This is a genomic window from Gracilibacillus sp. JCM 18966 (assembly GCF_055392695.1).
On sequence record NZ_AP043883.1, the window covers coordinates 2710561 to 3171933 of the forward strand.

The 461373-nt window shown below is 36.4% G+C and carries 472 protein-coding genes, 8 tRNA genes, 1 other RNA gene, 2 pseudogenes, 1 riboswitch and 9 other annotated features (2 of these 493 cut by a window edge); of the genes and pseudogenes, 388 read left to right on the forward strand and 95 right to left on the reverse strand.

The features are described from left to right. Positions 1-71, reverse strand: the beginning of a protein-coding gene (locus ACZ5N5_RS12945; protein WP_464372612.1) for a cell division protein FtsA. It extends 2059 nt beyond the left edge of the window; 71 of the gene's 2130 nt are visible here — the first part of the coding sequence; it begins with the start codon at positions 69-71; the stop codon falls past the left edge of the window. 153 nt (positions 72-224) lie between these two features. Here ACZ5N5_RS12945 and ACZ5N5_RS12950 point away from each other — a divergent pair, with 153 nt between their 5' ends. The 4 genes from ACZ5N5_RS12950 to motS all read left to right on the forward strand — a co-directional run bounded on the left by ACZ5N5_RS12950 (position 225) and on the right by motS (position 4513). After that, positions 225-1292 (forward strand): bifunctional 3-deoxy-7-phosphoheptulonate synthase/chorismate mutase, encoded by a 1068-nt coding sequence (locus ACZ5N5_RS12950; protein ID WP_054789096.1) that lies wholly within the window; start codon positions 225-227, stop codon positions 1290-1292. 544 nt (positions 1293-1836) lie between these two features. After that, positions 1837-2838 (forward strand): catabolite control protein A, encoded by a 1002-nt coding sequence (gene ccpA / locus ACZ5N5_RS12955; protein WP_464368178.1) that lies wholly within the window; start codon positions 1837-1839, stop codon positions 2836-2838. 81 nt (positions 2839-2919) lie between these two features. Further along, the gene (motP, locus tag ACZ5N5_RS12960) at positions 2920-3738 is read left to right on the forward strand and encodes a flagellar motor protein MotP (protein WP_109983012.1); all 819 of its coding nucleotides are present in this window, start codon (positions 2920-2922) and stop codon (positions 3736-3738) included. Further along, positions 3728-4513 carry a flagellar motor protein MotS gene (gene motS / locus ACZ5N5_RS12965; protein WP_054789095.1) on the forward strand — a complete coding sequence of 262 codons (786 nt, stop codon included), beginning with the start codon at positions 3728-3730 and terminating at the stop codon, positions 4511-4513. Before motP ends, motS begins: the two co-directional genes overlap by 11 nt. 21 nt (positions 4514-4534) lie before the next feature. Here the strand turns inward: motS and ACZ5N5_RS12970 are convergent, their stop codons facing one another. The 4 genes from ACZ5N5_RS12970 to ACZ5N5_RS12985 form a co-directional block, all read right to left on the reverse strand. After that, positions 4535-5695: an acetoin utilization protein AcuC gene (locus ACZ5N5_RS12970; RefSeq protein WP_464372613.1), complete on the reverse strand. Its 1161-nt coding sequence runs from the start codon at positions 5693-5695 to the stop codon at positions 4535-4537. Then, the gene (locus tag ACZ5N5_RS12975) at positions 5692-6339 is read right to left on the reverse strand and encodes a CBS and ACT domain-containing protein (protein WP_464372614.1); all 648 of its coding nucleotides are present in this window, start codon (positions 6337-6339) and stop codon (positions 5692-5694) included. Before ACZ5N5_RS12975 ends, ACZ5N5_RS12970 begins: the two co-directional genes overlap by 4 nt. Positions 6340-6353: 14 nt before the next feature. Further along, the gene (locus tag ACZ5N5_RS12980; RefSeq protein WP_464372615.1) at positions 6354-6977 is read right to left on the reverse strand and encodes a GNAT family N-acetyltransferase; all 624 of its coding nucleotides are present in this window, start codon (positions 6975-6977) and stop codon (positions 6354-6356) included. An 86-nt stretch (positions 6978-7063) separates the two neighbouring features. Then, positions 7064-10006 (reverse strand): transglycosylase domain-containing protein, encoded by a 2943-nt coding sequence (locus ACZ5N5_RS12985; RefSeq protein WP_464372616.1) that lies wholly within the window; start codon positions 10004-10006, stop codon positions 7064-7066. A gap of 185 nt (positions 10007-10191) precedes the next feature. Then, positions 10192-10398: a binding site (T-box leader), on the forward strand. 50 nt (positions 10399-10448) lie between these two features. Between ACZ5N5_RS12985 and tyrS the strand changes: the two genes are divergently transcribed. Continuing rightward, a complete protein-coding gene (gene tyrS, locus ACZ5N5_RS12990) occupies positions 10449-11723 on the forward strand; it encodes a tyrosine--tRNA ligase (RefSeq protein WP_464372617.1) in 1275 nt (424 codons plus the stop codon). 251 nt (positions 11724-11974) lie between these two features. Here tyrS and cydS read toward each other — a convergent pair whose 3' ends face one another. From cydS to ACZ5N5_RS13005, 3 genes are read right to left on the reverse strand one after another with little or no spacing between them, the layout of a single operon-like run. After that, a complete protein-coding gene (cydS, locus tag ACZ5N5_RS12995) occupies positions 11975-12061 on the reverse strand; it encodes a cytochrome bd oxidase small subunit CydS family protein (RefSeq protein WP_425454557.1) in 87 nt (28 codons plus the stop codon). Between the two features lie 18 nt (positions 12062-12079). Further along, positions 12080-13096: a cytochrome d ubiquinol oxidase subunit II gene (locus ACZ5N5_RS13000; protein ID WP_464372618.1), complete on the reverse strand. Its 1017-nt coding sequence runs from the start codon at positions 13094-13096 to the stop codon at positions 12080-12082. A 2-nt stretch (positions 13097-13098) separates the two neighbouring features. Then, a complete protein-coding gene (locus tag ACZ5N5_RS13005) occupies positions 13099-14424 on the reverse strand; it encodes a cytochrome ubiquinol oxidase subunit I (RefSeq protein ID WP_464372619.1) in 1326 nt (441 codons plus the stop codon). Positions 14425-14808: 384 nt separating this feature from the next. On the opposite strand from ACZ5N5_RS13005, the gene ACZ5N5_RS13010 reads away from it, so the two are divergent. Together ACZ5N5_RS13010 and ACZ5N5_RS13015 are read left to right on the forward strand one after the other, a co-directional pair. Further along, a complete protein-coding gene (locus ACZ5N5_RS13010; RefSeq protein ID WP_464372620.1) occupies positions 14809-16242 on the forward strand; it encodes an alanine/glycine:cation symporter family protein in 1434 nt (477 codons plus the stop codon). A 75-nt stretch (positions 16243-16317) separates the two neighbouring features. Then, a complete protein-coding gene (locus tag ACZ5N5_RS13015; RefSeq protein ID WP_054788272.1) occupies positions 16318-16773 on the forward strand; it encodes an ASCH domain-containing protein in 456 nt (151 codons plus the stop codon). 104 nt (positions 16774-16877) lie between these two features. On the opposite strand, the gene ACZ5N5_RS13020 is transcribed toward ACZ5N5_RS13015, so the two are convergent. From ACZ5N5_RS13020 to ACZ5N5_RS13030, 3 genes are all read right to left on the reverse strand, one after another. Further along, positions 16878-18908 carry a BMQ_0737 family morphogenetic spore coat protein gene (locus ACZ5N5_RS13020; protein WP_464372621.1) on the reverse strand — a complete coding sequence of 677 codons (2031 nt, stop codon included), beginning with the start codon at positions 18906-18908 and terminating at the stop codon, positions 16878-16880. Between the two features lie 175 nt (positions 18909-19083). Next, a complete protein-coding gene (gene rpsD / locus ACZ5N5_RS13025; RefSeq protein ID WP_054788238.1) occupies positions 19084-19686 on the reverse strand; it encodes a 30S ribosomal protein S4 in 603 nt (200 codons plus the stop codon). A 379-nt stretch (positions 19687-20065) separates the two neighbouring features. Next, on the reverse strand, positions 20066-20545 hold the full coding sequence (locus ACZ5N5_RS13030) for a GAF domain-containing protein (RefSeq protein WP_054861398.1): 480 nt from the start codon (positions 20543-20545) through the stop codon (positions 20066-20068). Positions 20546-20848: 303 nt separating this feature from the next. Between ACZ5N5_RS13030 and ACZ5N5_RS13035 the strand changes: the two genes are divergently transcribed. The 5 genes from ACZ5N5_RS13035 (at position 20849) to ACZ5N5_RS13055 (ending at position 27138) form a co-directional block, all read left to right on the forward strand. Continuing rightward, the gene (locus tag ACZ5N5_RS13035) at positions 20849-22552 is read left to right on the forward strand and encodes a septation ring formation regulator EzrA (RefSeq protein ID WP_054861399.1); all 1704 of its coding nucleotides are present in this window, start codon (positions 20849-20851) and stop codon (positions 22550-22552) included. A 214-nt stretch (positions 22553-22766) separates the two neighbouring features. Next, positions 22767-23909 carry a cysteine desulfurase family protein gene (locus tag ACZ5N5_RS13040; RefSeq protein ID WP_464372622.1) on the forward strand — a complete coding sequence of 381 codons (1143 nt, stop codon included), beginning with the start codon at positions 22767-22769 and terminating at the stop codon, positions 23907-23909. Positions 23910-23914: 5 nt separating this feature from the next. Further along, positions 23915-25114, forward strand: a complete 1200-nt coding sequence (gene thiI / locus ACZ5N5_RS13045; protein ID WP_464372623.1) for a tRNA uracil 4-sulfurtransferase ThiI — start codon at positions 23915-23917, stop codon at positions 25112-25114. Between the two features lie 106 nt (positions 25115-25220). Then, positions 25221-25427 carry an alpha/beta-type small acid-soluble spore protein gene (locus ACZ5N5_RS13050; RefSeq protein ID WP_054788239.1) on the forward strand — a complete coding sequence of 69 codons (207 nt, stop codon included), beginning with the start codon at positions 25221-25223 and terminating at the stop codon, positions 25425-25427. Between the two features lie 121 nt (positions 25428-25548). Beyond that, positions 25549-27138, forward strand: coding sequence for an amidohydrolase (locus tag ACZ5N5_RS13055; protein ID WP_464372624.1), 1590 nt, complete (start codon positions 25549-25551; stop codon positions 27136-27138). A 383-nt stretch (positions 27139-27521) separates the two neighbouring features. Here the strand turns inward: ACZ5N5_RS13055 and ACZ5N5_RS13060 are convergent, their stop codons facing one another. After that, positions 27522-28322, reverse strand: a complete 801-nt coding sequence (locus ACZ5N5_RS13060) for an NAD kinase (RefSeq protein ID WP_054861400.1) — start codon at positions 28320-28322, stop codon at positions 27522-27524. Between the two features lie 141 nt (positions 28323-28463). Here ACZ5N5_RS13060 and ACZ5N5_RS13065 point away from each other — a divergent pair, with 141 nt between their 5' ends. The 4 genes from ACZ5N5_RS13065 (at position 28464) to ACZ5N5_RS13080 (ending at position 31928) form a co-directional block, all read left to right on the forward strand. Further along, the gene (locus tag ACZ5N5_RS13065; RefSeq protein ID WP_109982996.1) at positions 28464-28994 is read left to right on the forward strand and encodes a DUF2953 domain-containing protein; all 531 of its coding nucleotides are present in this window, start codon (positions 28464-28466) and stop codon (positions 28992-28994) included. A gap of 18 nt (positions 28995-29012) precedes the next feature. Continuing rightward, entirely contained in the window at positions 29013-29474 is a 462-nt protein-coding gene (ytfJ, locus tag ACZ5N5_RS13070; protein ID WP_109982995.1) for a GerW family sporulation protein, read from the forward strand. Positions 29475-29632: 158 nt separating this feature from the next. Beyond that, on the forward strand, positions 29633-30598 hold the full coding sequence (locus ACZ5N5_RS13075; protein ID WP_464372625.1) for a class I SAM-dependent methyltransferase: 966 nt from the start codon (positions 29633-29635) through the stop codon (positions 30596-30598). Between the two features lie 130 nt (positions 30599-30728). Next, complete coding sequence (locus ACZ5N5_RS13080; protein ID WP_464372626.1) at positions 30729-31928, forward strand: acetate kinase; 1200 nt, start codon at positions 30729-30731, stop codon at positions 31926-31928. Positions 31929-31954: 26 nt separating this feature from the next. Here the strand turns inward: ACZ5N5_RS13080 and ACZ5N5_RS13085 are convergent, their stop codons facing one another. Then, positions 31955-32398 carry a universal stress protein gene (locus tag ACZ5N5_RS13085; protein WP_109983874.1) on the reverse strand — a complete coding sequence of 148 codons (444 nt, stop codon included), beginning with the start codon at positions 32396-32398 and terminating at the stop codon, positions 31955-31957. 225 nt (positions 32399-32623) lie between these two features. Here ACZ5N5_RS13085 and ACZ5N5_RS13090 point away from each other — a divergent pair, with 225 nt between their 5' ends. From ACZ5N5_RS13090 to ACZ5N5_RS13125, 8 genes are all read left to right on the forward strand, one after another. Further along, positions 32624-33376 carry an SDR family oxidoreductase gene (locus ACZ5N5_RS13090; RefSeq protein ID WP_054788242.1) on the forward strand — a complete coding sequence of 251 codons (753 nt, stop codon included), beginning with the start codon at positions 32624-32626 and terminating at the stop codon, positions 33374-33376. 94 nt (positions 33377-33470) lie between these two features. Then, the gene (locus ACZ5N5_RS13095) at positions 33471-33992 is read left to right on the forward strand and encodes a DUF4178 domain-containing protein (protein ID WP_109983875.1); all 522 of its coding nucleotides are present in this window, start codon (positions 33471-33473) and stop codon (positions 33990-33992) included. Between the two features lies 1 nt (position 33993). After that, the gene (locus ACZ5N5_RS13100; protein WP_464372627.1) at positions 33994-34665 is read left to right on the forward strand and encodes a PspA/IM30 family protein; all 672 of its coding nucleotides are present in this window, start codon (positions 33994-33996) and stop codon (positions 34663-34665) included. 202 nt (positions 34666-34867) lie between these two features. After that, positions 34868-35506: a DUF4247 domain-containing protein gene (locus ACZ5N5_RS13105; RefSeq protein WP_464372628.1), complete on the forward strand. Its 639-nt coding sequence runs from the start codon at positions 34868-34870 to the stop codon at positions 35504-35506. Positions 35507-35526: 20 nt separating this feature from the next. After that, positions 35527-35922 carry a DUF350 domain-containing protein gene (locus tag ACZ5N5_RS13110; RefSeq protein WP_464372629.1) on the forward strand — a complete coding sequence of 132 codons (396 nt, stop codon included), beginning with the start codon at positions 35527-35529 and terminating at the stop codon, positions 35920-35922. Positions 35923-36013: 91 nt separating this feature from the next. Beyond that, positions 36014-37543, forward strand: a complete 1530-nt coding sequence (locus ACZ5N5_RS13115; protein WP_109983878.1) for a polyamine aminopropyltransferase — start codon at positions 36014-36016, stop codon at positions 37541-37543. Positions 37544-37621: 78 nt separating this feature from the next. Next, on the forward strand, positions 37622-38302 hold the full coding sequence (locus ACZ5N5_RS13120) for a metal-dependent hydrolase (RefSeq protein ID WP_464372630.1): 681 nt from the start codon (positions 37622-37624) through the stop codon (positions 38300-38302). 262 nt (positions 38303-38564) lie between these two features. Further along, positions 38565-39878, forward strand: coding sequence for a DRTGG domain-containing protein (locus tag ACZ5N5_RS13125; protein WP_464372631.1), 1314 nt, complete (start codon positions 38565-38567; stop codon positions 39876-39878). A gap of 240 nt (positions 39879-40118) precedes the next feature. On the opposite strand, the gene ACZ5N5_RS13130 is transcribed toward ACZ5N5_RS13125, so the two are convergent. Next, positions 40119-40415 carry a YtpI family protein gene (locus ACZ5N5_RS13130; protein ID WP_054861414.1) on the reverse strand — a complete coding sequence of 99 codons (297 nt, stop codon included), beginning with the start codon at positions 40413-40415 and terminating at the stop codon, positions 40119-40121. 164 nt (positions 40416-40579) lie between these two features. Here ACZ5N5_RS13130 and ACZ5N5_RS13135 point away from each other — a divergent pair, with 164 nt between their 5' ends. Next, complete coding sequence (locus ACZ5N5_RS13135; protein WP_054788244.1) at positions 40580-41521, forward strand: DHH family phosphoesterase; 942 nt, start codon at positions 40580-40582, stop codon at positions 41519-41521. Between the two features lie 22 nt (positions 41522-41543). Here ACZ5N5_RS13135 and ytrI read toward each other — a convergent pair whose 3' ends face one another. Together ytrI and ytrH are read right to left on the reverse strand one after the other, a co-directional pair. Beyond that, on the reverse strand, positions 41544-42053 hold the full coding sequence (ytrI, locus tag ACZ5N5_RS13140; RefSeq protein WP_277678604.1) for a sporulation membrane protein YtrI: 510 nt from the start codon (positions 42051-42053) through the stop codon (positions 41544-41546). Further along, the gene (ytrH, locus tag ACZ5N5_RS13145; protein ID WP_054788245.1) at positions 42053-42385 is read right to left on the reverse strand and encodes a sporulation membrane protein YtrH; all 333 of its coding nucleotides are present in this window, start codon (positions 42383-42385) and stop codon (positions 42053-42055) included. Before ytrH ends, ytrI begins: the two co-directional genes overlap by 1 nt. Positions 42386-42535: 150 nt before the next feature. Here ytrH and dnaE point away from each other — a divergent pair, with 150 nt between their 5' ends. The 6 genes from dnaE (at position 42536) to ACZ5N5_RS13175 (ending at position 51681) form a co-directional block, all read left to right on the forward strand. Continuing rightward, positions 42536-45835 (forward strand): DNA polymerase III subunit alpha, encoded by a 3300-nt coding sequence (gene dnaE, locus ACZ5N5_RS13150; RefSeq protein ID WP_464372632.1) that lies wholly within the window; start codon positions 42536-42538, stop codon positions 45833-45835. A 280-nt stretch (positions 45836-46115) separates the two neighbouring features. Further along, positions 46116-46997, forward strand: a complete 882-nt coding sequence (gene accD / locus ACZ5N5_RS13155) for an acetyl-CoA carboxylase, carboxyltransferase subunit beta (protein ID WP_109983883.1) — start codon at positions 46116-46118, stop codon at positions 46995-46997. Further along, a complete protein-coding gene (gene accA, locus ACZ5N5_RS13160; protein WP_109983884.1) occupies positions 46975-47940 on the forward strand; it encodes an acetyl-CoA carboxylase carboxyl transferase subunit alpha in 966 nt (321 codons plus the stop codon). Before accD ends, accA begins: the two co-directional genes overlap by 23 nt. Positions 47941-48345: 405 nt before the next feature. Then, complete coding sequence (gene pfkA / locus ACZ5N5_RS13165) at positions 48346-49305, forward strand: 6-phosphofructokinase (RefSeq protein ID WP_054861422.1); 960 nt, start codon at positions 48346-48348, stop codon at positions 49303-49305. Between the two features lie 82 nt (positions 49306-49387). After that, positions 49388-51151 carry a pyruvate kinase gene (pyk, locus tag ACZ5N5_RS13170; protein WP_464372633.1) on the forward strand — a complete coding sequence of 588 codons (1764 nt, stop codon included), beginning with the start codon at positions 49388-49390 and terminating at the stop codon, positions 51149-51151. A gap of 137 nt (positions 51152-51288) precedes the next feature. Beyond that, positions 51289-51681, forward strand: coding sequence for an FxsA family protein (locus ACZ5N5_RS13175; protein WP_054788251.1), 393 nt, complete (start codon positions 51289-51291; stop codon positions 51679-51681). Here ACZ5N5_RS13175 and ytvI read toward each other — a convergent pair. Next, positions 51678-52796 carry a sporulation integral membrane protein YtvI gene (gene ytvI, locus ACZ5N5_RS13180; protein ID WP_109983886.1) on the reverse strand — a complete coding sequence of 373 codons (1119 nt, stop codon included), beginning with the start codon at positions 52794-52796 and terminating at the stop codon, positions 51678-51680. The genes ACZ5N5_RS13175 and ytvI overlap by 4 nt on opposite strands. A gap of 313 nt (positions 52797-53109) precedes the next feature. On the opposite strand from ytvI, the gene citZ reads away from it, so the two are divergent. The 19 genes from citZ (at position 53110) to thrS (ending at position 73167) form a co-directional block, all read left to right on the forward strand. After that, positions 53110-54225 (forward strand): citrate synthase, encoded by a 1116-nt coding sequence (gene citZ / locus ACZ5N5_RS13185; RefSeq protein WP_054788255.1) that lies wholly within the window; start codon positions 53110-53112, stop codon positions 54223-54225. A 60-nt stretch (positions 54226-54285) separates the two neighbouring features. Beyond that, complete coding sequence (icd, locus tag ACZ5N5_RS13190; RefSeq protein ID WP_054788256.1) at positions 54286-55551, forward strand: NADP-dependent isocitrate dehydrogenase; 1266 nt, start codon at positions 54286-54288, stop codon at positions 55549-55551. A 144-nt stretch (positions 55552-55695) separates the two neighbouring features. After that, complete coding sequence (locus tag ACZ5N5_RS13195; RefSeq protein WP_464372634.1) at positions 55696-56175, forward strand: hypothetical protein; 480 nt, start codon at positions 55696-55698, stop codon at positions 56173-56175. 246 nt (positions 56176-56421) lie between these two features. After that, positions 56422-57117: a response regulator transcription factor gene (locus tag ACZ5N5_RS13200; RefSeq protein WP_109983917.1), complete on the forward strand. Its 696-nt coding sequence runs from the start codon at positions 56422-56424 to the stop codon at positions 57115-57117. Beyond that, the gene (gene pnpS / locus ACZ5N5_RS13205) at positions 57117-58496 is read left to right on the forward strand and encodes a two-component system histidine kinase PnpS (RefSeq protein ID WP_109983918.1); all 1380 of its coding nucleotides are present in this window, start codon (positions 57117-57119) and stop codon (positions 58494-58496) included. Before ACZ5N5_RS13200 ends, pnpS begins: the two co-directional genes overlap by 1 nt. A gap of 113 nt (positions 58497-58609) precedes the next feature. Beyond that, positions 58610-59605, forward strand: a complete 996-nt coding sequence (hflK, locus tag ACZ5N5_RS13210) for an FtsH protease activity modulator HflK (protein ID WP_054788258.1) — start codon at positions 58610-58612, stop codon at positions 59603-59605. After that, positions 59592-60521, forward strand: coding sequence for a protease modulator HflC (gene hflC, locus ACZ5N5_RS13215; protein ID WP_109983919.1), 930 nt, complete (start codon positions 59592-59594; stop codon positions 60519-60521). Before hflK ends, hflC begins: the two co-directional genes overlap by 14 nt. Positions 60522-60613: 92 nt before the next feature. Then, positions 60614-61189 (forward strand): histidine phosphatase family protein, encoded by a 576-nt coding sequence (locus tag ACZ5N5_RS13220; RefSeq protein ID WP_054788259.1) that lies wholly within the window; start codon positions 60614-60616, stop codon positions 61187-61189. After that, positions 61186-61344 (forward strand): hypothetical protein, encoded by a 159-nt coding sequence (locus ACZ5N5_RS13225; protein WP_464372635.1) that lies wholly within the window; start codon positions 61186-61188, stop codon positions 61342-61344. Before ACZ5N5_RS13220 ends, ACZ5N5_RS13225 begins: the two co-directional genes overlap by 4 nt. 102 nt (positions 61345-61446) lie before the next feature. Next, positions 61447-64086, forward strand: a complete 2640-nt coding sequence (gene polA / locus ACZ5N5_RS13230) for a DNA polymerase I (protein WP_464372636.1) — start codon at positions 61447-61449, stop codon at positions 64084-64086. 18 nt (positions 64087-64104) lie between these two features. After that, positions 64105-64932, forward strand: coding sequence for a DNA-formamidopyrimidine glycosylase (mutM, locus tag ACZ5N5_RS13235; RefSeq protein ID WP_464372637.1), 828 nt, complete (start codon positions 64105-64107; stop codon positions 64930-64932). A gap of 16 nt (positions 64933-64948) precedes the next feature. After that, complete coding sequence (gene coaE / locus ACZ5N5_RS13240; RefSeq protein WP_109983922.1) at positions 64949-65548, forward strand: dephospho-CoA kinase; 600 nt, start codon at positions 64949-64951, stop codon at positions 65546-65548. 281 nt (positions 65549-65829) lie between these two features. Continuing rightward, complete coding sequence (gene speD, locus ACZ5N5_RS13245) at positions 65830-66204, forward strand: adenosylmethionine decarboxylase (RefSeq protein WP_109983923.1); 375 nt, start codon at positions 65830-65832, stop codon at positions 66202-66204. Between the two features lie 152 nt (positions 66205-66356). Further along, positions 66357-66746 carry a hypothetical protein gene (locus ACZ5N5_RS13250; protein WP_054861431.1) on the forward strand — a complete coding sequence of 130 codons (390 nt, stop codon included), beginning with the start codon at positions 66357-66359 and terminating at the stop codon, positions 66744-66746. A 42-nt stretch (positions 66747-66788) separates the two neighbouring features. Beyond that, complete coding sequence (gene nrdR / locus ACZ5N5_RS13255) at positions 66789-67253, forward strand: transcriptional regulator NrdR (protein ID WP_054788263.1); 465 nt, start codon at positions 66789-66791, stop codon at positions 67251-67253. 63 nt (positions 67254-67316) lie between these two features. Continuing rightward, on the forward strand, positions 67317-68705 hold the full coding sequence (locus ACZ5N5_RS13260; protein WP_464372638.1) for a replication initiation and membrane attachment family protein: 1389 nt from the start codon (positions 67317-67319) through the stop codon (positions 68703-68705). 10 nt (positions 68706-68715) lie between these two features. Beyond that, positions 68716-69651, forward strand: a complete 936-nt coding sequence (gene dnaI / locus ACZ5N5_RS13265) for a primosomal protein DnaI (RefSeq protein ID WP_464372639.1) — start codon at positions 68716-68718, stop codon at positions 69649-69651. Positions 69652-69845: 194 nt separating this feature from the next. Next, positions 69846-70700 (forward strand): sporulation protein YtxC, encoded by an 855-nt coding sequence (gene ytxC, locus ACZ5N5_RS13270; RefSeq protein WP_109983924.1) that lies wholly within the window; start codon positions 69846-69848, stop codon positions 70698-70700. A 45-nt stretch (positions 70701-70745) separates the two neighbouring features. After that, positions 70746-70982 (forward strand) — a binding site (T-box leader). Positions 70983-71223: 241 nt separating this feature from the next. Further along, positions 71224-73167 (forward strand): threonine--tRNA ligase, encoded by a 1944-nt coding sequence (thrS, locus tag ACZ5N5_RS13275; protein WP_464372640.1) that lies wholly within the window; start codon positions 71224-71226, stop codon positions 73165-73167. Positions 73168-73216: 49 nt separating this feature from the next. Here the strand turns inward: thrS and ACZ5N5_RS13280 are convergent, their stop codons facing one another. Together ACZ5N5_RS13280 and ACZ5N5_RS13285 are read right to left on the reverse strand one after the other, a co-directional pair. Then, complete coding sequence (locus tag ACZ5N5_RS13280) at positions 73217-73381, reverse strand: DUF2197 domain-containing protein (RefSeq protein WP_109983926.1); 165 nt, start codon at positions 73379-73381, stop codon at positions 73217-73219. A 118-nt stretch (positions 73382-73499) separates the two neighbouring features. Next, the gene (locus ACZ5N5_RS13285; protein WP_109983927.1) at positions 73500-74879 is read right to left on the reverse strand and encodes an alanine/glycine:cation symporter family protein; all 1380 of its coding nucleotides are present in this window, start codon (positions 74877-74879) and stop codon (positions 73500-73502) included. Positions 74880-75102: 223 nt separating this feature from the next. Next, positions 75103-75235: a sequence feature (ribosomal protein L20 leader region), on the forward strand. A gap of 124 nt (positions 75236-75359) precedes the next feature. Between ACZ5N5_RS13285 and infC the strand changes: the two genes are divergently transcribed. The 5 genes from infC (at position 75360) to ACZ5N5_RS13310 (ending at position 77499) form a co-directional block, all read left to right on the forward strand. After that, a complete protein-coding gene (gene infC / locus ACZ5N5_RS13290; RefSeq protein WP_464372641.1) occupies positions 75360-75866 on the forward strand; it encodes a translation initiation factor IF-3 in 507 nt (168 codons plus the stop codon). Between the two features lie 48 nt (positions 75867-75914). Next, positions 75915-76109, forward strand: a complete 195-nt coding sequence (gene rpmI, locus ACZ5N5_RS13295) for a 50S ribosomal protein L35 (protein WP_109983929.1) — start codon at positions 75915-75917, stop codon at positions 76107-76109. Positions 76110-76144: 35 nt separating this feature from the next. Continuing rightward, on the forward strand, positions 76145-76501 hold the full coding sequence (gene rplT / locus ACZ5N5_RS13300; RefSeq protein ID WP_054861435.1) for a 50S ribosomal protein L20: 357 nt from the start codon (positions 76145-76147) through the stop codon (positions 76499-76501). 83 nt (positions 76502-76584) lie between these two features. Next, positions 76585-76860 (forward strand): DUF1294 domain-containing protein, encoded by a 276-nt coding sequence (locus ACZ5N5_RS13305; RefSeq protein ID WP_054788267.1) that lies wholly within the window; start codon positions 76585-76587, stop codon positions 76858-76860. A gap of 63 nt (positions 76861-76923) precedes the next feature. Continuing rightward, complete coding sequence (locus tag ACZ5N5_RS13310; protein ID WP_109983930.1) at positions 76924-77499, forward strand: TVP38/TMEM64 family protein; 576 nt, start codon at positions 76924-76926, stop codon at positions 77497-77499. Here ACZ5N5_RS13310 and ACZ5N5_RS13315 read toward each other — a convergent pair. After that, positions 77490-77876 carry a sigma-w pathway protein ysdB gene (locus ACZ5N5_RS13315; protein WP_109983931.1) on the reverse strand — a complete coding sequence of 129 codons (387 nt, stop codon included), beginning with the start codon at positions 77874-77876 and terminating at the stop codon, positions 77490-77492. The two genes, ACZ5N5_RS13310 and ACZ5N5_RS13315, sit on opposite strands and share 10 nt — an antisense overlap. Before the next feature lie 134 nt (positions 77877-78010). Here ACZ5N5_RS13315 and ACZ5N5_RS13320 point away from each other — a divergent pair, with 134 nt between their 5' ends. Then, complete coding sequence (locus ACZ5N5_RS13320) at positions 78011-78496, forward strand: dUTP diphosphatase (protein WP_054861437.1); 486 nt, start codon at positions 78011-78013, stop codon at positions 78494-78496. A gap of 78 nt (positions 78497-78574) precedes the next feature. Next, the gene (locus tag ACZ5N5_RS13325; RefSeq protein WP_109983933.1) at positions 78575-79660 is read left to right on the forward strand and encodes a M42 family metallopeptidase; all 1086 of its coding nucleotides are present in this window, start codon (positions 78575-78577) and stop codon (positions 79658-79660) included. Positions 79661-79832: 172 nt separating this feature from the next. On the opposite strand, the gene ACZ5N5_RS13330 is transcribed toward ACZ5N5_RS13325, so the two are convergent. Beyond that, a complete protein-coding gene (locus ACZ5N5_RS13330; protein ID WP_464372642.1) occupies positions 79833-80252 on the reverse strand; it encodes a YybH family protein in 420 nt (139 codons plus the stop codon). Positions 80253-80564: 312 nt separating this feature from the next. Between ACZ5N5_RS13330 and ACZ5N5_RS13335 the strand changes: the two genes are divergently transcribed. Continuing rightward, positions 80565-83285, forward strand: a complete 2721-nt coding sequence (locus tag ACZ5N5_RS13335; protein ID WP_464372643.1) for a family 43 glycosylhydrolase — start codon at positions 80565-80567, stop codon at positions 83283-83285. A gap of 130 nt (positions 83286-83415) precedes the next feature. Here ACZ5N5_RS13335 and ACZ5N5_RS13340 read toward each other — a convergent pair whose 3' ends face one another. Continuing rightward, the gene (locus tag ACZ5N5_RS13340) at positions 83416-84651 is read right to left on the reverse strand and encodes an IS110 family RNA-guided transposase (RefSeq protein WP_054789366.1); all 1236 of its coding nucleotides are present in this window, start codon (positions 84649-84651) and stop codon (positions 83416-83418) included. A gap of 301 nt (positions 84652-84952) precedes the next feature. On the opposite strand from ACZ5N5_RS13340, the gene ACZ5N5_RS13345 reads away from it, so the two are divergent. Then, positions 84953-85612 (forward strand): hypothetical protein, encoded by a 660-nt coding sequence (locus ACZ5N5_RS13345; protein WP_464372644.1) that lies wholly within the window; start codon positions 84953-84955, stop codon positions 85610-85612. Positions 85613-85693: 81 nt separating this feature from the next. On the opposite strand, the gene ACZ5N5_RS13350 is transcribed toward ACZ5N5_RS13345, so the two are convergent. Then, positions 85694-86311: a lytic transglycosylase domain-containing protein gene (locus ACZ5N5_RS13350; RefSeq protein ID WP_054789344.1), complete on the reverse strand. Its 618-nt coding sequence runs from the start codon at positions 86309-86311 to the stop codon at positions 85694-85696. 192 nt (positions 86312-86503) lie between these two features. Continuing rightward, positions 86504-86710 carry a small acid-soluble spore protein SspI gene (gene sspI / locus ACZ5N5_RS13355; RefSeq protein ID WP_054859045.1) on the reverse strand — a complete coding sequence of 69 codons (207 nt, stop codon included), beginning with the start codon at positions 86708-86710 and terminating at the stop codon, positions 86504-86506. Positions 86711-86824: 114 nt separating this feature from the next. Between sspI and ACZ5N5_RS13360 the strand changes: the two genes are divergently transcribed. The 3 genes from ACZ5N5_RS13360 to pheT all read left to right on the forward strand — a co-directional run bounded on the left by ACZ5N5_RS13360 (position 86825) and on the right by pheT (position 91394). Continuing rightward, positions 86825-87562: a TrmH family RNA methyltransferase gene (locus tag ACZ5N5_RS13360; protein ID WP_109983936.1), complete on the forward strand. Its 738-nt coding sequence runs from the start codon at positions 86825-86827 to the stop codon at positions 87560-87562. 63 nt (positions 87563-87625) lie between these two features. Next, positions 87626-87862, forward strand: a binding site (T-box leader). Positions 87863-87914: 52 nt separating this feature from the next. Then, the gene (gene pheS, locus ACZ5N5_RS13365; protein ID WP_109983937.1) at positions 87915-88949 is read left to right on the forward strand and encodes a phenylalanine--tRNA ligase subunit alpha; all 1035 of its coding nucleotides are present in this window, start codon (positions 87915-87917) and stop codon (positions 88947-88949) included. Between the two features lie 15 nt (positions 88950-88964). Continuing rightward, positions 88965-91394: a phenylalanine--tRNA ligase subunit beta gene (gene pheT, locus ACZ5N5_RS13370; protein WP_464372645.1), complete on the forward strand. Its 2430-nt coding sequence runs from the start codon at positions 88965-88967 to the stop codon at positions 91392-91394. 332 nt (positions 91395-91726) lie between these two features. Here pheT and rnhC read toward each other — a convergent pair whose 3' ends face one another. Beyond that, positions 91727-92662 carry a ribonuclease HIII gene (gene rnhC, locus ACZ5N5_RS13375; RefSeq protein ID WP_109983939.1) on the reverse strand — a complete coding sequence of 312 codons (936 nt, stop codon included), beginning with the start codon at positions 92660-92662 and terminating at the stop codon, positions 91727-91729. Between the two features lie 174 nt (positions 92663-92836). Between rnhC and zapA the strand changes: the two genes are divergently transcribed. The 7 genes from zapA (at position 92837) to uvrC (ending at position 100614) form a co-directional block, all read left to right on the forward strand. After that, positions 92837-93097, forward strand: a complete 261-nt coding sequence (zapA, locus tag ACZ5N5_RS13380; protein ID WP_054859046.1) for a cell division protein ZapA — start codon at positions 92837-92839, stop codon at positions 93095-93097. Positions 93098-93104: 7 nt separating this feature from the next. Beyond that, positions 93105-93650 (forward strand): CvpA family protein, encoded by a 546-nt coding sequence (locus ACZ5N5_RS13385; protein WP_054789352.1) that lies wholly within the window; start codon positions 93105-93107, stop codon positions 93648-93650. A gap of 70 nt (positions 93651-93720) precedes the next feature. Then, the gene (polX, locus tag ACZ5N5_RS13390; protein WP_109983940.1) at positions 93721-95436 is read left to right on the forward strand and encodes a DNA polymerase/3'-5' exonuclease PolX; all 1716 of its coding nucleotides are present in this window, start codon (positions 93721-93723) and stop codon (positions 95434-95436) included. 17 nt (positions 95437-95453) lie between these two features. Further along, on the forward strand, positions 95454-97805 hold the full coding sequence (locus ACZ5N5_RS13395) for an endonuclease MutS2 (protein WP_109983941.1): 2352 nt from the start codon (positions 95454-95456) through the stop codon (positions 97803-97805). A 35-nt stretch (positions 97806-97840) separates the two neighbouring features. Further along, entirely contained in the window at positions 97841-98248 is a 408-nt protein-coding gene (locus ACZ5N5_RS13400; RefSeq protein WP_054789316.1) for a DUF350 domain-containing protein, read from the forward strand. 178 nt (positions 98249-98426) lie between these two features. Continuing rightward, on the forward strand, positions 98427-98741 hold the full coding sequence (gene trxA, locus ACZ5N5_RS13405; RefSeq protein WP_054789315.1) for a thioredoxin: 315 nt from the start codon (positions 98427-98429) through the stop codon (positions 98739-98741). A gap of 88 nt (positions 98742-98829) precedes the next feature. Further along, entirely contained in the window at positions 98830-100614 is a 1785-nt protein-coding gene (gene uvrC, locus ACZ5N5_RS13410) for an excinuclease ABC subunit UvrC (protein ID WP_464372646.1), read from the forward strand. An 82-nt stretch (positions 100615-100696) separates the two neighbouring features. On the opposite strand, the gene ACZ5N5_RS13415 is transcribed toward uvrC, so the two are convergent. Beyond that, positions 100697-101131: a DUF2507 domain-containing protein gene (locus ACZ5N5_RS13415; RefSeq protein WP_464372647.1), complete on the reverse strand. Its 435-nt coding sequence runs from the start codon at positions 101129-101131 to the stop codon at positions 100697-100699. A 484-nt stretch (positions 101132-101615) separates the two neighbouring features. On the opposite strand from ACZ5N5_RS13415, the gene ACZ5N5_RS13420 reads away from it, so the two are divergent. The 7 genes from ACZ5N5_RS13420 (at position 101616) to ACZ5N5_RS13450 (ending at position 108041) form a co-directional block, all read left to right on the forward strand. Next, positions 101616-102224 (forward strand): succinate dehydrogenase cytochrome b558 subunit, encoded by a 609-nt coding sequence (locus ACZ5N5_RS13420; RefSeq protein ID WP_109983944.1) that lies wholly within the window; start codon positions 101616-101618, stop codon positions 102222-102224. Between the two features lie 41 nt (positions 102225-102265). Continuing rightward, positions 102266-104017 carry a succinate dehydrogenase flavoprotein subunit gene (gene sdhA, locus ACZ5N5_RS13425; protein WP_109984578.1) on the forward strand — a complete coding sequence of 584 codons (1752 nt, stop codon included), beginning with the start codon at positions 102266-102268 and terminating at the stop codon, positions 104015-104017. Positions 104018-104034: 17 nt separating this feature from the next. Continuing rightward, positions 104035-104796, forward strand: coding sequence for a succinate dehydrogenase iron-sulfur subunit (sdhB, locus tag ACZ5N5_RS13430; RefSeq protein ID WP_464368155.1), 762 nt, complete (start codon positions 104035-104037; stop codon positions 104794-104796). A 434-nt stretch (positions 104797-105230) separates the two neighbouring features. Beyond that, the gene (locus tag ACZ5N5_RS13435) at positions 105231-105947 is read left to right on the forward strand and encodes an ABC transporter ATP-binding protein (RefSeq protein WP_109983946.1); all 717 of its coding nucleotides are present in this window, start codon (positions 105231-105233) and stop codon (positions 105945-105947) included. Next, a complete protein-coding gene (locus ACZ5N5_RS13440; protein ID WP_277679826.1) occupies positions 105947-106972 on the forward strand; it encodes an ABC transporter permease in 1026 nt (341 codons plus the stop codon). Before ACZ5N5_RS13435 ends, ACZ5N5_RS13440 begins: the two co-directional genes overlap by 1 nt. Positions 106973-106982: 10 nt before the next feature. Then, positions 106983-107639 (forward strand): TetR/AcrR family transcriptional regulator, encoded by a 657-nt coding sequence (locus ACZ5N5_RS13445; protein WP_109983948.1) that lies wholly within the window; start codon positions 106983-106985, stop codon positions 107637-107639. Positions 107640-107816: 177 nt separating this feature from the next. Next, positions 107817-108041 carry a helix-turn-helix domain-containing protein gene (locus ACZ5N5_RS13450; RefSeq protein ID WP_054859055.1) on the forward strand — a complete coding sequence of 75 codons (225 nt, stop codon included), beginning with the start codon at positions 107817-107819 and terminating at the stop codon, positions 108039-108041. A gap of 186 nt (positions 108042-108227) precedes the next feature. On the opposite strand, the gene ACZ5N5_RS13455 is transcribed toward ACZ5N5_RS13450, so the two are convergent. Continuing rightward, positions 108228-108869, reverse strand: a complete 642-nt coding sequence (locus ACZ5N5_RS13455) for a cysteine hydrolase family protein (RefSeq protein WP_464368152.1) — start codon at positions 108867-108869, stop codon at positions 108228-108230. Positions 108870-108888: 19 nt separating this feature from the next. After that, positions 108889-110196 carry a DPP IV N-terminal domain-containing protein gene (locus tag ACZ5N5_RS13460; RefSeq protein ID WP_181397456.1) on the reverse strand — a complete coding sequence of 436 codons (1308 nt, stop codon included), beginning with the start codon at positions 110194-110196 and terminating at the stop codon, positions 108889-108891. A gap of 169 nt (positions 110197-110365) precedes the next feature. On the opposite strand from ACZ5N5_RS13460, the gene ACZ5N5_RS13465 reads away from it, so the two are divergent. From ACZ5N5_RS13465 to ACZ5N5_RS13475, 3 genes are read left to right on the forward strand one after another with little or no spacing between them, the layout of a single operon-like run. Further along, entirely contained in the window at positions 110366-110920 is a 555-nt protein-coding gene (locus ACZ5N5_RS13465) for a tyrosine-type recombinase/integrase (protein ID WP_277679822.1), read from the forward strand. A 17-nt stretch (positions 110921-110937) separates the two neighbouring features. Further along, on the forward strand, positions 110938-112404 hold the full coding sequence (locus tag ACZ5N5_RS13470; protein WP_109983952.1) for a potassium/proton antiporter: 1467 nt from the start codon (positions 110938-110940) through the stop codon (positions 112402-112404). A gap of 17 nt (positions 112405-112421) precedes the next feature. Continuing rightward, entirely contained in the window at positions 112422-113153 is a 732-nt protein-coding gene (locus tag ACZ5N5_RS13475) for a class I SAM-dependent methyltransferase (RefSeq protein ID WP_109983953.1), read from the forward strand. A gap of 217 nt (positions 113154-113370) precedes the next feature. Here ACZ5N5_RS13475 and ACZ5N5_RS13480 read toward each other — a convergent pair whose 3' ends face one another. Beyond that, positions 113371-114453, reverse strand: coding sequence for a hypothetical protein (locus ACZ5N5_RS13480; protein ID WP_464372648.1), 1083 nt, complete (start codon positions 114451-114453; stop codon positions 113371-113373). A 404-nt stretch (positions 114454-114857) separates the two neighbouring features. Between ACZ5N5_RS13480 and ACZ5N5_RS13485 the strand changes: the two genes are divergently transcribed. From ACZ5N5_RS13485 to ACZ5N5_RS13500, 4 genes are all read left to right on the forward strand, one after another. Then, positions 114858-115535: a BMQ_0737 family morphogenetic spore coat protein gene (locus ACZ5N5_RS13485; RefSeq protein ID WP_054787874.1), complete on the forward strand. Its 678-nt coding sequence runs from the start codon at positions 114858-114860 to the stop codon at positions 115533-115535. 109 nt (positions 115536-115644) lie between these two features. After that, positions 115645-116220, forward strand: a complete 576-nt coding sequence (locus ACZ5N5_RS13490) for a hypothetical protein (RefSeq protein WP_054859061.1) — start codon at positions 115645-115647, stop codon at positions 116218-116220. Next, the gene (locus tag ACZ5N5_RS13495; RefSeq protein WP_054859062.1) at positions 116213-116509 is read left to right on the forward strand and encodes a hypothetical protein; all 297 of its coding nucleotides are present in this window, start codon (positions 116213-116215) and stop codon (positions 116507-116509) included. The genes ACZ5N5_RS13490 and ACZ5N5_RS13495 overlap by 8 nt, the downstream gene beginning before the upstream one ends. 99 nt (positions 116510-116608) lie before the next feature. Further along, positions 116609-117850 (forward strand): surface carbohydrate biosynthesis protein, encoded by a 1242-nt coding sequence (locus ACZ5N5_RS13500; protein WP_109983956.1) that lies wholly within the window; start codon positions 116609-116611, stop codon positions 117848-117850. A 39-nt stretch (positions 117851-117889) separates the two neighbouring features. Here the strand turns inward: ACZ5N5_RS13500 and ACZ5N5_RS13505 are convergent, their stop codons facing one another. Together ACZ5N5_RS13505 and ACZ5N5_RS13510 are read right to left on the reverse strand one after the other, a co-directional pair. Beyond that, positions 117890-118027, reverse strand: a complete 138-nt coding sequence (locus ACZ5N5_RS13505) for a hypothetical protein (RefSeq protein WP_181397458.1) — start codon at positions 118025-118027, stop codon at positions 117890-117892. Positions 118028-118168: 141 nt separating this feature from the next. Further along, the gene (locus ACZ5N5_RS13510) at positions 118169-118588 is read right to left on the reverse strand and encodes a hypothetical protein (RefSeq protein WP_464372649.1); all 420 of its coding nucleotides are present in this window, start codon (positions 118586-118588) and stop codon (positions 118169-118171) included. A gap of 214 nt (positions 118589-118802) precedes the next feature. Between ACZ5N5_RS13510 and ACZ5N5_RS13515 the strand changes: the two genes are divergently transcribed. From ACZ5N5_RS13515 to ACZ5N5_RS13655, 29 genes are all read left to right on the forward strand, one after another. Continuing rightward, positions 118803-119603, forward strand: a complete 801-nt coding sequence (locus tag ACZ5N5_RS13515) for a BMQ_0737 family morphogenetic spore coat protein (RefSeq protein WP_277680208.1) — start codon at positions 118803-118805, stop codon at positions 119601-119603. A gap of 494 nt (positions 119604-120097) precedes the next feature. Further along, a complete protein-coding gene (locus tag ACZ5N5_RS13520) occupies positions 120098-121099 on the forward strand; it encodes an SDR family NAD(P)-dependent oxidoreductase (protein ID WP_464368470.1) in 1002 nt (333 codons plus the stop codon). A 25-nt stretch (positions 121100-121124) separates the two neighbouring features. Further along, a complete protein-coding gene (locus ACZ5N5_RS13525) occupies positions 121125-122654 on the forward strand; it encodes a capsular polysaccharide export protein, LipB/KpsS family (RefSeq protein WP_109983958.1) in 1530 nt (509 codons plus the stop codon). Positions 122655-122682: 28 nt separating this feature from the next. Next, the gene (locus tag ACZ5N5_RS13530; protein WP_109983959.1) at positions 122683-123306 is read left to right on the forward strand and encodes a class I SAM-dependent methyltransferase; all 624 of its coding nucleotides are present in this window, start codon (positions 122683-122685) and stop codon (positions 123304-123306) included. Between the two features lie 20 nt (positions 123307-123326). Further along, on the forward strand, positions 123327-124757 hold the full coding sequence (locus ACZ5N5_RS13535) for a hypothetical protein (protein WP_109983960.1): 1431 nt from the start codon (positions 123327-123329) through the stop codon (positions 124755-124757). A 98-nt stretch (positions 124758-124855) separates the two neighbouring features. Further along, on the forward strand, positions 124856-125743 hold the full coding sequence (locus ACZ5N5_RS13540) for an aldo/keto reductase (protein ID WP_054859071.1): 888 nt from the start codon (positions 124856-124858) through the stop codon (positions 125741-125743). A gap of 2 nt (positions 125744-125745) precedes the next feature. After that, entirely contained in the window at positions 125746-126633 is an 888-nt protein-coding gene (locus tag ACZ5N5_RS13545; protein WP_054787863.1) for a Gfo/Idh/MocA family oxidoreductase, read from the forward strand. Between the two features lie 3 nt (positions 126634-126636). Beyond that, the gene (locus ACZ5N5_RS13550; RefSeq protein ID WP_054787862.1) at positions 126637-127389 is read left to right on the forward strand and encodes an SDR family oxidoreductase; all 753 of its coding nucleotides are present in this window, start codon (positions 126637-126639) and stop codon (positions 127387-127389) included. After that, positions 127374-128096 (forward strand): acylneuraminate cytidylyltransferase family protein, encoded by a 723-nt coding sequence (locus ACZ5N5_RS13555; RefSeq protein WP_464372650.1) that lies wholly within the window; start codon positions 127374-127376, stop codon positions 128094-128096. Before ACZ5N5_RS13550 ends, ACZ5N5_RS13555 begins: the two co-directional genes overlap by 16 nt. Then, positions 128097-129041 (forward strand): dTDP-glucose 4,6-dehydratase, encoded by a 945-nt coding sequence (locus ACZ5N5_RS13560; protein ID WP_277678296.1) that lies wholly within the window; start codon positions 128097-128099, stop codon positions 129039-129041. A 13-nt stretch (positions 129042-129054) separates the two neighbouring features. Continuing rightward, positions 129055-130257, forward strand: a complete 1203-nt coding sequence (gene pseC / locus ACZ5N5_RS13565; protein ID WP_109983966.1) for a UDP-4-amino-4,6-dideoxy-N-acetyl-beta-L-altrosamine transaminase — start codon at positions 129055-129057, stop codon at positions 130255-130257. Between the two features lie 9 nt (positions 130258-130266). Beyond that, a complete protein-coding gene (locus ACZ5N5_RS13570; protein ID WP_109983967.1) occupies positions 130267-130998 on the forward strand; it encodes a cytidylyltransferase domain-containing protein in 732 nt (243 codons plus the stop codon). 12 nt (positions 130999-131010) lie between these two features. After that, on the forward strand, positions 131011-132072 hold the full coding sequence (gene pseG, locus ACZ5N5_RS13575) for a UDP-2,4-diacetamido-2,4,6-trideoxy-beta-L-altropyranose hydrolase (protein ID WP_464372651.1): 1062 nt from the start codon (positions 131011-131013) through the stop codon (positions 132070-132072). Positions 132073-132076: 4 nt separating this feature from the next. Beyond that, a complete protein-coding gene (pseH, locus tag ACZ5N5_RS13580) occupies positions 132077-132622 on the forward strand; it encodes a UDP-4-amino-4,6-dideoxy-N-acetyl-beta-L-altrosamine N-acetyltransferase (protein ID WP_464372652.1) in 546 nt (181 codons plus the stop codon). Next, positions 132619-133671: a pseudaminic acid synthase gene (gene pseI, locus ACZ5N5_RS13585; protein ID WP_277678293.1), complete on the forward strand. Its 1053-nt coding sequence runs from the start codon at positions 132619-132621 to the stop codon at positions 133669-133671. Before pseH ends, pseI begins: the two co-directional genes overlap by 4 nt. Positions 133672-133837: 166 nt before the next feature. Continuing rightward, the gene (locus ACZ5N5_RS13590; RefSeq protein WP_277678292.1) at positions 133838-134395 is read left to right on the forward strand and encodes an AAA family ATPase; all 558 of its coding nucleotides are present in this window, start codon (positions 133838-133840) and stop codon (positions 134393-134395) included. 11 nt (positions 134396-134406) lie between these two features. Continuing rightward, on the forward strand, positions 134407-134943 hold the full coding sequence (locus tag ACZ5N5_RS13595; protein WP_054787858.1) for a GNAT family N-acetyltransferase: 537 nt from the start codon (positions 134407-134409) through the stop codon (positions 134941-134943). Between the two features lie 85 nt (positions 134944-135028). After that, positions 135029-135355, forward strand: coding sequence for a hypothetical protein (locus ACZ5N5_RS13600; protein WP_464372653.1), 327 nt, complete (start codon positions 135029-135031; stop codon positions 135353-135355). 48 nt (positions 135356-135403) lie between these two features. Further along, on the forward strand, positions 135404-136039 hold the full coding sequence (locus tag ACZ5N5_RS13605; protein ID WP_464368144.1) for a hypothetical protein: 636 nt from the start codon (positions 135404-135406) through the stop codon (positions 136037-136039). After that, positions 136036-136383: a DUF4260 family protein gene (locus ACZ5N5_RS13610; protein WP_054787855.1), complete on the forward strand. Its 348-nt coding sequence runs from the start codon at positions 136036-136038 to the stop codon at positions 136381-136383. Before ACZ5N5_RS13605 ends, ACZ5N5_RS13610 begins: the two co-directional genes overlap by 4 nt. A gap of 722 nt (positions 136384-137105) precedes the next feature. Beyond that, entirely contained in the window at positions 137106-137558 is a 453-nt protein-coding gene (locus ACZ5N5_RS13615) for a MarR family winged helix-turn-helix transcriptional regulator (RefSeq protein ID WP_464372654.1), read from the forward strand. A 20-nt stretch (positions 137559-137578) separates the two neighbouring features. After that, positions 137579-138400, forward strand: coding sequence for a glutamate racemase (racE, locus tag ACZ5N5_RS13620; RefSeq protein WP_109983975.1), 822 nt, complete (start codon positions 137579-137581; stop codon positions 138398-138400). An 80-nt stretch (positions 138401-138480) separates the two neighbouring features. Continuing rightward, positions 138481-139623 carry a GerMN domain-containing protein gene (locus ACZ5N5_RS13625; protein WP_109983976.1) on the forward strand — a complete coding sequence of 381 codons (1143 nt, stop codon included), beginning with the start codon at positions 138481-138483 and terminating at the stop codon, positions 139621-139623. A 133-nt stretch (positions 139624-139756) separates the two neighbouring features. Then, on the forward strand, positions 139757-140500 hold the full coding sequence (gene rph, locus ACZ5N5_RS13630; protein WP_054787854.1) for a ribonuclease PH: 744 nt from the start codon (positions 139757-139759) through the stop codon (positions 140498-140500). A gap of 11 nt (positions 140501-140511) precedes the next feature. Continuing rightward, positions 140512-141102 carry an XTP/dITP diphosphatase gene (locus ACZ5N5_RS13635; RefSeq protein ID WP_109983977.1) on the forward strand — a complete coding sequence of 197 codons (591 nt, stop codon included), beginning with the start codon at positions 140512-140514 and terminating at the stop codon, positions 141100-141102. Between the two features lie 31 nt (positions 141103-141133). Then, complete coding sequence (locus ACZ5N5_RS13640; RefSeq protein ID WP_054787852.1) at positions 141134-141655, forward strand: metallophosphoesterase family protein; 522 nt, start codon at positions 141134-141136, stop codon at positions 141653-141655. A 325-nt stretch (positions 141656-141980) separates the two neighbouring features. Further along, positions 141981-142054: transfer RNA gene (locus ACZ5N5_RS13645), tRNA-Gly, on the forward strand. Between the two features lies 1 nt (position 142055). Next, positions 142056-142129: transfer RNA gene (locus ACZ5N5_RS13650), tRNA-Arg, on the forward strand. 202 nt (positions 142130-142331) lie between these two features. Beyond that, positions 142332-142769: a GNAT family N-acetyltransferase gene (locus ACZ5N5_RS13655; protein WP_054787851.1), complete on the forward strand. Its 438-nt coding sequence runs from the start codon at positions 142332-142334 to the stop codon at positions 142767-142769. A gap of 313 nt (positions 142770-143082) precedes the next feature. Here the strand turns inward: ACZ5N5_RS13655 and ACZ5N5_RS13660 are convergent, their stop codons facing one another. Both ACZ5N5_RS13660 and ACZ5N5_RS13665 read right to left on the reverse strand, forming a co-directional pair. Further along, a complete protein-coding gene (locus tag ACZ5N5_RS13660; RefSeq protein WP_342767730.1) occupies positions 143083-143241 on the reverse strand; it encodes an SRPBCC family protein in 159 nt (52 codons plus the stop codon). A gap of 80 nt (positions 143242-143321) precedes the next feature. Then, positions 143322-143474 carry a hypothetical protein gene (locus tag ACZ5N5_RS13665; RefSeq protein WP_464372655.1) on the reverse strand — a complete coding sequence of 51 codons (153 nt, stop codon included), beginning with the start codon at positions 143472-143474 and terminating at the stop codon, positions 143322-143324. A gap of 378 nt (positions 143475-143852) precedes the next feature. Here ACZ5N5_RS13665 and ACZ5N5_RS13670 point away from each other — a divergent pair, with 378 nt between their 5' ends. Further along, positions 143853-144581, forward strand: a complete 729-nt coding sequence (locus ACZ5N5_RS13670; RefSeq protein WP_464372656.1) for a sulfite exporter TauE/SafE family protein — start codon at positions 143853-143855, stop codon at positions 144579-144581. A 196-nt stretch (positions 144582-144777) separates the two neighbouring features. Next, the gene (locus tag ACZ5N5_RS13675; protein ID WP_464372657.1) at positions 144778-145758 is read left to right on the forward strand and encodes a hypothetical protein; all 981 of its coding nucleotides are present in this window, start codon (positions 144778-144780) and stop codon (positions 145756-145758) included. Positions 145759-145801: 43 nt separating this feature from the next. Here the strand turns inward: ACZ5N5_RS13675 and ACZ5N5_RS13680 are convergent, their stop codons facing one another. Next, on the reverse strand, positions 145802-146248 hold the full coding sequence (locus tag ACZ5N5_RS13680; RefSeq protein WP_464372658.1) for a hypothetical protein: 447 nt from the start codon (positions 146246-146248) through the stop codon (positions 145802-145804). 81 nt (positions 146249-146329) lie between these two features. Here ACZ5N5_RS13680 and ACZ5N5_RS13685 point away from each other — a divergent pair, with 81 nt between their 5' ends. The 7 genes from ACZ5N5_RS13685 (at position 146330) to yihA (ending at position 154905) form a co-directional block, all read left to right on the forward strand. After that, entirely contained in the window at positions 146330-146968 is a 639-nt protein-coding gene (locus tag ACZ5N5_RS13685; RefSeq protein ID WP_464368142.1) for a chloramphenicol phosphotransferase CPT family protein, read from the forward strand. Beyond that, positions 146955-147668, forward strand: coding sequence for a class I SAM-dependent methyltransferase (locus tag ACZ5N5_RS13690; protein WP_054787846.1), 714 nt, complete (start codon positions 146955-146957; stop codon positions 147666-147668). The genes ACZ5N5_RS13685 and ACZ5N5_RS13690 overlap by 14 nt, the downstream gene beginning before the upstream one ends. A 1-nt stretch (position 147669) precedes the next feature. After that, entirely contained in the window at positions 147670-148251 is a 582-nt protein-coding gene (locus ACZ5N5_RS13695) for a histidine phosphatase family protein (RefSeq protein WP_109983981.1), read from the forward strand. 324 nt (positions 148252-148575) lie between these two features. Continuing rightward, entirely contained in the window at positions 148576-149862 is a 1287-nt protein-coding gene (gene tig, locus ACZ5N5_RS13700) for a trigger factor (RefSeq protein WP_464372659.1), read from the forward strand. A 451-nt stretch (positions 149863-150313) separates the two neighbouring features. Further along, entirely contained in the window at positions 150314-151588 is a 1275-nt protein-coding gene (gene clpX, locus ACZ5N5_RS13705; protein WP_109983983.1) for an ATP-dependent protease ATP-binding subunit ClpX, read from the forward strand. 415 nt (positions 151589-152003) lie between these two features. After that, positions 152004-154337, forward strand: a complete 2334-nt coding sequence (gene lon, locus ACZ5N5_RS13710) for an endopeptidase La (protein ID WP_109983984.1) — start codon at positions 152004-152006, stop codon at positions 154335-154337. Beyond that, the gene (yihA, locus tag ACZ5N5_RS13715) at positions 154324-154905 is read left to right on the forward strand and encodes a ribosome biogenesis GTP-binding protein YihA/YsxC (RefSeq protein ID WP_109983985.1); all 582 of its coding nucleotides are present in this window, start codon (positions 154324-154326) and stop codon (positions 154903-154905) included. The genes lon and yihA overlap by 14 nt, the downstream gene beginning before the upstream one ends. A gap of 123 nt (positions 154906-155028) precedes the next feature. Here the strand turns inward: yihA and ACZ5N5_RS13720 are convergent, their stop codons facing one another. Beyond that, a complete protein-coding gene (locus tag ACZ5N5_RS13720) occupies positions 155029-155508 on the reverse strand; it encodes a LiaI-LiaF-like domain-containing protein (protein ID WP_464372660.1) in 480 nt (159 codons plus the stop codon). A 234-nt stretch (positions 155509-155742) separates the two neighbouring features. On the opposite strand from ACZ5N5_RS13720, the gene hemA reads away from it, so the two are divergent. The 8 genes from hemA to ACZ5N5_RS13760 all read left to right on the forward strand — a co-directional run bounded on the left by hemA (position 155743) and on the right by ACZ5N5_RS13760 (position 164345). Continuing rightward, positions 155743-157104 carry a glutamyl-tRNA reductase gene (gene hemA, locus ACZ5N5_RS13725; RefSeq protein WP_109983987.1) on the forward strand — a complete coding sequence of 454 codons (1362 nt, stop codon included), beginning with the start codon at positions 155743-155745 and terminating at the stop codon, positions 157102-157104. 17 nt (positions 157105-157121) lie between these two features. Beyond that, positions 157122-157940 carry a cytochrome C assembly family protein gene (locus ACZ5N5_RS13730; RefSeq protein WP_109983988.1) on the forward strand — a complete coding sequence of 273 codons (819 nt, stop codon included), beginning with the start codon at positions 157122-157124 and terminating at the stop codon, positions 157938-157940. Positions 157941-157964: 24 nt separating this feature from the next. Then, positions 157965-158900 carry a hydroxymethylbilane synthase gene (hemC, locus tag ACZ5N5_RS13735; RefSeq protein ID WP_054787844.1) on the forward strand — a complete coding sequence of 312 codons (936 nt, stop codon included), beginning with the start codon at positions 157965-157967 and terminating at the stop codon, positions 158898-158900. Then, on the forward strand, positions 158897-159679 hold the full coding sequence (locus tag ACZ5N5_RS13740; RefSeq protein ID WP_464372661.1) for a uroporphyrinogen-III synthase: 783 nt from the start codon (positions 158897-158899) through the stop codon (positions 159677-159679). The genes hemC and ACZ5N5_RS13740 overlap by 4 nt, the downstream gene beginning before the upstream one ends. Beyond that, positions 159676-160659: a porphobilinogen synthase gene (hemB, locus tag ACZ5N5_RS13745; protein WP_464372662.1), complete on the forward strand. Its 984-nt coding sequence runs from the start codon at positions 159676-159678 to the stop codon at positions 160657-160659. The genes ACZ5N5_RS13740 and hemB overlap by 4 nt, the downstream gene beginning before the upstream one ends. A gap of 24 nt (positions 160660-160683) precedes the next feature. Continuing rightward, positions 160684-161967 carry a glutamate-1-semialdehyde 2,1-aminomutase gene (gene hemL, locus ACZ5N5_RS13750; RefSeq protein ID WP_054859093.1) on the forward strand — a complete coding sequence of 428 codons (1284 nt, stop codon included), beginning with the start codon at positions 160684-160686 and terminating at the stop codon, positions 161965-161967. Between the two features lie 216 nt (positions 161968-162183). Further along, the gene (locus ACZ5N5_RS13755; protein ID WP_054859094.1) at positions 162184-163182 is read left to right on the forward strand and encodes a LysM peptidoglycan-binding domain-containing protein; all 999 of its coding nucleotides are present in this window, start codon (positions 162184-162186) and stop codon (positions 163180-163182) included. A 155-nt stretch (positions 163183-163337) separates the two neighbouring features. Further along, a complete protein-coding gene (locus ACZ5N5_RS13760) occupies positions 163338-164345 on the forward strand; it encodes a phosphotransferase (RefSeq protein WP_054859095.1) in 1008 nt (335 codons plus the stop codon). Here ACZ5N5_RS13760 and ACZ5N5_RS13765 read toward each other — a convergent pair. Then, on the reverse strand, positions 164342-164530 hold the full coding sequence (locus ACZ5N5_RS13765; protein WP_109983993.1) for a hypothetical protein: 189 nt from the start codon (positions 164528-164530) through the stop codon (positions 164342-164344). The two genes, ACZ5N5_RS13760 and ACZ5N5_RS13765, sit on opposite strands and share 4 nt — an antisense overlap. 628 nt (positions 164531-165158) lie before the next feature. Next, positions 165159-165246, forward strand: a riboswitch (cyclic di-GMP riboswitch). Between the two features lie 32 nt (positions 165247-165278). Here ACZ5N5_RS13765 and ACZ5N5_RS13770 point away from each other — a divergent pair. The 5 genes from ACZ5N5_RS13770 to ACZ5N5_RS13790 all read left to right on the forward strand — a co-directional run bounded on the left by ACZ5N5_RS13770 (position 165279) and on the right by ACZ5N5_RS13790 (position 171667). After that, on the forward strand, positions 165279-165413 hold the full coding sequence (locus tag ACZ5N5_RS13770) for a hypothetical protein (RefSeq protein WP_277678278.1): 135 nt from the start codon (positions 165279-165281) through the stop codon (positions 165411-165413). Positions 165414-165774: 361 nt separating this feature from the next. After that, on the forward strand, positions 165775-166989 hold the full coding sequence (locus tag ACZ5N5_RS13775) for an NAD(P)/FAD-dependent oxidoreductase (RefSeq protein WP_109983994.1): 1215 nt from the start codon (positions 165775-165777) through the stop codon (positions 166987-166989). Between the two features lie 213 nt (positions 166990-167202). After that, positions 167203-167841 carry an ABC transporter ATP-binding protein gene (locus ACZ5N5_RS13780; protein WP_109983995.1) on the forward strand — a complete coding sequence of 213 codons (639 nt, stop codon included), beginning with the start codon at positions 167203-167205 and terminating at the stop codon, positions 167839-167841. Next, positions 167838-168617 carry an ABC transporter permease gene (locus ACZ5N5_RS13785; RefSeq protein WP_109983996.1) on the forward strand — a complete coding sequence of 260 codons (780 nt, stop codon included), beginning with the start codon at positions 167838-167840 and terminating at the stop codon, positions 168615-168617. Before ACZ5N5_RS13780 ends, ACZ5N5_RS13785 begins: the two co-directional genes overlap by 4 nt. A gap of 105 nt (positions 168618-168722) precedes the next feature. Next, positions 168723-168952 (forward strand) — a binding site (T-box leader). Between the two features lie 66 nt (positions 168953-169018). Continuing rightward, positions 169019-171667 (forward strand): valine--tRNA ligase, encoded by a 2649-nt coding sequence (locus ACZ5N5_RS13790; RefSeq protein ID WP_109983997.1) that lies wholly within the window; start codon positions 169019-169021, stop codon positions 171665-171667. Positions 171668-171773: 106 nt separating this feature from the next. Here the strand turns inward: ACZ5N5_RS13790 and ACZ5N5_RS13795 are convergent, their stop codons facing one another. Then, positions 171774-172661, reverse strand: coding sequence for an ATP-grasp domain-containing protein (locus ACZ5N5_RS13795; RefSeq protein WP_109983998.1), 888 nt, complete (start codon positions 172659-172661; stop codon positions 171774-171776). Positions 172662-172743: 82 nt separating this feature from the next. Here ACZ5N5_RS13795 and ACZ5N5_RS13800 point away from each other — a divergent pair, with 82 nt between their 5' ends. From ACZ5N5_RS13800 to ACZ5N5_RS13910, 23 genes and pseudogenes are all read left to right on the forward strand, one after another. After that, the gene (locus tag ACZ5N5_RS13800) at positions 172744-174006 is read left to right on the forward strand and encodes a bifunctional folylpolyglutamate synthase/dihydrofolate synthase (protein WP_277678273.1); all 1263 of its coding nucleotides are present in this window, start codon (positions 172744-172746) and stop codon (positions 174004-174006) included. 143 nt (positions 174007-174149) lie between these two features. Then, positions 174150-174548 carry a hypothetical protein gene (locus ACZ5N5_RS13805; protein WP_054787832.1) on the forward strand — a complete coding sequence of 133 codons (399 nt, stop codon included), beginning with the start codon at positions 174150-174152 and terminating at the stop codon, positions 174546-174548. Next, positions 174549-175301, forward strand: coding sequence for a prepilin peptidase (locus tag ACZ5N5_RS13810; RefSeq protein ID WP_277678272.1), 753 nt, complete (start codon positions 174549-174551; stop codon positions 175299-175301). A 217-nt stretch (positions 175302-175518) separates the two neighbouring features. Continuing rightward, positions 175519-176367, forward strand: coding sequence for an SPOR domain-containing protein (locus ACZ5N5_RS13815; protein ID WP_109984002.1), 849 nt, complete (start codon positions 175519-175521; stop codon positions 176365-176367). 142 nt (positions 176368-176509) lie between these two features. Continuing rightward, a complete protein-coding gene (radC, locus tag ACZ5N5_RS13820) occupies positions 176510-177085 on the forward strand; it encodes a RadC family protein (protein WP_054787830.1) in 576 nt (191 codons plus the stop codon). A gap of 523 nt (positions 177086-177608) precedes the next feature. Beyond that, positions 177609-178925, forward strand: a complete 1317-nt coding sequence (locus ACZ5N5_RS13825) for a group II intron reverse transcriptase/maturase (RefSeq protein WP_464372663.1) — start codon at positions 177609-177611, stop codon at positions 178923-178925. Positions 178926-179093: 168 nt separating this feature from the next. Then, a pseudogene (locus ACZ5N5_RS13830) lies at positions 179094-179234 on the forward strand (JAB domain-containing protein); the annotation flags it as partial. Between the two features lie 200 nt (positions 179235-179434). Then, positions 179435-180475 (forward strand): rod shape-determining protein, encoded by a 1041-nt coding sequence (locus ACZ5N5_RS13835; protein WP_109984051.1) that lies wholly within the window; start codon positions 179435-179437, stop codon positions 180473-180475. A 12-nt stretch (positions 180476-180487) separates the two neighbouring features. Next, a complete protein-coding gene (gene mreC, locus ACZ5N5_RS13840) occupies positions 180488-181360 on the forward strand; it encodes a rod shape-determining protein MreC (RefSeq protein ID WP_109984052.1) in 873 nt (290 codons plus the stop codon). Next, the gene (gene mreD, locus ACZ5N5_RS13845) at positions 181357-181902 is read left to right on the forward strand and encodes a rod shape-determining protein MreD (RefSeq protein WP_109984053.1); all 546 of its coding nucleotides are present in this window, start codon (positions 181357-181359) and stop codon (positions 181900-181902) included. The genes mreC and mreD overlap by 4 nt, the downstream gene beginning before the upstream one ends. Before the next feature lie 38 nt (positions 181903-181940). Beyond that, complete coding sequence (gene minC, locus ACZ5N5_RS13850) at positions 181941-182624, forward strand: septum site-determining protein MinC (protein WP_109984054.1); 684 nt, start codon at positions 181941-181943, stop codon at positions 182622-182624. Further along, positions 182617-183411, forward strand: a complete 795-nt coding sequence (gene minD, locus ACZ5N5_RS13855) for a septum site-determining protein MinD (protein WP_109984055.1) — start codon at positions 182617-182619, stop codon at positions 183409-183411. The genes minC and minD overlap by 8 nt, the downstream gene beginning before the upstream one ends. A 148-nt stretch (positions 183412-183559) precedes the next feature. After that, positions 183560-184333 carry a M23 family metallopeptidase gene (locus tag ACZ5N5_RS13860; RefSeq protein WP_054859164.1) on the forward strand — a complete coding sequence of 258 codons (774 nt, stop codon included), beginning with the start codon at positions 183560-183562 and terminating at the stop codon, positions 184331-184333. Next, entirely contained in the window at positions 184323-185174 is an 852-nt protein-coding gene (locus ACZ5N5_RS13865; RefSeq protein ID WP_464372664.1) for a site-2 protease family protein, read from the forward strand. Before ACZ5N5_RS13860 ends, ACZ5N5_RS13865 begins: the two co-directional genes overlap by 11 nt. Before the next feature lie 14 nt (positions 185175-185188). Next, complete coding sequence (locus ACZ5N5_RS13870) at positions 185189-186622, forward strand: ribonuclease E/G (protein ID WP_109984057.1); 1434 nt, start codon at positions 185189-185191, stop codon at positions 186620-186622. 35 nt (positions 186623-186657) lie between these two features. Then, positions 186658-186732 (forward strand) — a sequence feature (ribosomal protein L21 leader region). A 14-nt stretch (positions 186733-186746) separates the two neighbouring features. Further along, positions 186747-187055: a 50S ribosomal protein L21 gene (gene rplU / locus ACZ5N5_RS13875; RefSeq protein ID WP_054787817.1), complete on the forward strand. Its 309-nt coding sequence runs from the start codon at positions 186747-186749 to the stop codon at positions 187053-187055. Positions 187056-187067: 12 nt separating this feature from the next. Continuing rightward, positions 187068-187391, forward strand: coding sequence for a ribosomal-processing cysteine protease Prp (locus ACZ5N5_RS13880; RefSeq protein WP_054787816.1), 324 nt, complete (start codon positions 187068-187070; stop codon positions 187389-187391). 15 nt (positions 187392-187406) lie between these two features. Continuing rightward, positions 187407-187685, forward strand: coding sequence for a 50S ribosomal protein L27 (rpmA, locus tag ACZ5N5_RS13885; RefSeq protein ID WP_054859168.1), 279 nt, complete (start codon positions 187407-187409; stop codon positions 187683-187685). Between the two features lie 276 nt (positions 187686-187961). Continuing rightward, the gene (locus ACZ5N5_RS13890; protein ID WP_109984058.1) at positions 187962-188477 is read left to right on the forward strand and encodes a Spo0B domain-containing protein; all 516 of its coding nucleotides are present in this window, start codon (positions 187962-187964) and stop codon (positions 188475-188477) included. Between the two features lie 20 nt (positions 188478-188497). Beyond that, complete coding sequence (gene obgE / locus ACZ5N5_RS13895; RefSeq protein ID WP_109984059.1) at positions 188498-189778, forward strand: GTPase ObgE; 1281 nt, start codon at positions 188498-188500, stop codon at positions 189776-189778. Between the two features lie 47 nt (positions 189779-189825). Next, the gene (locus tag ACZ5N5_RS13900) at positions 189826-190278 is read left to right on the forward strand and encodes an ACT domain-containing protein (protein ID WP_054859171.1); all 453 of its coding nucleotides are present in this window, start codon (positions 189826-189828) and stop codon (positions 190276-190278) included. A 19-nt stretch (positions 190279-190297) separates the two neighbouring features. After that, positions 190298-191179, forward strand: coding sequence for a prephenate dehydratase (gene pheA / locus ACZ5N5_RS13905; protein ID WP_054787813.1), 882 nt, complete (start codon positions 190298-190300; stop codon positions 191177-191179). Between the two features lie 81 nt (positions 191180-191260). Further along, complete coding sequence (locus ACZ5N5_RS13910; protein WP_277678943.1) at positions 191261-191833, forward strand: DUF6241 domain-containing protein; 573 nt, start codon at positions 191261-191263, stop codon at positions 191831-191833. 67 nt (positions 191834-191900) lie between these two features. Here ACZ5N5_RS13910 and ACZ5N5_RS13915 read toward each other — a convergent pair whose 3' ends face one another. Together ACZ5N5_RS13915 and ACZ5N5_RS13920 are read right to left on the reverse strand one after the other, a co-directional pair. Continuing rightward, on the reverse strand, positions 191901-192431 hold the full coding sequence (locus ACZ5N5_RS13915; protein ID WP_109984061.1) for a transcription repressor NadR: 531 nt from the start codon (positions 192429-192431) through the stop codon (positions 191901-191903). Between the two features lie 5 nt (positions 192432-192436). Next, positions 192437-193582, reverse strand: coding sequence for an IscS subfamily cysteine desulfurase (locus tag ACZ5N5_RS13920; RefSeq protein ID WP_109984062.1), 1146 nt, complete (start codon positions 193580-193582; stop codon positions 192437-192439). Between the two features lie 104 nt (positions 193583-193686). Here ACZ5N5_RS13920 and nadB point away from each other — a divergent pair, with 104 nt between their 5' ends. From nadB to yajC, 12 genes are all read left to right on the forward strand, one after another. Further along, positions 193687-195264 carry an L-aspartate oxidase gene (gene nadB / locus ACZ5N5_RS13925; protein ID WP_464372665.1) on the forward strand — a complete coding sequence of 526 codons (1578 nt, stop codon included), beginning with the start codon at positions 193687-193689 and terminating at the stop codon, positions 195262-195264. An 8-nt stretch (positions 195265-195272) separates the two neighbouring features. Beyond that, on the forward strand, positions 195273-196109 hold the full coding sequence (gene nadC, locus ACZ5N5_RS13930; RefSeq protein WP_054787808.1) for a carboxylating nicotinate-nucleotide diphosphorylase: 837 nt from the start codon (positions 195273-195275) through the stop codon (positions 196107-196109). A gap of 23 nt (positions 196110-196132) precedes the next feature. Continuing rightward, positions 196133-197209 carry a quinolinate synthase NadA gene (gene nadA, locus ACZ5N5_RS13935; protein ID WP_464373784.1) on the forward strand — a complete coding sequence of 359 codons (1077 nt, stop codon included), beginning with the start codon at positions 196133-196135 and terminating at the stop codon, positions 197207-197209. A 155-nt stretch (positions 197210-197364) separates the two neighbouring features. Beyond that, positions 197365-198360 carry a SafA/ExsA family spore coat assembly protein gene (safA, locus tag ACZ5N5_RS13940; RefSeq protein WP_109984066.1) on the forward strand — a complete coding sequence of 332 codons (996 nt, stop codon included), beginning with the start codon at positions 197365-197367 and terminating at the stop codon, positions 198358-198360. Between the two features lie 246 nt (positions 198361-198606). After that, complete coding sequence (locus tag ACZ5N5_RS13945) at positions 198607-199356, forward strand: YebC/PmpR family DNA-binding transcriptional regulator (protein WP_054859180.1); 750 nt, start codon at positions 198607-198609, stop codon at positions 199354-199356. A 147-nt stretch (positions 199357-199503) separates the two neighbouring features. After that, positions 199504-200037, forward strand: a complete 534-nt coding sequence (locus ACZ5N5_RS13950; protein ID WP_054787805.1) for a BofC C-terminal domain-containing protein — start codon at positions 199504-199506, stop codon at positions 200035-200037. Positions 200038-200208: 171 nt separating this feature from the next. Continuing rightward, on the forward strand, positions 200209-200808 hold the full coding sequence (gene ruvA / locus ACZ5N5_RS13955) for a Holliday junction branch migration protein RuvA (protein WP_464372666.1): 600 nt from the start codon (positions 200209-200211) through the stop codon (positions 200806-200808). 15 nt (positions 200809-200823) lie between these two features. Next, positions 200824-201825 (forward strand): Holliday junction branch migration DNA helicase RuvB, encoded by a 1002-nt coding sequence (gene ruvB / locus ACZ5N5_RS13960; protein ID WP_054787804.1) that lies wholly within the window; start codon positions 200824-200826, stop codon positions 201823-201825. Next, a complete protein-coding gene (locus ACZ5N5_RS13965) occupies positions 201822-202022 on the forward strand; it encodes a DUF2905 domain-containing protein (RefSeq protein ID WP_054787803.1) in 201 nt (66 codons plus the stop codon). Before ruvB ends, ACZ5N5_RS13965 begins: the two co-directional genes overlap by 4 nt. 30 nt (positions 202023-202052) lie before the next feature. Continuing rightward, entirely contained in the window at positions 202053-203081 is a 1029-nt protein-coding gene (queA, locus tag ACZ5N5_RS13970; RefSeq protein ID WP_109984070.1) for a tRNA preQ1(34) S-adenosylmethionine ribosyltransferase-isomerase QueA, read from the forward strand. A gap of 17 nt (positions 203082-203098) precedes the next feature. Next, positions 203099-204238, forward strand: a complete 1140-nt coding sequence (tgt, locus tag ACZ5N5_RS13975) for a tRNA guanosine(34) transglycosylase Tgt (protein WP_109984071.1) — start codon at positions 203099-203101, stop codon at positions 204236-204238. A gap of 23 nt (positions 204239-204261) precedes the next feature. Then, complete coding sequence (yajC, locus tag ACZ5N5_RS13980; protein WP_054787802.1) at positions 204262-204522, forward strand: preprotein translocase subunit YajC; 261 nt, start codon at positions 204262-204264, stop codon at positions 204520-204522. An 85-nt stretch (positions 204523-204607) separates the two neighbouring features. On the opposite strand, the gene ACZ5N5_RS13985 is transcribed toward yajC, so the two are convergent. Further along, positions 204608-204991, reverse strand: a complete 384-nt coding sequence (locus ACZ5N5_RS13985; protein WP_109984072.1) for a TIGR04086 family membrane protein — start codon at positions 204989-204991, stop codon at positions 204608-204610. A 130-nt stretch (positions 204992-205121) separates the two neighbouring features. Between ACZ5N5_RS13985 and ACZ5N5_RS13990 the strand changes: the two genes are divergently transcribed. Beyond that, a complete protein-coding gene (locus ACZ5N5_RS13990) occupies positions 205122-206423 on the forward strand; it encodes an ArsB/NhaD family transporter (RefSeq protein WP_109984073.1) in 1302 nt (433 codons plus the stop codon). A 59-nt stretch (positions 206424-206482) separates the two neighbouring features. Further along, positions 206483-207157, forward strand: a complete 675-nt coding sequence (locus tag ACZ5N5_RS13995; protein ID WP_425454572.1) for a DUF421 domain-containing protein — start codon at positions 206483-206485, stop codon at positions 207155-207157. Between the two features lie 16 nt (positions 207158-207173). On the opposite strand, the gene spoVB is transcribed toward ACZ5N5_RS13995, so the two are convergent. Then, positions 207174-208712, reverse strand: a complete 1539-nt coding sequence (spoVB, locus tag ACZ5N5_RS14000) for a stage V sporulation protein B (protein WP_464372667.1) — start codon at positions 208710-208712, stop codon at positions 207174-207176. Positions 208713-208856: 144 nt separating this feature from the next. Between spoVB and ACZ5N5_RS14005 the strand changes: the two genes are divergently transcribed. From ACZ5N5_RS14005 to dtd, 7 genes are all read left to right on the forward strand, one after another. Next, positions 208857-209141, forward strand: a complete 285-nt coding sequence (locus tag ACZ5N5_RS14005; protein WP_054787801.1) for a post-transcriptional regulator — start codon at positions 208857-208859, stop codon at positions 209139-209141. A gap of 33 nt (positions 209142-209174) precedes the next feature. Continuing rightward, on the forward strand, positions 209175-211433 hold the full coding sequence (gene secDF / locus ACZ5N5_RS14010) for a protein translocase subunit SecDF (protein ID WP_109984075.1): 2259 nt from the start codon (positions 209175-209177) through the stop codon (positions 211431-211433). A 154-nt stretch (positions 211434-211587) separates the two neighbouring features. Beyond that, positions 211588-211899: a lipopolysaccharide assembly protein LapA domain-containing protein gene (locus ACZ5N5_RS14015; protein WP_054787800.1), complete on the forward strand. Its 312-nt coding sequence runs from the start codon at positions 211588-211590 to the stop codon at positions 211897-211899. A 118-nt stretch (positions 211900-212017) separates the two neighbouring features. Further along, the gene (gene recJ, locus ACZ5N5_RS14020) at positions 212018-214351 is read left to right on the forward strand and encodes a single-stranded-DNA-specific exonuclease RecJ (protein WP_464372668.1); all 2334 of its coding nucleotides are present in this window, start codon (positions 212018-212020) and stop codon (positions 214349-214351) included. Further along, positions 214341-214853, forward strand: a complete 513-nt coding sequence (locus ACZ5N5_RS14025; RefSeq protein ID WP_054787799.1) for an adenine phosphoribosyltransferase — start codon at positions 214341-214343, stop codon at positions 214851-214853. Before recJ ends, ACZ5N5_RS14025 begins: the two co-directional genes overlap by 11 nt. A gap of 233 nt (positions 214854-215086) precedes the next feature. Further along, positions 215087-217288, forward strand: a complete 2202-nt coding sequence (locus ACZ5N5_RS14030; RefSeq protein ID WP_464372669.1) for a RelA/SpoT family protein — start codon at positions 215087-215089, stop codon at positions 217286-217288. 14 nt (positions 217289-217302) lie between these two features. After that, positions 217303-217752, forward strand: coding sequence for a D-aminoacyl-tRNA deacylase (gene dtd / locus ACZ5N5_RS14035; RefSeq protein ID WP_277679751.1), 450 nt, complete (start codon positions 217303-217305; stop codon positions 217750-217752). Positions 217753-217822: 70 nt separating this feature from the next. Here the strand turns inward: dtd and ACZ5N5_RS14040 are convergent, their stop codons facing one another. Continuing rightward, positions 217823-218725, reverse strand: a complete 903-nt coding sequence (locus tag ACZ5N5_RS14040; protein WP_109984080.1) for an N-acetylmuramoyl-L-alanine amidase — start codon at positions 218723-218725, stop codon at positions 217823-217825. Positions 218726-218808: 83 nt separating this feature from the next. Here ACZ5N5_RS14040 and ACZ5N5_RS14045 point away from each other — a divergent pair, with 83 nt between their 5' ends. The 4 genes from ACZ5N5_RS14045 (at position 218809) to ssrS (ending at position 222642) form a co-directional block, all read left to right on the forward strand. Then, positions 218809-218982, forward strand: a complete 174-nt coding sequence (locus ACZ5N5_RS14045; RefSeq protein ID WP_181397471.1) for a hypothetical protein — start codon at positions 218809-218811, stop codon at positions 218980-218982. Positions 218983-219033: 51 nt separating this feature from the next. Then, positions 219034-219257: a binding site (T-box leader), on the forward strand. 77 nt (positions 219258-219334) lie between these two features. Next, on the forward strand, positions 219335-220597 hold the full coding sequence (hisS, locus tag ACZ5N5_RS14050; RefSeq protein ID WP_464372670.1) for a histidine--tRNA ligase: 1263 nt from the start codon (positions 219335-219337) through the stop codon (positions 220595-220597). Positions 220598-220609: 12 nt separating this feature from the next. Continuing rightward, positions 220610-222367, forward strand: a complete 1758-nt coding sequence (aspS, locus tag ACZ5N5_RS14055) for an aspartate--tRNA ligase (protein WP_464372671.1) — start codon at positions 220610-220612, stop codon at positions 222365-222367. A 79-nt stretch (positions 222368-222446) separates the two neighbouring features. Continuing rightward, a non-coding RNA gene (gene ssrS / locus ACZ5N5_RS14060) (6S RNA) lies at positions 222447-222642 on the forward strand. 126 nt (positions 222643-222768) lie between these two features. Here the strand turns inward: ssrS and ACZ5N5_RS14065 are convergent. Beyond that, positions 222769-223473, reverse strand: coding sequence for an RsfA family transcriptional regulator (locus ACZ5N5_RS14065; RefSeq protein WP_464372672.1), 705 nt, complete (start codon positions 223471-223473; stop codon positions 222769-222771). Between the two features lie 125 nt (positions 223474-223598). Continuing rightward, complete coding sequence (locus ACZ5N5_RS14070) at positions 223599-224864, reverse strand: replication-associated recombination protein A (protein ID WP_464372673.1); 1266 nt, start codon at positions 224862-224864, stop codon at positions 223599-223601. 266 nt (positions 224865-225130) lie between these two features. Here ACZ5N5_RS14070 and cymR point away from each other — a divergent pair, with 266 nt between their 5' ends. The 15 genes from cymR (at position 225131) to greA (ending at position 240640) form a co-directional block, all read left to right on the forward strand. After that, positions 225131-225550, forward strand: coding sequence for a cysteine metabolism transcriptional regulator CymR (gene cymR / locus ACZ5N5_RS14075; RefSeq protein WP_109984085.1), 420 nt, complete (start codon positions 225131-225133; stop codon positions 225548-225550). A gap of 20 nt (positions 225551-225570) precedes the next feature. After that, entirely contained in the window at positions 225571-226713 is a 1143-nt protein-coding gene (locus tag ACZ5N5_RS14080) for a cysteine desulfurase family protein (protein ID WP_054787792.1), read from the forward strand. A 16-nt stretch (positions 226714-226729) separates the two neighbouring features. Continuing rightward, the gene (gene mnmA, locus ACZ5N5_RS14085; protein WP_054787791.1) at positions 226730-227839 is read left to right on the forward strand and encodes a tRNA 2-thiouridine(34) synthase MnmA; all 1110 of its coding nucleotides are present in this window, start codon (positions 226730-226732) and stop codon (positions 227837-227839) included. A gap of 185 nt (positions 227840-228024) precedes the next feature. Beyond that, positions 228025-228693 carry a tetratricopeptide repeat protein gene (locus ACZ5N5_RS14090; RefSeq protein ID WP_464372674.1) on the forward strand — a complete coding sequence of 223 codons (669 nt, stop codon included), beginning with the start codon at positions 228025-228027 and terminating at the stop codon, positions 228691-228693. 17 nt (positions 228694-228710) lie between these two features. Continuing rightward, complete coding sequence (recD2, locus tag ACZ5N5_RS14095; protein WP_464372675.1) at positions 228711-231101, forward strand: SF1B family DNA helicase RecD2; 2391 nt, start codon at positions 228711-228713, stop codon at positions 231099-231101. Between the two features lie 649 nt (positions 231102-231750). Further along, complete coding sequence (locus ACZ5N5_RS14100; RefSeq protein ID WP_245902316.1) at positions 231751-231975, forward strand: hypothetical protein; 225 nt, start codon at positions 231751-231753, stop codon at positions 231973-231975. Positions 231976-231980: 5 nt separating this feature from the next. Next, entirely contained in the window at positions 231981-233054 is a 1074-nt protein-coding gene (locus ACZ5N5_RS14105; RefSeq protein ID WP_277679317.1) for an AI-2E family transporter, read from the forward strand. Between the two features lie 39 nt (positions 233055-233093). After that, positions 233094-233301 (forward strand) — a binding site (T-box leader). Positions 233302-233352: 51 nt separating this feature from the next. Further along, the gene (alaS, locus tag ACZ5N5_RS14110) at positions 233353-235986 is read left to right on the forward strand and encodes an alanine--tRNA ligase (protein ID WP_464372676.1); all 2634 of its coding nucleotides are present in this window, start codon (positions 233353-233355) and stop codon (positions 235984-235986) included. Positions 235987-236061: 75 nt separating this feature from the next. Continuing rightward, positions 236062-236331, forward strand: coding sequence for an IreB family regulatory phosphoprotein (locus ACZ5N5_RS14115; protein WP_054787786.1), 270 nt, complete (start codon positions 236062-236064; stop codon positions 236329-236331). Beyond that, positions 236324-236740, forward strand: coding sequence for a Holliday junction resolvase RuvX (ruvX, locus tag ACZ5N5_RS14120; RefSeq protein ID WP_054787785.1), 417 nt, complete (start codon positions 236324-236326; stop codon positions 236738-236740). Before ACZ5N5_RS14115 ends, ruvX begins: the two co-directional genes overlap by 8 nt. A gap of 17 nt (positions 236741-236757) precedes the next feature. Next, positions 236758-237045, forward strand: coding sequence for a DUF1292 domain-containing protein (locus ACZ5N5_RS14125; RefSeq protein ID WP_054859195.1), 288 nt, complete (start codon positions 236758-236760; stop codon positions 237043-237045). Between the two features lie 271 nt (positions 237046-237316). Next, positions 237317-238471, forward strand: coding sequence for an endolytic transglycosylase MltG (gene mltG, locus ACZ5N5_RS14130; protein WP_464372677.1), 1155 nt, complete (start codon positions 237317-237319; stop codon positions 238469-238471). An 86-nt stretch (positions 238472-238557) separates the two neighbouring features. Next, positions 238558-239211, forward strand: a complete 654-nt coding sequence (locus ACZ5N5_RS14135) for an O-methyltransferase (RefSeq protein WP_054859196.1) — start codon at positions 238558-238560, stop codon at positions 239209-239211. A gap of 5 nt (positions 239212-239216) precedes the next feature. Next, entirely contained in the window at positions 239217-239846 is a 630-nt protein-coding gene (udk, locus tag ACZ5N5_RS14140; protein WP_054859197.1) for a uridine kinase, read from the forward strand. A 317-nt stretch (positions 239847-240163) separates the two neighbouring features. After that, positions 240164-240640 (forward strand): transcription elongation factor GreA, encoded by a 477-nt coding sequence (gene greA, locus ACZ5N5_RS14145; protein WP_054859198.1) that lies wholly within the window; start codon positions 240164-240166, stop codon positions 240638-240640. 54 nt (positions 240641-240694) lie between these two features. Here the strand turns inward: greA and ACZ5N5_RS14150 are convergent, their stop codons facing one another. Then, positions 240695-240949, reverse strand: coding sequence for a hypothetical protein (locus ACZ5N5_RS14150; protein WP_245902300.1), 255 nt, complete (start codon positions 240947-240949; stop codon positions 240695-240697). A 177-nt stretch (positions 240950-241126) separates the two neighbouring features. Here ACZ5N5_RS14150 and ACZ5N5_RS14155 point away from each other — a divergent pair, with 177 nt between their 5' ends. Together ACZ5N5_RS14155 and mtnN are read left to right on the forward strand one after the other, a co-directional pair. Then, positions 241127-241783 (forward strand): YrrS family protein, encoded by a 657-nt coding sequence (locus tag ACZ5N5_RS14155; RefSeq protein ID WP_464368090.1) that lies wholly within the window; start codon positions 241127-241129, stop codon positions 241781-241783. A 29-nt stretch (positions 241784-241812) separates the two neighbouring features. Further along, a complete protein-coding gene (mtnN, locus tag ACZ5N5_RS14160; RefSeq protein WP_109984589.1) occupies positions 241813-242505 on the forward strand; it encodes a 5'-methylthioadenosine/S-adenosylhomocysteine nucleosidase in 693 nt (230 codons plus the stop codon). A gap of 49 nt (positions 242506-242554) precedes the next feature. Here the strand turns inward: mtnN and sigK are convergent, their stop codons facing one another. Beyond that, complete coding sequence (gene sigK / locus ACZ5N5_RS14165; protein ID WP_054859204.1) at positions 242555-243256, reverse strand: RNA polymerase sporulation sigma factor SigK; 702 nt, start codon at positions 243254-243256, stop codon at positions 242555-242557. Positions 243257-243487: 231 nt separating this feature from the next. Between sigK and ACZ5N5_RS14170 the strand changes: the two genes are divergently transcribed. From ACZ5N5_RS14170 to nagZ, 9 genes are all read left to right on the forward strand, one after another. Further along, positions 243488-244183 carry a response regulator transcription factor gene (locus ACZ5N5_RS14170; RefSeq protein ID WP_109984590.1) on the forward strand — a complete coding sequence of 232 codons (696 nt, stop codon included), beginning with the start codon at positions 243488-243490 and terminating at the stop codon, positions 244181-244183. A 3-nt stretch (positions 244184-244186) separates the two neighbouring features. Continuing rightward, entirely contained in the window at positions 244187-245122 is a 936-nt protein-coding gene (locus ACZ5N5_RS14175; RefSeq protein ID WP_464372678.1) for a sensor histidine kinase, read from the forward strand. A gap of 149 nt (positions 245123-245271) precedes the next feature. Then, complete coding sequence (locus ACZ5N5_RS14180; RefSeq protein WP_054859205.1) at positions 245272-246195, forward strand: ATP-binding cassette domain-containing protein; 924 nt, start codon at positions 245272-245274, stop codon at positions 246193-246195. After that, positions 246179-246862, forward strand: a complete 684-nt coding sequence (locus tag ACZ5N5_RS14185; protein ID WP_464373785.1) for an ABC transporter permease — start codon at positions 246179-246181, stop codon at positions 246860-246862. The genes ACZ5N5_RS14180 and ACZ5N5_RS14185 overlap by 17 nt, the downstream gene beginning before the upstream one ends. 21 nt (positions 246863-246883) lie before the next feature. Further along, entirely contained in the window at positions 246884-247234 is a 351-nt protein-coding gene (locus ACZ5N5_RS14190) for a DoxX family protein (protein WP_054787779.1), read from the forward strand. Positions 247235-247291: 57 nt separating this feature from the next. After that, the gene (locus ACZ5N5_RS14195; RefSeq protein WP_054787778.1) at positions 247292-247588 is read left to right on the forward strand and encodes an antibiotic biosynthesis monooxygenase; all 297 of its coding nucleotides are present in this window, start codon (positions 247292-247294) and stop codon (positions 247586-247588) included. A 66-nt stretch (positions 247589-247654) separates the two neighbouring features. Further along, positions 247655-248158: a DinB family protein gene (locus ACZ5N5_RS14200; protein ID WP_054859206.1), complete on the forward strand. Its 504-nt coding sequence runs from the start codon at positions 247655-247657 to the stop codon at positions 248156-248158. Between the two features lie 151 nt (positions 248159-248309). Next, the gene (locus ACZ5N5_RS14205; protein ID WP_054787777.1) at positions 248310-248519 is read left to right on the forward strand and encodes a hypothetical protein; all 210 of its coding nucleotides are present in this window, start codon (positions 248310-248312) and stop codon (positions 248517-248519) included. Between the two features lie 72 nt (positions 248520-248591). After that, the gene (nagZ, locus tag ACZ5N5_RS14210) at positions 248592-249824 is read left to right on the forward strand and encodes a beta-N-acetylhexosaminidase (RefSeq protein ID WP_464372679.1); all 1233 of its coding nucleotides are present in this window, start codon (positions 248592-248594) and stop codon (positions 249822-249824) included. Positions 249825-249859: 35 nt separating this feature from the next. Here the strand turns inward: nagZ and mnhG are convergent, their stop codons facing one another. The 7 genes from mnhG to sda all read right to left on the reverse strand — a co-directional run bounded on the left by mnhG (position 249860) and on the right by sda (position 255626). Further along, positions 249860-250234 (reverse strand): monovalent cation/H(+) antiporter subunit G, encoded by a 375-nt coding sequence (gene mnhG / locus ACZ5N5_RS14215; RefSeq protein WP_464372680.1) that lies wholly within the window; start codon positions 250232-250234, stop codon positions 249860-249862. Further along, the gene (locus ACZ5N5_RS14220; protein ID WP_054787773.1) at positions 250215-250529 is read right to left on the reverse strand and encodes a Na(+)/H(+) antiporter subunit F1; all 315 of its coding nucleotides are present in this window, start codon (positions 250527-250529) and stop codon (positions 250215-250217) included. Before ACZ5N5_RS14220 ends, mnhG begins: the two co-directional genes overlap by 20 nt. After that, positions 250526-251002 carry a Na+/H+ antiporter subunit E gene (locus ACZ5N5_RS14225; RefSeq protein WP_109984101.1) on the reverse strand — a complete coding sequence of 159 codons (477 nt, stop codon included), beginning with the start codon at positions 251000-251002 and terminating at the stop codon, positions 250526-250528. The genes ACZ5N5_RS14220 and ACZ5N5_RS14225 overlap by 4 nt, the downstream gene beginning before the upstream one ends. Before the next feature lie 6 nt (positions 251003-251008). Further along, positions 251009-252490: a Na+/H+ antiporter subunit D gene (locus ACZ5N5_RS14230; RefSeq protein WP_109984591.1), complete on the reverse strand. Its 1482-nt coding sequence runs from the start codon at positions 252488-252490 to the stop codon at positions 251009-251011. Further along, positions 252483-252824: a Na(+)/H(+) antiporter subunit C gene (locus ACZ5N5_RS14235; RefSeq protein WP_054787772.1), complete on the reverse strand. Its 342-nt coding sequence runs from the start codon at positions 252822-252824 to the stop codon at positions 252483-252485. The genes ACZ5N5_RS14230 and ACZ5N5_RS14235 overlap by 8 nt, the downstream gene beginning before the upstream one ends. Beyond that, positions 252825-255158 carry a Na+/H+ antiporter subunit A gene (locus ACZ5N5_RS14240; protein ID WP_277678437.1) on the reverse strand — a complete coding sequence of 778 codons (2334 nt, stop codon included), beginning with the start codon at positions 255156-255158 and terminating at the stop codon, positions 252825-252827. 330 nt (positions 255159-255488) lie between these two features. Further along, positions 255489-255626 (reverse strand): sporulation histidine kinase inhibitor Sda, encoded by a 138-nt coding sequence (sda, locus tag ACZ5N5_RS14245; protein WP_109984103.1) that lies wholly within the window; start codon positions 255624-255626, stop codon positions 255489-255491. A gap of 526 nt (positions 255627-256152) precedes the next feature. On the opposite strand from sda, the gene ACZ5N5_RS14250 reads away from it, so the two are divergent. The 10 genes from ACZ5N5_RS14250 (at position 256153) to ACZ5N5_RS14295 (ending at position 263475) form a co-directional block, all read left to right on the forward strand. After that, positions 256153-256668, forward strand: coding sequence for a YqeG family HAD IIIA-type phosphatase (locus ACZ5N5_RS14250; RefSeq protein WP_109984104.1), 516 nt, complete (start codon positions 256153-256155; stop codon positions 256666-256668). 2 nt (positions 256669-256670) lie between these two features. Further along, a complete protein-coding gene (yqeH, locus tag ACZ5N5_RS14255) occupies positions 256671-257771 on the forward strand; it encodes a ribosome biogenesis GTPase YqeH (protein ID WP_464372681.1) in 1101 nt (366 codons plus the stop codon). A 21-nt stretch (positions 257772-257792) separates the two neighbouring features. After that, positions 257793-258632, forward strand: coding sequence for a shikimate dehydrogenase (gene aroE, locus ACZ5N5_RS14260; protein WP_464372682.1), 840 nt, complete (start codon positions 257793-257795; stop codon positions 258630-258632). A 1-nt stretch (position 258633) separates the two neighbouring features. Next, positions 258634-258927, forward strand: coding sequence for a ribosome assembly RNA-binding protein YhbY (gene yhbY, locus ACZ5N5_RS14265; protein ID WP_054787771.1), 294 nt, complete (start codon positions 258634-258636; stop codon positions 258925-258927). Positions 258928-258942: 15 nt separating this feature from the next. After that, on the forward strand, positions 258943-259509 hold the full coding sequence (locus ACZ5N5_RS14270) for a nicotinate-nucleotide adenylyltransferase (RefSeq protein ID WP_054787770.1): 567 nt from the start codon (positions 258943-258945) through the stop codon (positions 259507-259509). A gap of 51 nt (positions 259510-259560) precedes the next feature. Continuing rightward, entirely contained in the window at positions 259561-260133 is a 573-nt protein-coding gene (yqeK, locus tag ACZ5N5_RS14275; RefSeq protein WP_054787769.1) for a bis(5'-nucleosyl)-tetraphosphatase (symmetrical) YqeK, read from the forward strand. Continuing rightward, positions 260133-260477 carry a ribosome silencing factor gene (gene rsfS, locus ACZ5N5_RS14280; RefSeq protein WP_054787768.1) on the forward strand — a complete coding sequence of 115 codons (345 nt, stop codon included), beginning with the start codon at positions 260133-260135 and terminating at the stop codon, positions 260475-260477. The genes yqeK and rsfS overlap by 1 nt, the downstream gene beginning before the upstream one ends. Before the next feature lies 1 nt (position 260478). Beyond that, on the forward strand, positions 260479-261228 hold the full coding sequence (locus ACZ5N5_RS14285) for a class I SAM-dependent DNA methyltransferase (protein ID WP_464372683.1): 750 nt from the start codon (positions 260479-260481) through the stop codon (positions 261226-261228). A 235-nt stretch (positions 261229-261463) separates the two neighbouring features. Continuing rightward, positions 261464-262408, forward strand: a complete 945-nt coding sequence (locus ACZ5N5_RS14290; RefSeq protein WP_464372684.1) for a helix-turn-helix transcriptional regulator — start codon at positions 261464-261466, stop codon at positions 262406-262408. Positions 262409-262479: 71 nt separating this feature from the next. Next, positions 262480-263475, forward strand: a complete 996-nt coding sequence (locus ACZ5N5_RS14295; protein WP_109984110.1) for an LLM class flavin-dependent oxidoreductase — start codon at positions 262480-262482, stop codon at positions 263473-263475. 13 nt (positions 263476-263488) lie between these two features. On the opposite strand, the gene ACZ5N5_RS14300 is transcribed toward ACZ5N5_RS14295, so the two are convergent. Then, a complete protein-coding gene (locus tag ACZ5N5_RS14300) occupies positions 263489-264028 on the reverse strand; it encodes a TetR/AcrR family transcriptional regulator (RefSeq protein WP_109984111.1) in 540 nt (179 codons plus the stop codon). A 236-nt stretch (positions 264029-264264) separates the two neighbouring features. On the opposite strand from ACZ5N5_RS14300, the gene ACZ5N5_RS14305 reads away from it, so the two are divergent. From ACZ5N5_RS14305 to ACZ5N5_RS14320, 4 genes are all read left to right on the forward strand, one after another. Then, positions 264265-266271 (forward strand): efflux RND transporter permease subunit, encoded by a 2007-nt coding sequence (locus ACZ5N5_RS14305; protein WP_464373786.1) that lies wholly within the window; start codon positions 264265-264267, stop codon positions 266269-266271. Then, complete coding sequence (locus tag ACZ5N5_RS14310) at positions 266271-268052, forward strand: YhgE/Pip domain-containing protein (protein ID WP_277678432.1); 1782 nt, start codon at positions 266271-266273, stop codon at positions 268050-268052. The genes ACZ5N5_RS14305 and ACZ5N5_RS14310 overlap by 1 nt, the downstream gene beginning before the upstream one ends. Before the next feature lie 184 nt (positions 268053-268236). After that, the gene (locus ACZ5N5_RS14315; RefSeq protein ID WP_109984114.1) at positions 268237-268656 is read left to right on the forward strand and encodes a hypothetical protein; all 420 of its coding nucleotides are present in this window, start codon (positions 268237-268239) and stop codon (positions 268654-268656) included. Positions 268657-268743: 87 nt separating this feature from the next. Then, entirely contained in the window at positions 268744-269541 is a 798-nt protein-coding gene (locus ACZ5N5_RS14320) for an SDR family NAD(P)-dependent oxidoreductase (protein ID WP_464372685.1), read from the forward strand. A gap of 17 nt (positions 269542-269558) precedes the next feature. Here ACZ5N5_RS14320 and ACZ5N5_RS14325 read toward each other — a convergent pair whose 3' ends face one another. Next, positions 269559-270206 (reverse strand): PD-(D/E)XK nuclease family transposase, encoded by a 648-nt coding sequence (locus ACZ5N5_RS14325; protein ID WP_054859221.1) that lies wholly within the window; start codon positions 270204-270206, stop codon positions 269559-269561. 237 nt (positions 270207-270443) lie between these two features. Between ACZ5N5_RS14325 and ACZ5N5_RS14330 the strand changes: the two genes are divergently transcribed. Beyond that, on the forward strand, positions 270444-270896 hold the full coding sequence (locus ACZ5N5_RS14330; RefSeq protein WP_464372686.1) for a nucleoside deaminase: 453 nt from the start codon (positions 270444-270446) through the stop codon (positions 270894-270896). Between the two features lie 98 nt (positions 270897-270994). Next, positions 270995-271861: a patatin-like phospholipase family protein gene (locus tag ACZ5N5_RS14335; protein WP_464372687.1), complete on the forward strand. Its 867-nt coding sequence runs from the start codon at positions 270995-270997 to the stop codon at positions 271859-271861. A gap of 119 nt (positions 271862-271980) precedes the next feature. On the opposite strand, the gene ACZ5N5_RS14340 is transcribed toward ACZ5N5_RS14335, so the two are convergent. After that, entirely contained in the window at positions 271981-273135 is a 1155-nt protein-coding gene (locus tag ACZ5N5_RS14340) for an MFS transporter (RefSeq protein WP_277678430.1), read from the reverse strand. A gap of 179 nt (positions 273136-273314) precedes the next feature. On the opposite strand from ACZ5N5_RS14340, the gene ACZ5N5_RS14345 reads away from it, so the two are divergent. Genes ACZ5N5_RS14345 through ACZ5N5_RS14355 form a run of 3 tightly spaced genes read left to right on the forward strand, consistent with a single transcriptional unit; the run spans position 273315 to position 275352 of the window. Next, a complete protein-coding gene (locus ACZ5N5_RS14345) occupies positions 273315-274166 on the forward strand; it encodes a patatin-like phospholipase family protein (protein ID WP_109984118.1) in 852 nt (283 codons plus the stop codon). Between the two features lie 10 nt (positions 274167-274176). After that, entirely contained in the window at positions 274177-274896 is a 720-nt protein-coding gene (locus ACZ5N5_RS14350; protein ID WP_109984119.1) for an HAD family hydrolase, read from the forward strand. A gap of 39 nt (positions 274897-274935) precedes the next feature. Next, a complete protein-coding gene (locus ACZ5N5_RS14355; RefSeq protein WP_054787759.1) occupies positions 274936-275352 on the forward strand; it encodes a hypothetical protein in 417 nt (138 codons plus the stop codon). Positions 275353-275366: 14 nt separating this feature from the next. On the opposite strand, the gene ACZ5N5_RS14360 is transcribed toward ACZ5N5_RS14355, so the two are convergent. Continuing rightward, a complete protein-coding gene (locus tag ACZ5N5_RS14360) occupies positions 275367-276422 on the reverse strand; it encodes a DUF2515 family protein (RefSeq protein ID WP_464372688.1) in 1056 nt (351 codons plus the stop codon). Between the two features lie 150 nt (positions 276423-276572). On the opposite strand from ACZ5N5_RS14360, the gene ACZ5N5_RS14365 reads away from it, so the two are divergent. Further along, positions 276573-279239 carry a DEAD/DEAH box helicase family protein gene (locus ACZ5N5_RS14365; RefSeq protein WP_464372689.1) on the forward strand — a complete coding sequence of 889 codons (2667 nt, stop codon included), beginning with the start codon at positions 276573-276575 and terminating at the stop codon, positions 279237-279239. Positions 279240-279300: 61 nt separating this feature from the next. Here the strand turns inward: ACZ5N5_RS14365 and ACZ5N5_RS14370 are convergent, their stop codons facing one another. Together ACZ5N5_RS14370 and ACZ5N5_RS14375 are read right to left on the reverse strand one after the other, a co-directional pair. Then, positions 279301-280947 carry a methyl-accepting chemotaxis protein gene (locus ACZ5N5_RS14370; protein WP_109984122.1) on the reverse strand — a complete coding sequence of 549 codons (1647 nt, stop codon included), beginning with the start codon at positions 280945-280947 and terminating at the stop codon, positions 279301-279303. Positions 280948-280964: 17 nt separating this feature from the next. Continuing rightward, entirely contained in the window at positions 280965-281942 is a 978-nt protein-coding gene (locus ACZ5N5_RS14375) for a BMP family lipoprotein (RefSeq protein ID WP_109984123.1), read from the reverse strand. A 414-nt stretch (positions 281943-282356) separates the two neighbouring features. Between ACZ5N5_RS14375 and ACZ5N5_RS14380 the strand changes: the two genes are divergently transcribed. The 4 genes from ACZ5N5_RS14380 (at position 282357) to ACZ5N5_RS14395 (ending at position 286303) form a co-directional block, all read left to right on the forward strand. Next, positions 282357-283040 (forward strand): RluA family pseudouridine synthase, encoded by a 684-nt coding sequence (locus ACZ5N5_RS14380; protein WP_109984124.1) that lies wholly within the window; start codon positions 282357-282359, stop codon positions 283038-283040. 196 nt (positions 283041-283236) lie between these two features. After that, the gene (locus ACZ5N5_RS14385; protein ID WP_219987224.1) at positions 283237-283332 is read left to right on the forward strand and encodes a putative holin-like toxin; all 96 of its coding nucleotides are present in this window, start codon (positions 283237-283239) and stop codon (positions 283330-283332) included. Between the two features lie 481 nt (positions 283333-283813). Next, a complete protein-coding gene (locus tag ACZ5N5_RS14390; protein ID WP_109984126.1) occupies positions 283814-284977 on the forward strand; it encodes an HD-GYP domain-containing protein in 1164 nt (387 codons plus the stop codon). A 150-nt stretch (positions 284978-285127) separates the two neighbouring features. Beyond that, positions 285128-286303, forward strand: coding sequence for a peptidase (locus ACZ5N5_RS14395; RefSeq protein WP_277678426.1), 1176 nt, complete (start codon positions 285128-285130; stop codon positions 286301-286303). 45 nt (positions 286304-286348) lie between these two features. On the opposite strand, the gene ACZ5N5_RS14400 is transcribed toward ACZ5N5_RS14395, so the two are convergent. The 5 genes from ACZ5N5_RS14400 to ACZ5N5_RS14420 form a co-directional block, all read right to left on the reverse strand. Then, on the reverse strand, positions 286349-286681 hold the full coding sequence (locus ACZ5N5_RS14400) for a thioredoxin domain-containing protein (RefSeq protein WP_054859236.1): 333 nt from the start codon (positions 286679-286681) through the stop codon (positions 286349-286351). 93 nt (positions 286682-286774) lie between these two features. Further along, a complete protein-coding gene (locus ACZ5N5_RS14405) occupies positions 286775-287632 on the reverse strand; it encodes a LiaF transmembrane domain-containing protein (RefSeq protein WP_277678425.1) in 858 nt (285 codons plus the stop codon). After that, positions 287632-288717 (reverse strand): hypothetical protein, encoded by a 1086-nt coding sequence (locus ACZ5N5_RS14410; RefSeq protein ID WP_109984130.1) that lies wholly within the window; start codon positions 288715-288717, stop codon positions 287632-287634. The genes ACZ5N5_RS14405 and ACZ5N5_RS14410 overlap by 1 nt, the downstream gene beginning before the upstream one ends. Next, on the reverse strand, positions 288717-289145 hold the full coding sequence (locus ACZ5N5_RS14415; protein WP_464372690.1) for a hypothetical protein: 429 nt from the start codon (positions 289143-289145) through the stop codon (positions 288717-288719). Before ACZ5N5_RS14415 ends, ACZ5N5_RS14410 begins: the two co-directional genes overlap by 1 nt. Next, positions 289145-289684: an RNA polymerase sigma factor gene (locus ACZ5N5_RS14420; RefSeq protein WP_109984132.1), complete on the reverse strand. Its 540-nt coding sequence runs from the start codon at positions 289682-289684 to the stop codon at positions 289145-289147. Before ACZ5N5_RS14420 ends, ACZ5N5_RS14415 begins: the two co-directional genes overlap by 1 nt. 152 nt (positions 289685-289836) lie before the next feature. Between ACZ5N5_RS14420 and ACZ5N5_RS14425 the strand changes: the two genes are divergently transcribed. The 3 genes from ACZ5N5_RS14425 to ACZ5N5_RS14435 all read left to right on the forward strand — a co-directional run bounded on the left by ACZ5N5_RS14425 (position 289837) and on the right by ACZ5N5_RS14435 (position 297089). Further along, positions 289837-290640 carry a metallophosphoesterase gene (locus ACZ5N5_RS14425; RefSeq protein WP_109984133.1) on the forward strand — a complete coding sequence of 268 codons (804 nt, stop codon included), beginning with the start codon at positions 289837-289839 and terminating at the stop codon, positions 290638-290640. A gap of 142 nt (positions 290641-290782) precedes the next feature. Then, positions 290783-296680 carry a lamin tail domain-containing metallophosphoesterase family protein gene (locus ACZ5N5_RS14430; protein WP_464372691.1) on the forward strand — a complete coding sequence of 1966 codons (5898 nt, stop codon included), beginning with the start codon at positions 290783-290785 and terminating at the stop codon, positions 296678-296680. A gap of 88 nt (positions 296681-296768) precedes the next feature. Continuing rightward, on the forward strand, positions 296769-297089 hold the full coding sequence (locus ACZ5N5_RS14435) for a hypothetical protein (RefSeq protein WP_464372692.1): 321 nt from the start codon (positions 296769-296771) through the stop codon (positions 297087-297089). A gap of 186 nt (positions 297090-297275) precedes the next feature. On the opposite strand, the gene ligD is transcribed toward ACZ5N5_RS14435, so the two are convergent. Then, entirely contained in the window at positions 297276-299033 is a 1758-nt protein-coding gene (gene ligD, locus ACZ5N5_RS14440; RefSeq protein WP_464373787.1) for a DNA ligase D, read from the reverse strand. Positions 299034-299125: 92 nt separating this feature from the next. Between ligD and ku the strand changes: the two genes are divergently transcribed. Beyond that, the gene (gene ku / locus ACZ5N5_RS14445; RefSeq protein ID WP_464372693.1) at positions 299126-299968 is read left to right on the forward strand and encodes a non-homologous end joining protein Ku; all 843 of its coding nucleotides are present in this window, start codon (positions 299126-299128) and stop codon (positions 299966-299968) included. Between the two features lie 18 nt (positions 299969-299986). Continuing rightward, positions 299987-300166, forward strand: a complete 180-nt coding sequence (locus ACZ5N5_RS14450; protein ID WP_054859251.1) for an H-type small acid-soluble spore protein — start codon at positions 299987-299989, stop codon at positions 300164-300166. Positions 300167-300259: 93 nt separating this feature from the next. On the opposite strand, the gene comER is transcribed toward ACZ5N5_RS14450, so the two are convergent. After that, complete coding sequence (gene comER, locus ACZ5N5_RS14455; protein WP_109984138.1) at positions 300260-301084, reverse strand: late competence protein ComER; 825 nt, start codon at positions 301082-301084, stop codon at positions 300260-300262. Between the two features lie 105 nt (positions 301085-301189). Here comER and ACZ5N5_RS14460 point away from each other — a divergent pair, with 105 nt between their 5' ends. The 3 genes and pseudogenes from ACZ5N5_RS14460 to ACZ5N5_RS14470 all read left to right on the forward strand — a co-directional run bounded on the left by ACZ5N5_RS14460 (position 301190) and on the right by ACZ5N5_RS14470 (position 304628). Then, positions 301190-301780 carry a helix-hairpin-helix domain-containing protein gene (locus ACZ5N5_RS14460; protein ID WP_464372694.1) on the forward strand — a complete coding sequence of 197 codons (591 nt, stop codon included), beginning with the start codon at positions 301190-301192 and terminating at the stop codon, positions 301778-301780. Positions 301781-301853: 73 nt separating this feature from the next. Next, a pseudogene (locus tag ACZ5N5_RS14465) lies at positions 301854-302297 on the forward strand (ComE operon protein 2); the annotation flags it as partial. 39 nt (positions 302298-302336) lie between these two features. Beyond that, on the forward strand, positions 302337-304628 hold the full coding sequence (locus tag ACZ5N5_RS14470) for a DNA internalization-related competence protein ComEC/Rec2 (protein WP_464372695.1): 2292 nt from the start codon (positions 302337-302339) through the stop codon (positions 304626-304628). Positions 304629-304781: 153 nt separating this feature from the next. Here ACZ5N5_RS14470 and ACZ5N5_RS14475 read toward each other — a convergent pair whose 3' ends face one another. Then, entirely contained in the window at positions 304782-304916 is a 135-nt protein-coding gene (locus ACZ5N5_RS14475; RefSeq protein ID WP_109984142.1) for a YqzM family protein, read from the reverse strand. 429 nt (positions 304917-305345) lie between these two features. Between ACZ5N5_RS14475 and holA the strand changes: the two genes are divergently transcribed. Beyond that, a complete protein-coding gene (gene holA, locus ACZ5N5_RS14480) occupies positions 305346-306386 on the forward strand; it encodes a DNA polymerase III subunit delta (protein WP_109984143.1) in 1041 nt (346 codons plus the stop codon). 58 nt (positions 306387-306444) lie between these two features. Here holA and rpsT read toward each other — a convergent pair whose 3' ends face one another. Further along, positions 306445-306711 (reverse strand): 30S ribosomal protein S20, encoded by a 267-nt coding sequence (gene rpsT / locus ACZ5N5_RS14485; protein WP_109984144.1) that lies wholly within the window; start codon positions 306709-306711, stop codon positions 306445-306447. A gap of 172 nt (positions 306712-306883) precedes the next feature. Here rpsT and gpr point away from each other — a divergent pair, with 172 nt between their 5' ends. The 35 genes from gpr to ACZ5N5_RS14660 all read left to right on the forward strand — a co-directional run bounded on the left by gpr (position 306884) and on the right by ACZ5N5_RS14660 (position 343317). Continuing rightward, positions 306884-307975 carry a GPR endopeptidase gene (gpr, locus tag ACZ5N5_RS14490; protein ID WP_109984145.1) on the forward strand — a complete coding sequence of 364 codons (1092 nt, stop codon included), beginning with the start codon at positions 306884-306886 and terminating at the stop codon, positions 307973-307975. Positions 307976-308097: 122 nt separating this feature from the next. After that, positions 308098-309279 (forward strand): stage II sporulation protein P, encoded by a 1182-nt coding sequence (spoIIP, locus tag ACZ5N5_RS14495; protein WP_109984146.1) that lies wholly within the window; start codon positions 308098-308100, stop codon positions 309277-309279. 74 nt (positions 309280-309353) lie between these two features. Then, positions 309354-309599 carry a hypothetical protein gene (locus ACZ5N5_RS14500; RefSeq protein WP_277678972.1) on the forward strand — a complete coding sequence of 82 codons (246 nt, stop codon included), beginning with the start codon at positions 309354-309356 and terminating at the stop codon, positions 309597-309599. An 86-nt stretch (positions 309600-309685) separates the two neighbouring features. After that, positions 309686-311506, forward strand: a complete 1821-nt coding sequence (gene lepA, locus ACZ5N5_RS14505) for a translation elongation factor 4 (RefSeq protein WP_277678973.1) — start codon at positions 309686-309688, stop codon at positions 311504-311506. A gap of 60 nt (positions 311507-311566) precedes the next feature. Next, positions 311567-312724, forward strand: coding sequence for a radical SAM family heme chaperone HemW (gene hemW, locus ACZ5N5_RS14510; protein WP_109984148.1), 1158 nt, complete (start codon positions 311567-311569; stop codon positions 312722-312724). A gap of 77 nt (positions 312725-312801) precedes the next feature. After that, positions 312802-313824, forward strand: a complete 1023-nt coding sequence (hrcA, locus tag ACZ5N5_RS14515) for a heat-inducible transcriptional repressor HrcA (RefSeq protein ID WP_109984149.1) — start codon at positions 312802-312804, stop codon at positions 313822-313824. Positions 313825-313953: 129 nt separating this feature from the next. Next, positions 313954-314535, forward strand: coding sequence for a nucleotide exchange factor GrpE (grpE, locus tag ACZ5N5_RS14520; RefSeq protein WP_054859258.1), 582 nt, complete (start codon positions 313954-313956; stop codon positions 314533-314535). 29 nt (positions 314536-314564) lie between these two features. Continuing rightward, complete coding sequence (gene dnaK / locus ACZ5N5_RS14525) at positions 314565-316397, forward strand: molecular chaperone DnaK (protein WP_109984150.1); 1833 nt, start codon at positions 314565-314567, stop codon at positions 316395-316397. A gap of 230 nt (positions 316398-316627) precedes the next feature. Next, positions 316628-317749 (forward strand): molecular chaperone DnaJ, encoded by a 1122-nt coding sequence (gene dnaJ, locus ACZ5N5_RS14530; protein ID WP_054787731.1) that lies wholly within the window; start codon positions 316628-316630, stop codon positions 317747-317749. A 47-nt stretch (positions 317750-317796) separates the two neighbouring features. After that, positions 317797-318747, forward strand: a complete 951-nt coding sequence (prmA, locus tag ACZ5N5_RS14535) for a 50S ribosomal protein L11 methyltransferase (RefSeq protein ID WP_277678974.1) — start codon at positions 317797-317799, stop codon at positions 318745-318747. Positions 318748-318750: 3 nt separating this feature from the next. Further along, a complete protein-coding gene (locus tag ACZ5N5_RS14540) occupies positions 318751-319503 on the forward strand; it encodes a 16S rRNA (uracil(1498)-N(3))-methyltransferase (protein WP_277678975.1) in 753 nt (250 codons plus the stop codon). 4 nt (positions 319504-319507) lie between these two features. Beyond that, entirely contained in the window at positions 319508-320845 is a 1338-nt protein-coding gene (gene mtaB / locus ACZ5N5_RS14545) for a tRNA (N(6)-L-threonylcarbamoyladenosine(37)-C(2))-methylthiotransferase MtaB (RefSeq protein WP_277678976.1), read from the forward strand. Between the two features lie 129 nt (positions 320846-320974). After that, positions 320975-321151, forward strand: a complete 177-nt coding sequence (gene rpsU, locus ACZ5N5_RS14550; RefSeq protein WP_018931586.1) for a 30S ribosomal protein S21 — start codon at positions 320975-320977, stop codon at positions 321149-321151. A 17-nt stretch (positions 321152-321168) separates the two neighbouring features. Beyond that, positions 321169-321615 carry a GatB/YqeY domain-containing protein gene (locus ACZ5N5_RS14555; protein WP_054859261.1) on the forward strand — a complete coding sequence of 149 codons (447 nt, stop codon included), beginning with the start codon at positions 321169-321171 and terminating at the stop codon, positions 321613-321615. Between the two features lie 393 nt (positions 321616-322008). Continuing rightward, positions 322009-323307, forward strand: coding sequence for an NfeD family protein (locus ACZ5N5_RS14560; protein ID WP_109984592.1), 1299 nt, complete (start codon positions 322009-322011; stop codon positions 323305-323307). A gap of 12 nt (positions 323308-323319) precedes the next feature. Next, positions 323320-324321 carry a flotillin-like protein FloA gene (gene floA, locus ACZ5N5_RS14565; RefSeq protein WP_054787729.1) on the forward strand — a complete coding sequence of 334 codons (1002 nt, stop codon included), beginning with the start codon at positions 323320-323322 and terminating at the stop codon, positions 324319-324321. A 45-nt stretch (positions 324322-324366) separates the two neighbouring features. Beyond that, positions 324367-324861 carry a hypothetical protein gene (locus tag ACZ5N5_RS14570; protein WP_054787728.1) on the forward strand — a complete coding sequence of 165 codons (495 nt, stop codon included), beginning with the start codon at positions 324367-324369 and terminating at the stop codon, positions 324859-324861. A 132-nt stretch (positions 324862-324993) separates the two neighbouring features. Further along, positions 324994-325293: a sporulation protein YqfC gene (gene yqfC, locus ACZ5N5_RS14575; RefSeq protein ID WP_054787727.1), complete on the forward strand. Its 300-nt coding sequence runs from the start codon at positions 324994-324996 to the stop codon at positions 325291-325293. Further along, entirely contained in the window at positions 325294-326508 is a 1215-nt protein-coding gene (yqfD, locus tag ACZ5N5_RS14580) for a sporulation protein YqfD (protein ID WP_109984155.1), read from the forward strand. Positions 326509-326510: 2 nt separating this feature from the next. Next, positions 326511-327467: a PhoH family protein gene (locus ACZ5N5_RS14585; protein WP_109984156.1), complete on the forward strand. Its 957-nt coding sequence runs from the start codon at positions 326511-326513 to the stop codon at positions 327465-327467. 79 nt (positions 327468-327546) lie between these two features. Continuing rightward, positions 327547-329682 carry an HD family phosphohydrolase gene (locus ACZ5N5_RS14590; RefSeq protein WP_464372696.1) on the forward strand — a complete coding sequence of 712 codons (2136 nt, stop codon included), beginning with the start codon at positions 327547-327549 and terminating at the stop codon, positions 329680-329682. A gap of 1 nt (position 329683) precedes the next feature. After that, complete coding sequence (gene ybeY / locus ACZ5N5_RS14595) at positions 329684-330148, forward strand: rRNA maturation RNase YbeY (protein ID WP_054787724.1); 465 nt, start codon at positions 329684-329686, stop codon at positions 330146-330148. Then, positions 330126-330506: a diacylglycerol kinase family protein gene (locus ACZ5N5_RS14600; protein ID WP_464372697.1), complete on the forward strand. Its 381-nt coding sequence runs from the start codon at positions 330126-330128 to the stop codon at positions 330504-330506. The genes ybeY and ACZ5N5_RS14600 overlap by 23 nt, the downstream gene beginning before the upstream one ends. Before the next feature lie 325 nt (positions 330507-330831). Next, the gene (gene era, locus ACZ5N5_RS14605) at positions 330832-331737 is read left to right on the forward strand and encodes a GTPase Era (protein ID WP_054859266.1); all 906 of its coding nucleotides are present in this window, start codon (positions 330832-330834) and stop codon (positions 331735-331737) included. Between the two features lie 155 nt (positions 331738-331892). After that, entirely contained in the window at positions 331893-332042 is a 150-nt protein-coding gene (locus ACZ5N5_RS14610; RefSeq protein ID WP_109984159.1) for a YqzL family protein, read from the forward strand. Positions 332043-332067: 25 nt separating this feature from the next. After that, positions 332068-332817 (forward strand): DNA repair protein RecO, encoded by a 750-nt coding sequence (gene recO / locus ACZ5N5_RS14615; RefSeq protein ID WP_464373788.1) that lies wholly within the window; start codon positions 332068-332070, stop codon positions 332815-332817. A 50-nt stretch (positions 332818-332867) separates the two neighbouring features. Then, positions 332868-333044: a binding site (T-box leader), on the forward strand. A gap of 72 nt (positions 333045-333116) precedes the next feature. Beyond that, a complete protein-coding gene (glyQ, locus tag ACZ5N5_RS14620) occupies positions 333117-334010 on the forward strand; it encodes a glycine--tRNA ligase subunit alpha (RefSeq protein WP_054859267.1) in 894 nt (297 codons plus the stop codon). Then, a complete protein-coding gene (gene glyS, locus ACZ5N5_RS14625) occupies positions 333997-336075 on the forward strand; it encodes a glycine--tRNA ligase subunit beta (RefSeq protein ID WP_464372698.1) in 2079 nt (692 codons plus the stop codon). Before glyQ ends, glyS begins: the two co-directional genes overlap by 14 nt. A gap of 25 nt (positions 336076-336100) precedes the next feature. Then, a complete protein-coding gene (locus ACZ5N5_RS14630; RefSeq protein WP_109984161.1) occupies positions 336101-336952 on the forward strand; it encodes a pyruvate, water dikinase regulatory protein in 852 nt (283 codons plus the stop codon). A 362-nt stretch (positions 336953-337314) separates the two neighbouring features. Next, positions 337315-339138, forward strand: a complete 1824-nt coding sequence (gene dnaG / locus ACZ5N5_RS14635; protein WP_109984162.1) for a DNA primase — start codon at positions 337315-337317, stop codon at positions 339136-339138. A gap of 14 nt (positions 339139-339152) precedes the next feature. Then, positions 339153-340268, forward strand: a complete 1116-nt coding sequence (gene rpoD, locus ACZ5N5_RS14640; protein ID WP_054787787.1) for an RNA polymerase sigma factor RpoD — start codon at positions 339153-339155, stop codon at positions 340266-340268. A 166-nt stretch (positions 340269-340434) separates the two neighbouring features. Continuing rightward, on the forward strand, positions 340435-340965 hold the full coding sequence (locus ACZ5N5_RS14645) for a hypothetical protein (protein WP_464372699.1): 531 nt from the start codon (positions 340435-340437) through the stop codon (positions 340963-340965). A 129-nt stretch (positions 340966-341094) separates the two neighbouring features. After that, positions 341095-341448, forward strand: a complete 354-nt coding sequence (gene cccA, locus ACZ5N5_RS14650) for a cytochrome c550 (RefSeq protein ID WP_464372700.1) — start codon at positions 341095-341097, stop codon at positions 341446-341448. Between the two features lie 74 nt (positions 341449-341522). Then, positions 341523-342218: a tRNA (adenine(22)-N(1))-methyltransferase gene (locus ACZ5N5_RS14655; protein WP_464372701.1), complete on the forward strand. Its 696-nt coding sequence runs from the start codon at positions 341523-341525 to the stop codon at positions 342216-342218. Next, entirely contained in the window at positions 342202-343317 is a 1116-nt protein-coding gene (locus tag ACZ5N5_RS14660; protein ID WP_464372702.1) for a Nif3-like dinuclear metal center hexameric protein, read from the forward strand. The genes ACZ5N5_RS14655 and ACZ5N5_RS14660 overlap by 17 nt, the downstream gene beginning before the upstream one ends. A 39-nt stretch (positions 343318-343356) precedes the next feature. Here the strand turns inward: ACZ5N5_RS14660 and ACZ5N5_RS14665 are convergent, their stop codons facing one another. After that, positions 343357-344307 carry a 4-hydroxy-3-methylbut-2-enyl diphosphate reductase gene (locus tag ACZ5N5_RS14665; protein WP_109984165.1) on the reverse strand — a complete coding sequence of 317 codons (951 nt, stop codon included), beginning with the start codon at positions 344305-344307 and terminating at the stop codon, positions 343357-343359. 135 nt (positions 344308-344442) lie between these two features. Between ACZ5N5_RS14665 and ACZ5N5_RS14670 the strand changes: the two genes are divergently transcribed. Both ACZ5N5_RS14670 and ACZ5N5_RS14675 read left to right on the forward strand, forming a co-directional pair. Then, a complete protein-coding gene (locus ACZ5N5_RS14670; protein WP_109984166.1) occupies positions 344443-345750 on the forward strand; it encodes a DEAD/DEAH box helicase in 1308 nt (435 codons plus the stop codon). Between the two features lie 16 nt (positions 345751-345766). Next, positions 345767-346660 carry a deoxyribonuclease IV gene (locus ACZ5N5_RS14675; RefSeq protein WP_109984167.1) on the forward strand — a complete coding sequence of 298 codons (894 nt, stop codon included), beginning with the start codon at positions 345767-345769 and terminating at the stop codon, positions 346658-346660. 33 nt (positions 346661-346693) lie between these two features. Here ACZ5N5_RS14675 and ACZ5N5_RS14680 read toward each other — a convergent pair whose 3' ends face one another. Then, positions 346694-346975, reverse strand: a complete 282-nt coding sequence (locus tag ACZ5N5_RS14680; RefSeq protein ID WP_054859275.1) for a DUF2624 family protein — start codon at positions 346973-346975, stop codon at positions 346694-346696. 212 nt (positions 346976-347187) lie between these two features. Between ACZ5N5_RS14680 and ACZ5N5_RS14685 the strand changes: the two genes are divergently transcribed. Then, a complete protein-coding gene (locus ACZ5N5_RS14685; RefSeq protein ID WP_054787721.1) occupies positions 347188-347574 on the forward strand; it encodes a hypothetical protein in 387 nt (128 codons plus the stop codon). 37 nt (positions 347575-347611) lie between these two features. Here the strand turns inward: ACZ5N5_RS14685 and ispG are convergent, their stop codons facing one another. Continuing rightward, positions 347612-348715, reverse strand: coding sequence for a flavodoxin-dependent (E)-4-hydroxy-3-methylbut-2-enyl-diphosphate synthase (ispG, locus tag ACZ5N5_RS14690; RefSeq protein WP_109984594.1), 1104 nt, complete (start codon positions 348713-348715; stop codon positions 347612-347614). A 223-nt stretch (positions 348716-348938) separates the two neighbouring features. Between ispG and ACZ5N5_RS14695 the strand changes: the two genes are divergently transcribed. The 17 genes from ACZ5N5_RS14695 to phoU all read left to right on the forward strand — a co-directional run bounded on the left by ACZ5N5_RS14695 (position 348939) and on the right by phoU (position 362130). After that, positions 348939-349568: an NfeD family protein gene (locus tag ACZ5N5_RS14695; RefSeq protein ID WP_054859277.1), complete on the forward strand. Its 630-nt coding sequence runs from the start codon at positions 348939-348941 to the stop codon at positions 349566-349568. 281 nt (positions 349569-349849) lie between these two features. Further along, positions 349850-351484: a Na/Pi cotransporter family protein gene (locus ACZ5N5_RS14700; RefSeq protein ID WP_054859278.1), complete on the forward strand. Its 1635-nt coding sequence runs from the start codon at positions 349850-349852 to the stop codon at positions 351482-351484. 144 nt (positions 351485-351628) lie between these two features. Next, positions 351629-351703 (forward strand) — tRNA-Asn (locus ACZ5N5_RS14705). A 1-nt stretch (position 351704) separates the two neighbouring features. Continuing rightward, positions 351705-351781 (forward strand) — tRNA-Met (locus ACZ5N5_RS14710). A 15-nt stretch (positions 351782-351796) separates the two neighbouring features. After that, positions 351797-351872: transfer RNA gene (locus tag ACZ5N5_RS14715), tRNA-His, on the forward strand. A 22-nt stretch (positions 351873-351894) separates the two neighbouring features. Then, a tRNA-Ile gene (locus ACZ5N5_RS14720) sits at positions 351895-351971 on the forward strand. 11 nt (positions 351972-351982) lie between these two features. Beyond that, a tRNA-Ser gene (locus ACZ5N5_RS14725) sits at positions 351983-352075 on the forward strand. A gap of 45 nt (positions 352076-352120) precedes the next feature. Then, positions 352121-352196 (forward strand) — tRNA-Phe (locus ACZ5N5_RS14730). A 182-nt stretch (positions 352197-352378) separates the two neighbouring features. Continuing rightward, positions 352379-352990 carry a superoxide dismutase SodA gene (gene sodA, locus ACZ5N5_RS14735; protein ID WP_054787720.1) on the forward strand — a complete coding sequence of 204 codons (612 nt, stop codon included), beginning with the start codon at positions 352379-352381 and terminating at the stop codon, positions 352988-352990. A 253-nt stretch (positions 352991-353243) separates the two neighbouring features. Further along, a complete protein-coding gene (locus ACZ5N5_RS14740) occupies positions 353244-354452 on the forward strand; it encodes an MFS transporter (protein WP_277677888.1) in 1209 nt (402 codons plus the stop codon). A gap of 75 nt (positions 354453-354527) precedes the next feature. After that, on the forward strand, positions 354528-356636 hold the full coding sequence (locus ACZ5N5_RS14745; protein WP_277677889.1) for a peptidoglycan D,D-transpeptidase FtsI family protein: 2109 nt from the start codon (positions 354528-354530) through the stop codon (positions 356634-356636). Between the two features lie 179 nt (positions 356637-356815). After that, positions 356816-357838: a phosphate ABC transporter substrate-binding protein PstS family protein gene (locus ACZ5N5_RS14750; protein WP_054787719.1), complete on the forward strand. Its 1023-nt coding sequence runs from the start codon at positions 356816-356818 to the stop codon at positions 357836-357838. A 141-nt stretch (positions 357839-357979) separates the two neighbouring features. Then, positions 357980-358879, forward strand: coding sequence for a phosphate ABC transporter permease subunit PstC (gene pstC, locus ACZ5N5_RS14755; RefSeq protein WP_245902321.1), 900 nt, complete (start codon positions 357980-357982; stop codon positions 358877-358879). Then, a complete protein-coding gene (gene pstA, locus ACZ5N5_RS14760) occupies positions 358879-359748 on the forward strand; it encodes a phosphate ABC transporter permease PstA (protein ID WP_464368069.1) in 870 nt (289 codons plus the stop codon). Before pstC ends, pstA begins: the two co-directional genes overlap by 1 nt. Positions 359749-359765: 17 nt before the next feature. Beyond that, positions 359766-360539, forward strand: coding sequence for a phosphate ABC transporter ATP-binding protein PstB (pstB, locus tag ACZ5N5_RS14765; RefSeq protein WP_054859280.1), 774 nt, complete (start codon positions 359766-359768; stop codon positions 360537-360539). Between the two features lie 182 nt (positions 360540-360721). Beyond that, entirely contained in the window at positions 360722-361192 is a 471-nt protein-coding gene (gene tnpA / locus ACZ5N5_RS14770; RefSeq protein WP_464372703.1) for an IS200/IS605 family transposase, read from the forward strand. Positions 361193-361470: 278 nt separating this feature from the next. Continuing rightward, complete coding sequence (gene phoU, locus ACZ5N5_RS14775; protein WP_054788867.1) at positions 361471-362130, forward strand: phosphate signaling complex protein PhoU; 660 nt, start codon at positions 361471-361473, stop codon at positions 362128-362130. A gap of 28 nt (positions 362131-362158) precedes the next feature. On the opposite strand, the gene ACZ5N5_RS14780 is transcribed toward phoU, so the two are convergent. After that, positions 362159-362650: an endolytic transglycosylase MltG gene (locus ACZ5N5_RS14780; RefSeq protein WP_054788868.1), complete on the reverse strand. Its 492-nt coding sequence runs from the start codon at positions 362648-362650 to the stop codon at positions 362159-362161. A 21-nt stretch (positions 362651-362671) separates the two neighbouring features. After that, positions 362672-363007: a hypothetical protein gene (locus tag ACZ5N5_RS14785; RefSeq protein WP_464372704.1), complete on the reverse strand. Its 336-nt coding sequence runs from the start codon at positions 363005-363007 to the stop codon at positions 362672-362674. A 157-nt stretch (positions 363008-363164) separates the two neighbouring features. Here ACZ5N5_RS14785 and rpmG point away from each other — a divergent pair, with 157 nt between their 5' ends. The 4 genes from rpmG (at position 363165) to ACZ5N5_RS14805 (ending at position 365799) form a co-directional block, all read left to right on the forward strand. Further along, the gene (gene rpmG / locus ACZ5N5_RS14790) at positions 363165-363314 is read left to right on the forward strand and encodes a 50S ribosomal protein L33 (RefSeq protein ID WP_018933855.1); all 150 of its coding nucleotides are present in this window, start codon (positions 363165-363167) and stop codon (positions 363312-363314) included. A 65-nt stretch (positions 363315-363379) separates the two neighbouring features. Further along, on the forward strand, positions 363380-363940 hold the full coding sequence (locus ACZ5N5_RS14795) for a 5-formyltetrahydrofolate cyclo-ligase (RefSeq protein ID WP_054788869.1): 561 nt from the start codon (positions 363380-363382) through the stop codon (positions 363938-363940). A gap of 56 nt (positions 363941-363996) precedes the next feature. After that, a complete protein-coding gene (locus ACZ5N5_RS14800) occupies positions 363997-364176 on the forward strand; it encodes a hypothetical protein (protein ID WP_146202431.1) in 180 nt (59 codons plus the stop codon). 78 nt (positions 364177-364254) lie between these two features. Next, complete coding sequence (locus ACZ5N5_RS14805) at positions 364255-365799, forward strand: tetratricopeptide repeat protein (RefSeq protein WP_464372705.1); 1545 nt, start codon at positions 364255-364257, stop codon at positions 365797-365799. Between the two features lie 12 nt (positions 365800-365811). Here the strand turns inward: ACZ5N5_RS14805 and ACZ5N5_RS14810 are convergent, their stop codons facing one another. After that, on the reverse strand, positions 365812-366669 hold the full coding sequence (locus ACZ5N5_RS14810) for a hypothetical protein (protein WP_109984177.1): 858 nt from the start codon (positions 366667-366669) through the stop codon (positions 365812-365814). Between the two features lie 125 nt (positions 366670-366794). Here ACZ5N5_RS14810 and ACZ5N5_RS14815 point away from each other — a divergent pair, with 125 nt between their 5' ends. From ACZ5N5_RS14815 to ACZ5N5_RS14830, 4 genes are all read left to right on the forward strand, one after another. Continuing rightward, on the forward strand, positions 366795-368252 hold the full coding sequence (locus tag ACZ5N5_RS14815) for a spore germination protein (protein ID WP_109984178.1): 1458 nt from the start codon (positions 366795-366797) through the stop codon (positions 368250-368252). Positions 368253-368314: 62 nt separating this feature from the next. Beyond that, on the forward strand, positions 368315-368515 hold the full coding sequence (locus ACZ5N5_RS14820; RefSeq protein ID WP_054788872.1) for a YqgQ family protein: 201 nt from the start codon (positions 368315-368317) through the stop codon (positions 368513-368515). 5 nt (positions 368516-368520) lie between these two features. Further along, a complete protein-coding gene (locus ACZ5N5_RS14825; protein WP_054788873.1) occupies positions 368521-369489 on the forward strand; it encodes an ROK family glucokinase in 969 nt (322 codons plus the stop codon). A gap of 143 nt (positions 369490-369632) precedes the next feature. Then, entirely contained in the window at positions 369633-371516 is a 1884-nt protein-coding gene (locus tag ACZ5N5_RS14830) for an LTA synthase family protein (protein ID WP_054859290.1), read from the forward strand. Between the two features lie 141 nt (positions 371517-371657). On the opposite strand, the gene ACZ5N5_RS14835 is transcribed toward ACZ5N5_RS14830, so the two are convergent. After that, positions 371658-371837: a DUF2759 family protein gene (locus ACZ5N5_RS14835; RefSeq protein ID WP_054788874.1), complete on the reverse strand. Its 180-nt coding sequence runs from the start codon at positions 371835-371837 to the stop codon at positions 371658-371660. A gap of 202 nt (positions 371838-372039) precedes the next feature. Here ACZ5N5_RS14835 and ACZ5N5_RS14840 point away from each other — a divergent pair, with 202 nt between their 5' ends. Beyond that, positions 372040-372660 (forward strand): MBL fold metallo-hydrolase, encoded by a 621-nt coding sequence (locus ACZ5N5_RS14840; RefSeq protein WP_054788875.1) that lies wholly within the window; start codon positions 372040-372042, stop codon positions 372658-372660. A gap of 41 nt (positions 372661-372701) precedes the next feature. Here ACZ5N5_RS14840 and ACZ5N5_RS14845 read toward each other — a convergent pair whose 3' ends face one another. The 8 genes from ACZ5N5_RS14845 to comGA form a co-directional block, all read right to left on the reverse strand. Further along, positions 372702-372944 carry a DUF2626 domain-containing protein gene (locus tag ACZ5N5_RS14845; protein WP_054788876.1) on the reverse strand — a complete coding sequence of 81 codons (243 nt, stop codon included), beginning with the start codon at positions 372942-372944 and terminating at the stop codon, positions 372702-372704. A 222-nt stretch (positions 372945-373166) separates the two neighbouring features. Next, positions 373167-373529 carry a hypothetical protein gene (locus ACZ5N5_RS14850; RefSeq protein WP_464372706.1) on the reverse strand — a complete coding sequence of 121 codons (363 nt, stop codon included), beginning with the start codon at positions 373527-373529 and terminating at the stop codon, positions 373167-373169. Next, positions 373501-373947, reverse strand: a complete 447-nt coding sequence (locus ACZ5N5_RS14855) for a ComGF family competence protein (protein WP_277677893.1) — start codon at positions 373945-373947, stop codon at positions 373501-373503. The genes ACZ5N5_RS14850 and ACZ5N5_RS14855 overlap by 29 nt, the downstream gene beginning before the upstream one ends. Continuing rightward, positions 373898-374254: a hypothetical protein gene (locus ACZ5N5_RS14860; protein WP_277677894.1), complete on the reverse strand. Its 357-nt coding sequence runs from the start codon at positions 374252-374254 to the stop codon at positions 373898-373900. Before ACZ5N5_RS14860 ends, ACZ5N5_RS14855 begins: the two co-directional genes overlap by 50 nt. Beyond that, on the reverse strand, positions 374220-374666 hold the full coding sequence (comGD, locus tag ACZ5N5_RS14865; RefSeq protein WP_054788880.1) for a competence type IV pilus minor pilin ComGD: 447 nt from the start codon (positions 374664-374666) through the stop codon (positions 374220-374222). The genes ACZ5N5_RS14860 and comGD overlap by 35 nt, the downstream gene beginning before the upstream one ends. Further along, positions 374653-374976 carry a competence type IV pilus major pilin ComGC gene (comGC, locus tag ACZ5N5_RS14870; RefSeq protein ID WP_054788881.1) on the reverse strand — a complete coding sequence of 108 codons (324 nt, stop codon included), beginning with the start codon at positions 374974-374976 and terminating at the stop codon, positions 374653-374655. The genes comGD and comGC overlap by 14 nt, the downstream gene beginning before the upstream one ends. 15 nt (positions 374977-374991) lie before the next feature. Next, the gene (locus ACZ5N5_RS14875; protein ID WP_464372707.1) at positions 374992-376038 is read right to left on the reverse strand and encodes a type II secretion system F family protein; all 1047 of its coding nucleotides are present in this window, start codon (positions 376036-376038) and stop codon (positions 374992-374994) included. Then, the gene (comGA, locus tag ACZ5N5_RS14880; protein WP_109984184.1) at positions 376007-377005 is read right to left on the reverse strand and encodes a competence type IV pilus ATPase ComGA; all 999 of its coding nucleotides are present in this window, start codon (positions 377003-377005) and stop codon (positions 376007-376009) included. The genes ACZ5N5_RS14875 and comGA overlap by 32 nt, the downstream gene beginning before the upstream one ends. A 113-nt stretch (positions 377006-377118) precedes the next feature. Between comGA and ACZ5N5_RS14885 the strand changes: the two genes are divergently transcribed. Next, entirely contained in the window at positions 377119-377631 is a 513-nt protein-coding gene (locus ACZ5N5_RS14885; protein ID WP_054788883.1) for a shikimate kinase, read from the forward strand. A gap of 49 nt (positions 377632-377680) precedes the next feature. Further along, positions 377681-377860 carry a YqzE family protein gene (locus ACZ5N5_RS14890; RefSeq protein WP_054788884.1) on the forward strand — a complete coding sequence of 60 codons (180 nt, stop codon included), beginning with the start codon at positions 377681-377683 and terminating at the stop codon, positions 377858-377860. 51 nt (positions 377861-377911) lie between these two features. Here ACZ5N5_RS14890 and ACZ5N5_RS14895 read toward each other — a convergent pair whose 3' ends face one another. From ACZ5N5_RS14895 to ACZ5N5_RS14905, 3 genes are all read right to left on the reverse strand, one after another. Next, positions 377912-378712 carry a YqhG family protein gene (locus ACZ5N5_RS14895; RefSeq protein ID WP_054788885.1) on the reverse strand — a complete coding sequence of 267 codons (801 nt, stop codon included), beginning with the start codon at positions 378710-378712 and terminating at the stop codon, positions 377912-377914. Further along, entirely contained in the window at positions 378709-380358 is a 1650-nt protein-coding gene (locus ACZ5N5_RS14900) for a DEAD/DEAH box helicase (RefSeq protein WP_109984187.1), read from the reverse strand. Before ACZ5N5_RS14900 ends, ACZ5N5_RS14895 begins: the two co-directional genes overlap by 4 nt. Before the next feature lie 117 nt (positions 380359-380475). Then, positions 380476-380871 (reverse strand): rhodanese-like domain-containing protein, encoded by a 396-nt coding sequence (locus ACZ5N5_RS14905; protein ID WP_109984188.1) that lies wholly within the window; start codon positions 380869-380871, stop codon positions 380476-380478. A gap of 329 nt (positions 380872-381200) precedes the next feature. On the opposite strand from ACZ5N5_RS14905, the gene mntR reads away from it, so the two are divergent. Together mntR and ACZ5N5_RS14915 are read left to right on the forward strand one after the other, a co-directional pair. Beyond that, a complete protein-coding gene (mntR, locus tag ACZ5N5_RS14910) occupies positions 381201-381617 on the forward strand; it encodes a transcriptional regulator MntR (protein ID WP_054788886.1) in 417 nt (138 codons plus the stop codon). Positions 381618-381682: 65 nt separating this feature from the next. Continuing rightward, complete coding sequence (locus ACZ5N5_RS14915; RefSeq protein ID WP_109984189.1) at positions 381683-382576, forward strand: patatin-like phospholipase family protein; 894 nt, start codon at positions 381683-381685, stop codon at positions 382574-382576. Positions 382577-382597: 21 nt separating this feature from the next. Here ACZ5N5_RS14915 and ACZ5N5_RS14920 read toward each other — a convergent pair whose 3' ends face one another. After that, positions 382598-382987, reverse strand: a complete 390-nt coding sequence (locus ACZ5N5_RS14920; RefSeq protein WP_054859299.1) for an SA1362 family protein — start codon at positions 382985-382987, stop codon at positions 382598-382600. Positions 382988-383287: 300 nt separating this feature from the next. Here ACZ5N5_RS14920 and ACZ5N5_RS14925 point away from each other — a divergent pair, with 300 nt between their 5' ends. The 29 genes from ACZ5N5_RS14925 (at position 383288) to ACZ5N5_RS15065 (ending at position 409327) form a co-directional block, all read left to right on the forward strand. After that, positions 383288-383770 (forward strand): YqhR family membrane protein, encoded by a 483-nt coding sequence (locus tag ACZ5N5_RS14925; protein WP_109984190.1) that lies wholly within the window; start codon positions 383288-383290, stop codon positions 383768-383770. A 60-nt stretch (positions 383771-383830) separates the two neighbouring features. Further along, positions 383831-384280, forward strand: coding sequence for a type II 3-dehydroquinate dehydratase (gene aroQ / locus ACZ5N5_RS14930; protein WP_277677897.1), 450 nt, complete (start codon positions 383831-383833; stop codon positions 384278-384280). Then, positions 384273-385343, forward strand: a complete 1071-nt coding sequence (locus ACZ5N5_RS14935) for a M24 family metallopeptidase (protein ID WP_109984192.1) — start codon at positions 384273-384275, stop codon at positions 385341-385343. Before aroQ ends, ACZ5N5_RS14935 begins: the two co-directional genes overlap by 8 nt. A 52-nt stretch (positions 385344-385395) precedes the next feature. Further along, on the forward strand, positions 385396-385953 hold the full coding sequence (gene efp / locus ACZ5N5_RS14940) for an elongation factor P (RefSeq protein ID WP_109984193.1): 558 nt from the start codon (positions 385396-385398) through the stop codon (positions 385951-385953). A 214-nt stretch (positions 385954-386167) separates the two neighbouring features. Next, positions 386168-387088 (forward strand): stage III sporulation protein AA, encoded by a 921-nt coding sequence (gene spoIIIAA, locus ACZ5N5_RS14945; RefSeq protein WP_109984194.1) that lies wholly within the window; start codon positions 386168-386170, stop codon positions 387086-387088. Beyond that, entirely contained in the window at positions 387085-387597 is a 513-nt protein-coding gene (gene spoIIIAB / locus ACZ5N5_RS14950) for a stage III sporulation protein SpoIIIAB (RefSeq protein WP_109984195.1), read from the forward strand. Before spoIIIAA ends, spoIIIAB begins: the two co-directional genes overlap by 4 nt. Positions 387598-387611: 14 nt before the next feature. Next, positions 387612-387818: a stage III sporulation protein AC gene (spoIIIAC, locus tag ACZ5N5_RS14955; RefSeq protein WP_054788890.1), complete on the forward strand. Its 207-nt coding sequence runs from the start codon at positions 387612-387614 to the stop codon at positions 387816-387818. 6 nt (positions 387819-387824) lie between these two features. Continuing rightward, a complete protein-coding gene (spoIIIAD, locus tag ACZ5N5_RS14960) occupies positions 387825-388217 on the forward strand; it encodes a stage III sporulation protein AD (protein ID WP_054788891.1) in 393 nt (130 codons plus the stop codon). Positions 388218-388236: 19 nt separating this feature from the next. Next, positions 388237-389406 (forward strand): stage III sporulation protein AE, encoded by a 1170-nt coding sequence (gene spoIIIAE / locus ACZ5N5_RS14965; protein ID WP_277677899.1) that lies wholly within the window; start codon positions 388237-388239, stop codon positions 389404-389406. A 15-nt stretch (positions 389407-389421) separates the two neighbouring features. Continuing rightward, positions 389422-390036: a stage III sporulation protein AF gene (gene spoIIIAF / locus ACZ5N5_RS14970; RefSeq protein WP_054859304.1), complete on the forward strand. Its 615-nt coding sequence runs from the start codon at positions 389422-389424 to the stop codon at positions 390034-390036. Position 390037: 1 nt separating this feature from the next. After that, positions 390038-390679, forward strand: coding sequence for a stage III sporulation protein AG (gene spoIIIAG, locus ACZ5N5_RS14975; RefSeq protein ID WP_054859305.1), 642 nt, complete (start codon positions 390038-390040; stop codon positions 390677-390679). Positions 390680-390699: 20 nt separating this feature from the next. Continuing rightward, the gene (locus ACZ5N5_RS14980) at positions 390700-391293 is read left to right on the forward strand and encodes a SpoIIIAH-like family protein (RefSeq protein ID WP_277677900.1); all 594 of its coding nucleotides are present in this window, start codon (positions 390700-390702) and stop codon (positions 391291-391293) included. A 283-nt stretch (positions 391294-391576) separates the two neighbouring features. Beyond that, positions 391577-392077 (forward strand): acetyl-CoA carboxylase biotin carboxyl carrier protein, encoded by a 501-nt coding sequence (accB, locus tag ACZ5N5_RS14985; RefSeq protein WP_109984199.1) that lies wholly within the window; start codon positions 391577-391579, stop codon positions 392075-392077. A 12-nt stretch (positions 392078-392089) separates the two neighbouring features. Beyond that, positions 392090-393445: an acetyl-CoA carboxylase biotin carboxylase subunit gene (gene accC, locus ACZ5N5_RS14990; RefSeq protein ID WP_054788893.1), complete on the forward strand. Its 1356-nt coding sequence runs from the start codon at positions 392090-392092 to the stop codon at positions 393443-393445. A gap of 35 nt (positions 393446-393480) precedes the next feature. Continuing rightward, on the forward strand, positions 393481-393873 hold the full coding sequence (locus tag ACZ5N5_RS14995) for an Asp23/Gls24 family envelope stress response protein (protein ID WP_054859308.1): 393 nt from the start codon (positions 393481-393483) through the stop codon (positions 393871-393873). Positions 393874-394173: 300 nt separating this feature from the next. Continuing rightward, positions 394174-394557 carry a transcription antitermination factor NusB gene (gene nusB / locus ACZ5N5_RS15000; protein WP_054788894.1) on the forward strand — a complete coding sequence of 128 codons (384 nt, stop codon included), beginning with the start codon at positions 394174-394176 and terminating at the stop codon, positions 394555-394557. 1 nt (position 394558) lies between these two features. Beyond that, the gene (folD, locus tag ACZ5N5_RS15005; RefSeq protein ID WP_464372708.1) at positions 394559-395422 is read left to right on the forward strand and encodes a bifunctional methylenetetrahydrofolate dehydrogenase/methenyltetrahydrofolate cyclohydrolase FolD; all 864 of its coding nucleotides are present in this window, start codon (positions 394559-394561) and stop codon (positions 395420-395422) included. Positions 395423-395575: 153 nt separating this feature from the next. Further along, entirely contained in the window at positions 395576-396916 is a 1341-nt protein-coding gene (xseA, locus tag ACZ5N5_RS15010) for an exodeoxyribonuclease VII large subunit (RefSeq protein WP_109984201.1), read from the forward strand. Between the two features lie 4 nt (positions 396917-396920). Then, positions 396921-397157 carry an exodeoxyribonuclease VII small subunit gene (gene xseB, locus ACZ5N5_RS15015; protein ID WP_054859311.1) on the forward strand — a complete coding sequence of 79 codons (237 nt, stop codon included), beginning with the start codon at positions 396921-396923 and terminating at the stop codon, positions 397155-397157. Beyond that, positions 397158-398042: a polyprenyl synthetase family protein gene (locus ACZ5N5_RS15020; RefSeq protein WP_464372709.1), complete on the forward strand. Its 885-nt coding sequence runs from the start codon at positions 397158-397160 to the stop codon at positions 398040-398042. A gap of 695 nt (positions 398043-398737) precedes the next feature. Continuing rightward, complete coding sequence (locus tag ACZ5N5_RS15025; protein ID WP_054859313.1) at positions 398738-399316, forward strand: hypothetical protein; 579 nt, start codon at positions 398738-398740, stop codon at positions 399314-399316. A 32-nt stretch (positions 399317-399348) separates the two neighbouring features. Further along, a complete protein-coding gene (gene dxs, locus ACZ5N5_RS15030) occupies positions 399349-401247 on the forward strand; it encodes a 1-deoxy-D-xylulose-5-phosphate synthase (protein WP_464372710.1) in 1899 nt (632 codons plus the stop codon). 6 nt (positions 401248-401253) lie between these two features. After that, complete coding sequence (locus ACZ5N5_RS15035; protein ID WP_464372711.1) at positions 401254-402081, forward strand: TlyA family RNA methyltransferase; 828 nt, start codon at positions 401254-401256, stop codon at positions 402079-402081. Between the two features lie 61 nt (positions 402082-402142). Beyond that, positions 402143-402592, forward strand: a complete 450-nt coding sequence (gene ahrC, locus ACZ5N5_RS15040; RefSeq protein ID WP_054788897.1) for a transcriptional regulator AhrC/ArgR — start codon at positions 402143-402145, stop codon at positions 402590-402592. Between the two features lie 49 nt (positions 402593-402641). Further along, positions 402642-404360, forward strand: a complete 1719-nt coding sequence (gene recN, locus ACZ5N5_RS15045; RefSeq protein WP_464372712.1) for a DNA repair protein RecN — start codon at positions 402642-402644, stop codon at positions 404358-404360. A 159-nt stretch (positions 404361-404519) separates the two neighbouring features. Further along, positions 404520-405803, forward strand: a complete 1284-nt coding sequence (gene spoIVB, locus ACZ5N5_RS15050; RefSeq protein ID WP_277677907.1) for a SpoIVB peptidase — start codon at positions 404520-404522, stop codon at positions 405801-405803. Positions 405804-405984: 181 nt separating this feature from the next. Beyond that, on the forward strand, positions 405985-406455 hold the full coding sequence (gene tnpA / locus ACZ5N5_RS15055; protein ID WP_464372713.1) for an IS200/IS605 family transposase: 471 nt from the start codon (positions 405985-405987) through the stop codon (positions 406453-406455). 498 nt (positions 406456-406953) lie between these two features. Next, positions 406954-407682 (forward strand): sporulation transcription factor Spo0A, encoded by a 729-nt coding sequence (gene spo0A, locus ACZ5N5_RS15060; RefSeq protein WP_245902322.1) that lies wholly within the window; start codon positions 406954-406956, stop codon positions 407680-407682. A gap of 298 nt (positions 407683-407980) precedes the next feature. Continuing rightward, entirely contained in the window at positions 407981-409327 is a 1347-nt protein-coding gene (locus tag ACZ5N5_RS15065) for an aspartate kinase (protein ID WP_109984207.1), read from the forward strand. Positions 409328-409365: 38 nt separating this feature from the next. On the opposite strand, the gene ACZ5N5_RS15070 is transcribed toward ACZ5N5_RS15065, so the two are convergent. Further along, on the reverse strand, positions 409366-409608 hold the full coding sequence (locus ACZ5N5_RS15070) for a DUF2627 domain-containing protein (protein WP_109984208.1): 243 nt from the start codon (positions 409606-409608) through the stop codon (positions 409366-409368). A 147-nt stretch (positions 409609-409755) separates the two neighbouring features. Here ACZ5N5_RS15070 and ACZ5N5_RS15075 point away from each other — a divergent pair, with 147 nt between their 5' ends. The 8 genes from ACZ5N5_RS15075 to ACZ5N5_RS15110 all read left to right on the forward strand — a co-directional run bounded on the left by ACZ5N5_RS15075 (position 409756) and on the right by ACZ5N5_RS15110 (position 418632). Next, complete coding sequence (locus ACZ5N5_RS15075) at positions 409756-411375, forward strand: sigma 54-interacting transcriptional regulator (RefSeq protein WP_464372714.1); 1620 nt, start codon at positions 409756-409758, stop codon at positions 411373-411375. A 3-nt stretch (positions 411376-411378) separates the two neighbouring features. Further along, complete coding sequence (gene buk, locus ACZ5N5_RS15080) at positions 411379-412497, forward strand: butyrate kinase (RefSeq protein WP_464368061.1); 1119 nt, start codon at positions 411379-411381, stop codon at positions 412495-412497. Then, positions 412467-413882: a dihydrolipoyl dehydrogenase gene (lpdA, locus tag ACZ5N5_RS15085; RefSeq protein WP_464372715.1), complete on the forward strand. Its 1416-nt coding sequence runs from the start codon at positions 412467-412469 to the stop codon at positions 413880-413882. The genes buk and lpdA overlap by 31 nt, the downstream gene beginning before the upstream one ends. Then, positions 413875-414873, forward strand: a complete 999-nt coding sequence (locus ACZ5N5_RS15090; protein ID WP_277677911.1) for a thiamine pyrophosphate-dependent dehydrogenase E1 component subunit alpha — start codon at positions 413875-413877, stop codon at positions 414871-414873. Before lpdA ends, ACZ5N5_RS15090 begins: the two co-directional genes overlap by 8 nt. Continuing rightward, positions 414873-415856, forward strand: coding sequence for an alpha-ketoacid dehydrogenase subunit beta (locus ACZ5N5_RS15095; RefSeq protein ID WP_109984213.1), 984 nt, complete (start codon positions 414873-414875; stop codon positions 415854-415856). Before ACZ5N5_RS15090 ends, ACZ5N5_RS15095 begins: the two co-directional genes overlap by 1 nt. 19 nt (positions 415857-415875) lie before the next feature. After that, positions 415876-417138, forward strand: a complete 1263-nt coding sequence (locus ACZ5N5_RS15100; protein WP_464373789.1) for a dihydrolipoamide acetyltransferase family protein — start codon at positions 415876-415878, stop codon at positions 417136-417138. Between the two features lie 236 nt (positions 417139-417374). Continuing rightward, on the forward strand, positions 417375-417977 hold the full coding sequence (locus ACZ5N5_RS15105) for a transporter (RefSeq protein WP_277677914.1): 603 nt from the start codon (positions 417375-417377) through the stop codon (positions 417975-417977). A 19-nt stretch (positions 417978-417996) separates the two neighbouring features. Then, positions 417997-418632 (forward strand): trimeric intracellular cation channel family protein, encoded by a 636-nt coding sequence (locus tag ACZ5N5_RS15110; RefSeq protein ID WP_109984214.1) that lies wholly within the window; start codon positions 417997-417999, stop codon positions 418630-418632. Here the strand turns inward: ACZ5N5_RS15110 and ACZ5N5_RS15115 are convergent. Beyond that, positions 418629-419306, reverse strand: a complete 678-nt coding sequence (locus tag ACZ5N5_RS15115; RefSeq protein ID WP_245902302.1) for a TerC family protein — start codon at positions 419304-419306, stop codon at positions 418629-418631. The genes ACZ5N5_RS15110 and ACZ5N5_RS15115 overlap by 4 nt on opposite strands. A 197-nt stretch (positions 419307-419503) precedes the next feature. Here ACZ5N5_RS15115 and ACZ5N5_RS15120 point away from each other — a divergent pair, with 197 nt between their 5' ends. The 3 genes from ACZ5N5_RS15120 (at position 419504) to ACZ5N5_RS15130 (ending at position 422929) form a co-directional block, all read left to right on the forward strand. After that, complete coding sequence (locus ACZ5N5_RS15120) at positions 419504-420499, forward strand: BMP family ABC transporter substrate-binding protein (RefSeq protein ID WP_054859325.1); 996 nt, start codon at positions 419504-419506, stop codon at positions 420497-420499. 30 nt (positions 420500-420529) lie between these two features. Continuing rightward, positions 420530-422377, forward strand: a complete 1848-nt coding sequence (locus ACZ5N5_RS15125; protein WP_109984216.1) for a sensor histidine kinase — start codon at positions 420530-420532, stop codon at positions 422375-422377. A 120-nt stretch (positions 422378-422497) separates the two neighbouring features. Next, on the forward strand, positions 422498-422929 hold the full coding sequence (locus ACZ5N5_RS15130; protein WP_054787950.1) for a BrxA/BrxB family bacilliredoxin: 432 nt from the start codon (positions 422498-422500) through the stop codon (positions 422927-422929). A 103-nt stretch (positions 422930-423032) separates the two neighbouring features. On the opposite strand, the gene prli42 is transcribed toward ACZ5N5_RS15130, so the two are convergent. Continuing rightward, the gene (prli42, locus tag ACZ5N5_RS15135) at positions 423033-423146 is read right to left on the reverse strand and encodes a stressosome-associated protein Prli42 (RefSeq protein WP_181397486.1); all 114 of its coding nucleotides are present in this window, start codon (positions 423144-423146) and stop codon (positions 423033-423035) included. A 128-nt stretch (positions 423147-423274) separates the two neighbouring features. Between prli42 and ACZ5N5_RS15140 the strand changes: the two genes are divergently transcribed. Together ACZ5N5_RS15140 and ACZ5N5_RS15145 are read left to right on the forward strand one after the other, a co-directional pair. Further along, positions 423275-424393 (forward strand): M20/M25/M40 family metallo-hydrolase, encoded by a 1119-nt coding sequence (locus ACZ5N5_RS15140; protein ID WP_464372716.1) that lies wholly within the window; start codon positions 423275-423277, stop codon positions 424391-424393. Positions 424394-424402: 9 nt separating this feature from the next. Continuing rightward, on the forward strand, positions 424403-425512 hold the full coding sequence (locus tag ACZ5N5_RS15145; protein WP_464372717.1) for a DNA polymerase IV: 1110 nt from the start codon (positions 424403-424405) through the stop codon (positions 425510-425512). On the opposite strand, the gene rnz is transcribed toward ACZ5N5_RS15145, so the two are convergent. Further along, positions 425478-426428 carry a ribonuclease Z gene (gene rnz, locus ACZ5N5_RS15150; RefSeq protein WP_464372718.1) on the reverse strand — a complete coding sequence of 317 codons (951 nt, stop codon included), beginning with the start codon at positions 426426-426428 and terminating at the stop codon, positions 425478-425480. The genes ACZ5N5_RS15145 and rnz overlap by 35 nt on opposite strands. A 12-nt stretch (positions 426429-426440) precedes the next feature. Continuing rightward, positions 426441-427178, reverse strand: coding sequence for a glycerophosphodiester phosphodiesterase (locus ACZ5N5_RS15155; protein ID WP_109984221.1), 738 nt, complete (start codon positions 427176-427178; stop codon positions 426441-426443). Positions 427179-427435: 257 nt separating this feature from the next. Between ACZ5N5_RS15155 and ACZ5N5_RS15160 the strand changes: the two genes are divergently transcribed. From ACZ5N5_RS15160 to ACZ5N5_RS15170, 3 genes are all read left to right on the forward strand, one after another. Further along, complete coding sequence (locus ACZ5N5_RS15160) at positions 427436-428542, forward strand: glycerol dehydrogenase (protein ID WP_109984222.1); 1107 nt, start codon at positions 427436-427438, stop codon at positions 428540-428542. Positions 428543-428931: 389 nt separating this feature from the next. After that, a complete protein-coding gene (locus ACZ5N5_RS15165) occupies positions 428932-429723 on the forward strand; it encodes an SDR family NAD(P)-dependent oxidoreductase (RefSeq protein WP_464368058.1) in 792 nt (263 codons plus the stop codon). 14 nt (positions 429724-429737) lie between these two features. Then, a complete protein-coding gene (locus ACZ5N5_RS15170) occupies positions 429738-430058 on the forward strand; it encodes an iron-sulfur cluster biosynthesis family protein (RefSeq protein ID WP_109984224.1) in 321 nt (106 codons plus the stop codon). 137 nt (positions 430059-430195) lie between these two features. Here ACZ5N5_RS15170 and ACZ5N5_RS15175 read toward each other — a convergent pair whose 3' ends face one another. Further along, positions 430196-431110 carry an aldo/keto reductase gene (locus ACZ5N5_RS15175; RefSeq protein ID WP_464368057.1) on the reverse strand — a complete coding sequence of 305 codons (915 nt, stop codon included), beginning with the start codon at positions 431108-431110 and terminating at the stop codon, positions 430196-430198. A gap of 155 nt (positions 431111-431265) precedes the next feature. Here ACZ5N5_RS15175 and ACZ5N5_RS15180 point away from each other — a divergent pair, with 155 nt between their 5' ends. The 18 genes from ACZ5N5_RS15180 to ACZ5N5_RS15265 all read left to right on the forward strand — a co-directional run bounded on the left by ACZ5N5_RS15180 (position 431266) and on the right by ACZ5N5_RS15265 (position 446707). After that, positions 431266-431808, forward strand: a complete 543-nt coding sequence (locus tag ACZ5N5_RS15180) for an NUDIX domain-containing protein (RefSeq protein ID WP_245902303.1) — start codon at positions 431266-431268, stop codon at positions 431806-431808. A 3-nt stretch (positions 431809-431811) separates the two neighbouring features. Beyond that, positions 431812-432963 (forward strand): endonuclease Q family protein, encoded by a 1152-nt coding sequence (locus tag ACZ5N5_RS15185; RefSeq protein WP_464372719.1) that lies wholly within the window; start codon positions 431812-431814, stop codon positions 432961-432963. 69 nt (positions 432964-433032) lie between these two features. Next, positions 433033-433671: a stage II sporulation protein M gene (spoIIM, locus tag ACZ5N5_RS15190; RefSeq protein ID WP_054859332.1), complete on the forward strand. Its 639-nt coding sequence runs from the start codon at positions 433033-433035 to the stop codon at positions 433669-433671. A 105-nt stretch (positions 433672-433776) separates the two neighbouring features. After that, positions 433777-434238, forward strand: coding sequence for a ferric iron uptake transcriptional regulator (fur, locus tag ACZ5N5_RS15195; RefSeq protein ID WP_109984228.1), 462 nt, complete (start codon positions 433777-433779; stop codon positions 434236-434238). A gap of 65 nt (positions 434239-434303) precedes the next feature. After that, positions 434304-434522, forward strand: coding sequence for a DUF4227 family protein (locus ACZ5N5_RS15200; RefSeq protein ID WP_054787953.1), 219 nt, complete (start codon positions 434304-434306; stop codon positions 434520-434522). 12 nt (positions 434523-434534) lie between these two features. Continuing rightward, positions 434535-435422, forward strand: coding sequence for a site-specific tyrosine recombinase XerD (gene xerD, locus ACZ5N5_RS15205; RefSeq protein WP_109984599.1), 888 nt, complete (start codon positions 434535-434537; stop codon positions 435420-435422). Positions 435423-435569: 147 nt separating this feature from the next. Then, on the forward strand, positions 435570-436754 hold the full coding sequence (deoB, locus tag ACZ5N5_RS15210) for a phosphopentomutase (RefSeq protein ID WP_109984229.1): 1185 nt from the start codon (positions 435570-435572) through the stop codon (positions 436752-436754). A 70-nt stretch (positions 436755-436824) separates the two neighbouring features. Then, complete coding sequence (locus ACZ5N5_RS15215) at positions 436825-438129, forward strand: pyrimidine-nucleoside phosphorylase (protein WP_109984230.1); 1305 nt, start codon at positions 436825-436827, stop codon at positions 438127-438129. Between the two features lie 231 nt (positions 438130-438360). Beyond that, positions 438361-439554, forward strand: a complete 1194-nt coding sequence (locus ACZ5N5_RS15220; RefSeq protein ID WP_425454573.1) for a D-alanyl-D-alanine carboxypeptidase family protein — start codon at positions 438361-438363, stop codon at positions 439552-439554. Between the two features lie 145 nt (positions 439555-439699). Beyond that, a complete protein-coding gene (gene spoIIAA, locus ACZ5N5_RS15225) occupies positions 439700-440053 on the forward strand; it encodes an anti-sigma F factor antagonist (RefSeq protein WP_109984231.1) in 354 nt (117 codons plus the stop codon). Then, entirely contained in the window at positions 440050-440490 is a 441-nt protein-coding gene (gene spoIIAB, locus ACZ5N5_RS15230; protein WP_054787954.1) for an anti-sigma F factor, read from the forward strand. Before spoIIAA ends, spoIIAB begins: the two co-directional genes overlap by 4 nt. Before the next feature lie 3 nt (positions 440491-440493). Next, on the forward strand, positions 440494-441243 hold the full coding sequence (sigF, locus tag ACZ5N5_RS15235; protein ID WP_109984601.1) for an RNA polymerase sporulation sigma factor SigF: 750 nt from the start codon (positions 440494-440496) through the stop codon (positions 441241-441243). A gap of 283 nt (positions 441244-441526) precedes the next feature. Continuing rightward, positions 441527-442141 carry a stage V sporulation protein AA gene (locus tag ACZ5N5_RS15240; protein WP_109984232.1) on the forward strand — a complete coding sequence of 205 codons (615 nt, stop codon included), beginning with the start codon at positions 441527-441529 and terminating at the stop codon, positions 442139-442141. Position 442142: 1 nt separating this feature from the next. Further along, a complete protein-coding gene (locus tag ACZ5N5_RS15245) occupies positions 442143-442571 on the forward strand; it encodes a stage V sporulation protein AB (protein WP_054859335.1) in 429 nt (142 codons plus the stop codon). Positions 442572-442599: 28 nt separating this feature from the next. Next, positions 442600-444069, forward strand: coding sequence for a spore germination protein (locus ACZ5N5_RS15250; RefSeq protein ID WP_464368055.1), 1470 nt, complete (start codon positions 442600-442602; stop codon positions 444067-444069). A gap of 259 nt (positions 444070-444328) precedes the next feature. Beyond that, positions 444329-445633: a diaminopimelate decarboxylase gene (gene lysA, locus ACZ5N5_RS15255; protein WP_109984234.1), complete on the forward strand. Its 1305-nt coding sequence runs from the start codon at positions 444329-444331 to the stop codon at positions 445631-445633. Between the two features lie 2 nt (positions 445634-445635). After that, positions 445636-446067 (forward strand): peptidylprolyl isomerase, encoded by a 432-nt coding sequence (locus tag ACZ5N5_RS15260; protein WP_054787955.1) that lies wholly within the window; start codon positions 445636-445638, stop codon positions 446065-446067. A gap of 283 nt (positions 446068-446350) precedes the next feature. Next, the gene (locus ACZ5N5_RS15265; protein WP_054787956.1) at positions 446351-446707 is read left to right on the forward strand and encodes a GNAT family N-acetyltransferase; all 357 of its coding nucleotides are present in this window, start codon (positions 446351-446353) and stop codon (positions 446705-446707) included. A 200-nt stretch (positions 446708-446907) separates the two neighbouring features. Here ACZ5N5_RS15265 and ACZ5N5_RS15270 read toward each other — a convergent pair whose 3' ends face one another. Further along, positions 446908-446991 carry a YjcZ family sporulation protein gene (locus ACZ5N5_RS15270; protein WP_054787957.1) on the reverse strand — a complete coding sequence of 28 codons (84 nt, stop codon included), beginning with the start codon at positions 446989-446991 and terminating at the stop codon, positions 446908-446910. 187 nt (positions 446992-447178) lie between these two features. Here ACZ5N5_RS15270 and ACZ5N5_RS15275 point away from each other — a divergent pair, with 187 nt between their 5' ends. From ACZ5N5_RS15275 to ACZ5N5_RS15340, 14 genes are all read left to right on the forward strand, one after another. Then, entirely contained in the window at positions 447179-447901 is a 723-nt protein-coding gene (locus ACZ5N5_RS15275) for a segregation/condensation protein A (protein WP_054787958.1), read from the forward strand. A 60-nt stretch (positions 447902-447961) separates the two neighbouring features. Beyond that, complete coding sequence (scpB, locus tag ACZ5N5_RS15280) at positions 447962-448546, forward strand: SMC-Scp complex subunit ScpB (RefSeq protein WP_054787994.1); 585 nt, start codon at positions 447962-447964, stop codon at positions 448544-448546. An 80-nt stretch (positions 448547-448626) separates the two neighbouring features. Then, positions 448627-449730, forward strand: coding sequence for a D-alanyl-D-alanine carboxypeptidase family protein (locus tag ACZ5N5_RS15285; protein ID WP_277677926.1), 1104 nt, complete (start codon positions 448627-448629; stop codon positions 449728-449730). Continuing rightward, complete coding sequence (locus ACZ5N5_RS15290) at positions 449727-450314, forward strand: nucleoside recognition domain-containing protein (RefSeq protein ID WP_109984236.1); 588 nt, start codon at positions 449727-449729, stop codon at positions 450312-450314. The genes ACZ5N5_RS15285 and ACZ5N5_RS15290 overlap by 4 nt, the downstream gene beginning before the upstream one ends. Then, positions 450314-450844: a spore maturation protein gene (locus ACZ5N5_RS15295; protein WP_109984602.1), complete on the forward strand. Its 531-nt coding sequence runs from the start codon at positions 450314-450316 to the stop codon at positions 450842-450844. Before ACZ5N5_RS15290 ends, ACZ5N5_RS15295 begins: the two co-directional genes overlap by 1 nt. Before the next feature lie 91 nt (positions 450845-450935). Beyond that, positions 450936-451667 (forward strand): pseudouridine synthase, encoded by a 732-nt coding sequence (locus ACZ5N5_RS15300; RefSeq protein ID WP_109984237.1) that lies wholly within the window; start codon positions 450936-450938, stop codon positions 451665-451667. Between the two features lie 55 nt (positions 451668-451722). Next, on the forward strand, positions 451723-452295 hold the full coding sequence (gene resA, locus ACZ5N5_RS15305; protein WP_054787995.1) for a thiol-disulfide oxidoreductase ResA: 573 nt from the start codon (positions 451723-451725) through the stop codon (positions 452293-452295). Between the two features lie 21 nt (positions 452296-452316). After that, positions 452317-453933: a cytochrome c biogenesis protein ResB gene (resB, locus tag ACZ5N5_RS15310; protein ID WP_464368053.1), complete on the forward strand. Its 1617-nt coding sequence runs from the start codon at positions 452317-452319 to the stop codon at positions 453931-453933. Positions 453934-453957: 24 nt separating this feature from the next. Next, positions 453958-455151, forward strand: a complete 1194-nt coding sequence (gene ccsB / locus ACZ5N5_RS15315; protein ID WP_109984239.1) for a c-type cytochrome biogenesis protein CcsB — start codon at positions 453958-453960, stop codon at positions 455149-455151. 105 nt (positions 455152-455256) lie between these two features. Continuing rightward, positions 455257-455970, forward strand: coding sequence for a response regulator transcription factor (locus ACZ5N5_RS15320; protein WP_054859342.1), 714 nt, complete (start codon positions 455257-455259; stop codon positions 455968-455970). Positions 455971-456229: 259 nt separating this feature from the next. Next, positions 456230-456613 carry a DUF4430 domain-containing protein gene (locus tag ACZ5N5_RS15325; RefSeq protein WP_054787959.1) on the forward strand — a complete coding sequence of 128 codons (384 nt, stop codon included), beginning with the start codon at positions 456230-456232 and terminating at the stop codon, positions 456611-456613. Then, positions 456610-457107 carry an ECF transporter S component gene (locus tag ACZ5N5_RS15330; RefSeq protein ID WP_464372720.1) on the forward strand — a complete coding sequence of 166 codons (498 nt, stop codon included), beginning with the start codon at positions 456610-456612 and terminating at the stop codon, positions 457105-457107. Before ACZ5N5_RS15325 ends, ACZ5N5_RS15330 begins: the two co-directional genes overlap by 4 nt. Positions 457108-457228: 121 nt before the next feature. Further along, positions 457229-457780 carry an RNA polymerase sigma factor SigX gene (locus ACZ5N5_RS15335; RefSeq protein WP_277677929.1) on the forward strand — a complete coding sequence of 184 codons (552 nt, stop codon included), beginning with the start codon at positions 457229-457231 and terminating at the stop codon, positions 457778-457780. Further along, positions 457761-458972: a hypothetical protein gene (locus tag ACZ5N5_RS15340; protein ID WP_464372721.1), complete on the forward strand. Its 1212-nt coding sequence runs from the start codon at positions 457761-457763 to the stop codon at positions 458970-458972. Before ACZ5N5_RS15335 ends, ACZ5N5_RS15340 begins: the two co-directional genes overlap by 20 nt. 68 nt (positions 458973-459040) lie before the next feature. Here ACZ5N5_RS15340 and ACZ5N5_RS15345 read toward each other — a convergent pair whose 3' ends face one another. Then, a complete protein-coding gene (locus ACZ5N5_RS15345) occupies positions 459041-459280 on the reverse strand; it encodes a ferredoxin (protein WP_054787963.1) in 240 nt (79 codons plus the stop codon). Positions 459281-459398: 118 nt separating this feature from the next. On the opposite strand from ACZ5N5_RS15345, the gene ACZ5N5_RS15350 reads away from it, so the two are divergent. After that, positions 459399-460454, forward strand: coding sequence for a YpbB family protein (locus ACZ5N5_RS15350; protein ID WP_464372722.1), 1056 nt, complete (start codon positions 459399-459401; stop codon positions 460452-460454). Beyond that, positions 460451-461373, forward strand: partial view of a RecQ family ATP-dependent DNA helicase gene (locus ACZ5N5_RS15355; RefSeq protein WP_464372723.1) — the 5' portion only. The gene runs 607 nt beyond the window's last position; the window shows 923 of its 1530 coding nt (coding positions 1-923); its start codon is at positions 460451-460453; the stop codon falls past the right edge of the window. The genes ACZ5N5_RS15350 and ACZ5N5_RS15355 overlap by 4 nt, the downstream gene beginning before the upstream one ends.

Below are 461373 nucleotides of genomic sequence, written 5' to 3' on the forward strand. Positions count from 1 at the left end.
TCCACTTTCTCCATCAATAATCCAACTACAGATCTTGTTCCAATATCAAGTGCAAACATTTGATCAGACATAGACGTTTTTCCTCTCTGTTATGTAAAAAATTTTAAATTATCTAAAAATATTATAACTAACTGGTGACAAGACGAAAAATTTTAGCTATAATTATCCCTAATTATATAAAAATTATAACATAGTAATTTATAATAGAAGTAGGGGGATTTATAATGAGTAATGAACAATTGGATCAGCTGCGAACAAAGCTTGATGAAATAAACTTAGAAATACTAGAGTTAATTAATAAACGTGCTGAACTAGTGAAAGAAACTGGTCAAGTAAAGGAAAAACAAGGGGCAAATCGTAGCTATGACCCAGTCCGTGAGCGAGATATGCTAAATCTAATTACTAAAAATAATAATGGACCATTTGAAAATTCAACAATTGTTCATTTGTTCAAAGAGATCTTTAAAGCTGGTTTAGAATTACAAGAGGATGACCATTCAAAGGCATTGCTTGTTTCCCGTAAAAAGAAAGCAGAAGATACTGTTATTGATATAAATGGCGACAAATTTGGTGATGGTAATCAACATTTCATCTTCGGACCATGTGCGGTAGAAAGCTACGAACAAGTTGCGGAAGTAGCTAGCGCCATTAAAGAAGAGGGTTTGAAGTTGATCCGAGGTGGAGCATTTAAACCTAGAACCTCCCCATATGATTTCCAAGGGTTAGGATTTGAGGGCTTAGAAATATTAAAACGCGTATCAGACGAATATGGTTTAGCGGTCGTAAGTGAAATTGTCAATCCTGCTCATATCGAAGAAGCCATTAATTATATTGACGTAATTCAAATTGGTGCTCGTAACATGCAAAACTTTGAATTATTGAAAGCGGCAGGAGAGACCAATAAGCCCGTATTATTAAAACGCGGAATGTCCGCTACGATTTCTGATTTTATTAATGCTGCGGAATATATTAATTCTAAAGGGAATGGACAAATTATTCTTTGTGAGCGTGGTATAAGAACATATGAAAAAGCAACAAGAAATACTTTAGATATAACAGCAGTACCTATTCTAAAACAAGAGACACATTTACCAGTAATGGTGGATGTTACACACTCTACAGGTAGAAGAGACTTATTGCTGCCAGCAGCAAAAGCAGCGCTTGCGATTGGTGCTGATGGTGTGATGGCAGAGGTGCATCCTGATCCTGCTGTTGCTCTATCTGATTCCGCACAGCAAATGGATATTCCAACATTCCATAACTTTATGAATGAGTTATTGCAAAGAAAATAAACGATTTGCATCTGCATGAAAAAGTTCATCTTCTATTTACGTGATACTTGAATTTAAGACAGAGCAAAACCTCTTGCATGAATAAGACTGCAAGAGGTTTTTCAATGCATGTAAAGTATAAAAGCTTTAAGCATTGTAGTTAAAGATACGAATGTTGGTAGGAAGCTAAGTATATAACAATAATGACATATATTTGCGTATTTTGATACTTATTGTCGTATAGTTTGGATAGGATCGTGTATACTGGAATTTAACAGTATATCCTTTAAAATTTTTGCATTCATAGGTTTTGATAACGAGCTTTAGGGAAATAATTTATTTATAGGATACTTGTTTTTTTGAGAAATTCATCATACTTTAAGCTAGAATAATATGAAAAAAAATCGAATTTTATGCGAAATATTGTAAATTAATCTATGAGTTTTGTTATAATAGTAATGATATACTATCCTTTTTGGACTGGTTTTAATTCGTGGAATAAATACTAGTAATGGATGATGAAAAAATATACTAATGAAACTAATAATTTTTGGAGGTTTAGAAAATGAATGTAACCATTTATGATGTAGCAAGAGAAGCAAATGTGTCTATGGCTACAGTATCAAGAGTAGTGAATGGTAATCCGAATGTGAAACCGGCTACTCGTAAAAAAGTATTGAATACGATTGAACGGCTAGGATATCGTCCAAATGCCGTAGCAAGAGGTTTAGCAAGTAAAAAGACAACAACGGTTGGAGTTATTATCCCTGACATCTCAAGTATCTTTTTCTCTGAGTTAGCACGAGGAATTGATGATATTGCTACAATGTACAAATATAATATTATTTTAAGTAACTCTGACCAAAATAAAGATAAAGAGCTTCGATTAATCAATACAATGTTTGAAAAACAAGTAGATGGTCTCATATATATGGGAGCAACCATTTCAGAAGAGCATGTGCAACAACTAAAAACATCACCTGTTCCAGTTGCTCTTGCGGCTACAATTGATGCGACAGAGACTATTCCATCGGTTAATATTGATTATGAACAAGCGGCATTTGAAGCGACATCCCACTTAATCAATAATGGGACAAAGCATCCTTTCTACGTAACTGGGGAGGAAGAATCGGTCGTTAATGAGCTTAAATATAAAGGTTATGAACGAGCGATTACCGAAGCAAAACAAGCGGTTAATGAAGATTATGTAATAAAAGGTGAATTTTCTTATGAATTTGGAGTACAAGCAGCAAACCAAATTATTCAATTAAAGGATTATCCAAAGGCTGTTTTTGCGGCAACTGATGAGATTGCTTTAGGAATTATACACGGGTTACAAGACAATGGGGTAAAAGTCCCAGAGGATGTAGAAGTATTTGGTTTTGATAATACGAGACTTGCGACAATGGTTCGACCAACATTAACAACAGTTGTTCAGCCAATGTATGATATCGGTGCTGTTGCTATGCGTTTACTTACTAAATTTATGAACAAAGAAAATGTAGATGAACAAAATGTCGTTTTACCACATCAAATTGTCAAAAGAAACTCAACAAAACAAAATTAATGCCGATACTATTGGTGTAATGTAATTTTCCTTTTTTAGTGAGATATTTTAATGCTTTTCATAGTTTAGGGAGAGAAAAAAATGAAAAAGAGAGACATTTTTACACCAATTGGTATTACGGTAGGATTTATGATGATCATGTTCGGAATTGTATCAAGTGGAGGAATGGGAGGCTTTGTTGGTTTTATTCACGGGTCTTCCGTTCTTATCGTTCTTGGAGGATTAGTTGCTGCACTTTTGGTTAATTTTAATATTAAACAAATCAAAACAACGAAAGATGTTCTTCAAGAAACCTTCAGACGAAATGACCATGATCTTGCAGAATTAATTACACTATTTGAAAGATTGTCAGAAAGAGCTAGAAGAGAAGGGCTTCTAGCATTAGAAAATGAATTAGAAGAAGTAGAAGATCCATTTATTAAAAAAGGGGTTCTACTAGCGATTGATGGAATTGAGCCAGAAGTGATCAATGACATTATGAATGCAGAAATTGATGCAATGGAAGATAGACATTATCGTGGAAGATTAATCATTGAAAAGGCGGGCGAATACGCGCCAGCATGGGGAATGATTGGTACATTAATTGGCTTAATTTTAATGCTACAAAATTTACAAGACCCAGAAACCCTTGGCCCGAGCATGGCAGTTTCCCTTATTACGACTTTCTATGGATCTGTATTAGCTAATCTTGTATTTTTGCCAATGGCAGGTAAATTAGAAGAAAAGACAAATGAAGAAGTTTTTATCAAACAGGTGATCATCGAAGGTGTTATCGGTGTCCAATCTGGACAGAATCCTAGAATTTTAAATGAGAAATTGAGTGCATTTCTATCTGATAAAGTAAAAAATAAAAAAGAAGATGTGGAAGAGTTAGTAGAGGAGTCTTTCAATGAGGCGTAATAGAGAAAGACGTAAATCTGTTGACAAAGGTGCCCCAAAATGGATGGTTACGTATTCTGATATGGTCACTTTAATTCTAGTCTTCTTTATCTTATTATTTACTATGTCCCAAATTGATGCTGAAAAATTCAAAAAGGTTGCCGAAGCATTAAGAGCTGAAAATATTTTTGATTCCATGCCATCCATTGTTGAAAAAGAAAATGCGATGAATGAGGTTAAAGGTCTAAATGATGAAATGGAAGAAAAGAATGATGTGACCGATCAACCGAAGGAAACACCAGAGGTACATAATGCAGAGATAACGGAAAATAAAGATACATTAGATGAATTGTTAGCTGAGGTCGAGAGATTCTTAAATGAAAACAATTTGAATGATGTTATTTCCGCTTCTAGAACAGATCAAGGTGTTGTTCTTGTTCTACAGGAGAATGTGTTGTTCGAAACAGGGGAAGCAGATGTTCTTGAGCCTGCCAAACCTTTTCTCGATAAAGTTTCTACCTTAATTTCCAATATTCCTAACGAAGTAAGAGTGGAGGGTCATACGGATGATCGACCTATCTCTAACTATCGTTACCCTTCTAACTGGGAATTATCGGTTGCAAGGGCAAGTAGTGTAATACGCTATATCTTAGCGAATAATAACTTTGACTCCTCTCGATTTATCGCAGCCGGTTTTGGTGACACTCGCCCTGTTGTTCCAAATAATTCTCCAGAGAATTGGAGTAAAAATAGAAGGGTAGAAATGGTGATCTTAGAATTAGATGCGAAAGAGTAAGGATGCTTAGAGCATCCTTTTTTAGTTTTTGGCGTTTTCCACAAATTTCAAGACTTGCTCTAACACTTGTCGATTAAATTCGCTAATTTCCTTTCTTCGTGGTATTGCTTTATAATTCTCCAATGAGTCATGCCAAGTAGTAGGTAAAGTGACTGGACTTTCTTTTTGCCATTCTTCAATCCAATCAGATGAGATGGCACCAGAAAATGAAGTGTTTGTCTGCATAATATTCCATAGCTGTGCCCAAGCTCGTGGAACAACTCGCCAAATATCATACCCTCCACCACCAAGCGCTACCCACTTCCCACCACAATATTGTTGAGCAAGCTGATGAATTTTTTTCGGTATTGTTTCATAGATTTTCATAGTAGTATGCATATGTGTTAAAGGATCTAGATAATGAGTATCTGTTCCGTGCTGACTCACGATAATATCAGGCTGAAAATAACTAGCAATTTTGTCGATCGATTCGTTAAACGTATGTAAATAGGAATCATCTTCTGTGAATGCATCTAATGGAAAATTGAAGCTATATCCAAAGCCTTTTTTTATCCCACGTTCACTAATCTTCCCTGTCCCTGGATATAAATATCTGCCTGTTTCGTGAAAGGAAACGGTACAGACGTTAGGATCATCATAGAAACAGTGCTGTACCCCGTCTCCGTGATGGGCGTCTATATCAATATATAAAACTTTAAGGTGGTAATGTTGACGAATATATTGAATGGTGATAGCAATATCATTTAATATACAAAATCCAGATGCATGTGTCGGAAAGCCATGGTGAAGTCCTCCCGCTAAATTCAAGGCATGATCTACTTGGTTTGTTAGAACAAGGTTAGCAGCTTCTATACTACCCCCAACTATTCGTCTAGCGGCATCATACATATTCTGAAACATAGGGGTATCTGTTGTCCCTATTCCATAAATCTCTTGATTAGCTACAGGCTCGAGTTTACTAGCATGTTTCACTGCATGGATATATTCTGGAGAATGAATGGATAAAATGTCTTCTTCCTCTGCCACAGGAGGAGGAATCACTTGATCTATAGTAAGGGCATGGTGATTTTCTAATAATTTTTTGGTCAAGAGAATTCTCTTTTGATTAAAGGGATGATTTTCATGGAAAGAATAGGCTAGAAAATCATCTGTATAAACAAATGCTGCCTTACAAGCGTTCATTCGTTATCCTCCCTCATTGGTGTCACAACTTCAAATTCCTTACTCTGTTTGATATCATGGATCACATTCATTGGGTTCATTGTTTGAATCCGAAACACCAGTATTTTAAAGCCCGATTGCTGTGGAGTAGGATAGGTGTACACAGAAACAATTTTAATATTGTGTTTGGAGAAGAAAGTGCTTACATCTGAAAGTATACCCACTCGATCCGGTACCCTTATTTCTAAACGTGTACTTGGTCCCTGTGTTCCGGTTAATTGTATAAAGGCATAGAGCAAGTCTTTTTCTGTGACCATTCCAATTAATTTCTTTTGATAGACAACTGGGACACACGCAAATTCCTTTTCGTAAAAAATATTTGCCACCTCTTCAAACAGTTCATCAGGGTGTGTGGTAACAACAGGTGATGACATAATTTGATCAATGGTGTGGTCTAATAATGCTTGATTAATCTCTGAGTCAAGTATAGAGGGACTAGCATCACGGATATCACGATCTGATACGATTCCTATCAGATGTTGATCGTCATCTACGATTGGAATATGACGAATGTGATGCTTGTGTAATAAAGACAATGCATCTGCAATGGTATTATGCTTCTTGAGACTGATTACCTTTTTCTTCATAATTTCTTTGACAAACATGGCTACCATCCTTTCTATGCATTTAAAAATCTTAATTGATCGAATAGCTTCCTATCTTTTTCTGATACGTTTTTTCCAATACGAACCATTAAACAGTTGGCAGGATGTGCCATGATTTCTGGATCATTAGTAGGGGCCGGGGTTAGCCCACCAGCAAACATCATTTTCTCCATAATCTTACGATAATCCCACACACTTAGCTTTGAATTGTTCAAATCCCAATGCCAATAATATTCTGTGGAAATAATGATGTAATTTTCCATAAATGGATCAGTAACAGATAGCTCAATTAGCTTGGATCCCAATCCTATTCCACGATAAGAAGGAGCTATTTCAATCGCTCCTAATTCTAATAAATTTTCCATATAAAAGGTAGACCATCTTTCAATAGGGTCAGGGTGTAAAAATGTCACATAACCGATAATTACTTTTTCCGATATGGCAACGTTCACTCGGCTTTCCTCAAGATTAGTAATTTCGATGAGTGCTTGATGCTGTTGATTAGCCTTACGAAAAGAATCAAGTCGTGAATGCAATGGGTATTGCTTCAATTCTTCTTCTGTCATTGGTCCTTTTAGCTGAATTTCTCCTAACGATGTTGATAAATGGCTGGAGAATGTTTTTTTGGAATGGATCAATGGAAGTATCACCTCTTTGTACTCTAGTACCTTTATTATACAAAAGAAACCCCTGATCATCAAAAGTCGATCAGGGGCAGGATGGATCATTCTTCTTGTTTCTTGTCTTCTTTTTTCGCAGATTCTTTTTTCTCTTCTTTCTTTACATCCTTTGAAGAGCTTGTCTCTTTTTCCCTTTTTCCTTCTTCTTTTTTCTTCTTTTCTTCCACTTTCGTATCACCATAGACGACACTTTTAGATGGTCGTGATTCTAGACCTGAATAATCAACTGCTCGTATGTGATATACCGCATTATTGTCAGGAACTTTAAAGCTAGTGGACGTTGTGCTACCAACCCGTTGAAATTTATCACTGGAGCTACTTGAGCGATAAATTCGGTAGCCAACAACGTCACTGCTACTTGAGTCATTCCACTTTAATGTTTGACCTGAAACCTGAAGTGTAGATGGTGGGTTTGGGTTTTCCCCATTTGTTTTTAACGTTCCACTATTAGGGAAGGTTAGTTTTAACCATCCACCAGATGCGTTTCTAGGTATCAATTGCTTGATATTTGATAATTTGTCATAACCCTTTTCTTTCAACCATTCAGGGTTAAAAATGGCACCTTCCTCTTTCGTAAACTCACTTGGTGTCTTATCACTTGCTAGTACAGCCTTGTCACCAACCATTACATAATTTTCGCGAATTAAACTGTTATCCTTTTCAGTAGGTACGTATTTCGCATTGTAAATATCCGTTCGGACAAGACCTAAATCTTTACATACATCTGATGGCAGATCTCCTGATGTTGCACAATAGCTTCTAGAAACAATACCATCAGGTCGTTCAAATGATTGGGATGGCGCCATTAATTCAGGACGAACCTCCGTAGCCGCATTGACAAGCTTGCCCCAAAAGATATTATTTCGACTACTATAACCTTGAGAATCTAACTGCTGGTTATAGTCATAGCCCATCCATGTACCGATCGTTACATTCGGATTCGTTGCTACAAACCATGTATCTTGGAAGTCGTTTGACGTACCCGTCTTTCCGGCCCAGTCCACACTTTTGTTAGTTAAAGTTGCTCTAGCTGCTGTACCTGTACCACGAGTTAATACGTCACGCATCATATCAATGGTCAAATAGCTTGTTTGAGGGCTAAAGACTTCTTCTGATTCACCTTTATGTTCATATACAACCTTCCCATCTTTTGTTTCGATTTTTTCAATCATGTAAGCATCCACGAAATTTCCCATGTTTCCAAATGTAGCATAAGCATTGACATTTTCCTCGACAGTAACCCCATTGTAGGGACTACCTAATGTTAAGGAGAGATTTTCATAATCACTATGTCCTTGAACCTCTGTTAATCCGTCAAAGCCCATCTTATCTAAAAATAGCTTGGCTGGATTTTGATCTAAGATTTTGTCATAAACCTGCAATGCTGAAATGTTATGAGATTTGTATAATGCTTCCCTTACAGAAACTAATCCATAATACCCTCCAGTGTAGTTAGTAGGAGGTCGATTATAGCCTCTAAAGTTCTTGGCAACATCGGCGACGACTGAGCCTGGCTGTACAACTCCTAATTCCATAGCTGGTGCATATGCTGCTAATGGCTTCATGGTACTACCATTAGGGTTTCTCGTTTCTGTTGCATGATTGTATTGAGATGTTTCAAAGTCACGACCGCCGACAAAGCTTAATATTCTACCAGTACTGTTTTCAACTAAAATACTTCCCACTTGTACTGGCTGTAGTCCTAACTGTTCCATTTCACCAGTTTCGGGATTTTCTACCATAATTGGTTCATTCGTATTTTCATTTACTGCTAATTTATCTCTTCCATAATTATCATAGCTTTTCGCCACTTGTTGAAAAACATCATAGAGCTTTTTATCGATGGTAGAATGGATACGGTAACCATTACTTCCGAGCTCTCGTTCTGCTCTAATTTGGTACTCTTCTTGAAGAACATCACTAGATGCTAAATCCTCAGCGGTGTATCCATCTTGCTCTGCTAACACATTAGTGAGAATATCAATAGATCGCTCTTTTAATTCTTTCACAAGCCAAGGGTATTCCTCCAGCATCGAATCCTCTGGTTTTTTAAAATCTGCCATGATATCGTAGTTAACTGCTTCGTCATATTGCTTTTTATTAATATAACCAGCATCTAGCATCCGTGACAATACAGTTTTCATTTTGGTTAGACCAGGTTCTAAGCCAGCTTGATCCTTCAATCCACCACTATTAACAAAAGGTGTGTAATAGGAAGGACTTTGAGGCAAACCAGCGATATAAGCAGATTGTGCTAGGTTAAGATCAGCCGCATTTACACCGAAAATGCCCTGAGCAGCTGTTTGTACTCCTGCAATGTTTTGACCAGATGCATTTCTACCAAATGGTACGATATTTAAATAGACCTCAAGAATCTCATCTTTTTTAAAGAATTTCTCCAATCTTAAGGCTAATAACATTTCCTTTGCTTTTCGCTCAAAAGAAACTTCATTGGTTAGCAGCTGGTTTTTAATAATTTGTTGTGTAAGTGTACTCCCACCTGTTTTCGTCTGGGCGTTCGTCACCTCTTGGAATACAGCACGTAAAATAGCTTTCGGGACAACACCGTTGTGTGTTTCGAAATACTCGTCCTCTGTAGCAATGATTGCTTTCTTAACAAATTCGCTTACTTTGTCTAAGGAGACTTCATCCCTTTGTAAATCTGTTTGAACATCTGCTAGAAATTGATTCTCGGCAAAATATAATTCAGATGTCTCTTCATAATTATAAATAGCTGTAGACATTTCCTCTTTTGTTTGGATTTCCTCATCAGACACTAGGGAAGCAAAATAGCCTGCACCTAGCCCACCGACAAAAAAGAAACCAATGATAGCGAGAGTTATAAAAAATAACATTATATTCCAAATGATGTGATAACTTATTCTTGCAGATCTTTGAATCTTGTTTTTCTTCCAAAGTTCCCAAAAAGAGTGCCAGCCTTTTTGTATGTATTGCCAGCATATATGAAAGAAGTTTTTATTATTCATTCAACAAACCTCCATTTCCCCAATCATTATTATAGCATAATCGTCAATGTAAAATGCTTTCTTTTTTTGATTTGAATGGTGTCTATGAGTGAGGATCATGACGTTTTCTTTGCGAATGATAAAAATATTAAATTTTTATTGCATTTCATTTAGATATATGCTAAAAATGTAATAATAACTTTATATGCTAAACGTTGATTGATTGCAGTAAGGACATGATTCCCTTATGAAGAGAGCTAACGGTCGGTGGAAGTTAGTAATAATCATGGAATGAATTACGATCAGGAGTTTCTTCATGAAGATGAAGACGGTGTATCCAGCATCGATATTTGTTAAGTGGCAATACTTTTTTATTGCAACAAGGGTGGTACCGCGATAATCTCGTCCCTTATTTAGAGGGAGGAGTTTTTTTATTGAATAAAAATAGGAGGAATGAAAATACATGCATATTTTGGATGATCTGAAACAAAGGGACTTAATTCAACAAACAACAGATGATGAGGGACTTCGCCAACATTTAGAAGATAATATCGTTACCCTCTACTGTGGGTTTGATCCTACAGCTGATAGTCTTCATATTGGACATTTGCTACCGATTCTAATGCTCAAAAGATTTCAACAAGCTGGACATCGCCCTATTGCATTAATCGGTGGGGGAACAGGCTTAATTGGCGATCCAAGTGGAAGATCGACAGAACGTTCGTTAAACAGTGAAGAGGTTGTTAAAGGATTCAGTGATAGGATTAAAGCACAGCTAGCAGGTATTCTTAATTTTGACAATGGAAAAAACAGTGCCGTTGCTCGGAATAACCATGAATGGCTTCATTCTATGACATTTATAGAAGTATTGCGCGATGTCGGTAAACATTTTGGGATTAATTATATGCTAGCAAAAGACTCTGTCGATTCAAGGATCGAAAATGGGATTTCATTCACAGAATTCAGTTATATGATTTTACAATCCATTGATTTTATGAACCTATATGAAAAAGAAAATTGCACATTGCAAATCGGTGGTAGTGACCAATGGGGTAATATTACTGCAGGTATGGAGCTAATAAGACGTACTAGATCTGAAAAAAATCAAGAAGAAGCTAAGGTTTTCGGATTAACGGTCCCACTGATCACCAAAAGTGATGGGACAAAATTTGGAAAAACAGCAGGTGGAGCGGTTTGGTTAGATTCTGATAAAACTTCTCCATATGAATTTTACCAATTCTGGATCAATACAGACGACCGTGATGTGATTCGTTTTATCAAATATTTCACCTTCCTTGATATGGACGAAATAAAAGCTCTTGAGCAAGAATTAGAAACAGCGCCTGAAAAACGGGTGCCACATAAACGGTTGGCAGAAGAGATGACAAAACTTGTTCATGGTGAAGAAGCATTGAGCCAAGCGATAAAAATTACCGATGCTTTGTTTAGTGGAGAACTAAAAAGTCTCAATGCTGCTGAAATAGAACAAGGCTTTAAGGATGTGCCTTCAGTCGCCATAGAAGATAAAGAGATCGGTTTAATCGATTTACTCGTAACAGCTGGAATCTCTTCCTCTAAACGCCAAGCTCGTGAGGACATTAAGAATGGGGCAGTTTATATAAATGGAGAAAGAAACCAAGATCTAGAGCACCAAATTTCTGCCTCAGATCGAATCGAAGAGAAATTCACCATTATAAGAAGAGGGAAGAAGAAATATTTCCTCATTCGTTATAAATAAAAGCAAGAGGCTGGGACGAAAGAGTAAGTAAAGAAAGGAAAATCCGAACGTTAATATTTCTGCTCGGATACCGCTCCGTCAAAATACTCCGCTTTCCGTGGGCACGGCTTCAGCTAACTTTGCAAAGAAAACCGCTTTGCAAAGTGGATCTTCAGCTCGTGCTGTTCCCACAGGAGTCTCCGTATTTTGACTACGCTAAAGCAGAATAATGTTCGGATTATAGCGCTTGCTGTTTAGTTATGTCCCAGCCCCTAGTCTTTACTCACAAACCAAAAGGAAAAAATCATCGAAATCACTATGACGATAAACGGAGCGTAAAAATGTATAAAATCATCCATGTAAGACCACCCCTTCCACTACTTAATTTTTCCTTGAACATAATTTTTGTTAAATAAGAATAATCGAAGTAATAGATATAAAGAAGGTAACAATAAGCAAAATCCAGCAATGAATGCGATAATTAATGCTATAGCCATTCCTTCATTTGTAAAGCCCTCTGCAATAGTTAGGTAAGGATAAAGCAAATATGGATAATGGGAGATACCATAAGCAAAGAACGCGATCAAGAATTGACCAATTAATAACAAAAAAGCAACCCCGTAATTTCTTTTTTTCCAGATCAGATATACAGTTGCAGCAAATAAAATTCCAGATAGCAGAAACATCCACCACACATTGAGCATGTTTTGAAAATGCAGTTCATTATGGACACGGAGTTCTACTATAATTCCACCTGCTGTAATAATCGCAGGAAATGCCCAAATAAGCGCATATTTTCTTAATAATGCAGTTGCCTGCTCATCCTTTGCTTCATTGGCATACCAAGTGAGAAAGACAGCCGATATATACAGAACAGAGGTTAAGCTTAATGTGACAATACTCCAAGTTAGTGGACTGAAAAATAGTGCCACATAATTTAGAGATAACCCTGCTGAAGTGTTGTCAATAAATCCTCCTTCAGAAATAGTGAGAACGATTGATAAGGAGGCAGGAATTAATAAACCTGAAAATCCATATAAATAGGTCCAAAAGTGACTCTTTAACTTTCCGTAGGTCGTAAAAGCATAGTACGAGCCCCTAATAGCAAGTAATACAATTCCTAAGCTTGCAGGTACGAGTAAAACAGTTCCATAATAATAAGCCGTGGATGGGAAAAAACCGACGATACCGACAAAGAAAAAAACTAGAAAAACATTGGTAACCTCCCATACAGGGGATAGATATCTTTGGATAATATTACTGATGATATGATTTTTTTTCGTTAATAAACTATAGGCATTAAAAAAACCTGCACCAAAGTCGATCGAAGCAATAATAATATACCCGAATAAGAAAAGCCACAAAACAGATATTCCAATTAATTCATACGACATGGTTACTCCCCACCTTCTCGATCTCTTAATTCACGTTCGATTGGGTTTGCTTTAAACATACGGATAAGTACAATGACACTCGCAATCCCTAATAGAAGGTATAAGCCGATAAAGAGATATAGCATGATGTCGACATCATTACTCGTTGTAGCCGCATCCTCTGTTCTAAGTATTCCTCTTAGTACCCAAGGCTGTCTTCCTACTTCTGCAAGCCACCAGCCAGCCTCGATCGCGAGCATACATAATGGTCCTGTCGTGACTAGTGTCCATAGAAAGAATTTTTTGTAAACAAATTTCTTCCTTAGCCAATTTCCTACGATATAGATTAGGGCAACTAGTGCAACGAACATGCCGATCATGACCATAATGTTAAATAGATAATGTATATAGAGCGGTGGAACATCTTCCTTTGGGAATTGATCCAATCCAAGCACTTTGGAGGTTGGATTCCCATGTGCCAAAATGCTAAGGGCATAAGGGATTTCAATAGAATACTTAATCTCATCACCATTAGTTAAAATGCCAAATAGAGTAAGAGAAGCCTCTTCTTCTGTTTCGAAGTGCCACTCCATAGCGGCTAGCTTTTCTGGTTGGTAGGCTGCTAAATATTTTCCTGAGAAATCCCCGATAATTGCTGAAGCAATGGCAAACACGAGACCGACCTTTATCGTTAGTAAGAGGGCCTTCTTATGGTAGATATGATTAGAGCCTTTGATAATGCGATAAGCACCAATAGAAGCTAGTATAAAGGCAGCTGTCATATAAGCAGTTGCAAGCACATGAGCAACCTTTGTCGGCATTGCGGGATTAAACATGGCAACTAATGGTTGAACATTAATGAATTCACCATTCATCATTTCAAATCCCTGAGGTGCATTCATAAAAGAATTTACCATTGTGATAAACACAGCAGAACAAGATGCCCCGATCGCAACAGGAATTAATAAAAGCATATGCTTCTTCTGATCCTTAAAACGATCCCATGTATACAAATAAATACCAAGGAAAATAGCCTCAAAGAAGAAGGCGAAGGTTTCCATAAATAAGGGTAATGCAATTGCCTTACCTGCAAGCTGCATAAAGGTTGGCCAAAGCAAATTCAACTGTAACCCAATAGCTGTTCCTGTGACAACTCCTACAGCAACTGTAATAATATATCCTCTTGTCCACCTTCTTGCCATGAGAATATAATGCTCATCCTGCTTTTTAATCCCCATCCATTGAGCCATAAAGATGAATAGAGGAATGCCAACTCCTATCGTTGCATAGATAATATGAAAGGTGAGGGTTAGTTCCGTTAATACGCGACTATAAAATACACTGTCCATGAATAAAACTCCCTTTATGCCATTAAAATTCTTCTCAGAAGTGCAATACCTAGTAGAATAGCGATGACCACTAGTAAAATGACTAATTTCCGCTCATGCTTTTGGTACATGTAAAAACCTCTTTTCATTTCCCATCCTTCTTATTCATTTTCAGCTTAAAAGATAATATTATACGTCTTAATTGAATAGGATACCTTTAAGTGAGGATATCAAATCAGGTATTCCTTTTCAAGATTTGGTAATAATACCATTCTTTCTTATTGAAATCGTAAAGGTCTATTGGTAATGTTATATGGGTGAAAAAAATTCTCTTTTGACGTTTTATGATATTTTTAATGGAAATAGGGTATATATTGGAGAGAAAAGAAGGGAAGGTGTTGTAAAATGAGTATGATAGAAGAAATACTCAACAAGATAGTAGAATGGGGAAACCTCATATTATGGGATTATGTCCTTATTTATTTATTAATAGGTGCAGGATTATTTTTTACACTTAGAACAAAATTTATCCAATTTCGTTTGTTTGGAGAAATGTTTAAGGTTATTCGTGAGGAGGCAGTAGAGCAAAGTGGTAAGCGAGGAACAAATGCCTTTCAAGCATTTAGTATCTCGATCGCCTCAAGGGTTGGTACTGGTAACTTAGCAGGTGTAGCATTAGCAGTTGCTATTGGTGGACCTGGAGCTGTATTTTGGATGTGGGTTGTCGCACTAATTGGTATGGCAACAGCATTTGTGGAAAGTACACTTGCTCAAGTATATAAGGTGCCTGATCGAGACGGATTTCGTGGCGGACCAGCTTATTATATGGAAAAAGCATTAGGACAAAAATGGATGGGTATTTTATTTTCCATTTTAATTACAATTACATTCGGCTTTGTCTTTAATGCCGTGCAAGCGAATACAATATCTGGTGCTGTGGATGAGGCATTCAATGTTGATCCAATCTGGACGGGGATCATTCTAGTCGTTTTAGCTGCCATTATTATATTTGGAGGAATTAAGCGAATTGCGTCTATAGCTGGAGTCATTGTACCATTCATGGCAATCATCTACATAGTAGTTGGTTTATATGTAATGATCACAAATATTACGGCTCTACCTGATGTTTTCATGATGATAATCAAGAATGCATTCGGACTGGAGGAAGCTATCGGTGGAACAATGGGTGTAGCTATGATGTACGGGATAAAAAGAGGGTTATTTTCTAACGAGGCTGGTATGGGTAGTGCGCCGAATGCAGCTGCATCTGCTGGTGTCAATCACCCAGTAAAGCAAGGGCTTGTACAATCATTAGCTGTTTTCTTTGATACGATCGTGATTTGTAGTATTACTGCATTTATCATTGTGTTATATGATGGCTTTTATCAAGCATCAGAGGATGGTATTCAGCTGACACAGGTCGCTCTAAGCTCACATGTAGGTGAATGGGCATCCATTTTTGTAGCGATAACGATTTTCTTATTTGCGTTTAGCTCCGTAATCGGAAATTATTACTATGGGGAAACAAACATTGCCTATCTAAGAGAAAGCAAGACATTACTAACAATCTATCGTCTTATTGTTTTAGCAATGGTGATGTTCGGCTCCTTAGCTTCGATCCAAATTGTATGGAGTATGGCAGATTTATTCATGGCAATGATGGCTGTCGTTAACCTTGTGGCAATCCTATTCCTAACAAAAATAACGATCAATGTACTTAATGATTATGTTAGTCAGAAAAAGGAAGGCAAAGATCCTGTATTCCATTATAAAAATATTAAAGGTTTGAAAAACGTCTCATGGTGGGGAGCACAGGATAACCAAAAAGGAACGAAATAATGGTATAGTAGAAAGAAGGCTTTTATAATGGAAGCCTTCTTTTTTAATAGAACAAAGAGAGAGAAGGAATATGAAATGAATGAAGCGGCACAGAGTTATTGGGATCACTATACCTTATCAAAATCAGTAGAAAATCAACATACCGTAACAGCCTGGCAATTTGGAGGAAACCCTGATTATTTAGCACAGCTCGTTATGGAAGGTATAAAAACAGCAACCTGCTCAGCAAAAATTTTATATGATAAAGAAGGGGAACAGCTACCAGCAGTAGGTGATTATAGCATTATTTTAAACAGCACAGACGAGCCTGTGGCAATTATTAGAACAACAGAAGTAGAAATCATGCCGATGCATCAAGTGTCAGAGGAATTTGCCATAGCAGAAGGAGAGGGAGATAGAACCTACGATTATTGGAAAAGGGTTCATATAGAGTTCTTTACAGAAGAATTAAGTCGATATGATCTTGAATTTTCTGAGGATATCATTCTGGTTTGTGAACGGTTTGAATTGGTCGATGTAAAAGGGGAATAATGGATTCGTTTCATCATAAAAAAGAGTGGTAATCGTTACGGTGATATACCACTCATACTAATTTACTTGGAGGCACTTTTCAAGATGAACTAACTGTTATTACTTTAAGGTGTTTCGTCACAATCACCAATAAATGTTATTGGAGTTATAGCAGCAGAAAAGGCAGTTGTAAATGTATTACCACTCATGTCGGTAGCATTTACAGTCCAGTTACCAATATTACCAGGGCCAATGGTTAACGTAATAGTCACTTCATATACTCCATTTGGTAAGACATTGCCTGTAGCATTTGCTGTTCCACGAACTCGTGCAAAAGTATTGCCTTCACATTCAATCTCAATTCTTCTACCTTGTATAAAGTTAATGGTATTACCATTGTCACCAAAGTTAACGTTGAAATTGTCTACTGCTGGATTACACATTGGAGCGGCAACAAAACATTCGATCGCTGTCACATTGATGGTACCATTAAACATAGAAGGCTCACCATCTACGGTGACATTGACAGTCGCTGGAGCTGCGTTACCTTGTACTCCGATTCGGAATTTACAAGGGCATTCCTCAGGCCCAGGACACTCTACTTGTATTCCAATGCTTCCTTCAACTATTTCCCCATCGACAGTAGTGGATGCAGTTACAAGAGTGGAGGTCAATGGAGTTCCCTCAGGTATCGTAAGAGTTGTGGTGAAGGTACCATCAGCTTCTGTGATGGCAGGGTTAGGAATAAATGTACCAATAGCTGGGAAATTACTAAATTCCACAGACGCACCGGCAACAGGTGTACCATTACAAACGAGTGTTCCAGAGATTTCTCCCTCACAAGTAATTAAAGGATCTGCTGTTAGTGTTAATACACAATCAGCTTCACAAGAAACAGTTACAATAATGGTATCAACCAGATCCTGCCCATCAACAGTTGCTGTAGCCGTAATTTCTACCTCTGTTGGTGGTGTACCTGTTGGCACAGTTACGCCAGAGAAGAAGTTACCATCATCTCCAGTTAAGGCTGGATTAGGATTGAATACTACAATATTTGGGTCTGCAGTGAGAGTCACTTCTACACCTGGAATAAACTCATTTCCACACCGAACGTTTCCAGAGACATTACCATTACAATTGATCGTATCTTCTCCGAATAATTCGAGAATACAAGCCTCTTCTGGACAACTTACAGTAGTTGGTAATGTCACAGATAATGCTTGATTGTTAACCACTGTCTCTGCTGTAATCATAATATCAGTTGGGTCTGTGCCTTCTGGAACTGTAACAATGGTTTCAAAGTTACCAAAAGCATCCGTAATAGCAGGTTCAGGATTAAATGAGACAATATTATCGGAGTCAGTAAAAAAGACTTCTGCATTGGCTACAGGTTCCCCGTCACACACAACCATGCCAGAAATAGTTCGTTCACAAACTATTACTGCTGGAACAAATAGATCGATCGTACAAATATCACAGATAAAATCTACCTCATTAGCAGATCTACGAATCTCAATATCAGTCTGTTGTACAACCCAATCAAATACTTTTTCTGTTTTTACACAAAATGTTTCTTCTTGTTGGGATCCCATTCGTTCACTGTAGGGCTGAACAATTTCGTGTGGTACTTTGGTATGAGTATAATTACATTTTTCAGGTGGTAGTGTTTGTGCACAAAAGCTACGTGTTATTTCTTCTCTCGGCTTACAAAGGCTACCACTTAACTCAATCGTAGCATCATGGACTACCTTTACATCTTGGCAAATTTTCAAGAAGATTTCAACAGCTTGAAACTCAGTACCTTGACAATGAATAAATGCCTTACATTGGAAATCAGTAATATTACAAACAATATCTGTTCCATTTGGAGCACAAAGAAGTGTTTGTTCAAATTGACAGAAAGGAATTGGTTCCGAACGACAAGTATCAAAAGTGTTTGATACTTCAACTACGATAAATCCAGATTTACGAATGTTTACTCTTTGTAGTGTGATATCATCTTGGATGAATACATTTTCTCTTCCTTCAGGAGATATAATCTCACCACATAAGTTTGAATTACCATCAAAGGGGCTAATAGGATTCCCCTCACTGTCTGCTAAGAAACAAGTTACAGTTCCACCACTGTTTAATAAGTTACATAATTCAGGATTCAACTTTTAATCACCTACTTTTATAAAATCGCCATGTTATATGTTTATTAAAAAAATGGGTTTTTGTTCATCATGATTAAGCCCTTTTTAGAAATTCGGTTACGAATAAATTATAAAAAAAGCTCCCAAACCTTCTGGAAAGGCTTGAGAGCTTTTATAATTAAACAATGCGATTTTATTAACGAGAGTAGAACTCAACAATAAGCGCTTCGTTAATCTCAGCAGGTAGCTCAGAACGCTCTGGTAGGCGAGTAAACGTACCTTCTAATTTGTCTGCATCGAAAGAAACGTATTCTGGTGTGAAAGTGTTAGCCTCAATAGCTTCTGCGAGGATATCTAGCTTTTGAGATTTTTCACGAACACCGATTACTTGACCAGGCTTTACTTGATAAGAAGGGATGTCTACACGACTTCCGTCTACAAGAATATGACCATGGTTTACTAATTGACGAGCTTGTCGACGAGTACGAGCAAGTCCTAAACGGTAAACAAGGTTATCTAAACGAGATTCCAAAAGAATCATGAAGTTTTCACCATGGATACCTTTCATTTTACCAGCACGCTCGAATAAGTTACGGAATTGACGTTCGTTCACTCCGTACATGAAACGTAGCTTTTGTTTTTCTTGTAACTGTAAACCATATTCAGATAGTTTACGACGTTGATTAGGTCCATGTTGACCTGGTGCATAAGGGCGTTTGTCTAACTCCTTACCAGTCCCTGTTAATGAGATACCAAGACGACGAGACTTTTTCCATACAGAACCTGTATAGCGAGCCATTGTACATCTTCTCCTTTATATAGTAGATTTGCATAAAATAAGACAGTGTGTTCCTACATTCGTCAGCCATTTTGTTTTCATGTACCTTCGCCCTAGTAGCAGAGAGTTACGTGATACACCTCATTTCCACAGGAAGTGGTGGCTTCAACGTTCACCACAGGACGTGGTGGTACTTAGTTGAAGATCCGCTGTAAGGAACAAAATGGTCAGCCGGCGGTTCACATAGGCTACCTTTTTTACACAAAGTCCATTATATGATTTTAGACAGATAAAGTCAATACTAGAATGCTTGAATTTCTGTAAGATCATTGCTTTACCCAAAGATATTAACAAAAAAACATCAAAAACAAAAAATATTGTTTTTGATGCCCTAGAGAAATTAAATATATTTTTCCAGTGTTTGTACAAACTGTTCTAGGTACTTTTGGTCAATTCCATCAAAGCGATTCGTTGTAGGACTATCTATATCTAAAACACCGAAGATTTCTCCATCCTTAAGGATAGGTACAACGATTTCCGACTGACTTGCTGCATCACATGCAATGTGGCCTGGGAATTGATTTACATCGGCTACAAGCTGTGTTTTTTTCTCGGAAATGGCTGTTCCACAAACACCTTTTCCACTTTTAATCCTTACACAAGCAGGTAAGCCTTGAAATGGTCCAAGTACTAATTCATCTTCCTTCCAAATATAAAATCCAACCCAATTGATATTATCTAAAAATTGATTTAATAGTGCGGAAGCATTGGATAAGTTGGCGATCACATCTGGCTCGCCTTGAAGCAGTGCATCTAACTGTTTGATTACTAGTGAGTAGTCCTTTTCTTTGTCTCCATTATAGAGGGATGCTTGAAACATGCAGTCTCCACTCCTTTATGCAAATAGTTTTAATCATCATACAATATTCGCCTTTAAGTGACAAATAAATCGTTTCAAAGTGCTGTTAATTTTGTAGCCGAAAAGTTCTGGTCTATCCGAAATAGGTCAAAAAATAAAATATTCTAGAGAATTTTGTTAAAATTTTCGCCAAACCATGGGGAAACATGATATTATTTACATATACAAAAGTTTTGAAAAGGATACATACAAAAGTCTTGAAATAATCATTAAATAATTTTATTTATGTTACTATATAGACAGGGTTCATTGGGAGGGTATCGTATGGAGTATTTAATCGGGTTTATACTTTTAATAATCGCACTATTAATTCTAGGATTAATTCTTCGAAGGAAGATATATGACCATGTCGATCGGTTAGAGGAATGGAAAATTGACATCATGAATAGAAACGTGACAGAAGAACTAAGTCGTGTAAAAAAACTAAATTTACTAGGAGAAACACAACAAAAATTCGAGGCATGGAAAAATAACTGGGATCTTATTGTAACAGAAACCCTTCCTGATATGGAAGAAGATTTAATGGATGTCGAGGAAGCAGCCAATCGTTTTCAAATAATGACGGCTAAAAAAAGACTGCAATACATAGAGGAAAAGCTACAGTCAATCGAGGCAAACATAGAAGAGATTTTCAAGGATTTAAACCATCTAATGGATTCCGAAAAATATACGCGCCAACAAATCGAAATTGTTAGTCCTAAATTAAAAGAGTTAAAAAAATATCTTCTCCATAATCGAACACAATTCGGAAGAGCGGAAATAATGTTTGAAGCAACCTTAACAGAAATGGAAAAAGAGCTTCAATCGTTTAGTGAATTAGAGGAAGGCGGAAATTATTTAGCTGCCCAGCAAAAAATTGATCAAATAAAAGAAGAGTTAGAAGAGATAGAACAACGTATCAGTGCATTTCCTAGTATTTACCGAAAATGCAGAAAGGAAATTCCTGATCAAATGAATGAGCTTATTCGAGATATGGAAGAAATGGAAGCAGAAGGATATCGAGTGGAGCAATTCGGCTTTGAAAAAGAATTAAAACAATATGAGCTTGTTTTAAAAAACAGTATGCGTGAATTAGAAAAAGCGGAAACTGCGGAAATTAATGAGACATTAGAGCAAATAGAAGAGCGTTTAAATGAAATGGAACTTTTGCTTGAACAAGAAGAAAAATCAAAATCAATTGTGGAGAATCAATTGCCGAAAGCAAAGCAAAAAACAATGGAGCTTGAAGAAAATTTCTTAAAGATGAAAGAAGAGGTAAATGAATTACAACAAACCTATTTTATTGAATCTTCTGATTTAGAAATGTTTTTAAGTGTGGAAAAATGGCTGGAAAAGATTACAAATCAATTTCATCAAGTGGAAAAGGATTATGAGGAACAAACAAGTCATCATGTCGAAATTAAAGAAAGACTAGACCTCTTTGAAGAGGAAGTAGACGAGCTTGAAAAAGCCCAGATTGAATTTAAAGAAAAGGTTCGAGATCTAAGAAAAGATGAAATCGAAGCAAAGGATGATATTGCTAGTATTAAACAAAAATTAATCCAAACGAATAAGCGATTAGATAAAAGTAATATCCCTGGTGTTCCTTCCAGTATTCTCAACATGCTAGAAGAGGCAACAGAAAAATGTGAATTTGTAATTCAGCATTTACAAAAACACCCATTAGATATGGGGAAAGTCCAGCATGCGTTAGAAGAAGCAAATAAATCTGTTAATAATTTTGTCAATCAGACGAATCAAATACTTGATAAAGCAAGATTAGTCGAAATTGCGATCCAATATGGTAATCGATATCGAAGAAAACACCCCGAACTTGCCTCTCAACTATCGGAAGCAGAAGCAATGTTCCGTAACTATAAATACGAAAGTGCCTTCGAATTGACCATTAAAGCACTGGAACAGGTGGATACAAATGCTATGGAAAAAATAGAAGAGCTAGATGAGCGGTATCAAGAAATGTTAGGTTAAAGAGAATGGCATAAAGAACTTCATATTTGGTATAGGGAGAAGATATTCCTGAAACGTTAGGGATATCTTTTCTATTTGTATCATTTGATGAATCTTCTATCTATAAATGATAAAGGAATTATGATAAAATAAGGTCAATTTTGTAGGAAAAGAGTACAAAAAAGAAAGAGAAGCAAAATAAGAATACGCATATTGATAAATGAGGGATTGAGAAATGATTTATTTGGACAACAGTGCGACAACCAAACCAAAAGAAGAAGTAGTCCAAAGCTTCCGACAAGCAGCATTACAATATTTTGGAAATTCATCCTCCATTCATGGCCTCGGTATGGATGCCGAAAGATTACTGCGCATGTCTAGAAAGCAGGCAGCATCCATTTTACAAGTCGATTCGAGAGAAATAATTTTCACTTCTGGAGGAACAGAAGGAAATAATGTTGCGATAAAAGGGGTAGCACTAGAGCATCAAAATAGAGGGAAACATATTATTACAACACAAATAGAGCATCCTTCCGTACTGGAGACATGTCGATCATTAGAAAAGCATGGTTTTGAAATCAGTTATTTGCCAGTTGATCAAGATGGAAGAGTATGCGTAGAAGACTTAAGAGCTTCATTAAGGGAAGACACCATCTTAGTTTCGATTATGCATGTCAATAATGAGATCGGAACTATTCAACCAATCGAACGATTCGGAGAAGTATTAAAAAAATATCCAAAAGCGTTATTCCATGTGGACCATGTACAAGGATTTGGCAAGGTTCCTTTAAATATTAAACAAAGCGGGATTGATTTATTAACGATTTCAGGTCATAAAATACACGGACTTAAGGGAACTGGTTTACTATACGTTAAAGGTGGCACGAAATTATTCTCTTTACATCATGGTGGAGGACAAGAAGCAAACCTCCGCTCAGGAACGGAAAATTTACCAGGTATTGTAGCACTAGTGAAAGCAATGAGATTAGTAAATAATGACAGAGAACAGCATTTAAATCATCTAGAACGGCTTAAAATGTTTTTATATAAAAAAATAAGCAATCTAGAATCTTGTGTTCTGAACACACCAGAAGAAAACAGTGCCCCACATATCATTCATTTTTCTGTACCAGGATTAAAGCCAGAAGTGGTGATCCATGCGCTAGAGGAAGCAGAAATATATATATCTACAAAGTCTGCATGCTCGTCTAAAAGTGCTGACGAGAGTGCTGTTCTTGTGGCTTGTGGTAAAGCAAATAATATTAGCACGTCAGGACTTCGTGTAAGCTTATCCTATGAAACAACTCAACAAGAACTTGATTTTTTTGTAGAGAAATTGCAAGAGGTATTGGAAAAACTAAGTAAAGTAATGAGGTAGATATTATGCAATATGATCACATTGTTATTAGATATGGAGAATTGTCTCTTAAAGGTAGAAATCGAAAACTTTTTACTTCACAGCTAATGAAGAATGTCCAAGTAGCTTTACGAGCATTCCCCAACATTCATATTCAGACAAAACGAGATAGAATGTATATTGTTTTAAATGGGGAAGATCAGGAAGCGATTATAGAGCGGTGCAGTAATATTTTTGGTATCCAGAATATGAGTTTGGCGATAAAAGTGGCAAGTGAAGAAAAAGCAATAAAGGAAGAGGCATTAGCCCTTTTAAAAAATAGTAATGCTAAGACATTTAAAATTTCAACGAAGCGGTCGAATAAAGATTTTCCGATTGGATCACAGGATTTTAATCAATTATTAGGTGCCCATTTATTAATTAATACAGAGAATATATCAGTAGATGTTCATCATCCAGATCTGGAAATTACAGTTGACATTCGAGATGAAGCAACTTACTTAACCTCAGAAAAAGTGGTTGGAGCAGGAGGTCTACCAGTAGGTACTGCAGGTAAATCTTTATTATTACTGTCTGGCGGTATTGACAGTCCAGTAGCTGGTTATCAAGCAATGAAACGTGGAGTGGAACTGGAGGCTATCCATTTTCACTCACCACCATATACAAGTGAAAGAGCAAAGGAAAAAGTGTTAGACCTAGCTGAAAAGCTTGCTTTTTATGGTCGTAATATTAAAGTGCATGTTATTCCATTTACAGCATTGCAACAAAAAATTCATCGTGAAATTCCACATGGGTATTCCATGACCATTATGCGTAGAATGATGATGCGAATAAGTGAAGCAGTTGCAAAAAAAGAAGAGATACTTTCGCTCATAACAGGTGAAAGCTTAGGACAAGTGGCCAGTCAAACAATGGAAAGTATGCACGCTATTAATGCTGTTACTTCTTATCCAGTCATTCGACCGCTTATTGCAATGGACAAGGATGAGATTATTTACATCTCAGAAAAAATCGAGATGTACCCCATTTCGATTCGACCATATGAAGATTGTTGTACTGTTTTTGTTCCAAAATCACCGAAAACAAAACCAAGATTAGAAAAAGTAGAACAATTCGAAAGCCAATTAGATTTTAAACAAGATATAGAAGAAATCCTTGAGAACGTAGAAACTATTACGATAGCAGCGAATAATCATCACCAAGATTCCATGAGTGATCTATTATAATATGTATAACTATTTTGAATTAATTAACAACAAATACCAGTAAAAATTGTGCATGATTTCATCTCACTCCGAGCAAGATACTATTGTACAAGAGGAGGTGAACAACATGGCAAATAACAACAGCTCTAATCAATTAGTAGTACCTGGAGTAAGTCAAGCACTTGATCAAATGAAATACGAGATTGCACAAGAATTTGGCGTAAGCTTAGGTGCTGATACTACTTCACGTGCAAATGGTTCAGTTGGTGGTGAGATCACTAAGCGTCTTGTCCAAATGGCTGAGCAACAACTAGGTGGACAAGCAAATCAATAATCGTATTACATGATGATAAAGGATAGTGTTTTTAAAGCACTATCCTTTTCTTTCTATCTAGACTTTGCTATCGTAGTATATTATAAACTCAGACTTTTGTTCGTACGTGGTAGGTGAGAAAATGGGGAAATTATGGTACGGAGGAAAAATATATACATTAACGGAGCCAAATGCAACTGTTGAAGCTATTTATACGGAAAACGGATCTATCGTAGAAATCGGCAATAAAGTGTCATTAGAAAGACGCTATAAAAATAAAATAGAAGCTAGCTATAATCTTATTGGAGATACAATGTATCCGGGATTTGTAGATAGCCATTTACATATTATCGGACATGGGGAAAAGCTTACTCGTTTAGATCTATCACCAATGACTTCCGCCAATCAAGTTTTAGAAGCTGTAAGAAATAAACAACATCAATTAGAACACGGGGAATGGCTGATTGCTGAAGGATGGAATGAAAATCAATGGACGAATGCAAAGATTATTAGTAGATGGGATTTGGATAAAGCTTGTCCCAAAAATCCAGTATTATTAACAAGAATCTGTCGCCATGCTGTCATTGTAAATTCGAAGGCACTAAAGCTCGCATGTATTACAAAAGAGACCAAGGATCCCCAGGGCGGTAAGATTGTTCGCAATGAAATGGGAGAACCAACTGGTTATTTACTGGATAAAGCACAAGACCTTATCAAGCAAATTTTATCACCTATTTCGAACAGCCAATTGGAAAAAACAACAGAAGTAGCGATCAAGGATCTATTATCTAAAGGTTTAGTAGGCGGACATACCGAAGATCTTTCCTACTATGGCGGGTTTGAAAGAACATTACAAGCATATCAACATATCCTACCAGCAAAATATAAATTTAGAGCCCATTTGTTAGTTCATCATCTCGTATTTGATGATATGATCGAAAGCGGATTATCTTATGGTGATGGAGGACCATTCACAACACTAGGTGCGATGAAAATTTTTTCTGACGGTGCGTTAGGTGGGAGAACAGCATGGTTAACGGATGTCTATACAGATGACCAAGATAATTACGGAATTCCAATTCACGAATCGGACAGGCTAGAAGAATTGGTGAGAAAGGCAAGAAAATACGATCATCCGATAGCTGTTCATGCGATTGGAGATAAAGCAGTAGAAGAAGTTGCAAAATTAATTAAAAAATATCCACTTAAAAATGGAAAGCGAGATCGAATTATCCATGCACAGATCATCAATAAAAACGTTTTGTCGTTATTAAAAGAGATTAACGTCGTCTTAGATATTCAACCATCCTTTGTATCATCGGATTTCCCTTGGGTGCTAGAAAGGATAGGAGATGAACGAGCACCTTTAGCGTATGCATGGAGGACTTTCATCGAGGAAGGAATAGCTTGTGCCGCAGGATCAGATGCACCTATTGAGGAAGTAAACCCATTAAATGGAATCAAGGCAGCAGTGAGTCGCCAATCAGATTTAGATCAACAAGCATATGGAGAAACACAAAAATTATCGATGTACGAGGCTGTTTCGCTCTATACGAAAGGTAGTGCCTTTGTTATTAATCATGAACACGACAGAGGATTAATCCAGCCAGGCTATGTCGCGGATTTTACTATTTTATCACATGATCTATTTTCGATAGAGAATTACGAAACAATCGACGAGGTTACAGTAAAAGGTACGATAGTCGATGGAGAATGGATGTATAAGGCTTAGTGTAGTGCCGGGTGAATCGCCCGGATTTTTATTATACGCTAGGAAACAGCATGAAATATTTGCAGGAAGTAAAACGACGAAATCAAAATTTTGATGACAAAAGTATAAGAAAAGCTAACTCATTTGCTAAAAGACGAGCGAATGTGAGTTTTTCTAATCGGAAAAATACAAAATGCAAAAGCTGTATCCTGGAAATAGTGCTTAGTCAAAGCTAGATAACCAAGAGAAAAGGCTATATCTTAGTAAAGTTGTTTTAGTGAAGCCAGATAGCCAAGATAAACAATTATATTTTTTTAATAAGACATGAGAAAAGCTAAATAACCAAGATATAACGAATAAAACCATCTGCCGAATAAATGATTTATTTGGCAGATGGCATGACATTACAAAAATGTTCGTTTAACACGATCCCAATATGAATTATTTTTTAATTTAACTGTCTTAATTCGTTTATCACTAAGCCTAATCGTAATTGAATGAATATTCCGAATCGAATAAGCCTCATTATCTAGTCCAATAATTGGGTAATCGTTCCCGTCTTGGAGTACTTCCAATCTTAGTGTTCGGTCTTGATTTAATAGAAAAGAAGAGCCAAGTGTACGATACCTGTTATTATTAAGCGAAGCGAGCTCTGAGACTTGAATACAAGCTAATTTAGGATCAACTACAGCTCCATGTGTAGACTTGTTATAGCCAGTACTTCCTGTCGGTGTTGCAACAATTAATCCATCCCCCCGAAATCTCTCAAAGTGAGTATCGTCTATGTAGACATCCATAACGATTGTTTTGATTATCGCAGAGCGAATGGCAGCCTCATTCAGACAATAAAAGCTCGATTCTCCGTTAATAGTAACTTCGATTACTGGAAAACGACGAACCTCTAGCTCTTCATTTTTCATCGCATGAATCATGTCGACATAATGTCCCAGATGAAAATCACAATAAAGTCCAGCTTCATTTTCTTTTGTAATACCTACATAGAGACTATCTTGTTTAAAGTTGGTATGACGAACCGCCTGTAGAAATTCGCCATCACCACCAACACTAACAATGATATTTGCTTCCTTCGGGTCATCCACGATTTCAAATCCGCTTTTTTCGATATGTTCAAACAATGGGTTTATTTTTTCCTCTAAATCATCACTTTTTGAATAATAAAAGTAGATATATTTTCTTTTTTCCATAGAAAAGCCTCCTGTAAAAAGTAATTCCATCATTATTTTATCACGGTAGCGCTTACCTTACTATTAGGAAAACTCAAAATCTAAAGGAATGCGATACTCCCTTTGATTAATCTACCCAAACTTTGTAAAGAATAATAAGAAATGGTGGTGATCAATGAAATGATTCTCCTAATACTAATTGGAATCTTTTTTATATTAATCCTTGCATTAATCATTATTTTATCCATCGCACGCTTTTATTTTACCTTGTATTGGAGCATAAATGAAGAAGAACAAATGGTCATTCTTTCTGTCCATCTCTTAAAGATCAGAGTTTATTATAAAGAAATAGAACTGGATAGTTTCGATTTTTCGGATAATAAGAAGACATCTACAAATAAGAAAAAAGATCTACGGTTAATTGGGAGCTTGCTGTTGGATCAAGGTAGACTAGAACAGTTTGAAGTAGACGCGATCATAGGAACAGGAGAACCGGATACTACGGCAATCCTTTATGGCCTATGTAAAGGAATAATGGAAGCATTAAAGAATTATTTTTCAACAAAGACAATGACCCCTATTCATTGTAATATCTCTGCGGACTTTGACGAAGAAATTTTAGAGACGGAAGGAATATGTATGATTTCCTTAAAAATGCGAAAAACTATTCGTGCATTGCGGAAAAACAAATAAGAAGGGAGTCCAGTCAACATGGAAGAAAATAATGTGCATCCATTAGAAGGATTCATGTCTTTAACTATGGATAATTTAAAGCAAATGATTGAAGTAGACACAGCTATTGGAAAGCCTATAGATACACCTGATGGAAGCTTGATTATTCCTTTATCTAAGGTGAAGTTTGGATTTGCAGCTGGAGGTAGTGAATTCAATGGCAAGGGGCAGTCCTCTGATAAACAGTCAGATTCGGAGTCAGAATCAGAAGCCATTATTCCGTTCGGAGGAGGTAGTGGTGGTGGTGTAAGCATTACTCCAAGTGCTTTTTTAGTTGCAAATAAACAAGGAGTAGAATTAGTGACATTACACGAATCTACGACTACTCGTGTTTATGAAAAAGTTATGGATAAAGGGCCAGAACTTGTTGATCAAATTATGGAAATGCTTAAGAAAAATAAAGATGATAAAGATAATCATGAAGAACGTAAACGTCGTTAATCATCAGAGTAGACTTCAGCGTCCACTGCCTTCATAATATAAGAGGCAGTGGATTTCAAATTTATCACAGCACAATTGGAGTCACACTTTATTATTCTCGTTTCATGAATCAGAGAGAGAATATTTAATAAATAGAAGAATTGCTTGGAGGAGAAACAATGGAATTTTCAGTAGAAAGAGCATTTGATCTGTTAGATCAATCCATACAATTGATTCAACATGAAGAGCGAGTAACCTATTTAGATGGATTGGCATTAGCATTAAAAAAATTTAATGCTGGGGTAGAATTGACAGAACCATCTTTACAAGAAATGGCCAAAATGTTGGAAGAAACAGAAGTGACGAGTGAGCAAATTCGCAAGGTCATTCAACTAGCCATTATAAAAGGAATGAAAGGCTCCACTCAACAGCAGCATATGATCACTCCGGATTCTATCGCCTTGTTTATTGGTTACTTTCTTCAAAAGTTTTTGAAAAATAAAGAAGAGTTTCGGGTGTTTGACCCTGCAAGTGGCACCGGAAATTTATTAACTGCAGTAATCAATCAAGTGGAGGCTAACGGAATAGGATATGGAAGTGAAATTGATCCAACCCTAATTCAGATCGCAGTAGAAAGTGCCAATCTTCAGGAACAACAAATTGAATTTTTCCATCAGGATAGTTTAACACCTTTATTACTAGAGCCAGTTGATTTCGTCATTGCCGATTTGCCAGTAGGCTATTATCCTGATGATACGCAATCTTTACAATATCAATTAAGGGCGGAAGAAGGTCACTCCTATGCACACCATCTATTTATCGAGCAATCGATAAAATATACGAAAGAAGGAGGGTATTTATTATTTTTGATACCTAATTTCCTCTTTACTAGTGATCAAAGTGAGAAGCTACAAAAATACTTGCGAGAGCATACCCACATTGTCAGCTTAATGCAATTGCCCTTAACTTTATTTACGTCGGAAAAATTTGCAAAGAGTCTTTTTATACTACAAAAGAAAGGACAGGATACTAAGCCACCAAAACAGGCATTAATGGCCCAGTTACCTTCTTTTAAAGATGTACAGGCAACGGATAATATGCTTAAAAAAATAGACAAATGGTTTAAGAACGAAAAATTAGAATAGTCAGAAAATAAAAATATTTCAAAGGAAACGGTAACAAAAGGAATAGCTGTTGCAAACTTGTACTTACGGTGGTTAAATGGAGTTGGGAATGTTTTTAGAATTATAGTTCGGAACGAAAGGATGGAAAATGTTGCGTAAAATTTTAGCAATAAATGCTGGAAGTTCTTCCTTAAAATTTCAGCTTATTGAAATGCCAAAAGAAACGGTTTTGGCAAAAGGCTTAATAGAACGTATCGGCATTGACAACTCTGTTTTTACAATTGAGTATAAAGAAACGAAAGATCAAGTTACAGAAGATATAGAAAACCATGAGAAAGCTGTTAAATTGTTACTAGATAAGCTTACAAGTACAGGAGTCATCTCAAGTCTTGATGAAATTGACGGTGTGGGACATCGGGTAGTACATGGTGGAGAAAAGTTCAATGATTCTGTTCTAATTACAGATAAAGTAATCAAAGAGATCGAAGAAGTATCCGATTTGGCACCATTGCATAATCCAGCCAATTTAACTGGAATCCATGCATTTCGTGAGGTTTTACCTCATGTACCGGCAGTTGCAGTCTTTGATACCGCATTTCATCAAACGATGCCAGAGCAAGCTTATTTATATAGTCTTCCTTATGAATATTACCAAGATTATGGGATAAGGAAATATGGTTTTCATGGAACTTCCCATAAGTATGTTTCAGAGAGAGCAGCGGAAATGATGGGTGTACCATTAAATCAGTTACGTTTAATTTCTTGTCACCTAGGAAACGGTGCGAGTATTGCAGCTATCGAAAATGGTAAGTCTATCGATACTTCGATGGGATTCACGCCATTAGCTGGTGTTACGATGGGTACAAGATCTGGCAACATCGACCCCGCATTAATTCCATACATCATGGAAAAAACAGGACAAACCGCAGCAGAAGTGATGAACGTATTGAACAAAAAAAGCGGTATGCTAGCTTTATCAGGATTCTCTAGTGATTTAAGAGATATAACAGACCGTGCGAGCGATGGTGATGGACGAGCAGAGCTTGCATTACAAGTATTTGCTGAGCGTATCCACAAATATATTGGATCATATGCAGCAAGAATGCATGGGGTAGATGCCATTATCTTTACGGCAGGTGTTGGGGAAAATAGTGTGACTATTCGAGAACGAGTGTTGCAAGGATTAGAATTTATGGGTGTTTATTGGGACCCTAGCCTCAATAATATTCGTGGAAAAGAAACATTTGTGAACTATCCACATTCACCTGTTAAGGTAATTGTGATTCCAACCAATGAAGAAGTCATGATTGCGAGAGATACAGTTAGATTAACGCAAGATGTCAAAGTATAAAAAACGAGAGGGGAGCCCTCTCGTTTTTAACTTCTTACAACAAGCACATCACATTTTGCATGTCTTGTGATGCTTTCAGAGACACTACCGATTAAAAATCTTTCCACTGCATTCATTCCTGTTGCACCACAAATAATAAGATCTGCTTCATATTTTTTTGCAATATCTTTCGGTATTTTAATCTTTGGTGAACCGATTTCTACATGTGAAGTAATATCGGTAACTCCACTTCTATTCGCTTTCTCTTTATAATTATCAAGTAAACCTTTGGCATAATTTTCTGAACGTGCCGCGAGCGATTGATCATATACCTCGGGGGCAACGGTCGTTATGGTTCTCGTATCAATGATATGCACAAGAAACATTTTTGCATTATTTCTTTTCACAATATCTACTGCTTTTTTGAAAGCTAGTTCAGATGCGTCGGATCCATCTACAGCAACGAGAATTCGATGATATTCAAATGCCATGATGATCACTCCTCTCTTTCTTCTCTTTTATTATAACATGAATACGTTTTCACTCGCTATCATTAAATTTAATTACCTATTATTATTTTACCACTATGCTTTCTTCTTCAAACATAGCCTAATTGTTAAATTTTCGTGTACTTCCTTATAATATTAGAAAAAATTTTGAGCTTATTGTAGGATAGAATAAGAATGTTAAGTTTTAAAATGAAGGAGAGAAGTTGGATGGGGCATGCTTTTATTACGGCTGGTACAAAAGGTCTAGGCTTAAAAGTGACAGAAGCCTTTTTAAAATTAGGACATTCTGTAACGGTCACTTATTTTAGAGATAATAACCGAGCAAATGAAGTAAAACAAAAATTTGCAGATTATTCCTTACATATTGTGCAAGCTGATGTTTGTGATAAGAATGATCTAACCAATGCTGTCCAAGAAGCTACACATACATTTGGTACAATTGATTATCTCATTAATAATGCAGGGCCTTTCATCTTTGAACGAAAGAAATTGCTAGATCACACGGAAGATGAGTGGCAACAAATGATTAGTGGTAATCTGGATAGTGTGTTTCATCTTCTACAACTAACCGTCCCAGCAATGAGAGAACAACACTTTGGAAGAATTGTGAACTATGGTTTTCAAGGTGCAAATCATGCAGCTGGTTGGGTTAATCGCTCTGCCTTTTCTGCAGCAAAGGTAGGCTTAGTCTCTTTAACCAAATCCATTGCATACGAAGAAGCAGAAAATGGCATTACTTCCAATATGATTTGCCCTGGTGATATTGTTGGGGATATGAAGGAAGCAAGTATAGAAGAAAGTAGAAAAGCACCAGATCAAGAGACACCCATTGGAAGGTCAGGTACAGGAGAGGATATTGCAAGAACAATTTTATATCTATGTGATCAAGATTCTGACATGATTACTGGGACAATTATTGAGGTGACAGGAGGATTAGATGTCATTCACCAAAATCGATAAAAAATAAAAAAATTTTAAAAAAGATGAAACCTATCGAATCCTGGTTCGTAAACATTACTAACAACCCATATTTGTTTGAAATGAGGTGCACCATTTGGGTTTTCTATCAAAGCTTTTTCCAAAAAAACAAAAGCAACATAAGGTGGAGAAACGAACTCCTTTAACGATTCAAGTGGGAGATATCGTAGAGTATGATCTTGAAGACTATGAGGTGGTAGGGAAAATCACGTATAGACAAAGTAGCTATGAATGGTTAAGTTATCAATTACTAGGACCAACTGGGACAATTTGGTTAGCAGCCGAAATGGATGATGATTTAGAACTAGGCATCTATAAGAAAATTCAACTAGCGGATGCAAATCAAATACCAAAGGAACTTACTTATCAAGGAATTAAGTACTACCTTGATGAAAAAGGTCAAGCACATATTAACGGGGAAGGCAGAAGTAGTAACCTAACAGGTCAAACTATGAAGTATGTGGAGTATTGTGATGAAAGTGAAACCCATTTTATAAGCTTAGAGGATTGGGGTAGTGAAATAGAAGCAAGTTATGGCTATCCCATTGAGCAATATGAAATAAAAATAATTGCTGGATCAAATGAAGGAGGAAATTAATATGTTTCAATTTTTCAAAAGAGTAAAAACCATCGTAGGATCAGAACTAAATTCATTGTTAGACAAAGCAGAAGACCCTGTAAAAATGCTAGACCAATTTATGCGTGATATGGCAGAGGATATTCGTGAAGCAGAATCAGCTGTTGCAAAACAAATTGCAAACGAAAAAATGTTAAAACGCAGATTAGATGATGCAACCGCTCTTGTGGAAAAGCGTCAAGCACAAGCAGAAAAAGCAGTGGAAGCTGGTAATGATGATCTTGCTAGAAGAGCTTTAGAGGATAAGAAAGCTCAAGAGCAACAAGTTACGACAATGACAGAAGCTTGGGAACGTGCGAAGAAGGATTCCGATCAACTACGTGTGAAACTAGATGAAATGAAAAAAGAATATCAAGAAATGCAACTGAAAAAGGATTCCTTGAAGGCACGTGCAGAATCTGCTAAAACAAGGACAAAGATGAATCGTGCCATGTCCTCTATTGGTAATGATGCATCAAAGCAAGGCTTCCAACGTATGGAAGAAAAGGTTATGCGTTTTGAAGCAGAGGCAGACACTAGTGAGGATTTATCCGCAGCTAGTAGATCATTAGATGATGAGTTTGAGGATCTAGAGAAAAATGATGTAGATGATGAATTGGCTGCACTTAAGAAGAAAATGAATAAGGAAGAATAAGCAATTAGAAAAGGGTAAACATAACCCTGTTTCCTTTAGTAGAGAAACAGGGTTATCTGTTTTGTTCATGTATCTATGATGAATTACATATAGTATGTTTAGCATAAGAATTGCTCTTTCTTTCTAAAATTAACCTAGGTGATAAAAGTAACCAGCGATGTATCGATACTGCTATCGGAAAAAGGTCATAGGAGGTGAGTATGTGCGTTTAAATTCCGTTTTATTAGGAGCAGGCATGATGATTTGTTTATTATTGGTTGGTTGCAGCCAAGATAATTACAATGAAGCCACTTCCTTTACAGAAGATGCTATCCAAACATCTGAATCTAAAAGTGAAATTATTGAAAGCGTGAAAAATGAGAATTTAACGAATATAGAAGCACTTATTTCAAACCATTTTCCCTTTGTAGATTCTGTCGTAAAAGACAATTCAACATCTAATATTTATGGAACAGATCAATTTTCAGTGGAGGAATTAGCTAATTTGTTAGCAGAAACAGTTACACCAGAGGAAAAGAGTGAATATATCGATCAACAACAAATATTGATTTACCCTGATCACTTTATTGTATTAAAAGACAGTGAAGAAGTACCGGGTGCTACTATAATAGAAGTAGCGAGTGACGAATTTGTACGAAATCATTATTCTCCGAATTTCCTAAGTACATATTTTGCGATAAGAATTTTAGATGATGTATTGGATGTGGACGACTGGGCGAAAAAACGACGTAGAGCATGTAGCTCAGGGGATTGTTATGGTGGATATTCTACTTATAAAAGAAGTACTACCAATAGAGGAATGTCATCTGTAAGAGGTGGAGGCCCGAGCGCGGGTAAATAATAAAAGGAGGGAATTAGAGAATGGAACCATTTATTTGGACATTTGTTTATTTTATTGCTGCCATTGTTATTGTTATTATTGGATTAGTTATTTTTGAGTGGTTGACGACGAAGTACAAAGATTGGGATGAAATTAAAGAAGGAAATCAAGCTGTGGCTTTATCGATAACAGGGAAGATTGTCGGTATTTGTATCATTTTAGCCTTTGCCATTTATAATAGTATTACGATTTGGGAAACTTTTATTTGGGGTGCTTATGGTGTAGTACTTCAGTTGGTTGCTTACTTATTATTTGAACTATTTACTAGGAAATTCTCTGTTGAACAGCAGTTGAAAGAAAATAATATAGCTGTTGGTATTGTTTCATTAGGCGTTTCTATTGGCCTGGCCTTTGTAATCGGGGCATCTATTACGTAATATATAGAAAACCTGGCCACAAATGGTCAGGTTTTCTATTTCCGTGGTAACAAGTGTTAAATAAAAGTGTACTTAGATGGAGTGGCAAAAAATGAAGGATTTGAAAATTAGACAGAGTTATTTTATTTACTGGGCATCAGGAATCGTCTCCATTTGTGGAATTGTATTTGAAGTATTATTCGGTGCGCTTGGCTCTTATATATTAGGAGATGGTGTAAAGCAATATACACTAACTATCTCGTTTTTCCTTACAGGGATGGGGATTGGAGCTACCTTAAGTGAAAGGGTAACGAAAAATTTAATTTTATCGTTTATTTATATTGAATTTCTTGTGGCACTAATTGGTGGGTTTTCAAGCTTTCTTATGTTTGGTGTAACAGCATTTGCAGCAGGTGGAGCGGACGCGATCTTTTTATATGTGATTACCTTTCTAGTTGGTGCCTTAACTGGTGTGGAGCTTCCTATTTTAATAAGAAAAGCGAATGAAATTGGTGTAACACTTGAAAAAAGTACAGCGAGAGTTTTATTTTCTGACTATGCGGGTGGTCTAATTGGAGGCCTGCTTTTTGTTTTTTTTCTCCGGCCTCAGCTAGGAATGGTCAAAAGTGCTTTTTTCGTTGGATTAATTAATCTGATTGTTGCAATGGTGGTTCTCTATCTCTTTCGACGAGAGCTTAAAAATAAGGCTCTACATACATTCGTAGGTATTGTGATCGCTATTCTCCTAATATTAGGGTTGTTTTTTGGTGAAAATATTGCCTATAAATTTGAACAGAAAATTTATCAAGACCCTATCGTTTATGTAGAGGATACAAATTATCAAAAAATGGTTTTAACAAAAGACAATGATGACGTTAGGCTTTATCTTGATGGAGGCTTGCAATTTAGTTCCATTGATGAACACCGCTATCATGAAGTACTTGTGCATATTCCGATGGCACAAGCTCAAAGTCATCATAAAGTACTTGTATTAGGAGGTGGAGATGGATTAGTAGTTAGAGAGCTACTTAAATATAAGGACATAAGGGAAATTACATTAGTAGATCTTGATCCAGCAGTCGTGGAGTTAGCCAATTCAAATCCTCATCTATTAGCATTAAATAAAGGATCATTAATGAATGACAAGGTAGAAGTTATTCATCAGGATGCATTTGAATATTTAGAGCATAACAAGAGTGTTTATGATGTTATAATTGTCGATCTGCCTGATCCAAACAATGAAAGCCTTAATAAACTATACACAAAAGAGTTTTATTCTCTTAATCGCAACCATTTAAAAGAAGCAGGGGCAATGATGGTACAAGCTACAAGTCCAGTTTTTGCAAGAGAAGTCTATTGGACTATTTCTAATACGATACGTGCAACAGGTCTTCATATAGAGAACTTTCACGTGGATGTTCCTAGTTTTGGTAATTGGGGCTTTGTACTCGCTAGTCGAAAAGAAATACAAGCGAATCAAATGATGATCAAACCTAAAACAGCGTATTTAACTACAGAATTAGTGGAAAGCCTGACGTACTTTGGAGAAGATGAGGGGCCTGATGGGGTAACTAAGCAAGTGAATACATTAATTGACCCCATTTTGATTCCTATATATGAAAAGTCATGGGTTCATTATTGAACATTGTTTTAAATTTCGATAAAGTTGGGTATAGAGGATTAAGTAAGTAATATGCAAATAAAGGAGTGTTGCTTTGTCATGAAAGTATCTTTTCATGGTCAATCTGTCGTTAAAATTGTTACAGAAAATCACACGATCTTAGTCGATCCTTTTATTACAGGTAATGACACCTGTGATTTACATGCGGAAGAAGAAAATCCCGATGCTATCTTACTAACTCATGGTCATAATGATCACGTTGGGGATACGATTAGTATTGCTAAAAGAACGAATTGTTTGATCGTGGCTCCTAATGAATTAGCTGTCTATATGGAATCAAGAGGACTAAATGCGCATCCGATGCATATTGGAGGTGCACATACGTTTGATTTTGGAAAGGTAAAATTCACCCCTGCATTTCATGGCTCAATGTTCGAGGATGAAGAAGGGAATAAAATTTATGGTGGAATGCCAGGCGGAATCCTATTTTCAGTAGAAAATAAAACAATCTACCATGCAGGTGATACGGCATTGTTTTCTGATTTAAAGCTAATCGGAGAAATGAATCAAATTGATCTTGCCTTTTTGCCAATAGGAGATAACTTTACGATGGGACCAGAGGATGCGTTAATTGCAGCGGACTGGATCAAAGCGAAGCGCATTGTTCCGATGCACTATAATACTTTTCCACTAATTGAACAAGATGGAGAAGCATTTGCAAACAAAGTAAAAACAGGCCAAGGAATCGCCTTAAAGCCGGGTGAAGGGATAGAATTATAGGGAAAGGCAATTGTTAAATAAAATGAATAAGAGGAGTGAAGACAAGGTATCTTTTAAGCCTTGTCTTTTCATTTAGTAAAGTCGTCATTTCCATTCATTCTTTTGAAAGTAGTACAGGTAATGAATAAAATATAAAACAGTAGAAAATAATGAAGAAGAACCATATACTTTTATAACAACTAATTGAATCTTGACAGAATGATCTGTATAATAACAATAAGGAATAAATTAATAGTACAGATGAAAGAATGGTGAGCTATTATTGGCTACAAAACATGAACAAATTTTATCTTTTATAGAATCTCTTAAAGTAGGAAATAAAATCTCTGTTCGTCAAATTGCCAAGGAATTAAACGTCAGCGAGGGGACCGCATATCGGGCAATTAAAGAAGCAGAGAACAAAGGATTAGTTAGCACAATTGAACGGGTAGGAACCATTAGAATTGAGCGAAAGCAAAAAGAAAACTTTGAGAATTTAACCTTTGCAGAGATTGTAAGTATTGTCGATGGACAAGTATTAGGTGGTAGAGAGGGACTATATAAAACCTTGAACAAATTTGTCATCGGTGCAATGGAGTTAGATGCGATGATGCGCTATACAGAAAAGGATTCCTTGTTAATAGTAGGAAACCGGACGGAAGCCCATCAATTTGCACTAAAAGAAGGCGCTGCCGTGTTGATTACAGGTGGCTTTGATACTGATGAAGCCGCAAAAGAGCTTGCAGACCAAAAGAAATTGCCAATCATTTCTACTAGCTACGACACATTTACGGTAGCTGCAATGATTAATCGTGCTATCTATGATCAGCTGATTAAAAAGGAAATCGTCCTTGTTGGAGATATCTATACCAAAAAAGATAGTACGTATTATCTGTCCACAAAGGATAGAGTGGCAAAATGGCATGAGTGGGAGGAAAAAACGACACATAGTCGATATCCGGTGGTAGATGACAAACAAAAAGTTGTCGGGATTGTTACTTCTAAAGATGTTATTGGCAAAAAGACAGATATGAACATTGACAAGGTAATGACGAAAAACCCTTTAACCGTAATGAAGGAAACTTCATTAGCTTATGCTGCCCATATGATGGTATGGGAAGGGATAGAAATTATGCCTGTTGTGGATCAACATCACCACCTTGAAGGTTTAATCTCTCGCCAAGATGTATTGAAAGCATTGCAACATATTCAAAAGCAACCACAGGTTGGAGAAACAATTGATGATATTGTGTCGAACTATTTTGATCTTCATGATAACGATGCACATCACGTCACTTATGAAGCAGAAATAACGCCACAGATGACGAATCAACTTGGAACCCTTTCCAATGGTGTATTTGTTTCTTTTGTTATCGAAGCAGCTAGTAGTTTATTGCGTCAACAGAAAAAAGGTGATCTAGTTGTGGAGAATATTACCGTTTACTTTATAAAACCGATTCAACTGGAAACAAAGGTATCTTTTCATCCAAAGATCATAGATGTAGGACGTAAATCTGCTAAGATTGATGTAGAGGTTTATCATGAGCGTAAAATGGTCGGCAAAGCCATGCTAATGGCCCAAATAATTGACCGATAGAGAAAGGGGACCGGGACATAATTAAAAAGGAGCATGAGAATCCGAACAATATTCTGACTAAGCTATCCAAAATACGGAGACTCCAGTGGGAACAGCACGAGCTGAAGATCCACTTTGCAAAGTTAGCAGATCGCAGTGCCCGCGGAAAGCGAAGTATGTTGACGGAGCGGTTTCTGTGCAGAAATACTAATGTTCGGGTTTTTCTTCCTATAATATTCTTTTTGTCCCAGCCCCAAATCATTATATGTTTTCCTTTCTCTTTCGTTGTTCACTTTTATAATGCTGGTATCTTTTTATACCTGTATACATTTGTAGCAGACCAAATATCAAAAAGACGATTGCAACATATAAAGCGATTTTTGTTTGATAGTATAAGTATTGATTTACTCCAAAAAAGCTGATAAATATTCCTAGTGAAATACGTGCCTTTGCATTCAAAATCTCTTGAATTAATGGGTCACTGCCTCGTAAAATCATCACCTTATAATAGACATATAAAACAATGGAGATAATGATTACAATAGGAAAGACGACCATCGTATCCCCCCTTAAAAAAGTACTGCCTAAATACATATCAAACTATTTAAAGTTATAGTCCGTTATCATTGTACCGTTATCAAGTATGAAATTCTAGCAAAATGTAAAATTTGATATTACGATGTTAATGGTATAAATTGAATTTAATTGAAAGAGGGAAGACTATGATCACAGCTAAAATAATGGAAAAGATAAAACAATATGAGGATATTATTATTCATCGACATGTGCGCCCAGATCCTGATGCATACGGTTCCCAGAATGGGCTTGCCACGATTATAAAGAATTCCTTTCCTGACAAACGAGTGTACGTGGTTGGGGAAGAAGAGCAATGGTTATCGTTTATGGGGAAAATGGACAACATTCCTGATCATGTGTATAACAATGCATTAGTCGTTGTTTGTGATACGGCTAATCGGGAGCGTGTATCTGACCAAAGATTCCAGTACGGGAAAGAGTTAATTAAAATTGACCATCACCCGAATGTCGATCCATATGGTGACCTTCAATGGGTAGAAACAGAAGCAAGCTCAACAAGTGAGATGATTTATCAGCTTTTTAAGGAACACGAAAAGGGTGGATTAGTAATGACAGAGGAAAGTGCTTCATTACTATATAGCGGGATTGTTGGAGATACGGGGAGATTTTTGTTCCCAAGTACTACAGAGAAAACTTTTCAGTATGCTTCGGAGCTTGTTAGCTATCCATTTGATCGGACCATCATTTATGAAGAAATGTATAAAACAAGTCTGAATATCGCGAAATTAAAAGGATACATCCTACAAAATGTCGTCATATCGACAGCTGGTGTAAGCCATGTAAAGCTGACAAAGGAAATATTGGAAGAGTACCAAGTTACACCATCAGAAACAAGTTCAGTTGTTGGAGTATTGGGAGATATTGAAGGAATAAAAGTATGGGTAATCTTTGTTGAAGAAGAGGACACCATCCGGGTAAGACTTCGCTCCAAAGGACCAATTATTAATGAACTAGCAGCACAATATGAAGGAGGTGGCCACCCTCTTGCATCTGGTGCTAAAATTCATGATTGGGCAACCGTTCCCCAGCTACTTAAAGATTTAGAATCAATATGTGCACAAGAATAAGATGGCAGCCATTAAGCAAAAATTAATCTGCCACACTTAATTCAATGGAAAGCTGAAGCTGTTCCATAACAATGATTCGAGAGATTTTTGATTGATAGGAGAAATCGTCAATATTGATTGTTTTATTTTCAATTGTCGAAATAAGCAGATCAATACTTGTTGCGATTTCTTCCACTGATTTCCCCATCGCATAATTTGCCTCTTCACGTATAGCCTCCTCGATTTGATGAACCATGATACGGTCATTTTCGAGCTTTAATTCCTTGAGATTAGTAAAGGTGATATCAATCTCTTTTATTTCAATACCTTCCTTCGATTGTTGGTCTAAGGCACGATGATTTTCAAGCAAGGTTTCATAACTTTTATTTAAATCTTGATATTCTGCTCTTAAGGCCATATTTTCTTGAATCCAATTTTCCTGTAATTCGCCAAAGATAAATAAAAAAATCATATAAGCAATAATAGCTCCGATTGCCGTTCCTGCTAAGAACCTTTGCCAGCTGGCTCGTTTATATAGTGGAGGGATATGCATTATTGTATCTCCTCTTGAATTAGCCATTCAATAATGAGGAGGGCAGTTTGAGCGCCTCCCATTGCAGCAATAATCATGATTATTTGTTTAACCATATCCAAGGTAGAACCTTCCCATATTCCTCGTTCAAAATTGGAAATGGCATCAAAGGTTCCTCCAATTGCTGCAACAATTGCCCAAATATGGAGGCTTTTTGCGATTCGACTGATATGAGTAAGGGGAGCCTCTCCAGTTGCATAAGCACCTATACTTCCGATAATAGAACCACCAATCATAACACCAAAAGCAATAAAGTAACATTGGATCATTGTCGTAATAAATCTTTCTTCCATCTAAACACCCTTTCATGCTTCAAAGCAATCATGGTAGATAATATATTTCTTACTTAAATATATGACAAGCCTTTCAAGATATGTTTCCATTTCATAACATGTATCAATACGTTATAATAAAAGAAGTTAGTACGGACAGTAGGTGAGGAAATGACCTTAGCACAATTACAAATAAAAAGTAGTTTTTCATTCCTGAAGAGTATGGTGCAAATAGATGAGCTCGTACAGCAAGCAAAAAATTTAAATTATGATACCCTCGCTCTTACAGATGAGAGCGTTCTTCATGGGGCTATCTCGTTTTATCAAGCATGCGAAAAGGCAGGAATAAAGCCTATTATCGGAATGGAAGCATCTATCCTAATCGAAGAACAACTCTATTCTTTTCTTCTATTAGCAAAAAATGAGTCGGGCTATAAGGAACTAATCCAATTAAGCTCTCTAATACAACAAGGAGGTGTCTGTCAATTAGACGGATTGAGAGAGGCTTCTGAAAACTTTATCCTCGTTTTACCAATCTCTCCACTTATTGAAGAGCAAAAGGAATGGTTTGATCATCTAAGTAGAATAGTAAGAGCATGTGAGGGATTTTCTCTTTATTTAGGTATTTCACCGAACACAGGTGATTTCTGGCCAATGCTTCAAGAATGGGTGAGGAAAACGAAGCAGAAGGCAGTAGCACTTCCTGATGTACGATATGTATATAAAAATGATGCACTTGCCTATAGCTGCTTGGAAAAACTTGCGATTGGAGACAAATGGGATCCATCAGCCGCATCATTTGACAAGCATCTTTACTTAAGAAATGAGCAGGAATTGAAGCAAATTTATCAAAATTGGCCTGAACTATTGGAAGAAGCAAGTTCTGTGGCAAAAAAATGTCAGATAGAGCTTAAGCTTGATCAGCGGCTTTTACCAAAATACCCATTGGCTGAAGGGCAACGTGCCGACGACTATCTCGAAAAACAATGCCATCTAGCATTATCTAAAAAGTATGATAACATTACCGATGTGATAGTTGATCGGCTTCATTACGAATTGGATGTTATTCATTCAATGGGATTTAGTGATTACTTTCTTATCGTATCGGATTTTGTCCGATATGCGAAAGAATCGAATATCATGGTTGGACCGGGAAGGGGATCAGCTGCTGGTTCTCTCGTTGCCTATTTATTAGGAATAACGAATGTTGACCCATTAGAATATGGATTGTTATTTGAACGTTTTTTGAATCCTGAACGGGTATCCATGCCAGATATTGATATTGATTTTTCCGATGAAAAGCGTGATCAAGTGATTCAGTATGTATCTGAAAAATATGGTGTCGAACAAGTCGCACAAATTATTACATTTGGAACGTTTGCTGCAAGGTCTATTCTAAGAGAATTATCCAAAACAATGGAAATACCTGATAGTGACCTATACTATATTTTGAAAAAACTGCCGAAAGAATCTAATGAAAAGTTAGCAGTGTTATTAAAAAAATCACCAGAATTGATTGATTATGTAAAGCAATCAGAAAAATTAAAAATACTTTTTAAGGTTGCCAATCGATTAGAAGGCTTGCCAAGACATCATTCCACACATGCAGCTGGTGTCATAATCAGTGATCAACCGTTGACGAAATATGTCCCTGTCATGCCTTCACAGAATCAAATGTTACTTACTCAATATCCAATGAATGATTTAGAGAAAGTTGGATTATTGAAGTTTGATTTTCTTGGATTAAGAAACTTAACTTTAATTGAAAGGATCTGTTCGCAGATTAATCATCATTCGACAGAGCCTATGGAAATAGATGCAATTCCATTGGATGATGCCAACACATTTTCCTTATTAAGAGAAGGACGAACAAATGGTGTCTTTCAGCTTGAATCCCAAGGAATGAAGCAAGTGCTAAGAGATTTAAAGCCAACTAATTTAGAAGATATCGTTGCGGTCAACGCTTTATATCGACCAGGACCAATGCAGTTTATCTCATTGTTTATTAACCGAAAGCATGGTAAAGAAGAGGTGCATTATCTACATCCAGATCTTGGACCTATTTTAGCCAAGACTTATGGAGTACTCGTCTATCAAGAGCAAATTATGCAAATAGCGAATAAAATGGCTAATTTTTCCTATGGAGAAGCGGATTTATTACGTCGTGCAGTTAGTAAAAAAGAAAAAAATATACTTCTTGAGCAAAAGGAGAAGTTTTTACAAGGCTGTCAGGAAAACCAATATCCTGCTTCATTAGGTGAAGAGGTATTTGAATGGATTCTCCGCTTCTCTAACTATGGTTTTAATCGAAGTCATGCCGTAGCATACAGTATGATTGCTTATCAGTTAGCCTATTTAAAAGCAAATTATCCATTGGCATTTTTTGCTGAGATGTTAAGTATGCAAATGGGCAATGCGGATAAAATGCAAAGCTATATTCGAGAAGCAACGAATCAATCGATTAAGATATTACCCCCATCAATTAATAGAAGTATCGGAAAATTCAAGGTAGAGGATCAATCGATCAGGATGGGGTTAAGTGCGATAAAAGGTATCGGTTTTCAAATTGTTCAAGAGATTTTACAAGCACGTAAGGAGAAGCCATTTAAAAATATCTTTGACTTTTGTCTCCGAGTTCCGACAAATAGAGTGAAACGCAGTGCTATTGAATCACTAATTTTAGCTGGGGCATTTGATGAAACCTATTCGAACAGAGCGACATTGTTAGCGAGCCTTGATGATGCTATTGAACAAGGGGAATTATTTCGTGGATTTGATGATCAGTTAGCCTTATTTCAAGGGGACCTAGCATTAGATGCTGTCTATGTTGATAAAGAACCATTTCCACCAATCAAACAGTTGATGATGGAAAAAGAAGTAGTAGGTTTTTTTGTTTCTACACACCCTTTAACTAATATACGAACGAGGATAGGCAAAATTGGTTACCTTACGATTCAACAGGCCAAATATCAAAAATCAAGAAAGCTAAAGCTTGCCGCAGTAGTTCAAACCCTCAAGGTCATTCGTACTAAAAAGGGAGAATCAATGGCTTTTATAACGATAGCAGATGAGACGGATGAGTTGGAGGGAGTTATTTTTCCTCCTGCTTTTCGGAAGGTTAACCATTGGTTGAAAGAAGAAGAATTTGCCTTTGTCCATGGACGAGTGGAAAACCGTGGAGATAAATTGCAAATTATCGCAGAAGATATCCAACCACTTGTGATGGAGCAACAAACACAAAGCAATGAAAAAATCTTTATTCAGACCCACGCAACAGAACATGCACAGCTACTCGATACAATTGGCAAACTAGCTCAAAAATATCCTGGGTTAACCCCTGTGTTTTTGTATCGAACAATGGATAAAAAATTATACAAATTGGATGAGGACTACCATCTTAACAGTAATTGGCATGTTATAAAAGTATTGAAGCAGCACTTTGGCGAGGAAAATGTCGTGTTACGTCCATAATGAGAGACTTCCATCAGTGGCGCTCTTCCGTGCATCCTTCACTGATGGATAAAGTCCATTATCTAAAGCGACGTTACTTTTCTTGTGAAGGTAATAGTAGAATGGTCTAACTTTACACAAGATTTGCTTCTGATATAATATAATAGTTAATGCCTGTCAATATATTACCTTGTCTACATATACATAGATAGATACTGCTAACAAATCATATGTATGCATGGTTTAGCGCCTTTTCAAGATTGAATTGGACAAGACGTGTAATATAAAGGAGGAGTATTCCTTGCAGTTGAAAGAATTATTTGGTAAGAAAAAAAAATATGCACCAATACCAAATGAGGGTGCAAAAATAGATGTGCCAGAAGGCTTAATGCAAAAGTGCAGTCAATGTCAAAAAATTTACTACCAAAAAGAATGGAAGAAGAACTTAAATGTCTGTCCTAACTGTGGCCATCATCATCAAATCACGTCATATGAAAGAATCCTCCACTTATTTGATGAGGATACATTCAATGAATGGGATAAGGAATTAATCTCTGGCAATCCCTTAGATTTTCCACAATATGAGGAAAAACTAGACAAGGACCGGGTAAAAACAGGATTAAATGAAGCAGTTGTTACAGGGGAAGGTAAAATTAAAGGCAATAGAGCTGCTGTAGCTGTTATGGATGCCAGATTCCGAATGGGAAGTATGGGGTCGGTAGTTGGGGAAAAGATTACTAGGGCGATTGAGAAGGCCCGTGAACAAGGAATCCCGATGATTGTTTTCACTGCATCTGGTGGTGCAAGAATGCAAGAAGGGATGCTAAGTCTCATGCAAATGGCTAAAACTTCTATCGCTATCGAACGATTACATCGGGAAAGGGGTTTGTTTATCTCAGTGATGACAAATCCAACCACAGGAGGAGTTTCCGCTAGCTTTGCGTCCATCGGAGATTATAATTTTGCAGAGCCTGGTGCTTTAATTGGTTTCGCAGGACGTCGGATCATTGAACAAACCATTCGAGAAAAGCTCCCTGAGGACTTTCAGACTGCTGAATTTCAATTAAAGCATGGGCAGTTAGATAAAGTAATTCCTCGAGATGAAATGAGAGACACATTAGCAACAATACTAGAAATTCATCAAGTAGGGGGTGCTACCATTGAAACAAGTACTAGAGTTTGAAAAACCAGTAATCGAACTTCGTGAAAAGATTGAAGAATTAAAAAAGATGACTCAAAATAGCGAGATCGATCTATCAGAAGAGATTGCTAAAATGGAAGCACGTCTTGCAAAATTAGAAAATGATATCTACGGTAAGTTAAAGCCTTGGGATCGTGTTCAAATAGCTCGTCATGCTGATCGACCAACCTCACAGGATTATATTGCGGAATTATTTACTGATTTTATTGAATTTCATGGGGATCGTTTTTATGGTGAGGATGAAGCAATAGTAGCCGGTATTGCTAAATATCAAGGAAAACCTGTTACTATTATTGGACATCAGCGAGGCAAGAATACGAAGGAAAATATAGACCGAAACTTTGGGATGCCACACCCAGAAGGTTATCGCAAAGCGCTACGTCATATGAAACAGGCAGAGAAGTTTCAACGTCCAATCATTACGTTTATTGATACAAAGGGTGCTTATCCAGGAAAGGCTGCTGAAGAGAGAGGACAGAGTGAGGCGATTGCTCGTAACTTAATGGAAATGGCTGGCCTTCAAGTTCCGATTATTTGTATCGTTATTGGTGAAGGTGGTAGTGGTGGAGCTCTTGGATTAGGAGTAGGTGATCGCATTCATATGTTGGAAAATTCCACCTATTCCGTTATTTCTCCAGAAGGTGCGGCAGCATTATTATGGAAGGATTCCAAGCAAGCAGAAAGAGCTGCTAAGTCATTAAAAATTACAGCACCAGATTTAAAAGAGCTTGGTATTATCGATGAAGTAATAGAAGAGCCCTTGGGTGGTGCACATCGAAATGTCTCCGTACAAGCTGATAACATTCGAAATGTGTTGGATCAATCACTACAAGAATTATCCATTTTAAAGGAAGAGGATCTTTTGGAACAACGCTGGTTAAAATATAAAAAGATTGGCGAGGTTCGTGAAACAATGAAAGCATAAAGCCAAAAAGCATCTTCTAGCTTGTAAAGAAGATGCTTTTTGGCTTGCATATTTTATACGTTAGGAAAGTATAAATTGTTTGCAGGAGATAAAGCGAAGATGCGAGAATTTTGATGTCCTGAGTATAAGAAAAGCTTGTTCTGAATTAAATACGGGAATGAAAAATCCAAAACTTGTACAACATTGTAATATATTGGATAACAATTGCACGCTTAGTTTACAATATTGTAACAAACTATTGGAAAAGCGTTTGTTATTACTTCTCTTTTACTGTCAAGTTAGCTAAAATAGTAATGTTGAGGTGTGTTTTGACATCATTTCATGTATAATTTGTGTTGATGTTAAAATTATTATAAACAATAGAGAAAATAGGGACAATTATTATGTGGATGAAGAGGTGATTACATGAAAAGAATAGGTGTATTAACAAGTGGTGGAGACGCTCCTGGTATGAATGCAGCCGTCCGTGCAGTTGTTCGTAAGGCTATTTTTCATGAATTAGATGTTTATGGAGTTTATAATGGTTTTGAAGGTTTAATGGAAGGCAATATTAAAAAAATGGAACTAGGTTCAGTTGGTGATATTATTCAACGAGGTGGGACTATTCTTTATTCAGCGCGTTCCATGGACTTTAAAACAGATAAAGGTCAGAAAATTGCCATTGAACAAATGAAAAAATTCGGTATCGAAGGACTGATCGTAATTGGTGGCGATGGGTCTTTCCGTGGTGCGCAAAAGCTTACGGAAAAAGGATTTCCTTGTATTGGTGTCCCTGGAACCATTGATAATGATATTCCAGGAACAGACTACACAATTGGATTTGATACAGCACTAAATACGATTGTTGATGCAGTGGATAAAATTCGAGATACAGCAACATCTCATGAGCGTACATATGTGATCGAGGTAATGGGACGGGATGCAGGTGATTTAGCATTATGGGCAGGTCTTGCAAATGGTGCGGAAAGTGTGATTATTCCAGAAAAACAAGAAAGCTTTGAAAGTGTAGTGGCAAAGCTGAAGCGTGGACAAGTTCGTGGTAAGAAGCATAGTATCATTATCCTAGCAGAAGGTATTGGTAGTGGCATGGACTATGGAAAACGAATCGAGGAAGAAACAAAGATGGATACACGTGTAACGGTATTAGGACATATCCAACGCGGTGGTTCTCCATCTGGCTACGATCGAGTCTTAGCAAGTAGATTAGGAGCAAAAGCAGTTGATTTATTAATGGATGGTATTGGTGGAAGAATGGTAGGAATACAGAACAATGTGGTGGTAAGTCATGATTTTTCTGAAATTCTAGATAAAAAACATGAAATCAATATGAATATGTATGAGCTATCTAACCAATTATCTATTTAAATAATGAGAAGATCGCCATCCACAAGGTGATAATCTACTATGATAGAACAATGCAGGAATGATGACGAAGGAGGAAGTTGTAATGAGAAGAACGAAAATAGTATGTACGATAGGCCCAGCCTCAGAATCAATTGATAAATTAGAGCAGTTAATAGAAGCTGGAATGAATGTAGCGCGTCTTAACTTTTCACACGGTGACTTTGAGGAGCACGGTGCTAGAATTACGAATATAAGAAAAGCTGCTAAAAAATTAGGAAAAACAGTAGCCATTCTTTTAGATACAAAAGGTCCAGAGATTCGTACAGGTGTATTAAAAGAAGGACAAGCAAATATTATAAAAGGAAATACCGTTTATGTATCCATGGATGACTCACTCCAAGGGGATGCTAGCAAAATCTCGGTTACATATCCTCAATTAATTCATGATGTAGAGCCAGGCTCTAAGCTGTTATTAGATGATGGTTTAATCGCATTAGAAGTAACGGAAGTGTTGGAGGAACAAAACGAATTAAAAACAGTTGCCTTAAACTCAGGTCTATTGAAAAATAAAAAAGGCGTAAACGTGCCTAATGTTAGTGTGAACTTACCGGGAATAACGGAAAAGGATGCTGCCGATATTAAATTTGGTATCGAGCAAGGTGTTGATTTCATCGCTGCTTCTTTTGTACGCCGTGCTTCCGATGTGTTAGAAATCAGAGGATTACTTGAAGAAAATAATGCTACACATATTCAAATCATTCCTAAAATTGAAAACCAAGAAGGTGTAGACAACCTTGATGCTATTCTCCAAGTTAGTGATGGCTTAATGGTTGCACGTGGTGATTTGGGAGTAGAGATACCACCAGAAGATGTGCCTTTAGTTCAAAAAGAAATGATTTTCAAATGTAATAATGCAGGAAAACCAGTTATTACTGCTACGCAAATGTTAGATTCTATGCAACGAAATCCAAGACCGACAAGAGCTGAAGCGTCAGATGTTGCCAATGCTATATTAGATGGTACGGATGCTATTATGTTGTCAGGAGAAACTGCGGCAGGTGACTATCCAATTGAAGCAGTACAAACCATGAGCAATATCGCTAAAAAAGCAGAAACGGCGATTGATCATAAAGCAATGCTTGATTTACGATCTAAAGCATCCGATATGACGATTACAGATGCGATTAGTCAATCAGTAAACCATACTGCTATGAATCTAAGTGTAGATGCGATTTTAACCCCTACTGTTAGTGGATTTACAGCAAGAATGATTTCAAAGTACCGTCCACAAGCTCCAATTATTGCGATGACTTTTGACGAACAAGTAAGCAGAAGATTGGCTTTAGTATGGGGAGTAGAATCAATAGTAGGCAACCTACTTCATACAACAGATGATGTATTAGAAGAGGTTATTGAGCGAGGGTTGGAAACAAATCACTTCAAACGAGGAGATAGAGTAATTATTACAGCAGGTGTTCCGGTTGGAGAGAGTGGTACAACCAACCTAATGAAAGTTCATGTTATTGGCGATGTCCTAGCTAAAGGCCAAGGTGTGGGAAAAGGAAGTGCTTATGGTAGAGCGATACTTGTGAAGGATGCGAAAGAAGCGGAACTAAAAGTACAGCAGGACGATATTATTATCACATACGGTACAGATAAAGATATGATCAAATCGATCGAAAAAGCAGCAGGTATTATTACAGAAGAGGGCGGTTTGACTTCCCATGCGGCAGTTGTCGGCTTAAGTTTAGGCATTCCTGTCATTGTAGGTGTAGAGAAGGCACTTGAAGTGATCAAGGATCAGCAAGATATTACCATCGATGCTTCGAAAGGTGATATTTATGCAGGACATGCTAGCGTATTATAAAAGTAAACTTCCGTTTAATAGGTAATGAAAACTAGACATGTTATAATAGAGAGAGGGACCTTAATAGGATTCTTCTCTCTATTTTTTTCAAGTACTACGGCATTCAATGATTAACTAAATCGGAAGGAGACAATCACATGCTACGTTGGCTTCTACTATTAATATTGATCGTTCCAGCATTGGAAATAGGCCTGTTTGTCTGGGCAGGCGGATATATTGGACCATGGTGGCTAATTTTTCTTATTATTCTAACAGGTGTTGTTGGAGCATGGCTTGCCAAGCAACAAGGCCTTGATACGATAAATAAAGCACGTCAATCGATGGCAATGGGTTATGCGCCACAGGAAGAGATATTTGATGGACTTTGTGTCATCATTGGTGGAGTACTATTGTTGACACCAGGGTTTGTAACAGATTCAGTAGGTTTAATATTACTCATTCCATATACGAGAAGACCTATCAAACAATGGATGAAAAAGATTTTACAAAGAATGATTCATAATGGTAAGTTCAGGATATATCGTCGTTAACCGAACTTCCCTTTTTGGATATAAGTAAGAATCATCGAAAATAACCCTGCATGATAACATGCTTTCATAAAAAATAAAAAGGCAGGGGCGATCCATAAGCCATTTATCCCGAATAGCTGAAAGCCAAGATAGATGGCTAAAATGGTGAGCATTGGGTGAATACCGATTGCTTGTGAGATTAACTTAGGCTCTAATACCTGCCTTTGGATCATGACAAAACCAAAAAGACTTAGTACACAAAAGCCAAGCCACGAGTTTCCACTAACAAATAAGAATAGAATCCAAGGGATAAAAATTAGTCCTGTGCCTAATATAGGTAAAACATCCATAATAGCAACAATAATCGAAATGGTAAACGCGTGTTTTACCTTTAATAGTAAAAGCCCGATGAAGATAGTGACCCAAGATATACTGACTAAAATGATTTGTGCCGTGATATATTTGACTAGCGTTACCTTTAATTGTTGGTAGATGTTAAATGGAACGCTTAATAGATCACTAGATACTTTTTTGGACACATAGTGATAAAATCTCTCCCAATCCTTACAAATAAAAAACGTGCAGAGTAATGAGAAGATTATAATGGTAATCGTCCCAGGTAAGGCAGCCAATTGTAAACCGAGCCAGCTCAGGAAATTTTCAAGAAAGTTTGCGATTTGGTCTGCAAAGCTTATGCTAATTTCATCAAGCTGTTCTTTCATAAGCGCACTTTGCTCTGGTGAAAGATTATCGAGATATGCACCAATCTTTTGAATATAAGGTAAAAGAAAGGAATTAACCGCCGCTGTAAAATCTATTAAAAAGGCATGAAATGGTTCAGGTAGCCATTTCGCTAGATAAATAACCCCCTCTATCACTTCAAATACTACAAAAACAAGCAAAAAAATAATGAAAGCAATCGTGAAAAAAATAACAAATAAACATGCCCAAAGGTGAGAAATAGTAGTTTTATCACTGATAAGCTTAATGATCGGATATAGCAACAAGGAAAAGCAACATGCTAGAAGTAATGGGAATAAGTATTGGAACAAAAAATAAAAAATATAAACCGTAAGACCAAGTCCAAAAATAAATAAGCCAATCCGATAGAGCATTTTTGCATTTAATTTCGCCATGCTGCTTCACCTCAAGAAATTGTGAATGAATAGAATTTTTCCAAATAAAGTTCTTTTATGTTATGATATAGGCTGGTACAAACCTTTCCTAATCTCCGTCATGACCACTTTTATATATATTCTGCATTAGTACAAGCTATGCAATGGAAAAGATTATATTCTCAATTTTAATCGTTTTCATTTACTAACTATTTTTGATTGTTTATAATAGGCATGGGGATGTTCAAAAGCTTCTCGAGAGCTTTTGAGGATAAGAATGGTTAGCGAAACGAAGCTAACGAGTGAAAAAGGATAAGAAAAGGAGAGAGATGTTATGTCAACAACGAAAGGACTTGAAGGGGTAGTAGCCGCTGAAACGAAGATTAGTTCCATTATTGACGATCAGCTTACATATGTTGGTTATACGATCGATGATCTAGCTGAGAATGCTAGCTTCGAAGAGGTTATATACTTACTATGGAACAAACGACTACCGAATAAGGAAGAGTTAACACAATTAGAAAAGGACCTTGTGGAAAATATGACATTACCGCAAGGCGTTGTAGAACATTTTAAATCCTATGACATACATAACGTTCATCCAATGGCTGCTCTACGTACAGCAATATCATTACTAGGTTTATATGATGAGGAAGCAGATGACATGAGCGAAGAAGCTAACAAGCGAAAGGCTATTCGACTACAAGCAAAGGTTGCTTCAGTAGTTGCTGCATTCTCACGTATTAGAGATGGCAAGGATATCGTGAAACCAAAGGAAGGCCTAAGCTATGCCGCAAACTTCTTATTCATGCTTAATGGAGAGGAATCGAACGAATTAGAGGTGGAAGCAATTAACAAAGCGCTTGTCCTTCATGCCGATCATGAGTTAAATGCCTCAACTTTTACATCTCGAGTTTGTGTAGCAACACTTTCAGATATTTATTCGGGTATTACTGCAGCGATAAGTGCATTAAAAGGACCGCTCCATGGGGGAGCAAACGAAGCGGTTATGAGCATGCTATTAGAAATTGAAGAAGTAGATAATGCGATTCCATATGTAAAAGAAAAAATAGCAAATAAAGAAAAGATTATGGGAATGGGTCACCGTGTATACAAGACTGGAGATCCACGCGCTAAACATTTAAAGAAAATGTCGAAGGAATTAACTGCTCTTCACAATATGGAAAAATGGTATGAAATGTCTGTTAAAATTGAAGATTATATTAAAGAAGAAAAAGGCTTGCCAGCAAATGTTGATTTTTATTCAGCATCTGTTTATCATAGTCTAGGAATCAAGCATGATCTATATACACCAATCTTTGCAATGAGTCGTTTTTCAGGCTGGATTGCACATATTTTAGAACAATATGAAAATAACCGTTTAATTAGACCGAGAGCAGAATATGTTGGTCCCACTAAACAAGCATATGTAGATATTAATGAGCGATAAGCATTTTCTTATGGAAAATGATATAATATATTTGAATTTTATTTTAGGAGGAATTGAAGAATGGGAGAAAAGATTACAGTAGAAAATGGTGTCGTACAAACACCAAATAAACCAATCATTCCATTTATTGAAGGAGACGGAACTGGGCCGGATATTTGGGCAGCAGCTAGCCGTGTTCTCGAAGCAGCAGTAGAAAAAGCATATAATGGTGAAAAAGGCATCGAATGGAAAGAAGTACTTGCTGGGGAAAAAGCGTATAATCAAACAGGTGAATGGCTTCCTGAAGAAACTCTAGATGCTATTCGTGAATATAAAATTGCTATTAAAGGTCCTCTTACAACTCCAATCGGTGGGGGTATCCGTTCATTAAACGTAGCATTACGTCAAAAGCTAGATTTATTTACTTGCCTACGCCCAGTGCGTTATTTCGATGGTGTTCCATCCCCTGTTAAGCATCCAGAAGATACAGATATGGTTATCTTCCGTGAAAATACTGAGGACATCTATGCTGGTATCGAATGGCAAAAAGGTTCAGATGAAGTGAAAAAAGTTATTGATTTCCTCCAAAATGAGATGGGTGTAACGAATATTCGTTTCCCTGAAACTTCTGGTATTGGTGTAAAGCCAGTATCTGAGGAAGGTACTAGCCGATTAGTTCGTGCCGCTATTGAGTATGCTATTAAAGAAGGCCGTAAGAGTGTTACTTTAGTACATAAAGGTAACATTATGAAATTTACAGAAGGTGCATTCAAAAACTGGGGTTATGAGCTTGCTGAAAAAGAATACGGTGATAAAGTATTCACTTGGGCAGAATATGACAAGATTGTAGAAGAAAAAGGTCGTCAAGCAGCGGATGAAGCACAATCAGCAGCAGAAGCAGCTGGCAAAATCATCGTAAAAGATGCTATTGCGGATATTTTCTTACAACAAATATTAACTCGTCCGAAAGAATTTGATGTAGTAGCAACCATGAACCTAAATGGTGACTATATCTCTGATGCATTAGCAGCACAAGTTGGAGGTATTGGTATAGCTCCAGGCGCTAATATTAACTACGAATCTGGACATGCGATTTTTGAAGCTACTCATGGTACGGCTCCAAAATATGCGGGTCTTGATAAAGTGAACCCATCTTCTGTCATTCTTTCAGGTGTTCTTATGCTTGAACATCTTGGCTGGAGAGAAGCAGCTGACTTAGTCCTTAAATCCATGGATCAAACAATCGGATCAAAAGTCGTAACCTATGACTTTGCTCGATTAATGGAAGGTGCAACAGAAGTAAAAACATCTCAATTTGCTGATGAATTAATTAAAAATATGGGATAATAAGATTGTATCAAAAGCCTCTCTGCTAAGATTTAGCAGAGAGGCTTTTTGCAGAGAAAATTGGACAACAAGCAGAAGCAACGTAAGACTTGTCCAATATCCTGTTATATTGACAAGTAAAAGCAGAGAAATACTGAATCTAATTTGGCACTTAAAACCCGCCTAAGCACCAGAAATAAAAATCCTAAATCTAATTTGGCACTTAATCCCCGCCTATGCACCAAAAATAAAAATCCTGAATCTAATTTGGCACTTAACTCCCGCCTAAGTACCAAAAATAAAAATCCTAAATCTAATTTGGCACTTAACTCCCGCCTAAGTACCAAAAATAAAAATCCTGAATCTAATTTGGCCCTTAACTCCCGCCTAAGTACCAAAAATAAAAATCCTAAATCTAATTTGGCCCTTAACTCCCGCCTAAGTACCCAAAATAAAAATCCTGAATCTAATTTGGCCCTTAACCCCCGTCTAATTACCAGAAATAAAAATCCTCAATCTAATTTGGCACTTAAAGCGTTAGACTTGTCCAATATATTGATATATAGGACAGCATTGAGAGAATTAACACTAAATCTGTCCAATATATTAAAAAGCCAAGAAAGAGATAGCTTTTCCCCAGCCTAGACCGAAAGAGAAAAGCATTATCATCATAAATATTTTCACAAAGCTTACCCGCAATACCCTAAACTCACTCGCCAGAACAATAGTTGTTTCCGTACTTTCAATGAATAACAGTGGATTGTAAAGATAATATTAACCAATGTAAATTAAATTTTACATATTTTTTGACTTTTTGTGGACTTTATCTATTCACTTTAAATGTACGTCCATGTATGATAGGAGTATATAGATAGTAGATGGGGTGCTGGAATGGAAGAGAAAGTTTTAATCGTTGATGATGAACAATCTATTGTGACTCTTTTACAATATAACATTGAAAAGTCAGGATTTCAGACAGAAGTAGCCTATGATGGTACAGAGGGGCTACAGAAGGCGTCAACTGGGGAATTTGATTTAATAGTGCTTGACCTTATGTTACCTGGATTAGAAGGAACAGAAGTGTGCAAGGCGTTAAGACAAAAACAAATAGACACACCAATCCTGATGTTAACTGCTAAAGATGATGAATTTGATAAAGTACTTGGATTAGAACTAGGAGCAGATGATTATTTAACAAAGCCTTTTAGTCCTAAAGAAGTAGTAGCTCGTATCAAAGCAATTCTTCGCAGAACAAAACAACGAGAAACAGCGACAGATCAACCATACATAAAAATTGCAGAGTTATTAATTTACCCTCAACAATACGAGGCGACGATTGATGGAAAGACATTGAGTTTTACACGTAAAGAGTTTGAATTATTACATTATTTAGCGAAGCACAAAGGAAAAGTCTTATCAAGAGATCAACTATTAAGTGCTGTATGGAATTATGATTTTGTAGGAGATACGAGGATAGTGGATGTGCATGTGAGCCATTTACGGGAGAAAATTGAACCTGATACAAAGCATCCAGTATATATTAAAACAATTAGAGGTCTTGGATACAAAATGGAGGAGCCCACTTAATGGATAAGGAGCAAAAAACCAATAGCTTTTATCGATATATGGTGATGATCACCTCCGTATTTTTTTTAATCGGATTAGTTGTGGTTCCTTTTACTACTGGTGATGACCAACTATTTGTTCTCTTTTCATTGCTAATTGGCTATATAGTTGTCTTAATACTAATGTATCATATGTATGAAAACTACGTGAAGCCAATACGAGCAGCCATCAATGTGACAGATGAACTTGTAAAGGGTAATTACAATGTTCGCACATATGTAAAGCCGAGTGGGGAAGCTCAACAGCTGAGTAATCAGCTAAATATGCTCGCTAGGAACTTACAAGAGATGGCAATCCAAGAAAAAATGCAAGGAAGTCAATGGAAAACTGTCATTAACAATATGGAAAGTGGACTTATGCTTATTGACGAGAGAGGCTATGTTCATTTAGTAAATCGTAAATTTTTACATATGTTCGGTAAACAATCCACAAATTATATAGGCTATTTATATTATGACGTATTGGATGATAAGAGCATTCACAAAGTAGTCCAAGAAACATTCTTGTATGAAGATAAGATGATTGGTGCGATTACGCTATCGATTAAGGAAGATAAGCATCATATTGAAGTGGTAGGAGCCCCAGTTATCAATGATGTTCGAGAATTAAAGGGCACGGTACTCGTTTTCCATGACATAACGGATTTGAAACGTGTGGAACAAATGCGAAAAGATTTTGTTGCCAATGTATCTCATGAGCTAAAAACACCGATTACTTCGATTAGAGGGTTTACTGAGACTTTACTTGATGGGGCGATGGATGAGGAGAAACTAAGAAAACAATTTCTTGATATTATTTTAAAAGAGAGCACTAGAATTCAAGCACTTGTACAAGATTTGTTGGAGCTATCAAGACTGGAAAAAGAAGAGATGCAATTATCGCAGAAAATTATTAAGGTCGATGATTGGATTCCTAATATCTTAACATTAATGGAACAACAGGCTAATAAAAAAAGCATCGCATTTCATGCTGATATTGAAAAAGGCCTATCTATATATGGAGACCCAGACCGGTTACAACAGGTAGTATTAAATTTATTGTATAATGCTTTCAATTATACGGCCGAAGGCGGAGAGGTCTCGTTACACATTCAAAACCAACAGAATAATATAGCTTTATTGGTTCAAGATAATGGGATTGGTATTCCAGCTGAAGCTAAACAAAGGATATTTGAGCGATTTTACCGGGTTGATCGAGCGAGAAGTCGAAATACTGGAGGGACAGGATTAGGATTAGCTATTGTGAAACACATAGTAGAAGCACATCATGGAACGATAGAAGTGGAAAGCCAGCTTAACAAAGGATCAACTTTTATAGTAAAGCTACCTAAAAAGTGGTAAGAAAATGTATTAATTTTCTTACCACTTTTGTCATTTTAATGAAACCTTTTTCCTACATATTCGTAGTTGTAGTAAGGGAAGATGGAAGAACATACATAAAAGGGGGAAATCAAATGACGCTTAAACAAATCTATAGCTGGGTTGGCATTGTTGTTGCTGTAATTTTACTCGGTGTCATAGGTTTAACAAGCTGGTACACAGTGGATGAATCCGAACAAGCGGTTGTGGTTACATTTGGAGAGGCCGATGAAGGGACGACAGAACCAGGTCTACATTTTAAATTACCCTGGCCCATTCAAACGGTGGAAACATTATCAAAGGAGACATTTAGTCTAAATTTTGGTTATGATGAGGAAAAAGCGGAAAATGCGGATATCGTAAGGATGATTACAGGAGATGAGAATATTCTCCAAGCAGATCTAGTTGTGCAATGGAAAATTGTAGAGCCGAATAAGTATTTATTTCATTCGAACGATCCAGAACAAATTTTGTATAATGCCACCTCTGCTTCATTAAGAAGTATTATCGGGTCATCCACTATTGATGAAGCATTGACAGACGGAAAAGCAAAAATCGAGAATGAGGTTTTGGACTTATTAGTATCCTTAATGGAGGATTATGATGTTGGGATTGCAATACAAGACGTCAAGCTTCAAGAGGTGGATTTACCTAATGAGGATGTCCGTCAAGCATTCATGAAAGTTACGGATGCAAGAGAAACGATGAATACAAAGAAGAATGAAGCAGACAAATATCGTAATGAGAAATATGAAGAAGCTTTAGGGGAAAAAGATGCCGTTATTACGAGGGCAGAGGGTGACAAGATTCAAAGAATTGAAACAGCACGAGGGAATGTAGCTGCTTTTGATGCATTATATCAAGCCTATGAAAGCAACCCACAAGTAACAAGACAACGACTTGTGTTAGAGACTTTAGAGGAAGTCTTGCCAGATGCTAATATTTATATTATGAATGATGATGGGAATACGATTAAATACTTACCTTTAGGCCAAAACGGTAACACTGCCACCATTCCACCTGCTACTGATGAGTCTCCTAATGATTCTGAACAAAACAGTGAGGAGGAGTCTACAAATGACGAACAATAATGTATATGAGATGAAGAAAATGTCACCAAAAGAGATTAAGCGGTATATTAAAATAGGTATCACGCTTTTACTTATCGTCATTCTCCTAATCATTTTAATCAGCAGTATGTTTGTAGTGAAGGAAGGAGAATATAAGGTGGTTCGCCAATTTGGTGAAGTAGTGAGGATTGAGAGTGAACCTGGATTAAATTTTCGGATTCCTTTACTTCAATCTATTACGACACTTCCAAATAAAAAGCTTGTTTATGATGTCATAGAAAGAGAAATTAATACTTTAGATAAAAAGCGGATGATTATTGACAATTATGCCATTTGGGAAATAACGGATCCTGAGGCAATGATTGCTAATGCTCGTACTGAGATAGGAGCAGAAGCGAGAATGTCAGAGTTCATTTTTTCTATCATTCGTTCTGAGCTAGGTACGCTAAATTATGATCAGATTATTAATGAAGAAGGTAGTACAAGAGGGGATTTAAACCAACGGGTGACAGATCGTGTAAATGAGCTCTTAGAAAGAGATAATTATGGTATTCAGGTGGATGACGTCCGCATTAAGCGTTCTGATTTACCTGAAGAAAACGAGCAATCTGTCTACAATCGTATGATTTCCGAGCGTGAGTCCCAAGCACAACAATATTTGTCACAGGGTGAGGCCGAAAAGAACAGAATCATGGCAGAGGCTGATCGAGATGTAACGGAGATGCTGTCCAAAGCAAATGCCCAAGCAGAGCAAATTCGTGCAGAAGGGGAAGAAGAGGCAGCGAAAATATATAATCAATCCTTTTCAAAGGATGAAGAATTCTATCAATTATACCGTACACTTGAATCCTATAAGAAAACAATAGATGGTGAAACGACCATTATCATTCCACAGGGCTCTCCTTATGCTGATTTACTGATGGGTTATATGGAATAGTAATGCTTGAATAGAGATACAAAGAAAATTTTTTGTATCTCTATTCTGCTTTTATGGAGCAAAACACTATAAAATAAAGGTGGTGAGAAAAATTGAAGACAACACTAATTATGGTTAGGCATGCCGAGTCTCCATACATATTCGGTAAAGAAAGATCAAGAGAGTTATCTGCTAAAGGGAAAGAAGCGGCGAATAAAGTGAAAGAAATTTTAGCAGAACACAAAAATATTTCTATTGTTTCAAGTCCTTATACGAGAGCAGTACAAACTGTTCAGCCCTTAGCAGAATGGAAAGGGCTTTCAATCACCGAGTACGAGGAATTAAGAGAAAGACCAATAAAAGGGCTAAATTATAAACTGGAGGAGAGAGAGTTAGTCAAAGCTATTCAGCAATCATTTGTAGATAAGAACTTCTGCCTAGAAGGTGGGGAATCCACAGCGGAGGCGCAGAGTAGAGCAATCCCTGTTATTCACCAGTTACTGAAGGATCATCAAGGCAAAACAGTGGTAATAGGTACCCATGGAAATATTATGACAATTATGCTGAATTATTTTGACGAAAAATTCGGCTTCGATTTTTGGCATCGTACTTCTAAGCCAGACATTTATGAATTAAGTTTTTTCCAAAATAATTTGGTAAGAATCCAAAGGCTATGGCAGCACGGATGACTGTGAACAAAGATTTGGAGGCTTTGCTTCACTATTGTTTAAAGGAAATGAAAGAGGCTGGTTATGAGTATGCGATCATCGGTCAGGCTGGGCCAATTGAGTTTTATGAAAAGGCTTGTCAAGCAAGGGTCATTCCTATAAAATCCTCATACTAATAAAGAAGAATAAAAATGATATTGTGTTCAAATAGTGGTAAAATAGTGGATAAGATTATACGTATATGCCATTCGGGCATAGATAAAGGAGTTTTTGTGCAAATGTCGAATAAATTAATTCTGATTGATGGAAACAGTATTGCTTACAGAGCTTTTTTTGCTTTACCTTTATTGAACAATGATAAGGGAGTGTATACGAATGCTGTCTATGGTTTTACTACAATGCTACTTAGAATATTAGAAGAGGAAAAGCCAAGTCATGTATTGGTTGCCTTTGATGCTGGTAAAACAACTTTTCGTCATGAAACCTATAAGGAATATAAAGGTGGACGGCAAAAGACACCACCAGAATTAAGTGAACAATTCCCGTTATTAAGAGAACTTTTAGATGCCTTTCAAATTAAGCACTACCAGCTTGAGAACTTTGAAGCAGATGATATCATTGGAACTATTTCAAAGCAAGCAAAGAAAGACGGCTGGAACGTTAAAGTAATTTCTGGTGATAAAGATTTACTTCAACTAGTCTCCGAAAAGATCGATGTAAGTGTAACGAAAAAAGGAATTAGTGATGTGATGAATTATACTCCAGATACATTAAAGGAAGATATGGAAATTAGCCCAGATCAGGTCATTGATTTGAAGGCTTTGATGGGAGATAAATCTGATAATATACCAGGAGTCCCTGGAGTGGGGCAGAAAACGGCCGTCAAGCTGTTAAAGGAATACCAGACTCTCGAAAACTTATATGATCATCTTGATGAGGTATCTGGGAAGAAGTTAAAGGAAAATTTAACAAATCATAAAGATGATGCCTTTATGAGCAAGGACCTAGCAACGATCAATCAGTCTTCTCCAATCGAAATTTCCGTAAAGGATACGTTATATGATGGTTATGATACAACAAATGTACGGAATTTATTTGGTGAATTAGGCTTTTCTTCCTTAATGGGGAGAATCTCTGGTGATGAGGAAGCGGAGGTCGAAAGTACAACGCTTGAAGCAATAGATTTTGAAAAAATCGAAAGTATTTCTGAGGATCTTTTTACAGGTGTTGCTGCATTTGATATAGAGATCCTGGAAGAAAATTATCATCGGGAGCAGATGATTGGTGCATCACTTGTTAATGAAAAAGGTAAATTCTTTATTCCCATCGATGTATTCAAAGAATCTACAGCGTTTAAGAGATGGGCAGAGGATAGCTCGAAGAAAAAATATGTATTTGATGCCAAAAAAATTACGGTACTCCTGAACCGATTCGAAATTGGTATAGAAGGAATTTCCTTTGATTTACTACTAGCTTCTTATCTGATTAATCCATCTGAGAATAATCATGACATTCCTGCTATTAGTCATCGCTTTGGCAAAACCGCTATCCAATTCGATGATGAGGTTTATGGAAAAGGTGCAAAAAAGGGACTTCCTGATGAGGAAGATAAATGGATAGAGCACATTGTTAGAAAAACAACGATGATCTATGAATTAAAGAAACAAATGGAAGATGAGCTAGAGGGGAATAAACAGCTAGATTTACTCTATGAATTAGAGCTCCCCTTAGCACTCGTTTTAGGGGAAATGGAAGCAAGAGGAGTAAAGGTTGATAGTAGTCGACTAGTTGAGATGGGAAAAGAGTTGACCGAAAGACTGAAAGTATTAGAAGAAGAGGTTTATGAATTAGCTGGTGAAAAGTTTAATCTTAATTCACCAAAGCAGCTCGGTCCCATTCTGTTTGAAAAATTAGAGCTTCCGGCTATCAAGAAAACGAAAACGGGTTATTCTACTTCTGCGGACGTTCTCGAGCAGCTACAAGGAAAGCATCCGATAATTGAGAAGATTCTATTATATCGTCAACTGAAGAAATTAGACTCCACGTACATTGCAGGATTACTACGGGAAGTATTTAAACAGGATGAAAAAATCCATACTCGATTTAATCAAGCATTAACTCAGACAGGACGCTTAAGCTCTATTGATCCCAATTTACAGAATATCCCGATTCGAATCGAAGAAGGTAGAAAAATTAGACAAGCCTTTATTCCGTCAAAAGCAGGATGGAAAATGCTTGCAGCGGATTATTCTCAAATCGAACTGCGTGTCCTCGCGCATATTGCAGAAGATGAGAAATTACAAGCAGCCTTCCAACAGGATAAGGATATTCATACTCAAACAGCAATGGATGTTTTTCATGTTTCGGAAAAAGATGTTACATCCAATATGAGGCGTCAAGCAAAGGCGGTTAACTTTGGTATTGTATATGGAATTAGTGATTACGGTTTATCCCAGAGTCTTGGTATTACTAGAAAAGAAGCTAAGAAATTTATTGAACGCTACTTGGAAAGCTATCCATCTGTTAGAGATTATATGAAGGATATCGTTGCCAAAGCAAAGCAGGATGGGTTCGTTACAACGATTATGAACCGAAGGCGTTATCTTCCAGACATTACTAGTCGTAACTTTAATGTTAGGAGCTTTGCTGAGCGAACGGCGATGAATACACCGATTCAAGGAAGTGCTGCTGATATTATCAAATTAGCAATGATTGAACTTGACCGTAGATTAAAAGAAGCAGAGGTAAAAGCACGACTTCTATTACAAGTTCACGATGAATTGATTTTAGAAGTGCCAGAAGAAGAAGTGGATAAGATATCAGACCTTGTAGCAGAAGTAATGGAAAATGCGATCGAATTAAGTGTACCATTAAAAGTAGATGTATCCCATGGTGATACATGGTATGATGCAAAATAAGTTAGGAGAAGTTCAGAAATGCCAGAGCTACCAGAAGTGGAAACAATAAGACAAACATTAAGACAATTGGTCATTGGCAAGGAAATTGAGTCTGTCGATATAAAATGGCCAAAAATTATTCAAAAACCAGATGATATGGAAGAATTCAAGCAGCTATTAGTGGGACAAACAATAGAGGAAATACGAAGAAAAGGGAAGTTCCTTTTGTTCGATTTAACAGATCTTGTGTTAGTTTCCCATTTAAGAATGGAAGGGAAATATGGCGTGTTTCAAAAGGGAGAAGAGATTGCCAAACATACTCATATCACCTTCCATTTTGTGGATGGAACAGAGCTTAGATATCAGGATGTTCGAAAATTTGGCACGATGCATTTATTTGAAAAAGGTGCAGAACTTGATGAAAAGCCTCTAATTCAATTGGCAATGGATCCATTAGAAGAACATTTTTCTTTTACACTTTTTGCCCAAAAAATTCAAAAAAGCGAACGTGTCATTAAAAACATCTTATTAGATCAAACAGTAATCGCAGGACTTGGTAATATTTACGTGGATGAGACACTTTTTCTCGCAGGTATTCATCCATTACGTAAAGGTAATAGCCTAACCTTAAGCGAAATAGAAACCATTTATCAATCAGCAGTGCTTACCTTACAGGAAGCAATTAAGCAAGGTGGAACAACGATTCGTTCCTATGTGAACAGTCAGGGGCAAATCGGCATGTTCCAACAGCAATTACATGTATATGGTCAAACAGACAAAGCCTGTCGGAAATGTCATGACAAGATTGTAAAAATGAAGGTGAATGGTAGAGGCACGCACTTTTGTCCAACCTGTCAACAGCTATAAATGGTGGTGGAGATGAATGATTATTGGCTTAACAGGTAATATTGCTAGTGGGAAGTCAACGGTAAGCAACATGTTAAAAGAATCGTATCAGATTCCAATTATTGATGCAGATATTATTGCAAGACAAGTGGTAGAGCCAGGAGAGACTTCTTATGATCAAATTGTCGAGACATTTGGTCGGGATATTTTACTGGATGATCAGACCATTAATCGAAAAAAACTCGGACAGCTTATTTTTCATGATTCCTCTTTGCGGGAAAAATTAAATAATATCGTTCACCCCGCAGTCAGAAGAAGAATGGAAGAAGAAAAACAGGCACATCTTTCCAGAGGGGAAAAGGTTATCGTTTTAGATATTCCGCTTCTGTTCGAAAATAATCTAACACATTTAGTTGATCGAACCATCGTCGTCTTTACCGAAGAAAAGCAACAATTAAAAAGGTTGATGAATCGTAATCATTTAACAGAAGCAGAAGCAAAGGAGCGAATGAATGCTCAAATGGATCCAGTAAAGAAAAAAAGACTTGCAGATGCGGTTATCGACAATAGCGGTTCTCTAGAACAGACCGAACAACAGTTAGAGAAACTCATGCAAAAATGGAGAATTTTTAATTAGAGATAGGGCATAAATAACCGTTCTGACAGATGGAAAAATTCGTCCTAAAAATAGCTTGTAAAATAGGCGGAAAGCATATATAATCTTTTTGGCATATCTTTTTACTTAGAAATCTCTAACGAAGATGAAGTGAACTTTTGAGGAGAGGAAATGTAAAAAGATCTTTTGGCTAAATCCTTATTGATGAATGCTTAAAGGGTTAGGACCTCTTTGGACTAACTTTCCCCCGTGGTTATTCATGCATGGATTTCAAAAGAATTAGCGAAGGGGGGAGTAAGACATTGGATACAATGGGAAGACATGTTATTGCAGAGTTATGGAATTGTAACCTTGACATTTTAAATGATTTAGACCGTTTAGAGAAGACTTTTGTTAATGCGGCATTAAAGGCAGGAGCAGAAATAAGGGAAGTCGCTTTTCACAAATTCGCTCCATTTGGGGTGAGTGGTGTAGTAATTATTTCAGAATCCCATTTAACGATTCATAGTTTTCCTGAGCATGGATATGCAAGTATTGATGTCTATACGTGTGGAGATATTATTGATCCACATATCGCAGTAAAGTTCATTGAGGAAAAGCTTGAAGCGAAAACAGTAGAAAAATTAGAAGTCCCACGTGGTATGGGAACTGTGAAACTTAAACAAATGAAAGCATAATATGGAGAAACCCTTACATTTCGTAAGGGTTTTATCGTTCATTGCTTATATTCTCCGACATACTTTTCTAATTTATTCGATTTAATCGTTTTCTTCATGAAAACGTGTTAAAATAAAATAAATATAAATACATAGTAAGGTGTGAGGAGAATATGGCATTTCGTGACGTAATAAACAAGAATTTTAACAACCACTCTGAAACAAGAGATAAGCATTGGGACCCAGCGCTTCAAACTCATTATTTTAAAACAACAAAGGATAAAGCTTTTGATAAACTAGTTCCATTGTTTAAAAGTAGAAAAGAATTTGAAGTAGTAGCTGTTTCAAAAGATCATGGCGAAATTAGTTTTAATTATAGAAAAGGAAGAAAAGTCTTTATCATTATGACTATTATTATGGTTAAGCCATATCGAACTGCAATTGATATCTCTGCAACAACAGAGTCTGCGATTCCATTTGATTTTGGCTATAGTCATAAGCTAATTCCAAAGCTTTATGATATAATAAAAAAAGAACTTGACTATATCGGAACAAAGGAATAATGTGTTACGATGAAGAATCGAAAAAACAAGGGATGATTCAAATTGCGATGTCCACATTGTCAATATAAAAGCACAAAAGTATTAGACTCACGGCCAATTGAAGATGGACGATCGATACGTAGAAGAAGAGAATGCGAATCTTGTAGCTTTCGCTTTACCACCTTTGAACGAATTGAGGAAGTTCCACTCATTGTCGTTAAAAAGGAAGGAACGAGAGAAGAGTACAGTCGAGATAAGCTAATGCGAGGCTTGATTCGCGCTTGTGAGAAGAGACCAGTTGCTCTTGAGAAAATCGAGAATATTGCTGTGGAGATTGAGAAGGAATTAAGAAATCGAGGAACTTCCGAAGTGGAAAGTAATGAAATTGGCGAAATGGTTATGGATCGATTAGTAGATGTAGATGAGGTTGCCTATGTTCGTTTTGCATCTGTTTATCGACAATTTAAGGATATCAGTGTGTTCTTAGAAGAATTAAAAGATTTAATAAGAACAGATAACAATCATTAAGAAGAGATTTGGATCATGATGATCTAATAGAATTATTTTATCGGCAATAAAGGGGCTATGTATATGAGTCTAGGCGACTTAGGAAAAATATTACCATCAGAATTATATATAGTCGATTTATCTCGTGATGTACAGCTTTCTTTTACAAGCTCCCTAACACACTTGTATCAACCATTAATTGGGATTGATGCCCTTTCTCTATATCAAACACTATATTCGGAGTCTACTTTGCAAATCGATCGATCCGATTATCAGACACATCATGTGCTGATGAATTATCTCGGTTTACCTCTGGATAGAATTTACCGTGCGAGAAGAAAGCTTGAAGCGATCGGTTTATTGCAGACATTTGAAAGCAATCAAGATGAACAAAAAACTTACCGATATTTGTTACATCCTCCTTTATCCAGTACAGCTTTTTTTCAAAATGATTTTTTAAGCCACTTATTATATCATCAACTAGGTAGTGAAAAGTTTAAGCTTGTGAAATCAGCTTTCTTAAAAAAAGAAGCAAAACAATCTCCATCCTCACTCGAAACGACGGCAAAATTTGAGGATGTTTTTCAATTGAGGGATAAGGACAAGGATGCAGAGCTCATACACAAATATGATGATGAAGTGTCAGAAATTCCTATCAACACGGTCGTTGATTTTGAATGGATAACACAAATATTAGAACAGAGAATGCTACCAGTGAATAAAATTTTGACGGCAGAGAATAAAAAATTGATCAACCAAATGGTAGCAATGTATGATTTGACCAATCATGAGATAGAAAAAGCTTTATTATGGGCAATGAATGATCAGAATCGATTAAATAGAGCAGAATTCCAAGCAGCATGTCTTGACTTAGTTAATGCGAATGGAAGCAAAATATCCTTAAAGGTAACAGAATATAAACAGAAGATTAGTCCCATACCTGAAACATCCGCTCAACCGAAATCAAAAGAAGAGCTTCTAGTGGAACGGTTGGAGCATATTTCACCAAAGCAATTGCTGGAGGACCTATCGGATGGTGCCGCTGCATCTACCCAGGATCTAAAGCTTATAAGTGAAATTATGACACAGCAAGGTTTAACGGCAGGCGTTATGAATGTACTAGTCCATTATGTTATGCTGAAAACAGATATGAAGCTATCAAGGAATTATTTGGAGAGAATTGCAAGTCATTGGGCGCGTAAAAATGTAAAAACCGTTAGACAAGCCATGACATTAGCAAAATCAGAAAATAAAAAATATCAGCAATGGACGACCAATACTTCGAACAAAAGATATCATTATACATCGAACAAGAAGGACATTGTGCCAGATTGGTATAAAAAGCAGAAGGAATCTGCAAAAAAGGAAAAAAGCAAGCAACCAAAAGAATCAGAGCTTGATAGAGAACGGAAAGCACAGGAGGCAGATGCACTCCTAGCAGAATATTTACAACAACATGCAAATGAAGATTAGGGATGATATGATGGAACCAATTCAATCCTCATTAAAAAAATGGATGAAGTCAAATAAGGAATTCCAAACTACCTTCCAGGATATTAAAGAACAGGTGCTACAGGACGAGGAGATTCAAGCACTGTTAAGCGACCATTTGGAATTGGAAGAATCAGATATTGACCGTCATTTAATAAAGCTGTATGAATATAAGGAAGCCTCAAAAGATTGTAAAGATTGCCCCAACTTAGCAGGCTGTAAGAATATTATCAAAGGCTATACACCACATTTAGAATTAAATGATCAAGATATTTCTATTCGTTATGAGAAATGTTCGTATAAAATACAGGATGAACTTCAAAAAGAAAAGGAATCCTTAGTGCAAAGCCTTTATATGCCAAAGCAGATAAAGGAAGCGACATTAGCGCAACTTGATACAACCAGTTATGAAAGAAAAGATATAGGAAAGGAAATCATAGAATTCGTCAAGCATTATTCCCAAGACTCCTTTAGAAAAGGTTTATATATATACGGGCCATTTGGTACAGGGAAATCTTTCATTCTAGGGGTTTTGTCGAATGAATTAAAGAAAAAAAGAATCAATACGGCGATGATCTATATGCCAGAATTTGTACGGGAAATGAAAGCATCGATCCAAAATGATTCCTTACAATCTAAAATCGAGCATTTTAAAAAGGTGGATGTTTTAATGTTTGATGATATTGGTGCAGAATCGATTTCACCTTGGTTTAGGGATGAAGTGTTAGGGGCCATTTTACAATATCGGATGATGGAGGAATTGCCAGTATTTTTCACTTCGAACTATGATTTAGATCAATTAGAAGCACATTTAGCTACATCAAATCGTGGAGATGTAGAGACAATAAAAGCAGGAAGAATTATCGAAAGAATTAAACAGCTTAGTAAACCAATAGAACTTCATCAACGGTTTCGTGATAATGGATAACTTTTAGGCGCATTCGCTTGTATAGCGGATGCGTTAGCTTTTTTCTCCTATGGGCTTCAAAATTTACACTTCTTCGTTTACTCCTTGCATCCATTTTATACTCCTAACGTACAAAGTTAAAAAGACTTGAGGTTATTTTTTTTGTTTTTCACCCATATAATATATCAGTTTGATGGTGATGAGGGTGATGAGAATTGTTAGAAGTATATTTTGAACAAGAGCAAGAAGCGGATGTATTTTATCAGCTTGCTAGAGAAGAAACAGAAACACAATTAAAAGCCATTCGACGTAGGGGAAATAGAAATAGTATATTCATTTTACAGGTCGAATCGGTTGATATGGACATCAAGAAGAAAACATTAGCTAAGCTGTTAAGCAATGTGTATATTACGTGTCGTGAAATTCCTCAAATACGTACCATTTTAGAAAAAAAATATCATTTTTCCAACAAGGAGGAAATAGAACGAATTACGAGTATTGCCCATTCATTGCTTGAGAAGGATGAAGATATTTATGAGGACAAGATTCACCAGCATGAATTACGAGATATATTAATGGCTATTTTTTTGTTGCATTTGGAACCAGACGTTATCCGATTTGATTCGATTGTTCATTTTCGCTTACATCATTATCTAGAACAGCTTACCGAAATTGTAGGACTAGCCATTGATGAATTTAAGCGGGAAGAAGAATACCAATCCTTTATTAACTCTATTCGAGAGTTCGTACATCGTAAACAAGCAGAAGAGGATGTTATTTTTGTATTGGCCGGAGAACAATATCAATTTTATCGAGAGGATGGTACGTGTCTAACTAAAGAAATGCTGGAGGAACTGATGAATCATTTCCCGCTATTTATTTTTGGAATGCAGGAGAATGAATGGAATATTTCCCCATTACTCATGCTTGCGCCAAAGCATCTTTTTCTTTACACGGAGGACCCAAATGACGCCCAAATCAATACTATTCTAAACATATTTCAAGAAAAATGTTCACTATTTCCTTCTGATGCATTTCCATTTTTTGATGCAGAAGAAAAAGAATCTTGATTTTTTTCGCAACAGTCGTTATAATAAACCGCATATAGTAAAAATGTAATTGTTTTGATGAGGACATGATAGTAGGTATGGCTTACTGTTAGAGAGGAGAGTCTTGGCTGAAAGCTTTCTGTAGGACCACTTATTATTACCACCTCTGAACTCTACTTATGAACATACGGGAATGTTTAGTAATAAGTAGCGATTCATCATCGTTAACCGATGCAAGGAAGCTTACATGATTTGGATGTAAGGAAATTGGGTGGAACCACGGGTACAACGCTCGTCCCTTTACTAATAAGTAGAGGGATGGGCGTTTTTATTTTACCTTATTAAAGGATAAGAAATACTAACACATCTGCTAAAGGTCGAACAAATGCGAGTTTATCTAATACGTTAGGAAGGTATAAAATCTCTACACAGCAGAAGTTCGACGTAGCTGAGATTTTAAGGTGCCAAGTATAAGCAAAACTTGACATTCGCTAAAAGACCAGCGAATGTTAGTTTTTCTAATGTAAAGAAGGAGTGTACAAGTATGAGTCATATTCAGATTACTTTTCCAGATGGAAATAGCAAGGAGTTTCCTAAAGGAACAACAGGAGAAGAGATTGCTGCATCAATCTCACCAGGATTAAAAAAACAAGCGATAGCAATTAAGCTTGATCATACGTTTTATGATTTGCGAACACCACTTGAAACAGATGGTGTGATAGAAATTATTACATTAAAAAATCAAGAAGGATTGGAGATTCTTCGTCACTCTACAGCTCACCTGATGGCACAAGCAATTAAGCGAATTTTCCCAAATGTCAAATTGGGCGTAGGGCCAACCATTGAAAATGGGTTCTATTATGATATAGATATGGAAGAAAGCCTAACACCAGAAGATTTACCACGTATTGAAAAAGAAATGAAGCGTATAGTGGACGAGAATTTAGAGGTAGTACGTAAAGAAGTATCACGTGACGAGGCAAAAGCGATATTCGAAGAAATTGGTGATGACCTCAAGTTAGAATTACTTGATGCGATTCCAGAGAATGAAACAGTTACGATCTATGAACAAGGGGAATTTTTTGATCTTTGTCGTGGGGTACACGTCCCGCAAACTAGCAAAATTAAAGTGTTCCAATTATTGAGTATATCTGGCGCATATTGGCGAGGAGATAGCAATAATCAAATGCTTCAACGCATTTACGGAACTGCCTTTGAAAAGCAAAGTCAGCTAGATGAATATTTACGACTTAGAGAAGAAGCAAAAGAACGTGATCATCGCAAGCTAGGTAAAGAGCTAGGTATCTTTACAATCTCTCAAAAGGTTGGGCAAGGGTTACCATTATGGCTTCCAAAGGGAGCAACTATCCGTCGTACGATTGAACGATATATTGTCGATTTGGAAGAAAGATTAGGATATAATCATGTGTATACACCCGTTTTAGGGAGTGTGGAGCTATACAAAACAAGTGGACACTGGGATCACTATCAGGATGATATTTTCCCACCAATGGAAATGGATAATGAAGACTTAATCTTGCGTCCAATGAACTGTCCACATCATATGATGGTATACAAAAATGAACTGCATAGCTATCGAAATTTACCTGTACGTATAGCAGAGCTTGGAACAATGCACCGCCATGAAATGTCGGGAGCACTTGCAGGATTACAACGTGTACGTGGTATGACTTTAAATGATGCTCACATCTTTGCAAGACCAGATCAATTAAAGGATGAATTCAGTCGAGTGGTAGAGCTTGTACAAAACGTGTATCAAGATTTCGGTATTGAGGATTATTACTTCCGTCTATCTTATCGTGATCCAGAGGATACGGAAAAATATATCGATAATGATGAAATGTGGGAAAAAGCACAAAGTATGCTCAAAGAGACGATGGAAGACTTGAAGCTAGATTATGTGGAAGCAGAAGGAGAGGCAGCCTTCTATGGTCCAAAACTGGATGTACAAGTGAAAACAGCACTTGGAAAAGATGAAACGTTATCAACCGTTCAGCTTGATTTTCTATTGCCTGAACGATTTGATTTAACATACATCGGAGAGGATGGGAAAGAACATCGTCCTGTCGTTATCCATCGCGGGGTAGTTTCTACTATGGAACGATTTGTAGCTTTCTTATTAGAGGAATACAAAGGTGCCTTTCCAACATGGCTCGCACCAATTCAAGCACGAATTATTCCAGTTTCCAATGAAGTACATCTCGACTATGCGAAGAAGGTTGAGGATGAACTTCGTTTTGCAGGTGTTCGAGTGGAATTGGATGAGCGTGAAGAGAAAATCGGCTATAAAATCCGTGAAGCACAAACACAAAAAGTACCTTTTGCTATAGTCGTTGGGGATAAAGAAGTAGAAACCAATGCTGTAAACATACGCCGATATGGAGAGAAAAACTCAGAAACGATTGATTTCGAAGAATTTAAGCAATTGATTCAGAAAGAAATAGAAGAGCGTCAATTAAGAAAATAGCTTAAATAAAGGAAAACTCCCCACCTGTTATAAGTGGGGAGTTGTTTTTCTATCTGAAAAAATTTTTGATTGCTGCCAGTCGTATCTTATGGCCACAGTCATCGCAACAAAATATAGCTTTCCTATTTTCTTTGAATTTTTTGTATCTTTCACTGCCTTCATAAACTTTAAACACATTTTTGCAGTTATAGCATTTCACTTCATAATGAAACATTTCATCCCCCCATTTTGCCCTTCCCTTCTAGTTGGTTTGTAAAAAATTGTAATATTCTTAAGCTTTTACATTTACATAAACCAGGTAAAATTACAGATAATGCTTAGCTAACAATTGATTATTTTCTTCCTCTTTCTTCTTTTGCAATTTTCATAAATTTGTTCGTTTCTGCTACAACGACACCCGACAATAGCAACAATCCTATTAGGTTTGGAAATGCCATTAGTCCGTTCATAATATCGGCAAAATTGAATACAACATCTAATGATACAATAGCGCCAATGAAGACAAAGAAGATAAAAATATAACGATAGATTTTTACCCCTTTTTCCCCAAAGAGGTAATCGATCGATTTTTCTCCATAATAAGACCAGCCTAAAATAGTAGAAAAGGTAAAGAACAGGATTCCAAATGTTACAATAATTGAACCAGCATCACCTAGGAATAGTGCAAATGCCGAACTAGTAAGTGCGGACCCATCAAGGCCACTTGTCCATTGATCTGCCATGACAATGGTAATTCCGGTTATGGAACAAATAACAATCGTATCAATAAATACCTGTGTCATGGATACGAGCGCTTGCCGTGCGGGGTAATCGGTTTTTGCAGCTGCAGCGGCAATTGGAGCAGAACCAAGACCTGCTTCATTAGAAAATGCACCACGTGCTACCCCATAACGGATGACAGTACCTAATATCCCACCACCAATTGCTTTTCCAGTAAAAGCATCCTGAAAGATATAACTTATGGCTGTTGGCACAAGGTCAAAATTAAGCACAATGACGACTAATCCACCCAATACATAAAAGACAGCCATAACCGGAACAAAAAATGCGGTTACGCGACCAATACTTTTAATTCCACCAATAATAACTAATCCGGCAAGTACTGTGAAAGCAATTCCTGTTACAAATGGATTGATCGAGAAGGACTCCTCTAACGATGCAGCCGCTGTATTGGATTGAACCATATTCCCAATTCCAAAAGCAGCAATAGAAGCAAATATGGCGAATAAAATCCCTAAGAAACGACCAATGCGTTTATTTTTTAATCCATGTTCTAGATAATACATTGGTCCACCAGACATTTCACCACGCTGATTTTTTTTACGATATTTGACAGCTAAGAGGGCCTCTGCATATTTTGTCGCCATTCCAAAAAGTGCGGTGATCCACATCCAAAAGACAGCACCTGGTCCACCAGCAACCACAGCTGTAGCAACCCCTGCGATATTACCAGTTCCAACGGTTGCAGCTAAGGCAGTCGTTAATGCCTGATAATGGGTTATGTCTCCTTCTGAATTTTTATCTTGATTTTTGCTAAAGGAAAGCTTTAATGCATAGGGAAGAGCACGAAATTGTAAGAAAAGTAGTCGACAAGACAAAAGTATCCCTGTACCAACTAATAAAATTAATAAGGGAGGACCCCATACCCAGCCGCCAATTTCTCCTAATATTTCTGCCCCTTTTTCATTAAAGCTTTGTAACCAATCTAACATAATATCCCTCCCTTTTAAGATTGCGCTTTCATATAACCATATTCATTGAAAAAAAGGATGATGTCAACTGAATAGACAATCTTTTTACTAAAGAGTATAATGTTTAACGGAAGAATCCTATTGTGGTTAAATAGATTGTCTATTATTTATCTATTTTCGAAAAACGATTATTGACTTGTTAAAGTGTACATGTTAAGATAGTTAAAGTGAATTAAATATGATCAGAGACAAGTAGAAGCACCCGCTTCTCACCTGATTGACACAAGTGTTGTAGTTGACAGGTATTTATCCGACTTATTTGTAATGAAATCGAGGATGTGTGGGTGCAGTATGTGTACCGACACTTTTTTGTTATTGAACAAAAAGGGATAAAGTCAATCAGTATTTAAAGGATGATCGACTTGTCTTATTGTTAATATATGATCATGTTTCATTACGCTTTTTATTAAATTTCGGAGGTGGCTGATTATTAGCAAAGATATGAATGTCAATGAGAATATTCGAGCACGTGAGGTTCGACTCATTGATTCTAATGGGGATCAATTAGGCGTAAAATCTCGTCAGGAAGCATTAGATATTGCTCAAACTAGAAATCTGGATTTAGTATTGGTTGCGCCAAAAGCAAAACCACCCGTTTGCCGAATCATGGATTATGGGAAATATCGCTTTGAGCAACAGAAAAAAGAGAAGGAAGCGCGCAAAAAGCAAAAAGTTATTAATGTGAAAGAGGTTCGACTTAGCCCTGGTATTGAAGAGCATGATTTCAATACAAAATTACGTAATGCACGTAAGTTTTTATCTAAGGGAGATAAAGTAAAGGTCTCTATTCGCTTCCGTGGACGTGCGATTACCCATAAGGAACTAGGTCAAAAAGTATTGGAACGAATGGCCGAAGCATGTAAAGATATCTCTTCTGTTGAGCAAAGAGCGAAAATGGAAGGTCGTAGTATGTTCATGATGCTTGCACCTGTTTCTGATAAAAAATAACGAATATTTACGTCAAATATAGTTTAGTTTTACAAGGAGGAAGCTATTATGCCAAAAATGAAGACTCATAGCGGTACTGCAAAAAGATTCAAAAAAACAGGATCTGGAAAGGTAAAACGTTCGCACGCATTTACTAGTCATATGTTTGCAAACAAAACGCAAAAACAAAAACGTAAACTACGTAAATCTGCTATCGTTTCCGCAGGAGATTATAAACGCATTAAACAAATGTTACCGAAATAATAGGAATTCGTTGATATATATAGGAGGGATTTATTATGCCACGTGTTAAAGGTGGAACAGTTACACGTAAACGTCGTAAACGTATATTAAAGCTAGCAAAAGGTTATTATGGTGCAAAACATTCACTATTTAAAACAGCTAAACAACAAGTATTAAAATCAGGTCAATATGCTTATCGTGACCGCCGTCAGAAAAAACGTGATTTCCGTAAGCTTTGGATTGCGCGTATTAATGCGGCAGCTCGCTTAAATGACCTTTCATATAGCCGTTTCATGCACGGATTAAAATTAGCAGGCATTGAAGTTAACCGTAAAATGCTAGCTGATCTTGCTGTGAATGATGAAAAAGCATTTGCACAATTAGCAGACCAAGCAAAATCTGCTTTAAAATAATTTTTATTTAAAGGATTGTTTCATCAGGTGATGGGACAATCCTTTTCTTACATATAAAATAATATAGGAAATGGAGACCTCAAATGATTTTGGTGGCTTATTATATTGTCATGAATCTTATTGGATTTTGGACAATGCAAATAGACAAAAATAGGGCGAAGAAAAATAAGTGGCGTGTTCCCGAGCGTAGAATTTGGTTTATTGCTTTTATTGGTGGAGGGATTGGTGCAACGGTGGGGATGAACGTATTTCGACATAAAACGAAGCATCTTGCGTTTAAGCTATTCCTTCCTTTGCTAGGTATTTTACAGGTGCTTTTAATAGTCTATCTATCTTTTACTCGTGTTCCAATCCCTTAGAAAAAAGCTGTCATAACAGCTCGTCTATTGTCATATTAGTTAAGATAGAGGAGTTGATGAAGCATGCAACTAGAATGGTTATTGCAGATGAAATTATGGGATAGTTATGTACTTGTCGCTCCAATGGCGTTCATTTTTGTTCATATATTAAGACCTATTCTTTTTTTACCTGTCCTGTTATTGTGTATCACGGGGGGATTGGTGTTCGGAATCATTGCTGGGACGATTTATTCTGTGATTGGCTTACTATTTTCCAGTATTATTTTCTATTGTCTTTTATCATGGCTACCAGTCCTATCCAAGAAGTGTGAACAAATTGAAAAAAGATGGCTGAAGCAACGAGAACTCACCATTGTTCAAATTTGTTTGTTAAGGTTATTACCATTTATGCACTTTCATTTGCTTTCCTTCTGTATTTATCAAAATACAAAGAGCTTCATTGAATATTTACGAACAACTCTTTTGTCAGTCCTTCCACTTGCCATTGTTTATACAGCCTTAGGGGATACGCTACAACAAATGCCAATATGGTATGCAGTTCCTGTCACCCTATTTATTCTCATACTTGTCTATTTCTTTAGAAGAAAACAAACCATCATTAAATGGCAAACCTTCTTCTCGCCTACGTCTCATCTTTGAAGATGTAGGCGATCAATAGGATGCTTCCAGTCAATTTCGGCGTGCGGATAGCGTATTAGAATTTCCTCTTCAAGAAAATATAGATCTTTTCGCTCAAAGCCTTGTAGTTTCTCTGGATTTCTGGCATGCATCATAATATGAATAACCTCAAAAGAATCCTCTGTTGTTCCTAAATATTTCTCTCCTTCGAATAAGTAACCATTATAGGTAATAAAAAAATTTTTCTTAATATTCTCATTGTTATCTAAAAAGTAAAATTCTTTCTTCTCTTGGGCAACCTCTAGCTTTCTTTTTGGATTAACGATATATTTAAATGCAGTATATATCAAGATAACTAAGGCAATTAACACTAATAATCGAAATAAAATGACAATCATGAAAGTCCCACTCCTTACATGCTATAAAAATTTCCGTACCCCATTTTCTTTATAGATACGAATGAACAAGTGATAAGGTTTCAAAAATATGAAAAAAACATGATATAATGACGACAGGTATTAGGAGGTGTACAATGAACTGGGAAACATTATTTAAAATGCAACGTGATCTAGACCATTATATACTAAAACAGCATCAATTAAAAAATGAACAAATTGTGGAGAAAAAAGTTTTGGCCCTTTTGGTAGAGATTGGTGAACTTGCTAATGAAACAAGATGCTTTAAATATTGGAGCGTAAAAGCACCAAGTCCAAAAGATGTCATTGCAGAAGAATATGTCGACGGTATCCATTTTATTTTATCTTTGGGATTAGTAATAGGAATAGAAGATTATCATGGTGAGATTGAGGAACCAAGTGAAGAGACGACAGAATTATTTCTCCGTGTATTTGAAGCAATTCATCAGCTGAACAAAGAAAGATCCAAGCAAGCGTTTAACCAGTTATTCTATGTCTATTTACAGTTAGGAAAGAATTTAGGCTTTACACAAGGAGACATTAAATCAGCCTATATCGAAAAAAATAAAGTTAATTTTGAAAGACAAAATCAAGGTTATTGAACTCGGATGTATGACTTTCATAGAATGGCAAAAAATAGACAAAAGTATCTTCAAACAAAAAATTAGGAGGAAATACATATGGCAAATCAGGAACAGATGCTTAACATGTTGAAGGAATTAACAGATGCTAGGGCTATACCTGGTGATGAAAGAGAAGCACGCCAGGTAATGGAAAAATGGATTACCCCATATGCAGACAAGGTATATACGGATCATTTAGGTAGCCTCATTGCTGAAAAAAAAGGAATGGAAAACGGTCCGAAGATTATGGTGGCAGGTCATTTAGATGAAGTCGGTTTCATGGTAACAAGAATTGACGATAAAGGGTTTGTCTATTTTCAGACCGTTGGAGGCTGGTGGAGTCAGGTTATGCTAGCTCAGCGTGTAACCATTCTTACTAGAAAAGGGGATGTTACTGGTATTATTGGCTCAAAACCACCGCATATTTTATCTCCAGAAGCACGCAAGAAGCCTGTAGAAATTAAAGACATGTTCATCGATATAGGTGCATCTAGCAAGGAAGAGGCTGAGAAATTCGGTGTGCTCCCAGGTGATTCGATTGTTCCCTACTTTGAATTTACCCCATTGAAAAATGAAAAGCTATTACTTGCAAAGGCTTGGGATAACCGAATCGGATGTGCCATTGCAATAGAAGTACTAAAACGATTGAAAGATGAATTGCACCCGAACATCGTTTATGGTGTAGCAACTGCGCAAGAGGAGGTTGGCTTGCGTGGGGCAAAAACAGCAGCACATACCATTAAGCCAGATATTGGGTTTGCGGTTGATGTTGGTATCGCAGGTGATACGCCTGGTATTTCTGCTAAGGAAGCGGACAGTAAAATTGGAGAAGGACCACAAATTATTTTATATGATGCGTCCATGGTATCTCATAAAGGGTTACGTGACTTTGTTGTGGAAACAGCAGATGCGCAGCATATTCCGTATCAGTATTCTTCCATGGCAGGTGGAGGAACAGATTCTGGTTCGATTCATTTAACTGCTAACGGAGTGCCTGCCTTATCTATTACGATTGCAACAAGATATATTCATACACATGCAGCCATTTTACACCAGGATGATTTTGATAATGCTGTTCAATTAATAGTTGAAGTTATCAAACGATTAGACAGTGATACCGTTGAAAAAATTACTTTTAGCTAATAGAAATGCAACGAGGATAGGGCAAAACTAAATAAGGAAAGGAAAATCCGAACAATTTTCTGACTAAGCGAAGTATTTTGACGGAGCGGTTCCAGTTCAGAAATATTACTGTTCGGATTTTTTCTTCTTTACTACTCATTTGTCTCTGTCTGTTATTTTTCTTGACGGACTATCAAGAAAAAATACTTTCCCGTGCTTCATAATGAATCGGCAGCGAAGTATGTTCATGAACGATGTACCAAGAGGAATCCTTCTCCTTCCTAAAACCTAATGTCAACCTTAATGTCATACTTTCTCCAGTATCTTCTATGTATGTAACGATTCCATGAGTAAATGCGATATGGTCACTTTCCTCCATGATTAAATCCTTCCACTCCACATCAAGACTAAGGTCACTTTTGATTAATCCTTCGAACCATTCCGTCACTACTTTTCTCCATTGGGAAATACCTTCGATTTTCCAGTTATTCCAGCAGTCATAAATAAGAATGTCAGAAGAATAGGAGGAAAGGAAGCCTTCCACATCTATTTCCGAAATAGTAGCTTTATAATTTTCCAATACTTCCTGAGGATTATTCCAGTTAGATTTCATATATACTCACACCTCCATTTTGGCTCTATTTCTGTAAATTTTACCACAGAAGCAAAGGCCAAGTTTCTTTTAAATTGCTGAAAGTATGAAAGCGTTATTGTAATGTTTGATAAGATGTAGTAAAGTGTAAATAACTTATACGTATATTTTATGAGGTTAATTTATATATAAGATAATTTAATAATATACTAAGTCTAATATCTTATAATATAATTAATAAAAACATTAATGTAAATAAGTAGTTTGGCGCCTAGTATTGTAAACGCTTTATAAATATACGTATAAGAATAAATAATTTGGAGGTATAGCATATTGAAAAAAGTATTGATGTTCAGCCTGATTTTTTCTTGTATTCTTATATTTATTGCCCCTAGCATGCTGGCAGTTGAGGAGCCTACTTTTACAGATGCTTCTGTCCATGATCCATCCGTCCTTTATACGAATCATACATACTATGTTTTTGGATCACATCTAGCAGCAGCTAAAACCAATAATTTAATGAATTGGGAACAAATAGAAGGTGACGGCGTCCATCCTGGTAATTCTTTATTGGAAGATGTAACAAAAGAATTGGAGGAGGCCCTTACTTGGGCGAAAACCGATACGCTATGGGCACCGGATATGATTCAATTAAAATCAGATGGTAAGTATTATATGTATTACAATGCATGTGAGGGAAGTTCCCCACGTTCAGCAATGGGAATAGCAGTGGCTAATCATCCGGAAGGGCCTTATCAGGATTTAGGACTCATTTTGCGTTCAGGAATGACAGCAGGGGAATCGGCAACGATCGATGGTACCCCTTACGATGATGCACATTTTCCAGAAATCTATGATGCTACCATTCATCCAAATGTGGTAGATCCAGACGTGTTTTATGATGAGGAAGGTAAACTTTGGATGGTATATGGATCTTATTCAGGCGGAATCTTCATTTTAGAACTTGATCCAGACACAGGTTTTCCAATACCAAATCAAGGCTATGGCAAAAAACTCCTTGGTGGGAATCATAGTAGAATTGAAGCGCCATATATTGTCTATAATAAAACAACCGACTATTATTATCTCTATCTTTCCTATGGAGGCTTAGCATCAGATGGTGGATATAACGTTCGTGTGGCAAGGTCAGAGAATCCGGATGGCCCATATACAGATATCCAAGGGAACAATATGATTCAAGCAAAAGGGGAAGATGGGACATTTTTTGATGATGAGTCCATTGCACCGACCGGGACGAAGCTTATTGGTAATTACGAGTTCGAAAAGCTATTCGGGGAGACTGGAGAAGCAACTGGTTATGTCTCACCAGGACATAACTCTGTTTATTATGATGAAAAGACTGGACAGCAGTTTTTGATTTTTCATACACGCTTCCCAAATAGAGGAGAGGCACATGAGATACGAGTTCATCAAATCTTGATGAATGAAAAAGGCTGGCCAGTTGTGGCACCATTCCGATATGTAACTGATGAAAATGTGAATGTTACTAAAGATGAAATTGCTGGAGACTATAAATATATTGCTTTCCAGCAAGCGATTAATGCAGACATAACAAAGTCTACCCATATAAAGCTAACAGAAGATGGAGCGATCACTGGAGATGTTTCGGGAACTTGGGAATTCAAAGAGGAATCAAATTTGACACTATCCATCAATGGAGAAACATTTAACGGGATAGTAATGAAGCAATGGGATCCAGTCTCGCAATCCGAAACAGTTACCTTTACAGCGTTGGCTAATAATGGATTATCGGTATGGGGAAGCCGATATGAAATGACCCAATATACGGATAGTGAAATAACAGAGATGATAGCAGAAAAATTAGAAATAGGTGACCCCAGTCAAGTGATGGAAGATTTACATTTACCAACAGAAGCAGAACAAGATACTATCATTACTTGGAAATCCTCTAATACGAATGTACTCTCCCATGATGGTAAAATAAATCGACCAGCCTATAAGAAAAAGCCTGTTTCAGTAGAATTAACCGCAACCATTGAAAAAGGAAGTGCATCAACCACAAAACAGTTTAACATCACGATAATACCTGAAACTTTTAAAGGTTTAGCGGCACATTATTCCTTTGAAGGTAATCTCCATGATCGTACGAACCGTTCAGATGCTGGCACGGTAACAGGGGATCGTATTAATAATACAGGTGGTAATATCACCTTTGTTGATGGGAAAATAGGTAATGCTGCAAAGTTTGATGGAAAATCAGGTATTAAATTACCAAATGGGATCATTGATAGCAACACCTACACTGTTTCAATTTGGCTAAAGCCTGTAGCCTATTCAGCACATACCACATCTTTTTTCGGTGCTGCTAGTCCTGAACAATGGATTAGCTTGTTACCAGGTGGAACGGCTGCTCATGAACAGACGATGCTCTGGTCTGGTAGCAAGGAATGGTATGAAGGACTAACAGAACAGCTCATTCCTCTCGATGAGTGGAGTCATATAGCTTTTACTGTTACCAAAGGGAACTTAAACCTTTTCATTAATGGAGAGCATATCATGAGTTTAACCAATTTTCCTCACATTTTTACAACAACAGATGCAGTCTTTGCACTAGGAATAAACTATTGGGATCTCCCGTATGAGGGATTAATGGATGAAGTCTTAATATACAACAATAAAGCATTATCTGCCGAAGATATAGAACATTATTACCGTACTCAACAATTGCCGATTAATACGACAGAACTCGAAGAAAAGATTAAGGAAGCAAAAGATTTACTTGATGGAGAGCGTTATACAGAAACCTCTCTTAAAAAATTAACAACGACGATCGAGCAAGCAGAAGCAAGCCTAACTGAAATGAAATCAGAAGCACAGCTCACCCAGATGCTCTCCCTATTACAAAGCGCCATTGATGGATTAAAGGTAAGAAACGACCAGAGTACGGATGATTATATAACGATTTCATCTAAAGACCAATTATTTATGGATGAAAATGGAAACTATATTGTCCATCAAGAAGGTAAGAGCTATTTATTTAAAGCGGGTGTGTTCGATAAAGACCTGCGGTAATATGTCAAGATACAAAATAAAAAAGATTTAGATATCAAGGTGCAATTTTGTTAAAAAAGGCAATAGGAAACTAGACCATTAATCAAATGTAAATTAATGGTAATTACACAAGGGTTGTAGAAGCTACTTTCTAAGCTTCATGTTTCACGCTCCCTTGTGGCGTGTAGATTTGATGGTTGCGTAGTAGCGCATCCACCAAACGCACTAATTTTCTAGCGGTTAAGACGAGTGCTCTTTTATGTTGGTGTTTCGGTACTTCACGGTATTTCTTCTCGTAATAAGCTTGGTATTCAGGTACATGCCTTCTCACCGAGTTGGCGGCTTCAACAAGGTAATAACGCAAATACTGATTCCCGTTACGAGATAAGGAAGTATCATCTGCCGTAAACCTGCCTGATTGGTGTTTTCGCCAGTATAGTCCTGCATATTTGGCTATTTTGGCCTCTGCTTCAAATCGTTCAATCTGACCGATTTCTGCGATGATACCAGCAGCGAATACAGGTCCAATTCCGGGTGTGGATTGCAGGGTATTGGGTAAGCCAGCCATGATTTTAGTGATCGCTTTATCGATTTGCTTGATTTGTGCCTTCATGGTGCGAATCAGCTCAATAATAGTGCCCAAGATGAGATCAATCGAGTCTTCCACTACCTTATCCAAACGATAGGAAGAACGTACTGCTTTTTGAATGGACTTGGCCACTTTTTCAGGGTCGTGAAAACCATTTTTACCTTTGGTTTGGAGGTAATCAGCTAGGTCTTCGATCGACATCTGAGCGAGTTCTTCCAGGCTATATTTTTCAAAGAATAAGTCCATCATAGCTTGTCCAAACACGGAAGATTCGACGTTTTCTTGAAACGTATTACACTTATAACTCAAGTGTTGAAGAAAATGTTGCTTTTCTTTGGTCATCTGATGTACGAGTTGGTAGCGAGAGCGTGTCAACTGTTGTAGGGCAACGTATTGACTCTCTTTGACCACCGACATCGATAAACGACCAAATCGTAAATAATCGGCAATCACAAATGCATCAATCTCGTCGGTCTTGTCCATGTCTGGATAACTCTTTTTGAAGTTGGCAATCTGTTTTGGATTCATCACAAATACTTGTGCACCAAGCTTACGGAGCTCTTCATCCTGATGAAAAAACATCGCTGGATGAAAACTGTACACGGAAGTGGATTCTAAGCCAATCTTTAATACTTCCACAGATTGTCCATCCATGGTACGAAAAATAGCTTCACGTAAAGCAGTAGCACCAGGTAAATCATTCGACACGGTGAAGGAAGATAACTTTACACCTTCACTATCTAACAAACAAACCTTGATATCAAAAGAACTAACATCTAATCCGACAAATAATCGCATGGGGAATTCCCCTCCTTTCTAAATTAGAATCATTGGAACCTATCTTGGACGCCTCGGGATATCCCTAGTGTGAACGCCGATCAACAACCTCGTGTATCAGTACTATCTCTGTATCGAAAGCCGCCTTGGAGCTACTACCATCCAAGTTCGAGGGACAGAGTGCACAGCCTGCGAGTAGGAAGGTCTGCACGTACACTGGGAAACAGTCTTTAAATGTGGTTAGCCACAGGAGATGACAGAATTGTCCCAAATGATCCTTAAGACCATTATCTAGGAACATCACAAGACGTCCAAGTGTTTTTTGAAATTTATTGCAGGTCAAATGAGGAAAATAGTGAGTCCAACAGATGGGCTTAAATATAATATACGAGGAGATATAGATAAAAAAATAGCGATAACCTATGATTCAATCACCGTGTTTTTACCTGTAGAAAATGTCATGAATGAAAAGGGTAGTTTATTTACATTTGGAGATGTGTCAAAAGCAATTCAATTGAAAAATAAGCGAGTAATATCTGACCTAGTAGACTTTACTCTAGAAGAAGATGGTACAGCTATTGAGTTAAAAGGGCCAATTGAGATTTCCTTCTCCATCGAAAGAGAAAAAGTAAAGATTTGGGAAAGTGTCAGAGGAATTTATATCGATGAAAATGGAGAGCAGATGGAAGTAATTATACCTAAATCTTATGATGAAAAGAATGGCATAGTTACCATATTGGTAAATCACTTAAGTATTTATGGTATATTGGAGTTGACAGAAGAACAACATCCAAGCATGGATCATGACGAATCAGCAACAAGTTCTAATGATAAGACAGAAACAAAAGAAAGCAGCTCAACAGAAAATAGGCTTCCAGATACGGCAACCAATCAATTTAGCTGGCTTTTTGCTGGGGCTTTACTACTGTTTAGTGGCTTTCTGTTAATAACAGTAAAACAAATAAGGAAAGACAAATTTTAGATAGGGGATAAGAAGATAAATGACGAACCACTGACAATCCAGAGGTTCGTCATTTCATGTAGATTTTCAATAATATTATCATCAGCTAAGGTATGTACCCATTACTTTTTGTACATAGCTTTGGGTTTCTTGAAAAGGCGGAATCCCATCATACTTATCAACATTACCAGGGCCGGCATTATATGCCGCTAAGGCAAGAAGCTTATTTCCATTGTAACGCTCAAGCATTTGGCTAAGATATTTCGTCCCACCAAAAATATTTTCCTTCGGATCGAAAGGATTTTGAACACCTAATCCAGAAGCAGTTGCCGGCATAAGTTGCATTAGTCCTTGGGCTCCAGCGTGACTGATTGCATTTGCATTATAATTGGATTCATTTCGGATAACAGCATCAATTAATTTTTCATCAACATGATAGCTTGCAGCAGCCTCTTTAATAATCGATGCATAATCCGATGATTCAGACAATGAAGTTGTAGCCTCGTTAGCCTGCTTTATATTTAATAATGGTCTTGTCGTATAGTCTATCGGCTGATAGGAATGATTAGAGGCCAAGCTTGATTGCTGAATCATTGATTGAAGTAATTCTTGAAAAATCGAATCAAAGTTAGCGGCCGTATTTGTTGTAGAATTATTGGTATTGGTTAGATTAGATAATGCCTGCATTTGCATGGCGTATTGGATGTGTGGAATATTCACGTCATAAACTCCCTTTAGGAAAAATTATCTATCTCTAATATACCTTTTTATTCGTATTCGTGCAATATTATTTTAGTGAATATATGACTAAAAGACTACAAATGAAAAGATGGAGCTATTTAAAAAATAAGGCATACCTATTGGAATTGGGCACCATATTTTTAATAGAGAGCTCCATCTTTACTACACAAATTACTTTACCGCTTGCTCTAATGCATTTAATACCTCATCTTTATCTGCTTCACTTGCATTTTGCCAGTATAATTCAAATAATACACCTAAGCCTGGAAGCATTTTTTCTTCACCACTTTGAATCGCATCTACAATCGTTGCTTCCAATTGATCGGCAGAATTACCAGAAACATTTGATTTTATTGCTTTTCGCAAATTTAGATCCATTCTTTACACTCCTTCCAACTCATCATTTTTCATTATAGTTTGACCATCATTAGAGAAAATATGTATGATAGGTACAGGACAGTATTCAAATAAAATGGTGCAAGGATGGGAACAATGATTACATCAGTGAAAAATGAAATGGTCAAAGAATGGCGTAAGCTTAAACAGAAGAAGGAACGAGATCGACAAGAGAAATTTATGATAGAAGGCTTCCATCTAATCGAAGAAGCACACAAAAGTGAGTGGGAAATTGTTGCTTTGATTCATGAAGAACATATAGAAATAGAAAAAAGCTTGTTACAATACCCGTTATATACTGTGTCAGATAATGTAATGGCTGCTATTACAGAGACGAAAACACCTCAAGGAATTGCAGCTGTTGTTAAAAAAAGAAACGTCCAGGATTCCTTGAGCAATAAAGCTTTACTAATTGACGAAGTACAGGATCCCGGCAATGTTGGAACGATGATTCGAACAGCGGATGCAGCAGGTTTTGATACCGTCATTTTAGGAAAAGGTACCGTTGATTTATATAATGACAAAGTAATTCGTGCCACTCAAGGCTCTATCTTTCATTTAAATATCATGCAAGCAGATCTAATAAAAGAAATGGAGAAGCTTCAGGCAAACGGTATTCCTATTTGGTCGACAGGACTTGCACAAGCCAAGCCATATCAACAAGTTGAAAAACCAGATAGAATAGCAATTGTAGTTGGAAATGAAGGAGCTGGGGTCTCCAAAGAAATAATGGACAAAGCTAGTGAAAATGTAGTAATACCGATCCATGGTAAGGCAGAATCGTTAAACGTCAGTGTGGCAGCAGCTATTCTGATGTACTATGTAGTAGGTTAACACCATTTATTTTAGGACTTGCATCATTTCGTTCATTTCATTATACTATATGAAGTAAAACCTATAAAAGCATTGAAGGAGCAAGTAAATAGGTACACATCGTTTACAAGGGAAGAAGCACCATAGACTGGAAGTGCTTCTAACGACCATCTATTGAATTTCACTCTGGAGCTGACACTTGGACCTCTGTGTGAGAGTAAAGGTGTACCGGAAATTTTCCGTTATCAAAAACACGAGTGGATATAGTGATTGCTATATCAACAAGGGTGGTACCGCGATACGTATAGTCTCGTCCCTTTTTTGGGGATGAGGCTTTTTTGTTTTTCTTATAAAATAAAAGGAGGTTTAACAGATGAAAGAACAACTACAAGCACTTGAACAAGAAGCTCTTTCCAAAGTAGAGGAAGCATCAACGATAAAAGAATTACAGGACGTTCGAGTAGCATACTTAGGAAAAAAAGGCCCGATTACTGAGGTTTTGCGAGGGATGGGAAAATTATCACCAGAAGAACGCCCAATAATCGGGGAATTAGCCAATACGGTTAGAGCAAATATTGCTAATGCGATGGAAGAAAAGAAAGATGCAATGGAAAGAGCTGAATTAGAGAAGCAATTAGCGGAAGAGCAAATTGATGTAACCCTACCTGGGCGTCCAGTTGCTGTAGGTGGGCCCCACTTGTTAACAAGCATTGTCGAAGAAATTGAGGATTTATTCATTGGTTTAGGATTTGAGGTTCGAGAAGGTCCTGAGGTAGAGACAGACTACTACAATTTCGAAGCATTGAATTTACCAAAAGGACACCCTGCTCGAGATATGCAGGATTCTTTTTATATAACAGAAGACTTGTTAATGCGTACCCATACTTCACCAGTACAAGCACGGACAATGAATGCTATTCAAGGTGCTCGTCCTGTTAAAATGATTTGTCCTGGTAAAGTATATCGTCGTGACACCGATGATGCTACACACTCTCATCAATTTACGCAAATTGAAGGACTTTATGTTGATAAAAATGTTCGAATGAGTGACCTAAAAGGGGTACTTGATCGTTTTGCCAAGCATATGTTTGGAGAAGACCGCGAAATCCGTCTCCGACCAAGCTTTTTCCCATTTACGGAACCTTCTGTCGAGATGGACATCTCTTGTAAGGTTTGTAATGGGGAAGGCTGCAGTGTATGTAAGAAAACGGGCTGGATTGAGATTCTTGGTGCTGGAATGGTACACCCACGTGTATTAGAAATGGCCGGCTATGATCCAAATGAATATAGTGGATTTGCTTTCGGAATGGGACCTGAAAGAATTGCAATGTTGAAGTATGGTGTGGATGATATTCGTCATTTCTATACTAATGATGTTAGGTTCTTAAAGCAATATCACCAAGCATAAAGAGGAGGTTACGACATGTTAGTATCATTAAATTGGTTAAAAAATTATGTAGATATTGATCAACTATCTCCAGAAGAGCTAGCGGAACGCATTACAAAATCTGGAATAGAAGTAGAGGGAATAGAGCGGTTCGGAAGCACTGCAACGAATGTTGTAGTTGGCTATGTGGAAAGCTGTGAAAGACATCCAAATGCGGATAAATTAAACCTTTGCCTTGTAAATGTAGGAGATGAAACCCTACAAATTATTTGTGGCGCACCAAATATTGCCCAAGGGCAGAAGGTAGCAGCTGCGAAACCTGGTGCTGTCTTACCAGGGAATGTGAAAATTAAGAAAGCGAAATTGCGTGGTGTCGAATCCTTTGGTATGATTTGTTCATTGCAAGAGCTAGGAGTGGAAGAGAAATTCATACCAAAAGAATTTACTAGTGGAATATTTGTTTTCCCAGAGGATGTGGAAATCGGATCAGATGTAACAAAATTACTGAATTTAGATGATATTATTATGGAACTAGGCTTAACACCAAATCGTTCTGATGCATTAAGCATGCTTGGTGTCGCTTATGAAGTAGCAGCGATTTTGGATGTACCGATCCGCTTACCACAATCCTCCGTACGTACAGTGGAAGAAAAAGCGGAAGAACATATTCGTGTAAATGTAGAAGCCCCCGATGTGAACCCGTATTATGGCGCGTTTATCATTAAGAATATAGTAGTAGGGCCATCTCCTTTATGGATGAGAAATTATTTAATGGCTGCTGGTATCCGTCCGATTAACAATGTTGTCGATATTACGAACTATGTATTGTTAGAATATGGTCAACCACTCCATGCTTTTGATTTTGATAAATTTGGTTCAAACGAGGTCGTCGTTCGAAAAGCAAGTAATGATGAGAGAATGGTGACATTAGATGATCAGGACCGAACGCTTACAGAGGATCATCTCGTTATTACAAATGGTAAGGAGCCAGTGGCACTTGCTGGTGTGATGGGTGGGGCAAATTCAGAGGTATCTGATTCCACCACTACTGTTTTATTGGAGGCTGCTTATTTTGATGGTCAATCGGTAAGAAGAGCTTCCAAGGATTTCGATCTTCGTAGTGAATCAAGTAATCGTTTTGAAAAAGGGGTAGACCCTAATCGAGTCCGTAAGGCAGGAGAGCGTGCTTGTCAATTATTTGCAGAGTATGCGAATGGTTCTGTACTAGACGGAGTAGTAGAATTTGATCAGCTTGATTATGACGAGAAGACGGTAACGATTTGGACTTCAAAAATTAATAAACGACTAGGTACTAATATAACGAATGAGGAAATTGCCGATATTTTACGAAAGTTACATTTTAACTATGATCAGGATGGGGAAACCTTTACCGTTTATGCTCCAACAAGACGCCAGGATATCACTATTTTTGAAGACATGGTAGAAGAGGTTGCACGTATTTATGGTTATGACAATCTCCCATTCACCTTGCCTCAAGGAGGATCTCAAGCTGGAGGGTTAACCAAAAATCAAGCCTTGAAACGTCAGGTAAAGCAATTTCTAGAAGGTGTAGGATTATCTGAAACAGTTACCTATTCCTTAACAACGACATCACGGGCTGAGGAGTTAGTAAGTCCAGAGGTGAAGGATGGATTAGTCTCAACCGTTTCCTTAGCAATGCCTATGAGTGAGGACCATAGTACATTACGTGTAAGTATTTTACCTGAAATGCTGGCATCAGCCTCTTATAATCTTGCACGAAAGCAAGCTAATATCGCCTATTATGAATTAGGAAGTGTGTTTGTTTCCAAAGAGAAGAAAATAACCGAACAACCTGAGGAGAAATTACGCTTAGCAGGTATTTTAACTGGTGAGTGGGTAACACATCCTTGGCAGCAAGAGAAAAAGCCGGTTGATTTCTTTGTAACAAAAGGGATTCTTGAAGGATTGTTTGATTTATTGAATGTTGCAGTCACTTATAAACAAGCAAAAATAGAAGGCATGCACCCAGGACGTACAGCTCAAATATTCATGGGAGATCGTGCGATTGGCTTTGTTGGTCAGTTACACCCACTGATGCAAAAAGCCTATGATTTAAAAGAAACGTATGTCTTTGATATTGATTTTGATTATGTATTGGAAATTCATGAAAATGAGCCAAGCTTTGCTGTAATTCCACGCTTCCCAAGTGTGACAAGAGATATTGCATTAGTTGTCGACGAAAAAATTGCAGCAGGTGACATACAAGAAGCCATCGCTCATGCCGGAGGTGCACTCGTTAAGGACATTCAAGTGTTTGATGTTTATCAAGGAGAGCATTTAGAAGCAGGAAAGAAATCCATCGCCTTTAGCTTGTTCTATCAAGATCCCGAAAGAACACTGACAGACGATGAGGTCGAAGCATCATATCAAGCGATTTTGGATGAAGTAACCAAAAAATTCGGAGCGGAATTAAGAGGTCAATAACAAGAAATAGGGCTGCATCCGATCAGGATAGCAGCCCTATTTCGCAAAAAAATTAGAGAACTCGCAAAAAAATTAGAGAACTCGCAAAAAAATTAGAGAACTCGCAAAAAAATTAGAGAACTCGCAAAAAAATTAGAGAACTCGCAAAAAAATTAGAGAACTCGCAAAAAAATTAGAGAACTCGCAAAAAAATTAGAGAACTCGCAAAAAAATTAGAGAACTCGCAAAAAAATTAGAGAACTCGCAAAAAAATTAGAGAACTCGCAAAAAAATTAGAGAACTCGCAAAAAAATTAGAGAACTCGCAAAAAAATTAGAGAACTCGCAAAAAAATTACCTTACATAATTCATCGCCTTGTCCGTATTTGCGAAATGGATTTTTGCATTATCATATAGTACGTCTAGCCCGTGTTTTTTAATCAGATAGGCAGCCGTTTCATCAACCTTGGAAGAAGCACCCTTTGGTATCGTCACACCTAATCGTTCAGACAACAAATCCATTTCCTTAACAAATTTAGCACGTGCGATAATAGATGCAGCAGCGACAGAAGTTGAGTAACTTTCGGCTTTTGTCATGAAAAAAACATTTTCTTGAAGCTTCGCCCCCTCACTACTTATATGCTTTCGATAGGAAAGTGGCTGGCAAAATTGATCAATTAAGATCCCGTGTAAAGGGGCAGCACCAATTTTAACTAATAGCTTTTCTATCGCATGGTGATGAAGCATTGCTTTCATTTTTCCCTGATTCCAACCTTTTTTTTGGAGTTTATTATATTTTGTATTATCTAGTGTGAGCAATGTATAAGGAATTTTTTCCTTTACTAACTCCTTTGCCAATATAGCGATTTTATCATCTGTTAAAGTTTTGGAATCGGTTATACCCATTTGCTTAAGTATCGTTATTTTTTCGTCTGGTACATAAACGGCACTGACTGTTATCGGGCCAAAATAATCCCCTGTTCCAGCTTCATCTGAACCGATATGAGCATTTTTAAATAAAGAGGTGGGTGGCTTGTAGCCATGATCATTCACCGAGCTTTTATTAGCAGATCCAGAAGTTACCGCACCACTTTCCGACCATTTATTTGCTTCTCTTGCCGCATTTTGCCCTTGAAACATAACTTTTCCTGATCGATAGGCATTAATGGTCGTACCATTCACTTTGGCTAAAAACAGTGTATTGGCAGGTTTTTTAATGATCGAATTTTGATAGTAAGCAGTTATTTCTTCCAGCTTATCTTTTGTTACTTGTATGACAACATTAGCCAAAACTATATCGTCCCTTCTATTATACTAAGGATCATTATAACAAAGATTCAATTTAGCGGAATAGTTTTCTAATTGCTTGCTTCATGTTAATATTATTTTTAAGGTTATCTGTGGTAAAGTAGTATAATCAGGTGAAATGACTTGAAACGTATTGTCAATGAGGGGGTATTATGGGTGACCCAGCCGGATAAATCTCGAACTACCGTTAAGATATATGGAAGATCATATAAAATTGTTGGAAAAGAGAATTCTGAGCATGTGCGTCGCGTCGCAGGCTTAGTCGATGAAAAAATGCAAGAAATCCACGATGTGAATAAATCTTTAGATACGACAAGCTTAGCAGTTTTAACTGCTGTCAATACAATGAATGATTACATTAAATTAAAAGAAGATTATGAAGTTTTACAAAATCTTCTCGAGGAGAAAGAGGAATAAATTTGTCATGGTAACTTTTGTTATTCTTATTTTACTTTTATTAGGATTTTTAGTGGGGCTAAAAAGAGGCTTCATTTTACAATTGCTACACTTAACAAGCTTCATACTTGCCTTTATCGTCGCAGTGATGTATTACAAGGACTTAGCAGGTATACTGGAACTATGGATACCATACCCAGAGCTTTCTGATGATGGAACATGGGCAGTGTTCTTGGATACATTACCACTTGAAGCAGCATTTTATAATGCTATTGCATTTGGTTTATTATTTTTCGCGACGAAAATTGTCCTGCAAATTATTGCGACAATGCTTGATTTTGTTGCAGATTTACCGATCTTATCGATCTTCAATTCATGGTTAGGAGCCATTCTAGGTTTTATTGAGGTCTATTTAGTTATTTTTGTTGTGCTTTATATTATTGCACTAGCACCTGTAACCGAAATCCAAGCTTGGATTGATCAATCATCCCTTGCAACATATATGATTGAAGATACTCCAGTATTATCTGAAAAGCTTAAGGATATTTGGTTCTCGAATGATCCAACTTCATAGACTAAGTGTAATGCCCTTGCTTCTACAATCTAGCAAGGGTTTTGCACTTCTACCTGAAAGGAGAATTAAAGTGTCCGTTAATAAAAAAGATGTCATTAAACATTTAGAAACGATTGCAACATTTCTTGAATTAAAAGGAGAAAATCCGTTCAAGATTTCTGCTTACCGTAAGGCAGCACAAGCTATCGAAAAGGACGAAAGAACGATTTCAGCAATTGGGGATTTTACAAAGCTACAAGGTGTTGGAAAAGGAACGGCTGCCGTAATTGGGGAATTTATCGAAAAGGAAGCCTCCGAAACACTAGCACAATTAGAAAAGGAAGTGCCATCCGGACTAGTCCCCCTACTACATCTCCAAGGGTTAGGAGGGAAAAAATTAGCAAAGCTTTACCAAGAATTGAATATTACAGATGCGGAATCTTTAAGGGAAGCGTGTGAACAAGGAAAAATTCAAAATCTCAAGGGGTTTGGCAAAAAAACGGAAGAAAAAATATTAGAGGCCTTAGATAAAGGGAATGAACGACCCGAAAGGCTACCAGTAGCTGTTGTACAACCTATTGTCGAAAAGCTCCAAGCCTATTTGAGTACGATAGAGGAGATCGACCGTTTTTCAATTGCTGGAAGTATGCGTCGTCAGCGCGAAACGGTTAAAGATCTGGATTATATCATTTCAACGGATAACCCTGAAGTAGTAAAAGAAAAACTGCTTGCATTCGATGAACGAATTGATACGATAGCTGCAGGTGATACGAAGGTATCGATTGTCGTAGAAAACCTCTATGAAATAAGCATTGATTTTCGATTAATTAGTGATAAGGAATTCCCGACAACACTACATCATTTTACAGGGTCTAAGGATCATAATGTTCTTATGCGCCAGCTAGCAAAATCACAAGGGAAAAAAATTAGCGAATATGGTGTTGAGAATATTGAGACGGGTGAAGTGGAAACCTTTGATTCTGAGAAAGATTTTTTCCGGAGCTTCGGGCTTCATTATGTACCACCAGAGATGCGTGAAGGTTCGGATGAACTAGAGCTTGCAAAAGCACCAATATCCATTATGAAAGCTACCGATATTCGTGGCGATTTACACATGCACACTACTTGGAGTGATGGTGCTCAATCCATTGATGAAATGGTTGAAAGAGCAATAGATAAAGGCTATGATTATATCGCGATCACGGATCATTCTAAATTCCTGCGTGTGGCAAACGGTCTTGATGAAACAAGATTAAGATTACAGCGTAAAGAAATAGAAAATGCAAGGGAAAAATATCCAAATATCCATATATTTGCTGGTACAGAAATGGATATTCTACCAAATGGAAAGCTCGATTTTGATGATAACGTACTTGCCGAGCTTGATTTCGTGATTGCATCGATCCATTCAAGCTTTCAACAGTCACAAGATCAAATCCATGCAAGGCTATTACAGGCGTTAGAGAATCCTCATGTGGATATGATTGCACATCCAACTGGAAGACTGATCGGAAGAAGAGATGGATACGAGCTAGACGTGGAATGGCTCATCGATCAAGCTCAAAAGACGAATACGATTCTCGAGTTGAACGCCAATCCCAATCGATTAGATCTTGCTGCGAAATGGGTCCAGCTAGCCCAAGAAAAAGGTGTGAAGATCGCGATTAATACAGATGCCCATAGCTTTGGAATGCTCGATCATATGATTATCGGTTGCGGAACTGCTAGAAGAGGAAGACTGACAAAAGAAACAGTTATTAATTGTTGGTCAAAGGAAGAAATTGTAAATTATATCTCAAATAAATAGTAAGAGGAGTTTTGATCATGAATGAACGCATCTTTCATGTGTTGGAATTTAGCAAAATCAAGCAACAGCTCATTGATCAAGCTGCGTCCTCGCTTGGTAAAGAAAAAGCCCGTTCCCTTGCTCCGTCCACCGATTTAGAAGAAGTGGTTAAATGGCAGGATGAAACGGATGAAGCATTTCATGTCATCCGATTAAATGGAAACGTTCCTTTAGGAGGAATATTTGATATAAAGCCAAGTGTCAAAAGAGCGGTTATTGGAGGTGTGCTAACAACACATGAATGTTTAGATATTGCTAGCACAATTTACGGTGGGAAACAATTAAAACAGTTTCTAGAACAAATAGAAGATTTAGAAATACCTATTATCCATCGATTTACTGATCAAATCGTTCCACTAAATGAATTGGAACGAGAAATCAAAAGCTGTATTGATGATCATGGGCATATGATGGATGGAGCTTCTGATAAATTACGTAGTCTACGTTCCAAGATCCGTACAAATGAAAATAAAATTAGAGACAGATTGGAAAATGTCACACGAACGAAATCCAAAATGCTATCTGATTCGATCATTACTATCCGTAATGACCGTTACGTATTACCAGTTAAAGCAGAATATCGTTCTGCGATTGGTGGAATCGTACATGATCAATCATCTTCAGGTGCCACCTTGTTTATGGAGCCTCAATCTGTTGTGGAATTAAACAACGATTTATCATCAACAAAAGTCGAAGAAAAGCGAGAAATTGAACGTCTTTTAAAGGAGTTATCTATTCGAATTGCAGCAGATGAGAGCTTTTTACTACAAAATGCTGAAGTATTAGCTATATTAGACTTTATTTTTGCGAGAGCGAAGCTTAGTCATCAAATGAAAGCAAGTAGACCAAAAATGAACGATCTTGGTCGAATTAAGATGAAGCAAGCACGACATCCACTTATTCCAAGTGAGGAAGTTGTTGCCAATGACATTGAACTAGGTACGGATTATACAGCCATTGTCATTACAGGACCTAACACTGGGGGAAAGACCGTTACGCTAAAAATGGTAGGGCTATGCACCCTTATGGCACAATCTGGTTTGCAGATTCCAGCACTGGATGGCTGTGAACTCGCTGTTTTTTCCAATGTTTTTGCCGATATTGGAGATGAGCAATCTATTGAACAAAGCTTAAGTACTTTCTCTTCTCACATGACCAATATTGTTGATATACTACAAGGCTTTGATGAACAATCCTTGTTATTGTTCGATGAGCTTGGTGCAGGTACAGATCCTCAAGAAGGGGCTGCACTTGCTATGTCGATATTAGATCATGTCATTCAGGTAGGAGCAAGAGTAATAGCAACGACCCATTATCCTGAATTAAAGGCATATGGATATAATCGCAAAGGGGTAACGAATGCATCGGTTGAATTTGATATTCAGACATTAAAGCCTACCTACCGTTTATTGATTGGTGTGCCTGGTCGTAGTAATGCATTTGAAATATCTAAACGACTTGGATTAGATCCACTTATTATTGAAAATGCAAAAAGTCAGGTCGGTACGGATTCTAGAAGTGTCGAGAATATGATTGCTTCATTAGAAACGACTAGACGAAAAGCAGAAACAGATTATAAAGAAGCAGAGGATCTATTAATAGAAGCGGAACAGTTAAAACGAGATTTGGAGCAACAATGGCAGAAGTTTGAACAACAACGCCAAAGCCTCTACAAGAAGGCAGAAGAAAAAGCAGAGAAAGCCTTGGAGAAAGCACGTGAGGAAGCGGAATTGATTGTGGCCGATTTGCGGAATATGCGAACAGAGTCAGAGTGGAAGGAACATGAATGGATTGAAGCGAAAAAGCTGTTAGATGAAGCGCAACCCGACTTATCAAAAAAAGAAACAAAACAAACGAGTAATAATTTTGACGAAAACAAGGCAAAGGAATTAAAGCCAGGAGATGAAGTGAAACTATTGACTCTTGATCAAAAAGGAACGATCATCGAACAATCTGGTAAGAATGAATTTCAAGTGCAAGTTGGTATCATGAAATTAAAAGCAAAACGAAAGGATCTACTTTTTATTAGGAGAGAGGAACCAAAGGTTGAAAAACCTTTAGCAACAGTTAGAGGGGCACACTATCATGTCAAACCAGAATTGGATTTGCGTGGGGAGCGATATGAGGATGCCCTCCAACAGTTGGAAAAGTATATAGACGATTCTTTACTTGCAGGCTATAATAAGGTGTCGATTATTCATGGAAAAGGAACAGGAGCTTTGCGAAAAGGTGTTCGTGATTTTGCTCGAAAACACTCACGAATAAGGAGTGCACGAGACGGAGAAATGAATGAAGGAGGACTGGGAGTTACTGTTTTAGAGCTTAAGTAGATGTGAAATTCATAAAAGTTAGGAGGAAGGTGCCATTGACGGGTTTTTGGGGAAATATATTTGTGGAAACGGCAGCAAGATATAGTGTTGCCATACTATGTCTGATCGTATTTCTAGTCATTTTTGAACTGGTTACATCCTATAAAAATTGGGACGAAATTAAAAATGGAAATTTGAGTGTAGCAATGGCAACAGGTGGGAAAATTTTCGGTATTGCCAACATATTCCGTTATTCTATTGAGCACAATGATACACTCATTGAAAGTATGACATGGGGATTCTTTGGGTTTGTCTTATTATTATTTGGTTATTTCATTTTTGAATTTTTAACACCTACCTATAAAATCGATCATGAAATCGCCAACGACAACCGTGCTGTCGGCTTTATCTCGATGGTTATTTCTGTCGGTCTCTCCTTTGTCATCGGTTCAAGTATTGGATAAAAAGGAGTGGCCATATTGAAAACATTAGCATATGTGTTGATGGTGATTGCAGCAATTTTTTTAATTGTCGGGGTATACTATGTCCTGCAAATTTGAAGAATAAGCAAAGTATTAGTAAGTTATTCCTCAATGGTGTTATACTATAGGAGAAATTTTCAAATGCAAAGGAGGAAACAGCATGGCAATTGTAAAAGCGACCGATACTACGTTTAATACTGAAACGAGTGAAGGCTTAGTATTAGCTGATTTTTGGGCAACTTGGTGTGGACCTTGTAAAATGATTGCACCTGTGCTTGAGGAAATAGATAGCGAAATGAGCGATTCCGTGAAAATCGTAAAATTAGATGTGGATGAAAACCAAGAAACAGCTGGCAAATTTGGGGTTATGAGTATTCCAACTTTATTGCTTTTCAAGGATGGAGAAGTAGTAGATCAAGTTGTTGGATATCAACCGAAAGAAGCACTTGTTGAGCTAATTAACAAACACGGATAATTTTAAATCTGAACGTATGATACCCCTTGTGATAGCTTTTATGCTATAATAAGGGGTATTTATATTGTACGTAAGAAGGTGATGATAGATGAATGAATGGATAAAGGAGAAACTAGCAGTATTACCGGCTCAACCTGGTTGTTACCTTATGAAGGATAAGCATGGAACGGTGATCTATGTAGGTAAATCAAAAATGCTTCGCAATCGAGTAAAATCATACTTTATTGGTGCAAATGATCAAAAAACACAACGTCTTGTCCGAGAAATTCATGACTTTGAGTATATTGTCACAAGCTCGGAAATCGAAGCATTGATATTAGAGATGAACTTAATCAAAAAATATGATCCAAAGTATAATGTTCTATTAAAAGATGATAAATCGTATCCTTTTCTTAAAATTACCAATGAACGGCATCCTAGATTAATTGTAACCCGCAAGGTGAAGAAGGATAAAGGTAAATATTTTGGTCCATATCCGAACGTCCTAGCGGCTCGAGAAACGAAGAAATTATTAGATCGTTTATATCCTTTACGAAAATGCAATAATCCAAAAGGAAGACATTGTTTGTATTATCATATGAATCAATGCTTAGCATGCTCTGAAAATCCTCCTACGAAAGAGGAATATCAGAAGATTGTTCAAGAAGTAGCTAGTTTTTTAAATGGTGGTCATCGTGAAATCAAGAAAGAATTAAAAACGAAAATGCTCCAAGCCTCTGATGATATGAACTTTGAAAGGGCAAAAGAACTCCGAGATCTCATTCAACATATTGAATCAGTAATGGAACAACAGAAAATGACCATGAATGATCAGCTAAATCGTGATGTGTTTGGCTTTAGTTATGACAAAGGCTGGATGTGTGTTCAAGTCTTTTTTATCAGACAAGGAAAACTAATTGAACGAGATGTTTCCTTATTTCCTTTCTTTGACGATGCCGAGGAGACATTTCTCAGTTTCGTTGGTAGTTTTTATTTACATCACCATCACCCTAAGCCAAAGCAAGTGCTCGTACCCCTCCCAACAGATGCGAATTTGCTGAAGGAATTATTAGAAGTAGATGTTCACATACCTATGCGTGGTCGAAAGAAGGAATTAGTCGAACTCGCAACAAAGAACGCAGAAATAGCTTTAAAAGAGAAATTCAGCATAATAGAGCAAAATGAAGAAAGAACAATTAAGGCTGTAGAGAGGTTAGGAGAAGCTTTAAATATTGAGACACCTTATCGAATTGAAGCCTTCGATAATTCGAATATACAAGGTACTGATCCAGTTTCTGCTATGGTCGTATTTATGGATGGAAAGCCCGCAAAAAAAGAGTATCGAAAATATAAAATTAAAGCAGTAGAGGGTCCTGATGACTATGATACGATGCGAGAAGTGATGCGCAGAAGATATACTAGACTATTAAAGGAAGGAAATCCTCTACCTGATTTAATTTTAGTAGATGGGGCGAAAGGACAAATGTCAGCTGCTTTAGATGTGTTAGAAAATGAACTAGGCTTGGATATTCCACTATGTGGTCTAGCTAAAGATGATAAGCATCGAACGAGTGAGCTATTATATGGGAATCCTGTCCAAGTAGTAGATTTAGATCGACGTTCTCATGAATTTTATCTTATTCAGCGCATTCAAGACGAGGTTCATCGATTCGCGATTACCTTTCATCGACAGCTCAGAGGGAAAAGTGCATTTCGTTCTCAGTTAGATGATATACCAGGCGTTGGTGCTCAGCGGAAGAAGCTTCTATTAACTCATTACAAATCTTTAAACGAAATAAAAGCGGCAACAATTGAAGACATTGTAAGGCTAGGTATTCCAGAAGCTATCGCCAATAATATTATCACGAAATTAAATGAAGAAAAAGGAAGTTAGCACATTACTTAGTAAAACGATAGTCCATACCAAACCTCCGGACCATTTGGTCCGGAGGTTCTTGTTCGAAAAGGTCACTTTTTTATTTTTTTTCCATGTACATAACATGGAGAAATACTTGTCCTTTTTTAATTTCAGGTAAGCATTCACAATCTTTTTTCGTAATTTGCTCCATTGCATTAGCTAGAAAGCCAGCTTCTATTTGAAATTCAATTTGTTGAATCGTTTCTAATCTAGATCGAACAATTTCACCAGCTAATTCAAAAATATAGCCTCTTCGCTTTTCTTTTACGAGGAAAAGCTCTCCCCATCCGACATGAAGAAAGAATTCTTGAAGCTCTTCGGTCGATACCCATTCACTTTTTCTTGCTAAATTTTTCCCTAGAATGTATAAGATAAAGTCTGATTCCTTACCAAACATATCAGGTAAGCCTATGTATCTTAATAAATCATAACCACTACTTGTAGTTTGAAGGTTTGCTAGAATGGTTGCGATGTTGGTTTCTTTTTCTGTCAAAATAGTTCCCCTCTCTTTACTGCCTCTGTTAGACAAGTTCCTATTCGTTAGATTCGAATGATATTCTTCTCGTGAAATAGGTACTAACATGCTGAAAAGATATTCATTATTTCTGATAATTCCATTATCACCTTTTTCCCTTTTTTCTGCAATAAACTTTTCATAATAGTTGATGAATTTTCTTTCATTCTAAGTAAAATCCTTAATAATTCGACAATTAATCATTCGAAATACCGCTCGTTTTCTTGACGCTTTTTCCTGATAGAAGTACAATAGTTGTGGTGACAATATACGAATTTCTTTGGATGGGTTTGTCTCGTAATAAGTAGGAAAAGAAACGAAAGAGAATAACGGTTAAAAAAGCTTGTACAGAATGATTAACAGGCTGTGCCATTCCTAACGAGATGTAAAGCGCTTCATTTTAAGCGTTTTAGAAATCGTATGTTGGAGAGTAATTATCTATATTAGAGGGGGGTACAAACGAGTGGAGAATAGGGAATTCTTTTATCGCAGATTGCATTCACTACTAGGGGTAATACCAATAGGGATCTTCTTAATACAGCATTTAGTTGTGAACCATTTTGCCGTTTACGGTCCAGAAAGCTTCAATAAGGCAGCACATTTTATGGAATCATTACCATTCCGTTATGCATTAGAGCTTCTCATCATCTTTTTGCCGATTCTCTTTCATGCAGTATTAGGAGTGTATATCGTATTCGTTGCTAAAAACAATGTTAGTCGCTACGGATTCTTTCGAAACTGGATGTTCTTTTTACAACGTATTACAGGAATTATCACCCTAATATTTATTGTATGGCATGTTTGGCAGACACGAATTCAGATAGGGCTAGGAAATGTAGAACTTGACTATAGCTTGATGGAAGATATCTTATCAAATCCTGCTATGTTTGGATTTTATATTCTTGGTGTTGTTTCCACAACTTTTCACTTTGCGAATGGATTGTGGAGCTTCCTAGTAAGTTGGGGAATTACAGTAACACCTCGTTCACAAAAAATCGCTACATATGCAACGATTTTAGTTTTCCTAGCAGTAACATATATTGGTGTTCGAGCATTATTCGCATTTGTATAAGAGATTGTTATTTATGGAAGTAAAAAGGAGTGAGTATGGGAATGAGTGATCGCAATATTGTTATTGTTGGTGGTGGTCTAGCAGGGTTAATGGCCACTATTAAAGCAGCAGAAGAAGGGGTACATGTTGACCTATTATCCATTGTACCAGTAAAACGCTCTCACTCTGTTTGTGCACAAGGTGGTATTAATGGTGCAGTGAATACAAAAGGGGAAGGAGATTCCCCATGGGTACACTTTGATGATACAGTTTATGGAGGAGACTTCTTAGCAAATCAACCTCCGGTAAAAGCAATGTGTGAAGCTGCTCCTGGAATTATACATATGCTGGATCGTATGGGCGTTATGTTTAACCGTACTTCGGAAGGTTTACTAGATTTCCGACGTTTCGGTGGAACCCAACATCATCGGACAGCATATGCAGGTGCAACAACAGGGCAACAATTATTATATGCATTAGATGAGCAAGTACGTCGTTATGAGGTACAAGGATTAGTTACAAAATACGAAGGCTGGGAATTTATTTCAGCAGTAATAGATGATGAAGGAATTGGTCGTGGAATAGTCGGCCAGAATATTAAGTCACACGAATTGAAAGTATTTAAAGCAGATGCAACGATTTTTGCGAGTGGTGGACCTGGTATCATCTTTGGTAAGTCTACGAATTCTGTTATTAATACCGGTTCTGCTGCAGCATCACTTTATTTACAAGGTGCTATATATGCGAATGGTGAATTTATTCAAATTCACCCAACCGCGATTCCTGGGGACGATAAACTGCGTCTAATGAGTGAATCTGCCCGTGGTGAAGGTGGTCGCCTTTGGACATACAAGGACGGAGAACCATGGTATTTCCTTGAAGAGAAATACCCTGCATATGGAAACCTTGTACCACGTGATATCGCAACACGTGAAATATTCGATGTTTGTGTGAATCAGAAGTTAGGTATTAACGGGGAGAATATGGTGTACTTAGACCTTTCTCACAAGGATCCGAAGGAACTAGATATCAAGCTAGGTGGTATTATCGAAATCTATGAAAAATTCGTAGGGGAAGACCCGCGCAAGGTTCCAATGAAAATCTTCCCAGCCGTTCACTATTCAATGGGTGGACTATGGGTAGATTATGATCAAATGACAAATATACCAGGAATCTTTGCTGCAGGGGAATGTGATTACACACAGCATGGCGCAAACCGCCTTGGAGCGAACTCTTTATTGTCCTCTATATATGGTGGAATGGTTGCAGGTCCAAATGCCATTAAGTATCTTGACGGACTCGAAAAAACCGTTGATGACATCCCTTCCTCCTTATTTGACAGCAGATTAAAAGAAGAAGAAGCAACTTTTGATCAACTGTTGAATATGAAAGGGGAAGAAAATGCTTATCAAATCCACAAAGAGCTTGGAGAATGGATGACAGATAACGTAACCGTTGTACGCGATAATGCAAAGCTATTAAAAACGGATGAAAAAATCCAAGAGTTATTAGAACGCTGGGAGAATATTAACATCAATGATAGCTCACGATGGAATAACCAAGGTGTTATGTTTACTCGTCAATTGAAAAATATGCTCCATTTAGCTCGCGTGATTACACAAGGTGCTTATAATCGTAACGAAAGTCGAGGGGCACATTACAAGCCAGAATTTCCTGATCGTAATGATGAAGAATGGTTAAAAACAACCAAGGCAACCTTTGATCGTACAACAAATGCTCCAAAGTTTGAGTATGAGGATGTGGATGTTTCATTAATCCCACCTAGAAAACGTGACTACACGAAGAAGAAATAAAAAGGGGGTAGCGAGAGATGGCAGAAGAAAAAATTACGCTAAAAGTAACACGTCAAGACAGCCCTGATTCTTCTCCTTATGAGGAGACCTTTAAGATCAATTATCGTAAGAATATGAATATCATCTCAGCATTAATGGAAACCCAAAAGAATCCAGTCAATGCTTCCGGCGAGCCAGTTGCCCCAGTACAATGGGAGTCCAACTGTCTTGAAGAGGTTTGTGGCGCATGTTCCATGGTCATTAATGGGGAACCTAGACAAGCATGTTCTACACTTGTAGATAAACTTGAGCACCCAATTCGAGTTGCACCTATGACTACCTTTCCGGTTGTACGTGACTTAGTGGTAGACCGTAGTCGAATGTTCGAATCCTTAAAGAAAGTAAAAGCATGGATTCCAATCGATGGTACTTACGATTTAGGGCCAGGCCCAAGAATGCCTGAGAAAAAACGTCAATGGGCGTATGAATTATCCAAATGTATGACTTGTGGTGTTTGTCTCGAAGCATGTCCTAACGTCAACAGCAAATCAGACTTTATCGGACCAGCTCCTTTATCACAAGTACGTCTGTTTAATGCACACCCAACAGGCGATATGAATAAATCAGAGCGATTAGAAGCACTAATGGAAGACGGAGGCATTTCAGGCTGTGGAAATTCACAAAACTGTGTGCAGGTTTGTCCTAAAGGAATTCCATTAACTACTTCAATCGCTGCATTAAATCGTGATACAAATATCCAATCATTTAAAAACTTTTTCGGAAGCGATCATGCTTATTAAGATTAAAGAAGCCTTCTCCAGTTAATGGGGAAGGCTTTTCTTATTGAATTAGAGAGTTGCAAAAAAAGAGAGGCAACTTGCAAAAATAAGTGGAAAGTTGCAAAAAAGAGAAGCAACTTGCAAAAATAAGTGGAAAGTTGCAAAAAAGAGAAGCAACTTGCAAAAATAAGTGGAAAGTTGCAAAAAAGAGAAGCAACTTGCAAAAATAAGTGGAAAGTTGCAAAAAAAGAGAGGCAACTTGCAAGAATAAGTGGAAAGTTGCAAAAAAAGAGAGGCAACTTGCAAGAATAAGCGGAGAGTTGCAAAAAAGAATAGCACTCCCAAAAATCTTCAGAAAATATATTAATTATTTTTGTATTAAATGTTGACAATCCAAAATATTCAATTACAATTAAAGTGAGTAATCACTCATTATATGATAAGAAGGTGAAAATATGAGTATTATACAAATTGATAATGTCTCCCATCAATTTGGTAAGGAAAAAGTATTGAAGGATGTTGATTTGAAAATAGAGAAAGGGAAAATTTATGGTTTATTAGGACCCTCGGGTGCTGGTAAAACGACTCTTATTAATATGATTGTGGGCATGCTCAGGCCAACGAAAGGTACGATTATTGTTGACAATACAAAAGTTCCATCATTCAAGGTTCTTCACAAAATTGGTTTTATGGCACAATCTGATGCTCTATACCAAGAACTAACTGCATGGGAGAACATGGAGTTTATTGGCTCAATCTATCAGGTAAAGAAAAAGATTTTACAAAAAAAAATGAAAGAAGCTGCTAGAGCTGTTAATTTGGAAAATCACCTTAAAAAGCCCATTTCTCAATTTTCAGGAGGGATGAAAAGACGTTTATCGCTAGCTATATCCCTGTTGCATGAGCCAAGAATATTATTATTAGATGAACCCACTGTTGGAATTGATCCACTTTTACGTAAATCGATTTGGGATGAATTTCGCAAACTTCAACAAAATGGTGTTACGATCGTTGTGACGACACATGTGATGGATGAAGCAGATAAATGTGATCAGCTTGCGCTATTGCGTGATGGCAGGATTGTAGCGAGTGGCACTCCTCTTGAATTAAAAAAACAATATCAAGTAGAAACAATTGAAGATGTCTTTCTAAAAGACGGAGGTGTACTCTAATGGCAGTAGGAGCGATAGTAAAGCGAATTGTTAGTCAGTTTAAAAGAGATAAGCGTTCTTTAGCACTGATGCTATTAGCGCCAATGTTGTTACTTTTTCTTGTTTGGTTAGTTTTTAATGGTTCAGACTATAAACCATTAATAGGGTATGATAATTTACCTAATCCAATCATTGAATCTATTAGTGATAATAGTGAGGAATTGTTAAAATTAGACCGAGAAGAAGCAATATCCTTAATGAAAAGCGAAGAGCTAGATGCATATATTAGCATGGAAAATGAGCAACCAGCTATTTTATTAGAAGGCAGTGACTCGAATAAAAATAGTACAGTGATGCAAGTGGTCGAGGAAGCACTCCAATCAATGGATAATAACCAGAAAGGTACTGAGCCTAAGGTTGAATTCTTATATGGCTCAAGTGATTTAGGTTTATTTGACCGAGTTGGTCCAGTGTTAATTGGATTCTTTGTTTTTTTCTTTGTGTTTATTCTCGGTGGGATTTCGTTCTTAAGGGAGCGAACACAAGGAACATTAGTGAAGCTGTTATCGACACCTATTAAGCGATGGCAACTGGTTGTAGGTTATGTTGTAGGATTTGGTACTTTCACCATCCTGCAATCGATCTTGATTGTCCTTTTCTCCGTATATATATTAGATATGCATATGGTGGGATATGTATGGGAGCTTTTAATTGTTACCATTTTACTTGCTATTACTGCTCTAACCCTAGCAATATTACTCTCTACTTTTGCAAACAATGAATTTCAAATCATGCAATTTATTCCGATTGTAATTATTCCTCAGGTATTCTTCTCGGGCATCTTCAATTTGGACACATTGGATAAATGGATTCAAATATTAAGTAATTTCATGCCATTAACTTACGGGGCAGATGCTTTGAGTGATATGATGATAAAGGGTTACCATTTACAGGATGTTTGGTTTAACATAGTTGTATTATGTGGATTTGCATTAGTCTTCTTTTTACTCAATATTGTTGTATTAAAAAAACATCGAACTTTATAGGGGTGCATATATGAATCAAGAACATTTATTTGAACAGATCTTGAAAATGGGTGATCAAGAGAAAAGGGTTACTGATAAACAAGCTAAAATTCTTCAAGCAGCAATCGAAATTTTTGCTAAAAAAGGCTTTGCATCTACAACAACAAGTGAAATTGCTAAAAAAGCAGGTGTTGCAGAGGGAACCATTTTCCGGCATTACAAAACAAAAAAGGAACTACTTTATTCCATTATATCTCCCTTTGCAACAGAGCTTATTCTACCATTTTTCGCAGATCGATTTGTAAAGGAGGTTTTCGAAGCACCAACCAATCAAAGCTATGAAGAATTGTTAAAGCAATTAATCAGAAATCGCTTCAAATTTGTACAAAGTAATGTTGATTTAGTAAAAATAATTATTCAGGAAATGGCATTCCAGGAGGAAATCCAGCACTTTTTTCAGCAAACCTTTGTAGAAAAGGTATATCCAAAGTTTTCTAATTTCATTAAGGAATTTCAGAGAAGAGGAGAGATTTCAGCAGACTTTCCAATTAATACTGTATTACGTCTAACGATAGCCTCTGTTGTTGGTTTCCTTTTTACTCGTTTTGTTGTTTTACCGGATGCTAATTGGAAGGATGAGGAGGAAATCGAGCATACGATTGCATTTATTCGAAAAGGACTAGCTTAATCGAAGGATTTTTGTTGATAAAATCTCAATGATAAGTAATGGAAGAATACATTCGCGAAATATTGCCCTATTTAGACGTTTGTAGAGCACACCTTCTCTCTCGTGAACATATGATACAGTGACTAAGTAATACCCTCTTATTACAATGCCCTAAAGTTAGCAAGGAGGGGTTCACATTTGAAAGACAATGACTACAAGCCGAAGCAATTACTAACAAAAAGGGAAAGAGAAGTATTCGAATTACTAGTACAAGACAAAACAACAAAGGAAATCGCCCAAGAACTGTTTATCTCCCAAAAAACAGTTAGGAATCATATCTCAAACGCAATGCAGAAGCTGGGTGTAAAGGGGCGCTCACAAGCTGTGGTGGAATTGTTGCGCATGGGCGAGCTAGAGCTTTAATGGAATGATCGAAAACCAGTTATTCACTTGAAAAAGGAATAACTGGTTTTTCTGTTAGGTTAAAAGCGGAAATAATAAAAAGTGATTTATTGCTATGAACATCAAAAAGGCATCTGTTACTGGTTGGATTAAGTAATGAATACCCGTAATCAGTTAATTCCTAAACCATGAGAATGACAGGTTTGTCTAACGATTTCTCAATAACTGTACAATCTCAACCGTATCCATAAGATTTACTCCAATATTTCTCATTTCATCTATACCTCGTTCATATGTCTGAGAAATTGCATCCTTTGCCATCACAATTCGAAAGTCCCTTTCGCTTGCTTGGTAAATGGTAGTTCTAGGACAGTTTGGGAAATTACATCCACTAATAATAATGGTATCAATATTTTGAGTGCGTAAAAATTTCTCTAGATTCGTTCTATAAAAAGCACCCCAACGAGATTTATACATAATCCATTCCACATTAGCAATCTCTTGAAAATTCCCTCTTAGCAATTGATCAGGGCATAATCTAGTTTCATTGTTTGGTTTAATTTCATCAACTAATTCTGCCCCCTGTGTATGAGGAACCGCTATACGGAAACCTTTTTCTACCGCTTCTCTGCGACAAATGTCAACATTGGAGCCATCCGCTTTATAAAGGCGAATTATATGAAGAATTGGTAAGTTGTTTTGTCTGAACACTTGTAATAATTCCCTAATTTTAGATGTAACTTCCCATGTGCCATCAATTCGGGCTGGGGCATCAGGTAACACAAAATCATTTTGAGTATCAATCGTCATTAATATCGCATTGCTCCAATTTGGACTTGTGTAATTCATTCATAGCACCTCTTTATCATCATTTAACAATTCGCTTATAAATAAATATAAATATGATCGCAACAATAGAACAGCCAAAGATCGCTCCAGCTAACATTCCGATGCCTATACCGTACCAAGGATTTATCGTTACAGCTACCGCAATACTCGACATAAAGATAATCACAGCAATAGAAAAGCTAATGATTGAAGGAAGATAAACTTTGCTCGTATGGTAATGTTGAAAGAATATACTTAGTAAAATCACCAATAAAATATAGAGACATGCAATCGTAAAGCCGTTTATTGTTTGATCAATTAAATGGATCAAACGAATGCTATGTGCTGTCTTAGGAGCATCGAGCTGAATCGTTTCCAACTTCTGTGTCACTAAATCGATTGTCTTTAACGTAAACTTATCCGGTTCTTTTGGCCAGTTCGTACTTTCTAGAAAAGCAACTTTTTTACCTTTATGAAAAAATTCGATAGAAGTAACTGCTTTTCTGAAATTAGTCAATTTTTCTATTTTGTTTGAAGCCAAATCTAGAATATATAATTCATATTCAAAAAATGATTGAGATTCTTGTGAGACGTCTGTAAACGCCAAATGTTTTTCTTCTAAGGACAATTCCGCTTCATAAAAAGAGTAGGTATTAGCGAATTCCTTAGGAAGAAAAGATGGTTCCGTAGTTCGTGTTTTGTCTTCAATGGAATAGGCATAAATTCGTTCCTTCTCCCCATCAACTTCGTTATAATAAATTGTCTTTCCATCTGGAGATAGGAAAAGGTGATTCATCGAAAAGTGATCAGCATCCGTCAATTTTGTTATTTGTCCTCCAGCTGTTTCAATAGAGAAAAGATCAAATCCCTCTTTAGAGTTCTCACCTTTTTTAAACTCTTCCGCCTCGACGGCAACAAAATAGATATTATCCCCATCACGTGAAAAAATCGCATCTTTGACGTGTAGCTCTTCATCTGTTAATTCCCTATCTTTGCTTTTATTTAGTGTAATCGTTCGAAGTGATTGAATGCCTTCTTGATCCTCACTTAAATAGACAATTTTGTCACCACTGGGTGAGAACTTAGGCGAACGATGCTGTAGATTAGTGGGGTTAGTTATTTTTTGAACATTGGTACCATCAGGATTCGCCATATAAATCGATTCTTTGCCGTTTTCATAGTAGGAAAATGTTAGTTTTGAATCGTCAAAAGAAAGACTAATACTTTCTCCCAGTCCAGTATAATAACGATGAGGGTCATCGCCTAACAAGAAAGAATAGAGGATCATTCCAGATAATAATAAGATGGTCACACCAATTGTTACAAAGAGCATGCGTTTTCGTTTCATACAGAAATCCCTCATTCTACAATTTGAATATTATAGATATTACACCTAATTATACCAAATAGAACAATTGTTATCAGAAATTTTATGAAGGTTATCCATTACTATCATTTGATAATGTTACATAACCTTGTTAAAATTAATATTAAGTAACAATTAAAGAGGCGATTAAATGGAATTTGTTCATCCGATCAAGGACATCCATCAAATTAACAGAATGAAGAAGCTCTTAATTCAGCAATCGAAAAGGGATTATGCTTTTTTTGTTGTTGGAATTAACACTGGGCTTAGATTGAATGACCTTCTACATCTCAAAGTAAAACATGTTTGGAATGGACAAACGTTTTATGATTTTCTCCATGTTGATAATAGTGATCCACCATATTTTTTAAACGATAATGCTAAAAAGGCACTCAAGGACTATATTTTTAGCAATCATGATATGGAACCAGATCACTACCTGTTCAAATCACAAAAAGGCAATCTCCCCATTACCCGTCAACAAGCCTATCGAATTATAAACAAAAAGGCACAAGAAATTGGTTTAACTGGTAAGGTTGGCACACATACTCTAAGAAAAACCTTCGGCTATCATGCTTATAAAAAAGGTGTTGCCATATCTTTATTGCAAAAAATATTTCATCATTCTACAGCAAGTGAAACGTTGCACTATTTAGATATTCAAAACGATAACGATACAGTTATCATGATTGATGTAAACTTGTAGGAAAGGAAAGTGAATCTATGGATCATTTGATACTATCATCTGAACACTTTATTTTTGTTGTAGCATTATTATTAATCATTGGTGTGTTGGCCACAAAAATTTCAACAAAATTAGGCGTTCCAGCTCTCATATTGTTTATCATTGTTGGTATGTTAAGCGGAAGTGAAGGCTTAGGGTTTATTTATTTTGACAACGCCAAAGTAGCTCAATTAATCGGTGTTATTGCCCTTGTTATTATTCTATTCGAAGGAGGACTTCAGACCAAATTCTCCACTGTTAAATCTGTCGCAAAGCCCGCACTATCTCTTGCAACAATAGGAGTACTACTCACTACCTCCATCGTTGCCGTTGCAGCAAAACTAATCATGGATATTAGCTGGTTTGAAGCATTTCTATTTGGTTCCATTGTCGGATCTACAGATGCAGCAGCGGTATTTTCTGTATTAAAAGGTCAAAATATTAAGGAAAGATTAGGGGCCACTCTCGAAGTGGAGTCTGGTTCAAATGATCCAATGGCCGTGTTTTTGACGGTATCGTTCATTGAAATCTTAACTATCGATGATCCATCCTATATTATGATGATCGGATCATTCTTTTGGCAGATGGGAATGGGTTTATTAATTGGTTGGATCTTAGGGAAACTTGCAGTAAATGCTATTAATCGCGTAAATCTGGACTCTAGTGGGTTATATCCTGTTTTTGCTGTTTCATTTGCCTTATTGGCTTATAGTATTACCGACTTTATCGGAGCAAGTGGCTTATTGGCTGTCTACCTATCTGCAATGATTATCGGAAATACAGATTTAACTTATCGCTATTCTATTTTAAAGTTCAATGAAGGTTTTGCTTGGATAATGCAAATCCTAATGTTTGTCATTTTAGGTCTTTTAGTATTTCCTTCTCAGTTATTTACCTTAGATGTGATCTGGAAAGGTCTTATTCTTGCGGGAACTTTGATTTTGGTTGCACGACCTATTGCAGTGCTATTATCCATTACTAAAATGGGTTTTAAATGGCGAGAAAAGCTATTCCTGTCTTGGGCAGGACTACGAGGTGCTGTTCCAATCGTACTGGCCACCTTCCCGATGATTGCAGAAGTTGAAAATAGTCAAATGATCTTCAATGTCGTATTCTTCGTTGTGATGACTTCGACTTTATTGCAAGGTTCTACGATTTCTACCTTTGCTGAGAAATTAAAGCTAACTGGTCCAACTAAAGTAGAACCAAGTCACACCTTAGAGCTTGTCTCTATAGGAAAAGCAAATGCCGAAATAATTGAATATGTAGTAAATGAAGAATCTTTTGTAAAGGGAAGTAGAATAAAAGAAATAGATTTTCCAGATGATGTATTAATTAATGCAATTATCCGAGAGGAAGATTTGATAACACCTTCAGGAGATTCACAAATCGAGGTCGGCGATATATTATATATTTTAACTTCCAAAAGAAGTAAAAAAGCACTGAACAAGTTACTAAAAGTATAGCGGTATGGAGTGATTTGATGGAGGAAAATTCTTTTTATAATAAAGTTGGTAAGATAAACGGCTGGAATTTTGATCATCTTCAAGTAACAACTGAAGGGATAGCTAAGGAGATTAGTCAAGAGGTTTATCAGTTATGTTCCCCAACAGATATTGTGCTGGATATCGGAACAGGGGGTGGGGAGAGGCTGCTAAACCTAGCTGATTCTGTTCTATTAGCAGTAGGGATAGATCTATCACAAGAAATGATCAAAAAAGCCCAAAATAATTGTACTATTCAAAATGTACGTTTTGCTGAAATGCCGGCAGACAATTTATTATTTCCAGATCAGTTTTTTGATGTCATCACTTGTCGCCATGCACCATTTTTTGCGAAAGAGGTAGAGAGAGTATTAAAGCAAGGTGGGACATTTTTAACGCAACAAGTTAGTGAAGGAGATAAAATAAATTTAAAACAAGCATTCGGACGTGGTCAAGCCTTCGAAATTGCCGATGGTACGTTAAAAGAGAGGTATAGGTCCGCAGTAGAGGATGCCGGTTTTGATCAAATTCAAGTCCATGATATAGAAGAAGTAGAATATTATCAACGTCCAGAGGATTTAATTTTTTTATTAAAGCATACCCCTATCATCCCGAATTTCGGTGAACAAGAGGATGACTGGATAATATTAGAAAAATTTATAACTGAACACCAAACAGAACAAGGAATTAAGACGAATACAAAAAAATTCCTAATAGTGGCTAGAAAATAATGTCCGTCAAGACCATATATCTTGGTAAAAGCTCTTGGTAAAAGTCCAATGTAAAAGCATTATTGCCAAGATAAAAGGATATATCTAGGTAAAAGCCCAAGGTGATATCAAGATAAAATAAAGCATGGAGGTAATCACACAAGCCAGTAACTATTTTTTTATCATCAATCAGCTTTAATCTATATATATGGCTTAGCAATTACCTGTACTAAGGAGCTTATGTTTTTTTCCACAAGGATTTAGCGAGAAGCCATGTCTTTTTAAGACCGGTTGGTTCTTCTACGGCTTTTTCTAGCACCTCATGGTTTGGCTCTAATTCATTTGACGCTATTGTGCTGTCATTTTTAGGATCTTCGCTTTTATGGTCTATTATTGTGGGCGAGTTAGTAGCTTCTTGATCCGAGAATGTACTCTCTTGATTAGAAGCTTCTACTGCTATCTCCTCTTGTTTTAAAATTGGTTCGTTTTCTCCTTTTACATCAACGTTTGGTTGTTGAGCTTTCTTTATTTGCTCCTCCATTAATTCCTCGTTAACTGGAGTATTTTCCGCCTTTTGCATCTCTTCTTTTTCTTTTGATTTGGCAGTCTTTGTATTTGTTATAATAACTTTGTTTAATTCAAATTCTCTTGTTCGGAATGTCTTTTTTCCTTTACTAATAGTAATTGTTCCTCGTTTATTGTTGTTCTCTACAGAGGAGGAGTTAGATTGACTTGCTGAATTTGTGGTTGTATGGTGGTTTTTCGGTAGTTGAGTGGAAGAGGGAGTTGGTTGATGGATCGTCTTCAGCATTTGTTGTAACCTACGATATTCTGATTTTTGATTTGTCGCTTTTGACTGGATTCCGCTGTTTTTTTGTCGCTGTTCGATTGCCTTTTGGTAAGCTTCTCTTTGCTCTGCTAGTTGTTTTTTGACTTTAGCTAATTCCTCATCTGTTTTGTGAAGGACAAGATCCATTTTTTGTACAAGATCAGATGTACGTAATTCATTTACACGACCTTTGATTAATGAGATGTCTTTCTTTAATTGATTGATAGAATGATTGATTGTACGAATTTCTCCTGATATTTTCTGTTCTTGCTTTTCATAGTTATCGATTTGCCGCTGATATGAATTTTCCATTGCTATCATTTCTCCTTTTAGCTTAGAAAATTTCCTTTTTAATAAGATTAACTCTCTTTGTGACTTTAGAAACGTTTTACTGTCTTCCGAATTTATAACATCAAATGTGTGCTTATAAACCTCTAAATCACGCTTTATTTTATCAATATCTTCCGTTTTGTACAGCCTATATCGATACATGACGATTCACCCTTTTTATAGCACATTAATATAATATTGATGAAACATCAAATCGTGACAAATGTGCTAGTTTTTGTAGTAATGAGATTAGTTAAAGTGGTTGCACAAAGAAAAGAATGTTCCTTAACAAATCTGGATAATGAGCAATCGATAATTCCTCATATCTAAAAATGGATAAACTATCGAAAAACTACACTCCTAATTGGATTATTCTATTCTTGGAAGCTAATTTTCTTCAGAATTACGAAAGTCATGGTTGTTGTTACATCTGTGCGGAGTACTATTAGTATGATATTCACCTAACTTCCTAAATATCATGATATTTCCGCTAATTCACTAAAACGTTTTGCTGCACATTGTCATAGGCTATATGGACATTAATCTTATTTGGAGGTGTTTGCACGATGCAAGCAGAGAATTTAGTAGGAGGGCAGGAGCTTCTGTGTATAAATACAGAGAAGGTATATGATTGGATTTTAAATGAAGCTTCCTTTGATCTCAGTCTAAATGATTTAGACTTACCGGTAAATCCTGTTACAGGTACTCAATTAGAGTGTGATGATATTGATCTTGATACGGTTTCTTGTACAGTTGCTCCAGCCGAAATTGATCCAATTGTCGTATTAGACAGAGAAAATCAAGTTTTTATGCTTGATGGAGAAGAAGTAACACTACAACTCGTAAATATTCGCAAAAACTTTGAAGTGACTATTTTTGTTAACCTAGTGGCTGAGCTTGGAGGAGCACAGGTAGAAGTCGGATCGGCAGATTTTACCCGCTGTGAGCAAGTGATTTTATGTGCTCCAACAGGAACAGACATAAATGTAACTTATACGGACTTAGATTGCTTTGTATGTACTGCAACTTGTGATCCCGGTACGACAACAGAAGTAGATGAGTTGGATGTAACCGTAACTGTTCGTCTTTGCCAAAGCATTCAATCTACTTTCCCAGTCACACTTGAGCTTGAGGCTGCTTTCTGTGAACCAAGAGACATTTTACCATTCCCACCATGCCCAGCTCCAACAATGCCAGCGCAATGTCCGGTTGTTTTCCCGAACAGCAATGGTAATAACAGATAAGCTAAGATCATAAACATAAAGAGAGGAGAGTCCTCTCTTTATTTTTTTCGAGTAATTTTAAGATCCTGACTCATGTATAGAAAAAAACTGTTAGCATGGAGGTGCAAGCATGAACTCAATTCATTCACTACAGCGTAAAATGAAAGAATGGAAGAGTGTTCAATCTTCCCAATGGAATGAAGTCAGAGATTTAATTGCTGCTTTAGATACGAGTCAATCATTAAATATTGTTAGTTTTTTTACTTATTCTCTTAATATTACACATGCACAAGGATATGATAATTATTGCCTCGGAAGTTATCATATTAAGAATATCGGAACAAAGCCTCTTATCAATCCCTATATTTGTATAAAGTTATCCGATGAATCTATATTGGAGTTCTCTGGGAAATACCTTTATAAAAATTTTCAGCAGTCAATTCGAGTTGCTAATGCATGGGAACGCTTGAATGAATCGACAGATAAACAGGAATTTTGGTTAAGGCCAACCCATACTCAAATATTGAATCCTTTTGAAACGTTAACCTTTCCGAATTTTCAAATTAAATGGAATCCTGAGGATACTTATTCTGAAAGTATACAGGGCTTTACATATGGTGACGAGCTATCAAATGGGCAAAATTCCCTTAATACCATTCATATAAATGGCTCCATCCAATTGAGGGAGGGTGAAGAGGATGAATAATGGAAACCAAGAATGGATGAAGCAATTTTTTGATCAGTATGTAAAGGATTTTACACATCATGAAGGCAATCGTAGTTTTGTTTTTCTTGAAAATCATACGTTACAAATGGTCATGACTTATTTATTCATGCACTTAGAGAATCAACCAATAACTCAAAAGAAAGAAGATATTTCAACAGAAGATTTCGAGCAATTAGAAAGGCTTTTAGATGAAATGATAGAGGAGAGTAACATGGCACACAAAGAAATGATCACGATACTTCAAGAAAAGCTGAACACGTCTTCTTAAATATCCCAATGGAAAGAAACCCCAACGCATTTTTCAAATAATAAAACCTACAGATGATTACCAGTTTTCATTAACTGGTACGTGAAGGGTTGTTAGAATGTGAAAAGTATAGAAAAGTGGTTATACTTACCAATCGAAGTAAAGGTAAGAGAGCAAGATGCTAAGCTAATATTAGCCTATCATGCGCTTAAGGAAGGATACCATGTCATGATAGGAGATCATATTCAAGTCGAAATGGCTTTAGAGAGCTTTCCAAAAGGTATCTTTTTTTCTAAAGGTGGCCCCCATGGTTTTAGAAAAAGAGTAATTACACACGCTAAGGACCATGGACATTTAGTGGTGGAGTTAGATGAAGAAGGCTTATTAATTCAAAAAAAATCATATTTAATGGATCGTATGAGAAGGGATACTCTTTTACATGTTTCCAAGGAATTTTGTTGGGGAAGCCATCAAAAAAGGTCCATTACAAGTGCAAATCCAGATCTTACGAATCGCTGTCATGAGGTAGGTAACCCAAGATTTGATTTATTACAGCCCAAATATCGGACGATCTATGAGGAAGAGGCTCAATCGATAAAGGATCAATACGGGAACTTTATTCTTGTTAATACAAGATTTTCTCAATATAATACAGCAAAGGGAAAGAAGGAAAATACGTATTATCAATTTATTAAGCAATTATATAATAGATTCCTAGATTTAGTCGAAGAGTTATGTAAAAAATTCCCACAGTACACCATAGTTATACGACCACATCCTGGCGAAGACTTTAACTCCTATCGAAAATACTTCTCTGGCTATAAAAATGTCCATGTTGTCCATGAGGGAAGTATTATAAAATGGTTAATGGCTGCTCAAGTAATTATTCATAATGGATGTACCTCTGGTATAGAAGCATTCCTTTTAAATAAACCGCTTATTTCTTTTATCCCATTTGCCACAAAAGAATTAGACCTCCCCAATCAATTAGGGAGGAAAGCAAAAAGTTATAAAGAAGTTATTTCTATACTAGAAAACATTTTTTCCTCTCAGTCGATACTAACTTCAGAAGAGAAAGAGCAGCAGCGTAGGTTGTTGTCCAACTTTTATAAATGGGATGATAATAGCTATTCTTATACCTCAATTTTACAATATTGTAGAGATCTTCAACTACCATCACATGTTACACCGAAAAATCCGAAACGGCTCTCGTTGAATAGAAAACATAGAAAACGAAAATTCACTCTTACAGGAGAAGAGATTTCAGATTTTTTTTCGAGGCTAGATCAAATTGAAGGCAATTCTACATCCTATCAAATAGTACCAATAGCTGCTAATTTATATAAACTTAGTCTTAAGTAGTTCAGTGAGGGATGAACAATCCCCCACTGATAAATACCTCTATTTTAAACAACATCCTCCACGACGTCTAATAATTGCTTTTTTCTTAACAGAGGATGAAATAACAATTGGTTCATTGGAATTGGAATTCTCGGAGTTATTTTGTCTATTTTTACCTGACTTATCCTTTGCCTTCATGAAAACAGCTCCTTCATACTTTATATTTCATTATAGTAAATTGAGTTAAATTTGGAATGGGCAAATTCACAATAACTAGAAAAAAAGGCAATGGACATCTAGTGAGATTAGCCCATGTAGTTATTACGTAAGCAAATATTGCTAGAATAATTTAATGCTATTACTGGGTGGAATGTACTTTTGTTTTACTGGTTGGATGTGAGAAGGCTTCCATTCATGATGATTTTTCTCAGATGGATTTGTTCTGTGTATGGAATGAAGTATCGTTTGAATTTGGCGATACTCAGATTGATTATTCTTAGGAGCTATTAGATCCGGCTCGTCTATTGATCTTAGGTTCTGTATTCGTTCATTATGCTGATCCAAATCCTTTTTTAGTTCGGTAATTTGGTTATCCGTTTTGTTCATGCTGGAGTTTACTTTGTTTAATAGCTCCTCCACCCGTAGATCTTCTATGTCCTTCTTAATTAATTCAACCTCTTGTTTTAATTGCGTGATCGATTGCTGAAGAGTGCTGATAGGATCGGTTATTCTTTCATCACTTACATTCTCTTCATTCATTTCGAATCTCCTTTCAATGATTATCCTTCCATGTTTCTTATTCTATCGTATGGTTGATTGCCCAAATCGTGATTAGTCTTAACCTAATGAGTAAAATCTAGCGAGTGTATGAACCAATTAATCCATTACATCATAGGCTATAAGTGAAAATTCTCTAATCTCTTTCTCTTCCAATGAAAAGAAGAGCGATCAATCTTTTTAGGAGGTGTATATTTTGAATTGTTATCAAGTCGACGGAGAGCAAGAAATTCTTTGTATTAATACGAAAAAAGTTTACGACTGGATTTTAAATGAAGCAGAATTTGATTTAACTTTAAACAATCTAGATTTACCTGTAAATCCAGTTACAGGTATACAATTAGAATGTGATGATATAGACCTTAATAGCGTTAGTTGTACGGTTACACCAACAGAAACAGATCCCATTACAATATTAGGCAGAGAGAACCAACTCGTTTTTATAGATGGTGAGGAAGTAGTTCTCCAAATCGTCAATATTCGCAAAAATTTTGAGGTAACGGTATTTGTGAACTTAATCGCTGCATTAGGTGGTGCTACAGTAGAAGTCGGTTCCGTTGAATTTTCTCGCTGTGAACAAGTAATTATGTGTGCTCCCGATGGAACGGATATTGACGTAATCAATGTAGACTTAGACTGTTTTGTTTGTACTACTAGTTGTGACCCTGGCACAACGACAGAGGTGGATGAGCTAGATGTGACTGTCAATGTTCGTTTATGCCAGAGCATTCAATCAACATTTGATGTAACACTGGAAATTGAAGCGGCTTTCTGTCAACCAAGAGACATTTTACCATTCCCGCCATGTCCAGCTCCAACCATTCCATTACAATGCCCTGTTGTGTTCCCCAATAATAATGTTATAGAAAAAAAGCATGAGATGAAGGAGGATTTTCATCCACCTGAACTAAATGACTTTCAGGAGCTAATGGAAAATCATCACACAGCAATTCATGATGCAAGCATGGATACAAATGAAATGAAAGATAATGAATAAAGGGAGGATAATACCCTCTCTTTATTTTTTTTGGAAGCTTAAGATTAGCTTATGAAAAACAAAAAAAGTGGAATAGGTCGATATAAGAGAACCTGTTAAAATACATAAATTGCTCAAAAGCTTAAGGATTAAAAAATGGGTTGAAAATATAGGCCATGCTCTTTAACTAATAAGCTCCCCTTTAATATATATATTAGAGTACACAAGATAAGGAAGGCTCAAGAAATGGAAGGAGCATGGGTGAAGATAAGTAAATCAGAGTTAACCGTCCGCAAGACCACCACTTCAGGATGTGAAAGTAACGCGGTCCGACCGGATATTAGTCACTAAACATTCTGTTAAGTTTCGTTAATGAATAACCCTCCATGATGGTAGTCTCGCTTTATCACAAACGGATATTAACTTGGTAAATTGAAAATGGCTTCAACAGAAAGACAAGAGGCCTTATGGATGAAAGGTACGGGGAATAATTTGTAATGAAAGAGGGAGATGTTGTGTATTTTGAAAATAAAAGAATTTTAATCATTGGAGGTACTGGGACTATAGGTACAAGCCTTGTAGGATACCTATTAAAAGAAAATCCACAAATTATAAAAATATTGAGTCGTGATGAATATAAGCAACACATGATGAAGGAAGCTTTTGATTATCATGAGAAATTACATTTTATTATCGGAGATGCACGTGAGTATGACAGTTTAATCGAAGCAATGGAGAGGATAGATTATGTCATACATGTTGCGGCAATGAAGAGAGTAGAAGTCTGTGAAAGTAATCCATTTGAGGCAGTAAGAACGAATGTGATGGGAACGTATAACGTGATGAAAGCAGCAACTCAACAACATGTCAAAAAGGTTGTGTTTACAAGCTCAGACAAAGCGATATCACCAACCAATGCTTATGGAGCAACAAAGCTTCTAGCGGAAAGAATGATAGCAGCTACTGAAAAAAATAAAGAATCGTCTACTATTTTTGCTAGTGTTCGTTTCGGCAATGTTATGGGCTCAAGAGGATCAGTCATTCCATTATTCATTGAACAGATTAAAAACAACCAAAGAATCAATGTGACAAATAAGAACATGACGAGGTTTATGATGACACTGGAGCAAGCTACAGAATTAACCTTAAAAGCTTTAAGAGAAGCGCAAGGTGGAGAAGTATTTGTCTTGAAAATGCCTGTCATTCAATTAGGGCTGCTAGCGGAGGTTTTAATCGAAGAGATAGCAAAACAAAATAGATTAAGAGAAGATGGTATAGAAGTAAAGGTTACAGGACTTCGAACTGGTGAGAAGATGTATGAAGAATTAATGACAATGGATGAATCCAAAACAGCATTAGAGTTACAAGATATGTACATCATTCCAAGTCTATCGAATAACAACAAGGCGTACGAAGGGGCAAAGAAAGCTGATATACGAACCTACAGCTCGTCTAGTCAAAAAGCCTTAGATCGAGAAGGATTACGGGCATTATTAAAGAAAGCTGGATTCATTTAATTAAGAGGAAGAGGAGAAGGTTCCAATGGATAGTTTTTTGCAAAATTATTGGTCTGTTTATCTTGATTATCTTCAAGACTTTGAAAGTTTAGAATATTTAGGATTTTCTTTACCATTTTTGTGTCATTTACCAAGCTACCTTCTACCAAAACCATCTTTATTAACACAAATCGAAAAAATGGATCGCAAACATTTAAGAAATCATGTCCAAAACCAAAAAGAAATACAAACCGTTTTTAATCAATTTGTTGCTACACATACCAAACCAAAAAGAAGAGTAGAAAATGGAAAGGTTGTCTTACATGTAGATAAATTACTACGCTTTCCACCATCAACAATGCAAAGTCATTTCGATCGTAAGAAAACGATTCTATTAATTAATAGCAATGGGCCAAAACAAAAACAAGTAAAGCCAAGTCTAAAAACACAATCACCACGAACATACCGCGCAAAAACGGAAGGGAAGGCTATTCCGCTAACGAACACGGTCAGGGTTAGCAAATCAAAACTAAAGGGAAAATCCAGATCGAATTATCGTGTAACTCAAAATATGCTCACCTATTATCTGCAAAACTACACAGGAGAGGTCGAGAGTGCTATTAAAGAAGCTCAACAAAAAGCGAGACAAATATTAGCAGGATTTAAAAATCATCCTATTTATAGCGATCCAGCCTTCCAAAAATGGTTATTAAACAATATTTTAGTAGTTATTAGACAAATATCTGCTGCCGTTGGTTTTCTAAAGAGAGTACCTGTCTCATGCTTAGTTGTGTCTACGACCCATAGTTATGTAAGTCGAATTCTTTCTATTGTAGCTGCTGAAAAAGGAATACCATCCATTTGTATGCAGCATGGAATCATTTCAAGTGAACTTGGTTATATACCAAAAATAGCGACAGTCGATGCTGTTTATGGCAATTATGAGAAAGAATTCTATCTGAATTTAGGAGCACCCAAAGGCTCTGTAGAGGTTATTGGTCACCCGAGATTTGATGAAAGATTTAATACAAAAGTCGTAAGGAGAGCAACTTTTGATAAAAAGTTAGGATTAAATCCTCGTAGAAAAAACGTCATGATTGCATTACGAGGAGAAGACGATATTAATAGATGGCGTATTTTGATCAAGAAAATAGATAGAAAACTAAAGGTGAACATTTTGATTAAGAACTATCCAAGCAAACAGCCACATATCCTTACGAAGGAATTTCGACATGTTTATTCAACAGGAAGCTATGGACTTTATGATATTTTTCCTAATGTGGATGCTGTTGTTACTTATTCTTCAACTGTAGGATTAGAGGCAATGCTCCATGGCAAACCAGTATTTGTTTTAAATAAAAGTTTTAGAGGCTTTACAGGCTACTACCATCTTCTTGATCAATTAGAACAAACCAGTCCAGGAGTTTTGGCAAATATCATTATCAAGTATTTTTCCGATGCAAAGTTTCGTCATTATACGGATAAAATCCGTAAATCTTTCTTAAGCAAAGCGTATTCAATTCAAAGTAGCTCTGGTGAAAGATTAAAAACTTTAATTAAAAGATTAACCAAATAATCATTCATGTCGGGAAGGAGAAATTTGGATGAGTAAAAGCCTAGGAGAAATTCATGACTATTGGAAGCATGTGAGTAAATCCGATTATTATATTGATAAAGTGGGAAGAAGTGAATTATTACTAGAATATATTCAGAAGTATAGTGAGAATAGACACAGAATCTTAGAACTTGGGTGTAATGTTGGAAGAAATCTGAATCATTTAATGAAAAATCACTACAGGAATTTGACAGGTATTGAAATAAGTGAAGAGGCTGTGAATTCTCTTAAAAAGAATTTTCCCACCTTATACGAAGATGCTACGATTATTCATTCACCAATCGAAAATATTATTAAAGAAATACCTAATAATCAATATCACGTCGTCTTTACCATGGCTGTATTAGAGCATATTCATCCAGAAAGTGAATGGATATTTAAAGAGATGGCACGAGTAACGAAATCCTATCTTATTACCATTGAAGCGGAGACAGCAAAAAATTGGCGCTTATTTCCAAGGAATTATAAAGTGATTTTTGAAAACTTAGGGATGAAGCAAATCGAAGCAAATACTGGGGAAAAAGAACTCGGTTTAGGCGCATATACGATTCGTGTTTTTAAAAAGCAAAAGGGTTTAACAAAATTCTTCAGTAAGATGTTTCAAAGAAACTAGGTGATCTTGTGGAGACAAAAATGCGCAATTACTGGTCGTTGTATTATCATTTTTTACAGGAGTTTAAAGAACTTACGTATAAAGGTTTTTCACTTCCGTACATTTTACACTTTCCTAACCTAGTTAGAAACAATAAAGAAGTGGCTAATGCTTTAGGGCAGGAAAATTTTGCGGATACCTTAACCTACCAAATAAATCATCAAAGAGAATTTCAAGCAGCATTCACCAAATATGTAAATTCACATCATAAAAGGTTTAAAAAGAAAAAAATCAATAATGGTAAGATTGCTATTCACGTTGATCCGATTCTCCGAATACCAGATAAATCTTATGAGAAATCCTTTAAAAAATCTAAATCGTTAATCGTTGTAGCGGATCCCACTACCTCTTCCACTTCAAAAAATAAGACTATTAAGTTTGGCTTACCAGTTAAGAACCTCTGTCATTATCGTACCTCCGCCTATAAAAAAGAGATTCTTGCTGTTCAAAATAAAGCAAGGGCTTTATTTCAATCAACTAAACATAGTCCTTTTTATCAAAATCAATTGTTCCAAGCAAAAGTGATAAAAAAAATTCCACAAGCAATTAAAATGATCGAACAAGTAAATCAATTCTTTGATGAGGTTCCGATTTCATGTGTACTTGTGTCAAGCACGCATAGTTATATCAGTCGGATTCTATCATTAGTGGCAGCTGAAAGAGGGATACCAAGTATTTGTCTTCAGCATGGAATAATGAATAGTGAGCAAGGCTTTATTCCAAAGATAGCAACAATTGATGCAGTCTATGGCCAATTCGAAGTAGATTGGTATAAGCAATTAGGAGTGAATCAACATGGATTAAAAATTATCGGACATCCACGATTTGATCAAGCGAAGCAGTTACCACAACAAACAAGGAAAGCATTCCATCAAAATTTGGGGTTGGATCCAAGAAAGAAAACAATTATGCTTGTTGTCCGTGAAAATCAAAAAATTGAGAAGTGGAGGCTATTCTTAAAAACTATCTATGCCAAAAAGTTGGATGTCAATATTCTTATTAAAGATATACCTGGAAAGGATGCCCATCCATTAACAAAGGAATTTCCAGTCGTCTCTTCCTCTAAAATCAGTAGTCTATACGATATATTGCCACATGTAGATTGTGTTGTTTCCTATACTTCAACCGTTGCACTAGAATCCATGTTAGCAGATAAACCTGTTTTTATTCTCGATAATTCATTCCCAAATTATACCGGTTATTATAACCCATTAAATGAAATGGTTCAAAAGGATCCCCGTAAGCTTGCCAAATTAGTTACTTTATTTTTTACAACACCGCACTGGAAAAGCTATGCAAAGAATAAGCGAGAGCAATTTTTGCGCTATGCATACCCATACAAGGGTATTTCAGAGAAAAGGTTGAAAGCATTGATATATGAATTAATGAATGGTAAATTTACACCTTTTTAACATGTATATTCTTAAATTGAACGAATATGATGGATGTAATCCTAAAGAAAAGAAGGAATGTTCACTCTTTTTCGTTCACTCAGGAAAGGGGTGGTTTTATGATTAGCCGTTTATCTGACCTAATCATAGGTACTGCGCAATTCGGCTTAGACTACGGAATCACTAATTTAAATGGCCGGACCTCTAAAGAGGAAGTGAAAAAAATACTACAATATTGCCGAAATAATAATATTCATATTCTCGATGCAGCAGCCGATTACGGAAAGAGTGAACAAGTTTTAGGAGAAATCATCACAGATAACTATTTTACTATTTATTCTAAAACCCCTCATATATTTGTAGAATCTATAAAAAATGTGGATCTACAACAGATTAAAGCAAGCTTTTATCAATCCTTGAAGAAATTAAAAGTAAATCAAATCGAAGGAATTTTTGTTCATAATGTCCAAAATCTAATAGTAGCAAATGGTGATAAATTGTTTCGGCTACTTCAAGGATGGAAAGAGGAGGGGCTAATCAAGAAAATAGGTGTATCGATCTATGACGAAGACATGGTTTCCACTTTACTAGAAAATTATGATTTGGATGTCTTTCAAATTCCGATCAATCTCTATGATCAACGCTTACTTCACTCTGGAACATTGCGAAAAATAAAAGATAAAGATATAGAAATTCATGCTAGATCGATCTTTCTCCAAGGTATCTTACTTGCAGATGAACATATGCTACCCAAAAAATTCCATCGTTATATACCTTATAACCAAAAACTAAAGGCCTTTCTAGATAAGTACCAAATGACAAAACTGGATGGAGCCTTAAAGTTTGTCTCACAAATCGATGAAATTGATCATATATTAGTTGGTATTAACCACCTGCAGCAACTAGAAGAAATCGTGGCGTCATTTGAAGCATTAGATGACAGGAAGATTCTTTTCGATTCCTTTCAACTCTCAGATATAGATTTGATTGATCCAAGGAGATGGTAAAAATGCTAAAGCTCGGAATAATTGGTATGAATGAGGGAAATGGTCATCCCTATTCTTGGTCAGCGATCTGTAATGGCTATGATCCAGAATATATGCAAGATTGCCCTTTCCCTACCATACCTCAATATTTGAGTGAAAAAAAATTCCCAGATGATGCGATCAAATGTGCGAAAGTAACCCATATTTGGACACAGGATAGAACAATTTCTCAACACATTGCTAGATCAGCTAACATTGCGCATATTGTAGATAAAAAGGAAGAAATGATTGGAAAGGTGGACGCTATTCTGTTAGCGAGAGATGATTATGAGAATCATCTTATCAATAGTGAGATTTTTATCGAAGCAGGCCTTCCTATTTATATCGATAAGCCGTTAGCGATTCATCGGAAAAAGGCAGAAGAAATTTTACTAAAGGAAAAGGAAAAAGGCCAAATCTTTTCTTGCTCTGCCCTTAAATATGCCACTGAATATAATCTAGCAAAAGATAGATTAAAAAGGGTTGGAAAGATCAAATCAATTCATGCTGTTGTGATGAAGTCGTGGGAGAAATATGCAATCCATGTGATAGATCCAATTTTGCGCTTGATCGGCTATCACCATCTCATTCAATCATCCACTGTAACGAAATCTGATGGCGCTGTTCATGTAAATTACCTAACACAAGACGATGTATTAATTAATATAACAGTAGTAGAGGAAGCAATATATTTACCATTTCGAATTACACTGATTGGTACAGATGACTATATGGAGCTGGAAATGAAAGACACTTTTCTTGCATTTAAGTCTTCATTAGAGAAATTTATCGGTATTGTAACGAGAAAGGAAGCTCCACTTTCTCATGAAGAAATGTTAAAAACAGTCGAATTTATTGAGGCAGGGATTTAATCTATGAAAGAAACGATTTTCATTACTGGAGGTACTGGTAAAGTAGGATTTCAGCTTGTTCAACACTTTTTAAATAATGGATACAAGGTGCTAACCACCTCGAGATATGAAGCAAAGCTTACAGACATGAGAGAAAAATTGAAAAATACCAATCATTTTTACTCATTAGCTGTCGATATAGAAGCCGACCACGCACTGCGAACCATTGACCTGTTTTGTGAACAAAATAATCTAGTGATCAATATACTAATAAATAATGCTCGTAATCGAGATTATCTACAAATCGTTGATGGTAAAACACCACGTGATCAATGGCTAAATGAATTTAACCTAAATGTTGTGGTTCCATATGAATGGTCCATGCATTTTGCCAAAAAGGATCCATTAGTTTTACGATCTGTTATTAATATTTCATCTATCTACGGGATTGTTGCACCAAATGTCCATCTATATGAAGATTTTGAATCTGAATCTCCAATTAATTACGGTGTGTCCAAAGCAGCACAAATTCACTTAACCAAGGAATTAGCAGTACGAATGGCATCAAAGGGGATAGCCGTTAATTGCATATCATTTGGAGGAATTAAAGGCCGTGTTGATCAAGCATTTGCTGAAAGGTACGCAAAACTCACACCCTCAGGTGATATGCTAGCAGAGGAAGATGTAATTGGAGCAGTAGATTTTTTTGTTTCTAATAAGTCTAAGCAAATTACAGGGCACAATTTGGTGATTGATGGTGGGTGGACAATTTGGTAAAGGAATCCATTTGCATTATTCCTGCTCGAGGCAATTCTAAACGAATTCCAAATAAAAACAGAATGGAATTTCATGGTAAGCCAATGCTTGCATGGACTATTTTGGCTGCAAAGGAATCTCAACTTTTTGATCATATAATCGTGAGTACAGATAATGAAAAAATCGCAGAAATATCCCAAAAGTATGGTGCAGAGGTTCCTTTTCTACGGAAGAAGCACGCTGATGACCAATCTCCAGTTAGCTTAGCTTCCTTCAGTGCATTAATCGAAGCTGAGAAGTTTTTTGAGAAGGAATTTTCCACTATTGCCCAATTAATGCCCAATTGTCCACTGAGGACTAGTGAGGATATTCGCAACTCTATTAATTATTTTGAGAAGTCAAACACCGCCTTCCAGATCAGTGTAACAAGATATCAATGGCTGAATCCATGGTGGGCATTGCATATAGATAAAAACAATCAACCGAAGCCAATTTTTGAAGAAGAATTACGCTCTAGATCTCAGGATCTTCCAGAGCTATATTGTCCAACTGGTGCTATTTGGATTGCTCAAGCAGAAGCTTTTAAAAAGGAAAAAACCTTCTATGGAAAGAACTATCAAATTTGTGAGCTCGACTGGGAAAGTGCTATCGATATTGACACAAAAGAAGATTTAGCGATGGCTGAATTATTAATGAAAGAGCGATTAAGAATAAATGAGGTGAATTGATTGAATATTTTAGTAACTGGTGGTGCTGGCTTTATTGGAAGATGGGTAGTAGCTCGACTATTAAAGGACGGTCACCAAGTTTGGGTATTAGATGATTTATCTAATGGTAGAAAGGAAAACCTTAAAGAATTTGAATCCAACCATCATTTTAATGGATTAACCTATGGAGATATTAAGGACATTCCTCTTCTAGAGAAGTTGTTCGAGAATTCCTTTGATATTTGCTATCATCTAGCGGCAAGCATTAATGTACAGGACAGTATTGATGAACCGAGCACGACGTTCGCTAATGATGTGGTTGGAACCTTTAATATTCTAGAACAATGTAAAAAAAATCAAACAAAGGTTATCTTTATGAGCACTTGTATGGTTTACGATAAAGCCATGGATGATAGTGGAATCAAGGAGACAAATCAGGTGAAACCAGCATCCCCGTATGCGGGTGCGAAATTAGCGGCAGAAAATATGGTGTTGTCTTACTATTATGCATATGGATTACCTGTTACTGTTATTCGACCTTTTAACACATATGGCCCCTTTCAAAAAACGGGGGGAGAAGGCGGAGTTGTTGCTATTTTTCTAAAGAACAAACTTGCGGGTAAAACCTTACAAATTTATGGTGATGGAAAACAAACAAGGGATCTATTATATGTAGAGGATTGCGCACGGTTTGTCGTCGAAACAGGATATGCCTCCAATGTAGATGGGGAAATCATTAATGCTGGATTAGGCAAGGATATTTCGATTAATGAATTAGCGAAATTAATAGTAAAGGACGAAGCACGTATTACGCATGTACCACATATTCATCCACAAAGTGAAATTGCTCGATTATTATGTGATTATACGAAAGCAAAGCAATTATTAGGCTGGGAGCCTATGCATAGCCTAGAGGAAGGGATCAAGAAAACGGAAGAATGGATTACATCAACGAATTTAATATAAGGAAGGAAGCACCATGAGAAAAAAAGAACAGCTTGCCATTTATGGAGGGAAGCCAGTAAGAGACGCTTATTTACCCTACGGGAGTCAATGGATCGAAGACGAAGATATTCAGGCAGTTAGTAATGTTTTAAGAAGTGATTATTTGACAACAGGCCCTATTATTCAGGCTTTTGAGGAAAGCGTAGCGGATTATGTTGGAGCAAAATATGCTGTTGCCTTCTCAAGCGGTACAGCAGCATTGCATGCGGCTTGCTATGCAGCAAATATCGACGAGGGGGATGAAGTGATCACAACCCCTATGACTTTTGCTGCCACTTCGAATGCAATATTATATTTGGATGGTAAACCAGTGTTTGCTGATATTGATCCTCTCACCTATACTATTTCTCCAGAAAGAATAGAACCCCTCATTACGGGAAAAACGAAAGCGATTATCACCGTGGATTATACCGGTCAGCCTGCAAATTATGATCAAATTCAACAGCTAGCCAAAAAACACAAGCTGTTGGTTATAGATGACGCCGCTCATGCATTAGGTGCGACATACAAAGGAAAACGAATAGGGTCCATCGCTGATATGACAATGTTTAGCTTTCATCCGGTAAAACATATTACAACCGGTGAGGGGGGAATGATTACTACAAATCAAAAGTCCTTATATGATAAATTAAAAAGCTTTCGCACACATGGGATTACAAGAGATCCAAACAGATGGTTGTATCATGATCATCCATGGTATTACGAGATGCAAGATCTTGGCTTTAATTATCGAATGACCGACTTTCAAGCAGCATTAGGGCTAAGTCAGCTTAAGAAATCGGACAAATTTCTTCGTACGAGAAGAACATATGCGAAACAATATACGGAACAGTTCAAAGATTTAAATGCTATTATTACACCGTTTCAACACGAAGATGGTCATTCTAGCTGGCATTTATATATGATTCGCTTAAAGTCAAACAAAATAAAAGCTGATCGCTTACTATTTTTCCAAGCATTACAGAAAGAAAACATTGGGGTGAATGTTCATTATATTCCAGTATATTGGCATCCCTATTATCAGCAATTGGGATATAAGAAAGGAATATGTCCAGTTGCAGAAAATCTATATGAAGAAATCATTACTCTTCCTTTATATCCGAAAATGTCAGAACAGGATATTCAAGATGTCATAGCTGCTGTGAAAAAGGTTCATGCCTATTTTTCTACTGATTGAGGTGAGGACATGAAGGTAGTGGCAATCATACAAGCTCGCATGGGATCTACTAGACTACCAGGAAAAGTATTAAAAAAAGTTCTTGGTAAGCCATTGTTAGCATATCAATTAGAACGGGTAGGTAGGTCAACAAAAATTGATGAAATCGTGGTGGCTACAACTTGTCATTCAGGCGATAATCCAATTATATCATTATGTCAAGAATTAGATATTGCATGGTATCGCGGATCTGAAGAGGATGTGCTTGATCGTTATTTTCGCACTGCTATGATTGCAAGAGCGGACATCGTTGTACGATTGACAGCGGATTGTCCTTTAATCGATCCTTTTCAAATAGATAAGGTAATTGAAACCTATCTTCAGCATGATCATCCTTATCGATTTGTGTCCAACACACTGAAAAGAACCTTTCCGAGGGGATTAGATACAGAAGTTTTTAGTTTTGGAGCCTTAAAAAAGACACATCAAGAAGCAATAAATCCAATAGACCGTGAACATGTTACCAGATACATGCTTCACCATCCAGACTTATTTCCATTTGTTAATGTCTCATCCTCTACTAATTATAGTCACCATCGCTGGACGGTGGATACGATAGAGGATTATCGATTAATCAAAAGAATCTTAGAGGAAATATATCCAAGAAACCCGAAATTCACCTTTTCAGATACGTTAAAGGTTTTAGAAGAAAACCCAGAATGGCAATTAATCAACACAAGTATACAACAGAAAGAAGATTAGTAGGTGGATGCTTTGAATATTTTTATTAGAACAGATGCCTCAAGAGAAATTGGAACTGGCCATGTCATGAGATGTCTTGTCTTAGCGGATATGTTGCAAGAAAACCAAGCAAATGTTATTTTTATTTGTCATGATTTTCCTGGTCATCTGATAAAGGAAATTAAAAGACACGGTTTCGAGGTGATGGTATTATCAGGATCTGTCGATAACAACCACTTTGAATGGATGCTTTCCGAATGGAAGAAGGATGTAAAAAAAACGAAGGAGATTCTATCAGTCTATCCCTCCGTCGATTGGTTAATTATCGACCATTATGCTATCGATCAGAAGTGGGAAAAAGCGATAAGACCTAAAGTAAAAAAGATAATGGTAATAGATGATTTAGCCGATAGAAAACATGATTGCGATCTTTTATTAGATCAAAATGAATTGCCAAATAAAGAATCTCGATATGATCGGTTAATACCAGAGAATGCGACCACTCTACTTGGAATTAATTTTGTATTACTGAGAAAAGAATTTCAACAGATTCATCGTAGGCGAGTGAAAAGCTCAAATTTAAAGAGAATTCTCGTCTCATTTGGTGGAAGTGATCCTACTAATGAAACGATGAAGGTGCTAAAGGCAATTGATCAACTACCGAAGACCAAATTATTTGTAGATGTGGTAATCGGTAGTTCTAATCCATTTCAACAACAGTTAAGAGACTACTGTGTTGCTCGTTCCGATCGTGAGTTTCATATTCAAATAGATTATCTAGTAGATTTAATGGTTAAAGCAGATTTAGCGATTGGAGCAGGTGGAACAACGACATGGGAGAGATGCTATCTCCATCTTCCAACTATTACAATTGAGACGGCCACCAATCAAACCGAAATTCTCGAGCATGTAGCAAATTTAGGAGCAATTTATCACTTAGGGAAAAGTGAAGAGGTGACAGAAGAAATGATTGGATCAACCTTGGAGCAAATAATGTACCACCCCATTCTATTAAAAAGGATGTCAGACGCCTGTCAGAAATTAATCAAGGATTATGATAAAGAATCTCTAATTAAGCATATCATGGAGGTTTAGATATATGGATGAATTCACATTAAAAGCTTTATCAGAGAAAGAACTAAGCCTTATTTTGCAATGGCGTAACTCAAAAAGGGTTCGAGCATTTATGTATGATGATCATCTTATCACATGGAAGGAGCACCTTGAGTGGTTTCAGCATCTAATGAATAATCCTCAAAAAAAGGTAATGATCTTTTATCATGGCAATCAGCCATTAGGACTTGTTCAGTTTTTTGACATTAATCAGACACATGCTAGATGTTACTGGGGTTTTTATATTGGAGTAGAGGCAGCACCAAAAGGCGCAGGGACCGTAATGAGTATTTTGGCATTGGATAAAATGTTTCAGGAAGAAGGAATGCATAAAGTTTGTGCAGAAGTGATTCAGACCAATGAGGTAAGCTTGCATTTTCACAAGAAGCTAGGATTTGAAGCAGAAGGTAAATTTGTGGAGCATGTTCGAAAGGAAGGTTTGTTTATAGATGTTATCCCGATGGCTTTACTACACGAACAATGGAAGATAGTCCGTGAAGGTCTCCTAGAAAATAAAGGAGGGAAAAGATGAGAGACATCGTTATAGGAGAACGTTTTATTGGCAAGAATCATTCGCCCTTTATCATTGCAGAAATGTCAGGAAATCATAATCAGTCATTAGAACGGGCTTTGCAAATAGTCGAAGCAGCAGCAGAAGCTGGGGTTGATGCTTTAAAGATTCAGACATATACAGCAGACACCATGACTTTGAATGAAACAAAAATGGACGATTTTGTCATTCGTGATCAAGAGAGCTTATGGAAGAATAAGTCCTTATATCAATTGTATCAAGAAGCCTATACACCATGGGAATGGCATGAAGCTATATTTGATAAATGTAGAGAACTGGGTATTATTGGATTCAGTTCACCGTTTGATGAAACAGCGGTCGATTTTTTAGAAAGTTTACAAGTTCCTATGTATAAAATCGCATCGTTTGAGTGTACCGATTTACCTTTAATTAAAAAAGTTGCCCAGACTAAAAAACCTATGATTATTTCAACAGGTATGTGTAGTGCTGCCGAGATTGAGGAGACAGTAAAAACAGCAAGAGAGGCTGGCTGCACTGAAATGGTATTACTCAAGTGTACGAGTACATACCCTGCAACACCAGAAAATAGTAATGTACGAACGATCCCTCATATGGAGGATTTGTTTCAGTGTCAAATTGGCCTTTCAGATCATACGCTAGGTTCGGGAGTAGCATTAGCAAGTATTGCATTAGGGGCAACAGTCATTGAAAAACACCTAACCTTATCCAGAGCAGAAGGTGGCGTGGACTCCCAGTTTTCCTTAGAGCCTGACGAATGGAAGGTCCTTGTAGCGGAAGCCAAACGAGCATGGCAGGGATTAGGCCACATACATTATGGAACAACTAAAGCAGAAACCCCATCCAAAAAATATCGACGATCCTTATATATTGTAGATAATATGAAGAAGGGTGAAAAAATTACAAAAGAGAATATGCGAGTTATCCGACCTGGATATGGCTTACCACCAAAATATTATGACATTTTATTAGGCAAAACGGTTAAGAAGAATATTCCAAAGGGTACTCCAGTTGATTGGGATTTAATTTAAAGGAACGTGTCTCACTGTTGTATAATCGAGTTCACTTAAAAATATAGTGAATTCGATTTTTATTATCCTCATTCTCGTTATTAGAAAAAAATGTTAATATAGATTTAAGCATTATAGAAATTATAACAATATTTTTTTATTTAACGAGTAAGAGGAGGGGGATATTTTGAAATTTATCCTTATATTTGGACCTCAGGCAGTGGGGAAAATGACTGTTGGTAAAGAACTATCGAATTTAACAGGCTTAAAATTATTTCACAACCATATGACCATAGAGTTACTTCATCCATTTTTTGACTTCACTTCAGAGATGTTTCATTTGTCCTCTCACTTTCGCGAGAAAATTTTCCAATCATTTGTGCAAACAGATCAGCTTGGGATGATTTTCACTTATGTATGGGCATTTAACCTAGAACAAGATTGGAAAGAGGTGGAACGTTTTTGTCATATATTCCGTTCGAACGGAGCAGAAGTTTACTTTGTAGAATTAGAAGCAAATATAGATACGAGATTAGAGCGAAATCGAACACCTAACCGATTGAAGGAAAAACCTTCCAAACGAAATATTAATAGATCTGAACAAGAGCTAAAAAATTCGATTGAGAAATATCGTCTGAATTCTACTAATGGTGAAATAGAAGAAGCGTATTATATTAGGATCAATAATACATTTCTTAGCCCAAAACAAGTTGCACAAAAAATAATAACAGCATTCCAATTATAAAGGAGAGAGTCATGTTCACTTATTACATAAATCAAAATATCTCATTGAAATTCCCAGAACTAAAGGATGCAGATCGAATTTTTCAGTTAACAGATCGATCTCGAGAGTATTTACGTGAATGGCTTCCATGGGTTGACTTTACCAAAACGGTTGAAAATTCGAGAAAGTTTATACAAATAAGTCGGCAAGATTACATAGATCAGAAAAGTATGGTCACCTTTATTGTATGGAAAGGAAAAGTGGTCGGAGTCGCAGGATTTAACCAAATTGATTGGTCAAATAAGAGTGTACAAATTGGCTATTGGCTGGATAAAAATTATGAAGGAAAAGGAATAATGACTAAATCAGTGGAAGCACTGACTGATTATGCATTTAATCAACTATCCATTAACCGTGTGGAAATAAAGGCAGCAGTAAATAATAAGAAAAGTCGGGCAATCCCTGAAAGGCTTGGATTTGTAAAAGAAGGCATTATGCAACAAGCTGAATGGATAAATGATCGCTTCGAAGATATTGTCGTATATGGCAAAATAGCAGGATTAGCATAAGAAAAAAGAGTAAAACATGTATTCTAAATTTGAGGAAAAACTAACAGAATAAGAAAAATCTGATGAAAATAAGGGGTAGGTCTCTATGGCTTCAAGAATTATTGGCACTATAGCAGGATTATCTAGTTTATTACTTTGGTTTTCTTTTCATTTTATGAATCCGTATAATGATCTAATAGGTATTGAACCTTTTTTTAGAACGACTTTATTGCTTGCCCTTCCGGCTTGTCTTGCTATCTATGCAGCATGGAGACGTAAAAAGGTTCCTATGCTTATCGCATTTATATGGTCCTTTCCATTAAGTCTATATACTGGGCTAACTCAAAGTATGTATTCTTTCTTTGGCATAACCTGCCTATTCTACTTGACCAGTTATTTTCTAATGCTGTTAAGTGAGAGTACGAATAAATAATCACAGATGGATAGGGGTGCTCTTGTAAAGCAGTTGGAGGTACGAAATATGAAATTTGTTTTGAAGCTTTTATGGTTTATGAGTACGTTATGTATGGTGATTAGTTGTAGTACTGAAGAAACTCATAAAGAAAAAGAAGAAAATGTTATTGTCCAAGCAAATTTAACTGCAAAAGAGAATGGAATTCTTACTACGACTACAGATCAATTTTTAATTACTGACTTTAATTTAATAGGGGAGGATAACAAAGTATCCATAAGGTTCGAAAAATATAAATCTGGTAAGTTGATAAAAAAATGGGATTCGATTTCAACAGAAAAAATTGGTGATGGAACTATAGTCCTTACGTTTTCAACAAATAGCGAGGATGGTAATCAACTTGAGATTAGATCTGGGATTATAAGTAAAGGTAGTACTAGTTCTAATATCATGTATGATCACCTTAAAGATAGTGAATCAGAGTATTTGCTTGGTTTATCAGATTCTCCCTTATTGATGGAACAAAAAGTAAAGGAAGAAATGCTAATTGGAAGTTTTTTATTTCAGATCGAAGGAGATAGTATCGAATCCCCGGGTCCTGAATTCTATCAAAGCTTAAAAGAGAATTTGGATGAATATGATGTCGTTTACTTAATTTGGGCTGAATTTAAAAAAAAAGCGAATGGAGGTGACTCTAAACAATGAATAGAGCATATTTGCATTTAGAAGGACTGGCGGTATTGATTTTGTGTCTTTATTTTTATTATATCAATGAATTTAGCTGGTTGCTATTCTTTGTTCTTCTATTGGTGCCAGATATATCAATGCTTGGTTATGCTATTAATCAAAGCATCGGTGCTAAGTTGTACAACATATTCCATACTTATATTTTTCCAATAATTTTATTAATTTCAGGCGTGATATTCCATTGGTCAATCATTATCCCTATCGCAATTATTTGGATCATCCACATTGCGATCGATCGACTTTGTGGATTTGGCTTGAAATATACGACAAGTTTTAAGGATACTCATTTACAAAAGGTTTAACAAAGATAAAAAATTACATTTTAATTGTTTAACATTTTAAGAATTTCGGGTATAATGTAATTAGAAAATCATAACATATAAAAACCGTAAGCGGTGCAACGCTTACGGTTACAATAGACCGAACCCCGTTAAGAGGGGCGGCACTTCAGGAGATAATCCCTCAGAGCCTACGCAAAAGCATATGAGGGGTTATTTTTTATTTTTATCGGACATGATAAACGCAACTAACATCCCAAAAGAGATCATTAGTGTTAATACGTTTTCGATATCCATAAGCATCACCTCCCTTCTATTGGACAAATCCAAAGAAGGTACAACAAGGTGTGCCACCCCTCATATGAAGCCGATCTATTGATGAATCTATTATAACATTTATCGAATACTAGTAGAGCTTTTCGACAGGATTTTTAAATTTTATACTCTATTTTACTATAGTATCCTCACGCAATAATGAAACATTTAACAAAGATAGTTAAACATATCAATGATTATTTAAAAATGTAAAAATTGCTAAACATAGGTGCTTAGCAATTTTTTTATGCCTAAATCTTAAAAGATGCTAAATTGTAAATATTTCGATATCATAATAATAGTGCTTTTTTGTGCTGAATCAAATTTTACATCATTCACTACGACACACAAAAATCAAAAAACGATATACTATATATACTTGTGTATAAAAACTTCGTAAGACTTAATCGAAAAAGGGGGAGGATTTTAACTTGTCAAAACATGCTTCAGACGATACAATTGCGGATATTGAAAAAGAATTGCGTTATATCGCAGGAATTATCAAACAAAAGGGCAGGGAGATCTTACATAATTATCCGATAACTGCGCCACAATTTGTTGCACTTCAATTCCTGTTAGAATACGGTGATATGACGTTGGGAGAACTTTCCAATAAAATTCATCTCGCATTTAGTACGACAACTGATTTAGTGGATCGAATGGAGAAAATAAATGTTGTCGAGAGAGTAAAAGACAAGAAAGACCGAAGAGTGGTACGGATTCACTTACTTGATGAAGGAAAAAAAATCATAAAAGAAGTAATTGAAAAACGAAAAGACTATTTAGGTGAAGTATTAGCAAATGTAAAAGAAGATGACATCCAACAACTTTCCCACTTATTACATGTTTTACATGCGGAAATGAGGGAAAAAAAGAACGAATGAACAAACAAAGAGGCGATGAAATGAAGCAACCAATTGGCGTGATTGATTCAGGAGTAGGTGGATTAACAGTAGCAATCGAATTAATGCGACAGTTACCAAAAGAATCGATCATTTATTTGGGAGATACGGAAAGATGCCCATATGGGCCTAGGCCGAAGGAAGAGGTAATTCAATATACATGGGAAATGGTCCGTTTTTTACAAACAAAACAAATCAAAATGCTTGTTGTAGCGTGTAATACAGCGACTGCATTTACTTTAGATTTATTGCGAGAGGAATTAGATATACCGGTGATAGGGGTTATTCAACCAGGTGCAAGAGCAGCAATTACACATTCAAGAAGCTATGAAATTGGTGTTATTGGAACTGAAGGTACGATAGGCAGTAAAGCTTATCCCTCTACCTTAAAACATATCAATGAAGGAATTAACGTATATGATTTAGCTTGCCCTAGATTTGTACCAATGGTAGAAAAAGGACTTATTTCTGGAGATCTAGCTTATGAAATTGTGCATAAATCGTTATTACCTTTAAAAAAACATAAAGAGATGGATACATTAATCCTTGGTTGTACACATTATCCAATGATTCGTGAGTTAATACAGGAGGTAATGGGGCCTAGAGTTATTGTAATTTCTTCAGGGGAAGAAACCGCACGTGAGGTCAGTACAATTTTAGGTTACAATAGTAAGCTATATACAGGCGATCGCAAGCCAAAGCATTCTTTTTATACAACAGGAGACCCTGAAATTTTTAAAAAAATTGCTTCGAAATGGCTCAAGCAAAATATTGATATCGTTGAGAAAATTGAATTAGCAGAAGTACAAAGCATGGGATATTGATCTCATGTTTCTTTTTTTGGTCTATTTTACCTGATAGCTCGTATATATAATAGTACAAACCATCGTAGGAGGTATCGGTTATGAAAATCGATTTAACAAAAAAAGTGGTAGGCTTACTATTATTGAGTTTGTTGTTTTTAAGTGGATGTGGGGTGTTTAAAGGAGAGCAGACTTTAGAACAAATTGATTCTCCTCCTGAAGATGCACAATTTACAGATGATTTAGAAAATGCACCAGAGGAATCTGAAGATACAGGTGATGGGACAGAAGAGGGTGGAGAAGAAGGAATTGTAGAGGATGATAATGAAGGACAAACGGAAGACGAAGAATCCTCCACTACAGGAGAATCTGTCTCAAGAATGCTTTATTTAATTGATCAAAACGGATTAGTCGTACCACATGAAGTAGAATTGCCAACACCTGCATCTAAAGAAGTAGCAAAACAAGTATTAGAGTATTTAGTAAAAGACGGTCCTGTAAGTTCCATGCTCCCAACAGGATTCCAAGCTGTACTTCCTGCTGGAACAGAAATATTATCACTGAATTTGGAGGAAGGAACCTTAATTGTGGATGTCTCCGAGGAATTTAAGAATTATGAAGCGGAAAATGAAGCCAAAATCTTAGAAGCAATGACATATACTTTAACACAATTTGAAAATGTGGAAAATGTACAGCTTCGTATTGACGGTCAAGCATTATCAGAAATGCCGGTAAATGGAACCCCTATAGAAAATGGATATTCAAGAGCAAATGGAATTAATGTTCATCAAGCTGCTGGAGTAGATTTCATGGAAAGTAAAGCAACTACGCTTTACTTTCCAATGCAAGGTGAGGAATCTGTTTATTTTGTTCCGATTACACAGCATGTAGAAACTACTGGCGATAATGCTTATCAAAATATTGTACAAGCATTACTTGATGGGCCAGGATTTGATCTTCCACTGACACCTTATATGAATACAGGTTCTGCTCTTACAGCAGAACCTGTTATGAAGGATGGCGTACTGTCCTTAACTTTTAATGAAAATATTCTATCTAATAGTGAAAAAAGTGTGATTGCAGATGAGGTAATGAAGTCGATTGTCTTAACATTAACGGAGCAGGAAGGAATCAATGCCGTCGAGGTAATGGTTGAAAACCATGAGCAAGTTTTCAATGAAAAAGAACAGCCATACAATGAGCCTGTCTCTAAAGACATGGTCGTGCCAACAGAAAGCATTTAGATAGATGAAGCCTCATACTTTAATGTGTGAGGCTTTCTTATTTTATTAATAATTTTAGATCAATTGGTGTATGAAACCTCAACTGTTATCCAAAAATATGTTAAGATAAAAAAGAATGTTAGGAGGAAGTTAGATGCGAGAGTCAGGGAGAGAAGTAAATCAATTAAGGAATATTGATATTATTACTAATTTTACGAAACATGCAGAAGGATCTGTATTAATAACAGTCGGAGATACGAAAGTTATTTGTAATGCGAGTGTTGAGGATAGAGTTCCACCATTTATGAGAGGTTCTGGGAAAGGCTGGATAACAGCAGAATATGCAATGCTTCCGAGGGCAACAGAAACCCGTAATATTCGTGAATCATCGAAGGGAAAAGTATCTGGACGAACAATGGAGATTCAACGTTTGATTGGACGGTCTTTACGTGCAGTAGTCGATTTGGATGCCATTGGAGAGAGGACGATTTGGATTGACTGTGATGTCATTCAAGCGGATGGAGGGACTAGAACTGCATCTATTACTGGGGCTTTTGTTGCAATGGTATTGGCGTTAGGAAAACTCGTCGAAAAAGATGTTCTGAAAGAATTACCTATCAAGGATTATTTAGCAGCTATTTCCGTAGGTGTTTTGCCTGATGGAACAGAAATCCTGGATTTAGAATATGTAGAGGATAGTATAGCACATGTCGATATGAATGTTGTCATGACTGGTAAAGGCGAATTTGTCGAATTACAAGGTACAGGTGAAGAAGCTACCTTTACTCGAAATCAACTAATGACGATGCTAGATTTAGCAGATAAAGGATTGAATGAGATATTTAAAATACAAGAAGATGCTATTCAATCATATAAAGACATGTTAGATATAAGTTGAGGAGTTATATCATGAAAGAATTAATTATTGCGACAAAGAATAAAGGGAAAATTAGGGATTTCGAACAATTATTCTCCCCTTTTTCTATCCAAGTGAAGTCATTATTAGATATAGAAGGAATAGAGGATATTGAAGAGACAGGATCAACCTTTGAGGAAAACGCAGCGATTAAGGCAGAAGCTATCTCGAATAAGTTCGGTGTTACTGTCATTGCAGATGATTCTGGATTAGTTGTGGATGCATTAAATGGTGCACCAGGAGTATATTCTGCTAGGTATGCAGGTGAGGACAAAGATGATCAAGCAAATATAGAGAAAGTACTGTCCGAATTACAAGGTACTTCAGAAGAAAACCGAACCGCACGATTTGTTTGTGTTTTAGCCGTGTCACAGCCAGCCAAAGAGACCTTCTTTACACGTGGAGAATGTGAGGGGACCATCGGTTATCAAGTAAAGGGTGAGCACGGTTTTGGATATGATCCTATTTTTTATCCCCTAAATAGTAGGAGAACGATGGCTGAGATGAGACCAGAAGAAAAAAATCAAATAAGTCACCGAAAAAAAGCGTTAGACCAGTTAAAGAAGTGGGTAGAACAATTATAGATACTGATATGTGTTGCAAGGGGATGAAATTATGTTAAAGGTACTAATAATAAGTGATAGTCATGGCTGGGAAGAGGAAGTAATGGAAATAAAACAGCGTCACCAGCACGAGGTTGATGCCATGATTCATTGTGGTGATTCAGAACTATCACATGATAGTAGGGAACTGGAAGGGATACATACAGTGCAAGGAAACATGGACTTTGATAGTAAGCTACCTGAAGAGCTCTCTTTTGAGGTTGGTAAATTTCATTTTTTCGTAGCACATGGCCATTTACACCAAATAAAGACAACATTAATGCCCATTTCCTATCGTGCCGATGAGGAAGGTGCGAATATTGTTTGTTTTGGTCATTCTCACATTCCTGGAGTAGAGAAGGTCGAGAATAAGCTTTTTATAAATCCTGGTAGCATTAGATTACCACGAACTTCACACCCAGGTTCCTATGTGCTTTTATCTGCAGATGAGGCTCTAAAGGAGATATCAGTGAATTTTTATACAAAAGATGGAGATGAAATTTCAGCTTTAGCTTATCAGACATCCTTGGCATAGTCAGATCAACAGGGTAACTCCCTGTTGATCAAAAAATAAGAAAGAATCCAAAGAAAGTGTTGACTTTTATCGGCAATGTTTATATAATATTACTTGTCCGCTAAAAAGTCGGATACTTACATAACTTTTCAAATGAATCAGATCTTACTTAAAACAGAAGAATAAATGCGGGTGTAGTTTAGTGGTAAAACCTCAGCCACGAGCAATGCATCCACCGAGTAACCGGCGAGTTGCTCCGAAGCATCCATCATCATTGGTTAAGCTAGAAGATGCAGGAGCATGATGGGCGTCATATACAATTTTATAATACTATTAATAATAATGCGCGGGTGTAGTTTAGTGGTAAAACCTCAGCCTTCCAAGCTGATGTCGAGGGTTCGATTCCCTTCACCCGCTCCATGTCCCAGTAGCTCAGCAGGATAGAGCAACAGCCTTCTAAGCTGTGGGTCGGGAGTTCGAATCTCTCCTGGGACGTTACCACGTAAGAATAAGTAAGAAAATAAAAATGCGAAAACCGCTGTAAATGTTGTCATATCAATGTTTATAGCGGTTTTTTCTTAAATTAAAAAGTACCAAAAGAACATAATAATTTGGGGCTCTATACTGAATGTGGTGCTGAAAAAAGGTTATTAACGGGCAATGGGCTTATAGATATTGGGAGAGGAGAACTCCATTTATGGAAATTAGAAAACCTAATGATTCGGAATATAAAAAGATTTTATCACTTGCACCACAAGCATTATTCGATGGTACATTAGGCGAGGCAAATCCGTCAGATGAAAAAGTCAAACAACTTGTTGAACCATTATTGAAGAAAGGAAGCTATTATTTGATAGCAACTGAAGGCAATAATCTAATGGGTTGGATTCTTATAGGAACAAGTAAAGACCAATTTACTGAAAAGATATGTGGATTTATTTATGAATTATATGTGTTAGATGAATTTAGGGGAAATGGAATTTCAAAACAATTGATGGAAACTGGTATCGACCATTTTAAACAAGATGGATATTCAGAGGTTCGTTTAAGTGTATATGCAGGAAATCAAGCGAATAAACTTTATGAAAAATTAGGATTCAAAAATAGAACCATTACAATGAGTATGACCATTTAAAACAAACAACTTTATGAATAACTAATAGAGTGGTTTATTGAGGATTGGAGAACACAAGATGGTTTTCGACCATTTTATCGAAAAAATCAATATTAAAAAAAGTCACAGCGATAAATACTGAATTAGGATTATAAAATAACTATATTATGAATTGCAGTAAACAGCTTGTTAATCTAAAAAAGGAGGCACTGTATGGGTGCTCCAGAAGAAAATAATGAGACAGATTATAAGTTTCGTATTTAGTAAAAAAGAATATTACCGTGCAAGACTTCTAACAGTTAGTTAGAATAATCAATATATTTTCTGAAATTGTCTACAATTGCTTGCCATCCTTTTTTGGCATTGCGATTTCATTAGTGTCCTCTGCTTCAAAAGCTTCCGTAATCCTAGTCTCGTTTTCATGGTCAATAAAAGTTACAGTATCTTTTCGTCCATCATCAAGAGTAAATCCGATAATTTCATTTTTTCTCAATTCAGCTTAAACCCCACTAATATCAAAACCCAAACTCCCGTCTTTTGCTTCCATTCTGGTAACGCATTTTCCTCCAACCCTTAAATCATTTTCGGCGTTTGGTGCATGCTAATCATCAGTAGCAAAATACCACTTTGTAATGTGCTCTGGCTTCGTTCAATACTCCCACACTTTCCAATAGGAGCATGAACTGTCGTTTCAACTGTCATCGTTACTGGTTTATTTGTTCCCATTCCAAGACCTCCTATTATTAATTCAAACTTACTGTTTATCGTAGCAAATAATTGGTTGTAGATTTCTTCTAGATTGCTTTGATTTTAGATTTAATTTTTTGCACATTTGGCTGAAAAGAAAGCTTCAAGATATGCTATTAAACAACATTATCCTTCATTATTTGGTAAAAAGTTTACGTTCTTATTATAGTGAATAGCTGCATCCGTATTAATATAGTTGAAACAAGGTTAAGTAGATGTTTTCTTTATGCTATAGTAGAATAATCTAATGCTTTAAGTAATTATAAAATTTCTTCAAAGTGATTTGACGGGAGCTCGAATCTTTTCTAGGTTTATTAAAAAGATTTACTTACAACATTACTGCTAGGAGGAGACTCTTTGGATGCTTTGGTTATTTTTATGGTAATTATTTTGGTAGCATCGATTCTACAAACGAGCACTGGTTTTGGTTTTTCCATTATGGCAACCCCTTTTTTATTGTACTTATTTCGGCCACAAGAAGCGATTCAAATCAATATTATTTTATCTTTAATTATCTCTATAGCTTTAATGTGGAAAATTAGAAGTGAAGTCGATTTCCAACTTTTTAAAAGATTTACACTAGGAAGTTTGTTTGGTATACCACTTGGTATCGTGATTTTTTTAATCATGAACCTGAGCATTTTTAAATTAAGTGTAAGTTGCCTACTTTTGTTCTTAACCTTATTATTAATAGTGAAATTTAAAATCAAAGCAACACCATTTAGAGATTATATTATTGGGGGGTTATCAGGAGTTTTAACCACAAGTATTGGAATGCCAGGACCACCATTATTACTTTATTTTACAGGGACAGCTACAAAAAAAGAAAAATTAAGAGCTACAACACTTGCTTTTTACTTATTCATATATTTCGTTAGTCTTCTAACTCAAATTACCTTTGCTGGGACTAGCAAACTAATATGGGAATCAAGCTTATTTGTGATACCTGTCGTTATACTTGGACTGCTTTTAGGTAATTATTTATTCACTCTATTTACAGAGAAGATATTTCGAATAACTACATATATTCTACTTTGTAGTTCAGGGCTATACCTTCTTTTGGATAGTATAATTGACTTGTTTTGAAATAATTTTTATTGGGAATATATAGCTAAACATTTATATGAGAGCTTCTATTATGGCAAACTGTTAGCCATCAAATTTTTTCTATACCGATAGTGTAAAAAATGTGAGCTTGTTCAAACTAATATCAAAGCTAACAAAACTTGTTACTTAACCCGATACACCATATAATAGAAGTAACCGAAAGGTAGGTGAAAGGATGAAAGAGGAAAATCTTATAATATTTCCAAAGTGGAAGGACGATCTTGAAGGCAAAGCAAAATCAGCCATGCAAGAAAATGATTACAAAAAAGCTTATGATTACTTTCACCAGTTAACAGAAAACGGCGTTCACTCACATGAAGTACTCACAGGAAAACTGATTTGTATGATGGAATTGAATATGGATGAAGAAGTTGAGTCGTTGTGTGAACAATTAATTGCTGAGAAGGACGACTATTACGCATCTTATGTACATATTTACGCAACCTTATTATTTCAAGCAAGTAAATATAAAGAAGTAATGTACTTAATTGAAAATGCCCTCGATGAAGGGATCATAACCGAAGCAATGGAAGAACAATTAAAGCAAATGTATCAATTAAGTAAAGAACTACAGCAACAAGAGGACAAGAAATCCTATCAAGAAGTGCTAAAAGTATTAAATGAGGCAATTGACGCAAAAAACGATAGGCAACAATGGTATATGATTAAAAGGCTAGTGTCATTGAATATTCGTGAAGATATTCCACTTCTTAGGGAAATGTTAGTAACAAGTGATATCCATCCCGTAGTCAAAACAGCAATTTTAGAATTTTATCGAAAAGCTGATATAACCGATCATATCGAAATAGAAAAATTTCAGGTCAAAGATACCATTCCAATAAATAACGCAACCATTTTTAATTTACAAAAATTCTATGATGGAGTGTACCAGTACTTAGAAGAGATCGAACAGAATGAACCAACAAATTTTCAAATGATCCAATTTATTCTTGAACGTTTTACTTATGTATATGTCCCTTTTTTACCACAAGAAGAAAATTATCAGTTGCTTGCGGAAGCATTAGAATACTATGTGGATAGAAGCTTAGAAGTTTTTGATGCTCAGTCTGTGCTACAGGGGGAACGAATGAAGGAAGAATACATAAAAATGATTGATTTATCTGAAGCGCTATATGGTTCCATCTTAGATGTATAAAAACGATTGATGCTTGTCAAAACAGTTCGACAAGCATCAATCGTTATATAGTTAATCCTTTCTTTTTTGCGTCCTCATCCAACAGACTTCCAATCGCTAGTCCTAGTCCTACACCAATTGGAATACCTAAAGCAAGATTATCGAATAAAAGTAACCCAAATACTACACCTAAACTTGTTCCAAGAGGCATATAAAGAGACAAATAATATCCTTTTTTCACTATTTTATGCTTTTTTGTTAAATGAGAAGTAATGTTCTTAACGAGGGAATGATAAGCGTTTATTGCTTCAGTTTGTTTTTCGCCTTCCTCGTCGCTTATTTTATCCAATGTTTTCTCGAATGCTATTAAATAATTTTGACAATGGTCACAAGTTTCAGAAAGTTGGTCCATTTTCTCCAGAATTTTTATATCTTTATCTGTCTGAAAGGTTTTTGCTTGCGTTAATTCTTCTAGTTGTTTAAGTGATGCTTTAGCAAAGGGATTTTTCATGAAATCTACCTCCAAATGTCTATATATAGTATACGATTTATAAATGGGTTAGGTTTCAAAAAAATGAAGAGGAGGAAGTGTATGACTAGTGAGCATGAATTAGGTAAGATAGTAATCCTTAATGGTCCGCCTCGATCTGGTAAGTCTACGATGGCTACTAAAATCCAGGAGCAATTGGGCGGTATTTGGATGAATTTCGGAGTCGACCAAATGATGAATATGACTCCAAAGCAATATCAGCCGGGAATTGGATTAAGGCCTGGTGGAGAGAGACCTGATTTAGAGCCAATTGTAGAAAAAATGTATCTATCTTTGTACCATTCTATTGCTAGCTTTAGTCGAACTGGCTTGAATGTTGTGGTTGATGTAGGTCATCATAATTTTTATCGGAAGCCACTAAACCTACTTCCTAGATGTATGAAAATCCTAGAAAATCATCCTGTTGCTTTCGTAGGAGTTTTTTGTCAAATGGATGAGCTTATGAATAGAAGAATCAAAACATGGGGTAAGGGATATGATGAAAACGGCGAAGTACCTGAGCCAGTAGAGAAGTGGCAAAAGTTTGTTCACGAGCCTGGGATATATGATTTAGAAATTAATACATCTATTTTGAATCCAGATGAAAGTGTTGCCAAAATTCAAAATATGCTAAGTCGTCAAACATTCGGTGTAGCAAAACAAGAAATTATTAACGGAGGGAGTAAGCTTGGACAATATTAAGGTTATCCGTGAACAGGAGAGGAAATATCATGATGAATGTTATGAAAGCTATCAATTATTTGAACAAGGGTCCTGGTTACATAAGCCTGTAAAATCTTTAATGGATCTAATACCGCTTTTGGAAGACAAGGAGAACTTGAAAATTTTAGATTTAGGTGCAGGTGTAGGGAGAAACAGTATACCAATCGCAAAAGCTCTAAAGAAAAATGGAGTGAAAGTGGTTTGTGTCGATTTACTAGATTCTGCTATCAATCACTTGAGAAATAATAGTAAACAACATGATGTTGAACAGGAAATTATTCCGGTAAAAGCCGACATCGATAATTATAAAATCTTTCAAGATACTTATGATCTTATCCTAGCTGTTTCTAGTTTAGAGCACATAAGTAATGAACCCATGCTAGACCAAGTTCTTGATCATGTGGCGGAGGGAACGAAAATCGGTGGAATAAATGGGATCATTATAAATTCAGAAGTACAAGAAATTGATCGTGAGACTGGCAAGAAGCTTGAAGCATTTATTGAACTGAATCTTTCTACCAAAGAAATAATCGAAAAGCTTAAAAAGCATTTTCATGATTGGAAATGGCTCAAACAAATAGTGAGACCACAGGAATATCTCATCAAAAGAGAAGAAAGAGAGGTTATATTAAAAACAAAGGCAATTACATTTATCGCAAGGAAAGAAAGGGGTAATTGAGATGACTTCCGTTTGTTTAGTAAGACATGGGGAAACAGATTGGAATGCACAGGGGAAATTACAGGGAAAAACAGATATACCACTAAATCAGAATGGAATCAAGCAAGCAGAAGAATGCCGAAGTTATTTACAAGAATTTGATTGGGATCTTATTATTTCAAGTCCATTAAAACGGGCTAAGTCAACAGCGGAGATTATTAATCAAGGTTTGAATATCGAACATATTGTGATGGCAGAGTTCTCGGAACGATCGTTTGGAGACGCAGAAGGAATGACGTTCGAAGAGAGGAATAATCGTTATCCTGACAGTAAGTATCCAAACATAGAATCCCGTAATGCTTTAAATAAACGAGTTATGGTAGGAATTGATCATATAATTGAACGATATGCTGGAAAAAAGATATTGTTAGTGGCACACGGTGGAGTGATTAATACTATTTTATCCATGTTCTCAGAAGGTGAGATCGGAGCAGGTAAAACAAGGCTTCTAAATGCTTGCATTAGTAATATTGAATACATTCAAGAAAAATGGCAAATCCATGATTATAATCAAGTGAATCATTTGACGCCAAATAATAATTAAAGAAACATTAATATAGTCGAACTGGGTAGTCGAAAAAGCGGATTACTTCTTCAACTACACGTGAAACTCCTAATTACTTGTCTATAGTCATCACTTTCGGAACGGTAACTGTATGTTCTAATAATATGGAAATTGTCCCCCCTAGGGACAGGGAGAATAGCAGTGGCCATTTCATTGCAAAAATCATGCGGATACATTATTATTATTGAAAGAAAATGCAATTATGTTATAATAAGATGGTTGCGATTTGCGTTCGGTCTATTATATGATGGTATATTGAATGAACGTCAAATATACAGATTTATTTGTTGGAGGGAAATTTACATGACAGCTAAATGGGAGAAACAAGAAGGTAATGTCGGTGTATTAACTGTCGAAGTTGATGCAGATAAATTTGATAGTGCCTTAGATCAAGCTTTTAAAAAGGTTGTAAAACAAGTACAAGTCCCTGGTTTCCGTAAAGGGAAAATGCCTAGAGGTTTATTTGAGAAACGCTTTGGTGTCGAATCTCTTTATCAAGATGCAGTAGATATTATCTTACCTGGTGAATATACAAATGCGATCGAAGAAACTGGAATCGAGCCTGTGGATCAACCAGAAGTAGATATCGAGCAGATTGAAAAAGGGAAAAATCTTATTTTTACAGCTAAAGTAACAGTAAAGCCAGAAGTTGAACTAGGAGATTATAAAGGCCTAGAAGTAGAGGAAGAAAGTACAGAAATTACAGATGAAGATGTCGAAAATGATTTAAAACAGCAACAAGAACAGCAAGCAGAACTAGTTGTTAAAGAAGAAGGTACAGTCGAAGACGGTGACACAGCTGTTATTGACTTTGAAGGTTTTGTTGATGGTGAAGCATTTGAGGGTGGTAAAGGCGAAAATCATTCTCTTGAAATCGGATCTGGTTCTTTCATACCAGGTTTTGAAGAGCAACTAGTTGGTAAAAAAGCAGGTGAGGATGTAGAAGTACAGGTTACTTTCCCAGAAGAATATCATGCAGAAGACCTTGCTGGAAAAGAAGCAACTTTCAAAGTGAAAATTCATGAAATTAAGGCTAAAGAATTACCTGAGCTTGATGATGAATTTGCTAAAGATGTAGATGACGAAGTGGAATCTCTTGATGAGTTAAAAGAGAAGACTAAGAAACGTCTACAGGAGCAAAAAGAAAATGAAGTGGAAAACAATAAAAGGGAAGCATTAATTCAACAAGCTTCTGATAATGCAGAAGTTGAAATTCCAGAAGCTATGGTCAACTCTGAATTAGATCGTATGCTTCAAGAATTTGAACAAAGATTACAAATGCAAGGCATGACACTAGATATGTACTTCCAATTCTCTGGTCAAGACGAAGATGCGTTAAAAGAGCAAATGAAAGAAGATGCTGAAAAACGTGTGAAAACGAACTTAACCCTTGAAGCTGTAGCGAATGCAGAGAATGTAGAAGTAACGGAAGAAGATATTGAAAAAGAGTTAGAATCTATGGCTTCTATGTACAATATGGAATTAGACCAAATCAAACAAGCACTTGGTGGAAATACACAAGGACTAAAAGACGATTTGAAATTCAAAAAAGCGATTGATGTACTTGTGGAAAATAGTAAGACAAAATAATATAACATAGAAAAACTTGGCATTCGCCTCGTTTAATAGCGAGTTCCAAGTTTTTCTTATACTATTCACAAATAAAAATCTTATAATTTCTGATAGTATAGATAAAAACAGAAAACAAGGTGCGAAGTCGCGCCTTGTTTTCTCTCCATTATAAGGAATTTACTTTTTGTGATATACATAACGACTTTTTTACATATACTATAGACAATACTTCATCACCATACATAAGAACATACGGTTTGTAATCAGTAAGAATAACTGGTACGATTGAACGGCATATAAATATGGTATGTATATTAGAAGGTCTCCGCTCCCATATTAATGGGCAAGGGATCAGCTAGAAAGTGTTTTACTTTTTAATTTGCTTACAATTTGATATGATTGGCTAAAGTAATTAAAAACTTTGCATTTCAGGAAAGAAATGATATTTTTTGGATAAGGGGTGAAGGGCATGTATAAGTTTAATGAAGAAAAAGGTCAATTAAAGTGCTCATTCTGTGGGAAAAGTCAAGACCAGGTTCGTAAGCTTGTCGCAGGACCAGGTGTTTATATATGTGATGAATGTATCGAATTATGTACGGAAATTGTAGAGGAAGAATTAGGGGTAGATGAAGAAGTTGAATATAAGGACATTCCGAAGCCTCAAGAGATTTGTGATATTTTAGATGATTATGTAATCGGGCAGGAGAAAGCAAAAAAGAATTTATCCGTAGCTGTCTATAATCATTATAAACGTATTAATTCTCCGAAATCGAAAGATGATGTGGAATTAGCTAAAAGTAATATTGCGATGATTGGACCAACAGGTAGTGGTAAAACATTACTTGCTCAAACATTGGCCCGTATTTTAAATGTTCCGTTTGCTATTGCTGACGCTACTTCTCTTACGGAGGCAGGCTATGTTGGGGAAGATGTAGAGAATATTTTATTAAAACTGATTCAAGCTGCAGATTACGATGTGGAAAAGGCAGAAAAAGGCATTATTTACATTGATGAGATTGATAAAGTGGCGCGTAAGTCAGAAAATCCATCCATTACTCGAGATGTGTCTGGAGAAGGTGTACAGCAGGCATTACTTAAGATTTTGGAAGGTACGGTGGCAAGTGTCCCACCTCAAGGTGGTAGAAAGCATCCACATCAAGAATTTATTCAGATTGATACGACCAATATTTTATTCATATGTGGTGGCGCATTTGATGGGATTGAACAAATTATCAAACGTCGTCTAGGCAAGAAAGTTATCGGCTTCGGAGCAGATGCTGATAATCAAGAATTAGATAAAGCTACACTTCTATCGAAGGTTCTTCCAGAGGATTTATTACGTTTTGGATTAATTCCAGAATTTATAGGACGTCTTCCGGTTATTGGAAGCTTAGAACCATTAGATGAAGCTGCATTAGTAGAAATCCTGACCAAACCAAAAAATGCATTAGTAAAACAATATAATAAGCTGTTTGAAATCGACGGTGTAGAATTAGAGTTTGAAGAAGGTGCCTTAGAAGAAGTAGCGAAGAAAGCTATTGAACGTAAGACGGGGGCACGTGGATTACGCTCTATATTAGAAGGGATCATGCTAGAAGTGATGTTTGATCTCCCTTCACGTGATGATATTAAGAAATGCGTCATCACAAAGGAGACAGTAGCTAATGAAGGTAATCCGAAGCTCATTCACGAAGACGGTTCTGTAATTGATCAAGATAAGCAATCACCAAAGGAAAGTGCATAGTAGGAATCAAAAATCCCTTGTCTCAGTGAACAAGGGATTTTTGTTTGAGCATAAGTTCCTGGAAGATAGGAAAAACTATCTCAGACAAGGTAATTTTATTTTATAAGTTAGAGAAAATTTCTACACAGCAGAAGTTCGACGTAGCTGAAATTTTAAGCTACCAAGTATAAGCAAAACTAGGCATTCTCTAAAGGTGAGTGAATGCAAGTTTTTCTAATAGAAAATAAGAACGATTATTTTTATGGAGGATATACATAAAGATTTACAAAAACCCTTATTTTCTTTAAACTAAGTACAATAGAGAGGTTGAACTAGGGAAAGATAACGATAGAGGGACAAGCTATTGCTAACAATATTGGCATACAAGCTAACATTACTCTTAATCGACATCTAGTAATTTTGACGGAGGTGCCAAATGACAGAGAAGAACTTTTTACATATACCTTTATTACCACTAAGGGGATTAATTGTATTTCCTAGCATGGTTATTCATTTGGATGTTGGCCGAGAGAAATCGATTCAATCATTAGAAAAGGCAATGATGAATGATCAGAAAATTCTTTTAGCCGCCCAAAAGGAAAGTGCCATAGACGAACCTAAGAAAGATGATATATATACTATTGGTACAGTAGCAAAAGTAAATCAAATGTTAAAGTTACCTAATGGAACCATGCGTGTCCTAGTAGAAGGACTTTATCGTGCTAAAATTGAATCTTTTATTCAAGAGGAAAAACAATTCTTTGTTGAAATTGTAAAACTTGAGGACGTCCATGTTGATCCAGTAGAAGAGGATGCATTCATGCGTACACTACTCGAACAATTTGAACATTACACACGAATTTCGAAAAAAATTAGTAAAGAAACGTTGGCAACAGTACTCGATATTGAAGAGCCAGCGCAATTTTCAGATATGGTTGCATCCCATATAACCCTAAAAATGTCTGATAAACAGCTCCTTTTAGAAACTGTTGGTGTAAAAGAACGTTTAAAAAAATTATTAGATATTATCTCTAATGAGAAAGAAGTATTGGAATTAGAGCGAAAAATCGGGCAACGTGTCAAAAAATCTATGGAAGATACGCAAAAGGAATATTATTTACGAGAACAAATGAAAGCTATTCAGAAGGAGCTCGGCGACAAGGATGGGAAAACTGGTGAAATTGCTAATTTAAAAAAGCAGCTCGAGGAAAAGGAGTTACCAGATAGAGTGGAAAAGGTAGCACTTAAAGAGTTAGATCGTTATGAACGAATTCCTCAAAGCTCAGCAGAAAGTTCGGTTATCCGTACGTATATTGAATGGATTCTCGCACTTCCCTGGAACGAAGAAACGGAAGACAATTTAGAAATTAATAATGCTGAAAAAATATTAGATGAGGATCATTATGGTTTAGAAAAGGTAAAGGAAAGAGTGCTCGAGTATTTAGCTGTTCAACAGCTGACGAATTCATTAAAAGGTCCCATTTTATGTCTTGTAGGCCCACCAGGAGTAGGAAAAACCTCTTTAGCTCGTTCCATTGCGCGAGCGATTGATCGTCATTTTGTTCGAATTTCTTTAGGGGGTGTGCGTGACGAGGCTGAAATTCGTGGGCATAGAAGAACATATGTCGGTGCAATGCCAGGTAGAATTATTCAAGGAATGAAAAAAGCCAATACGATTAATCCGGTCTTTTTATTAGACGAAATTGATAAAATGTCTAATGATTTTCGAGGCGACCCTTCTGCTGCGATGCTAGAAGTATTAGATCCAGAACAAAATCATACGTTTAGTGATCATTACCTGGAAGAAACCTACGATCTGTCTAAGGTTATGTTTATTGCAACAGCAAATAACCTATCGACAATACCACGACCATTATTAGATCGAATGGAGATTATCTCCATAGCTGGATATACGGAGCTAGAGAAAATGTATATAGCAAAAGAACATTTATTGCCAAAACAAATCAAAGAGAATGGTCTGAAAAAAGGCAATATCCAACTAAGAGATGATGCTTTGCTTAAGTTGATTCGCTTATATACGAGAGAAGCAGGAGTCCGTGGATTAGAACGGCAATTGGCATCAGTTTGCCGCAAAGCTGCTAAGATTATTGTGTCAAAGAAAAAACAGCGAGTTATTGTGACAGGAAAGCAGCTTGAGGGTATTTTGGGAAAACCGAAATTCCGATATGGATTAATGGAAGTAGAGGATCAAGTAGGTGCTGCAACAGGTCTTGCCTATACTTCTGCTGGTGGCGATATTTTGTCAATAGAGGTTAGCCTTTCAGAAGGAAAAGGAAAACTAACGTTAACTGGTAAGCTTGGTGACGTTATGAAGGAATCTGCACAAGCGGCATTTAGCTATATTCGTTCAAAGGCAGATGAGTTAAATATTGATCCGAAATTCCATGAGAAAAAAGATATTCATATCCATGTTCCAGAGGGGGCAACTCCAAAGGATGGACCTTCAGCAGGTATTACGATGGCGACTGCGTTAGTTTCTGCATTGACTGGAAGAGCGGTGCGTAAAGAGGTAGGAATGACAGGAGAAATCACGTTAAGAGGTAGAGTATTACCAATTGGTGGTCTCAAGGAAAAATCTTTAAGTGCTCATCGTGCAGGTATCAAAACGATTATTATTCCGAAGGATAATGAGAAGGATTTAGAGGACATACCAGAAAGTGTTCGTCAGGAACTTACTTTTATTCCAGTAGACCATCTTGATACAGTGCTTGAATATGCACTACTGGAGGGGAACAATGAAGGTAAATAAAGCAGAAATAGTCATCAGTGCCGTTTCACCAAAACAATATCCACAGGATCGACTGTCTGAAATTGCATTGGCAGGGAGGTCAAATGTTGGAAAATCATCCTTTATTAATCGCTTAATTCATCGTAAAAATTTAGCTAGAACTTCTTCCAAGCCAGGGAAAACTCAAACATTAAACTTTTATCGGATTAACGAGAAGTTTTATTTCGTAGATGTACCAGGCTATGGTTATGCAAAGGTTTCGAAAAAAGAACGTGAAAAATGGGGCAAAATGATGGAGGAATATTTTGCCCTTAGAGATACATTGAAGTTAGCTACTTTAATTATAGATATCAGACATAAGCCTACTGATGATGATGTAATGATGTATGAATTTTTAAAACATTACCAGCTTCCAGTTCTAGTGGTTGCTACAAAGTTAGATAAGATTCCAAAAAACAAAAAAAGTGCTCACCTCGAGCAGGTGATTCAAACACTAGACTTAGATCCAGAAGACACGGTGATCCCTTTTTCTTCAGAAACGGGTGAAGGTAAAGAAGATGTCTGGCATTACCTTGAACAATATCTTTAACTATCATTGATAAAGTTTCATATAACGCTAAGTAATGCGTGTGGGACATAATTATAATAGCGTACAATAAAAAAGACGAACGTTATGAAATTGTTCGTCTTTTTCTTTTGATTATACGGCGATTTATTTTTTTCTCCATAGCATATAAATACCGATAGTAATTAATAATAATGGCCAAAATCTTTCGATAAACACCATACCTTCATGAATCCAGCTAAACCAACTCGGCTTATTGTCCACATACACGGCAAATACCGCAATGGCAAATAGAATTAAACCAGGTAAAAGCCCTGTTTTTGTTTTAAAATATCGGATAAGAAACGCGATCGAAATAATAAAAGGGTAAACGCCCCAGTGGTCAATCCAAAACGGATAGTGATTCAAACCATGGAAGTGAATTCCAAGGCCTAATAATATGACACCAGGTACCACACTACTAAAATCCTTTGCTCGAAAGGAATAAATTAGGAAAGCAGCTCCAAGTAATATGAGTAAGGTTGGCCAAGAATAAAAATCAGTAAGGATAGGTAATTTTAGTTCTCTTAATAAAAAGAAAATACCTATTCCAATAAACAAATATGCAACTAAGCCATTCTTTTTCAACTAAATCGCTCCTAGATTAAAATAATTATTAATTTAGATTAATTTCTTGCTTATATGTCTTGGTTATGTTAAAGTACTATTGACAAAAGAGATGAATGGAACAAACAAAGTATATTTTAACATACTTTATTCTAACACTGTTCATAATTTCATCACGATTTAATAAAAAATTCATGTTATACTAACAATATGTGTATAGGTGTTTGTTTTTCTTTTTTTTGGGGGTAGATGAATGTGCATATTTTAACAGCAGGGATAAATTATAAAACAGCTCCTGTTGAAGTGCGCGAAATGCTAGCTTTTCGTGAAGAGCAACTTGTAGAAGCAATGACAGAATTAAAGGGACGTAAAAGCATTTTGGAAAATGTAATTATTTCTACATGTAATCGGACGGAAATCTATGCAGTCGTTGATCAACTTCATACAGGGCGACATTTCATTAAACAATTTCTAGCAGATTGGTTCGATTTGGATAAGGAGTCTTTTACTCCACACTTGGTTTTTTATGAAAATGAAGCAGCAGTGGAACATTTATTTCGACTTAGCTGTGGCTTAGAATCGATGATTATGGGAGAGACACAGATTCTTGGCCAAGTGAAACAGATGTTTCTAAAAGCTCAAGAAGTTGAAATGACTGGTACCATTCTAAACGAAGTATTTAAACAAGCTATTACCATTGGAAAGCGAAGTCAAAGGGAAACCAATATTAATGATAATGCTGTTTCTGTTAGCTATGCTGCGGTAGAGTTGGCGAAGAAAATATTCTCCGATCTTACAGATAAACGTGTGGTTATCATAGGTGCAGGTAAAATGGGAGAGCTAGCAGCCAAAAATATTTATGGATCAGGTGTTAAGCAAGTAACGGTTGTGAACCGGACGATTGAAAAGGCAACTCAGCTTGCAGAGCAGTTTGATGGCGTTGCAAAGCCGACTAGTCAATTAAATGACATTCTATTAGATGCTGATATTGTGATTAGTTCAACAGGATCCAATGATTTTATCATTTCAAAAGAGGCGTACCAACAAATTGAAAAGAGAAGAAAGGGACGTCCGTTATTCTTAGTGGATATTGCCGTTCCCCGTGATTTAGATCCAGATCTTGCTCAATTAGATAATGTCTTTTTATATGATATCGATGATTTACAAAATGTTGTAGATGCTAATCTCGAAGCGAGAAAAGAAGCTGCTGAGGAGATTGAAATATGGATTGAAGAAGAGATAATCGCTTTCCGTACATGGCTACAAACGCTTGGAGTTGTTCCTATTATTACAGCATTGCGAGAGCAAGCACTTACTATTCAGAAGGATACAATGCAAAGCATTGAGCGAAAAATGCCGAATTTAACTGATAGAGAGAGAAAAGTGTTAAATAAACATACAAAAAGTATTGTGAATCAAATGTTAAAACAGCCAATACTTCAAGCGAAAGAATTAGCAGGACAGAAAAACTCAGAAGAAGCACTTGCCTTATTTACGAAAATATTTAATCTAGAAGAGAAAGTGATTCCTAAGACAGAACAAGAAGAAAAGGTAATTTCATTTGATAAAAATAATGAAAAGTCATACCAAAAATTACAAAATGTTTCTACACATTAAAAGGATGGTATTCCTTTATGTTTCCAGAAAGATTTATTCAAGAGGGCATGTTGCTCGCTTATGGAATTAGTGTCATTTTTTATTTTATAGATTTTTTGTATCACAACCAGAAAGCGAATCGGATTGCTTTCTGGTTCCTTGCGATGGTTTGGGTTATTCAAACCATCTTTTTGTTACAGGAAGTGATTCGCACATCATCGCTCCCTATTGGGACATTCAATGATGGATTATATACCTATGTGTGGATTATTGTTACTTTCTCATTAGTTGTACACCGATATTTTCATCTTGATTTATTTATGTTTTTTATAAGTGTCTTCGGCTTTTTGGTTATGGTTATTCATACAATAAGATCATTGCAAATCGTCGATTCATCTCAAATTCCAAGCATGTTAAACGAATTGCTTTATGCCCATATCGTTTTAGCGTTAATAGCCTATGGACTATTTACGGTATCGTTTATCATTGCCCTACTCTATTTTACTCAATACCGTTTACTAAAATGGAAAAAAGGTTATAAATGGTTAAAGAGATTAAGTGACCTAGAAGGACTTGAAAAAAAGTCGTTTCAATTAATTGTACTTTCTGAACCATTACTATTGTTGTCGATCATTTTAGGGGTCGTTTGGGCTTACAAGACCGGAACGGAATTCTATTGGGGGGATAGCAAGACCATTGGTTCCATTTTAGTTTTTTTGATCTATGCGCTATATTTATATATGCGTACAAAAGGAAACTATCGAGGGAAAAATATATTATTCGTCAACATAGTTTCTTTTTTACTACTATTAGTAAACTTTTTCTTGTTTACTACTTTATCTAACTTTCATATTTAATGACAGAAAAGAGGTTGTAATAAAATGCGAAAAATAGTCGTAGGATCTAGACGTAGTAATCTTGCTTTGACTCAATCTGAATGGGTCATTGATCAATTGAAAAAATATACTGGGGATCAATTTTCATTTGAAATAAAGAAAATTGTAACAAAAGGGGACCAAATTTTAAACGTGACTTTATCCAAGGTCGGTGGAAAAGGCCTTTTCGTAAAAGAGATTGAAAAAGCAATGTATGATCATGAAATTGATTTCGCTGTTCATAGTATGAAGGATATGCCAGCAGTTATGCCAGAGGGGCTTATTATAGGATCCATTCCTATGCGAGAAGATCATCGAGATGCGTTTATATCAAATGACCATATCCGATTAGAAGATCTCCCAGCTGGTTCTATAGTGGGAACAAGTAGTCTTCGAAGAGGATCACAAATATTAGCGGAACGTCCTGATCTAGAAATTAAATGGATAAGAGGAAATATTGAGACAAGATTGAGAAAATTAAAGGAAGAGAATTTTGATGCTATCATCCTAGCAGCGGCAGGCTTAAAGAGAATGGGGTGGGGAGAAGAGATGGTTACCCAATTCTTGGAGCCAGAAGTATGTGTGCCCGCAGTAGGACAAGGTGCTCTTGCCATTGAATGTCGGGAGGATGATCAGGAACTTATTGAATTATTGAAAAAAATAAATCATTCCTATACAGAAAAAACGGTAACAGCAGAAAGAACTTTTCTTCATTTACTGAATGGTGGATGTCAAGTCCCTATTGGTGGATATGCTTATCTAGACAACGATGAGGTTAATCTAACCGCTTTAGTAGCAAGTAGTGATGGCAAAACAGTTCTAAAAGAAGTGGTAACAGGAATTGATCCGGTTGAAGTAGGTAAAGAAGCTGCAGAGAGATTAAAGGCAAAGGGTGCTCAACAACTAGTAGATGAAGCGATAGAAAAGAATGAAAAGGAATGAGCAAAGCACTTAAAGGTAAAAAGCTTTTAATTACAAGAGAGGAGAAACAAGCTCAGCCATTAGTTGAGCTTGTTCAACACGCTGGTGCAGAACCATTTCTAGCACCTTTACTTCAGTTTCAGCCGATATACTCTAAAAACAATGAACAAGCTCTTAAAAAGATACAAGAACAGGTTGACTGGCTGTTTTTTACAAGTGCTAATACCGTTTATTTTTTTGAAGCTTACCGAAAACAATTAGGTTTAACCTTTAGTCAGAAAATAGCTGCCGTCGGGGTGAAAACTAGTCACGCTCTTATGGAATATGGATATACTGTTCATTTTCAACCATCCATTTATAGTGGTGCGGTGATGGTCCCAGAATTTATTAATAAATTCGGAAAAGAACAAAAGATAGCATTGATCGGTGGAGAAAGTGCGAGAGATGAAATCCCGGATTTACTACAAAAAAATCACGTTTCCTTTCAACAGGTGGCTATTTATCGTACAATGAAAAATGATGCGGGAAGAAAAAAGTTAAGGTATGCTTTAAAGCAGGAAATGGATGCATGTTTATTTACGAGTCCCTCAACTGTAAAGACTTTTATCGAATTTGCTGATGCTTATTACCTAGAAAAGACGAAAAAGGAAACACTTGCTGTTGCCATTGGACTTACAACAGCAACAGAGCTAAAGAAACAAGGATTCCAACATGTTATTTATCCACAGAAATATACGATTGAGGCGATGGTAGAGCAATTAGTTGCTTACCTCCAAAACGAAAGGACGAAAAAAGAATGACTGTGAACGAATTTGACCGCCATAGAAGATTACGTAAATCTGCTACGTTAAGATCATTAGTAAGAGAAACGAAGTTAAATACATCTGATCTAGTATATCCCTTGTTTATCGTAGAAGGTGAAACAATAAAGAGTGAAGTAAGCTCGATGCCTGGTGTATTTCAAATTTCGTTAGATTATTTAGATGAAGAAATAGATGAACTTCTTACGCTTGGCATACCAGCTGTTCTCTTATTTGGAATTCCAAAGGAGAAGGATGAAGTTGGCTCTGGAGCTTATGATCCACATGGTATCGTGCAGAAAGCCATTCGCCAAATTAAACAAAAAACAGATAAATTATTAGTGATAGCAGACACCTGTTTATGTGAATATACTTCTCACGGTCATTGTGGTGTCATTCATGATCATGATGTAGATAACGATAAGTCATTGCCGTTACATGTAAAAACAGCCGTAACTCAGGCAGAAGCAGGAGCGGACATTATTGCACCATCGAACATGATGGACGGTTTTGTAACAGAGATACGAAAAGGCTTAGATGAGGCAGGTTTCTGTGAGATACCTATTATGTCGTATGCTGTGAAATATGCCTCCGCATTCTATGGCCCATTTCGTGATGCAGCAGATAGTACTCCACAATTTGGCGACCGAAAAACCTATCAGATGGATCCTGCCAATCGTCTTGAGGCGATGCGTGAAGCACAATCAGATATAGAAGAAGGAGCGGATTTTATTATCGTAAAACCGGCTTTGTCCTATATGGATATTATTCGGGAAATGAGAAATGCCCATCCCGTTCCTGTCGTGGCTTATAATGTTAGTGGAGAGTATTCTATGATTAAGGCTGCTAGTTTAAATGGCTGGATAGATGAAAAAGCGGTTGTCATAGAAAAATTAACAAGTATGAAAAGAGCAGGGGCAGATATTATCATTACGTATTTTGCAAAAGATGTTGCAGAATGGTTACAAGAAAAATCCTAATAGAGATGAAAGGGGATCCTCATTATGCTACAAAATCAAAAATCAGTAGATGCTTACAAAGAAGCAGTAGATTTAATGCCTGGTGGTGTAAATTCTCCTGTTAGAGCTTTTAAATCAGTGGGAATGAATCCGATTTTTATGGATCACGGTAAAGGTTCCAAAATTTATGACATTGATGGAAATGAATATATTGATTATGTTCTAAGCTGGGGTCCATTAATACTAGGACATGCTCATGAAGGTGTTGTTCAAAAATTAAAGGAGGTAGCAGAGAAAGGAACTAGCTTCGGTGCTCCAACACTGTTAGAAAATGAATTAGCTCAGTTAGTAATTGATCGCGTTCCATCTATCGAGATGGTTCGAATGGTTAATTCTGGAACAGAAGCTACCATGAGTGCATTACGATTAGCACGAGGCTATACAGGGCGTAATATTATTTTGAAATTTGAAGGTAATTACCATGGCCATGGAGATTCTTTATTAATAAAAGCAGGTTCTGGTGTGGCAACCTTAGGCTTACCAGATAGTCCAGGAGTGCCTGAAAGTGTTGCCAAACATACCATTACAGTCCCTTATAATGATATAGAAAGTCTGAAATATGCCTTCAATGAATTTGGAAAGGACATAGCGGCAGTGATTGTAGAGCCAGTGTCGGGTAATATGGGAGTCGTTCCACCGAAAGGCGATTTCCTTCAAGAATTGAGAAAAATAACAACAGAAAATGGCAGTCTATTAATTTTTGATGAGGTCATGACAGGATTTCGTGTCGGATTTCATTGTGCACAGGGATACTTTGGTGTGACACCTGATTTAACCTGTTTAGGAAAGGTTATTGGTGGAGGGCTACCGGTAGGTGCATATGGTGGAAAGCGTGACATAATGGAGTCCGTTGCACCTGTTGGAGATATTTATCAGGCAGGTACTCTTTCAGGGAACCCACTTGCTATGACAGCTGGCCTCGAAACATTAAAGGCAATGGATAAGGATGCCTATAAAGCAATTAATCAGAAGGTCGACCGGCTTGTGACAGGTTACAAGGAAGCTGCGGAGAAATATAAGCTTAATCTTCAAATTAATCGAGCTGGCTCTATGGTAGGCGTGTTTTTTGCTGATCAACAAGTTGTTGATTATGCTACTTCTTCTCGTTCAGATCTCGATCAATTTGCAAGCTATTATCGTACAATGGCAGAAGAGGGAATCTTCCTACCACCTTCCCAATTCGAAGGTTTGTTCCTTTCCACTGCACATACCGATGAAGACATAGAAAAAACTATTCAAGCTGCTGAAAAAGCATTTTCTAAATTATAACGATTATATGAAGAGTTGTTTTAAAAAGGTGCCTTATCGAGGGAGGGCCACTTACTTTAGAACAACTCTTTTTCATGGTTATCTTTACTTGGATGGACGTTTAGGGAAATTCAAGATATAAAAGATCAATCAACTTCTTCATAATCTCGATTCCTTCTTCATATATTTTAAGAGAGATAGCTAGTTCGCTAATCGTATATGGAAGGGGGAACCGAGTTGGGTGAGGTATTTACATTCAATATTAATGAGAAAATCTCATTTCAAGATCAACCTTTAATGAAGGAAATGTTAGGTATTGGGCTAGAGCCTGTTATCTCTATTCAGGAATTAGGGGAAAGCTTGTCTGTTCGTGGAGTGATGGAACTAAAAGGTGAATACATTCAGACAGATCAACAAGAGGTTAGAGCGGAGGAACTAGAATATCAAGGTAACAAGGTAGAACGGGTGGAGCCAATTTCAGATGAGACTTGCGAATTTTTTCACAAATTTATAATGGATATAACGATTCCGATGGAAAGAATTGCTTCCATGGAGGATGTTGCAGTGGAGGTAGACCATTTTGATTATGTGTTGAATTCACCAGGGTCGATAAATGTGGAAGCTGTTCTGGCGATTCATGGTTTAACAGAAGAAGCTGTGATTGTTGAAAGGGACCCAGAGGAAGAGTTAGTTAGATATGACGCTGAAGCGGAGTCGGACCATTCATTACGTGAAGAGGAGCAATTTCAGTTCACCGTTAATCAAGAAGCAAACCTTCAACAGGAAGAAGACAATGTCATTCCATTGACAGAGAGCAGTGAAACAACTTCTGAGAGTGAGGAACCTGTGATGGAACGTGAAGAAGTTCATGAGGAAAATGTTTGGGAAGAAAGTCATCGTGAAGAAGTGGAGCAAGAAGAGGTAGTTGATGAATATGAAGTGGAAGATGAACAATCATTAGAGGACGACGAAAGAGAAGAAGAGAAGATACATGTTCAAGGTAGATCAGAAGGCGTGGATGATACTTCTTATCTGTTAAATATTTTCTCGGAAGAAGAGGAAGCTACTAGCTATTCAAAATTGAAATTATATATTGTACAGCCAGAGGACCAAATGCATACTATTGCCGAGCGATATGATGTCTCTCCACGACAGATCATGCGAACGAATCATTTAGAAGATGAAGATGTTACCTCCGGACAACTCATTTATATTCCAATTACTTCAGATGAATAACGATAAAAATCCCTTGGTCATTTTGAAGCAAGGGATTTTTTTACTATAAGAATAATATTTTATTAAAGATATTTGTAAAACTTCGGCTCCCACTATGGGACGAGGCAGATACTTTCGTTTTCCTAACATTTATTAATGATGAGGAGTGTATGTAAGTGATAGATCTTCAACCCGTTCTTGATGCATATCAAATAATACCAACTAAAGTGGAAAAAGTGACAGATCGTGTTTTTAAAATTCATACAAATTATCGGATTTACGCATTAAAACATACTTCTTTATCTGATCAACAGCTTGGTCACTGGCAGGCGGTACATCATTTTCTCGATCAACGAAAGGTGCTTGGGTTTCTTCCTGTTTTTTTCACTGTAGCAGGAGATCCTTTTGTTACAAATCAACAATCCATTTTTTATCTGATGCCTTGGGTAGAATCATTTCCACATGAGCGACCAACAGATGAGTGGACATCCTTTTTTCATGCATTGGGAAAATTACATGCTAGTACATTGCAGTTGATTGAATTAGATCAGCAAAAACAAAATCAAGCAGAGTACCAAGCATATTTCCATAGTGAAATGAAACGAAATAGTGATGAGCTACTACAATATATTCGTTTATTTGAAGCAAAACGTTTTATGTCACCAGTTGAATTACAAGCTTGCATGTATTATCGGGATATGGAATGGGTATTAGAAGAAACGGAGAAATGGCAGCAAGTATATCTTGATGCTCTAGAAAAATCGGATAAGACCAGTATTGTGTTATGTCATGGGAACCTAGACCCTACCCACTATATCATGACAAACAATCAAACATATTTCTTGAACTGGGAGCATGCTCAGATGGCTTCACCTGTACATGATCTTATCAGTTTTTTATTATTTAACTTTCAATACCATGATTGTCAGATAAACAAATTAAAGGAAGGACTTCGCATTTATTTTCAATATATTCCATTTGGCGATCTGGAAAAAAGTCAACTAGCATTACAATTATTATCTATGGAAAAATATATGCATTGCTTAAAAGCTCACAACACCCCGAATAAACAAACAGTTATATATGAATCGATTCGATTTGAGAAGGAATATCGTAAGCTCTTGTTCTCGATTCAGCTTTCAGAAGACCTATTTTCGACGATCCAGCAGGTGGAGATGGATTAGATCCATTCCAAATGGAAGGCAATTAAAATACAAAGTAAAATACCTAGAAGGAGTACATCGAATGTCGTGGGGATAAATATTGTACGAATACCTTGGAAAATTACAATCGGAACAATGCAACGCTGACAAACAATGATACATTCTCGTGCCCATGGAGGTAACTTATATCGATAATATCGTCCCATATTCTCACCTCACTAGATTAGTCTTATCATTATATGCACGGATTCCAATAAAAGTGAGGGAATTAGCAACTTTTATCACGATTCTTTGTGCTATTCTAATTAGTCGAAGCTGATTTGGCTAGCAACGAACGTAAAATAGCAAATAAATTCTTTCAAAAAACAGTTTTTTTTGCAGGATTTTGCCAATTTTTATAGAATATATATAAGATAGTTCCTCTACTTAGGCAAAAGAGATTGTTGAATAGCTAGGGGTGTACAATTTTAATATTGGTAATGAATATAAATAGAAAACCAATATTGGAGACATCATCGTGTCCGTTATCATGATTATGTTACACATGAGAAGCAAATAGTATATAGGTCAATAAAGTGAGAGTTCCATTCGTGTTTTTTCAACCTTCACTGATGGGTTAGTGCTGGTAATAAAGAGAGTGGAGAACAAAGTATCCAATTGTTCCGAATGTCCTTAGTCTACTTTAGATACTATTATCTTTAAGCTGAGACATAAAGAAAATCGAGGAGAGACTTTTGGTTAAATCAGGCCTACTCGATAGTTTGGATGCTAGTGAATTCTCACTTTATTAGAAATTATCATTTTGTAGTAGAAGTACTATTTACTATTAATTATCTCAGAAAAAGGCAAACCTATCGTAAGGTAGGGACGCAAAGTTACAGATCCTAAAGCACAACTGCAAACGGATGGCTGTGCTGCCTGGAATACAGATTTGTATTTTAGGAGGAATTAGAATTGAATAGCAAGGGATTAAACATGGATTACGAGTGGGTTTACTTATTGTTAAAAGCAAAAGAGCAAGGATATACGATAACCGAAATAAAGGCATTTATTGATAGAGAAAAAAAGAAAAATGTGCATGATTCATGATGGTGATATGATTTAATTGATCAGAAATACGGACACTTTACTCATAGACTATTCTGGGCTACGGCTCAAATAGTCTCTTTTTTACATTTGGAAATTATAAAATTTTTGCAGGAAGAAATGCGACAAAGCGAGAATTTTGAAGACTAAAGTATAAGAAAAGTTTAACGCATCCGCTAAAGGGACATGCGAATGCGAGTTTTTCTAATATCGATCAAGTAATGAAACCTTGGACATAATTAGACGTTATTTTTTCCATTTGTTATACTAAGTTTAGATAATTGGTAAATGATACATATAAATTGAATTAGTAACACAATCTATATTTGTTATCATTTAATTTATTGGAGAAGGGATGAATTTTATGTCGACAACGACACCACATATTGTGGTATTAGGTGCAGGCTATGCAGGTATGATGACAACGAAAAGATTGATCCAACAACTAGCTCCACATGAGGCACAGATCACTCTTGTAAACAAGCACAACTATCATTATCAAACAACCTGGTTACATGAAGTGGCAGCAGGAACAATAGATGTCAATCGTTCACGTATTATGATTTCTGATGTGATTAACACGAAACGAGTTCATCTTGTCCAAGATACGGTTGAACGGATAAAAGCGGATGAAAAAAAGGTTCTATTGCAAAATGGCGAACTTGATTATGATTACTTAGTGATTGGATTAGGATTTGAAAAAGCGACATTTGGCATTCCTGGAATGGATGAGCATGCTTTTTCTATACAGTCTGTGGATACAAGCCGTATGATCCGTGATCATATTGAATATCAATTTTCTAGATATAAAACAGAAGATAACCCTAGTGATGATATATTAACCATCATCGTTGGCGGAGCCGGCTTTACTGGAATAGAATTTGTCGGGGAATTAGCCGAACGTATTCCGGTACTATGCAAGAAATATGATATTCCCCGTAAAAAAGTGAAAATCATTAATATTGAAGCAACTCCTACTATATTGCCAAATTTTGATGAAGAATTGTTAGAATATGCACAACGCTCCCTTAAAGCTAGAGGAGTCCAATTTAGGCTAGGAACCATGATTAAGGAAGTAAAAAAAGATGCGGTCATTGTTGGAGACGATATGGAAGAAATCAAAGCCGGAACCTTTGTATGGACTGGTGGAGTACAGGCAAATCGCATTGTCGGGGAATCAGGCTTTGAGTTAACAAAAGGAAAAGTCAATGTGGATACGATGTTAAGAGCACCGGGACATGATGATGTCTTTATTCTTGGAGATTGCGCATGGGTGATGAACAAGGATACCGGTCGTCCGTATCCACCAACTGCTCAAATTGCGATTCAAGAAGCAGATGTTTGTGCTCATAATATTAAAACAATGATTCAAGGTGGTACATTACGAGAATTCACCTTTGATGATAAGGGAACGGTTGCTTCACTTGGTGGATCAGAAGCGATGGGTACAGTATTCGATGGTCATAAACTTTATGGATTACAAGCGAAAGTAATGAAGCATGTGATAGATGACCGCTATTTATTTTTACTTGGAGGTCCTGGATTAGTATTGAAAAAAGGAAAGTTCCGACCATTTTAGTAAGGAGGTAGAAGTGATGAAAAACACTTTATTCTATACATTGCTAACTATTATTGCAACGATTTTTTATGTTCTTGTTTCCAGAAAATTAGAGGATAAAAGAGATTTTCGTTAGTATAAATTTGCGGGAGTAGGTGTTTAACGTAGACATCTACTCCCTTACATTTTTTTGCACCATTGCAGCATACTAAATGTTTAAAGGAGGTGTGTCCATTGTTTATGCTTAATAACGTAGTATTCCGAGATATTTTACATATTGATAAGCTAGAAATTCCTGATCGTAAAGTAATCTGTCTATTTGGGGAGAGTGGTAGTGGAAAGTCTACTTTATTAAAAATGTTAAATGGATTATTGACCCATGATCATGGGGAGATCTTGTTTCAGAACCAATCGATACTAGAATATAACCCAATAGAGCTTAGAAGAAAAGTGGTGATGTTGGGACAAGATCCTATTATGTTTGAGGGGACGGTTCGAGATAATTTATTGATTGGACTGGATTTTTCTGAGCGTGAAAGGGTAGAGGATGCGAAGCTGCTCAATTTGTTAAAAGAGCTGGAATTAAGTAAATCATTGGATGATGAAGCAGATAAATTATCAGGTGGTGAGAAGCAAAGAGTTGCGTTTGCGAGAATCTTATTAATGGATGCTGTCATCTACCTTTTGGATGAGCCAACCTCAGCACTCGATGAAGGGACCGAACACAAAGTAATGGATTTTATGATACATCGTGTACAACAAGATCAATTAACCGCTATATTCGTTACCCATTCAAAAGAGGTAGCAGAACAATATGCAGATCAAATCATCTACATGGAGGATATAAATAAGAAGGAGGTGATTTCATCATGAATAAGATGATGGATATCACTCTTTGGCAATTGATTTCTGCTTATATTTTCATGGTTCTATTACTTGTTATTGTTCGTTGGCGTAGGATTCCTCGAGAAAAGGAAATTGTTATTGCGACATTTAGAATGACAATCCAGCTCGTGCTTGTGGGCTATGTTCTCGTTTTTATATTCGAAAATGAGAACTGGATCTATTCTATTCTGGTTCTAATGTTAATGGAGATTTTTGCAGTTTATAATATTTATAGGCGTACTAAAATGCCTCTTACAAAAAATCTGAAGAAGATTATTGCGATTGCTATGATTGTTGGTACACTCTTCTCGTTTTTATATTTTGATTTTATTGTTGTACAATTTTCACCATGGTATGATCCTCGTTATTTCATTCCAATTGCTGGAATGTTAATAGGTAATTCAATGACGGGTATTACATTAGGCGTAAGTGCTCTTTTAGAAGGCTTTCGTTCACGAAAAAAAGAAATTGAGGCAGCTTTAATGCTTGGAGCAACACCAAGTAAAGCTTCCAAAAGAATGGTGAACAATGCCTTTGATTCAGCAATCTTGCCGACAATAAACAATATGGTTGGGATGGGTATTGTTTTTTTACCTGGAATGATGACAGGGGTCATTTTATCTGGGGCAAGCCCGTTAGATGCGATCAAATACCAGATTGCGATAATGCTCGGTATTACAGGTAGCGTTTCTTTGTCCGTAATTATCTTCCTATATTTCGGATTTAAAACCTTTTTTAACAAAAGGGCACAGCTTGAATTATAAAATATTTTTACTCCCTCACCTATGTACTGTGATAATTATCCTTGACGAAATGACGCTTTTTTGGATAAAATAACATATAATATATGACACCATTATTTGATGGAGTTAAATGTGATGATGAGGAAGAGTATTTCATGCTTATCGTACAAGAGAAGAAAGTCCATTGGCTGAAAGATTTTCTCGATAAAAGGTGAAAGAAGGTAGCCTCTGATGCAGCTCTACTGAACGAGTAGTAGGTAAAGCCGGGTGAACCGTTATCTCTTTAAGAAGTTGTATAGGCTTATTGCTTATAAACAAAGGTGGTACCGCGGAAATCAAACCTTTTCGTCCTTTTTACTAGGATGAAAAGGTTTTTTTGATTCCTATATCATAGAAACTGGAAATAACAAGGAGGAAATTATATGGCTGATCAACAGGAAGTGAATTTACCACCAAAGTATGATCCCACTACAGTAGAAAAAGGTCGTTATCAATATTGGGTGGATGGTAAATTCTTTGAGGCTGAAAGAAATCCAAAGAAAGACCCATTTACGATTGTCATCCCACCACCAAACGTTACAGGAAAACTACACATTGGTCATGCTTGGGATACCACATTACAGGATATTATTACAAGGATAAAGCGTATGCAAGGATATGATGTTCTATATTTACCTGGAATGGACCATGCTGGAATTGCTACACAAGCAAAGGTAGAGGAGAAGCTTCGTGAAGAAGGAGTTAGTCGCTATGATCTAGGGCGTGAGAAGTTCTTAGAAAAGGCATGGGATTGGAAGGAAGAATATGCAAGCTTTATCCGAGAGCAGTGGTCGAAACTGGGATTAGGACTTGATTATTCCCGTGAACGATTTACTCTTGATCAAGGCTTATCAGATGCAGTAAAAGAAGTGTTTGTTAAGTTGTATGAGAAGGATTTAATTTATCGTGGAGAGTATATCATTAACTGGGACCCACAGACAAAGACCGCTCTTTCAGATATTGAAGTTATCTATAAAGATGTCCAAGGCTATTTCTATCATATGAGATATCCACTAGCCGATGGTTCAGGACATATTGAAATTGCCACAACTCGTCCTGAGACAATGCTTGGAGATACAGCTGTAGCCGTTCATCCAGAAGATGAGCGATACAAGCATTTAATTGGTAAAAAAGTTAAGCTTCCGATCGTTGGACGCGAAATAGAAATCGTTGCAGATGATTATGTGGATAGGGAATTTGGTTCCGGTGCTGTAAAAATCACGCCCGCCCATGATCCGAATGATTTTGAGATCGGAAATCGTCATAATCTTGCACGTATTTTGGTTATGAATGAAAATGGGACGATGAACGAAAATGCTGGTAAATATCAAGGAATGGATCGCTTTGAATGCCGGAAGCAGATTGTTAATGACCTTCAGGAGCAGGGGGTATTATTTGAAATAGAAGAACATATGCATTCAGTTGGGCATTCTGAACGAAGTGGTGCCGTTGTGGAACCTTACCTTTCAACACAATGGTTTGTGAATATGCAGCCATTAGCAGATGCAGCACTAGAATTACAAAAGAACAGTGATGAAAAAGTCCACTTTGTCCCAGCTCGTTTTGAAAAAACCTATTTAAGATGGATGGAAAATATTCGTGATTGGTGTATTTCTCGACAATTATGGTGGGGCCACCGGATTCCTGCTTGGTATCATAAGGAGACTGGAGAGGTCTACGTAGGGAAAAAAGCACCTGAAGATATCGAGAATTGGGAACAAGACACAGATGTGTTAGATACTTGGTTCTCATCTGCATTATGGCCTTTCTCTACATTAAATTGGCCAGATACAGAGGATGAGGATTTCAAGCATTTCTTTCCAACTAATGCTCTAGTAACAGGGTATGATATCATATTTTTCTGGGTAGCTCGTATGATTTTTCAATCGAAGGAATTTACCAATGAACGTCCTTTTAAGGATGTACTCATTCACGGTCTTGTAAGGGATGCGGAAGGAAGAAAAATGAGTAAGTCATTAGGAAATGGAGTCGATCCAATGGAAGTGATCGAGAAGTATGGTGCTGATTCACTCCGATATTTCCTTTCCACTGGTTCAAGTCCTGGGCAGGATTTGCGCTTCCAATGGGAAAAGGTAGAATCTACTTGGAACTTTGTCAATAAAATTTGGAACGCATCACGGTTTGCTTTAATGAATATGAATGGATTAAAATTTGAGGAAATTGACTTAACAGGGAAAAAGTCTGTTGCGGATCAATGGATTCTCACACGCCTAAATGAAACGATAGAGCAAGTTACTCGTCATGTTGACAAATATGACTTTGGAGAAGCAGGTCGTTACTTATATAATTTCATTTGGGATGACTTCTGTGATTGGTATATTGAAATGGCTAAACTACCATTATACGGGGATGATGAAGCGGCAAAATTAACGACGCGATCTATTTTGGCCCATGTTTTAGACCAAACCATGAGAATGCTTCATCCATTTATGCCATTTGTCACAGAAGAAATTTGGCAACAATTACCTCACGAAGGAGAGTCTATTGTTCGTGCATCATGGCCAGTAGCTCAACAGGAGCTTTCTAACCATGAGGCATCTGACATCATGCAACAGCTTGTAGCGATAATTCGATCTGTACGTAATATTCGTGCAGAGGTTGATACACCTTTATCCAAAGAGATTCCGATTTATATTCAAGCAAATGATCCAGAAGGAAAAGCAAATATGGAAGAGAATCGTGTGTATCTTGATCGTTTCTGTAACCCTAGTGAGCTTGTGATTGACACTACGGTGGAAGTGCCTGAAAAAGGAATGTCTGCTGTCGTAACAGGTGCGGAGATTTTCTTACCATTAGAAGGGCTGATCGATATTGATAAGGAATTAGCTCGCTTGCAAGCAGAGTTGGAAAAGCTTGATAAGGAAGTAGAGCGTGTCGATAAGAAGCTTTCCAACGAAGGATTTGTCAAAAAGGCACCAGAACATGTTGTAGAAGCAGAAAAGGCAAAGCAACAAGATTATATGGAGAAAAGAGAAAAAGTCAAATCACGAATGAATGAATTAAAAGGCTAAGGTATTAGAGAAGCATGGAGTTTGGAACTCCATGCTTTTTGTCTCTAACAATGAAATTCGTCACATTAAAAGTAGTCTTCTTTGATTTAAAGCAAGTTTTCTGACTTTATAGTGCTGGTAAAATAACCTTTTGTAAAATTTTTTCTGCGACATTGATACCTGTATAGGTTAAAATATTAGCAACATGTGCATTCGTATTGACCTCACAGACAATTGGACGATCCCCTTTACCAAATAATAAATCAACACCCGCAAAATCGGCCCCAACAGCGTGAACGGCATTGATGGCTAACTGGATTTCTTCTTCTGATGGGCTATATGCCTCGATTCGGCTTCCCTGGTATACATTTGCACGGAAATCCTCCTGAGAGGTTCGCTTTAATGCAGCAACAAACCTTCCGCCAACGATAAATACCCGGATATCCTTCCCGTAACTTGATTCGATATATTCCTGCATTACAAAAGGCTTGTCATATATTTTTTTTACAATATCCATATACTCTTTTTCATGGTGAACAAGATAGACTTGCTCACCAAAAGAACCAAACCCTTCTTTTACAACAAAGGGATAGTTCAGCGATGAAGCAATTTGTAAATAATGCTCGAAGTGGAGTAGCTTTGCACCAGTGAATACTTTTGGGGCGATTAACGTTTTTGGTATCGTAACATGATGTTCTGCGAGCTTTTGGTACATAATAACTTTGTTATCACATATTTCGATACAGTTGGCGTTATTATATACAGGTATTCCAGCATACTCTAATTGACGTGCTAGCGCAATATCTTTATCATGGAAAATAACAAAGCTTGGCTTTGATAAACCATTCAATGCGTGAATGTCATGCCCATTTGCATCGACAGAATTAACCACTGCATCATTTGCTACTAGTTCAATTGATATATCGTATTGGGCTGCAGCTTGTTGAATGGCCTTTGGAAATTGTAAAAAAGCATGACTCGCCATGTGCCCATTATAAATGACCCATCCTTCCATCTTTCATCACTCCCCGCTATATCTTCTAATAGTTATAATACAAGGTATACTAAAAAAATGAAACAAGGAAAGTGTGAATACAATGTTATTATCTTTTCATGAAGTGAACGAATACTTAGAATCTCGTAGGACACTTGGTATTAAACCAGGGCTGGAAAGACTGGATTATTTATTAGCAAAAACCGATCATCCCGAGAGAAAAATAAAGACTATACATCTAGCAGGTACAAATGGAAAAGGTTCTACCTTAACCTTTATTCAAGAAGTATTAATAGCGAATGGTTATCGTGTGGGCTCATTCGTATCACCAGGTTTTCCAACCGTAAGAGATCATATATTGTGGAACCACAAGCCAATAAGTGAGAAAGTTTTTCTTGAGCTTCTTAATCAATTAGTCCCTACGATAGAAGAAATGGATCAAAAAGATATGGCTCCAACAGAATACGAGATTTTAATGGTAATCTGCTTATTGTTTTTCATTAATAGGGTGGACATCGCCCTAATAGAGACAGGTATGGGTGGGAAAGAGGATATTACAAATCGGGTTATTCCCATCCTTACAATCATTACTTCGATCTCTTTTGATCATACCGCTTTTTTGGGGAATACTCTAGCTTCCATTGCTTCTCACAAGGCTGGCATCATTAAGAAGAATACACCAGTTATCTTAGGCAGATTACCAGAAGAGGCACATCAGGTTGTGATAGATAAAGCAAAACAAGAGAGAGCGCCAATGTATATTCTTGGGGCAGATTTTAATATCCATGATAGTCACTCAGATTGGGAACATCAGTCTTTTTTGTTTCAATATAAACAAATAAAATGGTTGATAGAAATCACTATGCAGGGCATTCATCAGATGGAGAATGCAGCAAATGCCATGATGGCAATAGAGTGTTTAAAAGAGCAAGGCTGGACTATCAATGAAGAGTCCGTTCGAAACGGGATGAAGCATGCAAGGATTTCAAATCGAATGGAAGTTGTTGCGAAAAACCCAATAACTATTGTAGATGGAGCACATAATATGGCTAGTATAAAGGCATTAAGAAGAACAATAGAAGTGCTTTATCCCAATAAAAAGGTTTATCTCTTATTTAGTGCTTTCAGGGATAAGGAGGTAAATGAAATGCTTAAATATTTAGACGAAATGGCGACAAGGCTTGTTGTTACTTCCTTTGAGCATTCACGTGCCTTAAAAAGCAAGGATCTATACGCGGAATGGGATTACATACCTAATGCAAAGAAAGCGTATGAAGTGGTCAAAAACACTATACAAAAAGGGGACCTGCTATTGATAACAGGCTCATTGCATTTTGTGGAACAGATGAAACGAATTATTAAATAGTACAACAATAATGTTCCCTTTTCGGCAACGTTTGACAAGTAATGATTATTTAGTAAAATAAGATTATAAAACCGGACTTTTTATCATATTTTATTAGGTATTTAATACTAACGGCAACTCGGAAAAGGGAGCGATTTTAGCTAATGAAATTATTACCAAGGCAACTCAGATTTGGGCTGATGGAATGGTTAGCCATTCTAACAATCATCAGTATGCTTACCTTCCTTTCCTTTCCTATTCTGAGTAATGTAATGCATCAAGAGCAAGAAAAGGATGCTAATGTAAAATTAATGGAAAATGCAGCAAGGCTTGCTTATATTTATGCAAAAGCTGACCCAGAAGAGTCAAAAGAGGCTGTTTGGGTGTTTGACGGTGAAAAGAATGCTACCGAGGTTACCCCAAAGGAATTAATCCATTATCACTATTTGTCTTTAGACAAAGTCCCTCCAGGAAGTCTAATCTTCGATAATGGGAGATTCTATTATGATCCGAACGGAACACCTGGTGTAGAAACGATAATTGAAGAAGGGGGGTCTTCCTAGTTGGAGCACAATGTCGTATTTTTCTTTTTTATCACTGGTTTAGTATTTGGTTCTTTTTATAATGTTGTTGGCTTGCGAGTCCCTCATGGAAAAATGTTTTCCTCTTCAAGATCTGCATGCCCTTCCTGTCATCATATTCTTTCCTGGAAGGAACTCGTGCCTCTGTTATCTTTTTTCTATCAAAAGGGAAAATGTAAGCATTGTGGCAAAGCTATTTCTCCTTTATATCCCATCATAGAATTATTTACCGCTGTAGGATTTGCCTTCTGTTGTCTTTTTATTAACTCTCCATTAGAAATAGGTATAGGTCTTTTGCTTGTTAGTATGCTAGCAATTGTTTTCGTTTCTGATCATACCTATATGATTATTCCAAACCAAGTTCTTCTCTTTTTTCTCCCACTATTTATCATTTACCGAATCATTGTTCCAACTAATCCATGGTGGCTCTCTGTATTAGGAGGAATTGCTGGATTTGGATTGATTGCTATCATTATTCTGCTTAGTAAAGGTGGAATGGGGGCAGGAGATATGAAATTATTTTCCGTAATAGGATACTTAGTTGGTTTCCCTCACGTGTTTTTAACACTTTTTGTGGCCACCATATATGGGCTTGTCTTTTTTTTACTTCAGAAGTTGCTACACAAAGGGGAATCACCCCTAATCCCATTTGGTCCTTCGATTATTCTAGCAGGAGGGACAGTCTTTTTTTATGGAAGTACTTTATTGGATTGGTATTTCTCTCTATACTATTAAAAATCTACTTCCATATTATGAACTGTTTCAGCATCTGCTGACATCGTAATTTGTTGGTTGGACGCGATAGCATGGATTGGATCGAAGGAAGGGCGAAGAAATTCTGTCATTCTGTCTTTTTTTCGGGAAAGTTTTATTTTTCTTCTGACAAAACTCGTCTTACATCTTACTAATATTATGGTAGGGTGATAGAAAAGCACGGAAACGAGGGATTTGAATGAGAGAAAATAAAGGCATATCTATTCAAATAAACCAGCCTAAGAAAAAAATAGAACGTAAGCTGGAGGCGGAGAGTAAGCTCTTAGACGAAGACAAGCCATACTATAATGAACATGTAAGTAGTCCTCCACATTATTCAAGCATGAAGAAAAGACAAAACGGATTCTGGAAAAAATATCGTTCATTTATATATTCTTCGTTAACAGCTGTTCTAATTGGTACATTTCTTGGCTTTATCATGCTCAAAATATTTGTAGATATTGATCCAGAAGAAATGGCTTTTGATCAAACAGAGCAAGCCGTAAGTACGACAAAGGAGCAAACGAAAAATGCCACTGAAGCCAATACGACTACTAGTACATTCGAAGGTGTTCCAATTACTGGCTATGTTGTTCAAGCAGGAGTATTCAGCTCTGAAACTACGGCAAAGGAATTATTGGATCAATTGAACAACGCTAGCATCCCCTCCATGATTTGGCAGAGAGATGATAACTACCATGTATTTGTCGGGGTTCATGCAACAACAGATGGTTCTAAGCAATTTGCTGAAGAGGATCATTTAGAGAATTGGGAAGTTTATGCTGGTAAGGAGTGGACAACAGAGCCTGTTCAATTATCAGTGGATACAGCTGAAGCGGAATGGATGAAAGAATTTGACACCATTTTAAAAGAGTTAATAACTAATCCTACTAATGTAACACAATTAGAGCAATGGTTAGCGAAAAGCCCAGAGGAATTATCCCAAGCATTAGCTCCATTAATTGATAAAGTAAAGGCATACACAGCGAAGGCGGAAATGGTTGATTTATTAAAAATTTGGTATCAGTATGTGAACCTATCCAAATAATATGAAATGTAAGGGGAAATAATCATTTGTTGTTGGTATTCCTTTTTAGAAAAATAGATTTGAGCAGTTTGTATTAGCCTCCATAGATCGGTAAAATACAAAGACAAACAGCAATTATTGGCTGTTTGAGAGGAGGGCTATGATGGAAAGTGGAATTGTTAAAATGAAAGAAGTGCCAAAGCAAGATCGTCCAAGAGAACGGTTAATCGAATATGGCCCAGGAAACTTGTCTAATCAAGAACTAATGGCGATCTTATTTGGTACTGGCACTAGAAAGGAGAATGTCTATCAGTTAGCAGAACGAGTACTTAAACATTTTGAGGGGATTGGAATGCTAAGAGAAGTCACCATAGAGGAATTAATAAAGGTAAAAGGTATTGGTCAAGCAAAGGGGGTTGTTTTACTAGCTGCAGTGGAGTTAGGAAAACGAATCCAACATTTTCAAGAAAAAGATCGTTATGTTATCAGAAGCCCCGAGGATGGGGCGAATTTTCTGATGGAGGAAATGTGTGCACTTAAACAAGAGCATTTTGTCGCCATTTTCCTTAACACAAAAAACCAAGTCATCCACCGACAAACTATCTTCATTGGAAGCCTCAATGCCTCGATTGTTCACCCCCGTGAAATCTACCGCGAAGCTATTAAAAGATCTGCAGCATCCGTAATTTGTGCACATAATCACCCTTCTGGTGTGCGCCTGCAAGGTGTTTCATTTTAGTGATTATGAAAAATAATCTAGAACTCTCTACAATGTTCTATGGTCAGCATCTAACCTTGAGGGGAAACCCAAAATAGGAAAAAAAGCCTGATGTGAAAAGGAGAAAAGACGATAAAGCTATCTAAATCGAGTGAGTTCTTCAGACCAAGTGATATATGGTAAAAGCTAAACTGCTTGAATCCTAGACGAATGAGCGTAGGGTGCGCCATTGTTAATGATAGCTAACAGATAATGTGGAGAGAATATAGACATATTGCCAGAATGCCTATCATAGTAGAGTCTGTCCTTCAATCCTTGGTACAAGGAAACCGTCAAAAGGGATACCTAACTATCACGTTCTAGATGAAAACATAATGCAGGGATTGCCTAAGTGCAAGTGCCACTGTGGCTATTCAACGATCGGTTGACGAATATTGCATAGGGTAACGGAGTCTTCATACTACTCTACGTTTGCTTGTAATGAGTTTAGCATGGGGAAGGAAGACAGGTTGATTTTAACGTCTGTAAGGAAGGAGTCATGAATATGGCAAAAGATCCATTTCATCAATTGGACGTTATACGGAAAGCTTCTCAAAAAGGAAGAGTCATTACAGATTGTTACAGGCTAATGTATAGAAGGGAACTATGGATCAAAGCTTATTTTAGATTATTTCCAGAGGCGAAGCAATCAAGTCAGGAAGGAAATCTAACTAGAAGGCTTGAGGGAATAATCACATTACTTCGAACAGGAAATTATCGATTCAAAAACTTGTGCAACACTCATACGAAAAAAATAAAGAAGGATTATACTAACGATTATTTAGTACAAGAAGTTATCTGCATAATTTTGGACAAAGTATTTGCACCAATGGGGAGAGCTTATGGATATAGTAAACATCACTCCGAACATAAAGTATTAACCCATATTCAGCACTCATGGAAGGGATTGACTTGGTGTGTGCATGGTAATGTTGGCAATGTTAGGTGTCATCTTAATCAAACGTCATTGATTAACTATATTTCTAAGAGTATAAGGGATCAACGTTTCGTGAATCTTATTCAGCAAGCTTTAATAGCTGTTACAAGGCAAGATTCTAGGGATATTCATGGTAAAAGACAACAGACCTCCCTGCCATTATTACTTGAAGATATTTATCTTGATAGGTTTGATTACCTTATGGAGAAGCAATGGAAGTATGTCATTAAGGAATTTGACCAACCAGGTGATGGGTTTACCCCTCAATTACAGTATATCCGTTATCAGAATAGCTTTTTAATTGGTGTTAGAGCCTCAAAGAAATGTGTCAGAATGATAAAACAAGGGGTAATAAATCTTCTAGAGCATGAGTTCTATTTGGAATGGAAGAAAGTCGATATTACACATATGACACGCCCAATTCCCTTTCTTGACTATGAATTTTGTAAGGTTAAACAGAAATATTTCCATCAAACTAAGGGAAATGATTTACCAATCCAAGAGAGTACAAAATCTTATGTGATACAATTATATATTTCGAAAAAAATGGTAAATCAGATGGCTTTCCAATATGGATATGGCGATATAACTAGCTTTCAAGCAACTCCTCGAAAGAAGCTTCTACATTATACAGAAGCTAAAATCCTCCATATTTATAACACGGAATTAATTCGCATAACCAACTATTATAAACTTGCAATGAATGGACACTATCTTAGGCCATTATATTATTTGGCAAAAGCTAGTTTTATTAAAACGATTGCGATGAAACGAAAGACTTCGTACAGGAAAGAAGTAAAAAGAATGAGCAGACGTAAGCAGGGGGGATTGGGTTTAATCACCAGTCATACAAAGGATCAAAAAAACATTTCATCACTTTTTTAGATAAAAGATTCCATAAATCCCATTTGAGTAGACTTGTTGTAACAAAGAAGAAGCTAATTCCTTATCAACTGGCGAGCCGTATACGCTGAAAGGTGTACGTACGGTTCTGAGGGGGAGAATTGGAAACCTACTTTGGAAACATGGCAAGGCGCCTGTTCTCTACCCTACGATCCAGCACCATCTCAGGAAGATATTCATGTAACGAAACGATTAGTAGAAAGCGGAAAGATGATCGGTATTGAAATGCTTGACCATTTAATAATTGGTGATCGTAGGTTTATTTCCTTAAAAGAAAAAGGGTACTTGTAACACTATCTATTTTTAAAAAAATTGAGTATAATAGAATAACAAGCTATAATTAACGCCTTGTACAAGATATTGCTTGTATTAAGGCGTTTATTATTGCATTATATGGAATAGAGCATATTTTAAAATCTTGATTACATAGCAATTAATGCTTAAAATATGAACAATAAGCTTGAATATTTTGGTTGAGAGGAAGAAATAACTTGGGATTTTTTAATTTTTCACAGGATTTAGGAATAGATTTAGGAACAGCCAATACATTAGTTTTTATTAAGGGAAAAGGTGTTGTAGTACGTGAGCCATCGGTTGTAGCAGTGAATAAAACGACTGGTGATATCGAGGCAGTTGGTAGTGAAGCTAAAAATATGCTTGGAAGAACCCCTGGTAACATTTCCGTTGTTCGAACAATGAAGGATGGAGTTATTGCTGATTATGATACAACTGCTACGATGATGAAGCATTATATTAATTTAGCACAAAAAAACCGTTCTGCGTTTGCTAGAAAGCCTAATGTTATGGTCTGTGTCCCTTCAGGTATTACGATGGTGGAAGAAAGAGCCGTGATAGATGCTACGAAGCAAGCAGGTGCTAAAGATGCATTACCAATAGCAGAACCTTTTGCTGCGGCAATTGGAGCGGGACTACCTGTCTGGGAGCCAACAGGAAGTATGATTGTCGATATTGGAGGAGGAACAACAGAGGTTGCCGTTATCTCATTAGGAGGCATTGTTACAAGCAAATCAATCCGTGTCGCAGGAGATGATATGGATGAAGCGATCATTCAGTATATTAAACGTACGTATAATTTAATGATAGGGGAGCGTTCAGCGGAATCAATCAAAATGGACATTGGATCAGCGAAGCCTTCTGATCAAGAGGATGAGATGGATATTCGAGGCAGAGACCTTCTAACAGGTCTGCCAAAAACTATCACCATTACAGCCTCTGAGATTTCAACAGCGCTAAAAGACACAGTTGATGCCATAGTGGAATCAGTGAAGAATACGCTAGAATTAACTCCTCCAGAATTGTCAGCAGATGTAATGGACCGAGGAATCGTACTCTCTGGAGGAGGAGCATTATTACGTGGGATCGATGAGGTCATAAGTGATGAAACAAAAATGCCGACATTTGTTGCAGAAGAACCTCTCGATAGTGTGGCGATTGGTACAGGTAAAGCATTAGAATATATTGACCAATTCCGTACGCAGCCGAAAATCTCTTCTCAACGGTCATTTGATTAAGAAGGTGTTACCATGTTCTTTTTTAAAAAAAAGCAAATGTTTATCCTTCTAATCTCATTGATTCTTATTGTAGGTATTATTGGTTTCTCACTGAGAGACCGTAGTAATCTAACCATGGTTGAGGACTTTATCCATGATAGTGTTGGTTGGCTGCAGCGAGTGGTTAATGCACCGGTGGATTTCACTACATCCGTTGTAGCGAATATGAAGGATATACGAAATGTATACAAAGAAAATACGATTCTTAAATCTCGACTAGAGGAACTGAGACAATTAGAGTATGAAAATCAGGAATTAACCAAAGAAATTGGAGAACTAGAAAAAATACTTGGGAAGAAAGAATCTGATTTCCTGCAGAATTTTACTACAATCCAAGCATCCATTATTTCTCGTAGTAAGGATAATTGGTTTAAGCAGGTGACAATTAATAAAGGCACTGAGGATGGGGTAGAACCCAATATGGCTGTCATTACAGGGGAAGGAATGATAGGAAAGGTTCATGCCAGCTCCCCTTTTACTTCAACTGTATTATTACTAACAGGCTTTGACAGATCAAATCGAATTTCTGTAAATGTGAACCAAGAGGAAAAGACAGAGGATCTATCAGGTTTTATCGTAGGATATGATGACGAAAAGAACCTACTATTGTTAGAAATGAATGAAGATGACCAAGGCTTAAAAAAAGGACAAACGGTCTTTTCATCCGGTGAAGGCGGCGTATTCCCGAAAGGATTAGAAATAGGAGAACTAGTAGAGGTTAATGATGATCGATATGGTCTAACAAAAATTGGCTATGTTAAGCCATCAGCCAATTTAAATGAAGTAAACCATGTTATGGTGATTGACCGTGCTATGGCAACAAGTGATGAGGAGGGTGAATCATGATTCGCCTTATTCCTTTTCTACTTGCCTTTCTATCTTTATTTCTCGTTATGATAGAAGGGTCGATTTCCCAAATGATGGCGAGAATTCCGTTCCTACCGAATGATTGGTTTATTGTTTCACATTTTCTCCTCCTTTTCTTGATCTATGTAACGATATTTTTTGAACAAAAAAATACATACTATGCTTTTTCCTTTGCGATAGTGCTCGGCGCAACAGTTGATATATTATATACCTCTCTCATTGGGGTTTATCTGTTCGTTTATGCAACAGCTATTTATCTGGTTCGAAATATGATGAAATGGCTTCATGCTAATTTTTTTGTCGCCATGCTAATGGTTATCCTTGGTGTACTTATTGCTGATATATTCGCTTATTTCCTGTACAGTATCATCCAAATTCATGATATGAGTTGGAGTGTCTATTTGTCTTATCGCTTATTACCAACATTAGTCTGGAATTTTATATTTGGAATTCTATTCTATCTTCTATTTAAGAAAATGCTTGAAAAGTGGGCATATATTAAGTTTGAACGAAAAGAGTAGTAGAATGGGAACAGGCTAGATTAAGGGGTTGAAATATTGTGGCAGCAAATCGTTATATTACGATAAAAGGAACGAGAGATGGTCTCACGCTTTTCATGAATGATCAGTGTGCCTTTGATGACCTACTTCAAGAGCTTGAAAATATTATCTCAACAAAACATTTAGTAGAAGATGAACAATCCATCCGAATTAAAATAAAGTTAGGTAACCGCTATTTAGATGATCAGCAGGAAGAAAAGCTTCGTGAGCTGATTGATAAGCAGAATACGTTTATTATTGAACAAATTGAGTCCGATGTTATCTTAAAAGAGACTGCTTTACAATGGAAAGAAGAGACGGAAATAGAATTACACAATAAAATAGTAAGATCTGGCCAAATCCTAAAGGTTACTGGTGATTTATTATTAGTTGGTGATGTGAATCCTGGAGGAAAAGTAATGGCATCTGGAAATATTTTTATTGTGGGGCATCTAAGAGGTATTGCTCATGCAGGAGTTCACGGAAATGATAAAGCAGTCATCGCTGCTTCCTATATGGCTCCAAGTCAATTAAGAATTGCTGATATCATTAGCCGACCTCCGGATCAAGAGAAGGATGGTGTTCACATGGAGTGTGGCTTTATTGATTCTACAGGAAAGCAAATTATCATGGATCGAATTAATGTTCTAGCAAAAAATCGTTTTGATCTTAATGCTTTTGAAAGGAGAATAATAAATGGGTGAAGCTATCGTTATCACATCTGGAAAAGGTGGAGTTGGAAAGACAACCACAACCGCAAACCTAGGGACCTCTCTAGCACTATTGGATAAGAAAGTATGTTTAATTGACACAGATATTGGACTCAGGAATTTAGATGTTGTGATTGGTTTAGAGAATCGTATTATCTATGATATTATTGATGTCGTAGAAAAACGCTGTAAAATATCACAAGCATTAATTAAGGACAAGCGATTTGATTGCTTATATTTATTACCAGCAGCACAAACTAGCGATAAGACAGCCTTAACCCCGGAGGCTATGAAATCTATCATTGATGATTTAAAGCCAGATTATGATTACATTTTGATTGATTGTCCTGCAGGAATCGAACAAGGATATAAAAATGCAGTTTCGGGAGCAGATAAAGCTTTAGTGGTAACTACACCAGAGAAATCAAGTGTTCGTGATGCGGATAGGATTATCGGCCTCTTGGAACAAGAGGATATTGAACCACCTAATTTAGTGATTAACCGTATTAGAACCCATATGGTGAAAAATGGGGATATGCTAGATGTTGATGAAATTATGCAAATTTTGTCTATTGATTTAATTGGAATTGTGGCAGACGATGATGATGTAATCAAAGCATCGAATCATGGTGAACCAATCGCGTTCCAGCCTAATACAAAAGCATCCATTGCTTATCGAAACATTGCTAGACGAATTTTAGGTGAATCGATTCCACTTCAATCACTAGATGAAAAATTAACCTTTATCGAAAAAATTAAAAAAGTTTTTGGAAAGAATTAAGTATTGCCTAACCGTATGATTCAATGATTAAAGTCATGAATTCGTGCGGTTTTTCTATAGTTTTCAAAAAAGTTTGAATTACGATATTCATAATCCGATAGCTTGTCACATATATTGAGAAACAAATGGGATAAAGGATTGTGAGGATATGAAAAAAAACAACAATTTAGCCAAGATCAGAAATAATATTAATCAAAGGAAGCTACAACGAAAAAAAGGAACAGTCGTGACAAGGGATAAAACTAATCCTTTGGCCATAAGAAAGATGGAGGTGGAGGATGAAGAACGACATGGCTTTTATCCAACAACATCCAGTTACTCGAATGATTCTAACAATACACCTTTCTTTCGATTTTTTTTACTTAGAAGTGTCATAGCAGCAACTATCTTCTTTTTAACTGCTTTATCCATGACAGCAGATGTGAAATGGTTAGAAAAACCAAAGCAATGGACAAGCTATGCATTATCGGAGGAGTTTCCTTTTGCCTCTGTTAATGCTTGGTATCAAGCAAAATTTGGGGCACCACTTGCTTTAGAGAATAATCTGGAGGAAGATAGCGAGGAGTTAGCTGTCTTACCGGTTTACGGTCAAGTCAATCAATCTTTTCGTGAGAACGGAAAAGGTATTAGAATCACTGCAGACAATGAAACAGAGGTAGTTGCAGTAAAGGGAGGTACAGTACTGTTTGCTGGTAATGATCGTGAAACAGGAAAAACGGTTATTATTCAACATCCAGACCGTACGGAAACGATATATGGATCTTTGACGAGTATTGACGTCCATTCTTACCAATCTGTGAAAGGAAATCAAAAAATTGGCACCTACGAACCGTCGGAGGAAAATGAATCAATGTATTTTGCAGTGAAGAAAAATCAACAATTTCTTGATCCTGTTCAGGTGATACAAGTTGATGAACAGTAGAAGATGGATACCTCCTATCCATGTTCACCCAATTGTTTTCTTTTTCTTAGCTGTTTCCATTTTGACTGGGATGCTGACAGAACTTCTTATTATCTTTTTAATTGTTCTATTTCATGAAATGGGTCATTATCTTTGTGCTAGGATGTTTAACTGGCGTATTCGTCGTATTTATTTATGGTTTTTTGGTGGGGTGATGGAAACAGAAGAGTACGGGACAAGACCGATATGGGAAGAGTGGTTAGTCACGATAGCTGGCCCCTTTCAACACCTTCTTATCTTTTTGATCATACATTTTATCCATTTTTTACCTTTGATCCCAGAAAGTACACTCACACTCGCTTATCAATATAATCTATTCATCTTGTTAGGAAACCTATTACCTATATTGCCTTTAGATGGTGGAAGATTGGTTCAGTTAATGGGAGATCATTTATTGCCATATCAAGCTTCTCATATGTTTTCGATTGTGGTATCGGTTGTTACTATAGGATTGGGACTTATTATTACTTATTCCACTGGTATACTATCTCTTAGCCTTTTGTTGCTTTTTATTTTTTTATTATTGGAAAATCGATTAGAATGGAAGAATAGGTATTACAGATGGTTACGTTTTTTATTATATCGTCATAGTAGTCCCATTTCTTTTACAAAAAATGTTTATTTAGCCGTAGATGAGAGAAAGAGGCTGATGGATGTATTCCCACATTTTTATCGAAATCGATATCATTTTATTGGGTTAAAGGGCCATCATGAGAGAGTATTTATTTCTGAGTCGGAATGTCTCTCCCTCTATTTTGAACAAAAAGCTCATCAGCTAACAATTGGTGACATAGTACGTTAAGGAAGAGGTTACATATGAATAAGCTCTATTTTCATACAAGATTATCAGAAAAAATCGGCATCCTCATGCAGGATGATAAAATAAAGGATATAACAATAGATCGCCCGACAGATGCTTGTCGGGTCGGTTCCATTTTTCTAGGGAAAATTCGTAATGTAGACCATTCAATCGAGGCGGCATTTGTTGATATTGGAGCAGATCAGGTCGGCTTTTTACCAAAAAGCGAGTATCCTTTCGATCAATCGATAGTAGAAGGATCTGCTATCATTGTACAGATCGTAAAGGAACCATATCAAAACAAAGGAGCAAAGCTGACGGCTAATATTACGATTGGTGGCTCCAATATAGTTTTTCTCCCTTATGGAGATTATTTGGCTTTCTCCAAAAAGCTTGATGGAGATACTCGAAAACGAATGGAAAATGTATTGAAACCACAATTACGTAAAAAAGAGGGTCTAATCATTCGTACGAATAGTGCCCAAAAGACGGATAGCGAATTAATTCATGAATTGGAACAATTAAGGGCATCCTTTCAGGAGCTTCTTCATTCGACCAAAAATAAAAAGGCACCTATTGTTTTGTATCGTGATCAATTGATACCAAGTCACATGTTAAATCAATATCAGAGTTATCCAATTGATAGGATATATTTCGATGAGCTCATAAAGATGAAGGAAATGATGACTCGCTATCCTCATGATAAAGATAAAATGGAGTATTTACCTTCCCTTCCGTTGCTAGAAGGAGCGACCATTGATCAAATACTGAAGCAACTAACATCACCAGTCGTTCAAATGAAGGAGGGTATTGTACTCACCATTGAACAGACAGAGGGATTGACGGTGATAGATATTGATAGCAGTCAATACCGTAGCAGACAAAATAAACAGGCCACTTTATTTCAAATAAATCAAAAAGCTGTACCAGCCATTGCAGCAGAAATTAATAAACGGAACATATCTGGGATTATTTTGATAGACTTTTTGAAAATGAAAAGAAAAGACGAGCAAGAAAAAATCCATCAGTCATTAAAAAGGGCATTCGCTCAATATCCTGTTCGGACGGAAGTGATGGGATTTACCAAGCTTGGACTACTAGAAATGACAAGAAAAAGAGAAAATGTTAGTCTATTACAACAATTAACGAATAAGTCATCAATAGTAGCTTGGGAGTACAATCTTGAATCCATTTGTTACCAGTTGGAACGAGAATTATATCAATTGAATCGCACCAACGCAGAAGTGGTCTTGTTAAAAGGAAACCCATCATTACTCGACCTTTTTCAAAAATATTCAAGTGCTATATTAGAGAAGCAGATTCAGCTAAATATATTTATAATAAAGGATTCAACCATAAAAGGCTATGATATTCTTCGCTCTGGAAGCAACCAGCTAATGGATGAATATATAGTGCAGCATCCCGATTTAACCATTGACAAAATTCTATAGAATATGGTATGATCGTTTCGTTGTCTTTGTAGCACCTGTTGCTACAACCGCGCAGAACAGGTTTAGTAAGCTCCATTTAGAGCACCTGTATGGCGAGTCTTAGTTATATGAGGAGGTGCATATTGTGTACGCAATTATTGAAACTGGTGGTAAACAAGTTAAAGTAGAAGAAGGTCAAGTAATTTACGTAGAGAAGTTAGCTGCTGAAGCTGGTGAAACGGTAACTTTTGACAAGGTACTTGCCGTAGGTGGAGATGAAGCTAAATTCGGCACTCCATTTGTGGACGGTGCTTCTGTAACTGCGAAAGTGGAGAAGCAAGGTCGTCAAAAGAAAATTACTGTGATCAAGTTCAAACCAAAGAAAAACTATTCACGCAAGCAAGGTCACCGTCAACCATACACAAAATTGACGATTGAAAAAATCAATGCATAAGGATCTTTCCTAATGATTGAAGTGACAATTAAGCGTAAAGCAGGTCATATAAAGTCTTTTATGATAAAAGGGCATGCTGGAAGTGGACCTTATGGGCATGATTTAGTTTGTGCCGCTGTATCGGCCATTTCCATTGGTGCTGTTAATGCGGTTTTATCACTATGTGAAATGGATCTATTAATTGACCAAGCCGGCGATGAAGGCGGATTTCTTGAGGTAACCATACCTGATAATCAAGAGGACGAGAATGCTTCTCTGTTATTCGAAGGAATGCTTGTATCTCTCGAAACCGTGGAGCAGGATTATGGACAATTTATATCCATCTCTGAAAAATAAGGAGGTGCAACCGATATGTTACGTCTAGATCTACAATTTTTCGCATCTAAAAAAGGTGTAGGTAGTACAAAAAACGGTCGTGATTCTGAATCTAAACGTTTAGGTGCTAAACGTGCGGACGGTCAGTTTGTTTCAGGTGGTTCTATTCTATATCGCCAACGTGGAACAAAAATTTACCCAGGTGTAAATGTTGGACGTGGTGGAGATGATACACTATATGCAAAAACAGATGGTGTAGTTAAATTCGAACGCTACGGCCGTGATCGTAAAAAAGTAAGTGTATACCCTGCATAATAAAAGGAAGGCTCTGATCTTAGGATTAGAGCCTTTTTTGTACGTTAGGAAAGTATAAAATCTAGCAGAAGTTCGACGTAGCGGAGATTTTAAGGTACCAAGTATAAGAAAAACTAGGCATTCTCCAAAAGACGAGCGAATGCGTAGTTTTTCTAATATTTGAACGACCAGACGATGATATTTTTAGGCTGAGTCCTTAACCAGCTTCCTATCCTTGCTTTCGCTTTTCTTTTATAACTATGCTATAATTTGCTTATTGTATATGGGGTGAGAGCGATGAAAGATTCGGAAGTGGTTGAGCTTTTGCGACATTATCGTCATGATAGCTTAAATGATTTACAATTAGTTAATGGATATTTACAATTGGGTAAACTAGATAAGGTAGAAGCCAAAATGAAGGAAATGGTGGAAAAAGCAGCAGAAGAACGTAAATTAGACCATCTCAACCTTCCAAAGTCTATGTTATGGATTTTACAAAAAAATTGGTTCACGAATAATTTAAATCTAACTTATAAAATCCATGTAGAGGACAATGTAGAAGCATCTGATACCCTCCTATGTGATGAGTTAGAAACTCTTTTTGTATTACTTGAAGATTCACAGAAAGAATATCAGGAGTATCATGCAACAATCAATTTTTACGATATAAAATCTAACTCTTTACAAGTAATCATTCAAGTGTCTGGTGATTGGCATCATGTAGCTAGTTTACCGAGTAAAATCAAACAGTTACCATTTATTATGTCTGTAGAGATCGTGAAGAACGAGATAATCATCAAGTGGATAGTATAAATTAAAGTAGGTGTTGCAATATGTTTGTTGATCAGGTCAAGGTCTATGTAAAAGCAGGTGACGGTGGAAATGGAATTGTAGCCTTTCGTCGGGAAATATATGTTCCAATGGGTGGACCAGCTGGTGGAGATGGTGGAGATGGTGGTGACATCATTTTTGAGGTGGACGAAGGCTTGAATACCCTGATGGATTTTCGTTATCAAAAGCATTTTAAGGCGAGACGTGGCGAAAATGGAATGGGTAAAGGGATGCATGGTAAAAATGCAGAACCATTAGTGTTAAGTGTGCCACCAGGAACGACAGTAAGAGATGTAAGAACAGGTGTTGTGATAGCAGATTTAATAGAACATAAGCAAAGAGCTGTAATAGCAAAGGGTGGACGCGGTGGACGTGGAAATATTCGCTTTGCAACTGCAAAAAACCCAGCACCAGAAATTGCTGAAAATGGCGAGCCCGGTGTGGAGCGCGATATCCAAATTGAATTAAAATTAATAGCAGACGTTGGCTTAGTTGGTTTTCCAAGTGTAGGTAAATCAACATTGCTTTCTGTAGTGAGTGCGGCAAAACCTAAAATTGCTGATTATCATTTTACTACATTATCCCCTAATCTAGGTGTTGTCGATACAGCGGATCAGAGGAGCTTTGTTTTAGCGGATTTACCGGGCTTGATTGAAGGAGCTCATGAAGGTGTCGGTCTTGGTCATCAATTTCTTCGTCATGTAGAAAGAACGAGAGTCATTTTACATGTAATTGATATGGCTGGTACTGAAGGTAGAGACCCATATCAAGATTACAAGACAATCAATCAAGAGCTTGAACAATATGATCCTACATTACTTGAACGCCCACAGATTATTGCAGCAAATAAAATGGATCTACCTGAAGCAGAAGATCAACTAGCCCTATTTAAGGAACAATTAGAAGAGGATTATCCAGTTTTTCCAATCTCGACTGTGACAAAGGAAGGAATCCGTGAACTCCTTTTTGCAGTAGCCAATAAATTGGATGAAATCCCAAAAAATTATCAGCCCATTGAAGAAAAAGAGGATCGAGTTATTTATCGATTTGAAAAAGAGGACAAAGGGTTTCAAATTACAAGAGACCCTGATGGAGCATATGTTTTGTTAGGTGAAAAGATTGAAAAATTGTTTAAGATGACGGATATGACACGTGAAGAATCGATTCAACGTTTCTCGAGACAACTCAGAGGCATGGGGGTTGATGAAGCATTGCGTCAACGAGGCGCAGAAGACGGTGATACAGTTCGTTTACTTGATTATGAATTTGAGTTTATGGAATAATAGACAAGATATATGCTGTACGGTCTAGTACAAAGGGGAATGAACGGATGGCTTCGAAAAAAGAAAAATTTTATTTAGTTCGCGAAGATTTTTTGCCAGAAGGAATGAAAAAGACCTTAGAGGCAAAGAAGCTGTTAGAAGTCAAGAAAGTGGATTCCATCCATGAAGCAACTAAAAGTGTAGGACTATCTAGAAGCGTTTTTTATAAATATCGGGATGCAGTTTTTCCTTTTCAGCATATGGTGAAGGAGCAGATGATTACGTTATTTTTTCATTTAGAAGACCAAACTGGTGCATTATCCCATCTGTTATCGATCGTTGCAGGTGCAGGCTGTAACATTTTAACGATTCATCAAACCATACCGATTCAAGGAAAGGCAAATGTAACATTATCCTTGAACACGAATGGAATGATAAGAGAGCTTGATGAGCTTATCCATGACTTAAAACAACAGGAATTTGTAAATCAGGTAGAAATATTAAGTTCAGGTGTTTCATAATATAGGAGGAGCAGTTTTCATGGCAACAACTATCGGGTATTTAGGACCTAAGGGAACTTTTTCTAAAATCGCAGTAGACTCCATGTTTAATGGAGAAATCAAAAAAGGATACAAGACAATTCCAGCATGTATTGATGCAATAGAGAAAAACGAAGTCTCATATGCAGTTGTCCCTTTAGAAAATACGATTGAAGGGACAGTCAACCTCACGTTAGATAATATTATACAAACAGAAAATATTAAAATCGTTAGTGAAGTCATTGTTCCGATAAGGCAGCATATCATGGTACATCCTAGCAATGTGGCTAAATGGAAAGAAGTAACGGCAATTTATTCTCATCCACATGCAATTGCGCAATGTCACAGGTTCTTGCGTAATCAATTCTCTCATCTAGAGGCACAGTCCATGACTTCTACAGGTGCCGCTGCGGAGTATGTTAGTAATCATCCAAAGGAAATTAGTGCAGCGATTGCTAATCATTTAGCAGCAAAGGAATATGGGCTTTCCATCGTAGAAAAGGATATCCATGATTTTGAAAATAACCATACACGTTTTATTGTTCTTCATAAGCAAGAAACAGCTCTTACTTCCAATAAGCTTGAAGAAAAAGGTTATAAAACAACGATAACAGTTGCATTACCTTCTGACAGGCCAGGTGCGTTACATCAAGTTTTATCTGCATTTGCTTGGAGAAATTTAAATCTCTCCAAAATAGAATCAAGACCGATGAAAACAGGATTAGGTAATTATTATTTCTTAATTGATATAGAACAAAAGATGGATAACGTACTCATACCAAATGCCATTGCTGAAATAGAGTCGTTAGGATGTACAGTAAATGTATTAGGTAGTTACCCATACTATTTGCATAGCGGAAACGGAGTAACACTTGCTGTTTAATAAGCAAGTGTTTTTCTATGTGAAATATTCTTCTAAAGGATCGAGTATATTGTTATAATAGGACCAAGGAGGTATGTTAAATTGTGGAATTCTATCTTTAAATGGACACTGGGAATCCTACTTACCGGCTTAGTTGTTATTATCGTATTTTTTACAGTATTAATTTATATGGATTTTAGTGATTCTAAAGAAGTAGTAAAATCGGATGAAACAAAGGATGATAACACTTCAGAACAACAAGAAGAGAAAGAAATTGTAGAATTATCTGATGAGAAATTTAAAAATAAGGAAGATACAGACAAGTTGAATCCGTTTGGAGATCCATATGAACTGGACCAATTAACAGATGCTTATGTACAAGATTATATTCATCAAATGGCTCATCAGAAAGTCATTGCAAATGAAAAATGGGGTTTCTATCGAATAACAGATGAACGAATCAGCTGGTTATTAGAAGGAGTTCAATCCAGTGATTTAAACCATAAGCAAACATATTTGAATATTTTAAATCAATGGCAACAAGGTAATTTTGCTGAAGCGGATGTCCATCATAATACTATTTGGGAGCTTCAGGGAGGTACGATTGGAAAAGCTACAGGTGTATATTCTCAAGAAGAAGAACAAGCCTTTTTGGAAAGCTACGAGAATCAGTAATTATATAGCTACGTAGTAAAAAAAGCTCCATTTCCCCAGGGGAAGGAGCTTATTAATTTTTGTCAACTTAATGGACGATATAACCTTTTTCTTTTAATGCTTGATAAGCCCCTTCTAACTTCCATTCCTGATCGGCGGTTATCGTGTGGTTGTGTACACCATCTGTTAGCTCTAGGAGATAGGGAGCTTTCTTTTCTGCTATTTTTTCAATAAATTGATCCACTTCCGCTCTGTTACTTATCATAAGTGATGCTTCTAAATCTCCGTAGATTGGATGTTCAATCACTACATTTTTAACCATTGCTCCATGGTCCACAATGGTATATAACTCATCTCTGGTTTGGTCAGGGCGATGATTACATGCTATCACTTTTTCAGTTCTGTTGCGATTATCTTGAGCTTGTACATACAAATAGCCATTACTTGTTGCCATGATCGGGTGATTCTGTGCCTTCAGTAAGGTGATGTCTTGGACAATCACTTGTCGACTTACATTCGCCCGATCTGCTAATGCTGAGCCAGTAGTTGGCCTATCTGCTTGGCGAAGCCATTGGAGAATCTGTTTTCGACGATCTTCTCCGATTAATTTTTTACTCATAGTACTTATACCTCCACGAATTTTTCCCCTATTTGTTTTGATACACGGATAATCATCTCAAGGTCTTCCTCTGTTGTTAAATGGCTAAAGGAAAATCGAATAAAACGTCTTCCTTCTTCCTCATCCTGAATAAACGGTTGAATCGATCTTGGTATACCAGATTGACCTAACCCACACGCACTACCTGTAGAGATGGCAATTTCGAAACGATTGTATTCTAACATTAAATAATCACCTTGTGTATGATCTGATATACAGCCTACAATACTTGGACAATGCATCGATTCTCCTACGAAAATGGGTGTTAATCCTGTTTTGTTATGGCGAATCTGGTCGATAAAGGTGTGTTGAATATTTTTTAAGTAATAAAAATGTTGATCTAGATGATGATTCATTTCTTCAACTGCCGTGACGAAAGCCGCAATGCTAGCAACATCTACTGTTCCAGGACGAATGCCTTTCTCATGGTTTGTAGAAATTGGATGTGGCTTGAGAAAAATGTTTGGATGAAAATAAACAGCTCCCACCCCTTTTGGGCCGTAAATCTTATGACTGGATATCGAGATAGCATCAACAGGTAATTGCCTAAGATCTATCTTTATTTTACCAAAAGATTGAACAAAATCACTATGAAAAGCGATATTCCTTGTTCTTAACAGTTTCCCGATTTCTTCAATAGGTTGTTGAATCCCTGTCTCACTATTGACGTGTTGTATGGAAACAAGGCAAGTATTAGATTGAATTGATCGAGCTAACTCATTCATATCAATGCTTCCATTGTTTGGACAGGCTAGAAACGTAACATCAATCATCTCGCTTCTATCCATTTGCTTTAAATAATAATAAATAGAACTATGCTCGACCGTCGAAGTAATGATATGCTTTTTCTCGTGTGGAGGAGCAGATCGAAGAATCGTATCAATAGCCAAAATATTACTCTCGGTTCCACCACTTGTAAAAAATAGTCTACTAGCATCTACTCCTAGACTTCGTGCTAAAATATTTCGTGCTTGCTCTAAAATGTCCTGTGCTTTTGAACCGGTGTCATGTAAGCTGCTAGCATTTCCATAATATTTTCTAGCAACTGTTTGATACATAGTTAATGCTTGTTCCGACATCGGTGTTGTTGCTGCATAATCACAATAAATCAAGTTTTAATCTCCCCTATAGAAAAATTTAATCCAAAAAAGTCTTGCCTTCTATCACATTATATGTAAATATATCTGTAAAGACAACTGTAAAGCAAGGTGGAATTATGACAAAACAAAGAGTGATAATAGTTGGAGCAGGGTTAGCGGCATTTGTACTAGCAGACAGACTTTATAAAGAAAAAGAGGTTGTCATTATTACAAAAGAGTCAATCCAACAGAATAATTCACTTAAAGCACAAGGTGGAGTTGCGGCGGCAATCGATACCAATGATTCAGCAGAAATTCATCGTCAAGATACAATGAAGGCAGGTGTTCAGTATAATGATCCCTCAGCAGTTGAGGTACTAACAAAAGAGGGGACAGAACGGATAAAGGAGTGGATTCATGCAGGTTTCCCATTTGACAAAGACCAATATGGAAAAATACTTTTAGGAAGAGAAGGAGCTCATCAAAAACGCCGAATACTTCATGTGGGTGGTGACCAGTCAGGAAAATACTTAGTAAGCTATCTACAGGAAAAGCTGAGAAAAAATATCATGATCATTGAAAATGAAATGGCTGTCGAATGTATCATGTGGGAGGGGAGATGTAAGGGAATAAACACGATAGACAATCGTGATCACTACCACTCCTATTATTGCGACCATCTCATTTTAGCAACAGGTGGTTGTGGTGCATTGTTTGAAACAACCTCCAATGATCGGACAGTTACAGGAGATGGTATAGCTATTGCTTATAAGGCGGGGGCTAGGATTGAAGATATCGAGTTCATTCAATTTCATCCAACTATGTTAAAGCAAAATTCGAAGGGTCATCACTTTCTAATCTCAGAAGCAGTACGTGGGGAAGGGGCGATTCTAGTTGACCAAAACGATATTCCTTTCATGGCGAAATATCACAAAGATTTAGATCTTGCGCCTAGAGATGTCGTTACAAGAGCAATGGTTACAGAAGAGGGACTAGGAAATCAGGTTTATTTAAAAATTGATATGATTGAACATTTTAGTGAACGCTTTCCACAAATTAGCTCATTATGTGAAGAGATGAACATAAACTGGAAAAGTGGTTATATTCCTGTCATACCAGGTGCGCACTTTTTAATGGGAGGTATTCAAACAAACTTAAAGGGGGAAACCACTGTCCCTGGGCTGTATGCCGTTGGAGAGACTGCATCTACTCGTGTGCATGGGGCAAACAGACTTGCGAGTAACTCACTATTAGAGTGTATAGTGTTTGCCAATCGGCTAGCTGATTGGTTAATAAAGAAAAAAGAAACCACGTCAATCATTCAAGCATCCCGTTCCTATAATCCGAGCACAAGAGAATGTATTGATTTACCGACAATCGCAGAGATACAGGCTAAAATGATGAAATATGTAGGGATAGAGCGTGAAGAAAAAGGGCTCAAGAAAATATTAGAATGGCTCCGTTCTTACCAAGTTCACCATATCTCTTCTATCACAGATAAATTTTATTCTAAAAAACAAATAGAACAGCTTCATATGACGACGGTTGCTTGGTTGATCGCATCATCAGCCATCGAACGAAAGGAAAGCAGAGGAGCACATTATCGATCAGACTATCCTAGTAAAAATGATGGGCAATGGGGAAATCGTAGAATTATCCGTACATTTCAACAAAAAGCAAATATAAATGTGTCAAATCAAGCTATTGAAAGGTGATTATGCTAATGAATAAATGGAGTTTAAGGAAGAAATTAGAGGATTTTCTGGAGGAGGATATCGGTAGTGGCGATCCATCAACAGCGTTTTTATTTGACAATGGTCAAATAAAACGAGGGGCTTTTATAGCAAAGGAAGGAGGCATTTTCGCAGGATCCGATATATTATTGGAGGCCTATCATCTTCTAGATTCTGAAATTAAGGTTGAATGTTGGAAGGAAGATGGCGAGCCGTTAGATCGTGGGGACACCATTGCGACCATCACAGGTAATCCAATTGCTTTATTGTCTGGGGAGAGAGTCATCCTTAATCTTATTCAACGAATGTGTGGCATTGCGACTATTACGAATCAAGTTGTACATGAATTGAATAATCCAGCTATTCAAGTATGTGATACTCGAAAAACTACACCAGGATTAAGAATGCTGGAAAAATATGCCGTTACCTGTGGTGGTGGGGTGAATCATCGCTTTGGTCTTTATGATGGCGTGATGATCAAGGATAATCATATTGTTGCAGCTGGTTCGATTAAAAAAGCAATTAAACAAGTTAGAGAGAAGCTTGGACATATGATGAAAATTGAAGTAGAAGTGGAAACAGAACGCCAGCTTGAAGAGGCAATTTTAGCTAAGCCCGATATTATTATGCTCGATAATATGGAACCAGCTTTGATTAAAACGCTTATTAGTAAAATACCAAAGTCTATCCTTACCGAAGCCTCTGGAAATATAACGATTGATAATATACGTTCCTATTACGATACAGGCGTTGATTATATTTCGTTAGGATTTATAACGCAATCTGCAAAGGCATTAGATATTAGTTTCCAAATGGAGGAGGAATAAGCTTGAGTATAGCAACACTATTTATGGAGAACCAATTACCAGAAGAATATAAACAATTATCATCAGAGGAAATGGAAGAAAGAATTAAACAAATAAAAAAAAGACTTGGGAACGATTTATTTATTCCAGGGCATCACTATCAAAAGGATGAAGTGATTCAGTTTGCTGATGCGACTGGTGATTCTTTGCAACTAGCTCAAATTTCAGCCAAACAAGCTGCAACGAATATCGTGTTTTGTGGAGTTCATTTTATGGCAGAGACAGCAGACATCCTAACAGAGGAGAATCAACAGGTACTGTTACCAGATATGCGAGCTGGCTGCTCGATGGCAGATATGGCAGATGATGTCCAAACAAAGGAAGCGTGGGAGACATTGCAGGGAATTTTTGGTGATACGATTTTACCTTTAACATATGTCAACTCTACTGCTGCAATCAAAGCTTTTGTGGGAAAGCATGATGGTGCTACTGTTACTTCATCAAATGCGAGAAAAATGGTGAGATGGGCATTAACGCAAAAGGAAAGGTTATTGTTTTTACCAGATCAGCATTTAGGTAGGAATACGGCTTATGATCTGGGTATCCCACTTGATGAAATGGCAGTATGGGACCCCATTAATCGAAAGCTTGAATTCACAGGAGAAGTAGGTAGAATTCGAGTTATTCTCTGGAAAGGACATTGCTCCGTCCATGAGAACTTTACCATAAAAAATATTGAAAATGTTCGAAAGAATCACCCCAATATAAACATAATTGTACATCCAGAATGTAAGCATGAGGTCGTTCAATTATCTGATCTAGCAGGTTCGACAAAATATATAATTGAAACAATCGAGATGGCAGAGGCTGGAACGGAATGGGCAATTGGAACAGAGATGAACCTCGTCAATCGAATTATTCAACAACATCCTGATAAAAAAATTATTTCCTTAAACCCATATATGTGTCCATGTCTTACGATGAATCGAATTGACTTACCACATTTGTTATGGTCATTAGAGCAGATAGAAAAAGAGAATTCTCAAAATCAAATTAAAGTAGATAAGCAAATTGCAAAAGAAGCAAAGAAAGCTCTTAATCGTATGCTTATCCTTTCATAAAATGATTATGAATATAGTAGATATCTTGTATTTTTTGCAAGATATCTTTTTCATTTCATTCAACATTTTAGGCTAATTGCATATGTTGTTAAAGAAGACCGAAAGCTCGAGATAAACGCCTATTTATACTTAATAATGGGAAAGGAGTATTAGCATTGAAAATTCACGTTGTGCAAGAAAATGAAACTCTTTGGAAGATTGCGCAAAAATACGGGGTGGATTTTGAAGAATTGATAGCAGCTAACCAGCAAATATCGAATCCTGATATGATCATGCCTGGAATGAAAATAAAAGTCCCTACAACTGGGGATAAAAAGCAGCAAACTGCCCCGTCAAAAAAGGATAAGCAAGAAGTAAAACCAGCTCCTCAGCCACAAAATCAAATTTTACCGGAGATTAAAGAGGATGAGGAACAGAAATGGGAGCCATTAAAAAAGGAGATGCCTTCATTGCCAATTCATTTTAATAAGCAACAACCTGCACCGAAGGAGAAACAACAGCCATTAATGCCAATACAACCAACACCAGGTCCTGATGTGGACTTGAAATGGACACAATTTAATAAAGATGTGATGGAAACAAATATTAATCAATTTCTACCTGTCAAAGATCAAGTGGCAGGAGCACAGGAAATGCCCAAACCAGAAATGCAGCAACCGATGATGCCACCACATCATCATCACATGCCAATGCCACATCATCCTTGTCATGCCCCATGTGTTTCTCAAGATGGAATTCCTTACGGTTTTGGTAACATGGGCCCAATGCAAAATCATCCGTTTCCTGATCATTTTGGCGGGCAAGTTATGGGACAACAGACACAAATGCCTGCCTCCAATCAGCAAACATGGCAACCAAACAATGGTATGAATCAAGGTCAATGGGGACAATGGGAACAACAAATGCCTCACTGGCAACCAATGCAACAACCTAATATGCAACAAGGACAAATGCCACAACAAGACCAGGTTATGTCAGAACAGCAAATGATGCCGATGTATGGCATGCCAAATAATCAGCAAATGTCCCCACAGTATGGTATGCCCCAACCAATGATGCCACAATACGGTCAAAATACACCTCATTATCCGCAAGCTCAGCCTTATGGATATCATAAGAAGGATTGTGGATGTGGGAACCGAGAAGGATAATTATACAAAGGTGATTCTAAATGGATCACCTTTTCACTATTTATTTCATCTTGGACTATGCTACTTTGTGAAGTCCTGTTTCTAAAGATGTCTCCCTCTAAAACATTAATAAATTCTTGGTTTAGACCAGTTCTTAATGAGAATAATACATGATCTTAGGATACGAGTGTTTTCATATCTTGTTTCGTATGATAAAGTTAAAAGGAGAATTATTTGACTGCTGATAGATTACAAGGGGTGAAAGACATGGCAGGACATTCTAAATGGAAGAATATACAGCGCAGAAAAAATGCACAAGATGCGAAGCGCGGAAAGATCTTTATGAAGCATGCAAAGGATATCTACCTTGCTGCAAAACAGGGTGGTGGAGATCCAGACATGAACCCATCTTTAAGACTTGCTGTAGATAAGGCGAAGGCGGATAATATGCCGAATGATAATATTGATCGTGCGATTAAAAAAGCAACAGGTGCATTAGATGGTGCAAATTATGAAGAGCTAATCTATGAAGGTTATGGTCCTGGAGGTACTGCTGTCATGGTAGAGGTACTAACAGATAATCGTAATCGTACAGCCTCAGAGCTACGACATGCCTTTAGTCGAAATGGTGGTAATCTAGGCGAGAATGGCTGTGTCGCATTTATGTTTAATCGAAAGGGCTATATTGTAATAGAGCAAAGCACAACAGATGCTGATGAAGATACAATAATGCTTGAAGCAATAGAAGCTGGAGCGGAAGAAATGGAAGCAAGTGATGGCGCATTTGAAATATACACAGATCCAGAAGAATTTGGGTCTGTAAAAAATTCCTTAGAGGAGAGTGGATTCACTCTCGAAACAGCTGAAGTTACGATGATTCCAGAAACTTTATCCGAGGTTGACGAAGCAGCAGCTGAGAAAATGGTGAAGCTTGTGAATATGTTGGAAGATATGGAGGATGTTCAGGAAGTCTATCATAACTTAGATGCTGATGAGGATATAATGGCACAACTCTAAAAATCAGGTACTTACCTGGTTTTTTATTATGGAGAAAAATATGGAAAGTGCATCGCCGAATGAATGAAGCTTTTTCTCGAGTATGTGGTTAAAATTACTAATAGTTGGACATTCTAATAGTAACCTAGTTTGAATGGAGGATGGAAAATGAGTAAACTATGGTTATCATTGAATGTTCTAGTATTAGTTATGATAGGGTGTTATTTTATCTTTGAAAGGAACGATCCAATGGAAGAAATGGAAACATCCCCAGTAGTAGCGAAAGAGCCACATACAATAGAGCTTAAATTAGAGAAAAAATATATAGATGGAAAAACGGAAGTCGAAGAAACAACAACCAAGATTTCATCAATGGAGGATTTTTGGTCACAGTACCAGCAATGGACATTGGTAGAACAAAAACAGGGATATATACATTTTAAGCAAGATGTAGATGATATTTCTCCCTATTTAAAGACATATGGTTATTTCGGAATTGATGATGGGGTGTTGACGATTTTCGAGGGCATTCCTGTTCATGAAGAAGTCATTCAATCCTTTTATCATATTGATACAAATGAGCTAGAAAGTCACTTGCTTGAGGATTTAGAGGACGGTATCAAGATCAAAACAAAAGAAGATTATCAACAAGTGATTGAAACCTTCCGTACCTATCAAATATCTGAACCTGTAAATAGTTGAGCGATCCTAGATCGTTCAACTATTTTGACTTTCCAGAGCCTTATGAGTCCTTTTGTACTAAATTCATCAATCATGTATGATAGATATAGAGAAGATTTCTTGCTTGTAACTAGGCAATGAGCTATGATATATACGAACATATGATTGACAAAAGATAAGGTGGCAGACAAAATGATTGCATATATTAGGGGAATTATCGACGAAATAACTGAACAAGCAGTACTAATAGAAACAAATGGTATCGGATATGAAGTAATATGTCCTAACCCATTCCAGTTTCAAGCAATGCTCGGGCAGAAGGAAAAGATTTATACTTATCACCACGTCAGGGAGGATGCCCAAACTTTGTATGGCTTTCAAGAGCCAGAGGAAAAGCAATTATTCGCAAAGATATTAAATGTTTCAGGTATTGGGCCAAAAGGGGCGCTGGCTGTTCTAGCCTCTACTTCTGTTATGGATTTCGTAACGGCTATTGAGCAGGAAAATGAGAAATTCCTGACGAGTTTCCCCGGTGTAGGGAAGAAAACGGCAAGACAAATGATTTTAGACTTAAAGGGTAAATTACCTTTTGAATATCATGTAGAGAAACAGGAATCAACAACGACACAAAAAGATATGGATCCTGCGTTAAATGAAGCAATCGAAGCATTGAAGGCACTAGGCTATTCAGATAAAGAAATTAATCAGATTAAACCACGATTAAAGGAAGAAAAACAGACTGAACCAGATGGCTACATCCGCAAGGGACTTGCCTTAATGATGAAGCAGTAGAAAGGGAGATAGCAAATGGACGATAGAATCATCTCCGGAGAAATACAGGAGCAAGAGGCATTGGAAGAGCTTAGTCTCCGGCCAAAGCTATTAAAACAATATATTGGTCAACATAAAGCAAAAGAAAATTTAGCGATTTTCATTGAAGCAGCGAAAATGCGTAACGAACCTTTAGACCATGTTTTACTATATGGACCACCTGGGCTCGGGAAAACAACGATGGCACAAATTATCGCAAATGAGATGGGTGTTCAATTTAAATCAACATCAGGTCCTGCAATAGAACGTTCCGGCGATTTGGCGGCAATCTTGTCATCCCTCGAAGTAGGCGATGTATTATTCATTGATGAAATTCATCGATTGCCTCGCGCAGTGGAAGAAATCTTATATCCAGCTATGGAGGATTTTTGTTTGGATATCGTCATTGGAACAGGTCCAAGCGCACGTTCTGTTCAATTAGATCTTCCACCATTTACTTTAATTGGTGCTACTACCAGAGCAGGGTTGCTCACTGCCCCACTAAGAGACCGATTTGGTGTCCTAAGCCGCCTAGAGTTTTACGAAATGGTGGATTTATGCGCAATTGTGGAAAGAACAGCTGATATTTTTGAGGTCAAAATTGATAAACAAGCGGCATTAGAGGTTGCACGTCGATCTCGAGGAACTCCTAGAATTGCAAATAGACTATTAAAGAGAGTTCGCGATATTTCTCAGGTTACTGGAGAAACTTCGATTTCAAAAGAGACAACACAGCGGGCACTGAAAATGCTACAAGTTGATGATGCCGGATTAGACCAAATCGATCATAAGCTATTACTTGCTATGATTGAGAGCTTCCAAGGAGGCCCAGTAGGACTAGACACGATTGCAGCAACAATTGGGGAAGAATCGCAAACTATTGAAGATGTTTATGAACCATTCTTGCTACAGCAAGGGTTTTTACAGCGTACACCTAGGGGGCGTTTGGTAACAGCGAAGGCCTATCTTCACTTTAATATGGAGGTGCCTCATACTTGACGGATATTGGCAAAATCTTTATTGTAATAGGAGTTATTCTCATTATAGTAGGGTTATTGTGGGGATTTGTCGGGAAATTACCAGGTGATATTAGTTTTAAAAAGGGGAATATTTCCTTTCATTTTCCAATTATGACATCTATCGTTGTCAGCATTATCCTAAGTCTGATATTTTACTTAATAGGACGATTTAAATAAAAGGTTAGATTTACTAAGAGGAGTCACGAAATGAAGATTGATGATTTTGATTTTGAATTACCAGAAAAGTTGATTGCACAAACACCATTAAAAGACCGTTCAAGCTCACGATTAATGGTATTAAACAGAGAAATGCGCACCATTTCCCACCATCACTTTTATGATGTATTAGATTTTTTGGAAAAGGGCGATTGCCTTGTACTGAATGATACAAAGGTGTTACCAGCACGGTTATTTGGTACAAAAAAAGATACTGGAGCAAAAGTGGAAGTATTACTCCTTACCCAAATGGAACAGGATGACTGGGAGGTATTAGTCAAACCCGCTCGCAAAATCCAAATAGGTACAGAAATTAGTTTTGGTGATGGAAAGCTTCGAGCGATTTGTGTTGATACTAAAGAGCATGGTGGCCGCATTCTTCGGTTTCGTTATCAAGGAATTTTTTATGAAGTATTAGATGAGTTAGGGGAAATGCCGCTTCCACCTTATATTAAAGAACAGCTGGAGGAGAAAGATCGCTATCAGACGGTCTTTGCTAGGGAGCAAGGGTCTGCCGCGGCTCCAACAGCAGGCTTACACTTTACTGATGAATTATTGGAAGAAATAAAGCAAAAAGGTGTGGAGATTGCCTTTATTACATTGCATGTTGGCTTAGGAACTTTTCGACCTGTAAGTGTGGAGGATGTTACGACACATGAAATGCATGCAGAATTCTATCAAATGACAAGTGAAACAGCAGAGCAGCTTAATAAAGTAAAAAAACGCGGTGGTCGTATTATATCAGTAGGTACTACTTCAACGAGAACACTTGAAACGATCGCAAGAGATACGGGTGGAAATTTTGAGGAGCGAAATGGCTGGACAGATATCTTTATCTATCCACCATATCAATTTCAAGCAATAGATGGATTAATTACAAATTTCCATTTGCCAAAATCTACTTTAATCATGCTAGTAAGTGCCTTAGCTGATCGCGAATTTATATTGGAAGCTTACAACCAAGCAGTAAAAGAAAAGTACCGATTCTTTAGCTTTGGGGATGCAATGTTAATTATTTAAATGAAGGGATTATATACATGAGTGCAATTACATATGAACATATTAAAACATGTAAACAAACTGGTGCAAGGCTAGGTAGAGTTCATACTCCACACGGATCTTTTGATACTCCTGCATTTATGCCAGTTGGGACATTAGCAACCGTAAAAACGATGAGCCCAGAGGAATTAAAAGAGATGGGAGCAAATATAATTTTATCAAACACTTATCATTTATGGCTGAGACCTGGTCATGACATTGTTAAGGAAGCTGGCGGTCTCCATTCCTTTATGAATTGGAATGGTGCAATACTAACAGATTCTGGTGGCTTTCAAGTGTTTAGTTTAAGTGATTTGCGTAAAATCGAGGAGGAAGGAGTACATTTTCGTAATCATCTAAATGGAGAGAAGCTCTTCCTTTCTCCAGAGAAAGCGATGCAAATTCAAAATGCACTCGGTTCAGATATTATGATGGCATTTGATGAATGTCCACCATATCCTGCAGAGCATGATTATATGAAAAAATCGGTCGAAAGAACTAGTAGGTGGGCAGAACGTTGCTTAGAGGCTCATGAGAGAAAAGATGTACAAGGTTTATTCGGTATAGTACAAGGTGGAGAATATGAAGATTTAAGACGATTAAGTGCGCGTGATTTAACCTCCCTTGATTTTCCTGGCTATGCCATCGGTGGTTTATCTGTGGGAGAACCGAAAGATGTGATGAATAGGGTGCTAGAATTTACAACACCATTGCTACCATCTAGCAAACCGCGCTATTTGATGGGAGTTGGTTCTCCTGATTCGTTAATAGATGGAGCAATACGTGGGATCGATATGTTTGATTGTGTCCTGCCTACTAGAATTGCACGTAATGGTACATGTATGACATCAGAAGGTCGATTAGTTGTAAGAAATGCTAAGTATGCACGTGATTTCAATCCGATCGATCCGAATTGTGATTGTCATACCTGTCAAAATTACACACGTGCATACATTCGACATCTTGTGAAGGCAAATGAAACTTTCGGTTTCAGACTTACTACTTATCATAATCTATATTTTCTGTTAAAATTAATGGAACAAGTCCGTGAAGCGATCAAGCAAGACCGACTTGGAGATTTCAGAGAAGAATTCTTTGAACAATATGGTTTTAATAAACCGAACGCAAAAAACTTTTAAGTGGAAAGGGGGAATATTAGACAATGGAAGGATTATTGACATTTGCACCATTGATACTAATGATTGTGATTTTCTATTTTCTTTTGATTCGTCCACAACAAAAGAAACAGAAACAGGTACGCCAAATGCAGTCTGATTTGAAAAAGGGAGACAAAATTGTCACAATTGGTGGTTTCCATGGGACAGTACATGCATTAGATGAAGATACAGTGATCATAATTACGAATGAAGGTACGAAACTTACATATGATCGTTCAGCAATTCGTGATGTCGTATCAAGCTAAATAAGACAAGCACTCTCTTTTTGGGAGTGCTTGTTTTTAGCTTGTGAAAAAACGTAGAACTAAAGTCACTTTCAGGTGTATCTTCCTATGAATTTGTTTGCTCGTCTTCCCCCGAGAGATTTACTCCAACAATTGCTCCTATGATGGCTAATAATAAATAGGTCGTATGATGAACCATTTCCACAATAGTAAACACAGAATCTAGTCCTAAATACCGATAGCAAAAAACAAATAGTGTAAATAAAAGACTTGTAATTGCACCAACGAGAATTCCTTTATTCTTCGCTTTTAGCCCTGCAATAAATCCCCCGGTAAACAAGGCTAAAAAACTAATCAGCAGTGTAACTAGCTCCATCGTTGATTCGCCAAATGAAGTAAAGCGAAGTAATAATGCTAGTATGAGGCTCGCGACAAATAGAACAATAAAGATACCTATCCAACCAAACAAAACACTTACAAAAGTTTTCATTTATCTTCCCTCCTCGTAATTCCATTTAATCATTATTTATGCATGTCCAGTTGAATTTAGAATAGTTTAGGCTTGTACGAATATAAATGATTAATATAGGTTTGTAAGTAATAGTTGGAGGTGTCATTGGTTGGGAGTAACTTTTGCAATTGTTATTTTTATTGTTAGCTATATTTTTATTATGTCAGAAAAAATAAACCGAGCGGTCGTCGCACTAGCGGGGGGACTTTTATTACTTTTAACAGATGTCTATCATTGGGAGGATGCCATTACGCGATATATTGACTGGAACACAGTTGCATTATTATTTGCGATGATGGTACTTGTATCGATCACAAAAAAAACGGGAGTATTTTCTTTTGTAGCGATATGGCTAGCAAAGCTTGTTAAAGGAAAGCCAATCCCATTATTAATTGGAATTGCCATCTTAACAGCAGTAGGCTCCGCTTTTTTAGATAATGTTACAACCGTTTTATTGTTTGTTCCTGTTATTCTAACATTAACAGATCTATTGAAGCTTCCGTCCTTTCCATATCTTCTCACGATTATTATTACTGCTAATATTGGGGGAACTGCTACGTTAATCGGTGATCCGCCAAATATTATGATTGGCCAAGCGGTACCACAATTGAATTTTGTTTCTTTTTTACAGCACACAGGACCTATTGCGATTCTCTTATTTGTGATTGTTTTAATGATTTTATGTCTACTTTTTAGAAAATCATTACAAAAAGAAGAACTAACAAATCCCAAGCAATTAATGACTATGAACGAATCTGATTATTTGATCAAAGGTCCGTTGCTCTATCAATCATTGTTAATCCTGTTATTAACTATTATTGGCTTTATGCTCCATCCAGTCCTACAAGTCGATTTGACGATTATTGCCCTTACTGGTGCGATTATGCTGTTATTGCTTAGTGAAAAACAATTGGAGACAGAAAAGGTATTTGAACAGGTCGAGTGGGTAACCCTATTTTTCTTCATTGGTCTTTTTATGCTCGTTGGAGGATTAGAGGAAGTTGGAGTAATTGATGAGCTCGCACGCTCTATCATGTGGATGACAGAAGGGGATATGGCCAAAACATCTCTTCTTTTACTATGGACATCCGGATTATTCTCTGGAATTGTCGATAATATTCCATTTGTTGCTGCGATGATCCCAGTCATTCAAGAATTTGAATCCTATGGAATGGCTAACCTAGACCCGTTATGGTGGTCATTAGCATTAGGTGCATGCCTTGGAGGTAACGCAACCCTTATCGGTGCTTCCGCAAATGTAGTCGTAGCTGGACTTGCAGAAGCAAGTAACAATAAAATAGCCTTCGTGAAATTTATGCTCTATGGGATTCCGATAGTGATTTTATGTTTAATTATCACAACCATCTATGTCTATTTTCGTTATTTACTACCATTTCAACAGCCATTATAGAATAAAGACGTTTTTAATGGATACCCTAAGTTACATCATGAAGATGAGGATGTGACATAGTGTCCATAGAAGAGATCATGATGCTTATTGGTCGAACTTTATTTTATTATCTAGTAGTAGTTATTATTTTCCGTTTAATGGGAAAAAGAGAAATAGGGGAGCTAAGTTTATTAGATATTGTTGTCTACATTATGATTGCAGAAATTGCTGTACTTACAATCGATGATCTCAGCTTATTTTTTGGTTATGGTTTAATTCCAATGGCTATCCTATTAGGTATTCAGCGTTTAACCGCATGGATCTCACTGAAAAGTCCACTATTTCGTGCTTGGTTTGAAGGCAGGCCTGCTATAATAATTTCACAAGGAAAAATTGATGAATATGAAATGAAGAAAAATCGCTTTAATTTCGATGATTTACTGCAACAGTTACGTGAGAATGGGATTGAGAGCATTAATAAGGTCTCTTATGCTATTCTTGAGCCATCTGGTAAACTTTCGATCATTGAAAAAAAGCAGACAGATACATTGTTTAGTGAAAAAATAAATGGACTTGTACTTCCGTTAATTGTGGATGGAAAGATACAGAAGGATGCACTGAAACAAATTGGGAAGGATTCATCCTGGCTAGAAGATCAATTAAAAAAACGGGACTATCATGATCTAGATATGATTTCGTTTTGTTCCATCGATACGAATAAAGAATGGTATATAGATAAAAAAAATGAAAAATAGCACTCACTATGAAGTGCTATTTTTTTCGCAATTGTCGTATTTCCTCCAGACTGATAAACTTGAGGTTAAATAAAAGTAGAATATAAAAGCATAATAAGATGACCGCAATGACAAAGAATGTAACCATCTGGTGTAATTGGAATGAAAACAAATGGGAAAGTAACCAGCCTAGCCATGAGGTTAAACCAACCAAAACAATCATTTTAAATAGCATTACTAGCGGAATACGAAAACGAATGGTTCGGAACAGGGCAAATAAGTGAAGAATGGTTCCAATTACCACTCCAACACACATCGCAATAGCTGCACCATAGATACCAAACATTGGATTGGAAGTTAGGACGATTAAAACAATAAATTTAACCATCATAGCAATAATATTGTTCCACATTGCTTGCTTTGCTAGATCTAACGCTTGTAATGTGGCGTTTAAAGGAAATTGAATATACATAAATAAAAAGCATGGAGCCATAATTTTTAGAAAAAGGCTGGCATTATTGGTACCATACATATAGGTTAGGATCGCATCAGCAAATAAAGTTAAAATGACGGTAGCAATCGCCCCTGATGCAAAGGATAATCTAACCGCTTGATGGATGCGGTAATGTATTAATTTTTTGTGATTATGGGCATCTGCTTCACTAATATTCGGAACAAGGGCAACGGCTAACGAGTGGGTAATAAAAGTTGGTAAGTATAGTAATGGGATCGCATAACCGGTAAGTGCCCCATAAAGACTTGTCGCTACAGCTGTTTGGAACCCTGCAATGGCTAAGCTTTGCGATACGAGAATCGGCTCTAAAAAGTTTCCAATCGATCCGACCATTCGACTTGCCGTACTTGGCAATGCAATGGATAGTAGTCCGTTAAGTGTTTCTTTACCCGACTTAATATATTGCCAGAGATTCTGTCTTAGTTTAATTCGTTTTTTAAGCTTGAACATATGAAGCATTAGGAACAATGAAACAATCTCCCCTATAATTACGGCAAGCATAGCACCAGCAGCGGCAAATTCTAATCCATAAGGTGCAAGGAATTGAACAAGAATCATAATAAAAATGATCCTCACAATTTGTTCTAATACTTGAGCATAACTTTGTGGCTTCATATTTTGTCTACCTTGAAAATAACCACGAATGACAGCGGAGACTGCGCTAATTGGAATGATAGGGATAATCGCAAGCATTGGATAATACACTCTTGCATCGGTTAATAAATTCTCCGCAATATATGGAATAATGATATACATAAGTATAGAAGAAAAAATACTTAGAGTAATGGTAATACTTAGTGATATGACGAGAATTTGTTTAATTTTTTTAAAATCCTTGCGGGCGTCTGCTTCAGCGACTCGTTTGGAGATAGCAATAGGTAAACCAATCTGAGATATGGTGTACATGAGGAAAAGTGTGGGTAAGGCCATATTATATAACCCAATCCCTTCTTCCCCCATTATACGTGCCATTACAATTCGATTAATAAAACCGAGAAATCTGGTAATCATTCCTGCTATAATTAATATAATTGTTCCTTTTAAAAAATTTTGCTTGGTCACTTTGCTCGACCTACCTTCTCAAATGGAAAATTTTCATATACAATAATTTATATGCATGAGGAGAGGACGAGCATGACGATTTTCTTAAAAATGTATATAATGGAATAAGTATCTGTCAGATGGAAAGAGGATGGAGGGTTCCTAATGTGTGTGAGTAAACAGGTATCAGCTTGGAAACAGGATTTACAAGGAGTGTTAGAAAGTAAGGTCCACGAATTTCATATGCTTGAATATCACAAGACAACGAAGGATGATATATGGAATTGCCTAACGGAAAAAGTGTGGAAAGGAGATCCTAAAAAGAAATTATTTGAGGCTGTTCAAGATGTCCTTCATTTAAATGCGAATACATATATGAGTTATTTAACGATGCAATCATTTAAAGATACTAATTTACAGGAATCCATTAAAGCACTATTTGGAGAATAAGTTGTGTGTTGAATTTGTAGGGAGGCTTTACATATGATAAAAAAAGGAAGAATTGTTGCATTTTTTCTTATCGTCATTATTTTAGGTGCAACAATTGGTACGACATCTTCTAATGTTGCAAGCAAAATCAATCTAGGTCTTGATTTACAAGGAGGATTTGAGGTTCTATATGAAGTCAAGCCAATCGATAAAAGTCAGGAGGTTACACCAGAATTGCTAGAATCCACTGTTAGGATTCTTTCTGAACGTGTCAATGCACTAGGGGTAAGTGAACCTAGCTTTAATATTGAAGAACCAAATCGGATTCGCGTTCAATTAGCAGGTGTAAAGGACCAGGAGGAAGCTCGTGAACTTCTTGCAACACAAGCAGAATTATCATTCCGCGACGTGAATGATAAGGAATATCTTGATGGTTCTGACATTGTAGAAGGTAGTGCAAAACAAGATTTCGATCAAACAACAAATGAGCCAATCGTAACCGTCCAATTTAAAAATAAAGACCTATTTGGCGATGTCACCCAAGAAATTTATAACAACCCTGATTTAGAAAATCGAGTGGTTATTTGGATGGACTATGAAGATGGAGATTCCTATCAAACAGAAAAAACAAAGTCAGATCCAAAATTTATCTCTGCACCGGGCTTTAGTGAAGTATTAAGGACAACGGATATTCAAATTACAGGTAACTTTACGGTAGAATCTGCACAACGTCTTGCCGATGTATTGAATGCTGGATCTTTACCAGTAGATTTAGAAGAGGAATACTCTACTTCGGTGGGTGCACAATTTGGACAACAAGCATTAGATAAGACAATACTAGCAAGTCTCTTAGGTGTTTCACTTATCTTCATCTATATGATTGCTTATTACCGATTCCCTGGTATTATTGCGACGATTACATTGAGCATCTACATTTACTTAGTTTTACTAGTATTCCAATTAATGAATGGTGTTTTAACATTACCAGGTATTGCAGCACTTGTCTTAGGTGTTGGGATGGCAGTTGATGCGAATATCATTACGTATGAACGAATTAAAGAGGAACTTAAGCAAGGTAAAACAATCAAGACTGCTTTTAAGGCAGGAAATCAGCATTCTTTATCCACTATTTTTGATGCGAATATAACTACGATGATCGCAGCAGCCGTTTTGTTTATCTTTGGGACAAGCTCTGTAAAAGGGTTTGCTACATTACTATTAGTAAGTATTGTGCTTAGCTTTGTCACAGCGGTGTTTGGTTCACGATTGTTCCTAAGCTTTTGGGTAAATAGTAATTTCTTAAACAAACGTCCCGGCTGGTTTGGAGTGAAGAAGGATCAAATCCAAGATATTAACAGTAAAGAAGAAGTGCAAGCAAAGGTGTTTGGCCGTCAGTTTGATTTTGTTAAGCATCGCAAGAAATTTTTTACGGTTTCCCTAGCATTGGTCGTGATAGGAATTATATGCTTAGCTGTCTTCCGTTTGAATGTCGGAATTGATTTCACGTCAGGGTCTAGAATCGAAGTATTAGCCGATCAATCCTTAACTACAGAGGAAATGGAATCCCATTATGAAGCATTAGACCTTAATCCCGCAGGTCCTATCGTACTTTCTGGAGACAATCAAAACATCGCTGTAGCCAAATTTGATAAGGAGTTGTCCAAAGATAAAGTAGCAGAAATTCGTAGCTATTTTGAAGAGAAATACGGAAGCTCCCCAACGATTAATACCGTTTCTCCAGTTGTTGGGAAAGAGTTAGCGAAAAATGCTGTTTTAGCCGTATTGTATGCATCGGTTGGGATTATTATATACATTACCATCCGTTTTGAGTTTTACTCTGCGGTTACGGCTATTCTTGCTTTACTACATGATGCCTTTTTCATCTTGACATTCTTTAGTATAACCCGACTAGACTTTGACATCACCATCATTGCTGCAATTTTAACGATTGTTGGTTACTCCATTAATGATACGATCGTGACCTTTGACAGAATTCGAGAAAACTTAAAAAAGAAAAAGCGTGTGCGTTCATTCGGAGAACTTGCCCACATTGTGAATAAGAGTTTAATGGAAACCTTGACGAGAAGTATTAATACTGTTCTGACAGTCATTTTTGCTGCAGTCATGTTATTAATCTTTGGTGCGTCTTCGATAACTAATTTCTCGTTTGCATTGGTAATAGGTTTATTTGCAGGTACGTATTCCTCTTTATTCATTGCAGCACAGCTTTGGTTAGTGTGGAGAGGAAAATCGATCAAGGAAAAACCAATTGTATACAAGGAGAAGAAGTATAACGACAAGCCACAAGTTTAACATTGAGTAAATCTCTTATAATAATCTCTCCTATAATAGATAGCCTATTACAGGAGGGATTTTTAAATTCTAAAATCAAATGGCAAAAATCGACACAGGAAAGTTATTCCTTTATAATGAGGATAAGAAAATTCAACAATGAGGAGGCTTACAAATGAAAGGCCAAACCTATATCATCGTGACTGTGGTATTTGCACTCATTATCGCTATTTTTGCAGTGATCAATGTAGAACCAGTTGAAGTGAATTATTTATTCGGTACAGGTAGGGCGCCATTAATATTAATCATTCTTATTTCCGTATTGATGGGAGTGGTTGTAACAGCTACAGTTGGATTATTTCGATTAAGAAGGGCGAATAAGGAAATCAAAAGACTGAGATCAGAACTAAGTGGAGAGAACCTAGATCCCTCTACTGAATTCACTGCAACCAATTCGCTCGATTCTGGAGAAAAGGATAGACAATAAGAGGAGTTCATGTTTCTGGGCATATGGATAACTGAATAATGAAAATAAGACAGTTGGAATAATTCTGTTTGCTACCCTTGATACACTTTTGTATAATAAGTGAGTCAGGGGTGAATTTATGTTAGCAAGTCAATCAAATTGGATTTTTACATATAAAGACGACGAAAATGCCCGTTATAGTGATATAGAAAATCTACCATATTCCACTATCGTAAAGCAGTTACTATGGCAACGAGGACTAAAGTCTGAAAAGGAAATCCATGACTTTTTACAACCAAATCTTGAAAACCTTCACGATCCGAGCTTGTTCTCTACCATTGAGTCAGCAGTAAACCGAGTAGAGAAAGCGATAGAACTAGGGGAAAGTATATTAGTTTACGGTGATTATGATGCAGATGGTGTCACCTCTACTACTGTAATGGTGGAGGCATTAAGAGAAAAAGGTGCCATGTGTGATTACTATATACCGAATCGTTTTACAGAAGGCTATGGTCCAAATAAAGCGGCATTCCAAGAGATTCACAGACAAGGCTTTCAGCTTATTATAACAGTAGATAATGGTATTGCAGGAACAGAGGAAATCGCTTATGCGAATGAATTAGGTATGGATGTAATTATTACAGACCATCACGAGGTACAGGAAGAATTACCAGATGCGCTAGCTATTATCCACCCAAAATGTGCAGAAGACTATCCATTCAAGGAATTGGCAGGAGTTGGTGTTGCTTTTAAATTTGCTACACAGTTACTCGGATATTTTCCAAAGAAATTTCTTGATTTAGTCGCTATAGGCACTATCGCTGATTTAGTACCTTTAGTAGGAGAAAATCGAGTTCTTGTATCATATGGATTAAAGGAAATGGTCACAACAGAACGAATTGGGCTACAAGCTTTAAAAAAGCAATGTTCTATTGATGGACAGGTGACAGAAGAGGATATTGGATTTCGAATTGGTCCAAGACTAAATGCAGTGGGGCGTTTACAGGATGCAAATATTGCGGTGGATCTACTATTAGCAACAGATCAAGAAGAAGCAGAGGAGCTAGTCCAATATGTACAGGAGTTGAATAAAGAGCGCCAAAAGATTGTCGCAAATATCGCAGAAGAAGCCATTGAGTTATTAGAGCAATCGGGTAATACCGAAGAAATGGATGTATTAGTCGTAGCCAAGGAAGGATGGAATCAAGGCGTGCTTGGTATCGTTGCTTCTAGACTCGTACAAACCTATCATCGACCTGCAATAGTGTTAGCTATTGATCCAGAATTAGAAACCGCTAAAGGGTCTGCACGAAGTATTGAAGGCTTTGACTTATTTAAAAATGGGATGGAACATAAGGATTTATTTACCCATTTCGGTGGACACGCTCAGGCTGCAGGGATGACACTCCCTAGAAAAAATATCGAGCCATTAAGAAAAGCGCTCGATCAACAAGCTAAAACTATCCTAACAGAAGAAGATTTTAAACCACAGCTGAAAATTGATGCGACAATACCATTAAAGGATATTGATATTGCGGTAATCAAAGAACTGGAACAGCTCGCGCCATTTGGAATGAATAATCCTAAGCCGAATTTTCATATCGAAGCAACCCCAATTGAACTAAGGCAGATTGGGGCAACTAAAAATCATTTAAAGGTCAAATTGGAGCAAGCTGGTACAGTAATGGATGGAATCGGCTTTGGCTTAGGAGCTTTTTTTCATCAACTTTCTAAGGAGTCAAAGCTTGAGGCGGTTGTTGAACTTCAAATAAATGAATGGAATGGAATTCGCAAACCACAGGTATTTCTTAAGGATCTAGCAGTATCAGAGTGGCAGCTATTTGACTACCGTGGACAGCAATCATGGTTAAAGCATATTGACCCTACTTGTTCGGATCAATATTTTGTTTACTTTAAAGAAAATCTATATCAAGATGTAATCGATGCGGTAGAAGCTAGGCAAGTGATAGAAGAGAAAAAAACCGTCAATGCCTTGTACTTACTTGATTTACCAAATACATTAGAAGAATTAACCTTCCTTTTGCAAAAGGTGGAGTCTAGTAGAATTTACGCTTGTTTTCAGGCTAGAGAAAGCTCCTATTTTACTACTTTGCCAACGAGAGAGGAGTTTAAATGGCTGTATCAATTAATTTTACAGCGCCAATTTTTTGATTATAAAGTCGATGCTCCTAAGCTGGCAAGCTATAAAGGTTGGAAGCTAGAAAAAATAAAATTTATGTTCCAAGTTTTCCACGAGCTTAACTTTGTGACGAGAGAAGGTGGTCGTATTATACCGAAACAAAGTCCAGAAAAAAAAGATTTAACGGCATCTTCTTTATATCAAAGTCTTCAAGAGCAAAGGAAAGTAGAAGAAACTTTATATTTATCATCCTATCCGCAACTGAAAGCCTGGATAGATCAACAATTAAACACTGGTGCAGTGCCAGAGGAGGAAATGGTTTATGGATTATAAAAAGTATATAACAGTAGTCGAGGATTGGCCGAAGGAGGGTGTTCGATTCAAGGATATTACAACACTTATGGACAACGGACCTGCCTTTAAGTCAGCAGTTAATGAAATCGTAGAATATGCGAAATCGAAACAAATTGATTTAGTAGTAGGCCCAGAGGCACGTGGATTCATTGTCGGTTGCCCGGTGTCCTATGCATTAGAAGTTGGATTTGCACCAGTTAGAAAAGAAGGAAAGCTTCCGCGTGAAGTAATAAAGGTCGATTATGGCTTAGAATATGGAAAGAATATACTTACGATTCATAAAGACGCTATAAAGCCAGGTCAAAGAGTGCTAATTACCGACGATTTACTCGCAACTGGTGGTACGATTGAAGCGACGATTAAGTTGGTAGAGGAACTCGGTGGTATAGTGGTCGGCTGTGCATTCTTAATTGAGTTAACTTATTTAGATGGACGTGACAAATTAGATGGCTATGATGTTTTAACTTTAATGGAATATTAATTAAAAAAGTGCTCTTCGGAGTGCTTTTTTGTACAATAAATGAATAATTATTCAACTAATTTTTTATCTTAGGAAGAAGCTTGTCGAGTTTTGCAAGAAAATTTAAGGAAAATTACTGTTTTTTTTGGTACACTATATAAAACAAACTTTTTAAAGAACATTGAACCATTTTCTCTTAGAAGCAACAACGCATACAATGTGGAAGTAGTAGTTTTAAGAATAAAGGTGATTACATGGCAAAGGACAAAATATTAACGCCTGATGAAATATTTGAACAAGCCGAAAGTTATTTAAACGACGAAGATATTCGGTTTATCAGAGAGGCTTATCAATATGCAGTAAAGGCACATGAAGGACAGTTTCGTAAGTCTGGTGAACCTTATATTATTCATCCAGTTCAGGTTGCAGGTATCTTAATTGATCTCAAATTAGACCCTGAAACCATAGCTGGTGGTTTTTTGCATGATGTGGTAGAAGACACATCGGTAACAGTTGAAGATCTAGAAAAAGATTTTAATGAAGAGGTTGCCATGCTTGTAGATGGGGTGACAAAGCTAGGAAAAATTAAATATATGTCCAAAGCTGCGCAACAAGCGGAAAATCATCGCAAAATGTTCATTGCGATGGCAAAGGATATACGCGTGATCTTGATTAAGCTTGCGGATAGATTGCATAATATGCGGACATTAAAGCATTTACCGACAGAAAAGCAGCGCCGTATTTCCAATGAAACTTTAGAAATCTTTGCGCCGCTTGCCCATCGTCTCGGTATTTCCACCATTAAATGGGAGCTTGAGGATACAGCATTACGTTACTTAAATCCTCAGCAATATTACCGAATTGTTCATTTAATGAAACAAAAGCGTGAAGAAAGAGAAAACTATATCCAAGAAGTGATGGATGAAGTAAAAAAACAACTAGATGAAGTGAATATCTATGCAGAATTTTCCGGTCGTCCGAAACATTTGTATAGCATTTATCGAAAAATGGTGATACAAAAAAAACAATTTAATGAAATATACGATTTATTAGCGGTAAGAATCATTGTGAACAGCATCAAGGATTGTTATGCCGTCCTTGGTATCATTCATACATGTTGGAAGCCGATGCCAGGAAGGTTTAAGGATTATATTGCCATGCCGAAGCCTAATCTATATCAATCCTTACACACAACCGTAATTGGACCAAAGGGTGCACCTTTAGAAGTACAAATACGAACAAAAGAAATGCATGAAATCGCCGAGTTCGGGATTGCTGCACATTGGGCATACAAAGAAGGGAAAAGGTTAAAGCAAAATCAGCATTCCAATGAAGATAAGCTAGCATGGTTTAGGGAAATTTTAGAATGGCAAAACGATGCACATGATGCGGAAGAGTTTATGGAATCATTAAAGGTAGATTTATTCTCTGACATGGTATATGTATTCACTCCAAAGGGAGAAGTAATTGAATTACCGCGAGGATCTGTGCCAATTGATTTTGCTTATAAAATTCATACAGAGGTAGGAAATCATACGATCGGTGCTAAAATTAATGGTAAAATGGAGCCATTAGACTATCGGTTGAAAAATGGTGACATTGTAGAGATTATGACATCCAAGCACTCTTATGGACCATCACAGGATTGGCTAAAAGTGACGCAAACATCACAAGCTAAGAATAAAATTAAGCAATTTTTCAAGAAACAACGTCGTGATGAAAATGTGACGAAAGGGCGAGAGCTTGTAGAGCAAGAGATTAAGGCGGCTGGTTTTGAACCAAAAGATGTCATGACAGAAGAGAATATTACATTGTCAATGGAAAAGTTCAGCTTTACTTCTGAAGAGGATATGTTTGCAGCAGTTGGCTATCACGGAATTACAGCAGCACAAATTGTGACAAGAATGACAGAGAAGCTCCGAGAGCATGATGAAAACCAGAATATTGAAGAAACGATTGAAAAGGTAAACGCAAGTGGTGAAACAATTAAGAAGAAATCAAAACGAGATTCTGGGGTGAAAGTTGAAGGCGTGGAAAACATGCTAATAAGACTTTCCAAGTGCTGTAATCCCGTACCCGGAGATGAGATAATTGGCTATATAACCAAAGGTCGAGGTGTATCCGTCCACCGTAAAGATTGTCCTAATGTGAATACAGATGAGGCAAAGGATCGATTAATTTATGTAGAATGGGAAAATGAGGAGTCTGAATCAAAATCTTATCATGTAGATTTAGAAATCTCAGGTTATGACAGAAGAGGTTTGCTTAATGATGTCCTTCAGGTAATTAATGAATCAAAGACAAACATTATTGCCGTTAATGGACGATCTGACCGTAACAAGATTGCTGTCATTCATGTGACTATTTTGATACACAATATTGGTCATCTTCGTAGAATAGTGGATCGCTTAAAACAGATCGGGGATGTCTATACAGTGGAAAGAACGATTCAATAAGGTAGGTTAGCACGATGAAAGTAATATTGCAAAGAGCAAAAGATGCTGAAGTTACCGTAAAAAATGCTTCAGTTGGTAAAATAGAGAATGGTTTTGTTGCATTGGTGGGGATCACTCACGGCGACACAGAAGAGGACTTGGAGTATCTTGTCAACAAAACGATACATTTAAGAATCTTTGAGGATAATCAAGGGAAGATGAACCTCTCATTAAAGGATATTGGTGGCAGTATCTTATCGATTTCTCAATTCACCTTATACGCTGATTGCCGCAAAGGAAGAAGACCAAATTTTATGCAAGCAGCTAAGCCAGATCAAGCAGAAAAGCTATATGAACAATGGAACCGAAAACTACGCAATAATGGAATAACGGTCGAAACAGGTGCTTTTGGCGAAATGATGAACGTAAGTTTTACAAATGTAGGTCCTGTAACAATTATCCTCGATTCAGCAGAACGTAAATAAAAGATCAAAACCCTTCAATAGAAAACAAACTATTGGAGGGTTTGCTATTGTCTGAGAATGGTAATAACGATCATTTGTTGAAATAATCATACAAGCCCATTATAATTCCTCTACTCATGGATTCTAAGAAAACATTTGATCTAAGATGACTTTCTTCTTCTCGATTGGAGAGAAATCCCAATTCTAGAAGTAAGGATGGACGGTGATTCATTCGTAACACCTGTAAATCCTCTTGAACTACTCCACGATCATTCATCCCAGTTTGTGAAAGGATGCCTTTGTGTACATATTTAGCCAACGATTGATCCGTGTCACTATAATAGTAAGTCCCCACACCTTTAACGTCCGGTAGCTCAGGAGTACTATTATAATGAAGACTCAAAAAAACATCTGGAAACTTAGAACCTGAATAAGTGGTACGGCTTGTAAGAGAAACATAGTAGTTTTTGTTTCTGGTAAGATATACCTTCGCTCCATGAGCTTCCAGCATTTCTTTTAGGACAAACGATGTTTTTAACGTGTAGTTACTTTCATAGCCACCACTTGCTCCAATCGCTCCAACATCAATTCCTCCATGACCTGGGTCAATCACGATTATCTTACCATTTAAATCAGAAACTGAAGAATGAAAATCCTTTATTTCTGATGTTGTAGGGGAGGCTTGAGTAGTCGTTGTGCTTTTTTCATTCTCTTCGGATTCCTGCATTTCCTTTTCAACAATTTGAGCATAATCTTTATGTATCCAACCATTTTCAGTAGCAAGTTCAATTTTAATCCATTCGTCTACTTCTTCAATAATACGATAAGTATCAGGTGGATTAACCTGTGCAATGACTTCATATTCTGTTCCTGGCCCATTACGCACATTTAGATTTTCTCCCTCAATTTGCGCTTGTTTTGCATAAAGATAACATGACATGGAAAAAATAATGATCGAACTAATAAAAAGCATAAATAATAGCTTTTTCTTCACAAACGGTACGCTCCTTTGTCTTTTCTCGTTTATATTTTAACGAAAAATAGATGGAAATAAAAGTGAAAAAGGAAGAGGATTTCATGAGAACCAATTTTAAACAAAATCTTATACTGTCCTCAAGCAGTGTAAATACAAGGAAAATACATGGTTATACAGATTATGTTGCCAATGATAATAAGTTTAATATCGCTCAAGCGGCGAATATTACCATTCATTCAACACAAAAATGGAAGAAAAGCACTCATCTATCTTGACAAAAGTCTTTTCCAACGATTATGATAGAAACAATTCCATAATATGATACGATGAAAGCATGTGAAGGAAATAGTAGCTGATGTCAACGGTAGAAAAGAGAGAGAATTCCTATGGCTGAAAGAATTCTTACTAACCGTCTTTAGTGAATGACATTCTGGAGGCTTTATACTGAATGAAGTAGGTATAAACGTAGGCAGGCGTTAACTGTTTGAGTGGGAGTAATATGGATTACTTCAACTAGGGTGGCAACACGGGTATAACTCTCGTCCCTTTTTTGGGATGAGAGTTTTTCTAATTCTCCAGATTGAAAAGAAAAAGCTAATTACAGAATATTAAATAGGGGGAAATGCTATGAAAGCACCTAGAGGAACACAGGATTTATTACCTGGTGTTTCAGATAAGTGGCAATATGTCGAAGGTAAATTGAAGGAATTAAGTAATCTCTATCAATATAAAGAGATTCGAACTCCAATATTCGAGCATACCGAATTATTTGAGCGAGGTGTCGGTGATACAACCGATATTGTCCAAAAAGAGATGTATACCTTTACGGATAAGGGAGATCGCAGTATTACATTAAGACCTGAAGGAACTGCATCTGTAGTAAGAGCGTTTGTTCAGCACAAGCTATTTGGAAGTCCAAGCCAACCTACTAAGCTTTTTTATATCGGACCAATGTTTCGCTATGAACGTCCTCAGCAAGGAAGAATGCGACAATTTGTCCAATATGGAGTAGAGGCATTAGGTAGTGCGGATCCAGCAATTGATGCAGAGGTAATATCTCTTGCAATGAATGCCTATCAATCACTTGGTTTAAAGTCGTTGAAGCTTGTCATTAATAGCTTAGGAGATCAGGAAAGCAGAGAAAATCACCGTCAAGCATTGATCGATCATTTCACACCAGTGAAGGAAGAGCTTTGCTCGGATTGTCAAACAAGACTGGAGCAAAATCCGCTTCGAGTGCTTGATTGTAAGAAGGATCGTGATCATGAAGCAATGGCAACAGCTCCGTCTATCTTAGACTATTTAAATGAGGAGTCCAGTCAATATTTTGAAAAGGTTCAAGCATATTTGGATGCCATGAACATTTCCTATATTGTGGATAAAAATCTAGTTCGAGGTTTAGATTATTATAATCACACTGCCTTTGAAATAATGAGTGATGCACAAGGATTTGGTGCTATAACGACCTTATCTGGCGGGGGACGCTATAATGGATTAGTTCAAGAGCTTGGCGGACCGGAAACACCTGGAATAGGTTTTGCTATGAGTATTGAACGTCTACTTATGGCTTTAGAAGCAGAAGGTGTCGGTTTACCGATCGATGAGCGATTAGATTGCTATGTTATCTCGATCGGAGATGAAGCTAATATAAAAGCAGCATCCATTGTGAATAAATTACGAGAATCAGGTATTCAAGTCGACAAGGATTATCAAGGTAAAAAAATGAAAGCACAATTTAAAGCAGCAGATCGTTTACAAGCAAAATTCGTCCTCGTTCTGGGTGAGGATGAGTTAGCAAATAATCAAATTGCGGTGAAAAATATGGATTCTGGTGAGCAAGATACCATCGAATTAGAGCAATTAAACGGATATTTACAAAGATTGTTGTAAGGGGGACTATAGATGAAAAATCGTACATTAGCTGGTACATTATCAAAAAAAGATGAAAAAAAAGAAGTTGTGTTAAAAGGTTGGGTACAAAAGCGAAGGGACTTAGGTGAAATTATTTTCATTGATCTTCGTGACCGCTCAGGTGTTGTTCAAACCGTTTTTAATGCGGAAATTTCAAAAGAGGCGTTGGTCATTGCAGATAGTGTGAGAAGTGAGTATGTCGTTGAAATAAAAGGGGAAGTAGTTGAAAGGGATGAAGATACAATCAATCCTAAAATTGCTACAGGAGAGATTGAAGTCCTTGTAAGTGAAATAAAAATACTAAACGCTTCATTGAACCCACCATTTTCCTTAACTGATGATATCGATGTTTCTGAGGATATTCGATTAAAATACCGTTATTTAGATTTGCGACGTGAAGTAATGCAAGAAACCTTCAAACTACGTCATAAGGCAACACAGTCTATTCGTGCTTTTTTAAATGATGAGTCATTTTTAGAAATGGAAACACCTATGTTAACGAAAAGTACACCAGAAGGGGCACGTGATTATTTAGTACCGAGTCGTGTTCATGAAGGGTATTTTTATGCATTACCGCAATCTCCACAGATTTTTAAACAGCTTTTAATGGTGGCAGGATTTGAGAAATATTATCAATTTGCTCGATGCTTCCGTGATGAGGATTTAAGAGCGGATCGTCAACCAGAGTTTACGCAAATTGATATCGAAACATCGTTTATGTCGATGGATGATATCTTGGATATGACAGAAAGAATGATGAAGAAAGTCATGAAAGAAGTTAAGGGTATAGATGTGCAAACACCATTTTTACGCATGCCGTATGATGAAGCAATGGAGCGTTTTGGATCAGATAAACCAGATGTTCGTTTTGGTATGGAGTTAGTGAGTTTATCAGACGTTGTAAAAGAGTCTAGCTTTAAAGTTTTCCGCGAAGCAGTGGAAAACGGAGGTAAAGTTAGTGGTCTGAATCTGAAAGGAAAAGCTGACCAATATTCTCGTAAAGATTTAGACAATATGACAGACTTTGCTAAAATCTATGGAGCAAAGGGTCTAGCTTGGTTAAAAGTGGAGGAAGAGGGATTAGTAGGCCCCATTGCAAAGTTCTTCTCAGAAGAAGAACAAAACCAATTCCGCTCCTTGCTTGAAGCGGAAGCAGGAGACCTATTATTCTTTGTAGCAGATAAGAAGCAGGTTGTATTCGATACTTTAGGTGCTTTACGTCTGAAGCTTGCGAAGGAGCATCATCTGATTGACGAAAGCATATATGAATTTTTATGGATTACAGATTGGCCGTTGCTAGAGTATGATGAAGAGGCGGGTCGCTACCATGCAGCTCATCATCCGTTTACCATGCCAATGGAATCTGATTTAGATAAGTTAGATACAGATCCAGGTGCGGTACGTGCACAGGCTTATGATTTAGTGTTAAATGGATATGAGCTTGGTGGAGGTTCTTTACGTATTTATCAAAGAGAGATGCAAAACCAAATGTTTGAAAAGCTAGGCTTTACTAAAGAAGAAGCGGAAGCACAGTTTGGATTCTTATTGGATGCATTAGAGTATGGAGCACCACCACATGGGGGAATTGCGTTTGGCTTCGATCGTTTTATCATGCTGCTTGCCGGTCGCACAAATCTACGAGATACGATTTTATTCCCAAAAACAGCATCAGCCCAGGATCCGATGACGGAAGCTCCAAGTCCAGTAGATATCAAGCAACTGAATGAATTGCATCTAAAATTAAACTAAATGGAGTCGACATTGTAAAGAAATTGTAAACTTGAAAATCAAGTGAAAATATGCTATGATTTATTTACAAAATGATAAACAAATCCTGATGTGTTCGTCGGATCAATGACGTTTTGACCGAACACCATTAACATCGGGAGCCCAGTGTTCCTACATGGTGTGCAAGCCACTTTACTTAGGAAGCGAATGTGGAAGTATGAAGTGTAGGACAGGGCACCCACCTGCCTTGAGCGGGATCAAAACTTCATCACTACGACGGCACAATTGGGATTTCGATACATACACGGAACACATCTGAGGAAGGTGTGTTTTTTTGTTCTATTTAGGTGAAATTTAAAAAAAGACTACTTTGATCTTTTTCTGGCTAAAAATAGCAAAAAACTGAGCAAAAGCTCAGTTTTTTATTTTGCGACCTGTTCAAGATTTCCGTTCTTATCCATGCGGAATTTAGGTACGGGTCGTGGTTGTTCTTCATCAAAGACTACCATTTTTCTGGCGCGTTCTACAATCTGCATAAAAGCCTGATAGTCTTCATGCATTGTTTGTAATTCTTGTTCTAATTCTTGTACTCTTTTTCGGTGAGTTTCTAGCTGTGTTTGAAGTTGTTCTTTTTCTTGAATTAATCTTTCCATATTAGACTGGGAATATTTCATTTGTTGCTGTTCTTTCTTAAGGAATTGCAAATAGCGTATGACTTGACTCAAATCTAAGGAAGATTGAGGGGCCACATCTTGCATAGCAGGCTTGGTTTCTTCTTTTTTCCAATTCCAAATAAAGGATTCCTCTTGTGAACTTTTATCAAATACCTCTTCTTCCTCTGGTAAATGAAGATTAGTAGTTGTTGTAGTAGTATTTTGCTCTTTGTTTGCGAGAGCCCTTTTTCGATCTTTTCGTTGTTTTTTTGCAATTTGAACCGCTTGTTCATAGCTTTGGCGAACTTCAGCATTCCATCTGAATCCACAAGCAGCTGATGTACGGTTTAACTTGTCCCCTACTTCATCGAATGCTTTTAATTGTGTGCTCCCTTCCCTAATATGACGTAGCACAGTCTCTGCTAGTAGCAAATCATCCTCATGAGACCATGCATCCTGACGTACTTTGGCCATTTCCTTCACTCCTTGTTTTTCTAATCAATAATTTTTGTGATAGATTATATAGATCTAAACTAGATTCATAATCGTACGTGTTTGAGCTTATTCCTTATTGTGACCAGAAAAACAAGATTTAAACATTACTTTTTTAAATTATCATAAATTTGCTTAATATTTTTTTCGAATTTACCAGTTTCTTTTGGATGATAATATTGCTTATGTTTGATTTTGTCAGGTAGATATTGTTGCTTCACCCATCCAGCATCATAAGCATGAGGATACTTATAATCAAGTCCTCTACCAAGTGCCTTTGCTCCTTGGTAATGTGCATCCTTTAGGTGTGCAGGTACCTCCCCAGTATCGCCTTTTCTAATATCAGATAAGGCGGCATCAATCGCCATGATCGCACTATTGGATTTAGGTGAAAGACATAGCTCTATAATTGCTGCAGATAGTGGAATTCTTGCTTCAGGAAATCCTACTCTCTCAGCAGATTCAATTGCAGAGAGTGTATGTGGGCCTGCCTGTGGATTTGCTAGTCCAATATCTTCATAGGCACATACGAGCATTCTCCTTGCAATACTATCCAAATCCCCGGCTTCGATAAGCCTTGCTAAATAATGGAGGGCTGCATCTACATCACTTCCACGAATAGATTTCTGAAAGGCTGATAAAACATCATAATGTGCATCCCCGCCTTTATCATGAGAGAAGCTTTTCTTTTGCATGGACGCCTCTGCATTAGCTAAGTTGATTACAATCTTACCTTCTTCATTTTTCGGTGTAGAGTAGGCAGCAAGTTCTAATCCGTTTAATGCTGCTCTTAAATCACCATTTGCTGTATTTGCAAAATGTTCTTTTGCATCTTGTTGGAGGGAAATAGGGAGGGCTCCTAGCCCGTTTGTTGTATCGTGAATAGCTCGCTCTAAAGCTTCTAAAATATCCTCTTGCTCTAAAGGATAGAGTTCAAAAATATGAGACCTACTTCTAATAGCAGGGTTAATCGAATGATATGGATTGCTTGTAGTACAACCAATTAACGTGATTAGATTAGACTCAACGTGTGGAAGCAAGAAGTCTTGTTTGGCTTTATCCAAGCGATGCACCTCATCAAGTATGACGACAAGCTGACCAGACATTTTCGCTTCTTCTACCGCAATTTGCATATCCTTTTTCTTATCAATCGCAGCGTTCAATAATTTATAGCGTAGGCTGAGGCTGTTTGCAATTCCAATTGCCATAGATGTTTTGCCTGTCCCTGGTGGACCGTATAATACCATAGAATGAAGTCTATTTGCCTCTACCATTCTTCTGATCATTTTACCCTCGCCAACAAGATGTTTTTGTCCGATTACATCATCAATATGTTGAGGACGCATGCGAAATGCTAAAGGTTTACCTGACATTAAGATCACTTCCTTATTAGAAATGGAGTTATTTAACACTATTTATGAGATAGAGTATTTGTATTATAAATATTACTCTTGACTTTTTTATCCTTTTTCTATATAATTATAGAATTTGCAAATAGATTATATTGTTGGCATTCCCTTAAGCTTTTCCATAATCATTCTGCAATAAATCTATCATTCATGCTATAATAGCAACTAATGACAAACTTTTCTAGACATAAGATAAATTTGATGGAGATATTTTAAAATGAGGTGTATGTATGAAAATCTCGACAAAAGGTAGATATGGATTAACCATTATGATCGAATTAGCAAAACAAAATGGCAATGGACCCATTTCTCTAAAATCGATTGCCAAAGAAAATAATTTATCAGAGCATTATTTAGAGCAATTAGTAGCTCCATTAAGAAATGCCAGCCTTGTGAAAAGTGTTCGTGGAGCTTATGGAGGTTATGTGCTTGCAAAGGAACCAGATGATATTACTGCAGGGGATATTATACGTATATTAGAAGGTCCGATTACCCCTGTAGAGGGCATAGAAAATGAAGAGCCAGCAAAGCAAGAACTGTGGATTCGAATCCGTGATGCGGTCAAAGAAGTATTGGATACCACCACGTTACAGGATCTCTCCAACTATGGAGAGCAAGGAACACAGGACCCTTACATGTTCTATATTTAAGAGAGAAAGGCTGACAACGAATGAATGCAATTTATTTGGACCATGCAGCAACATCTCCTATGCACCCAAAGGTTATTGAGGAAATGACAAAATGCATGCATGATCAATATGGAAATCCTTCGAGTGTTCACTCCTTTGGTCGAAAATCGAGACAAATACTTGATCGAGCTCGACTCGTAGCAGCTCAATCTATTGGAGCTAATGAGAAGGATATTGTCTTTACAAGTGGTGGAACAGAAGCAGATAACCTTGCCATTCTAGGTGTGGCAAATGAATCGACAAAAGGGAAGCACATCATTACAACCAAAATAGAGCATCATGCGGTATTGCACACTACTGAATATCTAGAAAAACATGGATATCGCGTAACCTATTTGGATGTAGATGAAGATGGTTTAGTCAGTGTAGAAGAGTTAAAAAGAGCTTTAACAGATGATACGATTCTAGTCACAGTAATGATGGTAAATAATGAAACAGGTGTTATTCAGCCAATTAGAGAAATTGGTGAACTGCTGAGAGATCATCCTGCTGTATTCCATTCAGATGCTGTACAAGCATATGGAATGCTACCAATTAATGTACAAGAATTAGGGGTAGACCTTTTAACTGTCTCCTCCCATAAAATTAATGGACCAAAAGGGTTAGGATTCTTATATTCACATCCTAATGTTCGATTAAATCCACGACAATTCGGAGGAGAACAGGAACGGAAGCGGCGTCCAGGCACAGAAAATGTAGCAGGAATTGCAGGATTTACCGAAGCAATTAAGCTTGCACAAGCAGAAAGGGAACTAAGGTATGAAATGTACCTTCATTATAATCAGACATTCATCCATGTCTTAAAAGAAGAAGGCGTACATTTCGAAATAAATGGGAACGATAGTCCTAGAGTACCTACTATAACAAACATTAGCTTTCCAGGTACAAATGTGGAACAATTGCTAACCAATTTTGATCTAAGTGGAGTTGCTGCATCAAGTGGAAGTGCATGTACAGCAGGTTCAGTTGAGCCATCTCATGTATTAAGCGCAATGTTTACCGAAAATAGTGCCTGTACAACGAACTCCATACGCTTTAGTTTTGGGCTTGCCAATAATGAAGAAAATATTTTAGAAGCAGCAAGACGTGTTGCTCAAATTGTCAAAAGGTTAACAACAAACTAAAAATGAGGTGATACAGATGAAAAGACCTGAAGACACACGTGTAGTTGTAGGAATGAGTGGTGGGGTGGATTCTTCTGTTACAGCACTATTATTGAAACAACAAGGCTATGATGTTGTTGGAATATTTATGAAAAACTGGGATGATACCGATGAGACAGGCTTTTGTACCGCAACTGAAGACTTCGATGATGTCGTTCGTGTATGTAACCAATTAGACATTCCATATTATGCAGTCAATTTTGAAAAACAATATTGGGATAAAGTCTTCACCTACTTTTTGGATGAATATAAAGCTGGGAGAACGCCAAATCCGGATGTGATGTGTAATAAAGAAATTAAGTTTAAAGCCTTTTTAGAGCATGCATTATCACTAGGCGCTGATTATGTGGCAACTGGCCATTATGCACAAATACGCCGCATTGGTGACAGAGTAGAAATGCTTCGAGGAGTAGATGATAACAAAGATCAAACCTACTTCTTAAATCAATTGTCAGAAGAAGTATTAGAGAAAGTAATGTTCCCATTAGGACATCTACCAAAATCCGAAGTGCGTCGCATTGCCACTGAAAATGGCTTGGCAACAGCCACCAAAAAAGATAGTACCGGTATTTGTTTTATCGGTGAGCGCAATTTCAAGGAATTTTTAAGTGAATATTTACCAGCACAGCCAGGTAAAATCATGACTTTATCGGGAGAAGTAAAAGGTGAGCATGATGGCTTAATGTATTATACCATCGGTCAAAGACAAGGCCTTGGTATTGGGGGGCCAGGTGGCCCGTGGTTTGTTGTCGGTAAAAACCTTCAGGAAAATGTTCTATATGTTGGAGCAGACTACCATAATGATGCCCTCTATTCTGATGGGTTATTGGCTACAGATCTAAATTGGATTAATGAGGCACCTGTAGAGGCCTTCCATTGTACGGCAAAATTCCGCTATCGCCAAAAGGATAGTGGAGTGACTGTCTACCCGAATACCGATGGAACAGTAAAAGTCGTTTTTGATGACAGTGAAAGAGCGATTACGCCAGGCCAAGCAGTTGTCTTCTATCAAAATGAAGTCTGTTTAGGTGGGGGAACCATTAACGAAATCATCAAAAATGATAAATTTTTGGATTATGTAGGATAGTTTTTCGAGAAAATGCTTTAGTAATAAGTACTATAAGAAAGTGCGTATATTGATACAAATTTTAAGTATCAGTATACGCCTTTTTGTTTGTATATAATAATAAGAATGATCAAATTTTCAGTATGAACTCCCCTCTCTTTGTTTTTTCATTAAAATCAAGTAAAATAGGTGCATGGAGGTTTTAAATGATGAAAGAAATGGACCAAGGAATACAATATATGAAAGAAGGTAAGCTTGAAGAAGCGGCCAAGTACTTTACAGAAGCAATAGAACAAAACCCAAACGACCCAATACATTATATAAATTTTGGAAACTTACTTTTACATATGAAAGACTATGGGCGTGCCCAGAAGTTTTATCAAAAGGCGACTCAATTAGATGAAGAAGCAGCCACCGCTTTTTATGGCTTAGGCAACGTTTATTTTGAACAAGATGAATTTAATGACGCGAGAGTCAATTTTCAAAAGGCATTAACATTAGGACTTGATGAAGCGGATGTCTATTTTATGCTTGGATTGTCTTGTTTATATGATGAGAAATTCAAGCATGCGTTACCATACTTACAACGAGCCACCGAATTAAATGGAGAGGATGCAGATGTCTGGTTCCAATATGGTCTTGCCCTGGCCCAAACAGAACAATTAACCAATGCAAAAGAAGTTTTTATAAAAGTATTAGAGCTTGAAACAAATCATAGTGATGCCCACTATAATTTAGGGGTTATTAGCTTGTTTAATGAGAACATCCAAGAGGCGTTAGCACACTTAACTAGAGCGCTCGAAATTCAGCCTGAACATAGTCTTGCGGCTAACGGGAAGAATCAAATCGAAAAAATGCTTGCAGATAATGAGTGAATAAAGGGGTATAGGCAATGTCAACAGATCCAATTGTTGAACAAAAAAATTTTATAAAAGGGGAAATGATCCATACCATATTCGAAAATAAACAAGAGCATTTTTCGATAGCAAAGATCAAAGTATTGGAAACAAATCAAGAGCTTTCTGAAAAAGAGATTGTTGTAAAAGGGTATTTTCGAAGATTAGATCCAGGAGAAACGTATGAATTTTATGGAAGAATGGTTGAGCATAAACGATTTGGACGACAATTTCAAGTGGATAGCTACCAACGATTTCTGCCTGAATCAAAGGAAGGTGTCATTGCTTATTTATCTAGTGATTTATTTCCCGGTATTGGTAAAAAAACAGCAGAAAGAATAGTAACGGTATTAGGAGAAGCGGCCTTATCCAAAATTTTAAATGACCAATCTGTATTGGAACAGGTCAATGGATTACCTAAAGACAAACAAGAGAAAATATATCAAATATTACATGAGAACCAGGGTTTTGAGCATATAGTAATAGAATTATCTAAATATGGTTTCGGATTAAAAATGGCACAAAAAATGTACAGCGCCTATCGTGAGAAGACATTGGAGTATCTCATCGAAAATCCTTATTTATTTGTGTTTGAAGTGGAAGGTTTCGGATTTTTAAGAGCAGATCAAATTGCCCGTCAAAATGGGATTACAGTAGACCATCCAACAAGACTACAGGCAGCTTGTATCTTTGTATTACAAAATAGTATACAGGATGGAAATGTCTATTTGCCTATGGATGTTTTACTTGGTGAAATGGATCAACTTCTTCATGGGGAAGAAAATAATATAGAAGCAGAGAAGTTGACTGCTGAAATTGTGGAACTAAATAAGAAAAAAGAAATTATTGTGACAGATAAAAAGGCATATTTGCCTTCACTTTATTATTCTGAAACAGGATTTTGTGCGCAAGTGAAGCGAATTGCGGACAAGAGCCAAGAAAAGGCTTTTACCGATGCAGAGCTTTTGAAAATAGTTGGAGATATTGAAGAAAAAGAAACCATAAGCTACGGAAAAGAACAATACGAGGCAATAGAAACAGCCTTGTCGGAAAAAATAATGATTTTAACAGGTGGTCCAGGGACAGGGAAAACAACAGTAATCAAGGGTATTATTAATGCTTATGCTCAGATACATGACTTTTCAATTGATAAGGCCGATTATGATGACAGTGAGGAATACCCTTTTATACTTACTGCACCGACTGGAAGAGCAGCAAAAAGACTTAAGGAATCCACTGGCATAGAGAGTATGACTATTCATCGATTACTAGGCTGGGATGGACATGAAACTTTCGATAAGGATGAAAACAATCGAATTACAGGGAAAATAATTGTCATCGATGAGTTTTCGATGGTAGACATATGGCTTGCTTATCAATTGTTCCGAGCTATACCTAGTGATATGCAAGTCTTGATCGTCGGTGATGAAGATCAATTACCATCTGTTGGACCTGGTCAAGTTTTGGCAGATTTATTGGCAAGTAAAGTAGTAAAGTCCATTCAGCTAACAGAAGTATATCGCCAAAAGGAAGGGTCAAAAATAATCCAGCTTGCTCACGAGATTAAAAATGGTCAGGTGGAGAAAGAAACGCTTGTGAAAGCTAATGATTTTAATTTTTTTAAATGTTCTGATTATCAGGTTGTCGATATTGTGAAGCAAATAGTGAAAAAGGCACACGATAAAGGTGTCGATCTACGACAAATTCAAGTGCTTGCACCAATGTATCGATCAAAGGCAGGAATCCATCGATTAAACGAAGAACTACAAAAAGTGTTAAATCCTTCCGTGCCTGGTAGAAGAGAAATGCGTTTTGGAGAGATGGTTTTCCGAAAAGGAGATAAAGTGATCCAGCTCGTTAATCAGCCCGAGGATGGAGTTTTCAATGGGGATATTGGAGAGGTAGTAGCCATTTTTGAAAAGGATGAAAATATGGAGCAAGAGGAACAAGTAGTGGTGGCCTTTGAAGACCGAGAGGTTCCTTATGCTAAAACAGATTTAATGAATTTAATGCATGCTTATTGTACGTCAATTCATAAATCTCAAGGGAGCGAGTTTGCTATTGTTATACTTCCAATTATTAGGGGGTATAACCGAATGCTACGAAAAAACTTAATTTATACAGCTATCACTCGTGCTAAGCAATCGCTTGTCATTTGCGGAGATGAGGATGCATTTTTAAAAGGGGTGCTAACAGAAGATACCAATCAACGCTACTCTTCCTTAGGGGAGTTTTTACAAGAACTTTTTGGCATGGAAGAGAAGGAAGAGCTTAAGGAAATAGAAAGTGACGATGAAACAGCTACTGAAAAGACAGCAGATGAGTTGCTATTACAGGTGAAGGTTGGCCAAGAGGATTTTTCGCCTTATGATTTTATGGAAGATTAAGTGAAGATTTATTGGAAATTAGCTGTGCTACTTATTCTAATAGTTTCACTAATTAACAGGTTTCCGAGGTGGCGGTTGTTTTGAACAATATATCACAGTTGCATGCTGTACAAATCTTAATTAAGTACTGATTTGAGATGAGGACTAGCGAAAATGGTACTTATTACAGTTTTAAGTACTGATTTGAGACGAGGACTAGCGAAAATGGTACTTATTACAGTTTTAAGTACCAATTTGAGATGAGGACTAGCGAAAATGGTACTTATTACAGTTTTAAGTACCAATTTGAGACGAGGACTAGCGAAAATGGTACTTATTACAGTTTTAAGTACTAATTTGAGATGAGGACTAGCGAAAATGGTACTTATTACAGTTTTAAGTACTAATTTGAGATGAGGACTAGCGAAAATGGTACTTATTACAGTTTTAAGTACCGATTTGAGATGAGGACTAGCGAAAATGGCTTTTATGGCAGCCCCACTGTTAGAGCTTTTCCATACAGGCGTTTGGCATAACAAGTATCAATCATAAAACCTTCACTCACTCATTGAATACATTGTTTCCACAATAGAAAAAAAGTACGGCAAAAGATCATTTCTTTCATTTATCCATCCTTATGATGTGTATAAAAATCCTTATTATGGAAAGGATGTATGGTAAAAACGTAAGAAATGAGGGAACTTTGGTGATTTGCCCAAACTGCAGAAGCAAGGATATTGGAATTATTGGGACTAACCAGTATTATTGCTGGAATTGTTATATAGAGCTATCAATACAAAATGATCTCCTTCACCTTCACGAAGTAGAAATGGATGGTTCCTTAAGCTCTTTAGATGACCTTTTTTCCGATGAGGAAAGAAGAGTAGAGAGGTAATGATGATGAAGAATCAAGCAAAAAAGGTTCGCATTGCGCTTCAGTTAATCATCCTTTGCCTTGCCGTACTCTTTTTCTATCTATTAATCATTTTATTCCCATTTTATAAAAGCTTATTGCTCATGTTTTTTCAAATTATCCTACCTTTTCTCATAGCGGGTTTGATAGCATATTTATTGCACCCAGTTGTAGAGAAGATTCATCAATACAATATTCCACGAACAATCGCTATATTACTAATTTATTTATTCTTTTTTCTAATAGCTGGTCTAGGAATCTATTTCTATTTTCCGACGATCGTAAGACAATTAAATGAGTTCAGACTGAACATTCCACAATTAATCGAGTCCTATCAGACCTTTTTATATAGTATTTATGATCAAACATCATTTTTGCCAGAAGGCTTTCATGATAAATTAGATGAATTTTTTCTTAACATAGAGAATAGGCTTGGCAATATCTTCACAGCGATAATGGATAATATTCCAATGGTTTTTGATGTGTTTGTCATGATTGCCGTAATCCCCATTTTGTCTTTTTATTTTTTAAAGGATTACAGCCGTTTGGAAAAAGGGGTACTCAAGCTAATACCTACTAGATATCATGCCTTTACAAAAAGATTAGCAAATGAAATGGAAGAGAGTTTAGGTCAATATATTCGAGGGCAAATTTTAGTTTGCTTCTTAGTCGGCTTTATTGCCTACTTATTATTAAAATGGATTGGAATGGAATATTCCATCCTACTCGGGGTTATTATTGGTTTAACCAACTTCATTCCATATTTTGGTCCAATTATTGGTGCCATTCCTGCACTTTTAATCGCCTTTACGATTTCGACTAAAATGGTGTTATTCGTATTGCTTGTCATTTTAGCTGTTCAGCTTACAGAAGGGAATCTGCTTTCTCCTTTTATTGTTGGTAAAAGTATTCGCATCCATCCTATTTATATCATTCTTGCATTATTTATTGCAGCAAAAGTGGGAGGAGTGATTGGAATGATCCTAGCCGTTCCTTTATTAGCAATCGGGAGAGTGGCGGTCCCGCTTATTTACCGACAGATGAAACAAATTGACAGATAGCCATTTTTTCAATATAATATCCTAGCGAAGTCATATAACGGTAAAACGATGAAAAACATGAGTAGGTAGCTAACATTTCTAGAGAGGAATTTCCTTGGCTGGAAGAAATTCTAATGCACTGGTTACTGAAGCTAGTTTGAAGTGCAGTTTAATCACTGCCGGTGGTATCCACGTTACGGATCGAAAGATGATAGCTTTGGAATAAAGCTATAATTAGGGTGGTACCGCGGAAACTCTCGTCCCTTTGCTTTATAGCAGGGATGGGAGTTTTTTTACTATAAAACGGAGGTATAATAAAATGAAACAATTATCATCTGCACAGGTTCGTAAAATGTTTTTGGATTTCTTTAAAGAAAAGGGTCATGAAATAGAACCAAGTGCCTCATTAGTACCAAAGGATGACCCAACACTACTATGGATTAACAGTGGTGTAGCTACATTGAAAAAATACTTTGATGGACGTGTTATCCCAGAAAATCCTAGAATTACAAATGCACAAAAATCAATTAGAACAAATGATATTACAAACGTCGGTTATACAGCGAGACATCACACCTTTTTTGAAATGCTTGGTAATTTTTCCATTGGTGATTATTTTAAAGAGGAAGCGATTGATTTTGCGTGGGAGTTCTTAACAGGAGACAAATGGATTGGATTTGATAGTGAAAAGCTATCGGTTACAGTCCACCCCGAGGATGAAGAAGCTTACAAGCTTTGGCGGGATAAGATCGGTTTACCAGAAGAACGAATTATACGAATTGAAGAGAACTTTTGGGATATTGGGGAAGGACCAAGTGGACCAAATACGGAGATTTTTTATGATCGTGGGGAGGAATATGGCAATGATCCGAGTGATCCTGAGCTATACCCTGGTGGAGAAAATGAGCGCTATCTAGAAATTTGGAACCTTGTTTTTTCTCAATTTAACCATAACCCAGATGATAGCTACACACCTCTTCCGAAGAAAAACATTGATACCGGTATGGGACTTGAACGTTTAGTAAGTGTTATTCAAGGAACAAGAACAAATTTTGAAACAGATTTATTCTTACCGATTATACAAGCTACTGAAAAAATGGCAAACACAAAATATCAGACAAAAGCTGAATCAGATGTTGCCTTTAAAGTGATTGCAGACCATATTAGAACAGTCACTTTTGCCGTGAGTGATGGTGCACTTCCTTCTAATGAAGGTAGAGGATATGTACTAAGACGGTTATTACGTCGTGCAGTACGGTATGCGAAACAAATTGGAATTGAAAAGCCTTTTATGTTCAAACTTGTACCAACTGTAGCAACAATAATGGAAGCATTCTATCCAGAGGTGAAGGCAAAGGAAGCCTTTATTCAAAATGTTGTTCAAACAGAGGAAGAAAGATTCCATGAAACCTTACAAGAAGGTTTACAGATTTTAAATACCATTGTTAAACGTGAAAAAGAAGAGAATAGTAGTATATTTCCAGGGGAAGAAGTTTTCCGATTATATGATACCTATGGCTTTCCAAAAGAATTAACAGAGGAATATGTCGCTGAAGCTGGGTTTACAATAGATGAAGAAGGTTTTGAAAAAGAGATGGAAAAACAACGCGACAGAGCTCGAAATGCTAGACAAAAGGTTGATTCAATGCAGATTCAAGATGGTGTCCTAGCTAGCATAGATGCGAATAGTACGTTCATTGGATATGACCAATTACGAATTGATACGACTGTTTCAGCGATCGTGGCAGAAAAAGAAACCGTTTCTTCTATTCAGGATGGTCAAGAAGCTTATTTAATCCTAGCAGAGACGCCATTTTATGCAGAAAGTGGTGGACAAATAGCAGATAAAGGTTTGATCTTTAGCAAAAATGGAGAGGCTGAAGTACTGGATGTCCAAAAAGCACCGAATGGACAAAATCTTCATCGGATTCTAGTGAAAAAAGGGACCGTTTCTACGAATGAACAAGTAACGGCTCGTGTAGATGAATCATCACGTCAGTTTATTATAAAGAACCATACGGCAACCCATTTATTGCACCAAGCATTAAAGGATGTATTAGGAACACATGTTAATCAAGCGGGCTCTCTAGTCACTAGTAATCGTCTTCGCTTTGACTTTTCCCACTTTGGCGCTATAACCGAAGAAGAAATTGTAGAAATTGAGCAGCTCGTCAATGAAAAAATATGGGCATCCATTCCAGTAATGATTAGCAATAAAAAATTAGCGGAAGCAAAAGAGATGGGTGCGATGGCATTATTTGGTGAAAAATATGGGGAGATCGTACGTGTTGTTCAAATTGGTGACTATAGTATCGAATTATGTGGTGGATGCCATGTACAAAATTCTGCTGAGATTGGCCTATTTAAAATTGTTTCAGAATCTGGTATAGGTGCTGGAACGAGAAGAATAGAAGCTGTAACTGCCAAAAGTGCCTACCAATTTGTTAATGGAAAGCACCAATTATTAAAAACAGTTGCTTCTAAATTGAAAACGAAGGAAGAGCAAGTTACTGAACGGATTGAACATCTATTTAAAGAAATGAAGGATCAAGCGAAGGAAATGGATTCACTCAGTAAGAAACTGTCTCAACTTGAAGCATCTTCCATTCTAGAAGATGTAAAAGAAATAAATGGAGTTAAGGTTTTAGCCAAACAAGTGGATGTCTCTGATATGAACCAGCTCCGTCAAATGGTTGATGATATGAAGCAAAAATTAAAATCTGCGATTATTTTATTAGCAACTGTTCAAAATAATAAGGTTCAATTAGCTGCAGGGGTGACCAAAGATTTAGTCCAACAATATCACGCTGGTAATCTAATCAAAGAAACGGCTAAAATATGTGGTGGCGGCGGTGGCGGCCGTCCAGATATGGCACAAGCTGGTGGAAAAGACCCAAGCAAGATTCAAGAAGCATTACAATATGTAGAAAAATATGCAGAAAAGAAAGTCTAAGTTTGGTAATTTTCTATTATAAAAGGTATAATAGGGACACAATAGAGTAAATTAGTATCGTTTGGGGGTGCTTCCATGGATGGAATGGATAAAACAATGAAATTTAATTTTGCTGAAGAACCCGTTGAGAAGGATGTTAGCGAAGTACTTTTATTAGTACATGAAGCATTAGAGGAAAAAGGTTATCATCCAATAAATCAAATTGTTGGTTATTTACTATCAGGTGATCCAGCATATATTCCCCGTCATAAGGATGCACGAAATTTGATTAGGAGAATTGAGCGTGATGAAATATTGGAAGAATTAGTCCAATATTATATTAGCTCGAATAAGCATAATGGGTAAAATTCTAGGGTTAGATGTGGGCTCGAAAACAGTAGGAGTCGCAATAAGCGATGGTTTGGGCTGGACAGCTCAAGGCTTAACGACCCTACAGTGGCAAGAACCTGTTTTCGAGTCTGTAAAAAGCGAATTAGCTACAATTATTCAAGATCATGAAGTAGAAAAGGTTGTCATTGGTTTACCCAAAAACATGAATGGCACAATTGGTCCTCGAGGTGAGGCATCACAAGAGTTCGCCAAATTTGTCGAAAACCATTTTTCACTGCCGGCTATATTATGGGACGAACGTCTTACAACCATGGCGGCGGAAAAAGTTCTACTTGAAGCAGATATTAGTCGGAAAAAGCGCAAGAAGGTCATCGACAAAATGGCTGCAGTAATGATATTACAAGGTTATTTAGATAGTAAGTAAAAAAGGAGGTCATTTGAGTGCCACTAGAAGAAAAGGAACGTATCATTATTCCTGACGAAAATGGTGAAGAACATTTATTCGAAGTGCTTTTTACATTTGATGTGGATGAAACCGCACAATCTTATGTAGCAGTAGTACCTGCTGAACAAAAAGAAGATGAAGAGGTAGAAGTATTTGCCTTTCGTTATGAAGAAAAACAAAATGACGATGACTTAGCACTTTATCACATTGAATCAGATGAAGAGTGGGATATGGTAGAAGAAGTGCTCAATACCATTGCAGAAAATGAAGATTTACAAGAATAATGAAAGCTGGCTAGTGTCATCTAGCCAGCTTTTTTATACGTAAAGTATAAATTTTTTTTGCAGGAAGTAAAGCGATGAAGCGAAAATTTTGATGTCCAAAGTATCCGAATGGAATTTTTAGAGGAAATACCATTGAAGCTATTGTAAACCAGATACGTGTGTAAATGAGTAAAAGAATTAAAAATTTACTAATACTCCCAAATTTCGATAGGTTCAGTTTTCCTTTGCTGAATTTTGTAGTATAATATATCGGGTGAGAGGGGGATTCCTTATGGGGAAAGAGACCGATGAAACCAATCTAAAGAAAAATAACAAACCTACATATAAAGAAATTGCTCAACAGCGAGGGAAAGAAGCTAGTGTGGCGAGAAAGATATTCTTGATCATTTTTCTTGTACTATTATTCATCATTATTGTAGGTGGATTTCTAGGATATAAATATGTCAAAAATGGACTGACACCTGTTGATCCTAGTAATAAGGAAACGATAAATGTTACGATTCCACTCGGGTCAAGCACCTCCAATATTGCTTTCATCTTAGAAGAGAATGGGATTATTGCTAATAGCTTAATCTACCGATTCTATGTCAAATTTAACAATGCCTCTGACTTTCAAGCTGGTGATTATGCATTATCACCTTCGATGACATTAGAGGAGGTTACAGAGGAGCTTCAAACAGGTTCTGTTACCCAGGCAGGAGCCGTACGTGTCACCATACCTGAAGGACGTAACATAGAGGAAATAGCGGAGACTTATGAAAAAACAGCAAAGATAGATAAAGACGCCTTTTTAGAAAAGATGTCAGATAAAGCTTATATACAAGAGCTAATAAAACAGTATCCTGATATTTTGACAGAAGATATTTTGCAAGAGGATATTCGTTACCCGCTAGAGGGATATTTGTTTCCGGCAACTTATCAGTTTGCCGAAGAGAAACCAAGTATTGAAAAAGTGGTTACAAGCATGCTGAATAAGACGAAAGAGGTATTTATGCCTTACCTAGAACAGATTAAAGGCATGGAGCAATTTAATATGCACGATATTTTCACTTTTGCATCATTAGTAGAGGAAGAGGCACCAAACAATGAGGATCGTCGACTCATTTCTGGAGTTTTTTATAATCGAATAGATGAAGGCATGCGACTCCAAACAGATCCAACGGTAATTTATGCACATGGTGAACATATTTCAAGATTAACGTATGATCACTACGAGATTGAATCACCCTATAATACGTATACAGTAACAGGCTTACCGATTGGTCCTATTGCTAATTTCGGTGTTAGCTCTCTACAAGCTGTCTTAGAGCCACAAGACTCCAATTATTTATATTTCTTGGCAGATCAAGAAGGAAATGTACATTATTCTACAACCTATGAGGAACATCAGACACTAGAAGAAAAATATATTCACTCACAAGATTAAACGTGGATGGAAGCAGGGGAGAACATTATCCCTGCTTTTCCATTGCAAACTCTACTATACAATATCGCTCGGGGAGGAGCCTATAAGTGATTCAACCAGTCATTACCGATTATTTAAAAGGCTTAAAAAAGGACAAGCCAGAATGGACAACAATATTGGAATTAGAAGCCCAAAATGACCATGTTCCTATAATGGACCAAATTAGCATGGATTTTCTAGTTCAACTACTTCGTATAAAAAATGCCAAAAAGATATTAGAGATTGGTACAGCGATTGGTTATTCTGCATTACAAATGAGTCAAGTCTCAAATGAAATACAGGTTGTTACGGTCGAAAGAGATGTAAACATGTTTGAGCGTGCATTGTCAAACATAGAAAAATTAAAGAAACAAAAGCAGATCCATCCGATTTTTGGGGATGCTTTAAAAGTACAACAAGAAGTGGAAGAAAGAGCGCCATATGATCTTCTTTTTATTGATGCCGCTAAAGGACAATACCAGAAGTTTTTTGAACTATATGAGCCAATGCTTAAAGAGGATGGTTTAATTGTTACCGATAATGTGCTATTTCGTGGACTTGTCGCAGATAGTACAGATGCCTCGAAAAGATTACAAAAGCTTTCGGAGAAAATTGATCAATATAATCAATGGCTAATCCATCATCCAGATTACGTAACCACGATCGTACCTATTGGAGATGGAGTGGCCTTAAGTGTACCAAAACGGAACATAGGAGTGTAAACAACATGGAAAGAAAGAAGCCCGTTATTATTGGTGTTGCAGGGGGCTCCGGCTCCGGAAAAACCTCTGTTACAAAATCCATTCAAAATCGTTTTATCGATCAATCTGTTCTTGTTATTGAGCAAGACTTTTACTATAAAGATCAGTCGCATATGGAATTGGAAGAGAGGTTACAAACAAATTATGACCATCCATTAGCATTTGATCATGACCTACTAATTGAACATATCCAAGCACTGGTGAATCATCAACCAATCGATAAACCAATTTACGATTATAAGCTTCACACAAGGTCTGACGAAACGGAAAAGGTTGAACCAAAGGATGTTATCATAATTGAAGGTATTTTAATATTAGATGATCCCAGATTAGTCGATTTGATGGATATTAAAGTATTTGTCGATACAGATGCGGATTTACGTATTATCCGTCGTCTATTACGCGATATTAATGAGAGAGGCCGCTCTATTGATTCCGTCATTCATCAATATTTAGAAACCGTAAGGCCTGCACACTTGCAGTTTATTGAGCCGACTAAACGCTATGCAGATATTATTATTCCTGAAGGCGGCCAGAACATGGTTGCGATTGACTTATTAGCTACAAAAGTAGAGACGATTTTAGCCAAAAAATAATTTTAGATCCGTCAATAATAGAAAACTATTGAAAAATAATCCGAAATCTGCCATAGTAGTGGTTAGTATAATATTTTATCACGATGAGCAACTCTCAGTTAGCTTCAAAAGATGCCACAAATATCTTTATTTGTGGTATAATCTTTATTTACATGATACTACCAGCTAAAAGGATGTCTCGAAGTATAGCACCATTTACATACCAAACGAATTTCTGAGCTGTAAAAAATGGTGATAAATAAATGAATTTTTCATACAAATAAAGAGATATTCTCACAATCAATCAGTTAGTAATTGGAATGAAGGAGTGTAGGAACATGCCAGAAGAAAAAAGCTATTATATGACAGACGAAGGAAAAGTAAAATTAGAACAAGAACTGGAATATTTAAAAACAGAAAGAAGACAAGAAGTTGTAGAAAGAATTAAAATTGCAAGAGGATTTGGAGATCTCTCAGAGAATTCGGAATATGATGCGGCTAAGGATGAACAAGCATTTGTTGAATCACGTATCGCACAAATTGAGAATATGATCCGTAATGCTGTAATTATTGAAAATGATACCGATAATCCTGATATAGTTTCCCTTGGAAAAACCGTTACCTTTCAAGAACTGCCAGATGGTGAAGAGGAGAGCTACACCATTGTCGGAAGTGCCGAGGCAGATCCTTTTGAAGGAAAGATATCCAATGATTCACCAATAGCCAAAAGTCTTTTAGGACATTCTATTGGAGAGGAATTGACCGTACCTACACCAGCTGGTGACATGCAAGTGAAAATCTTAAATGTAGAATAAATAAAATGGATACCCTTTAAGTGGGTATCCATTTCTATTATGTATATTCTGCATTTACATATTTAAATGAACGGATGATGGACATGTTACTTCATGAAAAGGGAAGGTGGTTTTCAGTCTTTCTTCAATGAACCCCTCTTTGTTTGTTTCTAAAATAAACTGAAAGATAATTTCTTCTGATATGGAGTGAAATTCTAGCGTAATACCATTGAAAAAATAGATACATAATAACTTTTTTTCTTTGTCATAGCTAATGGAGTCAAAGGAATTTAATTCCCATAATTGACGATTAAAAGTTGTAGTTTTCATCAAAATCACACTCCTAACCCTTTCTTAATATAATATATTCCATATTTATGGACAAAATCCTGCTCATATGACAAAAAAAGAAAAAATTCGTTACAAATATTACATTTTTTCATGATAATATTCATTTGCTGTATCAAATAAACTTCTAGTATAATAAGCAAATAGGAGGTTTTGTCTATGTCAGAGGAATGGGAAAGCCAAACTAGAAAAAATCGATACGTTAAAAAAAGAAAAAACACAAAATTAATCACAGGACTAAGTATTGTTGGTATTATATTGATCGCCATACTCATTTTCATGCTCATCTTTGGTGGGGATGATGAGAAAGATCAGAAAGAAGAGAACAATCAACCAACCGAACAACAAGAGCAACAAGATCAAGATCAACAGCAAGAACAAGAAGATAATAGTGGAACAGAAGATCAAAATAATGAAGAGATGGATGAGAGCCCTAACCAACAAGAAGATCAAGCTTCCGATAGTGAGGGTGAAGTAGAAACAAACCCCGTAGAATCAGAGGATGAAAATGTCTCCGAAGCATATGAGGGGAATTGGAATCCCGTTGGAACTGTTCAGGAGGGCCCACATACGACAAGTTATGATGATGGCTCAGTAGACCGTCAGGAAATGAGTAAAGCAGTCGAAGTAGCGACAGGCATCCCTGCGGAAGAACAAACGATTTGGTGGGTAGGAAGAGCTGGAGACCAATCGGTAGAATACACAGTAAGTAGAAAGGATGAAGAAACTACTTATCGTGTCCACCTTACTTGGATCGAAAATGAAGGATGGAAACCGACATTAGTAGAACAATTAATAGAGAATAAACATAAATAATAACAAAGAGATACTTTTTGGGAGGGATCATCATGATCGGCATTATTGGAGCAATGGATGAAGAAATAGAATTATTAAAAACAAAAATGGAAATCGATGAACATCTCGTAATAGCCAATAGTCACTTTTTTATTGGTAAGCTGGAGGGAAAAGAGGTTGTCCTATTAAAATCAGGCATTGGAAAAGTCAATGCCGCAATGACTACAACCATTCTTTTTGAAAGGTTTCACCCAGAGTATGTGATAAATACTGGGTCAGCAGGAGGATTTCATCATGACTTAGAGGTCGGGGATATCGTCATTTCCACTGAGGTCGTTCACCACGATGTAGATGTTACAGCATTCGATTATGAATATGGACAATTACCAGGTATGCCAGAAAGATTTTTATCTGACCCAATTTTAATGGAAAAAGCCATGCTAGCAGCTAAGAATATTCAAGAAATCCAAGCAATGAAGGGTCTTATCTCTACGGGAGATACATTTATGCAGGATGAGGACAAGGTGTCTTTTGTTAGAGAGAAATTTCCTAATCTGATTGCTGCCGAAATGGAAGCTGCAGCTGTTGCACAAGTATGTTACCAGTATGAAACACCTTTTGTGATTATTCGTGCATTATCTGATATTGCAGGGAAGGAATCTTCTGTTTCCTTTGATTCATTTTTAGTAAAGGCCGCTGAGAATGCAGCAAATCTAATTATGGATGTTATTAAAAGCTCATAACAAATAGGAAAAAGCAGTGGGAAAAGAAATCCTACTGCTTTTTCCTTTGCTATTTTTTTAATTCATTACGGTAATATTCATGAAATACTTTCATTAATGCTCTTTTTTCAATTCTAGAGACATAACTTCTGGAGATATTGAGCTTTTTCGCAATTTCACGTTGTGTTAGTTCGTCTTTATTTCCTAAGCCAAATCTGGCAATTATAACTTCTTTTTCCCTACTGTCTAATACACGTAAGTATTTTTGTACCTTTTCAAGCTCCATGTGCAATTGTATCGCTTCGGTAATGTCTTCATTTTCTGCTTCTAGGATATCCATTAAGCTAATCTCATTTCCTTCTTTATCCTGCCCAATAGGATCATGAAGAGATACATCTTTTTTGGTTTTCTTAATTGCACGCAAATGCATGAGGATTTCATTTTCGATACAACGAGCAGCATAAGTAGCTAGTTTCGTCCCTTTTCCGCTCGAGAAGCTTTCAATTCCTTTAATTAGCCCAATTGTACCGATTGAGATTAAATCCTCAGCGTCCTCACCGGTGTTTTCAAATTTTTTGACGATATGTGCAACAAGTCGAAGATTATGTTCAATTAATTTATTACGTGCCTCATCATCTCCTTGTTGCATTCGTTCAATCATTTCTGCCTCTTCCTGTGGTGGAAGTGGTTGTGGAAAGGTATTATTTTTAACATAGGCAACAAAGAACAATGCCTCTTTAATAAGTGCAATAATACCGAACAAGATTGACAATCTAACACCTCCTCACTAGGTATACGCCCATATTTCATTGTATGTCGACATGTTGTCCATTGTGCTAGTGGATTTATGGTGGACTGTAATCCTGTGTTATTGTTTCGGACGCTAAAAAGTAGAAAAGGGCAAATTATCACTAATTAGTTATAATAATCAAATTATTCCTTTGGTAAAAGCCTGTTAAAAAGTATAATAATGTTATTACCATATATGATTGGACGTGTGATTATGCAAAAAAAGATATTGCTAATAGAAGATGACCAAGAAATTAGTGAACTGATAACAAGTCACTTACAAGAAGAAAATTACTCGGTACTTTCTGTCTTCGATGGTGAAATAGCACTTCGAATTTTTGAAAAGGAAGCCATTGATTTAGTTTTACTAGATATCATGCTACCGAAGTTAAATGGGATGGATTTTTTAAAAAAAGTGAGAGAAATTAGCTTAGTTCCAGTGGTGATCATTTCAGCTAAAGGAAGTGACATCGATAAAACGTTAGGTCTAGGATTTGGTGCAGATGATTATTTGAGCAAGCCTTTTTCCATGCTTGAATTAACTGCAAGAGTGAATGCTGCCATTAGAAGAGCTACACAATATGTTTCCATTAGCAACGACACTACTTTCGGCTCCATACAATTTGGCAAACTTACACTCAATTTAGATACTTTTTCAGTAAATGTGAAAGGGAAACATATACAACTAACTTCAAAGGAATTTCAAATTTTAAAGCTATTTATGACGAACCAAACGAGAGTCTTTACAAAAGAACAAATTTACCAGTTTATTTGGGAAGATGATTTTTACGGTAATGAGAATGTCATTAATGTTCATATTCGTAGACTTCGTGAAAAAATTGAAGAAGATCCTTCTAAACCTCAATACATTCAAACCATTTGGGGAATTGGCTATAAATTAGGAGAGTAATAAATGAATATAATACCATATGTAATCATTCCAGTACTATTGATCGTGGTAGGTTGGCAGTATTTATCAAGGCAAAAGTTAAAAAGTGAACTCAACGAATTGCACAAAAATTTAGCTCGTATCATAGATAATGAAACAACTGAAAAAGTACTAGTGCAAACAAATCATTATACTGTTCGAAATCTACTTTTACAAGTAAATAGACTTCTAAGTTATAATCAAAGAGTAATTGCTGATTTTAAGAGAACAAAAGAAAGCTTGAGAAAAATGCTATCTAATATGTCACATGATTTAAAAACTCCCATGACAGTTATTTTAGGTTATGTTGAGAAAATAAAGAAAAGCGACAAAATTTCTAAAGAGGAACACAATGAAACAATACATCGCCTTCATGATAAAACGTTAAGTGTTATTAATTTGATGAATCAATTTTTTGATCTTGTCAAAATAGAGTCAGGGGATATGGATCTTCCAATGAGCCGTTTATCCATAAATGAAATTTGCAGGAAAAATATTTTAGAGTATTACCATTTATTGCATTCAAAAGGGCTTCGTGTAGAGGTAGATATTCCAAATATAAATCATTATATTCTCGGAAATGAAGGTGCATTAAACCGAATATTCAGTAATCTTATTTCGAATGCTATTCGTTATGGAAGTGATGGGGGTGTGATAGGTCTAACGATAAGAGAAGAACTTGAGACTGTTGCAATTGATATCTGGGATAAAGGTAAGGGTATTGAAGAAGTGCACCTGAATCGAGTCTTTGAGAGACTTTACACGCTAGATGATGCAAGGAATCCTGAATTTCAAGGGAGTGGCCTTGGATTAAGTATTACGAAACGTTTAGTAGAAACAATGAATGGTGAGATCCATTTATATAGTAAGCCTTTTGAAAAAACAATCTTCACTTGCATTTTTAAAAAAATTACCTATTAAACATGGTCGTCCTCCCGAATTACAGTCTCTTTACTTACTTAAAAAAGTATTAAGATAGCACCATTTATCACTTAAGAAATTTGTAAGGAATATGAAAGAAAAAAAACAAGATTGTTTATTATGATAGAAGTATCGAAGGAGGTTCATTCATGGATTATATTGTTCAAACGAATAACTTAACAAAAAAAATAAAAGGGAAGGACCTTGTGTCAAATATTAATATTCACATAAAAAAAGGTGAGATTTACGGTTTTCTAGGCAAGAACGGAGCAGGTAAAACGACAATTATGAAAATGCTTACAGGAATGACTTCACCAACAACTGGAGAGGTTTTGCTGTTCAATGAACGACTTACAGAGAAATCAAAATTATCCCTAGCAAGAGTCGGCAGTATCATTGAATATCCAGTTTTTTTCGAGCATTTAACAGCATTCCAGAATTTAAAATTGCATTGTGAGTATCTAGGTTTTTATGATGAAAATGACATAAAACAAGCATTGCATTTAGTGAATTTACAAGGAATAGATAATCAAATCATAAAAGAGTTTTCACTGGGAATGAAGCAGCGACTTGGAATTGCAAGAGCGATTATCACAAAGCCTGAATTAATCATTTTAGATGAGCCAACTAACGGCTTAGATCCTATAGGTATAAAAGACATACGTCATTTAATTCGAATGCTAAATAAAGAATATGGAATGACATTTCTTCTTTCTAGCCACATTTTAGGAGAGTTAGAGCATGTTGTGGATCGGGTAGGTGTCATTCATGATGGTAAATTATTGAATGAGATAACGTTAGCTGATATTCGAAATGGGAGATCTGATTATATAGAGCTTGTGCCAACTAATGTTCAGCGGGCTGTTTTTTTATTAGAAAATGAACTTCATATTTCAAACATGAAAATTATAGAAGACCACAAAATTCGCATATATGATATGTCCTATAAACAAAGTGAAATATCAAGAACACTGATTATGCATGATGTAAGTATTGAAGAAATGAAAAAACACTCAAGCTCATTAGAAGACTATTTTTACCAGCAAATCTATGGAGGTGGTAATATTGACTAATTTGATGCGTTTGGAGTGGAAAAAATTAAAGCAAAAATCTATCGTGGGGGAAGTGGTTATTTATCCACTAATTTTAATGTTTTTACCTGTGTATTTTATTGAAGCCGTTAGTCCTGATTTTGGTAAGGACTATGCGACAGTTATTGAATTGAATATGTTCATTCAAATGGGCTTTATCTTATTTGGAGGCTCTTTGATTAATCAAGTTTTTATTGATGAATATAAAAACAAAACAATTTCACTAGCTTTCAGATATCCAATCAGTCGGAAGAAGCTATTTACAGCGAAGATTTTATTTATTGGACTCTTTGTGTTTCTGCTTACCATGATTTCCTATATGTTAACAGGTATTGCCACGTATATCGTTGACCAGGTACATCCAATTATTCAAGGTGATCTGACTAGTTTTGATTTGCTCACATTCTTTTCCCAAATGGTATTTCGTTCATTGATCATCACCTTGATGAGTTTTGTTCCACTATTTTATTTTGGTATTTGCAAAAGGGCAACTATTCCAACTGTTATCTGTGCAATTGTCGTCATGCAATCACATTTTGTAAGTATGATCAACCTAAATTTTGATCTTATTCTTGCTGTACTTACTATTTTGGGAGTAGTAAGCATTGTTCTTTCTATTACTACAGCGGAAAAATTTGGAGAGATATAATTTTTCTTAGGAGGTAGAACATTGGTTATTTCTATTGTTTTAAAGAGCATTTTAATTTGTTTGTTTTTAGTACTTGGAGTTCAGAAAATATTCGGTCATCCAATGCAAGTTGAGATTTTTAAGAATCTTCAGCTCCCACAATGGTTTAGGTTGGTTACTGGGTGGGTGCAGTTGGTAGGAGTGATATTCTTAATTATAGGTTTTTGGGAAGAATGGATGACTATAATTGGAGGAATTTGGTTAGGTGTAACGATGTTCTTTGCCTTTTTAGCACACAGCAGAGTAAAAGATACATTTGGAAAATCTGTTCCAGCTTTAGTATTCCTAATTATTGCTATTGTGCTCGTAATATCAACCTATGCTAAAATGTGATTAATTACTTATGAACATGTCATCTAGAAAAGATTAGATAAAAGGGAGAAGTTTAAAATGATTTTAGAAGCAGTAATGCTACAGGTGAAAGAAGGTTTAGAGAATGATTATGAACTCGCATTTCTTGAAGCCTCCAAAATTATCTCATCAATGAAAGGGTATCGATCACATCAATTACATCGATGCATGGAAAAGAAAGGGAAATATCTGTTAGTCGTGGAATGGGATACACTTGAGGACCATACGGTGGGATTTAGACAATCACCAGATTATCAGAAATGGAAAGAAAGACTTCATCATTTTTATGATCCATTTCCAGTCGTCGAACATTTTGAAAAGGTTGTCCAACAATGATTAACTAGCATAGTTGATGTCATAGTGAGTATATTTAATACGATAAGGATGAAGGGAGATTTACTTATGGAAACAAGCAGAGTTAGGAAGATGTACGATTACCATGTGTGGGCAAACCATCAAGTTATTGAGCACTTAAAGCAATTGCCTGATTCTATTTTTCATCAACCTATTACTAGCGTTTTTTCGACTATTTCAGAGGTTATGGTTCATCTATATGTTACAGATATTATTTATTTATTAACATTAAAAGGTGTCCACTATGATGATGTCCTAAAGATAATAGATGAGCAGAAGTCACAGCTTGAAGGAGCAGATATCGCTGCGGTAGAAAAAGCATATCACAAGCTTTCTGAAGATTATTATCAGTTTTTGAATCTACATCAAAATTTAGAGGGAACAATCAAAGCTGAACATCCTCGTTATGGCAAAACAGAATTCGTCATGGCAGACATTCTTCATCATGTGATTAATCACGGGACCTATCATCGAGGTAATATTACGGCAATGCTTCATCAGCAGGGCGAGAAAGGTGTACCTACTGATTATATTTATCATATTTTTTCATGAAAAGTGGGGGAAGTTATTCTTTCCCCATTTTTCTTATGATCAAACTCTGTGATAAAATGACTGTTTAGATAGAAGCATAAATCTCCTTCGATGGTTTACAAAAAAATAACAAGCTTGATAAAATTGGTCGTAAAGCAAATAAAGGAGGACAATGAATGGTGGTAGACATAACCCACGACTAACCTCTGAAGTTGCTAGCTTGTTGACTCAATATAATTTAGAAAACAGTTTAATCGGGAAGCGAAAACCGATAAACACAATGGAAATATGTCAAATGTTAAATGTTCTTCTTATCATTTCGAATAATACAATGAATAATAGAAACATTAAACAAAAGCACTTCGGGTATATGAAAATATAGCTCGACAGTGCTTTTTTGTTAAAGGTGGAAAGTAATTTGGAGACCATTAAATGTAAAAGGAAGGGATATCTAATGCACTCAAGAATATATTTTGTCATCATATTATTGGTGCTCTTGACTATTGCTATAATATATTTTATCAATGATGATCGAACGGCACACAATAATGAGTCGGATGATTCGAAGGGATTAGGCCACAACCATGATATAACTGATGAGGCAATAATAAATCAAATGAGTTTAGATGAAAAAATCGGTCAAATGATTTTTGCTGGAATTTCTGGTACTTCAGCTAATCAAAAAACGAAGGAATTAATTCATAAGTATAAAATCGGAGGAATTATTCTTTATGCTGAAAATATAGAAACATCTAAGCAAACCCTCCAATTATTGAATCAACTAAAAATGGAGAATGAGGATAACCCTCAGCCACTTCTGTTAGGAATTGATCAAGAAGGAGGAGATGTTTCAAGATTACCAAAGGAGATAATACATATTCCTACAAATCAAGAAATTGGAGCACGTAATAATTCGCAGTTCTCCTATGAAATTGGCACCCTTTTAGGAAAGGAGTTAAATGCATTTGGATTTAATCTTAATTTTGCTCCTGTTTTAGATGTAAACAGTAATCCAAATAACCCTGTTATTGGGGATAGATCATTTAGCAATGATACAGATGTTGTAAGCAAACTAGGAATAAAAACAATGAAAGGTATTCAATCTCAAAATGTCATTTCCGTGATTAAGCATTTCCCAGGTCATGGGGATACTTCTGTTGATTCTCATTTGAATCTACCAGTAGTGAATAAGTCACTTGAGCAGCTAGATGAATTGGAGCTACTCCCCTTTAAAGAAGCGATAGATAATGGTGCTGATGCTGTGATGATCGCTCATCTGTTATTACCAAAAATAGACGGCAAATTTCCTTCTTCCATGTCGAAAAAGGTTATAACAGATATTTTAAGGGAACAGCTTGCATTCGATGGAGTGGTAATTAGTGATGACATGACGATGAATGCTATAACAAACAATTATGATATGAAAGAAGCAGCGGTTGAATCCGTAAAGGCGGGAAGTGATATTATATTAGTTGCACATGATTATAATAAAATAATTGCCACTGTAGATACCTTGAAGCAGGCAGTAATCAAAGGGGAAATATCAGAGGATAGAATAAATGAGAGTGTCAGAAGAATCATTGGGCTAAAAAACAAATATACCATTAGAGATAAAAAGGTGAAATCCATTGATATAGAGACACTCAATCAATTCATTCGAAACATATTGAACCAATATTTCGAATGAAAGTAAAAAAGGAGAAAGCCGAAGCTATTCTCCACTTACTTTTTCTCCATTCGTTTGGCTTCTTCATATTCATCGCGAACGATGCCGTCTCTTGACCATGGCTTCACTTCCGACATATGTGCTGCACGACCGATCATATGAGCAGAAACAGGTGCCGTCAACAAGGTAAAAATAATACCAAGTATTAGCTTACCACTTACGATATCGTGTCGTGCATATAAAAAGATAAAAGCACCGATTAAAATCCCTGCAATACCAAGGGTAGAAGCTTTAGTAGCAGCATGTAGTCTTGTGAAAATATCAGGAAAGCGAATGACACCAATCGTTGCAGAAAAAATAAAAAATGTACCGAATATAAGTAACAAAATAACTAGACAAGCTAGTATGACCTCAATTATGCTTTCTGTCAATGATAACACCCTTTTCTAGAAATTTTGCTAAAGCGATCGTTCCAATAAAGAGAAGGATACCTATGAGTAAAATAACATCATTCAATTTAGTGGTATAAGTAAGAACGGCAACAAGACCGACCATTGCCATTAGGTTGATTCCAATTGCATCAAGTGCTACAGCACGATCTGGATTGGTAGGTCCTTTAATTACTCGATACAATAATAAGGCAATGGATATGCTAATAATAACTAAACAAATTATCGTAACAATAGGAATAACCTCATCTTCTAAAATTAACGAAAGCTCCTTCATCTTGTCACCTCCATTATCGCTTTCTCAAATGTATGTTTAATAGCGTCAATTGCTTCCTCTTTATCATTGATGTCCATCGCATGAATATAAATGACATCATGACTTTCGGAAACATCTACAGATAGCGTTCCTGGAGTTAGGCTAATAAGAGATGTTAGCATAGTAATTTCCCAATCTGTTCGTAATTCGGTTGGCATAGCGAAAATTCCTGGATTATATTTTCTACCGGGACGGTATACCCACTTCACAATCTCCAAATTAGCTAAAAGTAATTCTTTCAAAAATAGTAGTACTAGCTTGATGATTTTCCAAACACGATGTAAGTAAAATGCATCTGGTATAAATCTACCTAGAATAAATAAAAGCAATGCACCAAAGATAAAACCCGTTAAAAAAGAGGCGAAATGGTAGCTTTCATTTAAAAACATCCACATGACGGCAATGATCAAATTTAATAAAATTTGTAGTGGCATATTAGTTTACTCCTTTAGAACAGTATCCATATATATTTCTGGGTTCATCAGATATTCTCCAATTGACTCTATACTTGGATAGAACCATTCTGCCCCAACTCCTAGAAGAACATTGAAGAACAAAAGCAATGCAACAGGAAACACAAATCCACGTGCTACTCTTCGATTTGGTCGGATGTTTGGATCCTTTTCTCCCCAGAACCCTCTGATGAAAATACGCATAACAGATAATAGGATTAGCAAGCTAGAACCTAAGCCAATAATGGCAATTGCGATCTCTCCTTCTTCGAAAGCGCCTTTAAGTAATAGTAGCTTACCGATAAATCCACTAAATGGGGGAATACCAGCTAAAATGAAACATGCGATAAAAAACATCCAGCCTAATCCTGGGTAATAGTGGATAAATCCATGGATTTTACGAAGGTCGCTTGTTCCAGCTAAATAGGCCACGGCCCCAACTAATAAGAATAAGGCGGCCTTAATGATCATGTCATGTACTAAATAGAACACTGAGCCACTAAATCCTGTTTCATTGAACACGCCAATTCCGATTAATATAAAACCAATAGCTGGGATAATATTATAAGCAATAATAAGCTTTATATTATTCGTTGATAAGGCACCAATCACACCGAAAATAAGTGATAAACCGGCTATCCAGATAAAAAGATCGTGGGTAAAGGATGTCTCATATACGAAAATAAGTGTGAATACGCGAATAATCGAATAAATTCCAACCTTTGTTAATAATGCTCCAAATAGTGCGGAAACAACTGGATTTGGAACAATATATGATTTTGGTAACCAATAATAGAGTGGAAAAAGGGCCGCTTTCGTTGCAAATACAAAAAATAGAAGCATCCCAATTGTTGTTAGGATTCCTTTTTGTTCCACCTCTCCAACCCGTTCTGCAATTTGCGCCATATTTACTGTTCCTACAACAGAATATAGGAAAGCAACGGTAGTTACAAAAAGCATGGAGGAAAACAAATTAATCAATACATATTTGATAGATTCTCGCAGCTGAATTTTTTCTCCACCTAATACAATTAAACCATAAGATGCCATCAACAGAACCTCGAAGAAAACAAATAGGTTAAAGAGGTCTCCAGTTATAAAGGCACCAGAAACACCTGTGATTAACAAGAAGAAAAAAGTATAGAAATAAAATTCTTCTTGTTTTTGACTTAAGGATTTCGGAGCATAGAATGCACAAGCTACTCCAATAATATTCGTTGTTAAAACAAGACTAATGGATAACATATCTGCAACAAGCACGATACCAAATGGCGCCATCCAATCCCCAGCCTCTAAAACAACTGTTCCATTTTGCTGGACATACCATAGTGCCCCAGCTGTTACGAGTACATTGATTACCATCATTACTTGGGTAAAAATACGTACAACTCGCAACTTTTTTGGAAAAAAACTAGCGATAATAGCTGCTAGTAATGGTATGACAATTGGCAATACTGCTAAATTAGTAATCATTTTCGTTTCCCCTTAATTGATCCATATTATCTGTCCCATTTTCTTTAGAAGCTCTATAAGCTAACACAAGCAGGAGACTTGTTACACCAAAGCTAATAACGATCGAGGTTAAGATTAATGCTTGTGGTAAAGGATCTGTATAATTAGACAGACCTTCCTCTAAAATTGGAGGAGCACCTTGCTTCAGCTCTCCCATCGTTAGAATGAAAAGGTGAGCTCCATGTGAGATCAATGCAGTTCCGATAATAATCCGTAAAAGCTGTTTTTGTAGCAGGTTATAGATACCTGTGGTAAAAAGGACGCCTGCAAGGATAGATGTGATGATCTCCATTTATTCCGCCCCCTTTTTGTTTCGTAATTTAACTAGCCCATAGATAGCTAATGCTGCAATACCAAGCACAACTATTTCAAACATTGTATCAAGACCACGCATATCTACAAGAATGACATTGACAACATTATCTCCGCCCCCTAGGTCGTGGGAGGTCTCAATAAAGTATTCGGAAATAGTGTCAAATAGCTTCGTATTATGTGCTGAAATAGCAACAACAGTCATCAAAACTCCAAAACCAAGCGAGATCAATACATTCATTGATTTAACCGCCTTAGACTCAATGCGTTCGGTTAAATTAGGTAGATGATAGAAGCATAGTAGGAATAGTGCTACTGTTATGGTCTCCACTACAAGCTGCGTTAGCGCAAGGTCTGGTGCTTTATAGACAACGAATAACAACGAAAGTCCGTAACCTACCACACCTAAAATTAAGATTGCAGCGATTTTGTTATTAGTAAATATAGTTGCAATCGCAGCGGTAGCCATGGCAAGTGCGATTAAGATTTCAGGCACCGTAATAGGGGCAAGATTACTTGTATCCCAAGCAAAGCCGTTCGTTAGACCAAGTGCGGTAAAGCAACAGATAACAATCGTTAAAAGAATAAGCACCATATATCTTCTTAACGATCCATTCATGTACGTATTCGTAATTTTGGCTGAACTATTTTCTAGCTGTGCCAAAATGAAGTCATATGCCTTGTTTAGGCTTAGCTTTCCAGGTATGAAACGGTAAATCGATTGCCATCCTTTTCTTGAGATGGTTAAGACGATACCAAAGCCAACAACGGCTAAAGACATATAAAATGCTGGAATGAGTCCATGCCAGAATTGGATATGTGCTTTTACTGGTTCTCCGTAAATCGCTTCAGCTGCATGTGCTAGAATGGTTTCATTGAATAGAAATGGTGCTAGCCCGATAACCACAATTCCTAATACTAAAATAATAGGAGAGATTAGCATACCGAATGGTGCTTCATGAGGTTTTTTGGGAAGCTGATCAAACTGTTTCTTTCCTAGAAATGTTCCAAACACAAGATACATGGAGTAAACAAATGTAAATATACTTCCAAATACCGCTAAGTATGGAATGGCGTTACTTAATAGGTTCGCTAATTCCGATGTATATTCATTCAGGTGTAAGGATGAATCGAAGAATTTCTCCTTACTGTAAAAACCGTTCAAAAACGGTAATGGAACACCAGCCATTGAAAATGTACCAAAGAAGGCAAGAGTACCGGATATAGGCATTAAGGTGAAGAGACCACCAAGCTTGCGAATATCTCTTGTACCTGTTTCATGATCGACAATACCCGCAATCATGAACAAACTACCTTTAAATGTAGCATGATTTAAAATATGGAAAACAGCTGCAAAAATAGCAGCTTTTGTACCAAATCCCAACATTGTCATGATCATTCCAAGCTGACTAATCGTTGAAAATGCAAGAATACCTTTCAGATCGGTTTGTCGGACAGCCATGAAAGAGCCCCATACTAATGTAAGCACTCCAATACCGCTAACGAAGATAAAAAACCAATCACTCATGACGAAAATCGGACTAAAGCGGGCAACTAAAAAAATACCTGCCTTTACCATTGTTGCTGAGTGTAGATAAGCACTAACTGGTGTCGGTGCTTCCATCGCATCTGGTAACCAAATATGGAACGGAAATTGTGCTGATTTCGTAAACGCACCTAGTAAGACAAGTGCTAATATCCAACCGAAATAATCACTAGATAGGATAACATCTGCTTGTTCAATCATTGCTTGGATACTCGTTGTATTCGTAATAATAGATAGTAGGATGAAACCACCAAGCATACTTAATCCACCAAAAACGGTGATGAGCATGGATTTCAAAGCACCATACCTAGATCGTTCTTTATCATTCCAATAACCTATTAATAGGAATGAAGAGATAGAGGTTAACTCCCAGAAAGAGTAGAGAACAAACACATTATCAGACAGTACTACTCCTAGCATGGCTGTCATGAAGAGGAGTAAATAAACATAAAAATGTGATAATTTTTCTGAGGTATGCAAATAAAAAATGGAATAAAAAGTAACTAATGCTCCGATTCCACTAATTAGTAAAACAAACAAAAGACTTAATCCATCCAGATAGAAATCAATACCAATCTGAAGTGATGGAATCCAGCTATATTGTTCCATTACTGTGTCGAAATCTTTACCTATGAAGCGAACAAAGTAAATAAAGATAGCTAAAGGTGCTAATAATACAAAATAGCCAGTATGTATCTTTTCTTTCCATTTACTTAAAAAAGGTATGAAAATGGCCAATATCGCAGGTAAAAAGACTGCAAATAACATCTACTGATGATCCCCCTTGTAATTCTTTTTATAAAAAGAATGTCATGCATTATGTATCTATAGTATATTTTAATCTAAAATCGTGTAGTAATACAAGAGTTGTGTGCTCACTGTTAAGCTTGGTGAAAGGGAAATGACGAGATTCTTCCTATTTAAATTAAACGGAAAAAATATTTTTTAATCGAAGTATTTTCATGAATAGATGAACAATGAAATTTTTATGAGGCTCGTTTTTTATGAGGCGCTTATATAACATAAATTAGATAATATAAATCAATAAAAAAAGAAACACAGTTTGTGTTTCTTAACTTCGCTATAGGATGCTCAAGCTTAATTAGGGTATAAGTGATCCATCAGTGAACGCCGTTTCATTTCATTTTCCATCAGTTGGATGAATTCATAGCTAAGCTGTAGTTCGTTCGCTTTTTTATAAGACTCAATTAGTAATTCATCTGATAAATTTTCCAAACCGTGTCCCTCCATTTAATAGCATTCTAAGTCTGACACTTACATGCTTTTGTCCTTAACCACGATCTATTTCATTCTCTCTCTTTTATTTTTATTTATTATGGTTAATGTAGCATGAAATAGTTGAACGGACAAGTGTTAACTTATCTACAGATGACTGTTTATAACTTGTGGACAGCTTATCTACAAGATGTGCGTTTGTATTATTGATCTAGGTTTTGAGGTGTGGATTTTGTGAATAAAGTTATCCACAAAGGAATGTGTGTAGAAATTTGTCGAACGATTTATTAAAAAATGATGGAGGAACAGGTATAAATTAGTGCTTTATTTCATAAATAATGATATTTTGAAGATTTATGATAAATTTTTTGACGAATGAAAACATTTTGAAGTATAGCAGGGAAAATATTCCGGATGAGATTTTCTTGGAATGGACCTGATTCAAAATTGAACAAATCATTAAAATTGTATATCATAAGGAAAGATATAGGTTTTACGGAAATTATTTAATTGAGGTGGACAATCATTGCTAAAGAACTTTTTACCAAATGAACATGTAAAACGAGTATTAGATATTACTCCATCTAAGCTAAAAGAGATGGGGATTAAAGGAATTATTACCGATTTAGATAATACTCTTGTTGCATGGGATGTGAAAGATGCTACGCCAGAAATAATCAGCTGGTTTCAAGAAATGAAGGAACATGATATTAAAGTAACCATCATTTCAAATAATGACAGAGAAAGAGTCAGTGTATTTTCTGAGCCGTTAGAGGCTCCTTATGTATACAGTGCTAGAAAACCATTAATTCATGCCTTTAAACGAACTGCAAAGCAGATGAATCTATCCAAACAAGAGATTGTCGTAATTGGTGATCAACTAATGACAGATGTCCTTGGGGGAAATATGGCTGGATTTCATACGATACTGGTAGTACCAATTGTGGAAACAGATGGAAAGATTACAAGATTCAATCGGATGATGGAAAGACGGATATTGAATTGGATGCGCAAAAAAGGCATGATTACTTGGGAGGACTAAACATGAAAGCAATTTATTGTGAAGGCTGCGGAGTAGAGTTACAGTCAGAAAATAAGGAGAAAGCAGGCTACTTACCGAAAAGTGCATGGAACAATGAACATGTAATTTGTCAGCGCTGCTTTAGGCTTAAGCATTATAATGAAGTTCAAGATGTAGAATTTACTGATGATGATTATTTACGAATGATACATCAAATAAGTGACACAAATTGTCTCGTCGTTAAAATTGTTGATATATTCGATTTTAATGGAAGCTTTATATCAGGATTACAACGCTTAACTGGAAGTAATCCAATTATATTAATAGGTAATAAAGTAGATTTGCTACCAAAATCGACCAATCGAAATAAATTGATCCATTGGATGAAAAAAACAGCTAGCGATAATGGTCTGAAAGTTCAGGATGTTTTCTTAATTTCAGCTGCAAAAGGTCAAGGATTTCAGGAGGTAGAACAAGCAATTGAAGAAAAACGAAAAGGGCAAGATGTATATGTGGTCGGTTGTACAAATGTTGGTAAATCAACGTTTATTAATCAGTTAATCAATCGCTCGAGTGGAGTGGAAGATGCCATAACCACATCTTATTTTCCAGGAACAACCCTTGGTTTTATTCAAATACCATTGGATGATCATTCCTCTTTATTTGATACCCCAGGTGTAGTGAATCGATCTCAAATCGTCCATTACGTGACAGATAAAGACTTGAAATTAATTACACCTAAAAAGGAAATCAAGCCAAAGGTTTATCAGCTTCAAGATAAGCAGACACTCTTCTTTGGCGGATTTGCGCGACTCGATTTTGAAAGAGGAATGAAACAGTCCTTTATCGGTTATTTCTCCAATCAATTAATGATTCATCGTACGAAACTAGTGCAAGCAGATGAGTTTTATGAAAAGCATGTTGGAGAATTATTACAGCCACCAAGTGCTAAATCTTTAGAGCTTTTACCTCCACTGGTAAAGCAAACTGTCAAAATTTCACATGAAAGGACAGATATTGTCATTCCGGGGCTTGGTTGGGTAATGATTCCAGAAGGTGGTATTACGATTACTGTTCATGTACCGAAGGGTATCCATATATCGATAAGAAAGGCACTAATTTAATTAAGGGAGAGGGGAAATGATATGACCTTAAAGCTAGGCTTAATTGGTCATCCTATAAGCCATTCATTGTCTCCATGGATTCATGCAAAATTTATTGATTTAGCTGGTTTAAATGGGGAATATAAATTATATGAGGGTAATCCAAACCAATTACCTGATGTGTTAACACAATTAAAACAAAACAAAATAGATGGTTTTAATGTTACAATACCTTATAAACAAGTTGTTTTGGATTATTTGGATGAATTAGACTCGGATGCGGAAATATTAGGTGCCGTAAATACAGTAGTGAATCAACATGGTAAATGGAAGGGGTATAGCACGGATGGGGAAGGCTATGTACGTTCCATCATAGAGAGTTTTCCTAGTCTTTTAAACAAAGATACATCTGTGTTAATATTAGGAGCTGGGGGTGCAGCCAGAGGTATCTACCGAGCATTAGTACAGAAAAGGTTGAAGAGGGTGGATATTGCTAATCGCACACTTGACAAAGCGAAAGAACTATTACCATTAGGGAAAGATTTCACTCCTTCGGAAGTTTTAACCTTTCACACTGCTGAAAAAAATTTATCCCAATATGATTTAATTGTCCAAACAACCTCTGTTGGAATGAAACCAAAAGTTCAAGAGCAAATTATCCAACTAGATAATATAAGAAAAGATACAGTAGTTAGTGATATCGTGTACCAACCAATTATGACGAAAATTTTACAAGATGCAAAGGTTCATGGTGCGAGGATACATCACGGTCATGCCATGCTTTTATATCAGGGACAGCTAGCTTTTGAAAAATGGACAGGGGAAAAATTAGATGTCTCGCATCTTGTTGATGAATTGGAAGATAAGTTAAGAGGTGAATAATTTGAAATTAACAGGAAAGCAAAAACGCTTTTTACGTGCAGAAGCCCATCATTTGAATCCTATTTTTCAAGTAGGTAAGGATGGCGTCAATGATAATATGATCAAACAAATAGGGGAAGCACTCGAACGTCGAGAATTAATCAAAATTTCTATTTTGCAAAATTGTATGGAGGATAAAGATGAAGTTGCTGAATCATTAGCAGATGGTACAGATGCGCATATCGTTCAAATTATCGGCAATATTATTGTCCTTTATAAAGAATCGGAAAATCATAAAGAAATCTTGTTGCCATAATAAGAGGTGAATTTAATGAGGAAAATTGGCCTGTTCGGTGGTACTTTTGATCCGCCACATTATGGACATTTAATTATGGCTGAACAAGTATATGAAGCACTACAGCTAGATGAAATCTGGTTCATTCCGACGAACCAACCACCACATAAGGAGAATGCAAAATCCAAAGGGATGCTCCGATATGAAATGATTCAAACAGCTATTTCAGATCATTCAGCATTTAAAGCGGATCCCATCGAATTAGAACGAAATGGTAAATCCTATACGATTGATACGATTGCCTTTCTGCAAAAAAAACATCCTGATGTATGTTTTTACTTTATTATAGGTGGAGACATGGTTGAATATTTGCCAAAATGGCATCGAATAGATGAATTAATCGAACTTGTGACGTTTGTTGGTGTAAAACGCCCTGGATATCAGTTGGATTCAAAATATCAAGTGTTGGAAGTGGATATGCCTTTAATTGACATTTCCTCCACGATGATTCGGGAGAAGGTAGCGAATAGTCAATCTATTCGGTATCTAACACCATCCTCTGTCAGAAAACTAATTGATGATACACGGTTATATCTGTCATAATTCTAATCATACAATGAAATAACTCGTCTTTGAAGATTGAAGGAGTAGTTTATGGAAAGAAAACAAGCTTTAGCATTAGTGAAAGAGCAGTTAAGACCAAAAAGGTATGAGCATACAGTAAGAGTAACAGATACAGCAATATCACTTGCTAGGCATTACAAGCTTGATGTAAAAAAAATAGAGATCGCCGCCATCTTTCATGATTATGCCAAATATCGTAATCCCAATGAGATGAAGCGCTGGGTGCTCAGTGAGCAATTACCTCAAGATTTGTTAGAGTATGGGCCAGAGCTACTACATGGTCCTGTCGGCTCTATTATGATCGAAAAAGAAGTTGGAATAAAGGATCCCGAGATACAAAGTGCTATTTATTATCATACGACAGGGAAGCGAAATATGTCTCTTTTCGATCAAATTATTTTTATAGCTGATTATATAGAACCGGGTCGTTCTTTCCCAGGCGTAGAAGAAGTCCGTAGTGTGGTTTATCATGATATAAACAAGGCCTGCTGGCTGGCGGCAAGAAACACAATCGAATTTTTGATGGAGCACGAACAACCAATTTACCCCGATACTTTTCAGTTATATAATGAAGGTTTATGTAAAAACAGGGAGGAATGTTAATGGATAGTAAAGCATTAGTCGATTTAGTCGCAAAAGCATGTGACGATAAACGAGCGGAAAATATTGTAGTTCTAGATATGAAAGAGGTATCACTGATCGCCGATTATTTTTTAATCTGTGATGGATCAAATGAGCGTCAAGTTCAAGCTATTTCAAGAGAGCTTAAGGACGTAGCAGAGGAACAAGCTATTGAAGTAAAGCGAATGGAAGGCTTTGATCAAGCAAGATGGGTATTAGTTGATTTAGGAAATGTGGTTTGTCACGTCTTTCATCGAGACGAACGTGTTTATTATAATTTAGAAAAGCTATGGGGAGATGCCCCTCAATTAGAAGTGAAACTATAAGATGGTCTACTCTAAGTTAGCTTATATTTATGATTTGTTAATGGATGATGCTCCGTACGATGAATGGGAAGAGTTTATCCTTGATAACATAAAAAAACACCATCCTCATGCGAAGAAGGTCTTAGATCTTGGCTGTGGAACAGGTGAAATGAGTAATCGATTAGCAAGTAAGGGCTTCAGTGTTACAGGCATTGATTATTCAGAGGATATGTTGGCCTACGCACAGGCAGAAACAGAAGCACAGAACCTATCTGTAAGCTATCTTCATCAGGATATGCGTTCATTAGAAGGACTAGCACTTTTTGATGTTGTTATTAGCATTTGTGATGTTATGAATTATTTAACAGACGAAACAGATATAAAAAAAACACTCGAAAATATAGCTCATGTATTAAAAGATGATGGCATTTTCCTTTTTGATGTGCATAGCGTGAAGCATTTCAAGGAGAATATGGTGAATCAAACCTTCTCTGAGATCTATGATGATATATCCTATATCTGGTTTTGTGAAGAAGGGCAGTATGAAAATGAAGTGATTCATGACCTCACCTTTTTTATGGAAAAGGAAGGCGAAAATCTATATGAACGCTTCGATGAAATTCATTATCAGCGAACATTTCCTATAAAAACGTATCGAAGGCTTATATCAGAAGTAGGTCTAGAGATCATTGGTATTTTTACCGATTTTTCTAAAATAGAAAATAAGAATCCAGAAGCAGGCAATCGTATCTTTTTTGTCTGTAAAAAATAAGAACGTCCGTTAAGGACGTTTTTATTTTACGTTTGGAAAGCATAAAATTTTTGCAGAAGGTCGAGGCGGAGATTTTGAAGTTCAAAATTTAAACGCATCGCTAAAAGACGAGCGAATGCGAAATTTTCTAATGGGGAAAATACCAATTGTACTTTTAATGTGTAATATGACTCATTTATTACCATATATTATGTTATAATTAGGATGATGTGATCATATTAAAAGGGAGATCCTTATGAGTAAATTGAGTAATTGTCTTCAGATGATTCAGCTTCTAATGGCTAGAAATAAAATGAAAATTGAAGAATTAGCAGCAGAGCTTGAAGTGAAGCCTAGAATGATTCGTCAATATAAACAGGAGCTAGAGCTTGCTGGCATTTATATCGAAAGTGATCGAGGTGCGAATGGAGGGTATTATCTTGATAAAAAAACGATCCTACCAATTCGCAATTTTAGTTCTAAAGAGATTCAACATTTGCAAATTGCCGTGAAATCCTACCTATCTAGACAGCCAGAGCATGAACATATGTTAAGTAATGCCCTTGATAAAATAAAAGCAGCTCAACGTGATGAAGCACTTAGTAGTAAGCATTTTTACTTTGCTAATGATTATTTGATTAATGACAAAATTGGGGATCAATCCGAACATTATCAACTGCTTTATCAATCCTTTAACCAGCGGAAAAAAGTTGAAATCACTTATACAGCAGCATCCACTAATAAAGTGACAAAACGAGTGATTCATCCATATGCATTTGTTCTCTATGATGAGAATTTATACTGTGTGGCTTTCTGTGAACGAAAGCAGGAATTAAGAACCTTCAAAATCATACGAATTCAAAACGTAGTAACGACAAATCATCTATTTTATCTTCCAGAGGAATTTGATATTCGTAAACAATTCCCACAGTTAGGATTTATAAAAGCTCCGATGAAGGTAGATCTGATTATTGAACCCCCTTTTTCCAACCAGGTAAAGGAGTCCATTTATAGTGATGATCAAATTATCGAAGAATTGCCAAATAACGCGATCCGCTTTCAAGCAACACTCAATGGCGACCAATCTATCAAGAAATGGATTCTAGGTATGGGCGCAAAAGCGAGAGTTATTGGGCCATCTTCACTCAAACAAGAAATAGAAAAAGAAGCCCATCTCCTTCTCGACCATTACCAAAACTAGTTCAATTATTTCCCTTTTATATTTTAAAAACTTACAATGAGAATAGACATATGTAAAAGGGTGGGTATAGCATGAAACTAAGTGTATTAGATCAAGCCCCCATTTCCAGAGGATCTGATCCAATCAAGACATTAGAAAATACAGTGGCTCTTGCCAAAAAAGCAGAGGAGTTAGGCTATTCTCGTTACTGGATGGCGGAGCATCACAATGCAAATGGATTGGCAAGCATCGCCCCGGAAATAATTATAGCTCGAATTGCTTCCACTACGAAGCGAATACGGGTTGGATCTGGTGGTGTACTACTCCCACAATATAGTCCGCTAAAGGTTGCAGAAACATTTTTGTCACTTGAAGCATTATTTCCAAACAGGATTGACCTTGGAATTGGTCGTTCACCAGGTGGTTCACAATTAACAAGGAGCGCCTTATTAGACGGGCTGCCAAGAGAAATGGGGGAATTTCCTAGACAGCTCTCAGATGTACAAGGTTTCTTACATAATACACTACCAAGAGAGCATTCATTTCGCCTGGTAAAAGCAGGTCCTAGAATAGATCAAGCTCCTAGGCTCTGGTTGTTAGGATTATCAGAGAGGGCGGCAATAAATGCGGGAAGATTAGGTATCGGCTTTGTATTTGGGCATTTTATTCGTCCAGACAATGGGGAAGGCATTCTTCGAACCTATGTGGAAAGTTTCCAAGCGTCTGAAACATTTGATCGACCAAATAAAATGATATGTATTTTTGTGGTTTGCTCGGAAACACAAGAAAAAGCTGAGGAGCTTGCACTAAGTCAAGATAAATGGCTACTCCAAGTTGGTCAGGGAAGAGACACCAAAGTCCCATCAGTGGAAGAGGTCAAAAAGAAACCATTCACTTCATCAGAATTAAAACAGATAGAAAAAAATCGAAAAAGATGCATTATTGGGACTCCAGAAAAAGTAAAAACAGAACTAACACGTTTAAGTAAGTTGTACAACACAGATGAATTCATGATTATTACGAATATTTATGATTTTAAGGAGAAGGTAAACTCCTACCGATTAATTGCTGAAGTATTTTCGCTTTAAGGGTAGTGTCCTACTATCTGTTTACAAATAGGTTAATTAGTTCCGCCATTTCTTTTGGGGATTGCTTCGTACCATTATTCAACCAGTCCTTAATTACATGAATGGCACCACTTATGATAAAAGTAATGAAATAATCAGTCCGATCAGACTTTTCTGTCACGGCGTGATCCATTAAAATTTGCTTTGCTATAATCATCACTCTCTTCTGAAAGCTTGTTCCCGTATTTTGGTTGAGCAAAGTTTGACATACATGCTTTTGTTCAATGATATATTCTAGAAGAGTTTCTGTAAGCTGAAGAGACTCTTCTTCCTTGGCAAAATTACATTCCGTTAAATGCTTATTCATTTCTTCTATAATTTCCTCTTCAATCTGATGCAATAAATCGAGCGGATCTTTATAGTGCGTGTAAAAAGTAGAACGATTAATATCCGCCTCCATACATATCTCTTTTACAGTTATTGCAGATAAAGGTTTCTGATTTAACAAATGCATTAAGCTATCCTTTAGCACCATCCGGGTATATTTTTTGCGTCGATCCAGCCTTGCAGCCATTCTTAGAAGCCCCCCTTTTTTATTACAAAATAAATGTGAATTTTTTGTAACATTCCGACAAAAAATTAAAATATGTTGGAAATTAGACGTTATTTCTAAAACTGTTTGTTGATTAGGCAACACGGTGTCTATATAATGATATAGTGTAGTTTTAGATTTGGCAAGAGAGAGGATGATCCACGATTGATCTTTCAACAAAAATAATTAAAAACAAAAAAATTATCGTGGTTGTATTTATGGTAATTGCCTTGATTAGTTCGATCGCACAATTTGGCGTATCAGTTAATTATAATATGGTTGACTATTTACCAGAAGATGCACCGTCAATGACCGCAATGGACACAATGGAAGAAGAATTTGATGCAGCGGTTGCCAATACTCGAGTAATGATTAAAGATGTCACCGTCCAAGAAGCACTTGATTACAAAGAAAAGATAGCAGCAATTGATGGTGTAAGTGAAGTGATGTGGTTGGATGACGCTATTGATCTAAAGACACCATTAGAAATGGCAGATCAAGATACCGTGGAATCTTACTATAAAGATAAGGATGCCTTGTTATCTTTTCATATTCAAGAAGGGGAAGAAGTAGAGGTAACAGATAAGGTATATAAACTTATTGGCGAAGAAAATGCTATGTCCGGAGAGGCGCTTAATACAGCAAATTCTCAAAAGATGGCTGGAACAGAATCTGCCTATGCTGCTCTCTTATTAGTCCCGATTATTATTCTTATACTTGTTATATCCACTAATTCCTGGATGGAGCCAGTCTTCTTTTTAACTGCGATTGGAGTATCTGTGCTTGTTAATATGGGTACAAATATTTTTCTAGGTGAAGTATCCTTTGTTACACAGTCAGTTGCACCAATTCTTCAACTTGCTGTATCGCTTGACTATGCCATATTTCTGCTTCATAGCTTCTCAGATTTTCGACAGGAAGGAAAAGAACCAGTAGAAGCGATGCGTATGGCAATAAAGCGATCCTTTCCTGCGATTACAGCAAGTGCTTCGACGACCTTCTTTGGTTTTATGGCACTCAGTTTTATGAATTTCGAGATTGGCTCTGATTTGGGGATAAACCTTGTAAAAGGAATCCTGTTAAGCTTTATCTGTGTAATGATTTTCTTACCTGCTTTAACATTAACCTTCTATAAATGGATAGATAAAACGAAGCACAAGCCCATTATTCCTGCATTTAAAAATATTGGAAAAAGTGTATTAAAACTAAAAATACCTGTGTTAATACTCGTTTTTTTAATGATTGTCCCAGCTTATTTAGGACAAAGCAATACCAACTTTATTTATGGTACGGGCGAACAGCCTGAAAATACAAGAATTGGGCAAGATGAACTCGCTATTGAACAAACCTTTGGAAAGAATACTCCAATGGTATTACTTGTACCAAAAGGTGACATTGCAAAAGAAGAAGAGCTTGTACAGGATTTAGAAAAATTAGAGGAAGTATCGAGCGTGTTAGCTTATGTCAATACAGTGGATCCTGTGATTCCTCCAGAATATTTAGAGGAGTCTGTGACAGAACAATTCTATTCTGATCAATTTGTGCGAATTATTTTGAATACAAATCAAGACGCTGAAGGGGAAGCTGCCTTTACTCTGATCGAAAAGGTAGAAGAAATGGCTTCAGGATATTATGGAGAAGATGTTTATTCACTTGGAGAAAGTATTACCTTATATGATATCAAAAACACGGTAGAGAAGGATAATCAACTAGTCAATCTTTTAACAATTATAACGATTGCAATCGTGTTATTGGTGACTTTCCGCTCGATCACTATACCTATTGTCTTATTGCTTACCATTCAATCATCGGTCTGGATTAATTTATCTGTTCCGTATTTCACCGATACACCACTTGTATATGTCGGATATTTAATAATAAGTACAGTACAATTGGCCGCAACAGTTGACTATGCGATATTGTTAACAGAAGCATACGAAAAAAACCGTAAAGAAATGCCTGCAGTTCAGGCTATTAAAAAGACGATCGATGAAAAAATCTTTTCCATTTTAATTTCAGCATCGATCTTATCAAGTGTTGGCTTTATATTAGCATGGACCTCCTCCAATCCGATTGTCTCATCGATTGGGTTATTACTCGGTAGAGGAACATTACTCGCATTTATTATGGTAGTCTTTTTCCTACCAGCTTTGTTAGTCATACTGGATAAGGTCATCGAAAAAACAACATGGAAACCAAACTTTTTTAAAGGGAAGGGATCATGATGAAATTTAGTAAATTCGTGATATTAATGATTATAGGTTTACTACTATTTTCCTTTTTACCAGTTTCTATTGCTGCTGAGCAAGGAAGCTATAAGACGAAAGATGAAGTAGTTTACACAACCTTAAAGCCAAATGGATCACAGAAGGAAATGTATGTCGTTAATAGTTTTCAAATAAAGGAAAAAGGAGATCTCGAAGATTATGGCGATTATACAAGTGTCAAAAATCTAACAGATTTATCTGAAATGTCATTAGCAAAAAATAAAGTTTCCTTTACTGCCTCAACTGATACCTTTTTTTATCAAGGAAATCTTGAGGAGAAGCCATTACCATGGAATTTTGATATCTCTTATCAGCTAGATGGTAAAGTTATACCGCCAGACCAGTTGTTAGGGGAGGATGGACACTTGAAAATAGAGATAGCTACCTCTAAAAATGAAAATGCAGGGGATATCTTTTATGAAAATTATTTATTGCAAATCGCCTTAACATTAGACACTTCGAAATATGAAAATATCATTGCAGAGGAAGCGACTGTAGCGAATGCAGGAAAAAATAAGCAGATAAGCTTCACGTTAATGCCAGAGCAAGAACAAACATTTGTCCTAGAAGCAGATGTAGTAGATCTAGAATTAAACGGGATCGAGATCTCAGCTGTTCCATCTTCTATGTCAATCGATTCACCAAACGTGGATGAAATGACAGAGGATTTCCAATCCTTGTCTGATGCAACTGGAGAAATTAATGATGGTGTCGGTCAATTGCAGCAGGGTATCAGCGAATTAAATGATGGGGTGGCTAGCTTAGAAAATGGATCTAATCAATATCAGAATGGTATAAATGAGCTCGATAACGGTTCAGAGGAATTAATCAATGGCTCATCCGCAATAAATGAGGCACTAAGCAAAATGAAGGAATCACTAAATCAAGAGTTTGGAGCAGGAGACTTTACTGAGCTCATAAATGGGCTAAAGGAACTTGCAGATGGATTGGAGAGTACGGAGAAAGGCTTGTCTAGTTTACAAGAAAATTATGATAATGCGTATCAAGCTTTGGATCAAGCAATTACAGCAATTCCTGATTATGAAATTTCAAATGATGAGATTAATCAATTGAAGCAAAGCACCGATGATGAAAAAGTGGTTGATAAACTAGTCGAAACTTATAAGCAAGCTCGTAAAACAAAAGCAACATATAAACAAGTTAAAGAAGCTTTTTCGGTGGTAAGTCCAACCCTAAAGGAAGTCAATGGTTCCCTTACGAAGATGGTGACTTCTTTAAGAACCATGTCAAAAGAAATCACGAATGCTACAGATCCAGCCAACATCGAACAATCGGTTACTAAACTTCAAGAAGGTGTGTCACAACTAGCTAGTAAATATCAGGAATTTCACAATGGGCTAAAGGAATATACGAATGGAGTTCATAAGCTTTCCAATACCTATACAGATCTGGATGATGGAATATCTGAATTAGGTGAGGGTACAGAGGAATTGGAAAACGGAGCGAAGGAGTTACACAACGGTACAACCGAATTAGCTGATTCTACAAGCGAGATTCCGGAACAAATGCAAAAAGAAGTAGACGAGATGATCAATAAATATGATAAATCTGATTTTAAGGCCATATCTTTTGTATCTGAGAAAAATGAAAAGGTAGGTACCGTTCAGTTTGTCATTAAAACAGAAGATATAAAGAAATCGGATGATAAAGAGGAAGAGAAAGAAGAAGAGCAAAAAGAGAAAAGTTTTTGGGACAAATTATGGGATTTATTCCGCTAAGTAATTGGAAAGTGGCACTATTATGTCACTTTCCATTTTTTATTTCACCTTTCTCTATCCCTTGTCATGACTAACGTTATGATATTTTTTATAAAAACAACTAACAATTTTCCATTATGACAAAGATAGTACCTAATTACCCCTTATACTGGAATCAAAATCAAGCTTAAGGGAGAAGGAATGGATGAAGGAAATTGTAACTACCTTACTCATATTGTTTGCATCACTTATTCTACTTGTAAGCTATAATGCTCGAAAATCGAACAGTTCTACTCAAACCAAGGCAAGAAAGATGGTACCAATAAAGGATTTTGCAAAAATGTACAGGAATCCGCAAGCCTATTATAATCATCAAATAATACTTACCGCAAAAGTGATCAAGGTTATTGAAAACAATAAAGGGATGACTTATCTACCTGTATATACAATCCTGAAAAAAGAACAAAATTTATTGATTTACATAAAACAAACAAAACTGAACGTAAAAGTTAATAATACTATCCGGGTAGTAGGGATTATTCGTAATCAATATGAAGGAAGAGGAAAAAAAGAATTGATGATAGCACCTTTAATAGAGGCTATTTCTATAGAAGTATTGGATTAAAGAAAGTAATGATAAGAGCAAGGTATGTTTAAAACTTTGAAATAGGTGAAAATACAATGGTGAGAACGTAGTATAGGAGGTAAGAAAATGTCAATTTTTTCAAAAGAAGCATTACTTGATCAACATATATTAATAACAGGTGCTACAGGTGGAATTGGCTCCGAGACAGCAAAAACAATTGCTAAAATGGGAGCAAAAGTAACCATTACAGGAAGAAATAAAAAAAGGCTAGTACAATTAAAAACAGAACTCGAAAATGTGACAACAAAGGATAAAATTCATGCAATAGAAGCAGATATCAATAATGAACAGGGAAGGTTAAACCTACTAACCAAATCAGAGGAAGCATTTGGCATAGTTTCAGGTCTAGTAAATTCAGCAGGAATAACGGGGGGAACAGTCGTTGAAAGTTTGAGTGAAGAGGAAGTCGAACATATTATGAGAGTCAATTATTTTTCTGCATTTAGTTTGACACAATCCATTTACCAAAAAATGATCAAAAGAAAACATGGTAATATAGTGAATATTGCTTCACTCTCTGGATTGAGAGGTACATATGGTAATAGTGCTTATGCAGCAAGTAAATTTGCTGTCATAGGATGGACTCAATCTATGGCTGTTGAAGCAATAAGGCATAACATTCGTGTTAATGCAGTCTGTCCTGGATTTGTTGATACGAATATGGCAAGAGGAATCATTGCTAAAAAAGCGGAGCGAAATCAAATCTCGTATAAGACTGCTATGAGAAATGCTAAGAATAGTATTCCATCAGGTGAGCTCACGACAACTCTAGAAGTCGCGAATACAATAGCTTTTCTTTTGACAGATGCTGCGAAGAACATAGTTGGTGAATCAGTGAAAATTTCAGGTGGAAGTGTGTTATGAGATAAATAATGTTGAAATTATGCCTTCATAATAGATTGGCTCACCTTCTTGGAGTTTTTATTCTTCCAACCAACCAAAGCTCTTTCCAAGGATTTGTCTATTTTCGCTATTTTCCATAATTGCTCGTAAATACTTTCATGATAAATCCTTTGCTGCTGATCAATCATTCCGAGAAAAAGAAGCCATCTTGCAAAATGATCCTGCAAGGGATTTATTATCTGATTTTGCCAAGCCTTTATTACCTTAGGCAGTTCAATGAAATGATATTCAAGCTGATTACTAAGAGAGTAATTATATACAGGTAAATATATGGAGTGAAATTTTGTTGTGTTTAAAAATAATGGGAATGTTAAAAACTTTATGATAATTATTTGCTGTTTGTGAGAATAATCTTCTTGTTTGTAATGAGGAGTATGAAAAAATTTGTGAATTATATTATCGAACAAGTGTAGAAAGTGTATTTCGATCAAGTAATCCTTATTTTTTTCCGTATTCGCATAATAGGTGATAGGTATTTTTTTTATTAATGTTAGTTTTTCTATCGGGTCTTTTTTAAATTTGGATAGGAGTAGTGCTTTAATAAAAGAAAAGAGTACTTCATCTTCTTGAATAATCTGAATAATGTCATCATTTAATGTAGAATATGTAAATCTTACGTGGCTCATCTCTGGTCCCTCCTTTAGCTATATTATTTTAGATACTGCTTTTTTAGTCAAATAGCCAAATATGGATTTGTTAAAATTACCATCTAGATTATTAGATATTTGATATGTAAGAACTCCTTTTAGACACCTGCATTTATCATAGATGAAAGCTTTTCATATTTTGGTTTGAAAAAGTTATGTTAAACTACATTTATATAATCTACTTATACTTCATATTGCCAGAAAGGAGAATCATTTATGAATTCATATATGAACCACGCCATTCGGCTTGCATTAGAAAATGTTCAAGAAGGAGGACAACCCTTTGGAGCCGTATTAGTCCGTAATGAGGAGGTTTTGGCGGAAGGTGTTAACGAATTACATCTTTATCATGACGTAAGCGGTCATGCTGAATTACTCGCTATCCGTCGAGCGCAAAAGAGGCTAAATACGAATGATTTATCGGGTTGTGTTATATATGCAAGTGGAGAGCCATGTGCCATGTGTTTGACCGCAATGTATTTTGCGGGGATCAATCAGGTTTACTTTTGTCAAAGTGTAGATGAGGCAACAGCGGTAGGATTAACGAAATCTAAGGAGATTTATCATGATCTTCAAAAACCAAAAAATCAACGATCCATCAAAATAGAACAATTATCCCTCGATAAAGGGCAGCTAGATCCAATGAAATTATGGAAAGAAAGTAATTAATTATTAGGCATAAAATGTTGTACATTCCTCATAAGGTTCTTTAACTACTAAATTATTAGGTAAAGACGGGAAGAGACAGGGTGGTGTGAAACGGTCTTATGAAAGGTGTAGGTTTAATATTAGAAGGTGGCGGTAGCAGAGGGGTTTTTACAGCAGGAGTGTTACAGTATTTAATGGAGCAAAATATATACATACCTTATGTGATGGGAGTTTCATCAGGTGCTTGTAATGGTTCCTCCTATATTTCCAGGCAGCTTGATCGTAATAGAAAGGTAAATATTGATTATGTGCAGCATCCAGATTATCTATCTTTAAAAAATTTGTTTACAAAAAAACAGCTTTTTGGGATGGATTTTTTATTCGAAACATTAATGAATGAATTAGAGCCATTTGATTATCCAACATTCCAAAAGGCGAAAGAAGAATTTGTTGTGGTAGCAACAGACTGTATTACTGGAACGCCAGTCTATTATTATAAATCGAAATATGCCCAAGAAATGATGACACTAATAAGAGCATCTAGTTCTCTGCCGCTGATTGCCCCAGCTGTTTCATTTGAGAATAGGGAGCTCTTAGACGGTGGGATAACCGATCCGATTCCAATTAAACAGTCGATGAAAGATGGAAATTCACGAAATATTGTTATATTAACTAAAAATCGAGGTTATTTTAAAAAAATGGAGGCATTTCATTGGCTCATAAAAAAGAAATATCAGGCATATCCCGCATTGTTAGCGGCTATCGAAAGGCGACATATTGTTTACAATGATGTACTAAATTATCTGTATGACCAAGAGAAAAAAGGAAAGATTTTCCTTATTTGTCCAACCGAAAAACTCCGAGTGGGCAGAATGGAAAAAAACCAGAACAAATTAACGGATTTATATCAGCAAGGGTATGAAGAAATGAAAAAGCTTATACGCCCACTTAAAGAATTTTTAGAGGTGAAGCAAGAGGTTATTTAAGTTTCGAATAAGAGAATGGAAGCGTTTAGGAGTCGAAAGCTTTATCGATTTCCTAAACGCTTTAAGCACATTAATGAACCACTCAGAAAAAAAGGATAGGAATAAAAGACATCCACCATTTAACTTAGTCTAGCTATTTTCCTTCCGAATGTTATAAGAAATAGGAGCAAAAGTAGCCCACTTATTATATAAAAAAAGCTTGTGGTTGGAGCAAATTGAATAAATAATCCACCGATGGATGGACCAGTTAAGCTTCCTATGCTAAAAAATATACCACATAGAAGGTTACCTGTAGGCAAGAGGTTCCGCGGCATCAAATCAGTCATGTAGGTAATTCCTATTGAAAACATGGAACCAACAAACATCCCAGCGGTAAATAAGCAGACTAGTAGTACATAAAAATAATCCTCCATTAATCCAGCCACTGTAAAACAGAGAAAGCCAACCAGCAGGACAATAGTAACCAACCTTTCTCTACCAAGCTGATCCCCGATAATACCAAGTGGAAGCTGGAAGACAATCGCTCCTATAGAAAAAGCAAATAGTAATGCAGAAACGTGACTTACCTCTATTCCAATTCGTAAAGCATACACTGGAAAGTTCCCATTTAAAGAAGTTTCTAAAAATCCATAAGCAAATGGTGGTAAAAAAGCGATCCATGCATACCTCCAAGCTTGACCAAATCGTCTAAATGTATCTCGAAAAGAGCTCATCGTTAAGTCTTGTTCAGGTAGTTCATTTCGAAGGATAAATAATAAGAACCAACCTACTAGACTAAACCCAGCTGAGATAAGAAATGGCAAGCTTTCATGAATATTAACAAGTGGTACCATCAAAGGTCCAACAGCAAATCCTATTCCAAAAGATAATCCATACAGAGCAATATTTCGTCCCCTCTTTTGTTCAGGAGAGAATTCGGTAATCCAAGTTTGAGCAGTAAAATTAACGGCATTATCACCAATACCAATTATCATTCTTAAGAAAAACCAATACCAAAATGATTGCCATAGTGAAAATAGTACGAGCGAAATTAGTACAAGCAATCCCCCTATAACTAGAAGAGGCTTATACCCAAACTTTCTTAATAGAGGCTCCATGAATGGAGAAGTAAATAAAATACCAATATACAATGCCGTAGAATTGATTCCGTTTAAAAACGAAGAGAGCCCACTATTTTCAAATATAACTGCAATTAATGGAAGAAGCATGCCCTGACTAAAGCCTGCAACAGCTACAACAATAACTAAAATGGTTAATCGTAACTGATTATTCATGATTATCCCTTCACCTTTCTTAAGATATCGGTACTTATCATACAGGAAAAAGATGCTATCTTTCAATAGAATGGACTTTTCTACAAAATTTTAGTCAATTTAGAATACTAGCAATGTAAGACAGGCTGTTGTATGATAATGATACTGTCATTTAAAGGAAAAGTTAGGTGAGATATAATATGAAAAATACAGGATTAGTGTTAGAAGGTGGAGGAAGTAGAGGGGTTTATACAGGTGGTGTTTTACAATATTTAATGGAGGAAAATATCTATATTCCATATGTTATTGGAGTCTCGGCAGGTGCTTGTTGTGGATCCTCCTATATTGCACGACAGATAGACCGAAATAAGCGTGTAAATATTGATTATGTCAGTCACCCTGAATATCTATCTTTTCGAAATTGGATTACGAAACGTCAGTTATTTGGAATGGATTTTATTTTTGAAACATTGCCAAATGAGCTAGTCCCATTTGACTTCGAAACGTTTCATCATGCAAAGGAGGAGTTCGTAGTTGGTGTGACAGATTGTGTGACAGGTGATGCACTGTTTTACCGCAAATCAGATTATGCGCAGGATATGATTACTCTTCTTCGAGCATCTAGCTCGTTACCTTTAGTTGCACCGGCTGTCCATTTCGATAATCGTGTATTAATGGATGGAGGCATCACATCACCGATTCCGATTAAGCAGTCGATGAAAGAGGGAAACAATAAAAATGTGGTGATTTTAACACGAAATAGAGGTTATTATAAGAAACCGCAATCCTTTAATTGGTATATTCGAAAAAAATACCGTCAGTATCCCGGATTACTTGAGGCAATTCAGAAAAGACATTCCGAATATAATGACACGTTGAACTACCTTTACGAAGAAGAGAAAAAAGGTAATGTATTTATTATAAATCCGACAGAAAAATTGCAAGTAGGGCGAGTGGAAAAAAATAAAAATAAATTAATGGATTTATATCAAAAAGGCTATCATGATGTAAAAAAACTTGGAGAGCCTCTTAAAGAATTCTTGTCATCCTAAGGAGGTAGCGATGGATACGATTATTTTTGATGTAGATGACACTTTGTATGATCAGGCATTATCCTTTCATACAACATTTAGAAAGCTAATAGGGGATCATTTTTCATATAAAGACATCGATCAGATATACAGAGCTAGCCGTCATTATAGTGAAATGCTTTTCGATCAATCTGAGCGTGGAGAGATAACGGTATTCGATTGGCAGATCGGACGCATTATTCGTGCATGTGAGGACTTTGAAATACCGCTTGATCAAGAGAAGGCTACTACATTTCATCATTTCTATGCAAGAGAGCAAGCGAATATCAAGCTTTTTCCGGAGGTAATAGAGCTATTTGATTTATTGAAGCAAAGTAGCAAACAGTTAGCTATATTAACAAATGGAGAGACAGACCATCAAAGCATGAAGATCAAGCAATTACAGCTTAATCAATGGGTATTAAGCAAGCATATTTATATTTCTGGTTCCTATGGCTATGCTAAACCAAAAAAAGAGATTTTTAAGATAGTCGAAGAAGAATTAGCCTGTAATCCGAACGAAACGGTGTATGTTGGAGATTCTTATGAGAAAGATATTATTGGTGCAAAGCAAGCAGGGTGGAAGGCTGTATGGTTTAATCATCGAAACAGGGAAGTCCCGAAAAATAGTAGATGGTATGCTGATAAAGAAGTGCATAGTGCAAAGGAGCTTTTAGCATATTTTCAAAAGCTAGATAGCTTACAGTGTTAATAGTCCGAATTGATTTAGGAAGTGTTAGGAGTCTTAATGATGCATTATTTTATTAAGTTAAATATAATTAGCATGCTCTATGCTGTAGTGATTTGGTTCCCTCTCGAGCTTATATTAAACACATACAGAATAAGTAGATGGTTATCATCGGAAGTGAACGATGTCCAAAAATGGATGATTGGCATTATAATTGTCGAGTTAATAGTTGGTTCCATTCTGATTATCAATTTATCTAAAAGATGGCTAACGGAAAGGAAGGCTAATTTTTGGACACTTGTCCTTTGGATTCCTTATTTTATACTTCTTATTTATCTTTGTGCGGTTTTATTTCCAGTAACAAATGAGGGAGATACACCGTCTCCTGTCACAGGTCTCTTCTTAATAGGTGGGTTCATAGTGTATCCAGTTTATATATTAATATTAAACGCTGCAAGTATCACAAAAGAGGCTGCCTAACAGCTTCGGTTGTATTATTTTAACCATCTATCCTTTAGGAGAGCGGCCTGTTCCAATGTATGCAAAGATTTAATATATAAATCGAGAATATCTGGATAATAATGCGCTTGATCCTTAAGAAAATAGTAAAGGACTTTCCACTCTTTATACCAATCTCCGGTCTCTGCAGGCTTGTGCTGAACATCCTCCCAAGCACTTTGTAACTTAGGGCTATATAAGGGAAATCCTTTTCGTAGCCTTTCACTCTGGAATAGATTAGGAAAGAAATCTTCTCGTGATCCTGTGTGAGGGTGTTGACAAGCCATTGTCAGGATTTTTTGAAAATAAGTAGGATCAAATAAAATTTCATATAAGCGTTTCCCTAATAATATTCGCTTATCTAATGCAGCGAAATGATTGACAGCTTGCCCGACTAACCTCGTCCTACTCCCATCTTGATATGGAAAGAGGATCATATTTAATTGTAATAATTCTTGGAATTTAATTTCGGCTAGTTCCAACAGATTTGCACGATAATTGGAGTTGTGAATCACTCGATTTTCAATATAATGTTGTTCATTTATAATGAGAGCTACAGACAGCAATTCTTTATCATGATAAGAATAAAAAGTATTCCAAATGGTCTGCATAAAAACAGATACACCGAAACAGGGTAAAAGATGGAATAAATTCCTCCCACTTTTCTTAGCTTCTTTATATAATAAAAGCTGTGGATAGGCATCCTGAAAGATTAACCAATTACTTCGCTCTAAATAGTTAAAAAAATATTCCTGTTGCTTATCGGTAAGTAGCTCGGATAAATAGCTCCCCTTTAAATCTGTCATGTTCCAACCACTATTCCTTGAGACCATATGTGCTAGAAACGCCCATTGTATTTCCGGAAATGCTTGAAAAAATTGAAAATAAGCATTTGTTCTTGTAATATTGTTTTGATTTTTTTCATTTACTTTTCTTTGAATGGCTTTGACTAATTCTTGCTCTTTAGCATTAGGATGAATGGGTATCTGTCTCGATTGTAATGCTCTTTTGAGACACTCTAATTTCAGTGGTAGTTTTCTGGAATGACCCAAAATGGCTCTTCCTCTCCATGCAAAACATGATCATTACTATTTAGGATATCCAGCCGTTTTAAGGTTCATACCAAAAATATGCTAAACTGAGAGCAGTGAAACTAACATCATTCCTAAATCGTACATAGATGAAGAGAGGAAGGTGAATTGATGAATAAATTTCCTGATGATATTAACTTTTGCTTTCCTTGGCGAAGCTATCAAGGAGAAGTGTTAAATAATTTAGACGAGCATTTGGCTAATCGACATCTTCATCTCGTAGCTCCACCTGGTTCAGGTAAAACGGTGTTAGGACTAGAAGTTATGCGAAGATTAAACAAAGCGACACTTATCATTGCTCCAACGATTGCCATACGGAACCAATGGGCAGACCGCTTTACAGAGCTATTTTTGCAAAAAAAAGAACGTCCTAATTGGATTTCAACAGATATAAAAAATCCATCATTTCTAACGATTACCACTTACCAAGGGATTTTTGCTTTATTTCATAAAATGGAGCAAGGGGCAGAAGAGCCTGAACTGGATGATCTTGAAGAAGAAGAGATCTACATAGAAGATCAATCAAAATACGAATCGATTAACAGACTTTTTCAACAAAACTTTCAAACATTGATCTTGGATGAATCTCATCATTTACGGACAAGTTGGTGGAAAACAACGATTCATTTACGAGATCAATTAGAAAATCCAGCCATTGTTGCTTTAACTGCCACCCCTCCTTATGATGTGGGAAAGACAGAATGGGAAAACTACATAGCACTCTGTGGTCCAATCGATGAGGAAATTGAAATTGCGGCATTAGTAAAAGAAGGAGATTTATGTCCACACCAAGATTATGTCTGGGTCTCCTCCTTAACAAAGAAAGAAAAGGAGCCGATTGATACTTTTCATCAACAGGTATCACAATTTCAAGAAAAGTTAATGCAAAATCAATCCCTCCAAGCATTAATGGAGCATCACCCGTGGATGAATTATGGAGAACACCTAGAAGAGAAGCTTGCTAATTATCCATATTTTATAAGCATGATTCTTTATTTGCGTGCAGTCGATAGTGCATATTGGGAAAAACCCTTTTTAGTAATGGAGGAAAAAGTAGAAAAGCTTCCTTCCTTTGATCGGCACTGGCTAGAGGAATTGTTAAGCAATCTACTATATAAAGATAAGTATGTGAATCCAAAGGAAGAGCCGTTAAAAAGTATCAAAAAACAATTATCTCATATTGGATCTATTGAACATAGAAAAATAAAACTTCGTGCAACAAGAGCAATGCAAAGAACTCTTTTACATAGTGCCTCCAAGCTTGATAGTATTGTCGAAATTGTCCAATTAGAGAAGCAATCCCAAAAGAAAAATCTACGAATGGTAATATTAGCAGATTATATTTATCAGGACGATTTGCCAAAGGCAAATGAGGAAGCGCAGCCACTTATCCGACTAGGAGTCATTCCAATATTTGAAAAGCTTCGTCGTCAACTGGACACTTCTTCCAAATTAGGAGTCCTAACAGGCTCTGTAGTTATAATTCCTAATGAGACGATACATTTATTAGAAGAAGCCTCATTAGATTTCTCTGTCAAACAATTGGACCATGATCCTCACTATGCTCTCATCAGTTGGAAGGGCTCATCTCGACAAAAAATGGTAAAAGTAATGACTGACATTTTCTCGAACGGGGATATTGATGTTTTAATTGGGACGACAGCATTACTTGGTGAAGGATGGAATGCACCGAGTGTAAATACATTAATTCTAGCTTCGTATGTAGGTAGTTTTATGCTGACCAATCAAATGAGGGGACGCGCTATTCGAACAGAGAATGGGAATGAAGAAAAAGTTGCGAATATTTGGCATCTTGTTTGTGTGGATCGAGGGATAAGTGATGGTGGATATGATTTTCAATCCTTGACTCGTCGGTTTGATTCACTAACAGGTGTTGATGCAGAAATAGCTGTCATTCAATCAGGAATCCAACGACTTAGAATGCTAGCACCACCTTTCCGACAACAAGATATACACGAAACAAATAAACTAATGAAGAATCGTGCAACAAATAGAAGCCGTTTATTTGCAAAATGGCGTGAAGCAGTAGCGAAAGGAGAAAAGAAACGAATTGAAATGGGAGTGAGCCAAAAAAATTTACCTCCACTATTTATGTTCCGAAACACATTGAAATCATTAATCATTATGTCTGTCGTAATCCTGGCAAGTGCTTTTGTCGAAATGGGGGAATATGGCTATTACACCTCATCTTTGGAAGAAATCATAGTAACTTTATGTATCGGATTTTTGTTAGGGCTGTTGTTCTCAGCACCTTATTGGTGGAAGGCATTAAGAATATATATTTTCAATTCCTCCTTAGAATCAAGAATGAAACAATTAGCTGAAACCATCTACTTGACATTATATGATATTGGGCTCCTTCATACTTCGTTGGATAGAAATAAAATTATCATTAATAAAGGAGACGATGGTAGTTTATCTTGTTATTTGGAACAAGGAACTACTTATGAACAAAAAGTATTCATTGATGCTTTACAGGAATTATTAGATCCCATTGATAATCCAAGATATCTTTTACATCGTCAATCGGGAAAACGTTTATGGGTTCGTCATGACTATCATGCCGTTCCTGAGGAGATTGGTAGAAAGAAAGAGTATGTAGAAAAATTACTAGCTAGATGGAATAAACAGATCGGTAGTGCAAAAATGATCTACACTAGAACACCAGAGGGAAGAAGGCTTTTGTTAAAGGCGAGACTTAAAGCGATGTCGAGTAAATTTGTCAAACGGTCAGAAAGAAAAAGTATTTGGAGTTAGTAGATTGAAAAACGAAGGCTATTGTCATAAGACATGTTTAAGCCTTCGTTTTTATGAGAGATTAGATTTTAAAACGACTCACATTTTCCTGTAGACCTTGTGCCATATTGGCTAAAGTTCTTGTAGCTGCGGAAACTTCTTGAATTGTTGCGGTTTGTTGTTCTGTTGCACTAGCAACCTCTTGAGAATGGACAGATGTATCCTCACTAATGTTCGTAACATGTTCCATAGAGTGTATTAATTTTTGACGAACAGAAATCAATTGCTCAAGCGAATTGGTCACTTGATGAACCCTTTTTTGAACACTTGCAACCGAATCGGTGATTTGATCAAAAGCATTATTGGTTTCCATTACTAATGAAGACCCTTTTTGCACAGCTTGATTACTGCTTGTCGTCGATTCGATTGCTTCTTGCATGGTCGACTGAATTAAATCAATTAAATGATTGATTTGTTGTGCAGATTGATTTGATTCTTCTGCTAATTTTCTTACCTCTTCAGCTACAACGGCAAAACCTCTCCCATGTTCTCCAGCACGTGCAGCTTCAATTCCTGCATTTAAAGCTAAAAGATTGGTCTGCTCTGCAATATTAGTTATCATATCTACTATTTTGTTGATTTGCGTGGCGTGGCTTTCAAGACTTTTCATAATCGATGTTGTTTTTTCGGAATTTTGATTGATGATCTCCATCTGTTCATTAACACTTCTCACGGAAGCTAATCCGTCTGAAGAAAATTGATGTGCTTTTTCTGAGGAGCTAATCACTCGCCCCATTCCCTCAGAGATTGCATCAATATCCTCTGAGATATTCGTAACATTTTCTGTTGCTTCTTTTACACTTACTAATTGTGTATGGGAATCATTTGATATTTCTTGAATTGTCTTAGCAATTTGTTCTGTCGTATAGGCTGTTTCGTCCGCATTGGCACTCAGTTGCTCACTTGATGCTGCAACACTTTGAGATGTGTCGATTAAGTTAGTAATCAATGTAAGGAGATCCTCCTTCATCTGAATAAAGCGATTTTGAAGTGTCCCAATTTCATCCTTTCGCTTTGTTTTCATAATAGAGGATGTCAAGTCTCCTTTGGCAATTTTATCAGCAACGTTCGTTAATTTCGTTATTGGAGTAACAATCCTTTTTGACATAATCAAGGCAAATATAATCGTTCCAGTAAGTAGAATAATGGTAGAAATAATCGCAAAAAGAATAATGGATTGGATAGTTGATTTTAATTGTATCTGTGCATGCTGATAATTCTCTTCGACCATTAATTGTAAAAGATGGATATCGTTTTGAATACCGTGTGTACGGATTGATTGACGTTTTGCTTCTGCACTATCCTTATCTTCTAATGCAAGCACAACATCCTCTGATAGTTGTTGAAATTTTTCATCTATTAATGTTAATTGATCTTTTTCAGATTTCGTGCTTCCTTGCTCTAATAGATTAAGATAAGATTTCGTACTTTCTAATTTGGACTGAATGGATTCTGCTGCAGCATCTGTTCGATTTAAGGAGAAGCTCATCAGCTCTTGTTCCACTGATAGAATAGAGCTATTAACCTTCTCGACATTGACTAATTGTTCTACTTTTTCTGAATTAGATGATTGAATATTCATCATTTGAACAATGATCAGTCCGATAATAATGGTAGAGCTGATAATAGGTAAAAATGCAATTAGTCCTAACTGATATTTTAATTTCATTGAATTTCAGCCTCTCTTTATTCTGATACGGTGATAGCATTAGTTTTTATTTTTTCTGTAAGCTTCTCTATTTGCTCGGTTTCTTCCTTAGTTAGAGAAATAACACGAATAGGAGCGATGCCAACACCATCGTCTGCTAAGCCAAGTGTAATATGTCCATCAGCTACTTGCCCATTTTCAACAAGTTCTTTGGCAAGCTTGTACATTGCTACATCAATATTTTTCAGCATGGAGGTGACTACTGTTTTCTCACCAAGATAATATTGATCTGAATCCACCCCAAATGAGTAAATTCCTTCCTGCTGTGCAATGTTTATAACACCTACACCGGTAAATCCTGCTGACGGATAAATAAAGTCAGCACCATCATTAATCAATTCCTTGGCTAATTCTTCTCCAAGTTTGTCATTATTAAAGTCTTCTGCAAAATGGTGGAGTACCACTGCCTCAGGATTGGTTGCAGCAACACCTTGGCTAAAGCCATTTAAAAATTTGCGAATAAGCGGAGTATCTGAGCCTCCAACAAATCCAACAATATCAGAATTGGTTCTCATACCAGCTATTGCTCCAATTAAAAAGCTACCTTCATGTTCTTTGAATGTCACACTTGTTACATTCGGTAAATCTACCACAGCATCAACAATGACAAATTGTTTATCAGGATATTTTTCTGCTACCTTCTTTAAATCTTCTTCAATCATGTAGCCTAAACCAACAATTAGATCATTTCCTTGATCGATTAACTCTTGCAATCCTGTTTCATAATCGCCAACTTCCTTTAATTCACGGTAGTCAAAGAGAATGCCTAATTCTTCTCTTGCTTTCTCTAAGCCATTAAAGGCTGAATCACTAAATGATTGGTCACCAAGACCTGCATCGGAAAGCATTACACCAATTCTTAGTTTGTTATCAAGATTGGATGATAGTTCATTTTCAGAACAACCCGCCAAAAGTAATAAGCATAACAATAGAAATAGTTCTATTACTCTTCTCATTAGAAAACCCCCACATGTTGTAATTAGGTAAAATATATTATTTAATTCACAAATTAATAAGTATTTATACCTAAATGAATTATACAGACCACATATAAAATGGTCAATATTGGAAGCCTTATCATTAAAAATATTTACAAAACTGACATTAAGTAATCGTTAACAATCTTATTATTAGGTAATTAATACTATAAAAATAATTTCGTTAGTTACCATTGTTATATTGTATTAAAAATGCCTACAATTCTAACTAATTTAAATCAGATTACGAAAGGTAGAAAATAATAAGATAAACCATTTTCATATAACTCGTGCTTAATTCATATAGAGTAGTTGATAACAAGTGTGCACATTCAGTTTCGGGTTTAACTATGTTATGCTAAAGAAATAACATCGAAAAAGGAGTAGGGAAGTATGGAAGTTCCAATATTATATGAGGATAATCACTTGCTAGTAGTAGAAAAGCCAATAAATATCCCAGTACAAGCAGATAAGTCGAAGGATCCAGATCTATTAAATTTTCTTAAGCAAGATATAAAAAGAAGATATAATAAACCTGGAAATGTTTATCTTGGACTAGTTCATCGACTTGACCGTCCAGTAGGTGGAGTAATGGTTTTTGCTAAAACATCAAAAGCAGCATCCCGTTTATCTGATTCGATAAGAAAAAATGAAATCAAGAAAACCTATCTCGCTGTCGTACGAGGAATTCCCCATAAAGAAATTGGTACACTTGAAGATTATTTAATGAAAGATCGCAATGAAAATAAGACCCATATTGTGGCATCATCCGAGAAAAAGGCAAAAAAAGCCATTTTGGATTATACAGTTTTAGCAAGTGCCAAAGGTCTAAGTCTTGTGAAAATTCGTCTTCAAACGGGAAGACCACATCAAATTCGTGTTCAATTTGCATCTAGGGGCTATCCTTTGTATGGAGACCAGAAATATGGAGAAAAAATGAACAAGCCAGGCCAGCAAATCGCCTTATGGTCAAATGTGCTAGAATTGACGCATCCAGTTCAAAAAGAAGTAACCCTATGTCATTCTTTCCCACCCGATCAATATCCGTGGGATCTTTTCAGTGAAAGGATAAAATAACAAAGAATAAAACAGATAACTGACAAGCTTTGCGATAGTTTGATTCATCTCATTTATATGTATAAAAGAAAAGCATTTAGGAAAATATAAATACTGATAGAACATTTGTTCTCGTGTATAATCTATGGTATAATTTAGAAAGATAATGTTCTTATAAGGAGAGGTCGGCTAGCCCCAACGGAAGGGGGGGATGCCAATGAGTATGTATGAGAGTTTCATGGTTCTTAGTGGTTTTGGGACATTCTTAATTGCATTACTCGCTTTGATTGTAACATTGATCAATAAAAAATAGACCTCCCTATTTACCCTAAAAGTGACTAGGTGAGGTCTATGCAATCCAATTGCAGCCGAACCCTCTGGGGGAACCGCTTATCGATAACCCACAGTGCCAGCTGTGGGTTACTATTATATGAGTTTCTTCTGTTTATTATAACATACGTCACGTAAGATGAAAAGTTGCACTACTTTGTCACTTGTTTTTGGATAATAAAACAAATTAATTCAGAAAAAGGTAGAAAAACCTTGTCATTTTCCATCAAATCATGTAAGATAAAGATGAAAAGGTTGTACACGGTTTTTAAACCATGAGTCAACTTTTCATTATGCAAAACTGTGCGTTATAACAGTTTTTGCGCGATACTCTTTATTCCATTTTACCAATAACTATCTTATTTACAGATGTTTGTTATTCATCTATACTTAAGAAAATGACAATAATTATCTAAAAAAATGGAAATTTGACGGCATATGTTGGAATAGAGAGGAATTATCACATGAATAGCAGATATTCGTTTTTACTTAATCAAGAGAAGCGAACAACGATTTGGTTCTTATGGCTATTTTACTTCGTTTATTTTAGCTATGAACTTATCTATTACTTTGTTTTACCGAACATGCCTTGGAAAATAGCCCCAATTAATAATAAGAGTATAATAGATTTTATTATATATATTGTTCTAGTATGTCTTATACCTATTGCTTATCAACTAATTAAGGAGAATAATCCAGCCCCTGTTAAATATATTTATTTCCTTGTGTTCACCACAACGAACATAGTTGTTGATATACTTTCTTACATAGGTACAGATATCTCCTATGCAAATGGCAATATAGCAGAATTAGTTATTGTACTTTTTTCCCCAATTTTTGTAAATAAACATTTTTTCTATCTTGTTTCTATCGGCACAATATTAAAATTTATCATTATTGGTATCTTTTTAAAGGATATTGTGGTGTTAATTCCACTTATATTAGTATCCATTATCTCCATTGTTGCGTGGATATTATTACATAGATTTTTAGACTATGTATCTGCAACAGAAGCATCCTATGAGCGACAGTTAAATGGTATAGTAAAAGGAATAATTGCCACCCTTGAACTAAAGGATTTATATACAAAAGGGCATAGTGAAAGAGTAGCAAACTATGCTGCAATACTAGCAAAAGCAACAGGAAAATATAATAAGGATCAACTAAAAACTTTTTATTATGCTTGCTTATTACATGATATCGGAAAAGTTAACATACCTGATTCCATTTTAACAAAACCAGGTAAATTAACAGATGAGGAATTTAATATTATTAAGACTCATCCCATTGTTGGAGCTAATGCTATTCATAAAGTAGAGGGGATTTCAGAACATATCGAAGTCATCGAGCAGCATCATGAAAGATGGGATGGAAAAGGTTATCCATACGGTTTAAAAGGGGAGGAAATATCCCATCTGTCAAGAATTACAGCCATTGCTGATGCGTTTGATGCAATGACATCATCCAGATCATACCGAAAGGCACTACCACTAGAAGTAGCTTACGATCAAATTGTGCAAGGAAAAGGAAGTCAGTTTGATCCCAACCTAGTCGATTTATTTAAAGAAATTTATCAAGACTGGGTGGATTATTATAAACATTTTAATCACACACAAGAACACGAATGAAATGGAGGTGAGACGATGAAAATTCGTAAGCTTAAGCAAAATAAGGTAACTTGTTGGTGGTGCACATATTTTAATAACTGGTAGATTCTGTATGAAGAGAGTGGGATGTTGTCATGATAACATCCTACTTTCTATTTAGGTGGTGAAATAATGACGATATCGTTAAAATCAACCTTAACCCTATACCCATTAACGATTAAAGAAGATAAAAAGCACTATCTTGTCGAGGAAAGCATTTCTGGTGAATTTTTTGAAATGCCCAAGGTTTGTATTGATGCAATTAAAATGATGAACAATGGTTTCAATTTGGGACAGGTTCAAGCAAGCTTATTACAAACTTATCCTAAGGAAGAAGTAGACTTACTTGATTTTTCTCATCAGCTAGTAGAATTAGGTTTAGTCCAATCGATTGATGGCAAAATAATTGAAATGAAGAAAGAAAATCACAAAATTCGAGGTTTTGAGTGGATTCCTGCAAAGGTTGGGAAACTTTTATTTAATCGGGTAACATCTAAACTATACTTTCTAGTTTTTATGATGAATATATTGTTCCTTGTGTTAAATCCAAAATTATTACCCACCTATCAAGATATGTTTGTTTTTGATGTAATGATCTGGAATGTACTAATATATGCAGTTCTATCTTTAATACTCTTATTAATACATGAAATGGGACACGTTTTGGCAATCCGTTCTCACAATCTGCCTACAAATTGGAATATAGCTCATCGACTAATGCTAGTAGTTATGGAAACAGATCTTACTGCAGCTTGGAAACTTCCGAATCATCGTAGAAATATTCTCTATCTTGGCGGGATGTGTTTCGATCAAGTATTGCTGTTTACCGCGCTTTCATGGAAACTCACCCTTCCAAATGATGAACTAATCCTCCATGGAATATTGTCTATGATTGCTTTAGATATCTTTATTAAAACGATTTACCAGTGCTGTTTTTATATGAAAACAGATCTGTATTTTGTTTTTGAGAATATCTCTGGGTGCTATAATCTTATGGAAAATGCCAAACAACATTTACGAGAATGGTTGCCCTTTATCAAGGAGGATACTACAACTACAGTGTATCAAGAGGAAAAAAGAACCGTTCGTTTGTACAGCTATTTTTTCTTATGTGGAATTATTTTGACTTTTAGTTTATTTGCTTTTTATTTTCTTCCACAAGCCGTGTATGTCTATATGAATATTATCCCTCAGTTATTATTACCATTGAATAGTGTCTATTTTTGGGATGCAATCATCATCCTTGGTCAGTCGTTAATCATACTAGTGCTATTGTTTTATTCCATTACAAAGTCAAAACGCTTATGAGGAGCTTATATATAGGCTCCTCATTTAAGAATCACAAAGTTTTATTTAATAAAAATGGGAATATATTTTGTTCACTTTTTCTGAAAATGCTTGAATTGGTACAAAGCGAACATCCCGAAAGTATTCCTTTCCTTCGACAAAAAACAAAACAGCTGGGGCGGTAAATATCGAATATATCCCTGCAATACTTGGAAATTGATCTGCACGGATATAACCAAGTTTGACCATAGGATACTTCTGCATAACCTGTTTAATTTGTGGTAAAAGACTCTGACAAACACTACAATTTTTCTGCGAAACGAACAATAGACTAAGCGTATGATTTTGAATAAGATGGTCCAAATCCTCTTGATAATAAATGGAGCCGAATTCGTTCACTTTGTAACCTGCCTCTTAATTATTAGTAAAACAAGTGTATATTAAAAACACGCTGATTGGAAGCTGAATGCTTCTGAAACTTGCTATGCTATTTTAAGGTACGGCTTTAATACTGTTCACATGCTGAAAGTAAAGAGAATGCGTTCCATCTCCATACGTTTTCTTTTTCAAATCTTCACCTTCCGTTGACTTTGTCTCATCATAAGGTTGATCTGTTGTCACTTTTACATTAGCATCTTCTCCATCACTTAATAATGCAATATCAGCATTGGCGATATACCAATCTGCTTTTAATTTAGCCAAATCAAGGTTAACCTCGTGAAGATAAGTTCGAGCTTCTACCTTTCTGTTTCCCGGGATCGAAATAGTAGCATCATAGTTAACAAAATGATGGTTCATTCGATTTTTAGAAGGAGGGGAGAGTATTTCGATATATAGAGTATCTCCAACTTTATTAATGGAAATATAATCATCCTGTGAGAGCTTTGTTTCATAATTAGACCGAAAGCTTCCAAATATATTCACTTCGTCTGTTTCGTTTGCTTCCAATTCAATCCCATTATTATTCGCATCAATGACCACTTTTTTAATGTCCTTACTTAGCTTTTGATTTACTTCTGGCAATATTCCGTTCACTTCTTCTGTGTCCACATATTCTTTTACCGTTGTCACAAGCCCTGTCGAAGTAACAAAGTAAATACCAAGTGTCAGGACACCTATAAAAAGGATAAACAAGATAGAAAAAACGTCATATCTTACGATAGGTTGCTCTTGTTTTGATAACAGCAAATATATTAATATTTCAATGCCTAATATAATTAGGAGTATTGGAATCCAAGAAAGTATAAAGGTCGTTACCTCCCAGTTATATAGCTGGGATAAAAATAAGGTTACACCTAGTGCAATTAAGGAAAGTCCCATGGAAATAGAGCCAACACGCCATTTTCTCATTATTTCTTCACCTTCTCTTTCTTTTTAGAGCCGGATATCAATTTAATTCCGCCTAGGATTAATAGGAAGCATACAATACTGACTTGGAAGTATTGCTGATAATAGTACCATACATCAATATTAAATATTTCCCTTAGATTATCTGCGATAATAGGGAGGAAGGTACTATCAATCAGATAAAATACTCCTAACAATATAAGGCCAATCCCTAACCATTTTTGGTAATTGGCTAAATGTTTAAATACTGGAATATCCTCCAACTCTTGATCATGGGATCGATTAATTAGCTGTAAGGCATCAAAAAAACTAAAAAACCAGATAATAGGGATAACAAACAAAAATATACTTAAATGTAATACGTCAAGAATATAGATGGAAAGTAGAAAAGAAGCCATTAATTGTAAACCGCGATTTTGCAAGCCTAAATACATATGTCCCGCACCCGGGAAGATTGCCAATAAGGTAGTTAGCATTCTGCTTTTTTTGCTATCATCACGAAACCTATCAAAATCATCAAAAATGGTCGTATCTAATAAATCAATACCTTGTTGTTTTTTGTTCAACAACTGGATTACGTCAAACATGCTGTAGATCCAAATGATAGGAATCGCAAGGAGAAAGATTAAGAAAATACTACTCGTTAGTACACTCACAAAAAACACCATTGCAATAATACCAAAAAATGCTGCAAGTATGGTAAGTCCTCGATAGGTTAATCCTAAATAGAAGTGACCAATTCCAGGAATAAACGATAATAATATCGTAGAAAAGCGTTCCTTTTGTTTAGGGTCTTCTAGGGTAAATGCTTGATCATTGTTTGTTGTGCCCGCGAGTCCTCCTTGTTTTTTCATCACAAGTGTCATGACAATATCCATCATATTGATAAGCCAAACTATCGCTGCAATTAAGAAAAATCCAATAAACAAGGTATCGGAGTAGACAATGATTCCTGCAATAAATCCACAAAAAAGGGAACCTAAGAAGAATAAAGTATATAACACTCCTCTCCATCGATATCCTAAATAAATATGACCAAAGCCCGGAAACAAGGCAAGAAATAAAGCGAGTATGGGTGATTTTGTCATTAGTTATGATCTCCTTTCATTTCCTCTAATAATTGATCTGTTTTTTTCATGAGTTGTTCAGTTAACGATTGCTTTGGGCTTACTTCTGCTCTATCCGTGAGACTGATCATATTATCAAATACTCCAGAAAACATGAGAATCAAGGTCAAACCGGCTGCTAGAACATAGTGAATAATACTTTTAGAGAACAAGGAAGAAGCATTTGAGCTTTTGGATGATGGTTTTGAATCAAGCTGAATCCTTGCTATTGTTTTTTCTGTAAAGAAATCAGACACTGAGTCCTCAACTAGACTATTTTCCATAAGCTGGAGATAACTATCTAGACATGCTTCACAGCTATATAGATGATTCTCCATTGTCTTTCGATTCTCATCCGTTAATTGATCAAGAATATATAAGTTCATTTGCTCTTTAGGAATATGTTTCATCAGAAATCCTCCTTCTTCCAGTTTTCCTTCATCCAATTTCTTGCACGATATAACCGCATTTTTATTGTTGATTCTTTCATATTTAACTGATCCGATATTTCTTTATAAGATAAGCCCTCTAAATGATAAAGTTGCACCACTAGTCGCAATTTATCCGGCATTTCCATAATGGCAGCTCTGACCATCTCTCGTTCGTGTTTTGCTAAATATTGTTCCTCTGGATTATGGCCATCTGTTAATTGATAATCTTGATCAAAAAAAGTTAGGTCTTCTTTCTGACGCTGCTTCTTTCGGTTAAAATCAATAGCTTTATGTACGGCAATTCGACTGAGCCACGTCGTAAAACCTTGATTTTGATAGGAAGGGAGAGCATCGACCATCTTAATAAATGTTTCCTGTGCAAGGTCCTCAGCGTCCTTAGGGTTACGGACAACATGATAAATCACTTTAAATACATGGTGTTTATAACGTTCAATAAGTATCCGTAACGCTTGCTGATTTCCCTGCTGAACCTTCTTAATTAAAGCATCCTCTTGAATTGCTCTCCCCCCTCTCTGTAGTTCTCTGTAATATAGACGATGAAAAAATCAAAAATACTACATTCTTTTGAAAGTTTTTTTAAGAATAAAATGTACAATGCTATAATAACAATAACTGAAGTAGGAAGGAATTATAGAGGTTAGGTGATAAAATGAAGAAGATTTTGGCCGGATTAGTCATTGGGGGTCTCCTTATTAAAAGCTACTATGATACAAATGTTTGGAAAATAAATCGTCTTTCGATTGGTACAGATAGACTAAAAGACGAAACATTTCGTTTAGTTCAATTAACGGATATACATAACAAAATATTTTTTAATCAATATACGAGACTATTGCAAAAAATTATAAATTTTCATCCCGATCTGATCGTACTCACCGGTGACTTGATTGATCGAAAAACGAAAGATTTTTCGGGCATCCTTGCTTTTGTTGAACAACTAGCTAAAAGTCATCAATACGTCTATTTTGTGTCAGGTAACCATGAATGGGACCATCCTAGAGGGGAGGAATTTATAAACAGCTTAAGACAAAGAAATGTTAAACTTCTTGATAATAAAAGAGTAATTGTTAAGCTCAAGCGATGCCAAATCTGCTTAGTAGGGGTAGCAGATGCGGCAACGGGAAATGATCAGTTGACAGAAAGCTTATTTATAAAGGAGGGTTATCGTATATTGCTCTCACACTCACCAGAAATCATTAATAGGAAGGCTGCAAAGCTAGCTGACCTTATATTATGTGGTCATACACATGGCGGACAAATAAGACTCCCTTTCTTAGGTGCCATTATTTCTCCAGACCAAGGCTTATTCCCAAGTCTGGATAAAGGGATTTTCCAGCATGAAAAGGGAAAGTACCTTTATATTGATAGTGGTCTAGGCACTACTAGGCTTCCAATAAGGTTTCTTAATCAGAGTCAATTATCTTTTTTGACCATTTACGGTACAAATCGATAATAGGGGGCCCCACTTTATTACAATTTGGTAGAAGAAATGACATAACAATGTCATCTTTTTTGCAATTTTTACAATTTTTTTAAACTTTCTTAATATCCTCCATTTATACTGTTAGTAGTATAGAAACAGGAGGTCTTAACAAATGAGGAAAAGAAATAAGAAAAAAGTGGCACGATTATTTTCCGTTTTTTTAATTACATGCATTTTATTTTCTCATGTATTTGTTCATTTTTCAGTCGTACAAGCTAGTCCAAATCAGAAAATCGAGGAAAATACAGATGAAGAACGCTCTGCTGAAACTTCGGGACAGCAATCAGTTGAAAGTAAAGACAAACAATTAACTCGGAAACCAAATCAGATACATAACGAGGAAGACAAATCATCTACAAAGGAAGTAGAAGAATCGAATGAAATAACCGAGTCTGCGACAAAACAAGAAAAAAACATACCTGAAATCGACGAAAAAAAAGAGAAAGTAGAGAAATCCTCGATAGAAAATGCAGAAGGTACCCCCTCTATCGATTTTCAAAAGGTTCCTTCGATCCTAATTACAGAGGTCATGCCTTTTAGTAAGGAAAATGACCAATTTGCCTATTTCGAAATCTACAATAATTCTAATCAAGCTATTCAATTAGATTATTACAATATTTCTTTCCATTCTACAGCTAGTTCAGGTGAAAAAATACTCGAATTACCACCAACTTCTCTTGAGCCAGGTGAAACAGTGGTTGCTTGGAACAATGGAGGGAATCTTTCCATTGATGACTTTAATCACCATTACGGAACTAAGCTCACGGAAGAACAAGTGATAAGCTATCAAGCTATTTCGTTTAGCAATACTAATAAGCAAACGATTAGTATTCGTGATAATCAACAAGAGATCGTTTCAGCAAGCTTCTCAGAAGAAGATATTCAGCTAGGAAAGACGCTTACTTACCTATATCCTCAAGAATCAACCGCAATGCAAACTTCCAAGCAGCAACAAAAACCCACACCTGGTAAACTCGATAAACAACAAATACCTGAGAAACCAGTAACTGTTTCAGCTAGTGATGCACCAATAATCAAATCCAAGCCTGTCTCTGAGGCCGATGTAAATTCAACCATTACTATCAATGCTATCATTGATGATGCAGATTCAAGTCTTCAAGCAAAATTATTCTATCGATATCAAGGAGAGGCATCCTATCGAAGTGTGGAAATGTCAAGACAGGAGTCAAATAACTATCATGCAGAGATACCTGCAGAAGAAGTCATAACCGGACAAATAGAGTATTATATAATGGCAACCAATGCACATCATCGAGCAGTTGACCCAACAAAAGATACGCCAAATGTGATCACTGTCAAAAAAATAGAAAAAGAAAAGAAGCAAGTAAATACAGTAGTAGAAGAACAAAAAATGATCAACGAGGATTTTACTCAGTACCCACAACTTTTAATTACAGAAATTTCACCTAATACAGCAGGTGGTGGTACCGATTATTTTGAATACTTTGAACTATATAATAATACTAATCAAACCTTACATCTAAGCGATTATCATTTCATTTATCATTACACGGACTCCAGTAAGAACATTATGTTTGAATTACCAGACGTAGATATAGCGTCAGAAGAAACATTAGTATTCTGGTATAACAATGGAAAGAACGAGCTAGAAGCTTTTAACGAACAATTTTCTACTAATCTAACAAAAGAAGAGGTCATCCCATTTAATAGCTCATCCTTTCCTGGATTTGCGAATGGAGGAAATCGTGCTTTAATTATTAAAGATCACAAAAATAACGAGGTTGTTTATGCTGATTATCTAGGTGAAGATAATAATAATGATGGAAAGGTTATTCAATATAAATATCCATTAGAAGAAGCTACAAAAATGAAGAAGCATCAAGTACTAGCAGACCCTACACCTGGCATGGTAGATGAGGTTCAAGTACCAAGTGAGTCTGTAGAAGTTCCAGAAGAAGAAATAGACCAAGAAGCACCAATGATTACACATAAACAAGTGAAGGAAGGACAGGCTTTTTCGCCGATTTCGATTCAAGCAGAGATAGTGGACAATCATACCATTCCATCAGCGAATCTTTACGTTAAGAAGAAAGACTCTGAATATATCAGTCTACCAATGTCGATAGATCCTGAAAATCCCTCACAATATACAGTAGAGATACCTGGTAATCATGTGGATGAAAACCTTACTTATTATATAGAAGCAACAGATGGTAGAAATAAGAGTAAAACAGAGGAATTTACGATTCAAATTGATCAGGAGAAAATTGATTCTCAAGCATTACCACCATTACTAGTAACAGAGGTTGTACCTGATACGACAAACACAGGGTCTGCTGACGGCTATGAATTTATTGAAATTTATAATAATACAGATCAACCGATTAATTTAAAGGATTACAAGATCCAATATCGTTATGGTACTGATCCAGAAAGTGATGTGATTTGGCCATCTATTCCAGATGATGTCGTAATTCCAGCAAAGGAAACACTTGTTTTCTGGATCATTAATGGTCACAATAATGATCAAACAGTAGCAGATTTCAATGCGAATTTTAGCTCCCAGTTAGTGGAGAATCAGGATATTGTTCGTATTGAATCAGCAGGGATGGCTAATGGTAGCACAAGAGGTTTAATTATTGCTTCCAATACAGGAATTGAATATTCCATCGCTTACTATAATGACACAGAAAATGTGGATGATGTTGTCGCAAATAAGGGAATTGTTTATAGATATCCAGTAGATAAGACGAATGTAATGGAAAAAATAAGTGCAGGTGAATTAGATGCAACACCTGGCACAGTAGAGGACTATCAAGTTCCGAACGAACCTGTTCAAAAACAACAAGATACAATAGCACCAGAAATCGATAATATAACGACCATTTCTCAGGTGAATCATACGGAAAACATTGATTTACAAGTAAGTGCCAATGATAATCAAGAGGTTAAAACGGTAGCTGTGTATTATCGAACCGAGGATGAAAAAGAATTTAAAGAGGCCTTACTGGAAGAGAGTGAAGAAAAAGGGGTTTATCAGTATCGCATTTATGCTCCCGAAATCATAGGAAAAGAATATGTAGAATATTATTTTCAAGCATCAGATGGTACGAACAGTGTAAAAAGCGGCATTGAAACGATCCGAGTGGCAAGTGACCTGGATCAAAGTCCTCTCAGATTGAATGTAGAGAATGAGCAAATTTTATCTGGTAAATCCATCATAAAGGGGACAGCTGAGAAGAGTAGCTCAGATGACTTAATAATGAAAATTGACGAACAAGTAATCAACGATACGTATAAAGCTGTGGAACATCAAGCGTATTTAGCATTTGAAGTTAGCGGAATTAACACTTATTTCCAAAATGGTGTCACAATAGGGGATGAGATTGTCCATATTTTCGATGATTGGATGGCCCAATGGGAAACGATTACGGTTCCCATTGATCCAACAAAACTGCAGTTAGGTGATAATACTATTACAATTCGTGCTGGTAATAAAGCTACTCCATGGGAGGGAGACCCTGGCGAGAATCGAGATGATTTTAATCTTCGTAATGTTCGGTTAGTGATGACAGATGGTACGGTTTTAACAGATCCGTCACATCCGGATCCGTCGGATGTGTTAGATATGGGGGATGATGGAACAGAGCGGATAGCGGAGCATTTCACATTTACCATTACGGATGGGTTAGCAAATTCTTTAGCTTATCAATGGGATACGACTACGGTGGAAGATGGTTCTCATCGCGTACAAATTCTTCAAAATACTAAATTAATCGAAAGAAAGGTATTTGTCGATAACACGGCACCAATCATCAGCCCCAATATGGAAGAAAATAGGTCCTATAAAGGTGAGTTTGAGATCAATGCAGAAATAACGGACGAAATAGCTGGAGTGGACAGTTATCAAGCATGGTTAGATAACGAAGAAATCACCCTTCCATATATGACATCGTCTGGCTCCTTAGCACCTGGAGAGCACGTGTTGAAAATCAAAGCGATTGATAAAGTTGGAAACGCAAAAATCGAAGAAATAATGTTCCATACAGTAGAGGAAAATCCAACAGAACCAAACAACCAAACGGATACTCAAATTGGTGATCCGAAACTACGAGTCAAAGTCAAGGACCCAATGGGAGATCAATTAGATGTTGGTTTTTATCAGGCATTTCAATATAAACCATCCGATAAAAGCTCCGTTATATCCTATCAAAGTACAGCTAAAACGGAGCCACCTGCAACGAGGAAAATCTCTGGTAGGGCAAAATTGTCCAATCAAGAATTGAAGCTTGCTTCCGAACTAGATGGGGAATACTTAGTAACAGATTCTACGACTGAATTTCCTTATCATCGCTTTGATGTCACTTTAGATGAATCGGTTCATAACGATGATCAAGTAGAATTAGTATGGAATGGTCATTCATTAGAAGGTAGGAAGGTCTCCATGTATGCATGGAACATCGAAAAAGCGCAATGGGACTTGATCGACTACCAAATTGCAGGCACTGATGACTTTACGTTAAGTGGTTATGTGGAAGTGAGCAAGTATGCAGACAACCATACCATTCATGTTATCATTCAGGATGAAATTCCTGCAAATCCAAATAAATATGATTATACCTTTGTTTGGATGTCTGATACACAATATTATTCGGAAAGCTATCCGCATATTTATGATAGACAAACTCAATGGATTGCCGAAAATCAAGAAAAAATGAACATCGAATATGTCTTTCATAGTGGTGATTTAGTCGATGAAGCAGACCAAGAATACCAGTGGTTACATGCGGATGAGTATATGAAGACATTGGACGATGCTAATATTCCATATGGGGTGCTTGCAGGAAATCATGATGTATTGCAAAAAGATAATGACTACACAGAATATTATAAATACTTTGGTGAGGATCGTTTTATGGAAAAACCGTACTATGGTGGTTCCTATCTCAATAACAGAGGACATTATGATTTAATTTCGGTTAATGGCAATGACTTTATTATGATGTATTTAGGCTGGGGTATTGATGAGGAGGGAATTGCGTGGATGAATGAGATACTAGCTCAATATCCCGATCGCATGGCGATATTAACCTTTCATGAATATTTACAAGCAACTGGAACACGCCATCCTTTAGGTGAAAAACTGTACAATGAAGTCGTTATTCCAAATGAAAATGTAGTGACAGTCTTGTCTGGTCATTATCATGAAGCTCAAACCTTGATAGATGAAATCGATGATGATGGAGACGGAATGCCCGACCGAACTGTTTATCAGATGTTAGCAGATTATCAAGCAGGACCTGAAGGTGGTCAAGGGTATATGCGTTTGTTACATTTTGATTCAACGAATAACCGAATTTTTGTTAATACGTATTCACCATATATGGACGATTACAATTACTATGATACAGATGAGTATCCGAACAAGGATGAATTTATGATTAATCTAGATCTAACACCAAAGGAAAAACGTGTAGCTACAGATTCCTTTGTGGTTAATGTGTACACCAATTCTGAGATAGGTACTGTTCAAAATGTTGCAAGTGGAGATACCGCAGAAATAACATGGTCTGGGTTAGAAGAGGGGAAGACCTACTACTGGTATACCCGAATTACAGATCAGTATTCTGGCTCTAAAAGATCGTCTATTTGGTCTCTTATAAAAGGAAGGGATGATGTATCTGAAGGCGAGCATGATGAAAATAATCAAGATGAAGGTACAGGTACGGGGGATAATGATCAAGAGCAACCTCCAACCAAGCCAGAAGTTAATCCAATACAAGATGAAAAAGGGAATGAAATCGACAATCAGGATGAAATAGAGAAACATTCGGAATCAGATAAAATAATTCGAGTGAATAAAAATCAAGACAAAGAGCCTCTGACTAGTAAGCAGGGTATTTCGCTACCAGATACTGCGACAAACATATATAATCTTTTGTTAGGCAGTATGGTTCTACTCGTAATGGGAATAATCCTTTTCATATGGCAAAGACAGAAGCGGCAGAAGCAAACGTATTCTAACTAAAATGGAGTAGAAATTTGTAAGAAAAAAGGAGCTTGCATTTCAAGTCAAGCTCCTTTTTACATTCAGCTAAAGGCTCCAATAAATGATAATGACGATTATTTCAAAAACTAGTGAAATAAATATTATCCAAATTATTTCTAACCTTAAAAAAGCATTCATTACGGTCCATTCTTTTATTTTTGCTAAGCGTCTAGCAACTTTCCAGTTGATAGGCACAAAAAACAATGAAAACAATAATCCAACGGAGAGTGAAATAGAAGAATGGATAACTCCTAAATTAGCAGTTAAATCAGCTACGGTATTGCCGATTATGTATATGGGAATACCTACCCATATAAAAAAGGTTAAGACCAATAATGGGATTACCATTATAACAATCATAAAATTCTTCTTCAGAACATCAAGATAAATTTTAGTATACATATATTCCCCCATAAGATTTATCCAGGTAACAACCACTATTGCTATAAAACAGCCTGCTATCTAATCAGATGAAGTCCCACTAATATTTTAGCAAATTGTCGTAATAGGAGGAAATAATATTCAACTATTCATGAAGTAGACTTTCCTCACAGTATTATCAGAAAATGGTGTATTAATCCATCTTACCTGGAGGTGACATAAGAAAAGGGCAGCCTTTTTTTACAAGACGCTCAGGAACTGTATTTACCGTATAATCTCTCGGATCTAACTTCTCATCTACTTCCTCCCAAAACAAAGGTGTTGCGACAGTAGCTTCCTTGGTGGCTCGAGTAGAATAGGGAGCAATTATTGTCTTTCCCTCAGCGTGTTGTACATAGTCAATATAAAGACGATTTTTGCGTTTCTTTTTTAATCGTTCTATCGTAAAACAATCTGGATATTGTTGAACAAGCACTTCTGCTACAGCTCGCATAAAATCTCTCGTCTCCTCAAATGTCATCATTTTCTCTCGCAATGGTAAATGAATTTGTAGACCTGTCCTACCTGATGTTTTTATTAATGGAGTAATACCTTCTCCTTCCACCATATCCTTAATCAAATGGGCGGCCATTACAGCATACGAAAAATACTCTAGACTTGGTGGATCGAGATCAAATACCATTTCATCAGGGTAAGCAGAGTGAACCGTTTGAAAAGGAATATGAAATTCTAATCCTCCATGATTACCGAACCATAACAAACTTTCAAGTGTATTACACAATAAATCCTTTTCCCCATCCTCAGATAAAATATAATCGATAAACTCAGGAGCATAATCAGGTAAATGCTTTTGATAAAAGGAATGTTGATCGATTCCATCAGGATAGCGGATCATCGTTAAACGTTTGTTTTGTAATCTAGGTAGTAAGAAAGGGGCGACATTCCTCAAATAGACAAGATAATCAAGTTTCGTGATCTGGGGAAATAGTTCTTTATTGGGCTTAGTTAAGTCAATTTCTTTAGGTAGCTGGGCTAACCCTAACCGAACCATCTCCTCCGTACAATCTGTTGGAGATAGATCAAACCGAAAAGATCGAAAAACTGGTTCTCTTATCTCTCCGTCCTTCACATCTAAACAATTAATATCTATGCAAACACTAGGTGTTACGTACCAATGCGTGCCCTGTTTACGACCATTTGCTTGGATGAAATTAGTTAAGGTTTTTTTATCTTCTTGAGCAAAGCCATGTTTGATTTTTCCTAGTTCTTCATTCTTGTCTAATTTTACATCAAAATAATCATTTGTCAGATTCCATCCACTTATTACACCTTGTACAGTTCGATAATTTTTCCATTTTATCCATTGTCTCGTTCTTTTCCCTTCGATATAGGTTGAATGGATATTTTTTGCGACAATTCCCTCTGCTTGATGGAAGAAACTGATTTCTTCTATTTCATTGAGCTTCTTAAAGGAGTGAATGAGAAGTAGCTGCCTCTGCTCCACCGTGAATTGCTTAAATAATTGCTCTAATTGTTTTCTTCGGTCTAAAAGTGTTTGTGATTGAAGGGTTTGATCATTCAGCAGTAATAGGTCAAAACAGAGGAAGCTTACTGGTCGCTGTTTGCTTAATTGTTGTATTTTTACTTTAGAACGAGTTCTTCCTCTTGTCTGAATAGAAGAGAAGTTAGCTTGATATGGCGTTCTTAGGATAACAAGCTCTCCATCTAAAAAAATCGGAAGTTGCTTTTCAATATTCTTTTGGAGAATTAAACAAGTAGAGACGATTTCAGGAAATTGAAAGGTGAGATCCTTGCCATTACGGCTCCATAATGTGATCTTCTCTGCAGTCCACTCAATTCCGCAACGAAAGCCATCATATTTTATTTCATAGATCCAATCCTTCTGCTTATTTATTTCCTCAACAAGCGTCGGTAACATTGGTTTCCACATTGTCAACACCCTTTCTCCTTATATATTTGCTTATTTTTGAATTTTTATTAAGACTTTGCAAATGCTATGAATACAAGAGGAGTGATGAATGCATGCATACGATGTGGAAAGGTACGATAAGCTTCGGTTTAGTTAATATTCCGGTTAGTCTTCATTCCGCAACAGAGAACAAGGATATTTCTCTACGAAATCTTCATAAGGAATGTCATTCCCCATTAAAATATGAGAAAGTTTGTCCTGTTTGTGATAAGGAAGTAGGGAATGAAGATATTGTGAAGGGCTTTGAGTACACAACCAATAAATTTGTTATTTTAGAGGAAGAAGATTTAAAGGCGATTAAGGACGAAAAACAGGATAAAACTGTTGAAATCATGGATTTTATAAAATTAGAAGAAATTGATCCGATTTATTTTGATAGGAGTTATTATCTTTCACCAAATGAAGGTGGTACCAAAGCATATGCGTTATTACGAGAAGCTTTAAAAGATACGAAGAAAATCGGATTAGCTAAAATCACGATTCGTTCAAAGGAGCATTTAGCGATCATTCGTTTTTATCAAAACACACTTGTGATGGAAACCATTTATTTTCCTGATGAAGTGAGAGATTTTAAAGAGGTACCAAATGTTCCGGAAGAAACCGATGTAGTCGGAAAAGAACTTGATACGGCTAAAATGCTTATAGATCAATTAACAACAGAATTTGAACCGACCAAATATAAGGATGAATATCGTTCTGCATTACTTGAACTGATCGAGCGCAAGAAGAATGGTGAGGAGATCTCAACAGCGAAGGAACCGAAGAAAAAGGACAATGTAACAGATCTTATGGAAGCATTGGAGAAATCATTAAAGAAAACGAAAACTACTCAGAAGAAAGGTACAAAACGGAAGACAACAACCAAAAAGAAAAAATCGACGACAAAGACAGGATAATAAGAAGGAGGTTAGACGATGGATGCCAAAAGAGCACAAGAAATTGCGAATGCAAGCGAAATGTGTCAAGTTACTTATAATGGGACAAATGTCTATATTGAACATGTCGACCAAAATAGTGGAAAAGCGACTGTTCATCCATTAAATAATAAAACAAGCAAATGGAGTGTAACAGTAGACGAGCTATTAGAACAATAAAAAAGAAAACTCGGCATTACAAAAACTTAACAAAACTAATGCCGAGTTTTTTATATAGAAATACTATCCATATCTAGTAAACTGTAGTATAATTTAGGAGTAGTGAATGGAAGATTGTATATGTGCTTTTTCTGTGTGAAACTTTTCATGTGTTCCCTTAATTAAATGATGAAAAGGATTATCTGTATGAGCCTCTATCGCTGCTATACCAACCCCTGTAATACCACCCTTTACACAAACCTTTTCGATTAATTCCGGTAATGTAAATTGTTCTGTTGCTAGAAGCTTTCCAAAGCCAATAAACATTTTCTCCATTAGCAATGTGGCATCTTCTTTTGTGATTTCCGTTAATTCATTTGCATTCTCAATAAAACTTTGAGCTAAAAAGGCGAAAAATGCTGGTCCACAAGAAACAATATCAGAAGAAATCCTCACAATATCTTCCTTTATCTCCAGTGGTTCCGAAAAACTTCGACATCTCTTGATAAAAAGTTGCTTACGATCATGATCGATCTTTTCACTAAATGTTAGAAGTGAGACTCCAGCAAGGGCTTGATTTGTAATGCTCGGAATCATTCTGGCTACCTGACAATCGACAAGGCTTTCAATCTCCTGAACAGATACCGGGCTTGTAATGGACACTAACAAATGATGTTGATTGAGTCGATGACTGATCTCTTTTAATAATGGAACCATATCCACTGGCTTTACACAGATAAATACAGTATCTACTGAGTCAATCAGTGTAAACGGATCATCTTTCACCTGGATATGAGGATATGTTTCCTTCAGCTCATATGCTCGCTCAACTGTTCGATTGGTTACAAATAAGTCTCTTTGATCCAATAACTTAGATTGTAGAAAGGCATGTATTAATACCTTTCCCATATTTCCCGTTCCGATGATTCCCCATTTCAATGTATTCGCCTCCCGCTTTTGTTTCAGTTTCCCACTTAGTGAAGGAAACAATCTTACCTTATTTTTATGATTAACTATACCATTCTATGATAAGGGGCTGATAATATGTATTGGTTAAAAAAATACTGGTATTTTGCTGTAATCATATTGGTTGTAGCTATTTGGATATACGTCAATCCTAGTGATACAAACCAATCAGAGAATTTTATAATGACAGAAAATACCGAAACAACTGTTGAAGAAATCGATCGTATAGAAAAGGAGAATGAAGAGCAAGTAGTCATGGTCGATGTGAAGGGTGAAATAGCAAAACCAGGCGTTTATCAAATGGAAGCAGTAGACAGAGTTCAGGATGTGATAAAGATCGCAGGAGGTTTAACTAAAAAAGGAGATCCGTCCGCAATAAACATGGCTGAACGTGTTTATGATGAGATGGTGATCATAATACCAAAGAAGGGAGAAGAGGGGAGTATTGGAGCTCAATCGGCAGTTCAATCAGACGGGAAAATTAAAATCAATACGGCTACAAAGGAAGAAATCATGCAAATACCAGGTATTGGGGAGGTAAAGGCAAATGCGATGATCGATTTCCGTGAGACGAATGGAAGGTTTGAAAAAATAGAGGACCTAACAAAGGTTAATGGTATTGGTGAAAAAACACTAGATAACATTCGCGATTTTGTTCAAATTCCTTAGCTCTTATTGACGCTTGTACAAGGAATCGGTACACTTTAAAAGATAGAAGTTTGAAAAACGAGGAGTGTAACCAATGGAAAGAATCTCATGGCATCAATATTTTATGGCGCAAAGCCATTTGCTAGCATTAAGAAGTACGTGTGAGCGTTTAATGGTAGGGGCAACAATCGTTAGAGATAAACGTATTATTGCTGGAGGATACAATGGTAGTGTGTCAGGTAGTGTCCATTGCATTGATGAAGGCTGTTATGTGATTGATGGACATTGTGTGAGAACGGTTCATGCAGAAATGAATGCCCTTCTTCAATGTGCTAAATTCGGAGCACCGACTGAAGGTGCTGAGATTTATGTGACACATTTTCCTTGTCTTAATTGTTGTAAAGCAATTATTCAAAGTGGCATCAAAACCGTTTACTATGCAGCCGATTATAAAAATCATCCTTATGCTATTGAACTTTTTGAAGAGGCAAATGTAAAGGTGGAAAAAGTAGAGCTTGATCATCATACTATTGAGCTTATTCCAACTGTAAAATAAAATCTGATAGGAGGAAAAGGTTTGCTTGCTTGGATTCATTGGTTTGTGATTATTTATGTAATAGCGGTTTTTGCTAGAATGGATCAGAGTCCTTGGATCGTCCTCCTTCTTATCCCTCCTTTGATCTATTTTGTACGAACCCACAGAATGCCTCTCTGGTTAGTCTTTTCCTTACTCCTATGCTTTATTTTCTTCTATAATCAAACTCCTTCAACGGATAGACAAAATCTGGATTCCTCCCATAAGTCAATGATTCAGGGTGATATTATTTCTGAAGTCAACAAAACAGATACATATGTTTCTTTTTTGCTTAAAGAATATAGAAGCACCAACAAAGTGAAGGTTCAACTATTTCATCAAAACGAAAGAGCAGAAGATTTATTTATCCAAAAATTAAATAGGGGAAGTAGATGTCAACTAGTCGGTACATTTCAGGAGATGATAACAGCTACAAATCCTGGTCAGTTTGATTATCAACACTATTTGCATAATCAAGGCATAAGTAGTCAATTTCTAATTAATGATAGTACGGCATCGAATTGTAGCGGATCATCCTTTTATCAAATGCTTTATAATGCTCGAAATCAACTTTTGGAGCATCTGGGGGGTTACGTCAATCCTTTCACTTTTTCTTGGATCAATGCACTTCTATTTGGCAACAAAGATTTGTTATCAGATGAAACGATTACGTTGTTTCAAGATTGGAATCTTTCTCACTTATTAGCAATCTCTGGATTGCATGTTGGATTACTGATGACCTGTCTCTACTTTTTTGGCTTGTATATCGTAAAACTATCCGTAGAACGTATGCAGCTTATCCTCTTCTTATTTCTACCAATATATCCTCTTCTATCTGGAGCTGCGCCTTCTGTATGGCGGGCAAGCCTTTTAGCATTGTTCCTGCTCGTGCTTCGAAAACTAAAGATAAAGCTCCCTACAACCAGTATACTAAGCATCGTCTTTTTTGTTATGGTGCTGACAAATCCTTATCATGTGTATTCTATTGCGTTTCAATTTAGTTTTATTGTTACGTATGCGATTTTGTTCTCTCGAAAGCTCCTATCAGGTGATATTGGATTTGTTTGGATTTCTCTACGGATTAGCTTTATCAGTCTCATGGTATTATTGCCTATTCAAATACAATTATTTTATCAATTCCAACCATTGTCTGTTTTAGTTAATTTAATAGTTGTCCCATATTTTACACTGTTTGTTTTACCTTTTTTATTGTTAATTTGTTTCAGTGCGATGATCCCTTCGTTCCTTCCGATATGGTCTCATGTATTTCAATTTATTCATTCCCATTTTCTAACATTGATGCGTTTGATTGATGAAGCCATTTCATGGTCTTGGACGATTGGCCAAATACCTAATCCATTGATAATTGGATACTATATTTGTTTGTTATTATTTTTACTTTATTTTGAGCAGGGAAAACAAATAAGAGCGTTTAGTTATGGTCTTGGGTTAGCGGTTTGCTTAGTATTAGCATCAATCCTTCCCTATCTTAATCCTTATGGATCAATCACCACACTTGATATTGGTCAAGGAGATGCTATTGTTATTGAATATCCCTATCGAAGAGGTGTCGTTATCATAGATGCGGGAGGTAAACTAAAGAAGCATTTTACTGAACCTTCTAGTGATGTCTATGATCAGATTATAGATGCATTTCTTCGGTATCGTGGTATAAGCGCGGTGGATGCCATGATCCTTTCCCATGCTGATCATGATCATATTGGAAGTGTTCCTTATATTCTTGACGATTATCAAGTGGATTACCTTATCACTTCCCCTTATTTTGATCCGAAATTGCTCGAACAATATCATGAAAAGAATAAGCATTTTCAACATATAGAGGGGGAAGAGGGAAATAAATTACGTATTAAGGATCATATCTTTCATGTGCTGCATCCCTCTCTGGATAATGGTGATAAAAATGAAAATTCATTGGTTCTATATAGTAAATTTGGTGAGTTTAATTGGTTATTTACAGGAGATATCGGAGAAAAAAGTGAGCAATATTTAGCCTCGAACTATCCGTCTCTTCCTGTTGATGTTCTAAAAGTAGCTCATCATGGAAGTCATACATCTAGTTCTATTCCTTTTATTGAACAAATACAGCCTGAGGTAGGCATCATTTCTGTAGGAAGAAACAATGGCTATGGTCATCCTCATCCTAAAGTATTAAGGACATTGAAAAGAAGAAAGGTTCGAGTTTTTCGGACAGATAGGATGGGGGCGATTACTTTCCAATATGATGGAACCATTTCAACCTTTCTTCCATATGATAATGTAAAGTCTAAACGATAGAATTTTTATTGATATTTCCTCTATTTTCTATACCTGTATAGTATAATTTCACCATGCTAGAAGGTGCTGAAAAGTACGTAAGCAAAAAGAAGTAAGTTTAGCGAAATCATTGGTTTTGTCTAAATTAAAAAAACGAGACTTTTTGTCTCGCTTTTAAGAACCAATGGCATCAAATATAACCGCAATAAAGAAAATAATCATGAAAAATAGAAATGAAAAAATAAAACCAGCAGCTGCATCAAAAAGGTCATGACGCTTGGATTGAACTTCTTTTTCGAATTCGTTCATAATAGCATACCTCCTTATTTCAAAAAAATAGTTCCTTCATTCTACAGGATTCCCTTACTTAGCAAGAGTTAACACCAATATAATTCATCAATACGGTCAATCTATATAATAAGAAAAACATCGTAGCTTCGTTAGTTACCCGGGGCTAATGAAGTTGCGTTAATATAGATTGCGAAGGGAAGGTACTTTTCTTTCCCTTCTTTATTTTTGTCGATACAATTTAAGCACTTCCATTCAACCCAAAGTGCTGTTAAGCCCAATGTATATCTAATATAGTGGTTTTTTGGACTTCTGTTTCAAAAGTATGTAATCAATGAAGAAACCTTTTCTTAACATGAATCTTATTATACAATAAAACATATTTGTTTTTTTTTCAACACTTATTATACGTATATAATGGAATTTTTTATACATATTGGAGATGGAATCATGAGTTATTTAAATGTAATGGAACAAATAAAAAAGGGTCAATTTTCTCCTGTTTACTACATGCATGGAACAGAAACCTATATGATGGAAGCAGTTAAACAATCCCTTTTAAAGCATAGTATTGAGGAGGAAGACAGGGATACAAATGTGTCATTATATGACCTGGAGGAAATATCGATTCAAGATGTGATTAATGATACAAATACATTTCCCTTTTTAGGTGAAAAAAAATTAGTGATCGCCACTAATGCTAGCTTTTTGAAAGCAAAACCACCTAATCTTGATTTCACTCATCAAATAGAGACATTAATTAATTATATACAGAATCCAGCACCATATAGCATTCTTGTTTTAATAGCACCATATGAAAAAGTGGACGAAAGAAAGAAAGTAGTGAAACAATTAAAGAAGGAAGCAACTGTTATTTCTTGTGAACCGTTAAAAGAATGGAATATGAAAGAAGCCATTGAGAAGATTGCACAGGAGCATCAAGTAATTGTAAAGGAAGAGGTTGTGGAATATATACTGGAGGAAATAGGTACTAATCTGATGATAATAAGCTCCGAAATGGAAAAATTAGCGTTATATGTTGGTCCTGGCAATACGATTCGATTGGAAGAAGCAGAATTACTTCTTTCACATCAAGAAAATAGTACTGGCTTAAAATTAGTGGATGCCATTATTGAAAGTGATCTTGCAAAAGCAATTCATATCGCAAAAGATTTAGAAAAGATGAATGAAGACCCGATTGCACTTGTAGCTCTTGTTTCTTCTCAATTTCGAACATTGTTACATGTCAAATCATTGAAGCAAAAAGGATATAGTCAGCAGCAAATCGTAGGCCAACTTAAGATACATCCTTATGTTGCAAAGCTTTCTTTAAATAGGCAACAAAAATTTACCAAAGAAGAACTTCACCAAGCATTAACCATTCTTGCAGAAACTGATGCCCAAATTAAAACAGGAAAGGTTGATAAATCACTTGGCCTAGAACTTTTACTATACCAAATAATTCAGTTACGCCAAACGACAAGAGTATAAACAGAAAAAGAAACAAAGCAAAAACCTGCTTCCAATATGGGAAGCAGGCTTTTTTACTTTAGGCACTTAATTCATTAACTTTTTTCGCTAATCGTGACTTTTGACGATTCCCTTTGTTTTGATGAACTAAACCTTTTCTTACTGCTTTATCAATTTTTTTCACAGCTGTTTGAAGTGCTACCTTTGCATTTTCGACATCTTTACTTTCCACTAAAGCCTCAACTTTTTTAATATGTGAACGCATATCTGTTTTAATGGATTGATTGTGTAAACGGCGATCTTCGTTTGTACGTACACGTTTAATTGCAGATTTAATATTTGCCATTATCTTCACCTCCGTAAGCTTCGTACCATTTCATTTGTTAGGTCAAAAGACATTTTATCAAAGCTCGTCAAACTTTTCAATAAAAATTATTTCAAAAACTATATGCATCAATTCACAAGAGGCGGTAAAACTACTTTCAAGTTCAATCATATTTGAAGGAGGAGGACAAAAAATGGAAGAGGAAAAATTTGAAGTCCGTACCGATCTTGCAGTAGAAGCAAAAGATATGTATGTAGAGAAAGAAAATCAAACAGAAGATCGTATTAAAGGGGTGAAGATGAAAGAGGAAACCGATGGAAATATTCGGATTTCTTATGTCGAAATTAATGAAGAAGGCGCAAAGAAAATTGGGAAGAATCCAGGTTCCTATCGAACGGTTTACTCTGATGCGATCAAAAAGCAAGATACTGCACTACAAGAAGAGACCGCCAAAGTCATGGCAAAGCAACTTAGCGATTTAATGAAAAGAAATAAAATTGATAAGGAAGCTACCGGACTTGTTGTTGGGCTTGGCAACCGAAGTGTTACACCTGATGCCCTCGGCCCTCTTACGATTGAGAAAGTTTTAGTAACCAATCATTTATTTGAACATGAACCACAATATGTTGCAGATGGCTATCGAAGAGTTGCTTCAATTAATCCCGGAGTCATGGGTATTACAGGGATTGAAACGAGTGACATCATTAAAGGAGTAATTGATAAACTAAAGCCTGACTTTGTCATCGCAATTGATGCTTTAGCTTCTCGTTCCATGGAAAGAGTAAATACGACCATTCAATTATCAGACTCAGGCATCCATCCAGGATCTGGTGTTGGTAATAAACGAAAAGAATTGAGCAAGGACACATTAGGAATACCAGTTTTTGCAATTGGAGTTCCAACTGTAGTAGATGCTGTTACCATAACTAGTGATGCAATCGATTATGTATTTAAACATATAGGCAAAGAATTTCGAGAAAAAGATAACCCCTCTAAATCTTTAACTCCTGCTGGAATGAGCTTTGGAGATCGTTCTTTGTCAGAGGAAGATATGCCAAGTGTCGAAAAAAGAGAAAAAATTTTTGGGATGATTGGTTCACTCAATGATCATGAAAAAAGAGCATTAATGCGAGAGGTATTGACTCCACTTGGTCACAACCTTATGGTCACACCAAAGGAAGTGGATGGCTATATGAAGGACATGGCTCATTTATTGGCACAAGCAATTAATGCTAGTCTCCATGATAAAGTGACGATCCGAAATTTCGGTACGTACACTCGTTAGCAGAATAGCCTTATCACAAGCTGCTGTAATAATAAAAAAATTCTCGGCAGAAAGGTTCTACTTTCTATTGATCGCTCATACATTCTAGTAAATGTAATAGAGCTAATAGAAAGGGGAACAACATGCGCCGAAAAATTAGCCGTAATAGACGTGTATTATTACTTTCTAAACATAAAGTGTTTGTTATTCTATCGTTCTTCATTGCAGGCTTTTTTGCCGTCTTCATTCTTGTAGGCATCATGACTAGCTTAGAGCCGAATTACCGTGTATCTTCATCCACTGTTAAGAAATGGACAACAAATGTTGATGAAATTCATTTTCTTTCATTGATGTTGTTAGAGAACCGACTATTTAAAGAGGCAATTCCTGAGGATAAAGCAGAATTCTCGCCATGGAAGTTCATATTTGAAGTAGGTACGAATATAAGACTGCATGATGTACGAAGCTTAGTTAGCCGAGAGCTTCCAGGCTTTGACCTCTATGATCGACAAATTCTGATCGCGGGGGAGGGAACCGATTATACGAATTTAACCGTGGAATCGACACCTCCTCTGGATATTGTCCTAGAAGAAAGAGAAGCAACCGTCCCAGAAGAAAAGAAAGAACAAGAAAAACCAGCAGAAAAAGAACCGAAACAACAAACGACTGGAGAGAAAGAGGTTGTATTTATTTATAATACACACAATCGAGAATCTTTCCTTCCATATTTACCGAAAACAGATAATCCAAATGATGCCTTTCATCCAGAAGTAAATATTACGAAAGTTAGTGATCAGCTAGCAAAGGATTTAGAGAGAAATGGAATTGGCTCAACTGTTGACCATACGGATATTGGTTCGATTTTAGTGGATAAAGGTTGGAACTACTCTACTCATTCCTACACTGCCTCTAAAGAAGTAGTAGAGACAGCGCTACAATCGAACAAGGATCTTAATTTTGTCTTTGATATTCACCGCGATAGTATGAGAGCAGATGTCACGACAAAGGAAATCAACGGAAAAGAATATGCCAAAATAATGTTTGTCATTGGTGGAGACAACCCTAATCACGAAAAGAATTCTGCTTTAGCTGCCGCTCTCCATGAAAAGCTAGAGAAAAAATATCCTGGCTTAAGCAGAGGGGTGGAGATGTATGCCGGGGCCGGACGCAATGGTGTATATAACCAAGATGTTTCTGAAAATGCGCTAACCATTGAAATGGGGGGCGTAGATAACACAATGGAGCAGCTTTATAACACGACTGAAGTTTTTGCAGAGGTTTTTAGCGAATACTACTGGAATGCGGAAAAAGTATCTACAGAATAGGGGAGATTAATGTGAAGTTTCTATCCTTTTTATTAGTAATATGCGTCATATTTTCATTTGGACTATATGTTGGTATGGACCGCACGGATTCTACAAAAGCAGTGAGTCATCAAGAAGAAGTGATCGATAAAGGTAAACAAGATGATGATGTAGTAGATCGTGAAGATATTATTGATGAAATTAATGGAGATGTACCAGAAGTGGGTACCCCAGGCAATTCTCCACTATTTGCGGTTGCAAATAGTGGAGAAGAAATAGTGAGTAAGGTATGTAATAAAATTGTTGGTGTTACACATGCGATCATAGATGAATTATTTTAAAGGCATCCTCATATTTTTGATTGAACATCGTTCCTTTCACTGCTATAATCTATCCTAGTATATTGTGCTTGTCACATAGGAGTTGAATGATATTGACTAACGTAAGAAATCAGAGTAAGGTACGAAATTTTTCTATTATTGCCCATATCGATCACGGTAAATCAACACTAGCTGATCGAATATTAGAAAAAACTCAAGCACTAACGGCGCGTGAAATGAAGGAACAGTTTCTAGATGCTATGGACCTAGAGCGTGAACGTGGTATCACGATAAAACTAAATGCTGTCCAGTTAAAATATCAGCGTGAGGATGGAGAAGAGTATTTGTTCCATCTCATTGATACTCCAGGGCATGTCGATTTTACATATGAAGTATCACGAAGTCTTGCTGCATGTGAAGGAGCTATCCTAGTAGTAGATGCCGCCCAAGGAATAGAAGCACAAACGCTAGCAAATGTCTACTTAGCGTTAGATAATGATCTGGAAATTATTCCGGTTATTAATAAGATTGATTTACCTAGTGCAGATCCTGATAGAGTAAAACAGGAAATAACAGATGTGATCGGGATCGATGGGGAAGAAGCTATTTTAGCAAGTGCTAAATCTGGAATCGGCATTGAAGAGATATTAGAAGAAATTGTAGAACGAATACCAGCTCCTGTTGGTGACCCAGAAGAGCCGCTTAAAGCATTAATCTTTGATTCATTATATGATCCCTATCGTGGTGTAGTTGCTTATGTTTGTATAAAAGAAGGATCTGTTAAAGTTGGCGACAAGATCAAAATGATGGCTACAGGAAAAGAATTTGAAGTCAATGAAGTAGGGGTATTTAATCCGAAGCCAATCAAACAGGATAAATTGACGGTTGGCGATGTCGGTTATTTAACAGCATCGATTAAAAATGTTGGTGATACAAGAGTTGGGGATACGATTACTCATGCAAATCGCCCAGCAGAAGAAGCTTTACCAGGTTATCGTAAGTTAAACCCGATGGTATTTTGTGGATTATACCCCGTTGATGCGGACAAATATAATGATTTGCGAGAAGCTTTAGAGAGATTAGAATTGAACGATTCTTCTTTACAATATGAAGCGGAAACCTCTCAAGCATTGGGATTTGGCTTCCGTTGTGGATTTTTAGGTCTATTACATATGGAGATTATCCAGGAACGAATTGAGAGGGAATTCGGTATTGATCTAATCACAACAGCACCAAGTGTTATTTACAAGGTGATTAAGACAGATGATGAAGAACTAACTATTGATAATCCATCCTTTATGCCAGATAACCAATCCATCAAAGAGGTGCAAGAGCCTTATGTAAAAGCAACGGTGATGGTACCAAATGACTTTGTTGGTCCAGTTATGGAGATTTGTCAGAAGAAGCGTGGGGATTTCATTAATATGGATTATTTAGACGAGAATCGTGTTAATGTTGTTTACGAAATCCCATTATCCGAAATCGTCTATGATTTCTTTGATCAGTTAAAATCACAGACAAAGGGCTATGCATCATTTGATTATGAATTGATTGGCTATAAGCCTTCTAACCTCGTGAAAATGGATATTTTATTAAATGGGGATACAATTGACGCACTTTCCTTTATTGTTCATCGAGATTTTGCATTTGAGCGTGGGAAGCAAATAGCGGACAAACTAAAAACATTGATTCCAAGGCAGCAATTTGAAGTGCCAATTCAAGCAGCCATCGGTAATAAAATTGTCGCAAGAACGAACATTAAGGCAATGCGTAAAAACGTATTAAGTAAGTGCTATGGTGGTGACATCTCTAGAAAACGGAAATTGCTCGAAAAGCAAAAGGAAGGTAAAAAACGCATGAAAATGGTGGGTTCTGTGGAAGTTCCGCAAGAAGCCTTTATGGCAGTATTGAAAATGGATGATGAATAGGAGAAAAACCCTTGTCATAAAGGCAAGGGTTTTACACTGTTAGAAAAGGGGGAAGGCATCATGATAACATCAGCGTATATTCATATACCTTTTTGTGAAAAAATATGTCATTATTGTGATTTCACTAAATTCTTCTATGAAGAAAAAATGGCAGACGAATATTTAGTTGCACTAGAAAACGAAATAGCAACAACGATAAATAAACCGAGGCAAAAAATGAAGACAATATTTGTGGGTGGTGGCACACCTACAGCATTAAATAATCGGCAATTATTGAAGCTTGTTCAAATGATTGAGCATTATTTTGATGTGGATCAAGTCAGTGAGTACACCTTTGAAGCAAATCCGGGTGATTTAACTAAAGAAAAGATTAAAATCTTAAAAAACCATGGCGTTACACGTATTTCCATGGGAGTGCAAGTCATGGATGATAAAATGTTGGAACAATTAGGAAGACTTCATCGTATCAAAGACGTTTACCAAAATGTTAATGACTTAATACAAATCGGTTTAACGAACATTAGCATTGATTTAATGTATAGCTTGCCAAATCAGAGCTTTGAAGGCTTCTCGAAAACACTAGAGGAAGCACTGCAATTTAACCTTCCTCATTATTCGGCTTACTCGCTCCAAATCGAGCCTAAAACTATCTTTTATCAGCGTTATAAAAAAGGTACCCTTACAAAGCCCCCAGAAGAAATAGAGGCAGACATGTATGAACATTTACGTAAGGAGATGAGAGACCACGGGGTATATCAGTATGAAATTAGCAATTTTGCTAAGCCCGGATATGAAAGTAAGCATAATCTAACTTACTGGAATAATGAATATTATTATGGCTTCGGAGCTGGTTCTCATGGATATTTACCAGGAAAGCGTGTGATCAATATTAGACCACATCCACAATATGTTCAAGCAGCAATCGATACAGGAAAGCCTGTATTACATGTCGAAGAGATCGGTTTAAAGGAACGGATAGAAGAGGAAATGTTTCTTGGCCTACGGAAAAGTGGAGGAGTTTCACTAGATCAATTTGAGCGTAAATATCAGTTGAAAATGGAAACACTATATAAGGAAGAACTGATTACTCTCCAACAAAGAGGATGGGTTATCATCGATGAAGGCTTTATTCGTTTAACAGAAGAAGGTAAACCTTTTGGAAATGAAGTGTTCCAAGCATTTTTAATGGACTCAAATAAATTAGAGTTTCTTCATTGACAATTAACGATCGATTTGATAATTTATTAATAGATTTAGCACTCGTGATATAAGAGTGCTAACAGAGGTGATCATCGATGCTAACAGATAGGCAGCTACAAGTTTTACAAGTCATTATTGATGAATTCATCCAAACAGCACAGCCGATTGGATCGAGAGCTATTGCGAAAAAGGAACAAGTTACTTTTAGCCCCGCAACGATCAGAAATGAAATGGCTGACCTAGAGGAGCTTGGATTCATCGAGAAAACTCATACTTCATCTGGTCGTGTGCCTTCTGAAAAGGGATATCGTTTTTATGTGGACCATTTGCTCTCACCATTTCAATTGTCTAATAAAGAGTTGTCACTGATTACAAATGCCTTTGAAAGAGAGTTGTTGGAATTTGAGAAGGTTGTACAGAAGTCAGCGCGAGTATTGTCTGATTTAACGAATTACACTTCGATTATTTTAGGACCTGAGGTATTTAAGACAACATTAAAGCAAATTCAAATTATTAGCCTTTCGGATAATACCGCTGTCGCGATTTTAGTCACAAATGCTGGTCATGTAGAGCATCGTCATTTTACAATACCACAGTCAATGCAAGCTACCGATATCGAGAAGCTTGTTAATATATTGAATTCGCGGTTAATCGGTGTGCCAATTATTAGACTACAAGAGAAATTATACGGTGAGGTTGCTGAACTTCTTCAACAATTTAGCAGTGATTTTGAAGCAACCTATGCCTATTTAAAAGAAGCATTATTAGAGAAAAAACCTGTTAAGCTGTACATGGATGGTAAGACAAATATACTATTACAGCCCGAATTTAATGATATCCACAAAATTCAATCTTTATATACTGTTATGGAAAAAGAAGACGAAATGGCCAACATATTAAGAAGCTCACATAAAGGCATTAAGGTATCGATTGGTCAAGAGAACAAATTAGATGAAATGCAGGATTGTAGTTTAATTACAGCAACCTATTCCTTAGGAGGAGAGCAATTAGGCACTATTGCTTTACTAGGGCCGACAAGAATGGAGTACTCTAGGGTAATCTCTCTGTTAAATGTACTTTCTAAACGATTGACTAAAACGTTTAATTCTTGGTACTAGTTTCCATATAATTATCCATCAATAGAGAAAGGAAGCGAATAGAAAACACCTTTCTCTGCTATGGTTTTTATTTGCTTTTTTTAGTAAGGTATGTTTTGCTATACAATGGTTCTTTAGGAGGTGACAGGAATGGAAGAAAAAGATCTACAAAATAATGAAGCAGAAAATAATGAACAATCAGAAAATATTGAGGAAGAAGTAGTTCAAGATGTAGAGCAAGAGATTGTAGAAGAAGAAAACATAGAACAAGCACAAGTCGAAATAGCTGACTACGAAAAGCTGCAGGAAGAGAAAGCACAACTAGAGGATCGTCTTCTACGAATACAGGCTGAATATGATAATTTTAGAAAAAGAACAAAAAAAGAAAAAGAAGCAGACTTAAAATATAAATCCCAAGCAATTGTAACGGAACTCTTGCCGGTGATCGATAATTTTGATCGAGCACTAGCCGTCGATATTGAAGACGAGCAGGCTAAAAGTGTCGTGGAAGGCTTGGAGATGGTGTACCGTCAATTGAAAACCGTTCTAGAAAATGAAGGTGTAAAAGAAATTGAAACTGAAAATCAAATGTTTGATCCACACCTTCACCAAGCGGTAATGCAAGTTTCAGAAGATGGTTTCGAATCTAATCAGATTGTGGAAACCTTACAAAAAGGTTATCAATTAAAGGATAAAGTAATTAGACCAGCAATGGTAAAGGTAAACCAATAACTACATAGCTATGTGAAGGAGTGTTTTTTATGGGTAAAATTATTGGAATTGACTTAGGTACAACAAACTCATGTGTTGCAGTAATGGAAGGTGGAGAAGCGAAGGTTATTCCTAACCCTGAAGGTAACCGTACTACTCCATCTGTCGTATCATTTAAAAATGGTGAACGTCAAATTGGGGAGGTTGCAAAACGTCAAGCAATTACAAACCCTAATACGATTCAATCAATTAAGCGTCACATGGGAACAGATTACAAAGTAGAAATTGAAGGAAAAGAGTATACTCCTCAAGAAATTTCTGCGATCATCTTACAGCACTTGAAGTCATATGCAGAAGATTATTTAGGGGATACTGTCGATAAAGCAGTTATTACAGTTCCTGCATATTTCAATGATGCTGAACGTCAAGCGACAAAAGATGCTGGTAAAATTGCTGGACTTGAAGTAGAGCGTATTATTAACGAGCCGACAGCTGCTGCGCTTGCATATGGAATAGACAAAGCAGACCAAGACCAAACCGTCCTTGTTTATGATCTTGGTGGTGGTACATTTGATGTTTCTATACTTGATATTGGTGAAGGTACTTTTGAAGTAGTTGCAACTGCTGGCGACAATCGTCTTGGTGGTGACGATTTTGATGAAGTATTAATCAATTATATGGTCGAAGAATTCAAGAAAGAGAATGGTATTGATTTATCTCAAGATAAAATGGCCCTACAACGCCTTAAAGATGCGGCAGAAAAGGCGAAGAAAGATCTTTCAGGTGTTACTCAAACACAAGTATCACTACCATTTATTACGGCAGGAGATGCAGGTCCATTACACTTAGAAATGAACATTACAAGAGCTAAATTTGATGAGCTTTCTTCTGATTTAGTCGAGCGTACAATGGAACCAACGCGTAAAGCATTACGTGATGCCGACCTTTCTGCTAGTGAAATTAATAAAGTTATTCTTGTTGGTGGTTCTACACGGATTCCAGCCGTCCAAGAAGCGATTGAAAAAGAAATTGGTAAAGAACCGTCTAAAGGGGTAAACCCAGATGAAGTAGTAGCAGCAGGTGCTGCAATTCAAGGTGGGGTCCTGCAGGGTGATGTCAAAGACGTTGTATTACTTGATGTTACACCACTTTCATTAGGTATTGAAACAATGGGTGGAGTGACAACAAAATTAATCGAGAGAAATACAACCATCCCAACAAGTCATTCTCAAGTGTTCTCAACAGCTGCAGATAACCAAACAGCAGTAGACATTCATGTATTACAAGGGGAACGCGAGATGGCTCAAGACAACAAGACATTAGGTCGTTTTCAATTAACTGATATCCCACCAGCTCCAAGAGGGGTTCCTCAAATCGAAGTTTCCTTCGATATTGATGCAAATGGTATTGTCAATGTACGTGCTAAAGATCTTGGTACAAACAAAGAACAATCTATTACGATTAAGTCTTCCTCTGGTCTTTCTGATGATGAAGTAGAAAAAATGGTCAAAGAAGCAGAAGAAAATGCAGAGGCAGATAAAAAACGTCGTGAGGAAATTGAATTACGTAATGAAGCAGATCAATTAGTGTTCCAAACAGAAAAAACATTAAAGGATCTCGGTGATAATGTAACCGATGAAGAAAAGCAAAAAGCAGAAGCAGCTAAGGACGAACTGAAAAAAGCGCTAGAGGACAATGATCAAGAACAGATTAAAGCGAAGAAAGAAGCTTTAGAGGAGCAAGTTCAAGCATTGACGGTTAAATTGTATGAACAAGCCCAACAACAAGCACAAGCGGATCAAAGTGGTGACCAAGCGCAAAATTCAGATGATGATGTTGTAGACGCGGATTACGAAGAAGTAGACGACGAGGATAAAAAGTAAGCAGTTATAGGAGAAAAGAAAGTCAAAGTCAAAATTAATGGCTTTGGCTTTTTCCTTGCCAGATCAAAAAAATATAGAATTACAAGTATAAAGGATGATCAGCCGAGAAGTAAACAGCTTATGGCACCTATACTGTTGAAGATAATCGGAAGCTTATTTTGTTTGCTTACAATGGATATTCAATGTTATGATTAGTTTTATGCAATAATGACCGGGAGCGTGATTTATCAGTGAGTAAAAGAGATTATTACGAAGTGCTTGGTGTTTCCAAGGATGCATCAAAAGATGAAATCAAAAAGGCTTATCGTAAGCTTGCGCGTAAATATCACCCAGATGTGAACAAAGAAGAAGGAACTGATCAAAAGTTTAAAGAAGTCAAAGAAGCGTATGAAGTTTTAAGCAATGAGCAAAAACGCCAGCAATATGACCAATTTGGGCATGCAGGTCCACAAGGTCAAGGATTCGGAGGCTTTGGTGGAGGCGAAGACTTTGGTGGTTTTGGAGATATCTTTGATATGTTCTTCGGCGGTGGCGGCAGAAGAGATCCTAATGCACCACGTCAGGGAAATGATTTACAATATACCATGACACTTGATTTTGAGGAAGCTATTTTCGGTAAAGAAACCGATATTCATATTCCGAAAGAAGAAACTTGCTCTACGTGTAATGGATCAGGAGCAAAGCCAGGAACAAGCCCTAAAACATGTTCACATTGTAATGGAAGTGGTCAGTTAAATGTAGAACAAAACACTCCATTTGGAAGAGTGGTAAATAGAAGGGTTTGTCATCACTGCCAAGGTTCAGGTAAGATCATTACAGATAAATGTTCTACGTGTGGTGGGAAAGGAAAAGTCAATCAACGTAAGAAAATACATGTTAAAATTCCAGCAGGTATAGATGATGGTCAACAAATTCGCGTTTCAGGCCAAGGAGAGCCAGGGAAAAACGGTGGCCCTGCAGGAGATTTATACGTAGTCTTTCAAATAAAGCCTCACGAATTTTATCAAAGAGAAGGAGATCATATTTATTGTGAAATGCCGATAACTTTTGCTCAGGCCGCTCTAGGTGATGAGATTGAAGTACCAACCCTTCATGGCAAGGTGAAATTAAAAGTACCAGCAGGAACTCAAACTGGTAAGACCTTCCGTTTAAAAGGTAAAGGTGCTCCAAATGTTCGCGGCTATGGTCAAGGTGATCAGCATATCCAAATTCGTGTCATTACTCCACAAAATTTAAATGAACGTCAAAAAGAACTCTTAAGAGAGTTTAATGAGATTAGTGGCAATCAACCAACAGATGAACACGAGGACTCCTTTTTCCAGAGAGTAAAGCGAGCTTTTAAAGGGGAGTAGGCGTATACCCAGTCGAATAAAATATTTTATAAAGTGAGTTGATCTGTTTGAAGTGGACAGAGCTTTCGATCTATACGACAAATGAGGCAATTGAACCGATCTCCAATATTCTGCATGAAGCGGGTGCAAGTGGTGTTGTGATTGAAGATCAACAGGATTTATTTACTGAAAGAGATGATGAATTCGGAGAAATCTATGAGCTCAATCCAGAGGACTATCCAGAAGAAGGCGTTCGATTAAAGGCCTATTTACCTGTTAATAGTTTTCTAGGAGAAACTGTTTCAGAAATTAAACAAGCAATTAACAATCTATTGCTATATAATATCGACATTGGATTGAACAAAATTACGTTAAGTGAAGTAAACGAAGAGGATTGGGCTACTGCATGGAAAAAATATTATAAACCAGTTAAAATCTCTGAAAGAATCACGATCACCCCAACATGGGAAGATTACCAGCCTGTCTCTTCAGATGAATTGATCATTGAGCTTGATCCTGGTATGGCGTTTGGTACAGGCACACATCCTACAACTGTTCTTAGCATTCAAGCTTTAGAAAGACTAATAAAGGCAGAAGATGTGGTGCTTGATGTAGGATGTGGTTCTGGTGTGTTGAGCATTGCTTCGATTTTACTTGGGGCGGAAAAGGTTTATGCTTACGATTTAGACGATGTCGCAGTACAAAGCACGAAATTGAATGTGAAAGTAAATAAGGTTAGTGATCATGTAACGGTTAAACAAAATAATTTATTAGATCATATAACTATCCAACCAAATATTATTGTAGCGAATATATTAGCTGAGATTATTCTCCGTTTTGAGCGTGATGCGTATCGCTTACTCCAGCCAGGTGGAATGTTTATTACTTCAGGCATTATCCAAGCCAAGAGACAACAAGTAGAATCAGGTTTAGAAGCTGCTGGCTTTGAAATTATGGAAGTCAACCAAATGGAAGACTGGATTTCCATTATCGCAAAAAAACCGGAAGAGAGTAGGTAGATCATGCAACGATATTTTGTACAGGCTGACAAATGGACAGAATATGAGGTATCGTTAAATGGCGATGACTTTCATCATGTTGTAAATGTCATGCGGATGGTTGTTGGAGATATCATCCTTTGTAGCCACCCAGATGGAATGACAGCTAAATGCAAAATTCAACATATTGGAACGGAAACAGTAAATGCTAAAATAATAGAATGGATAGCAGATTCTGCTGAATTACCTATTAAAGTTTCCATTGCTCAAGGCTTACCAAAAGGTGACAAATGGGAGTATATTTTGCAAAAAGCGACAGAATTAGGCGCTTCCGAATTAATTGCTTTTCAAGGAGATCGCTCTGTTGTAAAGTGGGATGAAAAAAAAGTAATTAAAAAAAGACCTCGCTGGGAAAAAATTGTGAAAGAAGCGAGTGAACAAGCACACCGTAATAAAATTCCAACCGTTTCAGGGGTTTGGACGTTCGATAGTCTATTGGAAAGAAGTGTCCATTATGACTGTAAATTTTTTGCTTATGAAGAAGAAGTGAGAGATCGTCAAAGCAAGAAATTACACGACTACTTTTCCAATATAAATCAAGGAGCTTCTGTACTTATTTGTATTGGTCCTGAAGGTGGTTTTTCTGAGCAAGAAGCAACTCTTTTAAAGAAATCATCCTTTCAACCGGTGCGTTTTGGACCAAGAATATTGCGAACAGAAACTGCGCCACTTTATGCATTGTCTAGTTTATCCTATTATTTTGAAGAAATGAGGTGATCCAATGCCTACAGTTGCATTTCATACATTAGGTTGTAAAGTGAATCATTATGAAACAGAAGGTATTTGGCAGAAATTTAAAAACGAAGGCTATGAACGTGTAGAATTCGATCACCATGCAGATGTTTACGTTATTAATACTTGTACTGTAACGAATACTGGTGATAAAAAAAGTCGGCAAATTATCAGGCGTGCTGTTAGGAGTAATCCTGAGGGTATTGTATGTGTAACAGGTTGCTATGCTCAAACGTCACCTGGAGAAATCATGGAAATTCCAGGTGTAGATATTGTGGTTGGAACCCAAGATCGCGGAAAGATGATTCAATATATCGAGGAACATCAAGAGCATCGTGAGCCTATTAATGGTGTTTCTAATATTATGAAAAATAGAGTGTTTGAGGAGATGGATGTCCCAGCCTTTACGGATCGAACACGTGCTTCATTAAAAATACAAGAAGGCTGTAACAATTTTTGTACCTTCTGTATTATCCCATGGTCAAGGGGATTACTTCGTTCAAGGGATCCGGAGAATGTGTTAAAGCAAGCGCGACAGCTTGTAGAAGCTGGTTATAAAGAAATTGTTTTAACAGGGATTCATACTGCTGGCTATGGTGAGGATATGAAAGACTATAATTTTGCTCAATTATTACGTGATTTAGAAGCAAAGGTAAAAGGTTTAAAACGAATCCGAATTTCTTCTATTGAGGCAAGTCAGATTACTGATGAAGTGATTGAGGTACTTGATCAATCAAAGAAAATTGTTCCACATCTTCACATTCCATTACAGTCTGGATCAGATACCGTATTAGAGCGGATGCGTCGTAAATATTCCACTGATTTTTACCGGAAGCGTGTCGCGAAAATTCAAAATGCATTGCCGAATCTTGCTATTACATCTGATGTAATTGTTGGCTTTCCTGGAGAAACAGATGAGGAGTTTCAAGAAACTGTTGATTTCATCAAAGAGATTGGATACTCTGAATTGCATGTATTTCCATTCTCTAAACGAACCGGGACTCCTGCTGCAAGAATGGATAATCAAGTAGATGAAGAATTGAAAAATAATCGCGTACAGAAATTAATAGACCTATCAAATGAACAAGCCCTTGCCTATGCGAAGCGATATGAGGACGAGGTAATAGAAGTTATTCCTGAAGAAACGATGGATGAAAATCATCCAAACATGCTTGTCGGTTATTCTGATAACTATTTGAAGGTTAGATTCGAAGGAACAAAGGATATGATTGGTGAAATAGTAAGAGTGAAGATTACGAAAGCTGGCTACCCGTATAATGATGGTAAATTTGTTCGTGTGATGGATGATGCAGCATTACAAGTATAATGGAAAATAAACATAAAATTGTTGACCTAACAATAGTACTATATTATAATTGCTAGGAGACATATGTAGCCATTTTTGTACATATGTTAGATTAATTTTTGTTGTATGCTTCGGAGGGAGGGAAATTGCATGTCTAACACAACTCGCGTTCGTAAAAACGAGTCACTTGAAGATGCTCTTCGTCGCTTTAAACGTAGTGTATCAAAATCTGGTACATTATCTGAATATCGTAAGCGTGAATTTTATGAAAAACCTAGTGTTCGCCGTAAGAAAAAATCGGAGGCAGCTAGAAAGCGTAAATTTTAAAGAGGGTGTATGAATCAATGGCAATCGTTGAACTTTTGAACCAGGATATGAAACAGGCGATGAAGGACAAAGATAAATTAAAATTAGGCGTAATAAGAATGGTCAAAGCATCGATTCAGAATGAAGCCATTAAGTTAAAGAAGGATGCATTGTCAGAAGATGAAGAATTAACGGTTTTAGCTAGAGAGCTGAAACAACGAAATGATTCCCTCCATGAATTTAAAGAAGCTGGACGCGATGATCTTGTAAGTAAAACAGAAGAAGAAATCAAAATACTACAAGCATATATGCCTGAGCAACTATCTGACGAGGAATTAGAGCAAATAGTTGTACAGACAATTGATGAAGTTCAAGCAGAATCCATGAAAGATATGGGAAAAGTGATGAGTGCTTTAATGCCTAAGGTTAAAGGTAAGGCAGAAGGAGCAAGAGTGAACCAATTTGTTCAAAAGCATTTAAAATAAATGATAAGAATACATTGATTCCTTTTAAATATCACAATATTTAGGCCTTTTCTCTGAGCCTAATTTAATAAGATTATATTATTCCAAATATAAACTGTGAATGTGAGAGAGTAACCACCCTCTTAGCATTCACAGTTTATTTTTTAGGAATGGAACTATTTCTGTTGCTAATAAAATGGCTACTTATTCATAGCACATAATAAATTTTAGTAAAACAAAAATCAAATGTTGTAGGATATTTTTCCTTCCGCAATGAAAATATGGTAAACTGTATGCGATTAGTCTTTTTTGTTTAAATTTTGAAACCTTTTACAGCTTTCAATCGTAAATGTAAAATAGCCTGAAAAGAAGGGAGGAGGGAATTTGTCACGTATCCTATTAAAAGCAAGTGCAATGGTTTTTATACTTTTTAGCTGTTTAAGCTTTTTTACCTATATTCAAGCTGCTGAAGGAGAGGGAAAGCTAGTCTATGTTATTCCTATCGAAGACACAGTTGAAAGAGGTTTAGAGGCATTTGTTAAACGGACAACAAATGAAGCGAAAGAAGCAAGTGCTGATCACATTATATTTGAAATCAATACACCTGGTGGCAGGGTAGATGCAGCCAAAAATATTGGCGAGATATTACAAGACTTAGAGATTGAAACGACTTCCTTTGTAACGGTAGAAGCATTATCTGCAGGGTCTTATTTAGCCCTCAACACTGACAATATATATATGAAACCCCAAGCAAGCATGGGAGCTAGTGGTGTCATTAACTCAGATGGAACTGCTGCAGATAAAAAAGCTCAATCAGCATGGATCGCCAGTATGAAAAGTGCTGCAAGCTCTAAGGATCGGGATCCGCTTTATGCGGAAGCAATGGCCAATGCTAATGTCGACTTACCAGATTATGGTGCGCCAAAAGGCGAGTATTTAACCTTAGATGCAGAAACCGCAGTAGAGATTGGTTATGCAGAAGACATAGTAGATCATCGAACTGCATTATTACATAGCTTATCGCTTTCTGATGCTGAAGTGGTTGAAACGAGTCCTACATTTGCCGAAGGTCTTGCTCGTTTCCTAACAAATCCAGTTGTTGTACCGATCTTGTTATCCCTTGCAAGTATTGGACTTGTTGTAGAATTGTATTCACCTGGTTTCGGTATTCCTGGTTCCATTGGCTTAGTATCTTTAATCCTGTTTTTTTACGGCCATATTATTGCAGGTCTTGCCGGATATGAGGCGATAGTTCTATTAATATTAGGAATTGTCTTGATTATAATCGAAATATTTGCACCTGGTGGCATTTTGGGATTTATCGGCCTTGCGGCTATTGTTGTATCCCTGTTTATGTCAACAGACAATATAGGTCAGATGTCGATCAGTATTTTAATTGCCATTTCATTAGCAATTATTGTAGCGGTTGTTCTGTTTAAAACGATTGGACTTGAGAAGGGAATCTTTCGACATGTCATATTAAACGATGCAACCACAACAGAGCTTGGTTATGTATCAACAGTAAATCGAAAAGAACTAATCGGTCGAGAAGGGATAGCAGTGACACCTCTTCGACCCTCAGGAACAGCTGAATTCAACGATGAGCGTTTAGATGTTGTTTCAGAAGGGGCTTTTATTGACATGAGTCGACCTGTTAAAATCGTCAAAGTAGAAGGTTCCCGAATTGTGGTAAGACCAATAAAAAATGATTAGGAGGAAATGAAAATGGATGCAGGATTTGGAGGATTTTTACCAATTATACTCATTGGGTTAATTGTTATCGCAGTTGCTATACTGTTTACATTTATTCCTGTAATGCTATGGATTAGTGCACTAGCAGCAGGGGTAAAGGTCAGTATCTTCACACTTGTTGGAATGCGTTTAAGAAGGGTTGTCCCATCCCGTGTTATTAATCCATTGATTAAGGCACATAAAGCAGGACTTGGAGTTACCACGAACCAACTAGAGAGTCATTATTTAGCAGGTGGTAATGTAGACAGAGTGGTAAATGCATTAATTGCAGCACAACGAGCAAATATTGAATTAAGCTTTGAACGCTGCGCAGCTATTGACTTAGCAGGACGTGACGTATTAGAAGCAGTCCAAATGAGTGTTAATCCAAAGGTAATTGAAACACCATTTATCGCAGGTATTGCAATGGATGGAATCGAGGTAAAGGCAAAGGCTAGAATTACTGTTAGAGCGAACATTGATCGACTTGTCGGTGGTGCTGGTGAAGAGACGGTAATTGCTCGTGTTGGGGAAGGGGTCGTTAGTACAATTGGTAGCTCGGAAGCCCATACGAAAGTATTGGAAAACCCTGATTCTATCTCCCAAAATGTTTTAAACCGTGGGTTGGATGCTGGTACTGCGTTTGAAATTCTATCTATTGATATTGCCGATGTAGATATCGGTAAGAACATTGGAGCTATTTTGCAAACAGACCAAGCAGAGGCAGACAAAAACATTGCGCAGGCAAAAGCAGAAGAACGACGTGCAATGGCGGTTGCTCAAGAACAAGAAATGTTGGCAAAAGTCCAAGAAATGCGTGCCAAAGTAGTAGAAGCAGAAGCAGACGTACCACTTGCTTTAGCAGAGGCGCTACGTTCTGGGAAAATGGGTGTAATGGACTATATGAATTACAAAAATATTGGAGCAGATACCGATATGAGAGATGCAATTGGTAAATTAACGGACACGGATAAAGACGATGATACCAATCAGTAGTTTTATTAATTCATCAGCCAACTCTTACTGGAAAGGAAGAGAATAATGGATGATATTTTAGGCTTTCTTCCCGCTATCATTGCAGTGCTCTTGTGGGTTTTCGGCCTCTCCAAAGCTAACGAGAAAAAGAATAGCAATCAACCTAAGCAAATGAAAAGAGCTTCTACAGCTCAGCATCAATCTCGAGAAGAACAACAGACGAGCGTACCAGAGGAAACCTTGCAGAGTGAGCCGAAAATAGAACCTATTCCAGCTAGTGGAGAGGCTAGCTTTCAAGACCAAAAACGTGACGAGATGGAACGTTTAAAAGAAAAGCTTCAGAATGCGCAGGACGTTCGCCAGCAGCAATTAGGTGAGCATGATGCTTTACCTAATAGATCAAGCCTTAAAAGACAAAGTGAAAATAAGAAAATTGCTAGTCTTTCACTCAAGAGCAATTTAACAACGAAGGGGATTGCCCAAGGGCTGATTATGGCAGAGGTATTAGGTAAACCGAAAGCATATCAAAATATTCAGAAGAAAAATAGCTATAAACCGTAACTGGTTTATAGCTATTTTTTATTTTAGTAAAGTAAGTAAGATACACAGCATTCTAAGCTCAAAGTAAACGTACCTATTCAAGCATATAGCTAACTAACTTTTCATACAATGAAATGAAGGGGGCGTTGTGCTGTGCGGCAATGGAAAGATAAGCTATCAAGATTCGTAACTAAAACATTTGATCTTCCTTCAGAAGTCATGTTGGAACTCCCACGTATTACCATGATAGGTTCCATTCATGCCTATATCGAAAATCATCAAGGTTTAATAATCTTTCAATCCAATGAACTTTTGCTGAAGGTGCACAATGGCTTTATTAAGATTATTGGATCTGATTTTGTACTGAAAATGATGGTCGGACAAGAGATCTTACTAGAAGGGAAAATTACGGATGTAACTTTCCAAAAAGAGATAAATGGAGGGAAAACATAGATGTTTCTCGAGAAAAAAAGCTGGTTAAAAGGGTATGTCACCATAAAAGTGATAGGTGAATATCCAGAAAAATTTTTTGAGTTATGTGCGAAAAATGGCATACAATCATGGGATATAAACAAAATAAATAGGACAACTTGCACTGGTATTGTTAATGTAAAGGATATCCCTAAGCTACGCAAAGTTAAAAGGAAGACTATTCATAAGGTTTATTTCCGTGACAAAAATGGTTTTCCTTTTTTTATGAAGCATACCTTATACCAAAAACCACTACTCATTGGATTTATGATTGCAGTGTGTTTTATTTTTTTCCTTTCTAACATGGTCTGGCGAATCGACATCAATGGATTAGATAATGAATTGGATAAAAAAGTCATGGAGCACCTCACCGAGTATGGTGTGACAAAGGGGAGCTTGCAATGGAATATAGCTTCACCAGCGGAAATTCAAAAAAAGCTCCTAGAGGACATTCCAGAGTTATTGTGGATCGGCGTAACGAAAAGAGGGTCAAACTTCCATTTAGAGGGTGTTGAAAAAACACTAGTGGAAAAGCCTGAAGAGGAGGAGCCAGGCCACCTAGTTGCTGCGAAAGAGGGGGTAATTGTAGATCTTTACGTTGAAAACGGACAACCTCTTGTAAAACCAAATGATGTAGTAAACAAAAACGATATCCTCATTTCTGCTTATTTAGGTGACCAAAAAGAGGAGGACAAGAAGGAAGAGGAACAAGCTCCAAAGCCTCTTGTTGCTAAAGGGGAAGTGATTGCTAAGGTTTGGTATAGAAGTGAAATTGAGCTTTCGATAGACGATAAGTATGAAGTGCTAACAGGGGAGAGTGAAAAGAAGCATTATTTGAAGGTTATAGATTGGCTCATACCTGTTTGGAATTTCCGATATCCTGATTACAAAAATAGCCAAATGGAGGTAAATGAACGATCTTTCTATTTCTTGAAATGGAAGCTGCCAATAAGTTATGTGGAACAGACTATATTTGAGAAAGAACAAATCGAGGAGAAACGGTCAGAGGATGAAGCGAAAAAACTTGCACTCCAACAGGCGAAAAGAAGGTTGAAAAAAAGCATACCAATTGATGCAGAAATAATAGATGAAAAAATTTTGCACGAACGAGTAGAGCATGGTAAAGTTAAATTAACAATATATTACACCGTTCTAGAAGACATTGTAAAAAGACAAACAATAAATCAAGGAGATTGATTATGTCAGAGGATTTTAAATTAATTAATTTACAACTAGAGAACCCAAACGAAGCATTAAATTTATTCGGTACAGAAGACCGCCATCTCAAACAATTAGAAGAACAGTTACAAGTTTCCATTGTTTCAAGAGGAGAACAAGTAAGCGTTTCTGGAACAATGGAAGATAGAAAAATGATCCAAGAAGTGTTAGATGGATTACTTCACATCATTCGAAAAGGGATTGCGGTAACAGAACGCGATGTTATTTATGCTGTAGATTTAGCAAAAAGAGGAAAAATCGATCAACTTGAGACATTATTTGAAGACGAGATTACAAAAAACGCTAAGGGTAAATCAATTCGGGTAAAAACGCTCGGTCAACGAAATTATTTGCAAGCAATGAAACGAGATGATTTGGTTTTTGGAATTGGTCCAGCCGGTACAGGAAAAACCTATTTAGCCGTTGTGATGGCAGTATCTGCTTTGAAAAGTGGTAAAGTAAAAAGAATCATCCTAACAAGGCCTGCAGTAGAAGCAGGGGAAAGCCTAGGATTTTTACCAGGAGATTTAAAAGAAAAGGTTGATCCGTATCTACGTCCACTTTATGATGCATTACATGATGTGCTTGGCAATGAACATACGATGAGATTAATTGAACGTGGAACAATTGAAATTGCACCACTTGCTTATATGCGAGGGCGAACATTAGATGATGCTTTTGTCATTTTAGATGAAGCGCAAAATACGACTACCGCTCAAATGAAAATGTTTTTAACAAGACTTGGATTTGGGTCAAAAATGATTATCACTGGTGACGTAACTCAAATTGATTTACCAAAAGGGGTTTATTCAGGATTAGTGGAGGCAAGGGAAAAGCTCCAAAATATGAACGGAATAAGCTTTGTTACTTTATCTCAGTCAGATGTAGTCAGACATCCAATCGTGCAAAAAGTCATTGAAGCCTATGAAAAGAAATAAAAAGCGCAAATGTAAAATCTCATGCGTGTAAATAACTAATGATTAAACCATTCTTTGAATAATCAAAAGAGGGATGATGATGAGAAAACAAAACATAACAAAGGATATACATAAATACTTAAAATATGATTGGATACAATTTTTACTAACATCCCTCATTTGTGCCTCTATTTTTTTTCTGGTGACGTATTCCAATGTATATACGGAAACATATGACATCGAGAAATTTTCAACAGCAAATGAAACGATTCGTTCCCCTATCACCATTGAAAACACAAAGGAGACGGACAGTCGTATACGAGAAGCTGTTCAATCAGTAGAGGATCACTACGAGATTTCATTAGAAGTGGCAGATGAAAGGGTCTCTGCTGTCCACGAAATATTTGAAGCAATTGAAAAAGTGGAATCAGAGGATTTGAAGAAGACACTATCACTTCCATCCGTCACAATCGATGACAAAATTTCCTACTTGAAGGACCTTGTTCAAGATGAAGCCATTCGTGAAATTGATGATCAAGTATTTTTCTCCTTATTCGAAGCAAGTCCAGAGAATAGAATGCTTGCTAAAGAATTATTGACGACTGCATTAAATGATGCTTATCATACAGGGGTTCAAATAGAAGAAGAGAACAAGGTAATAGAGTCAATCCAACAAAAGCTGCATTATTCAACACTAGATAATAGCTTTGTACGGTCTTTATATCCACTTATTTCCTATGGAGTCGAACCAAACTCCTTTTTCTCAGCAGATAAAACAAATGAAGCCCAACAAAGAGCTAGAGAGAATGTTGAGCCTGTCATGATTCGTGCTGGTGAAATCATTGTTGAAGAAGGAAAATTAATTACGAATGAAATTTATGAAGAGCTTAAGATTACAGGGCTTTTAAATGAAGAGAGGAATATATTCCCGTTAATTGGGCTATCGCTTTTATTACTTCTCCTAGCGTCCATGATGTTTTTGGAGATGTGGCATGCAAAGAAAAAGAAAGCATTGAAGCTTAGTTCGTTAATTGCCATTATTATTATTAGTATTTTTATTGCTAGTTTAATGAAGGTCGTCAGCTTTTATACGACTACGGTAAATCCTCTTTATTTTGTCGCGCCAATTGCTGTAGCATCTATGCTTTTAAAAATCTTAGTCAGTGAGCGGCTAGCAATCGTTTTTTCTATTTTTTATGCAATGGTAGGTAGTGTCATTTTTAATGCGAACATACCTGGCCTGCTTAATATGGAGGCAGGAGTATACTTTTTGGTTACACAGCTAGCTAGCATTTATTTTTTAGCCAATGTGAAGGATAAAATGGCGATTTTAAAGGCTGGCATCAGTATCTCGTTATATAATATTGTCACTGTATCTTTATTTTTATTATTATCGTTTGAGAAATATGACTGGTTAGACTATTTAATGTTTAGTGGATATGGCTTTCTTTCTGCCATGTTCTCAACCGTGTTAACAATTGGAATGCTTCCATTTTTTGAGTCAGGATTAGGAATTATTTCAGATTCAAAGCTTTTGAGCCTGTCTAGTCCGAATCAACCGTTGTTGAGGAAATTATTGATTGAAGCACCGGGGACCTACCACCATAGTATTATGGTTGCCAATTTAAGTGAAGCAGCTTGTGAAGCAATTGGTGCGGATGGATTACTTGCACGAGTAGGTGCTTATTATCACGATTTAGGGAAAACCGTTCGACCACATTACTTTATTGAGAATCAAATGGGAATGAAAAACCCCCATGATTTTTTGGACCCTTACGAGAGCGCTGAAATCATTCTTCAGCATCCTTTGGATAGTGCAGAAATGTTAAGAAAAGATAAGCTTCCAAAAGAAATCATTGATATTGCCCTGCAGCATCACGGTACAACCCTGTTAAAGTTTTTTTACTATAAAGCAAAAGAGGTTAATGAGAAGGTTCCAGAATCCGAATTTCGTTATCAAGGTCCTAGGCCTAGATCAAAGGAAGCCGCAGCAGTATCGATTTGTGACTCAGTAGAAGCTGCTGTTCGATCACTCAATCATCCAAACCAGGAAGAAATAGAAAATATTGTAACATCCATCATAAAGGATCGTGTGTTAGATGGGCAGCTTAACAATAGTTCTTTAACATTAAAAGAATTAGAAACAATGAAAAGCGTCATCTGTGAAACATTAAAAGGTATTTATCATTCAAGGATTCAATATCCAAAAGATGAGTCGATCAAGGAGGCAAAATAACATGGAGATTGATTTTATCGATGAAACAGAAAGTATTAAACAGGATTATCTGGAACTTATCAGTCGATTATTAAGCTATGCAGCAACAGAGGAGAAAATACCTGACAATGCTGAATTATCACTCACATTCGTAGACAATGAGGAGATTCAACGATTGAATAAAGAATACAGGAGTCTTGATCGACCTACTGATGTGCTTTCCTTTGCATTAGAGGAGGAACAAGAAGGAGAATTGGCTATAAATGGTGAAGGATTGCCTCTTGTTTTAGGAGATATTATCATTTCGGTAACCAAAGCAGAGGAACAAGCAAAGGAGTATAATCATAGCCTATCAAGAGAACTAGGTTTTCTTGCGTTACATGGCTTCTTGCATTTACTTGGATACGACCACATGGAGAAGGATGAAGAAACAAAAATGTTTTCAAGACAAGAGGAGATCTTAAATGGCTTCGGATTATCGAGGTAAGAATAGGTTCCATTTTGGGTTTCGTTATGCATGGAAAGGATTAAAAGTCGCCATATTAACCGAGCGAAATGTCAAAATACACCTATTAGCTATGATAATGGTGATCATTATCGGTCTGATAACTAAACTATCCACAGTGGAATGGGCTATCCTTTTTCTAACCATTGGTGCGGTCATTAGTATGGAAATAATAAATACTGCCCTCGAAAGAGCTTTAGACTACTTAGAGCCAAAAAAACATACCGCCATAGGTACCGCAAAAGATCTTGCTGCAGCAGCTGTTTTAGTTACGGCAATCATTGCCATCATCATAGCATGTCTAATTTTTTTGCCAAAATGGTTAGCAATTTTAGCATAGTGCTATCAAAATTAGAGATTATACGAAAGGGAAAGTGAACTTATTTAGGAAGCTTTCCTTTTTCAATTTGTACAAACTTAAAAGGGAGGCGAATGAAGCTTGTTTGAGTTTCTAACCTCTAGATAATGATAACCAACCTTCCAAAAAACAACATCACATGTTAGAATGTTTAAACAATGCCAATTCGTGTAGAATATTAGGGAATACATCCTTTTTACAGGTTTTAAAAAACATTACCACTAGTTTTGTCGAATGCATGAAATACACAGCAATTTATAGTATGATATACATATAGCAGCCAACAAGAGAATAGCGGAGGAACAGTATGGAAAACACTTTCAAATCAGGATTTGTAGCTATAATTGGAAGACCTAATGTCGGGAAATCTACCTTTATGAATAGAGTAATTGGTCAAAAAATTGCCATTATGAGTGACAAGGCGCAAACAACGAGAAATAAGATTCAAGGTGTATACACAGATAAGGAAAAACAAATTGTTTTCATTGATACGCCCGGAATTCACAAACCGAAGCATAAACTAGGCGATTTTATGGTCAAAATTGCAGAGAACACTTTAAATGAAGTGGATGCAATTATGTTTATGATCAATGCTGATGAAGGGTATGGTCGCGGAGATCAATATATTATCGATCGACTAGCAACTAATAAAACACCAGTTTTTTTAGTCATTAATAAAATTGATCTCATACATCCCGACGAACTTTTGCCACTTATTGAATTATATAAGGACAAGTATCCATTCCAAGAAATTATTCCAATTTCAGCATTAGAAGGTAATAATGTATCCCATTTAATGGACATTTTTACAGAGTATTTGCCTGAAGGACCACAATTTTATCCAGAGGACCAAGTAACCGATCATCCAGAAAGGTTTATCATTGGAGAATTAATTCGTGAAAAGGTTCTTCATTTAACAAGGGAAGAAATTCCACATTCTGTAGCAGTGGTCATAGACCAAATAGAGAATCGTGGAGATGATCAAAAGCTCTTGATACAAGCAAGTATCATCGTTGAGCGAAAATCTCAAAAAGGTATTATTATAGGCAAGCAAGGTAAGATGCTCAAGGAAATTGGAAAAAGAGCAAGGCAGGATATTGAACGTTTACTTGGTTCGAAGGTTTATTTAGAGCTTTGGGTAAAGATCCAAGAAAATTGGCGAAATAAACCGCATCAGCTCCATGAGTTCGGTTTTAAACAGGATGAATATTAACGAATGGAGTAGCTTTCTTCATCATTTTACTATGATAAATGTATGATCATTGAAAATCATACATGGTAAATATTATTACTAATTGAATGACTGTTTTGGGTAATTCTATTAATGAGCACAATGATTAATGACCAAAAGGAAAGGTGAGATTTATTGTGATCGATGTACCATGGAAAATTTTCAGTCAAACAGGTAATATTGAAGCATATTTATGGATGAAGCAAATGGAAGTAGAAGAACCAATAATGGAGGATGATTCTTCCGACGATCAGCAAGAATCTTTACTAAAAGATACACATTTTTAATTGTAGAAAGGGAAAGGTGAAGCTTGTGTTCGAAAAAGTAGAAGGCTTCATTCTTAAAACACAGGATTACGGAGAAACTCACAAAATTGTGACATTACTAACGCCAACAATGGGGAAAATTGGCGCAATAGCACGTGGTGCAAAAAAAACAAAAAGTAGAATGGCTGCTATCACGCAGCCATTTATTCATGGTAATTTCTTAATCCAACCTGGTACTAGTCTAGCCACGATCCAACAGGGTGAAGTCCTATCTTCTTTTCGAGGAATTAGAGAGGATATCTTTAAAACAGCTTATACAAGTTATTTAGCTGAATTAACGGATAAGCTAATTGACCCAAAAAAATATAATCCGTTTCTTTATAAACAGCTTCTTCAAACGGTTAGATGGATTGACACTGACAAGGATGCTGAAGTCTTGACGATGATATATGAGTGGAAAATGTATCAAGAGGCGGGTTTTGCGCCTATCGTTGACAAATGTGTTCACTGTGGCCGAAACAAAGGGCTTCATTATTTTTCTGTACATGAGGGAGGGGTGCTGTGTTCCGCATGTTCTTATAAAGATCAGTATGCCTTTTATGTTTCAGAAAACTTACATCGACTACTTGTTGTTTTTTCCTTAATTGACATGGAACAAATAGGAAACATCTCTATCAAAGCAGAAAATAAACGCTTATTACATCAAATAATGGATCAATATTATGAACAGCATGGTGGCTTTTATCTTAAATCGAAAAAGTTTTTAAAGCAGATGGATCAATTAAAAGAACCTTAGAAGTTGACAATGGATTAGATTTCTCTTATTATGTAGAATAATGGAATGACGTTTCTGCGTGGAGAGAGAGTAGTACTTTTCATCCATTCTTAAAAGCGAGTCTAGGTTGGTGGGAGCTAGATAGGAATGCGTTAAGGAAGGCGCTCTGGAGCAGTTTTTTTATAAAGTGGTTATCCTATAGAAATGGATAACAAATAGGGTGGAACCGCGGGCAACCCGTCCCTATGCTTTATCAGTGGATAAAGCATAGGGACGGGTTTTCACGTTAGAGAACGCGATTTTTAATGGGGGTAGTGAACATGAATATTCAAGAAATGATCTTAACATTACAGAAGCATTGGTCAGATCAGAATTGTATTCTGATGCAAGCATATGATGTGGAAAAAGGAGCTGGTACCATGTCTCCTATGACCTTATTGCGTAGTCTTGGGCCAGAGCCTTGGAATGTAGCTTATGTAGAACCATCCAGAAGACCTGCTGATGGAAGATATGGACAAAATCCAAATCGTCTTTATCAACATCACCAGTTTCAAGTGATTATGAAGCCATCACCTGCAAATATTCAAGAGTTATATTTGAAATCACTCGAAAAGCTTGGTATAGATCCGAAAGAGCATGATATTCGTTTTGTAGAGGATAATTGGGAAAACCCAACTTTGGGTGCAGCTGGCTTAGGTTGGGAGGTTTGGTTAGATGGAATGGAAATTACGCAATTTACGTATTTTCAACAAATAGGTGGTCTAGAGGCAAAACCAGTAGCAGTGGAAATTACGTATGGTATTGAGCGTCTTGCATCCTATATTCAGGATAAAGAGAATGTTTTCGAATTAGAATGGACGAAGGGTGTAACAGTAGGAGACATTTTCTATCAACCTGAATACGAGCACTCCACCTACACGTTTGAGGAATCAAATACAGAGATGCTGTTCGAACTATTTTCAACCTATGAGGATGAGGCAAAACGAACAATGGAAAAAGGATTAGTATTTCCAGCATATGATTATGTCTTGAAATGCTCTCATACGTTTAATTTATTAGATGCCAAAGGGGTTATCTCTGTGACAGAGAGAACTGGCTATATCGGAAGAGTGAGAAATCTTGCTCGAGAAATCGCAAAGCTTTATGTAGAAGAAAGAGAGAGGCTTGGTTTTCCGATGTTGAAAGGAGAGAGTAACGTAAATGAAAACAACTAATGTTTTATTCGAGATTGGCTTAGAAGAAATGCCTGCTCGTTTTATGGACAATACAGAGAAGGAATTAAAGGAAAAGACAATAAATTGGTTAGAGGAAGTCAGATTATCCTACCAAAAAATCCACACATACATTACGCCAAGACGATTTGCTGTATTAATCGAAGGACTTCAGCTGAAACAAGAGGATCAAGTAGAAGAGGCAAAAGGTCCTGCAGAGAAAATTGCAAAAGACGAAAATGGAGGCTGGACAAAAGCTGCAATTGGTTTTTCAAAAGGTCAAGGTAAGACCGTTGAAGACTTATACATGAAGTCAGTTAAAGGTACTAACTATGTATTCGTGAAGAAGTTTATTGAAGGCAAGAGTACGGTGGAGCTTTTACCACAATTTAAGGAAGTCATTTTAAACTTACACTTTCCAAAGAGTATGCGTTGGGCAAATGAAAGCATTCGCTATATCCGTCCAATCAAATGGATCGTTGCCTTACAGGATCATGAAGTAATTCCACTTAGTATTGCCGGAGTTAAATCTAGTAATATAACGTATGGACACCGCTTTTTAGGTGGAAAGATTACCATCGATCAACCACTTCAATATGAACAGCTTCTAGAAAGGGAATATGTAATTGCAGTAGCACATAAACGTGAGCGGCTTATTTTAGAAGGGATCAAAAGACTAGAAGAGCAAAACAATTGGCAAATTCCAGTTGATCAAGACTTACTATCAGAGGTGAAAAACCTTGTAGAATTTCCTACAGTCTTTAGTGGTAAATTCCATGAATCTTTTTTACATTTACCAAAAGAAGTGTTAATTACGACGATGAAGGAACACCAACGATATTTCCCTGTTCAATCTACCGAAGGAGAATTGTATCCTTATTTTATCGGTGTAAGAAATGGTACAGCAGAACATATCGATACCGTTGCACGAGGTAATGAGAAGGTGCTACGAGCTAGACTACAAGATGCGCAATTTTTCTATGAAGAGGACCAAAAGCAATCGATAGAACGGAATTTAGATAAGCTAACTCGGATGGTTTTCCAAGAAAAACTTGGAACAATTGCAGATAAGTCAAAAAGGATAGTGAATATCTCAGAAATAATAGTGGACCATCTTGGTTTATCAGAGAAGGACAGAACACTTGTAAAACGAGCCGCAGAAATCTGTAAGTTTGATCTTGTTACAAATATGGTAACGGAATTTACGGAGCTTCAAGGAATTATGGGAAGAAATTATGCCTATATTTTTGGTGAGGATCCAGCAGTGGCCCAAGCAATAGAGGAACAATATATGCCACGCCATGCGAATGCAGCATTACCTGAAAGCATTGTTGGTACAGTAGTCAGTATTGCCGATAAGCTAGATACTATTGTTGGTTGTTTTTCTGTCGGGTTAATCCCTAGTGGTTCACAGGATCCTTATGCTTTAAGGCGACAAGCTTTAGGGGTCATTCAAATGATCGCTCATCAAGGATGGAGCTTGAATTTGGATCGATTAGTGAAGGAAGTACAAGCTTTATATTCTACTAAGGGTGACAATAAGGTACTATCTCAGCTAGAATCATTTTTTAAGCAAAGAGTTGCATATATTATGAAGGAGGATAATATTGAAGCAGATGTGATCGATGCCGTCTTAATTAATGAACTTGTCAATATTTCCTTTGTAAAAAGAAAAGCACTCGTACTAAGCGAAAAAAGAAATGATCCTACTTTTAAAGCAAAACAAGAGGCCTATGTTCGCGTCATTAATTTAGCCAATAAAGCAGAGAAGATCGATTCTGTTAGGCCAGAATTATTTGAAAATGAGCAGGAAAAGCAACTCTTCGGTACTTATCAATCGATCCAATCAGCATACTTAGAACTCCTTCAGCAACAAAAAGCTCAAGAAGCGTTAACTGCTTTAGATCCGCTTGTTCAGCCAATTCATCAATTTTTCGATCATACCATGGTTATGGCAGACAACGAAATGGTCCGAGCAAACCGCTTATCTCTACTGAGTGTTATTGCCAAAGATATTAAAAAGTTTGCTGATTTAACACTGATCCAATGGAAGCAAGTTCAAGGTTAGTGAGACCCAGGGGGCTAAAGAGGTAATGGAGAAAAAAATAATCTATGTCGTTTCGGATTCGGTTGGTGAAACAGCAGAATTAGTGACAAAAGCAGCATTAAGCCAATTTTTGGATGAAACCGATTATGATCTGTATCGTATACCATATGTAGAAAGCTTTGAAGTTTTGCGTGGTGCTGTCTACCACGCAAAGCAATTAGGAGCACTCATCGGATTTACTTTAGTAAATAATGAATTAAGAGATTTTCTCGTAGAGGAGGCAGCTTCTAAACAAGTTGAATGTGTGGATATTATGGGACCAATGCTTAGGGCAATGGAGCGGAAGTTTAGCTTGAAATCTAAGCAAGAGCCAGGCAATATTCATAAATTAGACGAGGATTACTTTAGAAGAGTGGAAGCAATAGAATTTGCTGTCCGGTACGATGACGGGCGAGATCCACGAGGGGTGATGCAAGCAGATATTGTATTAATTGGTGTCTCAAGAACTTCAAAAACACCATTATCACAATATTTAGCACACAAAAAATTAAAAGTAGCGAATGTCCCAATTGTGCCAGAAGTGGACCCACCAGAATCACTTTTTCAAATTCCCACACATAAATGTATAGGATTAAAGATAAGTCCTGAAAAACTTAACGGGATACGTAGAGAGAGACTAAAGTCTCTAGGGCTTAGTGATGGAGCAAGCTATGCCAATTTAGATAGAATCGAAGCAGAACTTAACTTCTTTGATAATGTAATCCAAAGATTAGGTTGTCCAGTTATCGATGTTTCCAATAAAGCAGTCGAAGAAACAGCGAATATTATTTTAAATATGATTAACCAACCATATTGGAATTTAGAAAATGATAATGGTGAAAAAATCGATGAATCATAAAGGAATAGAAAATTATTTCGAATTCCTCGTATTTATTATTGGAAATTAACACATAATTGTTTTATAATAATATTTTGTGTAAAACAAAATATAAATTTATTATAACCTTTTTTATAGTTTTTCTAGGAATAATTTTAAGGAAAAGCAGGAATTTGCTAATTTTTGTAGAATAATTTAGCATAAGGGTTCATTTTTTTTACGATTGCCAAACAAAAATCCTAATAACAAAGGTTGTTTTAGTTAGTGCAAAAAGAGGTATTATGATATTAAAGGGGAATTCTCTTTTTCTTCACAGAATGAGAAATTTGTCGAATGTTAAAATAGAATATGCTTTTATAATTTGATTAGAATTGGTGATAAGTATGGCTAATCAGTATACAGATGAAACGATTGCGTCTGTTCAAGCCGCAAATGATGTAGTAGACATTGTTGGCGAATATGTCCAACTAAAAAAGCAAGGCAGGAATTTCTTTGGACTATGCCCTTTTCATTCTGAAAGCACCCCATCTTTTTCCGTAAACCAGGAGAAACAAATTTTTCATTGCTTTGGCTGTGGTAAAGGTGGAAATGTTATTACATTTATGATGGAAATCGAAGGCTTTTCCTTTCGACAGGCCATCGAATTTTTAGCTGATAAATCTGGTCATACCTTACCAAAAGCTTCCGAAACAAATAAAAAAGAACCTTCTACGGAAGAACAGGCGATACTAGAAGCGTATCAATGGCTAACTAAATTATACCATCATCTCCTGAGACATACAAAAGATGGGAAAAAGGGCTTGGAGTATTTGTATCAAAGAGGTTATTCTGATGAATCTATAGATACATTCCAGCTAGGCTACTCACCACAATCCAAAGATTTCATTTTGCAATTTCTAGAAAATAAAGGTTTCCATCGTCAAACAATGGTGAAAGCAGGACTCTTAACAACAAATGATCAACAAAATTATGTGGATCGTTTTCAAGGAAGGATTATTTTCCCTATTCGTAATGCCATTGGAAAAACAGTCGGTTTTGGTGGAAGATCGATTAATGGACAGGATCCCAAGTATTTAAATAGTCCTGAATCACCTGTCTTTCAAAAAAGTAAATTACTTTATAATTTTGACTTGGCACGAAGTGAAATTCGCAAGAAAAGTGAAGCCATATTATTAGAAGGTTATGCAGATGTTATTGCTGTCCATCAAGCAGGTGCAAAAAATGGTATTGCATCATTAGGAACGTCTTTAACAGATGCACATGCAAGTATTCTCCGAAGGTATGTTGATACGGTTTTAATTTGTTTTGATGGCGATGATGCCGGTCAAAATGCAACGTATAAAGCAATCAAGCTATTAAAGAATGCTGGATGTACAGTGAAAGTAGCTAACTTACCAAAAGGCTATGACCCAGATAGTTATATTCAAGAATTTGGTGCAACTAGTTTTAAGGAAAACGTACTCCAGGCGAGTTCATCAGAAATGACTTTTCTTATTAATCATTTGAAGAAAAATTTTAATCTTCAACATGAAGGAGATCGGATTAGATATGTAGAAAGTATTATAGGAGAAATTGCTTTACTAAAAAGTCCGATCGAAAGAGATCATTATATCCGGGACTTATCTGATCAATTTGATTTATCTTATGATGCATTAAATCAGGATTTAATGTCAAGGATACGTAACAACAGTAAAAATGATGATAACCGTCAAGACTTTGGTCATACTAAAGATGGAAATCATCTAATGAATCGACGGAATCAAAAAGTATTATCAGCGTATCAGAATGCAGAGAGAAGACTTATTGCTTACATGCTACAAAATGCTCATGTTGCAGAAAGAGTAAAAAATAGACTTGGATCAAAGTTTAATCTAGAACAACACCAAATTATTGTTACCTATCTTTATGGCTTCTATGAGGAAGGAAATGAACCAAATTCAAGCCATTTTCTCACATATATAGAAGATGAAACGATTCGTAAGCTAATTGTTGAATTGTCCATGCTTGATTGTAGCTGGGAAATTACGGATAAAGAAATGGATGACTATATTAGAACCATCTTAGCTGAACAGACGGATCATGTTCGGATTAAACAACTAGAACAGGAACAAAAGCTACTAGAGAAAACAGATCCGGTAAAAGCAGCTCAAATTGCGATGGAAATATTAAAGATAAAGCAACAATCAAAAAATGGAGCAAGTTTTTAGAAGGAGGGGCACTCATGGCAAATAATAAACCATCACGTTCAAAGGAGCCTGAACTTACATTAGAACAAGCAAAAGAGCATTTAATGGAAATCGGTAAAAAGCGTGGTGTTTTAGCATATGAGGAAGTTGCTGAAAGACTATCAAATTTTGAATTGGAATCAGATCAGATTGATGAATTTTATGAGCAATTGAACGAGCAAGGTGTGGAAGTAATTGGAGATAATGATGAAGATCCAACTTTACAACAGCTATCAAAAGAAGAGGAATTTGATTTAAATGACCTTAGTGTACCTCTAGGTATTAAAATAAATGATCCTGTTCGGATGTATCTAAAGGAAATTGGTCGTGTGGACTTATTATCGGCAACAGAGGAAATAGATCTAGCGAAACGAATCGAAGAGGGCGATGAATATGCCAAGAAACGTTTGGCTGAAGCCAATCTACGACTTGTTGTAAGTATTGCAAAACGCTATGTCGGTAGAGGAATGCTATTCCTTGACTTAATTCAAGAAGGGAATATGGGGCTAATTAAGGCAGTTGAAAAATTTGACTTCCGGAAGGGATTTAAATTTAGTACGTATGCCACTTGGTGGATTCGCCAAGCCATTACAAGAGCGATTGCCGATCAAGCACGAACCATCCGCATTCCTGTGCATATGGTTGAAACGATTAACAAATTAATTCGCGTGCAACGTCAATTATTACAGGATTTAGGACGGGAACCTACACCAGAAGAAATTGCTAAAGACATGGATCTTACACCTGATAAAGTGAGAGAAATTCTTAAAATTGCTCAAGAGCCCGTTTCTTTAGAGACTCCAATTGGGGAAGAAGACGATTCGCATCTTGGAGACTTTATAGAAGATCAAGAAGCTACCTCGCCATCCGATCATGCCGCTTACGAATTACTAAAAGAACAACTGGAAGATGTACTAGACACGTTAACTGATCGAGAGGAGAATGTTTTACGCCTTCGCTTTGGACTTGATGATGGAAGGACTCGAACACTAGAAGAAGTTGGAAAGGTGTTTGGTGTCACAAGAGAACGTATCCGTCAAATTGAAGCAAAAGCATTGCGAAAGCTTCGCCATCCTAGTCGTAGCAAGCGATTAAAAGACTTCCTTGAGTAGGGGATTTGAATGACCTTCTGTGTACTTTACGCAGAAGGTAGCTTTTTTATACGGAAGTAAATAGTTGGCTTTTACCACCGTTTATGCTCTAATAAAAGTGACTTCATTTCCTTAACACAAGACCGATATAAATAAAGAAAGAATTTCGTTGTTCGGGGATGATCTAATGGATGAAGCTAGAAAAGAAACGGTGATTAAGGAAATCAATTACTGGAAGACACATCAATTGCTTCCAGAGCATTATTGTGATTACCTGCTTGCATTATATACCGAAGGAGAAGGAGAACAGCTTGCTAACAAACAGTCGACACCATATTATTTATTGATTTACTTTTTTAATGCATTATTGTTCTTGTTTCCTGTGCTTATTTTTCAGCTGACTGATTCTCTTTTTTTACAAATTGTAGGCGTTTTAGTAGTATTAGGTATAAGCGGTAGTTTTGTTCGTCTAACTATAAGAAAAACTTATTTAAAAGAAACCTTTTCTATCCTTATTTTCTTTATAAATTTCTTATACAGTACCGTCATTTTTTTTAACATATACATTGGCATAGATTGGATTACGATAATATGGATTTACTTAAATGGGATTACATGGATTCTATTTGGTAAGGTAAAAGGCAAGTTCTTTCTACAAGCAGCAGGTGTTTTTGTTGTAATCATTGCCAGCATTTTCGTCGGGTTCGAATATTTTTAGTCAAATTATCGAAATTTAATTAGAATCACTTTGCTTAAATGAGAATTTACAGTAAAATAGATATGGATTTGTATTTCTAATACATAACGATGAGACAAGCAATACATGTTACATAAGGAGGAACTAAAAATGAAAAAAAATCCTGTTATACCTTTTGCATTGATTGCTGTGTTAGGTATCCTAGCAATGGTTATTTTATCGGTACAAGGACTAAATCAACAGGAAGAGATTGCTAATGGTGGTGGCGAAGAAGTCGCCCTCGATCCTGAAGCTATTGCCCAAAACTGTATAGGCTGTCACGGTGGCGACCTAGAGGGTGTGGAAGGCTCTGGACCAAGCTTACAGAAAATCGGAAGTAAATATTCAGAGGAAGAAATCAATGAAATTATTATGAATGGTATTGAAGGTACGGCAATGCCTGGAGGATTAGTATCGAGCGAAAAAGCACAAGTCTTGGCTGAATGGCTTGCTCAAAAACAATAAAAGCGTAGAATAAGCTTTCTGTTTTCATAACAGAAGGCTTTTTTCTACACTTATACGGAAGGAATTATCATGTTATGCTGTCAAAAAGATTAGAGAAAATAGCAAAATACTTAGTAAAACCAATCGAATTTGCCGACATTGGTTCAGACCATGCCTACTTACCATGCTATGTTTGTCTTCAAGATGCTACTGCAATTGCCATTGCAGGAGAAATTAATCAAGGTCCATACCTTCGTGCGATTGAAACGGTAACAACCAACCAGTTGGAGAATAGAATACATGTCCGTAAAGGAAATGGATTAGAAGTGGTAAACGAAGGCGAGGTATCACAGATTACGATTGCAGGAATGGGTGGGAAATTAATCAAAAATATATTAGAGGAAGGGAAATCTAAGTTAACGGGTGTAAAAAGACTTATACTACAACCAAACTTAGATGCCGATATTGTCAGAAAATGGTTGTATCAGCACCGGTATGCCCTTATTGCAGAAGAGATTATCGAAGAAGATGGCTATATATATGAAATTTTAGTTGCTGAACAGGTTCATTTCACACCGAGGATAACAGAAAAAGAATTAATGTTTGGGCCATTTTTATTAAACGAAAATAATTCTATTTTTCAAAAAAAATGGTGGAGGGAAAGAGATAAAAAAGAAATACTTCTGAATGAGATGCGTAAGGCAACCCATACTCCAAATGAAAAAATACAACAATTTACAAAAGAGATTCGTTTAATAGAGGAGGTTGTTGATGATGGAAACAACAGTTAAAGCCATTATTCAATTATTCGAAAAATGGGTTCCGAAGGATTATGCAGAATCTTGGGATAATGTAGGACTTCAAGTGGGAGATTTAGAACAGAGCGTACAAAATTTACTAATTACACTTGATGTAACAGATGAGATAGTAGAGGAGGCGATAGAGCATCAAGTACAGCTAATCATCGCCCATCATCCCTTATTATTTAAAGGTCTAAAACAAATTGATGTGAACGATTCAAAAGGAAGGATTATTCAGAAACTATTAAAAAACAATATTTCTGTCTATGCTGCACATACGAATTTAGATATGGTGAATGGTGGGGTAAATGACCTGCTTGCAGATAAATTGTGTTTAAAAAATCGTCAAGTTCTTGTACCTTCCATAACGGATAAACTATATAAATTTATGGTATATGTCCCAAAAAGTCACGCAAATGTGGTAAAAGAAGCAATTGGTAAGGCGGGTGCAGGTCATATAGGTAATTACAGTCATTGCACCTTTGAAACAGCTGGAATGGGTGCATTCAAGCCATTAGAAGGAACCAATCCATTCTTAGGAAAGAAAGGAAAAATCGAAGAAGTCGAAGAGATTAAAATAGAGACGATTGTAAAAGAAAAGCAGTTAAGTAAAATAATTGAGATGGCTAAACAAAGTCATCCATATGAGGAAATGGCCTATGATGTATTTCCTTTAAATAATTCAACGGAAACGCTTGGACTCGGACGAATTGGTTTAGTGGAAAAGGAAATGACCTTAAAGGAATATCTTTCTTTTGTGAAGGATGCTTTAGATGTTCCATTCGTGCGTTTTGTCGGGGATGAAAATAAGATAGTAAGGAGCGTAGCTGTCTTAGGAGGTAGCGGGAAAGGCTATATTATAAATGCAATAAAAATGGGGGCAGATGTCTATATTACAGGTGATTTAAGCTTCCATGATGCACAGGATGCAGAGCAGGCAGGTATTTGTCTGATTGATCCAGGACATCATGTAGAAAGAGTGATGAAAGATGGGGTAAAGTGCTATTTTGATCACCACCAAAAAGAATTACCAACACCGGTTAATATAATCACTTCCACCATCTCAACAGAACCGTTTAAATGTTATTAACGATTGTAATAAAAAGAGAATCAGTGGGAACTGATTCTCTTATTTTGCCTTGGCTTTTACCTTTGGCAATATTTTATTTTTGTCTACTTTTGAGTCCTTATCCCATGTGTCCGAATTGTTTGGATCAAATTGTTCAATAAACTTGATTACTTCTTTTGTTATAGGGGTAGGTGTTGATGCACCAGCAGTTATAGCTACTTTTTTAACTCCCTCTAACCATTCTAATTGAATTTCAGAAACATCGGCTATCCGATATGCTTGTGTACCGGCGAGTTCGATCGAAACCTGTGCAAGACGGTTCGAGTTATTACTTCGAGGATCTCCTACCACTAAGGTTAGGTCAGCATCCTTCGCTTGTTCGGCAACGGCTTCTTGTCGTACTTGGGTAGCCATACAGATCTCTTGTTCCATTTCTGTTTGCGGATATTTTTCTTTTACCTTTTGCATGACATCATAAACATCCCATTGACTCATGGTGGTTTGATTCGTAACAAGAATCTTATCAAAGCTCGATAAGTCAAGCTCTGAAACATCTGCTTCTGTTTGGATCAAATGAACATGATCTGGTGCAACTCCGATAGCACCTTCAGGCTCTGGGTGCCCTTTTTTGCCAATATAGACAATTTCATAATTTTCTTTTACTTTTTCACGGATTAAATCATGTGTTCTAGTTACATCAGGACAAGTAGCATCAAGAACCATTAAGCCCTTGTCTTCTGCTTTTTTCTTTACTTCTGGAGAGACTCCATGTGCAGTGAATATGACGGTTCCTTCTTCGATATCATCAAGCAGCTCTGAACGGTTTTTACCATCCAATGTATAGACACCTTGCTCCTTAAAAGCATTGGTTACGTGTGAATTGTGAACAATCATACCTAGTATATAGATTGGTCGAGGTAGATTGGGATCCTTAACTGCATTTTGCGCAATGACCATTGCATCGACAACACCATAGCAATAGCCACGTGGAGCGATTTTAATTACTTCCATTCTGGTTCCCCCTCTGTACTTTCTTGCATAGATCAAGTAAAATATTACATAATGGAATAGAAAATTGTCCAATACTTTTATTATAAAGGTATTCTTAGCAATTGACAAAGATTTGTTAAGCAAAAGGAGATCAAAATGAAAAATCATTTATTTAAGCAGTATCAGCTAAAGGAATCCATGGATCACATAATAGATCAACTCGGCTTTTATGAACCAACACCGATTCAAGCAAAAGTGATTCCAGAAGCTCTAAAAGGAAATAGTATCATTGGACAATCTGAGACAGGCTCTGGAAAGACGCATGCATTTCTTATTCCTCTGTTTAATAATTTGACGGATGATAATCATACGCAAGTAGTGCTCACCGCTCCTACAAGAGAATTGGCGATCCAAATCTACGACGAAGTGAAGAAAATGATCAACTATGCTGATAAAGAGACGGAGTGGAGAGCGAAGCTTTTGATAGGTGGAACGGATAAGAAACGAATGGTCGATAAATTAAAAGAACCGCCACATATCATCGTAGCAACTCCAGGAAGATTATTAGATCTAATACAAGAGGAAGTAGTGGATATTTTCCAAGCTAGCACCTTCGTAATAGATGAAACAGATTTAATGCTGGAATTAGGCTTAATTGAGGAAATCGATCGGATATTAATGAGAGCTGATTCATCTATACAAATAATGGTATTCTCAGCCACCATACCAGAGAAGCTTCAGCCATTTTTAAAAAAATATTTACATGCACCAAAATTCATTCAAATCCATGATCGATTAGCTCCGGAGAAAATGGAGCACCGTATGGTTGCCCTAAAGCATCGTGAACCAGCCCAAGTAATATGGCAAATTTCTAAGCTAATTCAACCATATCTTGCGATCATCTTCACGAATGGAAAAGATCGAGCCGATGAGCTAGCAGCTTCATTACAAGAAAAGGGACTAGATGTTGGTTTAATCCATGGAGGATTATCCCAAAGAGAACGTAAACGAGTGTTGAAAGAAATTCAGCAATTAAAGTACCAGTATATTGTGGCAACAGATCTTGCAGCTCGAGGAATAGACATTAAAGGTGTCAGTCATGTGATTAATGCAGAGCTTCCAAAAGAGGAGAGCTTTTATATTCACAGAGTAGGGAGAACTGCTAGAGCAGGAATGGAAGGAACGGCAATTAACCTTTATCGAGAAGATGATTTGGGACTTATTCAAAAATTGGAGAAAAAAGGAATTCAGTATACGTTCTATGATATCGTCAAAGGGGAATGGCAAGAAACAAAAGCATGGAATGCCAGACAGACGAGAAAAAAGCAAGAAAATGAAGTGGAAAAAAAAGCATGGCAACAGGTGAGAAAACCAAATAAAGTAAAGCCTGGTTATAAGAAAAAAATGAAGCAACAGCAAAAGAAAGCAAAGAGAAAAATTCAACGCAATCAATTCAAGAAATAAAAAGGGTGGAGAATAAATGGTGAAGATAGGATCACATGTTTCAATGAGTGGAAAGAAAATGTTATTAGCTTCAAGCGAAGAAGCAACATCGTACGGAGCAAACGTATTTATGGTATACACAGGTGCCCCACAAAATACTAGAAGAAAACCGATTGAAGAATTAAATATTGAAGCAGCCCAAGATCATATGAAAGAAAATGGCATAGAAGAAATTGTTGTACATGCTCCTTATATTATTAATATCGGTAATGCTGTCAAAAAAGAAACCTTTGAGCTAGGGGTCAATTTTTTAAGAAACGAAATTGAACGAACAGAAGCAATCGGTTCAAGACAAATTGTGCTTCATCCAGGTGCACATGTTGGGGAAGGGCCTGAAGTTGGAATTGCCAAAATTATCGAAGGATTAAATGAAGTATTAGATCCCAAACAAGAGGTTCAAATTGCACTTGAGACGATGGCTGGAAAAGGGTCCGAAATTGGAAGAAGCTTTGATGAGCTAGCTAAAATCATCGATGGGGTCAAATATAACGAAAAGCTCTCTATTTGTTTAGATACGTGTCATATCCATGATGCAGGCTATCAAGTGGTCGAGGATTTCGATGGTGTATTAAATGAATTTGATAAAATTATCGGTTTGGATCGATTAAAGGTTGTCCATGTGAATGATAGTAAAAACGAGCAAGGTGCAAGAAAAGACCGACATCAAAATATCGGTTTCGGTTATTTAGGATTTGATGTATTAAACAAAATCGTTCATCATCCACAACTGGAACATTTACCGAAAATTCTTGAAACACCGTATGTGGGTACGGACAAAAAGAATAAAAAACCACCATACAAATTCGAAATAGAAATGCTAAAGAATGGTACATTTGTACCTGATTTACAAGATCAAATAATGAATCAATAAAAGAGGCTTGGGCGATCGCCCAAGCTTTTATATTTAAAACAAATCTTTTATTCCATATTCACTAGCCAACTTTTGAAATATTTGTTGGCATTTTTTTGCTGTTTCAAGGTCGGTAATTTGAGCAAGCTTTTTCAACATTCGGGCACGATCCGATGCATTGGTTGGATCATATTGATTCTGTTTAAGGTGATTAGCAATGTCTGTTGCTTGTTCGAATGTAACATTTAGTTTATACATTTTAGCATAGTCATACAATGTATTTGGGTCTACTTGTTGAAGCTTCATCATAATCATCCTTTTAGTAAATCCGTTCATTTAGGCACTCCTTTGTCTAGAAATGAAATCATTATTTTATTTTATGCAAGAATTGGTTAAAAGTGTACTTATTCGGTAAATTATTACATAACAAAAATTAAATAAGTACATAAAAGTGTTGTTTCCAAAGCGTAGAAATTACCAAGTAAATCATCAAGGAATAAAGACATACTAAAGAATGTACCTCTAACTTATGAAGAGGAGGGTTGAGTATGTCAAATCATGATGATCAAAATAGAACTGACGGTGTGGATAAACAGTCCAAGCAATTTGCTGAAACGGATGAACTATATGCTGCAAACAAGGACTACAGTCGTGAGGCAGAAGCTTCGCAAGAACTTACAGCTAACGAGTTTAACCGAGCTGTTGAGACAGAACAAGGAACTAGTATGCAGACAGATGTGAATACAGTTTATGGATGGATTGGATTGATCTTATCGATCGCTTCATTCTTCGTTTGGCCATTACTAATGGCTATTGGGGGGATCGTATTAGGCTTCATCTCCAAAAAAAAAGGAGCAGATACACTAGGAAATAGTGCTATTGTTATTTCCATTATTTCCTTGTTACTGTCCTTGATATTTGTACCATTATTTTAAATGAAAAAAGCTAGCCCATTTTGAAGGGCTAGCTTACTTATACTTCCTGTGTTTCCGTTTTTTGTTTTTCAAAATACTCTTCTGCGATTTTATCGACTTCTTTCTTTAATTCCTCTACCATTGTTTCTTCAGGGACTTTTCGAATGATTTCTCCATGACGGAATAGTAATCCTTCTCCTCGAGCACCTGCAATACCAATATCTGCTTCTCTTGCTTCACCAGGACCGTTAACAGCACAGCCAAGCACGGCAACTTTAATTGGTGCTTTAATCGTGGAAATATATTCTTCCACCTCATTGGCAATTTTGATTAGGTCAATTTCTATTCTTCCACACGTAGGACAAGAAATTAGTGTTGCCGCATTGGAAGCAAGACCAAATGTTTTTAGCAATTCTCTTGCTACTTTTACCTCTTGTACGGGGTCTGCACTTAACGAAATTCGCATCGTACTACCGATTCCTTTACTAAGAATGGCACCCATTCCTGCTGCACTTTTGATACTCCCAGCAAATAAAGTACCTGACTCAGTAATACCTAGGTGAAGTGGATAGGAGATTACTTCTGCAGCCTTTTCGTATGCTTCAATCGCTAGGCTTACATCAGAAGCCTTGAGTGAGACAACAATATCATGAAAATCTAGGTCTTCTAATATTTTAATATGGTGTAATGCACTTTCTACCATACCATCAGCAGTAGGATAGCCGTATTTTTCGAGTATATGACGTTCTAATGAACCTGCATTGACACCTATACGAATCGGAATGCCTTTCGCTTTTGCCGCATTGACAACTGCCTCTACTTTGTCTCGTTTCCCAATATTACCTGGATTAATTCTAATCTTATCAGCTCCACCTTCTATTGCTTTAAGAGCTAGCTTATAATTAAAATGTATATCAACCACTAATGGGATGTTAATTCTTTTTTTTATTTCTGGAATGGCATTGGCAGCACGCTCATCAGGACATGCTACACGAACGATTTGACAACCTGCATCTTCTAGTCTTTTTATTTCTTCAACGGTTGCTTCAACGTCATGTGTTTTGGTTGTAGTCATAGACTGAATGACAACCTCGTTTTTTCCACCTACCATTACGTTGCCAATTTTCACAGGTCGTGTATCCTTACGATGTGTTAAAGCCATAAATAAAATCGCTCCTTTATATTTCCACGTAAATAATCTAATTACTGTACCAACTTCCATTATAAAGGTTAACCTAGTAAATGAGAAGTGTAACACATTCAAATTTGCAAATTATTGAAACCTTTTCCTAGTAGGATCGTATTTTATATTTAAGAGCATACAATTCAGTTCTAATCATTCGAATCATTTGATAAGATAAAGAAAAGCCGAGAGGTGAGTAGCCATGTTTGATTTTAATGCAGATTGGATAAGTTTTGTTATCTGTGGTTTAGCTACCCTGTTTCTAGTTGGGGAAATATTAGTCAATGTAAAAGGGATTTTTGCCATTCTTGGCCTTGGTTTTATTACAGTATATTTTTCTTCTTTTTTAGATCCTAGTATGTTTTTTATTATGATTGCTATTTATTTAATTGGTATGTTATTCATCGTAATCGATGGCAAAATACTGAATGATGGAACTTTAGCTGTCATAGGATTGGTCTGTATGGTGATATCTGTAGGGATGACAGCACCTAATTGGGTAGCGGGACTGTACGCTGTATTAGGGGTTTTTATAGGAGGAGCTGCTTCTTTACTATTTCTTAAGGTATTTAAGAAGCGGAAGATGTGGACGAAAATTACACTCTATGATCAATTAACAGATGAAGCAGGATATTCAAGTGTTAATCAAAGCTACAAATTATTAGTAGGGAAGGAAGGAAAAGCTATTACAGATATGAGGCCTACAGGGACCATCCGTATCGGAGAAAACGACTATAGTGCAGTCACACAAGGGAAGTGGCTGGAGAAAGATACCCGAATTGTGGTGGTGTCTGTAGATGGTACAAGAATATTAGTAAAAGGAAAAGTCTGAGAATTCAGGCTTTTTTGTTTTTAAAATTTATATTTTTTTAGAAAATCCAATAGTTGCTAATTTTAAAATAAAAAATTCATATTAATTAAATAGGATTATTGTTATAATATGAATGAATTGTTAAGAGAGTGTAAATTTTTATTAAAGACCTTTACAAATCGTTCATGAAAACTTAATATTAAATTCGTATGTGCTTTGCGAAAAATGTCTTACTATGTCAAAGAGATGAGCAGACATAAGGACAAAACGACGAATTTGCTTTTATGAAGGGATGAAAACTGTTGGATTTAAATGTACAAGTTATGATTTTTGAATTTATTGGCGGTTTAGGTATTTTCCTTTTAGGTATTAAATATATGGGGGAAGGGCTTCAAAAATCCGCTGGTGACAGATTACGTACCATACTTGATAAATTTACAAGCAATCCGTTTATGGGTGTACTTGCCGGGATGATTGTGACTGTGTTGATTCAATCAAGCTCCGGAACGACCGTCCTAACGGTTGGGTTAGTAAATGCAGGGTTTATGACATTAAGACAATCCATTGGTGTAATTATGGGTGCTAATATTGGGACAACGATTACAGCATTTATTATAGGATTTGATATTGGCGCATATGCATTGCCGATTTTAGGTATTGGTGCATTTTTATTATTTTTCTTTAAAGAGAAACGAATTACCAATATTGGTTTAACCATTTTCGGATTTGGTGCCTTGTTTTTTGGTTTAGAGTTAATGAGCTCTGGACTTAAACCATTACGAGATTTACAAGCATTTCACGATTTAACCGTAAGTATGTCTAATAATCCAATACTTGGCGCTGTCATTGGGACTGTGTTTACCATTGCTGTTCAAAGCTCAAGTGCAACCATTGGAATACTACAAAGCTTGATGCTTGAGGATGCTATCCAATTAAAGGCTGCTTTACCGGTACTATTTGGTGATAACATCGGGACAACGATTACAGCAGTTTTAGCATCGATTGGAGCAACTATTGCGGCTAAACGTGCTGCATTAACACATGTAATCTTTAATGTAATTGGAGCAACGATTGTCATTACATTTATTCATTTTTATACGATTATGATGGAGCATATCCAGGCAGCATTAGAACTGAATCCTGCCATGACGATCGCTTTTGCACATGGAATCTTTAATGTGCTGAATACTATTATTCAATTTCCATTTATCGGATTATTGGCTCTGATCGTGACAAAGATTATTCCAGGAAAAGATACCGAAGTCGAATATAAAGCAAAGCATTTAGATCCAATTTTTATTCAACAATCGCCATCTGTTGCACTAGACCAAGCTAAATTCGAAGTCATTCGAATGGGTGAATATGCAATAAGAGGACTAGAAGAGACAAGCTCCTTTTTAAATACGAAAAATAGCAAAAATGCTGATATGGCGCAACAATTGGAAGGTGCGTTAAATAATCTAGACCGGGAAATCACAGCCTATTTAGTTCAATTGTCGGGGTCGACCCTATCAGACATAGAAAAGACCGATCACTCTGCATTAATTAATGCCGTTCGGGATATTGAACGCATAGGTGATCATTATGAGAATATTATTGAGTTGATTAATTACAAAATGTCGAATAAGGTAGATATTACAGAGCAAGGCATGATAGATTTAAATGAAATGTTCGATCTAACCATTATAACGGTAAAGGAAGCTATTAAAGCATTAGAGCAAATGGATAGGGAAGCTGCTTTATCCGTTGTACAGAAAGAAAATGAAATTGATAAAATGGAAAGAAGATACCGTAAAAAGCATATTATTCGTCTGAATGAGGGAGTTTGTACAGGAGCAGCAGGAATTGTATTTGCAGATATTATTAGTAATTTAGAGCGAATAGGAGACCATGCTGTGAACATTGCCGATGAAGTGCTTGGTGGCAAACATAATTAATCTTTTCGGGGTAACAAGCTTAGAAAAATGCTTGTTATCCCGAAATCCTTCTTCTTTAAATAAAAAAGTTCAAAAAAAGTATTGACGTTATATTTTTTATATGGTAAATTATTAAATGTCGCTTCAGTAAATACATAATTTTAATCCACAGTAGCTCAGTGGTAGAGCTATCGGCTGTTAACCGATCGGTCGTAGGTTCGAATCCTACCTGTGGAGCCATGGCGGTGTAGCTCAGCTGGCTAGAGCGTACGGTTCATACCCGTGAGGTCGGGGGTTCGATTCCCTCCGCCGCTACCAATTTCTTAGACGATGGCGGTCGTGGTGAAGTGGTTAACACATCGGATTGTGGTTCCGACATGCGTGGGTTCGATCCCCACCGGTCGCCCCATCATTATATATTTAGAGAAGAAGGACCCTTAGCTCAGTTGGTTAGAGCTATCGGCTCATAACCGATCGGTCGCAGGTTCGAATCCTGCAGGGTCCACCATATTTTTACACGGAGGAATACCCAAGTCCGGCTGAAGGGATCGGTCTTGAAAACCGACAGGGGCTTCACGGCCCGCGGGGGTTCGAATCCCTCTTCCTCCGCCATTTATACATAACTAGGACAGTGTCTAAAAACAGAATAAAAAAATTGGCTCGGTAGCTCAGTCGGTAGAGCAACGGACTGAAAATCCGTGTGTCGGCGGTTCGATTCCGTCCCGAGCCACCATTCTCAACAAGCGAACGTTAAAGCTTGTTTTTTTATTTATTATAAAATTAATTTCACTTGATGGAAAACCTTTCATACTATAGTGAATAAATGCTAATTATTTGCAATCTATTCTGACTATTTGATAATATTTGAATTGGAGAGGTTAGGAACCTTCAAACTAAAAAATAGGAGGAATAAACATGGCAAATTTTACTTTACCAGATTTACCTTATGCATATGATGCACTCGAGCCACATATTGATAAGGAAACAATGAACATTCATCACACTAAACATCACAACACTTATGTTACGAAATTAAACGCTGCACTAGAAGGTCATGATGATTTAGCAAATAAATCAATCGAGGACATTTTAGCAAATCTTGATGCAGTACCTGAAAATATTCGTACAGCAGTTCGTAATAATGGTGGCGGACATGCCAACCACAGTTTATTCTGGACATTGCTATCAGCAAATGGTGGTGGTGAGCCAACTGGAGAATTAGCTGACAAAATTAACGAAGCATTTGGTAGCTTTGACAAGTTCAAAGAGGAATTTGCAAATGCTGCAGCTGGACGATTCGGCTCAGGCTGGGCTTGGCTAGTAGTTGACAATGGTAACTTAGCTATTACAAGTACACCAAATCAAGATACTCCTATTTCTGAAGGGAAAACACCAATTCTAGGTCTTGATGTATGGGAACATGCTTATTACCTAAAATATCAAAATAAACGTCCTGATTACATTGCAGCGTTCTGGAATGTAGTAAATTGGGATAAAGTTGCAAGCTTATATAATGAAGCAAAATAAAAAAAGGAAAGGAAGTGCTCATCGTAGCACTTCTTTTTTGCTTGCAAATTTTTTACAGGAAGTAAAGCGACGAAGCATAAATTTTGAAATTCAGAGTATTAGAAAAGCTAACGAAAATAGCTCGAATGCGAGTTTTTCTAATAGGCGCAAAATTACTTCTTCACACCTTGATCGGTTTCTAACTTTATTTTCGTATATCTCATTTAAACTGGAAAAGACTATAGATTATAGGCTTTAAATGAGGTGTAAGAAAATGCAGTTATTTCCAAGTAAAAAACCTTCCATACCAGTAAGTAGAGATTTAAAGATATTACTGATTATCGGTGGTTTATACGCACTTTCCACTTTTATCTCCAACACATTTGTCAATGTGTTCTTATGGAAGCAATCAGGAGACTATATGGATATTGCCACCTATAACCTTTTTATTTATTTGCTACAACCAATCTCCTTTTTTGTCGCTGGCAAGTGTGTGAAGCATGTAGATCGGACACTGATTATTCGAATAGGTGTAATCTTTTTGTCCATTTTTTACATGGTGGTACTCCTTCTAGGAGAAAAAGCCGTTAATTATACTTATATGCTTGGCGCTATATTAGGGATTGGCTATGGCTTCTATTGGTTAGCTTACAATGTGTTAACCTTCGAAGTAACAGAACCAGAAACACGAGACTTATTTAATGGGATACTTGGATCCTTACAATCCTTTGGTGGAATGGTCGGACCCTTACTTGCTGGCTATATCATCACACTGATGGATAATTTCAAAGGATATAGCACGATTTTCTTTTTATCTTTTTTTCTTTTCTTTTTAGCGATTGTTTGTTCGTTTTATCTAAAGAAAAGAAAAGCAACAGGTCGTTTCTTTATCCGTGAGGTTTTCAAAGAAAGGAAGCATAATACGAATTGGCGTAGTGTGCTATTCGCCCACCTTACACAGGGATCAAGAGAAGGATTGTTTATTTTTATTATTACAATTTGGGTGTATATTGAAACAAATAGTGAGCTTTCGCTTGGTCTTTTCAATTTTTTGATCTCCCTTTGTTCCTTTATTAGCTATTACTTTGTCTCAAAGATGGTTAGCAGCAAAAAAAGAAAAGCAGCCATTTTCTATGGTGGTCTAGCTTTATATTTAGCCGTGTTACTTTTTGTGTTCCCAACCAGCTATGTCACCATTCTTCTCTATGGCGTCATCATAGGGGTCAGTTTTCCATTATTTAATGTCCCATTTGTTTCTCTCACGTACGATATAATCGGAAAATCTAAAAATGCTGGAAATTGGAGAGTAGAATATATTATTATTCGTGAGGTGTTCATTAATATTGGAAGAGTGCTTGCGATTATTGTCTTTATTGTGAGTGTCTCCTTTTTAGATCCAATCTTCATTATTCCAGTATTAATGCTTGTCTTTGGTGGCGGTAATTTCCTTTCCTATTTCTTTATCAGAAAAACATCAATTTAATTTTCCCAATTCTTCTTCCATGCTATAATAAGTAAGTATGCATTTGTCAGGATAAAATAGTAGAGGGGGAAGGATATGGGCAAATACTTAAACTTTAGGCAAAAAAAGAAAAAAGTGAAAAAAAAGCGATCACAGCTACCACTACGTTTAAATATTTTATTCGTTAGTGTTTTCCTGATTTTTTCCTTATTAATTGTCCAGCTTGGGGTTGTGCAAATTTTAAACGGAGAAGAAGCGCAACGAGAAATTGATCAAACAGAAAACACTCCTTCTGAAAAACCTGTGCCACGTGGGTTGATGTATGATCGAAACCATAACTTAATACTGGATAATAATCCAGTCAAATCCATTACGTATACACCACCCAAGCATGGTCAAACAGCAGATGAGAGACTAGAGCTAGCGGAAGATTTAGCAGAATATATTACGATCATTAAAGATCAAGAAGAACTAAAAGAAGAAATAACAGAACGAGACAAAAAAGAATACTGGTATATTCAAAATACAGAAGAAGTCGCAGACCGCTTAACGGAAAAAGAAAAGGAGCTAGAAGGTGGAGACAAGTATCAGGCTGAATTGAATGCCATTACAGCAGATGATCTTGCCACAGTCGACTGGACTCCTGAGTTATTAAATATTATTGCAATTAAAAAGGAATTGGATCAAGCACATGAGTTATCCCCACATATTGTCGTAAACGAGGGGATAACAGATGAAGAATATGCAAAAGTTGCAGAACATCTGCATGATCTTCCAAATATTGATGCAACCATTGATTGGGAACGTGATAATAACTATGAAGGAACATTAAGTGCATTTATCGGAAGTATCACGTCATCAGAAGAAGGGATACCGAGAGAGAATAGTGATTACTATTTAGCTAATGGCTACACCTGGAATGATCGTGTCGGAACGAGTGGATTAGAACAGCAATATGAGCATGTACTAAGAGGAAGAAAAGAAAAAGTCCAATACACCACGAATAATGACGGAGAAGTAGTCGGCTCAGAAGTGGTTGTCGAAGGACAACGAGGCAAGGATCTTATATTAACAGTAGATATGGAGCTTCAACAACAGGTGGATAAGATCGTCGAAGAAGAGCTACGAACGGCTATTAACCATCCGGTTAATAATAATGGTTATTTAGAAGATGCAATGGCAGTTGTGATGAATCCACAGACAGGTGAGATCCTTGCAATGTCAGCTATAAGATATGATCGTGAAAATAAAGAATATGTAAATAATGCTTACCGTACAATTTATGATGCCCATGCTCCTGGTTCTGCTATTAAGGGAGCTACGATGCTGGCAGGCTATCAGAGTGGTGTGATAGATATCGGAACAAGATTAGATGATGGGGTAATAAAGATAAAAGGAACAAAAGAGAAAAGTTCATGGAAAAATCTTGGAGATAATATTTCTGATTTGTACGCACTAGAACAATCCTCCAACGTTTATATGATGAGAATCGCAATCAAAATGGCAGGTGCAACGTATCGATATAATGAACCACTGTACAATTTTGATTATGGCGCGTTTGGAGAGTTGAGGAATTATTTTAAACAGTTTGGTTTAGGTGTCGAGACAGGGATTGATATGCCGTTTGAAGCAACAGGTGTTACGGGATCGAATGGATTACCAGGTAATTTCCTCGACTTGTCGTTTGGGCAATTTGATACCTATACAACCATGCAATTAGCACAATATGTTTCTACGATTGCGAATGGTGGATACCGAATTAAACCACATCTCGTAAAAGAAATCAGAGAGCCATCAACAGAAGATGGAAAATTAGGCTCTGTCTTGAAGACGATGGAGCCTGAGGTAATAAATCGTATTGAGATGGATGACAAATATATTGAACGTGTTCAGGAAGGCTTCCGTCTAGTATTTACACAGGGAACTGCACAAAGACTGTGGAAGGATGTTCCCTATGAAGTTGCGGGAAAAACAGGTACTGCAGAAAATCCTCAATACAAGGATGGAGAGTTAGTCGCAAATACAGAGAATTTATCTCTTGTTGGCTATAGTCCCGAAGAGAACCCAGAGGTAGCTTTTGCCGTAATCGTACCAAAAAACGGTACAGGTGCTGGTCAATATGAAATTAATCATAAGATAGGGAAACGTATTATTGAAGCATATTATGAAGGAAAATCTGCTGACGAAGACAACGAAGAAGAATAAATATAATGATTCAAAGCATATAGCCTCGGCTATATGCTTTTTTCTATGAAAATTACCACATAATCTGTCGAATTTACATAGTCTTTACAATTGCTTAATAGTGAATTAATAGTTTTGCGTTACTATGTAGTAGAAGCAAGATCATAGCTTTTATAAAAACAATTGTAGGGGGAAAAACAATGAGTAAATGGAAGTTAATGATGTTGGTAGCTGTCACTCTATTAACAGTAGGTTTGTTAGCTGCTTGTGGAAATGCCCCAGATGATGCGGGCTCAGATGAAAATAATGAAGCAAATGCATCAGAAAATGGCGAAGGATCTGGTGACGAAGGCTCAGAAGATGGAGAGGTTTCTGGACCAGTCAATATTGATGGTTCTTCAACCGTTTTACCGATCATGGAATATTTAACGTACGAATATAATCAAGAAAATCCAGAAGTAGAAACAGCACTTAATTCATCCGGTTCTGGTGGTGGATTTGAAAAATCTACTGTTGGTGAAATTGATTTAAGTAATGCTTCTCGTCCAATTAAAGATGAAGAAAAAGCCACTGCTGAAGAAAATGGCATTACCTTACATGAAATTGAATTAGCTTATGACGGTTTATCTGTAGTGGTAAGTCAAGAAAATGATTTTGTTGAAAACTTAACAATTGATCAATTAAAACAAATCTTCCTAGCGGATGGTGGAGCAACGAAATGGTCTGACATTAACCCAGAATGGCCAGAAGAGGATATTGTTATTTATAGCCCAGGACACGATTCCGGAACGTTTGATTATTTCAATGAAGTAATCCTAGAAGAAAATCCTATGCGTGAAGGCGAAAATGTCACACTATCTGAAGATGACAACACATTAGTAACTGGTATTCAGAGTGATCCATACGCAATTGGTTACTTCGGTTATGCCTATTATGCAGAAAATCAAGATACATTAAAGGTACTTGGAATTGACAATGGTGATGGAAATCCTGTAAAGCCAACAGCTGATACGATTCAAGATGGTTCTTACTCACCACTTTCTCGACCATTGTTCACATACGTAAATGTGGATTACATGAAAGAAAAGCCACAAGTGCTTGATTTTGTGAAATTCTCAATCGAAAATGCTGGTGCAGCTGCTGAGGAAGTAGGCTATGTTGCACTTCCAGATGAAAAGTACCAAGAGCAATTAACAGAGATCGAAGAATTAGCAGCAGAGTAAGAATTGAAAAAGGCTAGTATATCAAAGGGACAGGTTCACAAGTAAATGAATTGTGGGCTGTCCCATAATCTTTGTGTGGTTTTTAAGAAAAGGGGAATTCATGTGAACAAGAAAGCAGAACAAAGTTATTCCGTTCAAGACATGATAAAGAAAAATAAACAAAAAAAGAATATCGGTAATTATTTTGAAAAAGGTATTCCATATTTTTTGTTGTTATGTGCAATCATATCTGTCATTACAACAATAGGAATTCTCTTCACCTTATTACGAGAATCCATTACTTTTTTCTCTAATGTGTCCTTGGTTGATTTTTATTTAGGAAGTGAATGGTCACCATGGACCGATCGATTTGGGGTAGCACCACTCATTATTGGAACTCTTTTAATTACAGCTATAGCTATATGTGTAGCATTACCTATTGGACTTGCAGCATCGATTTATTTAAGTGAATATGCAAGTGATAGAACAAGAAAAATTATTAAGCCAATCCTGGAAATCTTAGCTGGTATTCCAACAGTTGTGTATGGCTTTTTCGCTTTAACATTTGTATCGCCTTTATTAGGCTCTGTTTTCACTGATATGAAAATATTTAATGCATTAAGTGCCGGAATTGTAGTAGGGATTATGATTATCCCGATGATTGCTTCCTTATCTGAGGATGCGATGAGCGCAGTACCGAAATCACTGAGAGAAGGTGCTTTGGGGTTAGGTGCCACGAGATTTGAGGTTGCTATGAAGGTCGTTCTACCAGCGGCTTTATCCGGTATTATAGCATCCGTTGTACTAGCGATATCTCGAGCTATTGGTGAGACGATGATTGTAACCATTGCTGCGGGTGCAACGCCTAACATGACCTTTGATCCGAGGCAATCGATTCAAACATTAACTGCCTTTATTGTGCAAGGGGCAACAGGAGATACCTCCTATCAATCGAATATTTATCTTAGTATTTATGCTGTAGGGTTTACGTTATTTATTTTCACCTTATTAATGAATATCCTGTCACAGTATATTTCGAGAAGATTTAAGGAGGATTATTAATGTCAACAAAAGTGAATTCCGCACAAATTAAAGGTAGAGTAGTAAGAAATAAAGCTTTTAAAAGCTTATTTATTGCAGCAACTTCCATTGCGTTAATTTTTTTAGCTTTACTCATTTATCGAATATTAAGTCAAGGAATTGACTATTTATCTATAGATTTCCTGCGAAATTACCCAGCACCATATATTGAAAAAGCTGGAATCTTTGCAGGGTTAATGGGATCGATCTTTTTGATCTCTATAACCGCGCCGGTCTCGATTATACTTGGTGTATCAACCGCATTGTATCTAGAGGAATATGCCAAGCAGAATCGTTTTACTCGGTTTATTCAAGTCAATGTACAAAATTTAGCAGGTGTACCATCGATCGTATTTGGTTTACTTGGTTTAACCTTCTTTGTTTATATATTAGAACTAGGTTATTCGTTAATAGCTGGCGCATTAACGATGAGCCTCTTAGTTCTACCTGTTATTGTAGTAGCTTCACAGGAAGCAATTCGTTCCGTACCGAAGGAATTAAGAGAGGCCTCCATAGGGATGGGGGCAACTAAGTGGCAAACGATATGGCGTATAGTACTGCCTGCTTCAATCCCGGGAATTTTAACTGGATCCATTCTTGCATTATCCAGAGCGATTGGTGAGACTGCTCCATTAATAATCGTGGGAGCTGCAGCCGCAATCTATACGATTCCAGATTCATTTTTATCTAAATATACCGTTATGCCGATTCAAATTTGGAGTTGGACTTCGCGTCCACAAGAAGAATGGCAATATGTTGCGGCAGCTGGGATTATCGTGTTGCTTATCATCTTACTATGCATGAATGCAATTGCCGTTTGGATCCGAAATAAATTTCAAAATAGATTTTAAGAAAAAGAGGGGTTTAGATGACAACTAACACATTAAGTAAGCATGTCTTTTCCATCGAGGATTTTAATTTATGGTATGGAAATGATCAAGCGATTCATCAAATAAATATGGAAATTCCAAGAAATGAAATTACTGCAGTGATCGGACCTTCAGGTTGTGGGAAATCGACATTACTAAAAACGTTAAACAGAATGATTGAAACCATTCCTTCTGTTCATACTTCTGGAAGTATTAAATATAATAATCAAGAAATATTTGCTAAAAAGCAATTAGTAGAAGAGCTAAGAACACATGTAGGAATGGTCTTTCAAAAACCGAACCCATTTCCGAAATCCATTTATGAAAATGTTGCTTATGGTCCAAAGATCCATGGAATTAAAAAGAAAAAAGTATTAGATGAAATTGTAGAGAAAAGCCTTCGCGGTGCGGCAATTTGGGACGAAGTAAAGGATCGACTTAATCAGAATGCGTACGGGTTATCTGGTGGACAGCAACAAAGAATTTGCATCGCTCGTTGTTTAGCAATTGAGCCTGACGTGATTCTAATGGATGAGCCTACATCTGCGTTAGACCCAATTTCTACTTTGAAAATTGAAGAATTAATTAAAGAATTGAAGAATGATTATACGATTGTGATTGTCACACATAATATGCAGCAAGCTGCCAGAATTTCCGATAAAACAGCATTTATGTTGAATGGAGAATTAGTAGAGTTTTCCGATACAGATCAGTTGTTTTCCAATCCAAAAGACAAACGAACAGAAGACTACATCACGGGTCGTTTTGGTTAATAAAGAAAAATGATCATTGGCAGGTATTATTGCCAATGACTCTTTTTAATGTTGTTGAAAACCCCTTGCTATGCGAGGGGTTCCGGAAAGCTTTCAGCGTGGGCCAAAAAAAGCCTCACTTCATGGTAAGATAAAGTTGGTTTCCCGACCACTAAATCTCACCAAAGAAGGAGGCGAGTCCTATGAAGGACAAGAATAGTTTAGCACACACAACATGGAATTGTAAGTATCATATAGTGTTTGCACCAAAGTACAGAAGGCAAATAATATACGGAAAATACAAAAAAAGCATAGGTCAAATCATACGCGATTTATGTGAACGAAAAGGTGTGATCATACATGAAGCAAATGCTTGTCCGGATCACATCCATATGTTAGTAAGTATCCCACCGAAATTAAGTGTATCTCAATTTATGGGGTATTTAAAAGGGAAGAGCAGCTTGATGATATTTGATCGACATGCCAATTTAAAATATAAATATGGAAATAGAAAATCTTTATGCCGAAGATTCTATGTCGATACAGTGGGACGAAATAGAAAGCAAATACAAGAATACATTAGAAATCAGCTAAAAGAAGATTACATGTCGGATCAATTAACTATATTCGAAGAATTTGATCCGTTTATAGGACAAAAAAATAAGAAGAAGTAGGAGATTCTTTAGAATCAGTGAGTGAATGTGGTGCAAAAGGAGAAACCGTTCGGTGGGCCTTTTAGGCCGAGGCCGGTAATAGAGGCTTCCAGCCGCAGAGCAAACCACCAGTTCACACTGGTGGTTTTGATTTAGCTCATCAGAATTTTATCACTGTCACAAGAAGTGGCTCGAAGACGATACGGCTCTTCTGACGCCGTATTTTCTTTACACGAAAAATAAAACGCTTCACAAAAGCATAAGGATATAACGAGAAAAAAAGAGAGAGGGAGTGCAGTATGGTAGGTAGAGAGAATTTTGAAGATAAATTAAAACAGGTAGAATCTCTTATTGTTCGATTTGCAAAAATGACACAAACACAACTGACAGACGCAGTGGAGGTGCTATATCAAAGTGATGTGGATCGAGCCCTTGCAGTGATCGAAAAGGATAAAGAATTAGATAAACTAGATTTCGAAATTAATGAAACAGCAATACTTCTTATTGCTAGGCAGCAACCAGTAGCAACAGATTTAAGAAGACTTGTCGTAGCATTGCGTATTTCATCTGATTTAGAAAGAATGGCTGATAATGCAAAGAATATCGCAAAGTCTACCATCCATTTAGGGAAAGATCATGGAATTAAAATTCATGATTCAGTAAAGGAAATGAAAGAAATTGCGATTAAAATGATTGATATTTCAATCATAGCTTATGAGAATGAAGACATTACTTTAGCAAGAAAATTATCAGAAATGGATGACGTAATTGATAATATGTATTCCACGATGCTAAGGGAATTATTAGAGGAGACAGCGACCAATCCACAGAAGATACAGCATATTATGCAAATGGCTTTTAGTGGTCGTTATGTGGAACGAATTGGGGATCATGCTACTAATATCGGGGAAGATGTTATGTATTTAGTAAAAGGGGAGTCAGCAGACTTAAACGAATAACGTTGAAAAGGAGGAGTACCTTAGCGGTTTACTCCTCCTCTTCTGTTCCAGTTAAATGATCGGCTATTTCTTCAGCAGTCATTTGATCACTTAACTCGAATTCGCCTACTTGTAGGCGTGTCGTTAATTCATTTTCTTGTAAGTATGTAATAAATTCGTCTTCTGATTCAATTAGTTCTAGCTCAAGGAGTTCGTCTACAATGTCTGGTACTGTCATTCCTGGTTCAACAGAAAATGGATGAGTAGTCACTTCCGTTTCTGTTTCTTCGTTCGCATCACTTTCTAATGTGTCTTGTTGATTCTCTAGCTGGTCTATTTCATTTTCTAATTGAGTGACTTGATCTTCCATATTTTCTTTGTATACATAATAGCCTTCTGCTTCAAGCCTTGCTATTCGCTCACTTGCTGCAACATCTTCTGCTGGTTGGTCTTTTGGTAAACCCTCAATAAGGAAAACCACACCAATTATGATAGAGGCAGTCAAAAGGCCTGTCGAAAATGCTCTAACCATTTGCTTCATTCTTATCCCTCATTCACACCATTAAAGTTGATTAATTACTGATCTAACATCAAATTCACTTATATTTAGTTCACGAGAAATGGATGGGATATCATATCCATTTACATATAAATTAGCTATTTTGTTATTCATTGTGGATTCATTGGAATCCATGGAATGTTCCAATATATCATCATCCATTAAAAGTTCTTCTTCTAATATACTTATTTTTTTCTTCAACTGATAGGACTCTTGCAACGAAGAAATGGAGAATTGCTCAAGCTGATCTTCAATCTGTTTAAAGCGATCATGCATAAAAAAAGACAATATCCATAAAATGACGCCAATTATGATAAGACTAATTAAGACATAAAGCATAGTTTCCCCCCTAAACAATGATTCTCTCTACTAATAGTTATACCATAAGTGATAAGAGTTTGAAACATATACTTGAAATTGTTTTAACTTTTTGCTATTATTATCAGGTAGTAAATCGATAATAAGTGATTAGAGCAATATGTTTGGAGGGAAAACCATGCGCGTTAATATTACATTAGCTTGTACTGAAACTGGTGACCGTAATTATATTACGACTAAAAATAAACGTAAACATCCAGAACGCTTGGAGCTTAAAAAATATAGCCCACGTTTGAAAAGACATACGTTACACCGTGAAACAAAATAATGATGTTAGGGGACTCTTGCTGGTAGACAGCAGGAGTTTTTTCATCTTACTAGAAAGGAAAAATAATGTCTCGAAAAGAAGAGCAAAGAAGAATGATCTCAACCCTGTTGGCTAATTACACGCACAAGGAAAAGGTTAACAAGCGTATCCAGGATATGTTATACTCCTTTGATCATTGGAAGCAAGCTCGAAAGGTTGGCTTAACTATTTCTAGAGGAATGGAATGGAATACTACATCGATCATCAAGCATGCATGGAAACAGAAAAAACAAATAGCACTGCCTAAATGTAATCCAACCGATTTTTCGATGGAATTTTACAAGTGTACAGCCTTTGATCAATTAGAAAATACCTACTTAGACTTATATGAGCCTAATCCAGAAATAACAGAAGGCGTGTCAAAAGAAGAGTTAGACCTTATAATAGTTCCGGGAATAGCGTTTGACCGGGAAGGAAATCGCATTGGATATGGTGGTGGCTTCTTTGATCGCTATTTAAAAGGATATCAAGGACTTAAAATAGCACTCGCTGCAAAGGTGCAAGTGTTGGAAAGAATAGAAGCAGAATCGCATGATATTCCAATAGATTATCTCATAACGGAATCCGCTGTTATAAAATGTACATAAAAACAAGAAAAGAGGTTAAGCTACAGATATACAATGATGCAAGGAGTTGTTCAATTTTGAAATGGTGGAGAACGGTGATAATCCTCTTTTCCGTTGTTGCGGTAGTATATCGTTTTAGAAGCTTTTTCATCAATCTCGCAAGTAATATCCCATTTTTGCGAAGGCAAACGGTTAAATTAGCAATGAATACCCCATATGTCAGAGAAAAGCTAATGAAGTCGATGTTTTCACGATAAGTCATTTGATCACCACATATGTTACTGTATATAGCCCCTTGTGGTATAATATAGTAATGTAAAGGTTGGTGATCAAATTTGTTTTTAAAGAACGAATTTCTTCAAAATAGTATGGTGCTACAGCTCATACAAAATGAAAATTTCGATTTAATTTCCATTAACAAAGAGCAAACAGAATATTTATTAGAGAGAAAACGGAAGAACAAAAAAGATGTTGTACATATCTCTATGAACCAAATGGACTGGAAGCGAGAGCTCCTTTCATTCAATAAACATCTTGAAAATAGTTACACCAAACATCAAGCAACAACAATTTGGAAGAAAAATATTCATTTTCATCATGTTTATGTGGTAGATTACCAACCAGTGGATAGCTGGGAAGAACTAAGGGAAACATCATCAAACCGGATGAAGTCGTCCGTGTATATGCTAGATATAGACAGTAGAGAAGAGGAGATAGAAAGGTTAATTAGAGCGCTCGATTTAGCTTTGTCATTTCAAATAGATGTATCTGAAGATCTGATGGAACTTGAACAAAGAAATGTAAATTTAAAACAAAACATTCTTTTCGAACACACTAAACAACAGCAACAGTTACAGCAGCTATTTAAGCAAGGGAAACCATTCTGGACCTATCTATTTCTTGCTATCAATATTGTGATGTATATACTTCTTGAATTCAATGGGGGATCTACCTCAACAAAAAATTTGATCGAATTTGGTGCCAAGTATAATGTTGCGATAATCGATGGAGAATGGTGGAGATTGATTAGCTCCATGTTCCTTCATATTGGAATTGCCCATATCCTACTCAACATGTTTGCCTTATATTATATCGGCACACTAGTGGAAAGAATCTATGGGGGCACTCGGTTCCTTATCATCTATTTTATTGCAGGTATTGTTGGAGGATTAGCCAGTTTTGCCCTTAATCCATCGATTGCAGCAGGGGCATCAGGTGCAATTTTTGGATTATTTGGAGCGTTATTATTCTTTGGCTCCCAGTATCCTAAAGCATTTTTCCGAACAATGGGCTGGAATATCATTATTGTGATTATTATCAATATTATTTTTGGATTTAGTATGCCACAAATTGATAACGGTGCACATATTGGTGGGTTAATAGGTGGAGCTATTGGTGCTGCTGTTGTCATGTTTAAACAACGATCCAAAATACTTTGGCAAACAGCTGCCCTTCTACTACTTCTATTAGTGAGTGGGGGAATATGGTTTTATGGAAACGCCAATGAGGAAGTTCAATTTGATGAAACACTCCAGGTTATCCATTCTCATATGCTTCTAGAACAAGAACAATATGAGAAAACCTATGAGGTGCTAACAAAAGCAATGCCTTACGCAGACAAGCTTGAAGCAGAGCTTCGCTTTAATCGCTCCTATGCGAGTATCTTTTTAAACAAAAATCAAGAGGCAATCACTGATTTGGAGAGAACAATTGAAATCAAACCAGAATATCATGAAGCCCTTTATAATCTTGCGTTATTATATCATGAAGAGAACAGACGAGAAGAAGCGTTAGATTTATTAAAAAAAGCGGTAGAATTAGCACCAAACAATCAGGACTATCAACAGTTCTATGAGCAGCTTCAAAAGGAAACCATTTGAAAATAGACTGTCTTATATTTGTTGAATCAATTTTTCTAATTGATTCTGATCATTGCGAAACAAAACGATTAGATGATCATTATTTTTATCGATTAGGATTAACGGCATGGTATGGTTGGTGATTTTCTCAGCATTGGCAATTGGTAGGATATAATTTTTATATAAGCCTTCCCATAGCTGACCAATGACTCTATCGGTTTCGTCTTGCGTCAACCCAGTCAATGGTTTTGTCGCATAATCAACAATGGATGTAAGAGGCACAAAATAATAATTATCAGTATTGATTGCTGCCTCTTTTATCCAATTACGCCACATGTAATCTAGATGTTGATTTTTCGTATGGTCCAATGTTTCCTTCCATTCTTTCTGTTCCTTAGATTCTGGATCCCGAAAGGATTCTAATAAGGAATGAGGAGAATCGACTACATATAACGAATCACTAGTCATTTTTTGAACACTCTTAATATCATTGTCCTTGTCGTTATGAATTTCCCCATAATGAAAAGTAACTGCTTCAAAATGAGTGCTATCACTTTCTTCAAATTCTAGTTGTAGAACAATGTTTTGTTCTTCCTGTTTCCATAACCCTTTGACACCTTTTAATTTTCCATCCATATATAATAGTGAAACATCCTGTCTTAAGTAGGCAGGTTTACTTAATTGACTCTCTGTTTCCCACTTCATGAGATACTGGTCATTCCCTGTCTGCTCTACTAGTGATAAGTGAGTGTCAGCAGAAGTAAATTCAACTGAAGGATCTAATGGGAAAAATTTAATCGTCTCCTCACTAGTTGGGTTTAACACAGTGGATAGTAAGAGTAGAATGATCATTAAGATTACAGTGGCTCCTTGAATATAGATTCCTCTCATTTTAAATCTCCCTATTTCATAATTTAGTTATTTATGCTTGTCCCACTGACGGATTTCTTCAAACCTGCATTTTTTTAACTTTGCTGCGTAAACTAATGGAAAATCGTTAGAAGCAGGTGTTAAGCATGGAGAAAGAAAAGCATTTATCACATGATTATGATGAAAACATTCAATATATACATGATTATTTGGCGGTCGATAAGAGTTTTGATTTAATTCAACTTAATTTACATTATGCAGGCAGGAGAATGTCTCTTTTTTTAATCGATGGATTGATCAAAGATGAAATGCTTCATTATTTAATGAAATTTTTGGCGCTTTTAGATGAAGAGGAACTAGAGGAAAATCCCCTTGAACAGCTTATGCAACGATTTATACCATATGTGGAAATCGATACAGAGACAGATTTAAATAAAACAGCTAACCTTGTACTCGGGGGACCATCCGCATTAGTGGTGGAGGGATTAGATAAGATTATTTTGATTGATGCCAGAACCTACCCGGTAAGAAGCCCTTCTGAACCAGATCTTGAACGTGTGGTTAGAGGTTCGAGGGATGGATTTGTTGAGACGATTATATTCAACACTGCTCTAACAAGGCGAAAAGTAAGAGACCGATCCCTTAGAATGGAGTATACTTCTATAGGGAGAAGATCAAAAACGGATATTTGTATTTGTTATTTGGCAGATATAGCAGATGAAAAAAAGGTGGAAGCATTAAAAGCCCATCTTGAAAAAATCGATACAGACGGTTTGCCAATGGCGGAAAAAACGATAGAAGAATATTTAAGTGGTAAGACATGGAATCCGTATCCAACAATACGTTATACAGAGCGACCAGACACAGCAGCGGCTCACCTATATGAAGGTCATATCTTGATTATCGTAGATGGCTCACCAAGTGTTATGATAACACCTGCCACTTTTTGGCATCATTTACAGCATGCTGAAGAATACAGACAAAAACCATTTATAGGGGTATATTTGCGATTAGTTCGTTTTCTAGCAGTATTTGCTTCTTTATTTATTTTACCCTTTTATTATTTAGTCTCGACAACGACAAATTTATTACCAGAGATGCTTCATTTTATTGGTCCAAAGGAAATTGGGTTAATTCCGCTTATTTATCAGTTTATTCTTGCTGAAGTTGGGGTAGATGTATTAAGAATGGCTGCAATTCATGTTCCATCTTCTTTAGCGACAGCCTTAGGGCTCGTTTCGGCTATTTTAATCGGACAAATTGCAGTAGAAGTCGGACTATTTTCTAATGAAGTAATTTTATATTTAGCCATTGCGGTAATGGGAACGTTCGCTACACCTAGTTATGAGTTCAGTTTAGCGAACCGGATTATTCGAATATTCTTATTAATCATTACTGCTATTTTTGGAGTGAAAGGGTTTGTTATTTCGATTACTTGTTATCTCTTATATTTGATTCATTTGAAGACCTTCTATGTTGGCTATTTTTGGCCATTCATCCCGTTTAATTTACAAGCATTTCTCAATGTTTTAATAAGAAGACCTGTTCCACATAATCATTCACGCCCATCTTTTCTACATCCTAAGGATCCAGATCGACTATAAATGAGCTATGTTTTTTATTTTCATTTAGAATTTGTTCTGGTATAATGTTTTAGGTGATAGTGATGAAAAGTGTTTATGATGTGAGACAATTATTGAAACAATTTGGGACGATCATCTATATAGGTGATCGTCTTGCAGATTTAGAAATGATGGAAATCGAAATTAGAGAACTCTATAACACAAAAGCCATTTCAAAGGAACAATTTATGCAGGCAATTTCCATTTTAAAACAAGAGATAGATATAGAGAGTAGAGGAGGCTAAACAATTTGACAAAGGATGTATTAATTGGTGTTGATATTGGTGGAACAACCGTAAAGATCGCACTTATATCGACAAAAGGGGAAATGATCACAAAATGGGAAATTCCAACTATACTAAGTAATGCAGGTGAAAATGTACCTAGACATATTTGGAATGCTATTAAAGAAAAGTTACAAGATTTAAAGATTAGTAAAGATAGATGTATTGGGATGGGCGTAGGAGCACCTGGCTTTATCGAGCCTGAAACAGGTTCCATTGCCATCGCCGTTAATATCGGGTGGAGGAACTTTCCTTTAAAGGACATTTTAGAGGAGTTATCAGAACTTCCCGTTTTTATTGATAATGATGCAAATATAGCTGCATTAGGAGAGAACTGGAAAGGTTCAGGGAACCAAGTGCATAATATGCTTGCTGTAACATTGGGTACTGGTGTAGGCGGTGGTATCATATCAAATAGAAAAATAATTAGTGGTGCGAATGGCACAGGTGGCGAAATCGGTCATATTACAGTAGTCCAAGAAAATGGTGCACCTTGTAATTGTGGAAGAAGTGGATGTTTAGAAACGGTTGCTTCTGCAACAGGGATTGTTCGCCAAGCGAAAGAGTGGATTAATCTTGGAAAAGCACCATTACTTGAAGCGAAATGGAAAGAAAATGGCGAATTAACAACAAAAGATATTTTTGAAGCAGTTGCTAGCGGCGACCAACCAGCAAAACAATTAATTGATCAAATTATGGATGTTCTAGGATTTAGCCTAGCAAATATTGCTGTTACGACCAATCCAGCCAAAATAGTAATAGGTGGAGGAGTTTCTAAGGCAGGTAATGTATTATTAGATCCTCTGATCGAAGCTTTTAGGCGCTATGCATTACCAAGAATTAGTGAGGCGTGTGAAATCGTGATCGCACAATTAGGAAATGATGCTGGAGTTTATGGTGGTGCTTATCTAGTTCTCCAAAACCAAGGAAACTAAGCGTTGTGTTGTTTTCGTTAAATTATTGTAACTTTTTTAAGATTTATGAAACTTTTATGAGATATTGATCGTCTATAATAAATAGAGAAATTAAAAATAGTAAACTATTATTTTTTTGGGGCTATTTTGAGGAGGAAAGCAATATGTTTAAAAAGAAGCTGCACATGCCTTTATATTTAATCGCAGCCATTTTATTCGGTATAAAAACATATATCGTTTATCGATTTATCTTCAATATTTCACTTGATAACGTGATGCAAGAGTTAATCTTATTTATAAATCCTTTTGCGACTGCATTTTTTATCTTTATGATAGGGATTTGGTTTAAAGAGAGAAGACAGAAGAAATATATTAAATATATCATGCTGATCGGATCATTGATTATTTATTTTAATATAGTCTTTTATCGAAACTTTTCCGATTTCATTACCATTCCTTTATTATTTCAAGGAAGTAATGCAGCTGACTTAGGCTCAAGTGTTTTAGGTCTGATTAAGCCATGGGATATTCTATTGTTTTCAGATGTCATTATTATCTGGATACTCGCTAAAAAATATGGAGAAAAACTAGTAAATCCTTTCAAAAAGCGATATAAGGTGGTTGCATTAGCTTTATCTATTGCCTTTTTATTAGGGAATTATGCATTAGCAGAGATTGAACGTCCACAGTTGTTACAAAGAACTTTCGATAGAGAGTATTTAGTTAAAAATATCGGACTATTCAGCTATCATATCTATGATGCTGTATTACACTCTAAATCTAAAGCACAAAGAGCTTTAGCCGATGGAAACCAATTAACAGATATCAAAAATTATATTGACGATGAAACAACACCTGATGAAAAATCTGACCTGTTTGGTATTGCGAAGGACAAAAATGTTATCTTTATCTCTTTAGAATCGTTACAGAGTTTTGTGATTAATAATACGGTTAATGGAGAAGAAGTAACGCCATTCTTAAATGACTTAATTGACGACAGTTATTATTTTGAGAATTTCTATCACCAAACTGCACAAGGGAAGACGTCTGATTCAGAGTTTATTGTAGAAAACTCTTTATATCCTTCTCCAAGGGGAGCAGTTTACTTTACACATGCACAAAATGATTTTCACTCTTTACCAGAAATTTTAGGTAACAATGGTTACAATTCGAATGTCTTTCATGCCAACAATAAGAGTTTCTGGAATCGTGATGTCATGTACGAAAATACTGGCTATGATAAATTCTTTGATGTGAACTCTTATGATGTCAATGAAGAGAATAGCGTAGGCTGGGGATTGAAGGATAAAGAATTCTTTAGTCAATCAATGAAATATTTGAATGAGTTACCACAGCCTTTTTATTCTAAATTTATTACGTTAACGAATCACTATCCGTTTGATTTAGAGCAAGAGGATGCAACAATTGAGAAATATGATTCAAATTCTAGAACATTAAATCAATATTTCCAAACAGTTAGATATATGGATGAAGCAGTAGAACAATTCTTTAATCAGCTTAAAGAATCCGGGTTATACGAAGATTCGATCATTGTTTTAATGGGAGATCATTATGGTATTAGTGATTTTCACAAAAAAGCGATGAGTACGTATTTAGATAAGGAATATACAGATTATCAGCATATTCAATTACAACGCGTTCCATTTTATATTCATATCCCTGGTGAAGAAGGGAAAGTAATGTCAGAAATTGCAGGTCAAGTTGATGTCAAACCTACCTTATTACATTTATTAGGTATGGATACTTCCAATGATCTATCATTTGGAACAGACTTATTTGTTGATGATCGAAAACCATTTGTTGCATTACGTGATGGTAGTTTTATAACAGATGACTATGTCTATACGAAAGATCAATGCTATGATCGCGAAACAGGTGAATTGATTGAAGAAGAAACAAATGATGAAACAGAAGTAGAAGGTTCTGCTTGTGGACCATATGTCGAACAAGTAGAAAAAGAATTATCCTATTCAGACGAAATCATTTTCGGAGATCTATTCCGTTTCTATGATTTCAAGGATAAATAGTATTAAGGACCAATAAAAAACCTCTGATCTAAACTTTGATCAGAGGTTTTTTCAATAGAGCGTTGAGGCTTATAAGAAAGTAAAGAACCGCCAATCCAAGGATTGGCGGTTCAAAATATGTAAATCATCGTATATCAAAGATTAACCAGCTATTAAAGGCTTGATTAGTTCAGCATATAGTGTTGCTATGGAGAAGAATCCAAATACTAATGCAGAAATAGCTGAAAATGCAGCACCAAACATATTTTGTGATTTAAATTCACGAATAATTGCTATGGCACACAAAATAGCAACAACTAAGAAAATGAATCCAATTACCATGATAAACCTCCTATATCTCTTTCTAATTTCATTTTTAAATTTTTACAGTTATAATATGTATAAATAATTAGTGCATGCAAGCTTGTTTATGCTTAATAAATAGAGAACTTGCTTTATCTAGTGTAAAACAAAAGTGACATTTTGTCTATTGAAATCCCTTTATTTTTCTTAATTAATCATTATAGAAAGGTGTGTTCCATTCATGAAACTTATTAAAAGAACCTTAGGTGAGCTTCAAACAAATTGCTATATACTTCAAGAAGGGCATGAGGCGATCATTTTTGATCCAGCAGGTGAACCAGAAAAGATTATTTCCTACATCGAGAAACAATCCTTAAAACCTCTTGCTATCTTATTAACCCATTCACACTTTGATCATATTGGAGCATTAGAGGAAATAAGACAGCAATATAAGGCTCCTGTGTATGTACATCCTGAGGAAAAGGAATGGTTACAGAATCCAGAGTTAAATGGTTCCTTACTATTCTTTGGTCAGAAAGTAACCTGTCGTCCAGCTGAATATGTTGTGGAGGAGCGAAGTTATACAATAGGTCCCTTTCAATTTGACGTGTTTCATACACCAGGTCACTCCCCTGGTGGTGTAGCTTTTATTTTTCATCAGGAATCCATCTTGATCGGTGGAGACAGCTTGTTTCGTGAGGGAATTGGGAGAACTGATTTGCCAGGTGGAGATATAGACGAATTAATACATAGCATTGAGAAGAAATTATTTCTTTTACCTGAAGAATATCTTGTTTACCCGGGACATGGCCCTGAAACATCCATTGGCTATGAAAAACAAAATAATCCGTTTCTACAATAGAGAAAATGCTCTGATCTACTGTAAGATCAGAGCATTTTTGATTAATGTCCAAAGCCTGGAACAAGAATGAAATTTGAATAATATGTAAAACCAATGAAGAATATCGTACAATATGCGGCAAATAAGTACATATACATTCTCTCCGATAACTTAAGAAATCCTACTCCTAGGAAAAAGACCGTTTGAGCAAGGAATAAGTATGCCATTGAAATCATATCACCTACATAAAACATTACAGCAAAAATACCTGTCCAAAATGCAAGCATACGAAATACTCGATCCATATATTCCGCCTCCTTCTTACATACTATGTATTATCATTTATCACGATGTGTAGATCTCCACTCGTTCTTTAAAAAACATTAGTAAAATGAATGCTAGTAGACACCACACAAAGATACTCTCATTATATTATATACGAGTCAGACTAAAAAGTAAATTATTCTTAAAAACTTTCCCTTTTCATTTTAATGGCTCTATTACTATCTATTCCTGAACTGCTTGCTTTATTTTGGATATTGGCGCTGAAAAGTTTGTCGTTGATAAGCTCCTTTATCTGTCCTCATTTTTACTAAATAATACGCAATGTTGCCATTGCTAGATGTTGATTCTAATTTTGCCTCTCCATAAGGAAAAGAATAAGTAACGGGCAATTCAACTGACATGTTTTTTGAAATGGCATTGGTGGCCATTCGATATATCGTATGAAGCTTATATTGCTCGATTTGGTTATATGTCGTACGACGATTCAGATCATATAACGCAAGCTGATGGAAGGTAAACAAAAGAAAAATACTAATAATGAAAAGGATATATGGAAAAGCGTAACCATGCTCGGATTTATGGGAAGGGAATAAGTTTCTTTTCATACTGCTTCCCTCCTTTCATCACTAAGGATAGGTGTACCATAGCTGCTCTTGATAAATTCCAGCTTTCTACCTCTCGTAGCATAATTTCATGGCCAAGACCGTTTACCTGTCTTCGTATTGTTTTTTGATAAAGGGAATAATTAATTTTATCCCCATTAGTATGTTCAAATATTAATTGGTTATGATCAATTTTAACTTGATCAGCAAGCTTCCATTCATCTTCTAAAAAATGAAAGAATTGAAATACCTCTAAGTCCTTGTCATTTTTGTGTTGAGAGATAATCGTAAATACTTGCCCTGCTATAAAAAATATGAGAAGGGTAGCAAAAACACTAATGAGTGTGGATACTAGCGAAAAACCATTTTGATCATGACGTAGAGGCATAAAGGCATAACCTTTCATTGTTCTTTTTAACATTTTTCCAGGTAGCACATCCTTTCAAATAAGAGGAGGTTTGTTTAAATTTTAGTGTAACTGGATTTCTTATCCATTCTTCTTTTGTTACTACCATTGGATCCGTTGAAGAATGAAGTAAGAGTTCTTCATAGAGTTGGTGGATGACAATTCGTTTATCTGCTAACACCTCGTTTTCCAGTCTTAATTGAGTATATAGTGGCATTAATGTCAATATTAGACAGAGAAAGACAATAGCAGCTACGAGTGCTTCTATATTCAAATAACCAGATTGATTATGAGGAGTCAGAATAACACCTCCCTTTTCCAAAAGGACATGTGATAAAATATTGATTTTCTCTTGTAATAATTTTAAAGCTTCCTGGCTTATTTAACGTACCCTTATGGCTGTAAGTAATTGGAAACTTTAAGGTATTGGTTTCAATCGACCAATCGTCAGGGTAATGTCGAGTTAAAACAATTTCACCATAACCAGCTTCTCTAATATGATAGCGATGGTAGGAACGTTCAAGACTGAGGTAATAACGTTCATCATTCATCATATTTAGCTGTTGCAAATATAGTAAATCTAAGTTGAACTGTTGAAGAAACTGCCTATATTCTTTTTTCTCTATTGTTTTAAATAAATGTCCGGCCCCAACTGATAGGAGGGAGATAATTACTGCTAAGACGAGTAACAGTTCGACTAGTGTAAATCCGTGCTCCTCCTTAATTGGCAACATCGACAATCCGAAAGGAAGGTGTCGCTTCATCACTGATATACTCCAGTTTTTTCGTGCCATTATTACAGGTGATCGATTTCAAATAGTTTTTCGTTTTTAAATCTTGAGCAGATGTAATACTTTTCTGATTGTCTAATTTAAATGCAATTAATTGATTTTCTGCTAGCTCTAATAAAGCATCACAACCTTTATCCTGAATCGAGCTACTTTTTTCAGCTAAGTTTGGAATAAATAAGATAAGCAAAAGACTAATGACAGCAAGAACGATGAGCATTTCTATTAAGGTAAAGCCTTTTTGGTTATTTAACATGATCATACCTCACTTTTAGATGGTTTGGATGTAATCGAACATTGGTAACATTAAGGCAAGATAGACAATAAGAATTAAAGTAGCTAACAAGATTAGAAATATTGGTTGAATCATTTTTAACCAATTTTTCATTAATTCCTCCATTTCAAAAAGTAGATGCTCTGCATAAAGCTGAAGATCCTCAGCTATCTGACTAGTGTTACGGTCCTTTTGCATAATTCTAGACATTTCACGTTTTAAGAGTTCGCAGGAGGGGAGGATGGTTTCTAAGTGAAAGCCTTGGACGAGGTGGTCTATAATGGTGGAAGCATAGAAGCTTGTAATGGGTTCACTTCTTTCTGATTGTAGAATAGAGAGAGCGTTTTTAAAATTTAAGCCTGTCTTGAGCAAAGAACTTAAATGGGTGGAAAAATAAAAGGAGATTTCTAATGTTTTATACTGTTTCAATAATGGTATAACTTGAAAGACTTTTAGTTTAGTTTCAATCGTTACTTTATCCTTTAGATATTTAATAGATAACATTAATAACAAACTAAAAATGATGAGAATAAATATTCCATAAAAGATAATATCCACTGTCAGCATAGCATTTTGAAAAATAGCGTTGGAACCGTTCGTATGGAACAAGTTAACAAATGAAGGGAAGATATATCTTTTCATACAAAATAGAATTAGTAAAAAAAAGATGAACAGAAAAAGAGGATAGCGAGTCATTTGTTTAAACCTATCTACATAATTTTTTTGTTGTTGTAATAAAAAGCTACAATGCTTGATACCGTCCTGCAAATTTCCATGTTTAATGGTGATTTCAAGAAAGTGAACAATTCGTTGTTGAAAATGGACCTCTTCTAGTGCGGTTGGTAATGTTTTTCCATGCTGCAAGGAATGGGAGATCCTGTCTGCAATTAACTCTAACTCGTCATCCCAACTAACGATCTCTAGCGCATCATTTAAGCTATACCCGTTTTGGTTCAGTTGTTGTATACGGTATAGTATTCGATATTGTGTGTCTATCGATAATTTTTTTCTTCTAAAATAGAAAAGACTGGTGGATAAAACCATAAGCAAATGCCTTTCTTTTTAGCTTTTGGAAATCATAAATATTCATTTTTATTCCTTTCTGATCAATAGTAGTTGTCAAAGCATTACCGGCTAATAACTCTAGAATAGCAGCTCGATTTTCACGATATTTCCATACATGTAGAGGAATTAATTGTACCGAAGCTACTGCTAATAAGCTTTGCTTTAAATCCATTGGCTGAATCTCCATGTCAATTAATCGCTGTATGGTACCGAGTGTATCTTTTGCGTGTAAGGTTGATAATACTAAATGACCTGTATAAGCGGCTCGAAAGACGAATTCGGCTGTTTTTTTATCACGAATTTCTCCAACCAAAAGTATGTCTGGATCATGTCGTAAGGCAGCCTTTAAGCCGTCATCATATGTGATGCCAGTCGATTCATTTATTGGCACTTGTATCACATCATTTAATTCTTTTTCAATAGGATCTTCTAATGTAATAATTTGATATTTTCGGTCCTTCATTAAGCTTTTCACCATTGCATAAAGAGTGGTTGTTTTTCCAGATCCTGTAGGACCTGTTAATAAAATAACGCCAGCGCGATACTTTAACCATTTATTTATTTGTTGTATTTGTTTTGGGAATAAAAATAATTCTTCTAATTGTTGAATTTTTTTTTGAGGTAGGATACGAATCACTAAGCTTTCAGTGGTATTAGTAGGTAAAGAGGAAAGCCTTAAGGAGAACTTTTGGTTCTTGTAAGAAATGGATATGGCTCCTTGCTGGGGTTTTCTTGTTTCTCCAATATCCATGTTACTAATAAATTTGTAATAAGCTAAGATCGTGGTATAAGCTTGGAGACTTAATTGTTTGAAAAACTGTCTCTTTCCAATCACACGGAAATAAATATCTATCTTGCTCTCTTTTGGAATGTAGTGGATGTCTGAAGCATTTTGTTCGATAGCAGTATGGAGTATTTGATTCGATAAAATGGTTGCATGGTTCAAATATATATTCACCTCCCTGATTAAAGATGCTACAATGTCTAATATACATATTCGACGTCATTGTTTAATATCCTTCTTTAAAAACACAAAAAATGGGAGGTAATCTATAGTTTATGAAAAGTATTTATTTAATTGGCTTTATGGGTAGTGGAAAAACGACTGTCGCAAATGGTCTCTCTCAAGCATTTACAAAAGAAGTGCTAGATACCGATGAGATCATTGTACAGAAATACCATCAATCGATTCCAGAGATTTTCCAACAGAAGGGTGAATCAACATTCAGAGAATATGAATCATCCGTATTATTCCAAACACCAACAGAGGATACCATCATTGCGACTGGTGGAGGAATAATTGAGAAGGATAGTAATAGAAAATGGCTAAAAGAAAATGGTATTAGCGTCTTTCTGAAAACCTCTTGGGAAGAGATTAACCAACGTTTGATAAATGATACAGATCGACCTATATGGAATAATCAGTCTCGAAATAAAAGAATATTACTAGAAGAGCGTATACCTAAGTATGAAGAAGTTGCAGATATCATCGTACATACAGATGGTAAATCGATTGGGGATATCGTAAAAGAAATACAAGATAAGCTTCTTGAAATGAATAAATCGATATAAGCTGGGCAATAAATAAATTAAAGACACTTATTGCTAGAGGGTGTAAACGATGTCCAGTCAGGATTATGTAAAATACATGACGCAAAAAATCGTGAAATATATGGATACACCAAAAGAAGAAAGACAAAAGCAGAAAAAGCCGAGAGAAAAGGAACACCATGTATACTCGAATCGTTGGTTTGGTGTTTTACCGTTTGCCTTTCGACTATTTTTGCGAAGAAAGAAATAAAAAAGGTGCTGGCTTATAAATATTGTCAGTACCTTTTTATCTTAGAAAAGCTTATTGAGAGATGATCGACGCATTTGTATTTTCACTTAGATAGAAGAGCCCAGCGTTTATTACTTTGAGAGAAATCTTTGGTTCTAACCGTTCCTTTACTCTATATAGCTCCTGCTCATACAGGTCAGAGAGATCATCGTTCTTCGAGAAAAAGTGCTCCAACAACTTGCGTTCATCCTCTAATGCTTTCTGAGCATCGGACGCCCAATACATATCTTCGTTGCTCAATTTCTCCTCAAAATATTGAAAAATTCGATAAAAACCACTAGATGGTTTGATTAAAGGAGATATCGTATAGCTATAGTCTGACATCACTCGCTGTAAAGGAAGAGAATCTAATTTCAACATCATATTGGTTAACATCGTGCCATTGATAAGTTGAAGTCCAATCGATTGAATATGATCTTTTTTTTGCTTTCCGAAGTATTCCATTTTAACATTGACTACTAACCAAGGGAGAAGGGAGGTTTTCATCTCTCCATCGGTTTGTTCATATAGCAAAGTAATTCTTGCTTTATCTTGGATATAGGAAAATATTTGTTGCAATCTTGGGCTCCCGAAATGTATCCATTCTTTTTGGTCATCCAATTTCTCAGGACTAGTATTTAAGGATAAAGACATTGGAACACCTTGCTGACCCATTTTATCCATATAATGCCAATAAAATGGACGATTCATTAAGGCTTGATCCAATTCTCTCGTTAATTGGACTTCTAATGTATGCTCTTTTTCGTCACGTACAGCACAATCCTGAATGGTAAAGAAATCATGTAAGAATTGATGCAAATTAGTTAATTTCATGAAGTTTCACCTACCTGTTCATCTACCATGGAGGAGATTACAGAGCTTAAATTCTCCATTTTAATTTTCGTTTCTCCTGCAGAATTTGATTCAGCGAAAATTTGTGAAATTTCCTTTTCTAAATTTTTCATTTCTAGCTTTGCAAGGATTTGATCTAGCTGTCCGATGACATTCTCAAATAGGCTAATTTTGTTATAAAGTAATTCCATTACTTGCTCTTCCATTGTTTGTTTAGTGGCAAGATTATAAATAGTAACATCGTTTTCCTGGCCATAACGATGAATTCTACCGATTCTTTGCTCAAGTCGCATCGGATTCCAAGGAAGGTCATAATTAATAAGGTGATGACAAAACTGTAAATTTATCCCTTCACCAGCTGCCTCGGTCGCGATCATCACTTGAGCATGCTCTTGGAACAGTTGTCTCATCCAATCTTTTTTTCCTTTTTTAAATCCACCGCGATAAATAACTGCAGGAATTCCTTCTTGTTTTAATAACCATTGTAAATAAATTTGGGTTGCTCTGTATTCGGTGAACACAATGAATTTCTCATCAGACTTTTTGATTAATTCTGCGACCTTTAAAGCCTTCGCATGGTGTGGTAATTGTTCTATTCTAGCCATTACTTGTTGAATTTCTTCCTTAATTTCCATCGATTCAGAAGATTCCAGCCATTTTTTTAAGGAAAGATAACAGGCTTCGCGTGAACTACAAAATTCCCGCTTATAGGTGACACTTGAAAAAGCTTGAACTCCTTGGAAAATGGTTTCGATTAAATCATAGACTGCCTGCTCTTCTTCGGAAAATTCCACCCAAATGGTTTCCACTTTACGTTTTGTCCATTCAATTCCTGTATCTTCTCTACGATTCCGCACCATTACTTTACTGATTAGCTGTTTTAAATAAGGATCCTTTTCCATTTCTTTCTTTTGATCACGGTATAGTTGAAGAAAATCATCATAAGTACCTAAATATCCGGGCTTTATTAAACTAATTAAATTAAAAATATCTGTTAATTTATTTTGAACAGGCGTTGCTGTTAGTAGTAAAAAATACTTCTTCTGTAAAGCTTGAACAAATTGATAATTCTTCGTTTGGTGATTTTTTAGCTTATGTGCTTCATCTACAATGACAAAATCATAGTTTTGCTCAAGTATTGCACTTCTATGTGGCTCACGCTTTGCTGTATCCAATGTGGTTATAATAATATTGGCAGCTTGCCAATTTGTTCGCTTTCCGGCAGTTAGGGCAGGGATGAGAAATTTCTTATTTAATTCTAATGCCCATTGGTTTACGAGAGAAGCAGGAGCTAAAATAAGTACTTTCTGTACTAAACCTCTTATTAAAAACTCCTTAAGAATTAATCCTGCTTCGATTGTTTTTCCTAGCCCTACCTCATCGGCTAAAAGTGCTCTTCCATTCATCTCCTGTATCACCGTTTCCGCACATTTTTGTTGATGAGGGAGGAACGTTAAGTGTGGTAAGAACTTAGGAGAAACAAGGGTATCGAAATCTTCAATTTTTAATGTTTCAGCGATTTGGTAGGATTGCTTAAATAATTTCCAATCACATAATTGATCTGGACTATGAATAAGGTTCGAAAACTCTGAAATAAAGTTATGATCTTTTTCTATTGGTATCCGCATAATCAACCGTCCTAGTCTTTGTTTTCCATATCAACATTTTTACTTTTTAATAGTGTTGACAAAAACCAAAAAAAAAATCAGGGAATCCTGATTTTTTTAATACATAAGTGAATCCTATTAATAATCCATCTTTTTTGTTTTCTTAATTTTCCCAGACCATTTTTTAAAACCACCGCTAAGATTATATAAATCTTGGTATCCATTTTTGTGTAGAAGTAATGCAGCACGCATCGATCTTGAGCCATTTTGGCAATAAAGATAGACAGGCTTGTCTTTTCTGAGCTCAGTTAATCGTTGTTTCATTTGTGTAAGAGGAATATTTCTCGCCCCTAGTATATGGCCACCATCAAATTCGTTAGGCTCGCGAACATCGATTAATTGCGCTTTTCTATAGCCATTTCTGAATTCTTCCTCACTCAATTGCTTCAAGATCTTCTTTTGTTTAAAATATCGATAAACGGTAAAAAGAATAAAAACTAATAGAATACCGATTACGATGTATAATTCTAACATAATATTTCCCCCAACTATTTTATCTACTAAAAAGGATTATACCATTTCTATGCATGAAATAAAGTAATAAATGATTTTTTTGAAAAATTCGTAACAAGAATGAAGTTTTCTTGTTTGTCAGGCTATTCTATTGTATGCTTTTATCATAGATAGGTATGATTTATGAAATACTGTACAATATGAGGTGCTATAAAATAGAATAGTAAAAGGATTTTTAGGATATAAAAAGCTTTTTTTTAATAAACTTTTCTCCTTAAGGTGAAATGATAAGCATTCACCTATCCTAACAGGTTTTCATAAACAAATGTAGATTGAATGGAGGATTGTCAATGCCTACACCAACAATGGAAGATTACATAGAACAAATTTATTTACTAATTGAATCAAAAGGTTATGCACGAGTATCTGCAATTGCTGAAGCTTTGCAAGTTCAGCCTTCTTCTGTAACTAAAATGGTTCAAAAACTAGACAAAGATGAATATTTAAATTATGAAAAATATCAAGGCCTTGTATTAACACCGAAAGGGAAGAAAATAGGTAAGAGACTAGTATATCGTCACGAGCTTCTAGAGCAATTCCTTCGCATCATCGGAGTAGAGGAAGACAATATTTATACAGATGTGGAAGGAATCGAGCATCACCTCAGCTGGAATTCGATTGATCGTATAGGCGATTTAGTACAATACCTAGAAGAAAAGAAAGAGAGAGTGGAGCAATTAAGATTAATTCAACAAAAGGACGAGTAAATCATTCTATTTTTAAAGCCTATTGTATACATATATAATAGGCTTTTATGAATCGGGTGATTTTTATGAAAATTGATGGAGTTTTTTCTGGTGGCGGTGTAAAAGCATTTGTTTTTATCGGTGCATTAAAAGCGTTAGAAGAAGAGAATATTTCGTTTGAACGTGTGGCTGGTACATCTGCAGGAGCTTTATTTGCGACATTGGTTGCTGCTGGTTTTCGAGCAAAGGAGCTAGAGGAATTATTTTTAACCCTTGAGCTAAAGCAATTCTTAGATCAATCTAGAATTGGGTCTATCTTCCCGTTTATTAAATGGTTGACCTTATATCAAACAATGGGACTATATCGTGGAGATGTATTTCAACAATGGCTAGAAGAAGTATTACGTGAGAAAGGAATTCAATCCTTCCAAGATTTAAATCCACATCAGTTGAAAATTGTAGCTGCAGATATTTCGATCAATCGTGTCATCGTATTTCCTGATGATTTGGAAGAGAGCTACCAGATAGATCCATCCTTCTTTTCTATTGCAAAGGCAGTAAGAAGCAGTATTTCCATTCCATATTTTTTTCGCCCGTCGAAATTAATCCACCCATTATCCAATCAAAAAAGCTTATTAGTTGATGGGATGATATTGAGTAATTTTCCCCTTTGGGTGTTTGATCAGCCAAATCGAAAGCGGGAACGCCCCATTCTCGGCATGCAATTAAGTAGTCCACAACATTTAAACCACCTTACTACCATTCACAATTCCCTTGATTTACTTAAAGCGATGATCGTTACAATGCGAACTTCTTATGATAATCGCTATATTAGTGAAAATGTCGCAAAGGAAATATTATTTTTCCCCATTGAAGATGTTCAGGCAACCGATTTTGATCTATCAAGATCTGAAAAGGTAAGCATCATTGAATATGGTTATCAACAGACAAAACAGTTCTTGAGTAGTTGGACCTACTAAAAGTAGCGAAAAAATAGAGCCTTATAAGGAGGCTCTGTTTTTTCGCTTCTTGTTATTTGCATTTCCCTCAATCACTCGAAGATGTGGAGCGTTTTTACGATGCTTGAGTGGGGATTTATTTGCTGTGAAAGTCGGTTTTGGTTTAGTTGCTGTACTGCTTTTTCGTGTAAAGTTTGTTTTATATTTTTGCTTGGATTGTTTTACCGCTTTACGATATTTTTTAAGCTCATTAGTCGATCTTTTTCGGAGAAAAAGAAAGTAGAACGCGCCAAATATAATGGCACCAATAATTAAAGAAAATAAAAGACTTCTAATTAATCCAAATGTGTCTGTAAACAATGTGACGGTGAAACCAATCGCAGCTAATCCGATAAATAGATAAACTAGCCAAGTACTCCAATTTCTAGACATCACATGTCCTCCTTTCAAGATGCTACGGTCTTTAAATGCTTGTTATTTTAGTTATACCCGATTTTATATGGTAATTATACAAAAATAATCAACAAATTTGAAAAAATGACTGTCTCCAGCGAATTATATTGGATTCATAACTACATAGATGCAGGATAAATAATAACGCTTACATATCCTTATAGACTAATTTCATTACTTACTTCTATTTTATTAGAATTTTTCGATTTTGACCAGATATCTTTTTAATATGGGATGAAAAAAGCCTATATTGGTTATTCTAGGGTTGAGGTGATATTGATGCGTTATCAAAGAAAGAGAGAAGAAGAAAAGGGACAATCTCTTATTTCAAAAGTGGTTAGTATTGGTTTTTTTGGTGGATTAATCTGGAGTGTTGTTGCTTCTGTTGCAGCTTATTTTCATTTTACCTCTGTCTCGCCTAAATCGTTTATCTTGCGTTCATGGCTACAGACTGACTGGACAGATCAATGGCTAGGTCAGCTTATTTCTATCTTAGTCGTCAGTCTATTATCCATAGGTATTGCGTTTCTTTACTATTTTATTCTAAAAAAAATCAGAGGCATCTGGATAGGTATAGGATTTGGTGTGGTTCTATGGTTTATTCTCTTTTGGCTATTTGAGCCGATTTTTCCCAATATACCAACCATTTTTAATATGGATAGTGATACGATTGTTACAACAGTATGTCTTTTTATTTTATATGGTGTATTTATTGGTTATTCGATATCTTTCTCCTATCAGCAATATAAAGATGAAAATTAAACGGAAAATATGTTACTATGAATAATATTGATATTGTTGGATGAGGATGGTGGAGTCCTAATGGGGAAGATCTTATTACTAAATGGCCCAAACTTAAATAGATTGGGAAAGAGAGAACCAGACATATATGGTAAGGAAACATTGGATGATGTCGAAAGGGATGTAAGAAAAGTTCTTCAAAGATATTCTCATGAGTTAGATGCTAAACAGTCGAATCATGAAGGAGAGCTCATCGATTGGCTTCATGATGCCAATGATCATTATGTTGGAGTGATTTTTAATCCGGGTGCTTACACTCATACTAGTATTGCGCTTAGGGATGCCATACAATCGATAAACGTACCGGTGATTGAAGTACACATTTCAAATGTTCATAGTAGAGAATCCTTTAGACATACATCCCTTTTAGCACCGGTTTGTCAAGGCCAAATAGTTGGACTTGGTACAAAAGGCTATCAAATGGCAGCGATCTTTTTAGGTGAAAGGAATGGGGAGGAAAAAAATGAGTAGATTAAACCAATTACGTCAGCAGCTTAAGGATCATAACTTAGATGCAATGCTTATTACAAGCGCAGTCAACAGACAGTACATAACTGGATTTACAGGCACAGCAGGAGCAGCTGTCGTCACAAACGATCAAGCGTTTTTCATTACTGATTTCCGTTATACGGAACAAGCGAAAGATCAGGTGAAAGGCTTTACCATAATCGAACATAAAGAACCCATCCCAAAGGTTGTAGGAAATATTGTAAAAGATTATTCGATATCGACAATTGGATTTGAAAAAGCAACATTGTCCTATGAAGGATATGAACAATTTGATGCAGAAATCGATGCGGAATTTACCCCAACAAGTGGAATCATCGAAAAAATTCGCTTGATTAAATCGGAAGATGAGATTACTATATTAAAGGATGCGTGTAATATAGTTGATCGTGCTTTTGAGCATATTTTGAATTACATAAAGCCAGGTGTGAAGGAAATAGACATTGCCAATGAACTTGAGTTTTTTATGAGACGAAATGGTGCACAATCTTCAAGCTTTGATATTATTGTTGCATCAGGTTACCGTTCAGCACTTCCGCATGGTGTAGCTTCTGATAAGGAAATAGAAGCAGGAGAGCTTGTTACAATGGATTTTGGTGCGCTCTACAAAGGTTATTGCTCAGATATAACAAGAACGGTAGCAGTTGGTGAAATTTCTAGTGAGCTAAAAGAGATATATGATACGGTATTGGAAGCACAGATAAGAGGCGTAGCCGGTATTAAGCCAGGAATAACTGCAAAAGAAGCAGACGCTCTGACAAGAGATTATATAGATAGCAAAGGGTTCGGCAAATACTTCGGTCATTCTACTGGTCATGGTCTTGGATTAGAAGTTCATGAATCGCCAGGATTGTCATTTAGATCTAATCAAGTATTGGAAAAAGGCATGGTTGTCACAGTTGAACCAGGCATCTATATCCCTGAAATCGGTGGATGTCGAATTGAGGATGATATATGGCTAACAGAAAACGGAAACGAGCGGTTAACCCATGCACCAAAAGAATTAATTACGCTTTCGGTATCGTAATATATTGACAAAATAATGTACAAAATGGAACAGAGTTGGAGGAGGAATTTGAATGATTTCAGTAAATGATTTTAAAACAGGTTTAACGATAGAGGTAGATGGTGATATTTGGCAGGTTATGGAGTTTCAGCATGTTAAGCCGGGAAAAGGGGCGGCGTTTGTTCGTTCTAAACTACGTAATTTAAGAAATGGTAATATTCAAGAGAAAACATTTCGTGGCGGAGAGAAAGTAAACAAAGCCCATATAGAAAATCGTAAAATGCAATATTTATATGCTTCAGGGGATACTCATACTTTTATGGATACGTCGAGTTATGAACAAACAGAGTTACAAGCAGGTCAAATTGAGCGAGAATTGCAATTCTTAAAGGAGAATATGGAAGTTAATATTCTCACATATCAAGGAGAAACAATCGGAGTCGATCTTCCAAATAATGTAGAGCTCACTGTTACGGAAACTGAGCCTGGTATTAAAGGGGATACAGCTAGTGGTGGTACTAAACCCGCCACTTTGGAAACTGGCTTAACGGTACAAGTACCCTTCTTTGTTAATGAGGGTGACGTACTTGTTATAAGCACTAGTGATGGTAAATATGTGTCCCGCGCCTAATAGATGAATATTCGATAGTAAAAAGAGCTACAGGGCAATGATGTCTTGTAGCTTTTTTGTGTTTTTAAAAACTACATGAACACAGAATGGAATGTAAGAAAAAGGTATAGAACGTCTTCTTTTTCTCTATTAACAAAAATATCATCTAGGTTATATCTAACAATTAAAAGCATAGAATGTAAAAGAAAAAGTTATGTTGAAATGAGGCAATATGATGGAAACCATACTCTCTTTACTACCCATTGCAATCGCAACAGAGATTGATCATTACCTTCAAGCAAAACAAGTTGTACCAGAAGAGATTCGACTTCGCATTAATCGGCCAATTGAAATTAATACAGGGAAAAGTGTTATGTGGTTATCCCATGTAAGAACTTCCAAAGAAGATGCTCAGTCCATATTAAATAGAATAAGCGATTATTCTCTCTATCGATTAGAAGAAGAATTAAGACAAGGTTATATAACGGTGAGAGGTGGACATCGAATTGGGATTTCTGGTTCCGTAATTATAGAAAATGGCTATGTAAAGGCAATCAAGCACGTGTCTTCTTTTAATATTCGACTAGCAACCGATAAAGTGGGAATCACCAAATCGTATTTACCCTATCTTTACAAAGAACATTTTTTAAACACACTCATCATTGGACCCCCACAGTCAGGGAAGACGACTTTTCTTCGAGATCTAGCTCGATTTGTTTCTACAGGTACAAAGGAAATGAAAGCACATAAAACCGCAATAGTGGATGAACGCTCGGAAATTTGTGCCGCAACAGAAGGAGTTCCGATGTCCTCCATAGGACTTCGAGTAGACGTTTTGGATCGTTGTCCTAAATCAGAAGGTATGATGATGTTCGTACGATCGATGTCACCTGATGTGATTATTGTGGATGAAATTGGTAGCGATAAAGATGTACAAGCCTTAATGGAAGTGATGAACGCAGGAATAAACTTAATTTGCACGATTCATGGAAAAGACTTAAAGGATATCCAGAATCGACCTGCGATCACACCACTTATAAACGCCGAAATTTTTGACAGATTTATTGTTTTATCAAATAAACATCATACAGGAGAAGTCCTAGACATATTAGACAGTAAGGGACATCCGATATTGGAGAGAGTGAACCAATCATGAAATGGATCGGGGCTATTTTGATTATTATTACATTTTTTTGGATAGGGATAGAGTTTGCCAATAGAATGGAGAAACGACCGAAGTTAATTCGGACATTAAAAAATGCTTTATTAATATTGGAAGCAGAAATTGTATATAGTCAAACAGCTGTACAGGATGCGTGCATTCATATTTCGAAACAAGTTCCGCAACCAATTGCCTTATTTTTTGAACAGGTTGGGCTTCGATTAAAAAACGAGAACAGAGAGCTTTATTCAATCTGGGAGCAGGAGGTAGAACTATTTTGGAATAGTGTTCCCTTATTCTCTGATGAAAAAGAGATTATGAAACAATTCGGTAGAACACTTGGGCAGCATGATACGGTTCAACAACAAAAATATATTCAATTAGCATTAACTCACTTGAATAATAAACATACAGAAGCGGAGGAAATGTACCAACGTTATGGGAAGATTTCCAAAAGCTTAGGTTTTCTAACAGGAATATTGATTGCTTTACTCTTGCTATAGAGAGGGGATAACGGATGGTTGGCGATACTAGTATTCTTTTTCAAATTGCTGGAATCGGGATAATCGTTGCCATGATTCACACAGTTTTGAAACAGATGGGAAAAGAGGAATTTGCACAATTTGTTAGTTTAGTTGGCTTTATTATTGTACTTTTGTTCGTACTAAACAGTATATCGGATTTATTTCAGCAAATTAGAGCCGTATTTTTCTTTAAAGGATAATGCATAATGGGGATTATTGAAATTGTTAGTATCGGTATTATCGCTGCAATTTTCGTTCTGCTTTTACAAGAGAAACAACCAACGATCGCATTTTTAATCATTTTACTCACCGTACTTTATTTATTTATCTATTTAATTCAATATGTGCAGGAAATTTTGCAACTTGTTACCTATTTAGGAGAGCAGGCAAATATTCATCACTTTTATATTAAAACGATTCTACAAATTATAGGAATTTCTTATATAGCAGAAATCGGCTCAAATATTGTCAAAGATGCAGGATTAGAATCGATTGCTTTAAAAATCGAACTAATTGGTAAGGTGTTTATCATAATATTAGCCATTCCTATTTTTAAATCATTGATTGAAACCATTATCAATCTTTTTCCAATCTCGTAATGATGGAAGGAAATCTAAAATGAAGCCATTTCCCAAAATTTTATTCATTGTTTTCGTATTAATCGTAATAGGACAACCCCTTGAACTAGTTGCATCCCAAAATAAAGGTATTTTAACAGGATATGAGTCATTATTAGAAGGAAGCGAATTGGAAAGCTATTGGCAGCAATTAAGCAAAGAGTATAGTCATGTCCTGCCAGAACTTGAGAAAAATGATTTTTGGTCAATGGTACACAGTGAAGGAAATATCAGTATAAAAGATTGGCTAAAAGGATTTTTACGATATTTTCTCTATGAATTAATGGAAAATGGAAAATTGCTTGCCACTTTAATGTTATTAACTTTATTTTGCTTGTTGCTTCAAACGATTCAAAACGCTTTCGAAAATCAAGTGGTGAGTAAAGTAGCTTATGCCGTTGTTTATATTATGCTAATCATTATTGCACTGCAAAGCTTTCAGTTAGCTACTAACTATGTATTGGATACGATAAATTTATCGAAGAACTTCTTAATTGCATTACTACCATTATTACTCGGTTTATTAGCATCCCTCGGGCATTTATTAACGATCTCTTTTTTTCATCCAATCATTATTTTCTTAATTCATGTAAGTGTTTTTGTTGTTTCTAAGCTAATTGTTCCTTTATTTTTATTGTCTGCTATTTTGCAAATTGTTAGTACCCTGAATCCAGAATTTAAAGCAACAAAGCTAGCTAATCTCATGAAGAACATAGGGATTAGTATTATGGGGATTCTATTAACTGTTTTCTTGGGAGTTATTTCTGTTCAAGGTGCAGCAAGTGCGATTCAGGATGGCGTAGCAATGAAAACTGCGAAATTTGTAACAGGAAATTTCATCCCTGTCATAGGAAGATTGTTTACAGATGCTACCGATACTGTCTTGAGTGCGACTATCTTAATTAAAAACGCAATTGGCTTAATAGGTGTTGCGATATTGATCGGTATCGTCATGTTTCCTGCTATAAAAATATTAGTAATATCCATCATGTATAAGGTTACCACAGCAGTACTACAACCTGTAGGTGATGGTCCTGTTATTGAATGCTTGGATATTATTGGTAAACATATTCTTTATCTATTCGCAGCACTTCTATTGGTTTCTTTTATGTTTTTTTTTACGATTGTTATTTTAATCATAGCAAGCAATCTTACGATAATGGTGAGATAAAGGGAGGAAGTGATTTTGGAATTTCTTTCAGGCTGGGTATTACAAATTGTAATTTTTATCATTTTGGCGATGGTAGTTGATTTAATACTGCCAAGTTCCAAAATAAAACAATATGCCAAGCTCGTTATTGGGCTACTTCTTATATTAATTATCTTACAGCCAATCCTATCCATTTTTAAAGTGGATGTAGAACAACTGATTTCACCTGTTTTTCAAACCTCAACTAATTCGAATTTAGAAGCCGAGATAGAAAATCAAACAAATCAAAAGAAAAATGAAATAGAATCGATAAATCGTGCATATGTATTACAAGAGATGGTTGTCCAGATGAAAAATTTAGTAGAAGAGGAGTTGAATCAAGATTATCAATCAGCAATAGATCATTTGGAAGTAGAGTGGAAAGAGGAAGAAACTGCTGAAACAACAGAAGACATTACCGCAATATATGTGCAGTTAAAGCCATTCCAAGAGGGAAATTTGGAAACAGTAGAAAAAGTAGAGATTAACATCGGGGAATCTGAAAAAGAATTGGACAATGAATCTTTTGATAATCAAGAAATTATTGATTTTTTAGCCGAACAATGGCAGGTAGAGGCAGATATTATTCATGCGAGATGGAAGGAGGAATAAGGTGGTTGAATGGTGGAAAAAAATACTTTCTTCTTTAAAAATATCTGATAAGAAACCAAATAAAATACATTACATTGTGTTAATAGGATTAATCGGTATATTCATATTGTTAGTAAGTAATTTACTGGGTTCCGATCAATCCAGTGAATTACCTAATTATTCTTCTTCCTTACCTCAGTCTGAAAGTGAAGATTCAAAAGAGGTATGGAAACAAAAAGATGCTAATAATGCATCTGAAAAAATGGCAGGAATTGAGGAGGCGTATGAAAATGATTTAGTAGCTTTATTAGAGAAAATAACCGGTGTATCCAATGTGGAGGTAATGGTGAATCTTGATGCAACCAACGAGAAGGTTTATCAAAAAAATTTAATCATTGGTTCACAAGTGACAAATGAATCTGATCAAAATGGTGGAACGAGGAAAATAGAAGATGAGACTAGGGAGCAAACAGTTGTCATCATTCGCCAAGGAGAAGAGGAAGTTCCCTTACTTGTGCAAACAAAGAAACCAGAAGTTAGAGGTGTTTTGATTGTTGCAAATGGAGTGGACAACCTAGAAGTTAAGAAATGGGTGATGGATGCTGTTTCAAAAGTTCTTGATGTTCCAGCACATCGCATCTCTGTTCAGCCTAAAAATAAATAAATCATTTGGGAGGTAACACTATGTTAAAAAAACAAACAGTTTGGTTATTAACAATGTTAAGCTTAATGGTTGTTTTAAGTATTTATTACTTAAATGCACCGAGTGAAGGGGATCTTGCATATTTTGATACAGAAGATGTAGAAGGTGATCAAACGACATCCCAATCCTTAACAGAGATCACTAATAAGGAAGAGACAACTAACGAAGAAGCTAAAACGGATGAGGATGCAACAGAGGAAGCAGATAGTTCTACCGTTAATTCTGATGAGTTTTTTGCAGCTGTGAGAATGGAAATTACGAATCAAAGAAGCATGGAAAAAGAAAGACTTGAGAAAATTGTTTCATCAAACGACGCTTCAACAGAAGAGAAAAATGAAGCATATGAAGCGATGAAAGAAATTGAATACGTAGAATCAAAGGAAATGATTCTAGAAGATACATTAAAATCAACAGTTGGCTATGACCAGGTGCTTGTCCGTAACATGGAAGGGGACAATATAGTCGTAACGGTCCAAGCAGACTCTTTAACACCGAAAGAAGCAAATACTATTATCCAACATACAAAGGATGAATTTGGTGAAGTGGATGTAGAGGTAGTTTATCAAACGAGCTAATGATAAAGGCGACGACGCTAAACATAATTTTCGGTTCTTTATCCCTACAAACGGTTAGCGTTTTTGTAAATATATTTAAAATGGTCGAAAATCCGGGCATGTATTCAGTAATGAGGAGAATTTCTGAATCAGTTCGGATTTTCTCATTTTAACTTAAACAATTGTTCGTTATAAAGCTGGATTAAAATCTATAGTTGCAGTTTTAAAATTGTTTGCGTAAAATGTTATAAGGAGTTATTAGTACCTGTTATTAAATGTAACTTAAGAGAAAGGGTGCAGATACATGTTATCTATCCAAGAAATGGAAGCTTTGATTGATAAACTAGATCAATCATCAATTGATGAATTTTCATACGAAGCAAATGGAGCAAAAATTAAATTAAAAAAACATCATTCTGTTGTACAAACTGTGACGAATGAAGCGGTACATATACCACAAACGCCACAAATAAAGGAACAGGTTGCTCCATCTATTGAAAAGCCTAGCCAATCAGAGCAGGCTACAGTTCAAGAGGAAAAACCAGTGGTAGAATCAAAGGATTATGATTTTGAAGTGGTATCACCAATGGTAGGTACTTTTTATAGTTCTCCTTCCCCTGATAAGCCTGCTTTTGTACAGGTAGGGGATCAAGTAAGTGAGAACACCGTTATTTGTATCGTAGAAGCAATGAAATTGTTCAATGAAATCGAAGCAGATGTAAAGGGTACTGTAACAGAAGTGTTAGTAGAAAACGGTGAATTAGTAGAATATGGTCAGCCGTTATTCCGTATTAAGACCGTATAAGGGGATGAAACTGTGATTAAGAAACTCTTAATTGCCAATCGTGGAGAAATAGCAGTCAGAATCATTCGTACTGCTAAAGAAATGGGAATGGAAACTGTCGCTATCTACTCAGAAGCGGATAGTGAAGCCCTACATGTACAAATTGCAGATGAAGCATATTGTATTGGACCGAAGTTGAGCAGTGAAAGCTATTTAAACTTTACCAACATTATGAGTGTTGCGACATTAACACAAGCTGATGCGATTCATCCGGGGTATGGATTTCTTTCTGAGAATGCTGATTTCGCTGAGATTTGCGAAGCTTGTAATGTGACATTTGTTGGTCCTAGTGCTTACGCTATTCAAAAAATGGGAACAAAGGATGTTGCCAGAGAAACCATGAAAGAGGCAGGTGTTCCTGTAGTTCCAGGTTCTAATGGCATTATCGCCGATGAAGAAGATGGATTAAAAGTGGCTAAACAAATTGGCTTCCCAGTTATTATTAAAGCAACTGCTGGTGGTGGCGGAAAAGGAATTCGTGTAGCTCGTAACGAAGAAGAACTTGTAAAAGGTATACAAGTGACACAAAATGAAGCAGAGAAAGCATTTGGAAATCCAGGTGTCTATATAGAAAAATATATCGAAGACTTTCGCCATGTAGAAATACAAGTATTAGCAGATAATCATGGAAATGCTATCCATCTAGGTGAACGTGATTGTACAGTGCAAAGACGTCTTCAGAAACTAATAGAAGAAACACCTTCTCCCGCAATAAATGATGCCATGAGAGAAAAAATGGGAGAGGCTGCAGTGAAAGCAGCAAAAGCAGTAAACTATTCTGGTGCTGGTACAATTGAATTTATTTTTGATAATAAAGAAAATAAATTCTACTTCATGGAAATGAATACACGAATTCAAGTAGAACACCCAGTTACAGAAATGGTGACAGGTGTTGACTTAATAAGAGAGCAATTACTTATTGCGAATAACGAGAAGTTATCCTTCGAACAAGAGGACATAACCTTTAATGGTTGGGCAATGGAATGTAGAATCAATGCCGAAAACCCTGAAAAGGACTTTATGCCATCACCTGGAGAAATTAAAATGTATTTACCACCAGGCGGTCTAGGGGTACGCGTCGATTCTGCAGTATATCCTGGTTATAAAATTCCGCCCTATTATGATTCCATGATCGCAAAGTTAATCACTTACGGAAAAACGAGAGAAGAAGCGATCAAAAAGATGGAACGAGCACTAGATGAGTACATCATAGAAGGGATCCATACAACCGTTCCTTTCCACCGAAGAATGATGGTCCATCCAGTGTTTAAAAATGGTGATTTTAATACAAGATTTTTGGAAAAGTATAGTATAATGGAAGAAGAATAAAAAATTATTTATCCTCATAGTTAGGAGGGATAATAATGGCAGAGAACAATTTATTAGATGTTGGTCAATCTCCGCAGCTTGGTAAGGTAGAAATTTCACCAGATGTGCTTGAAGTAATCGCAGGATTTGCCACTTTAGAAGTAAAAGGTGTTTCGAGCATGAGAGGGAACTTTGCATCTGGTGTGGCCGAGAAGCTGGGCAAAAAAGCACACGGAAAAGGAATCAAAGTAGAATTGAGAGACAGTGGTGTAACTGTTGACGTTCATACAGTGATTGACTATGGCTTCTCTATTCCTAAGGTTGCTGAGCAGATTCAAACAAGCATTAGACAAGCAATAGAGAATATGACTGCAATCTCTATTCAAGAGATAAATGTACATGTTGTGGGAGTACACATGGAACAAAATCCAGAAGAGTTAACTGAGTGAAAAATAAGGCTCAAGCTGATTAAAATTAATCAGCTTGAGCCTCTTTGTTCTCTGATTATGTTACAATGCCATCTCAATCAGCCACAAAATCAAAATTGAGAAGTTAAGTATTACTTATAAGGTTCTGAAAAAGCAACTACTCAAAAGATGAAAGTCTTACTTTTTCAAAAGTGGTGTATAAAATTATTAAGGCCTTTTTCCATTATATAATTGGTAATCAAGCGTATAACATGATATTATTTGTAAATGAACCTAATGTGTCGGAAATTGGCATAGATCGTGATAAGGAGTATGGAATAAATGAAGCGGAGAATGGCACGTGAAAAAGCATTGCAAGTATTATTTTCAATTGATCAATCAGATTTTGATGCAGAAGAGTCTATGAAGTACATTATAGAGGACGAGTCCGATGATTTTCTGATAAGAATTGTCCATGGTGTCGTGAACCATCAACAAGAAATCGATAAGAAGATTTCTCAACATTTAGAAAAATGGTCACTACAACGACTTGCGGCAGTGGAAAGAACATTATTAAGAATTGCGACATATGAATTATTTTATGATAAAGATGCACCAGAGAATGTTGTCATCAATGAAGCGATTGAAATTGCTCATGTCTTTGGTGATGACCATTCAGGAAAATTTATAAATGGTGTACTTTCAAAAATGTTAAGGGGGAATTAAAATGTCAGCAGAAGTTATCTATGGCAGTGAACTGGCTCAATCGATGAGAGATGAAATGAAAGAAGAGGTTGTGAAATTAAGAGAACAAGGAATCGTACCAGGGCTAACAGTCATTTTGATTGGGGACGACCCTGCTTCTAAGTCATATGTTCGAGGGAAACAAAAGGCATCTGATTATGTTGGGGTAGATTCCGATCTCATGACACTTCCAGAGAGTACTACTGAAGAGGAGCTACTATCCCTTATAAAGAAATTAAATGAACAAGAGACGGTACATGGTATTCTTGTCCAATTACCACTTCCAAAGCATATCAATGAAGAGAAAATCATCGAAGCGATTTCTCCAGATAAGGATGTAGATGGATTCCACCCGATCAATATTGGACGAATGATGACAGGAAAAGATACCTTTTTTCCATGTACGCCATTCGGTATTATCCAAATGTTAAAATCAAAAAATATTGAAATAGCTGGGAAGCATGCTGTCGTTATCGGTCGAAGTAATATTGTAGGAAAGCCAGTTGGACAATTATTACTAAATGAAAATGCTACCGTAACCTATTGTCATTCCAAAACTAATAATATGAAGGATTATATAGCTTCCGCAGATATCCTTATAGTAGCGGTAGGTATAGAGCATTTTATAAATGGGGATTTTATTAAAGAGGGTGCAGTTGTGATTGATGTAGGTGTTAATCGAACGGCAGAAGGTACTTTAACAGGCGATGTTAACTTTGATTCTGCCAAAGAAAAGGCAAGCTATATTACGCCAGTACCTAAAGGGGTAGGTCCAATGACTATCACGATGCTGTTACATAATACGATTAAGTCTGCCAAAATTGCTCACGGTGTATATAACGGATAGTTAGAAAACAATGAAATTCATTGGCTAAGCTTTTATACTATCTGCGAACAGATAAGTCCATTTAGATAGTATAAAAAGGTCATTCAACCACAGATGTTTGGGAATGGCCTTTTCTCTGCTTAAACAATTAAACGATAAAAGTGAGTGTGACGGATGGAACATAAGTACCTAACAGTTACAGCGTTGACTAAATATATAAAGAAAAAATTTGATGTGGATCATCATTTAACGAATGTTTACCTTAGAGGCGAGATTTCTAATTTTAAGCATCATAGTCGCGGTCATATGTATATGACGATCAAAGATGATATGGCAAGTATTCGAGCGGTAATGTTTCAAGGACAGAATAGCTTACTCAAATTCAAGCCGGAAAATGGTATGAAGGTGTTGTTACAAGGAAATATTAGTATTTTTGAAGCGAGTGGTCAGTACCAATTATATATTCAAGATATGCAACCAGATGGTATTGGTTCTCTTCATCTTGCATATGAACAACTGAAGGAAAAATTAAGACTAGAAGGACTGTTTAATACAGAACATAAAAAACAACTACCAACATTTCCAAAGAAAATTGCAGTGCTGACCTCACCAACTGGTGCTGCCATAAGAGATATTGTGACAACTCTAGAACGAAGATATCCGTTAGTTGATCTCATCATTATTCCAATCTTAGTACAAGGGAAATTTTCTGCAAAATCAATTGTGGAAGGGATTGAAAAAGCGAACAAGCTTACCGGTATTGATACCATTATTCTAGGGCGTGGTGGAGGATCCATAGAAGAATTATGGTCTTTTAATGAAGAGATTGTCGCAAGAGCTATTTTTGTATCTGAGGTTCCAATTATCTCTGCTGTTGGTCATGAAACGGACTTTACTATTAGTGATTTAGTTGCAGACGTCCGGGCAGCAACCCCAACAGGAGCTGCAGAATTAGCTGTTCCATCTAGATTGGATCTTTCTGAACGAGTGATACAGCTGAATAGAATGTTAGAGCATTCATATCAACAACAATTAAAGCAAGCAAACGAGAAGCTTCAACGGATCAAACAAACCACTGTTTTTCGTTTTCCGAAGCGATTTTTAGAAGAAAAAGAACTATTACTTGATCGGATCGTTGAAGAGCATCAACAAAAAACGGAATTATTCATGAAGGCGAAAAAGGATAGATGGAATTTGCTCCATACACAGCTTCAATACGTTCGGCCTCAATTAATCATTCGACAAAGAAGAGAGCGATGGTTACAATTTGATGAAAGACTAAAAAATAATATAGTAAGGATTCTGCAAGATAAAAAAATCCAGTTTACTAATAAACTAAATCAATTAGAATTATTAGACCCAACAAAGATTATGCGAAGAGGTTATTCTATTGCGTATTCCAATGAAGATGAGATTATCTATCAATCAGAACAACTATCGATAAATGACGAAATTAAGGTAAAGTTATCTGATGGAGTTATCCACGCTAATGTGACTAAAATAGAGGAGAAGTGATCGTATGACAAAAAATAAAGACGAGCTTTCTTTTGAAGAAGCTTTGTCTAAACTAGAGGAAATCGTCAATAAAATGGAAGAGGGAGATATTCCGCTAGAGCAAGCAATGAATTATTATGCGGAAGGTTCAAAATTATCGAAAATTTGTCATGATAAATTAGTAAAGGCCGATCAACAGCTACAGGAAATAATGAATGAAAAAGGGGAACTTATTAGCTTTGACATGCAGGAGGAAAAATAGGTGAAAGAAGAGCTCTTACAATATATAACAATAGAAAAAGAAAAAATGAATCAATTACTGCTTCAGTATATAGATACTCTTAATATTCCTGAGAGATTAAAACGGTCTACGAAATATTCTATCAATGCTGGTGGTAAAAGGCTACGTCCTATCCTAATGAGGCTAACATGCGAAGGGCTTCAAGGAAACTGTGAGAAAATTTATCCTGCAGCAGTTGCATTGGAAATGATCCACACGTATTCCTTAATTCATGATGATCTTCCTGCAATGGATGATGATATGTATCGAAGAGGAAAATTAACCAATCATCGTCAATTCGATGAAGCCACTGCCATTCTGGCGGGCGATGGTTTGCTCACGAATAGTTTTCAAGTGATTGCTTCCGCAAACGTATACAATGCAGAGGAAAAAGTATATTTAATCAACAGGCTAACTGAAGCAAGTGGAATGGAAGGAATGGTTGGCGGACAATTGTTAGATATGGAAGCAGAGCAACAAGAGATTACTATCGAACAGTTAGAGCAAATTCATCGGTTAAAAACGGGCTGCTTATTGTCGTTCGCTATTGATGCTGGGAGCTATTTGGCAGGAGCAAATGACAAGACACGCTCCATATTGCGACAATTCGCTGAGTATATCGGTTTAATCTTCCAAATTCAGGATGACATTTTGGACGTAGTAGGGGATCAGCATCTAATGGGCAAAGCTTCTGGTAGTGATCAAGGTAATAGTAAAAGCACCTACCCTTCTGTTTTAGGCTTAGATGGGGCCATTGCACATAAGAAGAGTTATGTAAACAAAGCTAAACAATGTCTAGAGCAGGCAGGATTAAAAGGTTCCAGATTGGAAGGGCTAACTGACTATTTAAGTGAAAGAGATTTGTAAAGATTGAGTAAAGCTTGAAATTATGTTAGAATAAAAGTAACAAAGTGGAATGGTGCAGTATTCTAGTCAATCCTCCATTTCTGAAGGCAGGCCTAAAAATCTGCCAAAGGGCACATCGATGAAGTTCCTTGTGTTGGCTTGAGGCGCCCAGCCTTGGGTCGATGCTGGGAGTTAAGGTTGAAGGGCGATCCACAAAGGCATGTGGGCGAAGACCCTTCTTCCGCGGAGGCCCATCACTGTTTTCTTTTCTTAGCCAAGTAAAGAGAATGGAATGGGGTATGAACCTATCGAATAGGGATCGGGTATTTCTATTCATAGCGTAGCCTGCCTTGAGTGGTACGAAGGGGATTATAGGCAATAGAGTGTTTCATTTTGGATGGCCACTAATTTGGGACACGTTTTCTATATGAAATTCGTACTGCAAAAGAGGCTAGGAAATGGTCAAAGGTTGCTGAGGAAATCTCCTAGACTGTTCCAAATGGAAGTTTAAGAAGGATTATAGTACGGACTGAGTGGTAATCCAGTCTAGCTGTTGGTGACAACGCTAAGATATGTTTAAAGGGGAACCGCCAAAGTGGCAACACTTGGTACATATCTGGGAAAACCTACTGGACCTAAGCCGTAGTCTTTACTTCTTAAATGACCATTCCGCATCATACATAATAATAATGTTAAACACTTTAACGGGGTTCGTTATGAATAAAAAACAATTGCAAAAGTCGATAAAATTTAGCCTTAGTATTGCCGTTATCACATTTGTGTTAGCGGCTATTTTTTCAGTTGTTTCTTCATCCATACTAAGTGGAGTTATGTCTGTTGTAGGTTTACTAATCGTATTATTCATTGTATTGATTGGTGTATTCTTTGATATGTTAGGAATTGCGGCAGCAGCAGCTGATGAGGCACCTTTTCACGCTATGGCTGCTGAGAAGGTAAGTGGCGCAAAGCATGCTGTACTGATTGTGAGAAATGCAGACCGCTTCGCAAGTTTTTGTAATGACGTGATTGGTGATATTTCTGGTATTATTAGTGGTACAGCATCTGCAGTCGTTGTCTTACAAATTGCTAATGTATTCGGATATGAGGAAGGTACTAGCATTCAAATTACCATCTCAGTAATTCTCACAAGTCTTGTAGCAGCTTTAACAGTGGGTGGGAAAGCTTTAGGCAAATATTTTGCTATTAATTCTTCGACACAAATTATTTTCTTAGTCGGTAAAATAATTGCATTTTTAGAGGAAAGACTTAAAATAAAAGTATTATCAAAAAGTTAAAGATACAGAATCTTAATAGGGAGGATTCCATCATGGATCTTACCAAAATCAAGCAACCGAATTTTTTAAAACATTTAACAAAAAAAGAACTAGAAGATCTCGCATATGAAATCAGACAATTTCTCATTAATAAGCTCTCGGTAACAGGAGGGCATTTAGGGGCTAATTTGGGTGTTGTAGAGCTAACACTTGCTTTGCACAAGCATTTTAACAGTCCCACTGATAAGCTAATATTTGATGTTGGACATCAATCCTACATTCATAAAATTTTAACAGGTAGAACGGAACAATTTGATACACTGCGACAATATAACGGGCTATGTGGATTCCCGAAAATGTCAGAAAGTAAACATGACGTATGGGAAACCGGACATAGTTCCACCTCCTTATCTGCTGCTATGGGGATGGCGATTGCACGTGATATGCAAGGACTGGATTATGCAGTTGTTCCAATTATTGGTGATGGTGCTTTAACAGGCGGGATGGCACTGGAAGCGTTGAATCATATCGGTCACGAGAAAAAGAACATGACCGTGATTTTAAATGATAATGAAATGTCGATAGCGGGTAATGTAGGAGCATTGCACAAGGCACTTGGAAGAATGAGAAGTGCAGGTAAGTACAATCGAATGAAGGATGAAATAGAAGTACTAATGAAACGGATACCAGCAGTTGGGGGGAAGATCGCACAAACTGCTGAAAGAGTAAAAGACAGTATGAAATATTTCATGGTACCAGGTATGTTATTTGAAGAGTTTGGATTTACTTATTTCGGTCCCGTTGATGGACATGATTTCAAGGCACTAGAAGAAAACCTACAATATGCATCTAAAACGGAAGGCCCAGTATTAGTTCATGTCATCACTCAAAAAGGAAAAGGTTACCAGCCAGCAGAAACAGATCAAAAAGATAAATGGCACGGTGTTGGTCCATATAAAATTGATTCTGGAGAAAAAATCAAGCCAGTAGATGATAAGCCTGCCTGGAGCCAAGTTGTAAGTGATACATTAGAAAAAATCGCAGAAAAGAATGAGAAGCTTGCTGTGATCACGCCAGCAATGGTACTTGGTTCCAAATTAGATAAATTTCAAGAGCACTTCCCGAAGAGACTATTTGATGTTGGTATTGCTGAACAGCATGCTACTACAATGGCCGCAGGTTTAGCAACTCAAGGAATGAAACCATTCCTGGCCATTTATTCTACCTTTTTGCAACGTGCCTATGATCAAATGGTTCACGATGTCTGCCGCCAGAATTTAAATGTTGCTTTTGGGATTGATCGAGCAGGACTAGTTGGAGCAGATGGAGAAACACATCAAGGGGTATTTGACATCGCCTTTTTGCGTCATTTACCTAATATGGTGCTGATGATGCCAAAAGATGAAAATGAGTGTCAACATATGGTGAACACAGCAATTGAATACGAAGATGGACCGATTGCCTTACGTTTTCCAAGAGGGAATGGACTAGGTGTAGAAATGGATTCAACATTAAAAAATATCCCTATCGGTAAATGGGAGGTTCTCACTACAGGTAAGGATGCTGTTATACTAACCTTTGGTACAACAATTGAAATGGCAATGGCTGCAAGTATTCAGCTTGCCAAAAAAGGTATGAGTATAGAAGTAATTAATGCACGTTTTCTAAAACCATTAGATGAGGAAATGCTGCACGATGTAATGAAAAGAAATATACCGATTCTAACTATAGAGGAATCCGTTCTACAAGGTGGATTTGGAAGTTCTATTTTAGAATTTGCTGAAGAAAATCAATACCATCCAACGATAAAGCGAATGGGAATTCCTGACCGTTTTATTGAACATGGAAGTGTGCAACAGTTATTAGAAGAAATTCATTTAACGAAAGAACAAGTGATTGAGGAATTGACGAATATGCTACAAATGGATGATAATAAGCAAAAAAGGGCTTGATAATAAATGGCTAATAAAATACGGATTGATCAACTCATTGTAGATCGAGGATTAATCGAATCAAGAGAAAAGGCAAAAAGATCCATTATGGCGGGTTTAGTATTTTCTAATGGCCAAAGAATAGACAAGCCTGGAACAAAGGTTTCCGATGATATTGATATTCAAGTTAAAGGTAAATTATTTCCTTATGTTGGACGTGGTGGACTAAAGTTAGAAAAAGCGATCAAGACATTTCATCTGGACCTAAAGGAAAAGATAATGATCGATGTCGGGTCCTCTACTGGCGGATTTACGGATTGCGCTTTACAAAATGGTGTTAGTCTAAGCTATGCTGTTGATGTAGGCTATAATCAGCTCGACTGGAAATTAAGGAATGATCCACGCGTTATTGTTATGGAAAGAACGAATTTTCGGTATGTAACTATTGACATGCTTGAGGATAAGCAACCTGACTTTGCTACAGTTGATGTCTCCTTTATTTCTTTAAAATTAATTATACCACCGTTGTTTAAGCTATTAAAAGAAAACAGTGACTGTGTGATCTTAATCAAGCCACAGTTTGAGGCAGGTAAAGAAGAAGTTGGCAAAAAAGGGATTGTACGAGAGGCTGCCATACACGAAAGAGTATTAAATGATATTCTAACATTTTCGCACCAAACAGGCTTTGAATTTCTTAATCTTACGTTCTCTCCGATAACTGGAGGGGATGGAAATATTGAGTTTTTAGCATGGTTAAGGAAAAGTTCTGTTAACGAATGTAGCTTACCAGAAATGGTGGGACAAATTAAAGAAGTTGTACAGACAGCACATCTAGAATTAAACAAAAAAGATTAGGACTACCTATTTACAGTAGTCCGTTTTCGTATGGGATACCTTATTGTTGGAGGATGAGGATATGAACAAAGCACAAAGGCATATAAAAATTAGAGAAATTATTACAGAAAATGAAATCGAGACACAAGATGAACTTGTCGATCAGTTTCGTCAGTTAGGCTATACGATAACCCAAGCAACTATTTCCAGAGATATTAAAGAATTACACCTTGTGAAAGTTCCTACTGCGGATGGCAGATATAAGTATAGCTTACCAGCAGATCAAAAGTTTAATCCTTTAAATAAACTTAGAAGGTTGATCATGGATGCTTTTGTAAGTATTGATATCGCTTCACATTTTATAGTAATGAAAACACTGCCGGGAAATGCCCAAGCTATGGGGGCATTGATCGATAATTTAAGCTGGGATGAAATTATGGGAACCATCTGTGGGGATGATACGATCTTAATCATTTGTAAAACAGTGAAAGAGGCAGAATTGATGAAATCTAAATTTTTAGAAATGCTTTAATTCTGTATTAATTTGTTAATGGGAGTTTCTTTTTGATGGGAGTGTGGGTATGTTAACAGAGCTTTCGATTAAAAATTTTGCCATTATAGAAGAAATGTCGATTACCTTCCAAAAAGGCTTAACAGTACTGACTGGAGAAACTGGTGCAGGTAAATCAATCATTATTGATGCCTTAGGGTTACTTATTGGGGGAAGAGGATCGGTTGAATATATCCGCTTTGGTGAGAAAAAAGCAGAGCTAGAAGGACTTTTTATTATGGAGGAAAGTAATCATCCTGTGTTTCAAAAGGCAAATGAACTAGGTATCGAAATTATGGAAGATCAAATGCTCGTATTACACCGAACTATTTCACAAACTGGTAAAAGCATTTGTCGAATAAATGGTAAGCTAGTGACATTAGCTATATTGAAGGAAATAGGTCAGTTACTCATTGATATTCACAGTCAACACGAAACACAATCATTGTTGAATGTGGATAAACATATTGAATTGCTTGATTCTTATTACCAAGTAAACGATCCACAATTTCTAAAGGAATACGAGGAATTATATCATAAATGGAGCCAACTAAAGAAAGACTATAGAGAACAAAATCAAAATGAAAAAGAATTAGCTCAAAGGTTAGACCTTCTAACTTTTCAATTAAATGAAATTCAATCGGCAAATTTAATCCCAAAAGAAGATGACGAACTGTTAGAGGAAAGAAACACCTTAGTTCATTTTGAACGAATTTTTCAGAGCTTAAAGGATGCGTATAATGGATTACATGGAGAAATGCGGGGATTGGATTGGTTATCACATACAGCCAATCATTTAGAAGCAGCAGGAGAAAACAATCAAGAATTGCAGAAGCTATACGAAGACTATATTGATCATTATTATATGATTGAAGAAATATCCTACAAAATTAGGCAGCATATTGATGGGATGGAATTTGATCCGGAAAGACTAGAATTTATCGAATCACGATTAAATGAACTTAACCAGTTGAAGAAAAAATACGGATCAAATGTAGAGGAAATTATGGAATATAGTGCCATCATCGAAGAAGAACTGGAAACCATTAAAAATCGAGATGAGCATTTATTAAGATTAGAGCAGAGGTTTAAAGAATTAACAGAGGATTTACTTTTAGAAGCAAAGCAGCTCCATGATGTGCGTGTAAAAGCAGCCAAGGGATTGGAGAAGGCTGTTTTAAAGGAGTTAAAAGAATTATATTTGGAAAAGGCAAATTTTATTGTAGAAGTGGCGTATACCAAATCTGACCAGAATGAGCTAATGCTTGATGGTTCATCGGTTCGACCAAATAATAAAGGAATTGATCGAATTCATTTCTATATATCCACAAATCCAGGTGAACCACCAAAAGAATTGAACAAGATCGCTTCAGGCGGTGAAATGTCACGTATCATGCTAGCGATGAAAAATATATTTGCCCAGCATCAAGGGATTACAAGTGTTATTTTCGATGAGGTTGATACAGGTGTAAGTGGCCGAGTTGCCCAAGCGATGGCAGAGAAAATGTATAATATTTCGATTGATTCACAAGTACTCTGTATTACTCATTTGCCACAGGTTGCAGCAATAGCAGACACTCATTTGCGAATCGAAAAGCATATGAATCATGATCGAACTACTACGTCCGTTACAGAATTATCCCGTGAAGATCGCATCGCCGAGATTGGGAAAATGATTACTGGTGAAGAATTAACAGAAGCATCTAAACAACACGCAAAAGAATTAATTGAGATGAATAAAAGCCGCTGAGGAAAAAGGATAAAAACTCCACCGATGGCAAACTCCTATTAGAAATGTGGAAAACATCACCCGAAATTGTTAAGTTTAAACGGGTTTAAAAAACCCCTTAAAAGGTCAAATTAGATATACAGATGAAATTGAATCTGTACTAACAAGGAGGGTGATGTGATGAAGACTGACTGGATTAGAAAAGGAATAGGACTAATACTCCTTGTCTCTTTATTTGCACTTCCATGGTTGACACCATTTCAAATATATCTTTCCATTCCCAATCAAATAAAAACATTCGAAGGCTTACATGATATTAGCTTGCCTACTTTAGGTAATTCCATAGAACTTCAAGCTGAGAATGAGCAAACAGTTCAACATGCAACGGACATTATTCCATTTTCCTTTGCGGAAAGTGGAGAGCAAGAAGTTGTTTACACTTTTTCTGATATTCCTGTAAAAAAGGTGGATATCTCTGTTTATGAGGATATCCGTATAGTGCCAGGAGGACAATCGATAGGGATTAATTTGCACACACAAGGGGTTCTAGTTGTTGGACATCATCTTGTCTCCACAGAAGAAGGTGATCTGTCTCCTGGTGAAAAAGCGGAAATAAAGGTCGGAGATAGTATTGTCAGTATAAATAATCAGCCAATAAAGGAAATGGAGCAAGTAGCCCCGTTAGTAAAAGAAGCTGGTGAAAATAAAAAAGATCTTGATGTAGAGATAAAACGTGGAAATAAAACGATTCAAACGAGTTTGACACCTCAATATGATACAGATGATCAAGAGTTCCAAATAGGGCTTTATATTAGGGATACAGCAGCTGGGATTGGTACAATGACCTTTTATGAACCAAATTCCAAAAAGTATGGCGCACTTGGTCATATTATTTCAGATATGGATACAAGAAAACCGGTTGAAATAAATGATGGAACGATTGTGAAATCAAAAGTTACGGAAATTCAGAAAGGGGAAAATGGTGTTCCCGGAGAAAAGAGAGCCAATTTTGATGTTAACGAAAGTGAACTTGGCAATATTACGAAAAATACACCTTTTGGAATTTTTGGTACATTAAATGGAAAAGTAGAGAAAAGTAAGTGGAATGAACCGATGCCGATAGCATTACCAAATCAAGTCAAAGAAGGGCCAGCCAAAATTTTGACAGTTATTGATGGAGAGAAAGTGGAAGCATTTGATGTGGAAATTGTCAATACAGTAGCCCAAGAATCACCTGCAACAAAGGGTCTCATCCTCAAAATAGTCGATGATCGTTTGTTGGAAGCTACTGGAGGCATTGTTCAAGGAATGAGTGGAAGTCCAATTATTCAAGACGGGAAAGTAATCGGAGCAGTAACCCATGTTTTTGTCAATGATCCGACATCTGGATATGGGGTTCATATTGAGTGGATGCTAAACGAAGCTGGAATAGATATATATAAAGAAGATAAAAAGGCAAGTTAGAGGGAATGGTTATCAGGAAAAGCATTATCCTGATAACCATTTTTTTTAATGTTGTTGAAAACCCCTTGCTATGCGAGGGGTTCCGGAAAGCTTTCAGCGTGGGCCAAAAAAGCCTCACTTCATGGTAAGATAAAGTTGGTTTCCCGACCACTAAATCTCACCAAAGAAGGAGGCGAGTCCTATGAAGGACAAGAATAGTTTAGCACACACAACATGGAATTGTAAGTATCATATAGTGTTTGCACCAAAGTACAGAAGGCAAATAATATACGGAAAATACAAAAAAAGCATAGGTCAAATCATACGCGATTTATGTGAACGAAAAGGTGTGATCATACATGAAGCAAATGCTTGTCCGGATCACATCCATATGTTAGTAAGTATCCCACCGAAATTAAGTGTATCTCAATTTATGGGGTATTTAAAAGGGAAGAGCAGCTTGATGATATTTGATCGACATGCCAATTTAAAATATAAATATGGAAATAGAAAATCTTTATGCCGAGGATTCTATGTCGATACAGTGGGACGAAATAGAAAGCAAATACAAGAATACATTAGAAATCAGCTAAAAGAAGATTACATGTCGGATCAATTAACTATATTCGAAGAATTTGATCCGTTTATAGGACAAAAAAATAAGAAGAAGTAGGAGATTCTTTAGAATCAGTGAGTGAATGTGGTGCAAAAGGAGAAACCGTTCGGTGGGCCTTTTAGGCCGAGGCCGGTAATAGAGGCTTCCAGCCGCAGAGCAAACCACCAGTTCACACTGGTGGTTTTGATTGTACGCATAAAATTCGTAGCAAAGGTGCCAATTATAAGCAAAACTAGGCATTTACCAAAGAAGATCGAATACAAGCTTTTCTAAGTGTTCATTCATCTTGTAGTCACTAGAAAATATTGTTATAATAACAATTAAAGATTATTCGACAAAACCAATCCATACCATGGGTAAACAAAATGAAAATAGTCGAAAAATGAAGATAATTAAAGCAAATAGAAAAAAATAAAAGTTTTTCTAATGAAAAGCAGGAATTATTAAGCTTTTGTCGAAAATATAATAGTGTAAAGCAATTGTTGAAGGAGGAGCTTTTTAGTGGAAAAGTCTAAAGTATTGTTAGTCGATGATAATAGGGAACTTGTTCAATTAATGGAAGAGTACTTAGGGGATCAAAATGATATGGAGGTTGTAGGAAAGGCTTACAATGGTAAAGAATGCCTTGATATGATAGAGGATGTGCGCCCTGATGTAGTCGTATTAGATATCATTATGCCACATGTTGATGGATTAGCGGTTTTGTCAAAAATTAAGCAATCTGAGCATACGAAACATATCCATGTCATTATGCTAACAGCTTTTGGTCAAGAAGATGTGACCAAAAAAGCAGTAACCTTAGGTGCTTCTTATTTTATTTTAAAACCATTTGACCTAGAGCATTTAGCTGAGCAAATCAGACAGGTGCATGGAATGCAGCCTTCCATACATAACAATGAGATCAAAACATCTACAAACCATTCTAAAAAGTTCGATTTAGAGACAAGTATTACACATATTATCCACGAGATTGGTGTTCCTGCCCATATTAAAGGTTATATGTACTTAAGAGAAGCCATAACAATGGTTTATAACGATATTGAGTTATTAGGATCGATCACCAAAGTATTATACCCAGATATCGCATCTAAATATAACACAACTGCTTCTCGGGTTGAGCGTGCTATACGCCACGCAATTGAAGTAGCATGGAGTAGAGGGAACATTGATTCCATATCGTCTTTATTCGGCTATACGGTAAGTGTTTCTAAAGCAAAGCCGACAAATTCAGAATTTATAGCAATGGTTGCTGACAGACTAAGACTAGAACATAGAGCTTCATAATATTGCAATTTCACTCTTTTACAAGAGAAAGAGCAGGATTCTTTTCTCTTGTAAAAGAGTTTTTTGTTATCAGAACCTAATCATATGACAAAAACTGGGAGATATAAAAAAACAAATGCGCTCTCCTATAATATAGGTAGAAATAGTCCAGTATTTTTGCAACAGATGCGATCTATCTCGATAAACGTGTATATCCTCCTATATATTTTGAATTAGACATCACTTTTATATAACAAAATATTGCGAAGTATGATAATATTTTTAATGTCATAAAAATAAATATTGGAGAGGTTATAACATGAAAGTAGCAAAATTTGGAGGAAGTTCAGTTGCAAATGCTGAACAACTGCGTAAAGTAGCAAATATTATTCAAGATGATCGAGAAAGAAAGGTAATTGTTGTTTCAGCGCCAGGAAAAAGATTTTCAGAAGATACAAAAGTAACAGATTTGTTAATTGAATTGGGAGATGCCTATTTAAAAAATGAACCATATGATTCAAAATTACAAAAAATCTTAGATCGTTTTCAAGAAATTACAACAGAACTTCAAATTTCTGATCGTGTTATCAAGGAAATTGAAGATGGCATACATTCTATCTTATCTTCAGATGATAGTGATGCATTAAAAATGGATGCATTAAAAGCAACGGGTGAGGATTCTCTCGCAAAAGTTTTAAGTGTTTATTTGCAATCACTAGGTTTAAAGGCCGCTTACTTAAATCCTAAGAATGCAGGGATTTTTGTAAGTGATAATCCAGGAAGTGCTCAAATTTTAGATGAAAGCTATGAGCATCTGTATAAATTAAGAAATCGCGATGATATTGTCGTCATCCCTGGATTTTTCGGTTACACGTTAGATGGAAAACTGATTACATTCTCAAGAGGAGGATCAGATATTACTGGATCCATTGTCGCTGCTGGAGTTAGAGCTGACCTATATGAGAATTTCACAGATGTAGACTCCGTCTATTGTGTCAATCCCAATATTGTTGAAAATCCAAAAGAAATCACTTCACTAACATATAAAGAAATGCGTGAATTGTCTTATGCAGGCTTCTCTGTTTTCCATGACGAAGCATTAATTCCTGCTTTCAAAGCAGATATACCGGTTTGTATTAAGAATACGAATAATCCTCAAGGAATGGGAACTATTATCGTTGCTCAAAAAGCTGCACAACCTAATCCTGTAGTAGGTATCGCTAGTGATACAGGCTTTGTAAGTATTTATGTTAGCAAATATTTAATGAATAGAGAGCTTGGTTTTGGTCGCAAACTATTGACGATATTAGAGGATGAAGGTATCTCCTTTGAACATACCCCTTCTGGAATTGATGATATTTCTGTCATTGTAAGAGAATCACGCATGCCAAAGGATAAGGAAGAGCGTGTCATTGCCCGTATCAAAAAAGAATTAAAGCCAGATACGGTTCATGTGGATCGTGATCTTGCTTTAATTATGGTAGTAGGGGAAGGAATGGACAGTACTGTTGGTTTAGCTGATAAAGCTACACATGCTTTTGCTAAAGCGAACGTTAATTTAGAAATGATTAACCAAGGATCCTCTGAGGTATCGATGATGTTTGGAATTAAAGCATCAAAGGTAAACGAATCAGTAAGAGCATTATATGAAATGTTCTTTCAATAAAAGGAATTTATAAACTGAATAAAATAAAAAACAACAGGCTACGAACGATACCTGTTGTTTTTTCCTCCTTTTATCAATTGACGCTTTCGATCCCGATGTAAAATGAACCCACCGATAAATGCAAGTCCCCCAATAAACAAAATGAGACCAATAATAAATTGAATAATAATATGAAAAAAGATGACGGTTAATTCCCCGAAGAAAGCATCACGCATCAGCTTAATACCGTAAGTGGCTATGATGGCTGGCATCACTAGTAATAGTAATGCAATAATTCTCATGTCTTATTCCCCATTCTATGTTACCTAATCCTATTTTTTATTAGTATAGCATAATCTCAATCATTATGAAATTCATGTTATTACTTGCTAATTATTGCATATAATATTATTATAAAAGTGCGCAAAAAAATGCAGGGTGTGATGAAAATGTCTGCAAAATCTCTTGTTAAGGATGCAGTTCATGTTGAAAATCTTCCGTATGGAGCACTAATTATTAATACGGACGGGATCGTTAAGGAAGCAAACGAAAAGGCAACATCACTATGGAAACAACCTTTAATTAATCAGCCTTGGAATGATTTGATTGAAGAGGATTCGATATCAAAGGTATTGCAACAGAGAAAGGTATTGCATCGAATTGAGCAAATTACAAAAAATAAAAAGAAACTTTTTACCACTTATAGCCCTTTATTAGATGAACAAAAACGTACGATAGGAGTACTATTACTTTGTGAAAATTTCGAAAATTATGTAGGAAATCTTACTGCACATGCCGATTTGTTTTCCATGGAGGAAATCTTTACAGTACTAGCTAACCATGTTGATTTTGCTGCTTCTTTTCAACTTATAGAGCAATTACAACCAATACATAATACTAATTGGACACAATTAATCCATTCATTTGAAATTGAAGATCGTAAAAAGATAGAAGCAAAAGTAAAGCACGTTCAATCCATCACTTTTCAGGATCGAAGAGTTGTGAGTGAATCGATCCGAATTGGACAATGGGAGCAAGAGATAAAAATAAGCTCCACTCCAGCCTTTATTAGAGGTAGGCTAATAGGATGTCTAATGATGATGCAAAACTTAAGTGAAATAAAAAAAGAAGCGCAAAAATTAGAGCAAGCTAAGCGATTAATTAGAAACTTGGAAAAGACATTCACTTTTGAAGATTTTATCGGTCAATCGTTCGAGATTAAAATGGCGAAGGAACACGGTAAATTATACGCAAAAACAAATGCCCCTCTATTTATAGAAGGAGAGACAGGAACTGGCAAGCGAATGCTAGCCCATATCATCCATTTTGCCAGTAATCGAAGTAAGCATCCATTTCGCCATATTCGTAACGATGGTCAAAATGTCAAGAAGCTGGAGGAACTACTCTTCGGTAACCAACAGCAAAAAGGCATCATAGAAACAGTTAAAAACGGAACACTCTTTATCGAAGAGATTACCGCTATACCGATAAATATACAATTGCAATTGGTAGAATTATTTCAAAACAATAAATATAATATTCGCTTAATCGTGAGTACTAGTAGAAAGGATATAAGGCAGAAGCTCGATTCAAAGTTTGCAGAGATGTTCCTTCGCTTTCCTATTCATTTACCGTCATTAAAGAAAAGAAGAGAGGATTTAACTTTATTAGTGAATCATTTTATTACACAAAATAATTTGAAATATGGTATGAATATTAAAACAGCTGATGAAAATGTATTCGATTATTTTTACACATACGATTGGCCTAAAAATGTGTCAGAGCTAAAGTATTGGATGGATATAGCTTTTACTCATGCTGATTCATTAACAGAAGTATTAACTCTTGATCACTTTCGATCATTCATAGTAAACAAGCAAAAGGATATTTCGATTGATGATTCTCTTCCTTTGCAATCAGCTATGGATTTGTTCGAAAAAAAATATATATTGCAAATGTTAGAAAAATGTAAATATAACAAAACACAGACTGCTAAATCATTGGGAATTTCAGTTCGAAATTTATACTATAAAATGGATAAATATCAGATCAATAGGGAGAGTTCATAGCCAATGTCGAATAGCTATCGGGTTTTAGTAATTAATCCATTACTTTATACGACTAGAATTGCCGTATTCGAGAATGAACAAAATTTATACGAAGAAGAATTACCCCTTTCACTTCACGATGTAAATTTAGATATCTATGAACAGGTTCATATTAGAAGGGATGCAATATTTCAAGCATTTCGAGAAATTGGCTTAAACATTTCATCCGTAGATGCTGTTTGTGGCAGAGGTGGTTTACTTCAACCAATCAGTGGTGGAACATATGTTGTAACCGAAAAGATGATTGAAGATTTGTTTCAATCCATTAATGGAAAGCATGTTTCCAATTTAGGGGCAATTTTGGCTAATGAAATCGCTAGTAATCTTAATATTGATGCATATATTGTTGACCCCGTTGTAGTGGACGAGATGACGACCATTGCAAAAAGAACAGGAATACCTACTATTCAAAGGAAGAGTATTTTTCATGCATTAAATCAAAAATCAGTAGCTCGGGAAATAGCTGAACTATCTAATTCTAACTATGATGAGATGAATTTAATTATTGCACATATGGGTGGCGGTGTAACAATTGGAGCCCATGCCAATGGCAAAGTAGTTGATGTCAATAACGGCTTTGATGGAGAAGGACCCTTTTCATTAGAGAGAGCAGGCAGTATTCCAAATAATGAATTAATTAATTTGAGCTATCAACATCATGATCAAAATATGCTAAAGGAAATGATTATACATCAAGGTGGTATATATGCATATTTAGGAACAAATAAAGCAAGGGATGTAAAGGATCTGGTGGAAGCTAACGATAATAAAGCTATTTTAGTAATAGAAACACTTGCTTACCAAGTAGCTAAAGAAATAGGTAAAATGGCTGTAGTTCTTGAAGGGAATGTTGACAAAATAGTTCTAACAGGCGATTTAGCAGAGATTCACTATTTAAATCAAAAAATAATGAATCGTGTTAGTTGGATTGCAGACGTCCATGAATATCCTGGCGAGAATGTAATGCTAGCTTTATCAAGAGGAGCCTTAAGAGTTTTAGAAGGTACGGAAATACCAAAAGAGTATGAGAAAGAAATAAAGGATGATGGAGAATGGCAAAAGAATATGATCTGGTCCTATTAGGTGGCGGAACCGGAGGCTATGTTACCGCAGCAAGAGCAGCACGCTTTGGATTAAAAACAGCAATTGTGGAAAAGGAAAAACTAGGCGGCACTTGTCTTCATAAAGGCTGTATACCTACAAAAGCATTGCTGAAAAGTGCAGAAGTTTTCCAACAGGTAAAGAATGCAAAACAATTTGGTGTGGAAGTGAAGGAAACACAATTTCATTTGAATCAAGCAATAGAACGAAAGAATCAAATTATTAACACCCTACATAATGGTGTAAAATCTTTAGTTCAAAGTGCAGAAATCGATGTCTATCAAGGGTATGGCAGAATTTTAGGTCCTTCCATATTTTCTCCGATGGCAGGTAGTATCTCCGTAGAATATCAAGATGGAAGAGAAAATGATATCTTAGTACCAAAAAATGTTATTATTGCAACAGGTTCTGCACCAAATACGTTACCAGGCTTGGAGATTGATGGGGAAAAAGTCATCACATCTGATCATGCTCTTACATTAAATGAGCTACCAACTTCCATTATGATTGTTGGTGCAGGAGTAATTGGCGTAGAATGGGCATCCTTCTTCCAAGATGTTGGTGTAGAAGTAACGCTAATAGAAGCGGAGGAACAAATTTTACCTCACATGGATCAAGATATTTCGTCTGAGATGAGTAAATTGTTAACTAAAAGAGGGATTCAAGTATTAACCAATACAGCTGTTGATCCGAATACGCTACGTAAACAAGATCAGGTCGAGGTTGAAACAACCAATGGAAAAAAAATCAAAACAGATCTCATGCTAGTTGCTGTCGGTAGAAAAGCAAACACTCAAAATATCGGTTTAGAAAATACCGATATTCGAACATCAAGCAATGGTTTTATTGAAGTCAATAAATATTTTCAAACAAAGGAATCTCATATATATGCAATTGGCGATGTTAATGGAGGGAAACAACTAGCACATGCTGCGACATATGAAGGCAATATTGCAGTCGAACATATTGCTGGTAATTATCCAAGCTTATTAAAAGAAACAGCTATCCCTTCATGTGTTTATGGCAATATTGAAATTGCAACAATAGGATTAACTGAATCTGATGCAAAGCTTCAAGGAAAAACAGTCAAAATATCCAAAACATCTTTCCAAGCAATAGGAAAAGCTCATGTAAACGGAGATGTAAGTGGTTTTGCTAAGATTATTTTGGACAAGAATAATGATGATGTATTAGGTGTTCACTTGATTGGAAAAAATGTGACAGAATTAATAGGTCAAGCTAGTTTAATCCAATATTTTGATGGATCAGGGATAGAAACATCTGAAGCGGTATACCCACATCCGTCATTAAGTGAGATTATTGGAGAAGTTGCTTTAGCAGCTGAGGGGAGGAAAATTCATGGTTAACTTAAAAAATAATAGCTTATTGAATGAGGAAACATTGTTAGAAATGTATAGAGAAATGCTCTTAGCTAGAAGAATAGATGAAAGAATGTGGTTGTTAAATCGTTCTGGCAGTATACCGTTTGTTGTCTCAGGCCAAGGACAGGAAGCACTACAAATAGCTGCAGCGGCGGCGCTGGATAATCAAGTCGATTATGTCCTGCCCTATTACCGAGATCTAGGTGTTGTGATCCATTTTGGCATGTCAACAAGAGAAATATTCTTACAAGCTTTTGGAAAAGCCGAGGATCCAAACTCTGGCGGGAGACAGATGCCTAGTCACTTCGGTCAACGAAAAAACCGAATTGTCACAGGCTCTTCTCCTGTAACTACACAAGTTCCACATGCTGTAGGCTTTGCTTTAGCTGCCAAAATGGAAAATAAATCACTCGTTAGTTTTGTTACACTTGGGGAAGGTTCATCAAATCAAGGAGATTTTCATGAAGGGTTAAATTTTGCTGGTGTTCATAAACTACCTGTCATTTTTATGGTAGAAAATAATAAATACGCCATTTCTGTACCATTAAACAAACAAGTAGCATGTGAAAAAATTTCCGATCGTGCAATAGGTTATGGTATGTATGGGATAACTGTAGACGGCAATGACCCAATTACGGTGTATCAAGCAGTAAAAGAAGCAAGGGAGCGTGCTTTAAAAGGGGAAGGACCGACCTTAATTGAAGCAACTTCCTATCGTTTAACCCCACATTCAAGTGATGATGATGATATGACGTATCGAACGAAAGATGAAGTGACAACCGCTCGAGAGACTGATGGTATTTGGTTATTTAAGCAGGCACTGCAAGAAGAGAATATTTTGACAGAGGATTTGGAACAGGAAATGGAAGAAAAAATAAAACAAGAAATAAACGAAGCAACCAGTTATGCCGAAAATGCTCCATATGCGGATATTCGTACATTGACAGATCATGTATATGGGGAGGAGGGAAAATAATGGCAGTATTATCCTATATTCAAGCAGTTACAGCTGCACTAAAAGAAGAAATGGAAAGAGATGAAAAGGTATTTATTCTTGGAGAAGATGTTGGTCCAAGAGGGGGAGTTTTTCGTGCAACAGACGGGCTATACGATCAGTTTGGTGAACAAAGAGTATTGGATACACCTTTAGCTGAATCTGCAATTGCTGGAGTTGGAATTGGTGCAGCGATGTATGGGATGCGCCCAGTCGCAGAAATGCAATTTGCTGATTTTATTTTGCCAGCTGTTAATCAAATCATCTCAGAAGCGGCAAAAATTAGGTATCGTTCGAATAATGATTGGCATTGTCCTATTACGATCCGTGCACCATATGGTGGTGGTGTTCATGGAGGACTATATCACTCTCAATCAATCGAGGCGATTTTTGCTAATCAGCCAGGTTTAAAAATTGTTATGCCATCAAGTCCTTATGATGTTAAAGGTTTGTTAAAGGCTTCTATTCAAGATGATGATCCTGTATTATTTTTAGAACATAAACGTGCTTACCGATTGTTAAAGGAAGAAGTACCAGAAACAGATTATACGGTACCTCTTGGAAAAGCAGAGGTGAAAAAAGAAGGCTCGGATGTAACGGTGATCACATATGGCCTTTGTGTTCATTTTGCGAAACAAGCGGCAGAGAAGCTAGAACAGGAAGGTATCAGTACAGAAATATTGGATTTAAGAACCGTTTACCCTCTTGATCAGGAAGCAATTATTAAGGCTGCTACCAAAACTGGTAAAGTTCTTTTAGTCACAGAAGATAATAAAGAAGGCAGTATTATAGGAGAGGTTGCTGCCATTATCAGTGAAAATTGCTTATTTGATTTAGATGCACCGATTAAACGACTTGCGGCACCGGAAGTACCTGCAATGCCATTTGCATCACCATTAGAAAAAGAATTTATGATCAATCCTGATAAAATAGAACAGGCAATTAAAGAATTAGCGGAATTTTAATTAGATCGGAGTGAGACGCTTGACTGTGGAAAGAATTAATATGCCCCAACTTGGTGAGAGTGTTACAGAGGGAACAGTGAGTACATGGTTAGTCAAGGTAGGGGACTATGTTGAAAAATATGATGCAATTGCTGAAGTCATGACAGACAAAGTAAATGCAGAGGTACCTTCTTCCTATTCTGGAGTGATTAAAGAAATCATCGCACAAGAAGGAGAAACAATAGAGGTCGGCCAATTAATGTGTTATATCGAAATGGAAGCAGAACAAGCAGTTGCTGCACAGGAGAGTGAACAACCGCAGCAAGTCGTTGAACAAGGGCACGTTTCTACTAAGAAAACGATGAAAAACCGTTATTCACCTGCAGTAATGCGTATGGCACAGGAAAACAACCTAGATTTAAAAACGATTAATGGTACAGGAAAAGGTGGAAGAATTACGCGAAAAGATGTAGAAAAAGTCATCGAAAGTAAGCACTCTCCCCAAAAAGATAACCAGGAGCCTATTCCTACTAAAAAGGAAGAAGAAGAATTTGAGGAATTTACACCACCAATCATCCGTCGTAAACCAGTCAAAGCAAGACAAGGTGATAGGGAAATTCCTGTTACTGGCTTAAGAAGAACCATTGCTCAAAATATGGTGCGCTCCAAGACAGAAATACCTCATGCATGGATGATGATCGAGGTAGATGTGACGAACTTAGTTGCCTATCGAAATGCAGAAAAGGATTCCTTCAAGGAAAATGAAGGATATAACCTTTCTTACTTTGCTTTTTTCTTGAATGCCGTAGCAAAAGCTTTGAAAAAATTCCCTGAGCTTAACAGTTGCTGGGCTGGAGATCGAATTATCCAAAGAAATGAGATTAATCTATCCATTGCGGTAGCTCATGAGCATGAATTATATGTACCAGTAATTAAAAATGTGGATGAGAAAAGTATTAAAGGAATAGCAAAGGAAATTCACCAATTATCAAGAAAAGCAAGAACAGGCACCCTTGCAAAAGAAGATATGGAGGATGGCACGTTTACGGTTAATAATACAGGATCCTTTGGTTCCGTTGAATCGATGGGCGTTATCAATTATCCTCAAGCTGCTATATTACAAGTAGAGTCGATTGTAAAACGACCGGTTATTATAGATGACATGTTTGCCGCAAGAGATATGGTTAATCTTTGTTTATCTTTGGATCACCGTGTATTAGATGGGGTCATTTGTGGTGCTTTCATGTCACATGTGAAATCCATATTAGAAAATATATCTAGCGACACTACACCTATTTACTAAAAATAGGTTATTCTCTCAAAAAGTTGTTTCTTTTTATAACAAAATTTCGTATACTATGTAAGAAGGAAACCCTAGCACAGTGACAGGGTTTCCTTCTTTTTAGAAGCTAGCAAATGAGACGCAGCTTAGTCTGTAAGTGTTGCTAAGTACAAAGGTCTTGGAAGACATACACCTTGACTCTCATCTCTAAGGCGTTAGCTAGCAAGCTATTATGTATCGAGATTTGGATGGATATTATGCAAAAACTGTTGAAAATCTTATATGATTCGCTTATGATTTTATTGATTATTGTAACCATATTAACCCTATGGTCCGACAATGAAATAAATTCTGAGATACACTTTATTGTCTGGTTAGTGTTTGCAATTGATTTTATTGTAAGATTTGCCTTGGCTAAAGAAAAGTGGCAATTTATTAAGAAAAACCCTTTTTTGATAATAGCAGTTATTCCGTTGGATCAATTTTTTCAGTTAGCTAGAATAGTGAGGATTTTCTATCTTTTTCGAATTAAGACAATCACGAAATATTATATTAAACCTTATTTAGAGAAATTAGAGCGAACTCATAAACTAATCATAATATGTATAATTCCTTTTGGGTTATGGATAGAAGCACTAATTATCTGGAGAATGGATAACAAACTGGATTCATGGAATAATGCGATAATAGAAGTTTTTAGTCATCTTTTTTTATTTGCTAAAAGTATAGAAATGATACAACATTTTCCTACTATTATTCTGTTAAGCATCACTTCGATATTAGGGGTACTACTCCAAGGTTTAGCATTGCAATGGTTTTTTACAAAAATAGAGGATGTTTATCGCCGAAGTGTGAATTAGTTTCGAAGGAGGACATGGGATGTTTTTAATTGAAACATTTGTTTATATTGGAACAATGGCGTTTGCTATATCGGGTTCTATTTTAGCCATACGTAAAAATTTAGATATATTTGGAGTTTTGTTATTAGGACTAACTACTTCTTTGGCTGGTGGAGTTATACGTGATTTAATGATCGGAAATATACCGCCAACAAACTTGATCTACCCGCAATATTTTCTAGTCAGTTTGTTGGCGAGTTTAGTGACCATTTTATTTTATGAAAAGATTCGACAGTTTAAAAATAGTATTGCCTTTTTTGATGCGATTGGACTTGGTGTATTTACTGCTGTTGGCGCAAACGCAGCAATTAGTTTAGATTATTCACAACCCTTTCTTATTGTAGCAATGGGGCTGGTGACAGGGATTGGCGGTGGTGTTTTACGAGATGTATTCGTAAAAGAGATTCCGTTAGTATTTAGGAAGGAAATTTACGGAATAGCCTCCATAGCAGGGTCCCTTGTATTAATTCTAACAAATGATTTCCTTCCATTGATGATCAGCCTATATCTTTGTTTTATTATGACGTTTGCTATACGTATGCTTGCACTTAAATGGAAGTGGAATGTTCCAGTTGTCACCAAAAGAACTAAAATAAAAAATACGATCAAGTCTTAAGTAGCTTCTCGATTCGTGATATAGCCTGTCAGAATTACAGCCAATGTTAAAATACAGGAGAATAATAAAGGAATAACGGCATGATGAATTTGAAATAGCTGGATGATAAATTCTTCATGAACAATCATGTCGGCACCGGTGTAGACTAAAATTGCTGATCCAACATACATTAAAGACGGGAATTTTTTTAATAATATCACAATAAATTTAGCACCAAAAACCATAAGTGGGATGCTAATAATCACTCCGATAGCTAATAACGGAATATTTCCTGCTGATGCTCCAGCGATAGCTACTACATTGTCTAAGCTCATTACTAAATCAGCTGAAATGATTGTGAGGATGGCACGATATAAGGAATGATGGGAAGAGATGTCTGGATTCTCTTCTTTTTTTATTAAAATTTTGTAACCAATCCAAATGAGTAGGAGACCACCAATTAGATAGATAAATGGAAATCTCAACAAGTAAATAATTCCACTGGCAAAAAGTATTCGAAGCACAATTGCTCCTGCAACACCTATGAAAATGGCTCTATTTTGATATCTTTTCTCAAGATTTTTAGTTGCCATCGCGATAATTAGTGCATTATCACCAGATAGGACAATATCAATGGAGATTACTTGTAGCAAGCGAACCCAATCAATGTCCCATTGTAATAAATAAAATAACAATATAACCCCCCCTTGTAATGACTTACTATATTCTATGCTTATCCAATTTTCCTTTATGACAAAATGGTCCGTTTTTTTTGTACGAGCTACTTAAAATGTTTTTGTCGAATTAAGGTGAATTATGTAAAAGTATGTGTTCAAATCGAATTCTTTTATGTATAATGAAAATGGAAGACATCAATATAGGGAGTACAAAAATGGATGCTAAAAAACAAATAAAATTAATTTTTACTGTTATACTATCAATTATTTCCATTTTCTTTATCATCTTATGTGTCAAGACAACACAAATTATAAGTGATATGAATGCTTCTGAAAAAAAGACGACAAATGTACTCATACTAACGACAGATGAAATGACTGACCAGAGCTGGGGAAGTCTTGCTTATAAAGGGAAATTATTAATAGAAAAACAATTTGATGTTCAAGTTTCCATGGAAGATGAAGTAGATATTGACTCGGATTTAAAAAATTTGATAAAGGCAAACAATAATGAAAAAGAATTGGATTTAGTAATTGGCCATGGAAGAGAATTTTCAGAGGCTTTTTATACGATATCTAATCAATTTAAAGATATTCAATTTGTTACGATTCATGGTGATTATCTAAATTCCAATTTAACGGTTTATACATTTGATCATCAGGAGATGGAGTATGTTGCAGGTGTTGCTGCAGCATTACAAACAAAGACAAATAAAATAGGTGTGATTGACGCAGTTAATAATGAGCATTCGGATTGGGGGTTTTCCTCTGGGATAGAAGCCATTAATCCGAAGATTGAATTATTATATGAAGTTGTTTATAGTAGAGAGGACAAAGAAAGAGCCCTCTCGATAGCTGAAAAGATGATAGATGACGGTGTCGATATTATTTATACAAAAGGAAATGGTTATAACCAAGCCGTTATTAATTATGCCAAAACGAAAGGTATATATATGATTGGATACTTAGAAGATCAATCTTATATGGCAGAGAACCATATGTTAACAAGTGTGTTAAACAATGTTCCGCAAATGTATGTCGCTATTTTGAAAGATTTTCAAAAAGACCTTAAGACTCCGGAAAAGAAAGTTTATTTAGATTCATATGACGGAGTTTACGGACTAGCGCCATTAGGGAAAATGTACACAGAAGATGAAATAGAAATTATTGAACAAGAAAAAAAGGAAATTTTATCACAAAACAAAAAATGAAAGTGTTAAGAAGTGATTGGAGTAATGCAAATGCGCGATTTTTTTAAACAATTTTCATTAAAAAATAAGCTTTTAAGCATTCTCCTCTTTATCTTGGTTATTTTTAGTGGTTTTTCTCTTTTCCTGATTCAATCCATTGATGAAATAAGTGAAATTACTAATCGGATTAAAAACAAAAACATTCCAGAATTAACTTGGTATAAACAATTAGAGCAAGAAGTGATGATAAAAAAATATCTAGTGGAGGCTCACCTTGAGAAAGGAATAGAACCTGACCTAGTTGATAAATATCAAGATCTAGAAACTGAACAACAAGCAAGTGATTTGTCTGAATTAATGCCTATCCCAAAAGATTTGGAAGCTTACCAAAATCAAGTACAGACATTGGATTTTATCATTGTAAATAAAGTGGGAGGATTGCTAGAATACGAGAATCAAGAAGTAGCCGAAGATGTGATCAGAAATGAATACTTACCGAAGCTAGAAGAAATACATACATCCATTCAGTCTGCAAGTAATGAGGAATTTAAAATCTTTAATGAGAATGCCAATACTTATCCAGTTATTATTGAAAAGTCTTTGATCGTATTATTAGTTATTACATTAGTAGCATTTATCATTTCCATCATTTTATCCTATCGCATTAGCCGAAGTATGACAAAGCCAATTGAATCAATGGTGGAGAAGGTGAATAAAATTGCGAAAGGTAACTATGGTGAAAGACTAAAGCATTCCAACCAATTAGAGCTGCAAAGTCTGACGGAATCGATTAATCAAATGTCTCTTCAATTACAGCAGTCATTTCAAACCATTATTGGAGATAAAATAAAGCATGAACAGGTACTTAATTCGCTACCAATTGGCATTATTACATACGATAATAAAAGTCGAGAATATACGACTAACTCCTTTGTTTATAATACTTTGAAGATTACGACAGATGAATTGAAGCGATTAGTCATTGAGGAAACAGAGGAATTACATCCATTATTAGAAATGTTTATTTCCGAAAGAAATTATCACAATAAAAAGATTCTCATAAATTTAAATAAGAACAAATATGTATATTTAGTATCCCAAACAAAGTTAAGAGATCAGGAAGATAACATTACAGGTCGAATTTTTTATTTTATCGATGTCACAGAGTCAACACTTCTAGAAAAAAGAATTGTTCAATCTGAGAAATTAGCTCTAGTTGGGGAAATGGCAGCAATGTCAGCACACGAAATCAGAAACCCACTAACAGTTATTCATGGATTTTTAACGTTAATGCTAGAATCATCTGAAAAAGATTTGATGGAAAAGTATAATGTGAATTTAATGATGAAAGAAGTAGAAAGATTGTATTCCTTAGTCGAACAAATGCTTCTTATGTCTAAACAAAAAGAACCCGAAAAACAACTAACGAAAGTGAAGGATGTTTTAGATGATTTAATGCCTTTACTTAATAGTACTCTAGAGGCGAAGAATATTCATTGCGAGTTAGATATAGAAAATCATTATATTTTTGCTGATATGAAGCAATTAAAGCAAGTATTTCTGAATCTATTTAGAAATAGTATTGAAGCAATTGGTTCAAACGGAAAAATTGAAATCAAGTCAATGGTCGCGGCAGACCAGTGTATACTATCTTTTAAAGATAGTGGCCATGGAGTTCCTGACCATATAAAGGATAGTCTATTTGAACCTTTCTCAACGTCCAAATCTAATGGAACTGGTCTAGGGTTAAATTTAGTTCGACGTATAATAGAAAATCATAATGGCAAAATTTGCTTATCCCATTCAGACAAAACAGGAACGGAATTTAAAATTTCCCTTCCCATTGTTAAGGAAGCAATAACTAATAAAGGGGAGCCTCCTCCTAAACCAAACAATTGAAATAACAGACTGCTTTTTGATAAGATATAAGAGAAGCATTCGTCCGACAATTGCAGTCATTTCTAATTAGTACTGAGTATCGAAGGGTTACATATAGATAAATAGAGGAGTGGAAGAAAAATGGATTTTAATATTTTTATGGGTGATGTAGTGGAAGCGGCCAGAAAAGAGATTAAGGAAGCAGGATATACAGAGCTTCAAACCCCAGAATCAGTAGAAGAAACCCTTGAAAAAGAAGGTACCACCTTAGTGATGGTTAATTCTACCTGTGGTTGTGCAGGGGGTGTAGCAAGACCTGCTGCAGCAAGTGCGATCCATTACGACAAACGACCGAATCAATTAGTTACTGTTTTTGCTGGTCAAGATCGAGAAGCAACAGAAAAGGCTAGAGAATATTTTAAAGGTTATGCCCCATCTTCGCCATCATTTGCCTTATTGAAGGATGGAGAAATCTTAAAAATGGTGGAACGCCACGAAATCGAAGGACATAGTCCAGTAGAAGTGGTGAATAAGTTACAGCAATTATTTGATGCTTATTGTGAGGAAATATAAGTTAAAGAGGTAAGCAGAGAAGGGAAAGGATGTGATGATCTCCTTTCCCTTTTAATTGTAATATTTTCTGTTATTATCCTGAAGTTCACTGTTCGCAAGGAGTTTATTGAGAGATAAATGCTGATAATCCCATTGTGAATGTTGATAAAATCATTGCAGCAATCATAAGATAAACAATTAACTTAATTCTTCTTTGTCGTTTTGATTTTGATGCCATGCCGATAGCCTCCTTTTAGCAATACTACTATTTATTTTACATGGTATTTTATCATTGGACAAGTACATAATAGAATAAGATTCCTCGTCGTGTATATAGAACAATTTAAATGAAAGGATGGAAATAGGATGAATGAATTACGGATCGTACATCAATTTATTGAGCTCGTTCAAATTAATTCCGAAACGACAAAAGAGCGTGAGATAGCAGATTATATTTTAGATAAAATGAAAGATTTAGATCTTGAAGTATTAGAAGATGATAGTTACAAAGATACACAACACGAAGCTGGAAATATAATTGGCAAATTAACTGGAAAAAACGAAAATGCGGACAAGATTTATTTCACTGCTCATATGGATACAGTAACACCAGGAAATAATATTCAACCACAACAGAAGGATGGTTACATTATGTCAGATGGTAGCACCATACTAGGGGCGGATGATAAAGCAGGGATTGCAGCTATTTTTGAAACGATTCATCTCCTAAAAGAAAAGGATATCGAACATGGAGACATCTATTTTGCTATTATGAGTGGAGAGGAATCAGGATTAGTAGGTTCAAGACATTTTGACAAAAAGCATTTACCAGTGGATTATGGATATGCATTGGATAGTGATGGAACGGTAGGTCATATCATCACTTCTGCCCCTTCTCAAGCAAAGATCTATGCTACTATAACTGGTAAAGCGGCACACGCTGGTGTTCAACCCGAAAAAGGAGTATCTGCTATTAGTATTACGGCCAAGGCGATTACTAAAATGTCACTTGGTCGTATTGATGAAGAGACGACAGCGAACATTGGAAGTTTTGAAGGTCGAGGCCCTACAAACGTTGTATGTGATGAAGTGTTGCTAGTTGCAGAAGCTCGTTCCCTGTCAAAAGCTAAGCTAGATACGCAAGTAGAAATGATGACAAATGCGTTAAAAGAAACAGCAGAGCAAATGAACGGGAAAGCAAAGGTTAATGTAGAATATATGTATCCTGCATACCATTTTAGTAAAGAAGACAAAGTGGTTATGAATGCAATGGAAGCAGTGACAAAGATTGGACGAACTCCAAAACTCGTGAAAAGTGGTGGAGGTAGTGATGCAAACCACTTATCCGGAAAAGGGATTCCTACAGTTAACTTAGCAATTGGATATGAAAATATCCATACCAAACATGAAAAAATGCCGATAGAGGAATTATTAAAAATTCCAGAATTAATGATTGAAATCATTAAACAAGCAATTAAAAAGTAGTGAGAGAAAATGAATAAATGGTATCCGAAAAATGGTCGTGTAATCTTACATGTTGATATGAATAGCTTTTATGCGTCTGTTGAAATTGCCGATGACCCTAACTTAAAAAACAAGCCTGTGGCAATAGCGGGAAATCCAGATGAACGAAAAGGAATTATAGTAACAAGTAGTTATGAGGCAAGAAATAAAGGAGTAAAGACGACGATGCCTCTATGGGAAGCTAGAAAGCTATGTCCTGACTTAATAGTCATTCGTCCTAATTTCCCACGCTATCGAGAAATTTCCCAACAAATCTTCAAGCATCTAGAAACGTACACAGAATTTGTGGAGCCAGTCTCTATAGATGAAGCCTATATGGATATAACAAAATGTGCACATATTGGCTCTCCTTTAGAAATCGCTAAAATGATTCGAGAGGAGCTTCGCAAGGAACTAGGTTTACCATGTAGTATTGGTATTTCCCCGAATAAATTCTTGGCTAAAATGGCTTCTGATATGAAAAAACCAAATGGAATTACTATATTACGTAAAAGAGATGTTGAGACAAGGCTATGGCCACTACTATTAGAGCAAATGTATGGCGTTGGAAAAAAAACAGCGGAAAAATTACAGAAATATGATATTTATACTATCGGTGATTTAGTAAGAGCAGATACGCATGCTTTAAAAGCAATATTAGGGGTGAATGGGGAAAGGCTACAAGCAAGGGCGAAAGGAGAGGATCCACGACCAGTAGATCCTGATCAGGCGCAAGCATTTAAAAGTATAGGCAGTTCCATGACTTTTCCAATGGATATTGATGAGTATGATGAGCTTATTGTTCAACTACAAGACCTTTCTAAAAAGGTCGCTTTCCGGTTAGAAAGGAAAAAGGCAGTTGGAGATACCATTCAGCTTGTGATTCGTTATAACAATCGTCATACAGTTACACGCCGAATAAAATTACCTCATTTCATTGAGAAAGGGGAGCAGATCTTTTACTACAGTGAAACACTTTTAAGTAAGCATTGGAACGGTGAACCAGTTCGGTTATTGGGCATAACGATGCAGAATACGGAAAAAAAGGATGAATTATTTTATCAAATTAATCTTTTTGATTACCTTGATGAACTTCCGTAGTTTTAATGAAAAATTCGTCTAAATCGTTGGCAATTTGTGTATTAGTAAATACGGATTGTGCCTCCTGTAATAATTGATTGGACTCACTCTTATGAAACCTTGCGGAAATATGGGTTATAATTAACCGTTTTACTCTCGCTTCTTTAGCTAGATGGGCAGCTTGAATAGTGGTAGAATGAAAATAATCCCTTGCAAGCTGTCCTTGCTCCTTTGAAAAGGTCGCTTCATGAATGAGTAATGTTGCATTCTGCGCAAAAGCAATATGCTCCTCATTATACCTTGTATCACCGAATAAAACGATTACTCTTCCTTTTCTTGGCTTATCTATATATGGACTTGTATCGATTTCTTCCCCGCTTGGCAATGTTACAAAATCATTTTCTTTTATTTGTTGATAAACGGGACCGGGTAATATATTGTCTTTCTTTAACCGATCGACAAGCAATCTACCTGGCAAATCTTTTTCTTCCATACGAAAGCCGTAGCTTGTAATTCCGTGATCTAATTTTTTACAATAGACTTTAAATTTACTATCCTCAAAAATTAAACCTTCTTCCAATTCTTTAAAATATATGGAATAAGAAAGCCTTGTGCCACTAATCTCTAAGCTAGTTTCCACAAATTCTCGGATACCTTTAGGACCATAGATAAAAACAGGCTCCCTACCAGCTTGAAATGCCCGACTGCTTAAAAAACCGGGGAGGCCAAAAATATGATCACCATGAAGATGTGTGATAAAAATCTTATTAATCTTTCTAGGACTGACAGTTGTATGAAGTATTTGATGCTGGCTAGCTTCACCACAATCAAACATCCAAAATTCATTTAGTTCTTGTCGCAGATCTAACAGGATTGATGTAACATTTCGATTTTTGCTGGGCATTCCAGCTCCTGTACCGAGAAAAGTAACATTCATTTGATTCATTCCTTAAGGGTTGGTTAATTTTTTTTTGATTTGTATAGCTAAGCTTGGTATATCCGTAAATAATCCGTGTGCGCCTAATCGCAACACTCGAGCTATCGAGAAAGGATGATTAACCGTATAGACAGCCGTATAAATTTTTTCTGCCTTGGCTTTTTCGACTAATCGCTTGGATAATAATCGGTAGCGAATATGAAGACCTGTAACCCCTAATTCTTTAGCAAGTTGGACCAGATCGGGATTTCTTCTACTTGTTAAATAGGAGTATGGTATTGCACAATTAAGCTTTTGCAGACGCTTAAGACTCTTAAAATTAAAAGTCGAGATGACAGAAAGTTTTTCCATCTTATGTGCTTGGATTCTTTCACAAACAATTTTTTCAATGTGCTCATAATCAATGACACCATTTTTTAATTCTATATTCAGCTTTAACTTCTTCTTTTTATTCCATGCTAGTAACTGATCTAAAGTTGGGATGGTGGTATTGGAATAAGTAGAAGAAAACCATGACCCTGCATCTAATTCTTGGAGCTCTTTATATGTATAGTCTTGAACAAAACCAATTCCATCCGTCGTCCTTCTTACATTTTCATCATGAATGAGTACTGGTATTTGATCCTTCGTTAGTTGAACATCTGTTTCAATACCATCTGCTCCTTGTTTAGCAGCTAGTTCAAAAGCAGGCATTGTATTTTCTGGAGCTGCTTTACTTGCACCCCTATGTGCGTAAATAATTGGTGCCATTATAAATCCACTCCCGCCCTTTTAGTCTCCTCTGATTGTCTAGTATTTCTTATAAATTGTCAATGCTCTTAACATTCTTTACCTATTGTATTAATGATAGGACCTTTTTAGTCTTTATCCTTCGTTTTTGAGGTAATGTTTCGAATGGATGAATAAAGCAAATTACACCTTAAGAGAAGTCTCTTCTTATCCCATGATTATTTCATTATAGGAAGGATAAACTAAAGTATCAATTAGTGAAAGGGTGTTAGCAGTAAATGGAAAAAGTGTTTATTAGTCCAGCGAAATATGTTCAAGGTAAAAATGTAATAGAAAATATTAGTCAATATGTAAAGGGAATGGGAGATCAAACCATTGTCATGGCAGATGAATTAGTTTGGGACATTGCGGGACATAAAGTAGTCAATGAATTAAAAAAAGGAAGTATTAAGTCCGAAGAGGTATTATTTAAGGGAGAGGCATCAAAGGAAGAGATTAACCGTATCTCACAAACCGCAAAGGATACAGGGGCAACTATAGTTGTAGGTGTAGGTGGTGGTAAAACCCTAGATACTGCAAAAGCAGTAGCAGATGACCTTGATGCCTATACGGTTATTATACCAACCGCTGCCTCTGCAGATGCACCAACTAGTGCACTTTCTGTCGTTTATTCCGATGACGGCATTTTCGAGTCCTATCGCTTCTATAATCGGAATCCTGATTTAATCCTAGTAGATACAAAGGTGATTGCAGAAGCACCGCCACGACTTTTAACTTCTGGTATCGCGGATGCTATGGCGACCTGGATTGAAGCAAGAAGTGTTATTCGGTTCGGGGGAAAGACAATGGCTGGTGGTGCAACAACAATTGCTGCAGAAGCAATTGCAGAAAAATGTGAGGAAACGTTATTTAAATATGGCCATCTAGCTTATGAATCAGCAAAAGCCAAAGTAGTAACACCTGCACTAGAGTATATCGTGGAAGCTAATACATTACTTAGTGGACTAGGCTTTGAGAGTGGGGGATTGGGAGCTGCACATGCTATTCATAATGGTTTTACGGCACTTAAAGGAGATATACACCACTTAACTCACGGGGAAAAGGTAGCTTTTGGTACATTAGTGCAGTTAGCCTTAGAAAAGCATAGACTAGAAGAAATTGAAAAATATCTTGGATTTTTTATTAGTCTGGATTTACCCGTAACGTTAGCTGATATCAAACTGAAGGATGCTACTAGAGAAGATATTATGAAAGTGGCAAAAGCTGCAACCATTGATGGCGAGACCATTCACCAAGCATTTCATATTACAGCAGATCAGGTAGTGGACGCGATCTTTGCTGCCGATCAGTATGCTAAAGCATATAAGAAAAAGCAGCAGTTATAATTTGATTAAAAGAATGTGACCTTATGGGTAGGTTAACGAATCAGGTCACATTTTTTTGTAAGGTAAGACAGATAAAAATATGATCCCAAAGAAAAAGAGAAGCGCATTGGGCAACGTCCACGACGCGCCTAGAAAATAGGTAGGCGACTTCCCGCACCACCCTGCGATAAGTCATCATCGGTTTTAAATGTGAATGAAGGCTGACTAAATACGGATTGTGCGTCCAATGTCGGCATACCCCTATGAAGGGACATATTTCCATAATCTCAGTTGGTGCACTCCGTCGCTACGTTTCTAAACGGTCGCCCAGCGCTTTTATTGCTGCCATGCATGTATGTGTTTACTGACTAAGTCTTCGCTATATGGTAAAATAATTATAGGTGATGTGAATGAAATCGATCAATGGCAAAAAGGTTTTAATAACCGGGGCATCAAATGGTATTGGTGCTGCAGTGGCCCTTGAGCTTGCAAAAAGAGGGGCCATTCCGATTATGGTAGCTAGATCAAAAGACAAATTACAAACATTACAAAATAGATTAAAGGAAGATTTTCAAATTGAAGCTACGTACTATCCGGTTGATCTACTAAACCTTTCAGAGTGGAAACAAGTGATAGAACGAATAAAAATCGAAAATGTAGCGATAGATGCCATTATCAATAATGCAGGGATAGGTTTATTTGAATCATTAGACAAGATCGAGTGGAAAGAAGTAGAGAAAATGCTAAGACTTAATAACAAAGCATTGATATATACGACACATGCTTTTTTGCATCGGTTGAAACAGCGCCCAGAAGCTCACATTATTAATATAGCTTCACAAGCTGGCAAAATAGCCACACCAAAGTCTGCTGTTTATAGTGCAACGAAGTCTGGCGTGATCAGCTTTTCCAATGCTTTACGTCTCGAATTAATCGATACAAACATTCGAGTGATGACTGTTAATATTGGGCCTGTGAAAACAAACTTCTTTGACCATGCAGATCCATCAGGTAGTTACCAAAATAATGTAGCGAAATATATGTTAGATGCAGATTATGTGGCCAAGAAGATAGTCCAAGCAATGTTCACGAAAAAAAGGGAGATCAATTTGCCATACTGGATGCAAGTAGGCGCGATTGTTTATCAGCTTTTTCCAGCAACGATGGAAAAAGTTCTGCATAAGCAATTTCATTCAAAATAGGGGAGGTAGCAATTATGGAATTGACAATTACGAAAGATGCACTTCAAAAAATTAATACTCTAAATGATCGAAAGAAAGAGTGGATTCATTTAGCTTATGATACGGAAGATTGTGGTTGTGGGGTAAATGGTATGCCTACCTTTGAACTAAAGGATCAGATCGAGGACAATGAGAAGCGTGTTTCTTGTGATCAGTTTTCTGTTAGTGTCCATTACCAGCAAGCAGTGTTTTTTGCTAAAGAAATGACCCTTGACTTTAATGGACAAACCTTTCGACTATCCAGTCCTGAAGGGGTGCTAAACCCATTTATTCCACCATCTGTAATAGGTCACTAATAAGTGCAATCAAAAAAGTCGGTTTCTATTTACAAGGAACCGACTTTCATTTTGTTAACATTTTACATCAATATGACTACTCCTACTGCCCGAAATGATGCTTTTACTACTTCTTCTAATTGGGATAGAACCCCTATTTATCGATGCTTTTCATATTTATTCTGTTTGGCAATATGAGCCACTTGTTCGAGTTGAGCTGTTGTAAAAGATTGTTCCAATGCTTTTACATTTTCGCTTAATTGAGTAGAGGAACTAGCCCCAGCTACAATGGAGGATACTGCCCCATTTTGGAGAGCATATTGGATGGCTAAACCGGTCAAAGTCTGGTCACTATTTAGTAGATCAATTAATTGCTTTATCGTGGAGAGTAGCTCATCCTGACGATAATCCAGATAGCCTTTCTGTGCTTTCGCTTGAGTAATCGATAAGGCATCCTTTGTAAGCATGCCTTTAGCAAGACTACCCCTAGTAACAACACTAATTTTTTGTTTCTGTAATAGTGGTAGTATCTCTTCTTCTGCTCTACGATCAAAAATACTATATTGCATCATGACACTTTGGATGCTTGCTTTATTGACAAACTGCTTAATGACATTAGGACGAATCGAAGAGATACCATAATAACGAATGACCCCTTCTTCGACGAGTTCTTCGAATGCTTCAATTGTTTCATCGATTGGATCCTCTATTGTTCCACCATGTAATTGGTATAAATCAATATGATCTGTTTGAAGACGCTTGAGACTACTTTTCACCTGTGATTTTATGTAAGCTTTTGACGGATCCCAATACCAGCTTCCATCTTCCTTCAGATGATTGCCAACCTTTGTAGCTAAAACAATATCATTTCTTCTTTTTTTAATAGCTTCTCCGACTATTTCTTCATTTCTACCTTGATCATATAAATCGGCAGTATCTAAATAATTGATTCCATAGTCGAGAGCTTGATCGATTATATAATTGGCTTGCTTTCGTTCCGTGCCGAGTGACATACATCCTAAAGCTAGCTCCGATACATATAAATTAGAGTCACCTAACTGTACCTTCCTCATCTACAAACATCCTCTCTTTATATAAATGGCTATTCTTTTTCATTGTATATATAGCGATTAAGAAATACAATAATTGTAGCTCATCTGTAATGAGTGTAGATTATGTAGTAGAAGTATATTGTGGAACTAACTGTAGACAAAGGAGCTTATGTGTAGTGAATTTAGAAGAAAAAACAATCCAAACAAAAGAAATTTTTGATGGCAAAATTATTAAGGTGCAGGTGGAGGATGTTACACTACCGAATGGGCATACTTCCAAACGAGAAATTATTAAGCATCCGGGAGCCGTTGCCGTAATTCCAATTACGAAGGATAATAAAATCATATTTGTGAAACAATATCGAAAACCGTTAGAAAAGGTTTTAGTAGAAATCCCTGCTGGTAAATTAGAAGAAGGAGAAGCACCAATTACTACAGCTCTTCGTGAGTTAGAGGAAGAAACCGGCTATACAACGAAGTCGTTACATTATGTAACTTCCTTCTATACTTCACCAGGCTTTGCAGACGAGATTATTTATTTATATGAAACGAGCGATCTAGAGAAACTAGAGGTTGAAAAACAGCTGGATGAAGATGAATTTGTCGAGCTATTAGAATTAACATTAGAAGAAGCAGAGCATTTAATACAAAGTCAAGAAATACATGATGCGAAAACTGCTTATGCAATCCTTTATTTAAAAAGCAAAGGTATGAGATAAAACATGAATACATTTTTTGCCGATTTACACATTCATATTGGTAGGAACAAATTTGGAAAACCTGTGAAAATTACGGGTTCGAAGAGTTTAACAATTACTAATGTATTAAAAGAAGCTTCTGAACGAAAAGGAATGGATTTAGTTGGAGTAATCGATTGCCATGCTCCAGCAGTAATGAGTGAGCTTGAGGATGCTATTCAAGATCAGATGGCAGTCGAGCTAGAGGAGGGTGGAGTTCGTTATCAGAATACAACCCTACTTTTGGGAAGTGAAATCGAAATATATGATAATCATTGCCGCGGTCCGATTCATGTCCTTTGCTATTTTCCAACCATTAATAAAATGAAGCAATTTTCTCAATGGTTAGTTGGGAAGATGAAGAATCTGGAGCTTAGCTCTCAACGCTTTTATGGGGAAGCGGTTGAATTGCAACGAACGGTGAAGGAGCTAGACGGATTGTTCATTCCTGCCCATATCTTTACCCCTTTTAAAAGTCTATATGGTAAAGGAGTGCACCGTAGTTTAAAGGAAGTATTAGATCCATCCCTAATAGATGCTATCGAACTTGGCTTAAGTTCTGATACACAAATGGCAGATCAAATAAAGGAATTACATGAATATCCCTTTTTGTCCAATTCAGATGCTCATTCCCTAGCGAAAATAGGAAGAGAGTATCAGCAATTACAGATGAAAGCAGCAAATTTTGATGAATGGTATAAAGCATTACGGAATGTAGATGGTAGAAAAATAATCGCTAACTATGGACTTAACCCTAAGTTAGGAAAATATCATAATACCGTATGTAAGGAATGTTTATCTCCAATAAAAGAGACTCCATGTCCACATTGTGGTGCCACATCCATGATAAAAGGTGTAGCAGATAGAATAATGGAGTTATCGAGTAATGGAGAGAGTCCAGAACGACCACCATATATTTATCAAGTCCCTCTAGAATATGTACCAGGACTTGGAAAGAAAACCTTTGAAAAGTTACTTGACCACTTCGGCAATGAAATGAACATCATTCACTTTGTTGAAAAAAACGACTTAATAGATGTAGTAGGTGAAAAAATAGCAAATTCTATCATTAATATTAGAAAAGGAAAAGTGGAGATTATTACTGGTGGCGGAGGTAGGTATGGCAAAATAACTTAATAAGTAAGTTCTATTTCTAGCATCCTTTTCATAGATTGAAATGAGACTATGTTCAAGGATGTGAAGGAAATGCTAAAGAAGAGAAATCATATTGTAGCACATTTAAACCAACACTATACTATTTATATATTTACTATTATCTTGTTTTTGACTGGGATCATTTTCGGAGCCATTATAGTGAATAGTATGTCATTTATTCAGAAACAAGATCTCTTTTTTTATTTAGAACGATTCTTCCAAAATTTTTTAGTGGAGGATGGCGTTACTCGTAAAGCTCTATTTCAAAATGCCATGCTTTACCATATACAGTTTCTTGCACTTCTTTTCTTCCTGGGACTAGCAGTTATTGGATTACCAATAATTTGGGTCCTATTATTCGTCAAAGGAGTAGCAATTGGTTTTACTGTTGGTTATTTTGTAAATCAACTTGGATGGAAGGGATTACTGTTCTCTTTTTCTGCCATTGCACCTCAGAACCTCATTGTTATACCTGTTTATATAATGGCGAGTGTTTTTGCAATGATCTTTTCCTTTACGTTAATACAAAGTATCTTTTCGAAACGGTATAAGCTTCCTGTACTGCAAGTGTTTTATCGTTATATTGCATTGTTCGTCCTTTTAATCATAGGAGCAAGTGTTGCAGCGGTTCTAGAAACAGTCGTTTCATTTGAATCGATGAAGCTTATATCTGAGCAAATTCTTAAATGATAACAATTTCAATTTAGAAATTAATATTATTTATCTAATTATAATAATTTTAATTGACAGTCGGAGGACCTCTATTTATAATTGTTTTGTAGGGAGGTCTTAGGTATGGAACATCGATTAGACCGTATCAAAAAAGAATTACATGCACAAAGCTATAAGTTAACCCCTCAAAGGGAAGCTACGGTTAGAGTTCTTTTAGAACGGGAAGAAGATCATTTAAGTGCTGAGGATGTCTATTTATTAGTTAAAGATAAAGCACCTGAAATTGGCCTAGCAACAGTTTATCGAACATTAGAATTACTGACAGAGCTAAAAGTAGTAGATAAAATAAATTTTGGTGATGGTGTTTCTCGTTATGACCTTCGGAAGGAAGGGGCTAAGCATTTTCATCACCATCTAGTTTGTACAGAATGTGGGTCTGTAGAAGAAATAATGGATGATTTATTAGAAGAGGTTGAGGAAATCGTTCAGAAGGATTGGGGATTTCTCGTGAAGGATCATCGACTAACCTTCCATGGGATCTGTAGAGTATGTCAGGAAAATATGGAGGAAGAGGAGAAGAATTAGGTATATTTCTTCTTTTTTTTGGTATAAATTCTAATAGAATAATATTTTCTATTAGGAGAATCAAAATGTCTAAAATGATCAAAATTATATTAGAGATGACAAAGGTTTTGTTGATCTTTGTCATATGTACATTATTGTTTTATTATGTTATAAAGGCATTACACCAAGAGTATGAACAGCTGGACCGCTATGAAATGCCAAAAGGCAACGCAGTAGAGGTTTTCGAACAGGAGGAAAATGATCTCCTGGAAAGGATAAGTATATTTTTTCGATTGGGTGAATAGATCATGGATGACATGTTATATCCTGTAGAAGAATTCTATCATTATTTACGAATTGAGCGAGGCTTATCAAATAATACACTTCAGGCCTATCGCAGAGACTTATCGCATTATTATCAATTTTTAAATGAAAATAAAAAGCTTGAAAAATGGGATAATGTCTCTAGGCAAGATATCTTGCAATTTTTATATCATTTAAATGATACGGGAAAATCAACCTCGACGATTGCGAGAACACTATCTACGATTCGATTATTTCATCAGTTTTTGATTAGAGAATTTCAACTTTCTCAAGATCCGAGTTTACATATCGAAACACCAAGAACCGGAAGGAGACTTCCTAAGGTTCTTTCGACGGATGATGTAGAAAAACTACTAAGCATAGAGCCCAAAGACAAATATTCGATTCGTAACAAAGCAATGCTAGAAACACTTTATGCAACTGGCTTGCGCGTAACCGAATTAACCGATTTAACATTAGCAGATCTACATTTGACAATGGGCTTTGTGCGCTGTTTTGGTAAAGGCTCTAAGGAGCGTATTGTACCATTAGGTGACCTAGCAAAGGAATCGGTCGAAATGTACCTTGAACAGGCGAGGCCAATGTTAGTAAGCAAAAAAAATACGGAAAATGTATTTGTTAATCATCACGGAAATCGGTTATCACGTCAAGGTTTCTGGAAAATTATTAAGCAAATTGCCAAAGATGTAGGAATTGAAAAAGAAATATCTCCACATACATTAAGGCATTCCTTTGCTACACATTTATTAGAGAATGGTGCTGATTTAAGAGCTGTTCAAGAAATGCTTGGACACTCTGATATTTCAACCACTCAGATTTACACACATGTATCGAAGTCCCGCTTGAAAGATATTTACAAAGAGCATCATCCGAGAGCTTAGTCCGAAGATTACAGCACCCATTGACATTCGTTTAAACTTGTCAATGGGTGTTAACTTTCTCCTAAATAAAACTTGATTATTAGGTAACGTAAATTTTTCGCAGAGTAGGTTAAACTATAGGGTAATGATTACTGGGAGGGAAAGAATATGTCACCATTTAAACGAATATTTTTAATTGTGTTAGATTCTGTAGGAATAGGCGAAGCTCCCGATGCAGAAGCCTTTCAAGATAAAGGAGCAGATACTTTAGGACATATTGCAGAACATCGAGGTGGCCTAAACATGCCAAATATTGCGAAGTTAGGATTAAGTAATATACGTGAAATAAAGGGCATTGAGCCAGCAGCTGAACCTAAAGCCTTTTATACCAAAATGCAAGAGGCATCAAATGGGAAGGATACGATGACTGGCCATTGGGAGATTATGGGACTAAGAATAGATACTCCATTTCGTACGTTTGAGCAATTTCCAGCTGAACTAATACATGCCCTTGAGAAAAAAACTGGACGTAATGTGATTGGAAATAAGCCTGCCTCTGGAACAGAGATAATTAAGGAACTGGGAGAAGAGCATATCAAAACAGGAAATTTAATTGTATATACCTCTGCTGATTCCGTTCTCCAAATCGCAGCACACGAGGAAATAGTCCCTATCCGAGAGTTATATAAAATTTGCGAAATTGCTCGTGAGTTAACGTTAGACGAAAAGTATATGATAGGGCGAGTCATTGCAAGGCCATTCATAGGGAAGCCAGGAGCCTTTGAGCGCACTTCTAACCGACATGATTATGCGCTGAAACCGTTTGGTAGAACAGTTATGAACGAATTAAAGGATGGTGGCTTTGACGTCATTGCACTTGGCAAAATCTCAGATATTTATGATGGTGAAGGAGTAACCGAAACAATTAGAACAAAGGATAATACAGATGGCATACAGAAGTTTATTGATTCCATGTCCAAATCCTTCCATGGTTTAAATTTTCTTAACCTAGTCGATTTTGATGCTAAATATGGTCATCGTAGAAATCCAGCTGGCTATGCAGAGGCTTTAGAAGCGTTTGATACAAGACTACCAGAAATTCTAGAGAATATTGGTACAGATGATTTATTGATCCTTACGGCAGATCATGGCAATGATCCAACCCACCACGGCACCGATCATACTAGAGAATTTGTACCATTACTAGTCTTTCATCAAAATATTACCAAGGCAAACCGATTACCAATTCGTGAAACTTTCGCGGATATCGGTGCAACCATTGCAGAAAATTTTGATGTGAAAAGGCCACAACATGGGACAAGCTTTTTACAGGATATTTTAGCTAATAGCTAACCGTGGAATTTCCTTGATATCATAATTGCTTATGCATTTATGAAAATTACAACTAAAAGGATGAGTTTATATGAGAATGGTTGATATTATTAGCAAGAAACGAAATGGAACGAAACTAGAGGAAGCAGAAATTCGCTTTTTCATCGAAAACTATATGAAAGATGAAATTCCAGATTATCAGGTTTCTGCTTTATTAATGGCAATATATTATCAAGGAATGGATCAAGATGAAACGGCGTTATTAACAAAAGTGATGGTAGAGTCTGGAGATGAGATTGATTTATCCCCAATTAAAGGTCATAAAGTTGATAAACATTCTACAGGTGGAGTAGGCGATAAGACAACATTAATTGTAGGACCATTAGTAGCAGCTGCGGGTATACCTGTTGCTAAAATGTCAGGTAGAGGTTTAGGACATACAGGTGGAACGATTGATAAATTAGAGTCTATACCTGGATTTCAAGTGGAGATAACGAATGATCAATTTATTCGTAATGTTAATCAATATAAGCTAGCAGTTGTCGGTCAAACAGGGAATCTAGCTCCTGCAGACAAGAAGCTATATGCGTTGCGAGACGTAACCGCAACAGTGGAGTCTATACCGTTGATAGCAAGCTCTATAATGAGTAAAAAAATTGCTTCAGGTGCAGACAGTATTGTTTTAGACGTGAAAACTGGTTCAGGGGCATTTATGAAATCGTTAGAAGATTCGAAACGTCTGGCTAAAGAAATGGTCCAGATTGGAAATCAATTAGGTCGACGAACAATAGCTGTTATTAGTGATATGAATCAACCATTAGGTTATGAAATTGGGAATGCAAATGAAGTGAGGGAAGCTATCCATGTCTTACAAGGAAAACAAGTAGAGGATCTTCGAGAACTTGTATTAGAATTAGCTGCTCATATGACAATATTAGCAGGAATTTACTCAAGCTATGAAGAGGCGATAGCAAAACTGACCATATTATTGGATGAAGGCCATGCTCTAAAAGCTTTTAAAGATTTTATATTGGCACAAAACGGAGATATTTCGGTTATTGAAGATCCTGAAAAGCTACCGAGCTCTTCTTACCATATTCAAGTTAGTGCAAAACAAACAGGATATATACACGAAATAACAGCTGATACTATTGGAATCGCAGCAATGCATCTTGGAGCAGGACGTGCGAAAAAAGACGATCAGGTTCATCATGGAGTTGGAATAACCTTACACAAGAAAATAGGTGATAAGGTCGAAATCGACGAACCACTAGCAACTCTCCATGCTGATCAGGAGGATGTCCAAGAGATCATGGAACTCATTAGGGATGCTATTACAATCCAAGATAATCCTTCTAATAAACCTAAGATGATTTATGAAGTAATAGATAAGTAAAGAACCTTAGTATTCGTAAAGCGATGAATTCATTCATCGCTTTTTTTTATACGTTAGGAAGCATAAAATTTCTACACAGTAGAAGTTTCGAAGTAGCTGAAATTTTAAGGTATTAGGTATAAGAAAAACTAGGCATTCACCAAAAAAGAGTGAATCCGAGTTTTTCTAATGTTATAAAAATACTCGGTTTTGGCAAAAATAATTAGTGTTAACTATTGGAGGTGTATGTAGGTGAAAATGGTAAATAGACTGCTACTAATAATGGCAAATGTTCTGCTTCTAACATGCTTTTCAGGATATCTAAATATCCATGCTTCCCATCATCAACCAGTAAGTGAATCTGCTTCTCTTGATTTAGCTGAAAATTCAAAATCAGCTATATTAATAGAACGAGATACTGGTAAAGTTTTGTTTGAGAAAAATGCTGACGAGTCCTTACCACCAGCAAGTATGACTAAAATTATGACAATGCTATTAATTATGGAAGCTCTTGATAAGGGAGAAATAACCTTAGAAGAAACGGTTCGAGTCAGTGAGAATGCTGCTTCCATGGGTGGCTCACAAATATTTTTAGAGGCAGGAGAAGAAATGACCGTAAACGATTTACTGAAAGGTATAGCGGTAGCTTCTGGAAATGATGCAAGTGTTGCGATGGCCGAAAAAATAGCCGGCAGTGAAAAAGCATTCGTAGAGCTAATGAACAAAAAAGCGAAGGAATTAGGTCTTAAGAATACGGTCTTCCAAAATGCGACTGGACTCCCCGCTGAAAACCATACAAGTACAGCAGCAGAGATGGCCACAATGGCAAAGGCTTTATTAAAATATGAAAATATAACCGATTATACAAGTATTTATGAAGACTATTTACGTGAAGGCAAGGAAAATGAATTTTGGCTTGTGAATACAAATAAGCTGGTAAAATTTTATGATGGCGTAGATGGTTTGAAAACAGGATTTACGAATGAAGCGAAATACTGTCTAACTGCTACTGCTGAAAAAGAAGGAATGAGGGTGATTGCAGTAGTGATGGGTGCTGGGTCCACTAAGGAACGTAATAGTGATGTTAGTCAAATGCTCGATTATGCTTATAGCAAATATGCAACAAAACCGTTATTCGAAAAAAACCAATCGATTACTAGTTTTGAATGGCTAAAAGCTGACAAACAAAATGTGGATATCATTACTAATGACTCTATTTCCATTGTACATCAAAAAGGGGAGGACTTAAGTGGAATTGAAACAAAAATGAAAATAAATCAAAATATATCCCTTCCAATCAAAAAAGGAACTACTGTTGGTAAGCTACAAGTGATGCAAGGTGGAAAAGTGATCAGTGAAACAGATCTCGTCCTTTCTGAGGATATGAAAAAAGCAAGCACATTCCAATTATGGAAGAGAACTTGGCGGTCGCTCTTTTCTCTATAGTTTTACCGTAAATATATCGTTTCCTAAATTGAAGAAATGATTTTGCAATATTTGCTCGATTTCGTTCTAGTTTTGTCATAAAGCAGGATAATAAAAGATCTTTGTAGAAATAGAAACTCAAGTTAGAAAAGAGGGAGGATGAATAATGCAATTAACGACACAATTTGTTCCTATTGAAAATGTATTAATTGTACGATTAGAAGGAGAGCTAGATCACCATTCTGCAGCAAGACTAAAGATAGATTGGCAAGAGGAAATGAGAAAAAACCGAACAAAACATGTGGTTTTAAATTTGCAACATCTACATTTCATGGATAGTTCAGGTCTTGGAGTTGTCTTAGGTAGATATAAAGAGATTAAACAACTGGGCGGCGAGATGGTTGTTTGTTCTATTTCCCCTGCAGTAAAACGCTTGTTCGAAATGTCGGGTTTATTCAAAATAGTTCGATTAGAATCAGATGAATCCTTTGCATTGCTTACGTTGGGGGTGGCCTCATGAATAATTCGATGCAATTACATTTTAAAAGTATTAGTGAAAATGAAGCATTTGCACGGATTACGGTAGCTGCCTTTGTATCCCAAATTGATCCAACGATGGATGAATTAACAGAAATCAAAACTGTTGTCTCCGAAGCGGTGACCAATGCAATTATTCATGGTTATGAGGAAGACCCGAATCAATATGTCTATATTGAGTGTTCCATTACAGATAGCACCTTATCCATTTCTATTCAGGATCAAGGCCTAGGAATTGAGAACATAGATTTAGCTAAAGAGCCATTGTTTACCTCTAAACCAGAGCTTGAAAGATCGGGGATGGGCTTTACCATCATGGAAAACTTTATGGACAAGGTAGAAATACAATCAAGTCCTGGAGAAGGCACCACTATCAGAATGGTCAAAGACTTCCAACGAAGTAAAAGTTTTTGTAATTAGGTGATGCGGATGACAAAAATGAAAAATGCATCCCCCCTTCAGGATAAAGAGGTCAAACGATATATTCAATTAAGTCAAGAAGGCGATGAAAATGCTCGATCCATTCTTGTAGAAAAAAATATCCGGCTAGTATGGTCAGTTGTGCAACGATTTTTAAATCGGGGGTATGACCAGGACGATCTTTTTCAAATTGGTTGTATTGGTTTGCTGAAATCGATTGACAAATTTGATCTGAATTACGATGTGAAATTTTCTACCTATGCAGTACCTATGATAATCGGTGAGATTCAACGATTTATTAGGGATGATGGAACGGTGAAAGTAAGCCGATCCCTAAAGGAGATTGGTAATAAAATTCGTCGCACCTCGGATGAATTAACGAAGGATTTAGGGAGAGCACCAACAATTCAAGAGATCGCTAATAAGCTCGAACTAAGCCCAGAGGAGATCATCCATGCGCAAGAAGCAACGAAGAAACCACAATCCATTCACGAGACTGTTTTTGAAAACGACGGCGATCCGATCACCCTGTTGGATCAAATTGCAGATACAGGAGATAACTGGTTTGAAAAAATTACGATGGAACAGTTAATTAATGAATTAGATCAAAGAGAGAGACTTATTGTTTATCTTAGGTATTATAAGGATCAAACACAAACTGAGGTTGCCAATCGTTTAGGTATTTCACAAGTTCAGGTTTCTAGGATTGAGAAAAAGATATTAGAAAAAATGAAAGAAGAAATGTTGAATTAAAATAGTATAGCCTTTACGTAATAACTCGGCGAATGCCGAGTTTTTTATTTTACGTTAAGAAAGTATAAAATTTTGGGCAGGAAGTAAAGCAACGAAGCGAAAATTTTGAAATCCAAAGTATAAGAAAAGCTAACGCATCGGCTAAAGGACGAGCGAATGCGAGTTTTTCTAATGCTGGAAGAGTCGTTGTTTTTCTTATATGGGTATAATTTTTCCCTAATTTCAAAAACTACTTCATAACCAACAGTTTATAACTAAGTTTGTATATAAGGGGTGATGCTTAGTGGAGGAAAAAGTATATATCCGGCTTAGAAAGAAAATTAGAGTTAAACATAATCACCTTATTTTACTGAAGGATATCGCTTATTTAACAGGGAATATTTCTTATCTTGATAAGTTAGATCACTTAAAGATTTATCAGATTACGGAAGAGGATAAAAATGTATCAGTTATTGATGGATTTCATCTGTTAGATAAATTAATTAAAGCATATCCATCCTTGACTTTTGAATTAGTTGGACCTAGTCAGACAATTGTGGAAATTAGCAAACAAAAAAAACAAGCCAATATTTTGCTCGTTACAGCAATCTGGCTACTTCTGTTCGTGGGATCCGCCATGGCAATTATCAATTTTCACTATGATGTTAGCATGCAGGAGGTTCATCAGAGTTTGGCATATTTCTTTACAGGGGAAAGAGTGAACAAACCACTATGGATACAAATTCCATACTCGATCGGATTAGGACTAGGAATGGTACTCTTTTTTAATCACATCTTCCAAAAACGATTTAATGAGGAACCGAGCCCGCTCGAAGTAGAAATGTTTAATTATCAGCAAGATTTAGATACCTATCTTATTAATCATGAGAATGTTTTGAATAATAGAGACAATGAATGACATGCGATCTATTATTGCAGAAACCATTATCGGGTTTGGTTCTGGAATTATTGTTGGTTCAGGTCTAGTCGCTTTATTAACAGTGTTAGGAATTATTCCACGGTTGGTCCAGCTGAGTAAATCTTATACTTTTGTCAAATCATATCAAGCAGCTGTCATACTAGGAGGTATAATAGGGACACTTTTTTCCTTCAGTCAAATTTCGATCCATGTTCCCATACTTATCCAAGTATTGTTCGGACTATTCCATGGTGTTTTTATCGGAATGCTTGCAGCAGCATTGACAGAGGTGCTAAATGTTTTTCCCATCTTAATGAAAAGATTAGGAATGAGCACAGCACTGTTGTGGTTATTAATGGCAATCGTATTAGGCAAAATTTTTGGCTCTCTTTTCCACTGGATCACCTTTGTCGATATTATGTCATCGTGAAATATGTTAATTTAATGAGGGATAATAGATGAAAAAAACCAAAAATCAAAAAAAAATCTCATCATCTATAAATATGAATGAGTCTTATTTAAAATCAAAGCTCGGAATAGGTGTTTCCTTTGATGTCGGATTTCGAGAATTAGTGGTACTTAAAAAGAGAATACAATTATACTATGTAACAGGGTTAGTAGACACGGATTTTGTCATTGAGATCATGAAAAAATTGATTTCTATTAATGATGACGAAAATGCTCATACTGATATCTATGATGAGCTAAATAATCGTGTTGTTCACCAACAAGTGGAAAAGACCGATCGATTTGATAAGGCAATGGATCGATTACTATCTGGTTTACTGGTGATTTTTGCAGACGGAGAAGAAAATTGTTTTATCGTGGATGTCAGACACTATCCAGGAAGAACTCCGGAAGAACCTGACACAGAAAAAGTGGTTCGAGGTTCTAGAGATGGCTATACAGAAAATATTATTGAAAATACTGCATTAACTCGAAGAAGAATACGAGACGAACGACTAAGAAACGAAATTATGCAGGTTGGAGAAAGATCGAAGACAGATATTTGTATATCTTATATCCAAGATGTAGCAGATCCGGATTTAGTAAACTTAATTAAAGAAGAACTACAAAATATTGATGTTGACGGAATATCTATGGCAGACAAAACAATAGAAGAATATTTGGTTCATCAAGGATTAAATCCATATCCCCAAGTAAGATATACAGAAAGGCCAGATGTGGCATCGACTCATTTATTTGAAGGACATGTGTTAGTGATGGTGGATACTTCACCTAGTATGATTATTGTGCCTACAACTTTTTTCCACCATGTTCAACATGCAGAAGAGTACCGGGAAGCACCGGCTGTCGGTACCTTTATTCGTTGGATAAGATTTTTAGGTATATTTGCCTCTTTATTTTTATTGCCATTGTGGCTATTGGTAGTTCTAGACCCTACATTATTACCAGAAAAACTACAATTTATCGGGCCGAACGAAACAGGTAATGTTCCGATAATTGTACAAATTCTTTTAGCTGATATAGGGATTGAGTTTTTAAGGATGGCTGCCATTCATACACCAACCCCTTTATCAACCGCCATGGGTTTGATTGCAGCAGTATTAATTGGAGAAATTGCAATCGAGGTTGGTTTGTTTAGTTCAGAAGTCATTCTTTATGTTGCGATCAGTGCAATCGGGACTTTTGCCACACCTAGTTATGAACTAAGTGTAGCCAATAAGATAGCAAGATTACTTTTGCTCATTGTGACCTTTTTCTTCCATGTTCCAGGTTTTCTCATCGGAACAACCTGCTTCATACTGTTTCTTGCTAGTACAAGGTCGTTACAGACACCTTATTTATGGCCACTTTTACCGTTTAATGACAAGGCATTGTGGCAAATATTATTCCGAGTAGCTGTTCCGTTATCGAAAACACGTCCGAGCATTGTACAAACAAAAAATCATCGAAAACAATCTTAGAATTCTTGTACAAAACTGCTTTTGCGGTTATGCTTGAACTTCGGAAGGCTGTGTGGTAAATTATTTTTATACTTTTTTCGAAATGATTTATTTATGGTACTGCGGGAATAGAAAATCCCTTACTACTTTACCAAGCAGGTGAATAGGAGGGTTTTTTCTTTGTACACATTAGATTGATAGCAGATTTTTTACTAATAAATCATGGAACGCTAAATTTTATTGGATGACAGAAGGCTATCGTTACTAGGGGGATGACTATATGGCAGAGCAATTCAGTTATAATGAAAAAGGGCACTTATTGTTTGGAGGACTTGATACCATCGATTTGGCGAAGAAATATGGAACACCATTATTCGTTTATGATGTAGAAAAAATTCGGGAAAACGCCCGTGCATTTGTGGAGACATTTCAAAAGCATGGTATAAAGGCACAGGTTGCTTATGCAAGCAAGGCTTTTTCAAGTATAGCAATGGTACAGGTTGCAAAACAAGAGAATCTTAGTTTGGATGTTGTGTCTCAAGGGGAGTTATACACGGCACTTCAAGCTGGTTTTCCGGTTGACAAAATTCATTTTCATGGTAATAATAAAAGTCTTGAAGAGCTTAGAATGGCGATTGAGAGTAAAATTGGCTGTATTGTTATCGACAATTTTCATGAGATGGTATTGTTAGAATCACTACTAGCTGAATATGATGCAACAATGGATGTACTTATTAGGGTAACGCCAGGTATTGAAGCACATACACATGACTACATTTTGACTGGTAACGAAGACTCTAAATTTGGGTTTGACCTAACAAATGGTCAAGCAGATAAGGCAATACAACAGCTTTTAGCGAAAGAGCGTATTCATCTGAAGGGCTTGCACTGTCATATAGGTTCTCAGATATTTGAAACAGATGGATTTATGATGGCAGTGGAACGGCTTTTTGAGAAATTAGCAGAGTGGTCAAAAAGCTATCAATTTACTGCTGAAGTGCTTAATTTAGGTGGTGGTTTTGGCATTCGCTATACGTCAGAGGATGAACCGTTACCATTAGAGAAATACGTAGAATCATTAATAGAAAAAGTTTCCTCCCAAACTAATAAATATAACATGGTGTTTCCTGAGATTTGGATAGAACCAGGCAGATCTATTGTCGGGGATGCCTGTATCACTCTATATTCAATTGGTTCGATCAAGGAAATTCCGAATGTGAGAAAATATGTAGCGGTAGACGGCGGGATGACTGATAATTTGAGGCCTGCGCTATATCAAGCGAAATATGAAGCAGTTGTCGCGAATAAAGCCCAACAACCGAGCGATGAAGAAGTTTCTATTGCTGGAAAATGCTGTGAATCAGGAGACATGTTAATTTGGGATATTATGTTGCCAGAAGTGGAGGCAAATGATATATTAGCAGTATTTAGTACAGGTGCGTATGGTTATTCTATGGCAAACCACTACAACCGTTTTGCCAAACCAGCAGTTGTATTTGTAGAAAAAGGGAAGGATCAGTTAGTGGTCAAAAGAGAAAGTTACCAAGACTTAGTAACAAATGACTTATCCTACGAGGAGGAATAACAATGAAGCAAGCGACAATAGCATTTGAAAATGGAGAAGAAATCGTAATAGAGTTATTTGAGGAGGCTGCGCCAAACACCGTAGCTAATTTTGAAAAACTAGCAAACGATCATTTTTATGATGGTGTTATTTTTCACCGTGTCATTCCAGGATTTGTTGCGCAAGGCGGAGATCCTACCGGAACCGGAATGGGTGGTCCTGGCTATACTATAAAATGCGAAACGGAAGGAAACCCACATAAGCACGTCGCTGGAGCATTATCTATGGCTCATGCCGGTAAGGATACGGGAGGTAGTCAATTCTTTTTAGTTCACGAGCCTCAGCCACATTTAGATGGCGTGCATACCGTGTTTGGACAAGTTATAGAAGGAATGGATACCGTCCTTCGAATCAAACAAGGTGATGCAATGAAAACCGTTCGTGTGACGGAATAGAAATTGTCAAGGTTTGACATCTTTATTTGATTATACTATTGTAATGATTAGAATGTTTAATTTCTAAATTAAAAGGGAAAGATAGGGATGAATCAAAGACGCAAAAATTGGATATTGTTGATCTTTCTTTTTGTCATTGCAGTGATATGGGGTTTTTATTATTGGTTCGGTATAGCACTACCAAATGGTTAAATGATTCAAATTTTTATCCAAGGTAACGACACATCGAATCAGAACATAACATAACAGTATGAATAATGTTATGAATAATGAGGGGTTCAAAATGTTAATTCGTTATAAGAAAAGGCTTGAAAAGATAGCAATGGGACTCTTATCTTTTATGCCTGATGAGAAAGAAGTTAAACGACTACAGGATACGATCAAGGAATATGAGACAAACGATCAATGGCAGCTATTTTTATGGAAAGAAGAAGACGATGTTCTAGGGGCTATTGGTTTGATTGTCAAGGAAGATAACAAATCAATTTTAGTACAGCATATCACGGTAGATCCATCACATCGTAATATGGGCATTGGAAAGAAAATGGTACATGCATTAGAAGGTTTTTTCGATGAGTCCTACTCCATCCATGCGAATGAGCAAACAGAACGATTTCTAGAGAAATGTAAAACATCTTAAACAATTATATAGATACAATGAATGCATCCTGATAGCCAGTCAAATAATGACAATGGTATGGAAGGTGCAAGAAATACGATTATGGTAAAATAGAAAAGAACCTTTGTGGGTTTCACAAAGGTTCTTTTCTTGTCGTTTAACATCGTAAAAGTGGATGGCTAGGGATGGTTGGTGAGTACCATTATTCTAAAGTCCGTTTTTTAATACCAAGCTGCACCAACAATAATCAACAAGATAAATAACACAACGATCAACGCAAATCCACTACCGTAAGAATAACCCATTTTTATTCCTCCTATTTTCAATTTTAAATCAATTATAAAATTGATTTCTCGAGATTAATGTATGCTAACAATGGAAAAAAGTATGGGCATATGTAATAGTATATAATAAATGATGGCAGTTTGTTTTTACACTTTTCTTATAAAGAATGATTTAAAAATATTTGTGTGATTTTTGGAGGAAAAATGTGTGGCTAATCAGTATGAAGTAAAGTTAGACTCTTTTGAAGGACCATTAGATTTATTATTGCATTTAATCAATAAGTATGAAATTGATATTTATGATATACCTGTTGCGGAAATCACCTCTCAATACATGGTATATATACATACAATGCAGCAATTAGAGCTTAATATTGCAAGTGAATATTTAGTGATGGCGGCAACCTTATTAGAAATTAAGAGCAAGGTGTTATTACCCAATCCTTCTATAGAGGTGGATGAGGAATATGAAGAGGATCCTCGTGAGGAATTGATGAGAAGGTTAATTGAATATCGAAAGTATAAGGAAGCGGCAGAACAACTAAAAGAAAGAGAGATGGAACGAAGTCACATACATACGAGAGCTCCTGTTCCATTAGAAAAACCAAAAGGAGTTACTGTCCCAGAAGGTACAGCTAGTGTTTATGATATGCTAAACGCAATGGCAAAAGTATTAGAGCGGAGAAAATGGAATCAACCAATGGAAACATCTATTCAGAGAAGGGAGATACCGATAAAAGAAAGAATGGATGCAATATTATTACAATTGCAGGAATCTCATCAAGGTATTTCCTTCTATCAACTATTTCCAGAAAATACGAAATCCTATGTTGTGGCAACCTTTATAGCGGTTTTAGAATTAATGAAGGATAATAAAATTCATTGTATTCAAGAGAAACAATTTGATGATTTAATGGTTTATCAGGCTTAAACACAAAAAGGATCATTCCGTAATTATGGGTTTATGAATGAAGGACGGTGTATCAATCTAGTGGAACTATCAGAGATGAAAGCAATTATAGAAGGTTTAATTTTTGTATCGGGAAATGAAGGTATTACAAAGAAGGAAATTCAAAAGGTATTAGATTTAGATAAGGACATGGCTGAGCATGTATTAAATGAGTTAAAGTTTGACTATGAAAGTAGTAGTAGAGGAATGATGTTAGTCGAATCAAAAGGTTCCTTATTTTTGTCCACAAAACCTGAGCATGGTGAATACTATACCAGCCTGACTGAAACGAAGACTATTTCAAAGTTGTCACAGGCTGCATTAGAAACATTAGCAATCATAGCTTATTTACAACCAATAACCCGAACGGAAATTGAAGAGATTAGAGGAGTTAAGAGTGACAGGCCTGTACAGACATTAATTTCTCGTGCACTTATTGAAGAAGTAGGTCGAAAAGAAGGAGTAGGACGACCAATTCTATTTGGTACTACCTTAGATTTTTTAACTTATTTTGGTTTAAAATCATTAGAGGAGCTGCCTCCATTACCAGAAAACATAGAAGATATTGATGTCGAAACGGAAGCAGATTTATTTTTCGATCGTTTCCAAGAGCTTGAACAGGAATAGGAAAAATACGTGAGCATATGCTTGTCTTTTCTGCATACAATGAAGATATAAAAATTAATTGTCTGAGAAGAGGTGAAGCAGTGCGTTTTGCTATCACAATCATATGTCTTGTATTTGGAGGCTTACTACTATCTCCAGCAGTAGAGGCTCAAACAGAGATAAACGTGTCTGCCGAAAGCGCAGTACTCATAGACCAAACGTCTGGTCGAGTGTTGTACGAAAAGAATGCTCATAACCAATCCTTGATTGCTAGTATTACGAAGATCATGACAGCCATTGTTGCCATTGAATCAGGTGAGTTAGATAGTCAAGTAAGCATATCGGATAATGCCATCGGCACAGAAGGTTCTTCTATTTACTTAAGGGCCGAGGATCAGTTTACACTGGAGGAATTAATCTATGGGCTGATGCTACGCTCTGGAAATGATGCAGCTGTTGCGATAAGTGAACATGTTGGTGGTAGCTTAGAAGGGTTTGTTCATCTAATGAATGAGAAAGCCCATTGGATAGGCATGACAAACACACATTTTTCCAATCCTCATGGTCTTGATTCAGAGGACCATTACTCTACTGCCTATGATATGGGACTCCTAATGAAGTATGCAATGGAAAATGATACTTTTCAAAAAATATCAGGTGCAAAATCATTTCGAGCAAATGACCGTGATTATTCCTGGCAAAATAAAAATAAATTATTAACAAGGTATTATGAATATTGTACTGGGGGTAAGACAGGTTTTACGAAGGCTGCCGGAAGAACGTTAGTGACAACGGCGCAGAAGGATGGACAAACCTTGATTGTGGTTACTCTCAATGCTCCTGATGACTGGCAGGATCATATTAGATTATATGAATGGGGATTTGAGCATTATCCTCTTGAGGAAATCCAATCTGAGGGGGAATATTCCTACGAAAACAAGAAAGATGAAGGTCTCACAAATGGTTGGATTTCGGACGATGTTCTCTATCCTTTAACCGATTCAGAAATAAAAAACCTTTCTTCTAAGGTATTTTTAACAACAGAAGCATTAGCATTTGACCAAATTGGAAAAAAGATATTCTACCTAGATGGGGAGAAGATTGCAGAAACTGCTATTTATCAAGAAGAAGTAAATGAAGAAAAAAGTGGATTTTGGCAAGCTACTCTCGATACCTTTCAAACATTATTAGGTGAAAAGCAATGATTAACCTTATTTGGGTACTAATGGCCGCTATTGGTATTGTGTATGCAATGTTTAATGGGACGATGGAACAAGTTAATAAGTCATTGTTTGATGGAGCTAATGAGGCTGTCACATTAGTTATTGCGCTTACTAGTGTTCTAGTTTTTTGGTTAGGTATGATGAGAATCGCAGAAAAGGCAGGATTATTGAAAGGGCTTAGTAAACTTTTTCGTCCACTCGTAGTAAGACTCTTTCCAGAAATTCCAGCAGATCATCCAGCGATGGGCTATATATTAGCGAATTTTAGCGCAAATTTGTTTGGTTTAGGTAATGCAGCAACACCAATGGGAATCAAAGCAATGGAAGAAATGAAGAAGCTAAGTAATTCGAGCACTGTTTCTAATTCCATGATCACCTTTCTCGTAATTAATACGTCAAGTATTACTTTAGTCCCGACCACCGTTATTGCGATTAGAATGGAGTATGGATCTCACTCACCAACTGAAATTGTAGGCAGTACTTTAATTGCTACACTGGCAACTACCATTACTGCCATTCTCGTAGATCGTCTATTTCAGAAACGAAGGGAGAAGAAGCTGTCTTGATTCAAATTGTGACAACGATAAGTGTTTGGCTCATTCCTTGCATTATTTTAGTCATATTGCTTACTGCTGTATGGAGAAAGATACCTGCATACGAGGAATTTGTGGAAGGTGGGAAAGAAGGCTTAAAAATGTCGATTTCCCTTCTTCCATTTTTATTAGGGATGATGGTAGCTATTTCCATTCTAAGGAGCTCTGGAGCTCTGGATGCGTTTATTGGGTTACTCCAACCATTTCTCGAGAAAGTAGGTTTCCCTGCGGAAATTACACCATTAGCGTTGATCCGTCCTATTTCAGGAACTGCTGCCTTAAGTGTTACATCTGAAATGATTGAACTATATGGTCCTGATTCGTTCTTAGGGAGGTTAGCTTCCACCATGCAAGGTAGTACTGACACAACATTATATATTTTGACTGTCTATTTTGGAGCAGTTGGCATTAAAAAAATGGGGGATGCGCTTAAAGTTGGACTGATTGCTGATTTTATTGGTATAATTGTTTCAGTTATTGTAGTATCATGGATGTTCTTGTAGAAGCGTTAACATAGGTTAACGCTCCTTTTCATGATAAGGGTTATGTGAAAATGACGAACTAACTTAAAAAAACAGAGGAAGAGTGTATAGCATGAGTGAACGTCTACAAAAAGTGATTGCAAAGAGCGGAATCACTTCAAGAAGAAAAGCAGAAAAACTAATTGAAGAAGGTAAGGTAAAGGTAAATGGTAAAGTGATAACGGAATTAGGAGTGAAAGTAACCGATAGTGATCAAATCGAGGTGAACAACATTCCAATAGAGAAGGAAAAGCCTGTCTACTTTCTCTTTTATAAACCGAGAGGCGTTATTTCTAGTGTATCTGATGATAAGGACCGTAAAACGGTTGTGGATTTTTTTGAGGAATTTGAACAAAGAATTTTCCCTGTTGGAAGATTAGATTATGATACTTCCGGCTTAATCATTATGACAAATGATGGTGACTTTATGAATGTATTACTTCATCCAAGGTACAAAATGGACAAAGAATATATTGTGAAGACAAAAGGAATTCCAGCAAATGAAGCTCTTAAAACATTTAAAAAAGGTATCCGTTCAGAGGGTGATATTCTAAAGGCTAAGCAGGTCAAAATCATGTCAGTAGATAAAAAGAAGCAAACAGCCATTGTGAAGGTCATTCTTCATCAAGGAAAAAATCGCCAAATTAGAAGAATGTTTGATGCCATCAATTGTCCAGTAATGAAATTGCGACGCGAAAGGCTTGCTTTCTTAACACTAGATGGATTGCAACCAGGGGAATATCGTGAGCTCAAGCCTCAAGAAATTAGCGATTTAAAAAAGTTAGCTCAAAAAATTGTTAAATAACTGTCACAATATTGTGATAAATATGATGGTAAAATGTTCGAAGGGAGTGAAAATCATGAATAAGGTAGAGAAAGCAAATCAACAAAAACGTAAAAAAAAGCGATTTCGCCTAATTTATCGAACAGCCATTTTAGTCGTTTTGTTTGGCGCTATGCTTTTTGCCATTGTTTCAAATGTACTTAGCGAGGATGAAGCGGTTGATGTAGGTGAACAAGCCCCAGACTTTCAATTAACACAATTAAATGGAGAAAATGTAGAGAATCTACGTCTATCTGATTTAAAAGGGAAAGGGGTTATGCTTAATTTCTGGGCAACTTATTGTGAACCTTGTAAGCGAGAAATGCCTTATATGGAATCCTTGTATCCACAATACAAGGAAAAAGGAGTAGAAATTGTTGCAGTAAGTGTTGATATGACAGAAATTGTGATCAATAAATTTGTGAATCAATATGATTTAACCTTTCCTATCCTTCATGATAAGTCATCAGAAGTAATGGATGCATATGGAATTAAACCACTTCCAACAACCTATTTCATTGATGAGAATGGAGTTATTGTAGAAAGGGTCTTAGGAGAATTAACTTTAGAAAACCTGGAAGGTTATCTAGAGCAAATAGTACCTAGTTAATATGTAAACGAGGGGTTTTTTATGGGAGCGTATACTTGTAGGGCTTGTGGATTTGAAAATAAAGAAGGTACCTCTATTTGTAACAAATGCGGTAATCCATTAGATGTAGAAAATAAAAAATTGCTCAATATGCGTTATGACGGTAGAGCAATTCGTTCCAAGACGAGAAATCAATCCATTGTTGATAAGATATGGAATTTTTTCTCATCTATCAAGGTAGGAGTTACCCTAATTGCGATTGCTCTTGTAGCATCAGCAATCGGAACCATCTTTCCACAAGAGATATACATACCAAATACCGTTAGCGCATCAGAGCATTATCGAGATCAATATGGCATTTTTGGTCAAATCTATTATCAGCTAGGATTTCATCAGTTATATAGTTCCTGGTGGTATATGTTATTAATAGCACTTATAGGTATTTCTATTTTTATTGTTAGTTTAGATAGAGGTATCCCATTATATAAAGCATTGAAGCACCAAAATCCTAAAAAGCATGCTGCCTTCTTAAAAAGGCAAAAGCTTTATGGGGAATATAACAACTATGAGCAAAATGATGTAGACCAATTGTTATCCCACCTACGCAAGAAACGATATCGTATAACAGAAAAAGATGGCCATTATCTTGCTGAGAAAGGAAGATTCTCCAGATGGGGACCTTATGTTAACCATCTCGGTTTAATTATATTCCTTCTTGGAACCTTATTGCGCTTTGTTCCATTTATGTATATCGATGAGTTTGTATGGGTTAGAGAAGGAGAAACTGAAGTTATCCCTGGGACAGATCAGCAATACTACGTAAAAAATGAGAAATTTATTATTGAGACTTACGGAGAAGAGGAAGAGGATGCTAAATTTGACGAGGTAATTAGTAGTCAAGAGGCTCCTATTCCTAAGAATTTTCAAACGAATGCTGTTGTTTTTCAGGATATATCTGAAAATCTTCCTGGAATGGAACCAGAATTAAAAGAAGTGAAAAGTGGAGAAATTATTGTCAACGAACCTATGAAATTCGACGGATTAGCACTATATCAAGATAGCTATCAATTAAATGAGTTTCAAAGTATGTCATTTAAGTTACATGAGAAAGATGATGCAAACGAAAAAGCGATGGTTGAATTCACGGTTGACTTAACTGATCCTAAATCTGAATATACGTTTGATAATGGATTTCGTATTGAGCTAGATAGTTATTATCCGGATTTTGTGTTAGAGGATGGTATGCCAAAGTCAAGAACCAATTATCCTCGAAACCCTGGTTTTGTCTTTTTTGTGTATCCTCCGAATTCAGAAGAACCTGAGGTAAGCTTCTTAGCTATTGGACAAAATATTGATCCAAATAATCAAAACAATTATAAAATTGGTTTAACTGGATTTGATGTTCGAAATGTAAGTGGATTAAAAGTGAAGAGGGATTATACGTTACCGGTAATTGGAATAGGTGCGTTCATCTTTATGATTGGTGTTGTGCAAGGGATGTACTGGCAGCATAGAAGAATATGGATTCATCCAGAAGAATCTAAACTTTTAATTGCTTGCCATACGAATAAAAACTGGTTCGGTATGAAAAATGAATGGGAGAAGGTTTCTTCCAATACTAAATTTAAATTCCTACAGGATCAAGAAGACAAAGAGTAATGATTACCGATTAGGAGGCTTACAATGGAAGACTTAATAACTTGGAGCGGCAGGCTCTTATATAGTGCCTTTATTATTTATTTAATAGCCACGTTATTATTTGCTGCTACGATAAAAGACAAAAGAAAAGAAAAAACATTTACAAAGCTACACCTTATAGCTATAAGTACAACCATTATTGGTTTTCTTGCACAGCTAGGTTATTTCTTCACGCGTTGGGCAGCAAGTGGACATGCGCCAGTTAGTAATATGTTTGAATTTGTTACGTTTTTTGGTATGATGCTTGTACTAGCATTTATTATCCTTTACTTTATTTATCGAATCGAGCTACTTGGCTTATTTGCATTGCCAATAGCCCTTTTAATTATTGCTTATGCGAGTATGTATCCAAGGGAAATCTCGCCATTGGTTCCTTCCCTGAAGAGTCACTGGTTGTACATCCATGTAACAACCGTTGCTTTAGGTGAAGCGATTTTAGCTGTTAGTTTTGTTGCGGGAATTATCTATTTAATAAGACAGATTAACCAATCAAAATCGACTGCTAAGACGAAATGGTTGGAGATCATTATGTATGCAATCTTTTCTACGTTAGGATTTGTTATCATCACTACCGCTTTTTCGATTGCAGATTATTCTGCTACATTTGAGTATACGCTGGAAGGAAATGCTACAGAACTGGATTATCAAATACCGGCAATATTTGGTCCACCTGACGGAGAGCTTCTTACTGAAGAAAGAATGGATGCACTTATTCCAACTCCAGAATGGCTACATGGCGCGGAAGCACCTCGTAAGCTAAATACATTAATATGGTCCTTATTAGTTGGATTACTATTATATACAGGAATAAGATTAATTCTAAGAAAAAGGGTGGCTGCAGCCATTCAGCCTTTTTTAAAAAAAGCGAATCCTGAATTACTTGATGAGGTTTGCTATCGATCAGTGGCGATCGGATTTCCAGTGTTCACATTAGGTGGTCTAATATTTGCAGCCATTTGGGCTCAAGAGGCATGGAATAGATATTGGGGTTGGGACCCTAAGGAAGTATGGGCACTAATCACGTGGTTTTTCTATGCTATCTTCCTTCATTTGAGGTTGACGAGAGGTTGGCATGGTGAAAGGTCAGCATGGCTAGCTGTAGTTGGATTTGCGATCATTATGTTTAATTTAATCGTCGTTAATCTGGTTCTAGCAGGTTTACACTCCTATGCCGGTTAAACCATAGCTAAAAAAGAATAATAGATCTGCGAGAAAGTACAAGAGATATTTGTCCCTTGTGCTTTTTCCGTATATACTAATAGAGTAGTGATAGGAGGTAAAATCATGGATAAGGAGCAGAAGAAAGTATTAGTTGTGGATGATGAAGACCGTATTCGTAGATTATTGAAGATGTATTTAGAGAGAGAAGAATATACGGTGGAAGAAGCAGCTGATGGAGAGGAAGCTTTAAAAAAAGCTTTAAATGAGGATTATGAAGTTATATTATTAGATTTAATGATGCCTGGGAAAGATGGATTAGAGGTTTGTAAGGAAATTAGAGAACATAAATCTACACCGATCATGATGCTAACAGCAAAAGGAGAGGAATTAAGTAGAATTCATGGTTTCGAAGCAGGGACAGATGACTACATAGTAAAACCATTCAGTCCAAGGGAAGTAGTTCTAAGAGTAAAAGCACTTTTAAGAAGAGCTGGTAATTTACAACTACAGAATCAAAGTAATCGTTCGAAAGATATGATAGAATTTCCACATCTAGTAATAGATAATGATGCACATAGAGTTCTAGCTGACCATAAAGAAGTTAACTTAACACCGAAGGAGTACGAGCTACTATTATTTTTAGCAAAAGCTCCAGATAAAGTTTTTGAACGAGAGGAATTATTAAAAGAAGTTTGGAAATATGAATTTTTCGGTGATTTAAGAACCGTAGACACCCATGTAAAAAGACTCCGCGAAAAGCTAAGTAAAGTATCCGAAAATGCTGCTAAAATGATTGTTACTGTATGGGGAGTGGGTTATAAATTTGAAGTAAAATAAATTAATTTGTAATCATTAACGATGTAATGAGTACTTAATGGGGAATCTTGTGAAATCCAGTTCTGTCCTCAAACTGTATGTACCGAGCGTATGAGAAGATTCTTAGTAGGCTAAAAGCACAAGCCAAAAGACCTGCCATTAAGCCAAATGGTTATGCTTAGAGGATTGAGCATGAAAGTATAGTTGTAGAGACCGCCAATGTATTAGACTCTTGATTTACTTTTTTGTAAAATCCTCCAAAGATTAAGGAGGAAGAATGATGCGCCGTAATTTTAGCATTTTATGGAGTCTTATTTTAGCTATTGTATTTATATCTGGATGTTCGACAAATGATCTAGATCCAGACAGTTCATCTGTTACCACAGCAAATATACAAATTTATAATGAAAATAACCTTATAAAGGAAGAAAATGTAGAAATTGATGAACAGTCTGTACTACTAGATGTACTTCAGAGAGAATTTGAAGTGGAGGTAACAGAAGATGGCTTTATCACTTCAATAGAAGGTTATGATCAAAATAAAGAGAAGAGCAAGTACTGGTTATACACGGTAAATGATGAAATGCCATCTGTCGGTGTGAATGATTATATCATTCAGGACCAAGATCAGATTGTCTTAGAATTAAAGGTGATTACTGAATGAAATTGCGTTTATCTCAATTAACTACAATTTCATTATTAGCAGCCTTAGCAGTAGTTGGGAGAATATTTTTTCAGTTTCTCCCTAATATTCAACCCGTTTCCTCCATTATCATTCTAAGTGCTTTTTATTTGGGGCCATTGGCAGGCTTACTTCTTGCAATTACTGCTGCATATGTATCTAACCTGGCACTAGGAGTGGGGATCTGGACGATATGGCAAATAATTAGCTGGGGAATCATCGGCTTAATAGTAGGATTTATCGGTATGAAATGCTGGAATAAGCCATTCATGGTAGTACTAACCATTAGTTTAATATCTGGATATGTATATGGCTTTATTCTCTCGCTCGGCACTTATACTTATAGTGGTACTTTTTTCGCTTACTATATTGCTGGCCTTCCATTTGATACCTTACATGCCATTGGAAACGTAATATTTACTATTTTGTTATATCCATTTCTTGCAAAAAACCTTCCGAAGCAAGCTTTGTCTTAGTTTTAGCAAGTGTAAGAGGAACCGCAGTATTCTTGCTGTGGTATTTCAATATGGAATTTGACATTTGGTGTAACCTTTCTTCTGTTTAATCGACAAATTACAAGAGTGAGGGGGTCTATTGGTGAAGACCACTTTTGAACAATTATACGATGAATACCACAAGGACTTATATCAGTACATTTTTTATATGGTAAAAAACAAAGAGCAAACAGAAGATATTTTACAAGATGTGTATATCAGAGTATTAAAATCCTATCAAAAGTTTAAAGGAAATAGTTCCGAAAGAACTTGGTTATTTTCTATTGCACGGCATGTCACTTTTGATTATTTTCGCAGCTTAAAAAGAAAGCGTCAGCGAATTAAAGAATTTTTTAATTGGGGTGCAGAAGGAGAGATGATTAAAGCGAATGAACCATTGCCTGAGGAAGTTACGATTTTAGATGAGCAAATGAAGTTACTGTATCGATTACTTGATCAGTGCAATTGGGATCAAAAGCATGTCATTATTTTAAGGTATCTTCAGGATTTTAATATAAAGGAAACAGCAGATATTCTTGGCTGGTCAATCAGCAAAGTGAAAACAACGCAGCATCGTGCATTAAAATTACTGAAAGCATTAATGGAGGATGCTAGGGAGAAGGAGGATGTTGATCATGAAAACAAATCATTCTAATAATAAGCAAACAGTAAAGGATTTGTTAAAAAGGCTTCCTAAAATCCAAGACAAACGATCCAAACAAGAAATCCTCCGAAATATTGAAAAAGAGTTTCAAACAATCGATGATGATACACGGCCAAGAAAAAGAAAAAAACTTTGGATTCCTGTAGTCGCAACTTTCTGCTCCATCATTGTTCTTCTTGTCGTTGCTCGAAGTTTAGATTTTGACTTGATTCAGAGGAATAATTCTTCTATGGATATTGCAATCAACGAGTCAGCGACAGAAAGAGAATATTCATCTGAATTACCAGAGAATGATGTCATAGAAAACAACTCTGTTGCAAATTCAGCAGATAGATTATTAACGGACGATTCCTTGTCCCCTTTTAAAAATATTAATGAAGACACCTTCTCTTATTCTGTTGAGTATATACAGAAAGATAACACGATTTATACAGCATGGCTTGTGGAGGACTTATCCTACATTATTCCGATCAGTTTGATCGATAGTGAAGGTCTAGTTACAAATTTAGATGATTATTATATGAAATTGGATCAATTTGTCCAACCAGAAACATATGGTTTACGTAATTTACAACTCGAAAAGCTAGATATTCAGTTAGATTCGGCTCCAAACGAGTTGGAAGTTATCTTCAATGACACTTATCCAGTAACTGCATCTAGTAACCATTTACAATCATTTAGGAAATTGATCTCCTATATGTTTAGACCATATGGTTATGAAAAATTAAAGGTAAGTGGAAATCATCCATTTGTTGAAAAGCTGTCTGAACACCATATGTTAAGCTTAATGGAATTACAGCCAGTAGCCTATAAAAAATTCCAATCTTCAGACAAAGAAACAACATGGCTCATACCAATTGAAAAAGGGCATATTTCATCATTTGAAGAGGCACTTACAGAAATGACGTTAAATGAGTCTGCTAATGAAGTTCTTGCTACGGTACCAAATGATGCTCAAATTGAGGTAGAAACAAAAGAGGATAGTGTCAGGGCAATGATACGTTCCGAGCTATTAGGAAATAACCAAGGAACAGTGACTATGATTGAAGCTATTTTAATGACCGCTAAAAGCTATGGCTATGATAAAGTAGATTTGGATATTGGATACAATCGTGTAGGGAAGTATGACCTAACAAAAGAACTAACTGTACCTATTCAAGTAAACCCGATTCCAATTCAGTAGGTTAAGTGGTCCATTGTGTCATCGAAGGCTATTTGTACACAATGGACTACATCTATTAAATATATAAGTTAACTGCCGTTTCTATCTATTGTATTTTCCATTACCTTAATGGACTCCGTAGGGCAACCTTCCTTTGCATCCAAAAGATCCTCTTCCTCTTCCTTTTTGATCGGTGTGCTCCCTTGATTGTTATCTCTCTTCGCAAATGCTATTCCTTCATCGTTATAATCAAAAATACTCGGAGCAGTTGCTCCACATACCCCACATGCAATACAGGTTTCTTGATCGACCCATGTATATAAAGGCATAAATAGGTCCTCTTTTCTTTAAAAAATATTCAATAATATTGTATCATATATATATGAATTTCATATCTATTTTCTACATCCATTGGTACAATAATAAAAAGGAGTGTAAAGTAGAAAAATGTTTCAATGGATTTTATTATATTGCTTGCAGCAAGTTCAAGGTGAACGTTCTGTAGCAAACATATACCACTTAATTGTAGGGAAAAAATCAACACAATCTATTCAAGATAGTTATATTTATAACCTTTCAAAATATTATGGAATTTATCGCACCTTAAAGCGTGATCAATTTGAAGAGATTATCCATCAGTTGATAGCCGATGGATATATGAAGTTAGACCAGGATGGAAAAGGAACCCTTACAGAAAAAGGCTCTCTTTATCTAGTAAAAGGTAGTCATTTGCAGCTGCTTTCACTTAATGGCGAGAAATTTAGTGAAAAGGCACCTGCCTTTTTAGATAAGTTATTACTTCTTATACAAACTATGACGAATGTAATGGCAGGACAACGTGGGTTTATTCCGGTTATCGATAATCCTTTAATCCAAAGGGAAGTGAAACAAATAATCGCTCGGCATTCCTTATTAAGCCAAGCGAATTTCTCTAACTTATACAAGGATTTATATTCACATTTAAACACAATCCCATCAAGCTATGCGGATATTTTCGTTGACCATTTGACTACATATCGACAAATTGGATTAGGTAAACAGCAACTAGCACTTAAATATCAAGTAACTGTGTTCGATATACATTGTATATTAATGAATATAATCCACCAGCTTCTAGCGTCAATACAACAATCCTCATCCTTTTATGTGTTAGATAAAATTGATTTGGATCATAAGTCTATTCCGATAACAGAATCTGCTCAAAGAACTTATCAACAGCTGAAAAAGGGAATGGATATAGAACAAATTGCCAAGAGAAGAGGCTTAAAAGAGAATACAATTCAGGATCATATTATTGAAATAGCTTATTGGGAAAATAATTTAGTTTGGTCGGAATTTATAACGAAAAAGATATATGATGAAATTTTGCAGATAGTAAATCATCTCAATACCAATAAATTAAAAAACATTAAGTCCCATTTACCCGAGTATGTTAGTTATTTTCAAATAAAACTCGTAATTGCGTTAGAGAATAAGAAGTCCAGAAAGGAACAAACACAATGACTGGCAGGCTAGAACAACATCTAAAGCATCATTTTGGTTATGATCATTTCCGAACTGGTCAGAAGGAGATTATAGAAGCGGTGCTTTCTGAGCAGAATGTTGTTGCGGTTCTTCCCACAGGTTCTGGTAAATCAATCTGTTATCAATTGCCAGCTCTTTTGTTAAAAGGTACCGTAATCGTTGTATCTCCTTTATTATCCTTGATGACAGACCAGGTGAAGGAATTAAAAGCACACGGATTTAAGCAAGTTGCCGCAATCAATAGCATGATCACAGAATCCGAAAAACAATATATATTCAATCGTCTAAGTGAGTACAAGCTATTATACGTATCACCAGAAATGTTACAAAATAATTTTCTTCTTAAAAGGTTATACTCCCTTACCATTCCCTTAATGGTAATTGATGAAGCCCATTGTATTTCACAATGGGGCTTTGAATTCCGACCGGACTATTTAAGACTTGGTGAAGTCCATCACAAATTAAATAAACCGACTATTTTAGCACTAACAGCAACAGCTACGAAGGAAGTGCAAGAGGATATTATTCAGTCACTTCAAATGAATAATTGCATAAGATTAATATATCCGATGGATAAACCGAATATAGCTTTTAAAGTAAAACAGTTTACGGAAAGAGAGCGGAAAAAGGAGTACATTATTTCTAAATTGAGGGAATTTCCCGTTCCAACTATGATTTATTTTTCCAGTAGGAAGGAAGCGGAAAAAATAGCGATTCACCTCCAAAGCGAGCTAGCAGATCTACGTATTGCATTTTATCATGGTGGTTTAGAAACCAATGATAGGCTATTGATTCAGCAACAATTTATGCAAAACCAACTGGATGTTATATGTTGTACAAGTGCTTTTGGAATGGGGATCAATAAACAGGATGTTCGTTTAGTCATCCACTATCACAT

Coding starts and splice junctions, on each gene's coding strand:
- nadB (WP_464372665.1), top strand. CDS start 193,687: ATGACAAAACAAAGAGTGATAATAGTTGGAGCAGGGTTAGCGGCATTT.
- ACZ5N5_RS14205 (WP_054787777.1), top strand. CDS start 248,310: ATGAATGGTGGTAGACATAACCCACGACTAACCTCTGAAGTTGCTAGC.
- ACZ5N5_RS13005 (WP_464372619.1), bottom strand. CDS start 14,424: ATGGACAGTGTATTTTATAGTCGCGTATTAACGGAACTAACCCTCACC.
- pheS (WP_109983937.1), top strand. CDS start 87,915: ATGAAAGAACAACTACAAGCACTTGAACAAGAAGCTCTTTCCAAAGTA.
- ACZ5N5_RS13870 (WP_109984057.1), top strand. CDS start 185,189: ATGAATAAGCTCTATTTTCATACAAGATTATCAGAAAAAATCGGCATC.
- ACZ5N5_RS15065 (WP_109984207.1), top strand. CDS start 407,981: ATGAAAGTAGCAAAATTTGGAGGAAGTTCAGTTGCAAATGCTGAACAA.
- gpr (WP_109984145.1), top strand. CDS start 306,884: ATGGAAGAGGAAAAATTTGAAGTCCGTACCGATCTTGCAGTAGAAGCA.
- ACZ5N5_RS13495 (WP_054859062.1), top strand. CDS start 116,213: ATGAATAATGGAAACCAAGAATGGATGAAGCAATTTTTTGATCAGTAT.
- ACZ5N5_RS13110 (WP_464372629.1), top strand. CDS start 35,527: ATGGAACCATTTATTTGGACATTTGTTTATTTTATTGCTGCCATTGTT.
- pstA (WP_464368069.1), top strand. CDS start 358,879: ATGTCAACAAAAGTGAATTCCGCACAAATTAAAGGTAGAGTAGTAAGA.
- ACZ5N5_RS14695 (WP_054859277.1), top strand. CDS start 348,939: ATGTTTGATTTTAATGCAGATTGGATAAGTTTTGTTATCTGTGGTTTA.
- sspI (WP_054859045.1), bottom strand. CDS start 86,710: ATGGATCTAAATTTGCGAAAAGCAATAAAATCAAATGTTTCTGGTAAT.
- ACZ5N5_RS13685 (WP_464368142.1), top strand. CDS start 146,330: ATGACTAGTGAGCATGAATTAGGTAAGATAGTAATCCTTAATGGTCCG.
- ACZ5N5_RS13625 (WP_109983976.1), top strand. CDS start 138,481: ATGAAAATCGATTTAACAAAAAAAGTGGTAGGCTTACTATTATTGAGT.
- ACZ5N5_RS13285 (WP_109983927.1), bottom strand. CDS start 74,879: ATGTTAGATTGGTTACAAAGCTTTAATGAAAAAGGGGCAGAAATATTA.
- glyQ (WP_054859267.1), top strand. CDS start 333,117: ATGAATATTCAAGAAATGATCTTAACATTACAGAAGCATTGGTCAGAT.
- ytvI (WP_109983886.1), bottom strand. CDS start 52,796: ATGGCGAAATTAAATGCAAAAATGCTCTATCGGATTGGCTTATTTATT.
- ACZ5N5_RS14920 (WP_054859299.1), bottom strand. CDS start 382,987: ATGTCTAGAAATTGGAGTACTTGGCTAGTTTATCTATTTATCGGATTA.
- ACZ5N5_RS13730 (WP_109983988.1), top strand. CDS start 157,122: ATGTTTCCAGAAAGATTTATTCAAGAGGGCATGTTGCTCGCTTATGGA.
- minD (WP_109984055.1), top strand. CDS start 182,617: ATGGGTGAAGCTATCGTTATCACATCTGGAAAAGGTGGAGTTGGAAAG.
- ACZ5N5_RS15300 (WP_109984237.1), top strand. CDS start 450,936: ATGAGTGAACGTCTACAAAAAGTGATTGCAAAGAGCGGAATCACTTCA.
- fur (WP_109984228.1), top strand. CDS start 433,777: ATGGAACATCGATTAGACCGTATCAAAAAAGAATTACATGCACAAAGC.
- spoIIAB (WP_054787954.1), top strand. CDS start 440,050: ATGAATAATTCGATGCAATTACATTTTAAAAGTATTAGTGAAAATGAA.
- xseB (WP_054859311.1), top strand. CDS start 396,921: ATGACAAAAAATAAAGACGAGCTTTCTTTTGAAGAAGCTTTGTCTAAA.
- pseC (WP_109983966.1), top strand. CDS start 129,055: ATGAGAAAAAAAGAACAGCTTGCCATTTATGGAGGGAAGCCAGTAAGA.
- ACZ5N5_RS14840 (WP_054788875.1), top strand. CDS start 372,040: ATGAAACTTATTAAAAGAACCTTAGGTGAGCTTCAAACAAATTGCTAT.
- greA (WP_054859198.1), top strand. CDS start 240,164: ATGCCAGAAGAAAAAAGCTATTATATGACAGACGAAGGAAAAGTAAAA.
- alaS (WP_464372676.1), top strand. CDS start 233,353: ATGAAACAATTATCATCTGCACAGGTTCGTAAAATGTTTTTGGATTTC.
- ACZ5N5_RS14540 (WP_277678975.1), top strand. CDS start 318,751: ATGCAACGATATTTTGTACAGGCTGACAAATGGACAGAATATGAGGTA.
- thiI (WP_464372623.1), top strand. CDS start 23,915: ATGCAATATGATCACATTGTTATTAGATATGGAGAATTGTCTCTTAAA.
- ACZ5N5_RS13260 (WP_464372638.1), top strand. CDS start 67,317: ATGAGTCTAGGCGACTTAGGAAAAATATTACCATCAGAATTATATATA.
- ACZ5N5_RS13465 (WP_277679822.1), top strand. CDS start 110,366: ATGGAATTTGTTCATCCGATCAAGGACATCCATCAAATTAACAGAATG.
- ACZ5N5_RS14890 (WP_054788884.1), top strand. CDS start 377,681: ATGTCCAGTCAGGATTATGTAAAATACATGACGCAAAAAATCGTGAAA.
- ACZ5N5_RS13360 (WP_109983936.1), top strand. CDS start 86,825: ATGATTACATCAGTGAAAAATGAAATGGTCAAAGAATGGCGTAAGCTT.
- sdhB (WP_464368155.1), top strand. CDS start 104,035: ATGGCAGAAGAAAAAATTACGCTAAAAGTAACACGTCAAGACAGCCCT.
- ACZ5N5_RS14785 (WP_464372704.1), bottom strand. CDS start 363,007: ATGCTTTATGTCTTAATTAGTCTTATCATAATTGGCGTCATTTTATGG.
- uvrC (WP_464372646.1), top strand. CDS start 98,830: ATGAATGAATGGATAAAGGAGAAACTAGCAGTATTACCGGCTCAACCT.
- holA (WP_109984143.1), top strand. CDS start 305,346: ATGAGTTATTTAAATGTAATGGAACAAATAAAAAAGGGTCAATTTTCT.
- mltG (WP_464372677.1), top strand. CDS start 237,317: ATGGGGAAAGAGACCGATGAAACCAATCTAAAGAAAAATAACAAACCT.
- ACZ5N5_RS13775 (WP_109983994.1), top strand. CDS start 165,775: ATGTCGACAACGACACCACATATTGTGGTATTAGGTGCAGGCTATGCA.
- ACZ5N5_RS13680 (WP_464372658.1), bottom strand. CDS start 146,248: ATGAAAAATCCCTTTGCTAAAGCATCACTTAAACAACTAGAAGAATTA.
- ACZ5N5_RS15070 (WP_109984208.1), bottom strand. CDS start 409,608: ATGAGAATTATTGCATTACTATTACTAGTGATGCCAGCCATCATAGCC.
- ACZ5N5_RS14500 (WP_277678972.1), top strand. CDS start 309,354: ATGGACCGCACGGATTCTACAAAAGCAGTGAGTCATCAAGAAGAAGTG.
- ACZ5N5_RS14585 (WP_109984156.1), top strand. CDS start 326,511: ATGTCAGAGGATTTTAAATTAATTAATTTACAACTAGAGAACCCAAAC.
- ACZ5N5_RS14570 (WP_054787728.1), top strand. CDS start 324,367: ATGGATGATATTTTAGGCTTTCTTCCCGCTATCATTGCAGTGCTCTTG.
- ACZ5N5_RS13695 (WP_109983981.1), top strand. CDS start 147,670: ATGACTTCCGTTTGTTTAGTAAGACATGGGGAAACAGATTGGAATGCA.
- ACZ5N5_RS14600 (WP_464372697.1), top strand. CDS start 330,126: ATGGCTTCGGATTATCGAGGTAAGAATAGGTTCCATTTTGGGTTTCGT.
- ACZ5N5_RS13455 (WP_464368152.1), bottom strand. CDS start 108,869: ATGAATTACACAAGTCCAAATTGGAGCAATGCGATATTAATGACGATT.
- ACZ5N5_RS14385 (WP_219987224.1), top strand. CDS start 283,237: ATGAGTATGTATGAGAGTTTCATGGTTCTTAGTGGTTTTGGGACATTC.
- ACZ5N5_RS13315 (WP_109983931.1), bottom strand. CDS start 77,876: ATGATTGTCATTTTATTTCGATTATTAGTGTTAATTGCCTTAGTTATC.
- hemW (WP_109984148.1), top strand. CDS start 311,567: ATGATAACATCAGCGTATATTCATATACCTTTTTGTGAAAAAATATGT.
- ACZ5N5_RS14430 (WP_464372691.1), top strand. CDS start 290,783: ATGAGGAAAAGAAATAAGAAAAAAGTGGCACGATTATTTTCCGTTTTT.
- ACZ5N5_RS14105 (WP_277679317.1), top strand. CDS start 231,981: ATGAAGAATCAAGCAAAAAAGGTTCGCATTGCGCTTCAGTTAATCATC.
- ACZ5N5_RS13890 (WP_109984058.1), top strand. CDS start 187,962: ATGAAAGATTCGGAAGTGGTTGAGCTTTTGCGACATTATCGTCATGAT.
- nadC (WP_054787808.1), top strand. CDS start 195,273: ATGAATAAATGGAGTTTAAGGAAGAAATTAGAGGATTTTCTGGAGGAG.
- udk (WP_054859197.1), top strand. CDS start 239,217: ATGGAAAGAAAGAAGCCCGTTATTATTGGTGTTGCAGGGGGCTCCGGC.
- ACZ5N5_RS14290 (WP_464372684.1), top strand. CDS start 261,464: ATGAGTAAATTGAGTAATTGTCTTCAGATGATTCAGCTTCTAATGGCT.
- ACZ5N5_RS13530 (WP_109983959.1), top strand. CDS start 122,683: ATGAGTAAAAGCCTAGGAGAAATTCATGACTATTGGAAGCATGTGAGT.
- ACZ5N5_RS14350 (WP_109984119.1), top strand. CDS start 274,177: ATGGATACGATTATTTTTGATGTAGATGACACTTTGTATGATCAGGCA.
- aroE (WP_464372682.1), top strand. CDS start 257,793: ATGACCTTAAAGCTAGGCTTAATTGGTCATCCTATAAGCCATTCATTG.
- ACZ5N5_RS15270 (WP_054787957.1), bottom strand. CDS start 446,991: ATGGGTTATTCTTACGGTAGTGGATTTGCGTTGATCGTTGTGTTATTT.
- ACZ5N5_RS14030 (WP_464372669.1), top strand. CDS start 215,087: ATGGCAAAGGACAAAATATTAACGCCTGATGAAATATTTGAACAAGCC.
- ACZ5N5_RS15245 (WP_054859335.1), top strand. CDS start 442,143: ATGCGATCTATTATTGCAGAAACCATTATCGGGTTTGGTTCTGGAATT.
- pheA (WP_054787813.1), top strand. CDS start 190,298: ATGGCAACAACTATCGGGTATTTAGGACCTAAGGGAACTTTTTCTAAA.
- ACZ5N5_RS13860 (WP_054859164.1), top strand. CDS start 183,560: ATGAAAAAAAACAACAATTTAGCCAAGATCAGAAATAATATTAATCAA.
- ACZ5N5_RS14375 (WP_109984123.1), bottom strand. CDS start 281,942: ATGAGAAGAGTAATAGAACTATTTCTATTGTTATGCTTATTACTTTTG.
- ACZ5N5_RS13805 (WP_054787832.1), top strand. CDS start 174,150: ATGAAATTATTACCAAGGCAACTCAGATTTGGGCTGATGGAATGGTTA.
- ACZ5N5_RS15105 (WP_277677914.1), top strand. CDS start 417,375: ATGCAAAAACTGTTGAAAATCTTATATGATTCGCTTATGATTTTATTG.
- mnmA (WP_054787791.1), top strand. CDS start 226,730: ATGAAAAGACCTGAAGACACACGTGTAGTTGTAGGAATGAGTGGTGGG.
- mreC (WP_109984052.1), top strand. CDS start 180,488: ATGTTCTTTTTTAAAAAAAAGCAAATGTTTATCCTTCTAATCTCATTG.
- ACZ5N5_RS14395 (WP_277678426.1), top strand. CDS start 285,128: ATGACGATATCGTTAAAATCAACCTTAACCCTATACCCATTAACGATT.
- ACZ5N5_RS14380 (WP_109984124.1), top strand. CDS start 282,357: ATGGAAGTTCCAATATTATATGAGGATAATCACTTGCTAGTAGTAGAA.
- ACZ5N5_RS13675 (WP_464372657.1), top strand. CDS start 144,778: ATGAAAGAGGAAAATCTTATAATATTTCCAAAGTGGAAGGACGATCTT.
- ACZ5N5_RS14150 (WP_245902300.1), bottom strand. CDS start 240,949: ATGAAAACTACAACTTTTAATCGTCAATTATGGGAATTAAATTCCTTT.
- ACZ5N5_RS13060 (WP_054861400.1), bottom strand. CDS start 28,322: ATGGAAAAAAGAAAATATATCTACTTTTATTATTCAAAAAGTGATGAT.
- rph (WP_054787854.1), top strand. CDS start 139,757: ATGCGAGAGTCAGGGAGAGAAGTAAATCAATTAAGGAATATTGATATT.
- ACZ5N5_RS13610 (WP_054787855.1), top strand. CDS start 136,036: ATGAATAGAGCATATTTGCATTTAGAAGGACTGGCGGTATTGATTTTG.
- folD (WP_464372708.1), top strand. CDS start 394,559: ATGTCAGCAGAAGTTATCTATGGCAGTGAACTGGCTCAATCGATGAGA.
- yqfD (WP_109984155.1), top strand. CDS start 325,294: ATGTTTCTCGAGAAAAAAAGCTGGTTAAAAGGGTATGTCACCATAAAA.
- cymR (WP_109984085.1), top strand. CDS start 225,131: ATGAAAATCTCGACAAAAGGTAGATATGGATTAACCATTATGATCGAA.
- spoIIIAE (WP_277677899.1), top strand. CDS start 388,237: ATGAAGCCATTTCCCAAAATTTTATTCATTGTTTTCGTATTAATCGTA.
- ACZ5N5_RS13130 (WP_054861414.1), bottom strand. CDS start 40,415: ATGGTCGTCTTTCCTATTGTAATCATTATCTCCATTGTTTTATATGTC.
- ACZ5N5_RS14475 (WP_109984142.1), bottom strand. CDS start 304,916: ATGAACGAATTCGAAAAAGAAGTTCAATCCAAGCGTCATGACCTTTTT.
- dnaG (WP_109984162.1), top strand. CDS start 337,315: ATGGCTAATCAGTATACAGATGAAACGATTGCGTCTGTTCAAGCCGCA.
- ACZ5N5_RS15090 (WP_277677911.1), top strand. CDS start 413,875: ATGGTTAACTTAAAAAATAATAGCTTATTGAATGAGGAAACATTGTTA.
- ACZ5N5_RS14365 (WP_464372689.1), top strand. CDS start 276,573: ATGAATAAATTTCCTGATGATATTAACTTTTGCTTTCCTTGGCGAAGC.
- ACZ5N5_RS14300 (WP_109984111.1), bottom strand. CDS start 264,028: ATGGCTGCAAGGCTGGATCGACGCAAAAAATATACCCGGATGGTGCTA.
- ACZ5N5_RS14045 (WP_181397471.1), top strand. CDS start 218,809: ATGAGAACCAATTTTAAACAAAATCTTATACTGTCCTCAAGCAGTGTA.
- ACZ5N5_RS13545 (WP_054787863.1), top strand. CDS start 125,746: ATGCTAAAGCTCGGAATAATTGGTATGAATGAGGGAAATGGTCATCCC.
- ACZ5N5_RS13945 (WP_054859180.1), top strand. CDS start 198,607: ATGGCAGGACATTCTAAATGGAAGAATATACAGCGCAGAAAAAATGCA.
- yihA (WP_109983985.1), top strand. CDS start 154,324: ATGAAGGTAAATAAAGCAGAAATAGTCATCAGTGCCGTTTCACCAAAA.
- ACZ5N5_RS14405 (WP_277678425.1), bottom strand. CDS start 287,632: ATGAGAAAATGGCGTGTTGGCTCTATTTCCATGGGACTTTCCTTAATT.
- ACZ5N5_RS15120 (WP_054859325.1), top strand. CDS start 419,504: ATGGATGCTAAAAAACAAATAAAATTAATTTTTACTGTTATACTATCA.
- recJ (WP_464372668.1), top strand. CDS start 212,018: ATGTTAGCAAGTCAATCAAATTGGATTTTTACATATAAAGACGACGAA.
- ACZ5N5_RS14655 (WP_464372701.1), top strand. CDS start 341,523: ATGCTGTCAAAAAGATTAGAGAAAATAGCAAAATACTTAGTAAAACCA.
- ccsB (WP_109984239.1), top strand. CDS start 453,958: ATGGAAGACTTAATAACTTGGAGCGGCAGGCTCTTATATAGTGCCTTT.
- ACZ5N5_RS15250 (WP_464368055.1), top strand. CDS start 442,600: ATGAAAAAAACCAAAAATCAAAAAAAAATCTCATCATCTATAAATATG.
- spoIIM (WP_054859332.1), top strand. CDS start 433,033: ATGCTAAAGAAGAGAAATCATATTGTAGCACATTTAAACCAACACTAT.
- sdhA (WP_109984578.1), top strand. CDS start 102,266: ATGAGTGATCGCAATATTGTTATTGTTGGTGGTGGTCTAGCAGGGTTA.
- queA (WP_109984070.1), top strand. CDS start 202,053: ATGAAGATTGATGATTTTGATTTTGAATTACCAGAAAAGTTGATTGCA.
- ACZ5N5_RS15170 (WP_109984224.1), top strand. CDS start 429,738: ATGGAATTGACAATTACGAAAGATGCACTTCAAAAAATTAATACTCTA.
- ACZ5N5_RS14750 (WP_054787719.1), top strand. CDS start 356,816: ATGAGTAAATGGAAGTTAATGATGTTGGTAGCTGTCACTCTATTAACA.
- ACZ5N5_RS13030 (WP_054861398.1), bottom strand. CDS start 20,545: ATGTTTCAAGCATCCCTCTATAATGGAGACAAAGAAAAGGACTACTCA.
- ACZ5N5_RS13540 (WP_054859071.1), top strand. CDS start 124,856: ATGATTAGCCGTTTATCTGACCTAATCATAGGTACTGCGCAATTCGGC.
- ACZ5N5_RS14070 (WP_464372673.1), bottom strand. CDS start 224,864: ATGTCAGGTAAACCTTTAGCATTTCGCATGCGTCCTCAACATATTGAT.
- xseA (WP_109984201.1), top strand. CDS start 395,576: ATGGAACATAAGTACCTAACAGTTACAGCGTTGACTAAATATATAAAG.
- hflK (WP_054788258.1), top strand. CDS start 58,610: ATGACGCTTAAACAAATCTATAGCTGGGTTGGCATTGTTGTTGCTGTA.
- ACZ5N5_RS15145 (WP_464372717.1), top strand. CDS start 424,403: ATGAATAAATGGTATCCGAAAAATGGTCGTGTAATCTTACATGTTGAT.
- ACZ5N5_RS15125 (WP_109984216.1), top strand. CDS start 420,530: ATGCGCGATTTTTTTAAACAATTTTCATTAAAAAATAAGCTTTTAAGC.
- ACZ5N5_RS13250 (WP_054861431.1), top strand. CDS start 66,357: ATGGCATTTCGTGACGTAATAAACAAGAATTTTAACAACCACTCTGAA.
- ACZ5N5_RS14325 (WP_054859221.1), bottom strand. CDS start 270,206: ATGAGCCACGTAAGATTTACATATTCTACATTAAATGATGACATTATT.
- dnaI (WP_464372639.1), top strand. CDS start 68,716: ATGGAACCAATTCAATCCTCATTAAAAAAATGGATGAAGTCAAATAAG.
- ACZ5N5_RS14390 (WP_109984126.1), top strand. CDS start 283,814: ATGAATAGCAGATATTCGTTTTTACTTAATCAAGAGAAGCGAACAACG.
- ACZ5N5_RS13135 (WP_054788244.1), top strand. CDS start 40,580: ATGATCACAGCTAAAATAATGGAAAAGATAAAACAATATGAGGATATT.
- ACZ5N5_RS13640 (WP_054787852.1), top strand. CDS start 141,134: ATGTTAAAGGTACTAATAATAAGTGATAGTCATGGCTGGGAAGAGGAA.
- ACZ5N5_RS14425 (WP_109984133.1), top strand. CDS start 289,837: ATGAAGAAGATTTTGGCCGGATTAGTCATTGGGGGTCTCCTTATTAAA.
- ACZ5N5_RS14295 (WP_109984110.1), top strand. CDS start 262,480: ATGAAACTAAGTGTATTAGATCAAGCCCCCATTTCCAGAGGATCTGAT.
- ACZ5N5_RS14315 (WP_109984114.1), top strand. CDS start 268,237: ATGAAGGAAATTGTAACTACCTTACTCATATTGTTTGCATCACTTATT.
- thrS (WP_464372640.1), top strand. CDS start 71,224: ATGAGTCATATTCAGATTACTTTTCCAGATGGAAATAGCAAGGAGTTT.
- ACZ5N5_RS13665 (WP_464372655.1), bottom strand. CDS start 143,474: ATGGGAACAAATAAACCAGTAACGATGACAGTTGAAACGACAGTTCAT.
- ACZ5N5_RS14310 (WP_277678432.1), top strand. CDS start 266,271: ATGAAATTTAGTAAATTCGTGATATTAATGATTATAGGTTTACTACTA.
- ruvX (WP_054787785.1), top strand. CDS start 236,324: ATGGGTAAAATTCTAGGGTTAGATGTGGGCTCGAAAACAGTAGGAGTC.
- ACZ5N5_RS15130 (WP_054787950.1), top strand. CDS start 422,498: ATGGATTTTAATATTTTTATGGGTGATGTAGTGGAAGCGGCCAGAAAA.
- ACZ5N5_RS14590 (WP_464372696.1), top strand. CDS start 327,547: ATGAGAAAACAAAACATAACAAAGGATATACATAAATACTTAAAATAT.
- ruvB (WP_054787804.1), top strand. CDS start 200,824: ATGGACGATAGAATCATCTCCGGAGAAATACAGGAGCAAGAGGCATTG.
- ku (WP_464372693.1), top strand. CDS start 299,126: ATGCATACGATGTGGAAAGGTACGATAAGCTTCGGTTTAGTTAATATT.
- nadA (WP_464373784.1), top strand. CDS start 196,133: ATGGAGAACCAATTACCAGAAGAATATAAACAATTATCATCAGAGGAA.
- ACZ5N5_RS14370 (WP_109984122.1), bottom strand. CDS start 280,947: ATGAAATTAAAATATCAGTTAGGACTAATTGCATTTTTACCTATTATC.
- ACZ5N5_RS13800 (WP_277678273.1), top strand. CDS start 172,744: ATGTTATTATCTTTTCATGAAGTGAACGAATACTTAGAATCTCGTAGG.
- ACZ5N5_RS13865 (WP_464372664.1), top strand. CDS start 184,323: ATGAACAGTAGAAGATGGATACCTCCTATCCATGTTCACCCAATTGTT.
- ACZ5N5_RS12985 (WP_464372616.1), bottom strand. CDS start 10,006: ATGAATAATAAAAACTTCTTTCATATATGCTGGCAATACATACAAAAA.
- ACZ5N5_RS15330 (WP_464372720.1), top strand. CDS start 456,610: ATGAAATTGCGTTTATCTCAATTAACTACAATTTCATTATTAGCAGCC.
- ACZ5N5_RS13510 (WP_464372649.1), bottom strand. CDS start 118,588: ATGAATGAAGAGAATGTAAGTGATGAAAGAATAACCGATCCTATCAGC.
- spoIIIAA (WP_109984194.1), top strand. CDS start 386,168: ATGGAAACCATACTCTCTTTACTACCCATTGCAATCGCAACAGAGATT.
- ytrI (WP_277678604.1), bottom strand. CDS start 42,053: ATGCATATCCCTCCACTATATAAACGAGCCAGCTGGCAAAGGTTCTTA.
- xerD (WP_109984599.1), top strand. CDS start 434,535: ATGTTATATCCTGTAGAAGAATTCTATCATTATTTACGAATTGAGCGA.
- ACZ5N5_RS15175 (WP_464368057.1), bottom strand. CDS start 431,110: ATGAGGAAGGTACAGTTAGGTGACTCTAATTTATATGTATCGGAGCTA.
- ACZ5N5_RS14305 (WP_464373786.1), top strand. CDS start 264,265: ATGGTAATTGCCTTGATTAGTTCGATCGCACAATTTGGCGTATCAGTT.
- rpsT (WP_109984144.1), bottom strand. CDS start 306,711: ATGGCAAATATTAAATCTGCAATTAAACGTGTACGTACAAACGAAGAT.
- recN (WP_464372712.1), top strand. CDS start 402,642: ATGTTAACAGAGCTTTCGATTAAAAATTTTGCCATTATAGAAGAAATG.
- ACZ5N5_RS13915 (WP_109984061.1), bottom strand. CDS start 192,431: ATGAGTAAAAAATTAATCGGAGAAGATCGTCGAAAACAGATTCTCCAA.
- spoIIIAD (WP_054788891.1), top strand. CDS start 387,825: ATGGGGATTATTGAAATTGTTAGTATCGGTATTATCGCTGCAATTTTC.
- ACZ5N5_RS14460 (WP_464372694.1), top strand. CDS start 301,190: ATGTATTGGTTAAAAAAATACTGGTATTTTGCTGTAATCATATTGGTT.
- ACZ5N5_RS13785 (WP_109983996.1), top strand. CDS start 167,838: ATGAATAAGATGATGGATATCACTCTTTGGCAATTGATTTCTGCTTAT.
- ACZ5N5_RS14670 (WP_109984166.1), top strand. CDS start 344,443: ATGAAAAATCATTTATTTAAGCAGTATCAGCTAAAGGAATCCATGGAT.
- resA (WP_054787995.1), top strand. CDS start 451,723: ATGAATAAGGTAGAGAAAGCAAATCAACAAAAACGTAAAAAAAAGCGA.
- pfkA (WP_054861422.1), top strand. CDS start 48,346: ATGAAAAGAATAGGTGTATTAACAAGTGGTGGAGACGCTCCTGGTATG.
- glyS (WP_464372698.1), top strand. CDS start 333,997: ATGAAAACAACTAATGTTTTATTCGAGATTGGCTTAGAAGAAATGCCT.
- ACZ5N5_RS13570 (WP_109983967.1), top strand. CDS start 130,267: ATGAAGGTAGTGGCAATCATACAAGCTCGCATGGGATCTACTAGACTA.
- ispG (WP_109984594.1), bottom strand. CDS start 348,715: ATGGCTTTAACACATCGTAAGGATACACGACCTGTGAAAATTGGCAAC.
- ACZ5N5_RS14200 (WP_054859206.1), top strand. CDS start 247,655: ATGGAAACAAGCAGAGTTAGGAAGATGTACGATTACCATGTGTGGGCA.
- ACZ5N5_RS15165 (WP_464368058.1), top strand. CDS start 428,932: ATGAAATCGATCAATGGCAAAAAGGTTTTAATAACCGGGGCATCAAAT.
- ACZ5N5_RS13490 (WP_054859061.1), top strand. CDS start 115,645: ATGAACTCAATTCATTCACTACAGCGTAAAATGAAAGAATGGAAGAGT.
- ACZ5N5_RS14820 (WP_054788872.1), top strand. CDS start 368,315: ATGAAAAGTGTTTATGATGTGAGACAATTATTGAAACAATTTGGGACG.
- ACZ5N5_RS13595 (WP_054787858.1), top strand. CDS start 134,407: ATGTTCACTTATTACATAAATCAAAATATCTCATTGAAATTCCCAGAA.
- ACZ5N5_RS13635 (WP_109983977.1), top strand. CDS start 140,512: ATGAAAGAATTAATTATTGCGACAAAGAATAAAGGGAAAATTAGGGAT.
- spoIIIAC (WP_054788890.1), top strand. CDS start 387,612: ATGGTTGGCGATACTAGTATTCTTTTTCAAATTGCTGGAATCGGGATA.
- ACZ5N5_RS13525 (WP_109983958.1), top strand. CDS start 121,125: ATGGATAGTTTTTTGCAAAATTATTGGTCTGTTTATCTTGATTATCTT.
- yajC (WP_054787802.1), top strand. CDS start 204,262: ATGGAAGGATTATTGACATTTGCACCATTGATACTAATGATTGTGATT.
- spoIIP (WP_109984146.1), top strand. CDS start 308,098: ATGCGCCGAAAAATTAGCCGTAATAGACGTGTATTATTACTTTCTAAA.
- ACZ5N5_RS13460 (WP_181397456.1), bottom strand. CDS start 110,196: ATGAAACGAAAACGCATGCTCTTTGTAACAATTGGTGTGACCATCTTA.
- pheT (WP_464372645.1), top strand. CDS start 88,965: ATGTTAGTATCATTAAATTGGTTAAAAAATTATGTAGATATTGATCAA.
- ACZ5N5_RS13225 (WP_464372635.1), top strand. CDS start 61,186: ATGACTGTGAACAAAGATTTGGAGGCTTTGCTTCACTATTGTTTAAAG.
- sodA (WP_054787720.1), top strand. CDS start 352,379: ATGGCAAATTTTACTTTACCAGATTTACCTTATGCATATGATGCACTC.
- ACZ5N5_RS14345 (WP_109984118.1), top strand. CDS start 273,315: ATGAAAAATACAGGATTAGTGTTAGAAGGTGGAGGAAGTAGAGGGGTT.
- ACZ5N5_RS13605 (WP_464368144.1), top strand. CDS start 135,404: ATGAAATTTGTTTTGAAGCTTTTATGGTTTATGAGTACGTTATGTATG.
- pyk (WP_464372633.1), top strand. CDS start 49,388: ATGAGAAGAACGAAAATAGTATGTACGATAGGCCCAGCCTCAGAATCA.
- ACZ5N5_RS13090 (WP_054788242.1), top strand. CDS start 32,624: ATGGGGCATGCTTTTATTACGGCTGGTACAAAAGGTCTAGGCTTAAAA.
- ahrC (WP_054788897.1), top strand. CDS start 402,143: ATGAACAAAGCACAAAGGCATATAAAAATTAGAGAAATTATTACAGAA.
- ACZ5N5_RS13100 (WP_464372627.1), top strand. CDS start 33,994: ATGTTTCAATTTTTCAAAAGAGTAAAAACCATCGTAGGATCAGAACTA.
- ACZ5N5_RS14835 (WP_054788874.1), bottom strand. CDS start 371,837: ATGGTAATTGGATTCATTTTCTTAGTTGTTGCTATTTTGTGTGCCATA.
- ACZ5N5_RS13765 (WP_109983993.1), bottom strand. CDS start 164,530: ATGGGACGATATTATCGATATAAGTTACCTCCATGGGCACGAGAATGT.
- ACZ5N5_RS14435 (WP_464372692.1), top strand. CDS start 296,769: ATGACGATTATTTCAAAAACTAGTGAAATAAATATTATCCAAATTATT.
- ACZ5N5_RS15320 (WP_054859342.1), top strand. CDS start 455,257: ATGGATAAGGAGCAGAAGAAAGTATTAGTTGTGGATGATGAAGACCGT.
- secDF (WP_109984075.1), top strand. CDS start 209,175: ATGATAAAAAAAGGAAGAATTGTTGCATTTTTTCTTATCGTCATTATT.
- lepA (WP_277678973.1), top strand. CDS start 309,686: ATGATATTGACTAACGTAAGAAATCAGAGTAAGGTACGAAATTTTTCT.
- dtd (WP_277679751.1), top strand. CDS start 217,303: ATGAAAGTAATATTGCAAAGAGCAAAAGATGCTGAAGTTACCGTAAAA.
- ACZ5N5_RS13795 (WP_109983998.1), bottom strand. CDS start 172,661: ATGGAAGGATGGGTCATTTATAATGGGCACATGGCGAGTCATGCTTTT.
- ACZ5N5_RS13475 (WP_109983953.1), top strand. CDS start 112,422: ATGGAGGAAAATTCTTTTTATAATAAAGTTGGTAAGATAAACGGCTGG.
- ACZ5N5_RS14025 (WP_054787799.1), top strand. CDS start 214,341: ATGGATTATAAAAAGTATATAACAGTAGTCGAGGATTGGCCGAAGGAG.
- ACZ5N5_RS13825 (WP_464372663.1), top strand. CDS start 177,609: ATGGCAAAAGATCCATTTCATCAATTGGACGTTATACGGAAAGCTTCT.
- ACZ5N5_RS14240 (WP_277678437.1), bottom strand. CDS start 255,158: ATGTTATTTGCAGTCTTTTTACCTGCGATATTGGCCATTTTCATACCT.
- ACZ5N5_RS14925 (WP_109984190.1), top strand. CDS start 383,288: ATGCGTTATCAAAGAAAGAGAGAAGAAGAAAAGGGACAATCTCTTATT.
- ACZ5N5_RS15345 (WP_054787963.1), bottom strand. CDS start 459,280: ATGCCTTTATATACATGGGTCGATCAAGAAACCTGTATTGCATGTGGG.
- ACZ5N5_RS13310 (WP_109983930.1), top strand. CDS start 76,924: ATGCAACTAGAATGGTTATTGCAGATGAAATTATGGGATAGTTATGTA.
- ACZ5N5_RS13055 (WP_464372624.1), top strand. CDS start 25,549: ATGGGGAAATTATGGTACGGAGGAAAAATATATACATTAACGGAGCCA.
- ACZ5N5_RS15325 (WP_054787959.1), top strand. CDS start 456,230: ATGCGCCGTAATTTTAGCATTTTATGGAGTCTTATTTTAGCTATTGTA.
- ACZ5N5_RS14795 (WP_054788869.1), top strand. CDS start 363,380: ATGTCTCGAAAAGAAGAGCAAAGAAGAATGATCTCAACCCTGTTGGCT.
- ACZ5N5_RS14665 (WP_109984165.1), bottom strand. CDS start 344,307: ATGGAAGTAATTAAAATCGCTCCACGTGGCTATTGCTATGGTGTTGTC.
- motS (WP_054789095.1), top strand. CDS start 3,728: ATGAGGCGTAATAGAGAAAGACGTAAATCTGTTGACAAAGGTGCCCCA.
- ACZ5N5_RS13050 (WP_054788239.1), top strand. CDS start 25,221: ATGGCAAATAACAACAGCTCTAATCAATTAGTAGTACCTGGAGTAAGT.
- ACZ5N5_RS14935 (WP_109984192.1), top strand. CDS start 384,273: ATGAGTAGATTAAACCAATTACGTCAGCAGCTTAAGGATCATAACTTA.
- ACZ5N5_RS13035 (WP_054861399.1), top strand. CDS start 20,849: ATGGAGTATTTAATCGGGTTTATACTTTTAATAATCGCACTATTAATT.
- rpmA (WP_054859168.1), top strand. CDS start 187,407: ATGTTACGTCTAGATCTACAATTTTTCGCATCTAAAAAAGGTGTAGGT.
- floA (WP_054787729.1), top strand. CDS start 323,320: ATGGATGCAGGATTTGGAGGATTTTTACCAATTATACTCATTGGGTTA.
- ACZ5N5_RS13040 (WP_464372622.1), top strand. CDS start 22,767: ATGATTTATTTGGACAACAGTGCGACAACCAAACCAAAAGAAGAAGTA.
- ACZ5N5_RS14560 (WP_109984592.1), top strand. CDS start 322,009: ATGGTTTTTATACTTTTTAGCTGTTTAAGCTTTTTTACCTATATTCAA.
- ACZ5N5_RS15290 (WP_109984236.1), top strand. CDS start 449,727: ATGATTAACCTTATTTGGGTACTAATGGCCGCTATTGGTATTGTGTAT.
- ACZ5N5_RS14065 (WP_464372672.1), bottom strand. CDS start 223,473: ATGGCCAAAGTACGTCAGGATGCATGGTCTCATGAGGATGATTTGCTA.
- ACZ5N5_RS14225 (WP_109984101.1), bottom strand. CDS start 251,002: ATGCCACTACAAATTTTATTAAATTTGATCATTGCCGTCATGTGGATG.
- ACZ5N5_RS13985 (WP_109984072.1), bottom strand. CDS start 204,991: ATGAAAACTTTTGTAAGTGTTTTGTTTGGTTGGATAGGTATCTTTATT.
- ACZ5N5_RS13085 (WP_109983874.1), bottom strand. CDS start 32,398: ATGGCATTTGAATATCATCGAATTCTCGTTGCTGTAGATGGATCCGAC.
- ACZ5N5_RS15265 (WP_054787956.1), top strand. CDS start 446,351: ATGTTAATTCGTTATAAGAAAAGGCTTGAAAAGATAGCAATGGGACTC.
- ACZ5N5_RS14415 (WP_464372690.1), bottom strand. CDS start 289,145: ATGAAACATATTCCTAAAGAGCAAATGAACTTATATATTCTTGATCAA.
- ACZ5N5_RS14780 (WP_054788868.1), bottom strand. CDS start 362,650: ATGAAGCAAATGGTTAGAGCATTTTCGACAGGCCTTTTGACTGCCTCT.
- ACZ5N5_RS14355 (WP_054787759.1), top strand. CDS start 274,936: ATGCATTATTTTATTAAGTTAAATATAATTAGCATGCTCTATGCTGTA.
- icd (WP_054788256.1), top strand. CDS start 54,286: ATGGGAGAAAAGATTACAGTAGAAAATGGTGTCGTACAAACACCAAAT.
- ACZ5N5_RS15200 (WP_054787953.1), top strand. CDS start 434,304: ATGTCTAAAATGATCAAAATTATATTAGAGATGACAAAGGTTTTGTTG.
- ACZ5N5_RS13175 (WP_054788251.1), top strand. CDS start 51,289: ATGCTACGTTGGCTTCTACTATTAATATTGATCGTTCCAGCATTGGAA.
- ACZ5N5_RS13385 (WP_054789352.1), top strand. CDS start 93,105: ATGGTAACTTTTGTTATTCTTATTTTACTTTTATTAGGATTTTTAGTG.
- lpdA (WP_464372715.1), top strand. CDS start 412,467: ATGGCAAAAGAATATGATCTGGTCCTATTAGGTGGCGGAACCGGAGGC.
- ACZ5N5_RS14320 (WP_464372685.1), top strand. CDS start 268,744: ATGTCAATTTTTTCAAAAGAAGCATTACTTGATCAACATATATTAATA.
- tig (WP_464372659.1), top strand. CDS start 148,576: ATGACAGCTAAATGGGAGAAACAAGAAGGTAATGTCGGTGTATTAACT.
- hrcA (WP_109984149.1), top strand. CDS start 312,802: ATGCTAACAGATAGGCAGCTACAAGTTTTACAAGTCATTATTGATGAA.
- ACZ5N5_RS13880 (WP_054787816.1), top strand. CDS start 187,068: ATGATTGAAGTGACAATTAAGCGTAAAGCAGGTCATATAAAGTCTTTT.
- phoU (WP_054788867.1), top strand. CDS start 361,471: ATGGTAGGTAGAGAGAATTTTGAAGATAAATTAAAACAGGTAGAATCT.
- rpmG (WP_018933855.1), top strand. CDS start 363,165: ATGCGCGTTAATATTACATTAGCTTGTACTGAAACTGGTGACCGTAAT.
- motP (WP_109983012.1), top strand. CDS start 2,920: ATGAAAAAGAGAGACATTTTTACACCAATTGGTATTACGGTAGGATTT.
- resB (WP_464368053.1), top strand. CDS start 452,317: ATGGGAGCGTATACTTGTAGGGCTTGTGGATTTGAAAATAAAGAAGGT.
- ACZ5N5_RS13115 (WP_109983878.1), top strand. CDS start 36,014: ATGAAGGATTTGAAAATTAGACAGAGTTATTTTATTTACTGGGCATCA.
- ACZ5N5_RS13325 (WP_109983933.1), top strand. CDS start 78,575: ATGGCAAATCAGGAACAGATGCTTAACATGTTGAAGGAATTAACAGAT.
- ACZ5N5_RS13320 (WP_054861437.1), top strand. CDS start 78,011: ATGAACTGGGAAACATTATTTAAAATGCAACGTGATCTAGACCATTAT.
- rnz (WP_464372718.1), bottom strand. CDS start 426,428: ATGAATGTTACTTTTCTCGGTACAGGAGCTGGAATGCCCAGCAAAAAT.
- ACZ5N5_RS14195 (WP_054787778.1), top strand. CDS start 247,292: ATGATTTTAGAAGCAGTAATGCTACAGGTGAAAGAAGGTTTAGAGAAT.
- ACZ5N5_RS14660 (WP_464372702.1), top strand. CDS start 342,202: ATGGAAACAACAGTTAAAGCCATTATTCAATTATTCGAAAAATGGGTT.
- obgE (WP_109984059.1), top strand. CDS start 188,498: ATGTTTGTTGATCAGGTCAAGGTCTATGTAAAAGCAGGTGACGGTGGA.
- ACZ5N5_RS14155 (WP_464368090.1), top strand. CDS start 241,127: ATGTCAGAGGAATGGGAAAGCCAAACTAGAAAAAATCGATACGTTAAA.
- ACZ5N5_RS13485 (WP_054787874.1), top strand. CDS start 114,858: ATGCAAGCAGAGAATTTAGTAGGAGGGCAGGAGCTTCTGTGTATAAAT.
- ACZ5N5_RS15340 (WP_464372721.1), top strand. CDS start 457,761: ATGAAAACAAATCATTCTAATAATAAGCAAACAGTAAAGGATTTGTTA.
- recD2 (WP_464372675.1), top strand. CDS start 228,711: ATGTCAACAGATCCAATTGTTGAACAAAAAAATTTTATAAAAGGGGAA.
- efp (WP_109984193.1), top strand. CDS start 385,396: ATGATTTCAGTAAATGATTTTAAAACAGGTTTAACGATAGAGGTAGAT.
- nusB (WP_054788894.1), top strand. CDS start 394,174: ATGAAGCGGAGAATGGCACGTGAAAAAGCATTGCAAGTATTATTTTCA.
- grpE (WP_054859258.1), top strand. CDS start 313,954: ATGGAAGAAAAAGATCTACAAAATAATGAAGCAGAAAATAATGAACAA.
- ACZ5N5_RS13440 (WP_277679826.1), top strand. CDS start 105,947: ATGGCAGTAGGAGCGATAGTAAAGCGAATTGTTAGTCAGTTTAAAAGA.
- ACZ5N5_RS14235 (WP_054787772.1), bottom strand. CDS start 252,824: ATGGAGATCATCACATCTATCCTTGCAGGCGTCCTTTTTACCACAGGT.
- rpsU (WP_018931586.1), top strand. CDS start 320,975: ATGTCTAACACAACTCGCGTTCGTAAAAACGAGTCACTTGAAGATGCT.
- deoB (WP_109984229.1), top strand. CDS start 435,570: ATGTCACCATTTAAACGAATATTTTTAATTGTGTTAGATTCTGTAGGA.
- coaE (WP_109983922.1), top strand. CDS start 64,949: ATGATTATTGGCTTAACAGGTAATATTGCTAGTGGGAAGTCAACGGTA.
- hemB (WP_464372662.1), top strand. CDS start 159,676: ATGACTGTGAACGAATTTGACCGCCATAGAAGATTACGTAAATCTGCT.
- ACZ5N5_RS14980 (WP_277677900.1), top strand. CDS start 390,700: ATGTTAAAAAAACAAACAGTTTGGTTATTAACAATGTTAAGCTTAATG.
- ACZ5N5_RS14885 (WP_054788883.1), top strand. CDS start 377,119: ATGAAAAGTATTTATTTAATTGGCTTTATGGGTAGTGGAAAAACGACT.
- ACZ5N5_RS14740 (WP_277677888.1), top strand. CDS start 353,244: ATGCAGTTATTTCCAAGTAAAAAACCTTCCATACCAGTAAGTAGAGAT.
- ACZ5N5_RS15075 (WP_464372714.1), top strand. CDS start 409,756: ATGTCTGCAAAATCTCTTGTTAAGGATGCAGTTCATGTTGAAAATCTT.
- radC (WP_054787830.1), top strand. CDS start 176,510: ATGGAAAGTGGAATTGTTAAAATGAAAGAAGTGCCAAAGCAAGATCGT.
- rplT (WP_054861435.1), top strand. CDS start 76,145: ATGCCACGTGTTAAAGGTGGAACAGTTACACGTAAACGTCGTAAACGT.
- ytrH (WP_054788245.1), bottom strand. CDS start 42,385: ATGGAAGAAAGATTTATTACGACAATGATCCAATGTTACTTTATTGCT.
- ACZ5N5_RS13900 (WP_054859171.1), top strand. CDS start 189,826: ATGGCTTCGAAAAAAGAAAAATTTTATTTAGTTCGCGAAGATTTTTTG.
- ACZ5N5_RS14005 (WP_054787801.1), top strand. CDS start 208,857: ATGTGTGTGAGTAAACAGGTATCAGCTTGGAAACAGGATTTACAAGGA.
- ACZ5N5_RS15155 (WP_109984221.1), bottom strand. CDS start 427,178: ATGGCACCAATTATTTACGCACATAGGGGTGCAAGTAAAGCAGCTCCA.
- lysA (WP_109984234.1), top strand. CDS start 444,329: ATGGCAGAGCAATTCAGTTATAATGAAAAAGGGCACTTATTGTTTGGA.
- tyrS (WP_464372617.1), top strand. CDS start 10,449: ATGCATATTTTGGATGATCTGAAACAAAGGGACTTAATTCAACAAACA.
- buk (WP_464368061.1), top strand. CDS start 411,379: ATGTCGAATAGCTATCGGGTTTTAGTAATTAATCCATTACTTTATACG.
- ACZ5N5_RS14100 (WP_245902316.1), top strand. CDS start 231,751: ATGTATGGTAAAAACGTAAGAAATGAGGGAACTTTGGTGATTTGCCCA.
- ACZ5N5_RS14330 (WP_464372686.1), top strand. CDS start 270,444: ATGAATTCATATATGAACCACGCCATTCGGCTTGCATTAGAAAATGTT.
- ACZ5N5_RS14995 (WP_054859308.1), top strand. CDS start 393,481: ATGGCAGAGAACAATTTATTAGATGTTGGTCAATCTCCGCAGCTTGGT.
- cccA (WP_464372700.1), top strand. CDS start 341,095: ATGAAAAAAAATCCTGTTATACCTTTTGCATTGATTGCTGTGTTAGGT.
- ACZ5N5_RS14285 (WP_464372683.1), top strand. CDS start 260,479: ATGGTCTACTCTAAGTTAGCTTATATTTATGATTTGTTAATGGATGAT.
- lon (WP_109983984.1), top strand. CDS start 152,004: ATGACAGAGAAGAACTTTTTACATATACCTTTATTACCACTAAGGGGA.
- spo0A (WP_245902322.1), top strand. CDS start 406,954: ATGGAAGAGTACTTAGGGGATCAAAATGATATGGAGGTTGTAGGAAAG.
- ACZ5N5_RS13550 (WP_054787862.1), top strand. CDS start 126,637: ATGAAAGAAACGATTTTCATTACTGGAGGTACTGGTAAAGTAGGATTT.
- ACZ5N5_RS13200 (WP_109983917.1), top strand. CDS start 56,422: ATGGAAGAGAAAGTTTTAATCGTTGATGATGAACAATCTATTGTGACT.
- ACZ5N5_RS13075 (WP_464372625.1), top strand. CDS start 29,633: ATGGAATTTTCAGTAGAAAGAGCATTTGATCTGTTAGATCAATCCATA.
- ACZ5N5_RS14815 (WP_109984178.1), top strand. CDS start 366,795: ATGGAGAAAGAAAAGCATTTATCACATGATTATGATGAAAACATTCAA.
- ACZ5N5_RS13305 (WP_054788267.1), top strand. CDS start 76,585: ATGATTTTGGTGGCTTATTATATTGTCATGAATCTTATTGGATTTTGG.
- racE (WP_109983975.1), top strand. CDS start 137,579: ATGAAGCAACCAATTGGCGTGATTGATTCAGGAGTAGGTGGATTAACA.
- aroQ (WP_277677897.1), top strand. CDS start 383,831: ATGGGGAAGATCTTATTACTAAATGGCCCAAACTTAAATAGATTGGGA.
- dnaE (WP_464372632.1), top strand. CDS start 42,536: ATGACCTTAGCACAATTACAAATAAAAAGTAGTTTTTCATTCCTGAAG.
- ACZ5N5_RS14450 (WP_054859251.1), top strand. CDS start 299,987: ATGGATGCCAAAAGAGCACAAGAAATTGCGAATGCAAGCGAAATGTGT.
- dnaK (WP_109984150.1), top strand. CDS start 314,565: ATGGGTAAAATTATTGGAATTGACTTAGGTACAACAAACTCATGTGTT.
- ACZ5N5_RS14170 (WP_109984590.1), top strand. CDS start 243,488: ATGCAAAAAAAGATATTGCTAATAGAAGATGACCAAGAAATTAGTGAA.
- aspS (WP_464372671.1), top strand. CDS start 220,610: ATGAAAAATCGTACATTAGCTGGTACATTATCAAAAAAAGATGAAAAA.
- ACZ5N5_RS15185 (WP_464372719.1), top strand. CDS start 431,812: ATGAATACATTTTTTGCCGATTTACACATTCATATTGGTAGGAACAAA.
- rpoD (WP_054787787.1), top strand. CDS start 339,153: ATGGCAAATAATAAACCATCACGTTCAAAGGAGCCTGAACTTACATTA.
- clpX (WP_109983983.1), top strand. CDS start 150,314: ATGTATAAGTTTAATGAAGAAAAAGGTCAATTAAAGTGCTCATTCTGT.
- mntR (WP_054788886.1), top strand. CDS start 381,201: ATGCCTACACCAACAATGGAAGATTACATAGAACAAATTTATTTACTA.
- ACZ5N5_RS14845 (WP_054788876.1), bottom strand. CDS start 372,944: ATGGATCGAGTATTTCGTATGCTTGCATTTTGGACAGGTATTTTTGCT.
- accB (WP_109984199.1), top strand. CDS start 391,577: ATGTTATCTATCCAAGAAATGGAAGCTTTGATTGATAAACTAGATCAA.
- pseH (WP_464372652.1), top strand. CDS start 132,077: ATGGATGAATTCACATTAAAAGCTTTATCAGAGAAAGAACTAAGCCTT.
- polA (WP_464372636.1), top strand. CDS start 61,447: ATGTCGAATAAATTAATTCTGATTGATGGAAACAGTATTGCTTACAGA.
- ACZ5N5_RS13435 (WP_109983946.1), top strand. CDS start 105,231: ATGAGTATTATACAAATTGATAATGTCTCCCATCAATTTGGTAAGGAA.
- tgt (WP_109984071.1), top strand. CDS start 203,099: ATGAGTGCAATTACATATGAACATATTAAAACATGTAAACAAACTGGT.
- ccpA (WP_464368178.1), top strand. CDS start 1,837: ATGAATGTAACCATTTATGATGTAGCAAGAGAAGCAAATGTGTCTATG.
- ACZ5N5_RS14685 (WP_054787721.1), top strand. CDS start 347,188: ATGTCAAATCATGATGATCAAAATAGAACTGACGGTGTGGATAAACAG.
- mtaB (WP_277678976.1), top strand. CDS start 319,508: ATGCCTACAGTTGCATTTCATACATTAGGTTGTAAAGTGAATCATTAT.
- ACZ5N5_RS14900 (WP_109984187.1), bottom strand. CDS start 380,358: ATGCGGATACCAATAGAAAAAGATCATAACTTTATTTCAGAGTTTTCG.
- ACZ5N5_RS13395 (WP_109983941.1), top strand. CDS start 95,454: ATGAATGAACGCATCTTTCATGTGTTGGAATTTAGCAAAATCAAGCAA.
- sigF (WP_109984601.1), top strand. CDS start 440,494: ATGCGGATGACAAAAATGAAAAATGCATCCCCCCTTCAGGATAAAGAG.
- ybeY (WP_054787724.1), top strand. CDS start 329,684: ATGGAGATTGATTTTATCGATGAAACAGAAAGTATTAAACAGGATTAT.
- ACZ5N5_RS14270 (WP_054787770.1), top strand. CDS start 258,943: ATGAGGAAAATTGGCCTGTTCGGTGGTACTTTTGATCCGCCACATTAT.
- ACZ5N5_RS15110 (WP_109984214.1), top strand. CDS start 417,997: ATGTTTTTAATTGAAACATTTGTTTATATTGGAACAATGGCGTTTGCT.
- ACZ5N5_RS14180 (WP_054859205.1), top strand. CDS start 245,272: ATGGATTATATTGTTCAAACGAATAACTTAACAAAAAAAATAAAAGGG.
- ACZ5N5_RS13000 (WP_464372618.1), bottom strand. CDS start 13,096: ATGTCGTATGAATTAATTGGAATATCTGTTTTGTGGCTTTTCTTATTC.
- ACZ5N5_RS13015 (WP_054788272.1), top strand. CDS start 16,318: ATGAATGAAGCGGCACAGAGTTATTGGGATCACTATACCTTATCAAAA.
- pnpS (WP_109983918.1), top strand. CDS start 57,117: ATGGATAAGGAGCAAAAAACCAATAGCTTTTATCGATATATGGTGATG.
- ruvA (WP_464372666.1), top strand. CDS start 200,209: ATGATTGCATATATTAGGGGAATTATCGACGAAATAACTGAACAAGCA.
- pseI (WP_277678293.1), top strand. CDS start 132,619: ATGAGAGACATCGTTATAGGAGAACGTTTTATTGGCAAGAATCATTCG.
- ACZ5N5_RS13505 (WP_181397458.1), bottom strand. CDS start 118,027: ATGAAGGCAAAGGATAAGTCAGGTAAAAATAGACAAAATAACTCCGAG.
- ACZ5N5_RS14905 (WP_109984188.1), bottom strand. CDS start 380,871: ATGTTAGAATTATACATCGTAATCGGTATTCTATTAGTTTTTATTCTT.
- ACZ5N5_RS14895 (WP_054788885.1), bottom strand. CDS start 378,712: ATGAAATTAACTAATTTGCATCAATTCTTACATGATTTCTTTACCATT.
- comGD (WP_054788880.1), bottom strand. CDS start 374,666: ATGTTGCCAATTAAGGAGGAGCACGGATTTACACTAGTCGAACTGTTA.
- ACZ5N5_RS13480 (WP_464372648.1), bottom strand. CDS start 114,453: ATGTATCGATATAGGCTGTACAAAACGGAAGATATTGATAAAATAAAG.
- hisS (WP_464372670.1), top strand. CDS start 219,335: ATGAAAGCACCTAGAGGAACACAGGATTTATTACCTGGTGTTTCAGAT.
- ACZ5N5_RS14850 (WP_464372706.1), bottom strand. CDS start 373,529: ATGAAAAGAAACTTATTCCCTTCCCATAAATCCGAGCATGGTTACGCT.
- ACZ5N5_RS13655 (WP_054787851.1), top strand. CDS start 142,332: ATGGAAATTAGAAAACCTAATGATTCGGAATATAAAAAGATTTTATCA.
- ACZ5N5_RS12975 (WP_464372614.1), bottom strand. CDS start 6,339: ATGTTTGTCAAAGAAATTATGAAGAAAAAGGTAATCAGTCTCAAGAAG.
- ACZ5N5_RS14915 (WP_109984189.1), top strand. CDS start 381,683: ATGAAAATTGATGGAGTTTTTTCTGGTGGCGGTGTAAAAGCATTTGTT.
- ligD (WP_464373787.1), bottom strand. CDS start 299,033: ATGTGGAAACCAATGTTACCGACGCTTGTTGAGGAAATAAATAAGCAG.
- ACZ5N5_RS15035 (WP_464372711.1), top strand. CDS start 401,254: ATGGCTAATAAAATACGGATTGATCAACTCATTGTAGATCGAGGATTA.
- mreD (WP_109984053.1), top strand. CDS start 181,357: ATGATTCGCCTTATTCCTTTTCTACTTGCCTTTCTATCTTTATTTCTC.
- ACZ5N5_RS13280 (WP_109983926.1), bottom strand. CDS start 73,381: ATGTTTCATTATGAAGTGAAATGCTATAACTGCAAAAATGTGTTTAAA.
- ACZ5N5_RS14115 (WP_054787786.1), top strand. CDS start 236,062: ATGGATGGAATGGATAAAACAATGAAATTTAATTTTGCTGAAGAACCC.
- comGC (WP_054788881.1), bottom strand. CDS start 374,976: ATGTTAAATAACCAAAAAGGCTTTACCTTAATAGAAATGCTCATCGTT.
- rpmI (WP_109983929.1), top strand. CDS start 75,915: ATGCCAAAAATGAAGACTCATAGCGGTACTGCAAAAAGATTCAAAAAA.
- ACZ5N5_RS13340 (WP_054789366.1), bottom strand. CDS start 84,651: ATGCGATTATTTGTCGGATTAGATGTTAGTTCTTTTGATATCAAGGTT.
- ACZ5N5_RS14875 (WP_464372707.1), bottom strand. CDS start 376,038: ATGGTTTTATCCACCAGTCTTTTCTATTTTAGAAGAAAAAAATTATCG.
- hemC (WP_054787844.1), top strand. CDS start 157,965: ATGCGAAAAATAGTCGTAGGATCTAGACGTAGTAATCTTGCTTTGACT.
- ACZ5N5_RS14680 (WP_054859275.1), bottom strand. CDS start 346,975: ATGAACGGATTTACTAAAAGGATGATTATGATGAAGCTTCAACAAGTA.
- ACZ5N5_RS15140 (WP_464372716.1), top strand. CDS start 423,275: ATGAATGAATTACGGATCGTACATCAATTTATTGAGCTCGTTCAAATT.
- ACZ5N5_RS12950 (WP_054789096.1), top strand. CDS start 225: ATGAGTAATGAACAATTGGATCAGCTGCGAACAAAGCTTGATGAAATA.
- cydS (WP_425454557.1), bottom strand. CDS start 12,061: ATGGATGATTTTATACATTTTTACGCTCCGTTTATCGTCATAGTGATT.
- spoIVB (WP_277677907.1), top strand. CDS start 404,520: ATGAAGACTGACTGGATTAGAAAAGGAATAGGACTAATACTCCTTGTC.
- ACZ5N5_RS15215 (WP_109984230.1), top strand. CDS start 436,825: ATGAGAATGGTTGATATTATTAGCAAGAAACGAAATGGAACGAAACTA.
- ACZ5N5_RS13120 (WP_464372630.1), top strand. CDS start 37,622: ATGAAAGTATCTTTTCATGGTCAATCTGTCGTTAAAATTGTTACAGAA.
- trxA (WP_054789315.1), top strand. CDS start 98,427: ATGGCAATTGTAAAAGCGACCGATACTACGTTTAATACTGAAACGAGT.
- ACZ5N5_RS13600 (WP_464372653.1), top strand. CDS start 135,029: ATGGCTTCAAGAATTATTGGCACTATAGCAGGATTATCTAGTTTATTA.
- hemL (WP_054859093.1), top strand. CDS start 160,684: ATGCTACAAAATCAAAAATCAGTAGATGCTTACAAAGAAGCAGTAGAT.
- era (WP_054859266.1), top strand. CDS start 330,832: ATGGAAAACACTTTCAAATCAGGATTTGTAGCTATAATTGGAAGACCT.
- ACZ5N5_RS13010 (WP_464372620.1), top strand. CDS start 14,809: ATGAGTATGATAGAAGAAATACTCAACAAGATAGTAGAATGGGGAAAC.
- ACZ5N5_RS13470 (WP_109983952.1), top strand. CDS start 110,938: ATGGATCATTTGATACTATCATCTGAACACTTTATTTTTGTTGTAGCA.
- dxs (WP_464372710.1), top strand. CDS start 399,349: ATGGATCTTACCAAAATCAAGCAACCGAATTTTTTAAAACATTTAACA.
- ACZ5N5_RS15025 (WP_054859313.1), top strand. CDS start 398,738: ATGAATAAAAAACAATTGCAAAAGTCGATAAAATTTAGCCTTAGTATT.
- ACZ5N5_RS14645 (WP_464372699.1), top strand. CDS start 340,435: ATGGATGAAGCTAGAAAAGAAACGGTGATTAAGGAAATCAATTACTGG.
- ACZ5N5_RS14080 (WP_054787792.1), top strand. CDS start 225,571: ATGAATGCAATTTATTTGGACCATGCAGCAACATCTCCTATGCACCCA.
- ACZ5N5_RS14830 (WP_054859290.1), top strand. CDS start 369,633: ATGTTTAAAAAGAAGCTGCACATGCCTTTATATTTAATCGCAGCCATT.
- ACZ5N5_RS13790 (WP_109983997.1), top strand. CDS start 169,019: ATGGCTGATCAACAGGAAGTGAATTTACCACCAAAGTATGATCCCACT.
- ACZ5N5_RS14015 (WP_054787800.1), top strand. CDS start 211,588: ATGAAAGGCCAAACCTATATCATCGTGACTGTGGTATTTGCACTCATT.
- ACZ5N5_RS14745 (WP_277677889.1), top strand. CDS start 354,528: ATGGGCAAATACTTAAACTTTAGGCAAAAAAAGAAAAAAGTGAAAAAA.
- ACZ5N5_RS13330 (WP_464372642.1), bottom strand. CDS start 80,252: ATGAAATCTAACTGGAATAATCCTCAGGAAGTATTGGAAAATTATAAA.
- infC (WP_464372641.1), top strand. CDS start 75,360: ATGAATGTCAATGAGAATATTCGAGCACGTGAGGTTCGACTCATTGAT.
- ACZ5N5_RS13065 (WP_109982996.1), top strand. CDS start 28,464: ATGGTGGTGATCAATGAAATGATTCTCCTAATACTAATTGGAATCTTT.
- rpsD (WP_054788238.1), bottom strand. CDS start 19,686: ATGGCTCGCTATACAGGTTCTGTATGGAAAAAGTCTCGTCGTCTTGGT.
- ACZ5N5_RS14810 (WP_109984177.1), bottom strand. CDS start 366,669: ATGAGAGGAATCTATATTCAAGGAGCCACTGTAATCTTAATGATCATT.
- yqeK (WP_054787769.1), top strand. CDS start 259,561: ATGGAAAGAAAACAAGCTTTAGCATTAGTGAAAGAGCAGTTAAGACCA.
- tnpA (WP_464372713.1), top strand. CDS start 405,985: ATGAAGGACAAGAATAGTTTAGCACACACAACATGGAATTGTAAGTAT.
- pstB (WP_054859280.1), top strand. CDS start 359,766: ATGACAACTAACACATTAAGTAAGCATGTCTTTTCCATCGAGGATTTT.
- ACZ5N5_RS14855 (WP_277677893.1), bottom strand. CDS start 373,947: ATGTTAAAAAGAACAATGAAAGGTTATGCCTTTATGCCTCTACGTCAT.
- citZ (WP_054788255.1), top strand. CDS start 53,110: ATGTCAACAACGAAAGGACTTGAAGGGGTAGTAGCCGCTGAAACGAAG.
- mutM (WP_464372637.1), top strand. CDS start 64,105: ATGCCAGAGCTACCAGAAGTGGAAACAATAAGACAAACATTAAGACAA.
- ACZ5N5_RS14555 (WP_054859261.1), top strand. CDS start 321,169: ATGGCAATCGTTGAACTTTTGAACCAGGATATGAAACAGGCGATGAAG.
- ACZ5N5_RS15350 (WP_464372722.1), top strand. CDS start 459,399: ATGTTTCAATGGATTTTATTATATTGCTTGCAGCAAGTTCAAGGTGAA.
- rsfS (WP_054787768.1), top strand. CDS start 260,133: ATGGATAGTAAAGCATTAGTCGATTTAGTCGCAAAAGCATGTGACGAT.
- pstC (WP_245902321.1), top strand. CDS start 357,980: ATGATAAAGAAAAATAAACAAAAAAAGAATATCGGTAATTATTTTGAA.
- ACZ5N5_RS13535 (WP_109983960.1), top strand. CDS start 123,327: ATGCGCAATTACTGGTCGTTGTATTATCATTTTTTACAGGAGTTTAAA.
- ACZ5N5_RS15160 (WP_109984222.1), top strand. CDS start 427,436: ATGGAAAAAGTGTTTATTAGTCCAGCGAAATATGTTCAAGGTAAAAAT.
- hflC (WP_109983919.1), top strand. CDS start 59,592: ATGACGAACAATAATGTATATGAGATGAAGAAAATGTCACCAAAAGAG.
- ACZ5N5_RS13950 (WP_054787805.1), top strand. CDS start 199,504: ATGAGTAAACTATGGTTATCATTGAATGTTCTAGTATTAGTTATGATA.
- ACZ5N5_RS13815 (WP_109984002.1), top strand. CDS start 175,519: ATGAGAGAAAATAAAGGCATATCTATTCAAATAAACCAGCCTAAGAAA.
- ACZ5N5_RS15260 (WP_054787955.1), top strand. CDS start 445,636: ATGAAGCAAGCGACAATAGCATTTGAAAATGGAGAAGAAATCGTAATA.
- ACZ5N5_RS14175 (WP_464372678.1), top strand. CDS start 244,187: ATGAATATAATACCATATGTAATCATTCCAGTACTATTGATCGTGGTA.
- prli42 (WP_181397486.1), bottom strand. CDS start 423,146: ATGGCATCAAAATCAAAACGACAAAGAAGAATTAAGTTAATTGTTTAT.
- ACZ5N5_RS14340 (WP_277678430.1), bottom strand. CDS start 273,135: ATGAATAATCAGTTACGATTAACCATTTTAGTTATTGTTGTAGCTGTT.
- ytfJ (WP_109982995.1), top strand. CDS start 29,013: ATGGAAGAAAATAATGTGCATCCATTAGAAGGATTCATGTCTTTAACT.
- ACZ5N5_RS13740 (WP_464372661.1), top strand. CDS start 158,897: ATGAGCAAAGCACTTAAAGGTAAAAAGCTTTTAATTACAAGAGAGGAG.
- spoIIIAB (WP_109984195.1), top strand. CDS start 387,085: ATGAAATGGATCGGGGCTATTTTGATTATTATTACATTTTTTTGGATA.
- ACZ5N5_RS14630 (WP_109984161.1), top strand. CDS start 336,101: ATGGAGAAAAAAATAATCTATGTCGTTTCGGATTCGGTTGGTGAAACA.
- spoIIAA (WP_109984231.1), top strand. CDS start 439,700: ATGCAATTAACGACACAATTTGTTCCTATTGAAAATGTATTAATTGTA.
- tnpA (WP_464372703.1), top strand. CDS start 360,722: ATGAAGGACAAGAATAGTTTAGCACACACAACATGGAATTGTAAGTAT.
- ACZ5N5_RS15095 (WP_109984213.1), top strand. CDS start 414,873: ATGGCAGTATTATCCTATATTCAAGCAGTTACAGCTGCACTAAAAGAA.
- ACZ5N5_RS12970 (WP_464372613.1), bottom strand. CDS start 5,695: ATGAACGCTTGTAAGGCAGCATTTGTTTATACAGATGATTTTCTAGCC.
- ACZ5N5_RS14335 (WP_464372687.1), top strand. CDS start 270,995: ATGAAAGGTGTAGGTTTAATATTAGAAGGTGGCGGTAGCAGAGGGGTT.
- ACZ5N5_RS14410 (WP_109984130.1), bottom strand. CDS start 288,717: ATGACAAAATCACCCATACTCGCTTTATTTCTTGCCTTGTTTCCGGGC.
- ACZ5N5_RS13445 (WP_109983948.1), top strand. CDS start 106,983: ATGAATCAAGAACATTTATTTGAACAGATCTTGAAAATGGGTGATCAA.
- nagZ (WP_464372679.1), top strand. CDS start 248,592: ATGCACTCAAGAATATATTTTGTCATCATATTATTGGTGCTCTTGACT.
- ACZ5N5_RS14220 (WP_054787773.1), bottom strand. CDS start 250,529: ATGAAGGAGCTTTCGTTAATTTTAGAAGATGAGGTTATTCCTATTGTT.
- ACZ5N5_RS14090 (WP_464372674.1), top strand. CDS start 228,025: ATGATGAAAGAAATGGACCAAGGAATACAATATATGAAAGAAGGTAAG.
- yqeH (WP_464372681.1), top strand. CDS start 256,671: ATGAAAGCAATTTATTGTGAAGGCTGCGGAGTAGAGTTACAGTCAGAA.
- ACZ5N5_RS14675 (WP_109984167.1), top strand. CDS start 345,767: ATGGTGAAGATAGGATCACATGTTTCAATGAGTGGAAAGAAAATGTTA.